The sequence below is a fragment of the Mannheimia sp. USDA-ARS-USMARC-1261 genome (assembly GCF_000521605.1).
Taxonomy (GTDB): domain Bacteria; phylum Pseudomonadota; class Gammaproteobacteria; order Enterobacterales; family Pasteurellaceae; genus Mannheimia; species Mannheimia indoligenes.
Genome location: NZ_CP006942.1, coordinates 922,046 through 1,383,418 on the forward strand (window position 1 = coordinate 922,046; position 461,373 = coordinate 1,383,418).

General features: G+C 39.3%; 432 protein-coding genes, 5 tRNA genes, 1 other RNA gene, 12 pseudogenes and 4 riboswitches (2 of these 454 only partly in view). Of the genes and pseudogenes, 229 read left to right on the top strand and 221 right to left on the bottom strand.

Features of this window, described 5'->3' with window-relative positions; all coding sequences use genetic code 11:
- From glgX to X781_RS04475, 4 genes are all read left to right on the top strand, one after another.
- Nucleotides 1-1,404, top strand: partial view of a glycogen debranching protein GlgX gene (glgX, locus tag X781_RS04460; protein ID WP_025235763.1) — the 3' portion only. The gene continues 612 nt to the left of window position 1, outside the view; 1,404 of the gene's 2,016 nt are visible here — the last part of the coding sequence; its start codon lies off the left edge, out of view; it ends in the stop codon at nucleotides 1,402-1,404.
- Nucleotides 1,397-2,710 (top strand): glucose-1-phosphate adenylyltransferase, encoded by a 1,314-nt coding sequence (glgC, locus tag X781_RS04465; protein WP_025235764.1) that lies wholly within the window; start codon nucleotides 1,397-1,399, stop codon nucleotides 2,708-2,710. Before glgX ends, glgC begins: the two co-directional genes overlap by 8 nt.
- A 98-nt stretch (nucleotides 2,711-2,808) precedes the next feature.
- The gene (gene glgA, locus X781_RS04470; RefSeq protein ID WP_025235765.1) at nucleotides 2,809-4,245 is read left to right on the top strand and encodes a glycogen synthase GlgA; all 1,437 of its coding nucleotides are present in this window, start codon (nucleotides 2,809-2,811) and stop codon (nucleotides 4,243-4,245) included.
- A gap of 95 nt (nucleotides 4,246-4,340) precedes the next feature.
- Nucleotides 4,341-6,842, top strand: coding sequence for a glycogen/starch/alpha-glucan phosphorylase (locus X781_RS04475; RefSeq protein WP_025235766.1), 2,502 nt, complete (start codon nucleotides 4,341-4,343; stop codon nucleotides 6,840-6,842).
- 242 nt (nucleotides 6,843-7,084) lie between these two features.
- On the opposite strand, the gene X781_RS04480 is transcribed toward X781_RS04475, so the two are convergent.
- On the bottom strand, nucleotides 7,085-7,486 hold the full coding sequence (locus X781_RS04480; protein ID WP_025235767.1) for a MerR family transcriptional regulator: 402 nt from the start codon (nucleotides 7,484-7,486) through the stop codon (nucleotides 7,085-7,087).
- Nucleotides 7,487-7,555: 69 nt separating this feature from the next.
- On the opposite strand from X781_RS04480, the gene X781_RS04485 reads away from it, so the two are divergent.
- Nucleotides 7,556-8,170 carry a cation transporter gene (locus tag X781_RS04485; RefSeq protein ID WP_025235768.1) on the top strand — a complete coding sequence of 205 codons (615 nt, stop codon included), beginning with the start codon at nucleotides 7,556-7,558 and terminating at the stop codon, nucleotides 8,168-8,170.
- Between the two features lie 174 nt (nucleotides 8,171-8,344).
- Here the strand turns inward: X781_RS04485 and trmJ are convergent, their stop codons facing one another.
- Nucleotides 8,345-9,061, bottom strand: coding sequence for a tRNA (cytosine(32)/uridine(32)-2'-O)-methyltransferase TrmJ (gene trmJ / locus X781_RS04490; RefSeq protein ID WP_025235769.1), 717 nt, complete (start codon nucleotides 9,059-9,061; stop codon nucleotides 8,345-8,347).
- A gap of 209 nt (nucleotides 9,062-9,270) precedes the next feature.
- Between trmJ and pntA the strand changes: the two genes are divergently transcribed.
- The 3 genes from pntA to X781_RS04505 all read left to right on the top strand — a co-directional run bounded on the left by pntA (nucleotide 9,271) and on the right by X781_RS04505 (nucleotide 13,221).
- Nucleotides 9,271-10,809: a Re/Si-specific NAD(P)(+) transhydrogenase subunit alpha gene (gene pntA, locus X781_RS04495; RefSeq protein ID WP_025235770.1), complete on the top strand. Its 1,539-nt coding sequence runs from the start codon at nucleotides 9,271-9,273 to the stop codon at nucleotides 10,807-10,809.
- Between the two features lie 11 nt (nucleotides 10,810-10,820).
- Nucleotides 10,821-12,272, top strand: a complete 1,452-nt coding sequence (pntB, locus tag X781_RS04500) for a Re/Si-specific NAD(P)(+) transhydrogenase subunit beta (protein WP_025235771.1) — start codon at nucleotides 10,821-10,823, stop codon at nucleotides 12,270-12,272.
- A gap of 448 nt (nucleotides 12,273-12,720) precedes the next feature.
- Nucleotides 12,721-13,221: an OmpA family protein gene (locus X781_RS04505; RefSeq protein ID WP_025235772.1), complete on the top strand. Its 501-nt coding sequence runs from the start codon at nucleotides 12,721-12,723 to the stop codon at nucleotides 13,219-13,221.
- A 133-nt stretch (nucleotides 13,222-13,354) separates the two neighbouring features.
- On the opposite strand, the gene X781_RS11875 is transcribed toward X781_RS04505, so the two are convergent.
- The 3 genes from X781_RS11875 to udk form a co-directional block, all read right to left on the bottom strand.
- Complete coding sequence (locus X781_RS11875; protein WP_025235773.1) at nucleotides 13,355-13,513, bottom strand: DUF1328 domain-containing protein; 159 nt, start codon at nucleotides 13,511-13,513, stop codon at nucleotides 13,355-13,357.
- Between the two features lie 97 nt (nucleotides 13,514-13,610).
- Nucleotides 13,611-14,192: a dCTP deaminase gene (gene dcd / locus X781_RS04515; RefSeq protein ID WP_025235774.1), complete on the bottom strand. Its 582-nt coding sequence runs from the start codon at nucleotides 14,190-14,192 to the stop codon at nucleotides 13,611-13,613.
- 9 nt (nucleotides 14,193-14,201) lie between these two features.
- The gene (gene udk, locus X781_RS04520) at nucleotides 14,202-14,849 is read right to left on the bottom strand and encodes a uridine kinase (protein WP_025235775.1); all 648 of its coding nucleotides are present in this window, start codon (nucleotides 14,847-14,849) and stop codon (nucleotides 14,202-14,204) included.
- 100 nt (nucleotides 14,850-14,949) lie between these two features.
- Between udk and X781_RS04525 the strand changes: the two genes are divergently transcribed.
- The 7 genes from X781_RS04525 (at nucleotide 14,950) to X781_RS04555 (ending at nucleotide 21,516) form a co-directional block, all read left to right on the top strand.
- Nucleotides 14,950-15,579: a LysE/ArgO family amino acid transporter gene (locus X781_RS04525; RefSeq protein WP_025235776.1), complete on the top strand. Its 630-nt coding sequence runs from the start codon at nucleotides 14,950-14,952 to the stop codon at nucleotides 15,577-15,579.
- A 111-nt stretch (nucleotides 15,580-15,690) separates the two neighbouring features.
- Nucleotides 15,691-16,743, top strand: a complete 1,053-nt coding sequence (locus X781_RS04530; RefSeq protein WP_025235777.1) for a rod shape-determining protein — start codon at nucleotides 15,691-15,693, stop codon at nucleotides 16,741-16,743.
- A gap of 102 nt (nucleotides 16,744-16,845) precedes the next feature.
- Nucleotides 16,846-17,901: a rod shape-determining protein MreC gene (gene mreC, locus X781_RS04535; RefSeq protein WP_025235778.1), complete on the top strand. Its 1,056-nt coding sequence runs from the start codon at nucleotides 16,846-16,848 to the stop codon at nucleotides 17,899-17,901.
- Nucleotides 17,901-18,389 (top strand): rod shape-determining protein MreD, encoded by a 489-nt coding sequence (gene mreD / locus X781_RS04540; protein ID WP_025235779.1) that lies wholly within the window; start codon nucleotides 17,901-17,903, stop codon nucleotides 18,387-18,389. The genes mreC and mreD overlap by 1 nt, the downstream gene beginning before the upstream one ends.
- A gap of 9 nt (nucleotides 18,390-18,398) precedes the next feature.
- On the top strand, nucleotides 18,399-19,736 hold the full coding sequence (locus X781_RS04545) for a replication-associated recombination protein A (RefSeq protein ID WP_025235780.1): 1,338 nt from the start codon (nucleotides 18,399-18,401) through the stop codon (nucleotides 19,734-19,736).
- A gap of 58 nt (nucleotides 19,737-19,794) precedes the next feature.
- A complete protein-coding gene (znuB, locus tag X781_RS04550; protein ID WP_025235781.1) occupies nucleotides 19,795-20,580 on the top strand; it encodes a zinc ABC transporter permease subunit ZnuB in 786 nt (261 codons plus the stop codon).
- 135 nt (nucleotides 20,581-20,715) lie between these two features.
- Nucleotides 20,716-21,516 carry a class II glutamine amidotransferase gene (locus tag X781_RS04555; RefSeq protein ID WP_025235782.1) on the top strand — a complete coding sequence of 267 codons (801 nt, stop codon included), beginning with the start codon at nucleotides 20,716-20,718 and terminating at the stop codon, nucleotides 21,514-21,516.
- Nucleotides 21,517-21,551: 35 nt separating this feature from the next.
- Here X781_RS04555 and ispA read toward each other — a convergent pair whose 3' ends face one another.
- Together ispA and xseB are read right to left on the bottom strand one after the other, a co-directional pair.
- Nucleotides 21,552-22,445, bottom strand: coding sequence for a (2E,6E)-farnesyl diphosphate synthase (gene ispA / locus X781_RS04560; RefSeq protein WP_025235783.1), 894 nt, complete (start codon nucleotides 22,443-22,445; stop codon nucleotides 21,552-21,554).
- 16 nt (nucleotides 22,446-22,461) lie between these two features.
- A complete protein-coding gene (gene xseB, locus X781_RS04565; RefSeq protein ID WP_025235784.1) occupies nucleotides 22,462-22,692 on the bottom strand; it encodes an exodeoxyribonuclease VII small subunit in 231 nt (76 codons plus the stop codon).
- Between the two features lie 125 nt (nucleotides 22,693-22,817).
- Between xseB and X781_RS04570 the strand changes: the two genes are divergently transcribed.
- Nucleotides 22,818-23,606, top strand: a complete 789-nt coding sequence (locus X781_RS04570) for an MOSC domain-containing protein (RefSeq protein ID WP_025235785.1) — start codon at nucleotides 22,818-22,820, stop codon at nucleotides 23,604-23,606.
- 29 nt (nucleotides 23,607-23,635) lie between these two features.
- The gene (locus X781_RS04575) at nucleotides 23,636-25,585 is read left to right on the top strand and encodes an LTA synthase family protein (protein ID WP_025235786.1); all 1,950 of its coding nucleotides are present in this window, start codon (nucleotides 23,636-23,638) and stop codon (nucleotides 25,583-25,585) included.
- Between the two features lie 74 nt (nucleotides 25,586-25,659).
- On the opposite strand, the gene nagK is transcribed toward X781_RS04575, so the two are convergent.
- The 3 genes from nagK to yhbY all read right to left on the bottom strand — a co-directional run bounded on the left by nagK (nucleotide 25,660) and on the right by yhbY (nucleotide 27,691).
- Nucleotides 25,660-26,577: an N-acetylglucosamine kinase gene (gene nagK, locus X781_RS04580; protein WP_025235787.1), complete on the bottom strand. Its 918-nt coding sequence runs from the start codon at nucleotides 26,575-26,577 to the stop codon at nucleotides 25,660-25,662.
- Between the two features lie 2 nt (nucleotides 26,578-26,579).
- Nucleotides 26,580-27,311 (bottom strand): phosphatase PAP2 family protein, encoded by a 732-nt coding sequence (locus tag X781_RS04585; protein ID WP_025235788.1) that lies wholly within the window; start codon nucleotides 27,309-27,311, stop codon nucleotides 26,580-26,582.
- A 65-nt stretch (nucleotides 27,312-27,376) separates the two neighbouring features.
- Nucleotides 27,377-27,691: a ribosome assembly RNA-binding protein YhbY gene (gene yhbY, locus X781_RS04590; RefSeq protein WP_081732099.1), complete on the bottom strand. Its 315-nt coding sequence runs from the start codon at nucleotides 27,689-27,691 to the stop codon at nucleotides 27,377-27,379.
- 114 nt (nucleotides 27,692-27,805) lie between these two features.
- Between yhbY and X781_RS04595 the strand changes: the two genes are divergently transcribed.
- Nucleotides 27,806-28,564 carry a glycosyltransferase family 2 protein gene (locus X781_RS04595; protein ID WP_025235790.1) on the top strand — a complete coding sequence of 253 codons (759 nt, stop codon included), beginning with the start codon at nucleotides 27,806-27,808 and terminating at the stop codon, nucleotides 28,562-28,564.
- Nucleotides 28,565-28,622: 58 nt separating this feature from the next.
- On the opposite strand, the gene X781_RS04600 is transcribed toward X781_RS04595, so the two are convergent.
- A complete protein-coding gene (locus X781_RS04600; protein ID WP_025235791.1) occupies nucleotides 28,623-29,651 on the bottom strand; it encodes a glycosyltransferase family 9 protein in 1,029 nt (342 codons plus the stop codon).
- A gap of 199 nt (nucleotides 29,652-29,850) precedes the next feature.
- Between X781_RS04600 and argG the strand changes: the two genes are divergently transcribed.
- The 4 genes from argG (at nucleotide 29,851) to purF (ending at nucleotide 34,003) form a co-directional block, all read left to right on the top strand.
- Nucleotides 29,851-31,182 carry an argininosuccinate synthase gene (argG, locus tag X781_RS04605; RefSeq protein ID WP_025235792.1) on the top strand — a complete coding sequence of 444 codons (1,332 nt, stop codon included), beginning with the start codon at nucleotides 29,851-29,853 and terminating at the stop codon, nucleotides 31,180-31,182.
- Between the two features lie 91 nt (nucleotides 31,183-31,273).
- Nucleotides 31,274-31,735: a ribonuclease HI gene (gene rnhA / locus X781_RS04610; protein ID WP_025235793.1), complete on the top strand. Its 462-nt coding sequence runs from the start codon at nucleotides 31,274-31,276 to the stop codon at nucleotides 31,733-31,735.
- 232 nt (nucleotides 31,736-31,967) lie between these two features.
- Nucleotides 31,968-32,471 (top strand): CvpA family protein, encoded by a 504-nt coding sequence (locus X781_RS04615; protein WP_025235794.1) that lies wholly within the window; start codon nucleotides 31,968-31,970, stop codon nucleotides 32,469-32,471.
- A 14-nt stretch (nucleotides 32,472-32,485) separates the two neighbouring features.
- Nucleotides 32,486-34,003: an amidophosphoribosyltransferase gene (gene purF / locus X781_RS04620; protein ID WP_025235795.1), complete on the top strand. Its 1,518-nt coding sequence runs from the start codon at nucleotides 32,486-32,488 to the stop codon at nucleotides 34,001-34,003.
- A 35-nt stretch (nucleotides 34,004-34,038) separates the two neighbouring features.
- Here the strand turns inward: purF and X781_RS04625 are convergent, their stop codons facing one another.
- Entirely contained in the window at nucleotides 34,039-34,494 is a 456-nt protein-coding gene (locus X781_RS04625; protein ID WP_025235796.1) for a DUF5358 family protein, read from the bottom strand.
- A 14-nt stretch (nucleotides 34,495-34,508) separates the two neighbouring features.
- Nucleotides 34,509-35,618: a murein transglycosylase A gene (mltA, locus tag X781_RS04630; protein ID WP_025235797.1), complete on the bottom strand. Its 1,110-nt coding sequence runs from the start codon at nucleotides 35,616-35,618 to the stop codon at nucleotides 34,509-34,511.
- Nucleotides 35,619-35,822: 204 nt separating this feature from the next.
- On the opposite strand from mltA, the gene X781_RS04635 reads away from it, so the two are divergent.
- The 12 genes and pseudogenes from X781_RS04635 to X781_RS04695 all read left to right on the top strand — a co-directional run.
- Nucleotides 35,823-35,899: transfer RNA gene (locus tag X781_RS04635), tRNA-Met, on the top strand.
- A gap of 141 nt (nucleotides 35,900-36,040) precedes the next feature.
- Nucleotides 36,041-37,501, top strand: coding sequence for an exodeoxyribonuclease VII large subunit (gene xseA / locus X781_RS04640; RefSeq protein WP_025235798.1), 1,461 nt, complete (start codon nucleotides 36,041-36,043; stop codon nucleotides 37,499-37,501).
- Between the two features lie 311 nt (nucleotides 37,502-37,812).
- A tRNA-Leu gene (locus tag X781_RS04645) sits at nucleotides 37,813-37,898 on the top strand.
- 97 nt (nucleotides 37,899-37,995) lie between these two features.
- A complete protein-coding gene (locus tag X781_RS04650; RefSeq protein WP_012340861.1) occupies nucleotides 37,996-38,820 on the top strand; it encodes a ParA family protein in 825 nt (274 codons plus the stop codon).
- A gap of 11 nt (nucleotides 38,821-38,831) precedes the next feature.
- Complete coding sequence (dnaB, locus tag X781_RS04655) at nucleotides 38,832-40,193, top strand: replicative DNA helicase (protein ID WP_012340860.1); 1,362 nt, start codon at nucleotides 38,832-38,834, stop codon at nucleotides 40,191-40,193.
- Nucleotides 40,194-40,201: 8 nt separating this feature from the next.
- Nucleotides 40,202-41,848 carry a ParB family protein gene (locus tag X781_RS04660; protein ID WP_012340859.1) on the top strand — a complete coding sequence of 549 codons (1,647 nt, stop codon included), beginning with the start codon at nucleotides 40,202-40,204 and terminating at the stop codon, nucleotides 41,846-41,848.
- Nucleotides 41,841-42,398, top strand: coding sequence for a DUF2857 domain-containing protein (locus X781_RS04665; RefSeq protein ID WP_012340858.1), 558 nt, complete (start codon nucleotides 41,841-41,843; stop codon nucleotides 42,396-42,398). The genes X781_RS04660 and X781_RS04665 overlap by 8 nt, the downstream gene beginning before the upstream one ends.
- Nucleotides 42,399-42,556: 158 nt before the next feature.
- Nucleotides 42,557-43,747: an STY4528 family pathogenicity island replication protein gene (locus X781_RS04670; RefSeq protein ID WP_012340857.1), complete on the top strand. Its 1,191-nt coding sequence runs from the start codon at nucleotides 42,557-42,559 to the stop codon at nucleotides 43,745-43,747.
- Between the two features lie 178 nt (nucleotides 43,748-43,925).
- Entirely contained in the window at nucleotides 43,926-44,684 is a 759-nt protein-coding gene (locus X781_RS04675; protein ID WP_012340856.1) for a PFL_4669 family integrating conjugative element protein, read from the top strand.
- A gap of 8 nt (nucleotides 44,685-44,692) precedes the next feature.
- A complete protein-coding gene (locus X781_RS04680) occupies nucleotides 44,693-45,178 on the top strand; it encodes a DUF3158 family protein (protein WP_012340855.1) in 486 nt (161 codons plus the stop codon).
- A gap of 333 nt (nucleotides 45,179-45,511) precedes the next feature.
- The gene (ssb, locus tag X781_RS04685; protein WP_012340854.1) at nucleotides 45,512-45,964 is read left to right on the top strand and encodes a single-stranded DNA-binding protein; all 453 of its coding nucleotides are present in this window, start codon (nucleotides 45,512-45,514) and stop codon (nucleotides 45,962-45,964) included.
- Nucleotides 45,965-46,538: 574 nt separating this feature from the next.
- A pseudogene (locus X781_RS04695) lies at nucleotides 46,539-47,165 on the top strand (zinc-dependent alcohol dehydrogenase family protein); the annotation flags it as partial.
- Nucleotides 47,166-47,217: 52 nt separating this feature from the next.
- Here X781_RS04695 and X781_RS12505 read toward each other — a convergent pair.
- Nucleotides 47,218-47,577, bottom strand: a pseudogene (locus X781_RS12505) (arsenic resistance protein); the annotation flags it as partial.
- A gap of 14 nt (nucleotides 47,578-47,591) precedes the next feature.
- Nucleotides 47,592-47,990 carry a Cd(II)/Pb(II)-responsive transcriptional regulator gene (locus tag X781_RS04705; protein WP_012340851.1) on the bottom strand — a complete coding sequence of 133 codons (399 nt, stop codon included), beginning with the start codon at nucleotides 47,988-47,990 and terminating at the stop codon, nucleotides 47,592-47,594.
- Nucleotides 47,991-48,061: 71 nt separating this feature from the next.
- Between X781_RS04705 and X781_RS04710 the strand changes: the two genes are divergently transcribed.
- The 5 genes from X781_RS04710 to X781_RS04730 all read left to right on the top strand — a co-directional run bounded on the left by X781_RS04710 (nucleotide 48,062) and on the right by X781_RS04730 (nucleotide 51,381).
- Nucleotides 48,062-48,676 carry a cation diffusion facilitator family transporter gene (locus X781_RS04710; RefSeq protein WP_012340850.1) on the top strand — a complete coding sequence of 205 codons (615 nt, stop codon included), beginning with the start codon at nucleotides 48,062-48,064 and terminating at the stop codon, nucleotides 48,674-48,676.
- A 171-nt stretch (nucleotides 48,677-48,847) separates the two neighbouring features.
- Nucleotides 48,848-49,948, top strand: a complete 1,101-nt coding sequence (locus tag X781_RS04715) for an MBL fold metallo-hydrolase (RefSeq protein ID WP_012340848.1) — start codon at nucleotides 48,848-48,850, stop codon at nucleotides 49,946-49,948.
- A 287-nt stretch (nucleotides 49,949-50,235) separates the two neighbouring features.
- Nucleotides 50,236-50,538 carry a DUF1304 domain-containing protein gene (locus X781_RS04720; protein ID WP_235068793.1) on the top strand — a complete coding sequence of 101 codons (303 nt, stop codon included), beginning with the start codon at nucleotides 50,236-50,238 and terminating at the stop codon, nucleotides 50,536-50,538.
- A gap of 22 nt (nucleotides 50,539-50,560) precedes the next feature.
- The gene (locus tag X781_RS04725) at nucleotides 50,561-51,010 is read left to right on the top strand and encodes a MarR family winged helix-turn-helix transcriptional regulator (RefSeq protein ID WP_006248865.1); all 450 of its coding nucleotides are present in this window, start codon (nucleotides 50,561-50,563) and stop codon (nucleotides 51,008-51,010) included.
- Between the two features lie 38 nt (nucleotides 51,011-51,048).
- A complete protein-coding gene (locus tag X781_RS04730) occupies nucleotides 51,049-51,381 on the top strand; it encodes a DMT family transporter (protein ID WP_006248866.1) in 333 nt (110 codons plus the stop codon).
- 100 nt (nucleotides 51,382-51,481) lie between these two features.
- Here the strand turns inward: X781_RS04730 and tet(H) are convergent, their stop codons facing one another.
- Entirely contained in the window at nucleotides 51,482-52,684 is a 1,203-nt protein-coding gene (gene tet(H), locus X781_RS04735; RefSeq protein WP_006248867.1) for a tetracycline efflux MFS transporter Tet(H), read from the bottom strand.
- A 91-nt stretch (nucleotides 52,685-52,775) separates the two neighbouring features.
- On the opposite strand from tet(H), the gene tetR(H) reads away from it, so the two are divergent.
- Nucleotides 52,776-53,399: a tetracycline resistance transcriptional repressor TetR(H) gene (gene tetR(H), locus X781_RS04740; protein WP_006248868.1), complete on the top strand. Its 624-nt coding sequence runs from the start codon at nucleotides 52,776-52,778 to the stop codon at nucleotides 53,397-53,399.
- A 2-nt stretch (nucleotides 53,400-53,401) separates the two neighbouring features.
- Here the strand turns inward: tetR(H) and X781_RS04745 are convergent, their stop codons facing one another.
- Nucleotides 53,402-53,920 carry a hypothetical protein gene (locus X781_RS04745; RefSeq protein ID WP_006248869.1) on the bottom strand — a complete coding sequence of 173 codons (519 nt, stop codon included), beginning with the start codon at nucleotides 53,918-53,920 and terminating at the stop codon, nucleotides 53,402-53,404.
- Nucleotides 53,921-53,968: 48 nt separating this feature from the next.
- Entirely contained in the window at nucleotides 53,969-54,148 is a 180-nt protein-coding gene (locus tag X781_RS04750) for a hypothetical protein (protein WP_025235799.1), read from the bottom strand.
- A gap of 59 nt (nucleotides 54,149-54,207) precedes the next feature.
- Here X781_RS04750 and copM point away from each other — a divergent pair, with 59 nt between their 5' ends.
- The 5 genes from copM to X781_RS04775 all read left to right on the top strand — a co-directional run bounded on the left by copM (nucleotide 54,208) and on the right by X781_RS04775 (nucleotide 59,996).
- Nucleotides 54,208-54,954, top strand: coding sequence for a CopM family metallochaperone (gene copM, locus X781_RS04755; protein WP_012340846.1), 747 nt, complete (start codon nucleotides 54,208-54,210; stop codon nucleotides 54,952-54,954).
- Between the two features lie 474 nt (nucleotides 54,955-55,428).
- Nucleotides 55,429-57,453 (top strand): copper-translocating P-type ATPase, encoded by a 2,025-nt coding sequence (locus tag X781_RS04760; protein ID WP_025235800.1) that lies wholly within the window; start codon nucleotides 55,429-55,431, stop codon nucleotides 57,451-57,453.
- 132 nt (nucleotides 57,454-57,585) lie between these two features.
- Entirely contained in the window at nucleotides 57,586-57,822 is a 237-nt protein-coding gene (locus X781_RS04765; RefSeq protein WP_025235801.1) for a DUF2933 domain-containing protein, read from the top strand.
- Nucleotides 57,822-59,426: a multicopper oxidase family protein gene (locus tag X781_RS04770; RefSeq protein ID WP_025235802.1), complete on the top strand. Its 1,605-nt coding sequence runs from the start codon at nucleotides 57,822-57,824 to the stop codon at nucleotides 59,424-59,426. Before X781_RS04765 ends, X781_RS04770 begins: the two co-directional genes overlap by 1 nt.
- An 87-nt stretch (nucleotides 59,427-59,513) precedes the next feature.
- Nucleotides 59,514-59,996, top strand: coding sequence for a DUF411 domain-containing protein (locus X781_RS04775; protein ID WP_025235803.1), 483 nt, complete (start codon nucleotides 59,514-59,516; stop codon nucleotides 59,994-59,996).
- Nucleotides 59,997-60,210: 214 nt separating this feature from the next.
- On the opposite strand, the gene cueR is transcribed toward X781_RS04775, so the two are convergent.
- Nucleotides 60,211-60,615, bottom strand: a complete 405-nt coding sequence (cueR, locus tag X781_RS04780) for a Cu(I)-responsive transcriptional regulator (RefSeq protein ID WP_012340842.1) — start codon at nucleotides 60,613-60,615, stop codon at nucleotides 60,211-60,213.
- Nucleotides 60,616-60,769: 154 nt separating this feature from the next.
- The gene (locus X781_RS04785) at nucleotides 60,770-60,949 is read right to left on the bottom strand and encodes a hypothetical protein (RefSeq protein WP_006248870.1); all 180 of its coding nucleotides are present in this window, start codon (nucleotides 60,947-60,949) and stop codon (nucleotides 60,770-60,772) included.
- 88 nt (nucleotides 60,950-61,037) lie between these two features.
- Here X781_RS04785 and X781_RS04790 point away from each other — a divergent pair, with 88 nt between their 5' ends.
- Entirely contained in the window at nucleotides 61,038-61,193 is a 156-nt protein-coding gene (locus X781_RS04790; RefSeq protein WP_012340841.1) for an alcohol dehydrogenase catalytic domain-containing protein, read from the top strand.
- Between the two features lie 89 nt (nucleotides 61,194-61,282).
- Here X781_RS04790 and X781_RS04795 read toward each other — a convergent pair whose 3' ends face one another.
- The 4 genes and pseudogenes from X781_RS04795 to X781_RS12625 all read right to left on the bottom strand — a co-directional run.
- Nucleotides 61,283-62,830 carry a multicopper oxidase family protein gene (locus X781_RS04795; RefSeq protein ID WP_012340840.1) on the bottom strand — a complete coding sequence of 516 codons (1,548 nt, stop codon included), beginning with the start codon at nucleotides 62,828-62,830 and terminating at the stop codon, nucleotides 61,283-61,285.
- 12 nt (nucleotides 62,831-62,842) lie between these two features.
- A complete protein-coding gene (locus tag X781_RS04800; protein WP_005612095.1) occupies nucleotides 62,843-63,298 on the bottom strand; it encodes a DUF411 domain-containing protein in 456 nt (151 codons plus the stop codon).
- A gap of 181 nt (nucleotides 63,299-63,479) precedes the next feature.
- A complete protein-coding gene (locus tag X781_RS04805; RefSeq protein WP_231475476.1) occupies nucleotides 63,480-63,689 on the bottom strand; it encodes a hypothetical protein in 210 nt (69 codons plus the stop codon).
- An 18-nt stretch (nucleotides 63,690-63,707) separates the two neighbouring features.
- A pseudogene (locus X781_RS12625) lies at nucleotides 63,708-63,884 on the bottom strand (DUF6803 family protein); the annotation flags it as partial.
- Here X781_RS12625 and X781_RS04810 point away from each other — a divergent pair.
- Nucleotides 63,799-64,566: an aldo/keto reductase gene (locus X781_RS04810; protein ID WP_012340839.1), complete on the top strand. Its 768-nt coding sequence runs from the start codon at nucleotides 63,799-63,801 to the stop codon at nucleotides 64,564-64,566. The pseudogene X781_RS12625 and the gene X781_RS04810 overlap by 86 nt on opposite strands.
- A gap of 538 nt (nucleotides 64,567-65,104) precedes the next feature.
- Here X781_RS04810 and X781_RS04815 read toward each other — a convergent pair.
- The gene (locus tag X781_RS04815) at nucleotides 65,105-65,815 is read right to left on the bottom strand and encodes a hypothetical protein (RefSeq protein ID WP_006248874.1); all 711 of its coding nucleotides are present in this window, start codon (nucleotides 65,813-65,815) and stop codon (nucleotides 65,105-65,107) included.
- A gap of 476 nt (nucleotides 65,816-66,291) precedes the next feature.
- Between X781_RS04815 and X781_RS04825 the strand changes: the two genes are divergently transcribed.
- Together X781_RS04825 and X781_RS04830 are read left to right on the top strand one after the other, a co-directional pair.
- Entirely contained in the window at nucleotides 66,292-66,810 is a 519-nt protein-coding gene (locus X781_RS04825; RefSeq protein ID WP_006248876.1) for a hypothetical protein, read from the top strand.
- Nucleotides 66,811-66,969: 159 nt separating this feature from the next.
- Nucleotides 66,970-69,021 carry a DNA topoisomerase III gene (locus tag X781_RS04830; RefSeq protein ID WP_012340838.1) on the top strand — a complete coding sequence of 684 codons (2,052 nt, stop codon included), beginning with the start codon at nucleotides 66,970-66,972 and terminating at the stop codon, nucleotides 69,019-69,021.
- A gap of 60 nt (nucleotides 69,022-69,081) precedes the next feature.
- Here the strand turns inward: X781_RS04830 and X781_RS12305 are convergent, their stop codons facing one another.
- Nucleotides 69,082-69,219, bottom strand: coding sequence for a hypothetical protein (locus X781_RS12305; RefSeq protein ID WP_155242642.1), 138 nt, complete (start codon nucleotides 69,217-69,219; stop codon nucleotides 69,082-69,084).
- Between the two features lie 619 nt (nucleotides 69,220-69,838).
- Between X781_RS12305 and X781_RS04835 the strand changes: the two genes are divergently transcribed.
- The 12 genes from X781_RS04835 to X781_RS04890 all read left to right on the top strand — a co-directional run bounded on the left by X781_RS04835 (nucleotide 69,839) and on the right by X781_RS04890 (nucleotide 78,362).
- The gene (locus X781_RS04835; protein ID WP_006248878.1) at nucleotides 69,839-70,270 is read left to right on the top strand and encodes an STY4534 family ICE replication protein; all 432 of its coding nucleotides are present in this window, start codon (nucleotides 69,839-69,841) and stop codon (nucleotides 70,268-70,270) included.
- Nucleotides 70,271-70,375: 105 nt separating this feature from the next.
- Entirely contained in the window at nucleotides 70,376-71,056 is a 681-nt protein-coding gene (locus X781_RS04840) for a hypothetical protein (RefSeq protein WP_012340836.1), read from the top strand.
- 25 nt (nucleotides 71,057-71,081) lie between these two features.
- The gene (locus tag X781_RS04845; protein WP_006248880.1) at nucleotides 71,082-71,489 is read left to right on the top strand and encodes a hypothetical protein; all 408 of its coding nucleotides are present in this window, start codon (nucleotides 71,082-71,084) and stop codon (nucleotides 71,487-71,489) included.
- A gap of 79 nt (nucleotides 71,490-71,568) precedes the next feature.
- Nucleotides 71,569-71,931 carry a hypothetical protein gene (locus tag X781_RS04850; RefSeq protein WP_006248881.1) on the top strand — a complete coding sequence of 121 codons (363 nt, stop codon included), beginning with the start codon at nucleotides 71,569-71,571 and terminating at the stop codon, nucleotides 71,929-71,931.
- A gap of 112 nt (nucleotides 71,932-72,043) precedes the next feature.
- Nucleotides 72,044-72,304 carry a hypothetical protein gene (locus X781_RS04855; protein WP_006248882.1) on the top strand — a complete coding sequence of 87 codons (261 nt, stop codon included), beginning with the start codon at nucleotides 72,044-72,046 and terminating at the stop codon, nucleotides 72,302-72,304.
- A gap of 158 nt (nucleotides 72,305-72,462) precedes the next feature.
- On the top strand, nucleotides 72,463-73,092 hold the full coding sequence (pilL2, locus tag X781_RS04860) for a PFGI-1 class ICE element type IV pilus protein PilL2 (RefSeq protein ID WP_006248884.1): 630 nt from the start codon (nucleotides 72,463-72,465) through the stop codon (nucleotides 73,090-73,092).
- Complete coding sequence (locus tag X781_RS04865; protein WP_006248885.1) at nucleotides 73,092-73,865, top strand: TIGR03759 family integrating conjugative element protein; 774 nt, start codon at nucleotides 73,092-73,094, stop codon at nucleotides 73,863-73,865. The genes pilL2 and X781_RS04865 overlap by 1 nt, the downstream gene beginning before the upstream one ends.
- Entirely contained in the window at nucleotides 73,844-74,614 is a 771-nt protein-coding gene (locus tag X781_RS04870) for a hypothetical protein (RefSeq protein WP_012340835.1), read from the top strand. Before X781_RS04865 ends, X781_RS04870 begins: the two co-directional genes overlap by 22 nt.
- A 2-nt stretch (nucleotides 74,615-74,616) precedes the next feature.
- A complete protein-coding gene (locus X781_RS04875; RefSeq protein ID WP_012340834.1) occupies nucleotides 74,617-75,123 on the top strand; it encodes an integrating conjugative element protein in 507 nt (168 codons plus the stop codon).
- A complete protein-coding gene (traD, locus tag X781_RS04880) occupies nucleotides 75,123-77,324 on the top strand; it encodes a type IV conjugative transfer system coupling protein TraD (protein WP_012340833.1) in 2,202 nt (733 codons plus the stop codon). The genes X781_RS04875 and traD overlap by 1 nt, the downstream gene beginning before the upstream one ends.
- Nucleotides 77,317-77,670, top strand: coding sequence for a hypothetical protein (locus X781_RS04885; protein WP_006248889.1), 354 nt, complete (start codon nucleotides 77,317-77,319; stop codon nucleotides 77,668-77,670). The genes traD and X781_RS04885 overlap by 8 nt, the downstream gene beginning before the upstream one ends.
- A complete protein-coding gene (locus tag X781_RS04890) occupies nucleotides 77,667-78,362 on the top strand; it encodes a TIGR03747 family integrating conjugative element membrane protein (protein ID WP_012340831.1) in 696 nt (231 codons plus the stop codon). Before X781_RS04885 ends, X781_RS04890 begins: the two co-directional genes overlap by 4 nt.
- A gap of 31 nt (nucleotides 78,363-78,393) precedes the next feature.
- On the opposite strand, the gene X781_RS04895 is transcribed toward X781_RS04890, so the two are convergent.
- Entirely contained in the window at nucleotides 78,394-78,765 is a 372-nt protein-coding gene (locus tag X781_RS04895) for a hypothetical protein (RefSeq protein WP_021265447.1), read from the bottom strand.
- Nucleotides 78,766-78,963: 198 nt separating this feature from the next.
- Here X781_RS04895 and X781_RS04900 point away from each other — a divergent pair, with 198 nt between their 5' ends.
- From X781_RS04900 to X781_RS04955, 12 genes are read left to right on the top strand one after another with little or no spacing between them, the layout of a single operon-like run.
- Nucleotides 78,964-79,290 (top strand): integrative conjugative element protein, RAQPRD family, encoded by a 327-nt coding sequence (locus tag X781_RS04900; RefSeq protein WP_006248892.1) that lies wholly within the window; start codon nucleotides 78,964-78,966, stop codon nucleotides 79,288-79,290.
- The gene (locus tag X781_RS04905; protein ID WP_014325829.1) at nucleotides 79,290-79,523 is read left to right on the top strand and encodes a DUF3262 family protein; all 234 of its coding nucleotides are present in this window, start codon (nucleotides 79,290-79,292) and stop codon (nucleotides 79,521-79,523) included. The genes X781_RS04900 and X781_RS04905 overlap by 1 nt, the downstream gene beginning before the upstream one ends.
- A gap of 14 nt (nucleotides 79,524-79,537) precedes the next feature.
- Nucleotides 79,538-79,927: a DUF2976 domain-containing protein gene (locus X781_RS04910; protein ID WP_006248894.1), complete on the top strand. Its 390-nt coding sequence runs from the start codon at nucleotides 79,538-79,540 to the stop codon at nucleotides 79,925-79,927.
- A 22-nt stretch (nucleotides 79,928-79,949) separates the two neighbouring features.
- A complete protein-coding gene (locus X781_RS04915; RefSeq protein ID WP_012340829.1) occupies nucleotides 79,950-80,315 on the top strand; it encodes a TIGR03750 family conjugal transfer protein in 366 nt (121 codons plus the stop codon).
- 3 nt (nucleotides 80,316-80,318) lie between these two features.
- Nucleotides 80,319-80,963 (top strand): PFL_4703 family integrating conjugative element protein, encoded by a 645-nt coding sequence (locus X781_RS04920; protein WP_012340828.1) that lies wholly within the window; start codon nucleotides 80,319-80,321, stop codon nucleotides 80,961-80,963.
- Nucleotides 80,963-81,847, top strand: a complete 885-nt coding sequence (locus X781_RS04925; protein ID WP_012340827.1) for a TIGR03749 family integrating conjugative element protein — start codon at nucleotides 80,963-80,965, stop codon at nucleotides 81,845-81,847. Before X781_RS04920 ends, X781_RS04925 begins: the two co-directional genes overlap by 1 nt.
- A gap of 11 nt (nucleotides 81,848-81,858) precedes the next feature.
- Nucleotides 81,859-83,313, top strand: coding sequence for a TIGR03752 family integrating conjugative element protein (locus tag X781_RS04930; RefSeq protein ID WP_012340826.1), 1,455 nt, complete (start codon nucleotides 81,859-81,861; stop codon nucleotides 83,311-83,313).
- Between the two features lie 12 nt (nucleotides 83,314-83,325).
- On the top strand, nucleotides 83,326-83,724 hold the full coding sequence (locus tag X781_RS04935; RefSeq protein WP_012340824.1) for a TIGR03751 family conjugal transfer lipoprotein: 399 nt from the start codon (nucleotides 83,326-83,328) through the stop codon (nucleotides 83,722-83,724).
- 2 nt (nucleotides 83,725-83,726) lie between these two features.
- Nucleotides 83,727-86,564 (top strand): conjugative transfer ATPase, encoded by a 2,838-nt coding sequence (locus tag X781_RS04940; protein WP_012340823.1) that lies wholly within the window; start codon nucleotides 83,727-83,729, stop codon nucleotides 86,562-86,564.
- A complete protein-coding gene (locus X781_RS04945) occupies nucleotides 86,564-86,992 on the top strand; it encodes a hypothetical protein (protein ID WP_012340822.1) in 429 nt (142 codons plus the stop codon). The genes X781_RS04940 and X781_RS04945 overlap by 1 nt, the downstream gene beginning before the upstream one ends.
- Nucleotides 86,993-87,008: 16 nt before the next feature.
- Nucleotides 87,009-87,299, top strand: coding sequence for a hemophilus-specific protein (locus tag X781_RS04950; protein ID WP_142783019.1), 291 nt, complete (start codon nucleotides 87,009-87,011; stop codon nucleotides 87,297-87,299).
- Nucleotides 87,300-87,309: 10 nt separating this feature from the next.
- On the top strand, nucleotides 87,310-88,782 hold the full coding sequence (locus tag X781_RS04955; protein ID WP_012340820.1) for a conjugal transfer protein TraG N-terminal domain-containing protein: 1,473 nt from the start codon (nucleotides 87,310-87,312) through the stop codon (nucleotides 88,780-88,782).
- A 45-nt stretch (nucleotides 88,783-88,827) separates the two neighbouring features.
- On the opposite strand, the gene X781_RS04960 is transcribed toward X781_RS04955, so the two are convergent.
- The 6 genes from X781_RS04960 to X781_RS04985 all read right to left on the bottom strand — a co-directional run bounded on the left by X781_RS04960 (nucleotide 88,828) and on the right by X781_RS04985 (nucleotide 93,736).
- Entirely contained in the window at nucleotides 88,828-89,169 is a 342-nt protein-coding gene (locus tag X781_RS04960) for a hypothetical protein (RefSeq protein WP_012340819.1), read from the bottom strand.
- A gap of 20 nt (nucleotides 89,170-89,189) precedes the next feature.
- Nucleotides 89,190-89,660 (bottom strand): type III toxin-antitoxin system TenpIN family toxin, encoded by a 471-nt coding sequence (gene tenpIN / locus X781_RS04965; protein ID WP_012340818.1) that lies wholly within the window; start codon nucleotides 89,658-89,660, stop codon nucleotides 89,190-89,192.
- Between the two features lie 215 nt (nucleotides 89,661-89,875).
- A complete protein-coding gene (locus X781_RS04970; RefSeq protein ID WP_012340817.1) occupies nucleotides 89,876-90,304 on the bottom strand; it encodes a hypothetical protein in 429 nt (142 codons plus the stop codon).
- A gap of 20 nt (nucleotides 90,305-90,324) precedes the next feature.
- Nucleotides 90,325-92,337, bottom strand: coding sequence for an integrating conjugative element protein (locus X781_RS04975; protein WP_012340816.1), 2,013 nt, complete (start codon nucleotides 92,335-92,337; stop codon nucleotides 90,325-90,327).
- Between the two features lie 17 nt (nucleotides 92,338-92,354).
- A complete protein-coding gene (locus tag X781_RS04980; RefSeq protein WP_012340815.1) occupies nucleotides 92,355-93,296 on the bottom strand; it encodes a TIGR03756 family integrating conjugative element protein in 942 nt (313 codons plus the stop codon).
- Nucleotides 93,293-93,736, bottom strand: a complete 444-nt coding sequence (locus X781_RS04985) for a TIGR03757 family integrating conjugative element protein (RefSeq protein WP_012340813.1) — start codon at nucleotides 93,734-93,736, stop codon at nucleotides 93,293-93,295. Before X781_RS04985 ends, X781_RS04980 begins: the two co-directional genes overlap by 4 nt.
- 373 nt (nucleotides 93,737-94,109) lie before the next feature.
- On the opposite strand from X781_RS04985, the gene X781_RS04990 reads away from it, so the two are divergent.
- From X781_RS04990 to X781_RS05035, 10 genes are all read left to right on the top strand, one after another.
- Nucleotides 94,110-94,463 carry a hypothetical protein gene (locus tag X781_RS04990; protein ID WP_012340812.1) on the top strand — a complete coding sequence of 118 codons (354 nt, stop codon included), beginning with the start codon at nucleotides 94,110-94,112 and terminating at the stop codon, nucleotides 94,461-94,463.
- Nucleotides 94,464-94,534: 71 nt separating this feature from the next.
- Nucleotides 94,535-94,780, top strand: a complete 246-nt coding sequence (locus tag X781_RS04995) for a hypothetical protein (protein ID WP_012340811.1) — start codon at nucleotides 94,535-94,537, stop codon at nucleotides 94,778-94,780.
- 98 nt (nucleotides 94,781-94,878) lie between these two features.
- Nucleotides 94,879-95,274, top strand: coding sequence for a hypothetical protein (locus tag X781_RS05000; protein ID WP_012340810.1), 396 nt, complete (start codon nucleotides 94,879-94,881; stop codon nucleotides 95,272-95,274).
- Nucleotides 95,275-95,351: 77 nt separating this feature from the next.
- Nucleotides 95,352-96,194 (top strand): hypothetical protein, encoded by an 843-nt coding sequence (locus X781_RS05005; protein ID WP_025235804.1) that lies wholly within the window; start codon nucleotides 95,352-95,354, stop codon nucleotides 96,192-96,194.
- A 115-nt stretch (nucleotides 96,195-96,309) separates the two neighbouring features.
- On the top strand, nucleotides 96,310-96,717 hold the full coding sequence (locus X781_RS05010; RefSeq protein ID WP_012340808.1) for a hypothetical protein: 408 nt from the start codon (nucleotides 96,310-96,312) through the stop codon (nucleotides 96,715-96,717).
- Nucleotides 96,718-96,961: 244 nt separating this feature from the next.
- Nucleotides 96,962-97,936 (top strand): ArdC family protein, encoded by a 975-nt coding sequence (locus X781_RS05015; RefSeq protein ID WP_012340807.1) that lies wholly within the window; start codon nucleotides 96,962-96,964, stop codon nucleotides 97,934-97,936.
- 139 nt (nucleotides 97,937-98,075) lie between these two features.
- Entirely contained in the window at nucleotides 98,076-98,822 is a 747-nt protein-coding gene (locus X781_RS05020) for a hypothetical protein (RefSeq protein ID WP_012340806.1), read from the top strand.
- Between the two features lie 72 nt (nucleotides 98,823-98,894).
- Nucleotides 98,895-99,692 carry an N-6 DNA methylase gene (locus tag X781_RS05025; RefSeq protein ID WP_012340805.1) on the top strand — a complete coding sequence of 266 codons (798 nt, stop codon included), beginning with the start codon at nucleotides 98,895-98,897 and terminating at the stop codon, nucleotides 99,690-99,692.
- A gap of 427 nt (nucleotides 99,693-100,119) precedes the next feature.
- Nucleotides 100,120-102,099, top strand: a complete 1,980-nt coding sequence (gene mobH, locus X781_RS05030) for a MobH family relaxase (protein ID WP_025235805.1) — start codon at nucleotides 100,120-100,122, stop codon at nucleotides 102,097-102,099.
- A gap of 107 nt (nucleotides 102,100-102,206) precedes the next feature.
- Nucleotides 102,207-103,019, top strand: a complete 813-nt coding sequence (locus tag X781_RS05035) for a tyrosine-type recombinase/integrase (RefSeq protein ID WP_373419113.1) — start codon at nucleotides 102,207-102,209, stop codon at nucleotides 103,017-103,019.
- Nucleotides 103,020-103,372: 353 nt separating this feature from the next.
- Here the strand turns inward: X781_RS05035 and X781_RS05045 are convergent, their stop codons facing one another.
- Nucleotides 103,373-104,272 carry a tyrosine-type recombinase/integrase gene (locus tag X781_RS05045; RefSeq protein WP_012340803.1) on the bottom strand — a complete coding sequence of 300 codons (900 nt, stop codon included), beginning with the start codon at nucleotides 104,270-104,272 and terminating at the stop codon, nucleotides 103,373-103,375.
- A gap of 149 nt (nucleotides 104,273-104,421) precedes the next feature.
- On the opposite strand from X781_RS05045, the gene X781_RS05050 reads away from it, so the two are divergent.
- Nucleotides 104,422-104,859, top strand: coding sequence for a DNA-binding protein (locus tag X781_RS05050; RefSeq protein ID WP_012340802.1), 438 nt, complete (start codon nucleotides 104,422-104,424; stop codon nucleotides 104,857-104,859).
- A gap of 731 nt (nucleotides 104,860-105,590) precedes the next feature.
- On the opposite strand, the gene X781_RS05055 is transcribed toward X781_RS05050, so the two are convergent.
- A complete protein-coding gene (locus X781_RS05055) occupies nucleotides 105,591-106,169 on the bottom strand; it encodes a PBECR4 domain-containing protein (protein WP_038643926.1) in 579 nt (192 codons plus the stop codon).
- Between the two features lie 614 nt (nucleotides 106,170-106,783).
- Between X781_RS05055 and X781_RS05060 the strand changes: the two are divergent.
- A pseudogene (locus X781_RS05060) lies at nucleotides 106,784-107,542 on the top strand (POTRA domain-containing protein); the annotation flags it as partial.
- Between the two features lie 811 nt (nucleotides 107,543-108,353).
- Here the strand turns inward: X781_RS05060 and X781_RS05070 are convergent.
- From X781_RS05070 to pepE, 3 genes are read right to left on the bottom strand one after another with little or no spacing between them, the layout of a single operon-like run.
- Nucleotides 108,354-109,622 carry a M20 family metallo-hydrolase gene (locus X781_RS05070; RefSeq protein ID WP_025235810.1) on the bottom strand — a complete coding sequence of 423 codons (1,269 nt, stop codon included), beginning with the start codon at nucleotides 109,620-109,622 and terminating at the stop codon, nucleotides 108,354-108,356.
- A 50-nt stretch (nucleotides 109,623-109,672) separates the two neighbouring features.
- Nucleotides 109,673-110,965, bottom strand: a complete 1,293-nt coding sequence (gene dcuC, locus X781_RS05075; RefSeq protein WP_025235811.1) for a C4-dicarboxylate transporter DcuC — start codon at nucleotides 110,963-110,965, stop codon at nucleotides 109,673-109,675.
- 10 nt (nucleotides 110,966-110,975) lie between these two features.
- Nucleotides 110,976-111,680, bottom strand: a complete 705-nt coding sequence (gene pepE / locus X781_RS05080) for a dipeptidase PepE (RefSeq protein ID WP_025235812.1) — start codon at nucleotides 111,678-111,680, stop codon at nucleotides 110,976-110,978.
- 115 nt (nucleotides 111,681-111,795) lie between these two features.
- On the opposite strand from pepE, the gene X781_RS05085 reads away from it, so the two are divergent.
- The 9 genes from X781_RS05085 to X781_RS05125 all read left to right on the top strand — a co-directional run bounded on the left by X781_RS05085 (nucleotide 111,796) and on the right by X781_RS05125 (nucleotide 121,965).
- Nucleotides 111,796-113,031 carry a Zn-dependent hydrolase gene (locus tag X781_RS05085; RefSeq protein WP_025235813.1) on the top strand — a complete coding sequence of 412 codons (1,236 nt, stop codon included), beginning with the start codon at nucleotides 111,796-111,798 and terminating at the stop codon, nucleotides 113,029-113,031.
- Between the two features lie 160 nt (nucleotides 113,032-113,191).
- Entirely contained in the window at nucleotides 113,192-114,985 is a 1,794-nt protein-coding gene (lepA, locus tag X781_RS05090) for a translation elongation factor 4 (protein ID WP_025235814.1), read from the top strand.
- A gap of 119 nt (nucleotides 114,986-115,104) precedes the next feature.
- Nucleotides 115,105-116,064 carry a signal peptidase I gene (gene lepB / locus X781_RS05095; RefSeq protein ID WP_025235815.1) on the top strand — a complete coding sequence of 320 codons (960 nt, stop codon included), beginning with the start codon at nucleotides 115,105-115,107 and terminating at the stop codon, nucleotides 116,062-116,064.
- Nucleotides 116,065-116,120: 56 nt separating this feature from the next.
- Complete coding sequence (gene rnc / locus X781_RS05100; RefSeq protein WP_025235816.1) at nucleotides 116,121-116,795, top strand: ribonuclease III; 675 nt, start codon at nucleotides 116,121-116,123, stop codon at nucleotides 116,793-116,795.
- 49 nt (nucleotides 116,796-116,844) lie between these two features.
- A complete protein-coding gene (gene era, locus X781_RS05105; RefSeq protein WP_025235817.1) occupies nucleotides 116,845-117,762 on the top strand; it encodes a GTPase Era in 918 nt (305 codons plus the stop codon).
- Nucleotides 117,763-117,987: 225 nt separating this feature from the next.
- Nucleotides 117,988-118,710 carry a DNA repair protein RecO gene (gene recO, locus X781_RS05110; RefSeq protein WP_025235818.1) on the top strand — a complete coding sequence of 241 codons (723 nt, stop codon included), beginning with the start codon at nucleotides 117,988-117,990 and terminating at the stop codon, nucleotides 118,708-118,710.
- A 75-nt stretch (nucleotides 118,711-118,785) separates the two neighbouring features.
- Nucleotides 118,786-120,027: an ATP-dependent RNA helicase RhlB gene (rhlB, locus tag X781_RS05115; RefSeq protein ID WP_025235819.1), complete on the top strand. Its 1,242-nt coding sequence runs from the start codon at nucleotides 118,786-118,788 to the stop codon at nucleotides 120,025-120,027.
- A 4-nt stretch (nucleotides 120,028-120,031) separates the two neighbouring features.
- A complete protein-coding gene (locus X781_RS12510; protein ID WP_235068794.1) occupies nucleotides 120,032-120,451 on the top strand; it encodes a hypothetical protein in 420 nt (139 codons plus the stop codon).
- 23 nt (nucleotides 120,452-120,474) lie between these two features.
- Complete coding sequence (locus tag X781_RS05125; RefSeq protein WP_025235821.1) at nucleotides 120,475-121,965, top strand: helicase HerA-like C-terminal domain-containing protein; 1,491 nt, start codon at nucleotides 120,475-120,477, stop codon at nucleotides 121,963-121,965.
- 57 nt (nucleotides 121,966-122,022) lie between these two features.
- Here X781_RS05125 and X781_RS05130 read toward each other — a convergent pair whose 3' ends face one another.
- The 5 genes from X781_RS05130 to X781_RS12315 form a co-directional block, all read right to left on the bottom strand.
- A complete protein-coding gene (locus tag X781_RS05130) occupies nucleotides 122,023-122,655 on the bottom strand; it encodes a DsbA family oxidoreductase (protein ID WP_025235822.1) in 633 nt (210 codons plus the stop codon).
- 13 nt (nucleotides 122,656-122,668) lie between these two features.
- Nucleotides 122,669-123,679, bottom strand: a complete 1,011-nt coding sequence (locus tag X781_RS05135) for an ABC transporter ATP-binding protein (protein ID WP_025235823.1) — start codon at nucleotides 123,677-123,679, stop codon at nucleotides 122,669-122,671.
- Nucleotides 123,680-123,688: 9 nt separating this feature from the next.
- Complete coding sequence (locus tag X781_RS05140; protein WP_025235824.1) at nucleotides 123,689-125,335, bottom strand: ABC transporter permease; 1,647 nt, start codon at nucleotides 125,333-125,335, stop codon at nucleotides 123,689-123,691.
- 121 nt (nucleotides 125,336-125,456) lie between these two features.
- Entirely contained in the window at nucleotides 125,457-126,485 is a 1,029-nt protein-coding gene (locus X781_RS05145) for a Fe(3+) ABC transporter substrate-binding protein (RefSeq protein ID WP_025235825.1), read from the bottom strand.
- Entirely contained in the window at nucleotides 126,482-126,643 is a 162-nt protein-coding gene (locus X781_RS12315) for a hypothetical protein (RefSeq protein ID WP_158497211.1), read from the bottom strand. The genes X781_RS05145 and X781_RS12315 overlap by 4 nt, the downstream gene beginning before the upstream one ends.
- Nucleotides 126,644-126,845: 202 nt before the next feature.
- On the opposite strand from X781_RS12315, the gene rpsB reads away from it, so the two are divergent.
- A complete protein-coding gene (gene rpsB, locus X781_RS05150) occupies nucleotides 126,846-127,559 on the top strand; it encodes a 30S ribosomal protein S2 (RefSeq protein WP_025235826.1) in 714 nt (237 codons plus the stop codon).
- Nucleotides 127,560-127,655: 96 nt separating this feature from the next.
- Nucleotides 127,656-128,507, top strand: a complete 852-nt coding sequence (tsf, locus tag X781_RS05155; RefSeq protein ID WP_025235827.1) for a translation elongation factor Ts — start codon at nucleotides 127,656-127,658, stop codon at nucleotides 128,505-128,507.
- Between the two features lie 119 nt (nucleotides 128,508-128,626).
- On the opposite strand, the gene X781_RS05160 is transcribed toward tsf, so the two are convergent.
- Nucleotides 128,627-130,168 (bottom strand): phosphoethanolamine transferase, encoded by a 1,542-nt coding sequence (locus X781_RS05160; protein ID WP_038643929.1) that lies wholly within the window; start codon nucleotides 130,166-130,168, stop codon nucleotides 128,627-128,629.
- A 92-nt stretch (nucleotides 130,169-130,260) separates the two neighbouring features.
- Between X781_RS05160 and pyrH the strand changes: the two genes are divergently transcribed.
- Together pyrH and frr are read left to right on the top strand one after the other, a co-directional pair.
- Complete coding sequence (gene pyrH / locus X781_RS05165) at nucleotides 130,261-130,974, top strand: UMP kinase (protein ID WP_025235829.1); 714 nt, start codon at nucleotides 130,261-130,263, stop codon at nucleotides 130,972-130,974.
- A 49-nt stretch (nucleotides 130,975-131,023) separates the two neighbouring features.
- Nucleotides 131,024-131,581 (top strand): ribosome recycling factor, encoded by a 558-nt coding sequence (gene frr / locus X781_RS05170; protein ID WP_025235830.1) that lies wholly within the window; start codon nucleotides 131,024-131,026, stop codon nucleotides 131,579-131,581.
- A 72-nt stretch (nucleotides 131,582-131,653) separates the two neighbouring features.
- Here frr and X781_RS05175 read toward each other — a convergent pair whose 3' ends face one another.
- Nucleotides 131,654-132,337, bottom strand: a complete 684-nt coding sequence (locus X781_RS05175; RefSeq protein WP_025235831.1) for a 2,3-diphosphoglycerate-dependent phosphoglycerate mutase — start codon at nucleotides 132,335-132,337, stop codon at nucleotides 131,654-131,656.
- Between the two features lie 163 nt (nucleotides 132,338-132,500).
- On the opposite strand from X781_RS05175, the gene X781_RS05180 reads away from it, so the two are divergent.
- The 13 genes from X781_RS05180 (at nucleotide 132,501) to gyrB (ending at nucleotide 151,276) form a co-directional block, all read left to right on the top strand.
- Nucleotides 132,501-133,649, top strand: coding sequence for a peptidoglycan DD-metalloendopeptidase family protein (locus X781_RS05180; RefSeq protein ID WP_025235832.1), 1,149 nt, complete (start codon nucleotides 132,501-132,503; stop codon nucleotides 133,647-133,649).
- On the top strand, nucleotides 133,650-134,510 hold the full coding sequence (locus X781_RS05185) for a divergent polysaccharide deacetylase family protein (RefSeq protein ID WP_025235833.1): 861 nt from the start codon (nucleotides 133,650-133,652) through the stop codon (nucleotides 134,508-134,510). It begins immediately after the preceding gene.
- Nucleotides 134,511-134,522: 12 nt separating this feature from the next.
- On the top strand, nucleotides 134,523-136,373 hold the full coding sequence (tamA, locus tag X781_RS05190) for an autotransporter assembly complex protein TamA (RefSeq protein WP_025235834.1): 1,851 nt from the start codon (nucleotides 134,523-134,525) through the stop codon (nucleotides 136,371-136,373).
- Between the two features lie 68 nt (nucleotides 136,374-136,441).
- A complete protein-coding gene (tamB, locus tag X781_RS05195) occupies nucleotides 136,442-140,539 on the top strand; it encodes an autotransporter assembly complex protein TamB (RefSeq protein WP_025235835.1) in 4,098 nt (1,365 codons plus the stop codon).
- Between the two features lie 101 nt (nucleotides 140,540-140,640).
- Nucleotides 140,641-142,407 (top strand): heme ABC transporter permease/ATP-binding protein CydD, encoded by a 1,767-nt coding sequence (gene cydD, locus X781_RS05200; protein ID WP_025235836.1) that lies wholly within the window; start codon nucleotides 140,641-140,643, stop codon nucleotides 142,405-142,407.
- Complete coding sequence (gene cydC / locus X781_RS05205; protein ID WP_025235837.1) at nucleotides 142,407-144,074, top strand: heme ABC transporter ATP-binding protein/permease CydC; 1,668 nt, start codon at nucleotides 142,407-142,409, stop codon at nucleotides 144,072-144,074. Before cydD ends, cydC begins: the two co-directional genes overlap by 1 nt.
- Before the next feature lie 137 nt (nucleotides 144,075-144,211).
- On the top strand, nucleotides 144,212-144,394 hold the full coding sequence (locus X781_RS05210) for a type II toxin-antitoxin system HicA family toxin (protein ID WP_025235838.1): 183 nt from the start codon (nucleotides 144,212-144,214) through the stop codon (nucleotides 144,392-144,394).
- A gap of 24 nt (nucleotides 144,395-144,418) precedes the next feature.
- The gene (locus X781_RS05215; RefSeq protein WP_025235839.1) at nucleotides 144,419-144,829 is read left to right on the top strand and encodes a type II toxin-antitoxin system HicB family antitoxin; all 411 of its coding nucleotides are present in this window, start codon (nucleotides 144,419-144,421) and stop codon (nucleotides 144,827-144,829) included.
- Nucleotides 144,830-144,945: 116 nt separating this feature from the next.
- Entirely contained in the window at nucleotides 144,946-145,575 is a 630-nt protein-coding gene (hflD, locus tag X781_RS05220; protein ID WP_025235840.1) for a high frequency lysogenization protein HflD, read from the top strand.
- Between the two features lie 33 nt (nucleotides 145,576-145,608).
- Nucleotides 145,609-146,976, top strand: a complete 1,368-nt coding sequence (gene purB / locus X781_RS05225) for an adenylosuccinate lyase (protein WP_025235841.1) — start codon at nucleotides 145,609-145,611, stop codon at nucleotides 146,974-146,976.
- Between the two features lie 66 nt (nucleotides 146,977-147,042).
- On the top strand, nucleotides 147,043-147,804 hold the full coding sequence (locus X781_RS05230) for a DeoR/GlpR family transcriptional regulator (protein ID WP_025235842.1): 762 nt from the start codon (nucleotides 147,043-147,045) through the stop codon (nucleotides 147,802-147,804).
- Nucleotides 147,797-148,672: a 4-hydroxybenzoate octaprenyltransferase gene (gene ubiA / locus X781_RS05235; RefSeq protein WP_025235843.1), complete on the top strand. Its 876-nt coding sequence runs from the start codon at nucleotides 147,797-147,799 to the stop codon at nucleotides 148,670-148,672. The genes X781_RS05230 and ubiA overlap by 8 nt, the downstream gene beginning before the upstream one ends.
- A 171-nt stretch (nucleotides 148,673-148,843) precedes the next feature.
- Nucleotides 148,844-151,276: a DNA topoisomerase (ATP-hydrolyzing) subunit B gene (gene gyrB / locus X781_RS05240; protein WP_025235844.1), complete on the top strand. Its 2,433-nt coding sequence runs from the start codon at nucleotides 148,844-148,846 to the stop codon at nucleotides 151,274-151,276.
- A 39-nt stretch (nucleotides 151,277-151,315) separates the two neighbouring features.
- On the opposite strand, the gene X781_RS05245 is transcribed toward gyrB, so the two are convergent.
- The 3 genes from X781_RS05245 to ycaO form a co-directional block, all read right to left on the bottom strand.
- Nucleotides 151,316-151,567: a DinI-like family protein gene (locus X781_RS05245; RefSeq protein WP_025235845.1), complete on the bottom strand. Its 252-nt coding sequence runs from the start codon at nucleotides 151,565-151,567 to the stop codon at nucleotides 151,316-151,318.
- 113 nt (nucleotides 151,568-151,680) lie between these two features.
- On the bottom strand, nucleotides 151,681-152,643 hold the full coding sequence (cmoB, locus tag X781_RS05250; RefSeq protein ID WP_025235846.1) for a tRNA 5-methoxyuridine(34)/uridine 5-oxyacetic acid(34) synthase CmoB: 963 nt from the start codon (nucleotides 152,641-152,643) through the stop codon (nucleotides 151,681-151,683).
- A gap of 63 nt (nucleotides 152,644-152,706) precedes the next feature.
- The gene (gene ycaO, locus X781_RS05255) at nucleotides 152,707-154,470 is read right to left on the bottom strand and encodes a 30S ribosomal protein S12 methylthiotransferase accessory factor YcaO (RefSeq protein ID WP_025235847.1); all 1,764 of its coding nucleotides are present in this window, start codon (nucleotides 154,468-154,470) and stop codon (nucleotides 152,707-152,709) included.
- A 192-nt stretch (nucleotides 154,471-154,662) separates the two neighbouring features.
- On the opposite strand from ycaO, the gene rng reads away from it, so the two are divergent.
- The 4 genes from rng (at nucleotide 154,663) to X781_RS05270 (ending at nucleotide 158,803) form a co-directional block, all read left to right on the top strand.
- Complete coding sequence (gene rng, locus X781_RS05260) at nucleotides 154,663-156,138, top strand: ribonuclease G (protein ID WP_025235848.1); 1,476 nt, start codon at nucleotides 154,663-154,665, stop codon at nucleotides 156,136-156,138.
- A gap of 151 nt (nucleotides 156,139-156,289) precedes the next feature.
- On the top strand, nucleotides 156,290-157,792 hold the full coding sequence (gene lysS, locus X781_RS05265) for a lysine--tRNA ligase (RefSeq protein WP_025235849.1): 1,503 nt from the start codon (nucleotides 156,290-156,292) through the stop codon (nucleotides 157,790-157,792).
- Between the two features lie 281 nt (nucleotides 157,793-158,073).
- The gene (locus tag X781_RS12650; RefSeq protein ID WP_442914785.1) at nucleotides 158,074-158,409 is read left to right on the top strand and encodes a hypothetical protein; all 336 of its coding nucleotides are present in this window, start codon (nucleotides 158,074-158,076) and stop codon (nucleotides 158,407-158,409) included.
- Nucleotides 158,306-158,803, top strand: a complete 498-nt coding sequence (locus tag X781_RS05270) for an IS256 family transposase, variant Zn-binding type (RefSeq protein WP_442914789.1) — start codon at nucleotides 158,306-158,308, stop codon at nucleotides 158,801-158,803. The genes X781_RS12650 and X781_RS05270 overlap by 104 nt, the downstream gene beginning before the upstream one ends.
- Nucleotides 158,804-158,906: 103 nt before the next feature.
- Here X781_RS05270 and sucD read toward each other — a convergent pair whose 3' ends face one another.
- The 5 genes from sucD to znuC all read right to left on the bottom strand — a co-directional run bounded on the left by sucD (nucleotide 158,907) and on the right by znuC (nucleotide 166,191).
- A complete protein-coding gene (sucD, locus tag X781_RS05275; protein ID WP_025235850.1) occupies nucleotides 158,907-159,776 on the bottom strand; it encodes a succinate--CoA ligase subunit alpha in 870 nt (289 codons plus the stop codon).
- Nucleotides 159,777-159,784: 8 nt separating this feature from the next.
- Nucleotides 159,785-160,945, bottom strand: coding sequence for an ADP-forming succinate--CoA ligase subunit beta (gene sucC / locus X781_RS05280; protein ID WP_025235851.1), 1,161 nt, complete (start codon nucleotides 160,943-160,945; stop codon nucleotides 159,785-159,787).
- A gap of 121 nt (nucleotides 160,946-161,066) precedes the next feature.
- On the bottom strand, nucleotides 161,067-162,296 hold the full coding sequence (gene odhB / locus X781_RS05285) for a 2-oxoglutarate dehydrogenase complex dihydrolipoyllysine-residue succinyltransferase (protein WP_025235852.1): 1,230 nt from the start codon (nucleotides 162,294-162,296) through the stop codon (nucleotides 161,067-161,069).
- Nucleotides 162,297-162,407: 111 nt separating this feature from the next.
- Complete coding sequence (sucA, locus tag X781_RS05290; RefSeq protein WP_025235853.1) at nucleotides 162,408-165,218, bottom strand: 2-oxoglutarate dehydrogenase E1 component; 2,811 nt, start codon at nucleotides 165,216-165,218, stop codon at nucleotides 162,408-162,410.
- A 157-nt stretch (nucleotides 165,219-165,375) separates the two neighbouring features.
- Nucleotides 165,376-166,191: a zinc ABC transporter ATP-binding protein ZnuC gene (gene znuC / locus X781_RS05295; RefSeq protein WP_025235854.1), complete on the bottom strand. Its 816-nt coding sequence runs from the start codon at nucleotides 166,189-166,191 to the stop codon at nucleotides 165,376-165,378.
- Between the two features lie 151 nt (nucleotides 166,192-166,342).
- Here znuC and mepM point away from each other — a divergent pair, with 151 nt between their 5' ends.
- Together mepM and dsbC are read left to right on the top strand one after the other, a co-directional pair.
- Nucleotides 166,343-167,875: a murein DD-endopeptidase MepM gene (gene mepM / locus X781_RS05300; protein WP_081732101.1), complete on the top strand. Its 1,533-nt coding sequence runs from the start codon at nucleotides 166,343-166,345 to the stop codon at nucleotides 167,873-167,875.
- A gap of 8 nt (nucleotides 167,876-167,883) precedes the next feature.
- The gene (gene dsbC / locus X781_RS05305) at nucleotides 167,884-168,567 is read left to right on the top strand and encodes a bifunctional protein-disulfide isomerase/oxidoreductase DsbC (protein WP_025235856.1); all 684 of its coding nucleotides are present in this window, start codon (nucleotides 167,884-167,886) and stop codon (nucleotides 168,565-168,567) included.
- 69 nt (nucleotides 168,568-168,636) lie between these two features.
- On the opposite strand, the gene X781_RS12320 is transcribed toward dsbC, so the two are convergent.
- On the bottom strand, nucleotides 168,637-169,974 hold the full coding sequence (locus tag X781_RS12320; protein ID WP_025235857.1) for a hypothetical protein: 1,338 nt from the start codon (nucleotides 169,972-169,974) through the stop codon (nucleotides 168,637-168,639).
- 238 nt (nucleotides 169,975-170,212) lie between these two features.
- Here X781_RS12320 and recJ point away from each other — a divergent pair, with 238 nt between their 5' ends.
- The 8 genes from recJ to X781_RS05350 all read left to right on the top strand — a co-directional run bounded on the left by recJ (nucleotide 170,213) and on the right by X781_RS05350 (nucleotide 177,573).
- Nucleotides 170,213-171,934: a single-stranded-DNA-specific exonuclease RecJ gene (gene recJ, locus X781_RS05315; RefSeq protein ID WP_025235858.1), complete on the top strand. Its 1,722-nt coding sequence runs from the start codon at nucleotides 170,213-170,215 to the stop codon at nucleotides 171,932-171,934.
- Nucleotides 171,935-172,051: 117 nt separating this feature from the next.
- Nucleotides 172,052-172,912, top strand: coding sequence for an OmpA family protein (locus X781_RS05320; RefSeq protein ID WP_428981773.1), 861 nt, complete (start codon nucleotides 172,052-172,054; stop codon nucleotides 172,910-172,912).
- A 93-nt stretch (nucleotides 172,913-173,005) separates the two neighbouring features.
- The gene (locus tag X781_RS05325; protein ID WP_025235860.1) at nucleotides 173,006-173,824 is read left to right on the top strand and encodes a pyridoxal phosphatase; all 819 of its coding nucleotides are present in this window, start codon (nucleotides 173,006-173,008) and stop codon (nucleotides 173,822-173,824) included.
- Between the two features lie 3 nt (nucleotides 173,825-173,827).
- Nucleotides 173,828-175,519: a nitrate/nitrite two-component system sensor histidine kinase NarQ gene (gene narQ, locus X781_RS05330; RefSeq protein ID WP_025235861.1), complete on the top strand. Its 1,692-nt coding sequence runs from the start codon at nucleotides 173,828-173,830 to the stop codon at nucleotides 175,517-175,519.
- 41 nt (nucleotides 175,520-175,560) lie between these two features.
- The gene (locus tag X781_RS05335; protein WP_025235862.1) at nucleotides 175,561-176,079 is read left to right on the top strand and encodes a GNAT family N-acetyltransferase; all 519 of its coding nucleotides are present in this window, start codon (nucleotides 175,561-175,563) and stop codon (nucleotides 176,077-176,079) included.
- A 119-nt stretch (nucleotides 176,080-176,198) separates the two neighbouring features.
- Nucleotides 176,199-176,795: an RdgB/HAM1 family non-canonical purine NTP pyrophosphatase gene (gene rdgB, locus X781_RS05340; RefSeq protein WP_025235863.1), complete on the top strand. Its 597-nt coding sequence runs from the start codon at nucleotides 176,199-176,201 to the stop codon at nucleotides 176,793-176,795.
- The gene (locus X781_RS05345) at nucleotides 176,795-177,115 is read left to right on the top strand and encodes a YbjQ family protein (RefSeq protein ID WP_025235864.1); all 321 of its coding nucleotides are present in this window, start codon (nucleotides 176,795-176,797) and stop codon (nucleotides 177,113-177,115) included. Before rdgB ends, X781_RS05345 begins: the two co-directional genes overlap by 1 nt.
- 2 nt (nucleotides 177,116-177,117) lie before the next feature.
- Nucleotides 177,118-177,573: a YcgN family cysteine cluster protein gene (locus X781_RS05350; RefSeq protein WP_025235865.1), complete on the top strand. Its 456-nt coding sequence runs from the start codon at nucleotides 177,118-177,120 to the stop codon at nucleotides 177,571-177,573.
- 36 nt (nucleotides 177,574-177,609) lie between these two features.
- Here the strand turns inward: X781_RS05350 and lpcA are convergent, their stop codons facing one another.
- Nucleotides 177,610-178,194, bottom strand: coding sequence for a D-sedoheptulose 7-phosphate isomerase (gene lpcA / locus X781_RS05355; RefSeq protein ID WP_025235866.1), 585 nt, complete (start codon nucleotides 178,192-178,194; stop codon nucleotides 177,610-177,612).
- 199 nt (nucleotides 178,195-178,393) lie between these two features.
- Here lpcA and X781_RS05360 point away from each other — a divergent pair, with 199 nt between their 5' ends.
- The 5 genes from X781_RS05360 to X781_RS05380 are packed head-to-tail and all read left to right on the top strand — an operon-like array spanning nucleotide 178,394 to nucleotide 183,993.
- A complete protein-coding gene (locus tag X781_RS05360) occupies nucleotides 178,394-179,350 on the top strand; it encodes a sigma 54-interacting transcriptional regulator (RefSeq protein WP_025235867.1) in 957 nt (318 codons plus the stop codon).
- On the top strand, nucleotides 179,343-181,049 hold the full coding sequence (locus X781_RS05365; protein ID WP_081732102.1) for an ABC transporter substrate-binding protein: 1,707 nt from the start codon (nucleotides 179,343-179,345) through the stop codon (nucleotides 181,047-181,049). The genes X781_RS05360 and X781_RS05365 overlap by 8 nt, the downstream gene beginning before the upstream one ends.
- Nucleotide 181,050: 1 nt before the next feature.
- Nucleotides 181,051-182,016, top strand: coding sequence for an ABC transporter permease (locus tag X781_RS05370; RefSeq protein WP_025235869.1), 966 nt, complete (start codon nucleotides 181,051-181,053; stop codon nucleotides 182,014-182,016).
- On the top strand, nucleotides 182,003-182,896 hold the full coding sequence (locus X781_RS05375) for an ABC transporter permease subunit (protein ID WP_025235870.1): 894 nt from the start codon (nucleotides 182,003-182,005) through the stop codon (nucleotides 182,894-182,896). The genes X781_RS05370 and X781_RS05375 overlap by 14 nt, the downstream gene beginning before the upstream one ends.
- A 50-nt stretch (nucleotides 182,897-182,946) precedes the next feature.
- On the top strand, nucleotides 182,947-183,993 hold the full coding sequence (locus X781_RS05380; protein WP_025235871.1) for a peptide ABC transporter ATP-binding protein: 1,047 nt from the start codon (nucleotides 182,947-182,949) through the stop codon (nucleotides 183,991-183,993).
- A gap of 42 nt (nucleotides 183,994-184,035) precedes the next feature.
- Here X781_RS05380 and X781_RS05385 read toward each other — a convergent pair whose 3' ends face one another.
- Nucleotides 184,036-184,266 (bottom strand): YceK/YidQ family lipoprotein, encoded by a 231-nt coding sequence (locus X781_RS05385; protein WP_025235872.1) that lies wholly within the window; start codon nucleotides 184,264-184,266, stop codon nucleotides 184,036-184,038.
- A gap of 119 nt (nucleotides 184,267-184,385) precedes the next feature.
- On the opposite strand from X781_RS05385, the gene leuB reads away from it, so the two are divergent.
- The 3 genes from leuB to X781_RS05400 all read left to right on the top strand — a co-directional run bounded on the left by leuB (nucleotide 184,386) and on the right by X781_RS05400 (nucleotide 187,926).
- A complete protein-coding gene (leuB, locus tag X781_RS05390; RefSeq protein ID WP_025235873.1) occupies nucleotides 184,386-185,468 on the top strand; it encodes a 3-isopropylmalate dehydrogenase in 1,083 nt (360 codons plus the stop codon).
- 83 nt (nucleotides 185,469-185,551) lie between these two features.
- On the top strand, nucleotides 185,552-186,544 hold the full coding sequence (locus X781_RS05395) for a YeeE/YedE family protein (protein WP_051411625.1): 993 nt from the start codon (nucleotides 185,552-185,554) through the stop codon (nucleotides 186,542-186,544).
- 8 nt (nucleotides 186,545-186,552) lie between these two features.
- Entirely contained in the window at nucleotides 186,553-187,926 is a 1,374-nt protein-coding gene (locus X781_RS05400) for a rhodanese-like domain-containing protein (RefSeq protein WP_025235875.1), read from the top strand.
- 66 nt (nucleotides 187,927-187,992) lie between these two features.
- On the opposite strand, the gene cls is transcribed toward X781_RS05400, so the two are convergent.
- The 3 genes from cls to msrB form a co-directional block, all read right to left on the bottom strand.
- Nucleotides 187,993-189,474, bottom strand: a complete 1,482-nt coding sequence (gene cls / locus X781_RS05405) for a cardiolipin synthase (protein ID WP_025235876.1) — start codon at nucleotides 189,472-189,474, stop codon at nucleotides 187,993-187,995.
- 28 nt (nucleotides 189,475-189,502) lie between these two features.
- Entirely contained in the window at nucleotides 189,503-190,357 is an 855-nt protein-coding gene (locus X781_RS05410; RefSeq protein ID WP_025235877.1) for an endonuclease/exonuclease/phosphatase family protein, read from the bottom strand.
- 85 nt (nucleotides 190,358-190,442) lie between these two features.
- Nucleotides 190,443-190,838, bottom strand: coding sequence for a peptide-methionine (R)-S-oxide reductase MsrB (gene msrB / locus X781_RS05415; protein WP_025235878.1), 396 nt, complete (start codon nucleotides 190,836-190,838; stop codon nucleotides 190,443-190,445).
- A 219-nt stretch (nucleotides 190,839-191,057) separates the two neighbouring features.
- Here msrB and gap point away from each other — a divergent pair, with 219 nt between their 5' ends.
- Together gap and X781_RS05425 are read left to right on the top strand one after the other, a co-directional pair.
- On the top strand, nucleotides 191,058-192,062 hold the full coding sequence (gap, locus tag X781_RS05420) for a type I glyceraldehyde-3-phosphate dehydrogenase (protein ID WP_025235879.1): 1,005 nt from the start codon (nucleotides 191,058-191,060) through the stop codon (nucleotides 192,060-192,062).
- A 221-nt stretch (nucleotides 192,063-192,283) separates the two neighbouring features.
- Entirely contained in the window at nucleotides 192,284-192,640 is a 357-nt protein-coding gene (locus tag X781_RS05425) for a hypothetical protein (RefSeq protein ID WP_025235880.1), read from the top strand.
- Between the two features lie 108 nt (nucleotides 192,641-192,748).
- Here the strand turns inward: X781_RS05425 and X781_RS05430 are convergent.
- The 8 genes from X781_RS05430 to seqA all read right to left on the bottom strand — a co-directional run bounded on the left by X781_RS05430 (nucleotide 192,749) and on the right by seqA (nucleotide 202,669).
- Nucleotides 192,749-192,834 (bottom strand) — tRNA-Leu (locus X781_RS05430).
- Between the two features lie 18 nt (nucleotides 192,835-192,852).
- Entirely contained in the window at nucleotides 192,853-193,179 is a 327-nt protein-coding gene (gene secG / locus X781_RS05435; protein WP_025235881.1) for a preprotein translocase subunit SecG, read from the bottom strand.
- Nucleotides 193,180-193,286: 107 nt separating this feature from the next.
- Entirely contained in the window at nucleotides 193,287-195,206 is a 1,920-nt protein-coding gene (locus X781_RS05440) for a DNA topoisomerase III (protein ID WP_025235882.1), read from the bottom strand.
- Between the two features lie 73 nt (nucleotides 195,207-195,279).
- Nucleotides 195,280-196,107 carry a penicillin-insensitive murein endopeptidase gene (gene mepA / locus X781_RS05445; protein ID WP_025235883.1) on the bottom strand — a complete coding sequence of 276 codons (828 nt, stop codon included), beginning with the start codon at nucleotides 196,105-196,107 and terminating at the stop codon, nucleotides 195,280-195,282.
- Between the two features lie 91 nt (nucleotides 196,108-196,198).
- Nucleotides 196,199-197,281 (bottom strand): chorismate synthase, encoded by a 1,083-nt coding sequence (aroC, locus tag X781_RS05450; protein ID WP_025235884.1) that lies wholly within the window; start codon nucleotides 197,279-197,281, stop codon nucleotides 196,199-196,201.
- 2 nt (nucleotides 197,282-197,283) lie between these two features.
- On the bottom strand, nucleotides 197,284-200,667 hold the full coding sequence (gene mscK / locus X781_RS05455; RefSeq protein WP_025235885.1) for a mechanosensitive channel MscK: 3,384 nt from the start codon (nucleotides 200,665-200,667) through the stop codon (nucleotides 197,284-197,286).
- Nucleotides 200,660-202,093: an o-succinylbenzoate--CoA ligase gene (gene menE, locus X781_RS05460; protein ID WP_038643935.1), complete on the bottom strand. Its 1,434-nt coding sequence runs from the start codon at nucleotides 202,091-202,093 to the stop codon at nucleotides 200,660-200,662. The genes mscK and menE overlap by 8 nt, the downstream gene beginning before the upstream one ends.
- A gap of 6 nt (nucleotides 202,094-202,099) precedes the next feature.
- Nucleotides 202,100-202,669 (bottom strand): replication initiation negative regulator SeqA, encoded by a 570-nt coding sequence (seqA, locus tag X781_RS05465; protein WP_025235887.1) that lies wholly within the window; start codon nucleotides 202,667-202,669, stop codon nucleotides 202,100-202,102.
- A gap of 118 nt (nucleotides 202,670-202,787) precedes the next feature.
- On the opposite strand from seqA, the gene X781_RS05470 reads away from it, so the two are divergent.
- The 4 genes from X781_RS05470 (at nucleotide 202,788) to X781_RS05485 (ending at nucleotide 206,085) form a co-directional block, all read left to right on the top strand.
- The gene (locus X781_RS05470; RefSeq protein WP_025235888.1) at nucleotides 202,788-203,570 is read left to right on the top strand and encodes an alpha/beta fold hydrolase; all 783 of its coding nucleotides are present in this window, start codon (nucleotides 202,788-202,790) and stop codon (nucleotides 203,568-203,570) included.
- Nucleotides 203,571-203,573: 3 nt separating this feature from the next.
- A complete protein-coding gene (cmoA, locus tag X781_RS05475; RefSeq protein ID WP_025235889.1) occupies nucleotides 203,574-204,302 on the top strand; it encodes a carboxy-S-adenosyl-L-methionine synthase CmoA in 729 nt (242 codons plus the stop codon).
- Nucleotides 204,303-204,467: 165 nt separating this feature from the next.
- The gene (gene purR / locus X781_RS05480; RefSeq protein WP_025235890.1) at nucleotides 204,468-205,484 is read left to right on the top strand and encodes an HTH-type transcriptional repressor PurR; all 1,017 of its coding nucleotides are present in this window, start codon (nucleotides 204,468-204,470) and stop codon (nucleotides 205,482-205,484) included.
- A 1-nt stretch (nucleotide 205,485) separates the two neighbouring features.
- On the top strand, nucleotides 205,486-206,085 hold the full coding sequence (locus X781_RS05485) for a DedA family protein (RefSeq protein WP_025235891.1): 600 nt from the start codon (nucleotides 205,486-205,488) through the stop codon (nucleotides 206,083-206,085).
- A gap of 416 nt (nucleotides 206,086-206,501) precedes the next feature.
- Here the strand turns inward: X781_RS05485 and X781_RS05490 are convergent, their stop codons facing one another.
- The 27 genes and pseudogenes from X781_RS05490 to X781_RS05615 form a co-directional block, all read right to left on the bottom strand.
- Nucleotides 206,502-208,298, bottom strand: a complete 1,797-nt coding sequence (locus X781_RS05490; protein ID WP_025235892.1) for a DNA primase family protein — start codon at nucleotides 208,296-208,298, stop codon at nucleotides 206,502-206,504.
- Nucleotides 208,285-208,704, bottom strand: coding sequence for a hypothetical protein (locus X781_RS05495; protein WP_025235893.1), 420 nt, complete (start codon nucleotides 208,702-208,704; stop codon nucleotides 208,285-208,287). Before X781_RS05495 ends, X781_RS05490 begins: the two co-directional genes overlap by 14 nt.
- Nucleotides 208,697-208,894 (bottom strand): hypothetical protein, encoded by a 198-nt coding sequence (locus X781_RS05500; protein ID WP_025235894.1) that lies wholly within the window; start codon nucleotides 208,892-208,894, stop codon nucleotides 208,697-208,699. Before X781_RS05500 ends, X781_RS05495 begins: the two co-directional genes overlap by 8 nt.
- Nucleotides 208,895-208,968: 74 nt before the next feature.
- Nucleotides 208,969-209,163, bottom strand: a complete 195-nt coding sequence (locus X781_RS05505; RefSeq protein WP_025235895.1) for a hypothetical protein — start codon at nucleotides 209,161-209,163, stop codon at nucleotides 208,969-208,971.
- On the bottom strand, nucleotides 209,156-209,605 hold the full coding sequence (locus X781_RS11805) for a hypothetical protein (protein WP_025235896.1): 450 nt from the start codon (nucleotides 209,603-209,605) through the stop codon (nucleotides 209,156-209,158). The genes X781_RS05505 and X781_RS11805 overlap by 8 nt, the downstream gene beginning before the upstream one ends.
- A complete protein-coding gene (locus X781_RS05515; protein WP_158497212.1) occupies nucleotides 209,598-210,068 on the bottom strand; it encodes an ash family protein in 471 nt (156 codons plus the stop codon). The genes X781_RS11805 and X781_RS05515 overlap by 8 nt, the downstream gene beginning before the upstream one ends.
- Before the next feature lie 219 nt (nucleotides 210,069-210,287).
- Nucleotides 210,288-210,632, bottom strand: coding sequence for a hypothetical protein (locus X781_RS05520; RefSeq protein WP_025235897.1), 345 nt, complete (start codon nucleotides 210,630-210,632; stop codon nucleotides 210,288-210,290).
- 2 nt (nucleotides 210,633-210,634) lie between these two features.
- Nucleotides 210,635-210,862 carry a helix-turn-helix transcriptional regulator gene (locus tag X781_RS05525; RefSeq protein WP_025235898.1) on the bottom strand — a complete coding sequence of 76 codons (228 nt, stop codon included), beginning with the start codon at nucleotides 210,860-210,862 and terminating at the stop codon, nucleotides 210,635-210,637.
- 131 nt (nucleotides 210,863-210,993) lie between these two features.
- The gene (locus X781_RS05530) at nucleotides 210,994-211,560 is read right to left on the bottom strand and encodes a hypothetical protein (RefSeq protein WP_144084201.1); all 567 of its coding nucleotides are present in this window, start codon (nucleotides 211,558-211,560) and stop codon (nucleotides 210,994-210,996) included.
- A gap of 278 nt (nucleotides 211,561-211,838) precedes the next feature.
- Nucleotides 211,839-211,982 carry a hypothetical protein gene (locus X781_RS12385; RefSeq protein ID WP_200865323.1) on the bottom strand — a complete coding sequence of 48 codons (144 nt, stop codon included), beginning with the start codon at nucleotides 211,980-211,982 and terminating at the stop codon, nucleotides 211,839-211,841.
- 64 nt (nucleotides 211,983-212,046) lie between these two features.
- The gene (locus tag X781_RS05535) at nucleotides 212,047-212,520 is read right to left on the bottom strand and encodes an HK97-gp10 family putative phage morphogenesis protein (protein WP_025235900.1); all 474 of its coding nucleotides are present in this window, start codon (nucleotides 212,518-212,520) and stop codon (nucleotides 212,047-212,049) included.
- Nucleotides 212,521-212,523: 3 nt separating this feature from the next.
- Complete coding sequence (locus tag X781_RS05540) at nucleotides 212,524-212,787, bottom strand: hypothetical protein (protein ID WP_025235901.1); 264 nt, start codon at nucleotides 212,785-212,787, stop codon at nucleotides 212,524-212,526.
- Between the two features lie 32 nt (nucleotides 212,788-212,819).
- On the bottom strand, nucleotides 212,820-214,499 hold the full coding sequence (locus tag X781_RS05545; protein ID WP_025235902.1) for a terminase large subunit: 1,680 nt from the start codon (nucleotides 214,497-214,499) through the stop codon (nucleotides 212,820-212,822).
- The gene (locus tag X781_RS05550) at nucleotides 214,496-214,855 is read right to left on the bottom strand and encodes a phage terminase small subunit P27 family (protein ID WP_025235903.1); all 360 of its coding nucleotides are present in this window, start codon (nucleotides 214,853-214,855) and stop codon (nucleotides 214,496-214,498) included. The genes X781_RS05545 and X781_RS05550 overlap by 4 nt, the downstream gene beginning before the upstream one ends.
- Nucleotides 214,856-215,099: 244 nt before the next feature.
- The gene (locus X781_RS05555; RefSeq protein WP_025235904.1) at nucleotides 215,100-215,456 is read right to left on the bottom strand and encodes an HNH endonuclease signature motif containing protein; all 357 of its coding nucleotides are present in this window, start codon (nucleotides 215,454-215,456) and stop codon (nucleotides 215,100-215,102) included.
- A gap of 11 nt (nucleotides 215,457-215,467) precedes the next feature.
- On the bottom strand, nucleotides 215,468-215,773 hold the full coding sequence (locus tag X781_RS05560; RefSeq protein WP_025235905.1) for a head-tail connector protein: 306 nt from the start codon (nucleotides 215,771-215,773) through the stop codon (nucleotides 215,468-215,470).
- The gene (locus X781_RS05565) at nucleotides 215,766-216,137 is read right to left on the bottom strand and encodes a phage head closure protein (protein WP_025235906.1); all 372 of its coding nucleotides are present in this window, start codon (nucleotides 216,135-216,137) and stop codon (nucleotides 215,766-215,768) included. The genes X781_RS05560 and X781_RS05565 overlap by 8 nt, the downstream gene beginning before the upstream one ends.
- Nucleotides 216,138-216,161: 24 nt before the next feature.
- Nucleotides 216,162-217,358 (bottom strand): annotated as a pseudogene (locus X781_RS05570) (phage portal protein); the annotation flags it as partial.
- Entirely contained in the window at nucleotides 217,334-217,903 is a 570-nt protein-coding gene (locus X781_RS05575) for an HK97 family phage prohead protease (protein WP_025235907.1), read from the bottom strand. The pseudogene X781_RS05570 and the gene X781_RS05575, both read right to left, overlap by 25 nt.
- Before the next feature lie 52 nt (nucleotides 217,904-217,955).
- Complete coding sequence (locus X781_RS05580; protein WP_025235908.1) at nucleotides 217,956-219,143, bottom strand: phage major capsid protein; 1,188 nt, start codon at nucleotides 219,141-219,143, stop codon at nucleotides 217,956-217,958.
- Complete coding sequence (gpU, locus tag X781_RS05585; protein WP_025235909.1) at nucleotides 219,136-219,570, bottom strand: phage tail terminator protein; 435 nt, start codon at nucleotides 219,568-219,570, stop codon at nucleotides 219,136-219,138. Before gpU ends, X781_RS05580 begins: the two co-directional genes overlap by 8 nt.
- A gap of 326 nt (nucleotides 219,571-219,896) precedes the next feature.
- Complete coding sequence (locus X781_RS05590) at nucleotides 219,897-221,135, bottom strand: integrase arm-type DNA-binding domain-containing protein (protein WP_025235910.1); 1,239 nt, start codon at nucleotides 221,133-221,135, stop codon at nucleotides 219,897-219,899.
- A gap of 254 nt (nucleotides 221,136-221,389) precedes the next feature.
- Nucleotides 221,390-221,466, bottom strand: a tRNA-Val gene (locus X781_RS05595).
- A 63-nt stretch (nucleotides 221,467-221,529) separates the two neighbouring features.
- Nucleotides 221,530-222,342: a bis(5'-nucleosyl)-tetraphosphatase (symmetrical) ApaH gene (gene apaH / locus X781_RS05600; protein WP_025235911.1), complete on the bottom strand. Its 813-nt coding sequence runs from the start codon at nucleotides 222,340-222,342 to the stop codon at nucleotides 221,530-221,532.
- A 53-nt stretch (nucleotides 222,343-222,395) separates the two neighbouring features.
- Nucleotides 222,396-224,372: an exoribonuclease II gene (locus X781_RS05605; RefSeq protein ID WP_025235912.1), complete on the bottom strand. Its 1,977-nt coding sequence runs from the start codon at nucleotides 224,370-224,372 to the stop codon at nucleotides 222,396-222,398.
- A 91-nt stretch (nucleotides 224,373-224,463) separates the two neighbouring features.
- A complete protein-coding gene (locus X781_RS05610; RefSeq protein ID WP_025235913.1) occupies nucleotides 224,464-225,255 on the bottom strand; it encodes an enoyl-ACP reductase FabI in 792 nt (263 codons plus the stop codon).
- A gap of 143 nt (nucleotides 225,256-225,398) precedes the next feature.
- A complete protein-coding gene (locus X781_RS05615) occupies nucleotides 225,399-226,172 on the bottom strand; it encodes an FNR family transcription factor (protein ID WP_025235914.1) in 774 nt (257 codons plus the stop codon).
- Between the two features lie 237 nt (nucleotides 226,173-226,409).
- On the opposite strand from X781_RS05615, the gene X781_RS05620 reads away from it, so the two are divergent.
- The 5 genes from X781_RS05620 to galU all read left to right on the top strand — a co-directional run bounded on the left by X781_RS05620 (nucleotide 226,410) and on the right by galU (nucleotide 232,293).
- Nucleotides 226,410-226,835 carry a universal stress protein gene (locus X781_RS05620; RefSeq protein ID WP_038643938.1) on the top strand — a complete coding sequence of 142 codons (426 nt, stop codon included), beginning with the start codon at nucleotides 226,410-226,412 and terminating at the stop codon, nucleotides 226,833-226,835.
- 193 nt (nucleotides 226,836-227,028) lie between these two features.
- The gene (gene alaS, locus X781_RS05625) at nucleotides 227,029-229,653 is read left to right on the top strand and encodes an alanine--tRNA ligase (protein WP_025235916.1); all 2,625 of its coding nucleotides are present in this window, start codon (nucleotides 227,029-227,031) and stop codon (nucleotides 229,651-229,653) included.
- An 82-nt stretch (nucleotides 229,654-229,735) separates the two neighbouring features.
- Nucleotides 229,736-229,918 carry a carbon storage regulator CsrA gene (csrA, locus tag X781_RS05630; protein ID WP_025235917.1) on the top strand — a complete coding sequence of 61 codons (183 nt, stop codon included), beginning with the start codon at nucleotides 229,736-229,738 and terminating at the stop codon, nucleotides 229,916-229,918.
- Between the two features lie 29 nt (nucleotides 229,919-229,947).
- Nucleotides 229,948-231,306: a phosphomannomutase/phosphoglucomutase gene (locus X781_RS05635; protein ID WP_025235918.1), complete on the top strand. Its 1,359-nt coding sequence runs from the start codon at nucleotides 229,948-229,950 to the stop codon at nucleotides 231,304-231,306.
- Nucleotides 231,307-231,405: 99 nt separating this feature from the next.
- On the top strand, nucleotides 231,406-232,293 hold the full coding sequence (galU, locus tag X781_RS05640) for a UTP--glucose-1-phosphate uridylyltransferase GalU (RefSeq protein ID WP_025235919.1): 888 nt from the start codon (nucleotides 231,406-231,408) through the stop codon (nucleotides 232,291-232,293).
- Nucleotides 232,294-232,340: 47 nt separating this feature from the next.
- Here galU and priC read toward each other — a convergent pair whose 3' ends face one another.
- Entirely contained in the window at nucleotides 232,341-232,859 is a 519-nt protein-coding gene (gene priC / locus X781_RS05645; protein WP_025235920.1) for a primosomal replication protein PriC, read from the bottom strand.
- A gap of 498 nt (nucleotides 232,860-233,357) precedes the next feature.
- On the opposite strand from priC, the gene X781_RS05655 reads away from it, so the two are divergent.
- Nucleotides 233,358-234,434 carry a porin gene (locus tag X781_RS05655; RefSeq protein ID WP_025235922.1) on the top strand — a complete coding sequence of 359 codons (1,077 nt, stop codon included), beginning with the start codon at nucleotides 233,358-233,360 and terminating at the stop codon, nucleotides 234,432-234,434.
- Between the two features lie 174 nt (nucleotides 234,435-234,608).
- A complete protein-coding gene (serC, locus tag X781_RS05660) occupies nucleotides 234,609-235,691 on the top strand; it encodes a 3-phosphoserine/phosphohydroxythreonine transaminase (RefSeq protein WP_025235923.1) in 1,083 nt (360 codons plus the stop codon).
- A 43-nt stretch (nucleotides 235,692-235,734) separates the two neighbouring features.
- Here the strand turns inward: serC and X781_RS05665 are convergent, their stop codons facing one another.
- A complete protein-coding gene (locus tag X781_RS05665) occupies nucleotides 235,735-236,712 on the bottom strand; it encodes a calcium/sodium antiporter (RefSeq protein WP_025235924.1) in 978 nt (325 codons plus the stop codon).
- 112 nt (nucleotides 236,713-236,824) lie between these two features.
- On the opposite strand from X781_RS05665, the gene glnD reads away from it, so the two are divergent.
- The gene (gene glnD / locus X781_RS05670) at nucleotides 236,825-239,389 is read left to right on the top strand and encodes a bifunctional uridylyltransferase/uridylyl-removing protein GlnD (protein ID WP_025235925.1); all 2,565 of its coding nucleotides are present in this window, start codon (nucleotides 236,825-236,827) and stop codon (nucleotides 239,387-239,389) included.
- Nucleotides 239,390-239,439: 50 nt separating this feature from the next.
- Here the strand turns inward: glnD and X781_RS05675 are convergent, their stop codons facing one another.
- On the bottom strand, nucleotides 239,440-239,835 hold the full coding sequence (locus X781_RS05675; protein ID WP_025235926.1) for a YhcB family protein: 396 nt from the start codon (nucleotides 239,833-239,835) through the stop codon (nucleotides 239,440-239,442).
- 294 nt (nucleotides 239,836-240,129) lie between these two features.
- Here X781_RS05675 and rplM point away from each other — a divergent pair, with 294 nt between their 5' ends.
- Together rplM and rpsI are read left to right on the top strand one after the other, a co-directional pair.
- Nucleotides 240,130-240,558, top strand: a complete 429-nt coding sequence (gene rplM / locus X781_RS05680) for a 50S ribosomal protein L13 (protein ID WP_025217228.1) — start codon at nucleotides 240,130-240,132, stop codon at nucleotides 240,556-240,558.
- A gap of 15 nt (nucleotides 240,559-240,573) precedes the next feature.
- Nucleotides 240,574-240,969: a 30S ribosomal protein S9 gene (rpsI, locus tag X781_RS05685; protein WP_025217229.1), complete on the top strand. Its 396-nt coding sequence runs from the start codon at nucleotides 240,574-240,576 to the stop codon at nucleotides 240,967-240,969.
- A 60-nt stretch (nucleotides 240,970-241,029) separates the two neighbouring features.
- Here rpsI and X781_RS05690 read toward each other — a convergent pair whose 3' ends face one another.
- Complete coding sequence (locus X781_RS05690) at nucleotides 241,030-241,392, bottom strand: VanZ family protein (RefSeq protein WP_025235927.1); 363 nt, start codon at nucleotides 241,390-241,392, stop codon at nucleotides 241,030-241,032.
- Nucleotides 241,393-241,466: 74 nt separating this feature from the next.
- Entirely contained in the window at nucleotides 241,467-242,819 is a 1,353-nt protein-coding gene (gene lysC / locus X781_RS05695; RefSeq protein ID WP_025235928.1) for a lysine-sensitive aspartokinase 3, read from the bottom strand.
- 95 nt (nucleotides 242,820-242,914) lie between these two features.
- Nucleotides 242,915-243,099, bottom strand: a riboswitch (Lysine riboswitch).
- Between the two features lie 289 nt (nucleotides 243,100-243,388).
- On the opposite strand from lysC, the gene nagE reads away from it, so the two are divergent.
- Nucleotides 243,389-244,837 (top strand): N-acetylglucosamine-specific PTS transporter subunit IIBC, encoded by a 1,449-nt coding sequence (nagE, locus tag X781_RS05700; protein ID WP_025235929.1) that lies wholly within the window; start codon nucleotides 243,389-243,391, stop codon nucleotides 244,835-244,837.
- Between the two features lie 65 nt (nucleotides 244,838-244,902).
- Here the strand turns inward: nagE and X781_RS05705 are convergent, their stop codons facing one another.
- On the bottom strand, nucleotides 244,903-245,232 hold the full coding sequence (locus X781_RS05705) for a DUF496 family protein (protein WP_025235930.1): 330 nt from the start codon (nucleotides 245,230-245,232) through the stop codon (nucleotides 244,903-244,905).
- 192 nt (nucleotides 245,233-245,424) lie between these two features.
- Here X781_RS05705 and ppx point away from each other — a divergent pair, with 192 nt between their 5' ends.
- The 3 genes from ppx (at nucleotide 245,425) to X781_RS05720 (ending at nucleotide 248,489) form a co-directional block, all read left to right on the top strand.
- Nucleotides 245,425-246,927, top strand: a complete 1,503-nt coding sequence (ppx, locus tag X781_RS05710) for an exopolyphosphatase (RefSeq protein ID WP_025235931.1) — start codon at nucleotides 245,425-245,427, stop codon at nucleotides 246,925-246,927.
- Nucleotides 246,928-247,145: 218 nt separating this feature from the next.
- Nucleotides 247,146-247,610, top strand: a complete 465-nt coding sequence (gene nanQ / locus X781_RS05715) for an N-acetylneuraminate anomerase (protein ID WP_025235932.1) — start codon at nucleotides 247,146-247,148, stop codon at nucleotides 247,608-247,610.
- A 9-nt stretch (nucleotides 247,611-247,619) separates the two neighbouring features.
- Nucleotides 247,620-248,489, top strand: a complete 870-nt coding sequence (locus X781_RS05720; RefSeq protein WP_025235933.1) for a MurR/RpiR family transcriptional regulator — start codon at nucleotides 247,620-247,622, stop codon at nucleotides 248,487-248,489.
- Nucleotides 248,490-248,552: 63 nt separating this feature from the next.
- Here X781_RS05720 and X781_RS05725 read toward each other — a convergent pair whose 3' ends face one another.
- From X781_RS05725 to X781_RS05735, 3 genes are all read right to left on the bottom strand, one after another.
- A complete protein-coding gene (locus tag X781_RS05725; RefSeq protein ID WP_025235934.1) occupies nucleotides 248,553-249,464 on the bottom strand; it encodes a DMT family transporter in 912 nt (303 codons plus the stop codon).
- A gap of 88 nt (nucleotides 249,465-249,552) precedes the next feature.
- On the bottom strand, nucleotides 249,553-249,771 hold the full coding sequence (gene cspD, locus X781_RS05730; protein ID WP_025235935.1) for a cold shock domain-containing protein CspD: 219 nt from the start codon (nucleotides 249,769-249,771) through the stop codon (nucleotides 249,553-249,555).
- A gap of 104 nt (nucleotides 249,772-249,875) precedes the next feature.
- The gene (locus tag X781_RS05735) at nucleotides 249,876-250,448 is read right to left on the bottom strand and encodes a DUF1439 domain-containing protein (RefSeq protein WP_025235936.1); all 573 of its coding nucleotides are present in this window, start codon (nucleotides 250,446-250,448) and stop codon (nucleotides 249,876-249,878) included.
- A gap of 92 nt (nucleotides 250,449-250,540) precedes the next feature.
- On the opposite strand from X781_RS05735, the gene X781_RS12390 reads away from it, so the two are divergent.
- The 4 genes from X781_RS12390 to X781_RS05750 are packed head-to-tail and all read left to right on the top strand — an operon-like array spanning nucleotide 250,541 to nucleotide 252,685.
- Nucleotides 250,541-250,681 carry a hypothetical protein gene (locus X781_RS12390; protein ID WP_200865324.1) on the top strand — a complete coding sequence of 47 codons (141 nt, stop codon included), beginning with the start codon at nucleotides 250,541-250,543 and terminating at the stop codon, nucleotides 250,679-250,681.
- 59 nt (nucleotides 250,682-250,740) lie between these two features.
- On the top strand, nucleotides 250,741-251,895 hold the full coding sequence (gene tgt, locus X781_RS05740) for a tRNA guanosine(34) transglycosylase Tgt (protein ID WP_025235937.1): 1,155 nt from the start codon (nucleotides 250,741-250,743) through the stop codon (nucleotides 251,893-251,895).
- Nucleotides 251,896-251,907: 12 nt separating this feature from the next.
- Nucleotides 251,908-252,420: a hemerythrin domain-containing protein gene (locus tag X781_RS05745; RefSeq protein WP_025235938.1), complete on the top strand. Its 513-nt coding sequence runs from the start codon at nucleotides 251,908-251,910 to the stop codon at nucleotides 252,418-252,420.
- 49 nt (nucleotides 252,421-252,469) lie between these two features.
- Complete coding sequence (locus X781_RS05750) at nucleotides 252,470-252,685, top strand: sulfurtransferase TusA family protein (RefSeq protein ID WP_025235939.1); 216 nt, start codon at nucleotides 252,470-252,472, stop codon at nucleotides 252,683-252,685.
- Between the two features lies 1 nt (nucleotide 252,686).
- On the opposite strand, the gene X781_RS05755 is transcribed toward X781_RS05750, so the two are convergent.
- The 5 genes from X781_RS05755 to yjgA are packed head-to-tail and all read right to left on the bottom strand — an operon-like array spanning nucleotide 252,687 to nucleotide 255,313.
- Nucleotides 252,687-253,118 (bottom strand): hypothetical protein, encoded by a 432-nt coding sequence (locus tag X781_RS05755; RefSeq protein ID WP_025235940.1) that lies wholly within the window; start codon nucleotides 253,116-253,118, stop codon nucleotides 252,687-252,689.
- The gene (locus X781_RS05760) at nucleotides 253,119-253,682 is read right to left on the bottom strand and encodes a UbiX family flavin prenyltransferase (RefSeq protein WP_025235941.1); all 564 of its coding nucleotides are present in this window, start codon (nucleotides 253,680-253,682) and stop codon (nucleotides 253,119-253,121) included. It lies immediately after the preceding gene.
- Nucleotides 253,683-253,684: 2 nt separating this feature from the next.
- The gene (locus X781_RS05765; protein WP_081732104.1) at nucleotides 253,685-254,398 is read right to left on the bottom strand and encodes a DUF554 domain-containing protein; all 714 of its coding nucleotides are present in this window, start codon (nucleotides 254,396-254,398) and stop codon (nucleotides 253,685-253,687) included.
- Between the two features lie 7 nt (nucleotides 254,399-254,405).
- Entirely contained in the window at nucleotides 254,406-254,777 is a 372-nt protein-coding gene (locus X781_RS05770; RefSeq protein ID WP_025235943.1) for a SirB2 family protein, read from the bottom strand.
- 5 nt (nucleotides 254,778-254,782) lie between these two features.
- Complete coding sequence (gene yjgA / locus X781_RS05775) at nucleotides 254,783-255,313, bottom strand: ribosome biogenesis factor YjgA (protein ID WP_025235944.1); 531 nt, start codon at nucleotides 255,311-255,313, stop codon at nucleotides 254,783-254,785.
- 100 nt (nucleotides 255,314-255,413) lie between these two features.
- Here yjgA and pmbA point away from each other — a divergent pair, with 100 nt between their 5' ends.
- Nucleotides 255,414-256,763 (top strand): metalloprotease PmbA, encoded by a 1,350-nt coding sequence (gene pmbA / locus X781_RS05780; protein WP_025235945.1) that lies wholly within the window; start codon nucleotides 255,414-255,416, stop codon nucleotides 256,761-256,763.
- A 57-nt stretch (nucleotides 256,764-256,820) separates the two neighbouring features.
- Nucleotides 256,821-257,360 (top strand): hypoxanthine phosphoribosyltransferase, encoded by a 540-nt coding sequence (gene hpt / locus X781_RS05785; RefSeq protein WP_025235946.1) that lies wholly within the window; start codon nucleotides 256,821-256,823, stop codon nucleotides 257,358-257,360.
- Nucleotides 257,361-257,373: 13 nt separating this feature from the next.
- On the opposite strand, the gene X781_RS05790 is transcribed toward hpt, so the two are convergent.
- The 3 genes from X781_RS05790 to X781_RS05800 all read right to left on the bottom strand — a co-directional run bounded on the left by X781_RS05790 (nucleotide 257,374) and on the right by X781_RS05800 (nucleotide 258,694).
- Nucleotides 257,374-257,449 (bottom strand) — tRNA-Ile (locus X781_RS05790).
- 86 nt (nucleotides 257,450-257,535) lie between these two features.
- A complete protein-coding gene (gene pgeF, locus X781_RS05795; RefSeq protein WP_025235947.1) occupies nucleotides 257,536-258,273 on the bottom strand; it encodes a peptidoglycan editing factor PgeF in 738 nt (245 codons plus the stop codon).
- 31 nt (nucleotides 258,274-258,304) lie between these two features.
- Complete coding sequence (locus X781_RS05800; protein WP_025235948.1) at nucleotides 258,305-258,694, bottom strand: RidA family protein; 390 nt, start codon at nucleotides 258,692-258,694, stop codon at nucleotides 258,305-258,307.
- A gap of 80 nt (nucleotides 258,695-258,774) precedes the next feature.
- Between X781_RS05800 and yejK the strand changes: the two genes are divergently transcribed.
- From yejK to gdhA, 3 genes are all read left to right on the top strand, one after another.
- On the top strand, nucleotides 258,775-259,776 hold the full coding sequence (yejK, locus tag X781_RS05805) for a nucleoid-associated protein YejK (RefSeq protein ID WP_025235949.1): 1,002 nt from the start codon (nucleotides 258,775-258,777) through the stop codon (nucleotides 259,774-259,776).
- A gap of 68 nt (nucleotides 259,777-259,844) precedes the next feature.
- A complete protein-coding gene (bamE, locus tag X781_RS05810; RefSeq protein ID WP_025235950.1) occupies nucleotides 259,845-260,186 on the top strand; it encodes an outer membrane protein assembly factor BamE in 342 nt (113 codons plus the stop codon).
- A 202-nt stretch (nucleotides 260,187-260,388) separates the two neighbouring features.
- The gene (gene gdhA, locus X781_RS05815) at nucleotides 260,389-261,729 is read left to right on the top strand and encodes an NADP-specific glutamate dehydrogenase (RefSeq protein WP_025235951.1); all 1,341 of its coding nucleotides are present in this window, start codon (nucleotides 260,389-260,391) and stop codon (nucleotides 261,727-261,729) included.
- Nucleotides 261,730-262,061: 332 nt separating this feature from the next.
- On the opposite strand, the gene X781_RS05820 is transcribed toward gdhA, so the two are convergent.
- The 4 genes from X781_RS05820 to X781_RS05835 form a co-directional block, all read right to left on the bottom strand.
- Complete coding sequence (locus tag X781_RS05820) at nucleotides 262,062-262,820, bottom strand: iron ABC transporter ATP-binding protein (protein WP_025235952.1); 759 nt, start codon at nucleotides 262,818-262,820, stop codon at nucleotides 262,062-262,064.
- 17 nt (nucleotides 262,821-262,837) lie between these two features.
- Nucleotides 262,838-263,737 (bottom strand): iron chelate uptake ABC transporter family permease subunit, encoded by a 900-nt coding sequence (locus tag X781_RS05825; RefSeq protein WP_051411640.1) that lies wholly within the window; start codon nucleotides 263,735-263,737, stop codon nucleotides 262,838-262,840.
- Nucleotides 263,738-263,768: 31 nt separating this feature from the next.
- Nucleotides 263,769-264,737, bottom strand: coding sequence for an ABC transporter permease (locus X781_RS05830; protein ID WP_025235954.1), 969 nt, complete (start codon nucleotides 264,735-264,737; stop codon nucleotides 263,769-263,771).
- A gap of 90 nt (nucleotides 264,738-264,827) precedes the next feature.
- Complete coding sequence (locus tag X781_RS05835) at nucleotides 264,828-265,727, bottom strand: siderophore ABC transporter substrate-binding protein (protein WP_025235955.1); 900 nt, start codon at nucleotides 265,725-265,727, stop codon at nucleotides 264,828-264,830.
- Nucleotides 265,728-265,959: 232 nt separating this feature from the next.
- Between X781_RS05835 and uvrB the strand changes: the two genes are divergently transcribed.
- The 8 genes and pseudogenes from uvrB (at nucleotide 265,960) to nrdB (ending at nucleotide 274,767) form a co-directional block, all read left to right on the top strand.
- Entirely contained in the window at nucleotides 265,960-267,978 is a 2,019-nt protein-coding gene (gene uvrB / locus X781_RS05840; protein WP_025235956.1) for an excinuclease ABC subunit UvrB, read from the top strand.
- A gap of 2 nt (nucleotides 267,979-267,980) precedes the next feature.
- The gene (locus tag X781_RS05845; protein WP_025235957.1) at nucleotides 267,981-268,382 is read left to right on the top strand and encodes a hypothetical protein; all 402 of its coding nucleotides are present in this window, start codon (nucleotides 267,981-267,983) and stop codon (nucleotides 268,380-268,382) included.
- A gap of 44 nt (nucleotides 268,383-268,426) precedes the next feature.
- A pseudogene (locus X781_RS05850) lies at nucleotides 268,427-269,181 on the top strand (TatD family hydrolase).
- 14 nt (nucleotides 269,182-269,195) lie between these two features.
- The gene (locus X781_RS05855) at nucleotides 269,196-270,086 is read left to right on the top strand and encodes a DMT family transporter (protein ID WP_025235959.1); all 891 of its coding nucleotides are present in this window, start codon (nucleotides 269,196-269,198) and stop codon (nucleotides 270,084-270,086) included.
- 401 nt (nucleotides 270,087-270,487) lie between these two features.
- Nucleotides 270,488-270,614: pseudogene (locus tag X781_RS12655) on the top strand (surface lipoprotein assembly modifier); the annotation flags it as partial.
- Between the two features lie 90 nt (nucleotides 270,615-270,704).
- Nucleotides 270,705-271,105 (top strand): annotated as a pseudogene (locus X781_RS12000) (TonB-dependent receptor); the annotation flags it as partial.
- 234 nt (nucleotides 271,106-271,339) lie between these two features.
- Nucleotides 271,340-273,610, top strand: a complete 2,271-nt coding sequence (gene nrdA / locus X781_RS05860; protein ID WP_025235960.1) for a class 1a ribonucleoside-diphosphate reductase subunit alpha — start codon at nucleotides 271,340-271,342, stop codon at nucleotides 273,608-273,610.
- A gap of 26 nt (nucleotides 273,611-273,636) precedes the next feature.
- Nucleotides 273,637-274,767 carry a class Ia ribonucleoside-diphosphate reductase subunit beta gene (nrdB, locus tag X781_RS05865; RefSeq protein ID WP_025235961.1) on the top strand — a complete coding sequence of 377 codons (1,131 nt, stop codon included), beginning with the start codon at nucleotides 273,637-273,639 and terminating at the stop codon, nucleotides 274,765-274,767.
- Nucleotides 274,768-274,865: 98 nt separating this feature from the next.
- Here the strand turns inward: nrdB and X781_RS05870 are convergent, their stop codons facing one another.
- The 5 genes and pseudogenes from X781_RS05870 to mazG form a co-directional block, all read right to left on the bottom strand.
- On the bottom strand, nucleotides 274,866-275,636 hold the full coding sequence (locus tag X781_RS05870) for a Nif3-like dinuclear metal center hexameric protein (protein WP_025235962.1): 771 nt from the start codon (nucleotides 275,634-275,636) through the stop codon (nucleotides 274,866-274,868).
- A 72-nt stretch (nucleotides 275,637-275,708) separates the two neighbouring features.
- Nucleotides 275,709-277,631 carry a MacB family efflux pump subunit gene (locus X781_RS05875; RefSeq protein WP_025235963.1) on the bottom strand — a complete coding sequence of 641 codons (1,923 nt, stop codon included), beginning with the start codon at nucleotides 277,629-277,631 and terminating at the stop codon, nucleotides 275,709-275,711.
- Nucleotides 277,632-277,665: 34 nt separating this feature from the next.
- The gene (gene cpxA / locus X781_RS05880; protein ID WP_025235964.1) at nucleotides 277,666-279,060 is read right to left on the bottom strand and encodes an envelope stress sensor histidine kinase CpxA; all 1,395 of its coding nucleotides are present in this window, start codon (nucleotides 279,058-279,060) and stop codon (nucleotides 277,666-277,668) included.
- Nucleotides 279,061-279,119: 59 nt separating this feature from the next.
- Nucleotides 279,120-279,841, bottom strand: a pseudogene (locus tag X781_RS05885) (response regulator).
- Between the two features lie 67 nt (nucleotides 279,842-279,908).
- Nucleotides 279,909-280,691, bottom strand: coding sequence for a nucleoside triphosphate pyrophosphohydrolase (gene mazG, locus X781_RS05890; RefSeq protein WP_025235965.1), 783 nt, complete (start codon nucleotides 280,689-280,691; stop codon nucleotides 279,909-279,911).
- 310 nt (nucleotides 280,692-281,001) lie between these two features.
- On the opposite strand from mazG, the gene accD reads away from it, so the two are divergent.
- Nucleotides 281,002-281,898, top strand: a complete 897-nt coding sequence (gene accD / locus X781_RS05895; RefSeq protein WP_025235966.1) for an acetyl-CoA carboxylase, carboxyltransferase subunit beta — start codon at nucleotides 281,002-281,004, stop codon at nucleotides 281,896-281,898.
- Nucleotides 281,899-281,918: 20 nt separating this feature from the next.
- On the top strand, nucleotides 281,919-283,220 hold the full coding sequence (gene folC, locus X781_RS05900) for a bifunctional tetrahydrofolate synthase/dihydrofolate synthase (RefSeq protein WP_025235967.1): 1,302 nt from the start codon (nucleotides 281,919-281,921) through the stop codon (nucleotides 283,218-283,220).
- 58 nt (nucleotides 283,221-283,278) lie between these two features.
- On the opposite strand, the gene X781_RS05905 is transcribed toward folC, so the two are convergent.
- From X781_RS05905 to moaA, 7 genes are all read right to left on the bottom strand, one after another.
- Complete coding sequence (locus X781_RS05905) at nucleotides 283,279-284,475, bottom strand: amino acid aminotransferase (protein ID WP_025235968.1); 1,197 nt, start codon at nucleotides 284,473-284,475, stop codon at nucleotides 283,279-283,281.
- 106 nt (nucleotides 284,476-284,581) lie between these two features.
- Complete coding sequence (locus X781_RS05910) at nucleotides 284,582-286,450, bottom strand: GNAT family N-acetyltransferase (RefSeq protein WP_038643941.1); 1,869 nt, start codon at nucleotides 286,448-286,450, stop codon at nucleotides 284,582-284,584.
- A gap of 8 nt (nucleotides 286,451-286,458) precedes the next feature.
- Nucleotides 286,459-286,941, bottom strand: a complete 483-nt coding sequence (gene ybeY, locus X781_RS05915) for an rRNA maturation RNase YbeY (protein WP_025235969.1) — start codon at nucleotides 286,939-286,941, stop codon at nucleotides 286,459-286,461.
- Nucleotides 286,942-286,957: 16 nt separating this feature from the next.
- On the bottom strand, nucleotides 286,958-287,413 hold the full coding sequence (gene moaE, locus X781_RS05920) for a molybdopterin synthase catalytic subunit MoaE (protein WP_025235970.1): 456 nt from the start codon (nucleotides 287,411-287,413) through the stop codon (nucleotides 286,958-286,960).
- Nucleotides 287,414-287,659 (bottom strand): molybdopterin synthase sulfur carrier subunit, encoded by a 246-nt coding sequence (moaD, locus tag X781_RS05925; RefSeq protein WP_025235971.1) that lies wholly within the window; start codon nucleotides 287,657-287,659, stop codon nucleotides 287,414-287,416. It abuts the gene before it with no gap.
- Nucleotides 287,652-288,128: a cyclic pyranopterin monophosphate synthase MoaC gene (gene moaC, locus X781_RS05930; RefSeq protein ID WP_025235972.1), complete on the bottom strand. Its 477-nt coding sequence runs from the start codon at nucleotides 288,126-288,128 to the stop codon at nucleotides 287,652-287,654. The genes moaD and moaC overlap by 8 nt, the downstream gene beginning before the upstream one ends.
- A gap of 539 nt (nucleotides 288,129-288,667) precedes the next feature.
- Nucleotides 288,668-289,690, bottom strand: coding sequence for a GTP 3',8-cyclase MoaA (gene moaA, locus X781_RS05940; protein WP_025235974.1), 1,023 nt, complete (start codon nucleotides 289,688-289,690; stop codon nucleotides 288,668-288,670).
- Nucleotides 289,679-289,841, bottom strand: a riboswitch (molybdenum cofactor riboswitch). It overlaps the preceding gene by 12 nt.
- A gap of 161 nt (nucleotides 289,842-290,002) precedes the next feature.
- Here moaA and X781_RS05945 point away from each other — a divergent pair.
- The 5 genes from X781_RS05945 to X781_RS12515 all read left to right on the top strand — a co-directional run bounded on the left by X781_RS05945 (nucleotide 290,003) and on the right by X781_RS12515 (nucleotide 300,086).
- Nucleotides 290,003-291,742: a LuxR C-terminal-related transcriptional regulator gene (locus tag X781_RS05945; RefSeq protein ID WP_025235975.1), complete on the top strand. Its 1,740-nt coding sequence runs from the start codon at nucleotides 290,003-290,005 to the stop codon at nucleotides 291,740-291,742.
- A 167-nt stretch (nucleotides 291,743-291,909) separates the two neighbouring features.
- Nucleotides 291,910-293,025, top strand: coding sequence for a NapC/NirT family cytochrome c (locus X781_RS05950; protein WP_025235976.1), 1,116 nt, complete (start codon nucleotides 291,910-291,912; stop codon nucleotides 293,023-293,025).
- 4 nt (nucleotides 293,026-293,029) lie between these two features.
- Nucleotides 293,030-293,216, top strand: a riboswitch (molybdenum cofactor riboswitch).
- A gap of 18 nt (nucleotides 293,217-293,234) precedes the next feature.
- Nucleotides 293,235-295,721, top strand: a complete 2,487-nt coding sequence (gene torA / locus X781_RS05955; protein ID WP_025235977.1) for a trimethylamine-N-oxide reductase TorA — start codon at nucleotides 293,235-293,237, stop codon at nucleotides 295,719-295,721.
- A 142-nt stretch (nucleotides 295,722-295,863) separates the two neighbouring features.
- Nucleotides 295,864-297,435, top strand: coding sequence for a site-specific DNA-methyltransferase (locus tag X781_RS05960; RefSeq protein WP_025235978.1), 1,572 nt, complete (start codon nucleotides 295,864-295,866; stop codon nucleotides 297,433-297,435).
- A 14-nt stretch (nucleotides 297,436-297,449) separates the two neighbouring features.
- Nucleotides 297,450-300,086, top strand: coding sequence for a DEAD/DEAH box helicase (locus tag X781_RS12515; protein ID WP_025235979.1), 2,637 nt, complete (start codon nucleotides 297,450-297,452; stop codon nucleotides 300,084-300,086).
- A gap of 70 nt (nucleotides 300,087-300,156) precedes the next feature.
- Here the strand turns inward: X781_RS12515 and X781_RS05970 are convergent, their stop codons facing one another.
- Complete coding sequence (locus X781_RS05970; protein ID WP_025235980.1) at nucleotides 300,157-301,437, bottom strand: citrate synthase; 1,281 nt, start codon at nucleotides 301,435-301,437, stop codon at nucleotides 300,157-300,159.
- Nucleotides 301,438-301,648: 211 nt separating this feature from the next.
- Between X781_RS05970 and icd the strand changes: the two genes are divergently transcribed.
- Together icd and acnB are read left to right on the top strand one after the other, a co-directional pair.
- The gene (icd, locus tag X781_RS05975; protein WP_025235981.1) at nucleotides 301,649-302,896 is read left to right on the top strand and encodes an NADP-dependent isocitrate dehydrogenase; all 1,248 of its coding nucleotides are present in this window, start codon (nucleotides 301,649-301,651) and stop codon (nucleotides 302,894-302,896) included.
- 21 nt (nucleotides 302,897-302,917) lie between these two features.
- Nucleotides 302,918-305,524: a bifunctional aconitate hydratase 2/2-methylisocitrate dehydratase gene (gene acnB / locus X781_RS05980; RefSeq protein WP_025235982.1), complete on the top strand. Its 2,607-nt coding sequence runs from the start codon at nucleotides 302,918-302,920 to the stop codon at nucleotides 305,522-305,524.
- A gap of 63 nt (nucleotides 305,525-305,587) precedes the next feature.
- Here the strand turns inward: acnB and X781_RS05985 are convergent, their stop codons facing one another.
- The gene (locus tag X781_RS05985) at nucleotides 305,588-306,796 is read right to left on the bottom strand and encodes an ATP-binding protein (RefSeq protein ID WP_025235983.1); all 1,209 of its coding nucleotides are present in this window, start codon (nucleotides 306,794-306,796) and stop codon (nucleotides 305,588-305,590) included.
- A gap of 229 nt (nucleotides 306,797-307,025) precedes the next feature.
- Here X781_RS05985 and X781_RS05990 point away from each other — a divergent pair, with 229 nt between their 5' ends.
- The 6 genes from X781_RS05990 (at nucleotide 307,026) to X781_RS06015 (ending at nucleotide 314,804) form a co-directional block, all read left to right on the top strand.
- A complete protein-coding gene (locus X781_RS05990; RefSeq protein WP_025235984.1) occupies nucleotides 307,026-309,380 on the top strand; it encodes a molybdopterin guanine dinucleotide-containing S/N-oxide reductase in 2,355 nt (784 codons plus the stop codon).
- A 107-nt stretch (nucleotides 309,381-309,487) separates the two neighbouring features.
- Entirely contained in the window at nucleotides 309,488-309,886 is a 399-nt protein-coding gene (locus tag X781_RS05995) for a DUF423 domain-containing protein (protein WP_025235985.1), read from the top strand.
- Nucleotides 309,879-310,973: a 23S rRNA (cytidine(2498)-2'-O)-methyltransferase RlmM gene (rlmM, locus tag X781_RS06000; protein ID WP_025235986.1), complete on the top strand. Its 1,095-nt coding sequence runs from the start codon at nucleotides 309,879-309,881 to the stop codon at nucleotides 310,971-310,973. The genes X781_RS05995 and rlmM overlap by 8 nt, the downstream gene beginning before the upstream one ends.
- Nucleotides 310,974-311,065: 92 nt before the next feature.
- The gene (gene dapB, locus X781_RS06005) at nucleotides 311,066-311,878 is read left to right on the top strand and encodes a 4-hydroxy-tetrahydrodipicolinate reductase (RefSeq protein ID WP_025235987.1); all 813 of its coding nucleotides are present in this window, start codon (nucleotides 311,066-311,068) and stop codon (nucleotides 311,876-311,878) included.
- A gap of 23 nt (nucleotides 311,879-311,901) precedes the next feature.
- Nucleotides 311,902-313,035: a methionine biosynthesis PLP-dependent protein gene (locus tag X781_RS06010; protein ID WP_025235988.1), complete on the top strand. Its 1,134-nt coding sequence runs from the start codon at nucleotides 311,902-311,904 to the stop codon at nucleotides 313,033-313,035.
- 290 nt (nucleotides 313,036-313,325) lie between these two features.
- Nucleotides 313,326-314,804 (top strand): nicotinate phosphoribosyltransferase, encoded by a 1,479-nt coding sequence (locus X781_RS06015; RefSeq protein ID WP_025235989.1) that lies wholly within the window; start codon nucleotides 313,326-313,328, stop codon nucleotides 314,802-314,804.
- Nucleotides 314,805-314,877: 73 nt separating this feature from the next.
- On the opposite strand, the gene cpdB is transcribed toward X781_RS06015, so the two are convergent.
- On the bottom strand, nucleotides 314,878-316,854 hold the full coding sequence (gene cpdB / locus X781_RS06020) for a 2',3'-cyclic-nucleotide 2'-phosphodiesterase (protein ID WP_025235990.1): 1,977 nt from the start codon (nucleotides 316,852-316,854) through the stop codon (nucleotides 314,878-314,880).
- Between the two features lie 239 nt (nucleotides 316,855-317,093).
- Between cpdB and X781_RS06025 the strand changes: the two genes are divergently transcribed.
- The 5 genes from X781_RS06025 (at nucleotide 317,094) to ilvN (ending at nucleotide 323,796) form a co-directional block, all read left to right on the top strand.
- Entirely contained in the window at nucleotides 317,094-318,302 is a 1,209-nt protein-coding gene (locus X781_RS06025) for an acetate kinase (RefSeq protein WP_025235991.1), read from the top strand.
- Between the two features lie 50 nt (nucleotides 318,303-318,352).
- Nucleotides 318,353-320,488: a phosphate acetyltransferase gene (pta, locus tag X781_RS06030; protein WP_025235992.1), complete on the top strand. Its 2,136-nt coding sequence runs from the start codon at nucleotides 318,353-318,355 to the stop codon at nucleotides 320,486-320,488.
- 126 nt (nucleotides 320,489-320,614) lie between these two features.
- The gene (gene can / locus X781_RS06035; protein ID WP_025235993.1) at nucleotides 320,615-321,295 is read left to right on the top strand and encodes a carbonate dehydratase; all 681 of its coding nucleotides are present in this window, start codon (nucleotides 320,615-320,617) and stop codon (nucleotides 321,293-321,295) included.
- A gap of 295 nt (nucleotides 321,296-321,590) precedes the next feature.
- Nucleotides 321,591-323,312 (top strand): acetolactate synthase 3 large subunit, encoded by a 1,722-nt coding sequence (locus X781_RS06040; protein ID WP_025235994.1) that lies wholly within the window; start codon nucleotides 321,591-321,593, stop codon nucleotides 323,310-323,312.
- A complete protein-coding gene (ilvN, locus tag X781_RS06045; protein WP_025235995.1) occupies nucleotides 323,305-323,796 on the top strand; it encodes an acetolactate synthase small subunit in 492 nt (163 codons plus the stop codon). The genes X781_RS06040 and ilvN overlap by 8 nt, the downstream gene beginning before the upstream one ends.
- Before the next feature lie 64 nt (nucleotides 323,797-323,860).
- Here ilvN and argA read toward each other — a convergent pair whose 3' ends face one another.
- The 3 genes from argA to pepP all read right to left on the bottom strand — a co-directional run bounded on the left by argA (nucleotide 323,861) and on the right by pepP (nucleotide 326,926).
- The gene (gene argA / locus X781_RS06050; protein WP_025235996.1) at nucleotides 323,861-325,174 is read right to left on the bottom strand and encodes an amino-acid N-acetyltransferase; all 1,314 of its coding nucleotides are present in this window, start codon (nucleotides 325,172-325,174) and stop codon (nucleotides 323,861-323,863) included.
- Nucleotides 325,175-325,305: 131 nt separating this feature from the next.
- Nucleotides 325,306-325,491: a YegP family protein gene (locus tag X781_RS06055; RefSeq protein ID WP_025235997.1), complete on the bottom strand. Its 186-nt coding sequence runs from the start codon at nucleotides 325,489-325,491 to the stop codon at nucleotides 325,306-325,308.
- 112 nt (nucleotides 325,492-325,603) lie between these two features.
- Nucleotides 325,604-326,926, bottom strand: coding sequence for a Xaa-Pro aminopeptidase (pepP, locus tag X781_RS06060; protein ID WP_025235998.1), 1,323 nt, complete (start codon nucleotides 326,924-326,926; stop codon nucleotides 325,604-325,606).
- 223 nt (nucleotides 326,927-327,149) lie between these two features.
- Between pepP and X781_RS06065 the strand changes: the two genes are divergently transcribed.
- A complete protein-coding gene (locus tag X781_RS06065; RefSeq protein WP_025235999.1) occupies nucleotides 327,150-327,473 on the top strand; it encodes a helix-turn-helix domain-containing protein in 324 nt (107 codons plus the stop codon).
- 63 nt (nucleotides 327,474-327,536) lie between these two features.
- Here the strand turns inward: X781_RS06065 and glpX are convergent.
- Nucleotides 327,537-328,555: pseudogene (gene glpX / locus X781_RS06070) on the bottom strand (class II fructose-bisphosphatase).
- Nucleotides 328,556-328,749: 194 nt separating this feature from the next.
- Here glpX and zapB point away from each other — a divergent pair.
- Together zapB and X781_RS06080 are read left to right on the top strand one after the other, a co-directional pair.
- Nucleotides 328,750-328,968 carry a cell division protein ZapB gene (gene zapB / locus X781_RS06075; protein ID WP_025236000.1) on the top strand — a complete coding sequence of 73 codons (219 nt, stop codon included), beginning with the start codon at nucleotides 328,750-328,752 and terminating at the stop codon, nucleotides 328,966-328,968.
- Between the two features lie 53 nt (nucleotides 328,969-329,021).
- On the top strand, nucleotides 329,022-329,603 hold the full coding sequence (locus tag X781_RS06080) for a thymidine kinase (RefSeq protein WP_025236001.1): 582 nt from the start codon (nucleotides 329,022-329,024) through the stop codon (nucleotides 329,601-329,603).
- A 73-nt stretch (nucleotides 329,604-329,676) separates the two neighbouring features.
- Here the strand turns inward: X781_RS06080 and tsaB are convergent, their stop codons facing one another.
- The 6 genes from tsaB to rnd all read right to left on the bottom strand — a co-directional run bounded on the left by tsaB (nucleotide 329,677) and on the right by rnd (nucleotide 336,963).
- A complete protein-coding gene (gene tsaB, locus X781_RS06085) occupies nucleotides 329,677-330,369 on the bottom strand; it encodes a tRNA (adenosine(37)-N6)-threonylcarbamoyltransferase complex dimerization subunit type 1 TsaB (protein ID WP_025236002.1) in 693 nt (230 codons plus the stop codon).
- A gap of 71 nt (nucleotides 330,370-330,440) precedes the next feature.
- A complete protein-coding gene (aroG, locus tag X781_RS06090) occupies nucleotides 330,441-331,529 on the bottom strand; it encodes a 3-deoxy-7-phosphoheptulonate synthase AroG (protein ID WP_025236003.1) in 1,089 nt (362 codons plus the stop codon).
- Nucleotides 331,530-331,610: 81 nt separating this feature from the next.
- Entirely contained in the window at nucleotides 331,611-332,450 is an 840-nt protein-coding gene (ypfJ, locus tag X781_RS06095) for a KPN_02809 family neutral zinc metallopeptidase (protein WP_025236004.1), read from the bottom strand.
- Between the two features lie 166 nt (nucleotides 332,451-332,616).
- Nucleotides 332,617-335,295 carry a DNA translocase FtsK gene (locus X781_RS06100; protein ID WP_025236005.1) on the bottom strand — a complete coding sequence of 893 codons (2,679 nt, stop codon included), beginning with the start codon at nucleotides 335,293-335,295 and terminating at the stop codon, nucleotides 332,617-332,619.
- A 10-nt stretch (nucleotides 335,296-335,305) separates the two neighbouring features.
- Complete coding sequence (gene lrp, locus X781_RS06105) at nucleotides 335,306-335,788, bottom strand: leucine-responsive transcriptional regulator Lrp (RefSeq protein ID WP_025236006.1); 483 nt, start codon at nucleotides 335,786-335,788, stop codon at nucleotides 335,306-335,308.
- Between the two features lie 50 nt (nucleotides 335,789-335,838).
- On the bottom strand, nucleotides 335,839-336,963 hold the full coding sequence (gene rnd / locus X781_RS06110) for a ribonuclease D (protein WP_025236007.1): 1,125 nt from the start codon (nucleotides 336,961-336,963) through the stop codon (nucleotides 335,839-335,841).
- 134 nt (nucleotides 336,964-337,097) lie between these two features.
- Between rnd and X781_RS06115 the strand changes: the two genes are divergently transcribed.
- Together X781_RS06115 and bioD are read left to right on the top strand one after the other, a co-directional pair.
- Nucleotides 337,098-338,282: an ROK family protein gene (locus X781_RS06115; RefSeq protein WP_025236008.1), complete on the top strand. Its 1,185-nt coding sequence runs from the start codon at nucleotides 337,098-337,100 to the stop codon at nucleotides 338,280-338,282.
- 52 nt (nucleotides 338,283-338,334) lie between these two features.
- The gene (gene bioD / locus X781_RS06120) at nucleotides 338,335-339,054 is read left to right on the top strand and encodes a dethiobiotin synthase (RefSeq protein ID WP_025236009.1); all 720 of its coding nucleotides are present in this window, start codon (nucleotides 338,335-338,337) and stop codon (nucleotides 339,052-339,054) included.
- Nucleotides 339,055-339,138: 84 nt separating this feature from the next.
- On the opposite strand, the gene X781_RS06125 is transcribed toward bioD, so the two are convergent.
- Nucleotides 339,139-341,511 carry a TonB-dependent receptor gene (locus X781_RS06125; protein ID WP_025236010.1) on the bottom strand — a complete coding sequence of 791 codons (2,373 nt, stop codon included), beginning with the start codon at nucleotides 341,509-341,511 and terminating at the stop codon, nucleotides 339,139-339,141.
- Nucleotides 341,512-341,671: 160 nt separating this feature from the next.
- Between X781_RS06125 and X781_RS06130 the strand changes: the two genes are divergently transcribed.
- A complete protein-coding gene (locus X781_RS06130) occupies nucleotides 341,672-343,021 on the top strand; it encodes a hypothetical protein (RefSeq protein ID WP_025236011.1) in 1,350 nt (449 codons plus the stop codon).
- 63 nt (nucleotides 343,022-343,084) lie between these two features.
- Here X781_RS06130 and X781_RS06135 read toward each other — a convergent pair whose 3' ends face one another.
- Nucleotides 343,085-343,333 (bottom strand): alternative ribosome-rescue factor A, encoded by a 249-nt coding sequence (locus tag X781_RS06135; protein ID WP_025236012.1) that lies wholly within the window; start codon nucleotides 343,331-343,333, stop codon nucleotides 343,085-343,087.
- Between the two features lie 140 nt (nucleotides 343,334-343,473).
- Between X781_RS06135 and X781_RS06140 the strand changes: the two genes are divergently transcribed.
- Genes X781_RS06140 through X781_RS06150 form a run of 3 tightly spaced genes read left to right on the top strand, consistent with a single transcriptional unit; the run spans nucleotide 343,474 to nucleotide 346,287 of the window.
- Nucleotides 343,474-344,229 (top strand): class I SAM-dependent methyltransferase, encoded by a 756-nt coding sequence (locus tag X781_RS06140; protein ID WP_025236013.1) that lies wholly within the window; start codon nucleotides 343,474-343,476, stop codon nucleotides 344,227-344,229.
- 31 nt (nucleotides 344,230-344,260) lie between these two features.
- Nucleotides 344,261-345,337, top strand: a complete 1,077-nt coding sequence (locus X781_RS06145) for an AI-2E family transporter (protein ID WP_025236014.1) — start codon at nucleotides 344,261-344,263, stop codon at nucleotides 345,335-345,337.
- Nucleotides 345,338-345,354: 17 nt separating this feature from the next.
- Nucleotides 345,355-346,287 carry a gluconeogenesis factor YvcK family protein gene (locus X781_RS06150; protein WP_025236015.1) on the top strand — a complete coding sequence of 311 codons (933 nt, stop codon included), beginning with the start codon at nucleotides 345,355-345,357 and terminating at the stop codon, nucleotides 346,285-346,287.
- 90 nt (nucleotides 346,288-346,377) lie between these two features.
- On the opposite strand, the gene topA is transcribed toward X781_RS06150, so the two are convergent.
- Nucleotides 346,378-348,984, bottom strand: a complete 2,607-nt coding sequence (gene topA / locus X781_RS06155) for a type I DNA topoisomerase (RefSeq protein WP_025236016.1) — start codon at nucleotides 348,982-348,984, stop codon at nucleotides 346,378-346,380.
- A gap of 129 nt (nucleotides 348,985-349,113) precedes the next feature.
- On the opposite strand from topA, the gene X781_RS06160 reads away from it, so the two are divergent.
- Complete coding sequence (locus X781_RS06160; protein ID WP_025236017.1) at nucleotides 349,114-350,004, top strand: LysR family transcriptional regulator; 891 nt, start codon at nucleotides 349,114-349,116, stop codon at nucleotides 350,002-350,004.
- An 83-nt stretch (nucleotides 350,005-350,087) separates the two neighbouring features.
- On the opposite strand, the gene X781_RS06165 is transcribed toward X781_RS06160, so the two are convergent.
- The 5 genes from X781_RS06165 to X781_RS06185 all read right to left on the bottom strand — a co-directional run bounded on the left by X781_RS06165 (nucleotide 350,088) and on the right by X781_RS06185 (nucleotide 353,797).
- Nucleotides 350,088-351,212 carry a M20/M25/M40 family metallo-hydrolase gene (locus tag X781_RS06165; protein WP_025236018.1) on the bottom strand — a complete coding sequence of 375 codons (1,125 nt, stop codon included), beginning with the start codon at nucleotides 351,210-351,212 and terminating at the stop codon, nucleotides 350,088-350,090.
- 12 nt (nucleotides 351,213-351,224) lie between these two features.
- Nucleotides 351,225-351,683, bottom strand: a complete 459-nt coding sequence (locus tag X781_RS06170) for a YjiG family protein (protein ID WP_025236019.1) — start codon at nucleotides 351,681-351,683, stop codon at nucleotides 351,225-351,227.
- Nucleotides 351,680-352,318 (bottom strand): nucleoside recognition domain-containing protein, encoded by a 639-nt coding sequence (locus X781_RS06175; protein ID WP_025236020.1) that lies wholly within the window; start codon nucleotides 352,316-352,318, stop codon nucleotides 351,680-351,682. Before X781_RS06175 ends, X781_RS06170 begins: the two co-directional genes overlap by 4 nt.
- 195 nt (nucleotides 352,319-352,513) lie before the next feature.
- Nucleotides 352,514-352,774 carry a GlsB/YeaQ/YmgE family stress response membrane protein gene (locus X781_RS06180; RefSeq protein WP_025236021.1) on the bottom strand — a complete coding sequence of 87 codons (261 nt, stop codon included), beginning with the start codon at nucleotides 352,772-352,774 and terminating at the stop codon, nucleotides 352,514-352,516.
- Between the two features lie 63 nt (nucleotides 352,775-352,837).
- Nucleotides 352,838-353,797, bottom strand: coding sequence for an ABC transporter substrate-binding protein (locus X781_RS06185; RefSeq protein WP_025236022.1), 960 nt, complete (start codon nucleotides 353,795-353,797; stop codon nucleotides 352,838-352,840).
- 229 nt (nucleotides 353,798-354,026) lie between these two features.
- Between X781_RS06185 and glnS the strand changes: the two genes are divergently transcribed.
- A complete protein-coding gene (gene glnS / locus X781_RS06190) occupies nucleotides 354,027-355,697 on the top strand; it encodes a glutamine--tRNA ligase (protein WP_025236023.1) in 1,671 nt (556 codons plus the stop codon).
- 56 nt (nucleotides 355,698-355,753) lie between these two features.
- Here the strand turns inward: glnS and X781_RS06195 are convergent, their stop codons facing one another.
- From X781_RS06195 to X781_RS06225, 7 genes are all read right to left on the bottom strand, one after another.
- A complete protein-coding gene (locus X781_RS06195) occupies nucleotides 355,754-356,572 on the bottom strand; it encodes a PHP domain-containing protein (RefSeq protein WP_025236024.1) in 819 nt (272 codons plus the stop codon).
- 2 nt (nucleotides 356,573-356,574) lie between these two features.
- Nucleotides 356,575-357,174: a DNA glycosylase gene (locus tag X781_RS06200; protein ID WP_025236025.1), complete on the bottom strand. Its 600-nt coding sequence runs from the start codon at nucleotides 357,172-357,174 to the stop codon at nucleotides 356,575-356,577.
- Between the two features lies 1 nt (nucleotide 357,175).
- Nucleotides 357,176-358,720 carry an exodeoxyribonuclease I gene (gene sbcB, locus X781_RS06205; protein WP_025236026.1) on the bottom strand — a complete coding sequence of 515 codons (1,545 nt, stop codon included), beginning with the start codon at nucleotides 358,718-358,720 and terminating at the stop codon, nucleotides 357,176-357,178.
- A gap of 277 nt (nucleotides 358,721-358,997) precedes the next feature.
- Complete coding sequence (asnS, locus tag X781_RS06210) at nucleotides 358,998-360,401, bottom strand: asparagine--tRNA ligase (RefSeq protein ID WP_025236027.1); 1,404 nt, start codon at nucleotides 360,399-360,401, stop codon at nucleotides 358,998-359,000.
- Between the two features lie 333 nt (nucleotides 360,402-360,734).
- A complete protein-coding gene (locus tag X781_RS06215) occupies nucleotides 360,735-361,229 on the bottom strand; it encodes a hypothetical protein (protein WP_025236028.1) in 495 nt (164 codons plus the stop codon).
- Nucleotide 361,230: 1 nt separating this feature from the next.
- Nucleotides 361,231-362,223, bottom strand: a complete 993-nt coding sequence (gene epmB, locus X781_RS06220) for an EF-P beta-lysylation protein EpmB (RefSeq protein ID WP_025236029.1) — start codon at nucleotides 362,221-362,223, stop codon at nucleotides 361,231-361,233.
- 45 nt (nucleotides 362,224-362,268) lie between these two features.
- The gene (locus tag X781_RS06225; protein WP_025236030.1) at nucleotides 362,269-362,808 is read right to left on the bottom strand and encodes a hypothetical protein; all 540 of its coding nucleotides are present in this window, start codon (nucleotides 362,806-362,808) and stop codon (nucleotides 362,269-362,271) included.
- 167 nt (nucleotides 362,809-362,975) lie between these two features.
- Between X781_RS06225 and efp the strand changes: the two genes are divergently transcribed.
- Nucleotides 362,976-363,542 carry an elongation factor P gene (efp, locus tag X781_RS06230; RefSeq protein ID WP_025236031.1) on the top strand — a complete coding sequence of 189 codons (567 nt, stop codon included), beginning with the start codon at nucleotides 362,976-362,978 and terminating at the stop codon, nucleotides 363,540-363,542.
- Between the two features lie 65 nt (nucleotides 363,543-363,607).
- On the opposite strand, the gene X781_RS06235 is transcribed toward efp, so the two are convergent.
- Nucleotides 363,608-364,498, bottom strand: coding sequence for a LysR family transcriptional regulator (locus X781_RS06235; RefSeq protein ID WP_025236032.1), 891 nt, complete (start codon nucleotides 364,496-364,498; stop codon nucleotides 363,608-363,610).
- Between the two features lie 111 nt (nucleotides 364,499-364,609).
- Between X781_RS06235 and X781_RS06240 the strand changes: the two genes are divergently transcribed.
- Together X781_RS06240 and X781_RS06245 are read left to right on the top strand one after the other, a co-directional pair.
- The gene (locus tag X781_RS06240; RefSeq protein WP_025236033.1) at nucleotides 364,610-365,185 is read left to right on the top strand and encodes an NAD(P)H-binding protein; all 576 of its coding nucleotides are present in this window, start codon (nucleotides 364,610-364,612) and stop codon (nucleotides 365,183-365,185) included.
- Between the two features lie 51 nt (nucleotides 365,186-365,236).
- A complete protein-coding gene (locus X781_RS06245) occupies nucleotides 365,237-365,677 on the top strand; it encodes a nuclear transport factor 2 family protein (protein ID WP_025236034.1) in 441 nt (146 codons plus the stop codon).
- Between the two features lie 90 nt (nucleotides 365,678-365,767).
- Here the strand turns inward: X781_RS06245 and X781_RS06250 are convergent, their stop codons facing one another.
- Together X781_RS06250 and X781_RS06255 are read right to left on the bottom strand one after the other, a co-directional pair.
- The gene (locus tag X781_RS06250) at nucleotides 365,768-366,172 is read right to left on the bottom strand and encodes a ClpXP protease specificity-enhancing factor (RefSeq protein WP_025236035.1); all 405 of its coding nucleotides are present in this window, start codon (nucleotides 366,170-366,172) and stop codon (nucleotides 365,768-365,770) included.
- Entirely contained in the window at nucleotides 366,172-366,816 is a 645-nt protein-coding gene (locus X781_RS06255) for a glutathione S-transferase N-terminal domain-containing protein (RefSeq protein WP_025236036.1), read from the bottom strand. Before X781_RS06255 ends, X781_RS06250 begins: the two co-directional genes overlap by 1 nt.
- Before the next feature lie 174 nt (nucleotides 366,817-366,990).
- On the opposite strand from X781_RS06255, the gene purE reads away from it, so the two are divergent.
- Genes purE through purK form a run of 3 tightly spaced genes read left to right on the top strand, consistent with a single transcriptional unit; the run spans nucleotide 366,991 to nucleotide 369,571 of the window.
- Nucleotides 366,991-367,488: a 5-(carboxyamino)imidazole ribonucleotide mutase gene (gene purE / locus X781_RS06260; RefSeq protein ID WP_025236037.1), complete on the top strand. Its 498-nt coding sequence runs from the start codon at nucleotides 366,991-366,993 to the stop codon at nucleotides 367,486-367,488.
- A gap of 13 nt (nucleotides 367,489-367,501) precedes the next feature.
- Nucleotides 367,502-368,467, top strand: a complete 966-nt coding sequence (locus X781_RS06265) for an asparaginase (RefSeq protein WP_025236038.1) — start codon at nucleotides 367,502-367,504, stop codon at nucleotides 368,465-368,467.
- Nucleotides 368,468-368,482: 15 nt separating this feature from the next.
- The gene (purK, locus tag X781_RS06270; protein WP_025236039.1) at nucleotides 368,483-369,571 is read left to right on the top strand and encodes a 5-(carboxyamino)imidazole ribonucleotide synthase; all 1,089 of its coding nucleotides are present in this window, start codon (nucleotides 368,483-368,485) and stop codon (nucleotides 369,569-369,571) included.
- An 85-nt stretch (nucleotides 369,572-369,656) separates the two neighbouring features.
- Here purK and X781_RS06275 read toward each other — a convergent pair whose 3' ends face one another.
- Both X781_RS06275 and X781_RS06280 read right to left on the bottom strand, forming a co-directional pair.
- Nucleotides 369,657-370,244: a hypothetical protein gene (locus X781_RS06275; protein WP_025236040.1), complete on the bottom strand. Its 588-nt coding sequence runs from the start codon at nucleotides 370,242-370,244 to the stop codon at nucleotides 369,657-369,659.
- A gap of 167 nt (nucleotides 370,245-370,411) precedes the next feature.
- Nucleotides 370,412-370,687 (bottom strand): contact-dependent growth inhibition system immunity protein, encoded by a 276-nt coding sequence (locus X781_RS06280; protein WP_144084202.1) that lies wholly within the window; start codon nucleotides 370,685-370,687, stop codon nucleotides 370,412-370,414.
- Between the two features lie 187 nt (nucleotides 370,688-370,874).
- On the opposite strand from X781_RS06280, the gene queA reads away from it, so the two are divergent.
- Nucleotides 370,875-371,960 (top strand): tRNA preQ1(34) S-adenosylmethionine ribosyltransferase-isomerase QueA, encoded by a 1,086-nt coding sequence (gene queA / locus X781_RS06285; protein WP_025236042.1) that lies wholly within the window; start codon nucleotides 370,875-370,877, stop codon nucleotides 371,958-371,960.
- A 589-nt stretch (nucleotides 371,961-372,549) separates the two neighbouring features.
- On the opposite strand, the gene X781_RS06295 is transcribed toward queA, so the two are convergent.
- Nucleotides 372,550-374,850 (bottom strand): DNA internalization-related competence protein ComEC/Rec2, encoded by a 2,301-nt coding sequence (locus tag X781_RS06295; RefSeq protein WP_038643952.1) that lies wholly within the window; start codon nucleotides 374,848-374,850, stop codon nucleotides 372,550-372,552.
- 140 nt (nucleotides 374,851-374,990) lie between these two features.
- Nucleotides 374,991-376,205: a serine/threonine transporter SstT gene (sstT, locus tag X781_RS06300; RefSeq protein ID WP_025236044.1), complete on the bottom strand. Its 1,215-nt coding sequence runs from the start codon at nucleotides 376,203-376,205 to the stop codon at nucleotides 374,991-374,993.
- 253 nt (nucleotides 376,206-376,458) lie between these two features.
- Between sstT and X781_RS06305 the strand changes: the two genes are divergently transcribed.
- On the top strand, nucleotides 376,459-376,821 hold the full coding sequence (locus tag X781_RS06305) for a diacylglycerol kinase (RefSeq protein ID WP_025217249.1): 363 nt from the start codon (nucleotides 376,459-376,461) through the stop codon (nucleotides 376,819-376,821).
- 38 nt (nucleotides 376,822-376,859) lie between these two features.
- The gene (gene ushA / locus X781_RS06310) at nucleotides 376,860-378,503 is read left to right on the top strand and encodes a bifunctional UDP-sugar hydrolase/5'-nucleotidase UshA (RefSeq protein ID WP_025236045.1); all 1,644 of its coding nucleotides are present in this window, start codon (nucleotides 376,860-376,862) and stop codon (nucleotides 378,501-378,503) included.
- A gap of 39 nt (nucleotides 378,504-378,542) precedes the next feature.
- Here the strand turns inward: ushA and yciH are convergent, their stop codons facing one another.
- From yciH to pheS, 12 genes are all read right to left on the bottom strand, one after another.
- On the bottom strand, nucleotides 378,543-378,854 hold the full coding sequence (gene yciH, locus X781_RS06315) for a stress response translation initiation inhibitor YciH (RefSeq protein WP_025236046.1): 312 nt from the start codon (nucleotides 378,852-378,854) through the stop codon (nucleotides 378,543-378,545).
- A gap of 66 nt (nucleotides 378,855-378,920) precedes the next feature.
- The gene (gene pyrF, locus X781_RS06320; protein ID WP_025236047.1) at nucleotides 378,921-379,616 is read right to left on the bottom strand and encodes an orotidine-5'-phosphate decarboxylase; all 696 of its coding nucleotides are present in this window, start codon (nucleotides 379,614-379,616) and stop codon (nucleotides 378,921-378,923) included.
- Nucleotides 379,617-379,636: 20 nt separating this feature from the next.
- The gene (lapB, locus tag X781_RS06325) at nucleotides 379,637-380,830 is read right to left on the bottom strand and encodes a lipopolysaccharide assembly protein LapB (protein WP_025236048.1); all 1,194 of its coding nucleotides are present in this window, start codon (nucleotides 380,828-380,830) and stop codon (nucleotides 379,637-379,639) included.
- Between the two features lie 3 nt (nucleotides 380,831-380,833).
- On the bottom strand, nucleotides 380,834-381,121 hold the full coding sequence (locus tag X781_RS06330) for a LapA family protein (RefSeq protein ID WP_025236049.1): 288 nt from the start codon (nucleotides 381,119-381,121) through the stop codon (nucleotides 380,834-380,836).
- Nucleotides 381,122-381,160: 39 nt separating this feature from the next.
- Nucleotides 381,161-381,442, bottom strand: coding sequence for an integration host factor subunit beta (locus X781_RS06335; protein WP_025236050.1), 282 nt, complete (start codon nucleotides 381,440-381,442; stop codon nucleotides 381,161-381,163).
- A 129-nt stretch (nucleotides 381,443-381,571) separates the two neighbouring features.
- Nucleotides 381,572-383,215 (bottom strand): 30S ribosomal protein S1, encoded by a 1,644-nt coding sequence (gene rpsA / locus X781_RS06340; protein ID WP_025236051.1) that lies wholly within the window; start codon nucleotides 383,213-383,215, stop codon nucleotides 381,572-381,574.
- A gap of 92 nt (nucleotides 383,216-383,307) precedes the next feature.
- A complete protein-coding gene (gene cmk, locus X781_RS06345) occupies nucleotides 383,308-383,982 on the bottom strand; it encodes a (d)CMP kinase (protein WP_025236052.1) in 675 nt (224 codons plus the stop codon).
- 9 nt (nucleotides 383,983-383,991) lie between these two features.
- A complete protein-coding gene (gene degS, locus X781_RS06350) occupies nucleotides 383,992-385,035 on the bottom strand; it encodes an outer membrane-stress sensor serine endopeptidase DegS (protein ID WP_025236053.1) in 1,044 nt (347 codons plus the stop codon).
- A gap of 29 nt (nucleotides 385,036-385,064) precedes the next feature.
- A complete protein-coding gene (locus tag X781_RS06355; RefSeq protein ID WP_025236054.1) occupies nucleotides 385,065-385,589 on the bottom strand; it encodes an NlpC/P60 family protein in 525 nt (174 codons plus the stop codon).
- A 53-nt stretch (nucleotides 385,590-385,642) separates the two neighbouring features.
- Nucleotides 385,643-385,942, bottom strand: a complete 300-nt coding sequence (locus X781_RS06360) for an integration host factor subunit alpha (protein WP_025236055.1) — start codon at nucleotides 385,940-385,942, stop codon at nucleotides 385,643-385,645.
- Nucleotides 385,943-386,000: 58 nt separating this feature from the next.
- Entirely contained in the window at nucleotides 386,001-388,388 is a 2,388-nt protein-coding gene (gene pheT, locus X781_RS06365) for a phenylalanine--tRNA ligase subunit beta (RefSeq protein ID WP_025236056.1), read from the bottom strand.
- Between the two features lie 59 nt (nucleotides 388,389-388,447).
- On the bottom strand, nucleotides 388,448-389,431 hold the full coding sequence (gene pheS, locus X781_RS06370; protein ID WP_025236057.1) for a phenylalanine--tRNA ligase subunit alpha: 984 nt from the start codon (nucleotides 389,429-389,431) through the stop codon (nucleotides 388,448-388,450).
- A gap of 229 nt (nucleotides 389,432-389,660) precedes the next feature.
- Between pheS and X781_RS06375 the strand changes: the two genes are divergently transcribed.
- On the top strand, nucleotides 389,661-390,323 hold the full coding sequence (locus X781_RS06375; RefSeq protein ID WP_025236058.1) for an NAD(P)H-dependent oxidoreductase: 663 nt from the start codon (nucleotides 389,661-389,663) through the stop codon (nucleotides 390,321-390,323).
- Between the two features lie 53 nt (nucleotides 390,324-390,376).
- Here the strand turns inward: X781_RS06375 and X781_RS06380 are convergent, their stop codons facing one another.
- From X781_RS06380 to X781_RS06415, 8 genes are all read right to left on the bottom strand, one after another.
- Nucleotides 390,377-391,702, bottom strand: coding sequence for an L-cystine transporter (locus X781_RS06380; protein ID WP_025236059.1), 1,326 nt, complete (start codon nucleotides 391,700-391,702; stop codon nucleotides 390,377-390,379).
- 99 nt (nucleotides 391,703-391,801) lie between these two features.
- Nucleotides 391,802-392,557 carry a Zn-ribbon-containing protein gene (locus X781_RS06385; RefSeq protein ID WP_025236060.1) on the bottom strand — a complete coding sequence of 252 codons (756 nt, stop codon included), beginning with the start codon at nucleotides 392,555-392,557 and terminating at the stop codon, nucleotides 391,802-391,804.
- Nucleotides 392,557-393,462: a cation diffusion facilitator family transporter gene (locus tag X781_RS06390; protein WP_025236061.1), complete on the bottom strand. Its 906-nt coding sequence runs from the start codon at nucleotides 393,460-393,462 to the stop codon at nucleotides 392,557-392,559. Before X781_RS06390 ends, X781_RS06385 begins: the two co-directional genes overlap by 1 nt.
- Nucleotides 393,459-394,037, bottom strand: a complete 579-nt coding sequence (locus X781_RS06395) for a hypothetical protein (protein WP_025236062.1) — start codon at nucleotides 394,035-394,037, stop codon at nucleotides 393,459-393,461. The genes X781_RS06390 and X781_RS06395 overlap by 4 nt, the downstream gene beginning before the upstream one ends.
- On the bottom strand, nucleotides 394,030-394,809 hold the full coding sequence (gene yaaA, locus X781_RS06400; protein ID WP_025236063.1) for a peroxide stress protein YaaA: 780 nt from the start codon (nucleotides 394,807-394,809) through the stop codon (nucleotides 394,030-394,032). Before yaaA ends, X781_RS06395 begins: the two co-directional genes overlap by 8 nt.
- Nucleotides 394,810-394,817: 8 nt before the next feature.
- Nucleotides 394,818-395,267 carry a transcriptional regulator NrdR gene (nrdR, locus tag X781_RS06405; protein ID WP_025236064.1) on the bottom strand — a complete coding sequence of 150 codons (450 nt, stop codon included), beginning with the start codon at nucleotides 395,265-395,267 and terminating at the stop codon, nucleotides 394,818-394,820.
- Nucleotides 395,267-395,581 (bottom strand): YcgL domain-containing protein, encoded by a 315-nt coding sequence (locus X781_RS06410; RefSeq protein WP_038643956.1) that lies wholly within the window; start codon nucleotides 395,579-395,581, stop codon nucleotides 395,267-395,269. Before X781_RS06410 ends, nrdR begins: the two co-directional genes overlap by 1 nt.
- Entirely contained in the window at nucleotides 395,565-397,028 is a 1,464-nt protein-coding gene (locus X781_RS06415; protein WP_025236066.1) for a replicative DNA helicase, read from the bottom strand. The genes X781_RS06410 and X781_RS06415 overlap by 17 nt, the downstream gene beginning before the upstream one ends.
- Nucleotides 397,029-397,284: 256 nt before the next feature.
- On the opposite strand from X781_RS06415, the gene X781_RS06420 reads away from it, so the two are divergent.
- The 4 genes from X781_RS06420 to X781_RS12010 all read left to right on the top strand — a co-directional run bounded on the left by X781_RS06420 (nucleotide 397,285) and on the right by X781_RS12010 (nucleotide 401,323).
- Complete coding sequence (locus X781_RS06420) at nucleotides 397,285-397,965, top strand: TIGR00153 family protein (protein ID WP_025236067.1); 681 nt, start codon at nucleotides 397,285-397,287, stop codon at nucleotides 397,963-397,965.
- An 8-nt stretch (nucleotides 397,966-397,973) separates the two neighbouring features.
- Nucleotides 397,974-399,239, top strand: a complete 1,266-nt coding sequence (locus X781_RS06425) for an inorganic phosphate transporter (protein WP_025236068.1) — start codon at nucleotides 397,974-397,976, stop codon at nucleotides 399,237-399,239.
- A gap of 65 nt (nucleotides 399,240-399,304) precedes the next feature.
- Nucleotides 399,305-399,913, top strand: coding sequence for a TIGR04211 family SH3 domain-containing protein (locus X781_RS06430; protein WP_038643958.1), 609 nt, complete (start codon nucleotides 399,305-399,307; stop codon nucleotides 399,911-399,913).
- Nucleotides 399,914-399,995: 82 nt separating this feature from the next.
- Nucleotides 399,996-401,323 (top strand): IS3 family transposase gene (locus X781_RS12010; protein ID WP_144084204.1). Its coding sequence is split into 2 segments (ribosomal slippage): nucleotides 399,996-400,443 and nucleotides 400,443-401,323, totalling 1,329 coding nucleotides; the frame shifts between segments, so codons are not numbered across the junction.
- 59 nt (nucleotides 401,324-401,382) lie between these two features.
- Here X781_RS12010 and X781_RS06445 read toward each other — a convergent pair.
- Entirely contained in the window at nucleotides 401,383-402,777 is a 1,395-nt protein-coding gene (locus X781_RS06445; protein ID WP_025236072.1) for a YdgA family protein, read from the bottom strand.
- A gap of 254 nt (nucleotides 402,778-403,031) precedes the next feature.
- Here X781_RS06445 and X781_RS06450 point away from each other — a divergent pair, with 254 nt between their 5' ends.
- Nucleotides 403,032-404,057: a transferrin-binding protein-like solute binding protein gene (locus tag X781_RS06450; RefSeq protein WP_025236073.1), complete on the top strand. Its 1,026-nt coding sequence runs from the start codon at nucleotides 403,032-403,034 to the stop codon at nucleotides 404,055-404,057.
- An 84-nt stretch (nucleotides 404,058-404,141) separates the two neighbouring features.
- On the opposite strand, the gene X781_RS06455 is transcribed toward X781_RS06450, so the two are convergent.
- The 6 genes from X781_RS06455 to X781_RS06480 all read right to left on the bottom strand — a co-directional run bounded on the left by X781_RS06455 (nucleotide 404,142) and on the right by X781_RS06480 (nucleotide 410,415).
- Entirely contained in the window at nucleotides 404,142-405,389 is a 1,248-nt protein-coding gene (locus X781_RS06455) for a sialidase family protein (protein ID WP_025236074.1), read from the bottom strand.
- A complete protein-coding gene (locus X781_RS06460; RefSeq protein WP_144084205.1) occupies nucleotides 405,386-405,709 on the bottom strand; it encodes a sialidase family protein in 324 nt (107 codons plus the stop codon). Before X781_RS06460 ends, X781_RS06455 begins: the two co-directional genes overlap by 4 nt.
- Before the next feature lie 135 nt (nucleotides 405,710-405,844).
- A complete protein-coding gene (gene trpA, locus X781_RS06465; protein WP_025236076.1) occupies nucleotides 405,845-406,651 on the bottom strand; it encodes a tryptophan synthase subunit alpha in 807 nt (268 codons plus the stop codon).
- Nucleotides 406,651-407,841 carry a tryptophan synthase subunit beta gene (trpB, locus tag X781_RS06470; protein ID WP_025236077.1) on the bottom strand — a complete coding sequence of 397 codons (1,191 nt, stop codon included), beginning with the start codon at nucleotides 407,839-407,841 and terminating at the stop codon, nucleotides 406,651-406,653. Before trpB ends, trpA begins: the two co-directional genes overlap by 1 nt.
- A 48-nt stretch (nucleotides 407,842-407,889) precedes the next feature.
- Nucleotides 407,890-408,642: an SDR family oxidoreductase gene (locus X781_RS06475; protein WP_025236078.1), complete on the bottom strand. Its 753-nt coding sequence runs from the start codon at nucleotides 408,640-408,642 to the stop codon at nucleotides 407,890-407,892.
- A gap of 234 nt (nucleotides 408,643-408,876) precedes the next feature.
- Entirely contained in the window at nucleotides 408,877-410,415 is a 1,539-nt protein-coding gene (locus X781_RS06480; protein WP_025236079.1) for a Na+/H+ antiporter NhaC family protein, read from the bottom strand.
- A 119-nt stretch (nucleotides 410,416-410,534) separates the two neighbouring features.
- Nucleotides 410,535-410,704, bottom strand: a riboswitch (Lysine riboswitch).
- 140 nt (nucleotides 410,705-410,844) lie between these two features.
- Between X781_RS06480 and X781_RS06485 the strand changes: the two genes are divergently transcribed.
- Together X781_RS06485 and purU are read left to right on the top strand one after the other, a co-directional pair.
- Complete coding sequence (locus X781_RS06485) at nucleotides 410,845-411,264, top strand: H-NS family histone-like protein (RefSeq protein ID WP_025236080.1); 420 nt, start codon at nucleotides 410,845-410,847, stop codon at nucleotides 411,262-411,264.
- A gap of 73 nt (nucleotides 411,265-411,337) precedes the next feature.
- Complete coding sequence (purU, locus tag X781_RS06490) at nucleotides 411,338-412,174, top strand: formyltetrahydrofolate deformylase (RefSeq protein ID WP_025236081.1); 837 nt, start codon at nucleotides 411,338-411,340, stop codon at nucleotides 412,172-412,174.
- Between the two features lie 30 nt (nucleotides 412,175-412,204).
- On the opposite strand, the gene X781_RS06495 is transcribed toward purU, so the two are convergent.
- Nucleotides 412,205-412,819, bottom strand: coding sequence for a SanA/YdcF family protein (locus X781_RS06495; RefSeq protein ID WP_428981752.1), 615 nt, complete (start codon nucleotides 412,817-412,819; stop codon nucleotides 412,205-412,207).
- Between the two features lie 342 nt (nucleotides 412,820-413,161).
- Between X781_RS06495 and metX the strand changes: the two genes are divergently transcribed.
- Nucleotides 413,162-414,235, top strand: a complete 1,074-nt coding sequence (gene metX / locus X781_RS06500; RefSeq protein ID WP_025236083.1) for a homoserine O-acetyltransferase MetX — start codon at nucleotides 413,162-413,164, stop codon at nucleotides 414,233-414,235.
- Nucleotides 414,236-414,404: 169 nt separating this feature from the next.
- Here metX and X781_RS06505 read toward each other — a convergent pair.
- The 18 genes and pseudogenes from X781_RS06505 to X781_RS06575 all read right to left on the bottom strand — a co-directional run.
- Nucleotides 414,405-414,842, bottom strand: a pseudogene (locus X781_RS06505) (IS256 family transposase, variant Zn-binding type); the annotation flags it as partial.
- A gap of 20 nt (nucleotides 414,843-414,862) precedes the next feature.
- Nucleotides 414,863-415,087 carry a hypothetical protein gene (locus tag X781_RS12660; protein ID WP_442914779.1) on the bottom strand — a complete coding sequence of 75 codons (225 nt, stop codon included), beginning with the start codon at nucleotides 415,085-415,087 and terminating at the stop codon, nucleotides 414,863-414,865.
- Nucleotides 415,088-415,222: 135 nt separating this feature from the next.
- A pseudogene (locus X781_RS12665) lies at nucleotides 415,223-415,282 on the bottom strand (hypothetical protein); the annotation flags it as partial.
- 100 nt (nucleotides 415,283-415,382) lie between these two features.
- Nucleotides 415,383-416,828, bottom strand: a complete 1,446-nt coding sequence (locus X781_RS06510) for an alanine/glycine:cation symporter family protein (RefSeq protein WP_025236084.1) — start codon at nucleotides 416,826-416,828, stop codon at nucleotides 415,383-415,385.
- Nucleotides 416,829-416,931: 103 nt separating this feature from the next.
- Nucleotides 416,932-417,945: a nickel/cobalt transporter gene (locus X781_RS06515; protein ID WP_025236085.1), complete on the bottom strand. Its 1,014-nt coding sequence runs from the start codon at nucleotides 417,943-417,945 to the stop codon at nucleotides 416,932-416,934.
- Complete coding sequence (locus X781_RS06520) at nucleotides 417,936-418,577, bottom strand: DUF1007 family protein (protein ID WP_025236086.1); 642 nt, start codon at nucleotides 418,575-418,577, stop codon at nucleotides 417,936-417,938. The genes X781_RS06515 and X781_RS06520 overlap by 10 nt, the downstream gene beginning before the upstream one ends.
- Before the next feature lie 57 nt (nucleotides 418,578-418,634).
- Nucleotides 418,635-419,014, bottom strand: an RNA gene (rnpB, locus tag X781_RS11845) — RNase P RNA component class A.
- A gap of 122 nt (nucleotides 419,015-419,136) precedes the next feature.
- Nucleotides 419,137-419,424: a 50S ribosomal protein L25 gene (gene rplY, locus X781_RS06525; protein ID WP_025236087.1), complete on the bottom strand. Its 288-nt coding sequence runs from the start codon at nucleotides 419,422-419,424 to the stop codon at nucleotides 419,137-419,139.
- A 141-nt stretch (nucleotides 419,425-419,565) separates the two neighbouring features.
- The gene (locus tag X781_RS06530; RefSeq protein WP_025236088.1) at nucleotides 419,566-420,480 is read right to left on the bottom strand and encodes an ATP-grasp domain-containing protein; all 915 of its coding nucleotides are present in this window, start codon (nucleotides 420,478-420,480) and stop codon (nucleotides 419,566-419,568) included.
- Nucleotides 420,477-421,196: an oxygen-insensitive NADPH nitroreductase gene (gene nfsA / locus X781_RS06535; protein ID WP_025236089.1), complete on the bottom strand. Its 720-nt coding sequence runs from the start codon at nucleotides 421,194-421,196 to the stop codon at nucleotides 420,477-420,479. The genes X781_RS06530 and nfsA overlap by 4 nt, the downstream gene beginning before the upstream one ends.
- Before the next feature lie 21 nt (nucleotides 421,197-421,217).
- Nucleotides 421,218-421,991 carry a monofunctional biosynthetic peptidoglycan transglycosylase gene (gene mtgA / locus X781_RS06540; RefSeq protein ID WP_025236090.1) on the bottom strand — a complete coding sequence of 258 codons (774 nt, stop codon included), beginning with the start codon at nucleotides 421,989-421,991 and terminating at the stop codon, nucleotides 421,218-421,220.
- The gene (trpR, locus tag X781_RS06545) at nucleotides 421,992-422,300 is read right to left on the bottom strand and encodes a trp operon repressor (protein WP_025236091.1); all 309 of its coding nucleotides are present in this window, start codon (nucleotides 422,298-422,300) and stop codon (nucleotides 421,992-421,994) included.
- Between the two features lie 107 nt (nucleotides 422,301-422,407).
- The gene (gene lolA, locus X781_RS06550; protein WP_025236092.1) at nucleotides 422,408-423,049 is read right to left on the bottom strand and encodes an outer membrane lipoprotein chaperone LolA; all 642 of its coding nucleotides are present in this window, start codon (nucleotides 423,047-423,049) and stop codon (nucleotides 422,408-422,410) included.
- A gap of 120 nt (nucleotides 423,050-423,169) precedes the next feature.
- Nucleotides 423,170-426,025, bottom strand: coding sequence for a DNA polymerase I (gene polA / locus X781_RS06555; RefSeq protein ID WP_025236093.1), 2,856 nt, complete (start codon nucleotides 426,023-426,025; stop codon nucleotides 423,170-423,172).
- A gap of 116 nt (nucleotides 426,026-426,141) precedes the next feature.
- Complete coding sequence (locus X781_RS06560) at nucleotides 426,142-427,215, bottom strand: sulfate/molybdate ABC transporter ATP-binding protein (RefSeq protein WP_025236094.1); 1,074 nt, start codon at nucleotides 427,213-427,215, stop codon at nucleotides 426,142-426,144.
- Between the two features lie 21 nt (nucleotides 427,216-427,236).
- Nucleotides 427,237-428,064 carry a sulfate ABC transporter permease subunit CysW gene (gene cysW, locus X781_RS06565; RefSeq protein ID WP_025236095.1) on the bottom strand — a complete coding sequence of 276 codons (828 nt, stop codon included), beginning with the start codon at nucleotides 428,062-428,064 and terminating at the stop codon, nucleotides 427,237-427,239.
- Between the two features lie 8 nt (nucleotides 428,065-428,072).
- Nucleotides 428,073-428,888 carry a sulfate ABC transporter permease subunit CysT gene (gene cysT / locus X781_RS06570; RefSeq protein WP_025236096.1) on the bottom strand — a complete coding sequence of 272 codons (816 nt, stop codon included), beginning with the start codon at nucleotides 428,886-428,888 and terminating at the stop codon, nucleotides 428,073-428,075.
- Nucleotides 428,889-428,911: 23 nt separating this feature from the next.
- The gene (locus tag X781_RS06575; protein ID WP_025236097.1) at nucleotides 428,912-429,886 is read right to left on the bottom strand and encodes a sulfate ABC transporter substrate-binding protein; all 975 of its coding nucleotides are present in this window, start codon (nucleotides 429,884-429,886) and stop codon (nucleotides 428,912-428,914) included.
- A gap of 314 nt (nucleotides 429,887-430,200) precedes the next feature.
- On the opposite strand from X781_RS06575, the gene cysG reads away from it, so the two are divergent.
- From cysG to X781_RS12015, 7 genes are all read left to right on the top strand, one after another.
- Nucleotides 430,201-431,637: a siroheme synthase CysG gene (gene cysG / locus X781_RS06580; protein ID WP_025236098.1), complete on the top strand. Its 1,437-nt coding sequence runs from the start codon at nucleotides 430,201-430,203 to the stop codon at nucleotides 431,635-431,637.
- Nucleotides 431,638-431,922: 285 nt separating this feature from the next.
- Nucleotides 431,923-432,660 (top strand): phosphoadenylyl-sulfate reductase, encoded by a 738-nt coding sequence (locus tag X781_RS06585; protein WP_025236099.1) that lies wholly within the window; start codon nucleotides 431,923-431,925, stop codon nucleotides 432,658-432,660.
- A 28-nt stretch (nucleotides 432,661-432,688) separates the two neighbouring features.
- Nucleotides 432,689-433,615, top strand: a complete 927-nt coding sequence (gene cysD / locus X781_RS06590; protein ID WP_025236100.1) for a sulfate adenylyltransferase subunit CysD — start codon at nucleotides 432,689-432,691, stop codon at nucleotides 433,613-433,615.
- 24 nt (nucleotides 433,616-433,639) lie between these two features.
- Nucleotides 433,640-434,929, top strand: coding sequence for a sulfate adenylyltransferase subunit 1 (locus tag X781_RS06595; RefSeq protein WP_025236101.1), 1,290 nt, complete (start codon nucleotides 433,640-433,642; stop codon nucleotides 434,927-434,929).
- A gap of 44 nt (nucleotides 434,930-434,973) precedes the next feature.
- Nucleotides 434,974-436,758 (top strand): assimilatory sulfite reductase (NADPH) flavoprotein subunit, encoded by a 1,785-nt coding sequence (locus X781_RS06600; RefSeq protein ID WP_025236102.1) that lies wholly within the window; start codon nucleotides 434,974-434,976, stop codon nucleotides 436,756-436,758.
- A gap of 20 nt (nucleotides 436,759-436,778) precedes the next feature.
- Complete coding sequence (cysI, locus tag X781_RS06605) at nucleotides 436,779-438,554, top strand: assimilatory sulfite reductase (NADPH) hemoprotein subunit (protein ID WP_025236103.1); 1,776 nt, start codon at nucleotides 436,779-436,781, stop codon at nucleotides 438,552-438,554.
- A gap of 76 nt (nucleotides 438,555-438,630) precedes the next feature.
- Nucleotides 438,631-439,958, top strand: a protein-coding gene (locus X781_RS12015) for an IS3 family transposase (RefSeq protein ID WP_144084204.1) whose coding sequence is annotated in 2 segments (ribosomal slippage) — nucleotides 438,631-439,078 and nucleotides 439,078-439,958 — 1,329 coding nt in all. Because the reading frame shifts where the segments join, the coding sequence is not laid out codon by codon here.
- Between the two features lie 50 nt (nucleotides 439,959-440,008).
- Here the strand turns inward: X781_RS12015 and aroA are convergent.
- The 5 genes from aroA to X781_RS06640 form a co-directional block, all read right to left on the bottom strand.
- Entirely contained in the window at nucleotides 440,009-441,307 is a 1,299-nt protein-coding gene (gene aroA / locus X781_RS06620; RefSeq protein WP_025236104.1) for a 3-phosphoshikimate 1-carboxyvinyltransferase, read from the bottom strand.
- Nucleotides 441,308-441,351: 44 nt separating this feature from the next.
- Complete coding sequence (hisC, locus tag X781_RS06625; RefSeq protein ID WP_025236105.1) at nucleotides 441,352-442,446, bottom strand: histidinol-phosphate transaminase; 1,095 nt, start codon at nucleotides 442,444-442,446, stop codon at nucleotides 441,352-441,354.
- Between the two features lie 201 nt (nucleotides 442,447-442,647).
- Nucleotides 442,648-444,591, bottom strand: coding sequence for an ATP-dependent zinc metalloprotease FtsH (gene ftsH, locus X781_RS06630; RefSeq protein WP_038644139.1), 1,944 nt, complete (start codon nucleotides 444,589-444,591; stop codon nucleotides 442,648-442,650).
- Between the two features lie 118 nt (nucleotides 444,592-444,709).
- The gene (gene rlmE, locus X781_RS06635; RefSeq protein ID WP_025236107.1) at nucleotides 444,710-445,336 is read right to left on the bottom strand and encodes a 23S rRNA (uridine(2552)-2'-O)-methyltransferase RlmE; all 627 of its coding nucleotides are present in this window, start codon (nucleotides 445,334-445,336) and stop codon (nucleotides 444,710-444,712) included.
- Between the two features lie 113 nt (nucleotides 445,337-445,449).
- Entirely contained in the window at nucleotides 445,450-446,538 is a 1,089-nt protein-coding gene (locus tag X781_RS06640) for a calcium:proton antiporter (protein WP_025236108.1), read from the bottom strand.
- A 277-nt stretch (nucleotides 446,539-446,815) separates the two neighbouring features.
- On the opposite strand from X781_RS06640, the gene glmU reads away from it, so the two are divergent.
- Nucleotides 446,816-448,180, top strand: coding sequence for a bifunctional UDP-N-acetylglucosamine diphosphorylase/glucosamine-1-phosphate N-acetyltransferase GlmU (gene glmU / locus X781_RS06645; RefSeq protein WP_025236109.1), 1,365 nt, complete (start codon nucleotides 446,816-446,818; stop codon nucleotides 448,178-448,180).
- Nucleotides 448,181-448,297: 117 nt separating this feature from the next.
- On the opposite strand, the gene guaA is transcribed toward glmU, so the two are convergent.
- From guaA to X781_RS06680, 7 genes are all read right to left on the bottom strand, one after another.
- The gene (gene guaA, locus X781_RS06650) at nucleotides 448,298-449,869 is read right to left on the bottom strand and encodes a glutamine-hydrolyzing GMP synthase (RefSeq protein WP_025236110.1); all 1,572 of its coding nucleotides are present in this window, start codon (nucleotides 449,867-449,869) and stop codon (nucleotides 448,298-448,300) included.
- Between the two features lie 24 nt (nucleotides 449,870-449,893).
- Nucleotides 449,894-450,292, bottom strand: a complete 399-nt coding sequence (locus tag X781_RS06655) for a hypothetical protein (protein ID WP_025236111.1) — start codon at nucleotides 450,290-450,292, stop codon at nucleotides 449,894-449,896.
- Nucleotides 450,293-450,350: 58 nt separating this feature from the next.
- Nucleotides 450,351-451,031 carry an HAD family hydrolase gene (locus X781_RS06660; protein WP_025236112.1) on the bottom strand — a complete coding sequence of 227 codons (681 nt, stop codon included), beginning with the start codon at nucleotides 451,029-451,031 and terminating at the stop codon, nucleotides 450,351-450,353.
- Between the two features lie 126 nt (nucleotides 451,032-451,157).
- A complete protein-coding gene (gene guaB, locus X781_RS06665; protein WP_025236113.1) occupies nucleotides 451,158-452,621 on the bottom strand; it encodes an IMP dehydrogenase in 1,464 nt (487 codons plus the stop codon).
- 230 nt (nucleotides 452,622-452,851) lie between these two features.
- Complete coding sequence (locus X781_RS06670; protein WP_025236114.1) at nucleotides 452,852-456,019, bottom strand: efflux RND transporter permease subunit; 3,168 nt, start codon at nucleotides 456,017-456,019, stop codon at nucleotides 452,852-452,854.
- An 11-nt stretch (nucleotides 456,020-456,030) separates the two neighbouring features.
- Nucleotides 456,031-457,236, bottom strand: a complete 1,206-nt coding sequence (locus X781_RS06675; protein WP_025236115.1) for an efflux RND transporter periplasmic adaptor subunit — start codon at nucleotides 457,234-457,236, stop codon at nucleotides 456,031-456,033.
- A 30-nt stretch (nucleotides 457,237-457,266) separates the two neighbouring features.
- Nucleotides 457,267-457,839: a TetR/AcrR family transcriptional regulator gene (locus tag X781_RS06680; RefSeq protein WP_025236116.1), complete on the bottom strand. Its 573-nt coding sequence runs from the start codon at nucleotides 457,837-457,839 to the stop codon at nucleotides 457,267-457,269.
- A 238-nt stretch (nucleotides 457,840-458,077) separates the two neighbouring features.
- On the opposite strand from X781_RS06680, the gene X781_RS06685 reads away from it, so the two are divergent.
- Complete coding sequence (locus X781_RS06685; RefSeq protein WP_025236117.1) at nucleotides 458,078-458,299, top strand: YejL family protein; 222 nt, start codon at nucleotides 458,078-458,080, stop codon at nucleotides 458,297-458,299.
- Between the two features lie 5 nt (nucleotides 458,300-458,304).
- On the top strand, nucleotides 458,305-460,041 hold the full coding sequence (locus tag X781_RS06690; RefSeq protein ID WP_025236118.1) for a DUF3413 domain-containing protein: 1,737 nt from the start codon (nucleotides 458,305-458,307) through the stop codon (nucleotides 460,039-460,041).
- A gap of 91 nt (nucleotides 460,042-460,132) precedes the next feature.
- On the opposite strand, the gene X781_RS11815 is transcribed toward X781_RS06690, so the two are convergent.
- Nucleotides 460,133-461,373, bottom strand: the 3' portion of a protein-coding gene (locus X781_RS11815) for a YadA-like family protein (protein ID WP_025236119.1). Its footprint extends 3,424 nt past the window's final position; only the last 1,241 of its 4,665 coding nucleotides appear in the window; the start codon falls outside the window, past its right edge; it ends in the stop codon at nucleotides 460,133-460,135.

Genomic DNA, 461,373 nt, shown 5'->3' on the forward strand with positions numbered 1-461,373 from the left:
ACTTACCATATTGATGAACCTCATTTACAAAAGCAAGGCTTAGTAAATTATTGGGGATACAATGTTTTAGGTAATTTTGCGGTTGATCCGAAATTGGCTTCAGATAATAAAAATCCGCTTAAAGAGTTTAAGCAATTAGTGAAAACACTACACAAAGCCAACATTGAAGTGATTATGGACGTAGTATTTAACCACACTGCTGAAGGTGGTAAAGACGGTGCAATGCTCAGTTTTAGAGGGCTTGATAACCACGCATATTGGCTAAACGAGCAAGGCGAATATGAAAATTGGACAGGTTGTGGCAATACACTTAATTTAACCAATCTTAATATTCTCCGTTGGGCAATCGATTGCTTATGTTATTGGGTGGACGAGTGCCACGTGGACGGATTCCGTTTTGACTTAGCATCGGTGTTAGGCAGAACCCCAAGTTTTTCCGAAAAAGCGGACTTTTTTAAGGCAATCCAAAGTTGCTCGAAACTCGCTCATATCAAATTAATTGCCGAGCCTTGGGATATTGGTGGTGAGGGCTATCAACTTGGTAAATTCCCCGAGCCGTTTTACCAATGGAATGATCGTTATCGTGATGATATGCGTTCTTTCTGGCTACATAATCAGGGCGATCTAGGCTTATTTGCCTGCCGTTTTGCCGGCAGTGATGATATTTTTTCCAAACATTCCGCCTCGAAAAGTATTAATTTTATTACTGCTCATGATGGTTTTAATCTGCAAGATTTAGTCAGCTATAACCAAAAACATAACTTGGCGAATGGCGAACAAAATCGTGATGGGCATAACGAAAACTTCAGCCATAATCACGGTGTGGAAGGTGAAACAGATGATGAATCGGTAAAAAAACAGCGAGAAATGACCGCTTGTGGCTTATTGGCAACCTTACTTCTTTCGGGGGGCGTGCCAATGTTATTTGCCGGCGATGAAATGGGACATACTCAACAAGGCAATAATAATGGCTACTGCCAAGACAATGAAACCACTTGGTTAGATTGGGAAAATGCTAACCAAGCTCGGATAGGTTATGTTGCCGAACTCATTGCATTACGAAAAAAAATCCCACTGCTCTCAGCCCAAAATCAATGGTGGGACAGTCAATCGGTTCGTTGGATCAATGCATTAGCAGAACCGCTGCAAATTGAAGATTGGCATAATAATAGCTTAAAAGAAATAGCAATTTTATTACAGGATAACTGGTTGATTTTGGTCAATGCCAAACGCCAGAAACAGCAATTTTTATTGCCTAAAGGCTGCTGGAAAGTGGTTATCGGGCAAAAAAACGGTACTTTGATGACAGAAACGCAATCAGTTACGCTCAATAATATGGGAGTATGCGTACTTCAAAAAAGTGATGGAATTCACACAAAAATATTGGAGACACAACATGCTTAACCAAGAATCAACCGCTCTTGTTGCAAGACAAGATTTGACGAATGAAACGTTGGTTTTAATTTTAGCCGGTGGACGAGGTTCTCGTCTTTATGAATTAACAGATAAACGTGCAAAACCTGCTGTTTATTTTGGGGGAAGCCGCCGTATTATTGACTTTGCGTTATCTAACTGCATTAACTCAAATTTATTAAAAATTGGTGTTATTACGCAATATGCCGCTCACTCACTATTGCGTCATTTACAGCGTGGTTGGTCGTTCTTGCCTTATGAGCGTAACCAATATATTGATATGTTACCTGCTCGTCAGCAATTAGATGAAAACACTTGGTATCGTGGTACAGCTGATGCGGTTTATCAAAATATGGCGATGATGAAATCACACTATCGTCCAAAATATGTCATTATTTTGGCAGGCGACCATATCTATAAAATGGATTACACTCAAATGCTAAAAGATCACGTTGATCAAGGTGCTAAATGTACGGTGGGCTGTATTGAAGTGCCACGTTCTCAAGCCTCAGAATTTGGGGTAATGGCGGTAAATGAAAAACTAAAAGTGAAAGAGTTCGTGGAAAAACCGGCTGATCCACCGTCAATGCCGGGCAAACCTGATTCGTCTTTAGCCTCAATGGGAATTTATGTATTCAATGCAGATTATCTCTATGAAATGCTAGAAAAAGAGGCTTCAACACCGGGAACATCGCACGATTTCGGTAAAGACATTATTCCAAAAGCAGTAGAGCAAGGCGTGTTATACGCTCATCCATTCGAGCGTTCTTGCAAAGGACGTAATGCAAGTGGTGCAATTTACTGGCGTGATGTAGGAACAATTGATAGCTATTGGTCTGCTCATATGGATTTAGTTTCTGAAGATCCTGAATTGGATTTATATGATGAGTCTTGGCCGATTCACGGTCGCCCTCAGCAAACTGCACCGGCACGTTTCTTCTATAATCATACGCGTGCAAGAACCTTAGATAACTCATTAATTGCAGGTGGCTGTGTGATTACCGATGCTGAAATCAGTAACTCGGTGTTATTTAACCGTGTTCACGTTGAATCAGAATCTGTTATTGAGCATACTGTTATTCTTCCACAAGTTACTATCGGCAAAAATTGTGTGATTAAACGAGCGGTGATTGACCGACATTGCGTAATCCCGGACGGTTTGCAAATTGGGGTTAATTCGGAAGAAGATGCTAAAAATTTCCGAGTCAGTAAAAATGGAATTGTATTGGTTACACGTTCAATGCTAGATAAGCTGGCAGGTAAAGAAGTTAATACGGATATTAAATATACAATTTAAATATTGATGCTATAATACTTCGGGTTTAAATACCCGAAGTATTATTTTCAAGCGGTCTAAATTTAATAAAAATTTGCAACACAATTAAATGGTAAAAAATGAAAATTTTACATATATGCTCGGAAATGTATCCGCTGATTAAAACAGGTGGACTGGCTGATGTTATGGGGGCTCTGCCTTTTGCTCAACAACAAGCAGGTAATGATGCCAGAGTATTAATTCCTTATTATCCTAAAGTTGCCCAAACCTTAGGTGAAACCGTAGAAGTGGCAACAATGGGTACTTTTGCCGGTTTAGTTACGGTTCGATTTGCCTATTTCAACGGATTAGGCGTTTATGTAATTGATGCACCACATCTGTTTATGCGTGATGGTAATCCTTATCACGATGCGAATTATCAAGATTATATCGATAACTACAAACGTTTTGCGTTATTAGGCTATATAGGTGCTCAACTTGCTCAAGGCTTGGATCACTGGTGGGGTTCAGCCCAAGTGTTACACGCTCACGACTGGCAGGCAGGTCTTGCTTGTGCTTATCTGAAAAGCTGGGGTAGCAGCGTCAAAACCGTATTTACTATTCATAATATTGCCTATATAGGGCGTTTTAATGCGTTCCATCTGGCTGAGCTTGGTTTACCTTGGGAGTTTTTTCAGGCTGAAGGCTTAGAGTTTTATGGTGAAATTTCTTACCTTAAAGCAGGTTTATATTTTGCTGATCGTATTACGACAGTAAGCCCAACTTACGCACGTGAAATTACTGAAGAGATTGCAGGGGCAGGTTTACACGGCTTACTTGCCACTCGCCAATATCAAGGCAGATTGAGAGGGATTTTAAACGGTGTTGATAATGATGTTTGGAATCCTGAAACCGACACCTATATTGTTGCCAATTACCGTCCTAACTATATGCACGGTAAAGCGAAAAATAAAGCGGAATTGCAACGTATTTTTGGTTTGCCGGAACAAAAAGAAGCCCTATTAATGGTAATGGTTACTCGTTTAACCGAGCAGAAAGGGGCAGATTTCTTATTAGCGAATATTGATACGCTAATGCAGCACAATGTACAGCTTATCGTGCTAGGCAGTGGTTCGCCGGATTTGGAAAATGCATTACGTTATTTCCAACATAAATACCCGAACCAAATCGGTATTAAGATTGGTTATGATGAAGCACTTTCTCATCAAATTATAGCCGGTGGCGATGTGATTCTTGTACCAAGCCGTTTCGAGCCTTGTGGATTAACTCAACTTTACGGCTTGAAATATGGCACATTGCCACTTGTTCGCCGCACAGGCGGATTAGCCGATACGGTATTTGATAGCCACAAAGAGAGTATTGAAAACCGCACCGCAACAGGTTTTGTGTTTGATTATCCTGATGCACCGGCGTTTTTAGAGGCGGCAATAAGAGCGATTAATTTGTGGCAAAAACAGAAGCTTTGGTCAAGTGTTCGCCAAAATGCGCTGGCTCAAGATTTTGGTTGGGCGAAAGTGGCTGAACAATATCAAAATTTATATCACGAAATTATTTAATATATTCAAAATATTATTACAAGCGGTTAAATTTGCAAAAAAATTTGTAAATTCAACCGCTTGTAATATCCATAAAAATTAGGAGATTTTACTCAATGAGCAGGCAGTCGTTAAGCCCCGAAATGATTAAAAGCGTAAAAGACGCAATTTTACATAAAATGGTATTTGCATTAGGTGTTGAGCCTCGAGATGCGAGTAAGCGTAACTGGTTAAATGCTGCACTTCGTGTAGTGCGTGATTTATCTACCGAAGAGTGGCTACAAACTCGTCGCAGCCAAGTTGCAAATGGAAGCCGCCGTGTTTATTACCTATCAATGGAATTTTTGATGGGACGTACTTTCAGTAATGCGATGATCTCGGAAGGCGTTTATGAGCTTATTGGTGCTGCGTTAAAAGAGTTAGGGAAAGATCTTGAAGATATCATTAATGAAGAAGGCGATCCGGGCTTAGGTAACGGTGGTTTAGGTCGATTAGCTGCTTGCTATTTAGATAGCCTTGCGACAATGAAAATCCCTGCTATCGGTTACGGCATTCAATATGAATATGGTATGTTCCGCCAAGAAATCCGTAATGGTGAGCAAGTAGAGCAGCCTGATGAATGGTTGGAAAACGAATTTGTATGGCCATATCTACGTTCAAGTAAACGTTTCCCTGTCCGTTTTGGTGGAAAAACCTGGCGTGAAGGTAAAAAAGTAGTGTGGCAGCCGGAAGAAGAGATCACCGCTCAAGCACACGATCAGCTGATCCCAGGCTTTGAAACTACCTCAACCAACAGCTTACGTTTATGGTCTGCTCACGCTTCAGGTAAAGGCTTTGCGTTATCAGAGTTTAATCGTGGTGATTATTTTGCTGCAATGGTTAAACAGAATAGCTCAGAAAACGTTTCTCGTGTGCTTTATCCGGACGATTCTACTTATAACGGTCGAGAGTTACGTTTACGTCAAGAATATTTCCTCTGTTCGGCATCTGTGCAAGATATTATCCGCCGCCACGAAGCAGAATTTGGTTCTTGTGTAAACTTAGCAGATAAAGTGGCAATTCACTTAAATGATACCCACCCAACCCTTGCTGTACCTGAGTTAATGCGTATTTTAATTGACGAAAAAGGTTATTCTTGGGAACAAGCGTGGGCAACTACCAGCAAAACATTCTTCTATACTAACCATACCTTAATGAGTGAAGCGTTAGAAACCTGGCCAGTAGAAATGTTAGCCCGAGTGTTACCACGTCATTTAGAAATTATTTTTGATATTAATGAACATTTCTTAGAAGAAGTGCGTAGTCAATTCCCGAACGATAACGAACTGATTTCTCGAGTTTCATTAATTGATGAGCAAGGTGATCGCCGTGTGCGTATGGCGTGGCTTGCAGTTGTCGCTTCTACAAAAGTAAATGGTGTGGCGAAAATTCACTCTGACTTAATGGTAGAATCCATTTTTGCGGACTTTGCTCGTATTTACCCGAACCGCTTTACTAACGTAACAAATGGGGTAACGCCTCGCCGTTGGATCAAAATTGCCAACCCGGGGCTTGCGAATATTTTAGATAAATATATTGGCGATAACTGGCTAACTGATTTAAGCGAATTAGAAAAATTCAATGAGTTTGCGGATAACGCGGATGTACAGGCTCAAGTGGCTGCGGTGAAATTTGAAAATAAACGCCGTTTAGCAAACTATATTAAGGAAACGCAAGGTATTGCACTTAATCCGGAAGCGATTTTTGACGTACAAATCAAACGTATCCACAAATACAAACGTCAGCAAATGAATGTACTTCACATCATTACGCTTTATAACCGTATTTTGAAAAATCCAACTGCGGATTGGATGCCTCGTGTGTTCATCTTTGCAGGTAAAGCGGCAAGTGCTTATTATGCGGCGAAAAAAGTTATTCGTTTAATTAATGATGTGGCAAGTGTGGTGAATAACGACCCTCGCATTAATGATTTAATCAAAGTGGTGTTTATTCCGAACTACAGCGTGTCGTTAGCTCAAATGATCATTCCAGCGGCAGACGTTTCAGAGCAAATTTCATTAGCAGGTACAGAGGCCTCTGGTACATCGAATATGAAATTTGCCCTTAATGGTGCTTTAACCATTGGTACGCTAGATGGTGCGAACGTGGAAATTTTAGACCGTGTAGGTAAAGAGAATATCTTTATTTTCGGTAATGAAGTAGAACAAGTGGAAGAACTTCGCCGCAATGGTTATTCTCCGTATCACTACTACGAAAAAGATAGTGAGCTGAATGAAGCGATTTCACAAATTCTAAATGGCAAATTCTCGCCAGAAGATCCATATCGCTACCAAGATTTGATCTTAAACTCAGGCGACTACTACCAAGCCTGTGCGGATTACCGCAGCTATGTGGAAGCCCAAGAAAAAGTAGCTCAAGCCTACCGTAATAAGAAAGCGTGGATTCGTTCGGCAATCATCAATATTGCCAATATGGGCTACTTCTCATCAGACCGCTCGGTAATGGATTATGCGCAAAATATCTGGAATATTGAGCCGATGAGCGAAGAGCAACTAAAAGGCGATGCAACCTTTGACAGCATTATTGAAAGTTCAAATAAGTTATTGAATTTAAAATAATCGTGTAGATAAAAACGGCAAGAGAAATCTTGCCGTTTTTATCAGCCCTGCTCTCCGACAGTGCCCGTTTTTGGCGAGTACTGGAATATTAAAAAGATACTTTAGGGTAACACTAGCATACACAGGTGCTTTAGTGACGTTACTGCAAGCGGTCGATTTTTCTCAAACTTTTGCAAGTTTTAGAAGTAAATTAACCACTTGTTTTGGCAGGAGTGAGACATTCGCACTATTGGGGTTAAAATTTACTCTTTTTGTTTAATTCCTTGAATAATTTTGCATTGTGTAACCATGTTGTTTTTACAATCAGCAAACTGCTCTAAAAATAATTTAACCTCTTGTAGTTGCATAATTTTTTCATCAAGTTGAACTAAATGTTTATTGGCTAACTTATTCGCTATATCACAAGTACTATTGGGAGTATTTTGTAATTCTAATAATACCTTAATGTCTTTTAATGAAAATCCAATATTGCGACAATTTTTAATAAAACGTAGTTTCTGTAATTGGCTGTCATCAAACAAGCGATAACCATTTTGTTTTTGGATTATAGGCTGAATTAATCCTTGCTTTTCATAATAGCGAATCGTTTCTAAATTTATCCCACTTTCTTGGCTTGCTTGTTTTATTTTAAAAAGTTTTGACATTCTGGCTTGACCCTGTAGTAACTACTGAATTTAGAGTATAGTAAATTCAGTCAAGTTTAGGAGCACTTTATGGCATGTCAAAATTGTTGTAGTAACCAAGTTAGTCATCATTCCCCAAAATATCGAAAAGCATTATGGATTGTCTTATTTTTAAATTTAGCTATGTTCTTTGTAGAAGTGATTATGGGGATAAAGTCGGGGTCAACTTCATTGTTATCAGATAGTTTAGATTTTCTAGGAGATAGTGCCAATTATATGATTAGTTTAATCGTTTTACCTATGGCATTAAGTTATCGTGCTAAAGCCTCTTTAGTTAAAGGATTAACAATGGCAGGATTCGGTTTATTTATTTTAATTACAACAGCTTATCGTGCTTTTTATGGCGATATTCCTAGTTATAGTGAGATGAGTATAATTGGTATATTAGCACTATTGGTTAATTTATCAGCGTTATTCGTTTTACTTAATTTTCGTGATGGCGATAGTAATATGAGAAGTGTATGGGTGTGTTCTCGTAATGATGCAATTGGGAATATTGCAGTAATTATTGCTGGTCTAGCCGTATATTTTTTACAATCAAAATATCCAGATTTGATAGTGGCGTTTATCTTAGCATTTTTAGCATTACAGGCAGCAATAGAAATTATTTCAAGAGCTATAAATGAGTTAAATAATCCTCTATAGCATTAGACTAAGCTCTTATCTAGCGTTTGTATATGACGAATGCTAAAAATATTGAAAGGTATTTAAAAGGTGCTCGTCAAAGATGAGCACCATAATTAAAAAAAGTAAATATGAAAAGCAAGCGGTTAGTTTTGTTCAATATTTTGCAAATTTTTACCTAAAATAAACCGCTTGTTAGTTTCGTTTTTCCACCGCTGTTAGCATGCCTCTTAGTAAATTCAGTTCATTACTTTCCAATTCCGCCCGTTGATAAAGTCGGCGGAGCTTTAACATTACAGCCTCATTACGAATAAAACCTAACTCTTTATATAATCTCTCGGTATGAGCAAAAAAATATTCCAATGCTTCTGCGGTTGGGTACTCTTTTTCTTCTACAAGCGGTCGTTTTTGGTCGGAATTTTGCAAATACGCCATTCGGATTTCATAACTTGCTAACTGCACCGCCATTGCCAAATTGAGCGAGCCGTAATTGGGATTAGTTGGGAAATTGAGATGATAGTGGCATTTTAGTAGCTCTTCATTGGTTAGCCCAACACGTTCACGACCAAACACAATTGCGACTTTGCCAAGATTTGCACGGTTTATGACTAACTCCCCACAATCTCTGGGTTCAATTAAACTGTTTTGCAAATGGCGAAGTCTGGCACTGGTGCCAATAACCAGTTGGCAATCAGCTATGGCTTCATCAAAAGTAGCGTAAATTTGAGTGTTATCTAGTACATCTTTTGCCCCTGCGGCAAGGGCTTCAGCTTGTTCATCAATCGGTTGTTTAGGAGCTACTAAACGCAAATGGGTTAATCCCATTGTTTTCATTGCCCGTGCGGTTGAGCCGATATTAGCAGGGAGGGAGGTTTCAACCAAAATAATTTGGATTTGATCTAAAATATTCATTGAATTGTTTCTTTTTTGTGAAATTTTTTACGCCAATAGTGTAGCAAATTTTTTGATAGCTTAAAATTTGAAAAAATACGAAATAATCCCGAAAAATAGTCAGATTTTTTTACAAATTTAGTTTATTTAATGGTACATTTAGACAGTTTTTTAACTTGAGTGAGGCTAATTATTTAGCCTTGAATAATAACAACCATACAGGAGTCTTTATGCTTATTGGTGTACCAAGAGAGCTGTTAGACGGTGAAACTCGTGTGGCGGCAACGCCTAAAACCGTTGAGCAGATTAAAAAGCTTGGCTTTGATGTCCTTATTGAAAGTGGGGCAGGTTTTAAAGCCAGTTTTGAAGACAACGCATTTTTAAATGCAGGTGCAAATATTGGCACGCAACAAGAAGTTTGGAATGCAGACATTATTTTTAAAGTGAATGCCCCAACAGAAACTGAAATTGATTTAATCAAAGAAGGTGCGACTTTGGTCAGCTTTATTTGGCCTGCACAAAATCCGGAATTGATGGAAAAATTGCAGTCTAAAAAAATTAATGTGTTGGCAATGGATGCCGTTCCTCGTATTTCCCGTGCTCAAGCCTTAGATGCATTAAGCTCAATGGCGAATATTTCGGGCTACCGTGCTGTAATCGAAGCGGCTAATTCATTCGGCAGTTTCTTTACCGGTCAAATTACCGCAGCAGGTAAAGTCCCACCGGCGAAAGTGTTAGTGATTGGTGCAGGTGTTGCAGGCTTGGCAGCAATCGGTGCAGCAAACAGTCTTGGTGCAATCGTGCGTGCATTTGACTCTCGTCCTGAAGTAAAAGAGCAAGTTAAATCAATGGGTGCAGACTTCTTAGAAATTGATTTTGAAGAAGAAGGCGGCTCAGGTGACGGCTATGCGAAAGTGATGTCAGAGGAGTTTAATCGCCGAGCGATGGAGCTTTACGCTGCTCAAGCTAAAGAAGTGGATATCATCATTACGACAGCTGCAATTCCGGGCAAACCGGCTCCTCGCTTAATCACTAAAGAGATGGTCAATTCAATGAAACCGGGTTCGGTGATTGTCGATTTAGCAGCAGCGACCGGTGGTAACTGTGAATACACCAAAGCAGGCGAAGTGTTTGTAACCGACAACCAAGTGAAAGTGATTGGCTATACCGACTTCCCGGCACGTTTACCAACGCAATCTTCTCAACTTTACGGTACAAACTTAGTAAATTTATTAAAACTGTTAGCACCGAATAAAGATGGTCAAATCGACATTAATTTTGAAGATGTTGTGTTACGTGGTGTAACTGTCGTACGTGATGGTGAATTAACTTGGCCGGCTCCGCCAATTCAGGTTTCAGCTCAACCACAAAAACAAGCGGCTGCGCCGCAAGCGGTCAAAAAAGAAGAAAAACCTGCAAATCCAAAAGTGAAGTATGGCGTAATGGCTGGTGTAGGGGCATTATTCTTATGGATTGCTTCAGTTGCTCCGGCAGCATTTTTATCGCACTTTACCGTGTTCGTGCTGGCTTGTGTGGTTGGTTACTATGTGGTTTGGAATGTCAGCCACGCATTACACACCCCGTTAATGGCGGTAACTAATGCGATTTCAGGTATTATCATCGTAGGAGCAGTACTGCAAATTGCACAACCTGTTGGTAATTTCTTTATTGATATTTTAGCCTTTATTGCGATTTTAGTTGCCAGCATTAATATTTTTGGTGGCTTTAAAGTAACGCAACGAATGCTGGCAATGTTTAGAAAAGGTTAAGGAGAACGAAGATGTCTTTTGGATTTGTTACCGCTGCCTATATTATTGCAGCACTTCTCTTCATTATGAGCTTAGCTGGTCTTTCTAAACACGAAACCGCAAAAGCCGGTTGTTGGTATGGTATTGTGGGTATGGGAATTGCCTTAGTCGCAACCATTTTTGGTCCACAATCTCACGGCACGATTTGGATTTTAATTGCTATGGCAATCGGTGGATTTATCGGCGTTAAAAAAGCGATTAAAGTTGAAATGACAGAAATGCCGGAACTTGTGGCAATTCTACATAGTTTTGTAGGTTTAGCAGCGGTATTAGTTGGTTTTAATAGCTATGGTTTACATATTGAAGCTCCAATGCCGGCTTATTTAGTTAGTGAAGCGGAAAAAGCGGCATTCTTAGCAGAACAAGCAACACTTGCTAACATTCACAATGTTGAAGTGTTCTTAGGGATCTTCATCGGGGCAGTTACTTTCTCTGGCTCATTAGTCGCATTCGGGAAATTAAGTGGCAAATTATTTGGTCGTAAAGTCTCTTCTGCGGCATTAAATATTCCTCACAAACACAAATGGAATTTGGCAGCGATTGTTGTCTCAATCTTCCTAATGACTGTTTTCTTAAATCATCCGGAAAATATTTTCCCTGTGTTGATTATGACTGCAATCGCTTTAGTGTTCGGTTGGCACTTAGTTGCCTCTATCGGTGGTGCAGATATGCCGGTGGTAGTATCAATGCTTAACTCTTATTCAGGTTGGGCAGCGGCAGCGGCAGGCTTTATGCTAAGCAACGATTTATTAATCGTAACCGGTGCGTTGGTAGGGTCTTCAGGTGCAATCCTTTCATACATTATGTGTAAAGCGATGAACCGCTCATTTATCAGCGTAATTGCAGGCGGCTTTGGTAACGAAGTGCAGTCTAGCAAAGGCGATGAAGAATATGGCGAACACCGTGAAACTAATGCAGAAGAAGTGGCAGAAATGTTGAAAAATGCAAGCTCTGTTATCATCACTCCGGGCTACGGTATGGCGGTAGCACAAGCTCAATATCCGGTAGCGGAAATCACGGCTAAATTACGCGAAAAAGGCGTAAATGTGCGTTTTGGTATCCACCCTGTGGCTGGTCGTTTACCGGGTCATATGAACGTATTATTAGCTGAAGCCAAAGTACCTTACGATGTGGTATTAGAGATGGATGAAATCAACGATGATTTTGAAGAAACTGATGTGGTGCTGGTTATTGGTGCAAACGACACCGTAAACCCAGCCGCATTAGATGACCCATCAAGCCCAATTGCAGGTATGCCTGTGCTTGAGGTATGGAAAGCACAAAATGTGATCGTATTCAAACGTTCAATGGCAGTAGGCTACGCAGGTGTTCAAAATCCACTTTTCTTTAAAGAAAATACCCAAATGTTATTTGGTGATGCGAAAGAAAGGGTAGATGATATTCTAAGAGCATTGAATGCCTAAATAGTTATAAGCGATCTAAATGCTCAAAAAGTTAGACTAATTTAATTTAAGGACTGAGTGCTGTATTTCACAGTGCTTAGTCCTTTTAACTTCATTTGAATACTCTAATATATATAAAATCCCTCACTATAAAATAATACTGTTCTTAATATACTTTGTACTATTCTGTCTATTTCAGAATAGTTTGATAATACCAGCAACCTTAGTCGAATATAAAATCAACACCTTAATCGATTGGCTGTTTAGCCTAATTTTGTGGATAGAGTAATATTTGCTTTTTGCTATTTAATATTAATTCTTAATTACTTCTATTTTATATATTGTAAAGAGATAGTAGTTATTATTGTAATATTTTGTAAATTCAGTAGAATTAGACGCTAACCTATTGTTTTTAGACTATTAGGCTCTAACATTAATGCGAATTTTATTTATTATTTAAGGGTTTAATATGAAGAATGTATTTAAATTAGCTGCGGTATCAGCAGCTGCATTAATGTTGGCTGGTTGTTTTAACGCATCAAGTATTAATCGTGCAATGGATGCTCCAACTCCGGTTGCACGGCCAGCTTCTGAGCCTGTTGCTCCTGCTCCGGCAAAAGAATATGTGTTAAGTGGTGATTTCTTATTTGATTTTGATAAATCAACTTTGACTGCAAAAGGTAAATCAACTTTAAATAATATTGCTCGTGAAATTAAGGCAAATGGTGTAAAACGCTTAACAGTTACTGGTTATACAGACCGTTTAGGTGATGCAGCCTATAACCAAAAATTATCTGAACAGCGTGCAAATACCGCAAAATCATATTTACAAGCACAAGGTGTTAAAGCAAACATTAAAGCTATTGGTAAAGGTAAAGCAAACCAAGTTAAAGCATGTAAAGGTGAAACCGGTCAAGCACTAAAAGACTGCTTAAAACCAAATCGTCGTGTTGTTATTCGTGCAAACTAATAATCTACTAACACTATAAATAATAGAAGCCCTTCGTATACGAAGGGCTTCTAGTTATTATAGCCAAAAAAGTTTAGCTATAATAAAAAACACAGCGAAATGCTGTGTTCTATAAATTCAATAACTTACTTTTCTATTTTTTTCGTTTGAATAGGAAAGAAATAACGGTAAGAACCAAAAATACGAAAAATAAAATTTTTGCAATTTCAGTTGCACTTCCGGCTATACCTCCAAACCCCAAAAATGCTGCCACGATGGCGATAATAAAAAATACTACAGCATAATGTAACATAGTGATCTCCTTATATATGTTTTTGATTAATGCATTTTGAATGTAACATAACTAAATAGCTTTTCGCAAGCAGCAGTATTTAATTAAAAAATTTAAATTAATCCTGATTAATTCGGCTTGAAATCGCACTTTGTTGATTTTTATATTTTGCATCTTCTCGTGCATTATAAGGTTTAGCGGCATCACCACTTAGAATTTCAAAACTTAATGCACCTATTGCCATATTTGGGCGGAGGGCAAGGGGTAATTTACCGGCATTGAAAAATTCCAAAACAATTTTGCCTTCCCAACCCGGATCGATACGGTGGGCGGTAACGTGAACCATCAATCCAAGTCTGGCAAGTGAGGAGCGTCCATCTAACCAACCAACAATATTGGCAGGTAAACTGACCGATTCAAGAGTTGTCGCAAGGGCAAGATCACCTGGGTGTAGGAAAAAGGCTTCGTCATCGCCAATAATAATTTCATCGCTCATTACTTTGTTTAATTGAGCGGTAACCTCTTCACGAGGACCACTTAAATCAATATAAGGCGTGTTATGCTCACGAAAAACACGGAATGAATTACCTAAACGTACATCTGCTGTTGCACCGGAAATTTTATCATCAGAAGGACGAGGCTTAATACTGATAATGCCTTCATCTAAGTAACGTTTAATATCGGTGTCGCATAAACGCATATTTTGCTCCTATTTGAGTAACTGTTTGATTTGGGCTTTGAGAATATCGATCGCAATACGGTTTTTGCCGCCTTTTGGCACAATGATATCGGCATATTGTTTTGATGGTTCAATAAATTGTAAGAACATTGGGCGAACCGTTTTGCGATATTGGGTAATTACCGATTCCATTGAACGACCACGTTCCACCATATCACGTTGTAAGCGGCGGATAAAGCAAATATCTAATGGAGCATCAACGAAAATAGAAACATTCAGTTCATTACGGATATGTTCATCGGTCAGAAGCAAAATACCTTCTAAAATAATAATTTTTTTCGGCTCGAAGTGTTTGGTGGTCGTTTTACGATTATGCTCGGTGTAATCGTACTCGGGAATTTCAATCGCTTTGCCTTGTTTTAGTTGGCGTAGATGATCAACCAGTAAATGATGATCCATTGAGTTAGGGTGGTCGTAGTTGGTTTTAATGCGTTCGTCCATTGTTAAATGAGATTGATCTCGGTAATAAGCATCTTCAGAAATAATGCCAATATTATCTGTTCCCAATTCATTTTTCAGCTCTTTATAAATGGTCGAGGCAATCAGGCTTTTCCCCGATGCAGAAGCTCCGGCAATGGCAATAACAACACAAGATGGTTGTTGAGCAGTATCAGTCATAAAAATTTCCTATTCATTTAAAAAGTATCCTGTAAATTATACCCAATTTTTGCAAAATTTTCTGTATAATCGACCGCTTGTAATTGATTTTGAGGAAAAAATGAATACTTTTATTCAAGGATTTGTTGTTTGTTTTGGTTTAATTGTGTCAATTGGGGCACAAAATGCCTTTTTGTTAAAGCAGGGCATTTTAAAACAACACGTTTTTTGGGTTGCATTAATCTGTTTTTTAGGTGATGTATTTTTAATGACGATTGGCGTGCTAGGACTTGGGACAGTCATTTCAGAATTACCTGTTCTCAGTTTAATTATTTCGCTCTTAGGTGCAATTTTTCTATTTACTTACGGTAGTCGTTCATTTATTAGCGTATTTAAAAGCGGAGATTCTCTTGTTGCAAGTGGAGAGAATGCCTCAAGTCTTAAAAAAGCTTTAATGATTACTTTTGCCATTACCTTTTTAAATCCTCATGTTTATATTGATACTGTTGTAATTGTTGGCAGTATTGGCGGGAAATTAGACTTTGAAGGTAAGATGTATTTCTTAGTAGGTGCGTTACTTTGTTCGTTTTTATGGTTTTTTGGGCTAGGGTATGGAGCAAGATTACTTTCACCTTATTTTGCTAAGCGTAGAACTTGGCAAATTTTAGATGCAATTACAGGCTTGATTATGTATTTCATCGCTTTTAGCTTACTGATTTATGCATATCAACTTATGCAGCAAATTTTATAATGGGTTAAATTTTTCATTGCTGAATACCGCTATTTTTTGCTATATTAGTAGCAATGTTTGCACGATATAGTGCCTGATTTATTTAATAATTTTATTTGACGGATTCTTTATATGTTTAAAAAATTTTTAGGATTATTTTCAAACGATCTTTCTATCGATCTTGGAACAGCCAATACATTAGTTTATGTGAAAGGGCAAGGTATCGTTTTAGATGAGCCATCGGTAGTTGCGGTTAGACAAGATCGTATGGGATCGCTAAAAAGCATTGCCGCAGTAGGCTCACACGCAAAATTGATGTTGGGTCGTACCCCAAAAAGCATTATGGCAATCCGTCCAATGAAAGATGGTGTTATTGCAGATTTTTTTGTAACGGAAAAAATGTTACAACACTTTATCAAACAAGTGCATAGTAATAATTTTATGCGTCCAAGTCCTCGTGTATTGGTTTGTGTGCCGGCAGGAGCAACCCAAGTAGAACGTCGTGCTATTAAAGAATCAGCAATTGGTGCGGGTGCACGTGAAGTGTATTTAATTGAAGAACCAATGGCTGCTGCTATCGGTGCAGGTTTGCCTGTACACGAAGCAATGGGGTCGATGGTGATTGATATCGGTGGAGGTACAACTGAAGTTGCTGTACTTTCTTTAAACGGCATTGTTTATTCAACCTCTGTTCGCATTGGTGGTGATAAATTAGATGAAGCTATTATTGCCTATGTTCGCCGTCATTTTGGTTCAGCTATTGGTGAAGCAACTGCTGAACGTATCAAGCAAGAAATTGCAACAGCTAAAATTGAATCTGATGATGATATTAAAACAATGGAAGTACACGGTCATAACTTGGCAGAAGGTGCACCTCGTACTTTTGAATTGAATTCAAAACACGTTTTAGAAGCCATTGAACAACCATTAAACGGTATTGTTGAAGCGGTTAAATCAGTATTAGAGCAATGTCCGCCAGAATTAGCAGCTGATATTTTTGAGCGTGGAATGGTTCTAACAGGCGGTGGAGCATTACTACATAATCTAGATCGCCTGCTTTCGGATTCAACTGGTGTTCAAGTTGTTGTGGCGGAAGACCCACTTACTTGTGTAGCACGTGGTGGCGGTAAAGCACTAGAAATGATCGATATGCATGGTGGAGATGTATTTAGCTCTGATGAATAATCATTTTTTCTAGTTAGATAATAAATTGAAAGTTGGCAATGGATATGATCTATTGTCAATTTTCGTTATATATTCCCAATAAATTTCACATTATATTTTCTAATGAAACCAATTTTTGCTAAAGCTCCTTCTCTAGGAATGCGTCTAATTATTGCAGTAATCTTATCTATTATACTGATTATTTCTGATGGTCGAAGTTCGTTGATGATTCAAGCTCGTAATATCTTAGAAACAACGGTTAGTGGATTATATTACTTTGCAAATACGCCTCGCTCAATCTTAGACGGTGTGAGTGGCAATTTTATTGATAACAATAAATTACAGTTGGAAAATAATTTACTAAAAGAGCAATTAAGAGAAAAAAGTGCAGACTTACTACTCCTTGATCAATTAAAGGTAGAAAATCAACGCTTAAGATTGTTATTAAGTTCGCCACTCCGTCAAGATGAATATAAAAAGATTGGAGAGGTTTTGGCAGCTGAGATGGACGCTTACCGCCAGCAAGTTATTATTAATCAAGGTCGTTTAGATGGGGCTTTTGTCGGGCAGCCTATAATTGATGAAAGAGGTGTTGTAGGGCAAATTATTTCCGTAGGCGAAAAATCCAGTCGTGTGTTACTTTTAACTGACATTACCCACGCCACTCCGGTGCAAGTATTACGCAATGATGTGCGTGGTATTGTGAATGGCACAGGGTTAAATAATGAATTAGTTGTTGATAATTTACCTCGCTCTATTGATGTAGTAAAAGGTGATGTATTAGTTACCTCCGGCTTAGGCGGACGCTTTCCAGAAGGGTATCCCGTTGCAGTTGTCGAAACAGTCGAAAATGATACAAAAAGCCAATTTGCCAGAATTGTTGCCAGACCATTAGCTTCATTTGATCGTTTACGTTATCTATTATTACTTTGGCCCACAGCAGAAGAGAAGAATTACAGCCGAAGTTTATCGCCTGAGCAAGTACGTGAAGCTGTGGAAGAAAGACGAAACAGTGTCAATCCGTTTGAACGATTAAAGAAGATGTCAAATAAGAAAACAGAGGTTCAGTTGGATTCCAAAGAAGAGCAAATTGAAACAGAAGAAATAAACGAAAATCCGGCATCACAGTCTGAGCCGGAAGGTGATGAAGGCCATCATATAGAACAAGGAGCTGAATAATGAGAACAAACCCGATTTTTCAGATCCTGGTTATTCTCGCAATTTTTGTGATTGCTTTTGTGTTGGAAATTATGCCTTGGCCGGTTGGTTTTCAAGGATTACGCCCCACGTGGGTAGTATTGGTGCTAATCTACTGGGCATTAGCTCTGTCTGATAAAATTAGCGTTGGCACAGCTTTTTTAGCCGGTATTGTGTGGGATCTAATTTTAGGTTCAATTTTAGGTATTCACGCACTAATATTGTCTATTGCTATTTATTTTGTTGCGAAATACCACCTTATTTTGCGTAACTTATCACTTTGGCTACAAAGTTTACTGGTTATGGCATATATTGTTCTGATCCGCTTCGCTATTTTTGTCGTTGAATTCATTTTACATAGTGCTGAATTTAATTCACAAGAGATATTCGGAGCAATAATCAGCGGTGTACTTTGGCCTTGGATTTTCCTACTGATGCGTCATATTCGCCGCCAACTTCGCTTACGCTAAGGGAGAGAGATGAGTAGCTTGTCTTTTGATTTTGCAGAAGATTTTCGACCGCTTGCAGCAAGAATGCGTCCTCAAAATTTAGCTGAATATATGGGTCAATCTCATCTGATCGGCGAAGGCAAACCACTGCGTAGAGCGATTGAAGCAGGACATAGTCATTCTATGATTTTCTGGGGTCCTCCGGGAACAGGGAAAACGACATTAGCCGAAATTATTGCTCATCATTTTGATGCTGAAGTGGAACGTATTTCAGCGGTAACCAGCGGTGTAAAAGAGATTCGAGAAGCAATTGAGCGAGCAAAATTAAATCGACAAGCAGGCAGACGAACATTACTCTTTGTTGATGAAGTTCATCGTTTCAACAAAAGTCAGCAAGATGCATTTTTACCCCATATTGAAGATGGCACGATCATCTTTATTGGTGCGACAACGGAGAACCCTTCATTTGAGCTTAATAATGCGTTACTTTCACGAGCGAGAATTTACATCTTAAAGCCACTACAAGCGGTCGAAATTTTAAAAATTTTGCAAATAGCAGTGGCAGATGTAGAACGTGGGTTAGGTAATGAAAAATTACTGCTTGAAGATGATGTACTGACATTACTTGCCAATTATGTAAATGGCGATGCTCGTTTTGCCTTAAATTGCCTAGAGTTAATGGCAGATATGGCAGAAAGCACCTCTCAAGGTAAAGTGTTAAACAAAGCATTACTTACCGAAGTATTGGGCGAGCGACAAGCTCGTTTTGATAAAGGGGGAGATCGTTATTATGATCTAATTTCTGCTCTCCATAAATCCATTCGTGGTTCATCACCGGATGGGGCATTATATTGGTATGCTCGCATTTTAACTGTGGGTGGCGATCCGCTTTATGTAGCAAGACGATTACTGGCAATTGCTTCAGAAGATATTGGTAATGCAGACCCCAGAGCAATGCAAATTGCCATAGCGGCGTGGGATTGTTTTACCAGAGTTGGGGCTTATGAAGGGGAAAGAGCTATCGCCCAAGCGATTATTTATCTTGCAGTTGCCCCTAAAAGTAATGCGGTTTATCAAGCTTTCAATGAAGCTAAACGCTTAGCAAAAGAAGCAAAAGATTATGATGTACCGGAACATTTACGTAATGCTCCGACAAATTTAATGAAATCATTAGGCTACGGTGAAGAGTACCGTTATGCTCATAATGAACCGAATGCTTATGCTGCGGGGGAAAATTATTTTCCGCCTGAACTTCAAAACACGCAATTCTATTTTCCTTCAGAACGAGGAATGGAAAAGCAGATTAAAGAAAAAATGGCTTGGCTGAAAACACAAGATGAATTAAGCGAGATCAAGCGGTATAAATAATCCATAAATTTACAAAATGTGATGAAAAAGCGACCGCTTGTTGTTATTTGGAAGAGATATGTTTGATATTTTATTACCTGCGTGGCTTGCAGGTGTTTGTTTAGCCTTTATTACAGCACCGCTCGGTGCTTTTGTTGTTTGGCGGAAGATGGCGTATTTTGGCGATACACTTTCCCATTCGGCATTATTAGGCGTAGCTCTTGGTATTTTTCTGCAAATTGATCCTTACATTGCTGTCATTGTAATGACAATTATCTTAGCAATTTTATTAGTTTGGCTTGAACAGAAAACTAATTATTCAGTTGATACTGTTTTAGGGATTATCGCCCATACCAGTCTTTCTCTCGGTGTGATTACCATTAGTTTGCTGGATAACGTGAGAGTAGATTTAATGTCTTACTTATTTGGCGATTTGTTGGCAATTAATTTTTCTGATGTGATTTTTATTGGGGCAGGTGCAATTCTGATCTTATCGGTACTGATGATATTCTGGAAACGTTTATTATCCATCACAATTAGCCCGGAACTTGCTCAAATTGAAGGTTTAAATGTTGCTCGCTTGCGTTTGTTATTGATGATTTTAACCGCATTAACCATTGCATTAAGTATGAAATTTGTGGGGGCATTAATCATTACCTCGTTGCTAATTATTCCGTCTGCAACAGCAAGGCGTTTTGCTAAAATGCCTGAAAAAATGGTCTTTATTGCTATTTTATTTAGCATTATTGCAGTAACAGGGGGATTGTTGCTATCGGGTTGGAAGGATACTCCGGCAGGTCCATCGGTAGTAATTTGTGCCGGAATGCTCTTTTTAATTTCACTATTTAAAAAAGAATACAATTAAATGGCATAAAAAAGGCATATATTATAATAATAAGACATAATATTTTTGCGGAAATGGCGTTGAAATTTTCTATCAATCTGCTTAAATATTATCATTAGTTTTGTAGTAACTCCTTGAGAATTAAAGAATTAAATTATGTGTCAATTACTTGGAATGAATTGTAATACGCCGACGGATATTACCTTTTCTTTTGATGGCTTTCGTCGGCGTGGGGGATTAACCGACCATCACACTGATGGATTCGGCATCGCATTTTTTGAAGGAAAAGGTGTACGAGTTTTTCGTGATAATCGACCGGGAGCTTCATCGCCAATGGCGGAATCTATTAGTCAATATCAAATCAAATCGCTGAATGTGATTGCTCATATCCGAAAAGCTACACGAGGTGATGTGAATTTAGAAAATACTCACCCTTTTATTCGTGAATTATGGGGAGAAAATTGGGTTTTTGCTCATAATGGTACAGTTGAGGGAGTGGGTGTTTGTGAAGAGTGCCACTATCAACCGATTGGTACAACAGACTCCGAAGCCGCATTTTGCCGAATTGTATCGGAATTAAAAGAGATGTATCCGGCAAAACCAAGCGAAAAAGAGATTTTTGATGCAGTGGTGAAGGTAACAGAAAGAATTGCGGAACACGGTGTATTTAATTTTATTTTATCGAATGGGCATTGGATGATTGCTCGTTGTACAACTAAGCTTCATTATGTATGTCGTAAAGCCCCATTTGGTAAAGCATTACGTGATGATGATGTTTCAATTGATTTCAGCCAATATACCAAAATTACCGATAAAGTAACAATTATCACAACTCAGCCACTGACAAAAAATGAAAATTGGATAAAAATGAAAAATGGTGGTTACGTATTTTTTAAAGATGGTGATGTGCTTTATGAAATTGAAGGTACGCTACCGGAAGCTAAACCTCACGTTTAATCTCTAAAAAAACCTAGCATCTGCTAGGTTTTTTCTTAGTTTTCACGCTTAACAATAAAATCAGCCAACTCTTTTAATGCAGTAGTATCAAAAGGCAGTTGTTCAAGAGAGGAGAGAGCGGTTTGGTAAAGTGTTTCGGCTTTTTGCTTTGCTCCATCTAATCCTAGTAATTTAGGGTAAGTGCTTTTATTTAAATTTTCATCAGAGCCCACCGTTTTACCAATTTTATCAGTTTCGCCAATTACATCTAAAATATCGTCTTGCACTTGAAAAGCTAAGCCAATCGCTTTTGCATAATTTACAAGCGGTTGTTTTATCGCTAAATTTTGCGAATGTTCGGAAAGATTAAAACCCATCATTACAGAGGAAAGAATTAATGCCCCTGTTTTATTACGGTGAATTAATTCTAACTCTTCTAAATTGACCGATTTATTTTCCGCAATCAAATCTAAACTTTGCCCTAAGCACATTCCTTTTGCACCTGAGGCGGTTGATAATTCTCTGATTTGAGCGACTTTCTCTTTGTCAGAAAGTTTAGGGTCGGTTGCGATCAATTCAAAAGCAAAACTTTGTAATGCATCGCCTGCTAAAATAGCAGTTGCTTCATCAAAGGCAATATGACAAGTTGGCTTGCCTCGACGTAATTTATCATCATCCATTGCAGGTAAATCATCGTGAACCAATGAATAAGCGTGGATAGATTCCATTGCCGCTGCACTATGATCTAATTTTTCAAGCGGCACGCCAAGCATTCTACCTGTAGCATAAATTAAAAACGGGCGAACACGCTTTCCGCCTAATAAAACCGCATATTCCATTGCGTTAATTAATGGGGAATGAAAGGCTTCGTAATGATTTAATTTTTCTGCTAGAAAATCGTTAATCCGTTTTTGTTGAGTGGTAAGGTCGGTTGCTAAGGAATAGCTCATTTTATTACTCTTTGTATTATTCTTTTGTATAGTTGCTAAGTTCTGCGGTATCATTTTTATTTAATAGAATTTGAATTCGTTGCTCCGCTTTTTGTAAGCGTTCTTGCCCTTGCTGTACCAGTTTAATTGCAGCTTCAAATTCATTAAGGGCATCTTCAAGCGGTAAATCGCCTGCTTCTAAATGGGTAACAATTGCTTCTAATTCTTTGAGAGTAGTTTCAAAATCTTGAGTTGGTTTTTTTGCCATTTTATTTGACCTATAGAGCGTTGAAGTCTTGCAAGTTTACCGTTCTCATAAGGGATTTGCAAATTCCTTTTACTTTTCGACCGCTTGTAGTATGGTATCTTAGCTTTCTAAACTGAGGATTTTCTATGCAAGTAACAGAACTGAATATTTACCCGATAAAATCCACGCAATCAACCCAAGTTTCTCAAGCTTTTGTAGAACCTAAGGGGTTAAATTTTGATCGTGAATTTATGATAACGGAATCTGACGGTAAATTTATTACTGCCCGTAAAGATGTAGAACTATACCGCCTAACGGCTTTTCCGATTGCAACAGGGCTTGTGATTAGCCATACAAGCGGTCAAAAATGTGTTGCACTTTACCAAGATTTCATTGAGGAGCAATCAAGTGAAGTATGGGGAACGCATTTTTATTCTAAAGTGGCAGACAAGCGTGTTAATCAATGGCTAAGCGAAATTTTAGGAAGAGAAGTGCAACTTCGTTGGTTGGGTAGTCAAAGCCAACGTAAGGTTGAAAACTTTGCAGATAATCCATTGAGTTTTGCAGATAGTCATCCGGTTACTTTGATGTCGCTCAAATCCCTTGAGCAAGTGCAAGAATGGTCGCCAATTCCAATCGAAATGGCTCGTTTTCGCCCAAATATTGTGATTGATGGCAATATTGCTTTTGAAGAAGAGAGTTGGGAACAAATTCAAATTGGTGAGGTCTTATTTCGCAAGTCAGCCCTTTGTACTCGATGTGTGCTGATTACCCGCAATTTATCTACGTTAGAATTAGACCCTCAAGCAGAGCCTTTCCGAACGTTGAAACAAAAGCATACAAATGATAAGGGAAAGCCTGTTTTCGGCATTCACCTTGTGCCACAAAATAGTGGTATTATTAGAGTAGGCGACACTATCACTATTCAATTATAACAATTTTAAATTTTTAAAAGGAGATTCAAATGTATCAACGCAGTCAATCCAGAACTGTGCTATTCCCGATCCTGCTATTTGTTGGGATTAATCTATTTATTTTAACATTATCCCGCTTGGCTTTAGGTATTTGGCAAGCTGATCGAATATCAGCAGTTGATGGCTGGATACCATTAATGTTACAAGGCATTCGTATTGATGTATCCGCATTATGTTGGCTTTTTGGTTTACCTGCATTATTGAGCGTATTTTTCTTTCATAAAAATGCACTCGGCTCAATTTGGCGGATTATTTTAAGAATTTGGCTAACTGCAGGTAGTGTGTTTATTCTTTTTATGGAAGTTGCTACACCAAATTTTATTGAGACCTTTGATCTCCGCCCTAATCGCCTTTTCATTGAGTATTTAGTTCACCCAAAAGAAGTATTCACAATGTTGATTAATGGTCATTTATGGGCTGTTATTTGTGGTGTTGCTGTATTTATTATCTCATTAATGATTTATTGGAAATTATCAGGTTGGGCAACAAAAAATTTACGTTTGCCGAGTTGGAAAATACGCCCATTACTGGCTTTATTGGTTGCTGTTGCGGTGTTTGTTGGTGGACGTTCCAGTTTTGCTCATCGAGGTATAAACCCGGCAATGGTCGCATTCTCGAGTGATCCTCTTGTAAATTCACTGGTGTTAAACTCAGGCTATTCTGTACTTTATGCAGTACAACAGTTGAAAGATGAAGATAAATCTTCGGAGCAATATGGCAAAATGTCTGTTGAAGAAATGCTAAGTATTGTTAAACAGGTTCGAAATCGTCCAAATTCTGATTATATACTAGATGAAATTCCAACCTTGACTGAAAATAAAGCCACTTATCAAGGTAAACCTAAAAATATTGTAATTGTTTTAGAGGAAAGCTTAGGGGCTCAGTTTGTTGGCTCATTAGGCGGTAAAAATCTCACGCCAAATTTAGACAAGCTTTCAGAACAAGGGTGGTATTTTACGAATTTGTATGCCACAGGCACTCGCTCAGTAAGAGGAATTGAAGCGGTAACAACCGGTTTTACACCAACGCCAGCAAGGGCGGTAGTAAAACTCACAAAAAGCCAAAACAACTTTTTTAGCATTGCGGAATTATTAAAGCGTCAAGGCTACCATACTTCTTTTATTTATGGTGGGGAAAAGCATTTTGATAATATGGCTAGTTTCTTCTATGGCAATGGTTTCCAACAAATTATTGACGAAAAAGATTACCAGAACCCTAAATTTACAGCAACCTGGGGGGTAAGTGATGAAGATCTTTTTGATAAGGCGAATGAAACCTTTACGCAGCTCTATAAAGAGGAAAAACCATTCTTTAGCTTGGTATTTAGCTCAAGTAATCACGATCCTTTTGAGTTTCCGGACGGTAAAATTGAATTATACGAGCAACCAAAACAAACTCGTAACAATGCGGCAAAATACGCCGACTATGCGATCGGGCATTTTTTTGAGTTAGCGAAAAAATCAGATTATTGGAAAGATACGGTATTTTTAGTGATTGCAGATCACGATTCACGAGCTGTTGGTGAGCATTTAGTACCAATTCAACATTTTCACATACCTGCGTTATTACTGGGTGAAAATATAGAACCAAGATTGGATAATCGTTTAGTTAGCCAGTTAGATATGCCAACAACATTACTTTCGGTCGCAGGTGTGAGCGGGCAATATCCAATGCTAGGTTATGATTTAACACAAGATATTGATCCAAATCGGGCTTTTATGCAATATGATGCAACACAAGCGATGATGAAAGGTAATGATGTGGTTGTAATGCGACCAAACTTACCGATTGAAGGCTTTATGTATGATAAAGCAACTTTTAATCTAACGCCTAAAGAGCAACCGGAGGCTTTTAAGAAAGAAGCATTGGCTCACGCATTACTTGGCAGCTATTTATATAAAAATCAGTTATATAAATTACCACCCGAAAGTAAAGAGTAAAGAAAACTAACAGAGAGAGGGCTGCAATATTTTTATCAAAAATGACCGCTTGTCCTCTCTCTAAATTTGTTAGGTTATTTTAAAAATAATGCTGCTGCACCACGTGTGCCGCCTGAATCGCCGTGAATGGCTTTTTTAATAACAGGTACTTTAGCTGAACGCATTAAATGTTTCGGCAGAGCTTTTGGCAAAGCTTCGTAAATATAGTCGAAGTTAGATAAACCGCCACCAAATACAATCATATCCGGATCTAAAACGGTAATAAGATTACCAATACTAACTGCCATTAACTCAATATACTTCTCAACAAATTCTACAACTTTCGGCTCGTTATTGTAGAAACGCTCTATAATCTCTTTAGCCGATATTTTCTCGCCAACTAAATCGTTAAAGAGTAATTCAAAACCACGACCGGAAATATAAGTATCTAAGCAAGCCTGATTACCACAACCACATTCATAAATTGGCGTTTTATCCCAACCCAATAATTTTAACGCGTGATAATTTAACTGCATATGCCCAACTTCGCCAGCCATACCAATTCTGCCTGAATGGACTTTGCCGTCAAAAACAATTCCGCCACCAAAACCTGTGCCGATAATTAAGCCAAGCACGGTTGAAAAAGATTGATTACTTTCGTCCCAAGCTTCGGAAAGAGCGAAACAGTTTGCATCGTTTTCTGCACGTACTTCACGCCCTAAACGCTCGCTCAAATCTTTAATAATAGCTTTACCGTCTGCAACACGGATATTCGTAATTTCCGCAATCCCTGTTTCACGGTTTACAAAACCGGGTAAGCCTAATCCTACAGAGCCTTTTTCACCAAATTTTACATCGGCATTATTGACTAAGTTCTCAATGGTATTGAGCCAATCCTCGTAATGAGTTTGTGGGGTTGGCACACGTTCACTGTGCAGTTTTTCTAATTTTTCATTGAAAGCGGCAAGCTCAATTTTTGTGCCGCCGACATCTAAGCCGTAATAAATTGCCATAATTATGCTCTCTTATGAAATAAGTTAAATGGATTTGTCTTTTGCAACCAAGGCACAAACCACACAAAAAGTGCTAAGTTTGTTAAAAATGCGAGTAAGCTACTAATAAATAAATCAATCGGGTAGTGCATACCTAATCTTAAACGACTAATTAACATTAATGCAGCCCAAATAATTGCAAAAATATGAGCAAAAACGACCGCTTGTCCACGCATATTGAGGCAGAATCCGACTACTAAGAGCAGCCAAGAAACCGCAAAGATCGTATGACCAGACGGGAAAGAGTAGCCAACTTCTTTCGCTTGATGAGCTGTTACAAAATTTTGTTGCGGACCGATTTTTTCAGTAACCGCTAAGCCTCGTTGCTCGCGTGTTAATTTGTAGAAATCAACAGATTTGTCTTCAAACAGTGCAGAAACAAAGGGTCTAGGTTCTTGGAAGGTTGATTTCATCGCAGTCTTGAGACCTTGGGTTGCTACCATTGAGGCAACACAAACCGCAATCACAAAAAACAACGAATAACGCTTTCTCACAACCCAAGCTAATAATAAGGTGAAAATCACGCAAGTAGCGATGGCATAAGGTACAGAACCTGTTTCAGTGATTAAAAATAAAAAGTAGTCAAAACCATATTCAGGGTATTGAATAGCCAAAGACCATTGCCAGTTTGCCAGCCAAGTAACAACAGGGATCAACAGCATCGCCAGCGTATAAAGAGAGAATTTTTTAAACATAGATATTCTGTTAAAAAACCGCTTGAAAAATACAAGCGGTTATATTTGTGAAAAATTTTGCAAATTTAGATAGCTTTAGTGGCTTTCGGTAAAGTGATTTTTTTCTCTTCACTTTGGCGGTAAAGAACCAAAATATGCCCGATGGTTTGTACTTCAGATGCCTTAGTTTCACGCAAAATCGCATCAATTATCAGTTGCTTCGTTTCACGATCTGCACCTGCCACTTTCACTTTAATCAGCTCGTGGTGGTTTAATGCGTTGTCGATTTCAGCTAAAACACCTTCAGTTAAGCCGTTACCGCCTAGCATTACAACAGGGCTTAAATGATGTGCTAAACCTTTTAAATATTGCTTTTGTTTGGTTGTTAATTTAATTGACATTCTTGTATCCGTTCATTTGTTTGTAAAATAAAATTCGGCGTAGAAAATAGCACAAAAACACTCATTTTTAAAGTAAAATGAATGAATTGCAGAAAGTAAGAAAAAGGACAGACTATGCCGACATTAAGTGTTGCAATGATTGTAAAAAACGAAGCCCAAGATTTAGCAGCCTGTTTAGAAACAGTGAAAGGCTGGGTTGATGAAATTATAATTTTAGATAGCGGCAGTACAGATGAAACCGCTGAAATTGCGGCTCACTACAATGCGAAATTTTATACTAATACTGATTGGCCGGGCTTCGGTAAGCAGCGGCAGCTTGCTCAACAATATGTAACAAGCGATTATGTACTTTGGCTTGATGCAGATGAGCGAGTAACCGAAGAGCTGAAACACTCAATTTTACAAGCGGTCAAAAAAGACGAAAAAAATGCCGTTTATAAAATCAGCCGCCTAAGCGAAGTATTTGGCAAGCAAATTCGCCATTCAGGCTGGTATCCGGATTATGTGGTGAGGTTATATAGAACAGATTTTGCAAAGTATGGTAATGAATTAGTTCACGAAAAAGTCCATTATCCAAAAGAAGCAATCGTCAAAAAGCTACAAGGCGATTTATTGCATTTTACCTACAAAGATATTCATCACTATTTAGTAAAATCTGCAAGTTATGCTAAAGCGTGGGCAATTCAGCGAGCGAACGCAGGAAAAACCGCTTCATTGTTTGATGGCGTAACACACGCTATTGGCTGTTTTGTAAAAATGTATTTCTTAAAAGCAGGTTTTTTAGATGGAAAACAGGGCTTTTTATTAGCCGTACTTTCCGCACATTCTACCTTTGTAAAATATGCGGATTTATGGAATCGCACAAGAAAATAAGTTGATTTGTTTAATAAATTCTCCTCTTTAGCGAAGAATAAAGAGGAGAATTTATAAATTATGCCCAAATTTTCCTGATAAACGGAATAATAGTTTCTAATGAATTAGGAATTGATATTAAGGTTAAATTCATCTGTGATGCTTTGTCAGATGGCGGGCAGAATGCAATATGTTTATCGACATCATTAATCGGTTTCCAACGGCGAGGAATCGCAGAAAGCCGGCTTGGATAAAATCCAATCGTTGGAATATTCAATGCTCCGCTAATATGTAATGGACCGGTTGAGCCGGCGATAAACAAATCAGCACAGGCAAGCGAGCGTGAAAAATCTTGCAGCCCTTCGTTTTTGTCATACACTACTACATTTTTATGATTTACTTTTTCAGCTAAGGCGTTTGCTTTTTCACTTTCGTCTTTTCCTGCCGTCAAAATCACATAACAGTCAAATTCTGCCACAATGCCTTGAATCAAATCCGCATATTGCTCAAGAGATAAATTATTCGCAGAACCACCTGTTGAACTATGCACAAACAGCCACTTTTTATCGGGAGTAATATTCAGCTGCTCACATAACTTCGCTTTTTGTATTTGGACAGTTTTCTCATCAAACGCTAAATAAGGTGTGCTAGGCTCTACAATTTTAACGTGATGTTTGACTAAAAACGCACGGGCTAAATCCAAATTATATTCCGATTCTGCTTTTGCCGATTGAGAGCGACGTTGGGTTAAACGATGGTTATAGAGAAATTGAAATAACTTTGTTGCCGGAGCTAGGCGATGTTTAATACCACTTTGCCAAGTCAGCTTTGCATTATACCAATCGGATACAAAACAGATTACCGCATCAAATTGTTCATTTTTAACCGCTTGTAAAATACGGTTAAACTCATTTTTATCTTTCTTGTTTGGCGTATCAATAATGACCTTATCAATAGAAGGGCAAAGTTCTGCAAGTGGAGCGGTATAGCTTGGCACAAGTGCGGTAATTTCCACTTCAGGTAATGATTGCTTCAACATCGCAAAAGCGGGAAAGCAGACCATAAAATCGCCGATTTTATCATTTCGGATCACAAGTAGTTTTTTCATTGTATATCTCTATTTTAAATTTACATCTAGCTCATTTAAAGTATTTGGGTAAGCGGTCAAATTCTACCAAAACTTTGCAATTCGGGTCAGTAAATTTTAGATGAATTTTTAACGCTTTTCAGCTAGAATATTTTCCTTGAATGCATACGCAAGCGTTTGCGTTTAATTGTTTTTACTTTCAAAATTTATAGGAATTCGTATGTCAGCAACAATTTTAGAAGCTTTACCTCTAGGTCAGAAAGTCGGTATCGCATTTTCAGGTGGTTTAGATACCTCAGCAGCACTTTTATGGATGCGTAAAAAAGGGGCAGTGCCTTATGCCTATACCGCAAATTTAGGTCAGCCGGATGAAGATGATTACAACGCAATTCCGAAAAAAGCAATGGAATATGGTGCGGAGAATGCTCGTTTAATCGACTGCCGTCAGCAATTAGCCCACGAGGGGATTGCGGCAATCCAATGCGGTGCGTTCCATATTTCAACAGGCGGTATTCCTTATTTCAATACTACACCTCTAGGTCGTGCGGTAACCGGTACAATGCTTGTAGCCGCAATGAAAGAAGATGATGTAAACATCTGGGGCGATGGTTCAACTTTTAAAGGTAATGATATTGAGCGTTTCTACCGCTATGGCTTATTAACTAACCCAAAATTAAAAATTTATAAACCGTGGTTAGATCAACTTTTCATTGATGAACTTGGCGGTCGTTTAGAGATGTCAAAATTCTTAATCGAAAACGGCTTTGATTACAAAATGTCAGTGGAAAAAGCCTACTCAACCGACTCAAATATGCTAGGTGCAACCCACGAAGCAAAAGACTTAGAAGAATTAAGCACCGGAATGAAGATCGTAAAACCGATTATGGGCGTGGCGTTTTGGGACGAATCGGTTGAAATCAAACCGGAAACGGTTTCTGTAACTTTTGAAGAAGGTGTGCCTGTTGCATTAAACGGTAAACGTATTGATGATGCGGTGGAATTAATTATGGAAGCGAACCGCATTGGTGGTCGCCACGGTTTAGGTATGTCAGACCAAATCGAAAACCGTATCATCGAAGCGAAATCTCGTGGTATTTACGAAGCTCCGGGAATGGCGTTATTACACATTGCCTACGAGCGTTTAGTTACGGGTATTCACAACGAAGATACGATTGAACAATACCGCATTAACGGTTTACGCTTAGGTCGTTTATTGTATCAAGGTCGTTGGTTTGATCCGCAAGCACTAATGTTGCGTGAAACGGCTCAACGTTGGGTAGCGAAAGCGATTACCGGTACAGTAACGCTTGAACTACGTCGTGGTAACGACTTCACGATTCTAAACACAGAATCACCAAACTTAACCTACGAAGCAGAACGTTTAAGTATGGAAAAAGTGGAAGATGCACCGTTCACACCGGCGGATCGTATCGGTCAATTAACAATGCGTAACTTAGACATTGTAGACACTCGCGGTAAATTAGCAGTTTATACGGATGCAGGCTTATTATCAGCGAACAACAGTGTGATTCCGCAACTTGGCAAGAAATAATAAGTTGATCCAAATTCTGATAACTTTTAGAATCTAACAAAAGCTGCCCCAAAGTTAATGCTTTGGGGCTTTTGTTTGTAAAGTGAATGTGATGAAATTAGTTGAAATTTTTACAGATGGTTCGTGTTTGGGGAACCCCGGCAAAGGTGGAATTGGCATTCTGCTTCGCTATAATGGGCACGAGAAAACTGTCAGCAAAGGTTATTTTCAAACCACCAATAACCGAATGGAATTGCGTGCGGTAATTGAAGCATTGTCAATGCTAAAAGAGCCTTGCAAAGTGCAGCTGAATAGCGATAGCCAATATATGAAAAACGGCATTCAGAAATGGATTTTTAATTGGAAGAAAAACGACTGGAAAACCAGTGATAAGAAACCCGTTAAAAATAAAGATTTATGGATTTCGTTAGATAAAGAAATTCAACGCCATCAAATTGAATGGGCGTGGGTGAAAGGGCATTCAGGTCATCGTGAAAATGAAATTTGTGATGAGCTGGCAAAAAATGGGGCAAACAATCCGACTTTAGATGATGTCGGCTATGTTGTAGAATAAGTATTTTTACAAGCGGTTATATTTACTCGCTACGCTCGCTCCTTCGGAGCCGTTGGCAAAGCCAACGTTCAAACGCAAAGCGTTTGTTACGAAAAATTTGCAATCTGCAAAATTTTCAAAAAATCTTACCGCTTGTTAATTTGTGTAGATGAGTAATTTTTAGCAAAATAGGGCTACGCAAACGTTTTCTTTTTTTGTAAAATAGGAGAGCTTTAAGCTTTTAAGGGTTTTTATGGTTGATTTAATTATTATCGGGATCATTGCGTTTTCTGTACTGGTAAGTTTATGGCGAGGGTTTACGAATGAGGCGTTATCGCTCCTTGGTTGGGTAATTGCTTTTTTTGTAGCAAGTTCGTTTTACCCTTATCTAAGTGGTTATTTTACTCAGATAAATTCAGTTTATCTGCAAAATTCAGAATTTTTACGCAATGGTTTAGCAGCAGCCATTTTATTCATTTTAACGTTAATTGTATGTGGCGTAATTAACGGTTTATTAGGCAAGGTGATTGATTTAAGCGGTTTGTCTATTACCGACCGTATTTTAGGCGGTGCTTTTGGAGCGTTACGCGGCATTCTAATTGTTTCGGCAATTTTATTTTTCTTAGATACTTTCACGCAAGCAAGCCAAACGGAATTATGGAAATCATCATTATTAATTCCACATTTTGACTTTATTGTGAAATGGTTCTTTGAACAGTTACAAACAAATTCTACTTTTCTAAACTCGACTAAATAAAGAGGTTTTTCTATATGTGTGGCATTGTCGGTATTATTGGGAACTCACCTGTCAATCAGGCGATTTATGATGGCTTAACATTATTACAACACCGAGGACAAGATGCTGCAGGTATCGTTACCATAGACGACGAAAATCGTTTCCGCTTACGCAAAGCGAACGGTTTAGTGAGTGATGTGTTCCAGCAAGAACATATGCTACGCTTACAAGGCAATGTGGGGATTGGACACGTTCGTTATCCAACGGCTGGGAGTTCAAGTGTATCAGAGGCTCAACCTTTCTATGTAAATTCGCCATTTGGGATTACGCTTGTACATAATGGTAACTTAACGAATAACGCGGAGTTAAAAGAGCGTTTGTTTAACGAAGCTCGTCGCCACGTTAATACCAATTCAGATTCAGAATCTCTTCTTAATATTTTTGCTTATTTTCTCGATCTGTATTCTACCCGGCATTTAAGCCCGGAGAATATTTTTGAAACAGTACGCAAAACCAATGATAGCATCCGTGGAGCTTATGCTTGTATTGCAATGATTATCGGGCACGGTATGGTGGCATTTCGTGATCCGTTCGGTATCCGCCCGCTAGTTTTAGGCAAGCGTGAAGTTGAAGGCAAAACAGAATATATGTTTGCTTCAGAAAGTGTTGCATTAGATGTGGTGGGTTTTGAGTTTGTACGAGATGTATTGCCAGGAGAAGCTATCTATATTACCTTTGAGGGCGAATTACATTCCCAAATTTGTGCGGATAATCCGAAACTTAACCCTTGTATTTTTGAATACGTTTACTTCGCTCGCCCCGACTCTGTGATCGATGGTGTTTCTGTTTATGCCGCTCGTGTGCATATGGGCGAATTACTCGGCGAGAAGATCAAACGTGAATGGGGGCGTATTGTTGATGATATTGATGTCGTTATTCCGATTCCGGAAACCTCAAACGATATTGCCGTGCGTATTGCTAACGTACTGTACAAACCTTATCGTCAAGGTTTTGTGAAAAACCGCTATGTGGCTCGTACCTTTATTATGCCTGGGCAAGCACAGCGTAAAAGCTCGGTTCGCCGCAAGCTGAATGCGATTGCCTCAGAATTTAAAGGCAAAAGTGTACTATTAGTTGATGATTCTATTGTGCGAGGCACAACTTCTGAGCAGATTGTGGAAATGGCAAGAGCTGCTGGTGCAAAACGTGTTTATTTTGCCTCAGCTGCACCGGAAATTCGTTATCCAAATGTTTATGGTATTGATATGCCGACCTGTGAAGAACTAGTGGCTTATGATCGTTCAGTGGAAGAAGTCGCGGATATGATTGGTGTAGATAAATTGATTTTCCAAGATTTAGATGCTCTTTATAAATCAATTCAAATAGAAAACCCAACCATTCATAACTTTGATGATTCTGTATTTACAGGTGAATATATCACAGGCGATATTGATAAATGTTATTTAGATGCCATTGCGAAATCCCGTAATGATAAAGCTAAGGCAAAAGCGGCAAAGCAAGCCACAAACTTAGAAATTCATAACGAAAGCTAAAAAGAAAACTCGCAGCTAAAACTGCGAGTTTTTTGCTATTGCTTTTTCTTCTGTTCTGCTAAAGCATTTTGCATACGCTGATGCATTTCTTGATAAGTAGGTTTAAAAGCATCACATTTTTCTTGATCTACATTTGCCTTTTGGTGATTGAACCTATTATGTTGCTGATGAAAATATTCCATTGATGCTTTGTCATTTTGCATAGTAAGAAAATTTTCTCTCCCCAATAAGTCATTTAACACCCTTTGCTCAAAATATTGCATCGTTAAATGTTCAGCTACATTCCAATTATCATAAATTTTCTGATAATCAGATTTAGCTAGATCAGGATAAATACATTGCTCAATATTATTTAGCTGACGAATTAAAATTTTTACGTCCAGTTCGGAAATTTTGTATTTCGGCTCATTGTAAGCGGTCGAATTTTCCAAATTATTTGCAAATGCAAAAGATGAACTAAATAAGAGAACTATTAATGCTTTTTTTAACATACTACCAACTTAAATTAGTTTAGTACCCAAACACGACCGTAGTGCTTCATTAAGCCTGCAACGTGTCCTGCTTTATCGCCAATACCTTGATATAAATCGAAGTGATGACCTTTCACCGCACCACCTACATCAAGAGCAACCATTAAACGCATTTCGTGTTTGCCTGTCCAGTTTCCATTATTATCAATCAGTGGCATTTCAACCAATAACACACTACCGGAAGGCACAATGCTGCGATCTGATGCTACAGATGCTAATGGCACTAACGGCACACCTGCTGAGCCTTTTACTTTGCCGTAAGGATCATTTTGGAAGAATACATAAGATGGATTACGCTCTAGCAAGCCTTGAACGCGGCTAGGATTACGAGCTCCCCATTCACGAATGGCTTGAACTGACATTTTCTCTTTCGGAATTTCGCCATCTTCTACTAATAAACGCCCAATGCTTGCATATTTGAACCCATTTTGTCCTGCATAAGCGAAATAATTTAAACGACCATCGCCAAAATCAACATAGCCACTACCTTGAACCCCTAACAGGAAGTTATCAAGCATTGAATTACTATAAGCTAATTCTAAGCCTTGACCTTGCAATGCTCCTGCATAAATTTCAGCTCGAGAAAAACGCTTATTCGATGGCATTGCATAAATTGGGTGCTGATATTGCCCTTGTGGAGTGCGACGAGCTTTAATTACAGGCGAGTAATAACCTGTCATTAATACATTTTGATAACCATCTTCGCCACGCATTAAACGTGTACTAATACCATATTTCGCCAGATCATTAATATTTGCCCCCGATGAAATCCAACGGCTCACTTTACCATAAGCTAACGAATGGATATTGGCTAGGCTGCTATAAGTGCGAACATTAGAAAGCTGTTGTAAAAAATCGTTCTGATTAACAGGGGTAGCATTTAAACTTAAACGACCGCTTTGAAAATGCGTACCATAAGGCATAAACTGACGACCGTTATATTTCGCCCCAAATTTTGCTTTATCAGCATCATAAGAGGTTGAACCACTTTTTTTGCTTGGTGTAGAAGAACAACCCACTAAAATACCGGCAACTAAAGCTACAGTTGTCGCAGCAATTGACTTTTTATATGCTTTCCAATTCATCGAAAATCCTTTCATCGTTAATAAAATGTGAAAAATGAAGCATAGCAAAAATGCTATTAAAATAAAACAAGAATATGGCTTGTTTATATTTAAATCAATAAACGTATTTTTATACTATTTCTGTTTTAAATTAAATCACTTAGAGTGATTTTTTATAATTTCGCTTGTCATTATGACAAATTGATATATTATGTATCCATCAGACGCGGGGTGGAGCAGCTTGGTAGCTCGTCGGGCTCATAACCCGAAGGTCGTTGGTTCAAATCCAGCCCCCGCAACCAAATTTTCAGCCCTTGATTTTATCAAGGGCTTTTCTTTTACAAAAAATAAGTGAAAATCCACCGCTTGTTTCCATTAAATACTTCCTCTCTTTCTTATTTCTCGCTACACTGAAGTCATCTTCCCTAAAATTTTTTTGGATTATGAGCAATATTTTAACTGTTACCCAACTTAACTATTCTGTCCGTCATTTGCTTGAAATGGAACTCAACCAAGTTTGGCTGACCGGCGAAATTTCTAATTTCAGCCAACCGGTTTCAGGGCATTGGTATCTCACCTTAAAAGATGATAAAGCCCAAGTACGTGCAGCAATGTTTAAGATGAAAAATGCGAGAGTAAATTTTCGTCCGCAAAATGGTATGCAAGTGCTGGTAAGAGCAAGTGTAACTCTGTATGAACCAAGAGGCGATTACCAGATCATTCTTGAAAGTATGCAATTAGCAGGGGAAGGACTATTACAGCAACAGTTTGAGCAGCTTAAAACAAAATTAGCGGCTCAAGGTTTATTTGCTCAAGAACATAAGAAACCTATTCCACAATTTGTAAAAAAGGTTGGAGTTATTACTTCATCAAGTGGAGCAGCGTTGCAAGATATTCTCCATATTTTACAACGCCGAGATCCAAGCCTAGAAGTGGTGATTTACCCAACGTTAGTTCAAGGTAAGGAAGCCACACAAGATATTGTCAATACAATAGAACTTGCCAATTGCCGTAATGAATGTGATGTGCTGATTGTTGGACGGGGCGGTGGTTCGTTAGAGGATTTATGGTGTTTTAACGAAGAAGTCGTTGCTTATGCCATTTATCATTCCAACATTCCGATCATCAGTGCAGTAGGGCACGAGACAGATGTAACTATTGCTGATTTTGTTGCTGACTTACGAGCTCCAACCCCTTCAGCAGCAGCGGAATTGGTAAGCCGTGATCAAAACGAGCTAAAACGCCAATTACAACACCAATTTGATAAAGTCAATTTAGCCTTTGACCGACTTTGGACAGCAAAAATGACTCGCTTCCAACAACTTCATTTACGCCTAAATGCTCAACACCCAATGAAGCATATTCAAGCACGCCAACAAAAATTTGACTATATTGAATATAGGCTTGAACAGGCGGTTTATAAATTGCTCTCAGAGAAAACACAGCAAACGAAAGAACTCAATTTACGTTTAATCAATCAGCACCCACAAAAGCAGATAGAACGTCAAAGCCAGCGATTAGCTCAAATCGAACAAAGACTACACTGGCAAATAATGCAAAAACTAAACAAAAAACAGCAACAGTGGAAAAATGTGGTTCAGCGTTTTGAGCGAAATCCGCTACCTTACCAAGTTAATCAACAACAAACGGTACTGGCAAAATTTTCTCAACGCTTGAATTATGCAATGGAAAAAACGATGCTCAAAGAGCAACAACATTTCCAAGAACTTTGTACTAAATTGGAAGGGCTAAGCCCATTGAAAATTCTCACTCGTGGTTACTCAATTACGCAAACAGAGGCGGGAAAAATGCTCACTTCAAGCAGTGATATCAAGCCTGGAGAGATGATCATTACACAGCTAAAAACAGGAAAAATAAGAAGTCAAGTAGTGGATTTTTTGTAGGGGAATTTTTGAACGCCATCTATTTTGAAAATTAATTATATGAAAATCAGTAGGTTAAATATTTATAAACAGGGTTGTACACTTACTTATCCACAGATGATGTGCATAACTATTTTTGTAAAGATGACTTGAGTGCTGAATTTTAAATCAACCGATTTTAAAGGCGTTTTTTACGCTTGCACAAGCGGTCATATTTTTCTATAATCTCGCAAAATTTAAGCCAGTGTGGCGAAATCGGTAGACGCAGCGGATTCAAAATCTTATGCGTAAACTGATAGGACATACAGGCGATTGAATAAAAAGCACTCTTAGCCTGAGTGATGAAATTGGTAGACATGACGGATTCAAAATCCGTTGGTGAATAACCGTGTCGGTTCGAGTCCGACCTCAGGCACCATTTGAATCACACTTGTAGTTTCTCTCTTTCAAATAATCAATTCAAATACACCGTATTAATGGCCAATACTCCTTAACCCTTGTTAAGAGAGTAAATTATGAAACCATTACAAAACGGTACAAACAAACCTTTTACCATTACTATTGCTTCAACTAAAGGTGGCTCTGCCAAGAGTACGAATGCTGCTAACATTGGTGCATTCTGTGCAGAACACGGTCTAAGAACCCTTCTTATTGATACCGATACCCAACCCACATTAAGCTCTTATTATGAGTTGGAATATCAAGCTCCCGGTGGAACTTACGAATTTCTGCATTTTAAAGATGTAGATCCTACCCACATTATTTCTAGAACGACTATCCCAAATCTTGACTTGATCCAGTCTAATGACCCGTCAAATAAAATCAGCCCAATGCTGAGAGATTCACCTGACGGTGCATTACGTTTTAGTTTACTGCTCCAGAAAATTGAAGGTTATGATGTCATCATTATTGACACTCGTGGTACCAGAGATATTACTGTCGATATGTCTGTATTGGCAGCAGATGTTTTATTCTGTCCTATTCTTCCCCACATTTTATCTGCTAAGGAGTTTATTCGTGGCACGATTGGAATGTATCAAGACCTCGAAACCTTTACGGCATTTGGCTTTACCCTACCACCGCTGAAAGCGATGATTAACTGTGTTGATCACACTAAAGATGTCAAATTGGTTTCCGACTACCTTCATACTCTCTTCCAAAATGAGTTTGATGAAAACAAAACATTGCTGGAATTTTCGGTACCTGACCGCGTGGCATATCGTGAAGCGGCAACTTTTTCAAAACCGGTCTATCGTCAGAGCCAAGCTGAATATGAAACGATCAGTCAGCTTTGTGCGTTACTGATGCCACAGTTTGCAAACTCTCACTTCTCAGCATAGAGGGAGAATGTATGTCTAGCTTAAATAAATCACTTGTACAGCCGCATTCTATAGAGGCTGAATTTTCAGTAATCGGTGGATTACTCTTGGATAATGAACTCTTTGATGAAGTGAGTAGCAAAATCAATGAGGGGGATTTTTATAATTTTACTCACCGTCTACTGTTTAAGCATATTTCCGAATTGATTGAAGCCGGTAAACCAGCAGATATATTGACATTGGATCAATACCTTACCCAGAAAAAAGTGATCGAGGATTTGGGCGGATTTGCTTATCTTGCAGAAATAGTCAAAAACACTCCATCTACAGCTAATATCCACGCTTATACGGATATCGTTCTCTTATATAGTAAACAGCGACAGCTTTTAAAACTGGGGCAGTTTATTGTTGATCAGACACAGAGTGCGAAAACGCCAGATAAGTTTGAAGCTGTTGTTGATGACATTGAGAAAAAAATTACTGAGTTTAGCCTATCAGATAATACAAAATCTGCAGCAGATTTAAGTGATATTTTTGCCAATATGCTCTCTCGTATGGAACTCTCGGCTAAAAATGGAGATCCTGTGACAGGTACTCCAACTGGTATTCAAGGTATTGACGAAGCGACAACAGGTGGACAGCCAGGCGATTTAATCGTGATTGGTGCCCGCCCTTCTATGGGAAAAACCGCATTTTCTCAAACTATCGCTTACCATACACTTAAAAAATTCGAGTCGGCTCCTGTGTTCTATCACAGCATGGAAATGCCGGCAGATCAGATTTTACAACGTTTTCTAGCTATGCGTGCCAGAGTGGGATTGCAAAATATTAGACAGGCAGACAGTTTGGATGATGAGGAATGGTCAAAACTAACCTCAGCAATGGGCTATATCCTAGAACATTGGAAAAATCGTTTAGTTATTGATGATGAAGGTAGTCTCACGCCTCAAAAATTACGCACTAAAGTTCGACAAAATGCTCGTAAATATGGCAAACCGGCAGCTATTTTCATTGATTACATTCAGTTAATGCAAACCTCGCAACGTTATGAAAATCGCAATTTAGAAATTGCCAACATCTCTCGTTCACTCAAATTACTGGCAAAAGAGATGGATTGTCCGGTTTATGCCCTCTCTCAGCTGAACCGGTCTGTGGAACAACGTGCCAATAAACGCCCGATCAACTCTGATTTACGGGAATCCGGCTCACTTGAGCAAGATGCCGATGTCATTTTATTCATCTACCGAGATGAAGTTTATGATGCGGATTCTCCGTTTAAAGGCACTGCTGAAATCATTATCGGCAAGCAAAGAAACGGACCACTTACTTCCGTAATGACGAATTTCAGAAGTGAATTTGCCCTATTTGAAAACAGAACAAACACAACGCATTAGGATAGATTATGACAAAAGATGAAAAAAGACTGGCAGCGATAGCAAAAGGATTAAATGTTTCACCTATTTCAAATACGGCTCCATCCTACCAAACAGCCACACCAACGCATTACAGTAGCGATGTTGAATATATTACAGTAACACTGGATAAGTTGCGTCCGTATGAGCATAACCCTCGGAAAACCCGTAACCCTAACTTTGAGATGATCAAAGAGTCTATTCGTCGTCGAGGGTTAGATCATAAGCCGAATATCACCCGTCGTCCGGGAGAAGATTTCTATATTATCGCTGACGGTGGTAATACTCGTATTCAGGCACTCAAGGAGCTCTTTACCGAGACCAAAGATCCAAAATTTTGGTCCATCAGTTGTCAATATAAACCTTGGCAAGGTGATACTGCCGACAGTGTCGAAGCTGAACTCAATTTACTTATCGGGCATTTGATTGAAAATGATACCCGTGCGGATTTGTCATTTATTGAAAAAGCATTGGGGATTTTGCAGGCGAAGGAGTATTACGAGAAAAAATTAGGTAAGTCTCTTTCTTCGAGAGAGTTATCTTCTGAGTTAGAAAATGATGGATATATTATCTCTCATGCTCTCATTCTTAAAATGGAACGTTGTGTTAATTACTTATATCCACATATACCAGAAGTTCTTTTTAGTGGTCTTGGTCATACACAGATCGATAAACTATTAGCTATTCGTAATAATGCTGAAGAGGTATGGGCAGCCCATCAATTTGATACTGATGTTACTTTTGAATCGCTCTGGTCAGAAAATTTATCCAAATTTAATGAGGCTACACCATTTCAAGCAAAAGAATTCCAAAGTGAATTGATTACGGCAATGGTTGAAGCTTTAGAGGGTAAAGTGAGTTTTGAAACACTTTATCTGGATATTGACTTAGATGAACAAAAATTCAAAAAAATAGCGGCTAAACAACAAGAAATTGATAATTTAGTTGAAAAAACAGTCGATCAAATCAATACCAGACAGGAACAACAAACTGCAAAATCTGAACCTCTCATCAAAAATGAAAATAAAGCCGTTACTCCCCAAAAAGCTCAACATATTATTGATGAGGTAATTGATGATAACGAAAGTGATGATGAGCAGAATAACGCTATTACTGATTTATCTCAGCTTGGCTCTTCATTGCTCGATAACCAAGATAATCAAGAAGATTATCTATCCCAAATTGCCCATAACTTTGGACTCACTCCGGGAATGAGTATTCAAGAACAGCGAGAGCAACGAGCTGAAGCGAATGGACTGACTTTTGCTTGTGAAGGTCGCCAACCGGTTGAAGATATTTGGTTGATTCACCCCGCACGTCAATATCGCTCAGAGGCCTACTCACTGGCCTTAGATATTGCCGAAAGTATGGGCATTGACCATCTGGTTGAACATATTGTGAAACAACCAGTGGATTACACTTATGCAATGAAACCGGCAGATACTGAACTTTCACCGTCTGCTTTAACACTCTACTCATTCCTCTCAATGTTACAGACTGCTGAACATAAAGATGAAAATAGCTGTGTCTTAGATTCCAAATTCCTGTTTGAGCTTGATGATCTTACCTTAGTCAAAATTTTCCGTCTCATTCGGGTCAGTCGCCATATTCGCCAACAAGGAGGAGAAAATGATTAAGCCGATTACCGTAAATGAAGCATTGATTGGTAACGCCCTGCTCAATATTAAAGAGGGAAATATCCATCCTTGTCTAAAAATGGGATTTTCTGAGGAGCAACTAAAAGCGATCAATAATCTCAGTATTGATGAAATTATGGATATTAGCAACTCCGTTGTCTCTTTTGCTAAGGTGGAGATTAATCACGAAACCTTTTGGAAATTACTGGCTATTGCACAAGCCAATACTCAACAGCGACAAATTATTGACCGAGCATTATTGCTCGGAGCCTCTATTGAAATGTTGCACCAGTATTTTGGTTTATCAACCTCTGAAGTCTCGGCTCGCCGTCAATTACTCGGTATCGAAGAAAAAATGGGACGAAAAGCGGCAGCAAGTGATGAAGAATCTACCCATATTTGGGAAATTTGGCAAAGATACAAACAACGAATGGAAATCCTAGATTCACAAGAAGGATTAGAGCTTCTGTGTCTGATTGCTGAGGAAGGCAATATGAATCTAACGGTTGTTTGGAAACTGGTTTCCGAATGGTATTCAAAACATAAGTAAAAAATAAATGCCCCGAAGTTGGAGCTTTGGGGCATTCGATATTGAGTCTTGTATCTCTATCTTATGAATTACAAGGACTTTGCAGAAGTCCCGTGCATTATAGCCATAGGAGAGAGAATAGCAAGAGAAAAACTCTTTTATCCTGGTGGAGAGAAACAATGTTTAGCAGCACGAATAAGCCAACAGAGCATGGATTGCTATTTTTTGGCAACCAACACGAAACAGTCCCTACTCGATTATTACAAGATCCCTGCCTTACACCAAGAGCAAAGTTTGCTTGGCAGCTCATTAAGTGCAATGTTCAAGCCTTTCAAGGAGGATTATTTCCCTCTTATGAGACGCTCAGCAAAATGTTATCCGATAGACCTTATGCGGAGGCTAAATTATCGGAAAAAGTCGTGACTCAAACACTCTATTTACTCCGTCTTACTCGCTGGCTTACTTTATGTGAAACAGTGCGTGATGAGCGAGGTTATGTACAAGGTAATGTTTATATCCTACATGATGAACCTGTGCCAATTTTAGATGCAATTCAATTAAATAGCGACTATCTCTCTTTTTTAGATAAATGCACCAAACATAAAGATAGCCTTATTAATGGTGTGGCAAATCATATTGTTGAAAGTCTAATAACAGACAAAACCAAATGGCACTATGTCTCTCATTTAGACTGTTTACAAAGTCGTTATCAGATATACCAGCAACAGCAGCTGGTGAAAGATAAACAGCCATCGCAAACAGAACAAGAATTAAGCAAAATTCAACAAAACATCCTAACTTCCACTATGGAAGTTAGGGATTTTGATGAGGAAGTCAGGAAAAAATCCTCTAAAAACCAGACTTCCAATAAGGGAGTTAGGGCTAAAAATGAAGATAAGTCATTGATTTTAGACTTACTTCCATTAGGGAAGTCAGATGTACAGTACCGTACTTTATATATTAATAAGTACTGTACTGGGGAACCGAGCGAAATTACTTGGCCACAAGAAATCCCATTAACTTCACTTGAACAAAAACTTACTGCACAGGCAATGAAGGGATTAGACCTCGGTTTATGCCAAGCTATTTTGTTGGAAGCACAACAACGCATTATTCAAAAGCAGGATGTGAAAAAACCGAAAGGTTATCTCTATACGCTTATCCAGCGGGCGAAGCAGGGTGAATTTAAACCCTACTATTTTGAATTAGGAAAAAATCTTCCCTCACAGAATCAGGCTAACAATAATTCTGCTCATTCTATACAAAAACTGACTGAGCAGCCTACTGAGAAACCGGTCTTAACTTCAGCAGACAGAGAGCAAATGGCTAGTCGTATGCAGAAGTTTAGAGCTGAATTACTTTTACAATAAGATTAAAAAACAATCACTGTTAAGGGGCTTAATAGTGAGTGAAAAATAATCAGTGTGTACCAGGTACACAATGGATAAAAAATAAACAGCGTAGGCAGTGTCTGCAAAGATTAAAAAACAGACAATGGAAAGCCCCTTTCCAAAGACTAAAAAATAATCAAATAAACAAGGAGCATATATGACCACTCAATTAGATCCTCAACTTGGTCCACTTCGTAGTGAGATCACTTTTACGTTACATACCCAATATGCCCATAAATTATGGGTGGGGCGACCAATGATTCGTAATGAGGAAGGCAAAGTAACTCAATCCTCCATTATCAGCGTACCAAATTGCTTTGCAATGCTAACCCAAATTCAACGGGCTGCATCAGAAGATGATCCTTATGCTGACGATTATCTGATTCAATTTGAAGAAAGTGTGATCAATTATCGGAAGGAAATCCAAAAGCTCACCAACGACATTGTCACGCTCTACGCCAAAATGTTGCCGGAGGGAATTTCTATTGAACGCTGTGCCAATATTTCCCCGATTTCTTACCCGATTTATGTTAATTCACAGCTAGGGTATCAATTACTCTACTTACTTGGTGATTTTGATAGCCTTTGCCGTTCAGTAATGACGGCAGCTCATATTGCGATTATCAATCGTGCAGAAGCTCAAGATTGGATTGAAGCTGGTGCAAGGTTAATCCGGAAATGTTTTGGGATCGTTGAGCGTTATAAGAGTTCAGGAATCACTCGTCGGGACTATCAAGAAAAGAATGCTCGCTATCAAGCTGCGATAAAACGAATGGGCTATACACTCTCAGATGCTGTACTTACCGGTGAGCATCGTGCTGAGTTTGCTCCCTTCATCAAGCAAAACACTACTGTTGAAGAAGAGCAATCCGTAGAAACCCATATCACGGCACAGACAAATGAATCTCAAAAATAAGGAGTGATATGAACCTCATCTCTGATGAAATTTATCGGCAATTAGTCAAAGATTCTGGGCTGAATACTTCTCTGAAACAGCTATTTAGCCATTTTGACACTGGCTCAGACTATGAACTTTTGCAAGAACAGTTCACTCAAGCTCGGGCTTATTTTATGGCTGCACAGGATAGTATGGTGCAGTCTGTGCGGCAGGATCTTTCACCTTTGGCTGTTTATATGATTAAGGATAAGGCCTCATCCTCAGGCGGTACATTTTTACGCTGGCGTAGTATGCAAAATGCCAGAACCGGTGGCACAGTTTGGCAGCCGATTGTAGATGATAAGTCTGTCCCAGTGGAGGTGAGGAAAAAAGTTGTCGCAGTAGAAAAAGACAGGATTTTGATTAATATGCAGATTTCGGTGTTTAATCATATTTTGCGACAGTTGGCAGATTGTGCTGAAAAGTTGAAAGAGGTAGATAATGCCGTTGCGAAATCAGACTTAAATTCGTAGTAAATTTATATATAATAACTCCTATATTGGTTGTGTGTAAACGCCAACCACGGTGGGCTGACGTGGTAAAACAAACAGTCCGTTAATTAGGACATATTCAAGTTTGTAATACCTGAAAAAGTGCAGTTTGTAAATCCTGCATTAAAAGGCCTTTTAAAGGTAAGGGTACAAGCCCCTTACCTTCACGAAGAAAAAGCCTTTACAACGGAGGAATAAGTGATTGCACACGTAAAAATGAAAAATTCACTCTAACCAAATTTTAATTAAATACTTTTTTCTTAGGCTGAATCAAGTTTAATAGAACTAACTTAATTTATTGAAGGAGTAAATACGATGGCAGGAATCAATAAAGTGATTATTGTCGGTAATCTTGGCAACGATCCTGAAATGCGGACTATGCCTAATGGTGAAGCAGTTGCTAATATTAGTGTGGCAACTTCTGAAAGTTGGACGGATAAAAATACCGGAGAACGTCGAGAAGTCACTGAATGGCATCGTATCGTTTTTTATCGCCGTTATGCTGAAATTTGTGGTCAGTACCTACGTAAAGGCTCTAAAATTTATATCGAAGGAAAATTACGGACACGTAAGTGGCAAGACCAAAACGGGCAAGAGCGTTATACAACCGAAATCCAAGGTGAACTATTACAAATGTTAGATAGCCGTAATGCTACAAATAGCGTAGATGGACAACAATCTAACTATCAAGCTATGAGCCAATCTCCAAAAGCAACACATCCACAAGATTTACCAATGGATAACTTTGATGATGATATTCCGTTCTGAGTTACATATAATTTAAAACTGTAAAATAAAACCCATATAAATATAGAGAACCCTTTATTTTAAAAGGGTTCTCTTTTTTTACATTAATTTCGACACAACATCTTTAATTTGATAGTATTTATATATGATATTTTTGTAAATTAAATGAATATGTATAGATTAGAAACAGTCCTTTTTTTCAAATGGAGAACGTTTTCCTATATTGGTTAATGTTAAAACTGGTATTCCTGATTTTTATTCAACCTTATGGGTAACTGTGGAACTACGTAATCAATCCGCAGTAAACACAATTAGAAATAAGCTGGGAACTATACAGTGGATAATGAATTGGGAAAAACAGAATAATCTTGTTATTAGTGATCTAATTCATAACAAAGTACTCTTAACAGAAAACCAATTAGAATCTCTTATTCGGCATATGAGAATAAATGTAAAAAAGCAAAAGAATGTAATCAATACAAAAAAAGTGTGTTAATGAAAGGTAGGACTCAATTTATTGATATTTATTCTGCCGTATCTCTTAGTCATCAATATAATAGACTAACAACGCTTTCAGAATACATATTATTTCTATCAAGCTGCGGCAAGTTGGATGATGTTTGTAACCGCATACGGCGGTTTGATTGAATTTGGCAAGGTGCAAAAAGGCGATTTTGTTGTATTGGGCGGAGCGACCAGCTCGGTAGGCATTGCCGCCATTCAAATCGCCAAAATGCAAGGGGCAAACGTGATTGCTCTGTCTCGCACGCACGCCAAAGGCGATGTGCTTTTACAGAAAGGGGCGGATTTTGTGATTGCCACCAAAGAAGATGACGTTACGGCTAAATTACTAGAAATTACAAACGGCAAAGGCGTGAATTTAGTGTTCGACCCTGTGGGTGGCAAAGAAGCAGCAAAAATTATCAACGCAATGACACAAGACGGCAAATACATCATCTACGGTGCATTAAGCCACGATGATATCGCCGTGCCTGTGTTCCCAATTTTAGGCAAACACTTAACCGTGCGAGGCTATGAATTGTTTGAAATCACTACCGTACCAGAAAAACTCGCTCAAGCGAAAAAATTCGTGTTTGACGGCTTAGCAAGCGGTCAATTAAAACCAGAAATTGACAAAGTTTTTGCTTTTGATGAAATGGCGGAAGCTCACCGTTATATGGAAAGCAATGCACAGATTGGGAAGATTTTGGTAAAGGTTTGATTGTTTTAAGGTAAATATGCCGTCTGAAAAATAAGTTTCAGACGGCACATCGTTATTTTACCTGCCGATTAAGCCACCACACTAGCGAGAGCATCACAGGCACTTCCACCAGCACACCGACCTCCGTTGCCAATGCCACCCCCGAGTGCAAACCGAACAAAGAAATCGCCACCGCCAATTCAAAAAAATTACTCGTGCCAATCAAGCACTCAGGGGCGGAAATTTCGTGTGGTAATTTGAGCTATTTTGCCAAAACGTGAGCCAAGACAAAAATGCCGTAAGTCTGTGCCAGCAAGGGAATGGCAATCAGCAAAATAATCAAGGGATTGGCAATAATGGTTTGGGCTTGAAAGGCAAACAGCAACACCACCGTCAAAATCAAACCCATAATGGAAAAAGGTTTCAGGCTGCCTGAAAAATATTCCGCTATTCTTTTTCTTTAATACCTTGAATAATCTGACACTTATCAACCGTTTTATTTTCACAACCCACAAATTGCATTAAAAAAGTTTTAACTTGTTGTAGTTCTGTGATTTGTTCGTCCAAATATGCCAAATGTTGCTCGGCAAGTGCATTGATTTCATTGCATTGTTTGTTGGGCGTTTGTTGTAATTGCAACAGCGTTTTGATGTTACTTAAAGAAAAACCGATATTACGGCAAGTTTTAATAAAGCGTAATTGTTCTAACTGATTTTCATCAAACACACGATAGCCATTTTGTTGATGTGTGGGGGCGATTAAGCCTTGTTTTTCATAATAACGAATGGTTTCCAAATGTACGCCTGTTTGTTCACTGGCTTGTTTTATTTTAAAAAATTTTGACATTTTGGCTTGACCCTGTAATGACTACGGAGTTTATAGTATAGCAAATTTCATCTTAAAACAGGAGCAAAAAAATGGCGTGCCAAAATTGTTGTGGTTCAAATCAGCCCATTCATCAATCGCCCAAGTACAAAAAAGCCTTGTGGATTGTCTTGATATTAAATTTATCAATGTTTTTTGTGGAAATTGTGATGGGGGTTAAATCGGGTTCAACTTCGCTGTTGTCGGACAGTTTGGATTTCTTGGGCGACAGTGCCAATTATTTGATAAGTTTGATTGTTTTGCCAATGGCGTTAAGTTACCGAGCCAAAGCATCTATGGTTAAGGGGCTAACGATGGGCGGTTTTGGTTTATTTATTTTAATGACGACCATTTATCGTGTGTTTTATGGGGAAATGCCCAGTTATTCTGAAATGAGCATTGTCGGATTTTTGGCGTTATTGGTCAATGTGTCGGCAGTGTTGATATTATTAAAATTTCGTGATGGCGACAGCAATGTCCGCAGTGTGTGGGTGTGTTCCCGAAACGATGCGATTGGTAATGTGGCGGTAATTTTGGCGGGTATGGCAGTTTATTTTTTTCAATCAAAATATCCTGATTTAATTGTGGCGTTTGTTTTGGCATTTTTGGCATTACAAGCCAGTCAAGAAATCATCAAAAGGGCTTGGGCGGAATTAAAAGTCAGTTAATTTAAAACACCGTTTGGATTGATGTTCAAGCGGTGTTTTTATTTTTAAATTTTGCAAAATATTTTCAGGCTGCCTGAAAAATTATCCAATTAGACAAATTTTTAATCCAATTAGGCAAGAAACACACCGCCCAAAATGCTAGAATAGCCAGTCAATTTTTGAGAAAATTTAATGAAAAAAATGTTTATCGGTTTTTTAATCATCATCACCGTTTTGGTGCTTGTTGTCGTGGCGTATTTGCAATTACCCTTATTTGGGGCAAACCCAACAGGCGAACGCCTTGCCAAAATTCAAACTTCACCACATTATAAAAACGGTCAATTTCATAATTTATCCGACACGCCCACTTGGACAGGCGAGAGTTCTATTATCAAAGGTTTATACCGTTTTTTATTTGAAAAAGATAAAAATGTCGCCCCAAAATCGCCCATACCGTCCATTAAAACCGATTTAAATACTTTACCCAAAAATAAAGATTATTTTGTTTGGCTTGGACATTCGTCTTATTTGCTACATTTAAATCAAAAAACTTATTTGATTGACCCTGTTTTGGTATCGGCAACGCCCCTGCCTTTTGGGGGAAAACCATTTAAAGGGGCGGATATTTATACGCCCGATGATATGCCAAAAGTGGATTATCTGATTATTACCCACGACCATTATGACCATTTGGATTATGACACGATTAAACCAATGAAAGATAGGATTGGGCAAGTAATTACAGGGCTTGGCAACGGCGAACATTTTGAACGCTGGGGATTTTCGCCCAATCAGCTTGTTGAATTGGATTGGTATCAGGCGATTAAATTGGGCGAATTAAACATTACCGCCTTGCCCACTCGCCATTCATCAGGGCGTGCTTTAAAACAAAATCAAACGCTGTGGGCATCATTTATGTTACAAGCGGGCAATAAAACCATTTATATCGGTGGCGATAGCGGTTATGATGTGTTTTTTAAAGACATTGCCAAGCAATTTCCTAATATTGATGTGGCGATTATGGAAAATGGGCAATATGATAAAGACTGGGCGAATATTCATTTTTTGCCTAACGATTTCATTCAAGCGGTCAAAGATTTAAATCCCAAAAAATTATTGGCGGTGCATAATAGTAAATTTATCCTTGCCAAACACGCTTGGAATGAACCGATGGTATTATTAAGCCAATCCGCCCAACAAGAAAATTTACCGCTTTTTACTCCTAAAATAGGCGAAGTATTCTACCTTGATGACAATCCCAAGTTTGAAAAATGGTGGGAAGGGGTGGAATAGTGGATAATAAAAACACCGCTTGCAGAAATAAAAGCGGTGTTTTTTGTTTTAAGCCCCAAAAAACTGTCAAAAACCTTGCTATTAGTCCTAAAATCGACTATAATATGTGAAATTAGTAATTTTTAGGACTAATTTTAATTTTCCCAATTTAATTCATTTGCACTGATATTGATGATTGGCTCGTAAATATTTTTGCAATGTCTATGATAAGGTCAATTATGAAATTTCTTGCAACATTTTTGGTTTTGGTGGTCATATTGGAACATTTTTTTATTATGATTTTAGAAATGTTTATGATACCAAGCCGACTTGCCAAAAAAAGTTTTGGTTTATCTTATGATTTTATGGCACAAAAACAGGTACAAACTTTATTTAGCAATCAAGGGCTTTATAATGGTTTTTTGGCAACTGGATTATTGTGGGCGTATTTTATTGCTCCGCAAATAGTACAATTTCAAGCGAGTATTTTATTTTTAAGTTTTGTGCTTATTGCAGGGCTTTGGGGTGCTTATACTTCCAATAAAGCCATTTTAATAAAACAAGGCTTGCCTGCATTATTGGCAATCCTTATTTTATGTTTAAGTCAATAATGATTTTTGTAGGTAGATAATAATGAACCAAACCCAACTCGCCCGCCTTGCCGAACTCACCGCAAGCCTTGATAGCACCTTTGAAAGCTATGCCAAAACCCAAACCGTGCTATTAAGCGAAATGTTTATTTTATACAGTTTTTATCACAAAAAATCCTTAACCCAAAAAGACATTTGTGATGAATGGGCATTGCCCAAACAAACGGTACATACCATTTGCAAAAATCTTATCAATCAATCTTTTGTAGAAATGCAGGATAATCCCAGCGACAAACGAGCCAAATTATTAAGCCTAACCGACACAGGCGAAAATTATGCCAAAAGTATCATCGCTCCATTATTGGGAATAGAAAATAACACCGCCCAAAGTTTTGGTATTGAGCAACTAGAAAAGTTAATTGATGAATTTGCCATTTTGGAGCGGTTATTTAATGAGCAAATGAACACTTTCATCAATCGTATAAATCAGTAACTACGCCAAATGGCGTTGATAAAAATTGGGAGCTTATGATGCATTGGTCTGTATTATTGGGCATTGCCATTGTTAGCGAAGTGTTTGGCTCAACGATGTTAAAACTATCGCAAGGCTTTACCAAGCCTTTGCCATCTATTGGTTTTGTGCTGGGTTTTGGCTTGGCGTTCTATTTGCTGTCATTGGCGTTAAAAAGCATTCCTTTGGGAATGGCGTATGCGATTTGGTCTGGCGTGGGCTTGGTTTTGACGGCGATTGTGGGCGTGGTGGTGTTTGGCGAAAAGGTCGATTTTTGGGGAATTGCGAGCATTGGCTTGATTTTGGCAGGTGTGATAATGATGAATACGCTGTCCAAAATGGGTGGGCATTAAAAAAAACACCGCTTGGGGGAAAATTCAAGCGATAAAAATAAAGTCCTATCAACGTTATTAAGAGCGGACAGGACTTTTATGATCTTTATAATTTCTAGTATTAAGGGGTTGAAATAACAGCTTTAGGTGTGGTTTTTCTTTGGTGAAAATAAGCGGTAATAAGCAACATAGCATAAAGTATTGCCCCCATCAGCCATAACAGACCATCCCAATAAGCGACGCTATAACTATAAATAAAGGCAAATAAAAGGGGACCAATGATCCCGGTAATATTGGTTAGGCTCACCAGAGTACCTTGTAATTTCCCTTGCGCATTATCATCGACAGATTTTGATAAATAACCTTGTAATGCGGGTTGCCCCATACCTCCTGCCGCTAAGCAAATTAATGCTGGTAAGATGACCCAAACGTGGCCTATCCACGCTAATAATAAACAGCCCATCATATCAATAGACATACTGATCATAATGGTGGTTTTTTCGCCCCATTTTTGTGCCAATTTCCCAGCGACAATCGCCTGAAAGAAAATATGTAATACACCCAGAACCGCCAAAGACATACCGATAGAAGTTGTGTTCCAATCAAAACGATATTGTGTAAACAGCACCCAGATGGTGGCAGGAATTTGCCCGATAAGCTGGATAATAAAATAGGTTGCTAACCAAAAGTAGAGGCTTTTCTTAAAAAAAACAGTGACTGTATTTGAGGCAGTTTGGTTTTCAGGTGTCCTATTGGCAACAAGCGCTTCTCTTTTTTGTGTTTCTCGGAAAAAGAGCAAAGAGAGTATTAATAATATCGAGTGTGAAATAGCGGCAAAAATAAATGGCATATGAGCACTGATATCACCTAATAATCCCCCTAGCATTGGGCCGATAATAAGGCCAACACCAAAAGCACCACCTAAGAAACCAAAATAGCGAGTTCGATTTTTAGCGGGAGTCACATCACTCATCGCTGATGCACATACGGCACCTGTTGCGCCTGTGATCCCCGCAATGATGCGCCCAATATAGAGCATCCAAAGTGTGGTTGAGAATGCCATTAAAAGATAGTCGAGTGCCGCGCCTAAAAGGGAAAACAGCAAGATGGGTTTTCTGCCGTATTTATCAGACAGTCGTCCTAGAATAGGAGCAAAAATAACCTGCATGGTAGCATAGAGCGCTAATAGCACACCGTAATGGGTTGCCAGTGAATTTTCACTGACAAATTCATTTAATAGAGTAGGGAGTACTGGCATGATAAGCCCGATACCAATGGCATCTAATACGGTGATCAGCAGTATAATAATAATTGATTTATTCATTGAGATCCTAAAAATCTATCAGTGATTGAGTGGGTGTAATATATCTCTATCAGTGATAGATTGTCAAGGCTATTTTATTTTGAGGTAGGTAATGGCAAAGCTAGATAAAGAACAAGTTATTGATAATGCGTTGATTTTACTTAATGAAGTTGGTATTGAAGGATTAACAACGCGTAAGCTGGCGCAAAAAATAGGTGTGGAACAACCCACATTGTATTGGCATGTAAAAAATAAACGCGCTTTGTTAGATGCATTAGCAGAAACTATTTTGCAAAAGCACCATCATCATGTTTTGCCATTGCCGAATGAAACATGGCAGGACTTTTTGCGAAATAACGCGAAAAGCTTCCGCCAAGCCTTATTAATGTATCGTGATGGTGGCAAAATTCATGCGGGAACACGCCCCTCTGAAAGTCAATTTGAGACATCAGAACAGCAACTACAGTTTTTGTGTGATGCTGGGTTTAGTCTATCTCAAGCCGTGTATGCATTAAGCTCTATTGCGCATTTTACATTAGGCTCCGTACTGGAAACTCAAGAGCATCAAGAAAGCCAAAAAGAGCGTGAAAAAGTAGAGACGGATACTGTTGCCTATCCGCCATTATTAACCCAAGCCGTTGCAATTATGGATAGTGATAATGGTGATGCTGCATTTTTGTTTGTCCTTGATGTGATGATCTCTGGACTTGAAACAGTATTAAAGAGCGCTAAATAAATCTAAATTCGCTGACGCCCTTTTTGGCTAATTAGTTGCCCTTGTATGTCAGCGATACCAATGTGAGCAATACAACCTGCATTAAATTGTAAATAGTCATCTTCGATGCCATCAGAGAAAATTACGCCATTCTCTGGCATCAAAGATCCTAATTGCAGTGGTGAGTCAGGCTCAATAGTGCCAAAAGTCAGTGCAACACCTGTTGTTCTACTTGGAAATGGCTCTCTTACACTAAATTGTAGCTTTCGATCACTCCAGCTAAAGCCTTGTAATAGAGGGTGCGAAGCTTCTCCTGTAATTGCCATCGCACCAGCAAGAATAGATTGAAACCACCCCGTTGATCCCAATCCTGTTGATACAATAATGCCTGATGAAGATTGCACTTCTTCAGCGCCATTCCATTGCAAAATATACTGTGCGGAAGTGTGGCTTTTAGGGCCAATAAATAAGTCATTAACCGCTAATAAGGATTGACCATCATTGGTTGTTGCTTGTGCAAAAGTGACCGTTTTAAATGGCATTTTTTTATTAATGGGTTTAAAAACGGTTTTTGTTTTGATAATCAACCTTTAATCTGGAGAATTGTTATGAACGACATCATCAAAAACCCAAACGCCCACTGCGGTTGCCAATCTTGCACAGGGCAAAATTGCAATCCAAAATGCAACTGCCAAAATGGCGAGCCGTGCATTTGTCAAAACTGCACTTGTGGCGATTGTGATTGCAAGTAATTGATTAGCTAAAAACATTGGGCGGACTTATGTTTGCCCAATGTTTGCCAAATCCCATTTTGATAAGGAAAACTGTAATGAAAATGTTTAAAAACCGTGCCGTACAATTATCTGCCCTTGCCCTTATTTTGGCGACTTTAACCGCTTGTGCCGACGGCAAAAACGAAGTGCCGACGCACTCGATGGTAGGCGACAATAACCACACCCAAACCACCCACGACAGCCCAAATAACCAAAACGGGCACGCAGAGATGAACCACGCCCATATGAACCACTCTGCTATGGCGATGGACACTCAAAATGCTCCGCCCCATACCCAAGCCTATCTTGCAATGATGAACAAGATGGGCGATGAGATGAGCAAAGCGGGCAATCTTGCTGATGCTGATACCGCTTTTGCCAAAGGTATGATTCCGCACCATATCGGAGCAGTTGAGATGGCAAAAGTACAGCTTGAATTTGGCAAAGACGAAACAATGAGAAAACTTGCCCAAGCGATTATTGATGGACAACAAAGTGAAATCGACCTGATGAACGCTTGGCTGGCGGGTAAAGATACCGCAACCCAAAACCCGCAAGCCCCGCACGCCAAGGCCTATGCCGCAGGCAAGGCGCACCACGAGGCGATGATGGCGGCAATCAATGAGCCAAACCCTGATGTTGCCTTTGCCAAAGCAATGATTCCGCATCATCAAGGGGCGGTCGAGATGGCAAAAGTGCAATTACAGTTCGGCAAAGACGAAAAAATGAAAAAGCTCGCTCAAGACATCATCAAAGCCCAAGAACCTGAAATCAAGCTGATGCAAGACTGGTTAAAACAGTAGGGGCAATAAGGCAAAAACACCGCTTTTGATAAAGCGGTGCTTTTGAGGTCGTCTGAAAACAGGTTTAAGGCTTTTTCAGACGGCATTTGGGGTTTTCAGGCAACCTTTAAAACAAGCCCCAAGGAAATGATGATGCCGACTTGTCGGACACATCGGCAAGCGATGTTCTGAACCTTCTGCTTTTTCAGACGGCATCGGTATTTGCAGGCAGCCTGAAAAAAACCGTCATTCTGACCGGCCCAATCCGTACCTGCTTTTTCGGTAAACGACCGGTGATGACCCTATGAACCCAACAGGAGAAATTGTGATGAAGCAAGAAACACACAAACCACCCAAACACCACGAGTGCCGACACGGACACGGACAGCACCGCCCTGTGCAGACACCGTCCGATGCAGCGGCTGCTCGGGCTACACCTGCCCGATGCATCCGGAAATCCGGCAAGACCGCCCCGGCAACTGCCCTCTTTGCGGTATGGCATTGGAGCCGCTGATGCCTGAATTGGACGACGACAATCCGGAGCTGCGTGATTTTTCCCGACGCTTTTGGTACACGCTGCCCCTGACGGCGGCAGTGCTGGTGCTGGCGATGTTCGGCGAGCGTCTGAACCTGATGGATATGGCCGCACAAAGCTGGGTAGAGCTGGTGCTGTCGCTGCCGATCGTGCTGTGGGCGGGGCTGCCGTTTTTCTCACGGGGTTGGCAGTCGCTGGCAAACCGTAGTCCCAATATGTGGACGCTGATTGCACTGGGAACGGGTGCAGCCTTCGTTTACAGCGTTGTTGCCACCGCTGCACCCGGCATCTTTCCGGCATCGTTTGTATCGATGGGGCGGGTCGGCGTGTATTTTGAGGCGGCGGCCGTCATCATCTCGCTGACCTTGCTCGGCCAGATGCTCGAACTCAAAGCCCGGTCGCAGACTTCGGCGGCAATCAAGACCCTGCTCGGACTGGCGCCCAAAACCGCACGGCGTATCGACCCGGGCGGTGCTGAAGAAGATGTGCCGCTCAGCCACATCCACATCGGCGACCTTCTGCGTGTGCGCCCCGGCGAAAAAGTGCCTGTCGATGGCGTGGTGGTTGAGGGCGCAAGCTCGGTAGATGAATCGATGCTGACCGGCGAGCCGCTGCCGGTGCGCAAAGCCACCGGCGACAAAGTCATCGGCGCCACGCTCAACACCGGCGGTGCGCTCGTCATCCGCTCCGAGCGCATCGGTTCGGAAACCGTGCTTTCGCAGATTGTCCAGATGGTGGCCCAGGCGCAGCGCTCCAAAGCACCGATGCAGCGTATGGCCGACGGGGTGGCAGGCTATTTCGTACTGGCGGTTGTCGCCGTCGCCGTTGCCACTTTCTTTGTCTGGGGCGTGTTCGGCCCGCAACCGTCTTGGGTGTTCGGGTTGATCAACGCCGTTGCGGTCTTGATTATCGCCTGCCCCTGTGCACTGGGACTGGCCACGCCGATGTCGGTGATGGTCGCCACAGGACGCGGGGCAGGCAGGGGCATATTGTTCCGTGATGCCGCCGCTATCGAAAACTTGCGGCGAGTAGACACTTTGGTGATTGATAAAACCGGCACACTCACCGAAGGCCGACCCGCCTTTGACCGTGCCGTTGCGGCAGCAGGCTTTTCCGCCGAGGAAGTGCTGCGTTTGGCCGCCAGCTTGGATCAGGGCAGCGAACACCCGCTGGCCGACGCCATTGTGCAGGCCGCACGGGCACAACAGCTGAAGCTGAGCAAACCCGAACAGTTTGATTCAGGCAGCGGCATCGGCGTGAGCGGCGTGGTTGAAGGGCGTGCGCTGGCACTGGGCAACACGGCGTTTATGCAGCAGAACGGGCTTAGCGTCGAACCACTGTTCGAGCAGGCCGAATCCCTGCGCAGTGAAGGTGCCAGCGTGATATATCTGGCTGCGGACGGACATCTTGCGGGACTGCTTGCCGTCTCCGATCCTGTAAAAGACAGCACCCCCGAAGCATTGGCCTCGCTCAAAGCAGCCGGCCTGCGCATCATTATGGCAACCGGCGACGGATTGACCACGGCAAACGCCGTGGGCGCAAAACTGGGCATCAACGAAGTGCACGGTGAAGTCAAGCCCGCCGACAAACTGGCACTGATCGAGCGGCTTCAGAACGAAGGGCGGGTGGTCGCAATGGCAGGCGACGGCATCAACGATGCCCCCGCACTGGCCAAAGCCGATGTCGGCATCGCAATGGGTACCGGCACCGATGTGGCAATGAGCAGTGCGCAAATCACGCTGGTCAAAGGCGATTTGCGGGGTATTGCCACCGCACGCAAATTGTCTGAGGCCACCGTGCGCAATATGAAGGAAAACCTGTTATTTGCCTTCTTATACAACGGCCTGGGGGTTCCCGTTGCCGCCGGCGTGCTGTACCCCTTTACCGGCTGGCTGCTCTCGCCGATGATTGCCGCACTGGCGATGAGCCTAAGCTCGGCATCCGTGGTCGGCAACGCTCTGCGGCTGAACAACAGCAGGCTATGAGCGTAAAGAAACGGCAAGAAAACTTTACCCGGCGCCCACAAAAAAGCCCTTGACCCTAACGTAGGGTAAGGGCTTACACTGAGCCCAAGTTTTCAAAAAACCGTTTCACCCAAACCTTTAAGGAGACCGACGATGAACACCCTAAGCAAACTGGCAAAAAACAAAAAAGCCCTGTTGGTATTGGCGGCTGCCGCCTTCGCCGTCATCGCCTTTGCCAAGCCCGCACTTTTGCCCTTCGCCCTGTTGATGCTCTGCCCCCTGATGCACCTGTTTATGCACGGCGGACACGGCAGCCACGGCACGCACAATGCCAAAACCGAAGCGGTGAAGATAACACACCGCCCCAATCTTGACACAGGAGACAAATAATGGATCGCAGAAAATTTTTACTCTACGGCATCGGCATCGGTGCGGCAGGCGCGTCTTGGTATGCCTTGTCGCGCTTCGGAATGAACGGGCAGCCTATGGATATGGGCGGCCAAGGGCACCAAATGGCGTCCGGCACGATGGGCGGTATGGGCAATATGCAGGGAACGGGAAAACTGATGCCGTCTGAAATGATGCCTTCGGGCCAGCCGCTTAAAGATTTGCCTAGGCTTGCCAACGCTTCATCGCAGGCGGGCGTGTTTCAGGCAGCCATTACGGCCGCGCCGGTGAAAATCACAATGGCGGGCGGCAAAGAAACCGAGTTTTGGGCGTATAACGGGCAGCTGCCCGGGCCGCAGATTGAAGTGTACGAGGGCGATACGGTGGAAATCACCGTAACCAACCGCCTGCCGCAGCCCACCACCGTGCACTGGCACGGGCTGGATGTGCCCAACGACGCCGACGGTAACCCACAAGACCCGATAGAGCCGGGGCAGAGCAAAACCTACCGCTTCATCCTGCCCGAGGGCAGCGCCGGCACTTACTGGTATCACCCGCACCCGCACAATTATGTTTCCGAGCAGGTCTACAAAGGGCTGGCCGGTACGCTCATCGTCAAAGCCAAAAACGATGTGCTCGCCCACAGCGAACAGTACTGGCTGATTTCCAACTTGCGCCTGAATGAAGACGGCAGCATTCCGCCCAACACAATGCTCGACTGGATGAACGGGCGTGAAGGCGAATTCGTGCTGATTAACGGGCAATACCGCCCGAAAATCAAGCTCTCCGGCAACGAGCGCCTGCGTATCTGGAACGCCACCAGCGCCCGCTACCTGCGCCTGAAAATCAAAGGTGTGCAGTGGATTGTGGTCGGCACCGACGGCGGCCTCTTGGAAAAACCGCTTGCCCCCGCCGACGAGCTGTTTTTAGCCCCCGCCGAGCGGGTGGAAGTGTTCGCCGTCGGTCAGGCGCAGACCACGGCCGAACTCACCAGCCTGTACTACGACCGCTGCAAAATGATGGTGCAGGAAAAAGCCGCCGACCTGAACCTGGGCGAAGTGCAATTCACCCCCGCCGATGCCGCCCTGCCTGCCGCCTTGCGCACACTGCCTGCGCTGCCTGCGCCTGTGGTCAAGCGTGAAGTGGTGTTCAGCGAACAAATGAAGCCGATGCAAAACACGCAAAGCCAAGGCGGTATGCAGGGAATGGATCACGGCGCAATGGCGGGTGAAATGGCGGGCGCGATGCAAAACACCATTCCCCAAGATATGGTAGGCGTGTTTTTGGTCAACGGCAAAACCTTCGATATGAAGCGCGTGGACTTTGTCGGCAACGAAGGCGATGTCGAAGAATGGACGCTGGCCAACCAAAGCCATATGGATCACCCCTTCCACCTGCACGGCACGCAGTTTGAAGTGCTGCAAACCAGCCTGAACGGCAACACCGCCCCCGCGCCTTACCGCGCCCGCAAAGACACGGTCAACCTGCGCCCGGGCGAAACCGCCGTCATCCGCTTTATCCAAGGAAACAAGGGTCTCAAAATGTTCCACTGCCATATCTTGGAACACGAAAATCTGGGAATGATGGCAATGTTGCAAGTGAAATAAACCCCGAACCGCTTTTTCAGACGGCCTTGCTTGATTAAGCCTGCCTGAAAAATCCCCAAACCACTTAACCCACGACGAGGCAAAACAATGAACAAATCCTTTTTTGGCAAAACCTTGGCCCTATCAGCCGTCTTGGCAAGCGTGGCAGGCGTAGGCTGGATGCTCGCCAACCCCGCCCCCGCAGAGGCCAAACCCGTACTGGAAGTGTACAAAAGCCCAAGTTGCGGCTGCTGCGGCGAATGGGTCAAGCATATGCAGGACAACGGTTTTAGCGTGAAAATCCACGACACCGGCAACAGCCAAATCCGCACACAAATGGGCATATCGCCCAAATACGGCTCCTGCCACACCGCCGTGATTGACGGCTACGCCGTCGAAGGGCACACGCCCGCATCAGAAGTCAAACGCCTGCTTGCCGAACGCCCCGACGCCGTCGGCATCGCCGTGCCCGCAATGCCCATTGGCTCGCCGGGAATGGACGGTGAAGCGTACGGCGGCCGAAAAGACCCCTACGATGTGCTGCTGCTGGGCAAAAACGGCACGCACAGCGTGTACCAAAGTTATCCTTGAACGCTCGGCAAAAAAACCAGCCTGAAAACGCTCATCAGTTTTCAGGCTGAATTTTTCTCATCAAAGCGTCAAAAACCGCTGTTTTTTACCACCGATAAGTGCTTCTTGCGGTAAAAAACAGCGGTAAAACGGCAAATTGTGTTTTTTAAGACGGCCTTCTTAAATTAAACCTGCCTGAATTAACCCTGCCTGAAAAAACCGCCAAAAAACTTTGTCAGCCCTTATCCTCACCGCTCTCCGCCAAGCCTTTTAAAATCGGGCAGTCGGGGGCGTTGTCGCCGGTGCAGGCGTCGCTCCACGCCTGCAAGGTGGCTTTCATCTGTGTCAGTTCTTCGATTTTCTGGGTCAAAAATTCAATGTGCATATTTGCCAACGCTTTGACTTCACAGCTTTTGCGGTGTGGATTGTCTTGCAGTGCCAAAAGCTCGCCAATTTGGGCAAGCGAAAAGCCCACGCCCCTTGCTTTGGCGATGAATTTTAGGCGGTCAAGCGTATCATTGCCATAAATACGATAGCCTGATGCACTGCGTGAAGTGTTTGATAACAAACCGACTTTTTCATAATCACGGATTTGCTTGATGGACAGCCCTGTGGCTTTGGACGCTTGACCGATGTTCATTGTTGCTCCTTGTTTTGGCGTTTGTAAAAAATTGTCAATCCGCAAAAATAATCCTTGACCCTAACGCAAGGTTAGGTTTTATGATACGCTCATCAAAACAAAAAAGCAATGTTTTTAGTGGCTTAAAAACGGTTTTTGTTTTGATAATCAACCTTTAATTTGGAGAATTGTTATGAACGACATCATCAAAAACCCAAACGCCCACTGCGGTTGCCAATCTTGCACAGGGCAAAATTGCAATCCAAAATGCAACTGCCAAAATGGCGAGCTGTGCATTTGTCAAAACTGCACTTGTGGCGATTGTGATTGCAAGTAATTGATTAACTAAAAACATTGGGCGGGCTTAGGTTTGCCCAATGTTTGCCAAATCCCATTTTGATAAGGAAAACTATAATGAAAATGTTTAAAAACCGTGCCGTGCATTGGGACTAAACCGTGCCGAGATGATGTATCGGGAAGGGGCGTATGTGATTGACCCTGTGTTCCCTGCGACTTTGGGTTATGCAGGGGCAGGCGTGGTCGTGGCAGTGGGCGATGACGCTGGCGAATTTCAAATCGGCGACAAAGTGAGCGTCTGATCTGCACCCCAAAAGTTGGACTAAAAACCAACTGATTAAGGTGCAGATTTTTTATGACGAAATCCCTCTATTTTTATAGTTAGATACCACTATTCCACTTTAAACATCCCCATCATACCGAGATTTTCATGTTCTAAAATATGGCAATGGTACATTTTCAACCCAGTATGTCCTTGCTTAAAGCGAATAATCACTTTTTCATAAGGGCGTAAATTAACCACATCTTTTAACGCTCTGCCTTCTGGCTTAAAGGTTTTACCGTTTAACGTATGTTGAATTACTTCAAATTGAGTGCCGTGTAAATGGAATGGATGATCCATATGGCTTTCATTGAAGATTTCCCACTGTTCCACTTCATTCAATTTGGTAACAAAATCAATACGGTTCATATCAAAGGTTTGACCGTTGATTAAGAACATACCATTCATCATTGGTGGAATAGGGTTGTCCGTTAGTGTTGTAGTAGCGTGATGTGTACCGTGATTCATCATTGGCATATTCGTATGGTTCATCATTTTTTCACTAAAGCGAATTTGGCGAACCTGCTTTGGCTCATCCCAGTTAGGCAAGGACCTTAAGCTTTCAGGTAACTGAACAGGTTCTGATTTCACCTGAATTGTGGCTAAAGTGAGATCTTTAGGCTGTTCTTGAACCATCATCTTACGGCGATCATAATAACCGCTTTGTAAATTGGCTGTTCCTTGCGTTTCACCCACCATAATCACTTCAACGCGTTCGGCTGGTGTAAGTAGCAGTTCATCAACAGGCGAGCGAGGTTTTTCAAGTAAACCACCTTCGGTACCCACCACAATCCATTTCACCCCTGGAATGTTTAAACGAAAATAACGAGCGCTAGTGGCATTCCAAAGACGGATTCGTTCATTCGTTTTCACTTGAATCTGGGGCTGATATTGACCGTTGATTAACACAAATTCACCCTCACGACCGTTCATCCAATCTAACATCGTGTTTGCTGGAATGGTGCCATCGGCATTTAAACGCAGATCGGAAATCACCCAATGTTGTTCAGGAAGGTGTGCAAGCGGATCATTTTTCGCTTTAACAACGAAAGTGCCTGCTAAGCCTTTATAGACTTGTTCGGAAACATGGTCATGTGGATGAGGGTGGTACCAATATGTCCCAGCACTGCCTTGAGGTAGCGTAAAGCGATAGACTTTTTTCCCTTGCGGTTCAACCATATCCATCGGGTTACCATCCGCCTCATTTGGTACATCTAAGCCGTGCCAATGTACTGTTGAGGGTTGTGGTAGGTGATTGATAAATTCAATTTCTACGGTATCTCCTTCAAATACTTCAATTTGTGGCCCTGGTAGTTGTCCGTTATAAGCCCAAAATTCCGTTTCTTTATTGTCTGCGAGGCGAATTTTAATTGGCTCTGCTTTTAAAGTGGCTTTGAACAGTCCAGCTTGAGTCGATTGATTAGCAAGTTTTGGTAATATCCCATTAAGCGATAAACCTGAAGGCATTGCCTCAGTTGGCATTAGGCCAGTAGGTACTGAATGCATCATCGCCATATTGCCATGTTGTGCGTGGTTCATCATATTCGCGAGGCTATAAAGCGAGCTACTGGCTAAGCTAATTCCAATTCCATAACGTAAAAAATCTCGACGTTTCATTCTTTCCCCCCCCTATTGGTTATAGGATTTAAACACTTCACTTTCACCGTTTTTCTTAATCAAAACAACATCATAAGGATCTTTGCGTCCGCCGTATGCTTCACCGTCCATACCTGGTGAACCAATTGGCATTCCCGGTGCAGACAAGCCTATTGCATCGGGTTTTTCTGCGAGTAAACGTTTGATATCCTCAGCAGGTACATGTCCTTCAATCACATAGCCATCAATCACGGCTGTGTGGCAAGAAGCATGTTCATATTTAATGTTAAAGCGCTTATGAGCATCATAATTGCCTGTTTCGTTGACTTTAACCTCAAAACCGTTTTTCTGCATATAGCTGATCCATTCATTACAACAGCCACAAGTCGGGCTTTTCCACACTTCCATAGAAAGTGTTTGTGCTTGAGCAAAAGCGGTTATGCCTAAACTTAAAAGCAACAATGAGCGGGTGAATTTATGTAATTTCATAAGATGTCCTTATTTTTTATTGAGATTGAATGGACATCATTTTAAAGCTTAACCTAGGGTTAAGGTCAAGTAATCTGAAAAAATTCTATCATTTGAAAATTTTTCTCAAAATCCTACTGCTTGTAGTAGAGATATGCCAACGTACCATCCACTATTATTTTTTAAAATGTGATCAGAATTATTATTTATGATGTTCTGAATGACCACCTTGAGTATTCGGCATATTCATATTAGGGTTCATTTCTTGATGCATCTTCATCATTTCTTCAGGCGTTATTTCGCCCGTCATCATTTGGTTGTGCATTTCTGTTATTTGTTTAGCATCCATTTGCATTGAATGAGTCATTGCTGGTGTAGTGGGTTGATAGCCTGCTGAAATAGGATCTGCCATGCCAAAGATCATAGCAAAGTGACTCACAAATAAGAAAATCACAAGATAAACCGCATGTAATTTAATTTTTGCACTATCCACGAGATTTTTATGAATAACTTTTAATTCCATGAGTAAAATAATAAAAATAGGAAAGGTAGCTAATAATAGTGATGCAATTGATGCGATATCTACCCAACCACGCCATTCAGTAATAGTCGGTACGATAAAACGCTTACAAACCGACCGTATTGACTTACTCTATCAACACCGTGTTGATCCCAATGTGCCGATTGAAGAGGTGGCTGGCGCTATTAAAGATTTAATGAAACAAGGCAAAGTTTTGAATTGGGGCTTGTCGGAAGCAGGCGAGAAAACCATTCGCAAGGCACACGCTATTCAGCCTTTAACCGCCGTACAAAGCGAATACTCGTTGTTTTTCCGTGGTCGTGAAAAAGATGTCATTCTCGTTTGTGAAGAATTAGGGATTGGGTTTGTGCCTTGGTCGCCGCTGGCAATGGGAGCATTGGCTGGTTATGTGGACGAGAACAGCCGTTTTGAGGCTGATCCAAGCAAAGATTTGCGTGGTATTATCCCACGCTTTACACCCGAAGCGATGCAACAAAATGTGAAGTTAATCCAGCTTGTGCAAAAATGGGCAAAACGCAAACTTTGTACGCCTGCACAGCTTTCTTTGGCCTGGCTAATGGCACAGAAAGCGTTTATCGCGCCAATTCCTGGGACGAGCAAAGCCCGTCATTTGTTGGATAATTTAGGCGCAGACGATGTGAAATTTACCGAAGAAGAATTGGCGCAATTCCGCCAAGAATTAGAAGCCATTGAAATTGTCGGCTTGCGTTTGCCTGAAGCAATTTTGAATTTTTCAGAAGCGAAATAGTTTTCAGATACCTGAAAAAGTCGTAAATAAAAATTCTTTCTTACAGCGGTCGTTTTCATAAAATCCTTTGAAAAACGATCGCACTTTTTCTTGAATATGTAGCAAGATTAGTGGAAGATTTATCGAAATTGAAAGATATTGGGAAAAGGGTAAAACTGGAATCAGACAGATGATTAGGCAAAACGCTATAGTCAATAAGTGTAAAAATGGCATAATCAACTCAATGAATTTATGGACAAATATTATCTGTTTGGTATTTTATAGTAAGTACATTGTGTAAAAATAAAATCTGAAATTTAGTCTTTTTATACTTTATTTTTACGTACTCATACTTCAATCTGGGAAACTTAATATTTAATTAATTGATTTAAAAGAATTTTATAATTTACATTCCTAAGTGATATAGAAACAACCGTTTTGAATTACATATAACTTGAATTTGTCAAAATAAGCAAGCAAATAATAGGAAAGAGTCTTTTAAAACCAGTCTTACGTCGGGCCTACGTAACAAAATAAGTGGCCACCACAATTATGTTAACTATTTCCCTCTTACAAAAGCATTTGTCTTTAATTTCACCATTTTTCCATCAGAATTCTTAAACCAATTATTTATGCCCATAATCTGTTTTTCAGTTAATGTTAGCTTTCTTCTGAGCTGATTTAATGTGTCTTGTATAAAATTTAAGTCATTCTCTGGATTATGCTGAATAAATGATTGAAGCCAATATTCAGCAGCATAAACAGCTTGTAAGTTTTGGTATGTATACAAAGGATATGCCTCACCATACATAATCACTCTTATGTAACTTTCATCTTTTTGAGATATTTGCCCTGTAAGTTCATAGTTATGATAGATTTCATTTAACTTTTGAGATTTTATAATCGAGGTTAAATGCGATAGTTTTTCAAATCTTAAGGTCAGGTATGCATTAACAGCATTATTGTCCAAATAATTATGTACTTCGTCATCGTGTATGGATGTGAAATTATCTTGCTCAACATCTACTTGCTTATCCGTTTTATCATTTGTTGTTGGCTCATGAAGTAAACATCCCTTTGTGATATCAACTATTTTCTCTTTAGGATTGACTACATTCTGACCGTTCTTATTTTGAGCACAAGACGGTCCTGAAAAAGAGATATTGCCAAGTTCATTTTGAACAACAATAGCTTTGCCTGATGTAATCATTCTACTGCAAAATTGACATTTCACTGTATCAGTAAAATCAATCCTAATTTTTTTCCACATAACATATCTCTCCATATAGTGAGTAATAAAAATACTTCTTAACTCTCTTCATTGATGAAATAATTGCAAAAATAACTTTGATAGAGGATAAATATATGAATTTCCCTCCAACTCGATGGAAAATATTACACCAGTATCAAACTGAGCTAGAGCTCTGGGTTGAACAAGCCACAGAAGAGCATATCAAGCAATACTTGACTGAAATTCACGGATGTGTATACCCAGATGACTGGGAAAATGTGCGTATATCCCATATGTCATCTCAAACTCATATTTTCCATAGCTGTGAACATTGCCTAGAACTTATCTCTGCGATATTAACAATCTCACAACTAAGCAGACCCGATCTAAATGGTCTACTGTGTGACAGAAAGCTATAATATTTTTTCTCTTTGTAAGTAAAAGAGTTTTAAGTAGATTTTAACCGCACTTTTGCAAAAAATGAACGCAGATAACCCGCTTGTAAGGAGAATTCTATGCGTTACATCAAATATAGTTTATTTCTTGTTTCTACAATGCTAATTTCAGGCTGTGCTGAACTCTCAGCAATTAACGATAAGGTTGGGGATTGGGCCGGGCAAATGAATCAGACGCTCTATGGCTCTAAAGACGGCTCTGTTGAACAGCATAATGGGCGACAAGTTTATACTAAAACCCGAAATGGTAAGTACGTTTATCAAGATTCCGGCACATTGCAGTTGAAGCGGAATATTGATGATGTATTCCTGAAAGTTCGTCGGGAATTTGGCTTCCGCCCAACGAATGCTGATAGTGACTCCCGTAAAGTTTATCATACGGTACAAGGTACTTTTTACCATGTTTCCGGCTATTTTGAATCTGATGTAGATACTGATGGGGTACACTTAGGTGAAAACTACTTGGAAGTTATCATTGAAAAAGGCAGTAAAAATCAGGTGAATGTTGAATGGAAAGCAACTGGTAGTGCTAGATGGCTCGATAGTGCAAAACAGCGTTTACTTAATACATTAAAATAATAACTCATATTGCTCCTAGAACCTCTTCCCAGTGGAAACACTGGGATTTTTTATGTCCTTATTTCTCAAATTATTACATCCTACGAGACAATAAGTCGTTGAATGCTATTTAATCAGCACATTACTATTTGCCTATCTGTATTCATTTTAGGAAATAATATGAAATTATTTATTTGTGAAAAGCCATCTCAAGCTCGAGATCTTGCCGGCGTATTGGGTGCTACTTCAAAAGGTGAAGGCTTGCTGGCGACTGCGGATAAATCTATTATTGTCACTTGGGGGTTCGGGCATCTCGTTGAGCAATATCAGCCGGAAGATTATGATGAAGCGTGGAAACGCTGGGCATTTGAAACATTACCCATTATTCCTGCTCAGTGGAAAATGACACCGAAAAAAGAGTCTAAGAAGCAATATTCTGTTGTAATAGGGCTTATCAAAAAAGCAACCTCCGTGGTCATTGCGACCGATGCTGATCGAGAAGGTGAGATGATTGCTCGTGAGCTGTTAGATTTAGCTGGATACCGAGGTCAAATCCAACGTTGCTGGCTATCAGCTCTGGATGATGCCAGTATTCGAAAGGCTCTTCAAACACTCAAATCAGGTAAAGAAACCGAGGCTCTTTACTACGCCGGTATGGGACGTAGCCGCTCGGACTGGTTGATTGGAATGAACTTCTCCCGTTTATTTACCTTAATGGCTCAAGCAAAAGGCTATTCCGGTAAGCCATTGAGCGTTGGTCGAGTACAAAGTCCAACATTAACTCTTGTGGTTAATCGAGATAGAGAAATTGCTAATTTCGTGCCTAAATCTCATTATGCGTTAGCGGTTCAGCTGACAACAACCTCTGGTGAAACTTTCGTTGCCGGGCTTGCAGTACCTGAACAGTATTTGGATGAGTCCGGACTTTGCCTTGATAGTCGTGTCATACAACAAGCCGAAGCTCAAATTAAACAAACAGGCTTAGCCAAAGTGGTGACGGTTGAAACTAAACGAGAGAAAAAATCTCCACCGTTACTCTACGCATTAAGTGATTTACAAGGCGAATGTAACCGCTTGTTTGGCTTTGGGGCTCAGCAGGTGTTGGATATCGCACAATCCCTTTACGAAGAGCATAAAATCACGACTTATCCCCGTACAGACTGTGGTTATCTGCCAGAATCACAATTTTCTGATGTTCCTAACGTAATCCGCTCATTAGTTGCCTCTGATTCAGGGCTACAAACTCTCTTGCCTAAATTAAATTTGCGACAAAAAAGTCGGGCGTGGGACGATAAAAAAATTACCGCTCACCACGGTATTATCCCAACCATTAAAAAAGCTGATTTAAGTAAATTGAGTGAGGAGGAAATGAAGGTCTATGATCTCATTCGCCGCCGATATCTTGCTCAATTCTTACCGCACTTGGAAATGGATAAAACCGTTGCCACTCTGCAATCTAGTGGGCACACTCTGGTTGCTCGGGGAAATGTCATCGTTGCTCAAGGCTGGCGTATCTTGTTTGGCAAAAATGTGGATGAGGAAACTGGTAATGATGATGAGAAACAAGGATTACCTGTATTGACTAAAAATCAGCAATGCAATGTCACTCATTCTGAAGTCCGAACATTGCAAACTAAACCTCCCGCACACTATACAGAGGGGACATTACTCGATGCAATGAAAAATGCCGCTCGCTTTGTGACTGACCCAAGACTCAAACAACGCTTACGTGAAACGGAAGGTTTAGGCACAGAAGCAACCCGTGCCGGATTAATTCAAGGCCTAATTGACAAAGGATTTCTCCTTAAGAAGAAAAAATCACTGGTTGCCTCAGCAGAAGCCGTTGCCTTAATTGATAGTTTGCCGGACTTACTGAAAAATCCCGGTTTAACGGCATTATGGGAACAAGCCCTCAATCAGATTGCCGAAGGTAGTATGACACTTGATGCATTTATGCAAAAGCAAGAAGCATTTGTAAAACAACTTATCGGCAGTTGTATGCAACAGGGAATGTCACTTGGGAATATTGAAATCCGAAAATGTTCAGAATGTGGTAAGCCAATGAGAAAAATCAATCACGCTAAGGGAACATTCTGGGGATGTACTGGTTATCCAGATTGCCAACATAAAGAGGCTGATAAAAAGGTAAAATCAGCTTCAAATAAATCTGCTAAGAAAAGTAGTAATTTAAATGTACTCGATCAACTGAATAAATTAAGAAGCCAGTTATAAATTCAAGTAGATTATGGTATTATCAAGGAACAAAGAACCCGTTTTGTAGATTGTCGGTTATCAATCTACACCAGCCAAAATGTCTCCCAGCATTCTGAGAGGGAACTCCACTTTGTGGGAATGCCAACTAAACATTAAATGGATAATGCCAGCCACATTAGTCTGTTGTAATTGTCTAAATCGTGATTGCAACGTCATAATATTACCCGATTGGGGGGATTATGACGTTGCAATTACTGCTAACTATTCTGAGCCTGAGCCCACAGGTGAATAAAGGGTGCCGTTTGTGTCCTCGATGATGCCACAGATATGCCGATTAAAGACCACAAGGTAATCGGGTAAATTACGAACGAAAATATCAACATTGTCACGAAGGTGCTGCTATTTTCAATATAGTAACTTATATTGGTCTAACTTAAATTTCATTTATTCTTCAAAAGTACAACACCGTTGGTAAGTGATTTATCAACGGTGTTGTCATTTCCAATTCTCTAAAATCAAAATTCAATTCTCAATTAACTTTATGATTCAATATGGCTAAATTATCCTCAATTTAAGACGCTGTATATAACAGCACTTAATAAGTCGCATAACTCCTGAGAAGCGACGGCTATCCTTAGAGGTAGTTGAGTTATTGCCAAAATGTCTCCCAGCATTCTGAAAGGGAACTCTGTAAATTTGCAGGAATGCCAACTCAATCCCTATCATTTCAGTGAATATTCATTGAGATTCCATTTTACTTCCACCTTGCGGGGAACATTTTTCCCGTGTTGGGTAAGGATGTTTCTCCGCTTTTTTACATTTGGAGAAACAAACTATGACAACTCAAACTTCTACTCAAAAAAATTACTTCAATCTACATACTACCGGCATTGGCTATTTAAACGATATTCGTTTAGTAGAGCATAAAAAAGGAAATCCTTTTTATGCTTGTCGTGTTGCAGCTCTTGTTGGCGAATCTGACTCACCAGAGTACAGATATTTTGATATGAATGTAGTCGGTAAAGAAACCGAAACACTCATCAAAAAATGCCAAAAAGCGGTCTCTGAAGAGAAAAAAGTGCTTGTATCATTTGTAATGGCTGATTTGTGGTTCGATACTTTCACTTATTCAAGTGACAGTAAATATCACAAAAAAGGCGATACTGGAGTGTCTCTTAAAGGTCGCTTAATCCGCATCAAAATGATTAAAATTGATGGGGAAATCGTCTATCAAGAAAAACCAAAAGCAGATGAGCAATCTGAGTAATTTTACCCAAGCCCGACAATTTATGTTGGGCTTTACTTTATGTCCCGTAGGGAAACACTCCCTGCGGTGTGTTTTCCTTTATTTTACAATTTTAGGAGAAACACGATGAACTCACTTCAACAATTTGTCAAAACATTATCACCAACAGTCCTTAATGGTCGCCATTTTGATGGTATTGTTGGCGATGTTGTCTTTGTTCAGAACGGCTATGGTAAATGGCTTGATCAAGGCTTTACTATTATTGGTTTTGACAAAAGCATAGAGGAAAAGGATTGGATTTACCTAGATTGGGATTGCTATTGGTTCGGAAAAAATCCGGCACAGGTAATCCCTGAAAAATCTTGGGCTCAATGTTCTTGGCTTGCTAGAGCGTATTCAATCTCTCTTGAACGTTTTAATTCGTTAGGCTTAGAGCGTGAATATAACATTGTGTCTGATTGGGATAACCCCATTTATGGTACAGATATTCAGTTAATTGAACATTCCAAGGAGTTTTTCCGTTGGACTGAAGCCGATGATAGAGGGATTTTCTTAGTTCACAACGAGATGGCTTTTCATTTCTTCAAAAAAGAAATTAAAGCCTCATCGGAACCGGAATACTATCAACCTATTGAGACATTCTGGAAAGATGCTACGGTGGTATTGAACATAGAAGATCTAGATATGTTAGAGCGAGTAGGATTAGAGCAAACTAATACACCTGCTTTAGCAAAATTAACTACGTTTGTACAGGCTGCTCGCAACGAAATTTCCAATGGTAATATCGTATTCTATCGAGCATTTTAACATCTAATACAAAGAGGATTATTATATGAATCGACAAGGTATTTATATCAACGGTAAACAAGTCTTTGACTCTAAAGGCAAAGAGATCAACAGCGTTCAAATCATTAATAGTACAGTGCAAACAGTTGTTGGGATAAATAAAGGTTATATCTCAATGGCTGCCGGCAATAATGTATTAATTGTTGATGGACAAACAATTGCATTAGAACCCTCTCCGACTATCAACATTGAAGTATTTGGCAATGTAACCAACCTCAATGCAGGTTCAGAAAATGTTCGTGTAACAGGCGATGCCAAATCTGTTTCAACTGTCAGTGGTGATGTCACAGTGGATGGTAATGTAACCTCGAATGTGAAAACTGTGAGTGGTGACATTCATTGTAAATCTATTTTAGGTAAAATTAACACAGTGAGCGGTGATATTTATCGCTAATATTGACTATACACCCTATCGGGAAACATTCTCGGTAGGTATGTTTCCCCACTTTTTATTTAAAACTTGGAGAAACATAATGGAAGATTCCTTTTTTGACTTTGATGATATCTCTTGCTATTTAGGACAATGGGAAGCCATCTTAGAAGAATATAGCGATATTGTCAGTATTGAAGACTTTTGGCTTGTTGCCAAAGAATTTGAAACTGTACCACATTTCGGTAATCTGTATCAGGAGCTTGTCATCTCTCGCTTAATTCAACGATTCTGTACTGAATTAGATATTGAGCAAGATTCAGATTTAGTTGAATTTGACTACTATATCAATGCAATAGACACGCATTTTTACATTAATCGCCAAAGAATCTGTGATATAGATGATTGGAATGAAATGTTAGACAAGATTCGTAAAGAAATGACGCCGGCTAAATTAGCTGCCTAATTTTTTGCAAATTTTTACTAAAAACGACTCTTGCCGCAGTCTTAGTCCACCCACTTGGGGAAATACTCCCCTAATGGGTGACATTTCCCCGTATTTTATTTAGGAGAAATGTATGACGTTTGAACTTGGTCGAGTATGTACAACTCGTGCTGTTGCTGAATGTTTCAATCAAAATGCCTTGGTTGAATTGCTTAATCGTTACTGTTATGGTGATTGGGGCAATTTGTGTGAGGAAGATAAATTAGCGAATCAGGAAGCAATGAAATACGGAGGGAGAATTGTAGCTCGCTACGATGTAGATGATGAAAGTCTTTATATCATCACAGAAGCTGATCGTAGCTGTACAACAATCTTATTTTCTTATGAATACTAAGGAGAAATCCGATTAACACAGCACATTATTGTGTTTTCAAACGCCGTCTAATGATGGCGTTTTTTTATTCTCTCAATCAACAACAGAATAAATCATTCAAAATCAGCAATGACTTCGCCATAGTTGGTCTAGATTCCTTTCATACTTGGAGAGATTAAATGAAAACAAAAATATCCTTAATGACTGTTTTTATGCTTGGCTTAAGTGGTTGTGTTCATCAACAGGATACAGCTCAAAATAGTGATGAAATCACACCTATGCCTGATTCATTGCTAACACCTCAAATGCAACAATTACCTCCACAAGACCGTATCGTGTCCAAAGATATTTACCAAGAACAGACTACCTCGAATACCGAAGTGGTACGTGACGGACGCTACACCTTAATCAGTATTGCTCCGGAGGAAGGTCAAAAATATCTGCTTGAACAAGTCGTATCAGTCAAAGTCTCCAATCCTAAAAATCGTTTTACTGCGAATGTCCAGCAAGGTTTGCGTTCTACATTAACTAATACGGGTTTAGATTTGTGTTATCCACCTATCGGAGAACAAGGTAATGCGGTTCAAACACTTTTTACCCGACCTCTTCCAAAAGTTCATTACCAATTCGGTCCGATGAAATTATATGAAGCTCTACAAATGATTGCAGGTCCCGCTTATGAACTAACTCTTAATGATATATCCCGTACGATTTGCTTTAAAGCTCGGGAAAGTTCATTCCAAAACCCTCATAAACCTGCTGTTGCCGTTACAACGACAACAATTAAAACCGAGGTCATTGAGGAATAATGAGGGAAATATCAATGAAGTTTAATTTATGCCGTAAAGCTATACCGTTGGCAGTACTACCTCTTTTATTGTCCTTTGCATTACCTACTCTGGCTCAAAATATGCAAACAGAGACCGTAAGTAGCTCACAATCGACTTTGCAGAAACAAAGCCAACATCAACAATCACAATTAAGTGATAGCCTAAAACAGGCTAAAGAATGGGGATTGACCGTTGAAGAATGGAGTCGTTATACCGAATTAATGAAAGGTGAGCGAGGTATGTGGTCGCCAAATCTAGATCCGTTAACTGCTTTAGGTATCGAAGCACGAACTGCTGAGGAAAGGGAAAAATATGCTCGTATGTTGGCGAAAAAATATTATGAACGAGTGTCAAAAGAACTTGATTTTGACAAAGTTTATCGTCAGGAGTTTGAGAAACTTTATCCGAATGAGCTACCTTTTGAGGTTGAACCACATATTTCTCAATCGGTAGGTCGTGTGGTTTATTTTACCCGTTTTGATAACTGCGATTCTTGTAAAAGTGATCTTGGGAAAATCCTCTCTTACGCAAATAATCAAACACCTCTCGATATTTATATTGTTGGGCAAAACATCTCCGATAATGATATTCGTAAATGGGCTGCCGACAATAATATTGACCCAATAAAAGTCAGTAAAAGATTGATTACCCTTAACCACGATAAAGGCTATTGGCTGAGATATTCGTTAGGAAAAATGCCCGCTGCTTACCAAATCAAACAGGATGGTGAATGGACATCACTCGTGTATTAGTCATTGTTGCAGTCTTTCTTTCCAACATTAGCATTTCTCAGGCAAAGCCCTTCAATGGATTTGGTTCTGAAATTGACAGCTATATTCGTATGGCTGCTCAACGTTATCAGGTGAGTGAAGCAATGCTACGAGGTTTTGTCAAAATGGAAGATGGCTGGTATGGCAACATTTCACCAACAGGAGCAACCGGTGTTGGGCAGTTTACTATGGGAACCTGGAACTGGCTATCTGAAACAGAGAGGGGAAAGCAACTTGGTATGAAGTTGATTACAGCCAAAAATCGGGGTTCTTACGCCGATCCCCGTCGAGATAAATATACGAATACCTTAGCAACGGCATTATTGGCACGTTGGCATATTGAGCAATTTCAACTCCGTAATATCCCTATTACTGATGAGAATTTATATATGGCTCATAATATCGGCTTAGATGGGCTGCATCGAGCAATGATGGGGAAAGCTACTAAAGAAGACATTTTAAATATGCGTCGTAATGGAATGAAAAGTTGGATGACGGTAAGAGACTTTCTCAATTACCAAAAAGGACGTTTTTTAGCACATAAGCAAGAAGCCAATTTTATGACTGTCTCCAAGCAAGGGCATATTCATACCGGAGTTGCAGCTTTCGTTTATCCCACAAGCCAAATGGGAAAATCGGTCAAATGGGTTGAGCCGGATAATAAAATGATTTGGGTTGAACCTAAAAATGCAATGGTTTGGGTAGAACCCCAAAATACTCTTCAGAGGTAAAAATGCAAAACAAGGTAAAAGTATTATTGTTTAGTTTATATGTGTCCCATTTCTCTTGGGCTGATTTAACCGTGATTGCTGATTTCGGTGGTGAAAGTGCGGTACGTTTTTATGAATCTTTGCAACCGGAACACGATGAAAATGCACCAAACTATCCGAATTCCATTTCAGCCTCAGTGAGTGAGGCTGATATTTTACCCATTGTTTCCCATAAACTATCTCCCGGGACTATTAAAGAAAAACCATTTGATTTAACCGGAATGCAAGCCATTTTCTTAATTGGAGCAGATAATACCTCAGCTCAGTGGTTACAACAAAATCGAGAGAAGTTGATCACGTTGAATGCAACAGGGCTTGTAGTGAATGTACAAACACTCTCCGAACTTAATCAATTACGAGACATTGTACCGGAACTGAGAATATTACCAACTCCCGGAGATGACCTTGCAGAGCGAATTGGTATTGCACATTACCCTGTCTTAATCACTGAAAGCGGAGTTTCACAATAATGTCTGCTAAACATACCTTAGAGGCGTGGTTACGACCTCCTGTTGAATTTTTTCCGGCAGCGGTTCACGCTTCTTGTGCCTTTGTCAGTGCTGCAGCTCCTTGGTCTTTGGCACTCCATCCAAGTATCGGTTACAGTATTGCAGCTGGTTTTGGAGCATTGAGCTTTTATCGGGCAAAACAAGGTTGGCAAATTGTGCGTTACCATCGCAACCTGAAACGTTTGCCTAATTATTCAATGACAAGCAAGCAAATTCCGGTCAGTAATAAGTATCTGTTTGTCGGTAAGGGATTTGAATGGAAACCTATTCACACTCAACGGTTACACGATTGTTTTTCGGATAACGGTTCAAAATATCTGGAGCCTTCTAAGCTATTTAAAATGGCTCGTGAGTATGAAAAACGACACGAAAATTGGCTAACACATCTTACCTCAAAGGATAGCCGGTGGAATCTGGTTAGACCTCTGCCACCTGTTGAGGGTATTCCTGCTATCCATGGAATTGAGCCGGATGAGGTTGATGTCGTTCAATCCGTTAGCTCTCGGGTTGGGCATACGGTAGTATTCGGTACAACACGTGTCGGTAAAACTCGTTTAGCTGAGGTCTTTGTTACCCAGGATATCCACCGAGGTAAAACTGCTGATGAGCGTGAAGTGGTAGTCTTCTTTGATCCGAAAGGCGATGCCGATATGCTCAAACGAATGTATGCGGAGGCAAAACGAGCGGGGCGAGAAGATGAGTTTTATGTTTTCCATCTAGGTTATCCCGAAATTTCTGCCCGTTATAACCCAGTAGGACGCTTTAATCGTATTTCGGAAGTCGCTGGGCGTATTTCAGGACAGCTAAGTGGAGCGGGTAACTCGGCGGCATTTAAAGAGTTCGCTTGGCGATTTGTCAATATCGTCGCACGTGCATTAGTTGAATTGGGAAATCGCCCAAACTATGTTCAAATTTCCCAGTTTGTACAAAATATTGATTCATTATTCCTTGATTATGCGGAAAAATTCATTCGTAAAACCGATCCAAAAATTTGGGAAAATTTAGCAACCATCGCCGCTGGACTGGATGAAAAAGCACTTCCTTTCGGAATGAAAGACCGTCCGCTGATTTTTGTGATCAACAAGTACATTGCTGAAAGTGCAGTCTTTGACCCAATTCTACAAGGACTTGCCAGTGCTGTACGCTATGACCGTACCTATTTCGATAAAATTGTTGCCTCATTGTTGCCGTTATTGGAAAAATTAACGACAGGGAAAATTTCTGAGCTGTTATCCCCGGATTATGCTGATATTTTGGATGAACGTCCGATTTTTGACTGGGAATCCATTATTCGTAAACGAGGAATCGTTTATATTGGTTTAGATGCTCTCTCTGATGCGACAGTTGCGGCCGCTGTAGGAAACAGTATGTTTGCTGACTTAGTCTCAATGGCAGGTCATTTATATAAATTTGGGACAAATGACGGATTACCGGGAGCATTCAAAGAAAAATCCAAACCAGTGAAAATTAATCTTCATTGTGATGAATTTAATGAATTGATGGGTGATGAATTTATCCCTCTCATCAACAAAGGCGGTGGTGCTGGAATACAAGTAACTGCTTATACACAAACACTCTCCGACATTGAAGCTCGTATCGGCAGTAAACCGAAAGCGGGACAAACCTTAGGTAACTTCAATACACTCTATATGCTGAGGGTAAAAGAACCGGCTACGGCAGAATTACTCACAAAACAGTTACACGAAGTGACGATTAAACGTAGCACGGTCACGTCCAGTACAACTGACTCCAGTAATCCTGACGATGATAAGGCGTTTAGCTCCAATACCGGACAGCGTATCAGCGAAAGTACCGTTCCTATGTTGGTTCCGGCCAACATTACCAATTTACCAAAAGGACAAGCATTCGCTTTAATGGACGGTAGTAAATTATGGAAAATTCGAATGCCGTTACCTGCTGTCGATAAAGATGATATGATGCCTCAATCTTTACGAGAGCTGACAGATTATATGCGTAAAAACTATCACGTTGTTGAAAATTGGTGGCAACCGGCATTTACAGAATATACGCCGTCCCGAGACATTGCAGAAGCATTTGAAGCGATGTCGGAGCCTCAATATAAAACACAGATAGACCATCAAGTAGATAATTTCGGCATAGATGAACCTTACGATATTGATGAAGAGGAAAATGATGAGTAGTGCCAAAATGAGAGAGGAAAAAAGAACCAATCTATTAGATTTACCAAATAAATACCGTAATTTTAATGGGGAGTTTTCAGCTTCCTGTGGCTTAGATAATGCAGAAGAACTCCTGATTCATAGTCAATCCTATTTTATTGAATGGTTTGAACAAGGTTATTCCTTCCATCAGTTTGCCGAAAAATTCGCAGATCAAGGGCTTTCGTTATGGTCTGCCGATGAAGTATCTATGCGTCACTCGGATAAATCCAAAGATATTTTCGCTTTTTATCTTGCTTTTGATAATAATCCTTCCGGCTATATCCTTGTCCAGTGCCAGCTCGATAGAGAGGATAGTTTGCAATGAGTGAAGAAACTAAAGCTCGCCGAAAATCAGGTTTAATCAACCTGATTTTTGGAAAAATAAATATGTCGCTTGCTGCAATTGCAGTATCTCTCATATTCAGCATTATTTTAGAGTGGATAGGCATTGCTTTCTGGTGGCCGCAAGAAGGGCATTTGCATAGCCAAACGATGATGCTCAATGAGATGCAATGGCTATCGGATGACTTTTCTCAAAGCCTGTTTGCCAAGTCTTCTACTGCTTTTGCAACATCAATTATTGAAAACGTGTATAACTGGTTATTCGTTTATACGGGTGTTAAGGAGTGGTTAACTTCACCGGGTAATGGTAGTATGGAACAGTGGGTACATCACTACGGCAGAGCCTATATTGAATCTGTTATTTATGTGGTGATCACCTTTATTATTCGCCTCATTATTATTGTTTTTACCAGCCCACTCTTTTTATTGACTGCACTTTCCGGTTTAACCGAAGGACTGTCATTACGAGATATACGAAAATTTGGTGCCGGGCGGGAATCAGCCTACCTATACCATCACGCTAGACGTTATATTATGCCAATGATGGTCACAGCTTGGGTGCTTTATTTATCTATCCCGTTTTCAATTCATCCGAACATCATTTTAGTCCCAGCAGCCTGTTTGTTTGGTTTATCCATCTGTATAACTGCGGCGAGTTTCAAGAAATTCTTGTAAATTTCATAAGCCCTTAGCAATATGCGGGGGCTTATTCTTCTGTTGTTGCCTCTGTATCTTCATTTTCTGACTCAGTATCCCAATCAGAATCCTCCCAGTCTTCGACTTCCCAATATTGTGGATATTCATCATCTTCAATGATTTGTTCAGAAATTTGTTCAGAGGTATTCCAAATAGGAAATTCCCCGTACTCATCCAATTGTAACTCTATCTTTTTTCGCTCATCATCGCCTAGAAATTGCCAATAATTACAGATTAACTTTCCTCTTAAACTTAATTCCCAAAGACCTCCGTAATTATATTGAGCATTTTCTGCATGGCAAATATTCCCCACTTTCTGTGCTGAAGGAAGAGAATGGGCAACATATGGGAAAACTACAAGGAACAGTGCTAGATATCTCATCTGGTATCTCATCGTAAAGCGTGAAGATTTCGGTGTTGATACTACTTAATTGACTAGCTTAAACATAGAATAATATCTTTCTCACCATTTACTATTTTGTGCAATTTCTCTTCTGAACGGTAACAGAGTTTTCCATTAAATTTTAGGATCGCTTTTGGCACTCTTAACCTGAAGTAAAACTAAAAATAGAGGTGCACTATGTCTATTTCAACATCTTTAAGGAAAGGTATTGTTGTCCTTGTTACCTTATCTTGCTTGCCAGCACTTGCTTCAACAGAACAAGAGCAATTAGCCCAGGCAATTAAGCAACTGGAAGCGGCAAAATTATCACTTCAACGAGCAGAAAAAGTAGCTAAAGCCTCGCCTAAAACACGAGAATACTTTAACTATTCTGCTATTCACAGTGATATTGAAACCGTCAAAAAAGGAATTCAACAATATATCAATCCAAGCCGAGCATTACCTCGTGATCCGAATGTACTACGTACATTAAGTGATGATTATAGCAAATTACGGGGGCAGTGATGTCTTACTCCCCTGCGAATGCGTTTTCTGTTGCCAGCGGTATCGACCCTTTTAGATTGAAAATCATGATCGCCATTATTTTTCTTTCATTACTGCTCTTAGCCGTCGCTTGGGCATTGAATAGTGGTTATAAGGGATTTTCATTTAGAGATAAAAGTCCTTTTTCACTTTTAGTTTTATTTCTCAAAGGAGTGGCACTGTTAGCTTGTGTTACTTATTTCTTTATCTATTAGATTCGAGGTCTATTATGAACCGCATTAAATCTCTTACGAAACATCTGCATAGTCGTTATTTGGCTGTAATGCTCTTCTTCTGGGGTTCCCTCCAAAATGCATTTGCAGCCGGTCCTGATGCTTCCAAAATCCCAGACTTCCAAATTCCAGGCGTGGATAGTAATACCAAAGATCCAATGGAAATTATTTGGATTGTTCTGAAAGGTCTTGTCACTCTCGGAGCTGTTATTTTAGCAGCCGTAGCCATTTTGACAGTTGTTAAAGCATTGATTGGCATCTATAACGAAGCTACATCTGAAAATGGTAAAAAAGGTTGGGGACACTTTATTCTCGCCTTAATTATCGGCTTTATTGTGATTTTCTTCTGCTTGTGGTTAGTCAAACTTGCAGTCGGACTCTTCTAATTAAAATGTCTAGGAGACCAATATGTCAGAACAAGATACAACCATTCCTTTTCTTCCCACCCGCCTTAATCGTGAAGCTACCGTTTACGGTGGGATGACAGTTAGTGAGTTCGGCATATCTGCCGGATTAGGATTTATGTTAGGTCTGATTGTTGGTCTCTTCTTGTGGATATTAACTGATTTTTGGCTTCTTATTCCGGCAATGGCAATGTTGCTCTGCATCGCAACTGTCTTAATCGGAAAAGGTATTGTCGCTGCGGTTAAACGAGGAAAACCAGAGGCTTATTTAAATAGATTAGTTGAAAAGAAAATGGATGACCTCTTTAACGGTCATAAGTTTATAAAACGAGAAGGGTTTTGGTCTATTCGCCGATATAGAAGGAAATAACAAATGAGCCAGTTAAAAAGCCAATTACACGAAAAAGATAAACATATCAAAACGACTCGAATTTTTGCCTTCCTGTTTTTCATTATTATTTTGGTACTGGCAGGCGTAATCTATACTTTCCCAAGTCGCCTTACGATATACAACCCACCAGATCTGCGTGCTGGGAGCCAACGAGCTTGGTGGGAAATTCCTAAACCAACAATTTATGCATTCTCCTATCAAATTTTCCAGCAAATGAATCGGTGGATGACAAATGGCGAAGAGGATTATGAGAAAAATATCACCACCCTCAAACCATTTTTAACACCACACTGTGAAGCATTTTTACGACAAGATTATAAAGATCGTCTGCGTAACAATGAACTACGCAGCCGAACCCGTATGGTGTATGAAATTACCGGTAGAGGATATAGTGAAGATAAAGTTACCATATTCAGTGAAGATAGTTGGGCTGTCAATCTTGATTTAAGTGTGGATGAACATTTCCAAGGACAGCCGGTAAAACGAGTTTATATTCGTTTTCCTATCAGTATTGTGAGAATGGATGTCGATTCTGCTCAAAACCCTTGGGGATTAGGGTTTAATTGCTATCACTCCATTCCAAAACTCTTAGAAGGTGTTGAGCCAAAAACAGAGGAGAAAAAATAATGAAACGTCTACCAATTTTGCTCGTCTCTTTGCTTATAGGCTTCTCTGGGAGTAGCTTGGCTGATGTATTGATGAAATGGGAAAGAAAACCACTTCCTGTTGCGTTACAAGTGGAAAAAGAACGAATTATTTTTGTCGATAAAAATGTCAAGGTTGGTTATCCGGCAGAACTGGACGGTAAGCTACGAATTCAATCTACCGGTGGAGCCGTCTATTTAAAAGCATTAGAAACATTTCCCTCCACTCGCATAGAATTCCGTGATGTTACAACCGGTGAAATTTTTCTATTTGATTTAACAGCAGCTTCGAAAGTCGCTAATCCTGAAGAGGCAATTCGAGTGGTTTTTGACGGTACGGTAGAAAAACAATCTTTTTCAAGCAATAGAGATGATGAAAGCTCTGATCTGCCTATTGCGAATAGCCGTCCTCAGCTTCCAGTACCTGCCGCATTGACCCGTTATGCAGCACAATCACTTTATGCTCCACTACGTACAGTTGAACCTTTAGATGGTGTGCGTCGTGTGGCACATCGTCTACCTAAAAAAATTACCAAGCTGCTACCGGCTTATTCAATAGAAGCAACACCTTTAATTAGCTGGCAGTTAGACGAATATGTAGTTACCGCTATTCGTTTGCAAAATAAGGGTAACACTCAAATTACGCTTGACCCTCGAGAGCTTCAAGGACAATTTTATGCAGCGACTTTCCAGCATAATTGGCTTGGGGGGTACGGAGAAAATGAAGATACCACAACCCTGTATTTAGTGACCGAAGGCTATGCTAATAACGCATTAATTCCGGAAACCCGTCCAGTCAAACTAGTCAGTAAAAAAGTGAAAAGAACAACAAAAGTTGAAACTAAACCGGCTCAATCGGCGAAGTAGGAGGAAAGGCAATGAAAGCGAATAAAGCCTTATTTGTCATACTGGGCATTGTATTTATCTTAGTCGGTGGAATTGTCTATGCCTTATTTGGACGTAGTGAGTCAGTTCCACAACCGACACAACAGGAAATTTTAGATATTTCCATTAAAGATTTAACACCTGAACAAGTCAGAACAATGGGTATTCAAGGTGATACGCCGATTGATACGCTGCGTACCCTTGTGACAACCGTTAAATCCAATGAGCGTCGTATGGATGAGTTAATTGATGAAAATCGCCAACTCAAACAGAAAGAAGATTTAGTGAATGGTCGTATCAATGATGCGGTAAATAATGAAACCCGAAAACTGCAAGAGCAGATTGCAGATTTGAAAATGCAATTATTTGATATGGCGACTCTCGTTAATAACAAACCAACAACACAAGAGTCTACCCCTCAGGTAGAGGCTCAGCCTAATACGGTACCGAATAAAGGATTTGGAACAGCAGGAGATAAATTACCTATCGGTGGTGCAACTATGTCCAACGTGGATACCAGTGGAATGTATTGGGTAGAACCAAGCGATCAGATTAGTTTGGATGCAAGTGGAAAACCTGTGTCAGGCAATACAGTAGCAACTAAATTTGGCTTTCCGAAAGATTTTAATGGAGGACAATCTGCAGGAAATAACGAAAAGAAAGGTCTGCCGTTTTTCCCGGAAACAGATACTGTGACAAGCTCACAAGGAACGGCTGGAAACGCACGTGGTAAAAACCAGATGACATCAGTATATACCATACCAAGTAATTCAACATTCCTTGATTCAGTTGCAATGACGGGACTCATCGGACGTATCCCGATTGATAATCGAGTATCGGATGCTTATCCGTTCAAAGTACTTATTGGTCGAGAAAATCTCATTGCTAATGGTATTGAATTACCTGATGTAGACGGAGCAATTGTATCAGGTACTGCTACTGGCGACTGGACACTATCCTGTGTTAGAGGCAGTGTAAAAAGTATGACTTTTGTGTTCAATGATGGACGTATTGTGAGTACCTCTAATAAAGGGAATGGCGAAGAGATTGGCTGGTTATCAGATAGTTCGGGTATCCCTTGTGTTCCAGGAGAGCGGAAAACCAATGCCCCAGAATATTTGGGAACGAATTTCTTTTTGGCTGCTGCAAGTGCTGCTGCCCAAGGATTCTCACAGTCACAAACAACCACTGTTGTTGATGGAAGTAGTGTTGTTGGAGCTGTTACCGGCGATCAGGGTAAGTTCATCTTAGGACAAGCTATCGGAGGCGGCTTAAAAGAATCTGCTGACTGGTTTAGAAAACGTTTTGCTGAAAACTTTGATGCTGTATATGTGCCACCGGGTCATCGTGTCTCTATTCATATCGAGAAAGAGATTGAAATCGATTACAACGCCCAAGGTCGTAAAGTGAAATATGGCTCAAAATCAACGAATTCACAACTGGATTAGAAGGAACAAACGATGAAACATTTATTTTGCATAATGATAAGTGCCTTATTGATAACAGGTTGCACAACATCAACAGAAGAATTATTACCTACTAACGGCAGTACGATGCGGGATATTTGGGATAAAGGAGCGAGTAATAACGATCTACACTTATACCGTTCACAACAAGGGCGAACACTTGACCCTGTCGATTATATTCCTAATAGTGAGCAACGAGCCTATACCCGTACGGCAGAAAATGAAATTAATAACTTGTTCCCTCGTTTACCTAATCCGGATCTGATTATGTATGTGTACCCACATCAAACTCGTTCCGGAGAGCCTCTCAGTATTCCAGGATATTCTACAGTACTACCTTTCTATGGACGAGTTCAATATGCTCAGCCGGGTGATAGAACAAGAGGGCTTTAATCATGTCTTTTTTAAGTGAGGTATTTTCCTCTTTCAAACCGACTAAAGCAGGGGTTATATCAAGTGAACCAAATGAAAATACCGGTGAGTCTGACATCATTCAAAATAAAATGAGTGAGGTAAATAACGAGGTTCAACAATTAAAACGCAGTGGAAAACTCACCCAGTCACAGCATCACCGTCGGTTATACTCACAAGAGCCCTCCTTTATCGATCATCTACCTTGGGGAGAATATTTGAATGAGCACGGTGTGATACTCCTTGATGATGCCCGTAGTGTTGGGGCAGTATTTGATATTAAGCCGATTGGTACTGCTGGCCGTAGTATTGAATTTTTAAGTCGGATACGTAATCTTGTCAAAGATGCCTTGCAAGACAGCTTTGATGAATTGGATGTAAATCCGTACGTTGTTCAATTTTATTGCCAAGACAGCGATGATTTACAGCCTTATATTGAACAGCTACGAAATTATATCTCGCCTATCGCTAAAAATAGTGCATTTAGCGAAGAATGGTTACGGGTACAAGCCAAGCATTTCAAGGATATCGGTAAACCAGAGGGGCTTTTTATTGATGAGCGAGTGACAAATACAGCTTGGTCTGGTCGTATACGTAGTACCAAAATGGTGATCTATCGGTATGTTGATAAATCCAATGACACTAATGAAAATCTGATTGTCGAGCAGCTGAACAATGCTTGTTCTCGCATAAATGGAGCTCTAACAACTGCTGGATTACAATTGCAGCGACTGGATGGCGAACAATTTCGTCAATGGCTGTTACGTTGGTTTAATCCCAATCCTTCTATTAATTTTGAGGGGTTAAGCAACAATGATTGCTACCATCTCTTTGGTAAACAAACCTCAAATGACGGGCTTCCAGAATTAGCGTTTAACGATTTCAGTGAAGATTTATTTTATTCTCAACCGAAAAATGAAGGCAACTATTGGTATTTTGATGACCAACCGCACGAAGTTGTTGTAGTCAATAATTTGAGGAAACAACCGGAAGTGGGGTTGATGACTGGCGAGATTACTCGTGGGCGTAATATCAATGCATTATTTGACTTGTTGCCGGAATCAACCATTATGGCAATTACCATCGTCATCCATCCACAGGATAAGTTGGAGGCACATTTAGAAAAAATTAGTAGTCGAGCGGTAGGTGAAAATTTTGAGTCGAAATACCTAAAAGAAGACTGTCAAACTGTACAGTCTTATCTTAAAGAGGGGCATAAACTCTATCAAGCAGCTATTGCATTTTACGTTCGAGGTAAGGATGAAAAGGAGCTACGTACCCGTTCTCGCCAGTTGAGAACGATTCTGCTCAGTAACAACCTAGAACCCGTGAAGGAAAATGCAGAAATTGCCCCACTTAACAGCTATTTGCGTTGGCTACCAATGAATTTTAATCCGCAGATGGATGCCAAATCACATTACTACACGAAGTACTATTTTGTACAACATTTGGCAAACTTATTACCTATCTTTGGCCGAGATACCGGGACTGGGAATCCGGGGATCACTTACTTTAATCGAGGAGGAGCACCATTTAATTTCGACCCATTTAACCGTAAAGACAGAACCAAAAATGCTCACAAGCTATTATTAGGTCCAACCGGTTCGGGAAAATCAGCTACGTTATGTGGGCAATTATGTCAGGCTATGGCCGTTTATCGCCCACGGACTTTTGTTGTTGAGGCAGGAAATTCATTTGGTTTATTAGCGGACTATGCAGAACGTTTCGGACTGACTGTAAATCGCATTACGTTAGCTCCAAACAGCGGCATTGTCTTACCACTCTTTTCAGAAGCACATCGTCTATTGGATATGGAATTAAACCCGGAAGATGTGCCGGAAGACATTGAGGATAACGATGACACTGATGATGAAGGTGATATGCAACGAGATTTATTGGCCGAAATGGAGCTGACGGCACGTTTGATGATCACCGGAGGTGAAAAGAAAGAAGATGAAAAAATGAGCCGTGCTGATCGTGCTGCTATTCGTCGTGCCATTTTAAATGCAGCTCGCCAAACCAAATCTGAAGGCAGACAAACGCTGACTGAAGATATTAAAAATGCTTTGGAAGCATTAAGTCATGATGAGCATACTCGTGAAGAACGGCGTACCCGTTTAGCAGAAATGGCAGAATCATTAGAAATGTTTTGTACCGGTGTAAATGGGCAATTTTTTAATCGAGAGGGGGCAATTTGGCCGGAGGCTGATCTAACCTTAGTTGATTTAGCTATGTTTGCCCGGGAAGGCTATGAAGCAGAGTTGGCCATTTCCTATATTTCACTCATTAACCATATCAACAGTCTTGGTGAAAAATACCAACACAGTGATCGGATGATTCTGAATGTAACAGATGAATCACACATTATCACGGCCAACCCATTATTAGCTAAATTCCTAGTTAAAGGCTCAAAAATGTGGCGTAAACTAGGGATTTGGCTATGGCTTGCTACTCAAAATATGGATGACTTCCCGAATGAAGCGGCGAAATTACTCTCAATGGTCGAATGGTGGGAATTGTTGAATGTGTCTGCCAGTGAAATTGATGAAATCAATCGTTTCCGGAAACTGTCAGAGGCCCAGAAAACGATGTTGTTATCTGCCAAAAAATCAGATCGTAAATATACCGAGGGCGTGGTATTAGCAACGAATATGGAAGCTCTATTCCGAGTTGTACCGCCTAGCTTATTTTTAGCTTTAGGAATGACTGAAAAACATGAAAAAGCAGAACGTAAGCAACTGATGATGCAGCACGGCTATACCGAACTCGATGCAGCTTTAGAGGTTGCAGCTCGGATTGATAAAGCAAGAGGAATACACTAATGAATAAACAACATTACCGTTTATTTAATGCAGGCCCACAAAAATCCTCATTAGGAGTTGTATCTCCAGCGGTAGAAACTCAATTGCTTGGATTTTGTGAACAAATTCGCCAACTCATCGGCGTTGGGAAACAGATTACCTTATTCCCTCATCGTGTCGTGCAAAATCACTGGGCTATCGAACTTTCTGGTGAGCAGGGTTCTGTTCACTTATTACTTAATGTGACGGGGCGTTCTTTGCTACCAACTTCCAATAACAGTGAATGGTCAGCTCGTTTAATTATTGAAATAGCTGATCATGTGGATGCTTATTGGTTTTCGGCATTCCTTACTCAGTATCTCGGTTTGAAAAGTAATCTTTTACCCTTATCCACATCAATTGCGGATAACTCTGTGTATAACGAGGTAATAGATAATAATGAAGTCTGATACAACAAAGCCTAAAATGACAAGGGTTATTACTGTATTAAAAATAACCTTGATGATCATCGGTATTATTTTATTACTACTCGTTGTTGGCTGGTTGGCAATGACCTATTTTCCTTCCACAAATTTTCAAGCGTGGTTCTATGAAACCCGCTATGCCTGGTTGGGATGGCGATTTGTTTTATATGTAGCTATTTGGCTATTGATGGTACAACTTAATCGAAAAGGGCAAATGCCATTAAAAGCCAGGTTAATGATTTTATCTGTCATCCCAATTATTGAGGGACTTAATTTACTGTATCTACTTTAAGGAGGATGAGATGACCTTTACCGTAGATAGTTACTTAGAATACTTTCTTACCTTACTGGCTTGGATCATCAACAACAATATTTTCGCTGTATTGGTTCAAACAGGGTTGTTTGTTCTGCCTCTCATTTTTGTCTTAATCAGTACGTGGATGGAAGTCAAAAAACAAGGTGAGGACGAAGGTAATAAAGGGGATTTACTTATTACTTGGCTCAGCCTCAAATTTTACCCGGCGATGTTTGTCGTTGTATTGGTCTTAGCTCCAATGATACCGATCAACCTGAATAATATTGAGTTGAATGTAGAACGTTCTAAAGCCTGTGGTTATCGTGTTCCAACTGCACCAGAGGATAGTGGTTATAACCAAATGAACTCTGAATTGGGTGATCAACAAGCGAGAGTCCCTATCTGGTGGGGATTATTTCATCAAATCAACAAAGGGGTAACACACGCCTTAACAGCTTCAATTCCCTGCAAACCGGATTTACGTCAAGTTCGTTTTGAAGTTCAACACGAGAAAATCAATAATCCAGCATTATTGACAGAGGTTCGCTTATTTGTACAACAATGCTATGTACCGGCACGTCAGAAAATTCAAAATAGCCAACTTTCATTGAGCCCAGCACAGGTTCGTGAGACTAGCTGGTTAGGTGGCCGTATTTTGATTGCAAATAGCGAGCTTTATCCCCGTTATCGAGCCCAACAACCTCATAGTCTATTTCCCTATAATGCTTCTCGGGATAATGGATTGCCGAATAATGGAGAGGGTGGTTTTCCAAATTGTGCAGAGTGGTGGGATACGGCGAATAATGGTTTAAAAGATCGTTTATTAGATGATGTAAAACAGAACTTCTCTGCAAAAGTGATTGATTTTTTCAGCAGTAAAGAAAATTCCGATGAATCCATACTTCGTACCGTATTACGAGCTGAGAATATGGATATTTCGAGAGGGAAAGTTTATCCCGGGTATGGGGGAAATTTAGACAGATCATTTACAAATGAAGTGACTAAAACAGCTTCAATGTTTGGTCTGTCATTAGGCAGTATCGGAGCATTCCCTGCTTTTGATTCGATGCGGCAAGCATTACCGATGGTGCATTCATTTGCATTAATGGCATTGATTATTCTCACGCCTTTAATTATGGTTATGAGTGGTTATTCGTTAAAAACATTGGTTACGCTAACTTTTGTGAATTTCGCATTAGTTACACTCACATTTTGGTGGGAACTAGCTAGATGGCTTGACTCTTGGTTGCTGTCGGTCCTCTATGATTCAGGCACACATAGCAGAATAAACCCTTATTTCCTTGAAAATACACAAGACGATATTATTGTGAATTTTGTGATGGGTTCTATGTTCTTGGTCTTACCAGCGATTTGGCTAGGCAGTATGTCTTGGGTAGGAGTAAAAATGGGAGAGTTTGCAAGTCATTTAACTACTGGTTCTAGAGACTCTAAAACAGCGGGTTCCAAGATAGGGAAATAATCTAACAACTGAATAATAGAGTGGTATATACCACTCTATTTACTTTTACTCATCAACACGGTAATTACCTAGATATATACCTGGTCCATCATACCCATATTGATATTCATCATCTTCTTGTTCTTCATCATCAGAAAAAAGTGATTTTAAATCTGTATCTTTAGACGATATTTCTGAATTAGCCATATCTTTATATTCACTATACAAAGAAATATGCTTATAAGCCCATATTCTGAGAATAAAGAAACCCAAGATAAATAGAGGCAATCCTGCAAAAATTACCGCAAAAACGACCACTTGTTGAATAGGCTTAGGTAAAAATGCAGTATTCTGTTTGATAAATTTAACTGGGTTAGCGAGCTGCTTTCCGAAATCGATAAATTTCATAGCTCCTCCAATTATTCTAATTAGCTGATTTTCAGCTCAGTATGATAATTAATTAAAGTTGTATATTCAAATTTATGATCTAATTTATAACCGTTTTTATGTGCAGTGATATATTCACTCACATATTTCTTAAATTCACGAACAATTCTACGCTCATTACCTTGGATATTCAACAATTCTGATTTGTTTTTGAGCTGAACGGTATCTGTTTTTAAATAGCTTTTATCTGTCAGTAGAATGGCTTTTGAGAAATCAATTCCTTTAAATTTGCCGTATTCCTGAGGATTAGGTATCGTTTTAATTCCAACTCCTTCTCTTTCAGGTAAATTAGAACGCAATGGTAGGGCAAAATCTAAATTTTTAACTCTAACTAATAGAACACAGTATGGGCGAGTCTCTTTAAGCAAAATTTCTTTCAGATGTGGAGCGACATCAAGGTAAAACTGCTCAGATAAGTATCTAAGTTCAATATTTTGTGTTGTAATATCCATTTTATATCCTAAGCAAAACCCCTTAAATCTTACGACTTAAGGGGCCTCATCTACCGAGCTTTGTATTTTTTAACGTGGGCCGGCTCTGGCACCACAATAGTTCATCTACCGAGCTTTGTATTTTTTAACGTGGGCTGGCTCTAGCACCACATCTATATAATAGAGTATGGGGGATGAAAAATCAAGCCATTCCCCCATATTATTGAATTATCGCATTACAAGGTATTCATTAAATGAACATCAAACTTATAATAGATTTTTTTGTAAGGATCACAATCTACAGAGCCAATGCTTGGTTGATCATTATCACGGCTAATCGTTGCTCCAGGCTCAATAAACTCTTTTGAGTTACCATTTGGTTGAACAAACCCAACTACATACTTCAAACCATCATTTTTCAGTTCTAATGCATACGTGGTAAAACCTGATCCTCTAGCGATAATTGAGCCATCGTTGGTCACCGCTTTTTTGATTGGGTTTTTGAAGATAGTTTTATCATACGAATACTCGTAATCATTTCCTACCCGTTTAACTGTGAGAGGTTTACCTTCTGTGCTGGTACAAGAAAATACCACATTTTTATCCGTTGCAAATGCTGAAGTTGTACAAAGTGTAAGTACAGTAATACCTAATAATTTACGCATAAATGTAACTCCTTATGAGGTTAATTTTTACCGAGAATATAGTCAGCTTCCTGATTCCGGCGACGTGCATTGATGCCATTATTATCAACTTGGCGATTTCTGATTGCAGTAGCTAAAGCATTCATATCACCACTTTGAGCTGATCTTCTGGCTGCATCAAGTACGCTTTTTGTTTTAGCAAGTGAACCATAATTATATGCATAAGACACTAAAACAGCTTGAGCGTTCGGCGGTAACGCATTCCAATTTGAATCTCCAAGCTCTTTTCTCACATTATTTGCGAAGATAGCTGTTCGGCGGGCCAAATCACGCTCTGCATCTTCTTTGGTAATGACCGTATCTTTGGTTACTTTTACGATCGTACCATCAGCTCGGGTAATTGTATCGGAACCATATCCTACTCGATGAGCATTTACATCCCATTGAGCCTTAGAGATAAAGCCTTCAAAATTACGTAGTAATCCTGTTGCTTGATCCATCGTTGAACCGCTGATTTGTGCGAGTGATGGGAAATTTCCACCTACACCTGAACCACCTCGATTTGGCAGATTAGGTATGAGAGCAGCTACATTCGGAATATTCGGGATACTCAATGCAATATTTCTACGAGAGAGGTTAATATTAGAGCCTGCCTCTAAATCAGTTAATGCAACATTACCGTTTTCAAGTCCTTGAACACGTTTATCCAGACTGTCTTGAGATAAACTATGAGCACCAGCAAGAGCTTCTCGTTCGGATTTGCTTTGCAAAATCACCGAAGCCGTATTGCCGGTGATCATTTTTTGCATATCCATTTCTAGTTTTACTTGGGAAATTTCACGGTCAATAATATTGAGTACTCTTTCCAGTTCTACTTGTGCATCCGCATTTTGAGCGACATTTGGCTCACGCATACCAGCTAAGACTGCTCGCCGAGCCAGGAGCATTTTTTCCATTATCTTACTAGTCGCAATTTCTGCAGATAAGCGTTGGCTTAATACCTCAACATCAGGATCATCTCGAAGACTCTCAATAAGCCCTCTTGTTACTGGTACAGTAGTTGAACTCAAATCAGCTAACAATTCAGCCTTAGGCACATCCATATTCAGTACATTCTCTAATTTGACAATAGTACGAACATGTTCTTCCTCAATTTCCGGACTCAAGCCTACACCGGCTTTTGAGCTGGTTTTAGTGCCACAATCCTCTTTACAAGTCGAAATAGATTGTTCACCAATAATCTTAGTTAAAAAATCGGCTGCTGTTTGTGGATTATCCCAAGTTTGGCAAAGATTCCCATCACAGCTTGAACCTGAAATTGTACTGGTATCTAAGGCATTACGTTTGTTCAGTAAATTAAACCCAGCTTTGACAACATCGCCAACAACATTGATAGCTTCTTGGTTTTCCCCACCTTTTTTCTGACCTCCTATCCAAACTCGCCCATCTTTCCCTTTTTTATCTTCCAGGTCTTTTTGAGCTTGTTTTGCATCAGGTTGAGAGGAGGTAATTTGCTTATAGCTTTCTAAATCAGCTGCTTGCCCCCATTTTCCTCCCAGTGTATGATCTGCTAAAACTTTGGACATTTCTTCACAACTGGTTTTAAGACGGTTGAAATCCAGCTTACCTTGGTACATACCATTTGTGAGTAAATCGTAGAGTTGAGGGTTGGCCCGTTGCAATACCATTGCAGGCATACTTGCAACCGCACCTTTCGCTGAATCAATGACATTCCCCATTAAATCTTTAAAGCCGTCTTTGAGACCGTTTAAATCATTTTTAATGGTCGTTTTAATATCAAAATTACCACAGGTTAAATTCGCTTTCCAACCAATTCCTAAATCAACAACTTTGGTATTACCACGACTAGGTGGAGCCATATAACCCATTCCACCGCCGATTTGGTAAAAAACACGGTCTGAAATAATCGAATCCGACTTACTAAATTCCAGTTTATCCGTAATCGAATCGGCATAAGATAGTCCTGATACACTTGATAATAATGCTGTCGTGATCCGTAAGTGGGATTTTTTGAAGTTAAAGTGAGATTTCATTATTGCTCCCAATGTTATTAGTGTGACCAATCAATACTGTAAAGGAATGTTTGCCCACGGCGTTTGCAACAACTATAAGGTCGCCATAATGCCCAAGCATAATCACCTTGATTTGAAATTTGAGAAGAATAGGTATCTGTTTGCCCTCCATTAGGAAAAACAGAGCAGGTATTTGACATTTGAGGGTAAAGTATTTGCCATTTATGTGTTCTTGCTTGTCCCTCTTCGACCGGTCCTGGAGGCCATTCTCCTGCACCACCTGTTTTGGCTGCTGGGAAATAAATGTGTGGCTGAGCTGTTCGGCTCACAATGTCTGCCACTCTCTGCACAATGGTCGCAGAGGCTTTATAATCGTGTGCTTGGGTTACCCAACCGGAACGTGGGTAAATATTTCCCCAGCTATCGCCTACACGGCCAACTTCCCGCATTCCCGGAGTCAGAGCTTCCGGGTAAAACATTTCCGGCATATTTTCACGCCAGGCAAAAAAATCCAGCCCACTCAAAAAGTAAGGCATAAATGGCGTAGTTTGAGTTTTACAATAGTACCCCGTATTTCCTAATAATTGACCGATAGCTCCTTGTGGGTGTCCAAACGCATCCGCATTTTTGAAAGTGAGTTGAGAGTATTGGCGTTGTGGAGAACGGTATTCTCCACCTTTTACACCAGGATTGAGAGCTTGTAATTCTGTCCATGGCGTTTGCCCATCGTGGTTATAAGATGAAACAACCATTTCAGGTAAATAATGCTTAATTTTGGTTGATGTGCGAACCTTACATCCAAAGTAGGTACAAAATAACCAAAAACAGGTTCCAACAACTTTATATTCCAAACAGCTTGTTGAGGCACTTGATGCAGCAATGGAAGCGGTATTCAATGAGGCTCTGGCTGGTTGAGGATATAAGGTTGTTGGGACAGCTAAACTGGCAGAGATCAGTATCGTAAGAAACGTTTTTTTCATTTTGATTCACCTTGTTGTTTAACCCATTTATGCCATTCATCTAATGCTTTCTGTACGTCAGTCGTACCATAAATCACACTCGGAGAAGATTGTGGATTATCAAAAAACACCGCAGGTACTTTCTTAATGCCATTTTGCCATCCACTGATCACGCCTTGATAAGCGTCTTTTAATTGTTGCTCTTGGGCTTTCCAATCTGCTGAATTAAAGAATGCACGCATTTCTTGTTCGGCAATCTCTGGTGATTTACTGAGGTTTCGACTGATTGACTCTTCAAAATTCTCTACTTGGTCAAGATAATAAATCTGGGAAGCAAGTTGTGAATTTTGAATAGGGTACATCTTTGTGGTATAGACGATGATATTGGGTTGTGCTTGTGCAAGGGGCGAAAACACACCTGTTACTATACTGCAATATCCCAGAAATCTACTTACTTTCATCACGCTCTCCTCCCGAACAAATAAGCAGAAAATTAGCGAGATTTTTATGTTGAGGATAGGAAAAACTCTTTTCAAAAAAGAGATATTTTTTGAACAAAAAAACGGTTGATTTTATTGGAGGAATTCGTATGATATTAAGCATTAAGACGCTGTAGATACAGCCCTTAAAAGTCGCATAACTCTTGAAAAGCGGCGGCTATCCTTAGAGGTAGTTGAGTTATTTACCCAAAATGTCTCCCAGCATTCTGAAAGGGAACTCTGCAAATTTGCAGGAATGCTACCTACACACCTACCTTCCGAGGGATATTTCAATTCCCTTGGAATTGCGATCTCCTGAGGAATTTTATTCACTTAACTTTTAGGAGAACTCGCTATGAGTCAACAAACCGCAGGATGGGATGTTATCCCGTTTGAATCATCCAAAACCGTAAAACCTTCTCTTTTTTGGAAACTTGGCAACAAGCTAGGTAATATTTTTGTTTCAGCGAAACATAAAGCCAAAAGCAAGTATGTTGAAGTCACCAAAGGCATCAATCAACGGATTGCTGAAGAAGATGAAATGCGAGCCTTAGAACTGCAAATGTGCTTAGACGAACAAGCAGCCGAATATGAACAGGAAATTTCCCGCATTAAGCGTAAGATGTTTTTCTGGACTTTGTTGGCTGCCATTATTGCCTTTGTATGTGGTATGGCTGCCGTTTTTGGTACTCAGCTCTCTTTAATCTAATTTAACTCACCCATCGGGGAAATGTTGTTTCCCTTAAGGGGAATGCATTTCCCCTTATTCTGGAGAAATGTATGTTAGTTCATATTAGACTTTCCTGTATTGGAGATGTTTTACCAACTAAACTTAATGAATGGACATCAGAGCATCAAGCCTTACAGCAAGAAATTAGTCATAGAGCTTTAGAAGCGTGGCAAAATCGAGATAAGGACATCAAAAGCGTGCGATTTATGCAACAAATGCCGTCTCGGCAAGGACTTAATTTTCGCTTTCTGAGTGTGTCCGAGCAGAACGGCAAGCTAATTGTTAGTCGAGCATAGGCAACTTCATATTCACATCCTATTCTTATACCTCACAAGGGGAGGCATTATCCCCAGAGGGAAGTAATGTTTCCCTTTTATTTTTTAGGAGAAACATTATGGCTCGTAAAAAAATTCAATATACCGAAACAGATTTGCACTTATACAGTGTACTTTGGAATTTACGCCATGCACATGATCTATTCAGTGTGAAATTAGAGCGTGAGACCAAGTTTGGCAAAGCATTTTCTGTTTTTTCTCGCTTTGATGTCTGCCCGTCTTATGGCGAGGTTGATATTACTTACCTTGTTGTTAAAGCAGGAATTCGCAAAACCCTGAGAGGGTTTGCTTATGTTGGTGGAAACGGGTTTAGTCATAGTCGTCATTTGATGAGTACATTTATGTATCTTGTCAGAGAAATCTTGGTTGAACACAATTGGATTTCGGAAACAGAACTCTATGATCAACCTATATCCGTTTATAAATTCAGAGCGATTAACTTCGATAAGTGGTAATCAATCTTTCACCCTTTCGGGAAACACAATTTCCGGAAAAGGGTAATGTGTTTCCCTCTAATTTTAGGAGAAGCGCAATGTCTGGCTCAGTCTTAAACACTTATTTTAAACACGCTCTTGTTAAAGCTGGTTTTCCTAATTGCTTAAACATTGAGTATTCACTTTCTTATTGTCAAGGCGATGGCGTAGCATTCTACGGTAGGCTTAATACGGAGACGTTAATTAATCTTTTCAACAAGCTAAATCCTCAGAAACGCACACAAAAAATGTTTTCTAATCTGCTGAATCACATTGAATCTTGGGAGCCTCACTATGGCGTGGATTTTGAAATCATACGAAATAGTTTTGGGTACCGCTATTCGCATTGTAATACGATGGAGCTTTCTGTTAGAACAGCAGATGATTTGGCATTTTTCTATGATCGTGATGCCCGAAAAGAGTGGTATTTCCCTACATCAAAAGTGGAAAAATACAAAGCCCTGTGGGATGGATTTATTCAAGATTTAGGTCAGTATATTAAAGATACTTCCTGTGCCTTAGAATCGAATGGCTATCAGATTATTGAGGCCTCACCGTATCAGACGGAAACTATTTTCAAATTTAACACGGAAAACTATCTGATAGAACTTAAACGTAAATCCTCTGAATTTTATTCAGAGTCTGTTGATTGGCTATGTGGTGATGTCTGCGATTTTGAGGCAATGATAGAGGAAATCCTACAAGGGAAACTTTGCTATGCTGATTTTGTAGCAACCGTTACTGATAAGGAAAGTGGCATTCAACTAGGTAGCGATGAAATTACAGGCGTAAGCTATTCGCCGACAGACCATTCATTGAGTGGTTATCGACAAGAGCTTATTAGTAATGCTATAGCTTCTGCTCGTAGTAATGCCGCACGTTTTGCCTACTTGCATGCCTGATTTGTAGGTTTTTTATTTCAATTTGACCGCTTATCGAGATTGTTTTTTACCCTGTGGGGAAATATTTTCCCTATAGGTAAGATGTTTCTCCACTTTTTTCTTTTGGAGAAACATTATGAAACACGATTTAGATTTACTCAAATACATCTGGGATAACCGCAATTTAAATAATAAAGCCTACCAATACCTATTTCACATTTGTATAGAGCCAATGAGAAAAGGAGATTGGAATCGTTATACAATTTGGCTGAATAACAACGGTAATTTAGTTAATATTTCTGCTGTTGTATATGAAATTGTGAGCTCTCAACAGTTAAAAGATGATATTAAACTTTGGCAGGATATGCAGTTTCATTGTCGCCCAGTAAAAGTTGAAACAACAGGTTTTATTTCATTTCTATTACATCAGTTTTTCAATGGAATCACCCATGTTTTGCTGGAGCAGGGAATGATTACGGAAACAGAAGCTGCGGAAAAAAGTTATCACTTTATTGCTGCTAATAGCTTTCAACGTTTACTTTAATGGATCTGAAATAATGTAACTTTGTATTACCAAAGTAATTTTCGATATGAGGATTATGTTTAACTTGAATCAATACTGATTAACAAATTATCTGTAGTTACTGCATTATAGGCAGTTCTACTGGTTTTGATGAACCTAGAAAAACTATCTCTGTTGAGATTTTAAACCACCCATCGGGGAAACTAGTGCCCGATAAGGGTAATAGTGTTTCCCCATTTTCTACCTGAACTTTGGAGAAACACTAATGAACACTCAAACTAAATTTGATTTATACCAACATATCACAGACCGAATTGTTGCAGCACTGGAACAGGGGACTGCACCATGGTTAAAACCGTGGAGTCATCCAGAATGTAATATGGCATTACCTCGTAATGCGGTCTCTAACCGATTGTATTCTGGTATCAACACACTATTACTCTGGATTGCTACCGCAGAATACGGTTACAAACAGAGTAAGTGGATTACAGCAAAAAAAGCTAACGAGCTCGGCGGATATATCCGTAAAGGTGAAAAAGCTACTGTTGTAATGAACTACCGTCCTGATAAGAGAGAAAAACTTGATGAGGAGGGAAATATTGTGTATGACGAGGAAGGTAATCCAGAAATTGAACAACACTTTTTCATTAAGAAGCACAATCTGTTCAATCTAGACCAGTGTGAAAATTTACCCGAGGAACTGTACGATCCTATATCAGAACCTAAACAGCCTACATCGGATCCAAACCAATACGAGATTTTTGCTGATATTCGGCAGATTATCAAAGGAATGGATTTACACGTGGAAATGAAACCGAGTAATCGGGCATATTATCAACCCAGTGCAGATTTAGTTGTAATGCCGGAAATAAAACAGTTTGAAAATGCTCAAGCGTTTCATAGTGTGTTATTGCACGAAATGACTCATGCAACTGGTGCTGCTAAAAGGCTCGATCGTGAGGGTATTACCTCCGGAAAAGCAAAATTTGGAAACAAAGTCTATGCTTTTGAGGAGTTGGTTGCCGAAATGGGGGGAGCATTTTTGTGTGCCTACCTTGGATTTGATACGGTACCTCAAAATGCGGCATATATTGAAAGTTGGATAAGAGTTATAAAAGAAGATAAACGGGCTATTGTCCGGGCTTCTGGTAAAGCTCGTGAAGCTTGTCAATATATGTTAGATGCATTAAATATCTCACAGCTGGCTGATAAAAACGAGGTCTTTGAAGAAGCAGCTTAACTCTTTGCTGAAAGGTACTTTCAACACAATCTTTCATAGTAATACATAATCCTTTAGGAATTATGTATCGATTATCTTTTAACCCTTGGGGTACATTGCCTCAAGGCAAGTGTACCCCTACTTTATTTAGGAGTACATTATGCCAAACTGGTGTGAAAATAAACTACAAATTTTTTGCGATTGTATCCAAGCTAAACAAATTATTCCTAAGCTTTTCAGAAAAACTGAAAGTGATAAATGGTGTTTAGACTTTGAATTACTCGTTCCAATGCCAGAATCAATCTGCATTGAATCAAGTAGTCTTGGTGATAGAGCAATGGAATTTCTAAAAATTTCACCAAATAGACGTTTAACACGCCCTCTACTCAAAAAGTATATCTATGGGTCCGAAATTGATCGGATATATGCTAAGGCAAAGCATCATCGCTGGGATGTAGGTCATTTTATCAACTGGTTGATAAAACGTCCTGAACAACAAAGTATATTATGGCTAAACCTCGCATTAGGCCAGCAATATCTGTCTAACCTAGCTCAACATGGTTACAAAGATTGGTATGACTGGTCAAATGAACAGTGGGGCTGTAAATGGAATGTATGTTCAGATAGCTGTCAAGTTAGCTTTAATGATAATGGATCTATTAATTGCCTATTTGATACGCCATGGGGACCACCTGATGGTTGGTTCCAAGCACTTTGTACTGCCTTTCCTGACATTGAGTTTATACTTTCATTTTTTGAGCCGGGAATGTGGTTTGCGGGCAAATATATCGCAAATCTTGATGGCTCATACTGCAATATTTACATAGATGATAGGGGTATTCGCAGTTTTGCTGAGGAAGTCTTTAATGAAGAATTTGAAGATGAGTTCGAAGAGAAACTTGAATAGCCTTAATTAATTTTTCCACCCTAGGGGTAATTCCCTAGGGGGATTACTCCGTAAACTTTAAGGAGTAGTCTAATGGAAAACTTTGAAAAGCAATTTATCAGCTTATTTCAACGTATCGCACCACATTATCGACGTTCAGAAGTGTTTTATGATTTTATTACACTCTCTGCACTTGATATGTACCTAGTAACGTATCGAGATCAAGCAGAACCTAATTTGCGAGAACGCTTTGCTCATGCTAAGGCACGATATTCAGATTCTGAGTTTACTCAATTAGCAGAATTGTTAGCTGTTACGGTGAATGCTTTAACACAAAAACGCTATGATTTCTTAGGCTCAGTATTTATGAATCTCAATCTTGGTGATGGTTATAGAGGGCAATACTTTACACCATCTCACATCGCAGATCTAATGGCGAAAGTTACACTACAGGACTGTGATAGAATCATCTCACAACAGGGATTTGTTACTTTATCAGAACCAACTTGTGGTTCGGGTGTAATGGTGATTGGTTGTGTTAATGCGATGTTTGATGCGAAATACAATCCCCAACAACAACTTTGGGTTCATTGTCAAGATGTTGATTTTACAGCTGCCATGATGTGTTATATCCAGCTATCGTTATTACATATTCCTGCTTGTATTGTAGTTGGTGATACGCTATTGAATGAAACAAAAATTCAAATGTATACGCTGGCTCATTTGATGGGAAATTGGTCTCATAAACTGGAGCAACAAATTGCACCACTTGTAAATAGCACTACTGAGAAAGGCTGTGGTAACAATATAGAAAAATCAGTGATAGTGGAAGATTTATCTCAAATCTCAATTTTAGATGAAATTGATGATAATGAGCTAATATTTTACTAACAAATAATAGCCGCCTTAGAAATAAGGTGGCTAAATTATTTTATATCAGCAACTGAATTTTCAATAAATATTTGACTATTGATACCAACCGATATTGCCGACAGCATTTACTACCTTAATTTAACTCTGTGAATTGTGTCAATAGCATTTAAAGTCTATATTCTCCTAGCATTAGTGTAAATTGATACAAAAACTATTTAAAAATATTTGAGAGTTTTTAGATAACTTAACAGAAATATATTTATACACTACAAAATATATTCCAAGCTCACCCTAAATGGCAAAAGGATAAAGGAGTCCTTAAGGGCAAAGGATAACCCCTAAAGGGTGAAAGGTAACCTTTCCAAGGGGAAAGGTCTTGCCCAAAAGGGCAAAGGGCTAAACGGCTTTCATTTAACACAAAATTGATACTTTTCGGTCTCTTTCAATGCAATCAATTTTCAAGAAAATTTTTGGTAAACACACATCTCAAAGTGCGGTCAAATCTGACACTGTTTTCTCTATTGAGCAAGATGACGATGGTTGGCTATATCCCCAAAATGCTACTCAATTACTGAATACGGAATTACGTCAAAAGTATCTTGGACTACTTTGGCAACAGGTATCAATGAACCGTCAAATGTTCGAGACATTTTATCAGCAACCAATAGAACGTTACGCTGAAATGGTTCAACTATTGCCAGCTTCAGAATCACATCATCATTCTCATATTGGTGGAATGCTCGATCACGGTTTGGAAGTTATTGCTTTTTCAGCTAAAGCTCGCCAGAGTTATATTTTGCCACCGAATGTGGCTCCCGAAGAACAGTCAAAGCAGCGAGACGCTTGGACTGCCGCAGCAATTTATCTTGCATTAGTTCACGATATTGGCAAAGTTGTAGTAGATATTGAAATCACACTCAAAGATGGCTCACGTTGGTTTGCTTGGAATGGAGAACCTCCTGAACCGTATAAATTCAAATACATCAAAGGTCGAGACTACCATCTTCATCCTGTGATAGGCAGCTTCTTTGCAAATCAGATTATTCCCAAATCTGCATTTGATTGGCTGGCACAGTATCCAGAAGTCATTTCTTCTCTGATGTATGCAATGTCCGGACATAATGATAAAGCTGGGCTTTTATCTGAAATCGTGCAAAAAGCTGATCAGTATAGTGTTACCCTCGCACTCGGTGGCGATGTAAATAAACTGGTTCAACGTCCTGTCAATTCTCTGTCAAAGCAGCTTGTCTTGGCACTACGTTATTTACTGGAACAGAAAATCAAGTTAAATACTCCGAAAGGCCCTGCAGACGGTTGGTTTACCGAGGAAGGATTGTGGCTTGTTAGCAAAACTGCCGCTGATAATATACGAACTTACTTACTAGGGCAGGGGATTTCCGTGCCTAAGGATAATCCAAAGTTATTTGATGAAATGCAATCTCTCGGTATCGTAGAAGAATCTCCTTCTGGTGGGGCGATTTGGAGTTGCCGTATTCAAGCTGATTCAGGTTGGACACCGGCAAACGTCTTTACATTATTGAGAATTAAACCTGAAGTGGCTTGGGAGAATATTAATGATCGCCCAAATTATTTTTCCGGGAAAGTTAAAATAGTCGAGCAGATAATGGAAGATAGCAATATGGAAAATCATCCTCCATTAGTTGATGAAAGCACTAAACTTGTTACATTAGAGAATGTTCAACCAGAGACTATTATTACCTCTAAGGAAGTTGAAATATCTCAGGTAGAGGCAAGCTCAGATAATGCACCGTTCTCAGAAATCATCATAAATGATGAAAATGATTTAACCTCTTTTGTGCTGGATATGTTTGCACCTACGGAAAGCTCTGAGCCAAGCCTTGCTGATATTTCAATTGGTAAGGGACAGGAAATTGCAACGATGCCATCCAAACAAGAAGTACAGGATAAACCTACCACTAAAAAGCTCAACGTAACACAAAGTGCAGTAGAAACGCCCGAAACATTAACACTATCAGAGCTACAGTCACAGAATAAGGAGAACTCAATTACAGGAGATAACTTTGTAAATTGGCTCAAATCAGGTATTGCGACCAACAAATTTGCAATTAACAAGCCTACTGCCAAGCTCCATATTGTTGAAGACCACCTGTTTTTAGTTACCCCCGTTATTTTTGAAATGTATTTGCAGGAGAGTGGTCTGCCTTATGATAAGGAAATGATAAATAGTCTTCAGTATGATTTCCAAGGGCTAGGAATCCATTTACCTAAGAATACGACAATAAACGGTAAGCCAGATACCATCAATTTTTGGAAATGTGATGTAATTGGTCCGAGAAAGACTTCCTCTTTAACTGGATATTTGATAAAAAATACACATCTCTTCTTTGGGGATAAGACACTATTAAATAATCACTGTTTAACTTTACAGAAAGAGGAAACTTAAAATGACGACATCTATCTCTTTTGATTCGCTACTAGACCGATTTTTTTTTCTATCGTTACTATCTTCGCCCTGATACTAAGCGGAGCTATAATAATGTAATCCGAATTATCAAAAGACGTTACCCAAAGTTAAATGCAAATGAGATTACCACTGATATGCTAATTGAATGGCGTAATCAAATTGTTGGCGATAAAATCAAAGCTGTAACATGGAATAATTATGTCAGACATTTAAAATCGTTATATAACTTTGGTCTATCGCAAGGGGTACTCAATATAAATCAAAATCCATTTAATCAGTTATTTATTCGTGAATCAAAAAGAAGAAAGAAAACTTATTCAACCGAACAATTACATAAAATAGACCACATACTCAATAATAACATTCTATTACCTGATTTTCTAAAACCAAGTTGGTTTATTCTTGCGATTATTATGACATTGAGATGTACAGGCATTCGGCGAGGACAATTAGTGAAACTGAAAATTGGTGATGTAAATCTTTCCAACAGGACGATTTATATTTCGCCAGAAATCAATAAAAATCATGATTACCATATCGTACCGATTTCAGATTCACTTTATCTTCATATAGAAAGGCTTATTACAGAGTTAAAAATCAGAAAACAAACAGATAATTGCCAATTGTTCAATCTCAATTTATTTTCTCGATGCTCTCGAAGAAGAGGACAGCCAATGAGCCAAAATCAGCTTACGCATATATTTCGGCATATTTCTGACTTGGTCGGTTTTACTTCATCACCACATAGATTTCGACATACGGTTGCAACTCAATTAATGAAGAAGCCCGAAAATGTTTATGTGGTTCAGAAACTTCTAGGGCATAAGGATATCAGCGTAACACTAGGTTATATTGAGCACGATGTGGAAATGTTGAGAGAGACAGTGAATTTACTCTGATAAAAGAAAAATGGGAGAATATAATTTCTCCCACTTTTTTTCTATAAATAAATAATTTCTGTTTTATCTTCTAAATGAACTGATTTTATACCAATAATTTTGTCACCCTTAGGAAAATTATTCATGGTCCTAAGATTCAGTAAAGATTGTGGAATAAATAAGTGATCGTCATTTATCAATGTGAGAGCAAAGACTCTGGTTTTAGTTCTAAGAGCTTTATCAAAAGAAAGGTTTAAATAAATTGCACCCGATGACAAAGTTATCTCTGGATTAATTAAAAAATCGGGGCTGACGTAGACTAGCATACTTACTAATCTACGTCAGTCCCTTATTTTATCTATGTAGCATCATTTCTACAACGAATTGACATGTTTTCTTAGCATTTCAGGATCATTGTGAATATATGTTAGAGTTACAGTGAGATCTTTATGTCCAAGTAATTGCTTCACTGCATAGATATCCCCTGATTGCTTTAGGACTTCTGTTGCAGTTGTATGTCGGAATCGATGTGAAGTTACTGTAAATCCTATAAATTCAGAAATATGGCGAAAAAAATGAACTAGTTGTCCTTCTGTCATTTTCTTATTTCTTGATGTAGTAACTAATGAAAAGCGATTAATGTTAAATAACTGCTCATCTGAACTAGTGCTTCTAGCTCTTGATTCTAATATCAATCTTTTTAGGTATGGATATAATTTATCTGAAATTGGAATTTCATGGTGTTCATGATTCTTATTGGTTTCAGCTCTTATATTTATAATTTTGCTTGTCATATCGATATCAGAAATTTTTAGCTGTAATAGCTGGGATTGTCTGATAGCTGTATATTTTAAAGTGTAGATTAAAGCTTTAGTAAAATAAGCAGGTTGTAAATAATGAGGTAATTTCTCCTCATTTTCCAAAGAGATTTCTAAAAAATGGATTTGCCTTTCTGTTAGTAGTTTTTTCTTTGGCTTATCAGGTCTTACCATAAGGCCTTTAAATAAATTTTTAGGGTACTCAAATAGCTCATTATCTATAGCATAATTAAAAATAGCTTTAAGATGTCTGATATAACTATTCCAAGTAATTGGGCTCATTTTATTGAGGCAATACTTTCTCCATTCTAATAAGTCAAGCTTAGATATTTGTTCAGGTTCTTTATCTGGATAAAATTTAACAATCTGCGCTATTACATTTTGATAAGAACGTATAGTGGCAGGTCTATGATTCCGTTCTAAGAAAAATAAATGCAATAATTGTTCAAAACTCATACAAAACCTCATTTAGATAAGCGATCTTCAAATAGCACTCAATTTAATGTAGACTAGATCTCCTTGAATTAGCCTTGATCTTTTAAGTTAAAGTTAATTCAATTTAAGTTAAATTTAACTTAAATTTAAAATAAAGTCAATGAGGTAATATGAAAGAATGGTATACTCTTAAAGAGCTTTTAGATGTAGGAGGGCTCCCTTCAACACCACAAGGTATAATCTTATATGCTAAAAAAGATAAATGGCGTAGACGGCGTGTCTCTGGAGTGAAAGGTAATGTTTTTGAATACTACGTGTATGATATGCCAGAATCTGTACAAACTAGTTTAGGAGTAACTAAGGAAACTTTGGCATTGAAACAGGAATTGATAGATGATATTCAAAAAGAAAATGAAAAATTTCTAAATCAAATACTTTCTGATATAAAAAATGTTTTGCTCAATAGTGGGGTATTGAGAATTAGAGAAAGATTAAGCATTACTAAAGAAGAAGAAATTTTATTAAGCTATTATAGAAATAGCTCAGAACAAGATAAAACGACAATTCTTCATATGGTAGAAAGACTATCTAGAGCATCTAAAAATTAGATGTAAATCCCTTAATACTATTAATGATAAAGCTCTGTATATCGCTAGAATAAATTTAGAATATTTTCCCCTATGTATTCATAAGATAGTAAGATATGCTTCAAAATAAGCTAAAAGATATTTTTTAATATATTTCTAAGCAAGTAAGCCTTTCTTAGGTACTATATAGATTTTGATATACCGCTGTTACTCAATTAATGAAGAAACCGGAAAATATCTATGTCATTCAGAAATTGTCAATGCATAATGATATTAGTATTAAGCTCTGATATATTGAGTATGACATAGAAATGTTGAGAGAGTTTATTATTAGAGAGGATATCGCCCTTCTATACTTCATACTTATGGGATTATATCCTCTGTATTTCGTAAATATAAACCGTGAATACGTCCATTATGATGATCAAAGTTATTCTTTATAAGATCGTAAAATGAGCTATCATTATGTTCATAATGCCTAAATATGGCATAGGAAACCAAATCAGCTAATAAATTAATCTTGATGACTTTGAGTCAAGAAACAGCGGAGCTTCTGAGAAGTTCCTGAGCTTCCCATAAGTATGATCACTATCCTTAAATGTTCTTGCAAGTGCCTTAATTGACTTCTCCGTTGATGATTTATCAAAGATTGAGCTCCTTTGAGTATTGCCTTGATAATGCAAATGCCCAAGATTGTGAATTTACTCTGATAAAATAAAAATGGGAGAATATAATTTCTCTTATTCTTTTTTCTATAAGTAGATGATTTCTGTTTTATCTTCTAAATGAACTGATTTTATACCAATAATTTTGTTACCCTTAGGGAAATCATTCATGGTCCTAAGATTCAGTAAAGATTGTGGAATAAATAAGTGATTGTCATTTATCAATGTGAGAGCAAAGACTCTGGTTTTAGTTCTAAGAGCTTTATCAAAAGAAAGGTTTAAATAAATTGCACCTGATGACAAAGTTATCTCTGGATTAATTAAAAAATCTATAGAAATTAAAACAGACAACTTTTGGAATGTTGTGCCATCATTTTTTATATAAACCTTATTTAGGTCTATTTGTTTTAATAAGGCAAGATTAAAAAATTCACTCGCACCGGGTTCATAATATATTCCGCACAAGTGCATAAAATTGCTTCTTTGAAAGATAACGGATGTACTTTCTTTTTCAGTACTATATATCATTTCTTTACTAAGAAAATGATCTTTGAAAAAGATTGCGGCATTTCTTATATGCTCTAAATTATACTCAAATTTTTTCAAGTCATTAATGCTTAGTTTTTTGTATCCAGTAAATTTATTAGTCATATTTGCTTCTTTCATAAAGTATTAAGCCCACAATTAAGTGGGCCTAAATGTTGGTTTATTCTGGTGTCTGCCACCGCTAGGCCTTTACATCCTAGATTAGTATCAGAGTTTTCTGGTGCCTGCCACCGCTAGGCCTTTACATCCTAGATTAATATCAGATTGACGATGAGCCAACAACTCATTGCGTTATTAAGGTAACGCCACCTTGACAATCAGATTATAATGATTATCTCCTAAAGTCAAGCTAGTATATATTATATTTGTAATCTAACCTGTAAAAAATATACTATAAAATCATTATCAGGCTTTACAAACTTGAAAGAATGTGTAAGATCAGGATCGTCTGGAATTCGGACAGAAAATCCTAGTGGATGTATTGGCTGGATACATCGTAGTAAGTGTGTATTTGCGAATATTATTTGAACAGTTCTACGCACTTGATTCAAAATCCGCCGCCCATAAAGCGTGTCGGTTCGAGTCCGACCACTGGCACCATTTCCAAATATCCTATTACCTAAATAGTTTTCTAACTATACTATTGCTCAAATCTACCCCGATAATTCTCATTTGCAAATATAAAGTAAATTTTATAAACTTTCGAAATTGAATTCACAATTTGTTATGACTTTATGAAAAGTTATCAAAACCTTGTATTTAGTTTGGGTGTAGTGGGATTTTCTGTTGTGTCTTATGCAGAGAAACCGGATTCTACTCAACAAAAAATTGATGTTGCAGAGCAACAACGCCAACAACAATATCAACAACATCAAGCTGAAAAATTAAATACAAAACCGGATGTGCGTCTTGACACTCGCATTGCTGAAAAACTCACTCTTTCTAACCAAGAATATCCTTGCTATCCCATCCATCAAATCACTTTAACCGATTATTTCTCCAGTTCTCCAGTGAGCCAATTCCAATGGGCATTTGATAAAGCAGCTAAAAGTCTCAAATTGAGCTTACCGCATTGTTTCGGTGGCGAAGGTTTAGGCATTTTAATGAAACAAGTTCAAAATGAAATTATCGGCAAAGGTTATGTAACTACTCGAGTTGTGGTTGAAGAGCAAGATTTACGCTCAGGTAAATTAATGCTAACCGTGATTAAAGGTAAAGTACGTAATACGATAGTGGTTGATAATGGCAATATTCCACGTTTTACCCCATTACACGCTTTCACCGGATTAACCTTTGCTTTAGGCGATATATTGAATATTCGAGATATTGAACAATCTCTGGAAAATTTAAAACGTGTGCCTACTGTTGAGGCAAATATTGAAATTCTCCCGAGCGAAAGTGGAAAAGCTGAAGTTTATGGCATGTCTGAGCCATTTAAGCCTAGCTATATTCCTTCTGTTACTGGAAATGCATTGGATAATTCATCCTCTAAAATGCTAGAAGGGTATTTGTTACCAGCAGAAGGAAATAAAAATGAGAAAGAATAGAGCTGTTACTTTTATTTATGTTTACCTATCTTTCTTTTGTGGTCTCAGTATTGGCTTACTAAGTCTGTCTGTAATTGGCATGGTTCTACATTTTATTTTATATGATAGCTGGAAGTTTAAATTGCCTGAATTAAGATACTTTATAAGTCAATTGATTCTTTCATTTTTTTAAGTGTATATTACATATGGAGCAGAAGGATTCATTGATGATATAAGCTGTAGGTCGGGTTGAGTTTACATCCCCCCGATAGGGCTATTTAATATAATTTACAAGCGGTTAATTATGTTGAGGATTTTGCAAATTTTAGCGGTAAATCAACCGCTTGTTTTGGCACGAGTGAGGACGCTCGAGCCATTGAAAGATGCAGAACTACTACCGCTTAGACCAAACATCAGAAGTGGGGAATGTCATTTCTGCGAAAGGGGGTATTAGAGCAGTGAGTGGCAACCATATTAACGGTTCGTCAATCGGATATTAGCAGGGCAGACATCGCACGCAATACACGCGGATCCGCATCTGTCGGACCGGGGCACATTAATAAACGCGGTGAAGGGTTAATTTCTCTGAATTGCATAATAGTTCCTATTTTGTTATATGAATTAAAAAAACTTATGGATTCTACAATAAAAATTTGTGATTACTCAATGTTTTTTTGATATGGAAAAATTTTGAGGATAGTACAATCAAGCGGTCATATTTTCGAAAAAGTTTGCAAATGAGATGAAAAGCCCTGAATAGTAATCAGGGCTTTGGAAGTTAGGCAAGGAGTTTTTGAATCAGAGAGGTATAGATATTCACGCCGGTTAAGAGTTGTTCTTCATCAAAATCAAATTCGGCTTGATGATGCTCGGCGGTTCTATCTGCTCCTATGATAAAGTAAATAGCTTTACCACCGTTTTCTTGCACTCGGCGACCGAGAATAGTGGCATCTTCGCTGGCGTTGAATGAATATTCCTTATCGCTACTGTGGATTTGTGGCTGAGCAATGGCAATTTCTTTAATGAGCGAAACCAGTTCGGCATCATTATTCATATCTACCGCCTCGCCCATAATTTCAGTTTCGTATTCCACGCCAAAACTCACCGCAATACCTTGGGCGATTTGCATCACTTGATCCACCATATATTGATTGATCTCTTTATTTTCACCTCGTACCTCAAGCTTGATTTCCGCATCGGCAGGGATCACATTGCGTCCAGAACCGGCTTTAAACACGCCGACATTAATTCGTGTCATACCACTACCGTGGCGGGAAATACCGTGCAGTTGGGTTACGGCGTGGGCGGCAGCCAGTAAGGAATTATGCCCTAAATGCGGAGCTGCCCCTGCGTGTGCTGGTTTGCCTTTGTAGCGAATATCAATTTTGGTGGTGGAAAGAAAGTTTTTCGGATCAGCTAACACTGTACCGGAATCAGCACAAAAACTGATATGTGAACCGGCAAAGTAATTGGCATCGTCAATCACACCGCTTGCGGCAATCGCAGCCGCACCACGCACGCCCTCTTCGGCGGGTTGGAACACGATTTTCACTTTGCCTTTGAGCTTATCTTTGTTTTCCATTAACCAATGAGCCACGCCTAAGCCGATGGTAATATGTCCATCGTGCCCACAAGCGTGCATTTCACCTTCGTTTACAGAGGCAAAACCAAGTTGATTGGCTCGGTGTTCGGGCGATTTTGTTTCGCTCACATCTACACAGTCAATATCAAAACGCAGAGCTACGGTCTTGCCCGGTTTGCCTGAATCAAACACTGCGACACAGCCTGTGTAGCCGTCCATTTTGTCTAACCATTTAGGGTTTCCCCCATAGTTAATGGCTCGTTGAATGCCTTTTTCCACAATCGCTTTATTGCGACCACGCACAAAATCCGGGTGGATGATCTCTTTACCTAATAAAATTTGAAAGCCGATTGCCTCTAAATAATCGGCAATTTTGCTGGTTGTCCAAAATTCACTCCAGCCGGTTTCCGGGAATTTGTGAAATTCACGGCGTAGTTCAATCAGTTTGTCTAATGAAAGGCTCATACTGTTCTCCTTATAAAAAAGCCCTTTACGCAGGGTAAAGGGCAATTCGGTTATAACATAAATAAGGCGAGGAATAGGGTCGCAAGGATCATTCCCGGTGCGGTTCGTTTAATCATTTCAACCGGGTTCACACCTGCGATACCGGCACACACAATAACCACACCTGCAATTGGCGAGGCGGTTCGACCAATTGCACCGGCAATCGCTGCTGCCATACCTAAATTAACGTGGGTATAGCCTAATTCGGTTGCGTGTGGGGTCACGGCGGTGTTAAAGGCAATCGCAGCGGCATCGCCTGAGCCTGTTACTACGCCCATTAGGAATGGGCCGATGGTTGAACCCCAACGTACAAATTCGTTTGAGTGTTTTAAGAATTCAATCGCAGAGTCAATCGCCCCTGTTGCTTTTAAACCTGCTACGAAAACGCCGGCGGCAATAATAATCCCTAATACATTCGCATAGGCATTACCCATACCGTTAAAGAATTCATTAGTGATTTTAGCCGGTGATGTGCGAGTAACAATTAAGCCGTAAATTGCACCGATTAACATCGCTTGAGGAACGCCCATTTTCGTCCAGTTCAACCAAGAGATTTGTTGTAAAGAAGTACCGCCAATCACCAAAATAACCAGTGGAATTAATGGAGCAATCGCAAATAAAAGGTTGGTTTTGGTTTCTGTGGTATGAGTGTGGGTTGCTTCAGCTAAATAAGCATCACGGTGCTCTTTGCCATAATCTTTTAAAATTAATGCAATGATAGTGAGCGTAACTGCACCAATCGCCCCTGCAATCATAGTGTAAGGTGCGTGAGAAAGGTTTACCTCAGTAATTGTTAAGCCTGACATTTCACTAATCATTGCTGAGTGAGAAGAACCAGGGCTCATCATTGAACCAAAAGTACCGGCAAGAATGGCTGCACCGGCAGTGGCTGGGCGAACACCGGCAGATTTTAACACCGGAATTAAGGTTGCCCCCACGGCAGCTGCACAACCAGCCGCTGATGGAATAGCAATGTTAATAAAGAAAGTGATGATGGTCGCAAACGGAATTAAGAAGAATTTTAATCCGGCTAACGGTTTGGTTAATAACTGAACCAAGTGAGAATCGCATTCTGTGTATTTCATCACATAAGCAAACCCCATACTTGAACAGATTGCCATAATCAAGCCGCCTGAAGTCATACTTTTTGCAAAGGCATCTAGGGCAGCCATCGGTTGGAGGGTTAAAAGTGCCATACCTAAACCTATTGCAATTAACACCGTTCGTGTTTCGTACTTTTTGATGAGCAAATAGACGGTGGCAATAATTCCGACTATTGCAATAATAAGGTTGAACGTTTGCATAAATATCTCCTTAGTAAGTAAAAATTGAATTTGGCTCAAAGGTTTTGAGTTGCATATCTCGGCTAAATTGTAATGCAGAATTTTCGCCTAAAACGACCGCTTGAGAGCCTTCGAACTGCAAGGCTGTGCCTTCTGGTAATCCATAAACTAATGCGGTTGGGTTCACAATCAGAAATTCGGCTAATCGTTCTTCACGACTTTCGCCATTATGCCCCGGTATTTTGCCGGAAATAAAATGCGGATTAATTTGATGAGGGAATAAATTTAATGCTTGGAAGGACGGCGGATAAGTAATCGGCATATCGTTAGTCGTCATAATTGAGCTACCTGCCACGTTTGCTCCGGCACTCCAACCAAAATACGGCGTGCCATTTTCTACTTTTCGACGAATGCACTCTAGGACATTGTTTTCATACATTTGCTTAAGTAAACAAAAAGTATTGCCTCCACCCACTGCAATCACATCTGCCTGTTCAATAATATCGGTATGCTTGTTGCCACGATGTACAGAGATAATTTCAAGATCCAAATCTGCTAAAGCAGCTTTTACGGTACTTTCATATTCATCATAGCTACGTCTTACACCTGCATAAGGCAGAAAGGCGACTTTTTTGCCCCGATAATCCGCTAAAAAAGTTTTCAGCCAAGGAATGCAATGCACTAAATATTCGGTGTTTTTATATTTAGAACCACTCATTAATAACATTTTTTTCATCGCCATCTCCTTTTATCTCGTTTGAAATATGTGAATAAATTTTGATACAGATAAATATTTTTATACCTCAGTGTGGTTATAATTATAACGAGATTACATTAAAAAGGGGTGATTTATGTCAATTAATATGCAAAGAATCCAACAAATTTTTGCTGGTTTAGCCAGTTTCACATCGGTAGAAAATGAAATTACCCGTTTGGCATTTACCCAAGAAGATATTGCTGCCCGAGATTATGTGATTGAGCTTTGCAAAAAGTATGATTTAACGGTAAAAATTGACCCAATCGGTAATGTGTTTATTCGCCGAAAAGGTGTTGAAGATAATCTACCGGCTGTAGCTTTCGGATCGCATATTGATACGGTAGTGAATGCCGGTAAATTTGACGGTACTTTAGGCACGATCGCGGGGCTGGAAACCCTTTTTCAACTTTGCGAACAGAATATCCAAACCCGTTATCCGCTCGAATTGATTATTTTTACCTGTGAAGAATCCAGCCGTTTTAATTATGCTACGCTTGACAGTAAAGTGATGTGTGGAATAGCGGATCAAGCTACTCTCAGCAAATTAAAAGACAGACAGGGTTTAGGCGTAGAACAAGCCTTAAGCGATATCGGCTTAGACTTTAACAAAGTAAATGATGCTAAACGTAGTGGCTCAGAGTTTAAATGCTTTTTAGAACTGCATATTGAGCAAGGTCCAAGATTGGAAAATGAACAGAAAACTATTGGCATTGTAAGCGGCATTGCCGCTCCAATTCGGGCGATTGTCAAAATCAAAGGGCAAGCGGATCATTCTGGGGCAACGGCAATGCACTACCGCCACGATGCTTTACTTGGGGCAGCTGAACTCGCTCTCGAATTAGAACAAGCAGCGATTCAAGCAGGTCATTCAACGGTGGCGACAGCAGGTAATTTAACTGCAAAACCGGGGGTAATGAATGTAGTGCCGGGCTATGCAGAATTATTGGTGGATATTCGTGGCATTCATACACAAGCCAGAGAATCGGTATTTATCGCTCTTCAAAATAAAATTAAAGAGGTGGAGCAAAAACGCGGTTTAGAGATTGAATTACAGCTTATTTCAAAAGATCAGCCTATCGTGCTACCGACAGAAATGGTGGAGCATTTAACTCAAGTTACCGAAAATTTAGGTTACAGCTATGAAATTATGCCAAGTGGGGCAGGGCATGATGCCATGCATATGACAACGTTTTGTCCAACAGGAATGTTGTTTGTGCCGTCACATTTAGGCATCAGTCACAACCCGCTTGAGTTTACCGAATGGAAAGATATTGAAGCCGGCATTCGAGTATTACAACAAGCAGTACTTTCCCAAGCCGAAATTATCTAACCCTCATTTTACAAGCGGTTGTTTTTTGCAAAAATTTTACTAAAAACAACCGCTTGTTCTCTCTTGTTTTGCTTTGCAAAACCTTGTATTTCAAGTACAATTCTCCGATTAATTTTTCGATAAACAAACAACAAAACAGGACATTAACTGCCCGATGAAAATGCAAAATATTCGTAACTTTTCGATTATCGCCCATATTGACCACGGTAAATCGACTTTATCAGACCGCTTAATTCAAACTTGTGGCGGCTTATCAGACCGTGAGATGGAAGCTCAGGTGTTAGATTCAATGGATCTTGAGCGTGAACGTGGAATTACCATTAAAGCACAAAGCGTAACTTTAAATTATAAAGCGAAAGACGGTGAAACTTATCAGCTGAACTTTATCGACACCCCAGGGCACGTGGATTTCTCGTATGAAGTTTCTCGCTCGCTTGCCGCTTGTGAAGGGGCATTATTGGTCGTCGATGCTGGGCAGGGCGTTGAGGCTCAAACTTTAGCTAACTGCTATACCGCAATCGAAATGGATTTAGAGGTTGTGCCGATTTTAAACAAGATCGACTTACCGGCGGCTGAACCTGAGCGTGTGGCAGAAGAGATCGAAGATATTGTAGGGATCGATGCGATTGATGCGGTTCGTTGTTCGGCAAAAACCGGCTTAGGGATTGAAGATGTTTTAGAAGAAATCGTGAAGAAAATTCCTGCACCGGAAGGCGAGCCTGAAGCACCACTACAAGCCTTGATTATTGACTCTTGGTTCGACAACTATTTAGGCGTTGTCTCTTTGGTGCGTGTGAAAAATGGCGTGCTGAAAAAAGGCGATAAAATCAAAGTGATGAGTACAGGGCAATCTTATAACGTAGATCGTCTCGGTATTTTCACCCCAAAACAAGTGGATACAACTGAACTAAAAACCGGTGAAGTAGGTTGGGTAGTTTGTGCGATTAAAGATATTTTAGGCGCGCCGGTGGGCGATACTTTAACCCATCACCATAATTCCGCTACCGAAGTATTACCGGGCTTTAAGAAAGTAAAACCGCAGGTTTATGCAGGTTTGTTCCCGATTTCATCAGACGATTACGAGGCCTTCCGTGATGCTTTGGGTAAATTAAGCCTAAATGATGCCTCATTATTCTACGAGCCGGAAACCTCAAGTGCGTTAGGTTTTGGTTTCCGTTGTGGTTTCTTGGGCTTGTTGCATATGGAGATTATCCAAGAGCGTTTAGAGCGTGAATACGACTTGGATTTAATCACCACCGCCCCAACGGTAGTCTATGAAGTGGTGCAAACAGACGGCGAAACCATTTATGTGGATAGCCCGTCTAAACTCCCTGCAATCAACAATATTGCAGAAATTCGTGAGCCGATTGCAGAGTGTAATATGCTTGTGCCACAAGAGTTCTTAGGCAACGTAATTACTCTTTGTGTGGAAAAACGTGGCGTGCAAACCAATATGGTGTATCACGGCAATCAAATTGCATTAACTTATGAGATCCCGATGGGCGAAGTGGTGTTAGATTTCTTCGACCGCTTAAAATCGACTTCTCGTGGTTATGCGTCATTAGATTACGGATTCAAACGTTTCCAAACTGCCGATATGGTGCGTGTGGATATTATGATCAACGGCGAGCGTGTGGATGCGTTGGCGATTATCGTCCACCGTGCCAATGCGGCTTATCGTGGACGTGAGTTAGTGGAAAAAATGCGTGAATTGATTCCACGCCAACAATTTGATATTGCGATTCAAGCCGCAATCGGCAACCACGTCATTGCCCGTTCAACGGTTAAACAGTTGCGTAAAAACGTATTGGCGAAATGTTACGGTGGTGATGTAAGCCGTAAGAAGAAACTTCTACAAAAACAAAAAGAGGGTAAAAAACGAATGAAATCTCTCGGTAACGTAGAAGTACCACAAGAAGCGTTCTTAGCGATTTTACACGTTGGCAAAGAGTAATTTGCAAAATTAATGCGGAATTAAACCGCTTGTAAGCGGTCATATTTTCAGGATTTTTTGCAAAAACAAAACGTAGGGGCGAATCATTATTCGCCCCCACAAAACAGAGAGGAAATCAAATGGCACAATTTATGCCGATTATTTTTCTAGGCATTATTTACGGTATTTGGAAATGGTTGGATTCAATGCAACTGCCGAATACTATTTCGATCATTTTAGTGGCGTTGGTATTGATTTGCGGCGGCTTTTGGGCATTTTACAAATTCAGTGCCGATCCAAGACGTAAACAGGCAATTGCTCAACAGCAAAAACGCTTAGGCAGAGCATTAACCGCTGAAGAAATGGCAGAAATTCAGCCAAAATCGGCAGTGGGCGAATTTTTTGCCTCGCTTTTCGGCATTTTATTCTTTGTTACCATACTTCGCTCGTTCTTATTTGAACCGTTCCAAATCCCAAGTGGCTCAATGGAACCTACACTACGAGTAGGCGATTTCTTAGTGGTGAATAAATTCAGTTATGGTATTAAAGATCCGATTTGGCAAAATACTTTAATTGAAACCGGTAAGCCGGAGCGTGGTGATGTAATTGTATTTAAAGCACCGGCACAACCGCATATTGATTATATTAAACGAGTGGTTGCAGTAGGGGGCGATAAACTAAAATATGATTTTGCCACCCAGCAATTAACAATTACCAAAGCAAATGGTGAAACTAAGGTATTTGAATACAGCGAAGGCAAGCCAAACCCTGAGTTCTTCTATCACGGTGAAATGCAAGTGGAACGTATGGAAAAAGGTGATGTTACGCATCAAATTTTAAATCACCCGATGGCGTTTAACTATGCTCCTTATTTCTACAAGCAAGAAGGTCAAGCAGAAGGCGAGTGGATTGTGCCAGAAGGACATTACTTTGTAATGGGCGATAACCGTGATAACAGTGAAGATAGCCGTTTTTGGGGCTTTGTACCTGAGAAAAACATTGTAGGTAAAGCAACTTTTATCTGGCTCAGCTTAGATAAAAAAGCAAACGAGTTCCCTACAGGGCTTCGTTTTTCTAGAATGTTTACTACTATTCAATAATGTCGTGTAGGGGCGAATTGTAATTCGCCCCTAAGTCTTTAATAAATAAAGAATTTATGCAACTCGAACGATTACAGAAAAAATTAGGTTATCAATTTCATAACCTTGATTACCTCACTCAAGCCTTAACGCACCGTAGTGCGGCGGCGAAAAATAATGAACGCCTTGAATTTTTGGGCGATTCGATTTTAAATTTTACTATCGGCAAAGCGTTATACGATAAATTCCCTAAAGCGAACGAGGGAGAATTAAGCCGTATGCGGGCAACGCTTGTGCGTGAACAAACCTTAGCCATTATTGCCCGTAAATTTGATTTAGGCGAATATCTAAAATTAGGTCCGGGTGAGCTAAAAAATGGCGGACATCGCAGAGAATCTATTTTATCGGACTGTGTAGAAGCCATAATTGCAGCTATCTATTTAGATCAAGATATGGATCAGGCAATGGCAAAAGTGATGGATTGGTATGCGGATTTATTAAAAGAAATCAGCCCAGACGATTCACAAAAAGACCCAAAAACCCGCCTGCAAGAGTTTTTACAAGGCAGAAAATTGCCCTTGCCTGAATATGATGTATTAGATATTAAAGGCGAAGCCCACAACCAAACTTTCCGTGTTACTTGCAAAGTGATCAATCTCGATGAAATTTTTATCGGCACCGGCACGAGTCGCCGTAAAGCCGAACAAAACGCAGCAGAAAAAGTATTAGCGGTAATTAAAACAAAGAAATAACGAATTCCCTTCTTTCTAAAGAAGGGGATCTATATGAAAGGAAAACCAAATGACAGAACAAAACCAAATTCCAACCAAAACCTACTGTGGCTTTATTGCCATTGTTGGTCGCCCGAATGTTGGGAAATCGACTTTATTGAACAAAATTTTAGGGCAAAAAATTTCAATCACCTCACGCAAAGCACAAACCACTCGCCACCGTATTGTCGGTATTCACACTGAAGATCAATACCAAGCGATTTATGTGGACACTCCGGGACTTCATATTGAAGAAAAACGTGCCATTAACCGTTTAATGAACCGTGCAGCAAGCTCGGCGATTGGCGATGTGGATTTAATCATTTTTGTCGTTGAAGGCACAAAATGGACGGATGACGATGAAATGGTGTTGAACAAGCTCCGCTCGGCAAAAGCCCCGGTGTTGTTGGCGATCAACAAAATCGACAATATCAAAGAAAAAGAAGAGTTGTTGCCACATATTACCGAGCTTTCACAAAAATTTGATTTCGCAGAAATCCTCCCGATTTCGGCTCAACGTGGTAAAAACGTCCATATTCTGCAAAAATTTGTACGTGAATCGTTACGCCCGGGCGAGCATCATTTCCCTGAAGAGTACGTAACAGACCGTTCCCAACGCTTTATGGCATCGGAAATTATCCGTGAAAAATTAATGCGTTTCACCGGTGAAGAATTGCCTTATTCGGTAACGGTAGAAATTGAACAATTTAAAATGAACGAGCGTGGTGTGTATGAGATCAATGGCTTAATTTTGGTTGAGCGTGATGGTCAGAAAAAAATGGTTATCGGTGCCGGCGGTCAAAAAATCAAAACCATTGGTATTGAAGCCCGTAAAGATATGGAACGCCTGTTTGATAACCAAGTCCACCTTGAGCTTTGGGTGAAAGTTAAAGCTGGCTGGGCTGATGACGAAAGAGCGTTGAGAAGTTTGGGGTATATGGAAGAGTAGGCTTCTTTAACTTTCATTCGTAAAATTAAGATTGTATCAAATCTCCCCTAACCCCTCTTTTCTAAAGAGGGGGATTAGATCCCCATAAATTTTAAATTCATCTTTCTACCTGAGTTGTTAAATAGGGAAATGACTTACAAATAGACTTTGTACGATCTCCCCTCTTTAGCAAAGAGGGGGGGAGATTTGGCAGAAGTATTACAGCCTCATAATTTATAAGACATTATGACCACAGACCAATGGCAACGAGCCTTTGTGCTTCATCGCCGAGAATACAGCGAAAGTAGTTTGCTTGTGGATTTCTTTACGGAACATCACGGACGGATCACACTACTTGCTAAAGGAGCAAGGCGGGCTCGTTCGCCGTTGAAAGCGGTGTTGCAGCCGTTTACGCCATTGTTGTTGCGTTGGACGGGAAAAGGGGATCTGAAAACCCTCACTAAAGCAGAGCCGGCAGCACTTACTTTACCGATGGAAACAATCGCTCTTTATAGTGGTTTCTATATCAATGAAGTGCTTGCAAGAGTATTGGAAAATCAGACCGCTTACCCAGAACTCTTTCTGCATTATTTACATTGTATGACGGCACTAGCCACTCAAGATCGGGTTGAGCCGATTTTACGTACCTTTGAATTTCATACCCTCAAAGCATTGGGCTATGGGGTGGATTTTACCCACTGTGCGGCAACAGGTTTACCGGTTGATCCGAATATGAGCTATCAATTCAGAGAAAATGAAGGCTTTATTGCCTCGCTACTTCAAAATAACCACAGTTTTTTAGGGCGTGATTTACTGGCATTTTCTCAGCTTGATTTTTCAGAAAAAGCAACCCAACAAGCGGCAAAACGGTTTACCCGTATTGCATTAAAACCCTATTTAGGTTCTCAGCCACTCAAAAGCCGAGAACTTTTTCAAGCAATCTTGCCTAATAAAGTGAAAAGCGGTTAGTTTTGTTAAATTTTTTGCAAATTTTCAGTAAAATATAACCGCTTGTAACAATAACAATTATCTCAAGGAAATATTATGTCAAACCATCTTACCGAGCACCGTTTTATCGATTTCCCTATTCACGCTAATGTCCTGAATGCGTTGGATAGTAAAGGTTTCGAGTTCTGTACGCCAATTCAAGCGAAAACCTTTCCGATTACCTTAAAAGGTAATGACATTGCAGGACAAGCCCAAACGGGTACAGGGAAAACGCTTGCCTTTTTAATTGCGACCTTTAACCACTTATTAAATAATGAAATTGAAACGGCAAAAAATCAACCTAGAGCTTTAATTCTTGCTCCCACTCGTGAATTGGCGGTACAAATTGGGGCGGATGCACAGTTATTTTTACAACATTGTGATCTTAAACTTGCCCTTGCCTATGGTGGAGATGGCTACGATAAGCAGGTGCAAGAAATTGAAAAAGGTGTAGATATTCTTGTTGGTACAACAGGTCGAGTGATTGATTATGTAAAACAAGGCATTATCAACTTAAATAACATTCAAGTGATAGTACTAGATGAAGCAGATCGAATGTTCGATCTTGGCTTTATTAAAGATATCCGCTATTTAATGCGAAAAGCCCCTAAGCCTTCTGAGCGTTTAACGTTGCTTTTTTCTGCCACTTTATCGGCAAAAGTGCGAGAGCTTGCTTATGAAGATATGGATAATGCCGAATACATCGAAATTGAACCACTGCAACGTACAGGTCATCGCATTAAAGAAGAGCTTTTTTATCCGTCAAATGAAGATAAAATGGCATTATTATTAACCTTATTGGAAGAAGAGTGGCCGGAACGCTGTATGATTTTTGCCAACACCAAGCACAAGTGTGAGGAAATTTGGCAATATTTAGCAGCAGATGGTCATCGGGTTGGTATGCTAACGGGTGATATTCCGCAGAAAAAACGTCTGTCGTTGCTGGATAATTTCACTAAAGGCAATTTGGATATTTTAGTTGTAACTGATGTGGCTGCTCGTGGATTACATATTCCGGATGTAACGCACGTTTTTAATTACGATTTGCCTGATGATAAAGAAGATTACGTTCACCGTATTGGCAGAACGGGTCGAGCAGGGGAAAGTGGGCATTCAATCAGCTTTGCTTGTGAGCGTTACGCGGTAAATTTACCAGCTATTGAAGAGTATATCGGACATCAAATTCCGGTCAGCCAATATGATAAGGAGTCTTTATTTGATTTGCCGAAAGTGAATCGTCCAAGAAGTAAAAGTCCTTTTGTTGCAAAGAAAAATAATCGTAATGGTTGGAATAAATAGAGCTATGAATACCATTAAGTTTGCTAAATATCTATGTTGCTTAGTATTGCTGACTGGCTGTAAGAACCTAGAGCAGTTTGAGGAAGATTGGTTATCTTCGGCAGAATCGGTTAATCGTCATTCATCAGCTAAGATTACAACGAAAAAAGAGCGTAATATAGGATTAAATCCGACGGTTAAAGCTAGTCAAAATAAATTACCTATAGTTAATCAAACTGTTGTAAATAAACGGATAAATACGACCGCTTGTAAAGACAGTGATGATTGGTATTTAGATGGCTATCGTGTAGGGAAATCATTCCGTGCACAGAAAAACCAAATGTTAGAACAACGAAGTAGATACTGTGGCTATAATGTAAAAGAGTTACCTTCTCATTATTATCATAATTGGGATAGAGGTTTCCGCATTGGCATTAAAAGTTAATTTTAGACGAAAGAGAATCAAAAATGGGTTTATATAATATTGCTCAAACAGAATCGGGCAAAGTCATCTCACTTAACGCAAAAATGGCGAACCGACACGGTTTAGTGGCTGGGGCGACAGGTACAGGTAAAACAGTTACGTTACGAAAATTAGCGGAAGCCTTTAGTGATGATGGTGTGCCGGTATTTTTAGTGGATGTAAAAGGCGACCTTTCAGGTTTAGTACAAGCGGGCAGTTTTTCCGGAAAAATTGCAGAACGCATTGAGATGTTCAACTTAGGTGGAGAGGATTACTTAAACGGTTATCCTGTCTCATTTTGGGACGTGTTTGGTGAATCGGGCATTCCGCTTCGTACCACGATTTCCGAAATGGGACCGATGCTACTTTCCCGTTTACTTAACTTAAACGATACCCAAGAAGGTTTATTAAATCTTGTTTTCCGTGTAGCAGATGATCGTGGATTGCTATTGATTGATTTAAAAGATTTGCGTGCTTTACTTAAATTTGTGGCAGATAATGCGAAAGAATTCCAAGTGGAATACGGCAATGTATCAGCAGCAAGTGTCGGTGCGATTCAACGAGCATTATTAAGACTTGAAAACGAAGGGGCGGATAATTTATTTGGCGAACCTGCACTAGATTTACACGATTGGATGCAAACCCGCAATGGGCGTGGTGTAATCAATATTTTAAATTCGGAAAAATTAATTAATTCTCCAAGAATGTACGGTGCTTTCTTACTGTGGTTTATGGCAGAATTATTTGAAAATTTACCTGAAGTTGGCGATCCTGAAAAACCAAAATTTGTGCTTTTCTTTGACGAAGCTCACTTATTATTTGATGATGCCCCTAAAGCATTAGTAGATAAAATTGAACAGGTGGTTCGCTTAATTCGTTCTAAAGGTGTTGGGGTTTATTTTGTTACGCAAAACCCACTCGACTTACCCGATTCTGTGCTAGGGCAGCTCGGTAATCGTATTCAACACGCCTTGCGAGCTTTCACGCCTCGTGATCAAAAAGCAGTGAAATCAGCGGCGGAGACCTTCCGTGCCAATAAAGAGGTAAATGTAGTAGAAGCTATTACTCAACTTGGTGTAGGGCAAGCGTTGGTTTCGGTGTTAGATGAAAAAGGAATGCCAACACCTGTTGAAATTGCCTATATCTATCCGCCAAAAAGCCAGCTATCTCCATTAGCTACAGGAGAACGTGATGCTTTAGTGAAACAGGATGATCTGTATCATCATTACAGCCAGTATGTAGATAATGAATCAGCGTTTGAATTGCTTAATGCTAAAGCTGAACAAGTGAAAGCCGAGCAAGCTGCTGTGGAAGACGAAAATAACGATTTCTTAGGTGGCATTATCTCTTCGATTTTTGGCTCGAAGAAGAAAAAAGATCAATCTATTACCGAACAAGTGGTTAGCCAAGTGGCACATTCAGTTGGTAGAAATTTACGCAACCAAGTAACCAAGCAAATTATGCGTGGCATTTTAGGAGCGATCACCAAAAAATAAATTGCAAATTTTAAGAAGAATTAGACCGCTTGTTTATTCATTACAAGCGGTCTTTTTTCAACTTATTTTTTGCAATGCCTGTTTGATGGCATTTAGCAACACTTCTGGCGGTTGAGCCCCTGACACGCCGAGTTTTTCATCAATCACAAAAAATGGGACGCTGTGAATACCATATTTGTGGGCAACTCGCTCGTCTTCACGGACTTCGTGCCCGAAATCATCGCCAGTGAGCAGTTGAGCGACTTCATCACGTTCTAAGCCGATTTCTAAAGCTAAACCGATAAGTTCTGTGCGTTTAGCTAAAATAGTGTTATCGGTAAAATAGGCTTTGAATAAACGTTCAACCATTGCTTCACCTAAGCCTTTACTTTCCGCAAATTTTGCCAAGCGATGAGCCTCAAAGGTGCGAGTGTATTGTGTGGTGCGGTAGCGTAAATCTAGCCCGGCTTGTTTTCCAGCTTCCTCTACATAGTTAATCATTTCATCAGCCTGTCCAGCCGTTTTTTGATATTTCTGCATTAAGCGTTGCTGAATATCACCTTCCGGTTCACCATTTGCGTGTGGGTCAAGCTCAAAGGCTCGGAAAATCACTTCAACCTCACCCTCAAATTGAGCTAAGGCTTGCTCTAAATGGCGTTTGCCGATGTAACAAAACGGGCAGGCAAAGTCTGACCAAACTTCAATTTTCATATTCTCTCTCTGTTTAAAATAGGATAAATTCTCTCACTTGGAAGCCAACTTCCACCTGTTCGCCAATTTTCAGCTCTTGGGATTGGTAAGTTACAATCTCAATGCCTTTAATTTCAACTTGATAGCGGTAGTATAAGCCTAAAAACAGTTTGCCTACCACTTTACCTAAGCCTAGCTCATTGGGTTTTAAGATAATCTGCTCCGGGCGAAGAAGCCAGCGGTAACGCCCTTTCTGAACGTCCATTTCAGGGAAGAGTCGGAACTCACCAATCGGGCTACATAGCACTTTGTCTTCCGTTACATTACAGTTAAGATAGTTTGTGCCACCTAAAAAATCCGCTACAAATGGATTAACCGGAGAATGATATAGCTCGTTTGGCTTACCAAATTGAACAATTTTTCCTTGATCCATCACGGCAATTTTATCGGCAAACGCAAAGGCTTCTTCTTTGCTATGGGTTACAAAAATAGCCGGCACATTTTGGCTTTTTAAGATTTGCTTGATCTCTTGAATCATCGCATAACGAGTTTGGCTGTCAATATTGGAAAACGGCTCATCTAACAGTAGCAGTTCTGGCTGGCAGGCTAATGCTCTGGCAATAGCGACACGTTGTTGTTGTCCGCCCGACAGCTCGTGTGGAAAACGGCTTTCAAAGCCTTGCAAATGCACAACTGAAAGCATTTTTTCGGTAATCGCTTTTTGTTGAGCTTTTGGCAATTTAGATAAACCAAATTGGATATTGTCAGCCACCGTTAAATGTGGAAAAAGAGCATAATCTTGGAAAATCAGCCCGATTTTACGCTCTTCTACCGCTTTGCTTTTTAAGCATTGTCCGGCTAAATGAATATCACCTTGTTCAATTGGCAATAGCCCGGCAATCGCTTTCAGTAAGGTAGTTTTACCGCAGCCACTTGCACCAAGCAGGCAAATAATTTCATTCTGATTTACCGCGAGATGGAGATTTTGTAAAACCGTTGTGCTGCCAAAATTAAGATTCAGATTATTGATAGTTAAAACAGACATAAAATTCCTTTATCTTTCCTTTTCAGACTGCGAAATAAGTGATCGAGTAAGCCAAATCACCGGCAATAAACCGACTAACACCAATACGATGGCAGGCAGAGCAGCACGCTCAAGTTGCTCGTCTGATGTAAAGGTAAACACGTAGGTTGCGAGTGTATCAAAGTTAAACGGGCGGAGTAGCAGAGAAGCGTTTAGCTCTTTCATACTCTCAATAAAAACCATCAATCCGGCAGTTAGAATGCCTTTATAAATCAATGGGATATGGATTTTTGCTAACATTGTGATGCCGTTTTTACCAAGCGTTTGGCTTGCCATATCCAATGAAGGTGAAATTTTATTGAGCGAAGTTTCAAGACTTCCGATTGCCATTGCTAAAAATCGGATGGTATATGCTAATACCAATGCAAAGAGTGAGCCTGAAAAAATCAATCCAACAGGTGATAATTCAAGGCTTTTTAGCCAAGCGTGGAGTTGATGATCGGCAAATGTTAAAGGTGAAAGTAAACCGATCGCTAATACTGTTCCCGGAACAGCATAGCCAAGAGAGGCTAATTGTAACGACAAGCGGTCATTTTTAACTAAAATTTTGCGGGTATTCAAACGTTTAGAAAAATGCAGAAGTAGGGCAATTAGAACCGTTATGACTGAGGCGATAATCGACACTTTTAAGCTATTAAGCGAAAATTGGACAAAGTCTAAATTCCACGCTTGCTCGAAATAGTCGTATGCCCAATAGAGCAATCTGCCAAACGGAATGAAAAAAGCTAACGCCAATAAGCCCCAGCACCAAGCAAGGGCTAATGCTAATTTCCAACCGGTTAAAGATTTAAAGGCTGATTTCTTTTCATAGCCACGTTGATAGCTTTTTTGTTTGCGGCGGCTGTATTGTTCCAAAGTCAAAAATAGGAAAATCATCAGCAGCATAAAGACCGCAATTTGGCTGGCTGTGCCGAGATCGTGATAGCCTAGCCACGAGTCATAAATTGCCGTAGTAAGCGTTGGTACGGCAAAATAGGCAACGGTGCCAAAATCGCCTAAGGTTTCCATTGCGACTAATGCCATACCAACTGCAATAGAAGGGCGAATTAATGGTAATGTAATACGGCGAAAAAGTTTAGCAGGAGATGCTCCGAGCATTTTTGCACTATGCGTTAGGTTTTCAGACTGTTCTAATAATGCCACTCGCACTAATAAAAAAATGTATGGATACAGCACTAATGCAAGTACAAAGCAAGCACCGTACAATGTTCGAATTTGGGGAAACCAATAATCTTGAGGGCTGGTCCAGCCAAAAATACTACGTAACCAGCCTTGAAAAGCCCCCGAGTAATCTAGTAAATCAGTATATAAATAGGCGATTAAATAAGCAGGCATTGCAAGAGGCAAACAGAGTAGCCATTGCAAGGTTCTTTGTCCCCAAAAGCGATAGTTAGCCACAATCCAAGCGGTAGGCAGAGCAAAGATCAAAGCGAGAAATACCGTTCCTAACACTAATAATGTTGAATTTTTCAGATAGATTGGCAACATTGTTTGCCAAAGATGGGAAAGGTTTTCACTGTCTCCTTGCAATGCGTGATAACCAATGGCAAGGAGTGGAAGTAAAACAATAAAAGTGGTTAGAGTTGCAATGCTTTTCCAGCAAAATTGTGATCGCATTTTTCTTTAAGCCTGTTATTCCATAAAAAATAAAAGGACGCAAAATGCGTCCTTTTGCAAGCGGTCGTATTTTAGCAAAATTTTGCAAATTTTTGTGGAAAAATGACCGCTTGTTGGTTGATTATTTTTTCTCAGAGAAATCGTCAAATTTCACTTCATCAACCAATTTTAATGCTGCTTCATAGTGTTTTGCGATATTTTCCAGCTTGATTTTATCCGCTGTGAATGTACCCCAACCTTTTACGATTGCAGATGGCTCAATGCCTTCTTTTACCGGATATTCGTGGTTAAGCTCAGCATATAAACCTTGTGCTTTTTCACCACTGAGGTATTCGATTAATTTCACCGCATTTGCTTTGTTCGGCGAGTGTTTCGCAATTACTACGCCGCTGATGTTTTTGTGTGTGCCGTACTCGCCGCTAGGGAAGTTAATTACCGCCGCTTCAGCCCACGATTTTTGTTTTTCATCATCTAACATTTTACCGTAGTAATAGCTGTTACCGATAGAGTAATCACAGATCCCTTCTTTGATTGCTTTTACTTGATCACGGTCGCCACCTTGTGGTTTTTGTGCAAGATTTGCTTTTAAGCCTTCTAAGAATGCTTTTGTTTTCTCAATGCCGTAATGTTCAATCATCGCCGCAAAGAGTGATACATTGTAAGAGTTTTTACCTGAACGAACGCAAACTTTGCCTTTATACTCAGGTTTTGCTAAATCTAAGTAATCAAAACCGGCAGGTAATTTACCTACACGATCTTTTGAGGTGTAAATTACGCGAGCACGTGTAGTTAAACCGAACCATTGGTCGTTAGAATCACGGAATTGTTCAGGAATGTTTTTCTCTAATACTTCAGAGTCAATTTTTTGAGCAAGACCCGCATTCACAATTTCCATTACACGAGCGATATCCACTGTTAAAAGTACATCAGCCGGGCTTAATTCGCCTTCTTGTTTCACACGATCAACTAAACCTTTATCAGCAAAAATAACATTTACTTTGATTCCGGTGTCTTTTTCAAAGTTTTTCAGCATCGGCTCAATTAAGTAAGGCTGGCGGTAAGAATAAACATTCACTTCATTAGCAGCAAGTGCTGAGGTTGAAGCAAAGGTTGCAGCAGCAACAGCAAGTGCAGAAAGCGTTTTTTTCATTGATAGTCTCCTTTGTTTGATTGACTTTGTATAGCAATTTCGGCAATTCTAAATGCACTTATTTCTTTAGTCAATAATGAGAACGGTTTTTGTTTATTTAGAGCAATTAATTTTGAAACATGAATAAAGTGATTGGCAAATTGTTTGTTTTTTGGCATAATACTCGCCGTTTTTTGTCTTTACTGATTGAGTAAGAGAAAAAACATAACCATTTATTTTTTAACACTAAAACACACACATATCACAAGCTAGAAATTGGGGTGTCTATTTAATTAGATTGATTTTCTAGGATATGTGGAGGCTAAACCCCGTTTTGCCGTTCATAAGTGGCAAAACAAACAACTTTGAAGGAAAATTCTTATGGCACAAGTTTCTATGCGCGATATGCTTAACGCAGGCGTTCACTACGGTCACCAAACTCGTTACTGGAACCCAAAAATGAAACCATTCATTTTCGGTGCTCGTAATGGTGTTCACGTTATCAACTTAGAAAAAACATTACCTTTATTCAACGAGGCATTAGCAGAATTAACTCGCATTGCTTCTAACAACGGTAAAGTGTTATTCGTTGGTACAAAACGTGCAGCGTCAGAAGCAGTTAAAGCAGCAGCAGTAGATAGCCAACAATTTTACGTAAATCACCGTTGGTTAGGTGGTATGTTGACTAACTGGAAAACAGTTCGTCAATCAATCAAACGTTTAAAAGATTTAGAAACTCAAACTCAAGACGGTACTTTTGACAAAATCACTAAAAAAGAAGCGTTAATGCGTACTCGTGAGTTAGAGAAATTAGAGTTAAGCTTAGGCGGTATCAAAGATATGAACGGTTTACCGGATGCAATTTTTGTAATTGGTGCTGATCACGAACATATCGCAATCAAAGAAGCAAACAACTTAGGTATTCCTGTATTTGCTATCGTTGATACTAACTCAACTCCAGATGGCGTTAATTACATCATCCCTGGTAACGATGACGCAACACGTGCAATCCAACTTTACTTAGATTCAGCAGTAGCTGCAATCAAAGAAGGTCGTGGCGTTGAAGTTGTTGCAGCTGAAGAAGCAGCAGAATAATTCAGTTTGTAGGGGCAGGTTTTACCTGCCCTAAACGATAAAATCTCTAGGCAGGTAAATCCTGTCTTTCCCGTATCAAATCAAGAGGAATTAAAAATGGCTGAAATTACAGCATCATTAGTTAAAGAGCTTCGTGAACGTACCGGTGCAGGTATGATGGAATGTAAAAAAGCATTACAAGAAGCAAACGGCGATATCGAATTAGCGATTGACAATATGCGTAAATCTGGTCAAGCGAAAGCGGCTAAAAAAGCAGGTAATATCGCAGCTGAAGGTGTAATCTTAGCTCGCGTAGCTAACGGTTTCGGCGTATTAGTTGAAATGAACTGCCAAACTGACTTCGTAGCAAAAGACGCAGGTTTCTTAGGTTTAGCAAACGAAGTTGCAGATTTCGCAGCGGCAAACAAAGATATCTCTATCGAAGCATTAGCAGCACAATTTGAAGAAAAACGTGTTGCATTAGTGGCTAAGATTGGTGAAAATATGAACATTCGTCGTGTTAAATTCTTAGAAGGTAACGTAATTGCACAATACTTACACGGTGCAAAAATCGGTGTATTAGTTGCAGGTGAAGGTTCTGAAGAAGAACTACGCAAAGTAGCAATGCACGTTGCTGCAAGCAAACCTGAATTCGTAAACCCGGAAGATGTGTCTGCTGATGTAGTCGCTAAAGAGCGTGAAATCCAAATCGAAATCGCGATGAACTCAGGTAAACCAAAAGAAATCGCTGAGAAAATGGTTGAAGGCCGTATGGCTAAATTCACCGGTGAAGTATCATTAACCGGTCAGCCGTTCGTAATGGATCCATCACAAACTGTGGGTCAATACTTAAAATCAGTAGGTACTTCAGTTGCTAACTTCATCCGTTTAGAAGTGGGCGAAGGTATCGAGAAAGTTGAAGAAGATTTCGCAGCAGAAGTTGCTAAAATCACTGGCGGTAACGCTTAATTCAGTCTTTGAGTTGATGAAAAAAGCAGGCTTTTGCCTGCTTTTTTGTTGTCTAATGATTGTGTGGACTTGCCCTTGTTAATAATAGGGCAAATTGCAATTTGCCCCTACAAGTAGAATTAATGTGATGGAATAACAACAGCCGGATCTTCTACAGTGGATTGGGTTTCAATGATTTTTTTCAGCCCGTAATCGCTTTTATCAGTTTTATTATTAAAGAGATCAAGCTCTTTATCTAACAACGCATTTTCAATGCCAATCCAATTTGCAATCCCATTGGTAAAATTCAGCCCTGATTTAAATGTCTTATAAATATTACGTTGAGTATCATCACTTGAAATTTTGAACAATGGAATGTCGTAGTGTAATTTACTTCTATCTTTACCATTTTGAATGACAATATTATCTTTAGACATTTCGTGAGATAAGCCGTGATCAGATAAATAGATCATCGAAAATGAACGCTGAGTTTCGGTTTGGTTTTTCACTAACATCTCATATACCCGTTTTAGCAATTCATCGGTTTTCTTAATGGAAGATACATAGCAATTCACGTTAAAGTAGCGTTTCGGTAATTTATTATCGTCAAACATTTTCGGATAATCGGTTAAGCGGTCGCAAGTAATCGGGTGTGAGCCGTATAAATGCAAGAAAATAAAGCGTTTACCGCTTGCAGGTTCAGTAATCACTTTGCTGAAGTGTGGCAGTAATTCAAAATCGCTCACATTGGTATTGAGTGAATCGCCTGCTTTGGTAAAGATTTTAACATCACTTTTATTGCCGATAGAGGAAATAGGTGTATCGTAATTCCCCAAATAGCCCTGATTGGAAATCCAATAGGTTTTTACCCCTGCAGACTTAATTAAATCAATCAAGGTTAAGGCATAGTTAGCCTCCCATTTTTCAGTATCAGGCTTGGTCAGCATTAAACGCAGTGAGGCAATCGTATTTGTACCACCAGAGGTTAAACCATCAACAAGCGTACCATTTGCCGAGCTCATAAAAGGCGTGTTAGGAATAGGGTAGCCGTAGGCGTGGTGATAATCCTTCCTTGCACTTTCGCCCATAATCAGCACGTAATCATCATATTTTGCGTTGTCGCCAAGCTTCGATTCTCCCCATTGGGATTCTAAGGTTAAATTATTTAATTTCTCCAATTCTTTCGCGACTTTTGTTCCTGAACTATAAAATTCTTGGAAAAACTTGAATGGAGCAAGTTGAGCTAACATTAAAAGAGAAGCGGCTATGACAAAAGTTTTATTTCTCAAAAAGTGGATTTGATAAGCATTGGTAATTTTTTTGAAAAAAATGACCGCTAGTACAATCACTATACCGGCTAAAATATGCAAAATAGGGAGCTGAGCCAGAAACTCTTTGCTCTCCATCATATCAGTTGCGAATACGGAAGCGATATATTCATAGGTTGGCTTACCAAAATTAAGCCCAATGGGCGTATAAAAGGCATAAGCAATACTAATTGGCAACAGTAACGCATAGTAAGTCCATTTAGAACTGGCTAAGATAATAATCAGAAATACCCCAAATAGTATTTCAAAGATAGTGGGAGTCGGAAAAAAGCCTGAGCCAATCAGCATCAAATAACTTGCAAGAACAGCCAGTGAAAGTGCAATAAATAATGCTAAAAATTTGTTTTTTCTCATTGTTGTTAAAATTTTTCGGTTTATCGTTGAAGTGGATTGTTCTATAATAACGTAATTTTGTGTTTAGTCCATACAGTTAAGAGGCAAATAAAATGAGCAAACCTATTTACAAGCGAATCCTTCTCAAATTAAGTGGTGAAGCCTTACAAGGCAACGAGGGCTTTGGTATCGATCCGTCTATTTTAGATCGTATGGCACTAGAAATTAAAGAGTTGCTTGAAGAAGGCGTTGAAGTTGGCGTTGTACTTGGTGGCGGTAACCTATTCCGTGGAGCAAAATTAGCTAAAGCTGGAATGAACCGTGTGGTGGGCGACCATATGGGGATGCTTGCAACCGTGATGAACGGCTTAGCGATGCGTGATGCTCTACACCGTGCCGAAGTGAATGCAAAATTAATGTCTGCATTCCAATTAAACGGGATTTGTGATACTTACAATTGGTCTGAGGCCATCAAAATGTTACGTGAAAAACGTGTAGTAATCTTCTCAGCCGGTACAGGCAGCCCGTTCTTCACCACCGATTCTGCCGCTTGCTTACGTGGTATTGAAATTGAAGCTGATGTTGTATTAAAAGCAACAAAAGTAGATGGTGTTTACGATAAAGACCCGGCAAAATTCGCAGATGCTAAACTTTTCAATCAATTAACCTATGCTGAAGTAATCGATCAAGAATTACAAGTAATGGATTTAGCTGCATTTACCCTTGCACGCGATCACGGAATGCCGATTCGTGTATTTAATATGGGTAAACCAGGTGCATTACGCAAAGTGGTATTTGGCACAGAAGAAGGCACAACTATTTCTTAATAACTTTCTCTATTTTTAACTCTGTTTTAAGTAAAAGGATAAACAATCAATGATTAATGAAATCAAAAAAGATACACAAGATCGTATGGAAAAAAGCCTTGAGGCTTTAAAAGGTCATATTGCAAAAATTCGTACCGGTCGTGCTCAACCTTCTTTATTAGACGGTATTCAAGTTGAATACTACGGTTCTGCAACACCTCTACGCCAAGTAGCTAACGTAGTAGCAGAAGATGCTCGCACATTAGCGGTAAACGTATTTGATAAATCATTAATTTCTGCGGTAGAAAAAGCGATTTTAACCTCAGATTTAGGCTTAAACCCATCATCAGCCGGCACAACAATTCGCGTTCCTCTTCCACCATTAACAGAAGAACGTCGCCGTGATTTAATTAAAATCGTGAAATCTGAAGGCGAGCAAGGCAAAGTTGCTATTCGCAACGTACGCCGTGATGCAAACGACCAAATCAAAGCGTTGTTAAAAGATAAAGAAATCAGCGAAAACGAACAACACAAAGCTGAAGAAGATATTCAAAAAATCACTGATACTTTCATCAAAAAAGTAGATGAAGTGTTAGCTGCAAAAGAAAAAGAATTATTAGATTTCTAATTTGCAAAACATCCTCAAAAAATAACCGCTTGTATCACTACAAGCGGTTATTTTTCATCAAAACTTTACAAATTATAAGTAACGTTTGCTGATCACTTTTAAGTTGTCGTCTAATTCGTACACTAACGGCTGACCGGTTGGGATTTCTAAATCCATAATGTCTGCATCAGAAATGCCTTCGATATGTTTCGCTAACGCACGAAGAGAGTTTCCGTGTGCAGTAACTAATACGGTTTTACCTGAAATTAACGCCGGAGCAATTTGGTCTTCCCAGAATGGTAATACACGCTCAAGGGTAATTTTTAGGTTTTCTGCGTTTGGAATTAAATCTTTCGGTAAGTTTGCATAACGGCGGTCGTTATGAGCAGAATTTGGATCTTGTGGGTCTAAATCCGGAGGAGAAATATCATAAGAACGACGCCAGATATGAACTTGCTCATCACCGTATTTTTCCGCAGTTTCTTTTTTATCTAAACCTTGTAACGCACCATAATGACGTTCGTTTAAACGCCAGTTTTTGATTTGTGGAACCCATAATTGGTTAGATTCTTCTAACACGATATTACAGGTTTTGATTGCACGAGTTAATACAGAGGTAAAGGCAATATCAAACTCAAAGCCTGCATCTTTTAATTTTTGACCTGCAGATTTTGCTTCTTCAATGCCGCGTTCTGTTAAATTTACATCACGCCAGCCTGTAAATAAATTTTTTGCATTCCATTCACTAAAGCCGTGACGGATAAAGACTAATTTCATAATGACTCCTTGTTTTGAGTTAAATAATGGATTTGAAACTGCGGTATTTATAACAAAATTCTTGCCGTTTTTAAATAGATAGTTAAATTCTTTCACTAAAAAGCTGATCTTGAGCAAATAACCGATTAGAATATAGGCTTAATGATGTTTTTGTAGAAAAGGTATGCTTGTGAAACAACGAAATTTTTATTATTGGGCTTTAATTTTAGGTGGGGTGTTAAGCTTTTCCGTGCCTTCGTCGTGGGCGAATAACTTAAATCAGATTCAGCAGAAAATTCAGCAGCAAACCTCTAAAATCAACGAGCAGAAACAAAAACGCACAGCATTGCAATCCACTTTGAAATCTCAAGAAATTGAAATGGGAAAAGTGTTGGATAAATTGCAAAAAACTGAAATGTCGTTAGGTGAAATTCGACAAACGATTAAAGCCACCGAGCTTGAGATTAACCGTCTTGAAAAACAAGAAAAACAGCAAAAAGAGAAATTAAAAGAGCAGCTGGATTCTGCCTACCGTTCGGGCGTGAATCCGTCTGTGCTAGAGCGTTTATTATCGGAAGATGCAAAAAATGCGGAAAGAATGGCGACTTATTATGAGCATATGAATAATATCCGTATTGATTCGATTGTCGAAATTCGTAAGACCCAAGCAGATTTGAAAACCAGACGGGATGAGCTGAAAGCTCAGCTTAAAGAGCATCAATCGCAATTAAACGAACATAAAAAACAAGAAAAAGATTTAAAGAAAGTTCAAAGTCAGCGTGAGAGTACTTTGCGTTCTATTGATAAAACGCTTGAGCAAGACCAAAGTCGCTTGGAGAATTTACGCAGTAATGAACAGGCGTTAAAACAACAATTGGATAAAGCTCAAAAAGAGTCTGAACAAGCTCAAAAGCGTGAGCAACAACAGGCAAAATCATCTAAAACTTCAGATAACGTGAGTAGTGCACCAATTAAAGCAGGCAAATATACGATGCCTGTTTCGGGCAATATCATCACCAAATTCGGCAATAATTGGCACGGTGTGGTCATTGGAGCAGCAGCAGGTACGTCGGTAAAAGCGATGGCAAGCGGCAGAGTAATTATGGCACAATGGCTTGCCGGCTATGGCAATATGGTTGCAATCGATCACGGCAATGGTGATATTTCACTGTACGGCTACAATCAGTCTGTTTCTGTGAGCAAAGGTAATCGAGTGCAAGGCGGGCAAGTAATTGCTAAAGTGGGGAATACCGGTGGACAGACTCGTCCTGCTCTCTATTTTGGTGTAACTCGAAAAGGCACACCTGTCAATCCGTTAAATTTGGTGAAATAGATGCTAAAGCAGATTTACAAGCGGTTAAATTTTACAATTTTTTTGCAAATTGTACTGATTTTGCAAATTTTTATGCTTTTTTCACCGCTTACACAAGCAGCCCAAATCGCCATTGTGATTGATGATGTGGGATATCGGGTAAAAGAAGATCGGGAAATTTTGTCGTTGCCTAAAGAAGTGAGTGTGGCAATTATTCCTGATGCTCCTTATGCGGCAGAAAGGGCGAAAGAGGCTTATGCTCAAAAGCGTGATATTTTAATTCATTTGCCAATGCAGCCGAAATCTAAACAATTGATTGAAGCAAATAGCGTTAAAATTGGTGATAGCGAAGAAAAAATTCGGAAACTTATTGAGCATTCCCGTAGTCAAGTACCTTATGCGATTGGTTTAAATAACCATATGGGTAGTGGGGCAACCTCAGATCCAGCCACAATGCAACATTTAATGAAGGTGTTGAAAGAGCATTCACTCTTCTTTTTAGATAGTAAAACCATTGGTAGCAGTGTTGCGGCTAACACTGCTCGCCAATTTGGGGTAAATGCATTAGAGCGAGATATTTTTTTAGACGATAGCGATCTGCTTTCTGATGTGCAGAAACAATTCTCGCAAGCCGTTCAGTACGCTCGCAAAAACGGCGTAGCCATTGTCATTGGACATCCTCGCAAGAATACGATTAGTGTACTTAAACAACATTTAGCTCAATTACCGAAAGATATTGAATTAATCGGGGTTGGGGCATTGTGGCGAAATGAAAAAGTAGTGCCGGAAAAACCGTTCATTATACTATTTGAGCAAGAACCAGCATTAACGTCTGTACCACCTTATGAAAGTGTGCCGCTATTACGCGGCATTCCAAAATAATAAAGGTTATCAATGAATACAAAACTGCATTTTTTAACATTCTGCTGTTTAATTGCTTTTGCTTCAATGGCTAAAGCAAATCAGGAACAGAACAATCAACAAGATAGAATTACCGATGTTGATCAAGAAAGAATCGGTGAATTGGAAGATACACTCACAGATGATCCAAATGATGAAGAAAAAGTGGAAGCTTTAATGGATTTAGACATCAAAGGCATTCACGATAAAGAAGCAAAGAAAAATGTCGATTTGTATTTAAACCAAATTGCCGATGAATATGCGGACGGTTCAGAACGCCATCAATATTTAGTGCAAACAACGGTGGATAAAGCTCTGCGTGCGTTAGGCTATTACAATAGCAAATATCAATTTGTGCAACTGCCTAACAGCGGTAAGAAGCCTTTATTGGTGCTGAATGTTGAGCTGGATAAAGAAACCGTCAAAATTGATGAGACCGATATTGTGCTACAAGGCGAAGCGAAAAATGATGAAGATTTTGTAGCTATCACTAAAAAAGCCCCGAAGCAAGGCTCTCGTTTAAATCATAAAACCTATGAAAACTTTAAGAGTGATATTGAAAGCAATGCATTCAGCAAAGGTTATTTTGACGGGCATTGGCTCTATCACCGTTTAGAAGTTTACCCAACCGATTATAAAGCTGATTGGCGTTTAGGTTATGATAGCGGCATTCGCTATCGCTATGGACAAATTAATTTTGTAGATAGCCAAATTAAAGAGGAATATTTACGCAATATTCTGAAAATTAATTCGGGCGATCATTACTTTGCCAATGATCTTTCAAACTTAACTCAAGATTATTTATCCAGTAACTGGTTTTCATCGGTAATGGTTGAGCCACATCTCAATGAACAAGATAAGACGGTAGATTTGAACGTGCTGCTCCAACCGAAAAAGAAAAATGAGGTGGAAATTGGTATCGGTTATGAAACCGAAGTAGGACCTCGCCTACAATTTAACTGGAAAAAACCGTGGCGAAATAAAAGAGGGCATAGTATCGATACTCGAACTTATATTTCCGCCCCTGAGCAGAGATTTGAATTTGGTTACAATATTCCGCTAAAAGAGGATCCGCTTCATTACTACTATCAGATATCGGGTACGGTTGAAAATGAAGATCAGAAGGATACGAAATCAACTGCAGCAAGTTTCGCTCTACAACGTTTTTGGACTCGAACAACAGGTTGGTCATTCTCTGCCGGTGTAAGAACCCGTTATGATTCCTTTACGCAAGCGAATGATAGATTTAAAACTTTATTAGTTTACCCGACAGCTTCATTAAATCGTACCCGCACTGATGGCAAGCCTTACCCATTATGGGGAGATAGCCAAAAACTTACCGTAAATTGGGGAAACAAAATATTTGGCTCAGATGTGAATTTTTATAGCTATAAAGCTTCTACGTCGTTTGTGAGAACTTATGCAGATAATCATCGCCTCTACTTAAGGGCGGAGTTAGGCTATTTGAAAGCAAACCAATTTGAACGTATTCCGCCTGCCTTACGCTTTTTTGCGGGGGGCGATATGAGTGTGCGTGGTTTTGGTTATAAAGATATTTCACCGAGAGATCCGGCAAATGGGAAACGTGTAGGCGGTTCACATTTAGCTACAGGTACGTTTGAATACCAATACCAAGTTTACCCAAACTGGTGGGGAGCGGTGTTTTATGATGTGGGCTTAGCAGCGAATAAATTTGAGACAAAACAGTTGCATCAGGGGACAGGTTTAGGTGTTCGCTGGGCTTCACCTATAGGAGCAATTAAATTTGATGTGGGTATGCCTGTAAAATCGCCTGATAATAAACGCGGTTTCCAAATTTATGTTGGCTTAGGCTCGGATATTTAATACAAGCGGTGCGATTTTACTAAAATTTTACCAATGATGATTTTATTACTCAGTAAGTATTCAAAATGATGAATGAACAACAAATAATAGATAGCCAAGAAATGCAAGCACAACAAGAAATGCCTAAAAAGAAACCTAGCTCAAAATGGCGTTTCTTGAAATGGAGTATTTATATTTTTTTAATTCTGCTCTTGGCTCTTATTTTATTTTTATGCACAGGCTTTGGGCAGCGTAAAACTGTTCAGTGGGTTGATCAATTCGTTGAACCGTTGCAGATCGGAAAAGTTGAAGGTAGCATTCAAGACGGTTTGCAACTTTCTGATACTCAATTTATTACTGATGGCGTTAATGTACAAATAGGTCAAGTAGACTTACACATTGATTTTAATTGCTTAATTAAATATGAAGTTTGTCTAAACAATTTTAACGTGCAGGATACCAAAGTTGTTATTGATACCACTCAACTTCCGCCTTCTCAAGAAAAAGAAGACAACACGCCTTTCACTGAGCTAAATTTACCGCTCGGTATTTCAGCGAAAAATATCACCCTAGAGAATATTGATGTCAGCGTTGATGATATGGATATTCATCTTAATCACTTCAATACCTCAATTTCCGGCAAAGGGCGTGAGGTTATTATCAAGCCTACCACCTTAGATGGCTTAAAGTTGCTATTAGCTTTAAAAGTGGAGGAAGCACTAGATACACAAGCGGTCGATTCTGACGCAGAAAATGCAAAAGTTACAGTAACCAGAAACCCGGCTAATGCACAAGAAGCGATGGATCAAGTTGTTCAAGAAGCGGTGGAAAAAACCGGCGAAAAAGTAGTTGAAGAATTCCATCAATTACAAGGTAAAACCACTGCAGAAGCTGAACAACAGTCGCATAATAAAGTGGATTGGGCGGCGATTAAAGCTCAGCTAGAACAACCGATCTTAAATAAAAATATCCGTCTCTCGTTACCGTTAGATTTAACTATTGAACAGATTGATATTGCTAATGTTTCGGTCGCTCAAAAAGCACAAGATGGAAAAGGCAACTTGGTTGAGCCGATTTCACTCATCAATGTCAATTCTTTACAGCTTCAAGCACAAGCGAAAGATCAGCTGGTAACCTTGCAACGCTTGGATTTTAAGAGCGATCAAGGCGATCTCAGTGCAACAGGTACACTTTCACTTAAAGAGAATTATCCATTAAATTGGCAGCTAGAAGGCATTGAGGCAAAAGAGGCTAAAGTGAAATTGCCATTTAGTCATATCAAGGCAATGCTTTCAGGCGAGTTGTATGATAAAACCGTGCTGAATTTACAAACAGATGGAGCTATTAAGGCAGCTTTAGAGGGGCATATTGAGCTTGCAACGCCTAAAACACCTTTTGATCTGATGCTTAAAAGTGAATCAGTGAAGTATCCTTTTGCACCGCAAAAAGGTGATGATACGCTGGTTTTAGAGAATATTGACATTCATCTGAATGGTAATTCGCTTGCTTACAATTTGGCAGTAAAAGTGAGTGCCAAAGGTATGGGAATTCCGCCAAGTTCCGCTGATTTAAAAGGCAATGGCGAATTAACGCATGTTAATATCCACGATTTATTGCTCAATACGTTAGAAGGTAATGCTCAACTTACGGGCTTAATTGATTGGACAGAAGGGATCGAGTGGAATTCTAATCTTAAGCTAAACAATATTAATACTAAAGCTTTAGTACCGGATTGGGCAGCGGTATTATCAGGTTCTCTTTCTACTCAAGGTTATGCAGGGCGTGGCAATACAGGTTCAGATTGGAAAGCAGATGTTTCAAATATTGATATTAAAGGCTCACTACACCAGAAGAACCTACAATTAACAGGGAATTTGAATGCCAATAATCAGCAACTTTTAGATGTGCCCGGTTTATCGCTGGTTTATGGCGAAAACAAAATTGATCTGAAGGGGCTTTTAGGCGAAAAATCAGATTTTTATGCAGATATCAAAGCCCCGAATTTACAAGGTTTAGTGCCAAATTTAAAAGCAAGTGTGAATGGCAATGTGAAATTATCAGGCAAAATTGCCGAGCCAAATGTGGATTTAGATTTAGCTGCTTCTAATGTGAGCTATGAACAATTTAAACTTCAACATTTAACCGCAAAGGGCAAAATTACGACTGAGCAGACCATTCAAGGCGATGTAGAATTAGGGCTACGCCAATTTGCCTATAATGACATTAAAGTAGAAAGTGCTACCTTATTGGCAAAAGGGAATGAAGCAAACCATAGCTTGAAATTAACTTCAAAAGGTAATCCGGTTGGAGGCGATTTGCAAATTTCTGGAAAATTTGACCGCTTGCAACAGATTTGGGAAGGGCAGTTGAGCCAAGTTGCTATTCAATCTACCGAGTTTGGCAGATTCCAAACGGATAAAGCAGTGAATGTGAAATATGACAATAAAGCGATTAATGCTAATGTGTCTGCTCACTGCTGGCAAAACCCGAAAATTCACCTCTGTTTCCCAACGGCATTTAATGCAGGGCAAGAGGGCAAAGTACCTTTCGATATTCGCAATTTTAACTTAGCGGTGTTGCAAGATTATCTGGATAATACCAGCCAAATTTCAGGTATTGTAAACGCCAAAGGTGATGCTGCGTGGTTTAAAAATAAACCGCCACAGGTTAATTTAGATCTCACTTCCAATTCCATTAAATTTGTGCAGAAAATGGAAGGCGGAAAAACCTTTCCGCTTACGGTTTCGCCATTAAAAATTAATCTGAAAATGTCAGATAACAATTTAGCCCTTAAATCGAATTTAAGAGTTGAAAATAACGGCACTTTGACAACTGACATTGTGATGCAAGATTTAAATAATGCGAGAAGCTTATCAGGTAATATCAATATTGACCAATTAACCTTAAAGCTCATTCATCCACTGCTTGAACGAGGTGATTTTGTTGATGGCAGAATTAATGCTCGCTTAACGGTAAGTGGTAAAGCAACCTCACCGTTGCTACACGGAAACTTGAATTTAACAGGCTTAAAAGCACGTTCTGTTACGATGCCGTTTGATGTAACAGATGGTAATTTAGCGATGAACTTTCACGGAGCAACCTCTACATTAAACGGGAGGCTACAAACAAAAGAGAGTGAGCTACGCTTGGAAGGCGACGCAGATTGGCGAAATATTAATGCCTGGAGAACCAGAGTTCACGCTCAAGCAAATCGCTTCAGAGTGGATATTCCGAGCTTAGCAAGAGTGGAAATCAGCCCTGATATTCAAGTTGTGGCAACCCCGACACTTTTAACATTAAGTGGTAATATTGATGTACCGTGGGCAAGAATTGAAGTAGAACAATTGCCGGAACAAGCCGTTAGCGTAAGTGGCGATGAAGTGATTATGGACGGCTCTGCAAGAAACAAAGTGCCATTTAATCAACGCACTATTCCAACTCAAACTGCAGGTGGAATGGCAATTAATGCGGATATTAAAATTAACATTGGTAATGATGTTAAGCTCAAGGCATACGGTTTGAATAGTCATTTAAACGGATTACTCTCGGTGCGTCGCGGTAAGCAAGGCTTAGGGCTTTACGGACAAGTTCGCTTAGACGAAGGACGTTTTGCAGCTTATGGACAAGATTTATTGATCCGCAAAGGAAATATCAGTTTTGCTGGCTCGCCTTCACAGCCATACTTAGATATTGAAGCAGTGAGAAACCCGGATGCAATGGAAGATCCAACCATTACCGCCGGGGTACGGGTAACAGGCTTGGCGGATGCACCAAATGTGAAAGTATTCTCCGATCCGGCAATGTCGCAAAACGAAGTCCTTTCCTATATTTTAACAGGGCGATCACTTGAAAGTAGCGGCGATGCAGGCTCAAGCAATGGGGTAGCGGCTGCCTTGCTCAGTATGAGTTTATCCAAAAGTAGCAAATTAGTCGGTGATGTCGGCAGTGCCTTTGGCTTAAAAGATCTCAGCGTAAGCACCGCCGGCATTGGGGATAATACCAAAGTAGAAGTGAGTGCCAGTCTCTCGCCTCGTTTCCGTGTGAAATATGGTGTCGGCGTATTTGCTCCTTTAACTGAACTGACATTGCGATATAACTTAACCCCACGACTCTATTTACAATGGGTTTCGAACGTAAATCAAGCGGTCGATTTAATGTACCGCTTCCAGTTTGATAAACTGTTCTAATTCAAAAGGTTGTTAATCAGAGCATTAACAACCTTTTGGCTTTATAGTAAAATGGCAACTTTATCTACAAGCGGTCGAAAAAATAAAAAAATTTACAAATTATGGAAAAACAACGCCAACGTGAATTGCAGAAATGGCTTAAAAGTCAGCAAAAAGTCATTAAAAAATATATGCACTTAAACGTACTGTTAGGGATATTCAGTAGTTTATTTATGATTGGGCAGATGTGGCTATTGGCAACAATGCTACAAAAAATGATTGTAGAAAAACAGTCTCCCAACATTTTTATAAGCGAAATTGTTTTATTATTCGGCTGTTTTGCTGGCAGAGCATTATTGATTTTTCTGCGTGAGCGTGTGGGTTTTAAAGCCGGGCAGACATTACGTTTGCATCTTCGCAAGCAAATTTTAGCGAAGATGGAAGCGGTTGGACCAATGAGCCTACAACAAAAACCGGCAGGTAGTTGGGCTACCTTAATGTTGGAACAAGTAGAAAATTTGCACAATTTCTATGCTCGTTATTTACCACAGCAATTTTTATCGTTAATTATACCGCTTGTGATCCTCTGTTTTGTCTTCCCAATCAACTTGGCGGCTGGTGTAATTCTGTTTGCCACTATGCCGTTATTACCGCTATTTATGATTTTGGCAGGTATGAAAGCCGTTGAGGCAAATCAACGCAACATCGGTATTCTTTCTCGTATAAGTGGTCAATTTTTAGATAAATTGAAAGGCTTGGAAACCATTCGTTTATTTGGGCAAGCGGAAAAACAAACTGAGCAAATTTACCAAAGTACTGAAGATTTTCGCACCAGCACGATGGACGTGTTAAAAATGGCATTTTTATCCTCTGCGGTGTTGGAGTTTTTTACCTCTGTATCCATTGCGGTAATGGCGGTTTATTTCGGCTTTATCTTTTTAGGTGAGCTGGATTTCGGCTATTACGGCACAGGCGTTAGCTTATTCATTGGCTTTTTCTGCTTAATGTTAGCCCCTGAATTTTATCAACCTATGCGTGAATTGGGTGTGTTCTATCACGATAAAGCAGCAGCAATCGGTGCGGCAGATAGCATTGAAGCCTTCCTAAAAGAGGAGGTAAAAACGCAATCGAATAATGTGCAAAAATCAATAGAAAATCGACCGCTTGTGATTGAAGCTCAAGAATGTGTAATTCTCTCGCCTCAAGGCAAAGCCTTAACACAGCCACTGAATTTCAAAATAAATCCACATCAACATATTGCGTTAGTCGGACAAAGTGGGGCAGGTAAGAGTTCGTTGATGAATATGTTGCTTGGTTTCTTGCCTTATGAAGGATCGGTTAAAATTAATGGTGCGGAATTGCGTGAACTGAATTTAACCGAATGGAGGTCGAAATTAGCGTGGGTAGGGCAGAATCCACAATTAATACGAGGCAGCTTAAAAGAGAACATTTTACTGGGCAACACAATCGCAACTGAAGCTGAAATTACGCAAGCCTTACGTTTATCGAAAGTGGACGAATTTGTCTCTCGTTTAGGTTTAGGACATCAGGTGCAAGATAGTAATATCGGTATTTCAGGTGGACAAGCCCAACGTATTGCGATTGCCAGAGCCTTGTTACGCCCATATGAATTATTGCTACTTGATGAACCAACAGCGAGCTTAGATATGGACTCCGAGCAGCAAGTGCTGGAAGCATTACACCATTTAAGCCGAGAGCAAACGACCTTGATGATTACCCACCGAGTGGAAGATTTAACCCAATGCGATGAAATTTGGGTAATGAAACAAGGGCAGATTATCCAGAAAGGTAGCTTTAGTGAATTAGAACATACAGGCTTTTTTGCCGAATTATTGCGTAATGAATTAGTTCATCAGGGAGAAATCTAATGAAATCATTATTCCCATTCTTTTCTCTCTATCAAACTCATTTTGGGCGTTTGTTATTAGGTATTGTACTGGCAATTTTAGGTTTAGCGGCAAGTATTGGTTTATTAAGCCTATCAGGTTGGTTTTTAGCGGCTTCTTTTTTAGCGGCTAATGCGATTATTTTTAATTTCTTTTACCCTGCCGGAGGGGTAAGAGGCTTAGCGATTTTCCGTACCGCTTCACGCTACTTTGAAAAACTGGTTACACACGATGCAACCTTCCGTGTGTTGGCAAACTTACGTGTGAGTGTATTTAAAAAGCTGATTCCACTTAGCCCAAGCGGTTTAAACCGTTTCAGAAATAGCGAATTGTTGAACCGATTGGTTGCAGATGTAGATACGCTTGATACGCTTTATCTCAACCTTGTCTCACCCTTTGTGAGTGCGGTAATGATTATCCTGTTTATGGCAATTGGCTTGTCATTTGTTTCCGTACCATTAATGCTGATTATTTGTGGCACGCTACTGGCTTTGCTCATTGTTATCCCAACAGTGTTTTATCACTTAGGGTTGAAATTAGGGCGAGATGCTATCCAAAATCGAGCTAACTACCGTAGCCAATTTATTGAATGGGTGCAGTTGAATGCAGAATTTTTATTATTCGGCAATTTAAACCAAGCTGGTGAAAAATTGCAACAAACCGAACGCCAATGGCTCAATGCACAAAGCAAGGAGAGCCGACTTTCGGGGTTATCGAATAGCTTGTTAATGCTTTCAAACGGTATTTTGACTTGTGTTGTGATCTACTTGGCTTCTACTGCAATTAATGTGCCAACAGCGAAATACCCTGAAGCCTTAATTGCATTGGTGGTTTTCTGTGTAATGGCATCAGCTGAAATTCTTACCCCAATCGGCATCGCATTTTTACATCTAGGGCAAGTGATTACTGCCGCAGAACGCATTAATGAAATTACTGAGCAGCAGCCAAGTGTACAATTTAATGGCACGGCACAATGGCAAAATTTAGTGAAAAATCAACCGCTTGTACGCTTTGAAAATGTTAATTTTGCGTATTTGAATGGCGAGCAGCAAGTATTAAATAATCTCTCTTTTGAAGTGCTAAAAGGGCAAAAAGTTGCGATTTTAGGTAAAACAGGAAGCGGAAAATCCACTATTTTTCAATTATTAAACCGCAATTATGACCCAACAAGCGGTCAAATTTGGCTTAATAATTGCAAAATTGAAGATTTCTCGGAAAATATTTTGCGTTCAAAATTAGTTACCTTAAGCCAGCGTGTGCATATTTTCAGCCAAACGTTGCGTGATAATTTATTAATGGGAAACGCAACAGCCACCGATGAGCAAATGATTGACGTCGTGCAAAAAGTCGGCTTAGGCTACTTACTTGAAACTGAAGGGTTAAAACTTTGGCTCGGCGAAGGAGGCAGACCGCTTTCAGGGGGAGAACAACGCCGCTTAGGGCTTGCTCGTTTATTACTAAGTTCAGCTGAGTTAGTGCTACTAGATGAACCAACCGAAGGGCTAGATCGTGAAACCGAACAGCAGATCTTAAATCTCATTCTAACTCACTGTGCAGAAAGAACATTACTGATGATTACCCACAGACAAAGTGGATTGGATAAATTTGATCTGGTTTATCGAATGGACAATGGGCGATTGGTTGGATAATTATTTTTGTGATGTGGATCGAAAAGTGAGGTTTCTACAGTTGTTTATAACATATTAAAACGAGAGACTATTAATAAATTGTTGTAATTGTCACTAATAGAGTTATAGTAACTCTATTAAACCTAGACGAGGCATTTATGGATAGTCGAAGTTTAGTAAAATTAATCGTTGCAGACGGTTGGTTTTTAGTTGGAATTAAAGGTAGTCATCATCAATATAAACACTCAACTAAAAAAGGTCGTGTAACGTTTCCTCATCCGAAAAAAGATTTACCTACTGCGACAGTTAAGTCAATATTAAAACAAGCTGGTCTGGAATAGTTTAAGCTATTAAGGAGTAAAATGATGTTATATCCTATTGCAATTGAAATAGGGAATGAAAAACCATCCTATGGAGTCATTGTTCCTGATGTGAAAGGCTGTTTTTCAGCAGGAGATACATTAGAAGAGGCTTTTAATAATGCTAAAGAGGCTATTTTATTCCATATTGAAACATTAATTGAAGATGGTGAAGTTATCCCACAACCGACAGCACTTGAAAATCATAAAAATAATCCTGAATACAAAGATTTTATTTTCGCTTTAGTAGATGTAGATTTAACTCATTTAATGGGAAAAACTGAAAAAATCAATGTGACTTTACCGTCATTACTCATTCGCCGTATTGATGAGTTTGTTGCTAAAAATCCAGTGTATAAAACCCGAAGCGGTTTTTTAGCTCAAGTGGCAAGTGAACGTATTTTAACAAATTACTAGCGTTTTGAAATTAAGGCATTTATCTTTTTCTCTCGGTAAATGCTTTTTACCATTCAAAAGAAAGCTAAAAAATGCTATATTCTCCCTCAATTTTGAAATAAGACTGATTTTATAAAATGGCAGATTATCACGATATTACTATTGCGTATGCAGGCGTATGCCAAGCGGCGAATTTAGTGCAGCAATTTGCACATAAAGGCACGGCAGATAGAGATGCGTTTAGGCAATCTATGCGTAGCTTATTAGTTACTCAGCCCGAAACTACGCTAAGTGTATTTGGCGATGACCTTTCTCATCTCAAAATGGGGTTGGAAACGGCATTATCTCAAACAGGTGGCGGCAATGGTAAGCTAGATACTGAAGTCGGGCGTTATTGGATAAGCCTGATTGCTCTTAGTCAAAAATTAGATAAAAAACCTGAAGCCAAACAACAACTAGCCCAGCGTTTACAACAAATTGAACGCCAATTGCCATTATATGAAGATGATGTTTTAGCCGATCAAATGATTGCTAATTTAGCCGCAATTTACAGTGATATTATCAGCCCGTTAGGCACGAAAATTCACGTGATGGGAATGCAAGATTACTTGGTTCGTCCTGATATTCAACACAAAATTCGAGCCTCCTTACTTGCCGGTATTCGTGCTGCGATTTTATGGCAACAGGTGGGTGGTAGTCGCTGGCAATTTTTATTTTCACGCAAGAAAATTTTTAACCAAGCTCAACAGCTTTATCGTCAAATTTAACCGAACATTTATTATTTTGGAGAACACTAAATAATGGAACTTACTGCTTTAACCGCGTTATCCCCAATTGATGGGCGTTATCAAGACAAAGTGTCTAGCCTTCGCCCAATTTTCAGTGAATTTGGTTTATTAAAATTCCGTGTAGAGGTTGAGGTTCGCTGGTTACAAAAATTGGCATCTCACGCACAAATTAAGGAAGTTCCCGCTTTTTCAGAAAAAGCAAACGATTACCTAGACCAAATTGTGGCAAATTTTTCGTTAGATGATGCAAATCGAATCAAAACTATCGAACGCACAACTAACCACGATGTAAAAGCGGTGGAGTATTTCCTAAAAGAAAAATGTGAAGCCTTACCTGAGTTACAAGTGGTGAATGAATTTATTCATTTTGCCTGTACTTCGGAAGATATCAATAATACTTCACACGCTTTAATGCTTAAAACGGCTCGTGAAGAGGTGTTATTGCCGGAATGGAAAAAATTAATTGATGCCATCGTTGATTTAGCCAAGCGTTATCAACATATTCCGTTGCTTTCCCGCACGCACGGTCAGCCGGCAAGCCCAACAACTATTGGTAAAGAGATGGCAAATGTGGCTTATCGTTTACAACGTCAATATAAACAATTAGAAAATTTAGAAATCTTAGGCAAAATCAACGGTGCAGTAGGTAACTACAATGCTCATTTATCGGCTTATCCTGAAATTGATTGGCACACTTTCAGCCAAGAATTTGTGGAATCTTTAGGTGTTACTTGGAACCCGTACACTACGCAAATTGAACCGCACGACTATATCGCTGAATTCTTTGATTGTGTGGCACGTTTTAACACTATCATTATTGATTTCGACCGTGATATGTGGGGGTACATTGCGTTAAATCACTTCAAACAACGTACAGTTGCAGGTGAAATTGGCTCAAGCACAATGCCGCACAAAGTGAATCCGATTGACTTTGAGAACTCAGAAGGTAATTTAGGTTTAGCGAATGCGGTAATGGCACATTTAGGACAAAAACTCCCAATCTCTCGCTGGCAGCGTGATTTAACCGATTCAACGGTACTGCGTAATTTAGGTGTAGGTTTAGGTTATGCGTTAATTGCTTACGCTTCAACTTTAAAAGGCATCAGCAAATTAGAAGTAAACGAGCAGCACTTGCGTGATGAACTCAACCAAAACTGGGAAGTGCTAGCTGAGCCAATTCAAACGGTAATGCGTCGTTATGGCATTGAAAAACCGTACGAGAAGCTGAAAGAATTAACGCGTGGTAAACGTGTTGATGAAACGGCAATGCGTGAGTTCATTGAGAAGTTGGACATTCCTGAAAATGAGAAAGCCCGCTTAAAAGAGATGACACCGGCAACCTATATCGGCTATGCTGTCGAGCTCGTTGATAAATTGTAAAATTTAACGCAAAAAAGACCGCTTGCAAGCGGTCTTTTTCTGATCCTTTTTTGCAAAGGAAATAATATGAAACAGGCAAATAGACATAAAAGAATTATTGAGCTCGTTAATCAGCTGGGGTATGTCAGCACGGAAGAGCTAGTGGCTCAAATGAATGTGAGTCCACAAACAATTCGTCGTGATTTAAATGAGATGGCAGAAAATAATCTCATTCGCCGCCATCACGGTGGAGCTGCTGCCCCCTCTAACACCGAAAACAGTGATTATACGCACCGTAAGCAATTTTTCTCTCAAGAGAAGAATGCGATTGCTCAACAAGTAGCAAAGCTTATTCCGAACGGGGCATCTGTATTTTTAGATATTGGTACAACATCAGAAGCTGTTGCATTGGCACTACTTTCACATAAAAATTTAAAAGTAGTAACGAATAATCTGAATGCAGCACATATTTTAATGAAAAATCCGGATTGCCAAATTACCGTTGCAGGGGGGAATTTACGAAGCGATGGTGGATTAATTGGCGAAGAAACGGTGCGTTTTATCAATCAATTCCGTTTAGATTTCGGTATTTTAGGTATTAGTGCGGTAGATTTAGACGGCTCAATGCTGGATTATGATTATCACGAAGTACAGGTAAAAAGAGCATTAATGGAATGCTCCAGACAGGTTCTATTGGTTACTGACCACTCAAAATTCAGCCGTAATGCGATGGTTCGTTTGGGGAATGTGAAAGAAGTAAATTATTTGTTTACAGATACTGATTTGCCGTTAGAATTACAAAATCATTTAAGTCAATCAGACGTTATCGTTAAAATTTGTAATGAATAAAGGCAGTTTTTTCTCTAAACAAAAATGGATTGCATATGCTCAATTAATGCGGTTCGATAAGCCCATCGGCACACTGTTATTGCTTCACCCAACGTTATGGGCGTTATTTGTGGCATCTGACGGAATGCCGCCACTTTCTATTTTGCTGATTTTTACACTTGGTGTAATAGTAATGCGTGCGGCAGGTTGTGTGATTAATGATTATGCAGATAGAGAGATTGACGGACACGTCAAACGTACTTCGCAACGCCCGCTCGCTACAGGGCGAGTTTCGACGACTGAGGCGAAAATCATTTTTGCGATTTTGTTACTAATGGCATTTGGGCTGGATTTGTTGCTCAACCGTTACGCCTTTTTGCTTTCGTTTGTTGCAGTGTTTTTGGCGGTGGTTTATCCCTTTATGAAACGCTTTACTCATTTGCCGCAAGTGGTTTTGGGAATGGCGTTTGGTTGGGCTATCCCGATGGCATTTGGGGCGGTAAGTGAAGCTCTTCCATTAGAATGTTGGTTGTTGTTTTTCGCCAATCTCGCTTGGACAGTCGCTTATGATACCCAATATGCAATGGTGGATCGTGATGATGACTTGCGAATTGGGGTGAAATCCACCGCCATTTTATTTGCCCAATACGATAATAAAATTATTGCACTCTTACAGTTTATTACTTTGATATTATTGACTTTAGTCGGCATTGTACAAGAGTATAATATTGGTTATTTCATCGTATTAGCATTAAGTGCAACACTGTTTATCTATCAATGCTGGCTCACTAAAAAACGAGAACGCAGCGAATGTTTTAAAGCATTCTTGAATAACCATTATTTCGGTTTAGGCGTGTTTGCTGCGATTTTGGTGGGGATTTATTTTTAATCTCTCTAATCGGACGAATAATCATCGCCTCACATCATCACAAGCGGTTAAATTTCTTTAGGAATTTGCAAATTCCAGATGAAATTTAACCGCTTGTTTTACGATACTTTCTCGCATTTTTCTGCTATAATCAGCACAATTTTTTTCGATTTTAAATTAGTAGGAATAACAATGTCTGAACAAACTCAACCAACCAGTTATGATTCTTCCAGTATTAAGGTGTTACGAGGCTTAGATGCCGTGCGTAAACGCCCGGGAATGTATATCGGCGACACCGATGACGGTACGGGCTTACACCATATGGTGTTTGAGGTTGTGGATAATGCCATTGATGAAGCGTTAGCCGGGCATTGTAAAGACATTATTGTTACCATTCACTCCGATAATTCGGTTTCTGTACAAGATGATGGTCGTGGTATTCCTGTTGGTATTCACCCTGAAGAGGGCGTGTCTGCGGCAGAAGTGATTATGACCGTTCTTCACGCCGGCGGTAAATTTGACGATAACTCTTATAAAGTATCGGGCGGTTTGCACGGTGTGGGGGTGTCAGTGGTAAACGCTCTTTCTTCTAAATTACAACTGACGATTCGCCGTGAAGGACACGTTCACGAGCAATTTTATAGCTTAGGTGAGCCGGATGCACCATTAGCTGTCATCGGTAATACGGAAAAAACCGGTACTTCTGTCCGTTTCTGGCCAAGCTTAGAGATCTTCAAAAACAAAACCGAATTTGAATATAAAATTTTATCTAAACGCTTGCGTGAATTATCGTTTTTAAACTCAGGTGTTTCCATCAAACTGATTGATGAGCGTGATGGCAAGGAAGAGCATTTCAAATATGAAGGTGGTATTAAAGCCTATGTGGAATATTTAAACGAAGGCAAAACCCATATTCATAACACGCCATTCTATCTCTCAACCGAAAAAGACGGCATTGGGGTGGAAATTTCATTGCAATGGAACGACAGCTACAACGAAAACGTGTACTGCTTCACCAACAACATTCCACAGCGTGATGGCGGTACGCACTTAGCCGGTTTCCGTGGGGCATTAACTCGTGCCTTGAAAAACTATATGGATAACAGCGGTGTGCTGAAAAAAGCCGATGCGAATATTGATGCTTCAGGCGATGATGCTCGTGAGGGCTTGGTGGCGGTGATTTCGGTGAAAGTGCCGGATCCAAAATTCTCATCACAAACTAAAGATAAACTGGTTTCTTCTGAAGTGCGTGGAGCGGTGGAAAGTTCAATGAACGAAGCCTTAGCGGATTACTTGGCGGAAAATCCGGACGATGCAAAAAATATCGTGACCAAAATTATTGATGCCGCTCGTGCCAGAGAAGCCGCTCGCAAAGCCCGTGAAATGACACGCCGCAAAGGGGCGTTAGATTTAGGAGGCTTGCCGGGCAAATTGGCGGATTGTCAGGAAAAAGATCCAGCATTATCTGAGCTTTACTTAGTGGAGGGGGACTCTGCGGGTGGTTCGGCGAAGCAAGGGCGTGACCGTAAAAACCAAGCGATTTTGCCGTTAAAAGGGAAAATCTTGAATGTGGAGAAAGCTCGCTTTGATAAAATGCTCTCTTCGCAAGAAGTGGCAACGCTCATCACCGCACTTGGCACGGGCATTGGGCGTGATGATTACAATATCGAAAAATTGCGTTATCACAAAATCATTATTATGACCGATGCGGACGTGGACGGTGCTCACATTCGTACGCTTTTATTGACATTCTTCTATCGCCAAATGCCTGAATTGATCGAAAATGGTTATATCTATATTGCTCAGCCACCACTTTACAAAGTGAAAAAAGGCAAACAAGAGCGTTATATTCAAGATAACGAAGAGATGTCACAATATGAAATCGACATTGCGTTAGAAGGGGCAGGATTATACGTTAGCGAAGATGCTCCGGCATTAAGTGGCGTAGCGTTAGAGAATCTGATTTCGCAATACAACAACGTGCAAAAATTGATTGAACGTTTAAGCCGCCGTTACCCAACATTATTACTTAACGAATTAATTTACTCAAAACCGCTTTCAGCAGAATTTGCAAAAAATCAAGCAAATATGACCTCTTGGAGCGAGCAGTTTGTAGCGAAATTAATGGAAAAAGAGGTCGGTGGCAGTTTCTATCGTGCCAGCATAGTCTTTAATGAAGAACGCCAAATTTATGAAGCTGAAATTGTGGTTACTACTCACGGTATGGATACAACCTACAGCTTAGATTTCAACTTTATCAGCAGTAATGAATATGCTCGTATTGTCGCCTTAGGTAATGAATTGAATGATTTACTCTCAGATTCCGCCTATGTGGTGCGTGGCGAACGCCGTCAAGAAATCAGCAGTTTTGCGGAAGCCTTAGATTGGTTAGTGAAAGAATCCCGCAAAGGTTTAACCATTCAACGTTATAAGGGATTAGGTGAAATGAACCCTGAGCAATTGTGGGAAACCACAATGGATCCGGTGGCTCGTAAAATGTTACAAGTAAACATTACCGATGCGATTGCTGCAGACAAACTATTCAGCACGCTAATGGGCGATGAAGTTGAACCTCGCCGAGATTTCATTGAAAGCAATGCGTTGTATGCTCAGATTGATGTCTAATAAAAAGTCCGCTATATGCGGACTTTTTTGTATCAAGATTTAATCATCAAGGAGAAATGGATCGTCCCATATTTCTTCTAAAAAGGCTAAAAATTCCTCTCTCTCGTCGCCTTTAAAGCCTGATACATCAAAGCCGGACGAACTAGAAAATCGCACTCTTATATTCACATCTGAAAACTTTTCGGCAATCCGATCCGGAAGTCGTTGAGTAAGCTTCTCTATTGTTTTTTCTTGCTCGGCAAGTCTTTTTTTATCGTGCTCTTTAACAAAGCGTATATCAAGTGTTTTCATAATATTCTCACCATATTAACTGGTTTTAAATACAGTATAATGAGTGAGAATTTTGATGTCAATAAAATGGTGTAATAATTTACAGTGTTTTTTAATAAAATAGCTTTTATTCTTTAAGCATTAGCCAAAATAACCGCTCGCTTCGGTGCCAGGTAGCCTTCAATGGTTTTACTATGATCGTTAGGATCTAAGAAATCCACTAAACTCTCATTTTCCAACCAATCGGTTTTTCGTTGCTCTTCAAGGGTAGTAATGGCTTCATCAACACAACGTACATTCTTAAAGCCTACTTTTTCCAACCAATTAATCAGAGCTGGTACAGAAGGAATGAAATAGACGTTTTTCATTTTTGCATAACGGTCAGCTGGCACTAAAACATCATTCACATCACCGTCAATCACTAAGGTTTCCAATACTAATTCTCCGCCTTTTACAAGCTGAGCTTTGAGCTGAGAAAGGTGGTCGAGTGGTGATTTACGATGATAAAGTACGCCCATAGAAAAGACGGTATCAAAAGCGGCAAGTGGTTGCATTTGTTCGATACCGAGCGGAATGAGATTTGCTCGTCTATCATTGCCGAGTAGTTTTCTTACCGCTTCAAATTGACAGAGGAAAAGTTCGGTTGGGTCAATGCCTACCACCATTTTTGCCCCTTCGCCCACCATTCGCCACATATGATAACCGCTGCCACAACCAACGTCTAAAATCGTTCTTCCTTCAAGTGGAGCAAGGTGAGGTAATACACGATCCCATTTGAAATCGGAACGCCATTCAGTGTCAATATGGATACCGTGCAAGTGGTACGGACCTTTACGCCAAGGCATCAGCTGTTTTAAGTGATGGGTAATTTGCTTGATTTCGCCCTCAGATAACGGCTGGGTTGGAATGGATTCCACCTTATCTTTTAGGTTGATACAAGCGGTTGAATTTGGTAAAAAATCTGCAACTTTTGCCCATTTTGCATAATCAGCGTGGGTGGTTTTTTCCCATTGTTTTAATTGCAAGGGTAAGGTTTCAAGCCAAGCAGATAGGGAAGTCGTTGCAATTTGTTGATAAAAAGGACGGAAGTTGATCATTGGAATTAAACTTGTTGTTAGAAAAATCCCTCTTTCCTTTTAATGGGAAAGAGGGGGGATAAATTATCTTGCAATCGGATTTACTTTCGCTTTTTGCACTTTGCGGTAAGCATTGAGTAATTTCTGATGAGCGATCATATTTTCTAGCGTTTCATCAGAAGCGGTTAAACCGTTAAACGGATTACCACCTTGCACGGCATTCCAGGCAAATTCTACCGCCTCAACACCATACATTTTCTCGAATACGGAACGGTATTGAGCCGGCTCACGATTTTCATCAAGGAATAACTCAATGGTGCTGATTAAGCAGCGGTAGTAATTGTTGCGTTCTGCGGTGAACACGCTGGCGTTCATATTTGCTGTCCAGTTTGCCCAATCCAACGCTTGCTCTAAGTTGCCGAGAGCCAAGTGAAGCATTGATTTCAGCTCGCCGATACGCAAGGTTTGCATTGCTGAACCTTTTTCTGCAACCACACCGATAAACTCACGCACACGGGTTAAATCATCAATGCTTTGTTCGTCTAACTCATCCAGTAATTCTTGATAAGTTTCGGCATCGTGATGGAAATGTGGCAAATCTAACAAGATTTCACGCCAATCCATACCCATATTGTTGTTAGCGTAAATTAAGTCATCGCTTGGGTAAATATTCGACATTCCCGGAGCTAAGATACGACAAGCGTATACGCCTAAATGCTCGTAATCCATAATATAAACAGGCTGATTATGCTTATTGAAAATCGAGATCATATTATTGAATTCTTGCTCGGTAGTGCCTGAGAAATCCCAATGCACAAACGGATAATCTGCATCACGTTTGAAAAGATCCCACGAAATTAGACCGCTTGAATCAATAAAATGGGTTTCCATATTAGCGTGATCTGCCACATCATCATTATTGAAAGATGGTGGAGCAAACACATCTAAATCTTTTAAGCTACGACCTTGTAGAAGCTCGGTTACGGTACGCTCAAAGGCAACTTGGAAATTCGGATGAGCTCCGAAAGAAGCAAAACAAGTGCCGTTTTGTGGATTGAGTAAAATCACACAAATCACTGGGAATTCACCGCCTAATGAAGCATCATAACAAAGGATCGGGAAGCCTTCTTGCTCTAGTTTTTCGATAGAAGCTTTGATTGTCGAGTAACCATCAATTACCGATTGTGGAATTTCAGGCAAGCTGATTGCTTCGGTAATGATACGATGTTTTACGAAACGCTCGAATACTTCTGATAAACCTTGTACACGGGCTTCGTTTTTTGTGTTACCTGCCGACATACCGTTTGACACAAATAAGTTGCCGATAATGCTTTGCGGAATATAAACCGTTTGATTATCCGATTGGCGAACATAAGGCAATGTTACGATACCACGATCGTAATTTCCTGATTGCAAATCAACCAATAATTCCGGCGTAAGTTCGCCATTCGGGTCGAAATATTCCCAAAGGAAATCGTCCATCATTTCCGGTGGCGGCACATCTTCATCTTCAATTGGGAACCATTTTTCAGTTGGATAGTGTACAAAATCACTATTCGCAATTTCTTGACCTAAATAGAAATCCGCCCAGAAATAGTTAGTGGATAAACGCTCAAAATATTCGCCTAACGCAGAAGCCAACGCCGCTTTTTTACTTGCCCCTTTACCATTTGAGAAACATTGCGGACAGTCCGCATCACGAATATGCACCGACCACACATTCGGAACAGGGTTTAACCAAGACGCTTCTTCAATGTTAAAACCAAGCGTTTTTAATTTATGTTGAAAGGTAGAAATACTGTCTTCAAGTGCAGCATCTTTACCGGTAATAAAAGTTTGTTCAGTCATCATTTTTCTCTTGTTAAAAATTTGTGGTAGAAAATAGCAAAATTTAGGAAAAATTGCAAAAAAACTCATAAAAATAACCGCTTGTAGAGTATTTACTTTTTCGAGTAAGTAAGAAATTGAGTGATTTAATTTTTTTCTTAAAAGCAAAGTGATACACTTATTACAATTTAATTTTATAGCTAGAGATAAACGATGAGTGGAACAGAATTATTAGTCAATGTAACCCCGAGTGAGACAAGGGTAGCATTGGTTGAAAACGGCTTACTAAAAGAACTCCACATTGAACGTGAGGCAAAACGTGGCATTGTGGGAAATATTTACAAAGGGCGTGTAACTCGAGTATTGCCTGGAATGCAATCTGCTTTTGTGGATATTGGTTTAGAAAAAGCGGCTTTTTTGCACGCTTCAGATATTGTTTCTCACACGGAATGTGTTGATGAAAATGAGAAAAAGCAATTTTTGGTAAAAGATATTGCTGAGTTGGTTCGTGAAGGACAAGATATTGTTGTTCAAGTCGTTAAAGATCCGATTGGTACCAAAGGAGCGAGACTGACTACGGATATTACTTTGCCTTCTCGCTATTTAGTTTTTATGCCTGAAAATAGCCACGTTGGGGTTTCACAACGTATTGAAAGTGAGGCAGAACGTGAGCGTTTAAAAGCATTGGTTGAGCCTTATTGCGATGAATTAGGCGGATTTATTGTTCGTACAGCAGCGGAAGAAGCAAGCGAAGAAAGTTTAAAGCAAGATGTGGCATTTCTAAAACGCTTATGGCGTAAAGTGTTGGAACGTAAGACGAAGTATCCTGCTAAATCAATGCTTTATGGTGAGTTGGCGTTGGCTCAACGTGTATTGAGAGATTTTATCGGTACGCATATTAACGCAGTTTGGATCGATTCCAAAATTACCTGCGAGCAAGTTAAAGAGTTTTTAACCGAGTTTATGCCGGAACTGACGAATTCTGTGAGTTTATACACCGGAGCAAAAACCTTATTTGATGCTTATGGTGTAGAAGAGTCTATTCAGAAAGCACTTAATAAACGGGTAAACCTAAAATCAGGCGGTTATCTGATTATTGAACAAACAGAGGCGATGACAACGATTGACATCAATACAGGAGCGTTTGTCGGACATAGAAATCTCGCTCACACCATTTTCAATACGAATATTGAAGCCACGCAGGCAATTGCACATCAGCTCCAGTTACGCAATTTAGGTGGTATTATCATTATTGATTTTATTGATATGCAAGAGGAAGAACATCGCAATTTGGTGTTGCAGTCGTTACAAGATGCATTAAAAGGTGATAGAGTAAAAACCAATGTTAATGGTTTTACCCAGCTTGGTTTGGTTGAAATGACGCGTAAACGTACGCGTGAAAGTTTAGAACGCATTCTTTGCTGTGATTGCCCAGAGTGTCAAGGACGAGGTACGGTGAAAACAGTTGAAACAGTTTGTTATGAAATTATGCGTGAAATTGTGCGAGTTCATCATTTATTCAAAGCAGAAAAAATGCACGTTTATGCCTCTAAAGAGGTGGCGGATTACTTAATTAATGAAGAAAGCCACGCACTATTAGCGGAATTGCAAGCCTTTATCGGATCAAAAATTGAGATAAAAGTTGAGCCGTATTATCATCAAGAACAGTTTGATGTTGTCGTGATGTGATTGATTAGAGGATTTAAGCTATTTAGCCTTAATCCTCTTTTTTTGCAAAATTTATCGAAAATATGACCGCTTGTTTCCTACCAAAATTGCCTAAAATAACGTATAATCGCTCAGTTTTATTTATCCAAATTTTGAAATCTAAGGTAATTCAATGTCTGAAGTAGAAAATCAAGAATTAGATCTTAATGGGGAAATGTTAGCCCGCCGTGAAAAATTGACTAAAATTCGTGAGCAGGGTAATGCTTTCCCAAATACTTTCCGCCGTGATGCGTTAGCAAAAGATTTACATAGTCAATATGATGAAGTAGAAGGCGAAGCATTAAAAGAACAAAATATTCAAGTGAAAGTTGCCGGTCGTATTATGCTAAAACGTGTAATGGGAAAGGCGTCTTTCTTTACTATTCAAGATGTGAGTGGAGCAATTCAGCTTTATGTTGCTCGTGATAACTTGGCTGAAAGCATTTACGAAGAAAAAGTCAGCCTTTGGGACTTAGGCGATATTATTGGTGTTGAAGGAACGCTATTTAAAACTAAAACAGGTGAATTAACCGTTCGTTGTTCAGAAGTACAACTTTTAACCAAAGCATTACGTCCGTTACCGGATAAACATCACGGTTTAACGGATTTAGAAACTCGCTATCGTCAGCGTTATTTGGATTTAATTTCTAACGAAGAATCACGCCGTACCTTTATGATTCGTTCACAGGTAGTTTCGGGCATTCGTAAATTCTTTTTAGATAGAGATTTTATTGAAGTTGAAACGCCAATGTTACAAGTGATCCCGGGCGGTGCAGCAGCAAAACCGTTTGTAACGCACCACAATGCGTTAGATGTGGATATGTATTTGCGTATCGCCCCTGAGCTGTATTTAAAACGCTTAGTAGTGGGTGGTTTTGAGCGAGTATTTGAATTAAACCGTAACTTCCGTAACGAGGGGGTTTCTGTTCGCCACAATCCTGAATTTACAATGATTGAATATTACCAAGCCTATGCGGACTACCACGATTTAATGGACAACACTGAAGAATTATTACGCAAATTGGCGTTAGATATTTTAGGTACAACCGATGTACCTTACGGTGAATATGTGTTCGATTTCGGCAAACCGTTTGAGCGTATCACAATGCACGATGCGATTGTGAAATATGGCAATGGCATTAAGCGTGAAGATTTAGATAGCTTTGAAAAATCAGTTGAAATTGCAAAAGGTTTAGGTATTGAAATTCAAAAATCCTGGGGCTTAGGTTCTGTTGTGAATGCAATTTTTGAAGAAGTAGCAGAGCACCAGTTAATTCAGCCGACTTTCTTAATGGCTCACCCAGCGGAAATTTCGCCACTTGCTCGTCGTAATGATGAAAACCCTGAAGTAACGGATCGTTTTGAATTATTTATTGGTGGTCGTGAAATCGGTAACGGTTTCTCAGAATTAAATGATGCGGAAGACCAAGCTGAGCGTTTTGATGCTCAAGTAGCTGCAAAAGATGCAGGCGATGATGAAGCAATGTTTAAAGATGAAGACTTTATCGTGGCGTTAGAACACGGCTTGCCACCAACAGCGGGCGAAGGCTTAGGTATTGACCGTTTAGCAATGATTTTTGCTAACGCTCCATCAATCCGCGATGTGATCTTATTCCCTGCAATGCGTCAGAAATAATAAAAGGCATAGTAGACAAAATAGTTGCTAAAAAGTGGCTTAAAGCCTTATAGTACAAGGCTTTAAGCCCTATTTTTGAAAAATGAATAAAAAACTGCCCATTTTGCCAAAGTACGAATATCAAGAAGCACGGTAAGCAAAATAATATTCAACGCCATTATTGCAATCAATGTAATAAAACCTTTACCTTTCAAAAGAAATTAAACGCTATTCAAATTTGGTCTGATTACACGACAGGAAAACAGACTTATCCGCAACTTGCTGAAAAATATCATTGTTCGGTGAGAACTATTCAACGATATATTGAAAAAGCCCCTAAAAGCCAGGCAAATATAATAGAAGGAAAATATCTGAATATTATTATGGATACCACTTTCTTTGGTCGAGAATTTGGTGTATTGGTTTTAATCAATAGTCTGAAAAAGAAGGTAATCTATCATCGTTTTGTAAAAACAGAAAAAGATGTTTATTACCAGTTAGCTCTCAATCAGTTGAGGGAAAAAAGACTATATCATTCAATCAGTTACCTGCGATGGACGAAGAGGATTATTAAAAGATTTACTCAATACCCCGACACAAATGTGCCAGTTTCATATGATTGCGATAGTGATGCGTAAATTAGGCAGAAAACACCAATCTCAAGCCGGAAAGGAATTAAAAATTCTTGTTAAGACTTTAACAAAGAGTACGAAAAATATATTTTATAGGGAACTACACAATTGGTATTTAAAACATCAGGACTTTTTAAATGAACGTTCAGATATAGCGAATGAGAGAGGTTATTTCCCTTATAAACATCGAAATATAAGGGGAGCTTATGCCAGTTTAAAGCGATATCACGATTATTTATTTACTTTCGAGAAATACCCTGAGCTAAATATTGAAAGAACCACAAATAGAGCGGAAAGTCTTTTTAAAGACTTAAAGCAGAAGTTAAATAATCACAATGGATTAACAAAAAAGCATAAGTTGATGTTTATAAAGGATTTTTTGAATAAAAAAAGCTACTAACCTAATTAAAAAAATAAGGTTAGCAACTATTTTGTCTACTATGCCAAAAAACAAGCGGTCTAATTTGCAAAAAAACTTACAAATTAGACCGCTTACATTAGGATTAGCCTAAAATTTTGCGTAAGGCAGAGCCAATTTCAGCAAGGCTTCTTACCGTTGTTACACCTGCATCTTCGAGGGCTTTGAATTTCTCATCAGCAGTGCCTTTACCACCACTGATAATTGCACCTGCGTGTCCCATTCGTTTGCCTTTTGGTGCGGTTACACCTGCAATGTAGCTAACCACCGGTTTCGTTACATTTTCTTTGATAAAGGCAGCAGCTTCTTCTTCTGCTGAACCGCCGATTTCGCCAATCATCACAATAGCTTCGGTTTCAGGATCGTCTTGGAAGAGTTTTAGAATATCGATGAAGTTTGAACCCGGAATTGGGTCGCCACCGATCCCTACACAAGTAGATTGTCCAAAGCCTTCATCTGTTGTTTGTTTAACGGCTTCATAAGTTAATGTACCTGAACGTGAAACAATACCAATATTGCCTTTTTTGTGAATATTGCCCGGCATAATGCCGATTTTACATTCCTCTGGGGTAATCACACCCGGACAGTTAGGACCGATCATTCGCACGCCTGTTTGGTTTAAACGTTGTTTCACTTGAAGCATATCAAGTGTTGGAATGCCTTCAGTAATACAAACGATCAGCTGAATACCTGCATCAATGGCTTCTAAAATGGCATCTTTACAGCCCGGAGCGGGAACGTAAATGACGGTTGCGGTTGCACCAGTTGCTTCTACCGCTTCACGCACGGTATTAAAAACCGGTAAGTCTAAATGGGTTGTACCACCTTTATTAGGTGAAACACCTCCAACTAATTGTGTTCCATAAGCTAGAGCTTGTTCGCTATGGAATGTGCCTTGTCCGCCGGTAAAACCTTGGCAAATTACTTTTGTGTTTTTATCAATTAAAATCGACATTTTTCCTCCTAATTTGCAGATTTTACCGCTAATTCAGCCGCTTCTTTCAGTGATGATGCCGCTAAAATACTCAGTCCACTATTTGCTAGAATTTCACGACCTTGTGCCGCATTTGTGCCTTCTAAACGGACGATAACAGGCACGTTCACGCCCACTTCGTTTACTGCCGCAATTACACCGTCAGCAATTAAATCACAACGTACGATACCGCCGAAAATATTAACCAGAACCGCTTTTACATTTGGGTCTGATAAAATCAGCTTGAATGCCGCTGCAACACGCTCTTTGGTTGCACCACCGCCTACGTCTAGGAAGTTAGCCGGTTTGCCACCGTAGAGTTTGACGATATCCATCGTTCCCATTGCAAGACCTGCACCGTTTACCATACAACCGATGTTACCGTCTAAAGCAACATAGTTTAAGCTCCATTTTTCTGCTTCGGCTTCACGTTCGTCATCTTGCGAGAGATCTTGTAGTTCTTTAAGATCCGGCTGGCGGTAGAGAGCATTGCTATCGATAGACATTTTGGCATCTAGGCAGAGCAGTTTTCCTTCTTTGGTAACAACAAGCGGATTGACTTCCAATAAGGCTAAATCTTTCTCTACGAATAACTTCGCTAGTTTTACAAAAATATCCGCAAATTGTTTGACTTCATCACCTTTTAATCCCAATTTAAAAGCTAACTCACGCCCTTGATAGCCCTGACCACCCGTGAGAGGATCAATTGTTGCCTTATGGATTAATTCAGGTGTTTTTTCAGCCACTTCTTCAATGTTCATACCACCTGCACTTGATGCCATAAATACCACTTTTTGTGCAGAGCGATCCACCACTGCACCTAAGTATAATTCACGGTCGATATTGCAGGTTTCTTCCACATAAATAGTATTAACCGGTTGCCCGCTAGCATCTGTTTGGAAGGTAACTAAGCGTTTACCTAGCCATTGTTCAGCAAAGGCTTTGGCATCATCAGTATTACTCACTAGTTTTACACCACCGGCTTTGCCCCGACCACCTGCGTGAACTTGGCATTTTACAGCCCATTTTTCACCTTTTAGTTGTGAGATTGCCTCTGCGGTTTCATTTACAGAAAAGCAAGCAATCCCTTCGCTGACAGGCAGCCCATATTGTTTGAATATTTGTTTGGCTTGGTATTCGTGTAGATTCATAGAGTTTCCTCGTTGGTTTTTATGCTACTTTTCTTTACTTGTGTGAATTTAAATAACTAAAATTTGTAAAAAATAAGTAAAAATAGACCGCTTGTAGTCTTGCAAGCGGTCAAATTTCAGATTAAATTTCCAAAAGCAGACGAGTTGGGTCTTCTAATAACTCTTTTACAGCCACTAAGAAACCAACAGACTCTTTGCCGTCAATTAAACGGTGGTCGTAGCTTAAGGCTAAGTACATCATCGGGCGGATTACCACTTGTCCGTCAATCGCCACAGGGCGATCTTTGATTGCGTGCATACCTAAAATGGCACTTTGTGGTGGATTGATAATTGGGGTAGACATTAATGAACCGAACACACCACCGTTAGTGATAGTGAAGTTACCGCCGGTTAAGTCTTCAACCGTTAATTTGCCATCACGCCCTTTTTCCGCAAGCTCTTTTATTTTCTTCTCAATCTCCGCCATACTCATTTTGTCGCAATCACGTAACACTGGCGTTACTAAGCCGCGAGGGGTAGAGACCGCAATACTCACATCGAAATAGTTGTGGTAAACCACATCGTCGCCATCAATAGACGCATTGATTTCAGGATAACGTTTAAGTGCTTCAACCACTGCTTTAATGTAGAATGACATAAAACCTAAGCGTACGCCGTGTTGTTTTTCAAACTTCTCGCCGTAAGTTTTACGTAGATTCATAATCGGCTGCATATCCAGTTCGTTGAATGTGGTGAGCATTGCCGTTGTATTTTTTGCTTCAAGTAAACGTTCTGCAATACGTTTGCGTAAACGAGTCATTGGGACACGTTTTTCGCTCCGGCTACTAAATGCAACGGAGCTTACGGTGTTTTGATTTGTTGCGGATTCTTTTACTTGATTTTGTTGAACTCGTTTTGCGATCTCTTTTTCGATATCTTCACGGGTAATTCTGCCTCCTACACCGCTGCCTTGAATATCAGCCGCTTGTAAATCGTGTTCGGCTAATAAACGGCGAATGGCAGGACCTTGATCGTCTGCGTTAGCGTGGCTGTTTTCAATCGCAGCGTGTTTGCGATCTGACGGAGTGGATTCTGTTTTTTGCTCAATAGTGGCAGAGCTGATATCGCCAGCTTGTGCCGTATCTAATTTACCTAAAACTTGTTTTGACACAACCGTTGCACCTTCCTCTTGTGTAATTTCAACAAGCACACCATCACTTGTAGCAGGCACTTCTAAAACAACTTTGTCGGTTTCAATTTCGACGAGAATTTCATCACGCTTTACACGATCACCCACTTTTTTGTGCCAAGTTGCAACGCTTGCATCAGCTACTGATTCAGGAAGGTCTGGAGTTAAAATTTCAATTGCCATTTCATTATCCTTTTCTTTTAATAAAGGTGTATTTTTACACCTTATACTTAAATTGGTAAATTTTTGTTGAAAATGAACCGCTTGCAGGGCGTATTAGCTACGCCCATCTTTTTAAGCAATCGTTAAAGCATCTTCAACAAGTTGTTTTTGTTGTTTTGCGTGTAGTGATGGGTAGCCAACTGCCGGCGAAGCGGAGGCGGCTCTACCTGCATAAGTTAATTTTGCCCCTTCCGGAATAGAAGCTTCAAAGTTGTGCTTACTGCAATACCAGGCTCCTTGATTTAATGGCTCTTCTTGACACCATACAAAGTCAGTAACGTGGGCGTAAGGTTCAAGAATTTGTTTCATTTCCTCAAGTGGGAATGGGTAGAGTTGTTCAATACGAATAATCGCAACATCTGTTTGGTTATTCTCACGGCGTTTTTCAATCAAGTCGTAGTAAACTTTACCTGAACACATTACCACACGTTTCACTTGTTTCGGATCGATATTATCAATTTCGCCAATCACATTTTTGAATGAACCATTAATGATTTCATCAAGTGTTGAAACCGCAAGAGGGTGGCGTAGTAATGATTTTGGCGTAATCGCAACTAATGGACGACGCATTTTGCGAATTGCTTGGCGACGTAACATATGGTAAACCTGAGCCGGTGTTGATGGCACACAAACTTGGATATTTTGTTGTGCACAAAGTTGTAAATAACGCTCAACACGAGCAGATGAGTGTTCCGGACCTTGACCTTCATAACCGTGAGGAAGAAGCATTACTAAACCACACATTCTGCCCCATTTTTGTTCGCCAGAGCTGATGAATTGGTCAATTACAATTTGTGCCCCGTTGGCGAAATCACCAAATTGAGCTTCCCAAATGGTTAAGGTTTTCGGATCGGTTGTCGCAAAGCCATATTCAAAGGCGAGAACCGCTTCTTCTGAAAGTACGGAATCCCATACTTGGAAACGACCTTGATTTGCGTGTAACTGTGTTAATGGAACATAGCCTGTACCATCATTTTGGTTATGAATAACGGCGTGGCGATGGAAGAATGTACCACGACCGGCATCTTCACCTGATAAACGAACGTGTGTGCCTTCATCAAGCAAGGTTGCATACGCCATTGTTTCTGCCATTCCCCAGTCGAATAATTTCTTGCCTTCGTACATCTCTTTACGATCAGCGTAGATTTTCTCAACACGAGAGTGAGCTTTCAATGATTCCGGATATTCACAAACACGCTTAGCAATAGTTAAGAAGCGATCTTCCGGGAATTTGCTCTCATAAGGTGCAGTCCAGTCATAATTGAGATATTGCAACCAATCAACAGCTGCCATATCTAATTTACGCCATTCAGGTACAACACGCTCACCATTATCTAACGCATCACGATAAAGATTTAGCATTTCAATTTCTTGGTCGCTGGTTAATACCCCTTCTTCAATTAAGCGGTCAGCATAAACTTTACGTGGTGTAGGGTGTTTTTTGATGATGCTATACATCATTGGCTGGGTTGCTAATGGTTCATCGGCTTCGTTATGACCGTGGCGACGATAAGAGATTAAATCAATGAAAATATCACGTTTAAATTTAGTGCGATATTCCACTGCCATTCTTGCTGCAAAAGCAACCGCTTCCGGGTCATCACCGTTTACGTGAATAATCGGTGCTTGGATCATTTTCGCAATATCGGTACAGAACTCGGTTGAGCGAGTGTCGTTCGGGTTAGAGGTGGTAAAACCGATCTGGTTATTAATCACAATACGGATTGTTCCTCCCACTTTATAACCACGGGCATTTGCCATATTTAAGGTTTCTTGCACCACACCTTGACCGGCAACGGCAGAGTCGCCGTGAACAGTTACCGCTAATACTTTTTCGTGTTCGGTATCACGCATACGTTCTTGTCTTGCACGAACAGATCCAATCACCACAGGGCTTACGATCTCCAAATGCGATGGGTTGAATGCTAAAGTGAGGTGAACGTTTTTATCATCTACCGCAAAGTTAGATGAGAAACCTTGATGGTATTTCACATCACCTGTACGGCTTTCATCAGCGTGTTTACCTGCAAATTCATCAAATAATTCCGCAGGGCGTTTACCGAATACGTTCACTAACATATTTAAACGACCACGGTGTGCCATACCTAATACGACATCTGTCATTCCTTGACGGGAAGCGTGGCGAATAATTTCTTTCATCATCGGAATGAACGCATCACTTCCTTCTAAAGAGAAGCGTTTTGCACCCGGGAATTTTGCTCCCAAATAACGTTCTAAACCATCAGCAGCCGTTAATTCAGTGAGTAAATTGAGTTTTTCTTCTTTGGTGAAAAGAGGTTTATTTAACACACTTTCCATTTTAGCTTGTAACCAGTTACGCTGTTCAATATCTTGAACGTGCATAAATTCTAAGCCGATAGGACCTAAATAAGTTTCTTTTAATGCCTCGTTGAGTTCGCTGAGCTTCATTGTTTCTTTATTATAAACATAACGACCAACGGCAAATGTTTCGTTTAGATCTTCATCGGTAAAACCGTGATATTTATAATCTAGCTCAGGCACGCTGGAGGTTTTCCAGCGGTAATAGTTAATAGGGTCAAGTTTTGCTTCTAAATAGCCTCTGAAACGATGTGCGTTAATCCATTGAAGTAAACGAACTTGCTTTGCTCCTGCTTCTGGATCAACAACAGTTACGGATTGTGGTTGTTGTTCGCGGGCTAACTTACGGAAATACTCACGTACTTTTGAATGGGGTTGTTCAATATGAGAGGTTTTAGGGAATGAATCAAAAATGCTTCTCCAGCTTTCATCAACGCTTGCCGGATTTTCTAAATACTGTTCATAAATTTCTTCGACATAAGATTGGTTTGAACCGCCGAAAGGGGATGACGCAATCCAATCATCAAAATGTTTATATTGCATAAAGACCTGACCTATTTATGGTGTTGAAACATAATCTTATTATACTTCAAATAAAGTAAAGAAAATGTGATATAAGTCTGATTTTTACATAATTGTTTACTTACAAGCGGTTATTTTTAGCAAAATTTTTACAAATTCTAAACAATGCAAGGAAATTTTAGTGGTTGCACTCACATTTTTCTAAACAAACATCACCGTGTAGATTGTGATGGTGATTATGGCGGTGTGAATAGAACGCTACATTACGAGCAAATTGGTCTCCAAAGAAGTGAATAAAACTAGGATCATTCGTAATCACTTCTGGCGTACCGGCACAGCAGATATGTTTGTTTACACAAAGCACCTCATCAGTATTTGCCATTACAATGTTTAAGTCGTGCGAAACCATTAAAATAGCACAGTTCAACCAAGAGCGAGTTTGATTTAATAGTTGATACAGTTCGGTTTGCCCTGTAATATCTACCCCCTGCATTGGCTCATCTAATACTAATAGCTGTGGTTTATCTAAGATAGCTCGAGCGAGTAAAACACGTTGAAGTTCTCCACCGGACAGCTTTTGCATACTATTGTGTGCCAGATGGCGAATAGCAAAGAGAGATAATGCTTCCTCAATCATTGCTTTATTAGTATGGGGTTTGAGCCCGAGAAAATGCGTAACTGTTATTGGCATAGAAGGGTCTAAATGTAGCTTTTGCGGGACATAGCCAATTTTTAGCCCTTTTTGGTGAATAATTTGTCCTTTAGTTGGCGTAATTAATTTTAGCAACACTTTCAATAATGTGGATTTACCCCCACCATTTGGACCTACTATGGTTGTAATAGAGTTAGGATAAATTGATAGATTAATGTTTTGTAACGCTTTTTGACCATTAAAGATTACTTCAATATCTTTTAGCGAGACTAAAGGTTGAGTTTTTTTTATCAACGTAAATTGCGTTGTCGTTGGATTAGGGGCTAGTTGGTTAATTTTCATTACTACAAAAAATTTGAGAGTATTGAAATAAAATTAGCGGATTTTTTATCTTCTGACAATAGAATAAATGAATTTTTTCTTGGTAAAATAGTCTATCAAGAGATTATGTAAATTTTAGTAAATAAATTAAAGAAAAATAGCAGGATATAATTTGCAGCACGTAATTTTAGCAAGAGATCGTAAACGGCATAAGAAACACTTGAAAATAGTGATTTTTTTATTGGCTGTTTTTAGTTTACTTGTCGGTATTGTTCTCGCATTAAAAGAACAATCTTCAATAAGTATGATGGCTACACGAGAAAATGTAGTTGTTTTAGATAAGCAAGATGAAGAATATCAAAATACTTCAAGTGGTAAAGTTGAGTTACAAGCAGATAACATTGAGAAAAATACGGGTTTTATTGAGTATATTACAGATTTAATTACTCAATCCTCTCTTTCTATAGAAAACGAAGAAATTGTTTTTGAAGATCAAACCGCGACATCTTATGAAGATGATTTAACTAATGAAGACGATGAAGTTGAAGAACCTATTGATACGGCAGATAATGTCAATACAGAAGAGCAACTTCCGGCAGAAGCAGAGAAAGTGTTGGAGGATATTCTTGATGTAGCAGATCAAGCATTACGAATTCAAGATCAATTTAGTTATACGGTTGCAAGAGGAGATAAACTAAGAGACGTATTGGAGCAATCAGGTTTAAGTGCTTCAGTTGCCTCTAATTTAGTTAAACAACATTCATCATTAGCACAATTAGAAGCCGGACAGCAATTTTATTGGGTGCTAGATAATGAAGGTGAGTTAGAATATTTAAACTGGTTAGTTTCTGAGAAAGAAGAACGTGTTTATGAACGCCAAGCCAATGGTAAATTTACCTACCAAAAATTTGAGAAAAAAGGAGAATGGAAGTTAGACGTTGTGCGAGGTACGATTCAGAACAGCTTTGCTACGAGTTTAAAAGCGGTTGGACTATCTGATCGCCAAATCAACCAATTAGCGGTAGGATTACAATCGCAAATTGCGACGAATAAGCTGAAAAAAGGTGATAAATTTGCCATTTTAATTAAGCGTGAATATATAAATGGCAAAGTAACAGATTTAGGAAATGTGGAAGGTATTCACGTTATTAGCAGTAAAAAAAGCTATTACGCTATTCAAGCAGATAATGGGCGATATTATAGCAGACACGGTGAAACATTAAGTGGTGGCTTTGCTCGACATCCATTATTGTATGCTGTAAGGGTAACATCTTCTTTTAACCCTAAACGTAAACACCCAATTACAGGTCGGATTAGCCCACATAAAGGTGTGGATTACGGATTGCCAATTGGCACGCCAATCATTGCACCGAGTGATGGTGTGGTTGAACACGTTGCTTATCAAGCTCGTGGAGCAGGGCGTTACATCAAAATCAAACACGGGCATATTACCACCGTATATATGCACTTAAGCAAGACGTTAGTCAAACCCGGACAAAGTGTGAAAAAGGGAGAGCGTATTGCACTATCAGGCAATACAGGTGGTTCAACCGGTCCACATTTACACTATGAATTTCATATTAACGGACGACCGGTTAATCCAATTACGGTCAAATTACCGGGTTCAAGTTCGGGTATGAATAATAAAGAACGCCAAACATTCTTAAATAAAGCGAAGAGTGTGGAAGCAAAATTAAAAATGTAAGGAATCCAATGAAAACAAATATTATTGCGTTAAGTTTGATCGGTTTGTCAACCTTTACCTTTGCATCTGATGCAAAACTGAAGAATCAGCTTGAAAAAATTGGGGCAACAGAGGTTAAAATTTCTGAATCGCCATTATCAGGTTTTAAAATGGCAGCCTCAAATGAAGGTATTGTCTATATCAGTGAAGATGGACGATATATCATTCAAGGCAAAATTTTTGAGCTAAAAAACGGCAAAGCAGTCGATATAACCAATCAAGGTTTAATGGCAGAGTTAAATTCTTATGCGAATGAAATGATTATTTATCCTGCCAAAAATGAAAAGCACGTTGTAACGGTTTTTATGGATATTACTTGCCATTATTGCCATCTGTTACATCAAAAGATTAAAGAATATAATGATTTAGGTATTACCATTCGTTATTTGGCGTTTCCCCGTGGTGGTATGAATACACAAACCGCAAAACAAATGGAAGCGATTTGGACTGCTCAAGATAAAATGAAAGCCTTAAATGATGCGGAAAATGGCAAGTTACCAACCCAGTTAAAAATGCCTGAGATTGTGAAAAAACACTACCAACTAGGCGTTAAGTTTGGCGTAACAGGCACGCCTAATATTGTTACCTCAGAAGGCGAATTAATCGGTGGTTATGTTGAGCCGAGAGAGCTTGCCAAAATGCTCACAGAATAATGGTATAAAAACATAAGCGGTCTGATTTTGTAAAAACTTTACTAAATTAGACCGCTTGTCGCTTAAATGTTATTGAGCTTCTACTTTTGCTTCCAATACACCTTTCCAGCTATTTTTTTCCGTTGTATGATCCTCATACTCTAGTGTTCCAGCCAAAACTTCACCATTTTTACCGTAAATACCACCGTCAAAGGTTGCGTTTGGAGTTTTGTTATCATAAATTCGCCCAAAGATTTCGCCGTTTTCCGCTACTTTTACTCCGTTTTGGCGATAGTTCTCTTTTAACTCCCAAAATTCGTTATTTTGCCCAATTAGATTCAAAAACAGGCGTTTTTCTTTATCACTGTAATTCCCGCTCACCCTACCTGTTAATGCAGTAACTGCTCGGTTATCATAGACATAGTAGAACGAACCTTCGTAACGAAGGTCATTATTCGGACGTATCATTTGTGTTTTATCCATTTCTAATATTGGAAGGCTATAGTGTGTTACACTTTCCTCGCCTGGATTATTGATGTTTGGCTCAATATGACTGAATGATGTATAGCCGAAATAGCCCAACAATCGCCCTGAATTATCTAATAGTGCTTTCACTTCTTGATCTTCGCTAAATGCCATTTTTTCGTATAAAGGCATCACTTGAATATTCTTGTTTTCATCATCAAATTTCAGTGAAATCCATTTTTTTGATGATGTGAATTTGCCACCATCGCGGTTGAATGAATCAAAAATCGCCGTATTTGTTAGGGGATTATCTATTTTATTGTTAAGTTCTTCTGACGTTTTAGCTTTTGGCTGTTCAGCTTCTGGTTGTTCTGCTTTTGGCTGTTCAGCTTTTGGTTGTTCAGCTTCTGGTTGTTCAGCTTTTGGTTGTTCAGTTTTTGGTTGTTCAGCTTTTGGTTGTTCAGCTTTTGGTTGTTCAGCTTTTGGTTGTTTAGCTTTTGGTTGTTCAGCTTTTGGTTGTTCAGCTTTTGGTTGTTCAGCTTTTGGTTGTTCAGCTTTTGGTTGTTCAGCTTTTGGTTGTTCAGCTTTTGGTTGTTCAGCTTTTGGTTGTTCAGCTTTTGGTTGTTCAGCTTTTGGTTGTTCAGCTTTTGGTTGTTCAGCTTTTGGTTGTTCAGCTTTTGGTTGTTCGGCTTTTGGTTGTTCAGATTTCTGATCTGATTTTAGATTAGGCATTGGCTTAGCTTCATCTGCCTGAACTTTGTTATGAGATGTCATTAAAGCAGATTTTTCACCTTCAGGTTGACGACGTATGTCTGTTTTTGGGGAGGTCGCAACATCGTGAGTTTTCGATGTATTGTTACTTTGTAAGAGATTCTCTTGTTGAGTGCTACTAGAACCACCACTGCTACCGCAAGCGGTTAAAATCATTGTAGATAAAAGTGTTAGGGTAAATTTATTTAACATCTTATAGTTAGTACCTATTTAAATGGGTTGTATAAAAAACAATCGAAGTAAATCATATTGTTATATGATATAAAAAAATAAAATTAATCATTTTGGAATAAGATATATCTAAAAGTTATAAAAATCAATAAATAGTTTGCTTTTTATCAGGTTGAATAGACTTTTATCTTGAAAAGTTTGAGTTATCGCAAAATTTATGCAAAATTAGACCGCTTGTTATTATAAAAAGAAAATTATCGTGGAAAAACTAATTAAAAAACGTCCTTTATTAACGACGGCAACCTTATCTGAAAATCCTTTATTGAATCGAATTTATCAAAGTCGGGGCATAAAAACGACGAAAGAGCTAGAGCATAATCTCCAACATTTACATAGACCACAACAACTGGCTAATATTGAACAAGCAGTTGATTTATTAACCAACGCGTTTGATACACAAAGTCGTATTGTAATTGTGGGCGATTTTGATGCTGATGGAGCAACCAGCACGGCACTTGCCATAATTGCGTTAAAACAGTTGGGCTTCGAGCAAATTGATTATTTGATTCCGGATCGTTTCTCACAGGGTTATGGTTTAAGTGTTGCGGTGGCAGAAATGGTATTAGCAAAAGGAGCTGATTTAGTTTTAACCGTAGATAATGGTATCTCTTCGCTTGAAGGTGTTGAGTTGCTTAAGCAACACGGTATTCAAGTTTTGATTACCGATCATCATTTACCACCTGAAACATTACCCAATGCGGATGCAATGGTAAACCCAAATTTGCCGTTTTGTACTTTTCCGTCCAAATCATTGGCGGGAGTTGGGGTCATTTTTTATGTGATGATGGCTCTTCGAACACAAATGCGTGAGCGACAATACTTCCAGAATAAAGTAGAGCCAAACTTTGCTGAGCTTTTGGATTTAGTAGCATTAGGTACAGTGGCTGATGTTGTGCCACTTGATCAAAACAATCGCATTTTAGTCCATCAAGGATTACAACGAATGCGTTCAGGGCATTGCCGTTTGGGGATAAAAGCTTTAGCAGAAGTAAGCAAAAGGGAGCTTTCAACATTGCAAGCTGCTGATTTAGGTTTTGCTGTTGCACCAAGATTGAACGCCGCAGGCAGGCTGGAAAATATGTCGTTAGGGGTTGAGTTACTGATTTGTGAAAATATGGAACTTGCTCGTCAACTAGCTCTTGAACTAGATTCTTTGAACCAAACTCGAAAAGAATTTGAGCAGGAGATGAAAACAGAAGCTCTGGCGATTTGTGCAAAATTACCGTTACTTGCTCAGTCAGAACAAGCTCACGGTATCGTGCTATATCAAGCAGATTGGCATCAAGGTGTAATTGGTATTTTAGCTTCTCGAATTAAAGATCAATTCAATCGCCCTGTGATAGCTTTTGCACAGGAAAGTGAAGAAAGTGAATATTTAAAAGGATCGGCTCGATCTATTTCGAGCGTGCATATGCGAGATTTACTCGAATATATTGATATGCAATATCCCGAATTAATCGAAAGATTTGGTGGACACGCTATGGCAGCCGGCTTGACTATTCACCATTCAAAACTAGAGCTATTCAAACAATTGTTTGATCAGGCAATTAATGAAAGAGTTGAGCCGGAACAATTACAAGGTATAGTTTATACTGATGGCGAGCTTTCAGCAGATGAATTTACCATTACCAGTGCAGAAATCCTTCATAGTGCAGGACCTTGGGGACAGAACTTTCCTGAACCCAGTTTTGAGGGAGAATTTAGTGTACTTCAACAAAAATTGCTGGCAGGTAAGCATCTGAAATTAATGTTACAAACGGATAGAGGGCAATTATTAGACGCCATTTGGTTTAATGTTGATGTTAGAATGTTTCCAGACTTATCGATTAAAAAAGCTAAAATTGTATACAAATTAGATATCAATGAATTCAGAAATAACAAAACTTTACAATTGAAGGTAGAATATATGTATTATCTTTAATATTACTTTACATAAATTTAATAGAATTAATTATATTTGTATTGTAGAATTATTCTGATTGCAACCAAATAGGTTGTAAAACAATTAATTACATAGTTACTTATAAGGAAACTTAACATGAAAATGGAAAAAAAAGCGCTTTTCCGTACATTTTTATTATCAAGTGCAGCATTAGCAGTTGCTGCGTGTGGTAACTTAAGCAAAGTGAGTGATGAAGGCACAACTGAAAACCCGGTATTCCCAAAAATTTCAGAGTCTGAATTCAACCACGATGGTTCACAATTTGGTTCTTGGCCAAACTGGGAAAATGTCCGTCAAATCGAAAAAGGTATGAATAAAGATCAATTATATAACCTAATTGGTCGCCCACATTTTGAAGAAGGATTATATAGTGTTCGTGAATGGGATTACGCATTCAACTACCGTGAAAACGGCGTACACAAAATTTGTCAATACAAAATTTTATTTGACAAAAATATGAATGCTCAAAGCTTCTTCTGGTATCCAAATGGCTGTAACGGCAACTCATCATTTACTTTAACAGGTGATTTCTTATTCGACTTCGATAAAGATACATTAACGGCTAAAGGTAAAGAAGTAGTTGATAATGTTGCAGAGCAATTAAAATCATCTAAAGCACAACAAGTTAAAGTAGCGGGTTACACAGACCGTTTAGGCTCTGTTGAATACAACTTAGATTTATCACAACGTCGTTCTAACACTGTTAAAGCACGTTTAATCCAACAAGGTGTAAATGCTCAAATTGAAGCAGTAGGTTACGGTAAAGCGAACCAAGTTAAACCTTGTGAAGGTTATGCACACGCAAGTCAAGCTGAAAAAGATTGTTTACGTCCTAACCGTCGTGTAGAAATTTCTGCAAACGGTGGTGTGCTTAAACAAAACGAAGGTGGTAATGTAGCAGGTCCTAACGGTCCGGCTCCACTTTACCAAACTCCTGCATACAACAATGGTAAATAATTTCTGGTTTTAATTAACTTAGAGTAGAATAGCAAGGCAATCTTATTGATAAGATTGCCTTTTCTTTTAGCTTTTATTTTTCAGGAGAATACTATGACTTACCAAGCAGTTGCTTTTGATTTAGATGGCACATTACTTTCATCAAATGCTACGATTTTAGAATCCAGTAAACAGGCAATTCAGAAAATAAGAGAAAAAGGTATAAAGGTTTATTTTGTTACTGGCAGACATCACACAGCGGTTCGTCCTTATTATAAGGAGATAGATTTAGATACGCCAGTTGTATGCTGTAATGGTACTTATGTATATGATTTTAAAAATGAAAAAGCAATTATTGGTAATCCGTTGCCACCTGAAGTCGCATCTAAATTAATCAATGAGGCACAAGCTCAAGGTATTCATACTGCTGTTTATTTTGAAGATGCAATGACTTATGAAACGCTAAATGTTCACTTTGAAAAATTTCAAAAATGGGTCGCATCTTGCCCTGAAACTGTTCGCCCAAATGTTTACCAAGTTGAGAAATTTCAGCAAGAAATCGATAAAGGTTTAACCGTTTGGAAAGTGTTAATCAGCGATCCTGATTTAGTCAAAATGCAAAATTTTGTGGAAAAACTACCGCTTGATCAAGTAAGCCCTGAATGGTCTTGGGTCGATCGTGTTGATATTACCAGTGTTGGCAATAGTAAAGGAGCAAGGCTGGCGGAGTTATTAAAAACAGAAGGTATTGAATTAGAACAAGTTATCGCATTTGGTGATAATTTTAACGATATCTCTATGTTGGAAGCAGTTGGACTTGGTATTGCAATGGGCGGTTCGGAAGAGGAAGTGCAGCAAAAAGCGAAGAAAACAATTGGTTCAAATAACGAAGACAGCATCGCCAATGAATTAAAAGCACAATTTAATCTTTAACCTATGATTAAACCTAAATATTCCATCGCAAGGCGTATCGGACTCTATTTTTTAATTATGATCGTCTTTGCTTCTATCATTAGTGGCATTTCACTTGGGATTATGTGGAGTAATAAATCTGATGCCAGTTTGATTAATGTATCGGGTTCATTGCGTATGCAAAGCTATCGCCTTTTGTCGGAAATGGATTCAAGGCAAGAAATTTTAGCCGAGCGTTTGTTGGAATATCATCGTACTTTACACTCAACCGAGCTGAGTTCTCTTAAGCAAAGTTGGTTGTTACCTGATAATGTAATACATAGCTACCAACAATTACTGAAAGATTGGTATGCGATGCAGTCTTATGTCAATCAAGGTGATAAAGCTAGTTACGCAACACACATTGAAGATTATGTGCGGAAAGTGGATAACTTTGTCTTTCGCTTGCAAGAGTTTGCGGAGTTAAAACTAAAAATTGCCACAGGTGTAATTGCGGTTTCAATGTTATTGATTATTTTACTTGCGTACATTGGCGTGTGGTATACACGGAAAAAAATTATCAGCCCATTAAAGCAATTAGTTAAAGCCAGTTGGCAAATTCAAAATAAAGATTTCGATCATATAAAATTAGCGGTTGATGAACCGAATGAATTAGGTTTGCTTTCCTCTACTTTTACTGAAATGTCGAATGAATTATTAAAACTTTATACCTCATTGGAAGATAAAGTACAGGAAAAAACCCGCCGTTTATTAGCAGTTAATCGCTCTTTACTTGTGTTGTATCAATGCTCCCAATTATTAACCGCTAAACCGATTAATAAAGAAGTGCTTAATCAAGTATTGAAAACAGTATTTGATAACGAACATTTGCTTGGTATTAAATTACATATTTATGGTGCAGAACATTGGAACGTCTCTATAGATAATGCTTTTGAAGCGGAGTGGATCTCAACTGAAATTGCGATAGAAAATGAAAAGCTAGGTATATTAAGTTGGAAGCCATCTTTACTTTGTCCTGATGAGCGGTTACTGCAAAATGTATCAGAAATGATTGGACGAAGTATTTATGTCGTTCAAGTGCAAAAGCAGCAGCAGCAATTAGTGCTAATGGAAGAGAGGGCGATTATTGCTCGTGAGTTGCACGATTCTTTAGCTCAATCGCTAACCTTTTTCAAAATTCAAGTAAGTCTGCTCAAATTGGCAAAAAGTGATGAGAAACGCAACGAAATTTTATCGGTATTTGAAAAAGCATTAAATGATGCCTATAGCCAATTAAGAGAGCTACTAACAACGTTTAGATTAACTATTCAAGAGGCAAATCTACAACAGGCATTAGAGAAAATTTTAGAAAGTTTACGCCCGAAAACGTCAGCACAGCTTTGCTTAAGTTGTAAATTACCCTCACATATGTTCAATGCACAGCAACAGGTGCATATGTTGCAAATTGTACGGGAAGCAGTGATTAATGCTATCAAACATTCGCAAGCAACTGAAATTAAGGTTATTGCTGAAACGAATGATGATGGCGAGCATTGCTTAATCGTTCAAGATAACGGCATTGGCTTAGCCAGCCATACCGAACCGGAAGGGCATTATGGCTTAACCATTATGCAAGAGCGAGCAGCAGAACTAAAAGCAGATTTCTCCATTGAGAATGTGGAAAGCGGTGGTGTAAGGGTTAAAGTAGTTTTACCGAGTATGCTCAGCAAGCGGTAGTTTTTTGTTAATTATTTGCAAATGATTTATAAGGGATAAAAATGCAGATCCGAAAAGCAGTCGAAGCGGATTTTGAAACCATACTAGCGATATACAATCAAGCTATTCCAACTCATCAAATTACGGCTGATTTGGAATTAGCAACCATAGAAAACCGCCGAAAGTGGTTTGATTTTCATCTTCAAAGCATCCAGTATCCGATCTGGGTGGTAGAAGACGAAACGGGCATTGTCGGTTGGTTTAGTTTCTCGCCATTTTATGAAAGACCAGCTTTTGTGCATACTTCTGAAATTAGTATCTATTTAGATGGTAATGCGAAAGGCAGAGGCTACGGCTCGAAAATTATTGAGTTTATGCAAGCGGAAATGTTAAATCATAATATTCACACTTTAATGGCGTATGTCTTTGAACTTAATACTGTTAGTCAAAATCTCATGAAAAAACACGGCTTCGAACAATGGGGGCGTTTTCCGCATATTGCCAATATGGGAAAAGATGAGAAGGGAAATGATAAATGGCGAACGTTACTGATGATGTCTTACCAAAAAGGCATTGAGTAATAAGCGGTTACAAAAAGCATTGCTTTTTGAACGTTGGCTTTGCCAACGGCAGCAAAGCTGTAAACAATCCTTCAAGGGATTGTGAATAATTTTTGAGTGATTTTTTACAAAAGGAAAATATGGAAAAAACAAAAATCGTACTTGCAACGAGCAATGCAGGTAAAGTGAAAGAAATGGCAGATGTATTAGCTGAATTTGGGTTTGAGGTTATCGCCCAAAGTGAATTTGGTATTGAATCTCCGGAAGAAACAGGCTTAACCTTTGTTGAAAATGCGTTAATTAAAGCTCGATTTGCGTCTAAAATAACAGGGCTTCCGGCTATTGCAGATGATTCAGGCTTAGCCGTTGAAGCATTGGGTGGTGAGCCGGGTTTATATTCTTCTCGTTATGCCGGAGAGCAAGCAACAGATGCAGATAACCGCAAAAAATTGTTAGCTGCGATGAAAGATCAAGAAAATCGTTTAGCGAAGTTTGTTAGTTGTATTGTATTGTTAAAACACGAAACAGACCCCACACCGTATATTGCATTAGGGGAATGTTTTGGCGAAATTTTAACAGAAGAAAGAGGCGAAAATGGCTTTGGTTATGACTCCCTCTTTTTCTATCCGCCTAAAAATCTGAGCTTTGCAGAGCTAGAAACCAAAGAGAAAAAAGCGATTTCACACCGAGCTATCGCATTAGCACACTTAAAAGAGCAATTAAGAGGAAACAAATAATGATTATTACCACAACACCAATCATTGAAGGCAAACAAATCATTGAATATAAAGGCTTAGTATTTGGAGAAGTCGTGTCCGGTGCGAATTTTGTACGTGATTTTTTAGCAGGTATTACCGATGTAATCGGTGGGCGTTCAGGTGCGTACGAAAGCAAATTAAATTCCGCAAGGAAAGAAGCCTTATCAGAGTTAGAAAAAGAAGCGAAAAAAGTAGGAGCAAATGCTGTAGTGGGTGTTTCAATGGAATATCAATCTATGGGGGGCGACAAAGGAATGTTTATTGTGGTTGCAACAGGTACGGCGGTGGTGCTTCGCTAACTATGTTTTCGCATCAACAAGAATTACCCCCTTATTTCTGGCAAGAAAAATCACTGCTGGAAATGAATGAAGCAGAGTGGGAAGCACTTTGTGATGGTTGCGGTAAATGCTGTTATCGAAAATATATTCAAGGAAGAGGTAAGCGAGAGCGGCTTTACTACACTTCAGTTGCTTGCAATTTGTTAGATGTAAACACTGGGCGTTGTACTAATTACCCTGAACGCTTCAAAATTGAGAAAGATTGTACCAAGCTAACCAAAAAGAATTTACCTGATTTTGGCTGGTTACCGAAAACGTGTGCTTATCGCTTGCTATATGAAGGAAAGCCTTTATACGACTGGCACCCTTTGATCTCAAAAGATCCTAATTCGGTAAAAAATGCAGGCATCTTAATTTCGAACGGCATTCACGAAAAAGATGTGATTGATTGGTTTGAATTTGTGATTGATGAAGTGTAGTCTAAAAAGGCGTTTATCAAAACGCCTTTTTTATCATTATTCAGATTTTGCCATTTCAAACTCAATGAGCATCATCAAAATATGAATCACTTTAATGTGGATTTCTTGAATGCGATCTGCATAGCGGAAATGCGGCACACGAATTTCTACATCGGCAAGTCCTGCCATTTCGCCGCCGTCTTTCCCCGTCATTGCAATGACTTTCATTCCTTTTTCTTTTGCAACTTTAATTGCATTTAATACATTTTTAGAGTTGCCTGAGGTCGATAATCCAAATAATACATCGCCTTTTTGCCCAACTGCCTCTAAATAGCGGGAGAAAACAAACTCATAACCAAAATCATTACTTACACAGCTTAAATGACTTACGTCAGAAATCGCAATTGCAGGGTAGCCTGGGCGATTTTCACGATAGCGACCTGTCAATTCTTCAGCAAAGTGCATTGCATCACAATGAGAACCACCATTGCCGCAAGAAATCACTTTCCCGCCTTGTTTAAAGCTATTCGCAATAAGTAATGCTGCTTCTTGAATGAGTTTAATATTATTTTCATCAGACATAAATTTGTCTAATACATCGGCAGCTTCTTGAAGTTCAGCTTTAATTTGTTGTAAATACATTGTTTGCTCCTTTTTGCAAAAAAATCTGTTATTAAGACCGCTTGCTCAGCCAAAAGTGCGATAAGTTTAGAAGAATCAGCTGATATTGTAAATCGGCTTAGATCAAATAACTCTCTTTTTATTGTAAACAAAAGTTTCCAAAAAGTAAAAATAGCGGTATGATCAGCGAAATTTTGCCATTGCGACGAAAGGAAAATATATGACTGCACAGCCAGAATGCTTCGAGAAGATTATTGGAAAATCTGCGAAAATCCAAGAAGTCATTATTCAAGCAAAAAAATTTGCCAATCTTAATGCACCTTTGCTGATTCAAGGCGAAACAGGCACTGGCAAAGATTTATTTGCAAAAGCTTGCCATAATTTTAGTACGCGTAAAATGCAAAAATTCATTGCGGTAAATTGTGCCGGATTACCGCAAGAAGAAGCCGAAACAGAAATGTTTGGGCATCGTGGTAATGGTAGTGAAGCGGTTGGTTTTTTTGAATATGCGAATGGCGGCACGGTTTTATTGGATTCCATCTCCGAGTTATCACTTGAAATGCAGGCAAAATTACTCCGTTTTTTAAATGATGGCTCTTTTCGCCGAGTGGGAGAAGATAAAGAAATTCAAGTTGATGTTAGAGTGATTTGCACCTCGCAAAAACCCTTATCTCAGCTCGTTGCGGAAGGCAAAGTACGGGAAGACCTTTACCACAGATTGAACGTGCTAACCCTTGATTTACCCCCATTGCGTGAGCGAAAAGAGGATATCCCATTACTGGCAGATTACTTTATTGCTCAAGTGAGCGAACAGCTCGGCGTCAGTAAATTAGAATACGACGAAGCTTTCTTACAAGCCTTGCAAAATTATCGCTGGTCGGGAAATTTGCGTGAGCTTTACAATGTGATTTATAGGGCTTGTTCCCTTTCTCCTAGCTATCGTTTGGCAGTAAAAGATTTGAATTTACCTGATGAGGTAGAAGATACTAATGTTGAGCCGGAAAATGCAACTTTAGAAGAGATGATGAACCAATACGAAGCTCAGCTACTGCGAAAATTTTATGCACAATATCCAAGTACACGGAAATTAGCCCAAAGGCTGGGGCTTTCCCATACAGCGGTTGCAAATAAATTGCGTCAATATGGCTTAACCAAAAATGGAAATAAAGATGAATAAACTAGCGGTCATTTTCTCAGCGGTTTTTGCAAATTTTTGGCTAAATTCGACCGCTTGTGCAGCACCGAGTATTCCTAAACCGTTATTGGAAAATAGCTTGGTTTATTGTACTACCTCATCGGGCTTCTCGTTTAATCCGCAAAAGGCGGATGTGAGTTCCAATATGAATGTGGTAACAGAGCAAATTTACGATAAGTTATTTGAATTTAACCCAAAGAAAAATCGCCTTGAGCCAGCCTTAGCCGAAAGTTATTCCATTAGTGATGATGGGTTAGTGATTACGTTACGTTTAAGAAAAAATGTAGCTTTTCACACCACAAGCTGGTTTACGCCGACCCGTAAATTAAATGCGGAAGATGTGGTTTTCTCGCTTAAGCGAATGATTGGTAAAGAAAGTGATTTACCCGAAGTTGAGACGGCAGCTGAACGTGCTTTGCACCATCAACGCCAGAACTATATTTATCAAAAAGCAACAAGCCAGATTTATTTCCCTTATTTTGAGAGTGTGGGGTTAGCCGGCAAAATTGCCAATGTTAGCTCGCCTTCAAATCATATTGTGAAAATTGAATTAGCCAAGCCAGATTCTTCGTTATTGGCTCATTTAGCCAGCCAATATGCGGTCATTCTTTCCAAAGAATACGCTCTGCAACTTAATGCTGATGAAAACTTGGTGCAGCTCGATCTTCTCCCTATTGGCACAGGCGTTTATCAGCTTGAAAGCTATGAAAACAATAACTATGTGAGATTAAAACCGAACAGTGATCACTGGGGGAAAAAGGCTCATATTCAAAATATGATTGTTGATTTTTCAACTGAGGCAACAGGCAGAATGGCGAAATTTTTGAATAATGAATGCAATGTAGTTGCCTTTCCTGAGCCGAGCCAACTCTCGGTTTTAACTGATGAACAATTAATTGAAAGCAAAGGGGCAAATTTAGTTTATTTAGCCTTTAATATGCAAAAAGAGATTGGACAAAATTTACCCTTACGCCAACAAATTGCGAGTAGTATTAATCGAAAACGTATAGCCGAAAAGTTATTTTATGGCACAGGTGAAGTGGCGGATAATGTGTTACCTACTGCATTATGGGCAGAAAAAAACAGCGAGAGTTACCCTTACACCTTTCCAAAACCAAGAGAACAAGCGGTCGAAAATGGTAAAAAATTTGCAAAAGATAACCGCTTGATCCTATGGGTGATTGATGAAAAACGGGTTTATAATCCACACCCAATTAAAATGGCAGAGATGATCCGTTCAGACCTTGCGGCTCAAGCGTTAGAGGTGGAAATTCGTCAAGTAAGCCGAGCTTATTTAGTGCAACAACTTGAAAGCAAAACCGCAGATTATGACTTGATTTTAGGCGGTTGGCTAGCGTCAGATCTTGATCCAAACAGTTTTCTGTCTGCCTTATTAAGTTGTAAAACCGCAGATACCGTAACTAATTTATCAAATTGGTGTAATGAAGATTTTGATTTTTGGTTAGAAACAGCTCGTTTAAGTGATGATTCGGCATCGACTAACTTATTGTATGCCTTTTCACAAAAATTGCTGGAAGAGCAGTTACCGATTTTACCTTTGATTAATGCAAATCGGGTATTGGTGGTCAAAAAAGGCATTCAACAGGCAGAAATTTCGCCTTTCGGACAGGTGAAATTATCGGAACTACGTTTGAGTTCGGATAGCAAAGAAAGGAATTAGTATGCTAACAGCTTTTATCCGAAAAGTATTTCTTACTTTGATTACGCTGATTTGTCTATCTATTATCAGCTTTCATATTTTGTTACGGGATCCGCTAAATCATTTTACTGATGTAAACTGGTTCTGGGCGTATTTTAACTATCTGAAATCCTTATTAAAAGGCGATTTCGGCATTAGTTTTAGCAACGGGCAGCCACTAACCGAGCAGATTTTACAAGTATTCCCAGCGACTATTACACTTTGCATATCGGCGTTAATACTCTCGCTTATTGTAGGTGTGCCACTCGGCTTTTTTGCGGCTACTCAGCAGAAAAATATGATTGGGAAAATGCTAAATATTTTAGGCTCACTCAGTTTAGCCGTGCCGGTATTTTGGCTGGCATTAGTGTTAATGTATTATGCTTCACTCAATCAATGGGCGATTTCTGCGATTGGGGAAATTCACCCACTTTATCCTAAACAGAGTGTAACAGGTTTTTTGTTATTGGATATTTGGTTGTCAGACAGTCCGTATAAATTAAAAATGTTACAAAGTGCGTTGCACCATTTAGCTTTACCAACCTTAGTGTTAGCGATTCCTGCAACGCTTGAAATTATGCACGTTACTCAAGCGAGAGCCGCTTATGTAATGAAGCAAAATTACATTAAAATTGCGAAAACAAGAGGCTGGACACAGTTTAGAATTTGGACAACGCATATTATTCGTAACACCTTGCCTTCACTTGTACCGATGATTGCCCGAACCTTTATTCTGATTTTTGCTTTCGGTATGTTGATTGAAAATATTTTCAGCTGGAGTGGCATTGGGCGTTGGTTAATTAATGCACTTGCTATTCAAGATTACAATGCGATTTCAGCAGGCGTTGTAGCTATTGGCGTTTTTGTATTGTTTGTGGATATGTTTACAGGCTTTATTCGGGTAGTGTTAGACCCTTCAGAGAAAAAGGATTGGTATGGCTCTTATTAAAGAACCCGAACAGTTTAGAGAAACTGAATCAATTAAAAAATTTTGGCGATATTTCCGCCAAGATAAAATCGCTCTCGGGAGTTTTTATCTGTTTTTAGTGCTACTTACGCTCGTTTTTCTCGGCAGTTTACTCGCTCCGTATAACTATAACGAACAGTTTATAGGCTTAGAACTAATGCCTCCGTCTTGGGACGATAATGGGCAAATTCGCTACTTTCTCGGCACAGATGATTTAGGACGGGATATCCTCAGCCGAATTATGTACGGATTTTATTATACCGTTGGTTCCGCCTTGATTATTACTGTGTTGATTGCACTCATCGGCGGTGTTATCGGCATTTTTGCAGGCTTGAAAAAAGGAAAATCGGTTTGGTTTATTAGCCATTTGTTTGATACTTTCTTATTTATGCCGATTTTGCTGATTGCGATTATTATCGCAACACTAATGGACGCCAGTTTGATGAATGCGATGTTAGCTATTTTCTTGGCAATGTTGCCGCATTTTATCCATAAAATTTATCAAGCTACCGAAAAACAATTGAAAAAAGAGTACATTGTTACTCTTAGGTTAGATGGGGCAAGTCGTTGGTATTTAATCAAAGAAGTGATTATCCCTAATTTAACAGGAGTAGCAATTAAAGAACTTTCACATATTTTTGTGATTGCCGTGCTGGATATTAGTGCCTTGAGCTTTATTATGTTAGGAGCTCAAAATCCAACGCCGGAATGGGGAGCAATGATCCGAGAATCAATCGAACTTATTTACATCGCCCCTTGGACGGTTATTCTGCCCGGCTTAGCCATTATGTTCAGCATTTTTACCATCACAATGCTTGGTACTCGATTAACCGATGTTTTTGAAAAGTACCGCAATGCGTAACTGATACAAGCGGGCATTTTTAAGAAAACTTTTACACATTAAGGAACACTATGGCATTACTGGATATTCGCCATTTAAGCATTGAAATCGACACACCAAAAGGGCGAGTGAAAATGGTGGATAACATCAATCTAACCGTTGATGAAGGCGAAATTTGCGGATTGGTCGGAGAGTCTGGCTCAGGTAAAAGTCTGATTGCGAAAGTGATCTGTGGCATTGTAAAAGATGAATGGATTGTTAGTGCAGACCGTTTTCGCTTTGATGATATTGAGTTGCTTAAACTAACCCCTAATGAACGCCGAAAATTAGTGGGCGATCATATCTCAATGGTATTCCAAGATCCACTAGCCAGCCTAGACCCAAGCCAACGCATCGGTAAACAACTAATGCAGGCGATTAATTTTAAAGGCAAATGGTGGCAATGGTTCGGCTGGAAAAAGAAAAAAGCAATTGAACTACTGCACCGTGTGGGTGTTCGGGATCATCAAGATATTATGAACAGTTACCCCGTCGATATTACTGAAGGCGAAGCACAGAAAGTAATGATAGCGATGGCGGTGGCTAATCAACCACGTTTATTAGTGGCTGATGAACCAACTAATATTATGGAATCCACCACTCAACTGCAAATTTATCGCCTGCTTTCCAGTATGAATCAAAATCTGGGAACATCGATTTTGCTGGTTAGCAATGATATGAAAAGTATCCAAAACTGGGTGGATTCTTATAATGTGCTTTACTGTGGGCAAACGGTAGAAATTGCGGATAAAGAGAGCATTTTAGAATCTTCTTACCACCCCTACACCAGAGTGTTGCTCAACAGCTCGCCCGATTTTTCTCAACCGCTGGCGTTTAAAAGTAGTTTAAATACGCTACGGGGCTCTGTTCCAATGTTAAACGAAATGCCGATTGGCTGCCGTTTAGGACCACGTTGTCCTTTTGCTCAGAAAAAGTGTATAAACAAGCCGCCGTTAGTAAAAGTAAAACAACACGAATTTGCCTGCCATTTTCCGATTAATTTCAGAGAACAGAATTTGTTGAAAAATAAAGTCGAAAATACGCCATTTGTGGTGGCAGAATTGAGTGAGAAGGAATAAAAACAAGCAATTTGCAAAAATAACCTAAAATATGACCGCTTGTTATTGGCTGAGAGTTACGGGCAACATCAGCGTATCTAATACAAAGCTCAACGGTAAATCAATCACTGCCAGCACAGCTAAAATACCACCTTGTTGCATTGCTTGGAAATCTCTGGTTACACCTGCATACACGCTATAGTCTTGTTCGACCAAGCTAATCATCGTGCCACAAGCACTTAAATTAACGACCAAAGAGAGTAGGACGAGTATTTTACAAGCGGTTAATTTCATCAAAAAATCTCCAAATAAGCGGTTATTTTACGCTATTTCGCCAAAATTGCATTTGAAAAAATATTGTTTTCAGGCAGAATGTAACAGAATTTTATACTGATAATTTTAAGAGGAACTATATGCAAACTTACAATATTGCGGTGTTAGCCGGCGATGGGATCGGACCTGAGGTAATGGCTCAAGCCATCAAAGTACTTGAAGCAACGCAGCAAAAATTCGGGTTTAAATTAAATTTCAATGAATACAACATTGGCGGAGCAGCAATTGATGCACAAGGTAAAGCTCTTCCGGAAAATACATTAAAAGGTTGTGAAGAAGCAGATGCGATTTTATTTGGATCGGTAGGTGGACCAAAATGGACGCATCTACCGCCCGATGAGCAGCCTGAGCGTGGTTCATTATTACCACTGCGTAAACATTTTTCGCTTTTCTGTAACTTACGCCCAGCGGCACTTTATCAAGGCTTAGAAAAATTCTGCCCATTGCGTGCAGATATTGCTGCAAAAGGGTTTGATATGGTGGTAGTGCGTGAATTGACAGGCGGAATTTACTTCGGTCAGCCAAAAGGCAGAGATGGCGAAGGTTCACAAACCCGTGCGTTTGATACCGAAGTGTATTATAAATATGAAATTGAACGTATCGCCCGAGTTGCGTTTGAATCTGCAATGAAACGTAAAAAACACGTTACTTCTGTAGATAAAGCGAACGTATTACAAAGCTCTATTTTATGGCGTGAAACAGTAACGGAAATTGCCAAAGAGTATCCGGAAGTTACGCTTGAGCATATGTATATTGACAATGCAACAATGCAGCTTATCAAAGCCCCTGAATCGTTCGATATTTTATTATGCTCAAACATCTTCGGCGATATTATTTCAGATGAAGCAGCAATGATTACTGGCTCAATGGGAATGTTACCTTCAGCAAGTTTAAATGAACAAGGCTTTGGTTTGTATGAACCGGCAGGCGGCTCAGCCCCTGACATCGCAGGAAAAAATATTGCCAACCCGATTGCTCAAATTTTATCAGCGGCAATGATGTTACGCTACAGCTTCAACTTAGGTGAAGCAGCAGATGCAATTGAAGCTGCAATTCAAAAAGCATTAGCAGATGGCTATCGTACCGCCGATTTAGCCGATGATAGCAAACCGCTTTCAACCTCAGAAATGGGCGATATTATTGCAAAAAATATTTTGGTATAATTCCACCATCTACAGGGGCTAATTAAATTAAAATTAGCCCCGTTCAAATAAACATTATTCAATTTAGTATTAAGGTTTAATCTATGTTGATTTCAGGTCTTTTTGTTGGGCTATTGCTTGGCATCATTTTGCAACGAGGGCAATTTTGCTTGTCTGGTCAGTTGCGTAATATTGTGTTTAAGCGTGATCTCGCTTCATTTTCTCCACTTCTCCTTGTTATTTCGGTGCAATCTGTTGGCTTTTTTCTACTTGAGCAGCAGGGGTTGATCCGATTTCCAACCTCGCCAATGCCGATTTGGGCGACCTTGTTTGGTGCATTTTTATTTGGTATTGGGATGGGGGTGGCAAACCGTTGTGTATCGGGGCAACTTTATCGTGCCGGGGAGGGAATGATTGCGGCAATCATCACGTTGATTGTGTTTGCCATTACAACGGTTGCTACTCAAACAGGTGTACTTAAGTTCTGGGTTGCTTCACAGTTAGAAACGGAAAGTTCACTTGTTACAATTCCGCAGACACTCGGTATTTCTCCTCTATTTTTGATAGTACCTCTGTGTTTGCTAACCTTTTTTGCTTTGCAAAAAAATCTTAGAAATCAACCGCTTGTTCCTCGCCAGCCATTTCAGCAAATCTGGTCTCCATACTTTACCGCACTCTCATTGGGTGTTGTCAGCATTTTAGGCTGGGTATTGAGTGCGGAAACAGGGAGAGAATTTGGTTTGAGCTTCAGTATCCCTGTTGGCAATGCCTTGCAATATCTCACACTTGGGCAACAACGCTATCTGAATTGGGGAACTTATCTTGTTATCGGCGTCGTTCTCGGTTCGTTTATCTCCGCTAAATTCTCAGGTAATTTCCGCTGGAAACCGCTTTCTACCGCTGATTTCGGTAAAAGCGTATTCGGCGGTGTGTTAATGGGTATTGGGGCGGCTCTTACCGGTGGGTGTACGATGGCAAATGCGGTTGTCGGCACAGCCTATTTCTCTTGGCAAGGGTGGATTGCAACATTCGTTATGATGTTTGGCGTGTGGTGCGTGTTCATTCTTCGCAAAAATCCTTTAGAATCAACTTGTTAGGAGTAACAATGAAACCTTTAAAACTTTCCGTATTGGCGATTGCCATTGGCGTTCTAGCTGCGTGCAATGAGCAAAAAATCAGTGAAATTTCACAAACTGATTTGCTTAAACAAAAAGATAATCCGGATATTGTGATTATTGATACACGGGGCGATACTTTTTACAACGGCTTTAAAAGCCCTAAAACTGCACGAGGCGGGCATATTCCTAATGCTATTCAATTTACCGCAGAATGGATTGAAGCAATCCACCCCGACTATTTCGAGAGCTTTGCCGCTGATAAGGGGATTACCAAAGATAAAACGCTCGTATTTTATGATGACAATCTTGACAACTTAGAGAAAGTTTCTGCTGAGTTTGCAGCAAAAGGTTACAAGATCAAGTTATTTAAAGAATTTGCAAAATATACTCAAGATCCAAATATGCCTTTAGAAGCTTTCCCAAATTATCATTGGTTGGTTTCAGCACAATGGTTAAAAGAAGCTTTAGATGGCAAACAGCCGGAAACGCATTTGGGTAATGATACAACGGTCTTTCACGTTTCTTGGGGACCGGTCGATCAAGCAACAGGCTACAAGCAGCACGTTACAGGAGCTTATCATTTTGATACCGATTGGATTGAAAATGCTCCCGTATGGAATTTATCCTCAGCTGAAATTATCGAACAAAATCTATTAAAAAACGGCATTACTAAAGACAAAACCGTTGTACTTTATTCTGAAAACCAGCTTGCCGCATTCCGAGTGCTTTGGGCGTTAAAATGGGCTGGGGTGGAGGATGTGAGAATTCTCAACGGTGGTGTAAATGCGTGGATTAACAATGAATTTCCGATTGATACCACCGTTAATACGCCAACGCCTGCAACGGATTTCGGAACGAAAATTCCGGCTAATCCACATTTGTCTATTGAGACCGCTCAAGAGGCTTATGCGAAGCAAAAAGAGGGGGTGAAATTAGTCAGTATTCGGGCTTGGGAAGAGCATTTAGGTGCAATTAGTGGTTATGATTACATTCCGGGCAAAGGCGAACCGGAAGGTGCAATTTGGGGCTATGCCGGTACAGATTCATCTAATGTGGCGGATTATTACGATCCGGATGGTTCATTACGAAACCCCAAAGAGATTTTTGCCTTATGGGAAAAACAAGGAATTAAGCCAAATGATAGCTTGGCATTCTATTGCGGTACAGGCTGGCGAGCAGGTATTCCGTGGTTTATGACACAAATGGCAGGCTGGAAAAATGCCGTTGTGTATGATGGAGGCTGGAATGCGTGGCAAATGGATAGCTCGTTACCAACAAAAGCACAATCAACCGAAACAAAACCAAATGCGAAAAATTTCTTTGGTGTAACGCCAAGAACAGGACTATCTTGTAAGAGTTAATGAATAACAAGCGGTCAAAATCGGTTAAAAATTTGCAAAAAACGTTCTGATTTTGACCGCTTGTATTTAGAGTAGTGGGCTCATCAATCTGACAATGTTTTCCACTAACCCCCACAATTTGATGCGATAACGCCAGCCTTTTGGCGTAATCAATTCACTTTGTGCTAAGTATTTTTGCTGAAGTTGAGCAATCTCTTCAGTCATTTCTTTATCATAAATCGCAAGGCTGATTTCTAAATTCAAGAAGAAACTTCGCATATCCATATTTACTGTACCAAATAGGCTGAACTCATCATCAATCACTAGTGTTTTAGTATGAAGCATACCTTCATCAAAACGAGCGATTTTGACATTGTTTTTAAGTAACATCGGGAAGTAAGCTCTTGAAGCATAATGCACCATTTTTGAGTCATTTTTTCTCGGTAAAATTAGAGTAACATCAACGCCTCTACGTGCGGCAGTAGTGAGTGCCAATAATAGCGGTTCATTTGGCACAAAATAAGGGGTCGTAATTACTATGCGTTTGGTTGCAAGGTGAATTGCACATAAAATGGTTTCATAAATAATGCTTTCTTCTTGTTCAGGAGCGGATGGAATGACCTGTGCAATAACATTGCCGGTAGTAGGTGGTGTTAAGCCATTGTGTTTCTTTGCCTGTTGATTTAAGAAATCTTTTACTTTTTGCAGGTTTTCATCATCTTCTACGGCAATATCAGCGTAGAGAACAGCTGCCATTTCAAGCACAACAGGACCGGTGCAACGCATCATCACATCAAACCATCTGCCAATACCAATCTCTTTTCTAAATAATACTGGGTCGATTAAGTTAAAACTTCCTGTATAACCAATTTGGTAGTCAATGACTAAAATTTTACGGTGGTTACGCAAATCATTACGCCCATAAATAGTTTGCATAATCCCAACAGGTAGAGACGTTTGAATAAATACACCCACTTGCTCTAGCTTTGCTCGCCATTCGCTTTTGAGGAACGGACCACTTCCTACATCATCAGCTAAAATCACACAATGCACACCACGTTCTGCCGCCGCTTTGATTGCTTCTAGTAGCTTATTAATTTTGCCCTCAGGCTCTACAATATAAAAGGCGAGTAGGCAGCTGTATTGTGCTTGCTCGATATCCTCAATCATAGAATGCAAAATATCATCGGTGGTACTGAGCAACTTCATACTATTATTCGCACTTGCACCCAAGCGAGTGGTTTTCTCTGCCATTCGTTCAATGCCACGAAAGGCGGAAGGAATTTGATCATCAGGGTTGAAATGTTCACTAGGTAAATATTCTTCTGCAAATTCATCATAGAACTTGATCATTTTTTGGGTTCGAGCAAGGCGGCGTTTGCTGACACGAGGTTCGCCGATCAACAGGTAAAGAACAATTCCTCCTATGGGTAAAACGAAGAGAATGATGATCCACGCAATCGCTGCACCGATATTACGCTGGGTATATAACACTCTGGTGGCAAACACTAGCACAATCAGAAAGTTAATCAGGAGTAAAACGCCACTCCAAGTAAAAGAAAACGGCATAAGATAGTCCTTATCAAAATGGTTTATGCTATTTTAGTGAAAAATCAAGCTCAAGCGGATTGTGGTCGGAACTCTTCACGGCATAGCTTGATGCTGAATGTACAATAATATCTCGAGTAAAAATATAGTCTATCGGATAACCAAACGCAGTGGTTCGAGTATCGGGTGTGATTCGCACTTCGGTTAGTTGTAGTTTATTCGTTAATTCAAATAGCTTCTTTTTACGTTTTTCATTCCAAGTATTGAAATCGCCTGCTAAAACAATTGCACCTTGATGTTGTTGGATAAGCTCTTTCAATCCATCTAATTGTTTCTGATAGCTATGGTTCGTCCAGTCAAAATTAATTAAATGTACATTAATCATAAGCAAAGATTTGCCATTTTCAAACGGAAAACGCATTGCAGACATCAGTTTAGGCAATCTAAGCAAAGGTTCTTGAGATCCATTTAGGCAATAGCGATCCGCATCTAAACGGCTTAAATTGAGAATACCTGATTTTTGCTCTTGATACTGGAACGCAAAAATATGTAAAGAGCTTTCAAATTGTGGAAGTAAGTTTGAAATCTGTTGCCCCGAAGTTGCCTCTTGTAATAGTACAAAATCTTTTTTCTCAGTAAATTTTTTTAGATCTTCTTGCCAATTAGGATCTTTGCCTTTATGAATATTCCAATTAAGCAACTGAAAACGTTTATTTGAGGCAGGTGTAATACCGGTATTTTGATAACATTGCCAATAAGAAGAAAATGCCATTTCTTTGAAGATACTTTTCTTAGAATCTTGAAAAACAACTTCGGGTGGAGTGTAAATGCTCAAGCTTCTGTAGTTCAAAAATAAAGTACTCCCTAATAAAACAAAAAATAATAGTAGTAAGCGTTTTTTCATATTTTATCGCCAGTTAAACAAGCGGTTAAATTTAGATAGTTTTTTGCAAATTGCTACCCAAATTTAACCGCTTGTATCTCTAAAATTAGCCGTCCATTTCCTCGCCTGTTTCAGCCCATTTAAAATTTAATGCGACAGAATTTAGGCAAAAACGTAATCCTGTAGGTGCAGGACCATCGTTAAAAACGTGTCCCATATGGGAATCACAATTTCCGCAACGGATTTCGGTCCGTTGCATTCCGAAACTGTAATCAGCCAGATAGCGTAATGATGTTTCTGAAATTGTTTGATAAAAACTTGGCCAACCACAACCCGCATCAAATTTAGTATCAGAATGAAAGAGCTCTTGATGACATCTTGCACAACGGTAAATGCCAATACGGTTTTCATTTAAAAACTTGCCTGTAAAAGGGCGTTCTGTACCGTGATTTATTAAAATATCAATTTGCTGTTCGGTTAAGTCTTTAATATCTTTAATCATTATTTTTCTCCTGAAATCATCAAAAACATTGTAACTTTTTTTTCATTGTAAATCGTTATAAATTTCAAAATTTGACATAGATCACAAAAAATTTATCTGTTATATTGAGTGAGTTCTTTTAGCTTGTCAGTAAAGTGAAAAGATGTGCTATAATCTCTACATCTTTAGTAGTACATAAAGAACAAATTTTGTTTAACTTTAATATAGGTAGAAAAATCTATGGCAATTAAAATTGGTATTAACGGCTTTGGTCGTATCGGTCGTATCGTTTTCCGTGCAGCACAACATCGTGATGACATTGAAGTAGTAGGTATTAACGACTTAATCGATGTTGATTATATGGCTTATATGCTGAAATACGATTCAACTCACGGTCGTTTTGACGGTACTGTAGAAGTTAAAGATGGTCAATTAGTAGTAAACGGTAAAGCAATCCGTGTAACTGCTGAGCGTGATCCTGCTAACTTAAAATGGGACGAGATCGGTGTTGATATCGCAGTTGAAGCAACAGGTTTATTCTTAGATGATGAAACTGCTCGTAAACACATCACTGCAGGTGCGAAAAAAGTTGTTTTAACTGGTCCATCTAAAGATGCAACTCCTATGTTCGTAAACGGTGTAAACTTTGATGCGTATGCAGGTCAAGATATCGTTTCTAATGCTTCTTGTACAACAAACTGCTTAGCACCATTAGCGAAAGTAATTCACAATAAATTCGGTATTAAAGAAGGCTTAATGACTACAGTTCACGCAACAACTGCGACACAAAAAACTGTAGATGGTCCATCAGCGAAAGACTGGCGTGGTGGTCGTGGTGCCTCACAAAACATCATTCCTTCATCAACAGGTGCAGCGAAAGCAGTAGGCAAAGTATTACCAGCATTAAACGGTAAATTAACCGGTATGGCTTTCCGTGTTCCTACAACTAACGTTTCTGTAGTTGATTTAACAGTAAACCTAGAAAAACCGGCAACTTATGCTGAAATCTGTGCTGAAATCAAACGTGCTTCAGAAAACGAAATGAAAGGTGTATTAGGCTATACAGAAGATGCTGTAGTTTCAACAGACTTCAACGGTGCGACTGAAACTTCTGTATTCGATGCAGCAGCAGGTATCGCATTAACAGATACATTCGTTAAATTAGTATCTTGGTACGATAACGAAGTTGGTTACTCAAACAAAGTATTAGACTTAGTTGCTCACGTATATAACTACAAAGGTTAATTGATAAGTTATAGCTAAATTTAAGGACCAAATTCTGAAAAGAGTTTGGTCCTTTTGCTTTGTGTAATATTTTATTAATGTCGTTCTAGGTTTATAAACCCGAGCGGTAAAACTGAAAAAGAAATTGAAGAAATTCTTTGATTTATAGTGGTAGTTTATTGAAATTTGAAATCGAAATTGCTATATATGAGCCATAAGTTGGCTGCTATGGAGAAAATAAAATGGGTAATTTTTGTTATTTTATTATGCTATTAATCATTACCTTTTTTACGATTTTAATCTTTAATAAGATAGGCTGGGTAAATGCTGGAATTTTATTAGTCGTATTTTTTACTTTCTTTGCTGCTTGGATAGTGCGTAAAAACCAAGAAACAACGCGAGACTTAGAAGAAAAAGAGCTGAATGAGTGGCTTGAAAAAGAACTAAAACGTCCAATCGTTCAAGATAAACTACGGCATCTACCACCAAATGATATTGATGATGAAATTAGCACTATTGCAACCGGTAAAGTAAGTTGGACAAAAGAGGGAAAAACGACAGACCTTTTTGATATTGAAATAAATATCAGATCCAAATAGCTTAATATAGGTTGATTATTCCGAAAATAAGAAAAAGCCTGCAAACATTGATTTCACAGGCTTTCTAAGGTTTTTTAGTTTAGCTTCGTTGAGCTAAATTTAGTTGAATGGTGCTCTGGGCGAGACTTGAACTCGCACGGGCTATGCCCACCACCCCCTCAAGATGGCGTGTCTACCAATTCCACCACCAGAGCTTTTATTCTTTTACGCGATTATTGAGGGATATCGCTATTTTCCGTTTTTACAGGTTCAACCTGTTTTTGTTCAACTTGGCTTAAGTCTTCAAATTGACTTGTTGGTGCTTTTGTATTTGAACTTAAGTTACCGATTACTAAGCTGATTGCGAAAAAGATTGTTGCTAATAACGCAGTTGTTCTTGATAAGAAGTTTGCAGAACCTGCTGAACCAAAAACAGTTGCTGAAGCACCCGCACCGAAAGATGCACCGGCATCAGCTCCTTTACCTTGTTGCATTAATACGAATGCGATAAGCAATACGGCTACAACAAGATAAGCAATTGTTAAAACATTGATTAACATTAATTTGTTCTCTATATAATTCTTTATGCGAAATTTGCAATGGCGTGAATAATATAGAATTTATCCCCTTTTGACAAGAGGCAAACGCTGATTTTTAAACGCTTGATTTAATTTTCAGCAGTTTGTGTTGTCTTTTTCGAATAACGAGCCTTCGGCTTGCTTGCAAGCGGTGTAATTTTCGCTAAATTTTGCAAAATTTGACGATTTGGGCTTTGTAACAAATGAGGTAGTTGTTGATTTAGCTCAAACATAAATTGCTGATAACTCGTCTCTTTTTTACTGATTTGGTTAAGCTGCATTTCCCAATGGGCGGTCATATCCGGTTGTGTAGCGGAATCGGGTAATGCGTGAATCAGCGTTCTGCCTGCCTCGGTGCTGTGAATATTTTTACCTTTGCGGATTAAAAATCCACGCTTAAACAGTAATTCGATAATACCGGCACGAGTGGCTTCTGTGCCTAAGCCGTCTGTTTCTCTTAGCACTTTTTTCAATTCTTTATCTTGTACAAAACGGGCAATGCCAGTCATCGCAGAAAGTAAACTACGATCAGTAAAATGGCGAGGTGGCTGTGTTTTTTTACTCATAATTTCGCCATTTTCACAGTGTAAAAGCTGTCCTTTTTTTACAATAGGCAATAATGATTCTGCATCATCGAAATTATCTTCTTTACCAAGCAAGGCTTTCCAGCCTGCAACTGCTAAATTGCGAGCTTGAGCGGTAAATTTCCCTCCCGCAATTTCAAGATCAATTTTGCTTTTGCGATATTCTGCATCAGGACAAAATTGCATTAAATACTGGCGAGTAATAAGTTGATAAATCCGCTTTTCATTTTCCGTTAAATGTACAGTACCTTGCCTAGCGGTTGGGATTATCGCGTGGTGTGCTTCGACCTCTTTATCATTCCAGCAACGATTACGGCGATTAGGATCAACAACCTCCAGTTTTTCTTGATATTCAGGCAGGTGATGGGCTATAGCTGCCATTACTTTAAACCGATCATTAAAATGCTCTGTCGGTAAATAGCGATTATCTGAACGAGGGTAAGTAATCAGCTTGTGTGTTTCATAGAGTTTCTGACAAATATCAAGTACAGCTTGAGCAGAAAGCCCATATTTCCCTGCCGCCTCCATTTGTAATACAGAAAGCGAGTAGGGAAGTGGGGCTGTTTCCTTTTCGATTTTGTCTTGATAGTCAATAACTTTGGAAGGTTGGTTGATAATCCGTTTTACTACATTTTCCGCAAGCGGACGAGATAACACTCGCCCATCTTCGTCTTGATAATCTTCACACGCTTTGCTTGGTTGCCATTGGGCTTTGAATTTTTCTTGTGTTTCCGGCACGACAATATGAGCGAAAACTTCAAAATAATCTTTTGGAATAAAGTTTTCGATCTCCAGATCACGGCGGACGATTAAACCCAACACAGGGGTTTGCACTCGACCAACAGATAATACGCCCTTGTAGCCCGCCCAACGCCCTTGTAGTGTATAAGCTCTTGTCATATTAATACCGTAAAGCCAATCCGCTCTGGCACGAGCAAGAGCAGAGGTTGAAAGCGGTATAAAATCACTATTTTTTTGCAATTTTTCAATCGCACGGCTTACCGCAGTTGGATTGAGGTCGCTGACTAAACAACGTTGAATTTGGCTTTTACGCTCAGGTGGTAAATTGAGATAACCAAAAACTTCATCTACCAAAAGTTGCCCTTCACGATCCGGGTCGCCTGCATTCACTAAAATATCGGCTTTCTTGATGAGCCTTTCGACTACTTTAAATTGCTTTAGCGTTTCTTTTTTGGGAATGAGTTTCCATTGCTCAGGCACAATCGGCAAGTGTTCCATTCGCCACATTTTAAAGCGTTCGTCATAGGCGTCAGGTTCGGCTTGTTCTAATAGATGACCAATACACCACGTTACGGTATCGTGTTCTCCGCATTGAATAAAGCCGTCGCCTCTTGTATGTGGTTTTGGCAATACATCGGCAATGGCTCTGGCAAGACTGGGTTTTTCGGCTACAAATAAACGCATAATAGTAAAACTTTCAAGAAATTTAACCGCTTGTTGTGCTTACAAGCGGTTAAAAAAAGGTGTTGTTTTGCAATTAATTTAAACCTTGTTCAGATAAAATCATCTGACACTGAACAGGTGGTGTGGGTAATACTTTTGTAGTTGGTGTGCCTGTATCTGGCTTAGGCTCAAACCAAGAGTAAAGCTCTTCACCACAGCCATCACCTGCTGGAACAGGAGCTTGATTTTCACAACTTGCGGCATCAGCAGGACAGGTTAAGCGAATGTGGAAATGCGAGTCGTGTCCATACCAAGGACGGATTTTACGCAACCAGCCACGATCACTTCCTGCTGTTTGGCAAAGTTTTACTTTAATCGCAGGGTTTACGAAAATACGATCTACTCGGCTGTCTGAAGCTGCCAATTTAATTAAATGGGTATGGTGCTGATTCCATAAATTGTCATCAACTCGCTGTGTATTGCGATTAACCATAATAGTGGCTAACCCGGCTGGGTTTTTGGCGGTTTCATCATCCATAGGTCCAAACCTTAACCAAATATCGGCATCCAACCCTGTTTGGTGAGATGCGTGTCCTGATGAAAAACGTCCGCCCGCAGGCATTCCCATATCGCCAATTAAAATAGTCGGGATTCCTGTTGCTTTCGTTTTTTTCCCTAAGTTGGTGAGATAATCGAGCAACTGTGGATGTCCGTAATAGCGGTTTCTTGCAGAACGGATTACTTGGTAGCCCTCGCCTTTTAAAGCTAATGGCTCTGCTCCAATAATGCAACCATTGCTGTATCCACCAATAGATTGAGCTTTACCTTGCACCGGGGTTTTGATTTTTTCCCATTGAGTTGCATTGGCTGTGATAGCAGCGATCGCTAGGCTTGATATAAAGACTGTTTTAAGTAAATTCATCGTTTTTCCGAGTTTATATAAGTAATTCAAGCGGTTAAATTTGAGGATTTTTTTGCAAAAAAGAACAAGAAATCAACCGCTTGAGCTTAGTTTAGCGGCATTGAGCCTTAAATCTAAGTAAATGATCCAACAAGACGATTGCCATCATAGCCTCTGCAATCGGCACAGCACGAATTCCCACACAAGGATCGTGTCTGCCTTTAGTAACGACTTCAACAGGCTCATTATTTTTATTCACGCTTTTACCCGGAATAGTAATGCTTGATGTGGGCTTGAGTGCAATGTTTGCAATAATCGGCTGACCAGAGCTGATCCCGCCTAAAATACCACCTGCGTGGTTAGATAAAAAACCTTCAGGGGTCATTTCATCACGATGCTCACTACCACGTTGTTCCACCACTGCAAAACCATCGCCAATTTCGACCGCTTTCACCGCGTTAATAGACATTAAGGCGTGGGTGAGATCGGCATCTAAGCGGTCAAACACCGGCTCACCTAAGCCAACAGGTACATTTTCTGCAATTACAGTTAGTTTTGCACCAATGGAATCGCCCTCTTTTTTCAACTCACGAATTAAGGTGTCAAAGCCTTCAATCGCCACAGGATCAGGGCAGAAGAAAGGATTACTATTGACAGCTTGCCAATCAATCTGTTCAATATTCTCAACCGTTTTCGGGTTAATTTTTACATTACCAATTTGTGATAAATAGCCACGTACTTCAATGCCGAATTGCTCACGCAAATATTTTTTTGCAATAGCACCTGCGGCAACACGCATTGCGGTTTCTCGAGCAGAGGAACGACCACCACCACGATAATCACGAATGCCGTATTTTTGTTGATAGGTATAATCTGCGTGTCCCGGTCTGAATTTTTCGGCAATATCGCCGTAATCTTGCGAGCGTTGATCGCCATTTTTAATGATTAAACCAATGCTCGTGCCGGTTGTTTTTCCTTCAAACACACCCGATAAAATTTGTACTTCGTCATCTTCTCGGCGAGGGGTGGTGTAGCGTGAAGTACCGGGTTTACGGCGGTCTAAATCAGGCTGTAAATCAGCTTCACTTAATTCCATATTTGGTGGCACACCATCTACGATACAGCCTAATGCAATACCGTGTGATTCGCCAAAAGTGGTTACTTTAAATAATTGTCCGATGCTGTTGCCTGCCATTTTTAGTCCTTTTCTTTTGTTGTTATGTTATTAGGTAGTTCAAAATCAAAGCGTTTTGAACCTACTTTAATTTCATCTTGTGTATCGTTATTTTTGATATAAACATCTAATTGGTTAAATGCAATATCAATATTATGCTCATTAAAGACCTGATGAATACGCGTATTGAGTGCATCAATAGTTGGGTTACGATCAGATAAATCATTCACATAAGCCCTTAATTCGTGATCCAATGTGCTTGCCCCAAATGTGAGGAAATAAGCTCTTGGTTGTGGATCTTTCAGCACTTTCGGATTTTCTTCTGCTACTTGTAGTAACAAGCGTTTAACTAACTCTACATCAGATCCGTAAGCAACACCAACTTGAACAATAATACGGGTTGCGGTGCTGCTTAATGCCCAGTTTACCAAACGTTCGGTTACGAAAGCTTTGTTTGGTACGATAACTTCTTTACCATCAAAATCAACTAATGTGGTGGCTCGAATACGAATTTTTGAGACTGTACCACTATATGTGCCGATTGTAATAGTATCGCCAATACGCATTGGGCGTTCAAATAAGATGATAATACCTGAAACGAAGTTTGCAAAGATTTCTTGCATACCAAAACCCAGACCGACGGAAAGTGCGGTGAGTAACCATTGGAGCTTACTCCAAGATACTCCTAATGTACCGAAGGCAAATATTGCTCCTAACGCAATAATTAAATAGGTTAAGAGCGTGGTAATTGTATAGGGTGTACCTTGCGATAACTTGAAGTGAGAGAAAATAAGTGCTTCGAGTAAACCGCCTAAGTTTCTGATCAACACTACCATCACCACAATAATGAGAATAGCAGTGAGCAAATTCAGCAGCGTGATAGATTCCATCACAATGCCGGCTTCTGTAGTTACACTTTGCTGCCACAAGGTTACGCCGTCTAAGTAGAGAGCAACGGTAATTAAATCCGACCATACCCAGTAGAGTAGCACGAATAAGCCAATCCAAAGTACGAAATCGGTTAACTTCAACATCTGATTTTTCACTTCGCTTACAGCAATAGAATCCTCTTTTAACTCAAACGGAATTTCCACACCATCCGGGTTTTCATTATTTTGTTCCGCCTTGGCACGAGCTTTAGCTTCAGCCGCTTCTCTTTTTTCTTGTAGACGTCTGTAAGCAAGACGACGTGCGGAAATAGAAAATGCACGGTAGAGAACATTGCGGACGATAATCCAAGTAATAATTGCAAAATAGGAGGCAATTAAATGCTCAATAATCACTAATGCTGTGTAGTAATAACCCAGTACAATAAGAATAATCAGAACAACCGGAGCAATGAGCAAGACTAATTTCACAATCGTTAGAAGAATACTTTTCGATTCTTTGGTTTCTTGATGCGTTACATTTTCATAAGTAGAAATAGCTTGCCTGAAGGCTGGAGCAATCATCCAGATCATTAAAATTAAGACGAGGATTGTCATTGTTTGCCCAAGCACATCGTAAGAAATACCCGTTTCTAATTTTGTGAAAATAGAGGTATTAAGCAATAACGCAATTAACCAAACTGAGCGTCTTAAAATATTTCGGAAAATTTCATTACTTTTTTGTGGCATATTAAAATGGATATGCCCAATGCCGTGAGGGCGTAACATCGCCACTAAGAAAGCAAAGTAAAGCCAATAAGTCGCCATTTTTAATCCCCAAGCCCAGACTTCTTGTGGATTTTCTAATGAAATATAAGTAACGGCGATAAACCCTGCTAAGAAAATAAATGTACTTGGTAAGCAAAGCACTACAGTCCAAAAAATAGCAAGTGGTGTATTCCATTGGCTATCAGTTGCAACAATCTTTAATCGGTTATTAATATGGTGCAGCTTTTGCTTAATGTTATCTTTTTGGCGGTTAATAAAGGCTGCAAGTAATAATAAAATAGTAACTAAAACACCTGCTGGCACAATATTATCACGCCAATTTGAGAAGTTGAGTTTTTTACCGATATCAAGAATTTGATAGTGAACGACATCAATAAATTTACTAAACCACTCTAAGTCCATCGGGCTATTACTTTTTACCCAGAAACTTTGTTGTTGCAGTTTTTGTTGTAACGTATCACTAATGGTTTGAACCTGTTGTTGGTTCAATTCAATATTAATCAATAAATTAAGCTGATTGTTTAACGACTTAATCATTTCAGACAAAGTTGTTGAACGCTCTTGCAAAATCGTGGTTAGTTGTTGTTTCTCTTGAGCTGTAAATGTGGTTTTACCATCTTGTTCCAATTTACTAATATAGGCATTGATATTAGAGAAAGAATCTTTAAACTCGGTAATATCAAAAACACGCACCCGCAAATCGGTAATTTGTTTAGAAATGCCCGAAATCATTTCATCTTGCGGTAATGATTGTTTTTGTTTATTGATAATACGAGAAAGCACCAATGTGCCTTGTAATGAACTAATTTGCTCTTCAATATTACGTTGGGTTTGTTGAAGGTTATCAAGCACACTTTTAATACGCAAATTATCTTGTGATAATTGCGTCATATCTTTCGTTTGTTTTAGTAATTCTTGTGTAACTTTTGTGTTTATATCTAATTCACGCAAAATAATAGGGTTAGCTGTTGCATTATTTTGCTGATTTTGAACCGCTTGTGCTTGCTCTAATTTATTTTTAGACTCTTCTACAATCTGATTGTTGATTGCTGTTTGTAAATTAGCAATTTCAGCTTGTAGATTTTGCTGTTCTTGCTTTTTTTCCTCTAGTTGAGAAGAGTAAACCGCAGCTAAGCTATCACTTCCATTTAGCAATGCTTGGTTATAGGTGTTTTTTAATTCAATGAGTTCCAGCTCAGCTTCTAACTTAGCTTGAAGTTCGCTTTGAATATTGGCAGTCGAAAGCTGGGTATTAATTTCCTGCCTACGTTTTACCATCTCGGTTAATGCAGTTTGAGCTTTGTCAGGAGCAGTATTTTGAGCGACTAAATTATTATTGATTAGGCTTAAATCGTGCTGTACCGTTTCAAGTTTAGCCTGTGATGCAGTGAGTTCTTTTTGTAAATCAGTGGTTGATTTTTGCGTTAAAGTTTCTACGCTCGGTACGACAACCGCTTTCAATTTTTCAAGATTGTTTTGACTGGCAGTTAAGGCTTTTTGAGATTCTTGAATAGATTTACTCAATGCTTCATTGTCCGCTTTTTGTTTCTCAATTTGGGAGAGAAGCGACAAGGTATCCTCAAGTGTTTGAACTAAGGCTTTATTATTTGCATCAGCTTGATCTAATTTTTTAGCATTATCAAGTTGGCTTTGAACTGCTTTTTGGAGCGGAATTTCAGCTAAGGCAGAGCTATTTGTAGCGAATATCAGCCCCAAACTGAGAAAAACGGTTTTTAACATCGGTTTAAGCATAGATTTCCTTTATTCTTTTATTCTGTATATCTTGTTGTAATTGTTTACGTGAAATTTTGATTGCCCCTTGCATTTGGTATTGTTCAATATCCAGCAAGTAATAAGCAACAGGCTGTTTAAATTTCTCTAACTTATCAGACAACCAAATTTTTAATTTATTAACCTCTTGTTCTAAATTAGGCTGTTTGAATTGTACAATTGCAATCGGACGTTGCCCGAATTCATTGTCATCAATCGGCAGAACAAACACTTGCTCCACAAGGTTAGAACGAAAAATGATCTGTTCGATCTCTTCAGGTTGAATATTCTCGCCACCCGAAATGAACATATTATCTAATCGCCCTTTTATTACAAGTTGTTTTTTGCTGTTCCATTCGCCCCTGTCTTTGGTGGCAAACCAGCCCTGTTCATTTACAAGCGGTCGAATTTTACTATTTTTTTTACAATGGCTTTTTTGCCAATAACCTAAAGCCAGTGGCTTACCTCTTACCCAAACTTCGCCGTTTTCCAGTTTGACTTCTCGGTATTTTAAAGGGAACCCCACATTATCCAGCTCATTTTCTACGGCACAAATGGTAGATGCCATTTCTGTCATACCATAACCGGAAAAGGTAGTAATGCCTTTCTGTTGGGCTTGAGCCACAAGTTCTGATGGAATAGCTGTGCCACCTAATAAACATTTTTGACTTACCGGATAGTCTAATTGAGCTAGATAGCGTTGTAATTGTGTTGGCACAAGCGATGCGTGGCTGACTTGTTTAAGCAAACTAAAAAAGGCATCTTTGCTTTCATTCACATAAAGCGTTGCTCCTTTGAGTAGCCAACGCCATACAATGCCTTGCCCTGAAACGTGGAACAATGGCAAGCTCAATAGCCAAGAATGTGTTTTTTCAAATTCCATCAATTCACTCACGCCTTCGGCACTATATAAATGAGCAGAAATTGAATGCACCACTGCTTTAGGCATACCGGTTGAGCCGGAGGTTAAGGTGAGCGTGGCAGGTTGTTCAAAATCAAGCTTAGGTAAAGGGTTACAAGCGGTTGTTTCTGCCGAAAAATTTGCAAAAGTGTCATCGGTAATAAAAACATCAACGCTTGTTTCTTCTAATATAGTTTGTTGTTGTGCTTGAGTTTGTGCCGGGTTGAGCATTAAGATTTTTGCTCCTAGCGAGAGCGTGGCACAATAAGCAAGTAATCCGCAAAAACGATTAACACCACAATAAGCTACTAAACATTCATCTGTAACGTTTTGAGCTTTTAAGATAGAGCAAACTTGTTGCAGTAAATATTGAAATTCTGCCCAATTAAGTTGAGCAGGAAGATGAGGGAAATAATCGTTTTTTTCTTTTTCCCGAATAATGGCAATATTTTGGGCTGTGTTTTCAGCCCAAAATTGAGTAGGAAATAGGGGAGAATGAAGCACCATTACTTGTTATTTGAAAAGTGCTTGAATACGCTCAATCAGTTTAACAGGCACTTGCATCGATTCCATCACGCCTTTTAGAATAAGCCCTTTACGAGCTGTATTATTATTTGTAATCACCCAAAATGGGGAATCAGGAATCTGTTTTGCTTTCACGCCACTGCCTGTTGCTAGAATTTCTTCTTCACTTTGAGAGAAATAGATGCGTTCATTACCACGCACATTTTCGGTTGCTTTGGCAAAAGCGGTAGGATTAGAGCGATATAATGCGGCTAATAACATAATAAAACGCACAACATTTTTATTTTCGTTCATAAAATGTTCTGATTTTAAAATATCTTCCAATTTAGCGACAGTTTTCTCTGCATTTGAATCATCTTTTTTGCTTGTTGCACGAGAAGGTGTTTTAACCAGTTCTTTTAACTCGTTGATCATATGCTCTTGAACTAACACAAAAGGCTGAGGCGATTGCGGTAATCTTAGTAAACGACGCAAGATATCTGATGCCGTTTCACCAATAGATTGTGTACGACTGGCAATATATTGATATAATTCATCATCAATTTCGATTCTTTTCATCGGGATCCTCATTCTTTTTAAACATAAAATAGCAGTAATTATATATGCTATTATACGCATTTCTTTGCGTTTTTATAGAGGATCTTGCTTGAAAATTTATGCTAAAAAAGACAGTTATATGACACAAAAATCAGGTTTAAATTTTCTTTATCAACCGTCTGCAAATAAACCAAACGCTCAAACGATGGTGTTTTTACACGGGTTATTTGGCGATATGAATAACTTAGGTGTTATTGCCAAGTCGTTTGCAGAAGATTACGCTGTGCTGAGAGTGGATCTCAGAAATCACGGAGGATCTTTTCATTCCTCTGAAATGGATTATTCTTTGATTGCTCAAGATTTAAAAGCGTTATTAATTGAACAAAATATCCAAAATGCAATTATTGTAGGGCATTCAATGGGGGGCAAGAGTGCGATGGCATTAGCTAATCTTGCTCCGGAATTGGTTGATAAATTAATTGTGATTGATATTGCCCCTGTAACCTACACGCAAAACCGCCATAAACAGATTATTGAAGGCTTATTTGCGGTAAAAGCGGCAAAGCCTCAAACTCGGCAACAAGCAAAATTGGTAATGGCAGAGCATATTTCAGATGAAGGTGTTCAGCAATTTATGCTGAAATCCTTTGATGCTCAAAGCGAACAATCCTTCCGATTTAATTTAACGGCACTACATCAGAATTACCAAAATTTAATGGATTGGAATGGCGTGTTTGTGGATAAACCAACGCTTTTTATTAAAGGAGCGTTGTCGGATTATATTCAGGCAGAACATACGGAAACCATATTGAAACAATTTCCGCAAGCGAAATCCTTTATTGTGGCAAATGCCGATCACTGGGTTCACGCTGAAAAACCGGAAGCCGTTGTACGAGCAATTAATAAATTTTTAGGGAAATAAAAAATGCAAAGAGATACTTTATTTTCAGCACCTATTGAAAAATTGGGTGATTTTACCTTTGATGAATCGGTTGCGGAAGTTTTCCCCGATATGATCCAACGTTCTGTGCCGGGTTATTCCAATATTATTACTGCAATTGGTATGTTAGCGGAACGCTTTGTAACAGATAATTCAACAGTTTATGATTTAGGCTGTTCAAGAGGGGCTGGGATTTTATCTATTCGCCGAAATCTAAAAGCACAAAATGTAAAAATTATCGGGGTGGATAACTCACAACCGATGGTTGAACGTTGCAAAACGCATTTAAATGCTTACCAGTCTGATATTCCTGTTGAGATTTTACTTGATGATATTCGCCAAGTTGAAATCAAGAATGCCTCAATGGTAGTGTTAAACTTCACGCTACAATTTCTGCCGAGAGAAGATCGTCTCACGTTATTACAAAAAATCTATCAAGGATTAAATTCCAAGGGGATTTTGGTGTTATCCGAAAAATTTACTTTTGAAAGTGAAGTGATGAATGAGTTATTGATCGATCTTCACCATACTTTCAAACGAGCAAACGGCTACAGTGAATTAGAAGTAAGCCAAAAGCGTAATGCGTTGGAAAATGTGATGCGAACAGACAGTATTGACACTCATAAAAAGCGTTTAAAAGAAGCAGGCTTTGAACAAATAGAACTGTGGTTTCAATGTTTTAATTTCGGCTCAATGATTGCAATTAAATCTTAACAAGCGGTAACAAAAAGCATCACTTTTAAGGATTGTGAATAATTTTTAATTATTTTTTGCAAATTTTTGATAAATAACAACCGCTTGTACTTCATTTTTTTCTTTATAACAAAAGTTAGGTAGAATCGGTTATAATGTACCCTTACTTAATTTGAGGAAAAGAGAATGGCAACAATAAAAGATGTCGCTAAGCAGGCTGGGGTCTCAACCACAACGGTTTCACACGTTATTAATAAAACCCGTTTTGTGGCAGAAGATACCACTAAAGCTGTTTGGGAGGCAATTAAAACATTAAATTATTCTCCTAGTGCGGTGGCTCGTAGCTTAAAAATTAATACTACTAAATCTATTGGTATGATCATCACAACCAGTGAATCGCCATTTTTTGCAGAAATTGTGTTGGCAGTAGAGGAATTTTGCTACAGCAAAGGCTATTCGCTATTTTTATGTAATACCCAAAATAAACCGGAAAAAATCGAAAACCACTTAGATATGCTAATTAAAAAACGAGTGGACGGAATTTTAGTAATGTGTTCTGAATATACTGATAATTCCTTCGATATTTTTGAAACGACTAATATACCAAAGGTTATTATGGATTGGGGAATGACTGATTCTCGAGCTGATATGATTTTAGATCACGGTTTTGATGGCGGTTATTTAGCTACCCAACATTTAATTGAAAGTGGGCATAAAGAGATTGCGGTGATTACAGGTAATCTGGATAAAGAAATTGCAAGGACTCGCTTCGAGGGGGTAAAAAAAGCATTATCCGATGCGGGGTTACCTCTGCGAGATGAATGGATTCAAGAAGGCGACTTCGAGCCGGAAGGCGGCTATGAGTGTATGAATAATCTCCTTAAAAATAAGGAATTACCGACAGCGGTATTTTGCTTTAACGATGTGATGGCATTGGGGGCAATTTCAGCTATTACCGAAAAAGGGTTAAATGTACCGCAAGATATTTCTGTGATCGGGTATGATAATGTGCATAGCTCACGCTTTTATGCACCACCGCTCACCACAGTACATCAATCAAAATCACGTTTAGGAGCAGCTGCTTTAGAGCTATTACTAGAGCGTATAGAGAATAATGAAAAAGCAAAAGAACCTAAAGTTTTAGAGTTCTTCCCTGAATTAGTAAAACGCAAATCAGTAAGAAATTTAACAATTAAGGAGTAATATGGAAACGTTAATTGAGTTTTTTAGTAGCTACGGATACTGGGCGGTATTTCTGGTTTTACTTGCGTGTGGTTTTGGTTTACCGATCCCGGAAGATATAACTTTAGTTTCAGGAGGGGTAATTTCAGGGTTAGGTTATACTAATGTGCATTGGATGCTTGTTGTCAGTATGTTAGGCGTACTTATTGGCGATAGTACGATGTATTGGTTAGGCAGAATCTATGGCGAAAAAATTCTACAATTTCCGTTTATTCGAAAGATTGCTACGCCCGAGCGGTTTGCTATGGTGCAAGAACGTTTTGAAACACAGGGTCTGAAATTACTGTTTATGGCTCGCTTTTTACCAGGTTTACGAGCAGTCGTTTATCTAGTATCAGGAATTACGAGAAAAGTCAGCTTTGGAAAGTTCTTACTCGTTGATTTCTTTGCCGCAATTATTTCTGTGCCAATTTGGGTCTATTTAGGTGATTATGGTGCATCTAACTTAGATTGGTTAAAAGAGCAAGTTAGCAATGGGCAACACGCTATTTTTGCCATTCTTGGTATTGTTATTTTGTTCTTCGGCTGGAAATGGTATAAAAAGACAAAATCAGAAAAATAAACACAGACTAAAACGACAAAAGGCTATCAAATTTGATAGCCTTTTGTTACTAGCTGGACTAGAATTTTTATCATAACCAGTTGATTTCAAAAGATATTTTTTATTTATTTCTTTACCCGTGTTCCTAACTGTGTTCCTAAAATAAAAAATCAATTCGGTGCGGGATATATTTAGGAAAGTATCATAACCCCTCTACCAACATTTCACAAATTTTCCGCAAAAAAACTCTCAAAAAAAACTTTTTTAAAACTATCTCACTTTTCTCTATTCACACTTTTTTGTATGTAACCCTTTGATTTTTATTTATTTTTTGTAAGTGCTTAAACACTTGTGAAGTGATAGGTTTCCCACTTTTTGATGCTGTTTGTATGATTTTTGCGCATAAGAAAGCCTAGCGGGTGGGCCAGGCTGTTGGTTTAGTCGTTCCATTCGTTTAAAGAATGGACGATATTGATGTAATAAATGTTGGTTACGTTGATGCCGTCCTTTATTCTCGTTCGTAAGGGCTGTTTGCTCCCTCGTTCTTTTAGTGCGTATTCAAATGCCTGTCTAAATCGGTTGCGTTGTAGTGGGTTGGGAATGCCCATTCGCTCGCAGTAATATAAGTAGGCAGAATGTAATGCCGTGCGGTGTGCATCCGGTCGTCGGCTACTTCCAAGGGTTAAGCCGTTGATGATTTCCCGTGCTTCGAAGTGTTTGGCAAATTGGAGAATGTGATCGTTCTCTTCTTTGACTTCGAGAGCTTCTTCACTGTGCTTTTGTGCTTCAAGCAGTTGCTTCGCCACGATTGGATCGGGAAATGCGTCTAGCAGTAAGCGCACAATTCCACCGGCTTCTTGTTCCAGTTTTTGCGGTAACTCAAAGTCTTTTTCTTCTTCACGCACCACTTTGTTAAATTGGAAGATAACACGCCGCCGTGAGGTGCCGCCTTTTTGCTCTTTGAAGATGATCGGGCTGTTGCCGGTAATCAAGAACACGGCTTTCACGGTGTCTTGGAATGCACCACGGTAGAGCGGGCGAAAGCTGATACTATCCCCGCCGGTGATTGATCGTAGAATGCCGCCGTCGCTGATATAGCTCTCTTGGTCGGGCGAATAGCACAGGGTTTTATCAATCAGGCCGCAGCGCATTGTCGGGTTCTCTAAATCCTTTAAGCTGATCGAAGCCGTGTTATCATCACCACCCGCCAAAATTCGGGCTAGGTGGTTGAATACGCTTTTACCCGTACCGCCTGCGCCGGTAATTTCAAGAAAAAGCTGCCATTCGTGGCGGTTGGTCAATATCATATATAACGCCGCCAGAATGCGCTGTTTTTTCTCGTCGTTGCTGTCGCTTACCCAATTCAGCCATTTGTCAAAGTTGGGCGTGGCGGTTTGGGTAGAGTAGTAATCGATATTGATGAACGACGTTAAAAAATGCCGTTCATCGTGCGGCATAAAGTCGCCCGTCTGTTTATGAAGTACGCCGTTAGCAAAGGCGAGTAAATGCGGATCGGCTTTGCTCATTGGTTCGCTTTCATATTTCAGCAGTTCAAGCAGATTTTTAATGTTGTTCGCACTGTAACGTGAAACGCCTTTTGCCTTGAAGAAGGTCAAAAAGTTTCGCCCCATTTGGCTGTCTTCGACAATCTCCCATTTTTTGCCGGTGTAGTGGTAAATCGCTTTGCTTAGGTCGTTAATTCGCAGCGGTTTTTCATACCATTTCAAAAATTCGGCCAGTTTCTCATTGTCGCCCATTTCTTTAAATAGCGCAGTGAATTCAGCTCTGCGTTGCTCGTCGGTTTTACTGCTTTCTACAACCTGTTCCGCCAGAGTGCTATCTTGGCGCAGTCGGGCGATGTAGTCGCTGGCATTTTCCAGCACTTGCCCGATATTGTCGTGAAATACCACCGTGCGCGCGTCGGTCAGTTTGGCAAGGTTTAAGCAGATCGCCGTCTTGTGGTGTTCGCTTAGGTTGCCGAATTGGTAAATATCGACCACCTGCCGATTTTGTGGCGCAATCCGCAGCTGTGAGATTTCTGCCAGTTGCTTGTCACCCAGCACGATCGGCGGTTGGTGGCGGTCTGTTTTAATGGTTTCGCATAGAAAAATCCATTCTTGCCCATTACCACCGCCAAAGGCTTCCCACGCTTGCGAACCGGCTAAAATCGTCAGGGCGTGAAGTGGTTCGTCCTTTTGCTGTTTCAGGTGTGGCGCGTTCTTAATGTTTGCCATTACTGCCCCCTTGTGCTTGGTTTTCCAGTAGTTCCAGTGAAAACGCCATTTGTTGGCGCAGCTGTTTAAATTGCTCTACCAAAAAGCACATCACTGTACTGTACAGCAGAAATTCTTGAACCTGTTTTGCTGTCGGCTCGTCTTCGTCTCGTGGTGCTTTGGGCATTTGTGCCAGTAGTACGCGCTCAAATACTGCCAATTCATCTATACACTTTTTTGCTGAATTTGGGCGAACAAGGGCGATATGGGCTAAATTCTCACCCAGCTCATCTAATACGGCAGCAGTAAACGGGAAAGGCGGTAATCTTGTGCCTTGTTCAAAGTTGCTAGACGTAATCGCGATAGATTGCTGTTCAGCTTCGTTAAAGTCGCTCCAATCAAGTAGGGCTTCTTGTTGATTACACATTTTTACCCCCTTTAACTTTCACCGATTGTGTAAGTTGTGCCTGTAAGTAGGTTTCGCGGTTGAAATGGTAAAGTTTATCCGCTGATTTCTTCGCGTGGTCTAGCAAGGTTTGCGCCGTCCATAGCAGATTTCCGACAATTTCAGGATTTGCGGTAAACTCGTTTTCATTGTTGCAGTAGTCCACGCTCATAAAATCAATCAGCGCGCTTACTTGCGTTAAGTGCTGATTAAGTTCGTTCAGTTAATTGTGAAAGGGTCTCTAAATTACGCATTTTTGCCCCCTTCTGCAAAGTCTTGGATTTGGTTCACGGTCTCGGTTAAAGATTTCGCAATCAGCTCTAAACTGTCTTGGAACTCTCCGGCTTTGGCTACGCTGGGATTGACCTTGCTTAGTAGGTTGAGCAGTGAAACGGTATTCCATAGTGCGCCGATTTGGTCTTGTAGGATTGGTTTACGCATAGAAAGCTCCCTTTTCAGCAGAAAGAACGAAAAGGAATGCGGTTAATTTGGCAATAATGCCTTTTGGGGTTTGGGTTGATTTGTTCATAGCTTCAAGTGTTCTAGTTAGTGATAGGGATTTATCGCTGAAAGGGTGCGATAAGGGTTCAACTGCTACACTTGAATAGCCCCCCTTATTCGTGCGGATACAATCCGCCTTATTTCGGGGTGTCGCCCTTACCGCAAAATCTGAATAGATCACGGGTGTAGTAAGCCCGTGAGTTTGGTGAATTTCAGGTAAAAAAATACCGCTTGTGTAACGGTTGCGGTTGCCGTCAAGTGTAGTAGTGTTTTCATCATACCCGCAACTGCTCGCTTTTGGCAAGCTGTGATTTTGTACATTCATTGGATTTTTTGGTTTATTTTGTACAATCTTTTTGGCTTGTAGGATTGAATTACTCATACATCACCCCCTTACAAGCGGTCAGTTTTGCCTGTTTTTGCGCAAGAAACGCATTGGAATAGCGGGCGATACAGATTGCGCTTTCTGAAAGTTGTAAACGTTGGCGGGCTTCCTGTTCGGAATTGGCGCGGATAGTAATTTTTAGGCGTGAGCCGGTAAGGAATTTGAATAGCATTGCTAATAGCTCCATTTGTGATTTTTGAAGAGCTATCGCTAAACTTTCCAGGGTTTGGGCGATAGCGTGCAACGGGCTGGAAAACTGCGACAAATGGAACACAGCAAAGGGCGAACCTTTCCCATTACACGCTACCATAGAGAGAAATCCGGCAAATCCATTTTTGGATTGGCTGTTTTCTTTGGGTGTGCGTGTGCTACAAACAAAAATAGCACGGTTTGACGGCGTGCTTTTGTTCGCCATTTGTAATTTGTTCGAGTTTCCAGGCTCGGCTGTGGATTTTGCCACAGCAATTGTAATATAAATCGCTTTGGTTAAAGGTGTCAAATGGTTTTTAGGTGAAATAAATTTATCTTCTTGTTATTTTTGATGAATTTTGTTCATAATGGTGTTATAATGTTCTCGCATTTTAAGAAGTCCTATTCGGTAAATGTCATTTCATCAAGTGTAGTTTCTAGAAATCCTGTGGAAACGGGGAAAATGCGGCGAAGGAAATCGCCGCTTTTTTTATACCTGCTTTCCAAGCTGTGTAATAGCGTGTTGAATTTGGCTTTCACTAAACGGCGTGAAATTTGCGTAACTTTTGCGATTTCTCCCAGCTTGTAGTTTGCTGTTATAAAGCTGTGCTAATTTGTGGATTTGTTCCGCATTAGCTGCTTTATAGCTGGTGTAGGGTCGCCCAGCCGGTGAGGTGTGGCGCACGTGTATCAGTTCTTCATCGATAAGCTTTTCAATATCGTAAGCGTAGTTGCGGGCGTTCAGGTGGTAGCCGTCTTCGATAAAGTCTTTTTCAGTAAAACCGTGCTGCGGGTGAGTGATCAGACGTTGAATTGCTTTCATTATCACAGACATAATTACCCCCTTTTCGCTTCTTGCGCCGCAATCCATTCGCGGATTTCGGATAAATTCCAGCGAATATGATTTTGTGATAGGCGGATAGGTTTCGGGAAGGTCGGATCGTCTTTCATCAAGCTGTTTAGCTTGGTGCGTTTAATGCCGATCATCGTCATTGTGTCTTGGGTTGTTCCCCATACTGCTTCCGCAGTAGGGGCTTTATGGGGTGGGATATGAGAAAGTGTCATTGTAAATCCTCTCTTAACTTAACTTTTGATTGATTAAGCAACGTTGCGAGAGGGATTTTTACTGATTTAGTTTAGATGATGAATGATCGTCTAAGCCTTAGAAGCGTGTTTGTAGGTTTACAAGGTTGTTTCTAAGCCTTATGTGTTTTTTTATCAACGATTTTGCCATTTCTGCGGCATTTATCCGCCGGTAATGGATCAATTTGATTAAGAACTTTTTTAATCGCCCCGTCTTTTTCTGTGATCGTGTATTTTTTTCGGATAAGGGCGATCATTTCATCATAGGTGGTTTCTAATCTTTTCTCCCATTCTTCTTCCGCCACTTCTTTTACTCTTGCCACATAATCACGAGTCGTATTTTTTAATCGAATATTCAATTTTCCGTTAATTATTTGATTTAGTTCCAGTTGTTTATAAATACTGGTGGCGTGGATATTTATTCCTGTTAATAATAAATTAAAACCAGGGGAAAAGGGTGTGAGTAATGCGTCTATGCCTTGTTTTAGGCCAGCTTTTATTTCTTCACTTAACTCATCAGAGGAAGAAATAATAGAGAGTAGTTCATTTTTACTGTTTTCTTGTTCTTTTAGTAATTGAGCTATATTATCTAATGCCATTCTAATATCCGTAATGTCATTTCTTCCTTTATTATTATCAATGTTTTGTATTACACTTTCTATAAAGTCATCATCATTCATATTGTCCAATGCGTGTAATGTAGCGTGAAACCCCTTGTCAATTAAGTAATAAATCATCTGATGTTAATTCTTCTTTTTCGACTAATGCGAGATATTCTTCTACTGATGGTTCTTTTTTTAATTTAGACATTTTAAATTTATCCTGTTGTGTTATAATTCTCTTCGCTAACTTTGAGTAGCAATAGGGGAAGGGTAAAACCTTCATTTAAAATTTTATTGGACAAAGTAAGCAGTAAATAAATTGGTTATCGTAATTTAAAAAGCCGATAGTTGTGAAACTAACGGCTTTTTTTTCTGATAACTTCTTGTGTTCTTGCCCGTGATTGCTCGGCGGTAAAAACTCGCCCAGCCTTAACATCTTCTTGCCCACGGCGGATTTTTTCCGCTAGAAATTCATCGTAGCCTTGTTCTTTAAGTAGCATTTTTCGCCCCTTGTGTTATCGCTTGTTAAGTAACAATAGCACAGAAACGACAAAAAAAGAACAGTTACCGCCATTTCGCCATTGATTGCTGCATTGTCGCAATATAGACGTTTTTCGCTTCGTTGATTGCCCGTGCTTCGCCGGCATTTTTGGCTTTTTCCATAAAGTGCGCACCTTTCATTTTCTTAGTACCTCGGTCAAGCATAAACCAGTAAAACGGGTCTGTTTTGTCTTTGGTGTTGGCTGATACTGCTGCCATTTTCTTTCCACCTGCGCGGCGTATTCTGATCACGCCTTTTCCGCTTAATTGCCCGTCTTTGCTTTTGATTTTTATCCGGTGGCGCAAGTTGTTTTTCACTGTGCCTTTTTGGCGGTATTCCGTACTTTTCCCTAAAACCGGAATAAGCGGCTTAGCGATATTCTTATATAATTTCACGCCTGCTTTTAAACCTTCGCGCATTGCTTTTTTCTGCGCGCTGGCTAGGTCGTTTTGAAATTGGGTTAATTTTTTTGAAATTAAATCGGCAAAACCAGCCATATATTACCCCTTGATTTTATTTAATCGTTCTAGTTTTTTGTTTAGACGTTGAATAAGTAAATCATTCCCTAGTGTAAATTCTTGCTTCTGTTTGTTTACGGCAATCATTATTCGCTTTTTTAAGCAGATTTTTAATTCATTCAGCGGATAGGGTTCTTTATCATTCCACAAGCTCATAAAAGTATAAGGTGGTGTGCCACGATGTAAGTAATAATCTATGGCGAGATCCATTAAAACAAAATTATTTTTAGCAATTTTTGCTTTCATTTTGGTGTCCTTATTTTAGGGTTAAATTAAAGTTATAAATCTATTCCGTTGAATTGACTTAATTCATTTTTTTGCTGCTCGCTCATATCAAAGGCTAAATCACCGTGTTCAAGCTGATAAGTGCCGAGAGCCATTAGAAAGGCGATCGCAGGGTCGATTTTATTTGCGGATTTCTTTTTATTCGGTTTGATGTTGGCGTTTGCGTCGGTTTCCATAACCACGTTTGACAATGCCCACGCAAGCACGGGGTCGCCGTTATGCTCAATCATCTGCCGATTTATCAACACTTCCGCCGATTTTGCCACGGGGCTGTAACGCTGGTAGGTTTGCGGAAACGGCTCAACGTCCAGCCCGTAGCCTTGTAGCTGGGTACGTAGGTGGGTGGCGTTCCACACGTCGAAGCCGATCATCTTGATTTCCCATTTCTCGCTGTCTTTGAATATCTCGTCGCGGATTTGGTCGTAGTCGATACAGTCGCCCTTGGTAATGCGTAGCCAGCCCATTCTTGCCCACTGGCGATAGATAGCGCGGTTTTTGTTGGCCACGTTTTCAAGCTGATATTCGGGAATGTAGTGCCGTGTGATAATCCGTGCTTTGTTGTCGTCAGTCGGGAAAATGTAGCAGACGCTCGTCAAGTCGTTGGTGCTGGATAGGTCTAGCCCCATATAGCACACTTTGCCGTGTAATTCTTCTTCGTTATAGCTCCGCTCGCACGCTTTCCAGTTGCCTTCGCCTAGCCACGGCGTAGTACCATTGCACCACACATTAAAGCGTTTGGTGAGCATTTCCACCCATTCCGACGGAATACCACGGGCTTTTGCGATGGTGTTTTCAAAATCGGCATAGGGTATCGATTTACCGATATTCGGATTGGCTTTGATCCACATTTCGGGGCTATCAACTTCGCTTTCGTCGTCCAATTCGAAAATCAGAATAAAAATGCTCTCGTTTTTTTCCGTGCCGTCTAAAATTTGGCAGCAGTAATCATAGTGCTGCTTACAGGCGGAAATCGTATTACTGCCGGCGGTGGTAATGGCGAATAGTAGCCCTTCCGGTCGCGCACCTTGCCCCAGTTCCAGCGCAGAATAGACGCTGTTATCGGGGTGTAGGTGGTATTCGTCCACGATCGCAAGACTGGGGTTTGTGCCTTCTATGGTGCTGGATTTCGCCGCAAGCGGTCGCATTAGGCTGTTTTTTTGCGAATAGAGCATTTTATGCTGTTGAATGGTGAGCCGTTTTTTCAGCGGGGCGGATAACTGCGCCATTTTCTTGGCATCATCAAACACAATCCGCGCCTGATCACGGCTTACGGCGGCGGTGTAAATATCTTGCTGACCGTTTTCCATTACTAGAAACCAGTTCGCCAGCACGGCCGCCACGGTCGATTTCGCATTTTTCCGCGCCACTTGGACGTAAGCCGAACGATATTTGCGCAAGCCACTTTCGGCGTGTTTAAAGCCGAGTAGGTTCGCAAAAAGAAAGATCTGCCAGTCTGAAAGCTCTATCGGCTGTTTGTACAAATGCCCCTTGACGTGCGGACAAAGGCGGGAAAATTTGATGAATTTTTCCACCGTTTCTACATCGAAAACGTAAGCAGGGTTGGCTAAGTCGGCAAAGTAGCGCGCGACGGCTTGCTTTATACGGCGGCAAGCGTTGATTTCGCCACTTTCTACCGCCACGGCGTAGGCGTGCCACGGTTTTTCGTTCGTCATAGGGTGTCTAATTCGTCTTGTTCTTGGGTATCGATTGGCGTTTTGCGACGACTCACAGGGTCAAAACCGAGTAGGGAAGACATCTTAATGATGATTTTCTCCGCTTCGCTTTTGGCCGTCAGTGCCGGATTGCGTGCTTCTGTGCCTTGGCTGTTGGTAATGCTAAAACCACGCTCCGCCAAGTCTTGAACCGCGCGGCGGTAAAGCGAATAGTTCACGCAATAAAGCTCTAAGTTAGTGTAGTCTTCATCGGTAATATCGCCACGCTCAGCAAGTACTGCGATTTTGCGTTGCCATTGCTCGCGCGCGATTTCATCTAAATAGCTCGGGGCTTCGGGGATGTTCTTTTTTGTCATTCTGTTTTCTGTCTATATTTTCTAAAAAATTGTCGTGCGTAAAAATTTGATTGGGGGGCGGTTCTTAGCGGTTGAGCTTTTCTTTCCAAAACTCCCCCCACTGGCTGAAATTGTTTAATTTTTGCGCGAAGCTCAAATTTGAGCTTTGTTTATTTATTAAACGAAGTCCAAAGTTGGATTTCGTTCATTTATTCAGCCAATCCAAATTTCGATTGGCTAAGGTATCAGGGTTTTCTTTATCCCTTCACTTCTTCGCACCATATCCGCGTTTGTCTATCTCTCGTGTCTTGTAGCTGTGGCAATCACGGCAAAGGGCTTGATGATTAGACTGCACCCAGAATAGAGGGTCGGCTTGCCCATTCTCTACGGGCTTGATATGGTCTATCACGGTTGCCGGTGTGTAATCGCCTTTGGCTAAACACATCACACACAGGGGATGTTGAGCTAAGTAGCCTTTGCGGTACTTTGTCCACTGGTGATCGTAGCCACGCTTTGCCGCACTTTCGCGGGTGTCCTTCGGTTTGTGTTCATCACATCGCCCAGACTTGACGCGGTTACGGCAACCGGGGAAGGTGCAACGGCGCAAGGGTTGAAACGGCATTCTGTCAGCTCCTAATAGATTGCCGGTTCGCGGTATGGCTTCCATAACGCACTAATCGCAAATGGCACTTCATACAGTTGAACGTCGGCCACGGCTTCACGGTTTGCGTATAAATGCCCGATCAACATCAGGCAACCGACCTTAATCCCCTTTGTGAAGATTACGGTTTTATCGGTGGTCGTATCGCCCCACGTTTTGCCGATATAGTTCTGCGCCACTTCTTCCGCACTCTCCGCCAAGAGTTCAAGCAGTTCATCGTCTAAGCTATGCTCTACGCGCAAGTGTGCTTTAATTTCGTCTAAGTCAATATTAGCCATTGTGCGCTTCTCCTTCTTTACACATAAGCTGTAATTCTTCGTGGCGTTCGTGAAAGTCGATAACATCAAAAATCGAAAATATCCGCTCGCCGTACTTAATCCGCATTTTTCGAACAATCACTAAATCAGGGCGATAGCGCACCCGAATACGGGTGATGTTCTCGCCGATTTGAAAAGCACCACTAAAATACTCACGCCCTGAAATCGGTTCGATACTGGCTCTTAATGTGATGACATCTTGCCAATTCTGCTTCATCGTAGATCCGCTGCGAATAATCTTGCCTTGGTTATCCGGTTTCGCTGGCGCAATTCGTTGAAGCGTGATCACCTTATCGAATTTTCCGGCTCTAACCATTCGCGCCATTTTCGCCCCCTTGCTTGACTTCTACGGTCTGTTTCCACGCTTGCGAATACTCATCACCGCCAACATAAGGCAATAGCCCTTCACGCTTACGCGCTTCATTCGGGGAAAGAATGCCCGCCTTAATAGCGGTTTCGTAGCTTTGATATCGCTCTTGCTGATTGGTGCGCAGTAAGTCGCTGGTGTCGAACTCAATCACGTACCGCTTCCTGCTTTGGCTATTGAGATCAATCATCAAGGCATCTTTTAATTGCTGTTCAAAATTGACTAAATGCGGGCGCAAGGTTTGCCCCAAGAACGCACGGCTGGCTTCGCTGAAATTGGCGTAGCTGGAATGCGAATAATCTTGTAGGAAAATGGGCGAAATGTTGAAAATGCGCGCCACATCTTCAATCGTGAATTTTCGGCTGGCCAACCATTCCGCATCTTGGTTACTCATTCCCAACTGTTTGTATTCCATACCGCCTTCTAAAATCGGCGTTTTACCGGCATTCTTCGCCCCTTGATAGCGTTTCAAGGCTTCGATTGCCTTTTGACCTTTGGCTTGATCGAACCATTCCGCCTGGTCACAATACCGCCCGCCATTAAGCCGTTTTTCATAATGCTTGCGCCGTGCTTCTGTTGGGCAAGGCCTAATCCCACTGCTTCACGGCAGACGGTAATCGGCGAACGCCCCATAAAGCCGTCGTGGCTGGCGTGGCGTAGGTGTAGCACTTCATCTTGAAGATAGGTGCTTACTTTGCCGTTGAAGTCTGTGATTTGATACAGATATGCGCCCGTGGTGGTGCGTTGGACGTTTACCGCGTGCGGCGGGTAGGGGGGCAGGCTTTCCGGTTGCCCTTTATCATTCCAGCCGATCACGGCGTATGCGTTGCCGGTTAAAAGAACGTGGCGCATCATCACTTCTTTAAACTGGTAGGGCGTTTGGTTGCGGTTCGGCATTTCATTCAGCAGATATTCCACCGAATGATTTTCTACCCGTTCGCGCCCGTCGGCGTTCACTTCGAACAGATAGCAAGGCATACTTGCCACCGCTTGCGCAATCACATTGACTGCATTCAATACCGCGGGCAGGGCTTCGGCGGTTTGTGGGCTAACATATTCGCCCGCGCCGGTATTGGCTGCGCCGATAATCCCCAGCACATCATCCACCGTAAAAGAACGGGTTTCAGGCTTCTTCTTAAAAAATCCAAACATCGTTAGCCCTCCGCCACAGCCAACCATTTACGGCGGTTTTCGTCTTGCCAGTTTGCGGATTTTTCGCTTTTTGCGACCGCTTGCGAACGTTTCAAAATGGCTAGACTGCTGTCCGGATATGCCGGAATGCTGGTTACGGTAATTTCGAATAGTTCTGCTTCGGTCACGGTGCGCAAATTCGGCTCTACGGAAAAATCCCACTCGTTCTTTTTGGCAATGAAACCAAAGGACATTCCGCGAATGTCGCCACGTTCCACGCTTACCAGCAGATCGCGCCCTAGTTGGTTATCCGGTGGGGTGAGTTCAAAACGTAAACCAATCGCGTCTTCTTGTAGTGAAAGTGTACCGCTTGATGTGCGTCCAAGCAGTTTTGTATGGTCGTGTTCAAACAGCGCGCGCACATCTTGCCCACCCGTCAAAGAATGGCTAAACGCATTCGGGGCGAAACGTTCGATATATTCGCCCCACAGCAATTCACTGTCTTTATTCCACTGCACCACATAGCCGGTGAGCTTCTTGTTTTCGCTGTCTGCGGTCAGCGTACTGATGCGGATCTCTAATTCTGTTGTCATCGTATTTCCTTAGACAAAAAAGGGGCGAAAATCGCCCCTGTGGTGGTTATGCTTAGGCTTTACCTTCAAGCACCTTGATAGCGTTGCTATCGACCACGCCACCGCCTAAATACTTATCCGTGTGGACTTTATAGAAGCCCGGTTCGGTAATGTTGTCAGGGCGAGTGCGCACGCCGGTTTCGTGATCCACGATTGTATAACCACGTTTGAAATCACCTACCGCTAAGAATGGCTGTTCGACCGCCACATCCGGCATTGTTTCAAGGTAATAGACCGGCAAGCCTAACAGTGTGGACGGTGCGCCCGCTTGTAAGCCGTCGCGCCAAATGTAATCGCCGTTGCCGTTCTTCAATTTCTGAATAGTACCGGCGGTTTGTGAGTTCATAACCCACACTGCATTTTTGCGATAACCGGCTTTGAGTGAGTAGAGTAGATCGATTAGCACATCCGCATTCAGTTTGTCGGTTTTCACTTCCATTTTTTGAAGTGTGCCGAATGCGCGGGTTTTGTCGTTGTCGGTAGTGCGTGGGTAGTGTAAAAAGCCTTTAGCCATTTTCTCGCCCGTACCGTTCACAAGATCGCTTTCTTCGGTTTCGGCGAAAGTATCTGTAATTTCATCTGTCAGCCAGCCGAGAATATCTACGCCGCCAAAATCTAAAATCTCTTGCGTGGTTTTTGGATACGCAAAGACATTGTGAACAGCGATCGTGACTTCGTTCATTTTCGGCGTGTTTGTACCGGTGCGCGCTTCGCCTTCTGTACCACGGCCAACGGTTGCACCACCCGCAGAAACGAGTTTTTTATACTCTTTCGCTCCCACCGGCAAACGTACGGTATGCGCAAGTGAGCGCATTACGCTTTCATCGGCAAGGCGTTTCATCACTTCGCCGTCTAACTGTGGGATAACTGAATAGCCCCCATCTGCACCGCCATTCGTATTTGTCGCTAGTGTGCGCAGTTCGCCCGTTTTAATCCAGTGGCGTAATTCATCATTACTTGGGGCTTTTGTGGCTTTCTCGGCTTTCTGATAAGCCGGATTACTGCGCTCTTCTTCGGTGACGCTTTCCAAGCGTTCGATCTCGGTTTTGAGTTCGTCCACTTTTGCTTTTAAGGCATCAAATTTACCGCCTTCTTCTTCATTCAAAGAGCGATTTTCTTTGTCGGCATTCGCCAGCATTTCGCGCATTTGCTCAACCGCTTGCGCTTTTTGTTGGCGTAGTTCTTGGAGTTTTTTAAACATTAGCATTTTCCTTATGATTAAGTGTTTGGAATTGATAGCGAACGCGATACGTTAATGCCGAACTCACCCACGCATTATTTTCTGTGTCGTATTCGTAATCGTAAGATTGATTGAAATCGGCGGTTAGCGAGAAGTTGTCGAAGTCGTGGAATAAGATTGCTTGATTGATTTTCTCATTCAGCTCATCTAAAACGGCTTCGCCTTGGTGGAAAGGTAAGTAAGTCAAAATGACTAGATCAGCTTCCCACTCGATATTTCCAATCGTAACGGGCTGCCCTTCTGCGCCATTGAGATAAACCGCAATCATCGGCAATTCATCATCGAGATTGAGAATTTTCGGTAATCCATTGTGGAAATAGGTAACTTCTTCAATTTCACCGCTTAAAAAGTTGATAACTTCTTGTCTAATTTTGTTATGGATTAGCATCAAAACCCCGCTCAAAAATCCGTTAAATCCTTATTCTAAGGATTTAAAAATTGAACTTGAATAGGCTGTTTTCTGTGCGAAAAAATACGATAAAAAATGAAAGCTAAATTTACATTTCTTTTCAGATAGGATGTTTTCTTGTTTGGTAGTAGGTTTGAGATAAATCACTTTATCACTTATAACTCACTTCTATATTTTCCTTTATATATCAATCATTTATTTCTTTTTTAATTGAAAAAGTGAGAAAGTGAGTTATATATAAGAAATAATATATAAAAAGAGATAAGTAAAAATAAAGCCTAGCGGGTTTGCTAGGCTTGGAAGGTTTAGGGGAGTTTTGCCAGTATCGAGAAAGTGGAGCATTGTTCTACATAATCGCCCCACGCCTGCATTACAGGCTTACGCTGCTCTAAATAGGTTGAACGGTTATAAACTTGGCTTACTTCGCTGCCGACTGCGTGAGCTAAACAGGCTTCAGCCACCTCATAGCCTACGCCATTTTCAGCAAGCCACGTTCGCGCCACTGCGCGCAATCCGTGCGCAGTCTGTCTGCCGGCATATCCCATCGAATTTATCGCTTTGTTTGCTGTTTCTTTATTCATCGGCTGGTTTGGCTTGCTGTAATGCGGAAACACAAAACGAGAATTACCGGAAATCGCTTTCATCTTCTCTAAAATAGCAATGGCTTGAGTAGAAAGCGGTACAGTATGCGAATTTGCGCCTTTCTTCGTCTTCTTCATCTTGTCGGCTGGTATCGTCCATAGCTTTTCTAACCAGTCAATTTCGCACCATTCGACGCTTACCGCTTCTGCGGGGCGAACCATTGTCAAAAGCTCCCATTGGATCAAAATCTTTGTAACTAAATCGCGGTTAGAGTTATGAAGAGTGTTCAGAAATTCCGGTAACTCTTCGGGGCGAATAGCCGGATTGTTCTGCTTAGGCTTCTTACTGAATGCTTCGCCGACCTTCTCACAGTAGTTAAACTGTAATAAGCCGGTATTCACGGCATAATTTAGAATTTGATTGGTCAAACGGATCAGGCGGTGCAGTGTGTCGCTTTCCCCGGCTGCATTTAACGGTTTGAGCGTTTCCACAAGTAAATATGGCGTGATTGCATTAATAGGATGATGACCTAGCTTTTGAAAGAGGTATTTTTCCAGCCGTTGCCAATTCTTTTCCATTGTGAGCGGTTCGACATCATTTTGCCGTTTAACCCGCCAATTCTCGGCAACTTTATAAAAAGTGCTTGAACGAGTTTGTAGGTCTGCGATTTTTTGTTCTTTTTGATGTATCTGCGGATCGATATTTTGAGCCAATAAAGCCCGATATTCATCGCGCTTTGCTCTTGCCTGCGCAAGAGAAATTTCAGGATAAGCACCAATCCCTAAATTTGTGCGTTTGGGTGGCTCTGTCAAAGGTCGATAGTAATTGAAAAGCCAAGATTTTGAGCCATTAGACTTTACACGCAAAAAAAGCCCTTGCCCATCCATTAGACTGTAATCTTTCTCTTTGGGCTTAGCTTTATCTACTTCGGTATTTGTAAGGGGTTTTGTTACTCTTGCCATAATTTAGGAACACGGGAATTTTAGGAACACGAAAAATAAAAACTTTGTAAGCCTTGCTATTCAAGGCTTGTGAGATTTTTAGGAACACAGAATTTTACGTATTATAACCTGTGTTCCTAACTGTGTTCCTAAAATCTGCGGTTAAACGCGAAAAAATACAGTAGGAAATGATCAGTAAAAAGGGCTTAAAAACACGAAATCCCTTGATAATCAAGGGATTTGCGAAAGGTTGCGTTAAGTTACGCTAGGAATAATGGTGCGACTAGCTGGACTCGAACCAGTGACCCCCACCATGTCAAGGTGGTGCTCTAACCAACTGAGCTATAGTCGCATTGATGGGATGCATTCTATTGGAAAAAATAGTGCTATGCAATATGCTTTTTCTTGAGTGCTTTTATTTTAAACGCTTTTGTGTGAAAATTTGTTTATCTTCCCAGCGGAGCATTGTTAAATGGCTTCCCCACGCACAGCCGGTATCTAAAGCGTGAATGTTTGGATAAAAGCATTTCCCCATTAAACTTGCCCAATGCCCAAAAATAATTTCTTGCTTTTTATAGAGTGGATTATCTAATTCAAACCAAGCTACAAGTTCTTTAGGAGCTTCTTCAACTGGTAATTTACATTCAAAATCTAACCGCTTGTCAGTGTAGCAAAAACGCATACGAGTAAATACATTGATGATATAACGCCAGCGTTCAATGCCTTGTAATTCATCAGACCAACGTTGAGGATTATTTTCATACATTTGAGTGATATAATTAGCATATTGTGAACTTTGCAGCAAAGTTTCGGCTTCTTTAGCACAATTTAATGTGGTTGCTAAATCCCATTCCGGGCTAATACCAGCGTGAACGAGCAGAAATTTATGGGTTGGATGATAGATTGCAAGCGGTTGATTTCTCAGCCAATTTTGCAATTCAAGGCGATCTTCTGCTTGAAAAATAGGCTCGACTTTATCGTTCGGCTTTACTCGTTTTATACCGAGTAACGTAGCAAGTAAATGTAAATCGTGATTGCCTAAAACAGTTTTAGCATTGTTGGCAGGATCTTTTACAAAACGAAGGCAAGCGAGAGAATCTTCGCCACGGGCAACTAAATCGCCCGTTAAAAAAAGTTTGTCTTGCTTAGGGTCATAATTCACTTTTTCTAATAAAAGTTGGAATTCGTTAAAGCAGCCGTGTAAGTCGCCAACGATATAGGTTGCCATTAGTGATTTCCCCAAAATAGGGTAAGGGCTAATTGCAATTAGCCCTTACAAGTTTAGATGATATTCCCCACAATCGAACGTGTTTCTAAGCGAACTTCGGTGAGTTTCACTTTAACCTCTTGCCCGATTTGGTAGACTTTTTCGCCTTTGATGTAAATTGCCAGTTCTTCTTGGCGGTATTCCATTTCATCTTTATTGTCGTGTAACGTTGAGAATGGAACAAAAATTTGAGCCCCATTTTGAATGACTTTGGCACGTAAGCCACCGCGAGAAACATCTGCAATTTCGCACTCAAATTCGACCGCTTGTTCTACCATCGGGAACAGGTAGCGGGCGTAGAGCCAATCGGCAATATCACGTTCTACCAAGCGGTTCTGGCGACGGGCTTCTTGCAAACGAGTGAGTACGCTTTCTTCCACAGTTGAAGCTTGTTTGCCTAACAACACTTGCTTGATTAAACGGTGATTTACCATATCGCCATATTTACGGATTGGTGATGTCCAAGTGGCATAGTGGCTGATACCTAAGCCAAAATGTGGAGCAACCTCAGATTTAAATTCTGCAAAAGTGAGATATCGGCGTAAGCGAAGTTCTAAGAATTTCTCCGGGAAATCTTGAATATCACGCTGCATTTCACAATAGCCTTCTAGTGTTGCTAAACGTTCGGCTGAGTAGCGTTCCGCTAGTTCATCACGATTTTCATCTGTCGCTAAGGTTTGAAGCAAAAATGATTTTACCAATTCATAGTTTTTCGGATCAAAACCTGAGTGAGTGTTAAATACGCCTGTTTGTGCGTTCTGGCTTAAGAATTTGGCACAACTGATATTGGCGATAATCATTGATTCTTCAATCATCTGATTTGCAATGCGACGATATTCAATGTGAATATCTTTCACCGAGCCATCTTCATTTAATTCAAAGGTATAATCGCCTTGTTCTTTGAATAAAAGGGCATTTTTTGCACGCCATTGAATGCGGGCTTGCGTAAATTGATGTAATAAGTCGATTTGTTGTTTGGTTTCTTCTGACTCTGGTTGCCACGCATTTGTTGCACCTTCAAGGTAGTCAGATACATTGTCATAAGCCAGCCTGTCTTTTGACTCAATCCAAGCAGAGGTAAAGGTTGCATCTTTAGTGAAGTTGCCTTCCAAATCCGTTTCAATAAAAGAAACTAATGCCGGGCGTTTTTCATTTGGCACAAGCGAGCAGAGATCATCAGATAACTCACGTGGTAACATTGGAATATTAAAGCCCGGTAAATAGTTTGTGAAACAGCGTTGGCGAGCCGCTTTCTCGATGTTAGAATTTTCAGGGATATAAGCGGTTGGATCAGCAATTGCTACGACTAAACGCCAGCCTGTTTGAACATCATTTTCTTTGATTGGCTCAATGTATAATGCATCGTCCATATCTTGTGTGCTTGGGCTATCGATCGTGGTGAAGTAAAGATGAGTTAAATCTTCACGGGCTAATTCATCGTGCAATTCGTAGCTTTTTTCATTGGCAACAGGTTCACGGGGCTGCTCGTGGCGTGCAAGTGTTACCCACCAAGGGGCAAAATTATCGCCCTCTTTACAAATAAATTGAGTTACTTGGGCAAAGAAAAAACGGTCATCACGCAAAGGGTGTGTTTTAAGTTGTGCAACAACCCAATCGCCATTTTCTAATTTTTCGGTTACTTTTTTGTGTGTATTCGCAGGGATATTTTGCTTGATGCTTGGGTGATCGACTGCTAATTGCAATTTTCCTTCTTTATTTAAACGCACTTGAGCAATAAATCTGTCAAGCATAGGTTCAAGCAGGGAGTCAATTTCTACTTGTTCTTTATCGCCATCACGTTTTACCACCGCTTTGACTAAATCGCCGTGCATTATTTTTTTCATTTCCATCGGTGGAATGAAATAGCTTTTTTTATCGCATTCTAAAAAACCAAATGCTTTATCAGAGGCTTTAACTGTGCCTTCTACATATTCTTTGCTTGCTTCAATTTGTTGTTTGAGTTGAGCTAAAAGAGGATTGTCTTGAAACATATTTTGAATTCTTTTATAAATAAACAAGCCCTCTTTCAAGAAAATTCCGGAAAGAGGGACAAGCGGTTACATTTTTTTAATTTTTTGCAAATTATTCTTCTTCGCCTAATTCGCCCATTGCCATTACACTGAAGCCTGCATCAACGTGTAATACTTCGCCTGTTACACCTGATGATAAATCTGAGCATAAGAATGCAGCTGAATTACCCACATCATCGATAGTAACGGTACGGCGTAAAGCGGCGGTTTTCTCAAATGCAGCAAGCATTTTCTTGAAGTTTTTGATACCTGATGCCGCTAATGTGCGGATCGGACCTGCTGAAATTGCATTTACACGAATGCCATCTTTACCTAAATCCGCTGCCATTACACGAGTTGCCGCTTCTAATGATGCTTTTGCCAAACACATTACGTTGTAGTTCGGAATTGCACGCTCTGCACCTAAGTAGGTTAAAGTTAATAATGCAGCGTTTTCATTTAAGAATGGGCGTGCAGCTTGAGCCATTGCCACAAAGCTGTATGCACTGATGTCGTGAGCAATGCGGTAGCCTTCACGGGTTGCTGCGTTTACGTAATCGCCGTCTAATTGGTCGCCCGGGGCGAATGCGATTGCGTGAACGAAACCGTCAAATTTTTCCCAATGTTTGCTTAATTCAGTGAAGCATTCTGTGATGCTTTCATCGGTTGCTACATCTAATGGAAGTACGATGTCTGAACCAAATTCTTTGGCAAACTCTTCAACACGCGGTTTTAATTTATCGTTTAAGTAGGTGAAAGCTAATTCCGCACCTTGTTGCTTCATTGCATTTGCAATACCGTAAGCGATTGAACGGTTACTTGCTAAACCTGTTACTAAAATGCGTTTGCCAGTTAAGATACCCATAAAAATTCCTCTATTTGTATTAATCGGGGTCAAAATTGTGTCGATTATAGCGGATATAGTGAATGTGGGCAAATGGAGTTAATGGCTCATCGGATCAGAAATCCCTTCTTGACTGATTATCTAAGAAGGGATTTTGAGAGAAATTATGCAGTAGTTTGAGCAATAATATTTTGCTGTGGCTTAATTGCTCCGGCTAGTTCGGCTAACTCTTCCATACGATTAATATGAATATATTTGCCTTGTACGGAAATCATACCGCTTTTCTGGAAACGTCCAAGCAAACGGCTAATGGTTTCAATAGTAAGTCCTAAATAGTTGCCGATATCGCCACGCGTCATCGTTAGGCGGAACTCTTTTGCTGAAAAACCACGAGCGGAATAACGTTGGGAAAGGTTATATAAGAAAGCAGCTAATTTTTCTTCTGCATTCATTTTAGAGAGTAACAAAATCATTTCTTGATCGCTTTTAATTTCATTACTCATTAAACGCATAATTTGGTGGCGGATTTTAGGCATTTTGCCTGCAAGATCATCTAAGATATCAAACGGGATTTCACAAATCATCGAGGTTTCTAATGCTTGTGCATAACCTTCGTGTTGCATATTAGTAATAGCATCAAAACCGATTAAATCGCCGGGTAGATGAAAACCTGTAATCTGCTCTTCACCGCTTTCGCTCAATGTATAGGCTTTTAATGTACCGGAACGAATGGCATAAAGTGAACGAAGCTCATCGCCGGATTTAAAAATCACTTGTGATTTTTGAACCGGTTTTTTCCGCTCAATAATATTATCGAGTTGTGTTAGCTCATTTTCATTGAGTGTAAAAGGCAAGCAGAGCTGGCTAATGCTACAATTCTGACAATGAATTGTGCAAGCGTGGCGACCACTAATTTTCGATTCTGATACAATTTTCATTCTATTCAACCCTAGAAGCTTAGAAAAACATTTCTAAATTTGATTTAGAACAAAGTTTACCATTAAATTTTAATGAAGCAAAGTAGAGGCGAAAAAATTAATACTTCAAAAGGAGTAGGAATGAGTAGAAAAAATAGCGACAAATTTCTATTTTTGCGATCTACTTCAAGTTTTTATGTTTCAGAGTGTGTTAGTATGCCCTAAACCATTAAGATAAGTCTAAATAAGGAGATTATTATGTATAAACATATTTTAGTGGCAGTTGATCTTTCAGAAGAAAGTTTGGTGCTAGTGCGTAAAGGTGCAGGATTAGCGGCAAAATGTGGAGCTAAACTTTCACTTATTCACGTTGATGTCAATTTCTCTGACTTATATACAGGATTAATTGATATTAATATGTCTTCGGTGCAAGATAGTGCGGCTGCAGAAACCAATACAGCTTTGGCAGAATTAGCAGCGAAGGTAGATTATCCGGTTTCTGATTGTTTAAATGGTACAGGTGATTTCAGTCAAGTACTGGAAGAAGCAGTGGATAAACATAATGTTGATTTATTGATTACAGGGCATCATCAAGACTTCTGGAGCAAATTTATGTCTTCAACCCGTCAAGTAATGAATAATATTACAATTGATATGCTCGTTGTGCCATTATCAGAAGAGTAGTTGTAAATTTTTAAAGAAAATGAACCGCTTGAGGCGAAAACTGCTCTACAAGCGGTTATTTTTTAGCAAAAATTTGCAAAATATTTTTACTATCTAACAAATAAGCCGAACTAAACTAACAAAATGGCATAAAAAATGTGTAAAATAGAAGGTAGATCAAAGTTTAACTTCTATTTTCAAAAGAGTATTTTTAATGAAAACAACTTCAGAAATCAGACAATCGTTTTTAGAGTTTTTCCAAACAAAAGGGCATACCATTGTTCCAAGCAGTTCACTTGTGCCTGAAAATGACCCGACATTACTATTTACAAATGCGGGTATGAACCAATTCAAAGATGTTTTTCTCGGTTTAGAAAAACGCCCTTACACGCGTGCAACCACCGCTCAACGTTGTGTGCGTGCCGGTGGTAAACATAATGACCTAGAAAATGTAGGTTACACCGCTCGCCACCATACTTTCTTTGAAATGATGGGAAATTTCAGCTTTGGCGATTATTTCAAACAAGATGCGATTAAATTTGGTTGGGAATATTTAACATCGCCACAATGGCTAGGTTTACCAAAAGAAAAATTATACGTTACTGTTTATGAAACCGATGATGAAGCCTATGAGATTTGGAATAAAGAAGTAGGTGTTCCAACAGATCATATTATTCGTATTGGTGATAATAAAGGTGCTCCTTATGCGTCAGACAACTTCTGGGCGATGGGTGATACCGGTCCGTGCGGTCCTTGTACGGAAATTTTCTACGATCACGGACCAGATCATTGGGGCGGCTTACCGGGTTCACCTGAAGAAGACGGCGACCGTTATATCGAGGTTTGGAATATCGTATTTATGCAATTCAACCGCTTAGCAGACGGTACAATGGAAAAACTACCAAAACCGTCTGTGGATACCGGTATGGGCTTAGAACGTATGACGGCTGTGATGCAACACGTCAATTCTAACTACGAAACGGATATTTTCCAAACGCTTATTAAAGAAACTGCAAATCTGTTAGATGTACAAGATTTAGATAATAAATCATTGCGTGTTATTGCTGATCATATCCGTGCTTGTTCATACTTAGTTGCTGATGGTGTTGTGCCATCTAATGAAGGTCGCGGTTATGTGTTGCGTCGCATTATTCGTCGTGCAGTTCGACACGGGAACTTACTCGGTGCGAAATCAGCATTTTTCTATCAATTAGTGCCGACATTGGCAAAAGTGATGGGAGCAGCCGGCGAAGTTGTTGCACAAAAGCAAGCTCATATTCAAAAAACATTAAAAGCAGAAGAAGAGCAGTTTGCTCGTACATTGGAGCGTGGCTTAAATTTATTAGAAGAAGCCTTAGCGAAAGTGGAAAACAACACACTTTCCGGCGATGTGGCATTTAAACTTTACGATACTTATGGTTTCCCGCTTGATTTAACTGCTGATGTTTGTCGTGAGAGAAACATCGTGATTGATGAGAAAGGCTTTGAGGCAGAAATGACCGCACAGCGTGAGCGAGCGAAAGCCAGCAGCAATTTCGGTGTAGATTACAATAATGTGATTAAAGTAGAAGGACAAACCAAGTTTTTAGGTTATGAGCAAACTGCTTATAACGCAAAAGTAGTGGGTTTATTCTGCAATGGTGTTGCGGTTGAAAAAATCGAATCAGGTGATAATGCGGTTGTGATTTTAGACCAAACGCCATTTTATGCTGAATCAGGTGGTCAAGTAGGCGATACAGGTGAAATTAGTTCGCCATTAGGTTTATTCCAAGTGAATGATACCCAAAAATACGGTCAAGTTTGGGGGCATATTGGGCAACTTAACGGCGGAGTATTAGCAGTTGGTGATGTGGTTTCTGCATTGGTAAATGTAGAACGTCGTCAGGCAATCACATCAAACCACAGTGCAACACATTTACTGCACGCAGCACTTCGTCAAGTATTAGGCGACCACGTTGCACAAAAAGGCTCTTTAGTGTCTGAAGATAGCTTGCGTTTTGATTTCTCTCAACCAGAAGCAATTGCAAAAGCTGATTTAGAAGAAATTGAGCGTATTGTTAATGCGAAGATCCGTGAAAATATCCAAGTTCAAATTGAAACAATGGGTATTGAACAAGCAAAAGAAAAAGGGGCAATGGCACTATTTGGCGAGAAATACGGTGATGTAGTTCGCGTGGTTGAAATGGGACCATTCTCAATTGAGTTGTGTGGTGGTATTCACGTCAGACAAACTGGTGATATCGGCTTATTTAAATTTGTATCTGAAGGGGCAGTCGCAGCCGGTATTCGTCGTGTAGAAGCAGTAACAGGTGAAAAAGCGATTGCATTATTACATAGCCAACAACAAGTGCTAAATCAAATTGCGGAACTTCTGAAAGCAGATCAAGCTTCAATTGTGGAGAAAATTCAGCAATTACAAGATAAAGCGAAAAAAGCAGAGAAAGAGCTACAAAGCCTGAAAGAAAAGCAAGCTGCACAAGCGGGTGGAGAGTTAGCAAAATCGGCAAAACAGATTAATGGTGTGAATATCATCATTGAAAAACTGGATAATGTGGATAGTAAAGCACTCCGCACAATGGTGGATGATCTGAAAAATCAACTTGGTTCCGGAATAATTGCCTTTGCTACTGAAACTGAAGGTAAGGTAAGCCTTATTGTAGGTGTAACTAAAGATTTAACAGCAAAAGTAAATGCAGGTGAATTAGTTGGTGTAATGGCAGCCGCAGTTGGTGGAAAAGGTGGCGGTCGTCCGGATATGGCAATGGCTGGTGGTTCTGAACCACAAAATATTCCACAAGCATTGAGTCTTGCTCAAGAATGGATTGTTCAAAGAATTTAATAAAATAATAACAAGGCGGGATAAACTCGCCTTCAAAAATTTACTCTATAAAAAAGAGTTTTTAACCCAGTAGGAGACAATTATGCTTATTCTAACTCGTAAGATTGGGGAGGTTTTACTCGTAGGAGACAATGTTGAGATCACGGTACTCAACATTCGAGGAAACCAAGTGAAATTAGGTGTGAATGCACCAAAAGAAATCTCAGTTCACCGTCAAGAGATCTATGAAAGGATTAAAGCCTCAGCAGAAGAGGATAAATTCTGATTATTTATTAACCTCACAAGGAACATACTATGGGAAAACTCACTTGTTTTAAAGCGTATGATATTCGCGGTCAATTAGGCACTGAATTGAATACGGATATTGCATATCGTATCGGACGTGCTTTTGGGCAATATCTAAAGCCAAAATCAATCGTAGTAGGTGGAGATGTTCGTTTAACCAGCAACGAACTAAAAAGTGCAGTTACAAACGGACTATTGGATTCAGGCGTTGATGTTATCGACTTAGGTTTAACCGGTACAGAAGAGGTTTATTTTGCTACCTCTTTCTTGAAAACCGATGGTGGTATTCAAGTAACGGCAAGTCATAATCCGATGGATTATAACGGTATGAAATTAGTACGTGAAGGTTCTCGCCCGATTAGTGCCGATACAGGCTTAGCCGATATTCAACGTTGGGCAGAGGAGAATAATTTCCCAGCTGTTGAAAAACGTGGTAAATACACACAAAAATCAGTACAAGGTGAGTATGTTGAGCATTTACTTTCTTACATTGATTTAAGCAAGCTGACACCTAAAAAATTAGTCATTAATTCAGGTAATGGAGCTGCAGGGCAAATCATTGATGCGATTGAAGCACAATTTAAAGCTCAACAAGTGCCGGTTGAATTTATTAAAGTTCATAATAATCCGGATGGCAATTTCCCAAATGGTATTCCTAACCCAATTCTGCACGAAAACCGTGAAGATTCTATTAAAGCTGTTTTAGAAAACAACGCCGATATTGGTATTGCCTTTGACGGTGATTTTGACCGGTGTTTCTTCTTTGATGAAAAGGGCGGCTTTATTGAAGGTTATTATGTGGTAGGTTTACTATCGCAAGCCTTCTTAGTTAAAAATAAAGGGGCGAAGATTATCTACGATCCTCGCTTGATTTGGAATACAGAAGAACTGATTCGTGAAGCAGGCGGTGAGCCGGTAATGTCTAAATCGGGGCATTCATTCATTAAAGAGAAAATGCGTGCAGTAGATGCGATTTATGGTGGTGAAATGTCAGCACATCACTACTTCCGTGATTTCTTCTATTGTGATAGTGGTATGATCCCTTGGCTACTAACGCTAGAGTTATTATGTACTACCGGCAAATCACTCAGTGAGTTAGTTGGCGAGCGTTTAGATAAATTCCCATCGCCAGGCGAAATTAACAGTAAATTAACTGATGCACAAGCCTCAATTGCTCGCGTAAAAGAAGCCTACAAAGACGGAAAGCTAGAAACTTTAGACGGCATTAGCGTTGAATTTGACAACTGGCGTTTTAACTTACGTAGTTCTAATACTGAACCAGTGGTTCGCTTAAATTTAGAGACGCGTGGTGATAAAGCCTTAATGCAACAAAAAACCGATGAAATTTTAGCCTTATTACGCCAATAATGCTTAAAATTTTGTAAAAAAATGAAAAAATATGACCGCTTGCGATATACTACAAGCGGTCTATTTTCAATAAAACTTCACATATCATAAGGATTTCAAATGAAAGTGATTATTCCCGTTGCAGGTCTTGGCACTCGTATGTTACCTGCAACAAAAGCTATTCCTAAAGAGATGCTTGTTCTTGCAGATAAGCCTTTAATTCAATACATTGTTAATGAATGTGTAGCAGCAGGTTTCAAAGAAATTGTGCTGGTAACACATTCTTCAAAAAATGCTATCGAAAACCACTTTGATACTTCTTTTGAGCTTGAAGCGATGCTTGAAAAGCGTGTTAAACGCCAATTATTAGATGAAGTTCGTTCTATTATTCCAAAAGATGTGCGTTTGATTCACGTCCGTCAAGGTCAAGCAAAAGGCTTAGGACACGCGGTTTTATGTGGCAGAGCTGTAGTGGGTAATGAGCCATTTGCGGTAGTATTACCTGACGTATTATTAGGTGAATTCACAGCAGACCAAAAAACAGAAAACCTAGCCGCGATGGTTAAACGCTTTAAAGAGACCGGTCATAGTCAAATTATGGTTGCACCTGTGCCAATGGAAAATGTGAGCAGCTACGGTGTGGCTGATTGCAATGGGGTTGATATCCCGTTAGGTGGTTCAGCAGCGATTGCAAAAATGGTAGAAAAGCCGAGCGTAGAAGAAGCTCCTTCTAATCTTGCAGTTGTTGGGCGTTATGTATTCTCAGCAAATATTTGGGAATTACTGGAGAAAACCCCAGTGGGTGTGGGGGATGAAATTCAGCTTACTGATGCGATCGATATGCTTATTCACCAAGAAACAGTTGAAGCTTTTAATATGACAGGTCGCTCGTTTGACTGTGGTGATAAAGTCGGTTATATGAAGGCTTTCGTTGAATACAGCTTAAACCACGATAAATGCGGAAAAGAATTTAAGGCATTTATTAAAGACTTAGCGAAATCACTGTAACTAACTAAACGTTGTAATGAAAATGGGCACATATTTAATGTGCCCGTTTACTTAAATAATAATTCCTGTTCTAAATCTTCAATCGCTTGGATACATTTCTTTTTGCGGTATTCTGTTTCTATAATTTGATTTTGCAGCTCTTGCTTTAATATCTCATTTTCCTGATTATAATTTTTCTCCATTAACCAACTCATCTTTTCATTTAATGCCCTTAATGCCTTACGATATTCTTGCAAACGTTTATTCGGTGAAAGAGCGTGAATATTCGACGGAAATTGAAAGGAAGAATGAAACTGGGCTACTTTTTTTTGCTGATGAGTGTTTTTAATTGCACTATTAAGAGCATCAAATTGCTTAATCAGTTTTTCAGCGTAAAATTCACTATATGAAACATCTTCCTGAGCGAGTAGTTGCTCTGCTGTTTTTTCAATCTCGGCAACAAAGAATTTTACTAAACCAGATTGTTTGGAAAAATAAGTTGAATTAAGTGTAATTTTTTGCTCAGAAAGAGGAAGTAGAGCAGCTAAATTTTGTTTTATCTGGGTAAGAAAAAAGTGTTTATGCATATTTATTAGCTTGTAATAGAAATTTAGGCAATAAATTCATTTTATATAAATTTATGCTAGAAGCAAAATGTTCATCTGCAAGCGATTTATATTTCTCAAATACAGAATGTTTTTGAGTAAAAATCAATCTAAATTCAAATAAAATTTCAAAAATGTGATCTACATCACAAAATAAATGAACTTTTTCAAAATGTTGCAACGCTTGATTTTGACTGGATAAAAATCTTTATTTTTCAAGTGGTTATGTGATGCAGCCAAAATCAATTCAAATGAGCAAATTTCTCCAAATGAAATTGAGTGAATTTAACTTATTGATTTATAAGGAAATGCTCTTTATGAGAATAGCATTCGGACTATTGACATTAACTTTTGTTTTTGCAATTATGCACCTGCAAGCAGTGTGAGGCAATAGCTGATACACTGTGATTGGATTGTTGCTCTTACACCTTAACGAGGGTAACAGCTATTATATAACATAAAAAATCTAAGGTGAAAATTATGAAAAAAACATTAGTTGCATTAGCATTAACAGCGTTCGCAGCGTCAGCATCAGCAACAGTAGTTTATGATGCAGATGGTACAAAAGTAGATTTCTGGGGTTCTTTACGTTTAATCGTAGATAACCAAACTAAAAAAGAGGGTGGTAAAAAAGTTGCTAAGGAAGACAACGGCGATACCAAATTACGCAATGGCGGTACTCGTTTTGGCGTGAAAGTAAACCACGCATTAAATGACAACGGTTTCTACGCATTAGGTGCATTACAAGTTCGTCTAAAAGGCAACCAAGATGCTGGCTTTGGTGATTTATATGCTCACCAAGCGTATGTTGGTTTAGGTCAAAAAGAGTATGGTCAGCTTACTTTTGGTAAACAACCGGTAATTGCTGATGATGTAGGTTTAGCAAATGACTACGCATACGGTTTATTAGATGACTATGTGCCAACTTCTAGCACAAGTGCTATTCGTTATGACTATAACGGTATTGAAGGTTTAACATTAAGTGCTAACTATAACTTTAGCCAAACAGAAGAAAATAACGGTAAAAAACTTGTAACAGTTGATCCAGTTACTGGTGAAAAAGAAGGCTATAATATTAAAAACGGTTACGGTCTTGGTGCAATTTATGAAGTAAACAACTGGATCTTCCAAGGTGCTTACGGTCGTACGAACTATAAAACTGATTCAGCTGATAAAATCCGTGCAAATGCATTTGATGCAGCAGTTGGCTATAACATCAACGATGCTGTGTTAGTAGGTGTTGATGGTGGCTACCGAGTTACTAAAGATGGCTCAGAAAAAGAGAAAGAATTCTACGTTGGTCCAATGGTTAAAGTTCAAGTAACTGATAAATCATCTGTTTATGCTAACTATAAGTATGGATATTCTAAAGACAACGATGGTAAGAAAAATAAATCACACGGCTTCTTAGCTGGTACTGATTATAAATTCCACAAAAACGTAGTTGCTTTCGTTGAAGGTAAATATGTAACAGCAAGAGACCACAATGTAGATGGTTCTCGTTCTGCGAAAAAATCAGAACAAGCAATCGGTGTTGGTTTACGCGTAAACTGGTAATTACTGATTTGTTAATCTAATTTAACCCCTAACAAATTTTTGTTAGGGGTTTTATTTTGCGTATTTTTTAGAAAATACGACCGCTTGCCGGGTAAAATAATTTCCCTATCACTCTACCATTTCCCTATTTTTCGGATAGAATATAATCATTATTTTTAGTACAAGAGGTGAAAAATGACAGAGGTTTATAACTTCAGTGCAGGTCCGGCAATGATGCCGAAAAAAGTGTTAGAAAAAGCACAACACGAATTATTAAATTGGTTAGATCAAGGCATTTCGGTAATGGAAGTAAGCCATCGTGGTAAATTGTTTATGGAGTTAGCGGCTCAATCTGAGGCTGATTTGCGTAAACTTTATAATGTGCCGGAAAATTACCGCATTCTCTTTTTGCAAGGCGGAGCAAGAGGTCAGTTTGCGGCTATTCCAATGAATTTGATTGGCAAAAAAGGCAAAGCTCTTTATTTAAATTCAGGGCATTGGTCTGCAACTGCGGCAAAAGAAGCTCGTAACTTCACCGAAATTGATGAAATTAATATTTTAGAGACCGATCCGCAACTAAAAGTAAACCGCTTAGATTTTAGTGATATTGCTGATCAGTATGATTATGTGCATTACTGCACAAACGAAACTATTAGCGGTGTTGAAATTGTTGATATTCCGAATGTAGGTAACACGCCGCTAGTGGCGGATATGTCATCAAATATTTTGTCTCGTGGTATTGATATTAGTAAGTTTGGGGTAATTTATGCAGGTGCTCAGAAAAATCTAGGACCGGCAGGTATTACGATCGTGATTATTCGTGATGATTTAATCGGCAATGCCCGCAAAGACACGCCTTCTATTTGGAATTATGCGGTTCAGCGTGATGCGGATTCAATGATTAATACGCCACCTACTTTTGCTTGGTATTTGTGTTCATTAGTATTCAAACATTTACTGGCAGAAGGTGGATTAAAAGCTACAGAAGAGCGTAACTTAGCGAAAGCAACGTTGTTATATGATTATTTAGATAGCTCAAAATTCTATTACAACACAGTTGCAAAAGAAAACCGCTCATTGATGAATGTAACCTTTACCACGGGTAATGATGAATTAAATGCAAAATTTGTAAGTGATGCGACCGCTTGTGGCTTACAAGCCTTGAAAGGACATAAAGTGTTAGGTGGAATGCGTGCTTCAATTTATAACGCAATGCCGATTGAAGGGGTTAAAGCGTTAATTGAGTTTATGAAAGAATTTGAACAACGTAATGCTTAAATAGAAAGATTAAGAGCCACATTTGTGGCTCTTTTAGTTTATATTAGATAGCAGTTTTAAACAGATAGAAGTTATAACCTACATAGGCTATGAAAAGAATAAATCCTTCTAAGCGGTTAATTCTTCCACCTTCCGGTCGGCGATAGATATTCAAGCCAAACACAAAAAGTAAGAAGGTTAGAGCAGACATAATCACAATATCACGAGAGAATACTTCTGCAGCTGCTTGCATTGGTTCAATTGCACCAGCAATACCTACCACCGCTAGGGTATTGAATAAGTTAGAACCGATGATGTTGCCTAATGCTAAATCCACCTCACCTTTACGAGCAGCAGCAATAGATGATGCTAATTCAGGTAAAGATGTACCCACTGCTACAATGGTTAAACCAATCACTAAATCGCTTACACCAAAGAATTTTGCAACTTCAACTGCTCCCCAAACCAAAAATTGAGAACTTACAACTAAAAGCACTAAGCCAATAATCAGCCATAAAATAGATTTGCCTAAACTCATTTCTGAGCTACTTTCTAATTCAGCATCAACATCAATTGCTAACGCATCATTTTTACTTTTCATTGCGGTAATGACTGTCCAAACCATATAAACTGCAAATACAGCAAGTAAAATAATCGCATCTAAGCGGGTAACATCGGCATCATAAAGTAAATAGGCTGAAAGTAGCGTAACTGCCATTAAAATAGGTAATTCCTTTTTCAATACTTCGGAATTTACCATTAATGGTTTAATAAGGGCGGTTAAACCTAAAATAAGAGCAATATTGGTAATATTTGAGCCATAAGCATTACCAAGTGCAATGCCGGGAGAGCCACTTAATGCAGATGAAGCTGAAACAATCATCTCTGGGGCTGATGTACCAAAGCCGATGACGACAATTCCAATTAATAATGGTGTCATACCAAAATGTTTAGCCGTAGATGCTGCCCCATCAACGAAACGGTCAGCACTCCAAACTAACACAATTAAGCCACCGATAATGGCAGCAAGAGCAAGAGTCATAAATTATCCTTCTATTACAAAATGAGAGTGCATTATAGCTTGTTGTGTAAAAATAAATATAGGCAAAGCGAAATAAATCGCCTATTATTTTGAAAAATTTGGACGAGTAAATATGAAAAATAGCAACGAATTAAAAACGCTTTTAGCTGAATTTACGGAAAAGCAAAAACAGGCATTTTCAACTACAGGTGTAATGGATCTCATTACTGAGCGTAGCCGTTTTTGCGATGAAATTTTGCTCACGCTTTGGCAACAATACGGGCTGGAAAAGCGTGAAGATCTTGCATTATTAGCGGTTGGAGGTTATGGGCGAGAAGAAATGTTTCCGCTCTCTGATCTTGATATTTTAGTACTGTCTGAAAAGCCATTAGATGAAACCACACAACAATTACTGAATGAATTATTTAATTTGCTGTGGGATAGCAAATTACAGTTAGGAACAAGTGTTCGAACCCTTGATGAATGTATTACAATCGGGAAAGCTGAAATTTCAGTTGCTACCAATATGTTGGAAGGGCGTTTTCTATTCGGCAATCATCAGCTTTGGATTAGATTAAAAGAGGCAATATATCAGCCGGATTTTTGGGAAATTGATGCATTTTTTAAAGCAAAAATGGACGAAAAAAATGCTCGTTATGCCCGCTATCATAATACCAGTTACAACCTTGAGCCTGATTTAAAACACAGCCCAGGAGGGTTGCGAGATCTGAATTTGATCTCTTGGATTATGCTACGTCAATACGGTGTACATTCATTCATTGATTTGCTCAATAAAGGGTTGCTCTATTCCGAAGAATATAAAGAATTAATGGCAGCACAAGCGGTGCTTTTTCGTATGCGTTTTGCACTTCACTTGCAGCTTAAACGTTACGATAACCGTTTGAGGTTTGATAGACAGCTACAACTCAGTGAATTTTTAGGCTATCAAGGCGATGGTAATCAAGCGGTTGAAATGATGATGCGTGATTACTTCCAAGCTACAAAATCCATTTCTCAACTCAGCCAGCTCATACTGAATGGTTTTGAGCAGATCCATTTATGCAATTTGCAAAAAACAGGTGAAAAACAACCGCTTGATCCTTATTTTTATCAGCAAAATCAGATGGTATTTATTGAAGATCGTCGCATTTTCAAAAATCATCCCACTACAATGTTGGATTTATTCTTCCATCTTACGCATTTCCCACAATTAGCTGCGAGTGCAGATACATTAAGGCAACTGCGTTTATCTCTCCAGCAGCAAGAGCAAGCTCTTTGTGAAAATGAGAAAATGAGAGAAAAATTTGTGCAACTCTTCCACCAACCTAAAGTGGTATCCAGAGCGATTTTGCCAATGCACCAATTAGGTTTTTTGACAGCCTATTTACCACAATGGAAAGGCATTGAAGGGCTGATGCAGTTTGATTTGTTCCATATTTATACCGTAGATGAACATACGGTTCGGGTAATGCTGAATTTAGAAAACTTTGCTGAGAATACGCAAGATTCTATTTTTCCTCTCGCTAACAGTTTATTTTCACAGTTATCGGATAAGCACGGCTTGATTTATCTTGCCGCTCTTTTCCACGATATTGCAAAGGGCAGAGATGGCGACCACGCTAAAGTTGGGGCGGAGGATATGCGTGAATTTGCCAAATTACACGCATTTAACCAAGAGCAAACTGATTATATGACTTGGCTTGTGGAAGAACATTTGATGATGTCGATTACGGCTCAACGGCGTGATATTCACGATCCGGAAGTAGTGCGTGCATTTGCAAAAAAAGTGAAAAATTCGACCGCTTTATCTTCATTGCTTTGTTTAACGGTTGCCGATATTTGTGCAACCAGCGAGAGTTTATGGAATGATTGGAAAGCCTCACTTTTTACCCAACTTTACCAATTCACGTTGCAGCAATTAGCGGAAAATTTAGATTACGAAGCGGTAGCAAAAGAGCATCGCTTGCAAGCATTGGAATTGATGAAATTGGTACTTTCTGCAGATGAAAGAAAGCGATTAGCAACCTTTTGGCAACCTTGCCCGCAAAGCTATTTTTTACGCCATAAACCCACTCAATTGGTGTGGCACGCATTAAGTTATATTAAAAATCGCGAACTGCCAATGGTGTTAATCAGCAACGATTATGCAAGGGGCGGAACAGAAATTTTTGTTTGTTGCCAAGATCAGCCTCAACTTTTTGCTCGTATCGCTCATTTATTAAGCCAAAAGAAAATCAGCATTCACGATGCTCAAATTATTACCAGCGAAAACGGCTTGGTATTAGACAGTTTTATTGTAACTGAACGTAATGGAGAAGATTTAACCGACGAAAGAAGTCTGCAAATTCAGCAATCTTTGATAAAAATGTTAGCAATGCCGCACAATCAGACTAGGTTTATTAAAAAGCCTGTTAAGCACGCGTCATTTAAACGTAAAACAAGGTTACGTTTTCTTCCTCAATCATCAAAACAGCAAACTGAATTTGAGTTATTTACCCTTGATCGAGATGGATTATTGGCTCAAGTTGGCTATATTTTTAATCGACTAAACTTGAATTTATTAAATGCGAAAATTACTACTATTGGCGAGAGAGTAGAGGATTTCTTTGTGGTAAATAATGCTGAAGGAAAAGCACTCTCGGAACAAGAGCAGTTGGTACTTCAAGAAACAATAATGAGAGAACTGGATAGTGAATAGTAAAACCGCTTGTAGTGATGAATTACAAGCGGTTGTTTTTGGGAAAAATTTTACGATTTTAATAAGCCGGAAGAACCTTCGGAGTAATCTCTTGGTTGATCTTCTTCTGTTTTTTCAGGTTGAACAGGCAGCTGAGTTTGTTGGAAAAACTCAATACTTTTAGCATTTTCCGGTAATAACTTTTCAGAACTTTGAGCTAAATGGGCATACAGTTTTTTATAATCAGCCGCTAACGTTGAAAGTAATTGAGCGGATTGCTCGAAATGTTGCTCAAGTTGTTGTTTTTGTTCATCAAATTGTGTTTTGGTTTGTTTAAGTTCTCGCTCTAATTCGTGTTGCTTCCTTACATTACTATTAAATACACGCACTAGGGTACAACCTACCACAGCTCCCACAATAAATGCAGCGGCAATTGCTGCCCAAACATCACTTGTCCATTGTTCCATCATAAACTCCTTATGTTTAAGTAGTGAATTTATGGTCCTATTTTTAACATTTTGGCTTTTATTTGAAAAGCTCCAAATGATTAAAATGTGATATAGGTTCAATTTTAAAGAATAAGTCTAAAAAATATTAGATTTTTGGCTAAAAAGTCTGTATAATTCTGCCACCCTGTTTTGCTTGGAGTTTCCCGCCAAGCAGTTTGGTCAGAATTGACTCGAAGGGGTTGGATTCTACCGTCATAGGTAATTCCTTTTTAAGGAATTGGGTTATAAACTTTATATTTTGGTATTTAATTAATGAAAACTTTTGTAGCAAAACCAGAAACAGTACAACGTGACTGGTATGTAGTAGATGCGACAGGTAAAACTTTAGGTCGTTTAGCTACTGAATTAGCACGCCGTTTACGCGGTAAACATAAAGCTGAATATACTCCGCACGTTGATACAGGTGATTACATCATCGTTATCAATGCAGAGAAAGTAGCAGTAACTGGCAAAAAAGAAACTGATAAAATCTACTACTGGCACACTGGCTATGTAGGTGGTATCAAAGATGCAACCTTCAAAGAAATGATTGCACGTCGTCCAGAAGCAGTGATCGAGATCGCAGTTAAAGGTATGTTACCTAAAGGTCCTTTAGGCCGTGAAATGTTCCGTAAATTAAAAGTTTACGCAGGTAACGAACATAACCACGCTGCACAACAACCACAAGTTTTAGACATCTAATCACGGAGCAGAAAAATGACAGCAGCAAATCAAAACTACGGCACAGGTCGCCGCAAAAGCTCTTCAGCTCGTGTATTTATCAAACCGGGCAGTGGTAACATTACCATTAACCAACGTTCTTTAGAGGTTTACTTCGGTCGTGAAACTTCACGTATGATCGTTCGTCAACCATTAGAGTTAGTTGAATTAACAGATAAATTAGACCTATACATCACTGTAACCGGTGGTGGTATTTCTGGTCAAGCGGGTGCAATCCGTCACGGTATCACTCGTGCATTAATGGAATACGATGAAACTCTACGCCCAGCACTTCGTGCAGCAGGCTTCGTTACTCGTGACGCACGTCGCGTTGAACGTAAAAAAGTGGGTTTACACAAAGCACGTCGTCGTCCACAATACTCAAAACGTTAATTTTATTTTCGTTTTCAGCAAAAAAGGCAGGAGTTCCTGCCTTTTTTATTATCTATAACATTATCTTTTATAAAGATATTTCACCATTAACAGTGCAATTCCTGCACCGCATAAATCAGCTAATCCATCTAACCAAGAACCTTGTCTGGTTTCAGTAAAAGTTGCTTGTCCTAATTCCGTTCCAAATGCATAAAATAGTGCAAAAGTCATCAATCCTAAATAAGGTATGGCTCTATTTGATTGGATAGTCGCTCTTGCCATTAGCCAAATCTGTATAAAAAAGATGACAAAATGCCCGATTTTATCAAAATGTGGAAAGGGCGGTAGCTCGTTACTACTTTTACGAAAAATTAAGCTGTAAATACTAATGACAAACCAAAGTAGAGCTAAGAGAGCGTATTTATTCATTTTTAAATATTTCATAGAAAAATATAAAAAAACAAGCGGTCATTTTAGTAAAAAATTTACCCAAAATAACCGCTTGTAAACGCTAGATGTTACTCGAATAAACCTTTGTGGAGTGAGCGAACAACGTCATCCGCTTCTTCATTTTTCACTAAGGTACAAACGTTATTTGTGCTTGCACCATAGCTGATGAGACGGACATTATAGTTTTCAAGGGTTTGGAATAGACGTTTTGCTACACCGGACTGTGTATGCAAATTGTTTCCGATAATCGCGACTAACGCTAAATCATTTTCTACTTGAACGTTGCAGTAAGCGTTTAATTCATCTAATAACTCTTTAGATAACATATCTGCACCTGAAGATGCTGAGCCGGTTTTGTCTAATGTTAAGGCAATGCTAACTTCAGAGGTTGTAATCACATCAACTGAAATTTTATGTTTAGCTAAAATTGCAAATACATTGGCTAAGAAACCTTGAGCGTGTAGCATCGAAAGACTTGAGAGTGTCAATAAGATTTGGTTACGACGTAACGCAAGTGCACGGAACGTTGGGCGAGGTTGAGGATCTCGGGTTACCCAAGTGCCGCCTTGTTCAGGGGCTTTACTTGAACCTACGTATACAGGAATATTACTACGCACTGCCGGTAATAATGTTGCCGGGTGAAGCACTTTTGCACCGAAAGTCGCCATTTCTGCTGCTTCGTTAAATGCCATTGTATCAATACGTTGTGCATTTGGTACAACTCGTGGATCAGTTGTGTAGATGCCGGGAACATCCGTCCAAATTAATACATCATTAGCATTTAATACTTCGGCTAATAAGGCGGCAGAGTAATCTGAACCACCACGACCTAGAGTTGTGGTTTTGCCTTCATCATCACGACCGATAAAACCTTGAGTAACTACGATTTTACCTGCTTCAATAAGTGGTTTGATAACTTTATCGGATTGTTGTTGGGTTTTTTCGTCGTTTGGGGCAGCTTTACCGTAGTGGTTATCCGTCGCTACAATGTCTCGCACATCAACCCATACGGCTGGGTGTCCACGCTCAATTAGTAATTGGGTAAAGATTTTGGTGGACATCATCTCGCCGTGGCTGATTAATTCATCGCTTAATGCCGCAGAAGTCGCAAGGCTTGCAGATTCTGCTAGGGCTTCAATACGATCTAATAATTCGTCAATTTCAGCACGAACGCTGTCTTGGTGTTGCAGTTTTTCAATGATGTTGTATTGAATTTGGCGAACGGCTGTAATGATTTCATCACGTTTTTCTTTTTCACAACCATTTGCGAGCTCAACTAAATAGTTTGTAACACCGGCAGAAGCAGAAAGTACCACGACACGAGTGTTGGCATCTGCAATCACGATGTTTGCCGATGAGGTCATTGCATCAAAATTAGCAACGCTGGTACCACCAAATTTAGCCACAGAAAGATGAGACATAATAAAATTTCCTTAAAACAAAATAAATGAATGTTGTGTTAGGGGATATTCGGAAAGGAAATTTGAGTAGATTATACGGTTTGATTAGAGAACCAATTAATCAGAGCACTCCATTTAATATTTGCTATTAAATGACAGCTGATAGGATTCAACCTGCTCAGCCGATGTTAATTCCAGTCTAGTGAATTCACACCTCGGCAATCACTCCCATCACTTAATTTTCAAACGGTCCTAGTTACCTCAAATTAAGTTGCCTGAGTGTTGCACCTCTCCTGTAATGGCAATGCCATTACTCTTTTTTCAATGGATTGAAAAAACGGTATAGAAATACCTTTTTATCTGAGTTTTGTCAATGAATATTTGAAAAAACTTAGGGGGAGCAGTGAAAACAAGCGGTTATTTTTTCGTAAAATTTTACAAGAATTTGACCGCTTGAATAGTGAGTTTAAAATTTTACTCTAAAATTTTTTTTGAAATGGATCACAAAACTTAATTTAGGTGATTGTCTTTAAAATGCTTTTTTTCTATTCTATTTCTACTCAATATGAGTTAATTAATTGGAGGTTTGTATGAGTGTTTTAGGTTATCTACAAAAAATCGGTAGAGCCTTAATGGTGCCTGTGGCGGCTTTACCGGCAGCGGCACTATTAATGGGGATTGGTTATTGGATCGACCCGGACGGCTGGGGGGCAAACAGCCAGCTGGCAGCGTTACTGATCAAATCAGGGGCGGCAATCATTGATAATATGTCCATTTTATTTGCGGTGGGTGTTGCCTTTGGTATGTCTAAAGAAAAAGACGGTGCAGCTGCGTTGTCTGGTTTAGTAGGCTATTTAGTCATCACCACCTTACTTGCACCAGGAGCGGTAGCACAATTACAAGGCATTGCAGTCGATCAAGTACCGGCAGCATTCGGCAAAATCAACAACCAATTTATCGGGATTTTAGTGGGTGTGATTTCAGCGGAACTTTATAACCGTTTCTACCAAGTGGAATTGCCGAAAGCGTTATCCTTCTTTAGCGGTAAACGTTTAGTGCCGATTGTTGTATCGGTTGTGATGATCGTGGTTGCGTTTATTCTATTGTACGTATGGCCGGTGATTTTTGGTGGATTAGTATCTTTTGGTGAATCAATCAAAGATATGGGTTCAGTCGGTGCAGGTATTTATGCTTTCTTCAACCGTTTATTAATTCCTGTTGGCTTACACCACGCACTTAACTCGGTGTTCTGGTTTGATGTAGCAGGTATTAACGATATACCAAACTTCTTAGGAGGAGCGAAGTCGTTAGCGGAAGGTAAAGCAGTAGTAGGTGTAACCGGTATGTACCAAGCCGGCTTCTTCCCTGTGATGATGTTTGGTTTACCGGCAGCGGCATTAGCGATTTATCATAGTGCAAAACCGGCTAAAAAAGTGCAAGTTGCATCAATTATGTTTGCGGCGGCTTTAGCTTCATTCTTCACCGGTATTACTGAGCCACTTGAGTTTGCCTTTATGTTTGTAGCCCCTGTGCTTTATGTGGTGCACGCATTATTAACCGGGCTTTCGGTGTATATTGCCGCTTCAATGGAGTGGATTGCAGGCTTTGGCTTTAGTGCAGGTTTAGTGGACTTAGTGTTATCTAGCCGCAACCCGCTTGCCGTTCAATGGTATATGTTGTTGGTGCAAGGTTTGGTGTTCGCTGTGATTTACTATGCGTTATTCCGCATTGTAATTCGTGCGTTTAACTTAAAAACGCCGGGACGTGAAGACGATACTGAAACACAAGCGGTCAATACCACATCTCATCAAGAACGAGCAAAACAGTTTATTGATGCTTTAGGCGGTAAAGAAAACTTGCTCAATATTGATGCTTGTATTACCCGTTTACGTTTAACTCTAGCGGATATGTCGAAAGTCAATGATGCACAATTAAAAGTATTGGGTTCGAAAGGCAATATCAAATTAGGGGAAAATGCGTTCCAAGTGATTTTGGGAACAGAAGCGGAATTTGTTGCAGATGCAATGAAGAAACTTTAAAACTGAATCAATAAACAAGCGGTCAATTTTTCGCAAAATTTTGCAAGAAATTGACCGCTTGAATTTTATGCTTTTTTATTTGTTGGTGCTTGTTTATGTGCAGCCATTTTTTGGCGAATTTCACGGCGTTGTTTTGACAGTTCTGCGTTACGAATCATATAATCATCAACACGGTTTTCGTAGTCATCACGCATATTGGCAATAATAACTCGAATTTCTTCAATAGACATTTCATCTGTAATGTATTGGGTTAGATTATCCAATAACAATACACGTTTTTGGTTATCACGAATTTTGCGATCGTTATCAGCAGTTTCTCGGTGTAATTTGTTTTTTAGACGATAAAGATGCACATATTCCAACATATCGTGGAATGATTTATTGACTTCAGACATAAAGACCTCTCTTAGTTGAGTTTTATTGAAAATAATTAAGTAAATCCTAGTCTTTTTCTGCCAATTCGTCAAAAAATTTTGTGTTAATTTTATGATTTAAATCTGTTATCAAAAAGTTCGTTAAATTTTGTAGTGATATTTAGCTTAAAAATGGTAATATCTTATCATTTATAGTTATTAAGGGATTTTGTTATGTCATCAAATATCGCTCCTCGTGAATTTGCTGCAATTGATTTAGGCTCAAACAGCTTTCATATGATTGTAGCCCGTATTGTGAATGGCTCAATTCAAGTCCTTTCTCGTCTTAAACGCCGTGTCCGATTAGCCGATGGGCTTGATGAAAATTTAATACTTAGTCAAGAAGCTATCGACAGAGGTGTCGATTGCTTGGCATTATTTGCTAAACGCTTAAAAGGCTTTTCTCCGGAGAATGTGAAGGTAGTCGGTACTTATACGCTACGAAGAGCTTCAAATAAACAAGATTTTCTTGACCAAGCAAAAGCGGTTTTTCCTTATTCTATCTCTATTATTTCGGGGCAAGAAGAAGCCCGATTGATTTATTCAGGGGTTAGCCACACACAATCTGAAACGGGTAGAAAACTCGTAGTAGATATTGGTGGTGGTTCAACAGAAATTACCATTGGCGACAACTTTAATCCAATTCGGGCGGAAAGTCGTCATATGGGGTGTGTAAGTTTTGCTAAACGTTTTTTCCCAAAAGGTGAGCTAACTATTGAGCTTTTTGATAGTGCTTATCAACTTGCAATGGAAAAAATTGAAGATTTGATGTGGGAATATCAAGAATTAGGCTGGGAACACGCACTGGGTTCTTCAGGCACAATCAAAACCGTTCATCAAGTTCTCATTGCTAATGGCTATCGTGATGGATTAATTACCGAACCTCGTTTGCAAAAAATGATTGATTTATGTTTGGAATTTAAATCGTTACACGACATAAAAATGCGAGGGCTATTGGAAGAACGAGCAGATGTATTAGTGCCTGGTTTAGCTATTTTATTAGCACTTTTCCATACTTTTAAAATTGAGACTTTGCGTTATTCTAACGGTGCTTTGCGAGAGGGGGTGATGTATGGGTTGGAAAAAAGTTTCCAAGTAGGCGATATTCGCCAACGCACAGCCGAAGCTTTAGTTGAGCAGTTTGATTTAGATAAAAAACAAGCCGCAAGAGTAGAAAAAACAGCATTTATACTTTTTGACCAAATTAGATGTTGGAAAAATCGTCGCCAAATTGAAGATTTTCGTTCTATGCTGAAGTGGGCAAGTCTATTGCACGAAATTGGTATTGTAGTTAATCATAATAATGTTCATCGCCACTCCGCTTATTTGATTTCAAATAGAGATTTACCGGGTTTTGATTTTGAACAACAGACATTGTTAGCGGTGTTAATGCGGTATCATCTTAAAGGATTCAAACGTTCTGATATTCGTAGCATTAATCGCTACCAATATCGTGATATCTTAACCCTAGTTCGTTTATTTAGGTTAGCGGTGCTACTTAATCGTTCCCGTCAAGCCACGATTGAGCCAAAGCAGATTTTTCTTACCATTGAAAATAACGATTGGAATTTAGTATTTAATGAGAGCTTTTTAAGCCAGAACCCATTAGTATTAGCTGATCTAGAAGATGAGCAAAAGACATTATCTACGGCAGATCTTTCTTTAACTATTTCTTAATAAAGATAATCTTCATTCACTATTTTCATTAACGCCATTAAGGCGTTAATGATTTCCTTTGCTAATAAAATTTGATCTACTTCGCATTTTTGAAATTTTCTTATTGAGATTATTCTGTTAAGCAATTATTCTTCTTTTATTGGAGTATATCTTCATAAATGAGTGTTTGTGGAGTAATACGTCATAGCATATTTTATGAATAGATTGAGGGAAATCTTATGTTATTAGCCGATTTATCAAGAGATGATTACGCAAAATCATTACCACCTATATTTGCAAAACTTTGCGGCAAATTAAAAAGTTTAGATTTAGCTAATTTAGAACTGGGCTGGCAGGACTTAGAAGACGGTATTCGTATGAATGTGATGTCATTTGAAACCACTCCGGCAGAAGGTAAAAAAGCGGAAATGCACCGCAAATTTGTGGATATTCAATTATTGATTGAAGGTGAAGAGATGATTGAATACGGCTTAAGCCAGCCTGATTTATCAAAATATGATGAATACCGTGATGAAGATGACTACCAGCTCACCGATGCGATTGATGATAAAAATGAAGTTGTACTTAAACCAAATATGTTTGCTATTTTCTTACCTTACGAACCACATAAACCGGGTAATTCAGTAAATAGTAACAACGTATTAAAAAAATTAGTGGTAAAAGTACCTGTGGAATTACTATAGGAGGCGAAAATGTCTGCTAGAGGAAAAATTCTGAATACAATTAGTTCTCTACAAAGCAGTTTGACAAAAACGGAAAAGAAAATAGCAGCGGTAATTTTATCTCAACCCGAATTACTGAGCCAATGTTCTTTATCTGAAGTTTCGAAGCACTTAGATGTCGGTGAGGCAACGTTTATTCGTTTTTGTCGTACGTTAGGATTTAAAGGCTATACCGATTTCAAATTGGAATTGGCAATAGAACTTGCTACTCAAAATCAAGATAAACGTGTTTTGTTAGATACAGATGTATCTGAAGGAGACACATCAAAAGATATTGCTAATAAACTAAAAAACAGTTTGGATAGTGCAATTAGTGAAACCATTAATCTACTTGATTTTGATGTACTGGAAAAAGTTGTACAGGAGTTACGAAAAGCTAAAAGAATATTTTTATTCGGTGTAGGCTCTTCAGGGCTAACGGCAGAAGATGCTAAGCATAAATTAATGCGTATCGGGCTACAAACTGATGCAGTAACCAACAACCATTTTATGTATATGCAAGCTGCTCTTGTTGAAGAAGGTGATTTAGTCATTGGTATAAGCCACTCGGGGTATTCTGAGGAAGTGGTGAAATCACTCCGTTTCTCTCGGGCTAATAAAGCTACTACAGTTGCAATTACGCATAACTTGCGTTCCCCTGTAACGGAAGAAGCAAATTATGTATTAATTAATGGTAATCGACAAGGGCATATGCAAGGGGACTCTATCGGTACAAAAATGTCGCAACTTTTTGTATTGGATTTAATTTACACCTTGTTAGTAAAAGCTGAGCCTGAAAATGCCTTAAAACAAAAACAAAAAACCTTGAACGTGATTTTAGAGCAGAGAGTTAAAGGCTAGACTTAAATAAGAAAACCTTTGGTTAATTTGATTAGACAAAGGTTTTCTCATATTACAAGCGGTCTATTTTTTCTTAAATTTTACTAATTTTAATGCGACGCTTGAGCCAAAAATAACAACACAGGCAAAGCCCATTTGTGCCATAGAAATGCGTTCGCCGAGTACAATGTAAGCAATAATGGCAGTTGAAACGGGCATTAATAGCTCCAAGACTTGATAAGTTACCAGACCTTGAGTTTGGATTATATGAAATGTAAGCACCATTCCAGCAACAATAGCATAAATACCCACAGCTATTAGCGTGAATAAAAGCCAGCTTGGCGTTGCAAAAATTTCATCAATTTTGCCCGCTTGTAGGCTTAGTAACAGGCTTGAAATGGAGGTGGTTAATGAGGTTACACAGCTTAGCGTAAAAACGTTAAGCTCTCGGCTGAATTTTACGACTAAATTTTGAATATTGCGGATAATAATCGAAAGAAATAGGAAAAATGAGCCTAAAACAAACCCTTCTCCTACAGAAATAGTTTTGCCATACCAGACAAAGCCTAATGAACCAAGAATGGTTAAGACTGAGCCAAACCAAAAACGTTTATTTTTAATCCTTTCCCTTTCATCTTTAAAGAATAGAGCTGCAATGATTACGCCGAAGGGCATTGCTAATACGCCAAAAATTGAGGCGGTAACTGCACTGGTAATTTTCACTCCTTTTAACCAAAAATACATATTGGCAGACATCATTAATCCGACAAATAACGCAATTGCAATCAGTTTCGGGCTTCTAACAAACTGAGTGAGTGATGAACGGAATTTCCATAGAATCAACAATAATAAGGCTAAACCGCCTACAAGAAATCTAACACCATTGTTATTAAGTGGATCAAAATGTAGGCTTAAAAATCGCAGCAATACGATATTTAAACCAATACCCAAAACATAGAGCAGATTAGTGAAGATTAACTGATGAGAAAGAGGCATAAATTACATATAGCTCGGTTTAACACCGAGCGTTAAGGCATAAGAAATGTGCGTAGAATAGCAAGAAAAGTGGTTATTTTACAGCAGATTATGATGTTTTTTCATCAAGAGGGGTAATGTTGGTAGCTGATGCACCTCTATCGCCTTGTACTAATTCAAATTGTACTTTTTGCCCCACTTTTAATGAGCGATAGCCTTCTGTTTTGATTTCAGAAAAATGAGCGAAAATATCACCCTCACATACATCCGATGTAATAAAACCAAATCCTTTTACATTGTTAAACCATTTAACAATACCGATATCCATATAAATCTCCCTAAATAAATGAATGACGATAATCGGATTGTAAATAAAATGCTTAAAAGCTCAACTATCAAAGTGTGGAAATTAGACAGAGATCACAAAAATTTTTAGAAAATTGATGTTTCTAATCTGATGCTCCCATCTTCCACGACTATTGCTTTACCAAATTTTTTAACCATCGCTTCTTTCATTTTACTTTCATCTAAGGTGTAAACAGGTGTGCTGTTTAAAAAACCGGCTAATCCTTCTGCAAGCATCGGTAAGAACATTTGAAGCTCAGACTGATATTTGGCTGGCGTTGCAGACCAGCTCAGCAATCGTACATCTTTTAAGAATAATGCACCTCTTTGTGGATCGTAGTAGGGCGTAGTGTCCATATTTAAATGAATCGAAGCATCATATTTTTTGCCTCTGGCTTTTAAAATGCCATCCACTGCCCCTGAAATGGCAACTTTCTTTTCTTTTGTTCTACCAATTTGGCTAGTGAGTGAATGAAGGCGATAATCTAATTCAAATAACTGCGGAATACCGACTTTATCTTGAAGAGGTACTTTTTCACTTAATTTAGTTGCTAAATAATCATTAATTTCCTGTTCACTAATACTCAGCATATTGGCATTAGCCGAAAGTATTGCGGCTGATGCAATAAATAAAGCGGTAAATTTGCGTAAAATTTTCATAATTTATTCTTTAAAATTAGGTTTAATAGTTTAAACAAGGTAAAATGTACTTGGCTATCATAGCCCATATTTTATGTTAGGACATACAAAAAATGAAAAAATTCTTATTATGCGTTAGCATTTTAACTATTGTTGCTTGCTCATCAACTGGCGTGGGGGGTAATGTAGGAGTCGGTGGTGGCTCAAATGGTGTTGGAATCGGCTTAGGCGTTGGCACAGGCTTTAGATTCTAATTTGTAAATTTTTAGCGGATTTTGACCGCTTTCACGAACTGTTTATTTGTGGATAGAAAATGAAGTACGAATTAAAAAAAACAAGTGGTAACGCTCGTCGTGGGCGTCTAACATTCAATCGCCCGAGAGGAGAATTTCACGTTGAAACTCCCGCATTTATGCCTGTTGGAACATACGGCACAGTTAAGGGTATGACCCCTGAAGAAGTTGCGGCAACAGGAGCTCAAATTCTGTTGGGTAATACTTTCCATCTTTGGCTTCGTCCGGGTCAAGAAGTGATGAAAATGCACGGCGATCTGCACGATTTTATGCAATGGCACGGTCCAATTTTAACAGACTCAGGCGGTTTCCAAGTATTTAGTTTAGGCAAATTGCGTAAAATTAAAGAAGAAGGCGTTACGTTCCAAAACCCGATTAGTGGTGAGAAAATTTTCCTTTCGCCTGAAAAATCAATGGAGATCCAATACGATCTTGGTTCAGACATAGTAATGATTTTTGATGAATGCACTCCTTATCCAGCAACCTTTGATTATGCGAAAAAATCAATGGAAATGTCATTACGTTGGGCAAAACGCTCACGTGATCGCTTTGATGAACTAGAAAACCCAAATGCGTTATTTGGTATTATTCAAGGCGGAGTATATGAAGAATTGCGTAAGGTTTCGGTTGAAAAATTGGTTGAAATCGGCTTTGATGGTTATGCAGTAGGTGGATTAGCCGTTGGCGAACCGAAAGAAGATATGCATCGTATTTTAGAATACGTTTGCCCACAAATTCCGGCAGATAAACCTCGCTACTTAATGGGCGTAGGTAAACCGGAAGATTTGGTAGAAGGTGTTCGTCGTGGTATTGATATGTTTGACTGCGTAATGCCAACCCGTAATGCTCGTAATGGTCATTTATTTGTAACTAACGGCATTGTAAAAATCCGTAATGCAAAATATCGTGAAGATACCACACCGTTAGATCCGGAATGTGATTGCTACACTTGTAAAAATTACACTAAAGCCTACTTATATCATTTAGATAAATGTGGTGAAATTTTAGGGGCAAGATTAAACACCATTCACAATTTACGCTATTATCAACGCCTAATGGCAGAAATTCGCCAAGCCATTGAAGATGATCGATTTGATGATTTTGTAGTTGAATTCTATGCCCGAATTGGCAAAGACGTGCCACCTTTACAATCTGAAGTGAATAATCAGGAGTAACAAGGAGTTTATATGCAACAACTTGAACCGCAAACCTTTGCAAGCTGGGCTGAACCCATTGATATGTTGTATGCTTGCCATAGCAAAGTAAAAAGTTTCTGCAAACAATTGCAAATTTTGCCTGATTACCTTGAAAAGAATGGGGTAAACCAGGCAGTAAAAAATGATGTTCAGCAGATCTTAAATTACTTCAACATATCCGCTCCTCTTCATCACGAAGACGAAGAAGATGATTTCTTCCCAGAGTTGATTAAAGTGCAGCCTCAAGCTCAAACTGATGTGGATGAGTTAGAACGCCAGCACGTTCATTTGCATAAAAACTGGGACGATTTATCTGCACAGCTTGAAGCTTTGCTCGCAGGCGAACGAGAAAATATCGATAGAGACTTAATCGAGCGTTTTGTGGCAGGTTATGACGTGCATATTGCGATTGAAGAGCCACTTTTCGAGCTAGGGCGTGAGTATTTAGCAGAAGATAAGCTCTCGGCGATGGGTAAAATTATGGCAGACCGCCGTAAATTATAATTTCAATGAATAAGGCGAACGAATTGTTCGCCTTTTGTATGTCAAAACGATGAAATATTCCTTAGATTTAACAGGCTATAGTTGTCCGCTTCCCTTATTAATGACTAAAAAAGCGATGAACGATCTTAAAAAAGGAGATAGTTTAGAGCTGGTGCTTAATCAGCAGAGTAGTCTTACTGATTTTGAATTGCTTGCTCAAGAGCAGAATTGGCAATTTGAAATTATCGAACAAGCGGTCGAAAATCGGGTTATTTTTACCAAATAATCTATTCTCTTTCCCAAATCGTCTTTTTTGCAAATATTATTTTATTGCTTGTATGTTTGATCGTATTAAAAGAAAGTTCCCACACATCGCTTGGTTTTAAGCGTGCAAGCGGGTGTTTTTCGTAATAAATTTGCAAAGCGATGTTTCTTGTATGCTCATCTTCCAAGCAGTTTGTAATGGCTGAAAACTGCACGCCTTCAATTTCGCTGATATTTTCCACTTGATTGCAAATCGTGCCGACAATATGCGGATTCTCTAACATCAACATTGCGTGTTGGGTCGTTTTGGCGGTTAAAATAATCAAGCGGATATTTTCGGCATCAAAGGCGTAAAAACAGCTTGCCGACCAAAAATCAGTTTGGTTATGAGTAGCAAAATTCACAACGTGATGAGATTGAATAAATTCAACAATATTTTGGGGTAGAGAGGACATTTACTCCCCCCAATGTGGGATATTAGGAATTTCAATATCTAACAGTGAAAGAGCGTGAGCAACGCTATGGGTTACCATCTCATCAAGGTTAGTTGGCTTTTGATAAAAGGCAGGAATAGGAGGGAAAATAATTCCGCCCATTTCAGTGACTTTTCGCATATTATCAATGTGAGCAAGATTAAGTGGAGCTTCTCTTACCATCAAGACCAATTTACGGCGTTCTTTTAGCACTACATCAGCGGCACGGGTAAGTAGATTATCGCTAAAACCATTCGCAATAGAGGCAAGTGTTCGCATAGAGCAAGGAGCAATAATCATACCTGCGGTTTTAAATGAGCCACTTGCAATGCTTGCTCCTACATTGTGCAGAGAATGCACTTCATCAGCTAAATGGTATAAGGTTTCCCGTTCATAATCTGTCTCCAGTGTTCGGGTAAGTTCAGCCCCTTTTGTGATGACCAGATGGGTTTCAATATCGTCAAAAGGCTTGAGTAACTCAAGCACTTTATAGCCGTATTGAAAACCGCTTGCACCGCTAATGCCGACAATAATACGCTTTTTCATTATTAACTCACTAATTGTTCCCAAAGATAAGAGATTGGCATCGCTAAAAGTAATGCAGGCAACATATTTGCCACCGGGAAAGTTTTAATTCCACAAATGCGAAAACCTGTTGCAAAGAGGAGTAATCCCCCTGTTGCCGAAAAATCAGCTAACATATTCGGTGTGGTAAGCGGCATTATGATTGATGCAAGCAAAACCAATATCACTTGAATCATCACAAGTGGTAGGGCAACGGTCGTAACAACATAACCTAATGATGTTGCAAAGATCATTGCCGTAAAGAAATCCAAGATAGATTTAATGTATAGAATACTTGGATCGCCTGTTATCCCTTCGTTTATTGCACCAAAAATGCCTGTTCCACTTACACAGAAAAGCACGAGAATCGCAATAAATTTTTCTAGAAATTCTTCTTGAGAAAGTGAATGTCTTGGCGGAAAAATATTATTGATTATACTTTGTGCTGAGCTCGCGGCTTTTCCGATCTTCTTTTCAAGATAGATTAACTCGCCAATAATTGTGCCAAGAATTAAGGCTAGTGCAACGGCAGACATATATTTTACCGAAGCAGTTAGCATCATTCCTAAGCCGAAACAGCATAAACCAAAGATCAGCGGTAATGTGATGCGAAGCCGTTCAGGTAGACGACTACCTAAATAAGCCCCTAATAAACCGCCTAAAATAACTGCTCCTGCATTAACAAAAGGTCCGAGCATAATAATCCTATTTAAATGTTGCAGTAAGCATAATCATCATAAATGAGAATACTGAAAGTAAATAGAATTTTAATGAGAACGGCTGTCCTTTTTTGAAGGCTTTAGTGGCAAAAACAATGTATAGCACTAAAAATAACACTTTAGGTAATAACCAGCTAAATTGTGCTAAGGTAAAAAATTCATACGAGAGAAAAATAACGACCGCAGCAATACCGGTTACCAATAAAATGGTATCAACAATATGAGGTGCAATCCGTAAAACGGCATATTGTCTCCAATCAACCGCTTTAGCGGCTAAAAAACCACGCACTAGCAATAATACTAAGCTGATGTAAGCTAAGCCAAAATGGGCTTTAAGAATAGTTGATAGGTACTCCATAATAATTACTCCGCAATTTCAGTTTTTAAATATTGATAAATTTCACGATAATTTTTAGCCGGTTTATTCGTCTCACGCTCTTTAATTGCCCCACGAATTAAATTGCGTAAATGCTGGCGATCTAAACTCGGATATTCATTTAACAAATTATCAAGGGAAGCATCACCCATTGCAATGAGTTGATCTCGCACTAATTCTAGTTTATGCAACAACGCCTGTTGCTGATTATGGCGATTTTTCACTTTATCTAACGCTTCTTGAATAGGTTCAGGATCTCGATTTCGCAATAATTTCCCGATAAATTGAATTTGGCGACGGCGAGCTTCCATTTTAAACCCTTGTGCTTGGCGAATTGCCTCTTTTAGCTCATCATCAAGCGGAATTTTTTCTAAATTTTGCGGTGTTAATTCAATTAACTCTGCTCCAATTTTTTTTAAATGCTCGGAATCTCGTTTAATTTCACTTTTACTGACCCAGATGATTTCTTCATCATCATCTGTCCAGTCAATCTCATTTTTGCTACGTTTTCTAGCCATTCTCTATCCTTTTTCGTATAAATTCTAAAAAATGCCATATTCTAGCAGAAATTTGAGTTAGAATATATTCCAACAAATTGAAATCATTAATGGAAAAAGAATGTCGATTACAGATAAACAAACTTTACAACAGCAAGAACAGGAATTACAACAAGCGGTTGAATTTGCCTTAAATTTTGCAAAAAAAGCAGGTGCAGAAGCAGAAGTTGGCATTACAAAAGTGGCTGGGCTTTCGGTTTCAAGCCGTTTGGAACAAGTGGAAAACATTGAATTCAATAATGATGGCTCGCTTGGGATTTCGGTCTATTTAGGCAAACGCAAAGGCAATGCCTCAACATCTGATCTACAACCAGCCTCTATTCAAAAAACGGTAGAAGCGGCATTAGCTATTGCCAAATATACGTCAGAGGATGATTGTACAGGACTTGCTGATAAAGAGATGTTAGCGTTTGACGCTCCTGATTTAGATCTTTATCATCAAGCCGATATTTCTGTTGATCAAGCGGTAGAACTTGCGATTGAAGCTGAACATTATGGTTTGAATACTGATGATCACATTGTAAACAGTGAGGGAGCAACCTTTAATTCTCATAGTGGCGTACGCGTTTATGGCAATACGCACGGAATGCTACAGAGCTATCTTTCCAGCCGCTATTCACTTTCTTGTAGCCTTATTTCAGAATATAAAGACCAACTGGAGCGTGATTATGAGTACACTATTTCTCGTGAGTTTGGCAAATTGCGACCTGCAAAATGGGTGGGCGAACAAGCGGCAATTAAAGCGGTAGAGAGACTTAACCCACAACGAATTAAGACTGCCGAAATGCCGGTGATTTTTTACAATGATGTAGCAACAGGCTTAATCGGGCACTTGGCAGCAGCAATTAGCGGCGGGGCGTTATACCGTAAATCCAGTTTCTTATTAGATAAATTAGGTGAACAAATTTTGCCTGACTGGTTTGCGATTTCAGAACGTCCGCACTTGTTACGCCAGTTAGCCTCTTCTGCTTTTGATAGCGAAGGCGTTATCACGCAAAACCGTGAAATTATTACTGATGGTGTGCTACAAACTTATTTAATGACAAGTTACTCCGGGCGAAAAATGGGCTTGAAAAGCACAGGACACGCAGGCGGCATTCATAACTGGCTAGTTAAGCCTAATCGTCAAGGTGGCTTAAATGCTTTACTCAAAGAGATGGGGTCGGGCTTATTAGTAACAGAAATGCTTGGTTCAGCAATTAATAGCGTTACAGGTGAATATTCACGTGGTGCTGCAGGTTTCTGGGTCGAGAACGGCGAAATTCAATACCCTGTAGCGGAAATCACTATTGCAGGACAGCTACAGGATATGTATAAACATTTAGTGGCTGTGAGCGATGATATTGAATACCGCTCAAACATTCAAACCGGATCAATTTTATTAGAAAAAATGATGGTTTCGGGCGAATAATTTGCAAAATTTTTAGTAAAAAAGCCCGCTTGTAATCAATTTTATTTGGAGAAATCAATGAAAAAACACCATATCGAAACCTTATACTCTAAAGATGAAGTATTAACTCGCATTAATGAGTTAGCAAAAGAAATCAATCAATATTATCAGCAAAAACAGTGCCAAAATCTTGTTGTGGTCGGCTTGTTACGTGGCTCATTTATGTTTATGGCAGATTTAGTGAGAAAGCTTGAGTTACCTGTGGAAGTGGATTTTTTAACTGCATCAAGCTATGGAAGTAGTACGGAATCCAGCCGTGATGTAAAAATTCTGAAAGATTTAGATGGCGATATTCAAGGAAAAGATGTCTTGATTGTAGAAGATATTATTGATACCGGCTTCACTTTAAGCAAAGTAGGGGAAATTCTCAAATTACGCGATCCAAATTCTCTTACAATTTGTACTTTACTTGATAAACCTTCCCGTCGCGAAGTAGATGTTCCTGTAAAATGGGTAGGTTTTGAAATTCCGGATGAATTTGTAGTTGGCTATGGTATCGATTACGCTCAAAAATACCGTAATTTAGATTATATCGGGAAAGTGGTGATTGAAGAGTAATTAATAGTATAGATGGTCCCCCCAGCCGGACTTGAACCAGCGACCAAGCGATTATGAGTCGCCTGCTCTAACCACTGAGCTATGGGGGGATAAAGTGATGTGGATTATAGAGAAAAACCGAGTAGTCGTCTAGTAGCAGAAGATTACTCGGTTAATTATTAAGCGAGGTGGAATATTATTCTTCTTTCCAAATTAAGGTTGCCATTCGTCCTGTTTGCTTATCCCTACGATAAGAGAAAAATAAATCTTCTTGGGTATAGGTGCAGTATTCTCCGCCTGAAATCTCGGTAATGCCAAGTTTATTGAGGCGTTGAGTGGCAATTTGGTAAAGATTTCCCAAAAACTTACCGCTTGTAGAGTTATCTTGAATAAAAGCTTCTTCTGCTCTTGGATCAAACGCACAGAATTGTTCAATTACTTCTTTTCCGACTTGGAAGGCTTTTGCTCCGATTGCAGGACCTAACCAAGCTGAAATTTCGTTGCTTGGACATTGAAATTTTTCAACGGTTGCTTCTAGCACGCCATCGCATAATCCTCGCCAGCCTGCGTGGGCGGCTGCAATTTCTTCTCCATCTTTACTGACAAAAAGTACAGGCAAACAATCTGCGGTCATCACTAAACAGACTTGGTTGGGCTGATTGGTATAAACTGCATCAGCCTCAATGTCTTCGCCTGAGTAGGGGAGTTCAAGCACTCTTGTGCTATGTGTTTGTGTTAGAAATAGCGGAGATTGTGGTAAATGAAATTTCTCCACAAGCAATGCACGGTTTTGAGCAACATCTTCAGGGGAGTCATTGACGTGGTCGCCTAAATTAAAACTATCAAAAGGCGGCTTACTTACTCCGCCGGTTCTAACAGTAGTAAATGCGTGAATATGCTTGGGAATATTCCAATTTGGGATAATGTTATCCATTTGCAAAAAATCTCTAAAAAACAACCGATTGTTATCTACGCACGGCAATAGCTTCGATTTCAATACCTACATCTTTTGGTAAACGAGCTACCTCAACACAAGAGCGAGCAGGGAAGTCTGGGTGTTCGTGTTCTTGGAAGAAAGCTTGGTATTCTGCATTCACAATAGCGAAATCATTTAAATCTTTAACAAACACGGTGGTTTTGACAATATCCGCAACAGTTAAGCCGGCTTGTTCAACTATTGCTTTCACGTTATTGAGAGACTGGCGGGTTTGTTGAACAATATCAGTTGGAATTTCACCCGTTTCAGGATTCACCGGAATTTGCCCGGAGGTTATCACAAGGCTCCCTAAATCAACAGCTTGTACATAAGGTCCGATTGCGGCTGGTGCATTTTCTGTTTGAATTGCAGTTGTCATCTTTATCTCCTTCATAATGAAAAATGAATGGATTAATGATAATATCTTTTTCTATTATTTGGAATAAAGAGAAGTGAATAATGAGCATTAATGTTTCAGAAATCGTATTACATCAGTTAAATAAAACAGAGGGTGAAAATCCGGAACTCAATACTTTTTTGCGTGAGAATTTATTGGCAATTACGCCTGAGGTAGATCAAATGATGTTGCAATTACATCAAGCCTACCAAAGTAAAGCGAAGGCTTATGGTATATTCAAGCCGGAATCGATATTTGCTCAGCAACTTAATCGTTTATTGGAAAAAGAGACTGATTTTCTGCCGTTTAGTCATAGTTGTGCCAAAATGTTGGCGACAGAGTTGGCGAAGTACCCGTTTGCTGATGGCGGTACTTTTATTCTCTGCCGTTATACATTCTTAGCTACGGAATATCTATTTATTGCCTTAATTGACAGCCGTAATTCAATGCTAGTTGATGAGAAGTTAGAAATTAAACGTACGCAATATTTAGAAATTGCACAATATGATATCGCTTGTCGCATTAATTTAACGGAACTGAAACTTGATGCAACATCAAACCGTTATTTAACCTTTGTAAAAGGGAGAGTGGGGCGTAAAATTGCTGATTTCTTTATGGATTTCTTGAGTGCGGAAGAAGGTTTTAATCCTCAAGTGCAAAATCAAACTTTGTTGCAAGCGGTGAGCGACTATTGCGAGCAGGGGGAACTCTCTGCCCCGCAAACCAGAGAAGTTAAAAAACAAGTATTTGACTATTGCAAAGGGCAAATTAATAGTGGTGAAGAAATTGCACTAGATGAGCTTTCAAATGCAATGCCAACATTAAATGAAATAGATTTTGCTCAATTTACTCAAGAACAGGAATATGGTTTGGAAGAAAATATTCCACCAATGCGTAATGCCTTAAAAACGCTTACTAAGTTTTCAGGTTCAGGGAAAGGCGTTACCATTAGTTTTAATGCAGAATTGTTAGGCGAACGTTTGATTTGGGATGAACTAAACGATACTTTAACAATCAAAGGATTACCGGCTAACTTGCGTGATCAGCTGGAACGTAATAAATAATGGAAAATTTTTATCAGTTTAGGTATTATCTAATTATCTGAATTTTGTATTATCAAAAGGTCAAATCTATGAAAATGAAATCTCTTTTAGCAACACTTTTAGTTGTAATGAGTGTAACTGCCTGCTCAACAGTAGAAAAAGTGGTGTATCGAATTGATGTGCCACAAGGCAATTACTTAGAACAAGATAAAATTGCACAGCTTCAAGTGGGTATGACACCCGAGCAAGTAGAATATTTACTTGGCACACCAGTGCTTAAAAATATTTTTGATACACATCGTTGGGATTATGTCTTTATTAAACGTGAAGGTTATAAAGACCCGGAGCAACGTAATTTATTTGTTTATTTTGATGCGAATGGATTAGTTTCAAAAATTGATGACAGCAATGCAAGTGCAGAGCAGAAATAACAAAATCTAATACTAAAATTAAAGAAAGCCCACCTTTTAAATAAGGTGGGCTTTCTGTTTTGGATAAAAAACAAGCAGTTACACCTAATTTTTCTAATTTTTATAATAAATTTTTCTAATTACTCTTTTCAAACATAAATTTGCTTGTTAGACTTCACACATCTTAAAACACAACATCATATAAAAATTTCAGGAGTATCAAATGAGCGATTTAAACGCCCTTTTCCAAAAAATCAAACAACGCGATCCTAACCAAGCACCTTTTCACCAAGCAGTTGAAGAAGTATTTGGTAGTCTTGCTCCATTCTTAGCAAAAAATCCAAAATATACTCAACAAGGTTTATTAGAGCGTATTGTTGAGCCGGAGCGTGTGATTAGTTTCCGTGTAACTTGGGTAGATGACAAAGGTCAAGTGCAGGTAAATCGTGGTTATCGTGTACAAATGAACTCAGCAATCGGTCCATATAAAGGTGGTATTCGTTTCCATCCAACAGTAGATTTAGGTGTATTAAAATTCTTAGCGTTTGAACAAGTATTCAAAAATGCCTTAACAACATTACCAATGGGTGGTGGTAAAGGGGGATCTGATTTTGATCCTAAAGGTAAATCTGATGCGGAAGTAATGCGTTTCTGCCAAGCGTTTATGAGCGAGTTATATCGCCATATTGGTGCAGATACAGACGTACCGGCAGGCGATATTGGCGTGGGTGGTCGTGAAATCGGCTATATGTTCGGTCAATACAAAAAATTACGTAATGAATTTACTTCTGTATTAACAGGTAAATCTCTTACTTGGGGTGGTAGCTTAATTCGCCCGGAAGCAACGGGTTACGGTACGGTTTACTTCGCAGAATCAATGCTTGCAACTAAAGGCGAGAAAATTGAAGGTAAAACAGTCGTAATTTCAGGTTCAGGTAATGTAGCACAATATGCGGCTGAAAAAGTGATCCAAAAAGGTGGTAAAGTATTGACTGTTTCTGACTCAAATGGCTATGTGTTATTCCCTGAATCAGGTATGACAGAAGAGCAATTCAACGCATTATTAGAAATTAAAAATGAACGTCGTGAACGTTTGTCAGTATATGCAAAAGAGCAAGGGTTAAAATACTTTGAAGATCAAAAACCTTGGGGTGTTAAATGTGATATCGCACTACCTTGTGCAACGCAAAACGAGTTAGATACTGAAGATGCGAAAGAATTAGTGAAAAACGGCTGTATCTGCGTGGCAGAAGGTGCAAATATGCCAACAACGCTAGGTGGTGTAGAAGTTTTCATTGACGCAAAAATCCTTTATGCACCGGGTAAAGCTGCAAATGCCGGTGGTGTTGCGACATCTGGTTTAGAAATGAGCCAAAATGCAATTCGCTTATCTTGGAGTCGTGAAGAGGTTGATCAACGTTTATTCAATATTATGAAATCTATTCACGAAAACTGTGTGGAAAACGGTACTGAATCAGGCGGATTTATCAACTATGTAAATGGTGCAAACATTGCAGGCTTCAAAAAAGTGGCAAATGCAATGTTAGAGCAAGGTATCGTTTAATTCCTATCCACTTATTATGTTGCCCTCATTATTGAGGGCTTTTTATATTGGAGTTTTACTGCATTAAATAAGAAAAATATGAAGTAGATCACAATTTTAAACATTAGTTAGCATTTTTCACAAAATTTGTTTGAAAGCATTCAAAAATTCACTTAATCTTAACGCAACAAAAATAAGTGTTGCATCTAGCAACCTAACACATAAATTTGCTTTCCGAGTGCCCCCAGAAGTGGGGCTTTTTTTATGGTTAAAATGGTATATTAGTACAATATAAAGCGTTAAGCCACTTTTTACCCTATATGCTTTTAGTCTTTTGCCTACATCTTATAAGCTTAGATATGATGAATAACTAAGGGTTTTCCTTGATATTCCACAACGTCAGCGTCAAGATTAAATACGGCTTTCAGATTTTCATTTGTAATAATTTGTTGTGGAGAGCCTATCTTTTCAATAGTGCCGTTTTTCATTGCCACAATGGTATCTGCATAAGCGGCAGCGATGTTAATATCGTGAACTACCATTACTACGGTTAGTGCTAGTTCATCAGTTAATTGACGTAGTAGTTTCATTAATTCACGAGCGTGAAACATATCCAAATTATTAAGTGGTTCATCTAATAAAATATAATTAGTCTGTTGGCAAAAAGTCATTGCAATTAGTGCTCTCTGACGTTGCCCGCCGGATAATTCATTTAAGAAACGATGAGAAAAATCAACTAAATCAAAGCGTTCAAGGGCTTCTTCCACAATATTTTGGTCTTGTTGTGTTATTCTGCCTTGATGATGAGGATAACGCCCGAACATTAGTAAATCTTTTACTGTGATTCCGCTATGGATAACATTGTCTTGCGTTAGAATTGCTAACTGCTTAGCCACTTTTTGAGAAGGCGTTTTTGCAATATTAAGATTATTTAAGTGAATTTCGCCTTCTTGAATATCTTTTAAACGTGCAATAAGGGAAAGTAAGGTTGATTTGCCCGCTCCATTTGCTCCGATTAATGCAGTAATACCGCCATTTGGAATAGTTAAATTGATATTATTTAAAATAGTAGTGTTACCAATTTTATGGTAAATATTTTTTACTGTTATCATTTTATTCCTTATTAATATTATTTTTTCCGTTTTAAAATGAGATAGATAAAGACAATTCCCCCTACAAACTCAATCACTACACTGAGTACACCTTGCATTTTCAGTACTTGCTCAAAAATGGCTTGCCCTAAAATAAGCGTAATCGCCGAAACTAAAAACGTCATCGGAATGCGTACACTGTGGTGAATAGTTGGAGTAATTGCATTAACAATTGCACAAACTAGTAATCCTAAGAATAGAATAGGTCCAACTAATGCAGTTGAAATTGAAACTAACAAGGCACAGCAGATGAGTAATTGGCGAGAAAATCGGGAGTATTCTAATCCAAGTCCAACTGCTTTATCTTGACCTAACAAAAGGATATCTAACTTATGGCGTTGCCTCCAAACCCAGATAGAACATAAAAGAGCAATGCCTAAACCAATCCAAAGTAAAGTTGGTGTTGTGATATTAAATGAAGCAAATGATGAGCCTTGAGCAACAGCAAACTCCGTTGGATCAATCATTCGTTGTAATAAATTGTTTAAACTTCTAAACAGAACACCAAAAATGACCCCAATTAAAATCATTCGGGGTAAATCCGATTTATTTTGAGTTAATGAGCTAAACAGTAATAAAGATGCTCCTAACATTAGCAATGTTTCAAAGAAGAATTTATGACTAGGATCAAGTTGGGTAAAGCCTATTCCACCAAAAAAGAAGACTAATGATGTTTGTAATAGCAGATAGAGAGCATCAAAACCTAAAATACTGGGGGTTAAAATAGGGTTATGTGTAAGCGTTTGGAATAATAAGGTTGAAACCCCAATTGTATAGGCAATAGTGCAGAGTAAAATTAATTTTTTACCTCGAAAAGTTAAAATGAAATCCCAATTCCCTTTAGCATTATAAGTAAGGTAAAAGAGTATGGATAACATTAAACTCAGGACTAAAATAATAAAACGAGATTTAACCACGATATTTTCCTTCAATACGTTTTTCTCTTATTAATAAATAGAGGAAAATAACAGTTCCAACAATACCAAAAATAGTGGATATCGGCACTTCATAAGGGGCATTAATTGAACGCCCTAAAATATCACAAAAGAGCACCAAGTTTGCACCCAATACCACCACCGTAGGCAGATTTTGGCGTAATCTATCACCGGCAATACGAGAAACAATATTAGGTACAACCAAACCAATAAAAGGGATTTGCCCAACGGTTACCACGACGATAGAGGTAATCATCGCAACAACGATCAACGCCAACCACGTCATTTGTTTATAATTTATGCCTAAATTTGTACTAATATTCTCGCCTAGCCCGGCAATCGTTAATTTATCTGCCATCACATATACAACCACTGCTAAAATTGCAGTAAGCCAGAGTAATTCATAGCGACCAGCTAAAATGCCCGAGAAGTCGCCTGAGAACCAAACAGATAAAACTTGTAGGCTATCGTTTTCGTAAGCAATATAAGTGGAAATTGCTTCAATCACATTGCCAAATACAATGCCGATTAATGGTAACATTAATTGCTGGTAAGGCGGTAAGTTACGAATAAGTAGTATAAAAATACTGATTCCGATTAATGTGCTGACTATAGCAATAGACATTTTCAGCATCAATGTAGAGGCTGGAAACATTAAGCTCGCAATAAGAATACCAATAGCTGCACTTTGGCTTGCTCCAATCATACTTGGCTCAATAAAGCGGTTTTTTAAGACGATCTGCAATACCATTCCCGCAACGGCGAGCGTTGCTCCCACTAACAATACTGCAAGAGTTCTTGGTAAACGGCTGACAAAAAAGAGCTTACTTTGCTCGGCAGAGCTAAATATCTCACTCCAGCTAAAATCAGCAACACCCACACTGGTACTGATTGGAATGAGTAACAATAAAATAAGAAGATTTAATCTAAAAAAAGAGAACATAAGATATAAATGCAAGCGGTCATTTTTTACTGATTTTTTGCAATACAAAGATGCAAAATTTTTATAAAAAACGACCGCTTGTAAGGTTAATTATTTTTTCTCAAACGCTGATTTAATGGTCTGTAAGTCGGTTTTCATTTGCTCATAGCCACCCGGTGCTAAATATGATGCACCGCTTAAATAAACGACATTACCGTTTTTCCAAGCTTTAGTTTGGCGGATTAATTCATTATCTAATACTTGTTGAGCAGATTGTCCTTCTTGACCGATAGCCGCAATACGATCCAGCACAAATAACCAATCAGGATTTAACTTTTGAATAAATTCAAATGAAATCGGCTGACCGTGTCCTGCATTTTTAATGCTTGCATCCGCCATTGGAATACCTAAGTTCTCGTGAATCCAACTTAAACGATAACCTGAACCGAATGCTGAAATTTTACCACCGTTCACCAGAACAATAAGTCCATTTCCTTTATTTTTTACCGCATTTTTTGTTTGCTCAAGTAATGTATTAATTTCGGTTTTAAGTTTTTCAGCCTCAGCTTCTTTATTAAATAATTTGCCGAAAGAATCAATACGTTGTAACCCACTTTCGATGAGTTTATCGCCATTATCGGTCATATCAATGGTTTTTGAGATTTGACTTACCTCATCAAATTTTTTTGCACTGCGAGTACCTACAATGATTAAATCAGGTTGTAAGCTATGCAAGGCTTCTAAATTTGGCTCAAATAAAGTACCGACATTAGTTGCTTTTTCAGCACTTGTTTTTAAATAAGGAATCACTTTAACCTCTGGCATAGCGTCAATTTTTACGCCTAAGGCTTGTAAAGTATCAAGGCTGCCTGTATCAAATACCGCAATTTTAGCCGGGCTTTCAGTAAAGGTAACATCGCCACGAGCAGTTGGAATGGTAACTTCTGCTCCAAATGCAGAGCCGGTAAATAATGCTATTGTGGTTAAAGTAAATAGTGCTTTTTTGAACATTGAACAACTCCCTGTTTTATTGAAAATAATTCTCAAATATTTTAGCTCAAATTTAAGCAATATAGAAGTTAAAACACTATTCAAGATAGTAAATTATGAATAGCTTTATCAGGTTATTTAACCTCAAGTTGGTTGAATTCTGCCATTACATCACATTTTAATTTGTAAATTTTTAGCGAAAAAAGACCGCTTGCTTATGCTAAAATAAACTAAATTTTTAGATAGGAACGATATGAGCAAACAGCACAAACCTTTTATTCTCCATTCTCCATTCAAACCTTCAGGCGATCAGCCGACGGCGATTGCCAAGCTAACGGAAGGCTTAAATGACGGCTTGGCTCATCAAACCTTGCTCGGTGTAACGGGCTCGGGGAAAACATTCACGATTGCGAATGTCATTGCACAACTTAATCGCCCTGCGATGGTACTTGCTCCAAATAAAACGCTCGCGGCTCAGCTTTATGCCGAGATGAAAGCCTTTTTCCCTGAAAATGCGGTGGAGTATTTCGTCTCCTACTATGACTACTACCAGCCTGAAGCTTATGTGCCGGCAAGTGATACCTTTATTGAGAAAGATGCCTCCATCAACGAGCAGATCGAGCAAATGCGGCTTTCCGCCACCAAATCTTTCTTAGAACGCCGAGATACCATTGTAGTTGCCTCCGTGTCTGCGATTTACGGCTTGGGTGATGTTGATGCCTATATGCAGATGATGTTGCATTTGCAAGTAGGAGCAATGATTGGGCAACGTGAAATTCTCACTCGCCTTGCCGAGTTACAATACACACGCAACGATCAGGCATTCCAGCGTTCAACCTTCCGTGTTCGTGGCGATGTGATTGATATTTACCCTGCCGAGAGTGATGAAGTGGCTTTAAGGGTTGAGTTGTTTGATGACGAAATCGAAAATCTCTCATTGTTTGACCCACTCACAGGGCATAGTTTAGGTAAAGTGCCTCGCTACACGATTTACCCGAAAACGCACTATGTTACGCCACGAGAACGAATTTTAGATGCGATTGAGCAGATTAAAGAAGAGCTTGCCGAACGCCGAACTTACTTTATTCAAGAAAATAAATTGCTGGAAGAGCAACGCATCGCTCAACGTACTCAGTTTGATATTGAGATGATGAACGAGCTAGGCTACTGCTCAGGCATTGAAAATTACTCACGCTATTTGTCTGGAAGAAAAGAGGGCGAAGCACCGCCGACTTTGTTTGATTATATGCCGACAGATGGTATTTTGGTGATTGATGAAAGCCACGTTACTGTGCCACAAATCGGTGGAATGTATCGGGGCGACCGAGCGAGAAAAGAAACTTTGGTACAGTATGGCTTCCGTTTGCCGTCTGCTCTTGACAACCGACCGCTTAAATTTGAAGAGTTTGAACGCCTTTCGCCACAGACGATCTATGTGTCGGCAACACCGGGAGCCTATGAATTAGAGAAAAATCCCGATGTTGTCGATCAGGTCGTTCGCCCAACAGGCTTACTCGACCCAATTATCGAAGTTCGCCCTGTTGTTACGCAAGTGGATGATTTACTTTCCGAAATTCACAAACGAGTGGCGGTGGACGAGCGAGTGCTGGTTACGACGCTCACAAAAAAAATGGCGGAAGATTTAACCGATTATTTAGATGAACACGGCGTACGAGTGCGTTATTTACACAGCGACATCGATACCGTAGAGAGAGTAGAGATCATTCACGATCTTCGTATGGGAATATTTGATGTGCTGGTCGGTATCAACTTACTGCGAGAAGGTTTGGATATGCCGGAAGTGTCGCTCGTGGCGATTTTAGATGCGGATAAAGAGGGCTTTTTACGTTCCGAACGCTCGCTTATCCAAACCATCGGACGAGCCGCTCGAAACCTCAACGGCAAAGCGATTTTATACGGCGACCGTATCACCAACTCAATGCAAAAAGCGATTACGGAAACCGAACGCCGCCGTGAAAAACAGATGAAATACAATGAAGAAAACGGCATTGTGCCACAAGCATTGAACAAAAAAGTCGGCGAGTTGCTTGATATTGGACAATCCGACAAACCAAAACGAGGCAAACAAGCGGTCAAAAAAGCCGAAAATGCTGCAAACGAATACAAACCAAAATCCCGTAAGGAATTAGAAAAAGAATTGAAAGTGTTAGAACAACAAATGCGGGAATTTGCAGCGAATTTAGAGTTTGAAAAAGCGGCTGCGGTAAGGGATAAAATTGGGCAGTTGAAGGCGTATTTATTGGAGGTTTAAATATGATTTCTCGTTCATTATTTTCAAAATTAATTTTATTTGCCAAAATTGTTATTTTCTCTCAACTTGTTTTTATGGCGGTTATCTGGATTGCTCACCACATTATGCAGGAGTACAGTAATCCGTTTGAGCGATTTGGTACTTTGTTCAATAATGTGTTTTGGACTTTTATTATTCCAGTGATGGTAAGTAGTACGGTGATTGTCTATAAAGGTTATACCCAAAAAGATGAAGATAAAGTATTTTGGATTTATATGGGGTTCTTTTTAATTTGGATTTTTGGTTTTATTTATTTTGAGCCGGCAGTTTATGATAAATCACTGAAAATTTCAGGTGCCGGATTTGCATCGATAATCCCTATTATTTGCTCGAAGTTATTGCCTAAGGAAACAAATAAAGAGTAGCCCTAAGATTCTTGTGAAGAAATCTGTTTTCTCGGAGGAAGAAAATGCTTTTTGATAGCCATATCCATCTCGATCAATTTTCCGATCAAGAAATTGCTGAAATTTTCCAACAACCTAATTTAAGTGGTGTGCTTGCGGTGGCAACTAATCTGAAAAGTTGTGAGAGGTTGTTGGCATTAAAAGATCAATATACCAATTTATATATCGCAGCCGGTTTTCATCCGGAACAGGCTTTGCCTGCTAAGTGTGAACTTGAACAACTTTTTGATTTTATTGTAAAAAATCATAAAAATTTGACCGCTTGTGGCGAAGTGGGACTGCCGCATTATCTGAAGCGGGAAAATCCGACATTAGATTATCAGCCTTATATTGTGTTGTTAGAACGCTTTATTGTGGCAAGCAAGCGGTATAATTTACCGTTAAATTTGCATATTGTGTATGAGGATACGGAAATTGCCCTTGAATTGCTGGCAAAACATCAAATTAAAAAAGCCCATTTCCATTGGTTTAAAGCAAGTAATGAAACGTTGGAAAAATTGCTTTTAACCCCTTATTTTGTTAGTCTTACGCCTGATATTTTGACTAACCCGAAAACGCAAAAAGTGGCTCAAGCGTTTCCGTTAGAACGGATTTTCATTGAAACAGATGCCCCTTGGCAGCACGAGGGATTTAAGCCTGTAGAAATTACTCAGCAACTCGTTGCCGTAATCAAAAGCTGGCGGAAATTAAGCGATTGCCAGAAAAAGTGGTGGTAGGGCAGATCAGTCAAAATATACATTCATTTTATCTCACTAAATAGAATTTATTAAATCTATGAAAAACCATCAACCAATTAAAGGGGCAGTTGCAATTATTACCGCAGGTGTGTTGTTTGCCTGCATTAATACGCTTATTCCAAAGCTGACTTCCATCTCGCCGATTGACTCTAGTGTGATTGCATTAGTGCAATATCTGATTGCGTTTGTGTTTCTTGTGCCAAGTATGAATAATGTCGGCTTTTTCTCATCATTAAAGACAGCCCATTTTGGGCAACATTGTTTTCGTATTTTTCTTTCCGCAATCGGTATTCAGTGTTGGACAATGGCATTAGCTAACCAATTACCGATTTGGCAGGGTATTGCGTTACTGATGACATCGCCACTCTTTGTTACCATCGGTTCCGGGTTATTTTTAAAAGAACACGTCGGCAAAAGACGCTGGGTTGCTACCGCACTTGGTTTTGTAGGTGCAATGATTATTTTAGAACCGTGGAGCGATAATTTTAACTTGATTGCATTATTACCACTTGCCGCAGCCTTTTTCTGGGCGGGCTATTCATTGATGGTTAAAAAACTTTCTCGTTATGACAGCCCAACAACAATGGTTGCTTATCTGTTTATCTTAATCACGCCCTTTAACTTGTTGATTGCTTTAACTAATCTTAGCCCAAGCGGATTTAGCCTTCCTTCGTGGAGTGATTTCGGCTTTTTAATTTTACTCGGTTTTTTAACCGCTCTCGCTCAATTAGCCGTAGCAAAAGCTTATAATTTAGCAGATGCCTCTTACATTCAGCCGTTTGATTTTATTAAATTGCCACTTAATGTTTTAGCTGGCTGGCTTGTTTTTAACTGGGTTCCACCGGGTAAATTATGGCTAGGAGCTGCCATTATTATTGCTGCAACAGTTTATATTACTTATGTGGAAGGAAAAGAAGCCGCTGTATAGATACAAGCGGTTAAATTTTTAACATTTTTTGCAATTTGCAAAACGTTCAGAAAATTTGACTGCTTGTTACCTTAAGGTGGACCAGAAACGGCTTTCGATAATCAAGTTGATGCTTTAGGCATAGAGGCTCGGCAGTTGCTACGGCGCTTAGCGTAGGCAAATTGCAGTTTTGTTGTTAGCTCGAGAATGCCAGTTTTACTTCCAAAGGGTAAGGTTTGCACTCTGTACGCGATCGTGGCAGATTTTACCGAGATTGAGTTTACTACCTAGCACGGTAGTGCCTTTGTAGCGTCTGTCGGTGTCACCAAGAATAAAGCGGCTTGATTGATAACCCAAGCGTTTGCCATTCCTATTGCTAGCCGAGGTGTAATTTGGGCTTACCGGGTTATAGCGGTAACTAAAAACTAGCCTCCGTTACTCTACTGTGGTTACACAACCCACAGCAATTTTTCTTTGTAAGCATAGACTTCAACCCAGAATAAACCCCTGTTAAAACAATATAGTTCAGACACCAAAGGCTTACGTTTTTTACCATATTCAAAGGCTGTGGCAAGTTGCCAATGAGGCGAAAGCCATTGAGTGTGTCAAGCTTAAGTCCATTTAGCCAACGTTCCGGGTTGGGGCGTGCAATATCAAGCTCCAAAAGCAGTATGAATACCCCTAATGATCGAGAAGTAAAATTCCCATTGGTAGAAAATACCAATAAGCAGCTGAGTATCTTCGGCATTGTGCAATATATGTGAGACGATTTTGCTCTCGAATTTTCTGGCAGAGTAGAGTGGTAGAAAAGTTACAAAGTAAACCTGTATTATAACCACTTTAAAAACTACATTTATAATGAAAATCTATTCCGTGAAAATCAGCTATTTATGCATCGTTATAATCAGGCAAAAGTGCGTTTTTACGGTGTAGAAGCTGAGGCTAGTTACCGCTTTAACGAGTAATATCAAGCCACAATTTTCGGCGATATGGTACGAGGCTAGCTCACAGGTTTACCGTTACTGAAAGTAAACAGAGATTAATCTGTATTCAAGGATTATCTACCAAAATTTCCTAATTTGTTGTTAAATAAACCAATCAATATTATTCCTTTATAAAAATATGGTTATTTATAAATAAGTTAGCATCTGTCAAGAGAAAAAGTAAAAATTTATTGGTTGATGTTTAGCTTTAAACACATTATCTTGTGTTTGCTTTCGATAAAAACACAATATGTAGTGTTTTGCTAAGGTATTTTTGTAAAGGGTTTAATTATGAATAAAAGTTTAATGGTAACAAAGCGTGATGGCAGACTTGAACAGCTCAATCTGGATAAAATCCACCGTGTGATTACTTGGGCTGCGGAGGGGTTAGATAATGTCTCCGTTTCGCAAGTGGAACTGCGTTCACAGATCCAATTTTATGAGGGCATTCGCACTGCCGATATTCACGAAACAATTATTAAGGCAGCAGCCGATTTAATCAGCAAGGAAACGCCAGACTATCAATATTTGGCAGCACGGTTGGCGATTTTTCATCTACGCAAAAAAGCTTATGGGCAGTTTGAACCACCGCATTTATATGTGCATGTTAAAAAGTTAGTTGCGCTTGGCAAATACGATGCGGATTTGCTGACGGCCTATAGCATGGAAGAGTGGGAGGCGATGAATGGCTTTATTGACCACTGGCGAGATATGACTTTTTCGTATGCAGCGGTAAAACAGTTGGAAGGGAAGTATTTGGTTCAGAACCGAGTTACTGGGGAGATTTATGAGTCGGCTCAGTTCTTGTATCTGTTAGTCGCAGCCTGTTTATTTTCTAAATATCCACCAAAACGCCGTTTAGATTATATTCGTCGTTTTTATGATGCGACTTCCACTTTTAAAATTTCTCTGCCAACGCCGATTATGTCAGGAGTAAGAACGCCTACCCGTCAATTTAGTTCCTGTGTGTTGATTGAGTGTGATGATAGCCTAGATTCTATCAATGCGACTTCTGCAGCAATTATAAAATATGTTTCTCAGCGGGCCGGTATCGGCATTAATGCCGGAGCAATTCGGGCATTAGGTAGTCCAATCCGTGCAGGGGAGGCATTTCATACAGGCTGTATTCCATTCTATAAACATTTTCAAACAGCGGTAAAGTCTTGCTCTCAAGGTGGTGTGCGAGGTGGAGCTGCCACAGTTTATTTTCCGATATGGCATTTAGAAGCGGAAAGCTTGATGGTATTGAAAAATAACCGTGGTGTGGAAGAAAACCGTGCCCGCCATATGGATTATGGGGTGCAGATTAATAAAATGATGTACCAGCGTTTAATTAAAGGTGGCGAGATTACTCTATTCAGCCCGTCAGATGTACCAGGGTTATATCAAGCATTTTTTGCTGATCAAGCCAAGTTCGAACAGCTTTATTTACAATATGAGCAAGACTCCAGCATTCGTAAACGCAAGGTAAAAGCGGTGGAACTATTTTCATTATTAATGCAAGAAAGGGCTTCAACCGGGCGGATTTACATTCAAAATGTCGATCACTGTAATACACATAGCCCGTTTGATCCTCGTGTTGCACCGATACGTCAATCTAATCTTTGTTTGGAAATTGCCTTGCCAACCAAACCGCTGGCACATTTTTATGATGAGCAGGGGGAGATTGCATTATGTACCTTATCCGCTTTTAATTTAGGTGCATTGAACGATTTAGATGAATTGGAAGAATTAGCAGATTTAGTTGTGCGCGCTTTAGATGCGTTGCTGGATTATCAGGATTATCCGGTATTAGCTGCTCGTAACAGCTCATTAAACCGCCGCTCGCTAGGTGTTGGGGTTATTAACTACGCCTACTATTTAGCTAAAAATCAGGTGCGTTATTCCGATGGCAGTGCCAATAATTTAACTCACCGCACTTTTGAAGCGATTCAATATTATTTATTAAAAGCTTCAATGAATTTAGCCAAAGAACGGGGGCGTTGTAGCTATTTTGACCAAACCACCTACGCCAAAGGGCTGTTACCTATTGATACTTATAAGAAAGAACTAGATGAATTAACCCGAGAGCCGCTTCATTATGATTGGGATCAGCTACGTCAGGATATTCTGCAATTTGGTTTGCGCAATTCCACTTTAACTGCCTTAATGCCATCGGAAACTTCCTCGCAAATTTCAAATGCCACCAACGGGATTGAGCCACCTCGAGGCTATATTAGTGTTAAAGCTTCAAAAGACGGAATTTTAAAACAAGTAGTGCCGGAGTATGAACGTTTGAAAACACATTATGAACTGCTTTGGGATATTCCAAATATGGATGGCTATTTACATTTGGTTGGTATTATGCAGAAATTTGTTGACCAAGCGATTTCTGCGAACACTAATTATGACCCAACCCGTTTTGCAGATGGCAAAGTGCCGATGAAGGTATTATTAAAAGATCTATTAACAGCGTATAAATATGGATTAAAAACCCTTTATTACCAAAATACCCGTGATGGAGCAGAAGATGTACAAGACGATCTAGATGAAGGCTGTGCTGGTGGTGCTTGTAAAATTTAATAAGAATAGAAATAAAGGAGAATAGCATGGCATATACTACGTTTTCACAACATAAAAATGATCAACTAAAAGAACCCATGTTTTTTGGACAAAATGTGAATGTGGCACGTTATGATCAACAAAAATATGAAATTTTTGAAAAACTGATTGAGAAACAACTCTCATTTTTCTGGCGACCGGAAGAAGTAGATGTATCGCAAGACCGTATTGATTATGCCCAACTTCCTGAACATGAAAAGCACATTTTTATTAGCAATTTAAAATACCAAACTTTGTTAGATTCTATTCAAGGAAGAAGCCCGAATGTGGCGCTTTTGCCGTTAGTTTCTATTCCTGAGCTGGAAACTTGGATTGAAACTTGGACATTTAGCGAAACGATTCATAGTCGCTCTTACACTCATATTATCCGCAATATAGTAAATGATCCTTCAGTAGTGTTTGATGATATTGTCACAAACGAAGAAATTATTAAGCGTGCCAAAGATATTTCAGCTTATTATGATGATTTGATTCGTGACAGCCAACTCTATAGTTTGTATGGTGAAGGTAGCTATCTGGTTGATGGAAAAACCTGTGAGGTCAGTTTGCGTAATCTAAAAAGGCAGCTTTATCTCTGTATGATGAGTGTAAATGCACTTGAAGCGATTCGTTTTTATGTTTCTTTTGCTTGCTCATTTGCTTTTGCGGAACGGCAGCTTATGGAGGGAAATGCTAAAATCATCAAATTTATTGCACGTGATGAAGCATTACATCTTACCGGTACACAACATATATTAAATATTATGGCTTATGGAAATGATGATACAGAAATGGCAGAAATTGCACGTGAATGTCGGCAGGAGGCCTATGAGCTATTTTTAAGTGCAGCTGAACAAGAAAAAGCTTGGGCAGAATATCTGTTTAAAGACGGCTCAATGATTGGGCTAAATCGGGATATTTTGGTGCAATATATTGAGTATATCACCAATATTCGTATGCAGGCTGTTGGGTTACCATTGCCATTTAAGGCTCGCTCCAACCCCATTCCGTGGATAAATGCGTGGTTAGTTTCAGATAATGTACAAGTAGCAGCACAAGAAGTGGAAGTGAGCTCTTATTTGGTTGGTCAGATTGATGCTAAAGTAGATAGCAGTGATTTTGGCGATTTTGAACTCTAGATTATGAATAAACAAGCGGTTGATTTTAAGTAATTTTTTGCAAATTGCAAAAAATAGGCAAATATGACCGCTTGTTGCTTCTTTAAGAAGTTAGTAAACTACGCTGGATTATCAATATCAATAAATTCTACGTCTAATCCATATTGCTGAGCAAGCCATTCGCCGAGAGCTTTTACGCCGTCTCGTTCGGTTGCGTGGTGTCCACAAGCGAAGTAGTAAATACCTTGCTCACGAGCTGAGTGGGTGGTTTGTTCGGAAATTTCACCGCTTATAAAAGCATCACAACCTTTTTCAAAAGCAAGATCAATGTAGCCTTGCCCGCCACCAGAGCAAATGCCGATTTTTTTAATCAATTTTTGTGGCGATGAAGTAAACTCATCACACAAAATAACGGTGCGTTGTAACGTTTTTTCAAGTTTCTGTTTTAGTTCTTCGGCAGAAATTGGTGTTTCTAATTCGCCACACATTGGAATAGAGTTTTGGTTCTCTTCTAAACCTTGTAAATTGATTACGCCCAGATGCTTCGCTAGCTGAGCGTTATTGCCTAATTCTGGGTGGATATCAAGTGGTAAATGGTAGCCGAATAAGTTAATTTCATTCACTAATAATTGTTTAATGCGTTTACCTTTCATACCTCGAATGCACGGGTTTTCGCTTTTCCAAAAATAACCGTGATGGACTAAAATCGCGTCTGCATTTTTCTCAATTGCTTTTTCAATCAGAGGGAGTGAGGCAGTTACGCCGGTAATGATTTTTTTGATTTCTTTTTTGCCTTCAACTTGTAAGCCGTTTGGGGCGTAGTCATTAATTGCAGAGCTATTTAGTTTTGTGTTGAGAATGTGTTCTAGTTCAATGTTGGTTATTGTCATTGGTTTTTCCTTTTTATTCTGTAAATAAGCGGTAAAATTTTACAAAAATCTTACCGCTTGTGAAATTATTTATTACTCTTGAGCAAGAGCTGTAATCGGATTGAGCCTTGAAGCATTGCGAGCAGGAATATAGCCAAATACAATGCCGATAAGGGTAGAGCAGAGTACTGCAATAATGACGGATTCCGGCGAAAGAATCATTTTAAAGTTTGAGCCTAAACTATTGAATGCCCAAATAATGCCACTTGCCAATAAAATACCAATTACGCCACCAATCAAGCAAATTACTACGGCTTCAATTAAAAATTGTTGCAAAATATTGCGTTGTTTGGCTCCAATTGCCATTCTCACGCCGATTTCTCGGGTACGTTCCGTCACTGAGACTAACATAATATTCATTACACCAATACCGCCTACAATCAATGAAATAAGGGCAATAGAAGAAATAAGTAATGTCATCGTATTCGTGGTATCAGTAATGGTTTGTTTAATGCTATCACTGTTAATAATAAAGAAATCTTTTTTGCCATGTCGGGCTATGAGCAGTTCGGTAATGCTTTTTTCTGCGGTTTGGCTTTCGACATTATCTTTAATTTTAACCGTGAGAGAATCAATCTGCTTCGCCCCTGAAACACGTTGCATAATCGTACTATAAGGCGACCAAAGGGTCAGGCTGGTTTGATTCATTGCATTGGCTTGTTGAGCCACGCCAATAATCTGAAGCGGTTTTTTATCCACTAAAATAATTTCACCTTCCACCGGATTAGGTAAGCCTAAATCTTTTTGTGTGTTAGGGTCGATCACAATCACTTGAGCAACATTTTTCACCTCTTCAGCCGTGAAAAAACGCCCTGAAATCAGTTTCAGCCCTTTTACGTCCATAAATTCTTCGCCAACACCACGCACAGAGCCAGTTACCGCAGTATTACCATAAATTAAGGTTGCATTCACATTACTTGATGGTGTTGTGCTTTCAACATAATTTTGTCGGCTTAATGTTAACGCATCACTAATCGTTAGGTTTTTAGTGAGATTTGCTCGTCGGTCGCCAAAGCCTGTGCCGTTGAGAATATCCATTGTATTTGTACCTAAACTATTGATATTCGCTAAAATTTGCTGCTGTGAGCCTTGCCCTAATGCAACAACGGAAATAACAGAGGCAATGCCGATAATAATGCCAAGCATTGTGAGCAACGCTCGCATTTTATGAGCTAAGATAGCACTGCTTGCCATTTTGAAAGACTCAATTAATTGGTCAAAAAAACGTGGTTGTTTGTGGGGTGTTTTATTAAGTTTAAGCTCCGTTGAATAAGGTTTTGGGCGTTCATCTCGAATAATTTCACCATCTTTAATTTCAACCACACGACTGGCTTGAGCGGCGATGTTAGGATCGTGCGTAACCATAATGATGGTATGACCTTCTTGGTGCAGATCTCGTAAGATTTCCAGCACCGTTTCACCACTTTTGGAATCTAATGCTCCTGTAGGTTCATCGGCTAAAATAATTTCGCCACCGTTCATTAATGCACGAGCAATACTCACACGTTGCTGTTGCCCACCTGATAGTTCATTCGGGCGATTACGTGTTTTATCATCTAATCCCAGTTTAGCTAATAAATTATCGGCACGTTGTTTGCGAGATGTGGTATCCATACCTGCATAAATAGCAGGTAGAGCCACATTTTCATTGGCGGTAAGAGCAGGCAATAGATTATAGCGTTGGAAAATAAAGCCGAATTTACGTTGGCGTAGGTCAGAAAGCTCATCAGCGGTCATTTGCTGAGTTTCTTTGCCTGAAATACGGCAAATACCTGAACTTGCGGTATCTAAACAACCGATGATATTCATCAAAGTGGATTTGCCGGAGCCTGATGCCCCAATGATCGCAACAAAATCACCTTGTTCTATGATAAGGTTAATATTTTTTAAAATATGGGCTTGGTTTTCTCCCAAGCCGAAATATTTATTTAGATTTTCAATCTCGATTAAATTCATACAAGCGGTCGTTTTTCTCATAAATTTTACAAATTTAGGAATGTTGTGCCCAAAGCGGAATAGCTAATTCTACCTTTAGACCACCCATATCGCTTTTTGTTAAATGAATATCACCTTGATGTTGTTGTACCGCATTATGCACAATAGATAAGCCTAAACCTGTGCCGCCTGTTTCTCTCGTTCTGGCTTCATCTACACGGTAAAAAGGCTTTAAAATATTTTCATATTCATTCTCTGGCACACCTTGACCGTCATCTTCAACAATTAAAATCAATTTTTCATCTTGAATATTCATTGTAAGAGAGATGATTTGATTGGCATACTTTTGAGCATTTCGGACTAAATTTTCTAATGCACTAGCAAGGGAATCCTGAGATCCATTAATAGAATAGAGTGCCGGATTTTCAATATTTTGTTTAACAATAAGAACAATATTATTTTGTGAAGTTTCAAATTTAGCATCTTCAATAACATCTTGCCAGATTTCATTAATTTTAAATATTTTCTTATGAATTTGATAATTCAGTTTTTGTCGAGAAATGACGAGTAAATCTTTGATCATTTGGTCAAGTTTACCAATTTCATTTTCAATTCGATTAATTTCAGGAAGCTCTCCTGCTGTGCGACGTAAAATAGCAGTTGCTAATTGCAATCTTGCTAAAGGGGTTTTTAGCTCGTGAGAAACGTCAGAAATCATTCTCTGTTGTTGTTCAGTTAAGTCTTTTAAACTTGTTACCATATGATTAAAGCTTTTTCCAACCTCTCTTATTTCATAAATTCCCTCTTTTTCAAGTTTAGGATTAGGCTCTAAATGTCCAGTGGCAATAGCATTAGCAGAAGCGGTTAGATTTTGAACTGGTTTGGTGATTTTAAAGGATAACAACACCAATAATGGCATACCTAAAAACAAGAGTATTAATGTTATTAATAATGGAGAGTCTAAAATTGTATTTAGCCATTCTTGTTGAGCATCTACAGCTTTAATAAAATATTGATTATAAGTATGAGTACTAGAATGCACAACAAATGGTCCATATATTTCAATATTTTCAAAACGGCGTTGCAAAGGCTCTTTAGTTTGTTGAGATTGATAGATAAAGAATTGTAATGATTTAATATTACTTTGGTTTACGCCACTTAAATTTCCAGTCTCTTTATCTTCTAAAATAACATCGTAACCATTAGCTGTTTCAACAGATAAGTTTCGTTCAAAAACTTCATCTAAATTTAAACTTTGCTCGGTTTCAAGACTTTCATTTTTAAAATAGAACTGGTCTTTTTGCGAAATAGGTGAAAATTTTCTTGAATCAAATTTATCAATATTAAAAGTAATTATAATAAATAAGCTAAGCAATAAACCGTAATAAGTAACAAGTTTATAGGCTAAGCGTTTTCTAAGGTTTAAATATTTTTTAAATAAATTTGGCATATATAATAGTAAAATGTAAAAATCCCTAAAATAATTTTTATTTAGGGATTCGGAAAATATTATTCAGTTACTAATAAGTAACCTTTTCCTCTTAATGTTTTAAACCAAGGTAAACCATCTTTTCGTTCTGGTAATTTTTTACGAAGGTTAGATATATGCATATCAATAGCACGATCGTAAGGCGTTAATTGTTTGCCTAAAACTTCTAAACTTAAAACTCTCTGGATAAAATTTGACCTGGGCTACGCATTAAAAGTTGTAATAATGCAAATTCTGTACCTGTTAAGTCTAAATCATTACCTTGGTAGGATGCTTGTTGGCGACCTGAGTGTAATTGTACCCCTGCAAATTGTAGTAATTTAGAAGCAGTTTCAGTTACACCGGTTTCAATTTGACTGTTATCTACTTGAAGTTGTTGGGGAACAGTGCGTCTTAAAATAGCCCTTATTCTAGCCACTAGCTCACGATCATTAAAGGGTTTAGGTAGATAATCATCAGCACCTAATTCTAAACCTAAAATACGATCAATTTGGTCATCTCTCGCACTTAACATTAAAACAGGTAATACATATTTTTGTCTTATTCGTTTTAATGTTTCTACGCCATTCAATACAGGCATCATCACATCTAATAATATTAAATCATATTGATTAGTCTCTAATTCATTTAAACCTTCTTGACCATTATGAGCTACTTTTACTTGAAATCCTTCTAATGAGAGCAGCTCTGTTAATAATTCAGTCAGTTCAATATCATCATCTATTAATAAGATTTTTGACATAGCCTAATTCCTATAGATTATTTTGTTATAAGTGATAATTGTCCATTATTATAGCAAGCAAAACAAATTATTCTACTGTTTTTATTTGATGCCAAATCGCATCTAATTCAGCTAATTTACACTCATTTACAGTTCTTCCTGTATTTTTAACTACTTGTTCGATTTTTCTAAAGCGTTTTTCAAATTTAAGATTGGCATTTCGTAAATTTTCTTCAGCATTAGTATGATAATGACGACATAAATTTACAATTGCAAATAATAAATCCCCTAATTCTTCAGCCAATTCTTTGGAGCGATTTGGATATTGAGCCATTTCTGCTTTTACTTCATCAAGTTCTTCTTCTACTTTTTCTAACACCTCTTGCGGATTATCCCAATCAAAACCGACTTTTGAACAACGCTTTTGTAATTTATTGGCACGAGTAAGAGCGGGTAAAGCAAAAGGGAGATCATCCAATATAGATTCTTGGTTACGATGTTTTTCATCATTCGCTTTTTGTGCTTCCCAGCTTTTTAACGCCTCTTCACTATTTTCTGCTTTTACATCACCAAAAACGTGAGGATGGCGGTAAATCAGTTTATCGTGAATATCGTTTACAACATCATCAAAGGTAAAAGAGCCTTCTTCTTTTGCTAGTTGGCTTAAGAAAACAACTTGCAGTAATAAATCGCCCAATTCTTCTCTTAGAGCAGAACGATCTTGAGTATGGATAGCTTCAGCAACTTCATAGGTTTCTTCTAATAAATGGGGAAGCATAGTGTCGAAGTTCTGCTTTAAATCCCACGGGCAGCCGTGTTCTGGGTGGCGAAGTTGGTTCACGACTTCAAGAAATTGTTCGATAGTAGCCATATTTTTCCTTATTACAAGCGATCGATTTTTACCCAAATTTTACAAATTCTAGCATAATAACTTTCTTTTCGCTTATAATATGACGATTTTTTAGCAACCAAGGATATAAAATGGCAGTGGAAAAATTAACCAAAAAACGTTTGATTCAAATTGTTATAATGCTTGTTATTCTTCTGATTGCGTTTTTTTATCGTACTTATGCACACAGTTAGTGATCTGATATGTCAATAAAACATATCAAAAAGCCATAAATTGTGCTTTAATAGCAAGAATTTTATTTATCCCACAACTCAATCCAGAAGGACTAAAAATGAGCTGGTTAGACAGAATTTTAGGTAGAGATTCATCTTCATCAAGTACTGCAAAATCAAAGATCCCTGAAGGGGTTTGGACGAAATGTGCAAGTTGTGAACAGGTTCTCTATAGTGAAGAATTACAACGTAATCAATATGTATGTCCGAAATGTGATCATCATATGCGTATTGATGCACGTACCCGTTTATTGAATTTATTAGACAAAGATTCAGCAGTTGAACTTGCCGCCGATTTAGAGCCGCAAGATGTGTTGAAGTTTAAAGATCTGAAAAAATATAAAGATCGTTTAACCGCTGCTCAAAAACAGACAGGCGAGAAAGACTCTTTCATCGTCCTTTCCGGCACGTTACACAATATGCCGGTGGTAACTGCGTCATTCAACTTTGAATTTATGGGTGGCTCAATGGGTTCTGTGGTTGGGGCGAAATTTGTGAAAGCGGCAGAAAAAGCGTTAGCGGAAAAAATTCCGTTTATCTGTTTCTCGGCGTCGGGTGGTGCTCGTATGCAAGAGGCGTTATTCTCGTTAATGCAAATGGCAAAAACCAGTGCGATTTTGGCGAAAATGAAAGAGCAGGGTGTGCCGTTTATTTCGATATTAACCGACCCAACTTTAGGCGGTGTTTCTGCAAGTCTTGCAATGTTGGGCGATATTAATATCGCTGAGCCAAAAGCTTTAATCGGTTTTGCCGGCCCTCGTGTTATTGAGCAAACCGTGCGTGAAAAATTGCCGGAAGGCTTCCAACGTGCTGAGTTTTTATTAGAGCACGGAGCGATTGATATGATCGTTCCTCGTAAAGAGATGCGTGATACCTTAGCTCGCCTTTGTGCGAAATTAACCAATCAACCAACACCGTTTAAAGTAGCGGAATTAGTGGTTGAAGACGTTGCATAACCTTGAATAATGAAGTTTTAATGAACACATTAATAACCCCTAAAGCCACGGATTCTTTGGAAACGTGGCTTTCCTATTTAGAAAATGCCCATTCCAAACCGATTGATATGGGCTTGGAACGCATCACCCAAGTGGCAAAAGAGCTAGACTTGCTCAATCCTGCCCCTTATGTCATCACAGTTGCCGGCACAAACGGCAAAGGTTCAACCTGCCGATTGCTGGAAGTAGCTCTGCTAAAAGCCGGTTTTAAAGTCGGCGTGTTTTCCTCTCCACACTTAATCCGCTACAACGAGCGTGTGCGAGTGAATGGTGAATTATTACCTGATGCAGATCACATTCGTTCATTTGCAAAAATTAACGAAAAAAAGACCGCTTCACTCAGCTATTTTGAGTTCAGCACGCTCTCAGGCTTGGATTTATTCAAGCAAAATAATCTTGATATTGTGATTTTGGAAGTAGGCTTAGGCGGTCGCTTAGATGCCACTAACATTGTTGAGCCAAACCTGGCGATTATTACCTCCATCGACATCGACCACGTCGCATTTCTTGGCGATAACCGTGAAGATATCGGGCGGGAAAAAGCAGGCATTTTCCGTGCGAATACTCCTGTCATTATCGGTGAACCGGATTGCCCAAATTCGATTAAAGAAATCGTCAATTCGTTAAATTGTCACGCTTTTTATCGAGGTAAGGATTGGCATTTTGACATTCAAAATAATCTGTTCCAATGGCGTTCTGAAGCCAAATCTTTCGTAGATTTACCGTTGCCGTTAATTCCGATTCCCAATGCTGGCACGGCATTGGCAGCGTTAATGCAACTGCCGTTTGAAATTGATGATCAAATTATTCGAGAAGCCTTTCTTGAGGCTCAAATGACAGCTCGTTTCCAAACGCTAACAGACAAAGATTTTGCAAATTTTTCAAAAAATAGACCGCTTGCCAAAGTGATTATTGATGTGGGGCATAATCCGCACGCTGCCCGTTATTTGGCTGAACGCTTAAATGAGCTAAAACGCCCAAATCAGCACATTTATGCGGTGTTTAGTGCCTTAGAAGATAAGGATTTATCCGGCATTGTTGAGCCGTTGGAAAGCGTGATTGATGAATGGCATTGTGCCGGTTTGGATTGCTGGCGAGGGCAGAGCGGCGAGGCAGTCCAGACCAAACTTGCAAAAGTATTACCAAATTCTACCGCTTGTAGTTATGAAACCGTGCCTGAAGCCAGCCTTGCGTTGTTTGAAAACGCAACCGAGCAAGATATTGTGCTGGTCTTTGGTTCATTCCATACTGTCGCGGATTTTATGCTTTGGTTAGACAAATAATCAAATTTGAAGCAAAAATAAAGGCGAACCTAATGTTCGCCTTTTGTTTTTTACTCAATTAAAGCACTTTCACAATCGCATCTGCTAATGCTTCAATATTTTTGCTGGTGATGCCTGCCACGTTAATTCGACCTGAACGCACCGCATAAATTGCGAATTCATCTTTTAGTCTGTCCACTTGTTCCGGCGTTAAACCGCTGAAAGAGAACATACCGTTTTGTTCGTTGATGAATGAGAAATCTTTGTTTGCGCCTTTCTCTTTCAATAATTGCACCAACTTCGCACGCATCTCTTTAATGCGGTTACGCATTTCATCTAACTCTTCAATCCATAATGCTTTCAGTTCAGGATCGGCTAACGCCACCGCGACCGCACTTGCACCGTGGGCTGACGGGTTAGAGTAAAGCACACGAATAATTGATTTAATTTGTGTGAATGCACGGTTTGCATCATCAGCGTTATCTGCAATTAAGGTAAATGCCCCAACACGCTCGTTGTATAAACCGAAGTTTTTCGAGAATGAGCTTGCCACCAATAATTCACGGTTGTTTTTCACAAATGCACGTAAGCCGTAAGCATCTTCTTCCAAGCCGTTTGCAAAGCCTTGATAAGCGAAGTCGAACAACGGCAACCAGCCTTTTTCTGCCGATAATGCGGCTAATTGCTCCCATTGTGCAGGAGTTGGGTCGATACCGGTCGGGTTGTGGCAGCAGCCGTGGAGTAATACCACATCGCCTGCTTCCGCTTGGCTTAAGTCTGCGATTAAGTTATCCCAATCTAAACCGTTGGTCTCTTTGTTGTAGTAACGGTAGCCTTTCACATTAATGCCGACCGCTTCAAAAATAGCGTTGTGGTTCGGCCACGTTGGGGTGGAGATCCAAACATTTTTCGCCGAAGTGTGGCGTTTCACAAATTCTGCCGCAATACGCAATGCCCCTGTTCCACCTAAACTTTGAGCAGTTTTCGCACGCCCTGAGGTAATCACTTCCGCATTTTCGCCGAATAATAATGTTTGTGTTGCGGCATTAAAAGCTTGTACGCCGTCAATGGTTAAATAGGTTTTGGTGGTTTCGTTTTCTAATAAGCGTTTTTCTGCTTCTTTTACTGCTTTAACGATTGGGGTTTTGCCCTCATCGGTCATATAAACACCGATTCCAAGATTGATTTTACCTTCACGGGTGTCGGCTTTGAATGCTTCGCCCAAACCTAAAATTGGGTCTGCCGGTGCTGCTTGAATATGACTGAACATTGACATTGGAAATCCTCTTAACAATTAAAAAACAACAGTGAATTTATACGGCTAAATGGAAAATTTAGCAAGAGGGAAAGCATAAAAAAATTAAGTTAATCCATAAATTATTTTAATGATTTACACTTTTTAAGTATGTTTTCACAATTTCCCGATACTTTTCAATTTCTACTTTTGAATATTTTTTCTGATGTTCGTTAAAAACAGCAAGTGAGTTCAGCATTTGCGGAGTAGATAAATATAAACGTTTTAAACTAATATAAACAGCAGGCAAGGCTCGCTTTCCATTTGCAAATGCGGTTAAATTTTGCCAATCACGCTCATCTAAAGAGATTTCTACAAGCGGTTGAAATTGCTCGAAATTTTGCAATTCCTCACAAATTTCCGTGAAAAACGGTTGAAGAGCGAAATCTCTGGCAAAAGCTTGGGTAGCTCGTTGGCTAAATTGTTTGCCTTGCTGCGAAATCGGGTAAATCATCATTGCACTGCGGTAGCCACTACTTGCTTCTTTATTCGGTGTAATTTGCACCAGCCGGAAACCGCAAGCATACCAAAAACGATAGAGTGGAGCAGTCAGCCCAAAGCTGACCGAGAGAAAATCAAGCGGTGGTTTTTTATCTGCATTTTGCAAAATAAAGTCAGAAATTAACCGCTTGCCAATGCCTTGATTTTGCCATTCAGGCTGAACCGCAATACGGGAAATCCGTACCGAACGTAATTGACACGCCTGTGGCAGATTGCCTTGAAAGCAGAGATATTGAGCCACCAAATTTCCTTGAGGACGACGTTCGCCTAACCAAATGGCTTGCGTGAGATTTTCATCTAAATTGCCTTCATTTACCGCCCAAATACCACCGATAAGCTGATTATCTTGATATTTTGGATACAAAATTTGCTGCTCGCCATCAAACAATCGGCGTAGATCCGTTGGGGTGGTTTTGTAGTGGGCGGTGGCGAGCAGGTTGTAAAAGGCAATTTGGTTAGCAATATTTGTTGATTGTAAGGGCGAATTGCAATTCACCCCTACGATATCATCATTTAACAATAGCAATTCACCCACAAATTGCTCAAGCGGGTCATTCTCTCTCCACCGTAACGGTTGAGATAATGTCCAGTGTTTGGATGGCTTATTTAACATCTTCGGCAATTTAAGCTCAAACCCTCGCCCTGTGCCTTCATAGTTTTGCGTAGTCGTGGTTAAAATGACTTTGTCAAAATAATCACAAAGAGTCTTTAGGAGCGGCAAAGGTAAGCTGGCGGCTTCATCAATAAATAGCCATTGATTAGGGGAAATGCTTTTGTTTTTGACTCTCTCAATTAAATTATCAGGAGCGAAAAATGGGATTTGTTGCACGGCAGAACGCCAAAAACTCGGAAGAGCAGATAAAGAGCGAGCGGTAATCAATACATTGTGCTGTTTCGCTAGTTCTGTAGCAAGCAAACCTGCTAAAGTGGATTTCCCACGTCCACGAGGGGCAGTAATTAGATGGATATTAGCATTATCAAGCGGCAGATTTTGCAAAATATTTTGCTGTTCTTCCGTTAATTTGTCAATTTTTGAGGAAATTTGACCGCTTGTTATTGGCAATTCAGCAAGGTTATCGCTAATTTCAAAACCAAATTTTTCCACTAATTGTTTAAAATGCTGATAGAAATTCGGGCAGGCAATAGCGTGATTTTCGTTCCAACGTAACGCATCGAAATCTAATTCGTGTTCTAAATTATTCCACTGAGGGCAAAGCAAAAATAAAGTACCGTTTTCTTGAATTGTGCCGGCAAGAATGGCAAATGCCTCAAGATGAAAATTGATGCCGTTTTCCGCCCGCATATCATAAATGGCGAAAGGGTATTCGTTACCTAATATGGATTTGGCGTTGGAAAAATGAATAGCTTTAAAAGAGTGATTTTCAGGAATGTAAAAATAGCCTTGTTGAGCAAGGCTAAAAGTGTGTGGATTTGTAAGAATAACTAGCGAACGCATTGTTTTATTTAAATTTTCTCTGAAATATACGGATCTTCATAGCCTAATGCTTGCATAATTTCCGTTTCAAGGCTTTCCATTTCAACCGCTTCACCTTCTTCAATATGGTCGTAACCGAGTAAATGAAGTGTGCCGTGAATAGCGAGATGAGCCCAATGAGCTTCTAAAGGTTTTTGTTGTTCTTCAGCTTCTTTTTCCATCACTTGACGGCAGATAATTAAATCGCCTAATAATGGCATTTCAATGCCTTCTGGTACTTCAAATGGGAAAGAAAGCACGTTGGTCGGTTTATCTTTTCCTCGATAGGTTAAATTCAGCTCGTGGCTTTCTGCTTCATCCACAATACGAATGGTGATTTCACTTTCGGGGAAATCGTCTGTTTTGGCTTCAACCGCTAGGGCTTTATGTACCCAAGTATAAAATTGTTGTTCGCTTGGTAAGTTTTCGCTGTTTTCACAGGCGATCTGCAAATCAATATATAAATTTTCCATTTTTATCCTTTGCTAATTATTGCCATTTTTCGACCGCTTGTTGATCGCTCTCACGCCCTTCAATCCAACGTTCTCCCTCTTGAGTTTGCTCACGTTTCCAAAATGGAGCTCGGGTTTTGAGATAGTCCATAATAAATTCATTGGCGTGGTAGGCATCGCCTCGATGAGCCGAGCTTACCCCCACCAACACAATTTCATCGCCGGTGTGGAGTTGCCCGATACGGTGGATAACCGCAACACGTTGAATATCCCAACGGGTACGAGCTTCATCTACAATTTCTTGTAGGGCTTTTTTCGTCATTGCAGGGTAGTGTTCGAGATATAAACCTGAAACATTATCTCCCAAATTCATTTCTCGTACTTTACCGATAAAAAGCGTGGTGGCTCCAACAGAATGATGTTCGCTTAACCAACGGTAAATATGGTTTTGGTCAAATTCGGTTTCTTGCACTTCAATTAAGGTAGAGTTCATTTAGCCCCCTGTTACCGGTGGGAAAAAGGCGACTTCATCACCATCTTTAATCGGGCTGTCTAGTGGGGATATGGTTTGATTGATTGCCACTAATAATTTACCTTTTTCTAACGCAAGTTGCCATTTTTTGCCTTGCTGGCTTAAATGTTCACGCAGTTCTTCTGCCGTAGTGAAATTGGCTTGCACTTCTAACATATCGGTTGCGACAAGTTCACGCACTTGAGCGAAAAATAATACTTTAATCAACGTTGAAATCTCCTGATTTACCGCCGCTTTTATGTAATAGGCGAACATTTTCAATTACCATATCTTTTTGCACGGCTTTGCACATATCATAAATAGTCAGAGCGGCTACGCTGGCAGCGGTTAAGGCTTCCATTTCCACACCTGTTTTCCCGGTGAGTTTGCAAAGCGATTCAATGCGAACTTGGTTGGTTTCAGGTAACGCTTCAAGCTGCACTTCCACTTTAGAAAGCAGTAATGGGTGGCAAAGCGGAATGAGTTCCCACGTTCTTTTTGCTGCTTGAATCCCTGCGATACGGGCGGTGGCAAAAACATCGCCTTTATGATGATTGCCGCTGATGATCATCTGCAAGGTTTCCGGGTTCATTCGTACATAAGCTTCGGCACGTGCAACACGGACGGTTTCTTGTTTCATCGAAACATCAACCATATTAGCTTCGCCGTTTTGGTTGATGTGGGTGAAGTTGTTCATTTATTTTGTCTCTTTAAATTTAGGTAAAAAATTAATATCGTAGGTTTTTCTGTTACTTTCTTTGCTTGTGCAAAGAAAGTAACCAAAGAAAGCACACCCTACTTCACCGCTGTCTTCGCTTTATTTGAATTTGCTTGACGGAAAAATTGAAAACTCGCCAACTTCGTTGGCTCAAACACTCAATTTTTCCTACAAATTCAAAGTCGCTCAGGCGGTTCAGAAGGGAACCCGTTGGAGCGTTACAAGCGGTTAAATTGAACTAAAAATTTGCACAAACGCTTGCGTTTGAACGTCGGCTTTGCCGACGGCACGAAGTGCGAGCGTAGCGAGTAAAAAATCGTGATAAATGCACCGCTTGCCCGTCTGAGCGACTTGCGATTTCTAGGAAAATCTGTACTGTTTGAGCCGCTTGCGGCGAGTTTACAAATTTTCCGTGAAAGAAATCGCAACCAAGCGAAGTTCGGGTCGCCTTTCTTTTGGTTACTTTTCTTTGGCGAAGCAAAGAAAAGAAAAGTAACAGAAACAACGCTTGGTGGTTGTTATCCACCGATACTGGATAAATTATTCCTCACCCCACTATCTCCAATATGCAAATAGTGGTGTTCTCGTTTACCTTGTAAAGCTGATTTCAAGCGAGTTTCAAGCTGTAATTGTTGATCGTCTGACTGCAATAAATCCCGAATATCAATCCCTTCTTCGCCAAATAAGCAGAGGTGTAATTTGCCTAAGGCAGACACTCGCAGGCGATTGCACGAGGCACAGAAATTCTTTTCATAAGGCATAATCAAACCGATTTCGCCTTTGTAATCTGGGTGGGATAACACTTTAGCCGGACCATCGGATATTCCTTTTGGTTGTAGCTGCCAGCCTTCTCTGAACAAACGCTCCATCACAGATTGCCCTGAAAGGTGCTGCTCTTTGAAAAAGCTGTCCATTTCGCTGGTTTCCATCAGCTCAATAAAACGCATTTGAATCGGTTTATCTTTAATCCACGCTAAAAATTTATCTAACTCGTGGGCGGTGTATTGTTTCATTAACACAGCATTGACTTTGATTTTTTTATAGCCAATTTCAAAGGCTTTATCAATGCCGTTTAAAATGGATTGCAGCTTGTTTTCGCCTGTAATCAGTTGAAATTGTCGAGTATCTAAACTATCAACACTCACGTTAATATCGGTAATACCGGCTTGCTGCCAGAGTTCAACATCACGCTCCATTCGGTAGCCGTTAGTGGTTAAGGCGACTTTGCGAATGCCAGCAGTTTGTGAAAGGGTATGAGCAATTTCGGCAAAATCTTTGCGTAAAGTCGGCTCTCCGCCTGTAATACGGATTTTCTCTGTACCTAGATTAGCAAAGGCTTTAGCGATACGTTGGATTTCGTCCACTTTCAGAAATGTCTGCTTATGCGAAGGCGGTTTATAACCATCAGGCAAGCAGTAATTACAACGGAAGTTGCAAACATCGGTAATGGATAATCTCAAATAGGTATATTGACGCTGAAAGCGATCAACAAGCCCGGAAATATCATTACCCACGTTTTTAATTGGGATAATAGATTGCATTTGACACCTTTCTAAACACGAGAGGACAACCCATTTCTAAGTTATCCTTTGAACAGCTGAATCACAAAGCTGTTACTGGCATAAATTCCATATCAAAAATTTGTCTTTAATTTTTAGAGTTAGGAAATAATGCTCGGAGTCTTAAATAAAATTGGTTTTATTGTAGGGGGAGAATGCTGATTAAGCAAGAGGTATATAGTGGTATATTTTAAGCTCAGATCATAACTAAATCAGGTTGGTTTGATTTATATCATTTTTTTGAATAGGTAATTTTGTTATTTTAATTTGACAATTTTTTACTTAGGAAAAAGAATGACTGAAAATAATCAATGGTCTTGCTTAATTAATAAGCAAGGCGAGGTTTTAGAATGGGAAAATAAAGCTGGAGTAGAGTATTTAACGCAGCTAGAACAACTCTGCCTCTATGCTCAAGCGTTTCTCTATTCAGATCAGACTTCATTATCTTTTTTCTATTGTTTGCCTCATCAGCATTGGCTCAAGGTTCTGCTAAAACGCCATCAAGAGTTTACGTTAATACACGCAGAGCAGAGCAAATTACCATTTGAACTGAGTAAGCGAGAAATTGAGCTATTAACGTTAGTCAGCAGTGGATTGAGTAATGAAGAAATTGCAAATGAATTAAATATCAGCAAGCGTACCGTTGGTAAACATATTGAAAATATTTTCTCTAAAACGAAAACAGAAAGTCGAACTTTGCTGGCTGTTTTTGCCATTACAGAGCATTTAATCTGCTTACCAACACCGGGTAAGCTAGAACAATCTATTCTTGCTACCTTTAAAATTGAACAACTCGCGTTGCAAATTGCAAATAAAAAACGACCGCTTGTAATGGATGAACCTGCAACTTTTTCAATTAACAGTTATAGCCATCGCCCTATTATTCTTGGTGTACCCTATGTGGAACAGGGGATTGGACAAATTGATACCAAAGAATTACTTAATGGTACGCAACTTGCGGTAGAAAATATAAATCGGCAAGGCGGTATTAATGGGCGAGAAGTACAAATTGCCACTGCCGGTTTTTGTGTAGAGGATAAATCCAGCATATTAAATGCTTATAATGCGTTGTTGGATCAAGAAGTTGATGCGATTTCTACCGCCTATGCTTGTTATTTGCCCGAAGTTCACGAACTCATTGCAACCGAAGGCATTCCTTATTTACATATTGCTACTCATAGCGGTTCAAATAAACTTGCACAGAATTTGCCAAATAAGCGAATTGAGAATATGTTCCAAGTATGTGCGAGCGATGTTACTTATAGCTTGGGTATTTTAAATTTTCTGCAATATTACCGTTATTATTATGCCGATTTTATGCAAAATAAAACGGTAATGATCGTAAGTGTGAAATGGCAAAAAGTGGATATTGGTATCGATAATTTATCGCACAATTTGCATAAACAAGGCTGGAATGTTGAATATGTAGAGCTAGAACAAGAGCCGACGGCTTATCAACATTTGATGCAGCAAATTCATAATATTTCACCCTCTATGATCGTACTTGCTTCTTATTTTGCGGAAGATATTGTCCATTTTCATCAAGCCTTTATTGAAAATCCGACTAATGCAATTATTTACAGTATTTATGCACCTTCTGCATTTTTACCACACGAACAACCTTGCGAAGGAGTATTGTGGAGTACCAATAGTGGCTTAAGCGATAACTATTTAGGGCGGCAATTTTGCCGATGTTATGAACAGTTATTCGAGCGAAAACCAACCTATTCACAAGCCAGTATTGCTTATGATCAAGCTAATATTTTAGCAAACGCTTGGAAGCAAAGTGTATCGCCTCGCCATTTTAAAGCAGTTTCAAATATTATTCGTCAGCAACCGCATTATGGCGTAAACGGCACTTATTATTTTAATACCGATAGCCAAATCGGTTTAACTTACCCGGAAACAAAAGACTTATCAATTAGCTTGCCACAGCTTATCTATCAAATTCAGCAAGGCAGAAGTGCGGTAATTGCACCTGAACTATTTGCTGATTCACAATTTGTGCTACCTGCTTGGTTTTCTTATAAATGATATTGAGGGAGAGTTTTCTCCCTTTTTTATTTGTTATTTTTGCCTTAGATCAAACTTCATTAACTCTTTTGAGTTAATACGTATTTTTACTTATTGTTTATAACTCTAATGAGTTAATAAAATGCCTTCGTCTTTAATTTTTAGCGTTTTTTAGTGGGGGTAGTTATATGTCTAAGATGAAAAAAATAGCCGCTTTTATTGGCATTATGGGGCTTGGGGCTGCCGTTTTAGGTGGTTCTCAATATGCGATGAAAAACACGAATTCGACTGAATTTTGTGTCAGCTGTCATTCAATGACTCACCCGCAAGCAGAATGGGAAGGAAGTGTGCATTTCTCCAACCGAAAAGGGATTCGAGCGGAGTGTTCAGATTGCCACGTACCGCAAGATGGCTTGCACTATTTCAAAGCAAAAATGGTTGCTTTAAAAGATGTTTGGCATACCTTTGTTACCAACAAATTGCCTGACCAAGAAGCCTATGAGGCTCACCGTTTAGAGATGGCTCAACGTGTGTGGGAGGATATGAAAGAAACAGATTCCGCGACTTGCCGTTCTTGCCATAGTTTTGATGCAATGGTGCTTTCAGAGCAAAAAGAAGCCGCACAGAAAATGCATAAACTTGCTCAAGAAACAAATCAAACTTGTATTGATTGCCATAAAGGTATTGCTCATTTTATGCCTGATATTCAAGTGGACAATGCAGCCGCTGCAGGTGAATTAGCAAAACACGGTGCAGAGTTTACCGAAAATGATAAAACGCTTTATGCTCTTGCAATGACACCCGTTCAGCTAACACAAGGTGGCGAGATTCGCTTATTGCCTTATGCTGAATTGCATCAATGGAAAGAAGATGGCGAACAGCTAAAAGCAACTATTAATGGTTGGCAACAAGAAGGGGCAGAGTCTGTTGTGTATATGGATTTAGGCAAACGCATTATGGTTGCGTTATTACCTGATGAAGCACAAAGTAAAGTTAATATCGTAAAAACGGTTTTCGATAATGTAACTAACTCTAATTGGAAAGAAGTGAATTTTGAAGTTACCGTTCCAAAAACCGCAGTAACTGCAAATATTGCTGCCTTAAATCAATTTGGCAATAACTTAAACCAAACGCATTGTAGTGGTTGCCACGCAGCAATAGGAGCTGATCACTATACCGCTAACCAATGGATCGGCGTAGTGAATTCAATGAAAGATCGTACTTCAATGTCTGCAGATGATGTACGTGCAGTAACCATTTATTTACAACGTAACGCTAAAGATATTGTAGGCAGTTCACATTAATTTTTAACTTAGAGGATACCGAGCTTGTGAACCTAAGTCTCTATTTGGGATATGGTAGCAAGCCGTAAAGAAGCTGAACAAGCGGTCGTTTTTTGCGAAAATTTTGCAAAAATACCAAGCAACTTTACCAATGGATAAGCGAGAAATGGTTTATCCACTCGACTTCAGAAAGGTGTCTATTTTTAACTTAACTTCAAATGAGGTTTATTATGAAAAAGCAAGACAATATTGACGTAAGTCGTCGTGGTTTTCTAAAAAAATCATCACTTAGCTTAGCTGCCGGTGCAGGTTTTTCAACTGGTACCACAGGGGTAGTGGGTGCATTAGCATCAACCAGTGCAAAAGCAGCTGAAATGAATGCGGTTCTAACTGCCGCTCACTGGGGACCATTAGCCGTTGTGGTTGAGAACGGAAAAGTGGTGAAATCTGATTCGGCTATTGATATTTCTGTACCAAATGAATTACAGCACGTTGTGGCTGATCAAGTTCACGGCGAAGCTCGTGTGAAATATCCGATGGTGCGTAAAGGCTACTTAGAAGGTAACAAAGATACAACCTTACGTGGACGTGATGAATGGGTACGCGTTTCTTGGGAGAAAGCCTTTGAATTAGTTCACGGAGGAATAAAATCAGCCCGTGATACACACGGTGCAACCAGTATTTTTGCAGGTTCTTATGGTTGGTATAGCTCAGGCTCATTACACGCAGCACGTACATTATTACATCGCTATATGAACTTAACCGGCGGTTTTGTTGGGGTAAAAGGCGATTATTCGACCGGTGCAGCTCAAGTTATTATGCCACACGTACTTGGTACTATTGAGGTATATGAGCAACAAACCAGCTGGGAAGTTTTACTTGAAAGTAGCGATATTATCGTGCTTTGGTCAGCAAACCCATTAACAACGCTACGTAATGCGTGGACATCAACCGATCAACAAGGTATTGAATATTTCAAAAAATTCAAAGAAACAGGTAAACGAATTATCTGTATTACCCCTGAACGTAATGAATCGGCTCAATATCTAAATGCAGAATGGATCCCGGTGAATACAGGTACTGACGTTGCATTAATGTTAGGTATTGCACATACCTTAGTAAGTGAAGATAAACACGATAAAGCATTTTTGAAAAAATACACTGCCGGCTATGATAAATTCGAAGAGTATTTACTAGGTAAAAGCGATAACCAACCGAAAGATGCCGAATGGGCAGCCAAAATTTGTGGTGTATCTGCAGAGAAAATTAAACAATTAGCCGCTGATTTCTCATCAAAACGCACGATGTTAATGGGTGGTTGGGGTATGCAACGTCAAAGACACGGTGAACAAACTCACTGGATGTTAGTTACTCTTGCTTCAATGTTAGGGCAAATCGGATTACCGGGAGGCGGTTTCGGTTTAAGTTACCACTATGCAAATGGCGGTGTGCCAACAGCAACCGGCGGTATTGTTGGGGCAATTTCAGCCAATGCAGGCGGTGATGTGGGCGAAAAAACGTGGTTAGATGATACTTCAAAAGCCTCTTTCCCATTAGCCCGTATTTCCGATGCGTTACTGAATCCGGGTAAAACCATTCAATATAACGGAACAGAAATTACTTATCCGGATATCAAAGTCATTTACTGGGCAGGTGGTAATCCATTAGTTCATCATCAAGATACGAATACGATGGTAAAAGCGTGGCAAAAACCGGATTTGATTGTCGTAAACGAATGTTATTGGACACCAACCGCTCGTATGGCAGATATTTTATTACCGGCAACAACAAGTTACGAACGTAATGACTTAACAATGTCGGGCGACTATTCAATGATGAATATTTTCCCAATGAAACAGGTGGTTGAACCACAATTTGAAGCGAAAAGTGATTACGATATTTTTGCAGAGCTTTCTAAACGTGCCGGTGTAGAAGATAAATTTACCGAAGGTAAATCGGAAATGGATTGGCTCAAAGGTTTCTATCAATCTGCCTTTGATGCAGCCCGCAAAAACAGAGTTATTATGCCGAATTTCGATAAATTCTGGACAGAAAATAAACCTGTTACCTTTAAAGTAAGTGATAAAGCGAAAAAATGGGTACGTTATGAAGAGTTCCGCAACGATCCATTACTTAATCCACTCGGTACACCGTCAGGTAAAATTGAGATCTTCTCTGATGTTGTTGCAAAAATGAACTATGATGACTGTAAAGGACACCCAACTTGGATGGAACCGGAAGAGTATGCAGGTAATGTAACCGCTGAAGCACCACTGGCTTTAGTTACACCGCACCCATACTACCGTTTACACAGTCAGCTGGCTCATACCTCTCTGCGTAGTAAATATACGGTAAAAGATCGTGAGCCTGTTTTAATTCACAAAGATGATGCAGCAGCTCGAGGCATTGCTGATGGCGATATTGTGCGTGTATTTAATGCTCGTGGTCAGGTTCTTGCCGGGGCAGTCGTAACCGACGGTATTATCAAAGGAACAGTTGCTATTCACGAAGGGGCTTGGTATGACCCGGCAGATGCAGGTCAAAGCGAAAAACCATTATGTAAGTTTGGTTGCCCTAACGTGCTAACTCGTGATGAAGGCACATCAAAACTGGCACAGGGTAACTCTCCAAATACTGCAATAGTGCAAGTTGAGAAATTCACCGGCGAAGCACCGGAAGTAACAGTCTTTAAAGAGCCTAAATACACAGAGGCTTAATAGCGAAAAAAGCACAGAGTTTGAACTCTGTGCTTTTTTGCTTACAAGCGGTTATAATTATTCAATTTTTTGCAAAATTTTCTATTTTTTTAACCGCTTGTTACAGTTACAATAATGCATTTTTATCTTTCAGGTGCATTTTATGACAACCCTTACTTGGTACGGCAAAGAAGAAGCCGTAAAAAAAGCCAAACAAACCCCATATTGTCTATTGCGTGAGTTGCCGGATTTTTCGCATAATATTGCCCGACAGCCGACAGCCGACAGCTCAGCTTCTGCTGAAACCTTATCTAATGTCAAGCAAAATTTAATTATTCAAGGTGATAATTTATCAGCCTTAAAATCTCTTTTGCCCTTTTATTCGGGGCAAGTCAAATGTATTTTCATAGATCCTCCCTATAATACAAAATCTGCCTTTACCCACTACGATGATAATTTAGAGCATTCCGTTTGGCTTTCAATGATGTATCCGCGTCTTGAAATTTTACGGGAATTGCTTGATGAAGATGGCTCAATTTGGATCACGCTTGATGATAACGAAAGCCATTATTTGAAAATTATGCTCGATGAAATTTTCGGGCGGAAGAATTTTGTGGCGAATGTGGTGTGGAGAGCTAGTGATAATAGTAATAATGATGCGAAAACATTTTCTGCTGACCATAATCATTTGATTGTTTATTCAAAAAGTAGTGGTTGGATTTCTAATAAATTAAACGCAGAAGAAAAAAGAAGTCATTTTAAAAATCCAGATAATGATCCTAAAGGGGCTTGGTTTGATGGAAATCCATTAAACTCACCTAAGCCAAGAGAAAATCTAATGTACGACATCGTCGCACCTAATGGAAATATTATTAAGCATCCTAAAAATGGCTGGCGTTGGGAAAAAGAAACATTAGATGAAAAAATTAAATCAGGGGAAATTCGTTTTAATGAATATATGACTTCTATAAAAAGAAGAACTTATTTATCAGAAATGAAAGGGTTACCACCATCTTCTTTATGGATTGATTTATTCAAAACTGGGCATAACAGACAAGCTAAAAGCGAGCAAAAATCGTTAATGGGGGAAAATATTTTCGATACGCCGAAACCAGAACGCTTAATTCAGCAAGTTTTACAAATTGCCACATCAGAAAATGACCTTGTCCTCGATAGCTTTCTTGGCTCAGGTACAACCGCAGCGGTTGCTCATAAAATGAACCGTCGTTATATCGGCATTGAGATTGGTGAACACGCTAAAACCCACGTAGTACCTCGTTTGAAAAAAGTGATTGAGGGAGAACAAGGCGGTATTTCAAAAGCGGTAGGTTGGCAAGGTGGCGGATCGTTTCGCTTTTGTGAATTAGGCGAGGAAGTATTTGACGCATTCGGTTCACTTAATCCGAACATTCGTTTTGAAGATTTAGCTGCTCATATTTGGTACTTGGAAAATCATTTCCCTTTGCAAAAAAATACCGAAAAATCACCGCTTGTCGGTACTTTCAACGGTAAAGCCTACTATTTGTTATATAACGGAATTTTAGGCGATAAACGTCCGCAGGGCGGTAATGTGTTGACACGAAAATTAATGGCAGAGTTGCCATACTTTGCTGAATTTATGCAACAGGGAATGGACATTGTGGTATATGGTGAAGCGTGTCGTTTAGGAGAGGCACAGTTAGCTGAAAAGAAAATTACATTTAAACAAATTCCGTATGATGTAACGGCTCGTTAATAGTGGGAGAAAAAATGAAATTAAAAAATTACCAAAATGAGGCATTAAACCGTGTCAGCCACTATTTTTCGGCTTGCTTGCAATCTGATGCAAAAACTGCTTTTAGCCAAATCCAACCTGAATATAGTTACAAGATCCCAAGTGAACACAGTAATTTGCGTGATGTGCCTTATGTTTGTGTACGAATTCCAACGGGTGGCGGTAAAACATTGTTAGCCTCGCATAGCATTGCCCGTATTGCAAGGCAGTATTTAGATTGCGATTTCCCTGTTACTTTGTGGCTAGTGCCTTCTCGCACCATTAAAACCCAAACCGCAGAAGCGTTGAAAAATCCACAACACCCTTACCGTGCGGCACTTGATAAAACCTTTAATCGAGAAGTAATGGTTATTGAGTCTGAAGATTTTGATTTACTTCGCCCACAAGACTTTGGCAATAAGGCGATTGTAATCGTTTCTACTATTCAAAACTTTCGGGTAGAAAATCAAGATGGGCGAAAAATTTATGCCTTTAATGAAAAATTAACGGCTCATTTTGAGCGTTTACCAATCCATATTCAGACAAATTTAGAAAAAATTTCAATAACAGATCTACAAGAAAACGGTTTAACTGCCAAACAAGCGGGCAAAATTAAGTGTTCTTTTGCAAATTTGTTGCGAGCTTATCAACCTTTGGTCATTGTTGATGAAGCTCATAACGCTCGGACTTCACTCTCTTTTGATGTGTTATCTCAACTTTCCCCGGCGGCTATTTTAGAATTTACTGCTACACCAAACACGGATAGAAAAACAGGGAGTAATGTGTTGTATCACGTTTCGGCAAGTCATCTAAAATCAGAAGAGATGATCAAATTACCGATTGTGCTGACCGAACATCACAACTGGCAGCAAGCAATAGATGGAGCAGTAATTAACAGAGGGGCATTAGCACAAAAAGCACAGTATGAGAGCGATTATGTTCGTCCGCTTGTCTTATTTCAAGCTGAGCCGAAAAACGGCAAAGTAACAGTAGAAGTTTTAAAACAGTATTTAATTGATGAATTAAAAATTGATGAAGAAGAGATTGCTATTGTTACGGGTAATCAGCACGAATTAGATGATATCGATTTATTTAATCCACAATGTAAGATCAATTACATCATCACGGTTGAGGCATTGAAAGAAGGGTGGGATTGCCCGTTTGCCTATATTTTTTGCTCCGTGCAAAATGTTTCCTCAAGTAAGGAAGCGGAGCAGTTGTTAGGGCGAGTATTGCGAATGCCTTATGCTAAACGCCGTCAAATTGAAGATTTAAACCGTGCTTATGCTCATCTTTCCTCTAAATCGTTCGGCGAAACGGCTCGTAATTTACAAGATAAATTGATTGGAATGGGGTTTGAAGCATTAGAAGTAGCTGAAATGCTCCGCATTCCACAACAAGAGAATTGGATTAGTGAGAATGAAGGGGATTTATTCTATACGCCGACAACGGTTTTAGCATTAACGCAATTCCCTGAAATGACGGATTTAAGCGAAGCAGAACGTTCTCAACTCAAAATTACCGAGCAAGAAGGTAGCATTTTAGTGCAAGTAAAAGGTAATTTAAGTGAAAAGTTAGAAAAAGCCTTGATCCAAACTGCAACCGGTAAGAAAAAAGAACAAATTGAGCAACAATTACAAATTCACCAAAATAGAGTTGAAATATTCGCTTCTCCTGCCGAAAAAGGTGAAATATTTAAAGTAATACCTCAACTTTGTATGAATATTCAAGGCGAGTTAGATTTAGCTGATTCACAAGTTCTATTAGATTACCAAAGTTGGAATTTATTGGATTACCCAGCTAAACTTGATGGCTTTAGGTTGCAAGAAAATAGCCAAAGTTTTGAAATTGATGTGGAAGATAAACGGGTTTCTTACCATTTTAATCAACAACAACTTAGCTTTTCTGATGATTGGCTGGAACTAACCGAGCAAGATTTTATCCGTTGGTTGGATAAACAAGTGCGTTTAACTGATATTCCTCAACCTATAATGTTAAGATTTTTGCAATTATTGATTTCAGATTTACTGAAAAATGTAGAAATCACTTTAACTCAATTAGTTCAACATAAATTTGCATTGGCTCGGGCTATTTCAGATTTGATTAATCGTTATCGGGCATTAGCTCAAAAAAATTGCTATCAACAAACACTATTTGGTGATAATGAAGAAGTAGAAATCTGCCTAAATGAGCAGTATCAATTTAGTTTTACACCAGAAAAACTAGCACCACAACCGCCTTTTTATGTAGGACGTTACAAATTCAACAAACACTATTTTGCTCAAATTGAAGAGTTGAAAGCAAGTGGGGAAGAATTTGATTGTGCCGTTGCGATTGATTCATTGCCTCAAGTGAAATATTGGGTAAGAAATCCTGTAAAAAGAGGGTTTTCTTTACCGCTAGCTCATCAGAATTTTTATCCTGATTTTATTGTAGAGCTTATTGATGGTCGGATTTTAATTGTGGAATATAAAGGGGAACAATTAAAAAGTAATGAAGATTCTAAAGAAAAAGCCTTAATTGGCAATCTTTGGGAGAAATTAAGTCAAGGAAAAGGCTTATTTATTATGGCTGTAAAAAGCGATGAAAATGGTCAAGATGTTAGAACACAGCTGCTAAATAAATTAGCCTGATTTGCAAATTTTATGCAAAATATAACCGCTTGTAGAAACAAGCGGTTTAATTTTTTCGATTTTTTGCAAGTTATGCTTTATCCATTGGCTCAAAATCACGTTTAGTTTCGCCAGTGTAGATTTGGCGAGGGCGGACAATCTTGATATTGCCTTGTAGATACATCTCTTTCCAGTGAGCAATCCAACCAACGGTTCTTGCCAAAGCAAACATTACGGTAAACATTGAGGTTGGAATACCGATTGCTTTGAGTACAATACCGGAGTAGAAGTCCACATTCGGATAAAGTTTATGTTCGATAAAGTACGGATCACTTAACGCAATACGCTCTAATTCCAACGCAACTTCAAACAATGGATTATCAATATTGAGTTCTTTCAATACTTCGTGGCAGGTCTCACGCATTACCTTCGCTCGAGGATCGTAGTTTTTATATACACGATGCCCGAAGCCCATTAAACGGAATGGATCGTTTTTATCTTTCGCACGGGCAATAAATTCAGGAATGCGATCAACTGTACCAATTTCTTCTAACATATTGATACAGGCTTCATTCGCCCCACCGTGTGCAGGTCCCCAAAGTGAAGCGATACCGGCTGCAATACAAGCAAACGGGTTTGCACCGGAAGATGCAGCGGTACGCACTGTGGAGGTGGACGCATTTTGTTCGTGGTCAGCGTGTAAAATGAAGATTCGGTCTAATGCACGTTCTAATACAGGGTTTACTTCATACGGTTCACAAGGGGTTGCAAACATCATATATAAGAAGTTGCCTGCATAAGATAAGTGGTTTTGTGGGAACATAAACGGCTGACCGATGGAATATTTATAACACATCGCAGCAAGGGTTGGGATTTTAGCTAACAAACGAATTGCGGTAAGTTCACGGTGGGCTTGATTATTAACATCGATAGAGTCGTGGTAGAAGGCTGCTAATGCACCACTTACCCCACACATTACCGCCATTGGGTGAGAATCTCGACGGAAACCGGAGAAGAATTTAGTGAGTTGCTCGTGTACCAACGTGTGTTTTTTGATAAGTTGAACAAAGTCTTTATATTCTTCTTTAGTTGGACGCTCGCCAAATAAGAGCATATAGCCTACTTCTAAATAGTCAGAATGTTTTGCCAGTTGGTTAATCGGGTAGCCTCGATAAAGTAAAACACCTTCATCGCCATCTACATAGGTAATCTTTGATTCACAAACGGCAGTTGAAACCAAACCGGGATCGTAAGCGAACAATTTATGTTTTAAAAAAGGCTGAATATCTACGTTTTGATACCCTAGCGTACCTTTTTTCATAGTAAGTTCAATTTTTTCACCAGTCTCTAGTGTTAATGTTGCTGCTGACATATATGCTCCTTTTTTATTTTAGGTTTGCCAATAAACTAGATTATTTTTAACAGAATAACAATATTTTTTTATAATTCATTTACAAAATGTGCGTTGGATCACAAATCTTAATTTAGAGAAATTCTCTTTATTTACATTTATACATTTACTGTTTATAGTTGATTTGTTATTAAACTGTAAATTTCATTTTTCGTCATTCGAGGGGGAGAAAATGCCTACACAAGTCCAAATTCCACAAGGCGAAACCATTCAACTGAACCAAGACGGTTCTTTGCAAGTTCCTGATAATCCTATTATTCCTTTTATTGAAGGCGACGGCATCGGCGTGGATGTAACCCCTGCGATGAAAGCAGTGTTAGATGCTGCGGTTGAAAAAGCCTATCAAGGCAAGCGTAAAATTGCTTGGATGGAAATTTACGCAGGTGAAAAAGCAAACAACCTTTATGGTGAAAATACTTGGTTGCCGGATGAAACCTTAGAGCTTATCCGTAAATATCACGTTGCAATTAAAGGTCCGTTAATGACACCGGTGGGCGGTGGTATTCGTTCTTTAAACGTTGCAATGCGTCAAGGTTTAGATTTATACAACTGCCTACGCCCAATCCGCTATTACGATGGCACCCCAAGCCCGGTTAAACACCCTGAATTAATTGATATGGTGATTTTCCGTGAAAACTCAGAAGATATTTACGCTGGGGTTGAGTGGGTAGCCGGCTCGCCTGAAGCAAATAAAGTAATTGAGTTCTTACAAAAAGAAATGGGGGTAAAGAAAATCCGCTTTACGGAAGATTGCGGTATCGGCATTAAACCTGTTTCTAAGCAAGGTACGCAACGTTTGGTACGTGCAGCCTTACAATATGTAATTGATAATAACCGCAAATCACTTACCCTTGTGCATAAAGGCAACATTATGAAATTTACCGAAGGGGCATTTAAAGAGTGGGGCTACCAAGTTGCGGAAGAATTCGGGGCTAAATTAATAGATAAAGGTCCTTGGATGAGTTTAACCAATCCAAAAACAGGCGAAGAAATCATTATTAAAGACAGCATTGCCGATGCGTTCTTACAAGAAATCTTATTACACCCGGCAGAATATGATGTAATTGCAACCCTTAACTTAAACGGCGACTATATTTCGGATGCGTTAGCAGCTCAAGTAGGCGGAATCGGTATTTCTCCGGGGGCTAATATCGGTTATGAAGCGGCTATTTTTGAGGCAACTCACGGTACTGCACCGAAAATTGCAGGGCAAAATAAAGGCAATCCGGGCTCTTTAATCTTAAGTGGTGAGATGATGTTACGCCATTTAGGCTGGACAGAAGCAGCAGATTTGGTGGTGAAAGCGGTATCGAAAACCATTGCAGATAAAACAGTAACTTTTGATTTTGCTGAAATGTTAGAGGGTGCAACATTACGTTCAACATCAGAGTTTGCACAAGATATCATTGCAAATATGTAACTCAAGGATAAGGAGTAAGTTATGGCAAATTTTATAGAAAATTATCAACAACAAGTTGATGAACGTGCAAAATTAGGTGTTGTTCCACGGCCATTGAATGCCGAACAAACTGCACAGCTAGTTGAGTTACTGAAAAATCCACCTGCCGAACAAGCGGTCTTTTTATTAGATCTTTTTACAAATCGTATCCCGGCAGGCGTAGATGAAGCCGCTTACGTAAAAGCCGCCTTTCTAGCCGATATTGTAAAAGGGACAACTTCATCGCCGCTTATTTCACCCAATCACGCGGTGAAATTATTAGGCACAATGCAGGGTGGTTATAATATTGAAACCTTGCTACTGGCATTAGATAAACCGGAGCTTGCCCCTATTGCGGTAGAAGCCTTATCCAAAACATTATTGATGTTTGATAATTTCCACGATGTAAAAGAACGTGCAGAACAAGGCAATCAATTTGCAAAACAAGTGTTAGTGTCTTGGGCTAATGCCGATTGGTTCACTTCTCGTCCGAAACTCGCCGAAAAACTGACTGTTACCGTATTTAAAGTAACAGGTGAAACAAATACTGACGATCTTTCCCCAGCCCAAGATGCTTGGTCTCGCCCTGATATTCCACTTCACGCTCAAGCAATGCTTAAAAATGAACGTGATGGCATTTTCCCTGATGACAACGGACACGTTGGTCCAATTAAACAGTTAGAAGCGTTGAAGGAAAAAGGCTTTCCTTTAGCTTATGTAGGCGATGTAGTGGGAACCGGTTCTTCCCGTAAATCAGCAACCAACTCTGTGCTTTGGTTTATGGGGGAAGATATTCCTTATATCCCGAACAAGCGTGCTGGCGGTATTGTGTTAGGCGGTAAAATTGCTCCGATTTTCTTTAATACACTTGAAGATGCAGGTTCTTTACCGATTGAGGTGGACGTTACCCAACTCAATATGGGCGATGTAATCGACATTTATCCTTACGAAGGAAAAATCCGTAAGCATAATTCTGATGAAGTGTTAGCGGAATTTGAGCTAAAAACGGAGGTATTACTTGATGAAGTTCGAGCGGGTGGTCGCATTCCACTGATTATCGGACGTGGTTTAACGCATAAAGCGAGAGTTGCACTTGGTTTACCAGAAAGTGATGTATTCATCAAACCACAATCTGTTTCACAAAGTAACAAAGGCTACACCCTTGCTCAAAAAATGGTAGGGCGTGCGTGTGGGGTGGAAGGTGTTCGTCCGGGTCAATACTGTGAGCCAAGAATGACTTCTGTTGGTTCACAAGATACCACAGGTCCAATGACGAGAGATGAGCTAAAAGATTTAGCCTGTTTAGGTTTCTCCGCAGATTTAGTGATGCAGTCTTTCTGCCATACCGCAGCTTACCCAAAACCGGTTGATGTAGTAACCCATCACACCTTGCCTGATTTTATTATGAATCGTGGTGGTGTTTCACTTCGCCCGGGTGATGGGGTAATTCACTCTTGGTTAAACCGTATGTTATTGCCGGATACTGTTGGTACAGGTGGCGATTCGCACACTCGTTTCCCTATCGGTATTTCATTTCCTGCCGGTTCAGGCTTAGTGGCTTTTGCTGCAGCAACAGGCGTGATGCCGTTGGATATGCCGGAATCAGTATTGGTGCGTTTTTCTGGCACAATGCAACCGGGCATTACGTTGCGTGATTTAGTTCACGCCATTCCATATTATGCGATTCAGCAAGGCTTGCTAACCGTTGAGAAAAAGGGCAAGAAAAACATCTTCTCAGGGCGTATCCTTGAAATTGAAGGGTTAGAAGATCTGAAAATCGAGCAAGCCTTTGAGCTTTCAGATGCCTCTGCGGAACGTTCTGCGGCAGCTTGTACCATCAAACTCAACAAAGAGCCGATTATTGAGTATCTCAACTCAAATATCACGCTGTTAAAATGGATGATTGCCGAAGGTTATGACGATAAACGCACCCTTGAACGCCGTATCGCTAATATGCAAGCGTGGTTGGATAACCCTGAATTGTTAGAAGCAGATGAAAATGCGGAATATGCGGCAATTATTGAGATCAACTTAGATGAAATCAAAGAGCCGATTGTTTGTGTACCGAACGACCCTGACGATGCTCGCCTGCTTTCTCAAGTACAAGGCGATAAAATTGATGAAGTCTTTATCGGTTCTTGTATGACCAATATCGGACACTTCCGTGCAGCAGGTAAATTACTCAGCCAAGTAAAAGGGGAGTTACCAACCAAACTTTGGATTGCTCCACCGACTAAAATGGATGCAGCATTATTAACCGAAGAAGGCTATTACAGCATTTACGGTAAAAGTGGTGCAAGGGTTGAAATGCCGGGGTGCTCGCTCTGTATGGGTAACCAAGCACGTGTAGCGAATAATGCCAGCGTGGTTTCAACATCGACGAGAAACTTCCCGAACCGCTTAGGGCAAGGGGCGAATGTGTATTTAGCCTCAGCAGAATTAGCGGCAGTTTCAGCCTTGTTAGGTAAGTTACCAACACCGGAAGAATATCTCTCTTATGTAAACAGCTTACAAAATGAGAAAGAGGATATTTACCGCTATATGAACTTCGATCAAATTAACAGCTATGTGAAAAAAGCGGATAATGTGATTATTCAAACTGCGGTGTAATTCCCATCATTAAAGCAATAATCCGACCTTATGGTCGGATTATTTATTTTCCTATTCAAAAAACTATTGCTCTAGCATTCTCAAAAATTCTCTCAAACTTAAGCATTGTACACCGTCATAACTATTGCCATCAAATTCGTCCATTGTAACTACATACTTAGGGTAGTTATCTTGAATTTTGAGTAAATTGCCAAACTCTCGCTCGAGTGTTTTTTCTTCGTTAATCGTCAGAGTTGCTTGCACATAAATTCGCTCGCCTGCTTTTTCAGCTACAAAATCAATTTCTTGATTATTTAATCCACCAATTTTGACATTATAGCCTGCAATTTGCAGATGGTTGAAAATGGTATTTTCCAGCAACTTGCTTCTGTCTTGTACTCGATAACCGATAAGAGCATTTCTCAGTCCAATATCTTCAAAATAGTATTTCTCACCAATTTCAAAAATCCGTTTTCCCTCAATATCATAACGTGGCACTTTATGTATTAGGAACGCATTCGTGAGGTAATCCACATAGTTTTGGACTTGCGTGCTGCTTGTCGAAATCTTTTGTGATTTCAGAAAATCGCTAATTTTCTTAGCTGAAAACAAATTCCCGATATTATCTGCAAGAAATAGCGTTAATTGCTCCAAAAAAGGCACATTTCGCAGAGCATAACGATTGACAATATCTCGCACGGCAATAGTCGAATAAATATTCTTCAAATATTCAAATACAATATTGTCTTGCAAGGGCAAGTCTTTCAAATAAGGCAAACCACCATATTTAAGGAAGTGGGAAAGGGCTTTGTTGCTATCTTCCAATTTCATAAATTCCAAAAATTCAAAATAGGACAATGAGTGGACATTAATTTCAATCGAACGACCACTCAACGCTCCCGCAATATCTCGTGAAAGTAAATGAGCATTACTTCCCGTACAATATAAATCCAACTCATCGTCTAATAATAACGAACGTAGAGCAGCCTCGAAATCGCTGATTTCTTGGATTTCATCAATAAAAATGTAGTTTTTTTGCCCGTTCTTTTTTTGAGCTAATACAAACTCCTCAAGATCTTTTGCTGTCTTTAAGGTGCTAAATGCTAAATCCTCTTTATTGATATAAATGAGGTTTGCTTGTTCATCACTTGCCTGAATCTCTTGCATAATTTGAAATAGCAGGTAACTTTTTCCTACCCGCCGTTGTCCAGTAAAGACTTTAATTAGTGATTTACCGATAAAAGGACGAACTCGCTCTAAGTAGCGTTTGCGATAAATAAGATCTTTTTTCATTATACCCTCTCTATTTTATGATTGTAACTTTACGCTTAAATATAAAAAGTTTCAATCATAGTTGAAACTTTTGTATTTTTTACCAAAAGTTACATTCTTAAATTAAATTTTCCAAATGCCATTTTGCAAAATTTTCCAGAAATTTAACCGCTTTATACCGCTTGCAGTTGCAACTTACCAATTAATCCAGTAAATTCCATTCAATTTTATAAAATAAAGGCACGAATTAATGAACACAACATTAGAACAAGGCAAATTTGTTTTTCTCGACAAACCAGAAAACACAATCACGACCGCAGCTCACTGGGGGGCATTAAATGTAGCCCTTGAAAATGGCAGAGTAGTGAAATCGGAAGGTAGCTTAGCCAAAAATCATCAAAACGAATTACAAGATGTGGTTGCCGATCAGCTTTATAGCCCTGTGCGAGTTAAGTATCCGATGGTTAGAAAAGGCTACTTAGAAGGTAATAAAGACACTACCTTGCGTGGGCGAGATGAATGGGTTCGAGTCTCTTGGGATAAAGCCTTTGAGCTTGTTTCAAATGAAATTCAACGTGTTCGCCAACAATACGGTAGTGAATCGATTTTTGGTGGCTCTTACGGCTGGTATAGTTGTGGCTCATTACACGCTTCTCGCACATTGTTGCAACGTTACTTAAATGTAATGGGTGGTTTTATAAATAGCAAAGGCGATTATTCCACCGGTGCGGTACAAGTGATTATGCCTTATGTGCTAGGGAATATTGAAGTTTATGCTCAACAAACCAGTTGGCATACAATTGTAGAAAATACAGAATTATTGGTGATTTGGTCGTCTAACCCACTCAATACTTTACGCATTGCTTGGACATCTGCCGAACCGGAAGGCATTGATTATCTGGCTAAAATCAAAGCCAGCGGCAAACGTATTATTTGTATCGACCCTGTAAAAAGTGAAACCTGCCAATTTTTAGAGGCAGAGTGGTTGCCAATTAATACAGGTACTGATGTTGCATTGATACTGGGTATCGCTCATACTTTAATTAGTGAGAACAAGCACGATCACGACTTTTTAGCGAAATATACCGTCGGTTTTGAGCAATTTGCCGATTATGTGTTAGGAAAAACTGATAATCAACCGAAAACGGCTGAATGGGCGAGCAAAATTTGTGGCATTGATGCGGAAACAATTAAAGAATTGGCTCACTCCTTTATCGCCAATCGAACAATGCTGATGTCAGGCTGGGGCTTGCAACGTTTGCAACACGGCGAGCAGAGCCATTGGGCGTTAGTTACCCTTGCCGCAATGCTAGGGCAGATTGGCTTGCCGGGTGGTGGTTTTGGTTTAAATTATCGCTATTCCACTAACGGATTAAACGCTAATTCCGGTATTCGTTTAGGGGCAATAAATGCAGGTAAGCCAAATCTGAATATGCCGTTTTTCCCGGTTGCTCGTATTGCTGATGCGTTACTTAACCCAAATCAGACTTACGATTACAATGGGCAAACTTTAGTTTACCCTGATGTAAAATTAGTCTATTGGGCTGGAGGAAACCCATTTGCTCACCACCCTGATACCAACTATTTGGTAAAAGCGTGGCATCAGCCTGAAACCGTGATCGTTAATGAATGTTACTGGACGCCAACCGCCCGAATGGCAGATATTGTACTACCGGCAACCACAAGCTATGAACGCAACGATTTAACCGTAGCCGGGGATTATGTGGTGAAACATATTATCCCAATGAAACAAGTCGTTCCACCACAGTTCGAGGCAAAAAACGACTACGATATTTTTGCCGAGTTGGCGAAACGAGCAGGCAAAGAGCAAGAGTTCACCGAAGGTAAGAGCGAAATGGATTGGTTGAAAGAGTTCTACCAAATTGCTTATGATGCAGCAGAAAAAATCAATACGCCATTCCCAACCTTTGATGAATTTTGGACAGAAAACAAAGTGCTCAGTTTTGAAACAGAAAATCAAAATAACACTTTTGTTCGCTATCAAGATTATCGTAATGACCCGATTAAGCACAAACTGGCAACACCATCAGGCAAAATCGAGATTTTCTCTGAAACCGTAGCGAATATGAATTACGATGATTGCAAAGGGCATCCAACGTGGTTTGAGCATCAAGAATATTCAGGCAAAACAAACGAAATTGAACCTCTTGCGTTAGTAACACCACATATTAAATACCGATTACACAGCCAGTTAGCCTATTCTTCACTTCGTCAATATTACGAAGTAAACGGACGAGAGCCGGTGTTGATTCATACTCAAGATGCCGCTGAACGAGGCATTACAAGCGGTGATATTGTGCGAATTTTTAACAAACGCGGACAAGTATTGGCAGGTGCGGTGGTTACTGATGGCATTATCAAAGGCACAGTTGCTCTTTATGAAGGAGGTTGGTACGACCCACAAGATTTAAGCCAACCAAACACTTTATGCTTAAACGGTAATCCAAATGTGCTAACTAAAAATGATGGTTCATCAAAACTAGGGCAGGGCAATGCACCGAATACTACAACCGTTCAGGTAGAGAAATTTGAGATGGAAGCTCCCGAAGTAGCGGTGTTTAACTCACCTCAATTCAGCGAGTAATCAACCGGCAAGCGGTGCTTTTTTGTAAATTTTTTGCAAAATTTCACCGCTTGTTAGCCCACATAATATGGTATAGTAAGCTATTTTTAGTCATCTCCATAATTCTTATGAAAAACAAATTCCTTACCATCGCCGCCCTTAGCGGACTTTTCACCGTTGCCTTTGGGGCTTTTGCCAGCCACGGGTTATCACAACATTTAGAGCCGAAAGCTTTGGGTTGGATTGATACCGGCATTAAATATCAAATGTTACACACCATTGCTATTCTTGCACTTGGCTTATTCCAAATTGCAAATTTTTCGCAAAATCCACCCGCTTGTAGAGCCAAAGCCTTGAATATTATCGGCGGCAGCTGGGCGTTAGGGATTTTACTTTTTAGCGGTAATCTCTATCTACGAGCGTTAGATGTGCCAACGATTCATTGGCTGACACCGATTGGTGGGCTATGCTTTATGCTTGGCTGGGCTGCGTTAATTTATGTGAGTGTGAGAAGTAAAAATGTTTAATAAATTAGCCCTTTATTGCCGCGCCGGTTTTGAAAAAGAAGTAGCAGGGGAGATCAGCGCCAAAGCCGCCCAACTTGGCGTGTTTGGCTTTGCTAATCTTAAAGAAAACAGCGGTTATGTGATTTTTGAGTGTTATCAGAATGGCGATGCTGACCGCTTAGCTCGAGAGCTGAAATTTGAGCAACTCATTTTTATTCGCCAAATGGTTGTAGTTGGGGATTTGTTACAAAATTTACCTGAAAATGACCGAATTTCACCGATTTTAAGCCAATATGCAGAGTTAAATCCTCGAAACAGTTCTGAAATCTTTGTGGAAACGCCCGACACAAATGAGGCAAAAGAGTTATTAACCTTCTGCCGTAAATTTACTGTGCCGCTACGTTCTGCATTGAAAAAACAAGGTTGGCTAACCAAAACGGAAAATGCGAAGGGGAGTGTTAGCCTGCATATTTTATTTGTCCGTTCGGGTGCGTGCTATGTGGGCTACGCTTATAATCACAATAAATCGCCGTTTTTTATGGGAATTCCACGCTTAAAATTCCCGGCGGAAGCCCCAAGCCGTTCAACCTTAAAATTAGAAGAGGCGATTTTAACTTTTATTCCACAAGCGGAAGAGAAAAAACGATTTAACGATACGATGACAGGCGTGGATTTAGGGGCTTGCCCAGGCGGTTGGACTTATCAATTAGTCAAACGTGGGGTATTTGTGTATGCGGTCGATCACGGCAAAATGGCAGCAAGCCTACACGAAACAGGACGAATTGAACATTGCCCTGAAGATGGTTTTAAATTCCAACCACCAAAACGTAAACAAATTGATTGGCTTGTATGCGATATGGTGGAGCAACCAATGCGTATCGCCAAATTAATGGCAAAATGGTTAATTAACGGTTGGTGCCGAGAAACGATTTTCAACCTAAAATTGCCAATGAAAAAACGTTATCAAGAGGTGCAACTTTGCTTACAATTTTTGGAAGAAGAGTTGGAAAAACAAGGGTTTTGGTTCAAAATTCAAGCCAAACATCTTTATCACGATCGTGAAGAAATCACTGTGCATATTGCAGTGATGGGGAAATCGGAAAAATAAACTCACAAGCGGTAAAATTTTCACAAAATTTTGCAAAATTCTTGTAAAATCAGACCGCTTGTAACCAATAAACACAACAAAAAGGAAAGAATATGACATTAAGAATCGGAATTGTCGGTGCCGGCGGCAGAATGGGGCGTAATCTTATCACCGCAGTGCAAAATGCCGAAGGGGTAGAGCTAGGTGCAGCTTTTGAGCGTAAAGGTTCATCTTTAGTTGGAGTGGATGCCGGAGAATTAGTTGGCATTGGCAGCTTAGGCGTTGTTGTGTCAGATGATGTGGCAAAAAATGCTGATAAATTTGATTTATTAATTGATTTCACTCGCCCTGAAGGCACATTAGAGCATATCGCTATCTGTGTGGAAAATAATAAGAAAATGGTAATTGGCACAACAGGTTTTGATGATGCAGGCAAAGTAGCGATTCAAGCTGCTGCGAAAAAAATCGGCATTGTGTTTGCCTCAAACTACAGCGTAGGCGTGAATTTGGTATTCAAACTGTTAGAAAAAGCAGCAAAAGTGATGGGCGATTATTGCGATATCGAAGTCATTGAAGCTCACCATCGCCACAAAGTTGATGCACCATCAGGCACAGCGTTATCTATGGGCGAACATATCGCAAAAACGTTAAGTCGTGATTTAAAAACGCACGGCGTATTTGAGCGTAACGGTATTACAGGAGAGCGTAAGCGTGATGAAATCGGCTTTGCGACTATTCGTGCTGGTGATGTAATCGGTGAACACTCCGTATGGTTTGCCGATGAAGGCGAACGTGTGGAAATTGCCCACAAAGCCTCAAGCCGAATGACATTTGCTAACGGTGCGGTGCGTGCAGCGAAATGGTTAAACACCAAACAAAACGGTCTGTTTGATATGACAGACGTGTTAGATCTCAATAATCTATAAAATGTAAATGAAGGATAATAACAATGACAAAATTCAACAACATCGAAACCACTTTAGTTCAAATTGGCAACCGAACAGACCCTCGCACCGGTGCGGTGGCAATGCCGATTATTCTTTCTACCGCTTATGGTCGTGATGGCTTGGGCGAATCAACTGGTTGGGATTACACCCGCACCAAAAATCCAACCCGTGCCGTGCTAGAGCAGGGAATTGCTGATTTAGAAGGCGGTGATGCCGGCTTTGCAATGGCTTCAGGTATGGCTGCAATTCAGTTAGTGATGTCGCTATTTAAAGCCCCTGATGAATGGATTATTTCAAGCGATGTTTATGGTGGTTCTTACCGTTTATTCGATTTCAGCCACAAAAATCACGGCACTTTAAAGCCTGTGTATGTGAATACGGCAGATTTAGCAGCGATTGAGGCAGCAATTACCCCTAATACCAAAGCGATTTTTGTGGAAACACCGTCTAATCCGTTAATGGAAGAGTGCGATGTCGCCGCAATTTCTAAAATTGCGAAAAAACACAATTTAATGCTGATTGTGGATAATACCTTCTTAACGCCGGCATTATTCCGCCCGATTGAACACGGTGCCGATATTGTGATTCATAGTGCGACCAAATATTTATCCGGCCATAATGATGTGTTAGCCGGCTTAATTGTAGCAAAAGATTCAGAAGCCACTAAAGTAAACGGACAAAACTTAAGCGAGCGTTTATTCTATTTCCAAAACTGTGCCGGTGCGGTGCTTTCGCCATTCGATTCTTACCTTGCGGTGCGTGGAATGAAAACCTTAGCGTTGCGAATGGAGCGTCATCAATACAATGCTACGGAATTAGCAAAATTCTTGGCAGAGCAGCCAGAAATCGACAGCGTGTTATATTCAGGCAAAAGCGGTATGTTGTCGTTCCGCCTGCAAAAAGAAGAATGGGTACCTAAATTCCTTAAAGCGATTAACTTGATTACCTTTGCGGAAAGTTTAGGTGGAGCAGAAAGTTTTATCACTTACCCGGCAACCCAAACTCATATGGATATTCCAGAGGCAGAACGTATCGCTCGTGGTATCACTAATACCTTGTTACGTTTCTCAGTCGGTTTGGAACACGTGGAAGATATTAAAGCGGATTTACTACAAGCCTTTAAACAGTTGAAGTAGTTGTTCATCCTAAACTTACAAGCGGTCATATTTTTTGTATTTTTTGCAAAAGAGATGACCGTTTGTTTTTGAATGTATGAATAGGTATTTGAAAGGAAAATGTTTATGGATTTATAAAATTCATTATTTCAATACTTTATTTAACATAATATACGTTATGCGAATTTTTTGTGTAGGGAAATTATTTTGATTTATGACTTATTTATGCCATTTTTGTAACAAATACTTTCCATTTTCAACCAAGTTATGTTAGGCTTTAGCAACTTAAAATGAGATAAGGACTTTACTAAATGAACAGCATATTAGATAAAAAAATCAAATCTACTGCAATCCCATCATTATTGTGTGATTTTTATAAAACTTCCCACAGAATACAATATCCGGAAGGCTCTCAATTTTTATACAGTACCTTTACGCCTCGTAGTAATGCAAAAGCACTTTTTCTTCATCGTATTGTTTCATTTGGTTTCCAAGCATTTATTGTAAAATATTTAATCCATTATTTTAATGATAACTTTTTCTCTCGCTCAGAATTTGACGTTGTTACTGAATATACGAGATTTATTGCAGATACCTTACAAATTGAAGATTCCGGCGAACATATTGCACAATTACATCAATTAGGCTATTTACCGATTAGAATTAAAGCCATTCCTGAAGGTAAATCGGTTGCAATCAAAGTGCCGATGATGACTATCGAAAACACACATCCTGATTTCTTTTGGCTCACTAATTATTTGGAAACATTGATTAATGTTTCTCTATGGCAGCCGATAACATCGGCATCTATTGCTTTTGCTTATCGTAAAACATTAATGCAATTTTCTGAGCAAACTTGCGATAATAATAGTCATCTCCCCTTCCAATCTCACGATTTTTCAATGCGTGGAATGAGTTCGTTAGAATCAGCTGAAAGCTCAGGAGCCGGGCATTTAACCTCATTTTTAGGCACAGATACAATCCCCGCCATTTCATTTGTTGAAGCCTACTATGGTTCAAAAAATCTTATCGGAACGTCCATTCCTGCTTCCGAGCATTCTGTAATGAGTTCGCACGGTGTTGATGAATTACCAACATTCCGCTATTTAATGGGTAAATACCCCAATAATATGCTCTCTATTGTGGCAGACACCACCGATTTTTGGCATAACATCACGGTAAATTTGCCATTGCTCAAAGAGGAAATTCTCGCTCGCCCAGAATCGGCAAAAATTGTCATTCGTCCTGATAGCGGCGACTTTTTTGCTATTATTTGTGGCGATGTTACAGCTGAAACCGAACACGAACGTAAAGGATTAATTGAATGTTTATGGGATATTTTCGGTGGAACAATCAACAACAAAGGCTATAAAGTGCTTAATCCGCATATTGGAGCTATTTATGGCGATGGTGTAACCTATGAAAAAATGGTTAAAATTTTAGAAGGATTAGAAACAAAAGGCTTCGCATCCAGTAATATTGTGTTTGGTGTAGGGGCTCAAACCTATCAACGCAATACAAGAGATACGCTTGGTTTTGCGATTAAAGCTACTTCTATCACAATTAATGGCGTTGAGAAAGCCATTTTCAAAGCCCCAAAAACTGATGATGGTTTGAAAAAATCGCAAAAAGGTCGAGTAAAAGTAATTACTTTAGATAGCTATATTGATGGCTTAACTGCTCTTGATGATTTTTCTGATGATCTTTTAGAGCTGGTTTTTGAAAACGGTAAATTGGTTAAAGAAACAAATTTTGATGAAATCCGTCAAAATATTTCTGCTCAGTTTTAGCTAAAGCAAGCGGTTGAATTTTTTAAATTTTTTGCAAAATTTCTATAAAATTCAACCGCTTGTTATTTACTATTTACTTAGTTAAATCAATACGATACACCGCAAAGCCTGTTTCATCATTTTCAACATATTCCATCGGATATTGTGCATTCTCTTTTATAAAAGTTTTTGCTTTTTCCGTTGGCGATGTTTCAAAACGAATATCCAGTTTTACCGTTGCGTTAATTGGTGCGATTCTCCAGTTGTTATCCGCTTTTGGACTTACTTGTCCGTGAGCTTTACTTTCTGAGGTAATATAATTCGCTAACACTTGGCGATTTTCATCAGGTGCAGCAAAAACAATATGTTTATCGCCGGTTCCCGGGAATTTAGCACCATAAGCTCGGTAGTTGTTCGTTGCAATCAAAAACTCTTGGTTTGGTTCAACAGGTTTACCGTCAAAAGTGAGATTTACTACACGGTGTGCGTTTTCATTGATTAACTTACAATCGCCGTCATAGCGAGCCGGTTGGGTTAAGTCAAATTGATAATTTACGCCATCAATTACATCAAAGTTATAGGTGCGAAAGCCTGTCCAATCAAGTAAAGATTGTGGTTTATCACTCGTTGTATCAATTTGTTTGTACATTCCTGCACTGCATTCTAACCACTCTTTCAGCTCTGCTCCGCTTGCTTTAACCACCACTAACGTGTTTGGATAAAGGTATAAATCTGCCGCATTACGGAACGTTAATTCGCCGCTATCTACTTCAGTATAGCCTGTTGGATCGTTTTTACGACCACCTGCTTTAAATGGTGCTCCGGCACTTAAAATAGGAATACCTGCAAGTTCGGGCAAGCCTTTAACTACATTTTCCACATAGGCTTTTTGTGCTTGGTTTACAATTTGAATGGTTGGGTCATCTTGAACTAACGCAAGATAGCTGTACATATTATCTGTTGCTTTACCAATCGGTTGAGCCACAAATTTACGCGTTTCTTCGTGTGTTTCTTTTAATAATGCCGCAATTTCCGGGTGGTTTTCAACTTTTGCTTTTTTCGCTTCGGCATCATAAATTGGACGTAGCTCTGCTCTGCCGTCCACCACGCCCCATTTGCCATTATGTTGAGCTAAACTTAAATCAATCACACTGATATTATTTGCCCAATAACCTGCCATACTTTGAGGAACATTTTTCATTGTGCCTTTTTCAATATCTGCATTTGGCGATTGTGCAAATTCTTTATTTGGGAATAAACGGTGTGAATGTCCGAAAATTACTGCATCAATACCTTTTACATCAGCAAGATAAAAAGCTGAGTTTTCCGCACCTTCTTGATAAGGTTCATCAGATGGACCTGTGTGAGCTAGAGCAATAATCACATCTGCCCCCGCTTCCTTGATAAGTGGAATATATTTTTGTGCGGTTTTAACAATGTCTCGTGCTTCAACTTTACCTTCAAGATTTGCCTTATCCCAAACCATTACTTGTGGTGGTACAAAACCGATATAGCCGATTTTGACGGTTTGTTCTTTGCCGTTTTCATCAATGACTTTTTTCTCTTGAATATCATAAGGTTTGAAGAATGGATCGTCTGTACCCGGTTTTACAATATTAGCATTCACAATGGGGAATTTAGCTTGTTTGATAGCATCATCTAAATAAGCTAAACCATAGTTAAATTCGTGATTACCGAGCGTCCCTGCATCATATTGCATCGCATTTAATGCCATAATTGAAGGCTCTGCCCTGCCCTCTTTTGAACCTTTTGTGGATTGGTAGTCTGCAATCGGATTGCCTTGAATTAAATCGCCATTATCCACCAGTACACTATTTTTCACTTCTTCTCTGGCTTGCTTAATTAAAGTTGCAGCACGAGTGAAACCAAATTTATCGGTTGGGGCATCTTTATAATAGTCAAAATCGGTTAAGAAACTGTGAATATCGGTTGTAGCAATTACACGCAATGCAGCTTTATTTTGAGCATTTTTAGCAAAAGCCGACGGTTGAGTACCTAAAATAAGCATTGCACTTGCACCGAGTTGAATAAATTTTCTTCTATTTAGCATAAAAAATCTCCAGATGAAATAGAACAACAAAATTGCAAAATATTTTAGAAAAATAACCGCTTGTTTGCTACGTTTTTTCGCATTTATACCCTGTTATATCAAATTTTAATCATATTTTTACCTTTCTTTAACTTCAAGGATTTATTTTAATGGCTGAAAGGTGTATCCTTTGTACCTGAATATACAGATAAAATTTGTATGCTATTCAAAGTCATTTCATAAAATAAGGTAATTTGACCATGTCTAAAAACTTAATCTTAATCCTTAACTGCGGTAGTTCATCTCTTAAATTCGCTATTTTAGATCCTAAAACCGGTGATGAAAAATTATCAGGTCTTGCGGAAGCTTTTCATTTAGAAGATGCACGTATCAAATGGAAGTTAAATGGAGAGAAAGGTAATGCCGATTTAGGTGCAGGTGCGGCACATAGCGAAGCACTTACATTTATTGCTGAAAAATTATTGTCTGATGAATTAAAAGCAAATATTGGTGCTATCGGTCATCGTATTGTTCACGGTGGTGAGAAATTTACATCTTCTGTTGTGATTACAGATGAAGTGATTAAAGGTATTGAAGAAGCCGTTCAGTTCGCTCCGTTACATAACCCTGCTCATTTAATCGGAATCAGAGAATCCTTCCGTATTTTTCCAGAATTGAAAGATAAGAATGTAGCTGTGTTTGATACAGCTTTCCACCAAACTATGCCAGAGCAAGCATATTTATATGCTCTTCCATATAATTTATATAAAGAAAATGGTATTCGTCGCTATGGTGCTCATGGTACTAGCCACTTGTTTATCACATCACAAGTTGCAGAATTTGCAGGTAAACCTGTAGATGAAACAAATGTTATTGTTTGCCACTTAGGCAACGGTGGTTCAGTTTCTGTTGTGCGTAATGGTAAATGTATTGATACGTCAATGGGTTTAACACCATTAGAAGGTTTAGTAATGGGAACTCGTTCTGGAGATCTTGATCCTGCTATTATTTTCTACCTATATAAAAATTTAGGTATGTCTATTGACCAAATTGAAGAGACGCTAGTGAAAAAATCAGGTCTTTTAGGCTTAACTGGAGTAACAAGTGATTGCCGTTATTCTGAAGATGGTTATTACGATGAATCTAAACCTGAAGCGAAACGTGCTTTAGATGTTTATAGCTACCGTTTAGCGAAATACATTGGTTCATATATGGCAATTTTAGGTGCAGATCACTTAGATGCTATCGCATTCACAGGTGGTATCGGCGAAAATTCAGGTTTAGTGCGTGAATTAACGTTAAATCACTTAAAATTATTTGGTATTAAGTTAGATAATGAGCGTAACCTAGCTGCTCGCTTTGGTAAAGACGGTGTAATTACAACTGACGACTCAGCGTTTAAAGCTGTAGTAATCCCAACTAACGAAGAGTTAGTAATTGCACAAGATACCGCTAAATTAGCATTATAATAATACAGGGGCAGAGTTTCTGCCCTTTCACTTTCTAATTGGAAATAATTATGTCTAGAACAATTATTCTTATTCCTATTTCAACAGGTGTCGGCTTAACCAGCGTCAGCTTAGGTTTAGTCCACGCATTAGAACAAAAAGGCTCTAAAGTTGGTTTCTTAAAACCTATTGCTCAGCCTATTAGTGGCGAAGATACTTTAGACCGCTCAACTACAATTATTCGTACAGACCAAACTACTGAAGTTGGTGAGCCATTTATGCTAAGCGAAGCAGAAGCATTGATTGGTCAGAACCAAACGGATGTTTTATTGGAAAAAGTGGTAGAACGTCATCAAAAACTGTCTAAAAATAATGAAATTATCATTATTGAAGGTTTAATTCCAACCCGTAAAAATTCTTATGCAAATAGCATTAACTATGAGATTGCACAATCACTCGATGCTGAAATTATCTTAGTTGCAGCTCCGGCTTCAGATACACCGGCTCAATTAAAAGAACGTATTGAAGCTGCTGCTTCACAGTTTGGTGGTCGCCACAATCCGAATTTATTAGGTGTCATTATTAATAAATTCAATGCTCCTGTTGATGATTCCGGTAGAACTCGCCCTGATTTAACTGAAATCTTCGATTCATTCCAACATTCTAATAATAATGTTTCTGAAGTAGAAAATCTTTTTGCGAAAAGCCCGATTGAACTATTAGGTTGTATTAGTTGGAAAGCAGAGCTGATTGCGACTCGTGCTATTGATGTAGCTAAACATTTAGGTGCTTCAATTATTAATGAAGGTGAACTTAAAACTCGCCGTATTCGTGGCGTAACTTTCTGTGCTCGTAGCTTGCCACATATGGTGGATCACTTTAAAGCAGGGAGTTTATTAGTAACTTCTGCTGATCGTCCGGAAGTATTAGTTGCTGCTTCACTTGCCGTAATGAATGGTGTGAAAATTGGTGCAATTTTATTAACCGGTGGTTATAAAATTGATAGTACAATTGCTAAACTTTGCCAACAAGCTTTTGAAACAGGTGTTCCTGTATTCCGTATTGAAGGAAACACGTGGCAAACTGCATTGAGCTTACAAAGTTTCAGCTTAGAAGTACCTGTAGATGATAAAGAGCGTATTGCTGCGATCAAAGAGTATATGGCAAGCCAATTTAATGTGAACTTCATTGATGAAATGTCTAAAGCCGGTACTCGTACTCGTCGTCTATCCCCTGCTGCATTCCGTTATCAATTAACAGAATATGCCCGTCAAGCGAAAAAACGTATTGTATTACCGGAAGGTGATGAGCCTCGTACAGTAAAAGCTGCTGCATTGTGTGCTGAACGTGGTATTGCAGAATGTGTACTACTCGCACCACCTACAGAGGTAGAACGTGTTGCTGAAGCTCAAGGTGTGGTATTAGGCAAAGGTATTACGATTATCGATCCTGCAACTATTCGTGAAAACTATGTTGATCGTTTAGTTGAACTGCGTAAAGCAAAAGGTATGACAGAAGTCGTTGCTCGTGAGCAATTATTAGACAATGTTGTATTAGGTACGATGATGCTTGAAGCCGGTGAAGTTGATGGTTTAGTATCAGGTGCTGTAAATACAACCGCCAATACTATTCGTCCACCAATGCAGATTATTAAAACTGCACCGGGTAGCTCAATTGTTTCTTCAATCTTCTTTATGCTATTACCTGATCAAGTATTGGTATATGGCGACTGTGCGGTAAACCCGGATCCAACCGCTGAACAATTAGCTGAAATTGCAATCCAATCGGCAGAATCAGCAAAAGCATTTGGTATTGATCCTCGTGTTGCAATGATCTCTTACTCAACAGGTACTTCCGGTTCGGGAGCCGATGTTGAGAAAGTGAAAGAAGCTACTCGTATTGCCAAGGAAAAACGCCCGGACTTAATCATTGATGGTCCATTACAATATGATGCGGCTATTATGGAAGATGTTGCTCGTTCTAAAGCACCAAATTCGCCGGTAGCAGGTAAAGCAACGGTATTTGTGTTCCCGGACTTAAATACGGGTAATACCACTTATAAAGCAGTACAACGTTCTGCGGATTTAGTTTCTATCGGTCCAATGCTACAAGGTATGCGTAAGCCTGTAAATGACTTATCTCGTGGGGCTTTAGTTGATGACATTGTTTATACAATCGCATTAACCGCTATTCAAGCAACACAATAATTCACTTATTATTGATTAATAAATGCCCTTTCACGCAAAGGGCATTTTTATTTTTGCCTACCCTACTTTTTAATTTAATCATATAATCTTAGTCGGATAAAACATAGAGAGTAAAGAGGAGAATTTATGGAGAAAATTGAACGCCTGTTTGCGAATAACCACGCTTGGGCAACTCAGATGAAGGACGAACAATCCGATTATTTCAAAAAATTAGCCGAGCACCAAAAGCCAACCTATTTATGGATTGGTTGCTCGGATAGCCGTGTTCCTGCTGAAAAACTAACAGGTTTAGAACCGGGTGAATTATTTGTGCATAGAAATGTAGCGAATATGGTTATTCATACCGATTTAAACTGTTTATCCGTCGTACAATATGCAGTAGATGTGCTAGAAATTGAACATATTATCATCTGCGGTCATACCAATTGCGGTGGTATTAATGCTGCAATGGCACAAAATGATCTTGGTTTAATTAATAACTGGTTACTCCACATTCGAGATATTTGGTTTAAACATAGCCATTTATTAGGTAAATTGCCTTATGAAGAGAGATCAAATGTACTAACTCGATTGAACGTAGCAGAGCAAGTTTATAATTTAGGGCAATCTTCTATTATCAAATCCGCGTGGGAAAGAGGAAAATCGCTCTCATTACACGGCTGGGTTTATGATGTCAAAGATGGCTTTTTGAGTGATCAAGGTGTAATTGCGACCAGCCGAGAAACTTTAGAAATAACTTATCGCAATGCTATCGCTAAGATTACAACCGATGCGAATGAAAAACTAACATTACTTGAAGAAACCTAACCTTACAAGCGGTCATATTTCATTACTTTTTTGCAAATTTTAAATTATTTTAATGAGTATTTTTTGTTCAAACAATTGTTTTTGGTAATAAAGATTTAAATTTTGCTAAAAGCATAAAATATAGTATATAAAATTATAATGCAGCAATTTTCTAACTTTATCTTTATAAAAATCCAATTTTATTAGCTTAAAAAGCAGATAAAACCAGAATTCTTGTTAAAGACATAGCTAGACAGCTATAAAAAAATCCTGCAGAATCGAACCAACTTAATGCGATTTTTGGTTGGAGGATTTAATGAAAAAACTTTCTGGTGCAGAAATGGTGGTACAGTCCCTTAAAGATGAAGGCGTTGAATACGTTTTCGGTTATCCGGGTGGCTCTGTACTTGATATTTATGATGCCATTCATACACTTGGCTTAAACCACGTTTTAGTCCGCCACGAGCAAGCTGCTGTACATATGGCAGACGGCTATGCTCGTTCTACCGGTAAAGTGGGGTGCGTGCTGGTTACTTCAGGACCGGGAGCAACCAATACCATTACAGGTATTTTAACCGCTTATACCGATTCTATCCCAATGGTAATCCTATCAGGGCAAGTGCCATCTAGCTTTATTGGGAGCGATGCTTTCCAAGAATGCGATATGATTGGTATTTCTCGCCCTGTCGTGAAACACAGTTTCTTAGTAAAAAATACCGAAGATATTCCTCATATCATCAAAAAAGCATTCTATATTGCTTCAACTGGTCGTCCCGGTCCTGTGGTGATTGATATTCCAAAAGATATGGTAAACCCATTAAATAAATATCCGTATGAGTATCCGAAATCAGTATCAATGCGTTCATACAATCCAACAGTACAAGGTCATAAAGGGCAAATCAAAAAAGCATTGAAAGCCTTATTGGTTGCGAAAAAGCCTATTCTCTACATTGGTGGTGGTGTAATTAATGCAGAATGCTCTGCAGAAGTTACAGAGTTTGCTCAAAAACTAAATCTTCCGGTTACAACCTCATTAATGGGGTTAGGTGCTTACCCTGCTTCTGATAGACAATTCTTAGGAATGCTCGGTATGCACGGTACTTATGAAGCAAACAATGCAATGCACGAAAGTGATTTAATTTTAGGTATTGGTGTGCGTTTTGATGATCGTACAACAAATAATTTAGCCAAATACTGCCCTAATGCGAAAGTAATTCACGTTGATATTGACCCAGCCTCTATTTCAAAAACCGTACCGGCTTATATTCCGATTGTAGGCAGTGCAAAAAATGTAGTTGATGAATTTTTATCATTATTAGATGATGAAAATCTTGCAAAAAGTCAGACAGATTTAACCGCTTGGTGGCAACAAATTGATGAATGGAAAGCTCGTAACTGCTTATCTTTTGAAGAAAGCTCAGAGGTAATTAAACCACAACAAGTCATTAAAATGATCCACAAACTTACTAATGGTGAAGCCTATGTTGCATCAGATGTTGGTCAGCACCAAATGTTTGCAGCACTTCATTATGGCTTTGATAAACCACGCCGTTGGATTAACTCAGGTGGTGCAGGTACAATGGGCTTTGGCTTACCGGCTGCAATGGGCGTTAAATTTGCTCACCCGGAAGCAACGGTTATTTGTGTAACGGGCGATGGCAGTATTCAGATGAATATTCAAGAGCTTTCAACTGCTAAACAGTACGACACCCCTGTTGTTATTATCAGCTTAAACAACCGTTTCTTAGGTATGGTAAAACAGTGGCAAGATATTATCTATTCAGGTCGTCATTCACAGGTGTATATGAATTCTCTACCAAATTTCGCTAAATTAGCGGAAGCTTACGGACACGTTGGTATTCAAATTGATCACCCGTCTGAATTGGAAGAAAAATTAACTCAAGCCTTTAGCATTAAAGATAAATTGGTCTTTGTAGATATTTTGATTGATGAAACAGAACACGTTTATCCAATGCAAATTCGTGGCGGTGCAATGAATGAAATGATGTTAAGTAAAACGGAGAGAACAAATGCGTAGAACATTAGCAGTATTATTAGAGAATGAATCAGGTGCGTTATCTCGTGTGGTTGCCCTGTTCTCACAACGTGGCTTTAACATTGAAAGTTTAACTGTTGCTCCAACCGATGACTCAAGCCTTTCACGAATGACGATTGTGGCACAAGGCGAAGAAAAAGTACTAGAGCAAATCGAAAAACAATTACACAAATTAGTTGATGTATTTAAAGTAAGTAATTTAAGTGCTTATGAACACGTTGAGCGTGAAGTGTTATTAGTGAAAGTGCGTGCAACAGGTTCATCTCGTGATGAATTAAAACGTATGGTGGATATTTATCGTGGACAAATCGTGGATTTAACCCCGAAACTTTATACCATTCAGCTCTCAGGTTCGAGTGAAAAACTTAATGCATTTATTGAGGCTGTGAAAGAAGAAACCTCAATCGTTGAAATCGTTCGTTCCGGGGTAATTAGCCTCTCTCGTGGCGATAAAAACGCCCTGTAAGCGGTTAAATTTCCGCTGAAAATTGCAAAATCCCTTTATTGAAAGATAAAGGGATTTTCTTATCTTAGAGTGGCAATATCAACACTTTTGATCTGCGTTGATAGTTATAATTTTCTCGCTTATAACGAGGTAAATCTTGAGCATCTGCTAATCTAAAGCCACGTTCTTGAAACCATTGAGTAGTTCGGGTGGTTAGCACAAAGAGTTTTTCCATTCCTAACTGCTCTGCTCTTTTGCGGATATTCTCCAATAAAATATCGCCTCTTGAGGAATCTCGATAATCCGGGTGAACCGCCACGCAAGCCATTTCTGCCATTTTTTCTTCCGAATAGACATTCAATGCCGCACACGCAATCACTACGCCATCCCGCTCAATAATAGTATAGTTAGCAATTTCCATTTCTAGCTGTTCACGAGAGCGTTTAACCAGAATGCCCTGTTGTTCAAGAGGACGAATTAAATCCAGTAATCCCGGAATATCTCTTGCAGTAGCAATGCGAATATTTTCCGAGCTTTCCATTGAGAACTGTGTACCGATACCATCACGAGAGAATAACTCTTGCAGTAGTGAGCCATCTTCTTTATAGCTCAGTAAATGGGAACGTTTTACCCCCTCTCGACAAACACTGATCGCTGCCTGTAAAAAACGGGCTTTTGCCGTATGATACTGCCCTTGCTCGATTAAATTGTTCAGCACCTTTTGTGCATCTTGTGGCAAGATATCCGAAATGACATTGCCTGCTTCATCTAAAATACCCTGCTCTTCACAAAAACCGATTAATTTATCGGCACGAAGTTTAATTGCAACTTGAGTGGCAATATCTTCAAACGGTAAATTAAACATCTCTCCTGTTACAGAAGGGGCTATAGGTCCAAGTAATACGATTGAATTTTGTGCAAGCTGCTGTTTGATGCTCTCCACATTAATGCGGCGAATTTTGCCACTTAAGGCATAATCTACCCCATCAACTACGCCAATTGGCTGAGCCAAGATCATATTACCGCTCACTACATTAATCACTTCGGAATGCGGTAAACGCAACGAAAGGCGGGAAAATAAGTCGTAATGCACTTTCCCTACCGCTTGTTTAACATACTCTAGCGATTGCAGATTTGTGATTCGGATATTGTTGTAATACTCAGGCTCAATATTATTTTGGGCTAAGAGCTGATTAATTTGCGGTCTTGCCCCAAACACAATCACTAATTTGATATTCAAGCTATGCAATAAGCTAATATCATTGATAATATTGATAAAATTTGGGCTTTCGATAACATCGCCATCAAGCATAATCACAAAGGTTTTCCCCCTGTGCATATTAACGTAGGGCGTAGATTGTCTAAACCACTGGGCTAAAGCTAATTCTGTGTTGTGCATAATTTTCCTCGTAATAGTAGCAACTATATTAGCTTTTTTAGAAAAATCCGCAACCATTAAATTGAATAATTAGTCATATTTTTTGCATAAATAACAAAGCCCTGATATTCAAAATATCAGGGCTTTATTTATTATGCTTCAGCTTTAGTTAAATCTTTAACTTCTGTTTCTGCGGTTACTTTTTTAACTGCTTCGATACCTTTTTGGCAACTTTGTTTGGTTTTATACGCTTCGCCTGTTGCAACTACTTCGTGGTTACCTGCTTTTAAACGCCAGCGGTATTCGCCTTTAGCATCTTGATAAATTTCAAAATACATATATTACTCCTTAATGTGCTAACCCCAAACACTGTGTTTGGTTGAGTTAGCTTAAGCGAAATTCAGAAAAATATCAAAGCAAGCGGTCATTTCTTTACAAAAAATTGCAAATTTATTGTGCCGATTGCATCAACTGCTCAATATCAGCAATTTCTTTCGGGCAACCACTGGTTAAATTTTTATTACCATAATCGGTAATCAGCAGGTTATCTTCAATACGGATTCCAATGCCTTTATATTGCTCCGGTACATCTGCTTCTTTCGGAATATAGATACCCGGTTCAACTGTCAGTACAATACCAATTTGTAATGGACGATCCCGCTCTGTGCCATAATCACCAACATCGTGCACATCTAATCCTAACCAATGCCCTAAGCCGTGCATATAAAATTGACGATATGCCTTTTGCTCAATCAATTCGTCCACATTTCCAGTCAAAATACCTAAACGAACCAAACCTTCTGTGAGAATTTGCACTGCTTTATCATTAGCTGCCTTAATAGAACTATCCGGCACAAGTAGTTTTGTTGCTTCTTTTATCATCGTAAGTGTTAATTCATACAGTTCTTTTTGTGGCTCGGAAAATTTGCCGTTAATCGGAAACGTTCGAGTGATATCGCCGGCGTAATAAGCAAATTCCGCACCTGCATCAATCAGTAATAAATCACCATCATTTAACACTTGGTCATTTTCATTATAGTGCAAAATGCAAGCATTCTCTCCGCCTGCTACAATAAAATTATAGGCAGGAAATCTTGCTCCAAAGCGGGTAAATTCGTGCTGAATTTCCCCCTCAATTTCTAACTCATAACGATTTGGACGAGTTTGTTTCATTGCTCGGATATGTGCCATCGAAGAAATATGGCAAGCCTGTTGAATAAGTGCAATTTCGAGTTCTGACTTAATTAATCGCATTTCAGATAACATCGGCTGCCAATCAATCAATGTAGTAGGTGTTTTTTGACGATTTGCGTTCATTTCATCAAATGTAGAAAAAAGAATGTTATCGCCCCATTCCTGCAAGCCCCTTGCATAATAACAAGCGGTCAAATTTGTTAATTTTTTTGCAAGAACGGAGTTTATTTCCTCAACATCAAAGGCTTCGTGAAACTGTAACGTTTTAGGAGCATTTTCAATGCCTAATCGCTTCCCATTCCAGGTTTCCATTAAAGGGTCTTTTTTCCGAACAAAAATAATGCTTTCTGTTTTATCTGCTTGTTTAATCAATAATATGGCTGATTGAGGCTCAGCAAATCCACTGAGATACCAGAAGTAGCTATCGGGTCTGAATAAATAATCGCAATCATTGTTACGACGTTTTTCTGACTCGGTAAAAATCAATAATGCTGAGTTATCCTGCATTTGCTCAAATACACGTTCACGGCGTGCGGTAAATTCCTCTTGCGGCATTTTTGCCAAATAAGCGAGATCCATAAATTCCTCTCTTTATTTCATTTTAGTACAGCTATTTTAACACAAATAATCCCATATTTTTAACCTGGCTTAAATCAATTAAAGCTTATATTTGATATATTGAATGTCTCTCAAAAATGATTTAAGATTAAATATAAACCTTAATACAACAAAAAGACCTTTTTCCATCCATTTTATTTATAATAAAACCAAAAAAGACCCAATATGAGCCATAGAGATAATTATGAAGCTTTCAGTAGAATTACAAAATCAGATTAACCAGTTAAATCAACTCAGAAAACAGGCGTTAAAGCAGGAGCAAGAAGAACAGAAATTATTTGAGAAGAATAAAATTAATGACTTGGAGCATTTTGGGAAGCAATTAAATGCACAAAGGAAATTATTGGGGATCGAACTTACTACGCTTGAGATGCAAACAGGCGTTTCAAGCTCTACTCTTAAACGTTTATTTAAAGACCCGAGCCAAGTGAAATTTCAGACAATTTGTGTGGTTGCAGAAACATTAGGATTTAATTTATGTGCAATCAATACCCATCAGCCTGAATAAGCGTTACAACGTATTGGAAAAACATAAAAAAATCGGGCGTATTGCCCGATTTTATGAGGGAAATTATAAATCCATTAATGAAAGTAGCTCATTATCTTTACGATCAACGTAATGGTCAGATTGGATTCTACGGATAGTTCGTGATTTACCGCGAATTAATAGGGTTTCTGTGCTAGCAATATTGCCTCTACGCTTAATTCCCTTCAATAAATCGCCTGATGTAATACCTGTTGCGACAAAAACAATATTATCATCACGCACTAAATCTTCTAATTTCAGAACCGTATTAATCGGTACATTCATCTCTTTACAACGAGAAAGCTCTTTTTCCGTCGCGGTTAAATGCTCCGGACTATTACCTTTTACTTGGTTACGGGGAATGAGTTTTGCATTCATATCGCCACCTAAGGCTCGGATTGCAGCACCGGCAACAACGCCTTCCGGTGCTCCGCCAATACCATAAAGCAGATCTAATTCACCATCTGGTAAACAACACTGTACTGCTGCTGCCACATCGCCATCTGGAATAGCTATAACCCTTACACCAAGTTTTTGTACATCAGCAATTATTTGTTCGTGGCGAGGTTTCGCTAAAATAGCAATCGTTAATTGAGAAAGTAATTTGCCTTTTTTAGAGGCTACACGGCGAAGATTTTGCTCAAGCGGTAGGTTTAAATCAATCATTCCTTTGCATTCAGGACCGACAACCAGCTTTTCCATATACATATCAGGAGCTTTTAAGAATGTTTCTTTCCCCCTGCAGCAAGTACCGACAGTGCATTTGATTGCCCCATCGCGGTAATACGCGTTCCATCAATCGGATCAACCGCTATACTGATTTCTTCATCTTCCAGACGAGATAAACCGATTTTTTCACCAATATACAACATTGGAGCTTCATCAATTTCGCCCTCGCCAATAACAACTTCTCCGCGTATTTCCATCTGGTTTAGCATAAAACGCATTGCTTTAACAGCCGCTTCATCCGCCGCATTTTTATTACCACGCCCAAGCCAAGAATAAGCTGCAAGTGCAGCAGCCTCTGTTACGCGAGAAAATTCAAAAGAAAGAGTTCGTTTCATTTTTGTTCCTTAGTTTCTTGAAAGAAAAACTTTAAAAGAAGAGAGATTATATTTTAACAGTAACGGGAAGCCTGCGTTACTAAAAAATCATCATTTGCATAAAAATTCATAAATAACCAAACTTTTTTATGAAAATAAGGTCTGATTTAGAGTATAATCTTTACAAGTTTTACATCATTTAGAGGGAATTTATTATGTCATTATCGGTTTTAGACCAATTAGAAGAAAAAATCAAACAAGCTGTTGAAACTATTCAATTACTTCAATTAGAAGTTGAAGAATTAAAAGGTAAAAACGATACAGCAAGACAAGAAAACGAAACATTACGCAATGAGTATGAACAATTAAAAGTGGAGCAACAAAACTTCCAAGATCGTTTACGTTCACTTTTAGGTCAAATCGACAACGTTTAATTTCCAATCATAAACGGCTAAATTGTTAGCCGTTTTTTTATTATCTATCAAATATGGCAAAGCTCTATTTTTACTACTCATCAATGAATGCGGGCAAATCGACTACGCTACTTCAATCTTCTTATAATTATCAAGAACGTGGTATGAATACATTAGTTTATACCGCTGCGATTGATGACCGTTTTGGTGTTGGGAAAGTCAGTTCTCGTATTGGTATTTCTCAAGAGGCGACATTATTTAATGCTGAAACTGATTTATTTGCAGAAATTAAGCAATCTCACAACAATAAAACGTTACACTGTATCTTAATTGATGAATCTCAATTTCTTACTAAAGCTCAAGTTTACCAGCTTACTGATGTGGTTGATAAATTAAAAATTCCTGTACTCTGCTATGGATTACGCACTGATTTCCAAGCAGAATTATTTGAAGGGAGTAAATATTTATTGGCGTGGGCAGATGAATTAGAAGAGCTAAAAACTATCTGTGATTGTGGTAAAAAAGCTCATTTCGTTATTCGTTTAAACGAGAAAGGCGAAGCAATTAAAGAAGGAGAACAAATCCAAATTGGCGGTAATGATAAATATCTTTCAGTCTGTCGTTATCACTACAAGCAAAAATTGGGTAAGTTATAATAGATAACAAGCGGTTAAATTTCTCTAGAAATTTGCAAGTTGCAAAAAAATAACAAAATTTAACCGCTTGTATTTATCGTTTATTCGGTAATTTTTCCCAAGTTACTTCATTTCTTAGATAAACAGGTTCGATTTCAAGTGCAGACTGAACATTACCTTTTGCCATTTCTGCCTGTGCAATAGATAACATATGCCGGCTTGAAGGTAAGGTAATTTCGCTAACTACAAGCGGTAAATTTTGTTCGGAAAATTGCGAATACGCCGCCCAGCCTGTACCGACTACAACCGTATTTTCAATTAATTGAAATTGTTGAATTGCAGCTTCAGGCGAACAGACTTGTTCTGCTACTATCTCATTCCATTCATTACCGTTTCTGGAAAATTGAGCAAAATAAACTTCATTCATTCGGGCATCAATTAATGCAATGACGTTTTCTGCACCGAGTTTTTGGTAGGCTTCTTCTGCCATTGCTTTTAGATTAGAGACAGCCACTACAGGCAAGTTTGCTCCCATTGCTAAGCCTTGAGCAACACTTACGCCCACTCTAACCCCCGTAAAACTGCCCGGACCACGTCCGAATACTAAATAATTAACGTCTTTGATCTGAATATTCGCCTGCGTAAGTAATTCATCAACCATTGGCAAAATACGTTGTGTATGGGAACGAGGGCTAATTTCATCAAGGGTGGAAATTTTCCCATTATGCAGTAACGCAACCGAACAGGCTTCTGTTGCGGTATCTAAGGCAAGAATTGTTGTCATAATCTCTCTAAGAAAATAAAAGGCATACGTTTAAACGTACGCCATTATATAAAAATTAGTTAAAAATTGAAATTTTACGGACGATTTTTACGGCGTTGTTCCACTGCTTGGGCTAAAGCAAATAGTGCTTTTTCGCTATCTTCCCAGCCAATACAAGCATCAGTAATACTTTGTCCGTAAACTAAAGCCTCTAAGCCTTTACCTTCGATTAAATCTTGGCGACCTTCCACTAAATGGCTTTCAATCATCACACCTGAAATAAAGTCTGAACCACTTGCAATTTGTCTGCAAACATCTTCACAAACGTCCATTTGGCGTTTAAATTGTTTTTGGCTGTTTGCGTGGCTAAAATCAACCATAACGTGTGGACGATTACCGGCTTTTTCGATAGCTGCACAAGCTTCAGCAACAGATACTGCATCGTAATTAGTGCATTTATCGCCACCACGTAAAATAATATGACAATCCGTATTACCTGCGGTCGTTACAATCGCAGAATGTCCAAATTTGGTAACAGATAAGAAATGGTGCGGTGATTTTGCTGAAGAAATCGCATCTAATGCAATTTTCACACCACCATTTGTACCATTTTTAAAGCCAACGGCACAAGATAAACCTGAAGCAAGCTCACGATGAACTTGCGATTCTGTCGTTCTCGCTCCAATTGCTCCCCAGCTCATAAAGTCTGCCATATATTGAGGCGTGATCATATCTAAGAACTCACCCGCTGTTGGTACGGTTAAATCATTGATATCTGATAACACTTTACGAGCAATACGCAAACCATCATTTAACGCATAGGTTTCATTTAAATATGGGTCGTTGATTAAACCTTTCCAGCCTACAGTTGTACGCGGCTTTTCAAAATATACACGCATTACTACTTCTAAATTTTGGTTAATTGTAGGATTTGCACGCATTTCTTTGATTTTTTGTGCGTATTCTAACGCTGCTTTCGGATCGTGAATTGAGCAAGGTCCAATTACCACTAACAAACGATCATCAGCTCCGTGTAAAATTTTATGGATTGCTTTACGAGTTTGTTCAACAGTTTCTGCTGCTACATCGCTGGCAGGATAGCGTTCTAATAATGCAACTGGGGGTAATAATTCTTCAATATTTGTGATTCTAACATCATCGTTTTTAGTATCTGTATAAGCCATTTTTCACTCTCTAAATAAAAATAAAGCTGTACTATCATAATAGTACAACAATAAAGACATTTCAAATATTTAATTCACTTTTTAATTAAATGTATTACAAACTGATGGATTACCCGCAGTTAAGCCTTTTTTGAACCACTCTAAACGTTGAGCTGACGAGCCGTGTGTAAAACTATCCGGCACAACATAGCCTCGGCTTTGTTGTTGTAATCTATCATCGCCTACAGCCTGTGCAGCATTAAAGGCATCTTCAATATCACGTTGCTCTAATCTATTTTGCTGAGCAAGTTGATGCCCCCAAACGCCAGCAAAGCAGTCTGCTTGCAATTCTACATTGACTGAAATCTGATTTGCCACCGCTTTAGACTTAGCTCCCATCTGTTCACGCTGAGTTTTACCTGTAATGCCTAATAAATTCTGAACGTGGTGTCCTACTTCGTGTGCAATCACATAAGAGAAAGCAAATTCTCCCGATGCTCTCAGTCTTTTACGCATATCATCATAGAATGATAAATCAATATATACTTTTTGATCTACAGGACAATAGAAAGGACCCATTGCCGATTGACCTGTACCACAAGCAGTTTGAGTTGCACCACGATAAAGCACTAACGTTGGCTCTTTATAAGAGATACCATTTTGTTTGAAATAAGCATTCCAAATATCTTCTGTGCTGGCTAACACTTTAGAAGATAAATCTTCTAAATGTGCTTCTTCGGAACTTTCCAATTTTGATGATGCTTGTTGGTAGCTTTCTTGACCGCCCATTAAACCGCTTAAGTCCACGCCATAATAAGCTCCGACCAGCACAATAATAAAGGTAAGAATGCCCCCTTTACCTCGCCCAACGGACATTCTCCCTGAACCACTTGCACGTCTGTCTTCCACGTTATTACTACGTCTTAACCCACCTAATCGCATAATCTTCTCCAATCCATAAACGAAAATTAAAAATTAGATTGATTTTAGCTCAAAGGCACTTTTTATACTACGATTTATTTAATTTAAATAAAAACAAGCGGTCAGATTTTTTTCAAAAGTTGTAAACTTTTAATGAAATCTGACCGCTTGTATTTCTAATTAAAGCTTATCTTGCAAGCACTTCTCGTTTTCCACCCTTACCCGGTTCAGACACAATCCCCTGTGCTTCCATTTGATCCACAATTCTGCCGGCTCGGTTAAACCCTAGTGAGAATCGGCGTTGAATGTTACTAATGGAAACCGAACCTGTCTCAATAGTATATTCTACGACTTCGTCAAATAGCGGATCTAAATCTCCCCCTGCATTATCATTTTTAGTGTCATTATCATCTGATTTCGATTCTACAATGCTATCAAGATAGTTAGGTTTGCCTCTTGCTCGCCAGTTATCTGCCACACGTTGTACTTCTTCATCTTTCATAAATGCCCCGTGTACGCGGATAATATCCGGACTTCCCGCCCCAGAGTAAAGCATATCGCCTCGCCCCAATAAGGCTTCTGCACCACCAGAGTCTAAAATCGTTCTTGAGTCGATTTGGCTCGCCACCGTAAAGGCTATACGGCTTGGAATGTTCGCTTTAATCACGCCTGTAATTACATCCGTTGATGGGCGTTGGGTAGCAAGAATTAAATGAATACCTACAGCCCTTGCTTTTTGTGCAATTCGCATAATGTATTCTTCCACTTCTTTGCCGGCAGACATCATCAAATCGGCAAACTCATCAACAATTAAGACAATATAGCTTAATTTTTGTAGTGGCGGAGGTAAACTGTCCATTGAATCGCCCGGTCGCCACGTTGGATCTGGAATTGGTAAATTCATTGCCGCCGCTTGGTCAATTTTAGCATTGTAACCCTCGATATTACGCACCTGTAAATGGCTTACTAAAATATAGCGACGTTCCATCTCTTCTACCGCCCAGCGTAACGCATTGGCTGCTTTTTTCATATCGGTTACTACCGGCGTTAATAAATGCGGAATATCGTTATAAATGGAAAGCTCCACCACTTTCGGGTCGATCATAATAAAGCGAACTTGCTCAGGCGTAAGCTTGAACAAGAGGCTTAAAATCATTGTATTCACTCCAACCGATTTACCGCCACCCGTTTGCCCTGCAACTAATAGATGCGGCATTTTCGCCATATCAACCACAACAGGATTACCGCTGATATCCTTACCGAGAGCCATTGGCAAGGTTGCAGTGGTGTGGCGGAATTCATCGCTATCTAATACATCACGCAACCACACGGTTTCACGATGTTTGTTTGGTGTTTCAATCCCCATATAGGGTTTATTTGGAATAACTTCAGTAATACGAATTGCCTTAAACATTAATCCACGAGCAATATCACTGGCTAGACCGGTGATTTTAGATGCTTTAACCCCTGCTGCAGGTTGAATTTCATAGCGAGTAACAACAGGACCGACCAACACATCTTCAACGGTTGCTTTCACACCAAAATTCGCTAATTCTGCTTCTAAACGTACAGAAGTATCACGAATTTCTTGCTCGGTAATTTGCTGTGTTTGAACAGGAGCTTTATCCAGCAAATCCAATGTTGGCAATGGGGTTGTTGGTTTCTCGGTGGTTACTTTGCGTTGTAAAAGTGGGTGAATTAAGGTATCGCCATACCCTTTCGGGTAACTTGGTTGCTCCGTAACCTCTTTCATTGCTTTCGGCGGTGTTACCATAAACTCAGGTGTAATTTCACGCACGTCATCAATTTCATCTTCAACCGTTTCTTCGTACTCTTCCTCAATCACATTTTCAATTTGAACTTGAGGAATGATTGCTTCGTTTTGGATTGTCTCAGTAAATGTTGTTGTAGCTTCCATTTCATTTTCAATTGCGGTATTTAAACGAATTGTCGGCATTTGAACGTCATTTATTTGAATATGCTGCGAGCGATAATCCAATTCTTCAGGTTCAACTTGTTCAATCACCTCATCAGCAGTTTCAAGTTGAGTATTGATATTAATAGTTGGCAGTTCTAAATCCGGTTCAATATCATACATTTCATTATTATTGGTTGTTTCAGTGGCAGATTGTCTTAATCCACTAATATTTGGGCGTTTGAACGCTGAAATATCCGTAAATTGCGGTTGTTTTTCTTCCTCTACATCAACAGTTGTTTCTTGTTCTACTGCAAGCGGTTGATTTTGCTCCGAACTTTGCAAATGGTGCGAGACTTCATCAGATTTGCGTTCTTCTGTTTTTGCCATCAGCCAATCATAGAATTGCAATAAAATAGGTAGCAATGATTGAGCTGAGCAGAAATATAAACCAGCGACTGTACAAATCATCGCAATAAGTAATGCCCCGAACTGCCCTATCGTTTCAGAAAGTACAGATTGCCAAATTCCGCCAATAAATCCACCGGAAAGATAGTACGCGGTGTTTGAGAAAAGTACGCTAAATAAGCCTGCAAGCCCAACCATTAGCAAGAGAAAGCTGATCAAGCGGAAGCAGAAAGTTTTCCATTTCATCTCAGAGCTTAAGCCCATACCTAATACATAAATTGATGAAATAATTAAGGTAAAAGGGATTAATACCGCTACTTTTCCAAACATAGCGTAAAGCATATCAATGCTCCAAGCACCGAAACCACCAGCTTTATTTAAGGTCGTTTGCGTAAGTGTGCTTGCAACTGTCCAGGCATTATCTAACGGACTATAACTTGCCCACGCAACTAGTAAATAAATGCCCAGCAGACAAGCTACTATAAGCATTAACTTAATTAACGTTTCTTTACCTTTAAAATGTGGTTTGAGTTGATCTAACACTCAATTCTCCTTACTTTAACAACAAATAGTTGGTTTGTTTTACTTCTTCCATTACCACATAGGTTCGGGTGTCGTTCACGCCCGGTAAACGCAATAAGGTTGTACCCAGTAATTTACGGTATGCTGCCATATCTGCCACACGGGTTTTTAGTAGATAATCGAAATCTCCCGATACTAAATGACACTCTTGAATTTCGTCTAACTGCTGGATCGCTTTATTAAATTCCTCAAATACATCGGGCTTACCTCGCACAAGGGTAATTTCCACAATAACCAATAAAGGAGCATCTAATAATTCCGGGTTTAATAACGCTTTATAACCTGTAATCACGTTATTTTTTTCAAGGCGTTTAACTCGCTCTAAACAAGGGGTTGGTGAAAGCCCTACACGTTTCGATAACTCAATGTTTGAGATTTTTCCGTTACGTTGTAGCTCGTTTAAGATTTTTAAATCAATAGCATCTAGTGCTTTAGGTAGTTTTTTATGTTCCATATCTACTCCTTTTTAGGCAATTATACTGTGCTAGACACAAATAGTCCTAACTAATTTTGCGATAACACCGATAATAATTGTTTACCAAAAGATTCTCGCCAACCTCTCAACAATTCAGGCATTTTTTCTTGCGGCTTACCATCAATAAACCATTTAAACAGTTGGCTTAATTGGCGTTTACTTGCGATCAGTTCCGGGGCAAGATCAAGCGGTCGAATTTCGGCTAATTTTTGCAACATTGCTTGCATATTGTATTTATAGCCTTTTTCGTCTACTAAACGATAAATAAGCGTAGGATAATTTTCAGGTTTCACTGCTTTTCCTTGCTCGACTAACCAGAGAATTTTTTTGCCGTGAATTCTAACCTCATTAGGGTGCATAAATTCTAATAATTGAGATGTGTGTTTTGGCTGTATTTTAGCAATTTGAAGCAGATTTGCTTCTTTCACCACAAAATTTAACGCCAGATCACGTTTTTCTGCCTCGTCAATCCGCCATTTAGCTAAAACTTGCAAAATAGCCAACTCTTGCTGATTTAATCGCCACGCATTAGCAATATTTTTATAGGCTTTGGTTTTATCTTCAACTCGCTGAATTTTAGCTGATATTGCCTCACACTCTTCTTTAACCGCATTTTGCCAGTTGCCTTTTGCTAACGCCTCAGCCAATTTTTCATAAATTGGTAACAGATACCATACATCTGCTGCTGCATATTGCAACTGCTGTTCAGTTAAAGGGCGAGCAAGCCAATCTGTACGAGAAGCCCCTTTATCCAGTTCAACCTCTAAATAATGAGAAACTAATTTCGCAAATCCCATTGATATACCAACGCCGGCGAAGCCCGCCATAACTTGGGTATCAAGCATTGGTTCAGGTAATTGTTTGAATTGATGCTCGAAAACTTCTAAATCTTCACTACAGGCGTGAAGCACTTTTATTGTGCTTTTATCTGCCAATAATGAGACAAAAGGCGAAAAATCGGAAATCGCAGTAGGGTCGATTAAGCTGACTTGTTTGCCATCATATAACTGAACTAAACCTAATTTGGGGTAGTAAGTACGGGTGCGAATAAATTCAGTATCAAGTGCTATTGCATTTGCTTTTTTAGCCTCTTCGCATACTGCCGCTAGTTGTTCGTTTGTATCAATCCAGTTATAGCAAATTAAAGATTTCATACTCGTTTTCCGTAATTTTTTCAAAGAATAAAATAATTATGTGATCTGTTTCTCATTATAAACAAAAAAAGATTGTTATTTTTTTCAGATCAAAAAATAATTGCCACAATCAAGATGATAAAAGGAATTTTTAAATGTTTTCCGATAACAAAGCCTTACATTTAGGTAAGATTTACCGCTTAATCGAACAATTTGAATTAATTTCAAGAACCGACTTAGCCAAGCTCTCCGGCTTAGCTCCGGCATCTGTAACTAATCTTACTAAAATATTGATAGACAACCATTTTATTTTAGAAAGAACGGTGCAAAATACACTCGCTCGAGGTCGCCCTTCTGTTGGTTTAGCCGTTTCAAATTTCTTTTGGCAATTATTATGCATAACAGTTTCACCACATAAGGTTGAAATTTCCCTTTGTGAATTAAACGGTAAGCAAATGTACAAGCAAGATTATACAATCTCGTCGCAAAATTATACTCAATTAGACGATAACATTTTGAAATTTATCGAAAATTTCCAGCAAGCTCAGACTATCCATAAAGAGCAGTTACTTGCAGTTTCTATAAGTGTTATAGGCAAAATTAATGCAGAAAAAGAGAGCATTACACAATTAGGCAATCACAATATGCTTTGCCATATCACACCTAAACTTGCTCAATTATTTGACTGTCCAATTTTATTAAGCGAGCATTTTCAATTATGGCTATTGGCAGAATCAACTGTGGGTTCTTTAATCAGCCAAAACAATGTAATTTTCATTGAATTAGACGATACAATAAACGTAAGCGTACTGTTAAGCGGCAATTTGCTACATAAACAGTCAAAAATGAATGTTGATAATATGCATATGCCTAAATTCAGCCAATTAAGTGATGAAACATTCCCTGAATTAGACACTATTGATCGCTATAAATTAATTAATCAAGTTACCTTCCCTGCTATCGTGCAATTAATTGATAAATATTTACCAAATGATTTAGCAACACCGGAGCAAAAAATCAGTTTATTTTGTCAAAAAATTGAGGAAAATCAACCGCTTGCATTAACCATTTTAGAGCATATTACCGATAATCTCGCCTATGCTTTAATGAATTTAATCAACATTTTCTCTAGTGAGAAAATTATGTTCAATTCTCCTCTACTTCGGATAAAAGAACCTTTATTTAACCAACTTTCGGCAAAATTACATAAAAATTTGTTACAAGATCTAAAAATTGATTTAGTAACCAGTCAATATGATTGGAATAGCCCATTAATTGCTTGTTCTGCAATAAAACAAGGAATTTATGACGGAAATTTGATCAAGGACAGTATAAATTAATCTTTTCTTGGTTAAACTACAAGGCGTGAATTTTTTGTTAAAGGAATTTGTAATGCCTTCATTATTTATTACCGGAACAGATACAAATGTTGGGAAAACAGTTGTTACCCGAGCGATTATCCAAACCCTTACTGAACACCATTTCCCTGTAGTGGGTTATAAACCGATTGCGTGTGGTGGCGATGACTCTTTACCGACCGAGCCAACTCAATATGATTATGCAACGGAAGATAACTCCGATGTATTAACTATTTTGGAAAGTTGCCCGAAAGAGGTGTGTTATCGAGATATCAACAGTTATACATTTATCCATTCCAGTACACCTGTATTTGCGGCACTAGATGCCGTTCATCATATTCAATTAGAAAAATTGAATAGCGATTTGGCTCGATTGGAAGAAAAATTTCCCAATGTAGTTGTTGAAGGCACTTATGGCTGGCTTACCCCGATTAATAAAGATTATAGCTTTGCTGATTGGGTGATCCAAAATGATATGCCGGTGGTGTTAGTGGTAGGTATTAAAGAAGGTTGCGTTAATCACGCACTGCTTACCGCAAACGAAATTTTGCAACGTGGAGGGAAACTAGTGGGCTGGGTTGCCAATCGGGTGAATCCTGGGTTGCGGCACTATCACGAACTGATTGAATTACTCAGTCAAAAAATTAACGCACCGCTATTAGGGCAAATTCCTTATATGGGGCACCCGGAACAAAAACAATTAGCCGCCTATATCCAAAACCCTGAGCCATTGTTTGAGTATTTTCAGAAATAGTAAGCGGTCCAATTTCACTAATTTTTTGCATATAAAAAGAGAGTTTCCGACTAAAAGAAACTCTCTTTTTCAACAAGATAAAGATTAAAACTTAACTTCAACTCCTAATATAAAATTCCGACCCGGTTGAGAAACGAACGGATGATAAGAAGTGTGAATATAGATCGGCTGATTGAGTAAGTTTGTCCCATTCAAGCTGATTTTATACTCCGCATTCTTAAATTTGTTGCTATAACTTAAACCCAGATTCAACATTGAATGCCCTTTGGTCGGATACTCTAACTGGCTTAAACGGCGTTGGCTAAACATACGATAGAATTCCGCTTCACCTGCCCAATTTTCATTAAATTGTGCATTTACCCGTAAACCTAAACGCAGTGGCGGCGTTCTTGGCGTATTCATATCGGCACGGTAAAGCAGATAAGTTTCGCCCGGTTTCGCATCTTTCGGTAAATGATGTTTATGAATGCCACCTACTTTCACAGGAGGTAAATCAGTCAGCCAACCTCGTACCATATCACCAAAAATCGTCGCTTGATATTGCTCATTAAAGCGATAGCTCATCTCCGCTTCTAAACCATAGAAACGAGCTTTTGCTTGGCTGTAACGACGCATAAACAGCTGGTTTTCACGGTAGAGATTTTCGTTAAAAATATAGTTTTTGAAGTGGTTATAGTACACCGTGGTTTTATAACCGAACTTCTCGCCTTGATAGCTCAGCCCTAATTCAACGTTATTCGACTGCTCTTTTTTCAGATCTTTATTACCGTATTCAAACGAACTGGTCGCCAAATGCGGACCGTGGTAATAAAGTTCCATTGGTGTTGGATGACGTTCATTGTGTGATACGGTAAACGAGAGCTGGTAATCCGGATGGAAGAACCAGTTGAACGTACCCGAATAGGCATAGGCGGTTTTATCGTATGGGGATAAATCCGGCTCAACCTGTCTACCACCTGATTCACTGTAGAATTTTTGTAAACGTCTGATTTCCTCAAGATCGTAGTCGATCTCAATTTTCTGTTTCTCAATGCGTCCGGCAAGCTCAAGGGCAAAGTTATCCCACATATATTGCTCAATCGCAAACAAGCTCAACTGTTTATTGTTATTTTCAACTAATGGGAAACGGACTTCACGGTCGTTCGGAGCATTCATACTGCTTTTCTGTGTCTGATATTGCACGCCCCAAACACCGGTTAAGCCACCAATCGGTGAATGATAAAACTCCAATCGGCTGTTTTTACCCCGATTTTTGTAAATATTGACCGGCTTGCCATAGTTCTGATCTTTCTTCAACTGCTTATTCACAAAAGTGCTGACCGAACCGGCATCTTTTTCATCGTGATAATAATTCACATCGGTATAGCTGGCTCGGATTTTATCTAAACCTCTAAACGGTTTTAACAGTTCGCCTTTCACATCAATTCGTTTGGATTTTAAATCCACCCACGGACCTTTGTGGGTATGGTCGTGGGTATGACCATACGGATTATCGTGGCTGTGCCCTGCATCCATTTCGTGATCGGTTCCGCAATGGAAGTGTGGACCGTGGCTAATCAGATCTTCATCCAGCAAATGCGGATATTTGTAGGTGTAAGCGTATTTATCGCGTACTTCGTTATAGATATGCCCGATACATTCATCAAATTTATGGTTATGTCCCGGCAAGCCGTAGGTGTCGGTGCGTTCATTATACGCTGCTCCAATATAGCCACGCTCGCCCACAAAAGATAAGCCCACCGTGCCGACACGAGAACGGTTGTAGGTATCCGGCACATAATTGAGTCTTTCGCCAAGCTGCAAACTTTTCACCCGATAATTATCACTATGGCGAGCTAATCCCTCCACTCGCAAGGCAACGTGCTGACCTAATCCTAAAGTTGCCCCTAAAACACCTAATCGCTCTTTACTGGCGGTATCAAAACGGCTATTGAGCTCTACTTCATAACCTTTTTCCGGCACAATCGTTGGAATACGTTTATCCACCACATTCACTACTCCAGCCGGCGAACTGCTGGTATAAAGCAGCGTGCTTGAACCACGTAATACTTCTACTTGGCTTGCCAAAAGTGAATCAGCAACTACGGCGTGATCAGGCGAAAGGCTGGACATATCTACTACGTCCGAGCCATTTTGTAAAATTTTAATGCGTGCACCTTCTTGCCCACGAATAATCGGCTTACTTGCTCCTCCGCCAAATGGGTTACTGTGTACGCCTAATTCAGCAGATAAGGCATTTCCTAAGGTTGCCGAGCGTTTTTTAAATTCTTTACCCTCAATAATTTTATCACTGACTTTGAGTAAAGTTACCTCACTGCCTTGGGCTATTACAGGTGTTGCAGTATTGCCAATTACAGAGACTTCATCTAACACGGCAACGTCTTCATTGGTTTGAGCTAAGGCAAGCGTACTTAAATGGGCGGAAATCAGCACCGCCAAAAGGGTTTTGTTTGTCATTTTTCTTTTCCCATAAATAAATTAAGGTTAATAAGTTACGCGAAATTTTATCGACTTTCAACAATAACCATAAAAAATTTATATATATTTTTATATTTTACTCTTGCCAAACAAAAAATATCCATTAATATTTTATGGCTTTTAAAAAGGAGAATTTTTTATGCAATCTAAACTCAAATTAACCTTAGCGGCGGTTGCCGTATCTGTTGCCCTAAGCGGCTGTAAATCTACCGATGGTGCTCGTGTGGTTGAAAAACCAAAAGCTGAACAAGCGGTCGAAATTACCAAAAAACCTGCAAAATCGGAAAATGCAGGCTCAAATAAACCTGATACAAAGGCTGAAACAACAACGCCGACAAAGCCTGATACGCCAGTTAAGCCAAAACCATCTGAGCAACCAAAGCCTGTTGTGCCAGTCAAACCAACAGAGCCGGCTAAACCTGCTGAACCTAAACAACCCATTGAACAGCCAAATCCTGCTGAACCGACTGAGCCGACTAAACCTATTGAAGAAAAACCGGTCGAACCACAAAAACCGACGCCATCAACTTCAGTAAAACCGGTCAATGAAGACAGTTCAGGTAAATTATGGCGTGTGATTACGTTAGCAAACGACGGATTATTAAGCGATGCCGGCAACGTAAGACGTGAAGATCGCGATCATTTTGTTCACCCTAATGCGGATGATTCAAAATCTCCTTTTGTAGCTGATGAAGATGACAAACCTCATAACTACTACTTAGTGCTAAATCTTGGTACAGAGGATAAAGAAAATGTCAGAATCCCAACCTTAATCTCAAACGGAGAAAGTTATTTGGGTAAACATTCAGGTGTGTTAAAAGATCATCAACTAGAAGGGAAACAACTTCTAGTTGGAAATGAGGATATGCCTGATGCCAAACAGATTAATTATCTCTACATCAACCAGCCTTACTCAAGCTACGGTGCGTTATTTACCAATGAAAATGATAGTTCATTGTTTAATATCCGCTTAACGACAGGGCGAGATGGTAAAAAACAAGGTGCAGAAGGCAGTGGCTCAAGCTATGCTGAATATGGCGTATTTGATATTGTCAACGGAAAAGCCCAATGGAAAGATGGTTTAGTAGGAGATGCTATCTATAGAGGTAATGTCATCGCCCGATTTGAGAAAATAGTTGATGGTGAAACTATTGCCTATGCTCCACAGCTTGATGGCGATGTTACCTTAAAACTCCATCTTGATAATGAATGGGAAAAAAATAAGCTCACAGGTGAAATAGACAGCGTAACGTTAGGTAAAATTAAGCTGGATGAAAGTAAATTACCTGATGCAAAATATTTAAGAGAAAGTATCAGTTTTACAGAAAGTGGAATATCTTATATTGAAAAAAACAACCATTTATCAGGTTCCTATTCAACCAAATTTGTTGGCGAGAATCTCAATGATGCAATAGGTAATATTGAGTTAAAAAGCAACAATAGAGAAGGTATTACTAAATATAACGCTGTATTTGGTGGTACAAAATAATCTGACAGACACCATAATTTTAAAGGGGGACTGTTAGATTAAGTTTGATCTTCCACAGATTATTTACATACTGCGATTTTTACAATAATGAAGAAACCCCATATAAAAATACACTGAATGAATATTTTTATATGGGGTTTCTCCTTTAACATATAATGTTTTTTTGTGTTTTTCATTTCGGCGGTAACTCCCCTTGCCTTTACGATTTTTCTCTACTCGCATTTTAAACAACGGATCTGTTACTAACGCTTTTACTGCACTCTCTTGGATATCGCCACGCTGATGGAGATAACCATTATTTTGTTTTGCCATACTATTTCCCTCTTCATAAAAAGTAAGCAATATTCTGTCAAATTCATCTGCCGTTGTATATAAAAATTGGGTATAATTGTTAAAATTTCAATGCAAGCGGTCATATTTTCAGATTATTTTGCAAATTCAGAGGTTTTATTATGAAAAAAGAAGAAGTTGGACATCATTTTTTAGCTCGCTTAGGTAAAACCCGCTTACGTCCGGGTGGCAAAGTTGCAACGGATTGGTTAATCGGGAGCGGTGATTTTTCAAAAGACAAAAAAGTATTAGAAGTTGCTTGTAATATGGGAACAACCGCTATTCAACTGGCAAAACAGTTTGAATGCCAAATTATTGGCATTGACTTAGACGAAGAGGCTCTTGAAAAAGCCCGTGAAAACATCAAAGATCAAGAAGTTGAGCATTTAGTTCAAGTACAAAGAGCAAATGCGACAAAACTGCCATTTGAAGATGAAAGCTTTGATATTGTGATTAACGAAGCAATGCTTACAATGCTCCCACAAGAAGTAAAAGAAAAAGCCATTCGAGAATATTTCCGTGTGTTAAAACCAAACGGTTTTTTGCTTACACACGATATTATGCTAAACACAGATAATGCAGATGAATTATTATCTGAGTTGCGTGATGCGATTAATATCACCGTATCACCACTTACAAAGCCGGATTGGAAAGCGTTATTCCACCATTGCGGCTTTAGAAATGTGGAAACTTTTTCAGGCGAGATGTCGCTACTCTCTCCGAAAGGTCTAATTCACGATGAAGGCGTATTAGGGGCAATGAAAATCGTAGGAAACGCATTAAAACCTGAAAATCGTGAAACGTTCAATAAAATGTACAAAATTTTTAACGATCCTGACCAAAAGTTAGGCTTTGTTGCGGTTTGTAGTCAAAAATAATTTTCCAGTTAGTTAAAAGGCAATACAAAATATGTTTCAAATGTTGCGAGAGTGGTATCAAAGAAAATTTACCGACCCACAAATAGTTGTGTTATTTGGTATTCTATTAATTGGGTTTGGCATTATTTATTTTTTCAGTGATTTATTAATGCCGCTATTAGTCGCTCTCGTATTTGCCTATTTGCTTGAATGGCCAACCCGCTTTTTAACGGTTAAATTAAAGTTGCCAAGAACGTTAAGCGTTATTTTAATCTTAGGTAGTTTTATCGCCTTGCTGTCATTCTTAGGGGTAGTATTGTTACCAACCTTATGGAATCAAGCGGTAACTTTTATTCAAGATTTGCCGTCAATGTTCAACTTGCTCAATGCTTGGGTGCAAGGATTACCTGAACATTACCCGGAATTGGTGGATTACGCCACTGTTGATTCAATTATGAATACCGCGAAAAGCAATATTTTGAGTATGGGAGAGTCGCTTTTAACTCTTTCTATTAACTCTATTATTAGTTTGGTTGGATTAGGTATTTATACATTCCTAGTGCCGTTAATGGTATTTTTCTTATTGAAAGACAAATTAGTGTTAATGCGTTCATTTAGCAAAGTATTACCACAAAACCGTCGCTTAGCTACACGCGTCTGGTTTGAAATGCAACAACAAATTGCTAACTATATTCGTGGTAAATTTCTGGAAATTGTAATTGTCGGAGTTGTAACCTACATCATCTTCCTCTTTTTTGATTTACGCTATCCATTACTGCTTTCTGTTGCAGTAGGGATTTCCGTCTTAATTCCTTACATTGGTGCGGTATTAGTAAGTATTCCTGTAATGTTGGTCGCCTTATTCCAATTTGGTTTATCGCCTGATTTTTATTACTTAATGCTTGCTTTTATTATTAGTCAATTACTAGATGGAAACTTACTTGTGCCGTATCTATTTTCTGAGGCAGTTAATCTACACCCTCTCACCATCATTATTGCCGTGCTGATTTTTGGTGGATTATGGGGCTTCTGGGGCGTATTCTTTGCTATTCCATTGGCAACATTGGTTAAAGCTGTGGTTCAAGCCATTCCATCTAACCATACAGATGCAATTATATTAGAGAAATAAGCGGTTTTTTATAAAGAATGGATACTCAACAACTCTCACAAAAGCCTGCTCGCCACCATCATCTTAACCGACTCAATGCCGTTGTTGCCTTAGGAGGCGGACACGGTTTAGGACGGCTACTCTCTGCTCTGCCATTTTTAAAAGAACGGCTCACAGGTATTGTTGCGACCACCGATAATGGCGGCTCAACAGGACGTATCCGCTCTCAACAAGGTGTAATTGCTTGGGGCGATTTACGCAACTGTTTGAATCAAATTATTGTAAAACCTACGGTTGCCTCTCGCCTTTTTGAATATCGTTTTGGTGGAACGGGCGAACTCAGCGGGCATAATCTCGGTAATCTCATTCTTACCGCCCTTGAAAATATGCAAATCAGACCGCTTGATGGAATTAACCTTGTGCGAGATTTGCTACACGTTAGATCAAAGCTTATTCCGATGTCGGAAACACCTGTTCATTTAATTGCAGAGTTACAATGTGGCACAAAAGTATTGGGCGAAGTTCAAATTGATGCACTGGCTGAAACACCACATCATTTAGAGCTAGATACGCCTGTCTTAGGCACGCCGGAAGCGATTGCTGCTATTCAAGAAGCAGAGTTAATACTACTCGGTCCGGGCAGTTTTTTTACCAGTATTATGCCGAATTTACTGGTTTCAGATATTGCTCAAGCTATTCACCGAAGCCAAGCTAAAGTCATTTTTATTGATAACATCGGGCAAGAACACGGACCTGCCGGGAATTTATCGCTTAATCAGCGAGTTGAATGGATTGAGCACTGTATCGGGCAATCTCGCATAAATGGCGTCATTACAACTGATGATGAACCATCTATACTTCCGCTGCATATTAAAACACTGCGTAAAAATTTATCGGCTGATGATGTTTATTACCGCCACGATCGCAATAAATTAAGCAAAGCGATTGATGAATTAATTCAAAATCTATAACTAAATAAAACAAGCGGTTAAATTTCTCTAATTTTTTGCAATTTGCAAAATGTAAAAGAAATTTAACCGCTTGTACTTTCAATCAATTCATTATTTTGAACGCTCTACCCACTTGCCATCAACGTAATCAACCATCCATTTGGTTGCCTTACCGTTTTTCTCTGAAGTTACATATTGGCGTTTTTCTTTACGACTAAAACGAATAATCGCCTCATTTCCTTCAGGATCTTGCTGCGGAGCATCCGCAAGATATTGTAATTTCTCCGGCAATCTATCACGATACAAGGCTAATTCCGCCACTTTCGGAGCTCGGCTTTCACGCACTTTCGGGAAATTATGAGCCGACATAAATACGCCACTTGCTCCATCTCTTAACACAAAATAAGCATCTGCCTTTTCGCACTTTAGTTCAGGAAAAGCAATAGGTTCTTCTCGTGGAGGGGCAACTTCACCATTTTTCAAAATTTTTCGGGTGTTATCGCAGCTTGTGCAACCCATATATTTGCCAAAACGACCTAATTTTAAGTGCATATCCGCACCACATTTATCACATTCCACAACAGGTCCGTCATAGCCTTTAATTTTAAATGAGCCTTGTTCGACAACATAACCATCACAATTTGGGTTATTACCGCAAACGTGAAGTTTACGCTCGGCATCAATCACATAGCTATCCATCGCTGAATCACATTTCGGACAGCGTTTGCGTGCCATTAAGGCTTTTGCCTCAGAATCTGAATCCAAGACATTCAAGAATTCGGCTTCAGGAATTAAATTCATCGTAGTTTTGCAACGTTCTTTTGGTGGTAACGCATAGCCTGTACAACCTAAGAAAACCCCTGTAGAAGCGGTACGGATAGCCATTTTTCTGCCACAAGTCGGACAATCAATATCTGTCGGCACAATGCTGTTTGGCTTCATCCCTCCTTCAAGCTCATCTAATTCCGCTTGGGTTAGCTCTTCAGAAAAATGCTTAAAGAATGTATTTAATTCATCTTTCCAGTTTTTATTACCTTCTGCAATTTGGTCTAAAACTTCTTCCATATTGGCAGTAAAGTCGTAATTCATTAAATCTTTAAAAGATTCATTTAAACGATCGGTAACTACCTCACCGATTTTTTCCACATAAAAACGTTTGTTTTCAGTGCGAACATAGCCACGCTCTTGAATGGTCGAAATAATTGAAGCATAAGTTGAAGGGCGACCAATTTTACGCTCTTCAAGCTCTGTAACTAATGAAGCCTCATTAAAACGTGCAGGCGGTTTGGTAAAGTGCTGGCTTGGCACAACTTCATCAAGTTTGAGTTTTTGATAAAGTTCTACTGCCGGTAATTCTTGATCTTCAGGATTTTTCCCTTGTACCGGCAATACTCTCGTCCAACCATCAAAACGCATTACACGTCCGCTCGCTTTTAATTCATAATCTCCGGCACGAACAGTTAATGAAGTAGAATCGTAGCGTGCAGGCAACATCTGGCAAGCTAAGAAACGACGCCAAATTAAGTCATATAAACGTTCAGCGTCTTTATCCATACCTTTTAAGTCTGCCATTTTCACATTCACATCAGAAGGACGAATAGCTTCGTGGGCTTCTTGTGCATTATCTTTACTGCGATACACATTGGCTTTCTCTGGCAAATAATTTGCCCCAAAGTTATCTTCAATATAACCACGAGCCATCGCCAGAGCTTCACGGCTTAAGTTTGTAGAGTCGGTACGCATATAGGTAATATAACCCGCTTCATACAAACGTTGAGCCAACATCATTGTTTTCTTTACCCCAAAGCCTAAACGTGTGCTTGCGGTACGTTGTAACGATGAAGTAATGAATGGAGCAGATGCTCGAGAACTGGTCTCTTTTGCTTCAATATTAGAAACAATAAAATCACTTTTTTCTAATGCTTGAACGGCAACATTCGCATCTTCTTCATTTTTCGCTGAGAATTTTTTACCTTTGTAAGCCGTCAATTCAAGCGGTAATTTTTTACGATTAATTTGCGTATTGGCTAAAATGGTCCAAAATTCTTCACTTTGGAAAGCTTTAATTTCACGCTCTCGCTCAACTAACAATTTCACCGCGACAGATTGCACACGCCCGGCAGATAAACCTCGAGCGACTTTTTTCCAAAGTAATGGCGATACCATAAAGCCCACCACTCTGTCTAAAAAGCGGCGGGTTTGTTGGGAATTCACTCGATCAATATTCAGTGGCTGCGGATCTTCAAACGCCTTTTTAATCGCATCTTTGGTAATTTCATTAAACACAACTCGACTAAAACGACTATCATCACCGCCAATAATTTCACGTAAATGCCACGCAATAGCTTCCCCTTCTCTATCCAAGTCGGTTGCCAGATAGATATGGTCTGCTTTCTTCGCCAGCGATTTTAATTCAGATACTACTTTTTCTTTATCAGGCATAATCTGATAGTTCGCTTTCCAGCCGTTGTATGGATCAATTCCCATACGTTTCACTAAAGCTGTACGTTCTTTTTCTGCCTTTACTTTTGCTTTTTCTGTTGCACTTAGCCCTTTAGTTGAAATCGGCTTTGCTTTTTCCGTTTTTTCATCGCTGCCGCTTTTCGGTAAATCACGGATATGCCCCACGCTTGATTTCACAACATAGTCGCTACCAAGATATTGATTAATTTTTTTCGCCTTAGCCGGAGACTCCACAATAACGAGTGATTTTCCCATAGTTTATTACCTAATTTTTAATAATTATTTGGATTTTCTTTAAATTATTTCTTTTTTAATTGATTTTTCAATATACTATTTTTACGATAGCAAGCCTTAGCAAAAATTACAATATAAAGAAGAGAGAAAATGGACAAACTAAACGCAATCAGTTTATTTTGCAAAGTAGTTGAAACCCAAAGTTTTACCCAAGCCGCACAACAAACCCAAATCTCACTGCCAATGGCGAGTAAATTAGTGGCTCAACTGGAAGAGTATTTGAATGTACGTTTATTACAACGCACCACGCGTAAAATTACGCCAACGGAAGCAGGGTTACTTTATTATCATCGCTGTTTGCCTATTTTAAATGAATTGAAAGAGGCGGAAGCAAGTGTCAGTAATATCAGCTCAACGCTACAAGGCAAAATTACAATGTCTGTGCCAATGGATTTTGGTTCTCGCTTTATTGCACCTTATTTAGGAAAATTTATGGAACGCTACCCTAATTTACAGCTCCATATTGAATTTAGCGACCGTCGCGTTGATGTCATTGCCGAAGGCTTTGATTTAGTTTTGCGTATTGGTAGCCTTACGGACAGCTCTATCGTGGCGAAAAAAATTGCTGATTCGCACTTAATGCTAGTTGCCTCTCCTGACTATTTAGCCAAAAATAACGAGCCTCAAAGTCTAGAAGAACTCAGTAAACGTGGTTGCTTGCTTTACGAATATCACCCACAGTGGCAATTCACGCAGCAAGGACAAAAAAGTAGCATTAAGCCTGAGGGAAAAATTTACAGCAATAACGGCTATGCATTAGTCCAAATGGCAAAAGCCGGGCTAGGTATTATCAATATTCCTAAATTTTTGATAAAGGAAGAACTCAAAAATGGAGAGCTAGTGCCGATTATGCCATTTTTAGAACAAGACACGCTGCAAATCAGCTTACTCTACCCTAACCGCCGTTACCTTTCGCCAAAAGTTCGAGTGTTAATCGATTTTTTCTCTCAACTGATGAAAGAACAACAACAATATTTGTAGGTAAAAAGGCTGTAACAGATAGCTTCAATTACAGCCTTTCAATTGCAAGAAAATGTAGAAATCTGACCGCTTGTAAAATGCTTTTAAAGATTAAATAGTCTCTTAATCACATTAACAACCAAATTACGTTTTGGGATAATCGAATCAACGACCAAATATTCTGTCTTCGCGTGCATATTCCCCCCAGTTGGACCTAATCCATCAATAGTTGGACAACCCGCTGAGGCAGCAATATTACCATCGCTTAATCCACCCGCATCAACCCATTTAATCTCGGTTTGTAATGCTTTACCTACCTCATCAAATAATACTTTGATTTTTGGTAGATGTACCTCATCAATCATCGGGGCTTCATCATTTACCAATATTTTAGTAGAAGTTACCCCCTCTATAAGCGGATTGCCTAACACTCGTTGTAATTGCTCTTCAAAATATTTTCTTGATGATGGCAAACGATAACGCATTTCAATAGTCAATTTGGCGTAATCCGCGATCACATTATGTGCAATACCGCCGTGCGTCATTACACAATTAAAAGTATGCCCTATTTGGTAATCGTTCAGCTTGGAGAATTCCACAATAAAATTAGCGGCTTCAACTAATGCCGAACGCCCACGTTCCGGATTATTTCCAGCGTGAGCAGCAACACCGTGAAACTCAACATCATAGGTAATAACACCTTTACGAGTTGCAACCATTGAGCCATCTTCACGAGCGGGTTCCATTACAAAGCAATATTTTGACTTACGAGCATATTCACGAATACTCTCTTTGGCATAAGTTGAGCCGATTTCTTCGTGTGAGTTGAGATAAATCGCAATTTTTAATTTACTTAAATCCAGCTTCTCTAAAATATAGAAGGTTAAAAGAGCCCCTGATTTATCATCAATCGCTCCTAGTGCATTAACAATCCCATCTTTACGAGCAAATGGAACATCTTTGCCTGTACCAACAGGAAAAACCGTATCCATATGAGCTACAAAAAGAATATCGTATTGCGAAGCATTAAGATCGTTACTAATAAGTAAGCTCTCTGCTACCTTATCGCTTGTCATTGGTAAACGCTTATACTCTAATCCTGATTTTTCTGCTTTACGAATGAACCACTGAGCAACTTGATTAACACCTTCAATCGAATTTGCCGGGCTTTCAACGTCAGTAATTTCTTTTAATTCAGCTAAAAATTTTTCTACGGTTTGAGTTTCCATTACTATTATCTCCTAGATTAAAAATTGCATTACAAACATCGCAAGATAAGCATTGATGATACAGATACCAAATAGCACTAAATAATGTTTGCCCGGCACACCTAATACACCTAGAATACGCCCCATATATTGCACCGTCGAGCCTACTAACGCCATACCCGGCAATAAGATAGCAACATGCTGAGCATTTAGTACGCCTTCTTGTACTAAAGCAACTAAGACACCAGCCGCTCCGCCCCAACTAAGGAATGCAGCAAGGAATACGGCAATAGCTTCACCGGGTAAACCAAGAGGTGCCATAATAAAACCAAGCCATTCGCCGATTATTTTCAGTAAGCCAGAAGCATTAAGCATATAAATAATAACAAATGCCATCAGTACGTTAGGAATAGTACTATGTACGGCAATATCCCAACCTTTACGAGCACCATCAATAAAAATATCCGTAATTAATTTCTTTTGCGAACTCATACTTCTGCCTCCGTCTCTTTTACAAATTTTTTCACATATAAACGCATTAAATTAGCACCAAAGATTTTGAATAGGAAAATCACTCCTAAGCATATTGCAATAGAAGTCGGTGCAACTGTACCTGATTTATCTGAAATCAATAACAATGGTGCAAAAGAGGCTAAGAAGTTCGTAAGTAACGCACCTGCACTAAATTGGAAAGCAGCAAAAATTAATAATTCTTTATAAGTGATTTTACCTTCATCGCGTAAGAATTTGGTGGTTGAACTTCCTGCATCTGTACTTTGAGTACTTGCAATCAATGAAATTGAACAGTTTCCAGGAATTCCCATTAACGGTCTTAAGATTGGGCTTAACCATTTTGAAGCAGCCACCAAAGCACCAAAATGTTCAAAAATTGCGACAAAACCAAGTGCTAACATCACGCTAGGCACTAGTGTTAAGGCAAAAATAAATCCGCCTTTTGCACTCGTTCCCCCAGCAGCTTTCAACCATTCAGGGAATTGTCCTGTTAATTTGCCAAAATCAAAAATACCACCGGCAATATCTTTAGCAAAACCACCGAAGAAAATTACCGCACACGCTAATGAAATCGTGCCAACAATCAGCTTTTTCGTTGTTACATTGTCTTCCATAAATACTCCTTAAAATAGAATGAAACTGATTTTATTCTATAACGAGCATCTAAAAAACGCTGTGATCTACTTCGCAAAAACACCAACAAGCGGTCAAATTTTCTTGATAATTTGCAAATTAAATAAGGAAAGAGATCGCTAAAAACAAAACAAGCAGTTATTTTCATAACTGCTTGTTTTAAACATTTCTATTTACTAATCAAAAATTCTTAATTTTCTTAAGATGAAAATTAACAAGGCTGCACCTAATACACCAAAGAAAATACCAATTATATTGAAATCTCCTGCTTTGTATGCAGAACCAATGCCTAATATGTCGCCAAATAACCAACGTCCTAAAGATGAACCGACAATACCTACAATGATATTTTTACAAAGACCACCTTCACTTTTCATTACAATTGATGCTAACCAACCAATAATAGCACCGACAATAATTGCAGCAATCCAGCCCATAACATACTCCTTGTGTTTTATTGAAAAATAATTTAATAACTTCTCGCTATTATTCCATAATTATTAAAAGGTTTCTTTTGCTTCTTTTAATAAATCTTGAGGTAAATTAATACCTAAGTCTTTTGCTGTTTTTGTATTAATAGAAAGCTCTAATTGGCTCACTTCTTGTGTAGGAATTAAACCAGCTTTTTCACCTTTTAACACACGAGCCGCACTTTTACCTGTTGCAACGCCGATATCATACTGATTTACCGCATAAGCAGCAAGTGCACCACGCTCAACGGTATCTCTGTCTGATGCAATAACCGGAATTTTTGCTTCTAACGCTGCTTTATGTAAGGCTTCATAAGCAGACACCACACCATTATCTTCTGAAATATAGATAGCTTGTACTTTACCATTTAAACTGCGAGCAGCTGTGCCAATATCTGCACTACGTTGAACCGCTACAGGGACAACATTAAACCCTTGCTTTTTCGCTTCTTCTTTTAGTTCTTCTAACACAATTGTAGAGTTCACTTCACCTGCACTATAAACATAGCCTACGGATTTTAACTCGGGCACTAACGTTTGAATTAATTTTACTTGTGGAGCGATAGGCTTGTGATCTGAAATCCCCGTTACATTCGTGCCTGATGGCTCCCAAGATTTCACTAATTTTGCTGCAACCGGGTCGGTTACACCGGAGAAAACAATCGGAATAGAACGAGTTGCTGCAACCACCGGTTGTGCGGAAGGCGTAGTAATCGGGATGATGATATCTGCTTTATCACCAACAAATTTACGGGCAATTTGAGCAGCCGTCGCAGTACTGCCTTGTGCGGATTGGTAGTCGATTTTGATATTTTTGCCATCAACAAAGCCTTCACGCTCAAGCTCTTCAATAACACCTTTACGAATGGAATCTAATGCCGGGTGATCGACAATCGCCGTAATTGCTACATTTTGAATTTTATCTTGGCTGAATGCGGTAATAGAAAAAGCACTTAATACAGCAACTAACAATGTTTTACGAAATTTCATACATACTCCTTGATTTAAAATTTGCACTATTGCAATAGTACATTTTTATCCAAAGATAAGTAATTTTAGAAATTTGTGCAAGCAGAATTTTTTATTTTTCTATAAACATATTTTAACTGGTTAAATATTAATCTTTCACATTTTAACCCAATTCTTTGCAAGCTCTTTTAGATTATTGCAATAACGTGTAGAATAAGCAGTTATTTTAATTAGAACATTAGAGAGAATTATGAGCGAAGAAATTTTAACAGCTGAAACAGAAACTCGAGCCAATTTTATTACCCATATTATTGATGAAGATTTAGCAAGCGGTAAACATAGCAACGTTTACACCCGTTTTCCACCTGAGCCAAACGGTTATTTACACATCGGACACGCTAAATCAATCTGCTTGAACTTTGGTATCGCTCAAGAATATAAAGGAAAATGTAACTTACGTTTTGATGATACAAATCCGGTAAAAGAAGACGTGGAATATGTGGATTCTATCAAGCAAGACGTGGAATGGTTAGGCTTTAAATGGGAAGGTGAGCCACGTTATGCCTCAGATTATTTTGACCAACTTTATGGCTATGCGATTGAGCTTATCAACAAAGGCTTGGCGTATGTTTGTGAACTTTCGCCTGAAGAAATGCGTGAATACCGTGGCACATTAACCGAGCCGGGCAAAAATAGCCCTTATCGTGATCGTTCGGTTGAAGAAAACCTTGCCCTATTTGAAAAAATGAAAAACGGCGAGTTTGAGGAAGGTAAAGCTTGTTTGCGTGCCAAAATTGATATGGCATCGCCGTTTATCGTAATGCGTGATCCGGTGCTTTACCGTGTGAAATTTGCCTCACACCACCAAACCGGCGACAAATGGTGCATTTACCCAATGTACGATTTCACCCACTGTATTTCAGATGCGATTGAGCGAATCACCCACTCTATCTGTACGTTAGAATTCCAAGACAACCGCCGTTTATACGATTGGGTGTTGGAAAATATCAGTATTGAACGTCCGTTACCGCATCAGTACGAATTTTCACGTTTAAATTTAGAAGGCACTTTAACCTCTAAACGTAAGCTATTGAAATTAGTTACTGACGGTATTGTGGACGGTTGGAACGACCCTCGTATGCCAACCATTTCAGGCTTACGCCGCCGTGGCTATACCCCTGCGGCATTGCGTGAATTCTGCCGCCGTATCGGTGTAACAAAACAAGATAATGTGGTGGAATACTCCGCACTTGAGGCTTGTATTCGTGAAGATTTAAACGACAACGCACCTCGTGCGATGGCAGTAATCAATCCTGTGCGTGTAGTAATTGAGAATTTTGGTGAGAAAGAGATCTTAAAAGCACCAAACCACCCTAACCGCCCGGAATTAGGCGAGCGTGATTTGCCATTTACCCGTGAGCTTTACATTGACGAAGCCGACTTCCGTGAAGAAGCGAACAAGCAATATAAACGCTTAGTGCTAGGCAAAGAAGTGCGTTTGCGTAATGCCTATGTAATTAAAGCCGAACGAGTGGAGAAAGATGCAAGCGGTCAAATTACCACAATTTTTTGCACCTACGATCCGGAAACATTAGGCAAGAACCCGGCTGACGGACGCAAAGTGAAAGGGGTAATTCATTGGGTTTCAGCGGAAGATAACAAACCGGCAGAATTCCGCATTTACGATCGTTTATTCACTGTGCCAAATCCGGGTGCAGAAGATGATATTAATGCGGTGTTAAACCCTGAATCATTAGTGGTAAAACACGGTTTTGTTGAGCCAAGTTTAGCCAATGCAAAAGCAGAACAAGGTTATCAATTTGAGCGTGAAGGCTACTTCTGCTTAGACAGCAAAGACGGTTCAGCAGATAATTTAGTGTTTAACTTAACTGTAAGTCTAAAAGAAAGCGTAGCGTTCTAAGCTTCTCAAATAAAAATACCGACAGTAATGTCGGTATTTTTTCGGCATAAGACAAATTAAAACAGCTCCCAAATAGGCTTGCACTCTTTTGGCAGTTCTAAACTTCTGCCGAGTTCAATCCAGCCTGTTGGGTAATGGAAATCAGAGCCAACCGAACCATATAAATCAAATTCTCTTGCCCAGCGGGTAAGTAATTGCCGTTGGTCTGGGGTTTGTCCGCAGCCTGAAACTTCAATGCCATCTCCGCCTGCTAGTTTGAAATCAACAATCAAACGGCGAATCCAACGTGCAGTCATTTTATAACGTAGTGGGTGGGCGATATTAATAACTCCGCCTGCATTGTGTGTTATTTGAACTGCTTCTTCTAAACTGCTCCACATAGGCTTAACATAAGCAGGTTTTCCCATTCCTAAATAACGTTTAAAAGCATGTTCAATGTTGCGAACGTGCCCTTGTTCATATAAAAAACGCCCATAATGAGCCCGAGTTACTTCACCTGAAGCAAGAGCTTTTGCACCTTCATAAGCGTTTGGAATGCCTGCTTTTGCTAATTTTTCGCCAATTTCGACCGCTCGTTCTTCACGCAATTTGGCTTGGTTATCCAAAAATTGAATTAATTCCTTATTATTTTCATCAATATTTAAAGCTGCCAAATGAATACTTTTATCTTGCCATAGTACCGAAATTTCGACACCCGAGATAAATTTGATTGGTTGTGTTTGGGCAAATTTTTTTGCTTCACAAATGCCGGAAATAGTATCGTGATCAGTCAAAGCAAGCATTTCAACACCTTGTTCAACCGCTCGTTGAACTAATTCCGTGGGAGAAAGCACCCCATCAGAGGCTGTGCTATGGGAATGTAAATCGTATTTCATTGTTAATCCTTAATAAGCCCTGCTTGAATAAAAAATTGTCGATAGGCTTCTGTTTTTTTCTCCAAACTTAATGGGTAAGCTCTTGAGGTAGAAGGTAATCTGTATAAATAAAGTTCCCTTGATTTAGAATAAGGATATACTACCCATTCATTCGTTTTCGGGGCTTTAATTTTTTCTGAGAGCAAGTCTAATAACACTTCTGTAGCTAAACCGCCTGTAGTAAACAGCCATTTCATTTTTGGCAATTGGGCTAATAATTCGTTCATATCTACAGGTTCAACAATTTTGAGATCTTTATCCGCCGCATTGCCTTTTAAACGAACTGCCGTTTTAGCGGAAGAAGAGAGTGCAATGCCCTTTTTTCGTAAAAAGGCTTCAATTCGAATAGGGTCAAAGCGTTTTTCATCATTTACACGAAAATAATCTACATCATCAAAAAACACCTTTCCCATTATCCTCCACATATCATTTTGGAAATTTGGATAGTGAAACTCCATACAGCGTTTTTCTGATGTTGGAGGAAAAGTTCCCATCATCACAACAGTAGCTTGTTCCGGTAAAATGGGAGCAAAAGGATGATGTTCTAGTTCAAGTATTTCCATTCTATTTGATTAATTCCTTTAATAGCTTTAATTTGTCAGCTTTATCTAATGGTTGCTCTGCTACTTTATTCAAATCGCTCACTAGCGTTTCATCTTCACTATTTTTAGCATAAATCGCCGTCTGTTCTTGTGAGATTTGCTCAGCGTAAGCGGTCAGATTTTCCAATAATTTTACCATTTCCGGATTATCGTGATGTTGCTGGAACAATGCATCAATAGCGTTCGCAAACTGTTCTGCTTTTGCATCAAGTTGCTGATAGCAATATTTCTGCCATCTAATCTGCTCTGCCCTTGTCAGCGTTTGCGGATAATGCCTTGCTCGGTAATGGAATAAAAGTTGCTCTACTCGAGGATCTTCAAATCTTAAGCCGTGATCCGCTAAACTTTCAGGAGGCAAAGAACGTAAAATCGCCATATTGTTTTTATCAGCAGTTGAGAAAAAGCCGTCATACAATGTCGTTTCTACATTAGCTGAAGGTTCAAATGTACGTTCATCATTAAAGATTTCCAATACTTTTTCTCGAACCAAGGATTTCTGAGCTTTTAACGCCTTCAAATTTTCTAAACATAACGCTCTATCAATGCCTAGTCGTTCTGCATTTTCAGGTAACAAGGTTTTTGCCGGAGCTAAAATCGGGCATTTATTGATATGCACTAATTTCAGTGGCACAGGCAGCTCGTGTTCAGCTAACGCCTCACGTTTGGTATATAGGCGTTGGCGTAAACTTTCAGCATTTTCATTGAGTAAACCATTCATATCGCCCGATAAATCGCACACAATCACCGCATTTTGATTAGTCGGATGCCACGCTAACGGCACAACCCAAGCGGTATTACCTCGATAATTTCCCAACATTCCCGAAACGTGAACCAACGGTGTCATTTCACCGGTATCTATCAATTTTTCTACCTCTTTTTTGCTGCGTAGATTAAAGAAAAAATTGAATAATTTCGGCTGTTTTTCTTTAATTAGTTTCGCCATTGCAATGGTAGCATAAACATCTGACATCGCATCGTGAGCATTTTCGTGAGCAATACCGTTTGCTTTAGTTAAATTCTCTAGTTTAAAGCTCGGCATTCCATTTTCATCTTTTGACCACTCAATGCCTTCCGGACGTAACGCATAACAAGCCCTTACTAAATCCAATAAATCCCAACGAGAATTACCGTTTTTCCAACTGTATTCATACGGTTCGTAAAAATTGCGGAAAAAAGTGTAGCGGGTCATTTCATCGTCATAACGGATATTGTTATAGCCGATGGTACAAGTATTTGGCTGGCTAAATTCTGCGTGAATACGAGCAGCAAACTCAGGTTCAGACACTCCCTCTGCGTTACATTGTTGCGGTGTAATACCAGTTACCATAACGGCTTCAGGGCTTGGTAAATAGTCTGGCGTTTGCTTACAGAAAAACATTACTGGCTCACCGATGATATTAAACTCTTCATCAGTACGAATACCCGCAAACTGAGCCGGTCTATCGTGAGCCGGACTTACCCCAAAACTCTCATAGTCGTAAAAGAAAAAAGAAAAATTTTTGCTCATTGCTGTTCGTTTGGTTGGAAAGATTGGGAGAATTGTATCATAGTTGAAAGGAAAGAGAGGAAATACAAGCGGTTGTTTTTAGATAAAATTTTGTAGATAGATATAAATTCAACTCGGAGAGAAAAGTTAAATAACTCTAGATAAACAATGCGGTTTTTAGCAACTATTTTGTTTACTATACATTTTTCTAATAAACCAAAATAAAAAGGCGAAAACGTAAAATTTTCGCCTTTTTTGACCGCTTGCAAGCGGTTGTTTTTATCTAATTTTTTGCAAATTAGAAGTTTGCATTGCGTGGAGCACGAGGGAATGGGATTACATCACGAATGTTTTGTAAACCTGTTACATACACGATTAAACGCTCGAAGCCTAAGCCGAAACCTGAGTGCGGTACAGTGCCGTATTTGCGTAAATCACGGTACCACCAGTAATCTTCAGGGTTTAAGCCCATTTCGTTCATACGTTTATCCAATACTTCTAAACGCTCTTCACGTTGTGAACCACCGATAATTTCGCCGATGCCCGGTGCTAATACGTCCATTGCGGCAACCGTTTTACCATCTTCATTTAAACGCATATAGAAAGCTTTAATATCTTTCGGATAGTTTTTCACTACCACTGGCGATTTAAAGTGTTCTTCTGCTAAATAACGTTCGTGTTCAGATGAAAGGTCAATACCCCATTCTACAGAGAATTCAAACTCTTTACCTGATTTCAATAAAATCTCAATAGCATCGGTATAGTCTACCTGAGCAAATGGTGCGTTAATAAAGTTCTCTAAACGGCTTACCGCATCTTTATCCACGTGTTTAACGAAGAATTCCATATCATCTTTACGCTCTGCAAGTACTGCACGGAAAACGTATTTCAGCATATCTTCAGCTAATTTTGCGTTATCGTTTAAGTCTGCGAATGCGACCTCAGGTTCCATCATCCAGAACTCGGCTAAGTGGCGAGTTGTGTTGGAGTTTTCTGCACGGAAAGTTGGACCGAAAGTATAAACTTTACTTAATGCACAAGCATAAGTTTCGGCATTTAACTGACCTGATACAGTTAAGAATGACTCTTTTCCAAAGAAATCTTGATTGAAATCCACTTTGCCGTTTTCACCACGCGGTAGGTTTTCTAAATCAAGGGTAGAAACACGGAACATTTCACCAGCACCTTCGGTATCTGATGCGGTAATTACAGGTGTAGCTACCCAGTAGAACCCTTGTTCGTGGAAGAAACGATGGATTGCTTGAGCTAAACAGTGGCGAACACGTGCTACCGCACCGATTAAGTTTGTGCGAGGGCGTAAGTGTGCGACTTCACGTAGATATTCAATCGAGTGGCGTTTTGCTGCCATTGGGTAAGTGTCCGGATCTTCAACCCAACCGACAACTTCTACATTTGTTGCGTGTAATTCAACCGCTTGACCTTCAGCAGGTGATTCCACCACTTTACCTGTAACAATAACAGAGCAACCTGCGGTTAAACGCAATACTTCGTCATTATAATTTGGTAAATCGTTGTTAATGATTGCTTGGATTGGGTCAAAGCAAGAGCCGTCATACACGGCTAAGAAAGATAAACCGGCTTTTGAATCACGGCGGGTACGCACCCAACCACGTACTGCAACCTCTTCACCTACCGCAACTTTGCCAGATAGGATTTCCGAAACTGTTGGAAATTTAGACATTTAATACCTCAAATTTTTCTTGTGGGTTCTTTTAAGAGAATAACGCTCAATATTCTACAAGAAAATAGGGGGAAATATAATAATTTTAAGGAATTATTTGAAAATTTGTTGGTCTATATAAACATTGCAAGCAGTTGAATCTGAATTTACTTAGTTTTTAAAAATTTTTTCATTTTTAATGAACTTTCGTTCAGTTAGTTAGTCTGAGTATATGTAACAGATTTATGCAAGTTTTTTTCATTAATTTCCTTAGGTAAGACCTCCGCCCCTTTTCGCTTTTTTGATTAGGGGCTTTTTTTATGGTCAGTTTTGCAACATTGTAACTATTTTGTCCTATATACCGTTTTTTAGAGACTTTTTATATTTATTAAATCGAATAAATCGTTCTTCTAACAAAACTGTTTTTCTACGGTATGTATCTACTCTTCTTATTAGAAATGGAAGCAAAGAACTAGATATGATAGATAGCCAAAATCTTAGTTTAAAAAGCTCTTCTACTGAAAATATCTTTCCTGTTAATTGAGAGAATTCATTATGATCATAAAGTAACAATGTGATGGATATCATTACTACTAAATATGAAGAAACATAAAAAGGAGATAATTTTAAGTACCTAACAATAACGCTACCCGTTAATTGTATCTTATTGTCGATAATGAAAAATGTAAGAATACCTAAATGTAGTAAAATGACTAATGCCCCAAAAACTAATGGCATATTAAAATCATAAGACAATCCATAGACAATGAGTAATATAGGAATAGCACTAATAAAATACAATATAGATAGAATTTTATTGCCAATCAAATTAAATTTTGAACTTGCCATTTTACCCTTTCAATGTTTTATTCGGTTCTTTCGCTATTTCTCTTGCCAATTTGGGGACAAGGTAGCCCGATGTAATCTTTTGCAATTCTCGATAAATTTCAATCGCATTTTCATCTTCAATATAGAAATGGCTTGCTCCTGCAACTTTATCAAACAAGTGCAAGTAATAAGGCAAAATTCCATATTCAAAAAGTTTATCACTTAATGCTTTTAAGGTTTGAGCATTATCATTTACTTCTTTTAGCATTACCGATTGATTCAGCAATACAACGCCCACTTTTTTAAGCTGAGCCATTTTTTCAGCAAAAACATCATCAATTTCATTTGCGTGATTAATATGAGTAACCAACACAACTTTCAAACGAGATTGTGATAACCGTTCACATAATTCTGTCGTAATTCGACTAGGAATAACCACAGGAAGGCGTGAATGAATACGCAATGTTTTGATATGTGGAATTTGTTCTAGCTTATCTAATAACCAATCCAATTCCTGATCTTTTGCCATTAACGGATCGCCACCTGAAAAAATAACCTCTTCCAATTCAGTATGCTGCTCAATATAGTCTAAACTTTCTTGCCATACCGTTTTTCCACTTTTTACTTCATTATACGGAAAGTGTCGGCGGAAGCAGTATCGACAATTAATGGCACAACTGTTTTTTACCATAAATAACAAACGGTTATGATACTTATGCAAAATATTCGGAGCGGGGCTTTGCTGTTCTTCTAACGGGTCTACAACAAATCCTTCCTGCTCAATGAATTCCTGTTGCACAGACATTGCTTGTAGGAAAAGCGGATCTTTGGGATTACCCTTTTCCATTTTTTCAGCAAAGGCTCTTGGCACTCGGAGAGCAAATAATTTGCGAGCAGCAATATCCGCCTCAAAATCGGTTGGATTGAGTTTGAGAAATTGCAGTAAGTCGATAGGATTATTAAAGGCTTGAGCAAGTTCAGTCAGCCAAAGTGGTTTGATTTGAATTGGTTGCATAAAAACAAAAAGCCCTCGCCAAAAATGGGAGGGCGAATAGAAAAATTAAGGGATTAAATTACATTGCAATGGTGTGCCGTTCGGGTTCACCATCACTACAGGCGAGGTTTGCACGCCCTGTGCAGCAATTAAATATTGCACGCCCGAGATACAATAACGGCGATAACCGTCAGTTTTCTCAACCAAGAATGGATCAATTTGACCACCAATGCTCTTAAATTCCGCAATAGCTCCATTTGCAACATTTTGAGCAGAATTAACCGCTTGTTGTGCATTTGTATCAGCAGGTTGGTTTGCGTGAGCATTTGATGACAACATATCGCCTAAAATATAACCTGCTGCTGCCCCCATTGCAACATTTGCCATTGTGCTACCTTGACGCACTTGTGGCTGAGCCGTTGCATTATTTGGTGTATTGGCAAAAGTTGCATCTCTTTGCTGCTGAGTTGGTTGTTTAGCTACCGGTTTAGTTGCAACAGCTTTCGAAGAACTTACTGAACGGAAACTACCTCCGCCTCGTTTGGCCTCCGCAACTGTTGCTACAGAAACCGCTAAAATGGCAGAAAGAGTAATTAATTTTTTCATTCGCATTCCTTGTTGAGTGTTGTTATAAAAATTATAGCAAAAAATTTTAGAGATCTTTCGCTAATTTTGTGAATTTAGGTTATTATATGGCTCTTTTTGACAAACCCAATAGGGTTAAGTTCAAAATGTGTTAATTTATTGTTATTTTTTGAATAATTGAGGAAATAATGGCTAGTTACAGCACTAACGACTTTAAAAAAGGTTTAAAATTTATCCAAGATGGTGAACCTTGTGTAATCGTTGAAAACGAATTCGTAAAACCGGGTAAAGGTCAAGCATTTACACGTACTAAAATCCGTAAATTAATTTCCGGTAAAGTATTAGAGATCAACTTCAAATCAGGTACTTCTGTTGAAGCAGCTGATGTTGTTGATGCTAACTACAACTACTCTTACAGCGATGGCGATTTCTGGTACTTTATGCACCCGGAAACATTTGAGCAAATCTCTGTAGATGAGAAAGCATTAGGCGACAATGTAAAATGGTTGGTTGATAATGCTGAATGTATCGTAACGTTATGGAATGGTGCAGCAATCGCAGTTACCCCACCAAACTTTGTTGAGTTAGAAATTGTTGAAACTGACCCGGGTTTAAAAGGTGATACAGCAGGTACAGGCGGTAAACCGGCAACATTAAGCACAGGTGCAGTTGTGAGCGTACCGTTATTCGTACAAATCGGCGAAGTAATCAAAGTAGATACTCGCTCTGGTGAATATGTTTCTCGTGTGAAATAATTTATCTCTATACAAGCGGTCATTTTTGGTAAATTTTTTGCAAAAAACGACCGCTTACTTTTTAACTATCCTCTCAACACCTCAATCAACGCTTTGAACAAGGGGGAATTTTGACGGCGGTCGGGGTAATAGAGATGGTAGCCTTCATAATGCATTGTCCAATCGGTTAAAATCGGCACTAATTTACCGCTTTCCAACTCTGCTTGAATGCTGTTTTGCGGACACCAAAGAATGCCTAAGTCTTGTAAAGCATAGTATTGCAGCAAAAAACCATTATTTGAGGTAAGTTTTCCCTGTGGTTGCACTTTAACGATTTTTTGGGTAAGCGGGTCTCGAAATTCCCACGCCAAAATGCCACCCAGTGTGGCAAGCCGATGCTTTAGACAAGCGTGTTCCGTTAAATCAAATGGCGTTTTCGGTGTGCCATTCTGTGCTAAATAGTTGGGGCTGGCGGCGGTTACCATCGTTAAATCAGGAGAAATGCGTAACGCAATCATATCTTTTGCTACATCTGCTCCCAATCTAATCCCGGCATCAAAACGCTCTGCGACAATATCCACAAAACGATCTTCCGCCACCAGTTCCAACGCTACTTCAGGATAACGTTTGGCAAACTCGGCAAATTTATCCGCCAGTACATCTCGGAAAACGTGTTCGTTGCCGTTAATCCTCAGTACGCCTTTTAACGCATTGCGAAACTCGCTCAACCCATTAATTTCTTGGTCTATCTCATCAAACAACGGTAACAAACGTTGATATAACTGCTCCCCAGCCTCAGTATTTGAAATACTGCGTGTAGTACGGTGAAATAGCTTAATTTGCAACCGATCTTCAATCCCTCTAATACTGTGCGATAACGCTGATTGCGATACCCCCATCTGTGCAGCCGCTTTGGTAAAACTGCCCGTTTGTGCCACTAGCAAAAAGGCTCTTAAATCGTTAAGGTTTTCTTTCATTAAACCACCTTATTAATGAATTTTTCTCATTACTTTAAGCAATTTTACCCTACTAATCAAATGCAATCTACCTTGTTATACTGACATCAACAACTGAGCGGAGAACAAATTATGAAACAGATCTTAATTTTAGGAGCAAGCGGTAGCCTTGCTACAACAGTTATTCCTGAACTACTTCAAGATGGTAACGTACAATTAACTCTTTTTACCCGTCGTCCACAGTCGGTAGCGAAATTTGAAAGTGAACGAGTCAAAATCGTGCAAGGCGATGTGTTGGATTTGGCAAGCCTACAACAAGCAATGCAAGGCGTTAATGCGGTTTACGCCGGACTTGCAGGCAACTTAAAAGCGATGGCGGAAAATATTGTAAAAGCAATGAATAATGCTCAGGTGAAACGCTTAGTCTGGATTAGCTCAATGGGGATTTACGGCGAAACCGGTGAAGATCACGGAGCAATTTTAGAACCTTACCGCCAATCGGCAGCAGTCATTGAAACCAGCAAGTTAGATTATACCATTGTCCGCCCTGGCTGGTTTACCAACGATTCAAAAGTGCAATATCAACTGACTCACAAAGGGGAACCCTTTAAAGGACATAGCGTTTCCCGCAAATCTATTGCTGATTTTGTCGCTAAAATTTTGCGTGAATACAGTGAGATCCGTGAAAGTGTTGGCATTGCGGCTTAACAATCGGTTAAAAACAAAATAAAATTTGCAAAAATCAGAAGGAAAAACACAATGAATCAACAACAAATTCAAGATCGTTTAGCACTGAAAGACTTAGTGGACACGTTCTCTAATCTTGCCGATGAGAAAAAAGTTGCCGAGCAAATGCTTCTTTTCACTAAAGATGCCATTGTCAATACTTATATAGGCGGCAAATTAGTGTTTGAAATGGCAGGAGTTGCTCAAATCGAAGAGGTCTTTACTACCTTTTTAACGCCATTTCACAGTGTTTATCATCTAAACGGTCAGTACACTGTTACCCTTGTTGATGAAAATAACGCCACTGCGATTAACTATTGTGCGGTGAAACTAGTTGAAACCAAAGACGGCAAAGAAATCTTACACGACCATAGCGTGCGTTACGCCGACACTTATGTAAAACAAGATGGAAAATGGTTGATTGCTAAACGGATTGCGAATTTTATGATTAGCGAGACTCGAGAAATTGGCTAAACAGCGATAACAAGCGGTTAAAAAAGGCGAAAAATTTGCAAATTAAAAGGGTTGTTTCCTAATTAATTGGAAACAACCCTTCAATTATTTTTATTTCACTAATTTTAGTGTAGATGCCTTTTTTAATTTAGGTTTTGAGGGTTGCTCCGGTTTAGTGCGGGTGTGATAAGCCTCAACATTATAATACTCTTCCTCTTGGAACATAATGCCATCGCCTGTTTCTTGAGCATAAATAGCTTCCATTGCACCAAAAGGAATATGAATATCTCTTAACATTCCCTGAAAACGAGCACTAAAACCAATATATTCATCAGTCGCCACATATTGCCCGATTGAACGTGAGGAAATATTTAAAATAATTTTCCCTTCTTTGACGAATTCAACAGGCACATCAACATCTGGATATTCTGCATTTACCAATAAATAAGGCGTGTTATCGTTATCAATAATCCAGTTGTAATAGGCGTTATAAAGATAAGGTCTTAACGGTTTCATTAATCTTTATCGTCCATTAAATGCTTTGGAGCTTCGCCGCCAACAGATTGAATAAAACTATCACGCTGGAACACCCTAGTCATATAAGTATTGATTGGTTTTGCAGTTGCACCCGTAAATTTCACGCCTAATAATTGCATACGCCATAATAATGGAGCGATATAGCAATCAACAAGACTGAAATCATCACTCATAAAATAAGGTTTAGCGGCAAAAACAGGAGCTAATGCTAAAATATCTTCTTTTAGCTGTGCTAATGCTTTTTTACCTTCTGCTGATTCAGGATTTTTGTTTACTAAGTCAATTTGTGCATACCAATCTTGTTCGATACTATAGATATTCAAACGGCACTGACCACGAGAAACAGGGTAAACAGGCATTAATGGTGGGTGTGGAAAACGCTCATCTAAATATTCCATAATGATGCGGGGGTTAAATAATACCAACTCACGATCAACTAAGGTTGGAATATTACCATAGGAGTTCAATTCCAATAAATCTTCAGAAATACTACCTAGCATAACGTTCTCAATTTCATAAGGAACGCCTTTTTCCGCTAATACGATACGCACTTGATGGCTGTAAATATCATTTTTATCCGAAAAAAGCGTCATTACTGAACGTTTATTTATACTACTCGTCATTTATATCTCCGATGATTAAAGTTACAAAAAATAAAATTGGTCGTTGATTATATCATATTTTGAACAGCAGATAATAGCCCTAAAATTTGTCTTTATTATATTAAATAGCTAAGCAAACGTTTGCTTTATATGGTATCATCACGGCGTTTTACATTATCAGAATAAGGATTTAAAATGTCGAAGAAAGCCGAAATTGCCATTGTTATGGGTTCAAAAAGTGATTGGGTTACGATGTCTGAAGCCACTCAAATGCTAGACCAATTTGGTTTAAGCTATCACGTTGAAGTAGTCTCTGCTCATCGCACACCGGATAAACTTTTTTCCTTTGCAGAAAATGCACAAGCAAACGGCTACAAAGTCATTATTGCTGGTGCAGGCGGAGCAGCCCATCTACCCGGTATGATTGCAGCTAAAACCATTGTGCCAGTGCTAGGTGTACCGGTTAAAAGCTCAATGTTAAGCGGTGTCGATAGCCTCTATTCTATCGTGCAAATGCCGAAAGGTATTCCTGTTGGCACACTTGCCATTGGTCCTGCCGGTGCGGCAAATGCCGGCTTATTAGCGGCACAAATTTTAGCTGCTTTCAATCCTGAGCTTGCGGAAAAATTACATCACTTCCGCCAAACACAAACTCAAATGGTGTTAGATAACCCAGATCCGCGTATTGAATAATCACGTTTTACAGATGTCTAAAAAATTATTAATTATCCAGACAGGTGGGACTATTTCAATGAAAGAAGGAGAAGACGGCAAAGTCTCTCCTTCTGTTGAAAATCCACTGCTAAATGCGTTAGAACGCTTAAATCACCCTGCAAAATTGGTGCAAGAATCCTTATTTAATATTCCCTCTCCACATATCAATATTGAACATTGGGAGCAGCTAAAAACTCGTATAGAGAAAGCCGTAACCGAAGAAAATATTGATGGTGTTGTCATTACACACGGCACAGATACCTTAGAAGAAACCTCTTATTTCCTCGATTTAGCCTTAAATGTAAATGTCCCAATTGCTATCACAGGGGCAATGCGTTCGAGTAACGAATTAGGAGCTGATGGCTTAATCAACCTACAAAGTGCGATTTTAGTTGCCCTAAATGAAGAAAGCCGAGATAAGGGTGTTCTGGTGGTAATGAATGATGAAATCCATAATGCCAAATTTGTAACCAAAACCCATACGACCAATGTTGCCACTTTCCAAACGCCAACATTTGGACCTTGTGGCTTGGTCACGAAAGAATCGGTAATTTTTTTCCAAAAATTGACCGCTTACGAACGTTTTCCTCTTAATCAACTCACTAAAACGAATGTTCAATTGCTCAAAGCCTATGCAGGAATGGATAGTTTCTTACTTGAGAAACTCGCCGAGAGTCGTTGTGATGGCGTAGTGATTGAGGCACTCGGTGCAGGCAATTTGCCCCCAAGCTGTCTTGATGGTGTAGCCGCTTTAGTAAAAGCAAATATTCCTGTTGTTATTGTTTCCCGTGCTTTCAACGGCATTACTCAAGATGTGTATGATTATGTAGGCGGTGGAAAGCAGCTCAAGCAGCAAGGCATTATTTTTACCAAAGGTTTAAGCGGACAAAAAGCCCGCATTAAATTGATGGTATTACTCAACCAACAACTAGACAAACCTCTATCAGATTATTTCTAAATTCGAGAACATTATATGCAAAAAAGTGCTATCTACCCTCCTGTTTACGTATTAGGCAATGGTCAATTAGGCAGAATGTTGCGTTATGCAGGTGCACCGCTTGATATCGAAGTGAAACCACTTGCTTTTGACGCTCCTGTGTTTGATATTGAGCCAAATAGTATTATTACCGCTGAAATTGAACGTTGGGCGGATACGCCTTTAACCCAGCTTTTAGGCAATCATAAAAACTTCGTGAATTTGAATGTATTTGGGCGTTTAGCGGATCGATTCACTCAAAAATCGTTGCTTGACCAACTGAATCTTGCGACTTCACCGTGGCAGTTAGTGGAAAGTGCCGAGCAATGGCAACAGGTTTTCCAAAATATCGGCGAGAAAGTGGTGGTAAAACGCCGTACTGGTGGCTATGACGGCAGAGGTCAGTGGATAGTAACCGCTGATTCTATTAACCAAATCACACCTGATTTATTCGGCGAAGTGATTGCAGAAAAATTTATTCCGTTTGATGGTGAAATTTCCGTAGTCGGGGCAAGATTCCGTGATGGCTCAACTCGTTTCTACCCGATTTCACATAACCTTCAACAAAACGGCATTCTCCGTTATTCGGTCTCTAACGTGAATTTACCTAACCAAGCCATTTATCAACAACAAGCTGAACAAATGCTCGGTGCGGTAATGCAAGAGCTGGATTATGTCGGCGTGATGGCGATGGAATGTTTTATTGTCGGCGATAAACTGTTAATTAACGAACTTGCCCCTCGTGTTCACAACAGCGGACACTGGACACAACTCGGCTGCTCAATCAGCCAATTTGAGCTACATTTGCGAGCGTTGCTTGATTTACCGACCCCCGAACTCAAACAAATTGCCCCAAGCGTGATGGTTAATTTAATCGGTATTGAACACTCAAACCAATGGCTAAATCTCCCATTTAGCCAGCTCCACTGGTACGGAAAGGACGTTCGAGCAGGCAGAAAAGTTGGGCATATCAACCTTACTCATCCAGATAAAAACACACTGATTGATTTACTCGAACAGCTAAGACCAAACTTAACAGAAGATTTTAATTCAGGACTAGATTGGACGATTGAAAAGCTCAAGTAAGCGGTTGAATTTTGATGATTTTTTGCAAATATTAAATAGCTCTTGTAAGTTGGGTTTTCGCAAGCTCAGCCCAACCTACAGACTATTAATTTTCAATGTGGACTGTAAAATTTTTATTTTGAGAACAAAATGTGAGAAACTCAATACCTAAGCTCTTATCATCAGATAAAGAAATAATCCCAAATCCAATATCTTCATGTGGATATATTGCAATATTCAGCTTAGGAGAAATAAAAAAGCAAACATTCCCAAGTATTGCATTACAACCCATAACCAATTTTGTTAAACATAGAAAAAGCCTTTTATCTAGAGAAATAGTTAAACAGTCTGCAGGTAAAGTAATATCTCCATATAAATAATTATCAAATATATCCGTTGTCTCTTGTATAAGATTATATTTTTTAGCTCTTTGGAATAATCTATAGTAGTATTCTCCTTCATTTTTAAAGTTATATTCTTTGGAATATTTTAATGCGCTTATCATAATAAAATCATCTAAATTATCCTTGAAGAACTCATATACAAGATTTATAGCATCCTTCACAAGAACTAAATTATGAACTTTTTCAGCTTCAAAATACCCAATCCAAAGATTACTCGAGCTAAAACCTGAAAAATTAAATCTATTTAGTGAAATCCCTTTGTTTATCGCCTTTTTTAATGATTTTCCCATCTGAATATCCCATAGTAATTTTCTTAGAAACAGTTGGATCTTTTCCTCCAATAGTGCATATACTCTCTCTTACCAAAACAAGCGATTGATTTATCACTAAAATTTGTAAAATACCAACATAGATAATCGTTTGTAACTTATATTAAAGATATTTAGCTTAGATGTTACTAGGATAAATATTCCCTTATTCTTTTCAACCAAAATATCGTATTTCCATCAACATCTCTATTAGGTATCATAAAGCAGCCTAGAGAATATATATAGTTTTCGTCTACATATTTTTCCTTTATTAATAGTTCTATCTCTAGAATAACTTCTTGGCAAACTTCCTTTGTCTCATTTTCTTTGAAATTATCTAGCACATCTTCTAATGTTTTTCCTTCCAGTAAAAACCAATCTTGATGAAAATAAGTACTAAAAAAATACCTTAATTTTGGATACACATTTTCTCCCATTTATCTGAAAATTCAATTCCTAGTTTAGCAAAGCATAACTTACGAACGTTATACCTAATGTTGGGTTTTCGCAAGCTCAATCCAACCTCATCAATCTTATTTTAGCTTTTCTGACTTCTCATCCTTTTTATGCTATCATTTCCGCCATTTTTATACTATAGAGAACAGAATAACCGTGTTAGTTTCAGATTTCCATTTTGATTTACCCGATGAGCTGATTGCTCGCTACCCTACCGCTGAACGTTCGGCAAGCCGTTTGTTGCATTTAAACGGTGAAACAGGCGAATTTGCCGATCAGCAATTTACTGATTTATACGATCATATCCACGCAGGGGATTTATTAATTTTCAACAATACCCGTGTAATTCCGGCTCGTTTGTATGGTCGTAAGCCAAGTGGGGGCAAAGTGGAAGCCTTGGTGGAGCGTGTGTTAGACGAACATCGTTGTTTGGCTCACGTTAAAGCCTCAAAAGCCCCAAAAGAAGGTGCCGAGCTGATTTTTGGTGAAGATAAATTAGGCGAAGGAAACAGTTTTACCGCAACAATGGTGGCACGCCACGATACGCTCTTTGAATTGGAATTTAATGCCCAAACACCGTTGTTTGATTTATTGCAGCAAGCCGGTCATATGCCACTGCCGCCTTATATCGACCGCCCTGATGAAGATGCCGACCAAGAGCGTTATCAAACCGTTTACAGTAAAGTATTAGGGGCTGTTGCAGCTCCAACTGCCGGTTTACATTTTGATAATGTGATGTTGGAAAAACTCAAAGCAAAAGGCGTAGAGACTGCGTTTGTTACACTTCACGTTGGAGCCGGCACATTCCAACCTGTGCGGGTAGATACTATTGAAGAGCATAAAATGCACGCAGAATATGCCGAAGTAAGCCAAGAAGTAGTGGATAAAATTTTAGCCACCAAAGCAAAAGGAAAACGGGTGATTGCAGTCGGCACAACCTCGGTTCGTTCCGTGGAAAGTGCGGCTAAAGCAGCCGATAACGAGGGAAAACTGATTGCACCGTTCTTCTCTGATACTTCTATTTTCCTTTATCCGGGAAAAACATTCAAAGTAGTTGATGCGTTAGTAACGAACTTCCATTTGCCTGAATCTACGCTGATTATGTTGGTATCCGCCTTTGCAGGCTATAAAAATACAATGAACGCCTACGCCCACGCCGTTGAAGCGAAATATCGTTTTTTCAGCTATGGCGATGCGATGTTTATTAATAAAAACCCGAATGCGTTGAATGATGTGCCGTGAAATGTATAGGGCAAATAGCAATTTTCCCTACAAAATATAAAAACGGTCTTCTTCTCATTTTGATGGGTTATTTTGTATATATTCGGTAATTTGGAAATAGGCTATTTCATTACGAATAATATGTTCGTAATAGTTTCGTTGCCAAATGTCTGTAGGGGCGAATTGCAATTCGCCCTTTTCAAACAACAATTTTATCTGTTTGATAACAGAAATTTTAAATCCTCGAACCATAGCACCTATCGTATTTGATGTTCCATTTAACTTACGCAGTGTATTATCGGGCAATTGCTATTTACCCCTACATTATTGTTATCCAAACTTTCTGTAATTTCTAAAATCGCGTGAAAACGGTTAGGCATTACAACAAATTCGTGTAATTGTATATTTTTTCGTATCTTTTCTGTATTTAACCATTCTTTATGTACAATTTCTCCTACTCTATTCAACTTCATTTCTCCCCCTAAAACTTTGCCGAAACAACATTGCTTATCTTTACAACATATTGTAATAAAGTAATATCCTTGTGATCGGTAATCATAATATTTCAATCTGATAGACTTCCTTGCTTGCCTTTTAGGGGAATACGCCTTCATTTTTTACTCCCTTTATCTGCATAAAATTGCTTATACCACGCCGAATAGCGTTCTCTGCCTTGTTCTATTTCGGTTTTGTTTTGATAAAACTTCACCCTTACCATTCCAACTTCGGCAGTATTAAGCACCTTAATGCCTTTTCTTCTTAATCGCTCAACTACTTGCTTATTTGGCAATTTCCACACATTCCAACGTCCTGCAGAAATAAGAGCATATTTTGGTTCAGTTAGGGCTAATAGTGTTTCGCTGGTACTACTTTTACTGCCGTGATGTCCAACTTGTAAAAAGTCAATTTTCCCGACATTTGGGGCAAATTGGCGTTCTTGTTCTATGCCGGAATCCCCTGTGAGCAAAATCTGCAAGCGGTCATTTTTTGCTAAAATCACGCAAGAATCGTGATTTTTAGCTCGCTCTACCAAGTGAATAGGATAAATTGCCGATGAATACCATTTACCGAACTGCCACGATTTTCCTTGAATACAAGGTTCTGGCTCAACATTGTGGTAGCGAACTTTGCTTGAGCTAATCAGCCGAGCGTTTGGATAAGCAGATAATAAATCCATCACGCCACCTGAATGATCGTTATCATCGTGGCTGAGAAAAATCGCTTCTACAGAAATGCCATTGCGTTTTAAATAAGGCAGTATTTCAAGTTTTGCCATTGAGTTTCTCTCGCCATCATTTGATTGCCAACTTGACCCCGTATCGTAAATTACCGCTTTATTTTGTTCATCAATCAACGCCATTGCCAACCCTTGCCCGACATCAAACATAATCCATTCCGCTTTGGTTTGATAAGCCCATTTATGCAAATAAAAACTTAGATTGAACAATATAGATAATGCAATTGCACTTAACCATTTTTTATAAGCCAGTCCATATAATTTGCAATAAAGACATAATAAAACCAACAGGTTAAGTGAAAGCAACTGCCATTGTTGCCAATAGCTGAGTGTAATCCAAGCATTAGAAAGTGGAGCTAATAACCATAAACTAGATTGAGCGAGATAATCCGCTAATTGCCAAGTGGCGAACAGGTTATCAGTTAATAAACTGAATAAAATAAGCGGCACAAGCAAAAAACTGTAAAGAGGTACAATAATCAGATTGGCAAGTAACGCAAAAGCGGATACTCCCTCAAAAAAATAGAGCTGAACAGGCGAGAAAATCAGCCAAATTCCAATTTGTAAATGCAAAAGCGATAACCACAAGCGGTTAAATTTCGTCATTTTTTTGCGAGTTTCATCAGAAATAAAGCGACTTAATGGGAAAACTTGGTACCACAGAATCAAGCTCGCTACTGCCAATACAGAGAGCCAAAAACTGTCAGACAGTAAACTCAGCGGTTCAATAACAACCAATAAAGCCACAATTCTCCACCAAAATTGCCAAGCGGTGTAATGGCGTCTTAAACATTGGCAAAGTAACACAAATGCAATGGCGAATAAGGCTCTTACTGTCGGCACAGCAAAGCCGGCTAAATAGCTGTAAACAAAGGCAGTTAAAAAGCCGATTGCTCTTGCAAAATAAAGTGAAAATCCAACCGCTTGTAACCATTCTAGTCTACTATTTAAACAAAGCCATTGCACACTTTTCGCTAGATAAAACCCAAACAACATTGCAAGCCCAATATGCAATCCTGAAATAGCAATTAAATGAGCGGTGGCAGTTTGTTGAAATTGCTCCCACTGTTCGGTCTCTAACCAAGCTCGTTCTCCAAAAGCTAGAGCTAATAACAAGCCTTGCGTAGGTAAACTTTCTGTTTCTGCTTTGACTTTATTTAGCCGGTCTGTCCGAAAACTTTTCTCTGTTTGTACGAATTGTTCGACTTTACGTACAGTTGCCGTCATATTGATATGATTGGCGAAATACCAACGTTGGCGGTCAAAATTACCTATATTGCTGCGAGTTGAAATTGGACGGAGATTCAGTTCGGCTTGGTAATATTGATCAAGTAATAACGGCTGCTCTGCTTGCCAATTTAGGTAGATATTTTCGCCTGATTGAAGTGTGGCTATCGCCGTTTGATAATCTGTCTGCTTAAGAATTTTGCTGATTTTAAACTGCGTTAGCTGTTTACTAGCGGTTATATTTTCTGCATTTTTTGCAACTTGGACAATGTGAAAATAACTCATACAAATGATCACACCAAGCACAAAAGTAAGTTTAGTACGAGCCAAAATGCCATAGAACAAAATCATTCCGCCAAAAGCGATGCCACCTAATAGTCCGTCTTTAGGCAAAAACAAAATAGGCAGGTGGAATAGAAAAATGGCAATACAAAAACGATCCAACATAGCGAACAGAGTGAATTTTTAATCTGAGTATGCCGTTTAAATCAAAAGTTTTCAGAATAAATATGTAAATTTTCGACGTAGATCGCAAAAATAACGCAAAAAGAAAGGCAGACTAAAAAGTCTGCCTTTAGTGAAGTATATTATGCTGATTTTTGATCTTCAGAGTAGCTTACCGCAGCGGTAAATAATACGTCTGTTGATGAATTTAGAGCAGTTTCAACCGAGTCTTGAATAACGCCAATCACAAAGCCAACACCAATGACTTGAGCAGCAATATCATTTGGAATACTAAATAAGCTGCAAGCTAATGGAATTAACAATAATGACCCCCCTGCAACACCTGAGGCTCCACAAGCACAGATTGAGGCTACAACACTTAATAATAATGCAGTTGAGAAATCAGGCTGAATACCTTGTGTATATGCAGCTGCAAGCGTTAATACGGTAACGGTAATTGCAGCACCCGCCATATTAATGCTCGCACCAAGAGGGATGGCAACAGAAGCTATTTCATCACGTACACCTAAACGTTTCGCCAAGTTCATATTTACAGGAATATTCGCAGCAGAGCTACGGGTAAAAAATGCCGTTACACCACTTTCACGTAAACAAGTGAATGTTAATGGGTATGGATTGCGGCGAATTTTCCAAAATACTAATAATGGATTTAATACTAATGCTACAAATAACATTGCACCTACTAATACTAATAATAAACGAGCATAGCCTTCAAACGCATCTAAACCGTTTACTGCAACGGTTTCTGCCACTAAACCAAATACGCCGATAGGTGCAAACGCAATCACCACTTTCACCACAAAAGAAACTGCATTTGATAAATCATTTAAAAATGCTTTTGAACTTGCTGAGCCGTGGCGGAATGCGATACCCAAGCCGATAGACCAAGCTAAAATACCGATAAAGTTACCGTTACTTAATGCGGTTAATGGATTATCTACCAAGTTAAAAATCACAGTTTTTAAGATTTGACCGATGCCTTCCGGTGGTGCTAAACCGTCCGGACTTGCAGTTAATTCTAGCGTAGTTGGGAACATAAAACTTAATACAACTGCTGTTAATGCAGCCAAGAAAGTCCCTAATACATAAAGCACTAAAATCGGTTTTAATTTGCTGTCTGATCCCACTTCTTTATTTGCAATCGCAGATAACACTAATACAAACACTAAAATAGGAGCGATAGCACGAAGCGATTTCACAAAGAATTGACCTAATACGCCAACATTTACTGCCCAATCTTTATTAATAAATGCCAGTAATACCCCTAGCACTAAACCAATGGCGATACGTAATACAAGATTACCGCCAAGAATTTTTGAAGATAATGAATTACTCATAAAATTTCACTTATGTAAGACAAAAAAATAAAAAAGGATAAATAATATTTATCCACCTAATAAAATAGGTTTGTAGATTAGCTGAAAATCAGACAATATGGAATAAACAAGCGGTTATTTTTTTAAATTTTTTTGCAAAAAGTTGGATTTTTCTATTTTCAGATTGATTTATTTTATTCATACTAAGTTTCTTTAAAGATAACTTTTCTTTCAGTACAATAACGTTTAACTTATTCACTTAATCTAACAACTTATGAAACCTAAAAATAAAGCTGACTTTCAGCGTGTTATTAATGCAACAAATTATTCAATGAAAGGCTTAAAAGCTGCCTATATTAATGAAGCTGCCTTTCGCCAAGAACTATGGTGTGCAATTATTCTATTTCCGTTAGCCTTTATTCTTGGTGAAACGAATATTGAAAAAGTACTGCTAGTCGGGACAATATTGCTGGTCTTAATTGTTGAATTACTTAATAGTGCGGTTGAAGCCGTCGTTGATCGCATTGGTTCTGACTTTCACGAGCTGTCCGGTAGAGCAAAAGATTTTGGTTCAGCTGCTGTGTTTTTATCAATGATTTTACTGGCAATTACTTGGATATTGGTTTTATTCTTCTAATGTCTTGTTATAACACTAATACTTATTGAGGTATTTCTATGAACTTTAAGAAAACATTACTTTCTCTCGCTATTCTAGGCTCAGTCTCTGCAATGGCGTATGAAACAGATAAAACTTACAGTTTCACTGTACTACATACCAATGACCTACACGGTCATTTTTGGCAAAACGATAAAGGCGAATATGGCTTAGCGGCACAAAAAACATTAATTGATGGTATTCGCAAAGATGTAGAAGAAAAAGGCGGTTCAGTCGTAGTATTAAATGCTGGTGATGTTAATACCGGTGTACCCGAATCGGATATGCAAAACGCTCGCCCTGATATTGAGGGTATGAATGCGGTTGGTTATGATGCAATGGTGTTAGGTAATCACGAGTTTGACTTCCCTCTCCAAGTGCTTTCTATGCAAGAACAATGGGCAAAATTCCCTTTTATTTCTGCGAATGTTATTAATAAAAAAACAGATAAGCCTATCGTAAAACCTTACGTTATTCTTGAGCGAGGCGGTCTAAAAATTGCCGTTGTTGGATTAACTACAGAAGATACTGCAAAATTAGGCAATCCTGATGTAACTGAAAATGCGGTATTTAAAAACCCAATTGAAACTGCAAAAACAACACTTGCAGAAATTAACAAAACTGAAAAACCGGATGTGCGTATTGCTCTAACTCATATGGGCTATTACTTTGACGGTAAACACGGCACTAATGCACCAGGCGATGTAACAATGGCTCGCACCTTAGATAAAGGAGCTTTCGATTTAATCATTGGTGGACATACTCACGATACAGTATGTATTGATGATAAAGGTCAATTCAAAGCGAAATACACACCAGGCGAAGAGTGTAAACCGGATTTTCAAAACGGTACTTGGATTGTGCAAGCCGGTGAATGGGGTAAATTTGTTGGACGTGCTGATTTTGAGTTTAAAAATGGCAAAACAACTTTAGTAAAATATGAGTTAATCCCTGTAAACTTGAAAAAAACCATCAAAAAAGAAGATGGTACAAAAGAATACCAGCTCTACCAACCTGAAATTAAAGCGGATGAAGCCACTTATCAATTACTCAAAAAATATCAAGATGAAGGCGACCAAAAACTGAACATTGAGGTCGGAAGTGTTAAAGGCTTATTAGATGGTAAACGCGAGCATATTCGTTTCCATCAAACCAATCTCGGTCGCTTAATTGCTCAATCTCAAATGGAGCGTGTAAAAGCAGACATCGGTATTATGAATTCCGGCGGTATCCGCACTTCAATTGAGGAAGGAAAAGTAACCTATAAAAACCTACTGACTGTGCAACCATTCGGTAATATGATTGCAACGGTTGATTTAAAAGGCAAAGAGTTGTTAGATACCATTACGGCTATCGCATTGAAAGATGTTGATACAGGTGCATATCCACAATTTGCAGGTATTTCAATGGTAGTTGATCGTAATGCAAAAACTATTTCTGATGTAAAAATTGGTGGTAAAGCATTTGATGAAAACAAAACCTATAAAGTTTCTTTACCTGACTACGTTGCAGCTGGTGGTGATGGTTATCCATTACTGAAAAAACACCCTACTTATGTAAATACCGGCTTCATTGATGCGGAAATGCTGAAAAAATTCTTTGAAGAAAATAAAGTGATTGAAGCAGATAAATACGATCCGAAAAATGACATTATTTTCAAATAATTAAACGTTAATGGGGAAATCAAACGATTTCCCCATTTTTTAGCCACCGGACAATTTTACTTTAAAGCCTTTACTTTCTAAAATTTGCTTAATAAGTTCACGATTATCGCCCTGAATCTCAATAATGCCATCTTTAAATGAACCTCCACAGCCTAATTTACGCTTCAGCTCTGAAGCAAGCGAGTTAATTGCTTTATCATCTAAATCAAGCCCGGTAATGACACAAACACCTTTCCCTTTTCGCCCACTGGTTTGGCGTTGAATGCGTACAATCCCATCGCCTTTAGGGCGTTCTTCTTGAATAATTTCCGGCTTTATTCTACCGGTTTCTGTTGAATAAACTAATGTCATTGGTAAATTTTTCCTTAAACACGACCGCTTGTATCATTAAAAAGGCGGAAAATTCCGCCTTATTTATTAACCATTAATAGATTGATTTATTGATTTGAGTACTGCTAATGGATCTGCTGCTTGAGTAATTGGGCGACCGATTACTAAGAAATCCGAACCTGTTTCTATTGCCTGTTTTGGCGTCATTACACGTCGTTGGTCGGCAAAATCACTGCCCTCCGGACGGATACCCGGTGTGATTAATTTGAAATCTGCTCCACAATGTGTGCGTAATACTTCAACCTCTTGTGGAGAACATACCACACCGTCTAAACCGGCACGTTGAGCTAAATGGGCTAAACGAATCACCTGCTCCATTGGTGAGGCATTAATGCCTATTTGTAATAAATCTAAATCTTCCATACTGGTTAAAACCGTTACTGCAATTAACAATGGAGCATCTTTGCCGTAAGGCTCTAAGATTTTTTTCGCATCTTCCATCATTTTTAAACCGCCTGAAGCGTGTAAGTCTACCATCCATACGCCTAAATCAGCGGCTGAACGCACTGCACGGGCAACTGTGTTTGGAATATCGTGATATTTTAAATCAAGGAATACATCAAATTTACGGTCGTGTAATTGTTTTAAAAAATTTGTACCTAATGTTGTAAACATCTCTTTGCCTACTTTTAAACGACAAAGTGATGGTTCAACTAAGTCAACAAATTCCAATGCTTCACGTTCCGTTTCATAATCTAAAGCAACAATGACTTTATTGTTCATACTGAACTCCTCAATTTTTATTAGATAAGACCATCGATACTCTGTATCGGTTTAATTTTTTCCCATTGATTACAAGATGGGCATTGCCACATTAAGCGATAACTTTGATAACCGCAACTTAAGCAGCGATATTGAAAACCTCTTTTGATTTGGTTACCCACCATATTATGCAGTAGTACCAAGCTCTCTTTACCATTTCCTTCTTCAGCAAAATCTGCTTGATAGCGAATAAAACGATGGAACGTAATCAAACTCGGGTAAGCACTTAATTGCTGATATAATTTAGAATGTGCTGCATTAATACCGTCTTTTTCTTCAATAAATTCGGTTAATGCAATATCTACGCTACTATTATGTTTTACTTGGTTTGCTTTTATCAAGAATAGTTCATAGCCATTTGAATCATTTAGTGCCGTATAACATTGCCTTACTCGCCCAAGCACTTCACTAATATAATCGGGGTCTTGCTGTAAAATTTGCTCAAAATAACCTAATGCTTTGGTAAATTCTGCTTGCTCTAAATAGAAATCACCCAGCATTATTGAAGCTCTTGTGGATTGAGGATAATAGTCTAGGGCTTTATTTAAAGCTTCTAAAAATGCAATTTTATCTTCAAATTTAACCGCTTGTGCATATTCACAGTAAAAATGAGATAAGGGAATTGTATCGGATTCCGGCGAAATTTTTAATAACTTTTCAGCAACATTAATCGCTTTCTTCCACTCTCGTGTTTTTTGATAAACCACAGTAAGTTGAGACAATGAATGCTTAGCAAATTCAGGTTCATCAACCAATGAAATATAGTAATTTTCTGCTCGATCATAAAAACCCGCTGCCATAAAATCTTTAGCCAATTGTTGTTTGGCTAATAATTTCTGTTCAAATGAATAATCCGGATTATTTTCTAAGGCTTGATGAATACGCAAGGCTCTATCTACCTCACCTCTTGAGCGAAACAAATTACCTAAGGTTAATTCCGCCTCAAATTGGGATTCAGTAGAAATTTGATTTTCAGATTCTTGCTTTTGTAACATAGAAAGGAAAAGATCAACCGCCTTTTCCTGTTGATTAGATAAAAGAAAGTTCAATCCCGTAACATATTCACGGGAAAACTTATTATTAGCGGTTTCTTGATCCTTTTTAGCACTACGTTGCCCCATATACCAACCGTATAATGCGGCAATAGGCAATAAAAGGAACAATAATTCAAGCATTGATTACTCAACCTTTGGCGTGGTTAATTCAGTTATCTGCTGTGCTTGACGTTTTACACGGCGATTTAACGCAATATTTTGCACTTTAACTTTTAAGTAAAAAATACCAGTTACTAACCAACCCAAAATTAATCCCAAACCAAACAAAATTGCCACTAGTGTTGATAGGCGTAATTCACTCTGAGCAATAATATAATTGAAAGTAATAAGTTGATCATTATTTGCCCCAATTGTAACTGCAACGATGATAACTGCAATTACAACTAAAATCCCTAAAATATACTTAAGCATATAATCTCCTTCACTACAGAAATTTATAATTTGATAGAATTAAATTAAGTCCACACGCTCTTTTAAATCTTTACCTGCTTTAAAATGAGGGACATATTTTCCGGATAATGCGACACTGTCTCCTGTTTTAGGATTTCGTCCTACACGAGGCTGGCGATAATGTAATGAAAAACTCCCAAAGCCTCTCACCTCAATTCTCTCGCCTTTTTCTAATGTTAGTGTTAAATGCTCTAAAATCTCTTTTACACAATTCTCTACTGTTTTAATCTGTAAATTTGGATTTTTAGCCACTAAACTCTCAATTAATTCAGACTTGGTCATTGTTTCCTCAGTAAAATTAATATAGCAATTTTAAATAATCACTCATAACTAAATGAATATTTAAAATGGCGATTTAAGTTTAAATGGGTATGCTTTAAACATACCCATTTCATTATCAGTTAAATCTAATTATTCGCCTTTAGCAGCTTTGAATGCTTCAGCAAATGCATTTGGTACTGCAACTTCTTCTTTGTTCACTTGTGCAAGTGCCGCTGACTCTTCAGCTTGGTCTTTTGCACGAATAGATAAATGAACAATGCGTGATTTGCGATCTACGCCGGTGTATTTTGCTTCAACTGTATCGTTTACTGCAACTTCACCGTTTAAATCTGCTGCACGGATGTAGCCTTCAACACCACCGGCTAATTCAACTTTAGCACCTTTAGCATCAACTTCTACTACTGTCGCAGAAACGATTTCGCCTTTTTTCGCACCATCAACAAAGTTTGTGAACGGATCTGATTCTAATTGTTTGATACCTAAAGAGATACGCTCTTTCACCGCATCAACTTGTAGAACTACAGCTTCAACTTCATCACCTTTTTTGTAGTTACGAACTGCTTCTTCACCTGAAACATTCCAAGAAATATCAGATAAGTGAACTAAACCGTCAATACCACCTTCTAAACCGATGAAGATACCGAAATCAGTAATTGATTTGATTTTACCTGATACTTTATCGTTTTTGTTGTGAGTAGAAGCGAATTGTTCCCAAGGGTTTGCTTTACATTGTTTTAAACCTAATGAGATACGACGACGCTCTTCATCAACTTCAAGTACCATTACTTCAACTACATCACCTACATTAACCACTTTAGATGGGTGAATGTTTTTATTTGTCCAATCCATTTCTGAAACGTGAACTAAACCTTCAACACCGTCTAAAATTTCAACGAAGCAACCGTAGTCAGTTAAGTTAGTTACTTTACCTGTTAATTTGCTGTTTACCGGGTGGTTTTCAGCGATTACAGCCCAAGGATCTTGACCTAATTGTTTTAAGCCTAATGATACACGGGTTTTATCTTTGTCGAATTTTAATACTTTAACAGTAACTTCGTCACCAACATTAACCACTTCACTTGGGTGTTTAACACGTTTCCACGCCATATCTGTGATATGTAATAAACCGTCCACACCACCTAAATCTACGAATGCACCGTAGTCAGTTAAGTTTTTAACTGTACCTTTAACTTCTGAACCTTCAACTAAGTTCGCTAATACAGCATCACGATCTTGGTTGCTTTCTGTTTCGATTACAGCACGACGAGATACAACTACGTTGTTACGTTTTTGATCTAACTTGATTACTTTGAATTCGTACTCTTTACCTTCTAAGTTTAAAGAATCACGAACTGGACGAGTATCAACTAATGAACCTGGTAAGAATGCACGTACGCCGTTTAATTCAACAGTGAAACCGCCTTTAACTTTACCATTAACGAAACCGATAACTGTAGCTTGTTCTTCAAATGCTTTCTCTAAAGCAATCCAAGCTTCGTTACGTTTTGCATCACCACGAGAAACAACTGTTGCACCAAAGCCATCTTCTACAGCTTTAAGCACTACATCTACTTCATCACCAACTTGAACTTCTAATTCACCTTGTGCATTAGTAAATTCTGATGCATCGATAGCTGACTCAGATTTGAAACCTGTATCAACAATCACTAAACCTTTTTGGATAGCAACAACAGTACCTTTAACAACATCACCTAAACGTGGTGTAGCTGCAAATGATTCTTCAAGTAGTTGAGCAAACGATAATTCTGACATAATAAATCTTCTATAAAATAAACATCCATCTAACGTCCTGTTAAACGGGGTTGGTAATAAAAGCTAAACAAATCCTATGTAAAGCCAACAAACTAAAATCGAATATATTGAGCGATATGATCTAACGCTTGTTTAACCACATCTTCAATGGATAAATACGTTGAGTCTAACAATAACGCATCTTTAGCGGGGACAAGGGGAGCAACTGCACGATTTCTATCGCGAAAATCACGTTCTTTTATCTCGGCTAAAATCTCTTCAAAGTTAGCATTAAATCCTTTTTCTTGCAACTGTTTTACGCGTCTTTTTGCACGTTCTTCTGCACTTGCATCTAAAAAGAGCTTAATTTGAGCATTTGGGAATACGACTGTCCCCATATCTCTACCATCTGCAATCAATCCTTTTTCAGTACTAAAGGCTCTTTGACGTTCTAATAATGCCTCTCTTACCTTAGGAAAAGCAGCGACTTTAGAAGCATTCTGACCTGCTTCAGCAGTACGAATTTGATTGCCTACATTTTCTCCATCTAAAATCACACTAATTTCGCCATTTGCAGGCACAAATTGGATATTTAGATTACGCCCTAGTTTCGCTAATTTTTCTTCGTCATCCAGTGCAATACCCTTTTTTACTGCACTTAGGGCAGTAATTCGATATAGTGCCCCAGAATCCAAAAAATCAAAGCCCAGTTTTTCTGCTAAAACGTGGCATAGTGTACCTTTCCCAGCACCGCTAGGTCCATCAACTGTAATAACTATTTTTTCCATTTCTTTACCCTATTGTGCTTGTAACTCAGTAATAGTTACATCAAAATTTAATAATTGACTACCGCGTTGAACAATCACGCGAACTGTAGAATATGGTTGCATTTCAGCTAGTGCTTCCATCATTTGTGAAGGCGATAATGCTTCAACGTTACCGATTTTAAGAACCAAATCTCCAGCTTGAATACCTGCTTTAGCTGCCGGACCATTTTTACTTACATCACCAATAATTACGCCTTTTTCATAGCCTTGCATTTTAGCTGTATCAAATAAATCTGTACTTACGCCAAAATAACCTCTAATTACACGACCATCTCGAATAATTTTTTGCATAATCTGGTTAGCCAGATTAATGGGAATAGCAAAATTCAATCCCTCAGATAATTCATTAGTATTTTTACCTAAACGCAAGGTATTAATACCAATAAGTTCTCCTGCACTATTAATTAATGCACCACCTGAGTTTCCTTGATTGATAGACACATCCGTCTGGATAAAATTTTGTCGCCCACTTTCTGTTAGAGTATTTCGCCCAATGGCACTGACTATACCTTGAGTAATACTCTGACCTAGATTTAACGGATTACCGATGGCTAAAACCACATCTCCAACCTCAATTTTTCGCTCGGTATTTTGTGGTATTGTCGGCAGATTTTCAGCCTCTATTTTGAGTACGGCTAAATCAGTAAGAGAATCCGCACCAACTAATTTTACATCTGTTGAAATTAAACCATTTTGCAAAGCAATAACTATTTGATCTGCATCATCAATAACGTGTTTATTTGTTAAGATATAACCATCATTACTCATAATCACGCCAGAACCTAAATTTTTAACTTCAAATGCTGAATTTTCAGCACTAAAATTTCGGTTATACACATTTACTACTGCTGGCGATGCAATTCTTACAGCTTGGTTGTAACTGGCAATTTCTCTCTGATTTAATGCTAAAAAGGAAAATCCATTACTTTTATGTTGAAATAAGGGAGCAACGAACAAAATTAAAATTGCACAAAAAAGTCCAAAAATGACCGCTTGCCCGATTTTTTTCAGCATTGTGAATCCCTTGAAACTTAATTACTTAATTATAAACGGCGTGCTTGCCAAAATGCTTTTGACCAATAAGGAGAATCTATATCAGAGTAGATCACACCACCTTTTGTTGAGGCGTGAAGAAATTGCCCATTTTTAACATAAACACCAACGTGTTTACCGTTTGGACCTCTCCCTGTATTAAAGAAAACTAAATCCCCGGTTCTCAATTCTCGTTTAGAGATTCGTTCCCCTTCTTTGGCTTGATCTTTAGTTGTTCTTGGTAAGCTAATTCCGAATAAATCTCTAAAGGTAACCTGCATAAAACCGGAACAGTCAATCCCTGATTTGCTATTACCACCTAAACGATAGCGTGTTCCTTTCCATTCATACTGGTGTTCACTTAAACGGCTAATTGCCATAATGGGATCAGAAAGATCTGCGTGATAGGTTGAATGGTAAATTTTACTTCTTGCTTGTGCTTTGGAGGCTGTTCTATCTGAGCTAGAACAGGCAGACAATACTATTGCACTTGCTAGAACAACGCCTAATGATAGCCATTTTTTTACTAATTTCATTTAATACCCCTATTCTGAGCATTTACTGCATTGGTCTATAAAAGATAAGCTTGTTATTCTACTTGAATATTTGCCTGCTCAATACGTTCACGCAATTTTTGACTTGCTTTAAAACTTACTACTCTACGAGCAGATACTGCTACATTCTCGCCTGTTTTAGGATTACGACCGGGTCTTGCTTTTTTCTCTCGAAGTGAAAAATTACCAAAACCTGATAATTTTACTTCCTCACCATTCTCAAGAGATGCTCGAATTTCTTCAAAAAATAATTCAACAAATTGCTTAGCAACTCGCTTTTCTAAATCTAATTTTTCAATTAGGTTTTCTGCAATTTCAATCTTGGTAAGTGCCATAATTGATCCTTATTTATTTTTATGGCTGGTATGACACCAGCCATATTTTATTTGATGATTAATCACGAAGTACCGCATTGAAACTTGTTGCCAATTCAACTAATACCTTTTGAATGACAGCATTAATTTCACTTTCTTCTAATGTTTTTTCTTTATCTTGAACAGTCAAACTAATCGCTAAACTTTTCTTACCTTCAGCTAAATTTGCACCACGATAAACATCGAATAAATTTAAGCCAACTAATTGACTAGCAGCTGCCTTACGGCAAGCATTCAAGATTTCTCCTGCCGGTACAGATTCATCCACCACAACTGCGATGTCTCGGTTATTTGCAGGGAATCGTGAAATTTCACCCGCTTGTGCAACAGGACGCTCTGCAATCGCAGACGCTAAAATTTCACACACAATCGGTTTGCCTTTAATGCCGAGTTTCTGCACGATTAATGGGTGAACCGTACCGATAAAGCCAATTTCTTCGCCGTCTAACATAATCGCAGCAGATTGCCCTGGGTGTAATGCTGCAAACTGTTTTGCCACAAATTGTAAATCGTAGCGAACAGAGGTTAATGAAAGAACACGCTCAATATCACCTTTCAAATCAAAGAAATCCGCTGCTTCGTTTTTTGCTTCCCAATGCACAGGGCGTTTATCGCCCACAATCGCTGCACCAAATACATATTCTTGGCGAACACCTGACTCTGCTTTGCTGTCAGGAATAAAGCGTAAACCGCCTTCAAAAATACGCACACGGTTTTGCTGGCGACTTTGGTTATAAACGATAGTATCTAACAAGCCGGTTAATAGTGAAACACGCATCGCCGACATTTCACTTGAAATTGGGTTAGGTAAAATTAACGCCTCTTGATTTGGATGTAATAATTCTTGTTTTTTCGGATCTACAAAGCTATAAGTAATGACTTCTTGGTAATCGCTATCCACCAGTGCCATACGGATACGGTTTGCTTCCAATAATTTTTCCGGTGTGCCTTTCATTGTTAAATGTGCAAGCGGAGAATTATTTGGAATACTGTTGTATCCATAGATACGAGCGACTTCTTCAATTAAATCTTCTTCAATTTCGATATCAAAACGCCAGCTTGGAGTAATTGCCGTCCAAGTGTCATTTGAGAAAGTTACATTTAAACCTAAGCGAGTTAGAATATCGGTTACGGTTACATCTTCAATATGATGACCGATAACCGAATCTAATTTACTGCGGCGTAACTTGACAGTATTACGTTTTGGTAGATTTTCTTCGCTCACAGCTTCTACAATTTCACCAGCTTCACCACCACAAATCTCTAATAATAATGCGGTTGCTCGCTCCATCGCTCTACGGGTTAATTCCGGATCAACACCACGTTCAAAACGATGGGAAGCATCAGTATGTAATCCATATTGACGAGCACGACCGGTAATCGCTAATGGAGCAAAAAATGCCGCTTCTAATACCACATCTTTGGTATTTTCACTCACACCACTTGCCTCGCCACCAAAGATACCCGCCATCGCTAACGCACCTTTGCTGTCTGCAATCACAAGTGTATTACTTTGTAATTTAGCCGTTGTGCCGTCTAATAACACTAATTCTTCGCCATCTTTCGCCATACGCACTTGGATATTGCCATCAATTTTTGCCGCATCAAAGGCGTGCATCGGCTGACCAAGTTCTAATAAACTTAAGTTAGTAATATCCACGATTGGGTCGATAGAGCGAATACCACAACGGCGTAATTTTTCTTGCAACCATAATGGTGAAGCTGCCTTTACATTCACATTTTTCACCACACGAGATAAATAACGAGGGCAAGCTTCAGGGGCTTGTAATTCCACCGCTACTTTATCGGCAATAGTCGCTGCCACAGGAGTAATTACCGGTGCTTTCACATCAATTTGGTTAATCACACCCACTTCACGAGCGATACCTGAAATGCTTAAGCAATCGGCACGGTTTGGCGTTAAGCTGATTTCAATCGCTACATCGTTTAAATTCAAATATTCACGGAAATCTTGACCGATAGGAGCATCAGCCGGTAATTCAATAATACCGCTATGATCTTCTTTAATACCTAGCTCTGAGTAAGAACATAACATTCCTTCTGACGGCTGACCACGCAATTTGGTTTTCTTGATTTTGAAATCGCCCGGTAAAACCGCACCATCCACTGCACACGCCACTTTTAAACCCTGACGGCAATTTGGAGCACCGCACACGATATCTAATAAACGCTCGCCGCCTACATTTACTTTAGTTACACGTAATTTATCGGCATCCGGGTGTTGGGCACACTCTACCACTTCGCCTACAACCACGCCTGAAAATGCACCTGCAACCGGCTCTACATCATCAACTTCTAAACCTAACATTGTAATTTGGTCGCATAATTGCTCTGTCGTAATGGCTGGATTAACCCATTCACGCAACCAAGATTCATTGAATTTCATTATTTCTATCCTTTAATTTGCAAAATTTTTGTTCTTTTTAACCGCTTGTTGTGAGCGAATTACTTAAATTGTTTTAAGAAACGTAAGTCATTTTCAAAGAATGAGCGTAAATCCGTTACATTGTAGCGAAGCATAGTTAAACGCTCAACGCCCATACCCACTGCAAAACCGCTGTATTCTTCAGGATCGATACCCACATTACGCAACACATTCGGGTGAACCATACCGCAACCTAACACTTCCAACCATTTTCCGTTTTGACGCATTACATCCACCTCTGCTGAAGGCTCGGTGAAAGGGAAGAACGATGGGCGGAAACGCACTTGTAAATCTTCTTCAAAGAATGCTTTTAAGAAATCGTGAATTAAGCCTTTTAATTCAGTAAAGTTTGCTTTTTTATCCACATAAAGTAATTCGATTTGGTGGAACATTGGTGTATGAGTTTGGTCGTAATCGTTACGATATACACGCCCCGGAGCTACAATGCGGATTGGTGGTTTTACAGTTTCCATCGTACGAATTTGCACGCCGGAAGTTTGAGTTCTGAGTAAACGTTTTGCATCAAACCAGAACGTATCGTGATCGGCACGAGCCGGGTGATGAGCAGGAATATTTAACGCATCAAAGTTATAGTAATCGGTTTCGATTTCTGGACCGTTTGCCACCGTAAAACCTAATTCAGAGAAGAATTTCACTACACGTTCAATCGTGATAGATACAGGGTGTAAGCCACCTAATTCGGTTTTACGCCCCGGCAATGACACATCAATACTTTCATTGGCTAATTTAGCATTTAATTCGGCAGTTTCTAAGCTCTCTTTCTTCGCATTTAACGCATCTTGAGCAATTTGTTTTGCATCATTGATTTTTTGACCGACTGCTGGTCGCTCTTCTGCCGGCACATCACGCAAACCTTGCATTAAGGCAGTGAAATGCCCTTTTTTACCAAAATATTCCACTTTCAATGCGTCTAATGTCGCAATATCATTTGCTGCATTCACAGCATCAACTGCTTGTGCAACTAAACCTTCTAAGTTGTGCATTCTATCCTCTAATAATTTTGATGATTTAAAATTAGGGGAATGATAATACGTTAGTAAAAAAAAGTAAATGTAGCGTTTTGCTAAATTGTTGATTTTTAAGGTAAAGGATTTTGATACAAGCGGTCATATTTCTGCATTTTTTTGCAAGCCTTGAGTGATTAAATTGGCTTTAAGTTTGAAAAGGGTTATTATAAATAACATTTTTAAGCTACTAACAAAGGAAAAAACGATGTTCAATATTAGTAAACAACAAGTTTTAGAGGCTTTTAATTTCCGTTCTGCTTGCCGTCATTATGACCCTGCCCGTAAAATAAGCAAAGCGGATATGGATTACATTTTAGAGCTCGGTCGTCTTTCGCCAAGTTCGGTAGGTTCTGAACCTTGGAAATTTTTAGTGCTACAAAATCCTGAAATTCGCAACAAAATTGCACCGTTCTCTTGGGGAATTAAGCACCCGATGGAAGAAATGAGCCATCTAGTGATCATTCTTGCTAAGAAAAACGTTCGCTATGACTCACAATATTTAAGAGATTCTCTGATTAAACGTGGTTTAACCGAACAACAAATTGAAGGCTCTATCGCTCGCTATAAAAGTTTCCAAGAAGAAGATATGAAAATTTTAGAAAGTGAGAGAGCTTTATTTGATTGGAGTACCAAACAAACCTATATTGCATTAGGTAATATGATGAGCGGTGCGGCTTTAATCGGTATTGACTCTTGCCCGATTGAAGGTTTCCATTATGATAAAGTAAATCAGATTTTAGCTGATGAAGGCTTATTTGATCTCAATGAATATGGTATTTCGTGTATGGTAACCTTTGGTTATCGTAACAAAGATATTAAGAAAAAATCACGCAAATCAACCGAAGAAGTGATTGAGTGGATTGAATAATTTATACTGAAATCCATAAAAAAGGGCGATAGAATCGCCCTTTTTTATCTATTTTATTCAGGTTTTACCCATTTATTGGTAATTGTGCCTGCCACCATTGCACCGTTTACATTTAATGCGGTACGCCCCATATCAATAAGAGGTTCAACAGAAATTAATAATCCCACTAATTCAATTGGTAAGTTTAAGGTTGATAATACTACAATCGCGGCAAATGTTGCCCCACCACCAACGCCTGCAATCCCAAATGATGAAATAGCCACAACTAAAATCAGAGTTAAAATGTAATTTAAACTAAAGGGATCAACCCCTACAGTTGGAGCAATCATTACCGCTAACATTGCCGGATAAATCCCCGCACAGCCATTTTGACCGATAGTTGCCCCAAAGGTTGCAGCAAAGTTTGCAATCACGCTATGGTTGCCTAATTTGTTCGTTTGCGTTTCAATATTCAGCGGAATCGTTGCTGCACTTGAGCGTGAAGTGAAAGCAAAACTTAATGTCGGTAAAACTTTTTTATAATAATCAAACGGGTTCACTTTGGCGATGAATAGCAAGATACCGTGTACGATAAACATCAACGCCATTGCGATATAAGAAGCAACAATAAAGCTGCCTAAGTTTACAATATCACTCCATTGCGAAGTTGCCGCCATTTTGATCATTAAAGCGAACACTCCGTAAGGCGTTAAACGAATGACAAAACGCACTAAACGCATCACTAATTTATTCAAGGTTTCTACGCCTTGAGCGATACTCTCACCTAAATTTCTGTCCTCTTTACCTAAACTTAGTGCAGCAAAACCTAATAAAGCGGAAAAAATTACTGTACTAATAATGGAAGTCGGATTTGCACCGGTCAATTCTAAGAACGGATTTTTAGGAATAAAAGAAAGTAACATTGCCGGCACCGATAAGTTACTCACTTGCTCTGCACGCCCCACGACTTTTTCTTGTGCAGCAATTTCACGTGTGCCAGCTACTAACCCTTCTGCTGAAAGATCGAATAGATAAACCAACGCAATGCCGATAACTGCCGAAATTGCGGTAGTAACTAATAATACTGACAGCACACCAAAACTGATTTTGCCTAATGCTCCCGCTTCTTTTAAACGAGTAATTGCAGATAGAATTGAAACAAAAACCAGCGGCATTACGATCATTTGTAATAAACGTACATAACCGTTACCCACTAAATTGATCCAATCAAGTGTTGCATCAATAAGTGGTTTTTCGTAAAAAGTTTGTAAAATTACACCGCTTGCAAGACCTAACACTAAGCCGATAAATACGGTTTGCCCCAGTTTTTGCGTCGATTTATAAATTCTCGCCAGTAAAAATAAAATAGCAACAAAAACCACTAAATTTAGAATAAGCACAAAGCCTCCTAATATAAATAGTCATATAAAAAATGTCGCAATGTTATTATGTTTACGGCATTTCTAAAAGACGAATTGTTACTTTATCATAACTAAAAGTTATAACAACTCCCAGCTTAGATTAGAAATTAAACGGCAATGATCGCATTTAAAATGGAAAATCTCGTGTAATGGCGATGCCAATTTCCACTCGCCATTACAAGAAGGGCATTTCCTATTGTGTTCTTCCAGCTCATCTGTACCTAAGCGATAGAGATAATAAAAAGTCGGAATCTGCGTTTTTTCTTCGACTTGTTTGCATAAATCTAAACCGGATATCGCCAATTCACTTCGATTATCCGAGATCTGCATTAACGCACTTTCCTCTAAAACAGATCCTTTCATTTGCAAGAGATCGCACGCTTGCCAATTTTGCTGCCACTCTAGTAATGCTTCGCTTAATGCTTGATCTTTTAAACGATATAGTGGAATGGGGGCAAATTGCTCACCGTCATAAAGTGGCGAACAGGTATCTAAATGCGTTGTATATAAAATTTGGAATTTAGGCTGTTTATTATGGCTTGTTTCTTCACCTTGATAATCACGCCCAACAATTTCGAAACCGGTAAAATTTACGCCATTTTCGACCGCTTGTAACAGTGCCTCATTCACTTCTTCACTATTATTATCCGGTAATAAACTCTCTTGCTCAGGCGTACAAACGCTAGCTTGAAATCCATTTTGATGAAAAGTAATCGGCATTTCTCTACCAATTACTTGCCCATTATATAACCATTGATTTAAAATCTGCCCAATTAACGTTACAGGGTCTTGTTCAAAATTTTGATAACTGAAATGAACGATAACTTGATACATTAAATATTCTCTGCCATATCTTGAAATTCTTGCTTAACCACCGTTGTGGGTTCTTGATGAATAATCACTTTTGACATTGGAAAAGCCTCTAGTAATTTCTGCTCAAGACTATCGGTAATTTCGTGTGCAACTAAAAGTGTTAAGTGATCATCTAATTCCAAGTGTAGTTGAATAAAACGCACAGCCCCGGCACGACGAGTTTGAATATCGTGGATACCTAAAATATTTGGGTGATGCGAAGCAATTTCTTTAATTTGCTCAATTTCTTCATCCGGCAATGATTTATCGAGCAAGGTTTGTACCGCTTCCCAAAACATTTTTACCGCATTGAAGGCAATATAAAGTGCAATACCGATAGCAAAAATCGCATCTGCATAGATAAAGCCCGCTCCATTAAGTAACATCGCCACCAAAATCGCCGCATTCATAAATAAATCTGTTTGATAATGTAGCGAATCTGCTTCAATTGCCGGGCTCTGCGTAATTTTCACCACATAACGTTGGTATAACACTAAAATAGCTGTCGCTATAATAGAAACAATACTGACAATTACCCCAATATGTGATTGAGTAATCAATTCCGGATTGGTTAATTTATGGAAGCCTTGCAATAGCAAGAACACTGCCGAACCGGAAATAAAAGCACTTTGTGCAAGTGCCGCCAAAGATTCAGCCTTGCCGTGTCCAAAAGCGTGATTATCATCAGCAGGTTGTAGTGCAAAACGTAGCACTAAAATATTAGTAAGAGAGGCAAACAGATCCACAACCGAATCGGTCATTGCCGCTAAAATGGAAATCGAGCCAGTTTGCCACCAGGCAAAGGCTTTAATAATGATAAGTGAAACCGCAATAATAATGGCAAAATTCGCAGCTCGTTTCACTAATTTGTTATAATTTTCTGTCATTTTCTACATTCAACTAACCAAGCAAGTTGATTAAATTCAAAAGCAAGTTTTGTCATTGCTTGGCTGTAAGCGGTCAAATTTTTCGATTTTTTTGCAAATTCGGTGTTATTCAACGATCTTTTATCTGAAAATTGGATCTGTCCATAACCACAATCCAAATTACGCCCACGTGTTACTTCTAGCATTACATTATTAAAACGTTCTGTTGGCGGATAAATTACATTACTCTGGAGTTCGTTTTGCTCAATCTTAAATTTCGCAATCACATCTTGTTGTTTGGCAAAACTGGATTGACGAAAAGCGGATCGTTGTTCCAACGTCTGATTTTTACTGTTTTTATCTAAGAAAAACAAAATCCCTTTTTCCCAATTTTCAGCATTTTTCTCACCAATTTCAGGTAAGTAAAGTAAATGCTGCATTTCATCAAGCTGATTTGTCGTAACTTTAATGTAAGTCTGCCCTTGAAAATCCACTTTTTCCGGCACAGCAAATTGATTACTTTGGCTAACGCAGCCTGCCATTATCAAAATAGTAGGAGCAAATAGCATTTGCCTGCTAAATAAACGCTTAATCATTTTGTTCTTCTCGCTTGAACACCAATTCTGTTGCAGTTGAACTTTCCTCATCAAACCAATAACCACCGTAGTTAAACTGTTTGAGCTGTTCAACTTTAGTTGGTTGAGTTTCCAACATAAAGCGAACCATCATTCCCCTCGCTTTTTTCGCATAGAAGCTGATCACTTTATATTTACCGTTTTTCTCGTCTAAAAAAACCGGCTTGATGATTGTTGCATTTATATTTTGAGGCTTAACTGCTCCATAATATTCGTCAGAGGCGAGATTAACTAAAATATCATCACCTTGTTCATCAATCGCTTTTTGTAGGTTTTCAGTGATGATATTCCCCCAAAATGCGTAAAGATCTTTGCCCTTTGAATTCGATAACTTCGTTCCCATTTCCAAACGATATGGCTGCATTAAATCTAGCGGTTTTAATAAACCATATAAGCCTGAGAGCATACGTAAATGATTTTGAGCATATTCCACTTGGGCTTTGGTTAAACTCTCGGCATCTAAGCCTGTATAAACATCGCCTTTAAAGGCAAAAATTGCCGCTTTCGCATTTTGTTCGTTATGTTCAAGCGTCCATTCAGTAAAACGAGCAACATTAAGTGCAGCTAATTTGTCGCTAATTGACATCAAACTCCCCACTTCAGCAGGCGAAAGTTGTTTACAAATATCAATTAATTCTTGGCTGTAAGCGGTCAAATTTGGCTGAGAAAATGCAAATCCGTCAATTTTAGTCTCGAAATCAAGGGTTTTAGCAGGGGAAATAATGGCTAACATACGATCTTTTACTCTTTTAATTTTTCAATTTCTTTTGTGAATTCCTCAATATCGCTAAAACTCAAATAAATGGAGGCAAAACGGATATAAGCCACTTTATCTAGTTGTTTTAACGCATTCATTGCAAGTGTGCCGATATGACGGCTTGGCACTTCTCGCTCGCCCATTGCTTGTAGCTGAATGATGATTTGGCTGATGGCTTTTTCTACATCATCAGCACTCACAGGGCGTTTGTTTAAAGCTCGTCTTAAACCCATTCTGAGCTTTTCAGCATCAAACGGCTCTCGACTGCCGTTATTTTTAATCACATAAGGCACAACCAATTCTGCCGATTCAAAGGTGGTAAAGCGTTCTTTGCACCCCACACATTCACGGCGACGGCGAATTTGGTAGCCGTTTGCCGCCAAACGTGAATCAATCACTTTGGTTTCTTCGGTTGAACAAAACGGGCAACGCATTATTTTTCCCCTTTTTGTTGTGCTGCTTGCTGTGCGATAAAAGCTTTATGCAAATTTTCCGGCGGCGGAGGCATTTGCAAATAGTAACCCTGCTCTGCTAATTTTTGCAAAACTTCTTCGTTTTTAGCTCGAACCAGCTGTTTATCGCCTGCTAAATTGAACATCATCACAAATTCAGGTTTGCCAAACATTTGGCGTAACGTTTCCGGCACTTGTTCAAATTGATCTCGCTTTGCTACATATAAATACATTTCATCTTTTGCTTTGCTTTTATAAATCGCACAAAGTGCCATTGGTTTAGTATTCATCGTCATAATGTCCACCACTATAGTTATCAAATCGGGAATATTGTCCTTGAAAGGTTAATCTCACTCGTCCAATTGGACCGTTACGTTGTTTACCGATGATGATCTCGGCAATGCCTTTCAGATCAGAATTGTCATTGTAAACTTCATCACGGTAAATAAACATAATTAAGTCCGCATCTTGCTCAATAGAGCCGGATTCACGCAAATCCGAGTTTACCGGACGTTTATCTGCACGTTGCTCTAAGCTACGATTAAGCTGTGAAAGAGCCACCACAGGGACTTCTAATTCTTTTGCCAATGCTTTTAGGGAACGGGAAATTTCCGCAATTTCAAGCGTTCGGTTATCAGCAAAACCCGGAGCACGCATTAATTGTAAATAATCGACCATAATCAAGCTCAAACCACCGTTTTCACGGTAAACACGTCTCGCTCGGGAACGAAGCTCTGTTGGCGTTAAGCCTGAACTATCATCAATATAAATATTATTACGTTCTTGCAAAATTGCCATTGTAGTGGAAATTTTAGCCGTATCTTCATCGTCTGAGATTTGCCCTGTTCGAATCTTGGTTTGATCCACTCGAGAAAGAGAAGCCAACATACGCATCATAATTTGATCGGCTGGCATCTCAAGACTGAAAATCAGTACAGGTTTTGCCGGCTTTTTCTTCGGATTGCCGTTTTCATCTAAATCGTCTTTATCTTCAATATCAATGAGCGAGGCATTCTCGCATAAATTCATCGCAAAAGTCGTTTTTCCCATTGAAGGACGAGCAGCAACAATAATTAAATCCGAAGGCTGTAATCCAGCCGTTTTTTTATTGAGATCGGTAAAACCGGTGGAAACGCCCGTTACCCCACCGTTATGACGATTTTTAGACAAAGTATCCATTCTCGCCAACGTTTTTAACAAAATATCATCAATGCGTTGCGGACCTTCATTAGCATTATTTCGCTTTTCGGCAATTTCAAATACGATACGTTCAGCTTCGTCTAAAACCTCTTTAGAATTTCGCCCTTTGGTTTTATAACCCATTTCCGCAATTTGATTGCCTGCACTGATAACACTTCTTAAATCGGAACGATCCCGAACAATATCCGCATAGGCAAGGATATTTGCTGCACTTGGGGTATTCTTAGAGAGTTCTGCAAGGTAGGCAAAACCGCCGACATCTTGTAACACGCCTTTATCTTTTAACGCTTGGTCAAGGGTAATAATATCAACAGGCTTGTTAGCACGTACCAGATCTGCCATTTGTTCAAAAATAATGCGGTGCGCATAATTATAAAAATCGTGCGGTTGCACACGCTCAGCCACATTATCCCAATGATCGTTACTTAGCATAATGCCGCCAAGCACTGCCTGCTCTGCCTCAATAGAATGCGGAGAAATGCTAATCTGCTCAACTTGCTTATCTTTTACTTTTTCACGAGGTGTGCCGTTATATTCTGCCATTTTCATCTCTTATTAAATAAAGTTTGATTGGTATAGTTTATCGGAATTTACATTAAATTGAAATTTGCATTTTTTATACCTTATTCGAACAATAGCAAGCGGTCAAATTTCTTTAAATTTTTGCAAAATGCTTACAAAATCCGACCGCTTGTTTAAAAAACACTCATTACACCGTGATCTTTACTGATACATCAAGTAAAATACGCAGGATTTCAAATAGGAAATCATTTTAAATTTATCACTATGGAGATATTCTATGGCATTGAATAACATTTTAGGTTTATTCGCCCAGTCCCCACTTAAGCCGTTACAAAAACACTCGAATAAAGTGGTAGAATGTAGCGAATTACTAGAATCTTTTTTTGAGGCTACTTTTGAACATAATTGGGAAAAAGCCTCTTTAGTTCGTGGTCAAATTGTTGATTTAGAACGCCGTGCAGACTCACTAAAACGTGAAATCCGCCTAAAACTTCCTCGTGGCTTATTTATGCCGTTAGAAAGAACGGATTTGTTAGAGCTAGTAACACAATTAGACAAACTTGCAAATTATTCAAGAGATATTTCTGGTCGCATTATCGGACGTCAGCTAGTTATTCCTGCGGAAATGCAACCACTATTCAAAAAATTCCTTTCTCGTAGTATTGATGCCAGCCGTCAAGTACGCAAAGTATTAGATGAAATGGATCAATTATTAGAAACAGGCTTTAGAGGTAGAGAGCTGGACTTCGTTAATAAGATGATTCTTGAACTTGACCAGATCGAAGACGACACTGATCAATACCAAATTACATTACGCCATACTCTGTTATCATTGGAAAAAACACTTAATCCGATTGATGTGATGTTCTTATACAAATGTATCGAACGTATCAGTATTTTAGCCGATCAAGCACAGCGAATCGGTTCTCGCATTGAATTGATGTTAGCTAAATCATAGGAAGTACAATGGAACTGATTAACAACTACGGTTTTATTATTGTTGTCATTACAGCCGTTTTTGGTTTTATTATGGCATTTGGTATTGGTGCAAATGACGTTGCAAATGCAATGGGAACTGCTGTTGGCTCTCGCACCATTACCGCAAAACAAGCAATCTATATTGCGTTAGTTTTCGAGTTTTTTGGAGCTTACCTTGCCGGTGGTGAAGTAGCTGAAACAATTAAAAGCGGTATTATTTCAACTGATGCTTTCATTGGTCGCCCGGATATTCTCATTCTAGGTATGATGTCAGCCCTTTTTGCTGCAGGTATCTGGTTAGTTGTAGCCTCACAAAAAGGTTGGCCTGTTTCTACTACCCACTCAATTATCGGTGCTATTGTGGGTTTTGCTATCGTATCTGTAGGTATGGAAGCAGTACAATGGGGACAATTTGGCGGTATTGTGGGTAGCTGGTTTATTACGCCATTTATTGCTGGTGTTGTTGCCTACCTTATCTTTGTGTCTACACAAAGAATGATTTTTGATACTGAAAACCCAATGGCAAATGCTGAGAAATATGCTCCTTATTATACAGCTCTAACAGTATTTATTATTTGTATCGTTACGCTAGAAAAAGGCTTAAAACACGTTGGTTTAGATCTTAGTGGTTTACAGACGGCTCTTCTTTCCGCTGCAATTTCTGTAGTTTGTGCCATTATTTGTGTGTTTTATCTTCGTAGTAATGCTTTCAAAGCAAGCTTAAAGGAAAACTCTACATTTAGCGGTGTAGAAAAAGTATTCAGCATTTTAATGCTGATTACTGCTTGTGCAATGGCTTTCGCACACGGTTCAAATGACGTTGCTAATGCTATCGGTCCTTTAGCTGCAGTGGTTTCTATTGTTGATCACGGCGGTGTAATTGAAGGTAAAACAATTATGGCTCCTTGGGTTTTACCATTAGGTGCAGTAGGTATTGCAGTTGGTCTTGCGGTAATGGGTCATAAAGTAATGGGTACTATCGGCACAGGTATTACTGATTTAACACCAAGTCGTGGTTTTGCAGCTCAGTTTGCTTGTTCAGCTACAGTAGTAATTGCATCCGGTACAGGGCTTCCAATTTCTACAACGCAAACACTTGTAGGTGCAGTTATTGGTGTAGCTTTTGCACGAGGTATTGCGGCATTAAACCTGAGCGTAATTCGTAATATCATCGCGTCTTGGGTAATTACTTTACCGGCAGGGGCATTGCTATCCATTGTGATTTACTATATCTTAAGTGCAATTTTTCATTAATCCACTTACTCTTTTAAGGGGTAACTCTGCTTACCCCTTTTCTATTTTAAATTGCAAGGAGCATTATGAAAAAAACCGTTTATTTACTTGCAGGACTACTGTTCTGTGCGGCACTCCCTACACTTGCTCAAACGCAATATATTAGCGAAAATCTTAATACCTATATGCGTAAAGGTGCAGGGGATAATTTTAGAATTTCCGGTGCAATCCAAGCAGGAGAAAAGGTAACGGTATTAGACAAAAAAGATCGTTATAGCTTAATTAGAGACACCCGAAACCGTGAAGGCTGGGTATTAAATTCTGATTTAAGTGATACCGCAAGCCCAAAAGAGCTTATTCCACAGTTAAATCAACAGGTTCAAGACTTAACCAATCGCTTGAACAAAATTGATACTGAATGGCAACAACGTACGGCGGAAATGCAGCGTAGAACGCAGGATGCCGTTCAAAAAAGTAGTGATTTAGTAGAAGAAAACGCTCAGTTAAAACGTGAATTGGAAATCTTAAAAAACAAAAACCGTGATTTAGAAACAATGCACGATTCTGAAAAGCGTGAAATTGTAATTCAATGGTTTATCTACGGTGGTGCTGTTTTAGGGGCTGGTTTACTACTCGGCTTACTTGTTCCATTCTTAATTCCTCGCCGAAAACGTAATAGTGGTGGCTGGGCTTAATAAAAAGATAAAAAGGATTTAGCTTTGATCTGCACCCCAAAAGTTGGACTAAATAACCAACTGATTAAGGTGCAGATTTTTTATGACTAAATACAACCAATCTTTCAAACAACAAGTGATCGAATTTTATCTTCAAAATGGGAAAAATCGATCACTCACTCGTCAGCATTTTCAGCTTGCCAAAACAACTCTAGAACGTTGGATTAGCCAATATAATCATAATGGTTTCAATGGGTTAGCTGTTTTAGGCAAAAGGCGGATTTACTCATCCGAATTTAAATTATACGTTGTACAAACGGTCAAAAACAGACAATTTTCCGCAGAATATGCTACTCTTTATTTTAATTTTTCCAATTCAGGTATCATCAGTCAATGGTTGCAAGCCTTTGATAAACAGGGTATAAACGGCTTATTCCCCAAACCCAAAGGTCGCCCGACAATGAAACCCAAATACCCGAAAATGCCACCGCCACCCAAAACCGAAGAAGAACGTTTGCGTTACCGTATTTTAGAGCTGGAAGCGGAGAATGCTATCCTAAAAAAGTTGCAGGAACTCAACCAAGCCAAAATGCGGAAAAAGCAAATGTCGTAAAATTGTTGCGAAATCACTTTCCGCTTGAAATACTATTGCAACTTATCGGTTTAAAACGCAGTACTTATTTTTATCATCTTGCCGCTAAAGTGGATAAAAATGCCGTGATTGAGCAGAAAATAGCTGAGATTTATCACGAAAACAAAGGTAACTACGGTTATCATCGTATTACGTTAGTGTTGCGTAGAATATGGACCGTCAACCACAAAAAAGTCCAAGCGATAATGCAAAAATTGGGCTTACAAGGGAAATTCAAACGCCGGAAATATCGCTCATATCAAGGCGAAGTAGGCAAAATAGCAGAGAATGTATTGGAAAGAAATTTTTCGGCTACTGCCCCAAACGAGAAATGGGCGACAGACGTGACCGAGTTCAAATGTGTGGAGGGTAAGCTCTATTTATCGCCAATCAAGGATTTATTCAATGGTGAAATTATTGCCTACGATTTAGCCGAAAGCCCAAACTTTGAGCAAATTAACCGAATGATGAGCCAAGCTGTCGCAAGGCTTAACGGTGCAAAACCGATACTGCATTCCGACCAAGGTTGGCAGTATCAGATGTCATGTTTTCAGACAATTTGTCAACAAAACGGCATTAGGCAAAGTATGTCGAGAAAAGGAAACTGCTTGGATAATGGGGCAATGGAGAGTTTTTTCGGGCGGCTCAAAACGGAATGTTATTTTGGCAAGAAGTTTGAAACTTTTGCCGAACTGAAGAAAGCTATTCACGATTACATTCATTACTACAACAATGAGCGTATTCAAGTGAAACTAAAAGGACTAAGCCCTGTGGAATACAGAACTCAGTCCTTGAATTAAATGAGTCTAACTTTTTGGGGGCAGATCATTTACAGTCCCTTATTTTGATATTTCGTTATTTATTGACCGAATGAGCCGGCTCCCATCATAATCACAAATAACGCCATTTGGATTTCATCTTCAGTTAATTCACGACCATTTAAGATTAATTTCTCATTTTCAACCGATAATTCAATCTTCACATTGTTTTCATCTACTTTTCTTAATCCGTACTGTTCAACTCCTGCATTAAGAAAAGCGGCATCAACTTGTTGTTTGGCAAACGCTTTGGCTTCTTCTTCGCTCAATTTCTCTGTAACCATCGAGATTTGGCGAATAATATCTTCTGCATATTCACGGTTAATATTTGAAGTAAATTTACTACTTGAAAGAGCTTTTAATACCTCTTGCATATTGCTCATATTTTGTGGATCAAATTGAGCCATATTCAATAATAAAGCTAAATTAAATTTACCTTTGCTATTTTCAAGTGAGAAGTTATTAATATGGAACTTCACCGATTTTGCCAACAACTGCATTAAAAGTTCATCTTCAAATCCTTCAGGATTAGATAATAAAGGCGTAATATCATTGGTTAATTTAGCATCTAAATCGTATGCCATATCCATTTTTAATTTACCCAGTTCAACACCTTCAATGTTGAAAGAAGCCGCCTCTAAATCTCCTGTCGAAATCACACGCTCGCCTTTTAACAGGTTATCGCCTTTAACCACAATATCTTTAATTTGAGATAATTTGCCATCTTTAGACTGAAACTCAATAGCGTTGATTTTTCCACTTCCTTTGCCGAAAGTTAAATTAGGATAACTTTCATTACTTTCAGTTTGAACATCATAAGCTATACCTTGAATTTGCAAATCAAGTTCTTCTGCTTTTATTTTAAAACTCTCTAGCTCAACAGTGCTATCAATGCCTTTTAATTTTTGGTCGTAACTATATTGCACTTTGACAGGGGTTGTTTCAATAGTGCCTGTTTCATCGCTATATTTAATTGGCGAGAAATCAAAATATCCTTTTGTATCGCCGGAATAGCTGATATTAGCCACCCCCGAACCAATTTGTTCACCGACAAATTTTTTAAATACCTCTGGTCCTTGAAGGCTATTTTCCATACTCATCATTACAGGAACAAAATTAAACTTCGCTAAACGATTAAGCGGTAGCGGGCCGTGATGAAGTTTATCATTACCGATAAAATCTAATTTTTTACCATCGCCAAAATCCACTTCTAAACGATATTTCGCATCAGAACTAAAGAAATGGCGATCAATTTGCACATCTTTGAGCTCAATATTTGCTCCAAACTCGCCACTTAGTTGCTTAAGTTGGTTATTGGCTTGAACGACTAATGCTTGATATTTTTCTTCAACTTGTTTGCCCGTATACCAGCTACCGCCAACTACAGATACACCAATTACCGCTACAACTGAAAGAGCAATTTTGCTTAATTTCATAATTTTCCTTTATCTGTAAAAAATATTAAAAAAATGACCGCTTGTTATTTACCGACATATCATTTTACAAGTTTAGATATATCGTAATTGAGTTTACCATAAATAAGAAATGACTTATATCGCTGAACTTAACAAAATAGTGTAAATTAATAAAACTCGCTTGATTATTAAGATAAAAAGCATACAATTTAGGTGGTTATTTCTAACTTAACGAGGTTCGATATGAAAAAACAAATGTTGCATTAACCATTTTAATGGCTCTTGGCTTAGTGGCTTGTGGTAGCAGTGGTAGTGGTAGCAACACTACTGATAATAAACAGGTATCACCGGTACAACCTGCTCAACCAGCACAACCTGCTCAACCAGCACAGCCTGCTCAACCAGCACAGCCTGCTCAACCAGCACAGCCTGCTCAACCAGCACAGCCTGCTCAACCAGCACAGCCTGCTCAACCAGCACAACCTGCTCAACCAGCACAACCTGCTCAACCAGCACAACCTGCTCAACCAGCACAACCTGCTCAACCAGCACAGCCTGCTCAACCAGCACAGCCTGCTCAACCAGCACAGCCTGCTCAACCAGCACAGCCTCCAAAACCAGATGATTTATTGCCACAGGAAGAAACTGCCTACACTCAAAACTCTCCTACCGTTGGTGGTATATTTACCATTCCTAAAAATAGTGGGGGCATTGAAACAGGTCATTTAACCTCGCCAGATACTGAACTGACAACACTTCTAAACGTTGAAGGTAAACAAATCCCACTTTCAAGACCCGGTTTAAATGGTAATAAGATAAACATTGAAGATGCAAACAGCACATTAATAGTTCAAAAGGGCACTAATACCTTAATTGCTTTTGTTCAGCAAAATGACTTAGAAAATCGTTATTTGTTTAATGCCAATATAAATCAGACAAAAAATATGCCTAAAGAAGGTGCTCTGACTTATAAAGGACACAGTTTCAGCCTGTATGCTAAAAATGATAAAGCAGGTAAACTTGACACTATTGATGATAATGGCTTAGCCGAGTTTACAGCTGATTTTAACCAAAAACCCCTAACAGGTACAATTAAATCATCTATGGAAAATAGTGGTTTTGAGCCTGTTGAAATTTCAGCAAGCATTACCCAGAACACATTCTCTGGAAGTAAAAACTATGTGAGTGTGCAGGGTGGTTTCTTTGGCGAGAATGCTGGAGAATTAGCCGGCGACTATATTCGTAAAGGTAATGACCAACAAAATGCTATTGGTGTATTCCGAGCAGAGAAATCTAAATAAAGATTAAATTTCTTTCAAAGACCGCTACAAGCGGTCTTTTTATATTTACAAGAATTAAATAAATAATCGTCTTTTAACAAAAATTTAGAAAAACGACCGCTTGTAGTTATTTAGCCTATCATCTTTTAATATCTGTTCAACCTCTAAGCGAACATATCTGATCTCCCCACCCACTTTTTCATAAAGTAAACCGACTTTTCCGTCCGGCAACTCTGCAATGCTACTGTAGCCAAAAGTTTCATTATCATCAGTTATCTGAATATAATCTTGCCAATCAATGGTATTATCTGACTTGATTTCACCAATCCAAACTCTTCCATTAATGCGTTTCCACATTTGCTTAGAATGAGCGTTAGAAAGCAGTACATACTCTTTGTCGTTAATTTCTTTTGAATATTTTATTGCTGATAATTGCGTGTAGGAATTGAGTAACTCCGCATCAAATTCACTACTTTGCCACGTCATACCTTCAGTATTACTGCTAGATACCAATACATTGCCTTTATTAGTGCGGGTAAAAAGCGTTATCGTACCATCATTGAGTTCCACAATGTGCGATTCACTCGCCTTATAAGGTGCTTTATTACCATTAAATTTAATAGGCGTTTCGCCCATTAGCCAAGTTTCACCACCGTCTTCACTTTTGATGACGGCAGTCAGTTCATTGTCATATTGGTCAATAAAATAAACCGGCACCAGTAACGTTCCACTTTCCAATTGAACCCCTGTACCAGGACCCGTACCAAGAAATTTCATCGAATCAGTTTTCAACTGTGGGTTTAAATCAATCGGATTTGACCACGTTTTGCCGTTATCATCGCTATAAATCAACCATAAATAACTGGTTTTCTGCACTGTAAATGGGGCGGAACGATTAAACTCTTTTTGCGAGGAGAGAAAAATATTACCTTGATAATTGGCATCGTTCATTTCACCCAAATAAACATCGCCTAAATCTCGATAGGCTTTATCGGGGTTGCCCTTAGTTACTACTTGGTAATCTGTTGGATTGTTTTGGGTATCATACACTCGACCTAAAGTGTGGCTTTGCTTTCGCAAAGTATAGGTCTGATCTTTACCAATCAGTTTCAAAAAGGCTTGACCATCAATTTTAGTATAACCACTACCTAACGCATTGGCTGGGTTAGCAGGCTCTCTTTTGCCGTGATAAGTAATATGACTATGAATGCCACTCGATTCGGGGTACATATCCACCAATAAGAAAATGCGTTCGGAATTTTTGTCTTGTACCATCACAGGGTCAATAACAAATGCCGATTGGGTATTTTCAAAATTAGGAGCATTGTAGGGCTGCTCAATTAAATCGATCACGACTTGGTCGTTCTGCCAATTTTGCTGTTATCCAAACTTCGACGGATAACTAAATCAATATTACCCCAATCCTTATTATCAAATTGATGTTTATCAATTGCCGCTAACACAATGCCGTTTTCTGTGGTTAATAGCGAGGGAATACGGTAATTTTTTGCCGATTTATTCGCCACAAAAAGTGGCTTTTCTTGTCCAATAACAATATTGCTCGCAATTTCCAGCTCTTGTTCACTATAGCCATTCACTGCACCAACAGTTTGCTTGGCGGAACTATAAGATAAAAAAATGTAGAATAGGCAAAAAAAGATAACAGATTTCATAGTGTCTAGGTTTAACATTTAGGCGGCGTATTCTAGCGTAATGTATTAATTTTGAACAGTAAAACAAAACGCTTTTAACTTATTTTTAAGTTAAAAGCGTTTGTAAATTTTTTCGGTAAAATAACCGCTTGTCAGTTACTTAGTCGCAGCTTTCATCGCTTGTACAAATTCAGCAAGTTCTTCCAGCAAATTCGCTTGGTTATCTAAATTACGTTCAATAATCTTCACAATTGCCGAGCCTGAAATTGCCCCATCAGCACCAAGTCTTAAGGCTTCTTTCACTTGTTCCGGTTTAGCAATACCAAAACCTTGTAAGATTGGTGCAGCATTCGCTTGTTTTAAGCTCCCCACTAAATTATCAAGATTACTTGCGTGAGCTTGGTTTTCCGCACTGGTTACACCTGCACGAGAAACTAAATAAGTATAGCCTTCAGTTAATTTTGCAATGCGTTGAATGGTATTTTCATCTGCATTTGGCGGGCAGATAAACACAGGCTGAATACCATATTTTTTAGCCGTTGGTACAAATTCTTCTGCCGCTAAAACAGGTAAATCTGCAATTAACACCGCATCAACACCTGTTTGTTGGCAGCGTTGGAAGAACCTCTCCGTACTCGGTACAAAAATTAAGTTCGCACAAAGCAATAAACCAATTGGAATATCGGGATATTTCGCTCTAATTTTTTCGATCAATGTAAAGCAAGCATCTGTACTGTAACCTGCATCTAATGCACGTTTGTTCGCTGCTTGAATAACAGGTCCATCTAGTAATGGATCTGAAAATGGAAAGCCTAATTCTAACGCATCAGCTCCATTGGCAATCATCGTTTCAATAATTTCAAAACTACGGTCAAAATCAGGATCGCATAAAGTAACAAACGGCACGAAAGCCCCTTCGTTTTTCGCTTTTAAGCGTTCAAATACGTTATCAAAACGGCTCATTAGTTACCTCCATTTAAAATTTTATCGACCGTGAAAATATCTTTGTCGCCACGTCCAGATAAATTTACCACTAATAGTTGCTCTTTCTCAGGATTTTGCTTAATCAACTTTAGTGCATAAGCTAAGGCGTGTGAAGACTCTAACGCAGAAATAATCCCTTCATTTTTAGCGAGTGCTTGGAAAGCATCTAATGCTTCTTGGTCGGTAATCGATACATAATCAGCTCTGCCTGTTGCATTTAAATAGGCGTGTTGCGGACCAACTGATGGGAAATCTAAACCTGCCGAGATAGAGTAAGATTCTTCAATTTGTCCATCTTTATCTTGCATAATCGGTGATTTCATACCGAAGTAAATTCCTGTTGTGCCGTGTTTAAGCGGTGCACCGTGTTCACCTGTTTCAATGCCTTTGCCTGCCGGTTCAACGCCGATTAATTGTACCGACGTTTCTTCGATGAAATCAGCAAACATTCCGATTGCATTCGAGCCACCGCCAACGGCAGCAATCACCGCATCCGGCAAGCGGTCTTCTTTTGCTAAAATTTGACGTTTGGTTTCTTCGCCAATCATTTTTTGGAACTCACGCACCATTGTCGGGAATGGATGTGGACCTGCTGCCGTACCAATTAAATAGTGAGTGGTATCGTAGTTTGCCGCCCAATCACGCATCGCCTCACAGCACGCATCTTTCAGTGAGCAAGAACCTTTTTCGACAGGAATTACATCCGCCCCCATTAAACGCATACGGAACACATTAGGCGATTGGCGTTCCACATCTTTTGCCCCCATATAAACCACACAAGACATACCTAGCATTGCACAAGCTAATGCGGTTGCGACACCGTGCTGCCCTGCTCCAGTTTCGGCAATAATACGGGTTTTGCCCATTCGTTTGGCGAGTAAAATTTGCCCTAGTACTTGGTTGGTTTTATGAGCTCCACCGTGTAATAAATCTTCACGTTTTAGATAGAGTTTACTGTTTGTACCTTTGGTTAAATTACGGCAAAGCGTAAGTGCCGTTGGACGACCTGCATAGTTTTTGAGTAAATCGGCAAATTCTGCTTGGAATGTTGGATCTTGTTGAGCTTCTACAAAGGCTTGCTCTAATTCTTTGAGTACCGGTACTAAAATTTCAGGAACATACATTCCGCCAAATTCACCGAAGTAAGGGTTAAGAAGTGTGTCTGACATAATATTTCCTTTTCTATTTCCTCTCTCGTCTTGAAAGAGAGTATAAAATTATAAATTTCTAGCTACATTTAAGGCTGATGAGGTTTGAGCTACCGGCATTACTTCAACACGGTTAATATTGACGTGTTCCGGTTGTTGATTTAACCAAAGCACGATATTAGCCACATCTTCAGGGCGAACAAATTCAACATTTTCATAAATTTTTGCTGCTTTTTCGTCATCGCCTTTAAAGCGAACATTAGAAAATTCTGTCCCACCACATAAGCCCGGCTCAACGTTAGACACCCGTACTTTTGTGCCTGCTAGATCTGCACGCAAATTTAAGCTAAACTGCTTCACAAAGGCTTTTGTACCGCCATAAACATTCCCACCCGGGTAAGGGTAAGTTCCTGCAATCGAACCGATATTAATAATATGTCCTGAATTATGCTCAACCATTTCAGGAAGAACTAGGCGTGTCATTGTTACTAAGCCTTTAATATTAGTATCAATCATTTGATACCAATCAGTTAAATCCGCTTTATGAGCAGGCTCTAAGCCTAGTGCTAAACCTGCATTATTCACTAATAAGTCAATCTTTCGCCAACTTTGAGGGCGGCTATTTAATGCTTTTTCAACTTCTGAGGAATCTTGAATATCAAATACAAGCGGTAGAAAATTGTCGCCAAATTGCAAATGTAGTTCGCTTAAACGCTCTGCACGTCTGCCTGTGCCAATCACTCTATAGCCTGATTGAAGAAGTAATTTACAAATTGCTAAACCAAAACCGGCGGTTGCCCCTGTTACTAATGCAGTTTTCATAGTTTTACTCTCAAAATTAAAATGTACTATTAAAGTAGTACAAAATTTAAAAAATTGCAAGAAATATATCGTTCAGAAAAGAAAAAAGCGTACCAAAAGGTACGCTAAATACATAGGAGGATCTTATTTTAAGATTTATATAACACAACATTCGATATCCATATCTTGAATGGCATTCTATATCATAAATCCATTTAATTCTGTGATTGCCTTCACATTTTTAGAAATTAACCTTTATTTTCCTACTTTTTTTGCTTTAAAAATTAAAATTAAGGCAGCCATCACTGCGGCTGTTGCTACAAATCCTAATAAAGCAGATTGCGTGAAACCTACTACTAAGTAGCCAACAATAGAAGCAGCAGCAACCAATAACGCATAAGGTAATTGTGAAATAACGTGATCCATATGGTTACATTGTGCACCTGTTGAAGATAAGATAGTGGTATCTGACACCGGTGAACAGTGGTCTCCACATACCGCCCCCGCCATTACTGCCGACAAGCAAGGAATGATTAATGCAGGCTCAGAATGAACTGCCATTGCCGCACCGATTGGTAACATAATACCAAATGTTCCCCAGCTTGTGCCTGTTGAGAATGCCATAAATGCGGCTAATACGAATAAAATTGCCGGTAAGAATCCTGCTGCAATATGCTCACCAACTAAGCCTGATAAGTATTTACCTGTTTGCATATCGCTTACTACGCCATTAATTGTCCAAGCAAAGAATAAAATGGTAATTGCACCGGACATCATTTTTACGCCTAAACCATAGGCACGAACGTAATTTTTTAGTGAAATATGACCGCTTGCCATAATACAAATGCTGGCAACTACCAATGCAGCTAGACCGCCTACCACTAACGAAATACCCACAGTGGTATTTTCAAAAGCACCTAAAATCGAAAATGGAGTGTTTGATTCCGCTAAGGCATCGGCACCGGTTTTAATCATCATTGCAACCGTAACCACAATTAAAGCAACAATAGGGAACACTAAATTACGCATACGCCCTTTAACTTCAATACTTTCTTCCTCTACTTCTGCTAAATGTTCTGCTTGGCGTTCAAAACGAGCCATTGAGCCGATATCGAATGAGAAATAAGCTACGAAGAACACCATAATCATTGAGAAAATCGCATAGAAATTCATTGCACTCATCGTCATAAATGCACCAAGCGGAGAATAGCCCGTGATTGAATGAGTTGCTAATAAACCGGCAATTAAGGTAATAATGTAAGCTCCCCAACTTGAAATTGGCATTAATACACACATTGGTGCAGCAGTTGAGTCAAGGATATAAGCTAATTTTGCACGAGAAACATTAAATTTATCCGTTACCGGGCGAGCAATTGCCCCTACCGCTAAACTATGGAAATAGTCATCAATAAAAGTGAAAAATACTAAACCTGCGGCTATTAATTTTGCACCACGTTTGTCTTTGATTCTTTTCTGAGCCCAATTCGCAAAGGCTTGATTACTTCCTGAAATGCTTAATAAAGAAGTTAATACACCTAATAAAATTAAGAATAAAATGATATTGATGTTGTTAGAATTTAAACCTTCTTCAGCTCCTTTATAAACTAAAGAAACAACACTATTTTTAATATAAGTAAGTGCATCAAGAAAATTACTATTGGTTAGCATAAATGCACCAAATATAATCCCAATGCTTAATGAAATAATCACTTTGCGTGTAACAATCGCTAAAATTAATGCAATCAGAGCCGGTAACACAGACCAAAACGATGTGGAATAATCAACTAGATTCATAAAACCTCTAAAATGACTTTGTATAATTTGTATATAAAAATAATAGCCAAACAAGAGATGTACTGAGATATTTATAGGAATAAATATAAAGGAAGGAAATATGAAAAACTAAAACCCACCCTAACAGTAGCACTCCGTAGCGTTTACTACGACAGTGTCGTTTCTTTCGAGAACGACCCCAACCAATTAAGATGACGCCTAATTGATTTCGGCAAATCCACCTTTCCTTTTTCTTCATCGTTTTCCACTCAGAAAAAATACTTATTGAATTTGCACCTCTACATTTTGTAGGATGACGTAAAGATACCACGAATATCCGAAGATATAAAGTACCTCTTTTTTATTTATATTTATTTACCTCAAATATCTTTTAATATATGATAAAGAAGAATAAAATTCACTTCGTTACTAAAATATTAGGAGAATACAATGTCAGATTTAAAAAGCCTTTTAAACCTTCGTAGGTTAAGAGTATTTGCTAAAGATTTAGCACTTGAACAATTAAAATCATTTGCTGAAAAATTAGATACTATTATTGCTGAAAAAGAAGAAGAAATTAGAAAAGAAGAGCAAGAAAAAGCAAAACAATTAGAAAGCTTAAATAAATACGCCGAAATGTTAAAACAAGATGGACTTTCTATTGATGAATTAGCTCAATTATTAGCAGATAAAGTGATTAAAGGTCGTAAAGTCCCTAAAGCACGCAAACCGGTTGCTCCTCGCCCTGCCAAATATAAATTTGTTGACGCTGAAGGTAATGAAAAAACGTGGACGGGTCAAGGCAGAACACCAAAGGCATTACAAGAAGCACTTGATAAAGGCAAGAAATTAGAAGATTTTGCTATTTAATTTATTATTTAATAAAGATTAGATATGAGAGAACTCTAATTGAGTTCTCTTATTTTTATAAATAGGATATCAAATGCTTGAGCATAAAATTTTATTAACAGAATGCCCTGATGATACAGGATTAGTCGCTAAAATCACCAATATTTGTTACAAACACCAATTAAATATTATTAAAAACTCGGAATTTGTGGACAACGAAACGAAACGCTTTTTTATGCGTACTGAGTTAAACGGTATTTTTAACGATAAAACATTACTAACCGATCTAGAATTTACTTTACCCGAAGGTTCTATTTATAAATTATTACCAAAACAGAGAAAGCGTATTGTTATTTTAGTAACCAAAGAAGCTCACTGTTTAGGTGATTTATTAATGAAAAACTATTACGGTGGTTTAGATGTAGAAATTGCTGCTGTAATTGGTAATCACGATACATTAAGAGAGTTAGTTGAACGCTTTGATGTACCATTCCACTTAGTTAGCCACGAAAATCTAACACGTGTTGAACACGATAAATTATTAGCCGATAAAATTGACGAATACGCCCCGGATTATATTGTACTAGCTAAATATATGCGCGTGCTTAATCCCGAATTTGTAGCACGTTACCCAAATCGTGTTGTGAATATCCACCACTCTTTCTTACCTGCATTTATTGGTGCGAAACCATATCAACGAGCTTACGAACGTGGTGTAAAAATTATTGGTGCAACGGCTCATTTTGTAAATGATGAATTAGATGAAGGTCCAATTATTATGCAAAATGTGATCAACGTGGATCACACCTATACTGCAGAGGCTATGATGCGTGCCGGGCGGGATGTAGAGAAAACCGTTCTCAGTCAAGCATTAGAATTAGTACTTGCTGATAAGATCTTTGTTTATAAAAACAAAACCATTATTTTATAAAAAAATAGCCAGTGATTGAAACTGGCTATTTTATTTAGATGGAATATCTTCCAACGTTTCAGGCATTTTACCTATTAACAAATTAAATAGCATTGCCGTTCTTGCCAAAATCTCTCTTAACCTTACTTGATAAGCCCCTTCAGGATATTTCGCTGCATAACAAATAGCATCAATATTTTTAAATTTCGCAATAAATAATGCTCTTTCACAATGAAACTTCTGTGAGACAATCGTAAACGGCGGTAATTTATAAACCTCTGTCGCTCTTATAATTGAATCAAAAGTAGTATAGCCCGCATAATCTTGCTTAATTTGTAGCTGAGGTATGCCCATTTTCAGCAAATCATTAGTCATTGTTTTAGGCTCATTATAATAAGGGGTTTTATTATCACCACTAACTAAAAGTTTATTTACTTTTTCACTTTTCACTAATTGCTTTGCTGCTTCTAAACGATATTTGTAATATTCATTGATCACATTTTTTGAGTAAAATTTCGCTGTACCGAGCACTACGGCATAATCTCTATGAGGCAGATCGTTAATCTCACTATAGACTTTATCCCGCACAGCATAACTCGTTATTGAATCCACAATTAATAGGGTTGCAATTCCTATTAAGTGTAAGATCACAATCACTTTCAGTATTTTTATGCCCAATTGCTTAATTTGATGAAAAAACGGCAATGACCTAGCCCCTTAAATTTCGACTTCCAAAAATCACTTATTTATTCTTATTACTCAAATAATGAGTATATTAAAGACAAACAAAGTTGTCTGATTGTTCAATCAATTTATTCTATTTTAGTGTGTTTGTTAAGTCCTAAGCTCTATTTATCACACCTAAAACCTAAAAATTTTAGCCGTTTAAAAATCTAGACGTTTAGACGGCTAAAATTTCTTGACAATTGACAACAACACCGTTAATTTAACCATATTATTACAATTACAAGCGGTTAAAAAAGCATATTTTTTGCAAATAAGGATTCTATGGCTCAGCACATTACACTTTTTGAGGAAACGCCATTGCCCCTTTCACTAGGTGGCGAACTTTCCCCTATCACAGTGGCTTACCAAACTTACGGCGAATTAAATGCAGATAAAAGCAATGCTGTGTTGATCTGCCACGCCTTAACCGGCGATGCCGAGCCTTATTACGACTCTGCAACCGAGAAAGGCTGGTGGCAGGATTTTATCGGCAAAGGCTTAGCCTTTGATACCGAAAAATATTTCTTTATTTGTAGTAATGTTTTAGGTGGTTGTAAAGGCACAACAGGTCCTTCTTCAATTGATCCGAAAACCAATAAACCTTACGGTAGCCAATTCCCGATTATTACGGTTCAAGATATTGTTAATGTACAAAAAGCCTTAATTGATTACTTAGAAATTCCGATTCTCCACGCTGTCATTGGTGGCTCTTTTGGTGGAATGCAAGCCACGCAATGGGGCATTAGCTACCCGGATCAGGTACGTAATATTATCAACCTTTGTTCTTCACTTACTTTAAGTGCGGAAGCGATTGGCTTTAACCACGTTATGCGTCAGGCGATTATTAACGATCCGCATTTCAACGGTGGAGATTATTATGATGGCATCGCACCCGATAATGGCTTAAAAATTGCTCGAATGTTAGGAATGCTGACTTACCGCACGGATATTCAGCTGGCTAAAGCTTTCGGGCGGGAAACCAAACAGCAAGGGCAAATTTGGGGTGATCATTTTCAAGTAGAATCTTACTTAAGCTATCAAGGCACAAAATTTTTAGGTCGATTTGATGCCAATACTTACCTTCGCTTATTAAGAGCCTTAGATTTGTATGACCCCGCACTTGGCTATGAAAATGAAGAAGCTGCGTTAAAACGCATTAAAGCCAATTATGTTTTTGTAGCAGTAACCAGCGATCAGCTATTCAAACAAGTTGATGTGTATAAAAGCAAACAGAAATTAGAACAAGCCGGAGTGAATTTGGATTTTCACGAGTTCCACTCTGATTTCGGACATGATGCCTTTCTGGTTGATTATGATTTCTTCGAGCCGATGATTAGAAAAGGGCTGGAAAAGTAATTTGCATTTTTTATTATAAATATAACCGCTTGTAATCGCAAAAAAGCACACCAAAGTGTGCTTTTTGTCGTTTTATATTTTATTAGGCATAGTAGACAAAATAGTTGCTGATTTTACAAAAACTATGCCAAGTGGACAAAATAGTTGCTAACCTTATTTTTTGATTAGGTTAGTAACTTTTTTTATTCAAAAAATCCTTTATAAACATCAACTTATGTTTCTTTGTTAATCCGTTGTGATTATTTAACTTCTGCTTTAAGTCTTTAAAAAGACTTTCCGCTCTATTTGTGGTTCTTTCAATATTTAGCTCAGGGTATTTCTCGAAAGTAAATAAATAATCGTGATATCGCTTTAAACTGGCATAAGCTCCCCTTATATTTCGATGTTTATAAGGGAAATAACCTCTCTCATTCGCTATATCTGAACGTTCATTTAAAAAGTCCTGATGTTTTAAATACCAATTGTGTAGTTCCCTATAAAATATATTTTTCGTACTCTTTGTGAAAGTCTTAACAAGAATTTTTAATTCCTTTCCGGCTTGAGATTGGTGTTTTCTGCCTAATTTACGCATCACTATCGCAATCATATGAAACTGGCACATTTGTGTCGGGGTATTGAGTAAATCTTTTAATAATCCCCTCCGACCATCGCAGGTAACTGATAATAAACATCTTTTTCTGTTTTTACAAAACGATGATAGATTACCTTCTTTTTCAGACTATTGATTAAAACCAATACACCAAATTCTCGACCAAAGAAAGTGGTATCCATAATAATATTCAGATATTTTCCTTCTATTATATTTGCCTGGCTTTTAGGGGCTTTTTCAATATATCGTTGAATAGTTCTCACCGAACAATGATATTTTTCAGCAAGTTGCGGATAAGTCTGTTTTCCTGTCGTGTAATCAGACCAAATTTGAATAGCGTTTAATTTCTTTTGAAAGGTAAAGGTTTTATTACATTGATTGCAATAATGGCGTTGAATATTATTTTGCTTACCGTGCTTCTTGATATTCGTACTTTGGCAAAATGGGCAGTTTTTTATTCATTTTTCAAAAATAGGGCTTAAAGCCTTGTACTATAAGGCTTTAAGCCACTTTTTAGCAACTATTTTGTCTACTATGTCTGTTTTTTTATGTTTCAAGTTACTCTTTTGATTTCCAAATTAATGGATCAACACCTTTGTGAATTAAATCTTGGTGTTCTTCAATTCTAAATACCGGCTCTTTGCCTTGTTTTAGTTGACGAATATAGTCTTTCATAATAACCCACACAATCGGAGCAAGAATTAAAATTGCGACTAGGTTGATAACCGCCATTGATGCCATTACAGTATCAGCAAATGCCCATACAATACCACCATCTCGAACTGCACCAAAGTAAACGAAGAATAATACCACTGCACGGAAGCTCCAGACAAACCACGCTTTGTTTTTGATGTAACGAATGTTGGTTTCTGCATAAGCGTAATTACCAATAATAGAGGTAAAACAAAACAGTAGAATAACAAAAGCTAAGAAGTGTAAACCAAACTCGCCTAAGTGGAATTGCAATGCTGTTTGAGTGAGAGAAATACCTCTTAAACTTTCTCCGCCATAATTGTCCGACATTAAGATAATAATTGCGGTACAGGTACAAACAACAAGTGTATCGACAAATACACCTAACATTTGGATTAAACCTTGACTTGCCGGGTGTTTAGCATCTGATGTTGCTGCAGAGTTTGGAGCAGACCCCATACCTGCTTCGTTTGAGAATAAGCCACGCTTAATCCCCATTAACATCGTTTTTGAAACCAATGCCCCGAACATACCACCCGCTGCGGCTGAGAAGTCAAAAGCACTTTCAATAATTAAACCGATAATATGTGGTACTCGTTCAATATTCATACCTAAAATAATAACGGCAATAATGAGGTAGAATAATGCCATCATTGGTACTACTTGTGCGGACACTTTACCGATACGTTTTACCCCACCGGAAATAATAATTCCGGTAATCACTACTAAGGTAACACCGACATAAACCGGATTCCAATCCCACGCATTTTTAGTTGCTTCTACAATAGAATTTGATTGCACCGCATTGAAGGCAAAACCAAAAGTAAAGATTAGGGTTACCGCAAACGCAATGGCTAATGAAGGAAGTTTTAAACCACGAGTAATGTAGTAAGCCGGTCCACCACGAAACATACCGTTCGGATCTTTGGTTTTATATAACTGAGCAAGAGAGGACTCAGCAAACGCAGAGCTCATACCCATTAATGCAGTTACCCACATCCAGAAAACTGCTCCTGGTCCACCTAATGCAATAGCGGTTGCAACCCCACCGATGTTACCAACCCCAACACGACTTGCTAAACCCGTCGTAAAAGCTTGGAATGGCGTGAGAGATTGACCTGAAGCAGAACGACCACCCCACATTTCACGCAAACTTTGAGGGAAAAGACGAAGCTGAACAAAACCTGTGGTAATAGTAAAAAACAGACCTGCACCTAGTAATAGAATAATAGTAATATCCCAAAGTGGAGCATCAATCGTATTGACGACCCAAGTGAGAATACCTTCAAAGAATAAAATAATAGAATCCATAAAGACCTCTTAAATTAAAATAAAAACGAGTTAGTTTAACCGATTTCACTTTTTTAAACAGTTTTTTTGATACTTTATATAACAATTTTTAATCGGTATTCAATTAACGTCTAAATAAAATACCGGTACCGGTATCAATAAAGCTACTATGAACCAGCGTAGTTCCCAATAAAATCAATGCTATCCCCAAACCAAATTTGAATAATCGAACCGCATTTTTATTCATCTGAGCAGAAAAATACCAACCACTCACTTTAACCGCTTTATTCCTTGCCACAATCACTAAATAAGCAAATAGGCTTAAGGTAAAACCTGTTCCGATTGCCATTACTAAGGCTGAAATTACGCCCCAAAAATAAAGATCTAAGGTATAAGAGAGGAATAAGACTAAAATTGCCCCAGAGCAAGGTCTCGCACCAATACTCAAAATCAGCATTAGCTGTGTTTTCCAATCTCTAGCTTTCTGCATTTCATTTGAGGTGGGTAAATGTTTATGTCCACAGCCACAGTGTTCATCGTGAACGTGGTGATTATGCTGAACAAGCGGTCGTTTTTGTGGAATTTTTTGCACAATGGGTTGTTGTGCCACTTGTTGAGAGAACCGAATTGATTTAATTTTAGGTTTACTCACTTTCTTTGTCTCTTTGAAAACCTGATAGCACCAATAAACCCCAAGCAAAATCATAATGGCGAAGCTAGCACGCTCTACCCATTTCAAAGTTAAATTAAAATATTGGCGGGAAAGTGTAAAAATAACCACAATCACAGTAACGAGCAAAACCGCCACTAATCCTTGCACTAAAGCTGAGGCGAAAGTAATTTTCATTGCCTGATTGAGCTTCGTTTTTTCAAGAGAAAGGTAGCTCGTTAGAATAAACTTACCGTGCCCGGGACCTACGGCGTGAAATACGCCATATAAAAAGCTGATAAAAACTAAAGTAAGCCCCGCTTTGGTCTGATTATCGCTCAATGCGTTTAACGAGCCGGAAAGAGCCGAATTAAATACCTTTTGCCACTCCATCACTTTAAATAGCAAAATCGGATAAAGTTGATAAAGTGCAAAAAATGTGAGAAATCCGACCGCTAGTATTCCCCATTGTTTTGACTTCAATCGCATACAATCTCCACTTTCTGTGCAAATTGTGCCCCTAATGAATAATCTTCATTATTTAGCATATCTGGCGACTGAGTTTTATCCAAGCTCGAAGCATATAAACGTAATTTGCTATCCACCTGTGGCTGTACTAATGCAACTTTACAGCCGGTATTACTGATACTAATCTCATTAGCACGGTTATATTCCATTGCAATATAGTAACTTGGTTCATAAGTCGAAAATCTTGCCTTATTTTGTTTCAAGTCATAAAGCTGACTTAAATGAAAGGTAATATAAAACACTACTCGATTATTTTTGATTTCAAAACGCGTATCTGTCGGTTGAGTGGTAAATTTTATCGGCTGATTTTTACTATCGTATAACACGCTGAAATAATGGTTTTGCAGGGCGGACTGTACCATTTCTGCGGTAATATCTTTACGAGTTTTCTCTTTATCCGCACTATTATTCATCTCATAAATCAATTCAGAAGAGGCAATTTCATCAAGCATCCATTCCATTTGGAATGATTTCAACATTGTGCCGTCTACAATCACTTTATTTTTTAGATCGACAAACGAATGCGGGTGAGAAAACGCATAACTAGAACATAACGTAGATAATGCAATAATAAACGATTTTAATAATTTCATATCCATTCACTGTAAAAAATAAAAAGCGAACAAGTTGCCCTGTTCGCTTTCAGAAATTTGGTGAGTCGGTCGATAAGCCGAGTTCTGTCGTGGACAATCATTCCTCTAGGCGTATATTTACACATACGCTCAAGCAACCTACCCGAACTCTCGGCGGGCAACCGATTGAGTTCCTATTTGGTCTTGCTACGAGTGGAGTTTACCCTGCTGCCGAATGTTACCACCGGCACGGTGTGCTCTTACCACACCCTTTCACCCTTACCTGCCGAAACAGGCGGTCTGCTCTCTGTTGCACTGGTCGTAGGCTCACGCCTCCCGGACGTTATCCGGCACTCTGCCCTGTGTAGCTCGGACTTTCCTCTCGTTTACTTGTCCCCCAGTTCTCGTTTTCACGAATTTAGAGGCTTCAATAAACCAGCGATTGTCTAACCAACTCAGGACTTAGTATAGCAGATTTGCAAAATTTTGCAAAAATTTAACCGCTTGAACTCTATTAGAAATGCAAAAAAGGATTAAGTTTCAAAAACTTAATCCTTTTATTTAATTCACTAACGAGCGATTACGCACGTTTGAAGTCTAAGTGAACTAGTTTTGGTTTAGTTGGGTGGCGTTGAATCGCTTGTACTTTAACTTGCTCTTCTTTGCCCGCAACAACGATAGTTAAAACTTCGTTGTAGAACGCATCGTGTACTTGTGCGTTGTTTACATCATCGTGGTTTAAGATGATTGATACAGGTTCTGCACTACCACCGTAGATGATTGCAGGAACTTGACCATTATGACGCAGGCGGCGGCTCGCACCCTTACCTTGCGTTGAACGAACTTCAGCTTCAAATTTGAATGACATTGTTTTATTCTCTTAAATATTGGGATTATCCCGTTAATAGAAAAACAGCAGGCGACCCAGCTGTTTGTTAAAAAACTTCGGCATACCAAGAGATATGCCGAGTGCGTATTTTACTGAAATTGGCGAGAAATGCAACGTAAATTAAGATAATTTGCGGATTTTCTCTATAAAATAGTTCACCATTTCTGCTGCAATATTGACTTCATTCACTTGCTCAATGCCTTCAAAGCCCGGACTTGCATTGACTTCTAAAATAACTATCCCATTATCTGTCCGCAAAAAATCCACACCTGCAACATCAAGCCCTATCGCTTTGGTTGCTTTAATTGCTAATGCGATTTCCTCTTTGGTTAATTCAATACATTGAGCAATTCCACCTTGATGAAGATTGGATCGAAAATCTTCTGCCGAATTATTTCTACTCATTGCAGAAACTACTTTATCCCCAATCACAAAAGCACGAATGTCTTGTCCTTTTGCTTCACTCAAAAAGTGTTGGCATAGATAAGGTTCTTCGACTTGTCTAAAGGTAGATAGCACAGCTTCCGCATTCCGTTCATTTTCAAACAACATCACCCCATTGCCTTGCGAACCATTCAGCACTTTTGCAATAAGCGGAAAAGTGAAATGATTTAATTGCGATTTAACCGAAACTAAATTCCCTGCAAAATTGGTATGTGGTATAGGTAAAGTATGTTCGGCTAATTTTTGCAACGATCGCCATTTGTTTCGGGCTAAAGCAAATGCTTCAGAGTGATTCAAAACAGGAATGCCTTTCGCTTCAAAATGGCGTAGCACAGCACAGCCCATTTCCGTACTACTTGTACCAAAACGAGGCAAAATACCATCGTAATCCTTCAATAAAACAGGTTCAGAGCGATGTTTATCGTAATTTTCTCCTTCTTGGTAAAAAATCTCAAAGGTCCCATTTTTTAGAGAAAGTAGCATTCTGTTAGGATCTAAAATATCCAGTTCGATCCCTCTTTCTACACAGGTTTCTTTAATTCGTTTGCAGCTATATAAGCGAGGCTCACGGCATAGCATTAGCCATCTCATTTTTTCAATAATCCTTTCTGATTAAAAAACGGCAGAATATGTGGACGAACGGGTTTATCTAAGGTTTTATGAATTGCGACTTGCCATTGCTGAGGTTCGCCAATTCTCGCTTGGTAGTAAGCGGTCAAATTTTCGTTATATTTTGCAAATTCTACCTCATCAAAAGGCTGATACTGATTAGTATGACAAATCAAAGTGTTTGGTAAACGAGGTTTTAAATCAGGATCTTGTGCAGGATAACCCAAACACATTCCGACTAATGGTACACAGTATTCAGGCAAATTTAATGCTTCGGATACACGTTTAATATCATTACGCAATGCACCAATATAAACGCCACCTAACCCTAAAGACTCTGCTGCTAACAGTACATTTTGAGCAAAAATTCCCGTATCAACCGCTCCAATAATAGACACTTCCGCCCATTCCAATTGCGATTCCGGCACAAGCTGTTTGTGTTTATTAAAATCAATGCAGAACACCAAAAACTCTGCACAATCTACCACATATTGCATACCAGAAACGGCTTTTAAGGTTTCACGAATTTGTTTATCCGTTACACGGATAACGCTTACGCATTGTAAATGGTTAGAGCTTGAAGCCGCTTTTCCCGCATTAATTAAGGTCTGAAATACCTCTTCTGAAATTGGTTGTTCGGTAAATTTACGAATCGAACGATGAGATAAAATCGTTTCAAGTGTTGTTTTGCTTTGTATTGTCATCTTTATTCTTTCCATCTAAAGTTTGTCTAAATAGCTTTTTCCATCAAGTTGGTTTACTTGTCGCATAATCCACGCTTGGCGTTTTCGCATAGTTGGTCCGGGCTTATCTACTTTAAATATATTTGGATTAGGTAAGGAGGCGGCTAATAATGCAGCCTCTTGCAAATTCAAATTTTTTGCCGATTTCTTGAAAAAATGTTGAGCCGCGGCTTCAACGCCAAAAATACCGTGCCCAAATTCCGCAATATTCAAATAAACTTCTAAAATGCGAGGCTTTGTCCAAACATATTCCACTAACACAGTCAGCGGAGCTTCAATCCCCTTTCTTACCCAGCTTTGTCCGTGCCATAAAAACAGGTTTTTAACTGTTTGTTGTGAAATAGTTGAACCTCCACGCACTTTGCCGGATTTTGCATTCAACTTTAAGGCAGTTTCAATCGCAGTAAGATCTAAACCAAAATGGCTTTCAAATTTCTGATCTTCAGACGCAATCACCGCCATCTGCATCTGCCAAGAAATTTCATCAAGGCTTACCCAATCTTTTTTGATGTTATAGTTTTTTCCTTGTAACATATTTTCCACTTTTTTCTGAATCATATAAGCCGAATACGGCACGGGTAACACAGAAAAAAGCAACGTTCCTATTAAGAAGAAACTCCCGAAAAAAGAAAATAAGCGGCTAAAACCAAACCAAAGCCAACCCGCTTTTGATCTTATTTTTCGAGGAATAAAAAAAAGCCCTATTTTCTTCAAAAGAGAGCTTAGAAAACGGTTCTTATACTTTGCCATTTACTTCATACCGTTAAGTTTACTATTTACCCATTGCAAGAAATCCGGGTCTAGTGTTTTGAGCATATTTGAGCCACGCGTAATAGTTGCTGCACTGGTATTCAAATTTTGCTGAATTTCACGTTGTGAATCTTCAGCTTTTAATAAAGCTTGCACAATTTGAACTCGCAACCCCAAAGATTCTCTCTCATCGGCGGTCAAAAACATCGAGAAAAAGAGCTCCAATCTATCTTCAGCAACGGCTTGTTTAAGCAAAACTAAAAATTGCTCCCACTCTTTTGGATCTCGTTGATTATAAAGCGTTTTCATTGATATTCCTTAATATACAAGAATATACAAGCGGTCGTATTTTACTCGTTACGCTCAAACGCAAGCATTTGTGTAAAAATTTACTAAAAAAGACCGCATGTATTACCTTATTTTTTCGATTTCTTGCCACCACGTTGATCATCTAACTCAGCCCCTTTCGGTACACTGAATTTGAATAAGTCATTTGAAACACCGCCTGTGGTAATGTTACGCAACACATAGAGATTGCTCTGTCCATCACGCTCAATAGTGCTGAAACCTTTTAATAAACCGCTTTGGTCGATACGCACATCAAACTGCTTTAAATTACTTTTTTTCGATTTTGGTTTTAATACGAACGTATCGGCATTTTGAGTTACGTCATATTGATCCCAATGGTTTTTATCACTGCTGGTTAAAAGCACAAACGGCGTATTGTTCACTGCATCTTGCACTGTATTTACCGTTACTTGTGAAACAAATGGGTCGTAAAACCATAGATCTTTACCGTCAGAAACAATTAAATTTTCTTGTGGCGATTTTGTATCCATTCTAAATAAATTCGGGCGTTTTACTTGGAATTTACCCTGCCCTTTTTGGATCTCTTTCCCTTTGCTTGAACGGACCGTTTGGTCAAAATCCGCACTATATTGGCTCACTTGCTCTAAACGGCGTTGTAATTCCGCTACCGATTGTGCATCAGCAAATGCTGTGCCGGCTAAACCTAATAAAGCTAAACTGAATACTGATTTTTTGAATAATGTTTTCATCTATATTTCCTTATTTATCAAAGAAGATTCGTTCTTCTTTGACAATGAAATTTTGAAAAGTTTCATATTAACGAACTGTTACAACAATACATTAAAAAGGGATAATTGTATAGCGTTAGATTAATGAGCCTCGTCCCAATTATCGCCAATGCCAACTTCAGCAATTAATGGCACTTTAAGCGAAATAGCTTTTTCCATTTCTGCTTTGATTAGCTGGCTATAATGCTCGATTTTATCGGCTTTCACTTCAAACACCAATTCATCGTGTACTTGCATAATCATTTTGATTTCATCATCGCCTTGAATAGCTTTATCAATGCCAATCATCGCAACTTTGATAATATCCGCCGCCGTGCCTTGCATTGGTGCATTAATTGCCACTCGTTCTGCCGCTTTACGCAAAATAGCATTGCTTGATTTAATATCAGGTAAATATAAACGACGACCGAATAAAGTTTCTACATAGCCTTTTTCTGCGGCAACTTCACGAATATCCGTCATAAACTGCTGTACTGCCGGGTAACGTTGGAAGTAGAGATCCATATATTTTTGGGCTTCAGCTCGCCCAATCCCCAATTGGTTTGAAAGCCCGAATGACGACATTCCATAAATCAGCCCGAAGTTGATAGCCTTCGCACTGCGACGTTGCTCGCTCGTTACCTCATCTAATGCCACACCAAAAATTTCTGCTGCCGTTGCTCGGTGAATATCTTTACCTTCAGCAAAGGCTTTAATCATTCCTTCGTCATTCGCCAAGTGAGCCATAATGCGTAGCTCAATTTGGGAATAGTCGGCTGCTACAATTTTATAGCCTTCTCTTGCCACAAAGGCTTGGCGAATACGTCTGCCTTCTTCGTTTCGGATCGGAATGTTTTGTAAATTCGGATCACTTGACGAAAGCCGCCCTGTCGCCGTTACTGCTTGATTGTAAGAGGTGTGCACTCGCCCTGTTTTTGCATTAATCAACTGAGGTAATTTGTCTGTGTAAGTAGATTTCAACTTACTTAAGCCACGATGCTCCATTAATAATTTCGGCACAAGATGGCCTTGTTGAGCCAATTCATCTAGCACCTCCTCGTTAGTCGAAGGAGCTCCTTTCGGGGTTTTCTTCAGCACCGGTAAGCCTAATTTATCAAACAGAATTTCTTGTAACTGCTTGGTTGAAGCAAGGTTAAACACCTGCCCTGCTTCGGTGTGAACTAACTGCTCAACTTCACTTAAGCGTTTTTCAATTTCTGCCGATTGCGTTAATAATTTCTTAGGGTCAATCAATACGCCATTGCGTTCAATGCGAGAAAGCACGCTAACCAATGGCATTTCGATTTCGTTAAAGAGTTTTACCAATTTAGGCTCTTGTGATAATTTCTGCCATAGCACTTGGTGCAGTTTCATCGTTACATCGGCATCTTCGGCAGCATATTCCGCTGCTTTGGCGATCTCAATTTTATCAAAAGTAAGCTGATTTTTGCCTTTACCTGCTAACTCTTCAAACGGAATGGTTTTATGCCCCAAATAGCGGTAAGCTAAGTCGTCCATATTATGACGACCTGTGCTGTTTAGCGTGTAGGATTCGATCATCGTATCAAACTCAACGCCTTGTAACTCAATGCCGTAGTTAGCAAAAATAGTTAAATCATATTTAATGTTCTGCCCGATTTTTTTAATGGCACGATTCTCTAAAATCGGTTTGAGTTGGGTTAAACAAGCGGTCAAATTTAGCTGATTTTTTACCAATTCGTCTGCGATTTCGGTTTCTGCCTCGTCATCGCCAAACATATCCGCTTGTTTTGGCAGGGCTTTTTGCTTATGCCCAAGCGGAATATAGCAAGCCTCGCCATTTTCAAGAGCAAAGGAAATTCCCACCAAATTGGCTGACATAGAATCTAAACTATCCGTTTCGGTATCCACCGCAATGATATTGGCTGATGTGAGCTTTTCAATCCAAGCCACTAATTTGGCTTCCGTATCCACCGTTTCATATTTGCTACGGTCAATAATGATAGGATCTGCAAAATTTTCCTCATTTTTAACCGCTTGCGTTGCTTGGTAATTATTCGGCACTTTTTCAGCTGAGGTTTGTGTAACAGGGTTCGCATTGTTATTTACTTCATTTAACCAACGCTTAAATTCATAATGCTCAAATAATGTAGCAAGCTCTGCACGATTTTGTGCTTGGGTTAAAAGTTGATCGTGGGTAACGTCTAATTCCACATCAGTTTTGATGGTGGCGAGCAGGTAGGATAAATCCGCATTGGCTTTTTCTGCCTCTAATTTCGGGGCAAAGTTTTTTGCCCCACGAAACGAAAGTGTCGCAATCTGATCTAAATTTTCATAAATCTGTTTAAGCGAACCAATCCCTTGTAATAAGGCTAACGCCGTTTTTTCACCCACGCCTTTTACACCCGGAATATTATCGGCGGAATCGCCCATTAGGGCTAAGAAATCGATAATCAACTCGGGCGGAATGCCGTATTTTTCGATGACGCCTTCACGGTCAAGCAAAGTGTTGTTCATCGTATTTATCAACATAATGTGATCGTTCACCAGTTGTGCCATATCTTTATCGCCTGTACTGATTAACACGTCTTTGCCATCTTTGGCAGCTTGCACGGCAAGGGTGCCGATCACATCGTCCGCTTCTACCCCTTCAATGGAGATCAGCGGAATACCTAAGGCTTTGATGATAGCGTGTAGTGGTTGAATTTGAGCTCGTAACTCATCCGGCATTGGTGGGCGGTGAGATTTATATTGCTCGAATAGCTCATCACGGAAGGTTTTGCCCTTCGCATCAAACACTACCGCAATGTGGCTTGGGTTTACTTGTGAAATCAAGCTTTTTAACATATTCAAAACACCATACATCGCCCCTGTCGGCTCGCCATTGCGATTCGTTAGCGGAGGAAATGCGTGAAATGCTCGATATAAGTAAGAAGAACCGTCCACTAGCACCAGTGGATTTTTTGCGATAGTTGCCATAAAAAATCTCTTGAAAATCAAATAAATATTGGCGTTATTATACAAGAATAGTGAAAGAAAGGGATAAAAAAAGCGTATTTCAGCCATAGCCAAAATACGCTTAAAAGTAAGTTTAGTTAAATCATATATTCAATTAACTCGTTTTGAATAAAGAAATTGAGCAATTTAGGTTCTAAATAAACTTCATTACCGATTGCAAAGCCTTCTTGAAGAAATTGATTGTAACTGATGGAAACATCAATAGGTAAATCACTCACATTTGATAATACTTCTATCTCCACTGTAGGACCTGCGGTATGAATACGTTGAATTCGTCCAACAATCGTATTATCTGATTTATCTTTGCTTATTGCGATTTCGTGTGGGCGAACATAAACCACCACATCTTCTGCTGAATAGTAGCTATCAACTTTGCGTCGGAATCTATCAATGAACAATGTGCCTTGTAAAATATAACCGTGCAATAAATTCACATCACCGAGAAAATCCGCCACAAAAGCCGTTTTTGGTTGTTTATAAACTTGTTCCGGCGAACCAATCTGCTCCACCCTGCCTTTATTCATCAGTACAATTTTATCCGCAACCTCTAAGGCTTCGTCTTGGTCATGGGTAACGAATAAGCTCGTTACATTCATTTCGTGATGGAAATCTCGCAACCAACGGCGGAGATCTTTACGCACCTTTGCATCTAATGCTCCAAAAGGTTCATCTAACAGTAATACTTTTGGATCAGTTGCGATCGCTCTCGCCAATGCAACTCGTTGCCGTTGCCCGCCCGAAAGTTGATCCGGGTAACGCTTACCAATATGCTCTAATTGAATGAGCTCTAGCAAATACTTCACTTTAGCTTGAATTTCCGCTTCGCTCAATCGTTCAGATTTTGGCTTCATCCTTAATCCAAAAGCGATGTTATCATTAATAGTCATATGGCGAAAGAGTGCATAGTGTTGGAACACAAAACCAATATCACGCTCTTTGGCTGAGAGTTGGGTAACCTCATTTTGATCAAACAAGATCTTGCCACTACTTGCCGTTTCAAGCCCTGCGATGATGCGTAGTAACGTGGTTTTGCCACAGCCTGATGGTCCAAGTAAAGCAGTGAGCTCCCCTTTATGAACAGTTAAATTAATATCGTGCAGTACCTGTGTTTGCCCGAATTGTTTATTCAAATTCTGTATGCTGATTGTCATTATCCCCCCTAAATTTATTTATTACTGAGCCAGCTCTCGGGCTAATTTATGCTCTGTCCATTGGCGTAAAAAGAGCAAGATTAACGATAAGATCAGAAGTAAAATTGCCACGCTGAATGCCGCTGCTGCGTTATATTCGTTATATAAAATTTCAATCTGTAACGGTAAGGTATTAGTCATTCCTCGAATATGCCCTGACACCACCGATACTGCCCCAAACTCACCTAATGCTCTTGCGGTACAAAGCACGACACCGTGTAACAATGCCCATTTAATGTTAGGGAGCGTTACATAATAGAAAATCTGCCAGCCATTTGCTCCTAGTACAGTAGCAGCTTCTTCCTCTACTACTCCTTGAGCTTCCATCACAGGAATAATTTCTCGGGCAACAAAAGGCACTGAAATAAATAATGTGGCTAAAATAATGCCTGGAATTGCATAAATTATTTGAAAATCGACCGCTTGCAGGTGTGGATAAAGCCAACTTTGTGCCCCAAAAAGCAACACATAAATTAAACCAGCCACAATCGGTGAAATGGAGAAAGGCAGATCAATCAGCGTTAAAAGCAACTGCCTGCCTTTAAATTGATATTTTGTTACTACCCAAGCAGCGGCAATGCCAAACACTACATTTAACGGCACGGCAATGCTCACTGCGAGTAAGGTCAATTTTAGGGCTGAGAGAGTATCTTCCTCACTAATCGCCTCCCAAAAGAAGCTAAATCCTTTAGCAAAACCTTGTGCAATAACAGTTAAAAGGGGTAACACTAAAATCAAAGCGAATAATATTATTGCTGAAATAATAAGCAAATATTCTGCAAGCGGTCGTTTTTTTATGATTTTTTGCATATTTCCTCCTATTTCCCTGTTCGTTTTGCAAAATAACGTTGAATGTAATTAATCACAAAAATTAAGATAAATGAGATGGTGAGCATCATCGCCCCAATGGCTGCGGCACCCACATAATCATATTGATCAAGTTTTGAAACGATCACGAGCGGTAAAATCTCCGTTCTAAAAGGTAAGTTGCCCGAAATAAACACTACCGAACCATATTCCCCTAATCCTCTGGCAAAGGCTAAGGTGAAACCTGTGATCCACGCAGGTAAAAGAGCAGGGAAAATCACATAGCGAAAACGTTGCCAGTTTGAAGCCCCTAGTATTTCAGCGGCTTCTTCCACATCTTTTGGTAAATCTTCCAGCACAGGCTGTAGCGTTCTTACCACAAAAGGCAAAGTAACAAACAGCAAGGCAAGCATAATGCCTAATGCACTATAAGCAATTTTGAAATCGAAGAACTGCCCTATAACGCCGTTGCGGGCGTAAATCGCCGTTAATGCAATCCCTGCAACGGCGGTTGGCAGTGCAAATGGCATATCAATAAAGGTATCGACCCAACGTTTTCCCCAAAACTGATAACGCACCAATACCCACGCTAACAACAAGCCAATAAAAGCGTTAATAAGGGCAGCAAAAAATGCGGTGCTAAGCGATAGTTTCAACGCAGTTAAAAGTTGGCGACTGGTGATGAGTTTCCACAACTGCTCTGCTGAAATTTGAGCGGAATAGACAAATAAACTGGCTAATGGAATAAGCACAACCAAACTTAAAAAAGTAACCGTGTAGCCTAAACTTAAATTAAATCCGGGAATAAGGCGTGTTGTTGCAGACATTTTATGCTCTCTTGTTATTCATCTTATTGGTAAATTTTTTCTAATATTTGGTCGAAAATACCGCCATCATCAAAAAAGCGAGCTTGAATCTGTGAGGTGCTCTCGCCAAAAATTTCATCAAGTTTGCGTAAATTTAAGGCAGGAAATTGCTCTTGGTATTGCTCTAAAATGGTTTGATTTGCTGGGCGATAATGATTTTTCGCAATAATATGTTGAGCTTCATCGCTATAGAGATGGCTTAGATAGGCTTCTGCTATTTGGCGAGTACCTTTTTTATCCACCACACTATCTACCACCGCAACAGGAGGCTCAGCTAAAATAGAGGTTGGCGGCACAACAATTTCAACATTTTCTCCCCCTTCTTCTTTTAGGGCTAAGTGAGCTTCATTTTCCCAAGTAAGCAACACATCGCCCAAGCCACGTTGAATAAAGCTCATTGTTGCCCCTCTCGCTCCTGTGTCTAGCACTGGAACTTGGCGATAAACGTTGGTGGTAAATTCGAGGGCTTTTTCATCACTACCAAAAACCGTTTTGCCATAAGCCCATACTGCAAAAAAGTTCCATCTTGCCCCACCAGAGGTTTTAGGGTTTGGCGTGATAACTTCAACGCCTTGTTTTAGTAAATCTTGCCAGTCCAAAATTTGACGTGGATTGCCTTTTCTAACCAAAAAAACAATGGTGGACGTATAAGGCGAACTGTTATTTGTTAGTCGCTTCTGCCAATTTGGATCAATAAGCTGCTGGTTGCGGTTTAACGCATCAATATCGCTTGATAGGGCAAGAGTAACCACATCAGCTTGCAAGCCATCAATCACAGCTCGAGCTTGTTTACCCGAGCCACCGTGCGAAGTTTTAACGGCTAGAGAAGTATCTCCCGTTAAAGATTGCCAATGCTTTTCAAATAACTGGTTGTATTCTTTATAAAGCTCACGGGTTGGATCGTAAGAAACATTTAATAAGGTTTGAGCCATTGTATTGCTGACAATAAAACCGCCCATTATTGCAATGAATACCACCTTACAAGCGGTCTTTTTTATAAAATTTTTTGCAAATAACCTCATTTAACATTTCTCCAACTTATTATTTATGAATTCTATAAAATCTAGCGGTTAAATATAAATTGGTAAAAGAACCAAAAATTTTTTTATATTCTTTAGAAGAATAAAAAACGGAAAACCATATAAAACAATCTCTATTTTTATTAATTTATTCCGAAATGGAATAATCTATAAAATGTGGTTATTTCTACCGCTTAATAAATTCATTTATAACTAATCGTAATAAAACCACATTTATTTTTAAAGGATATGCAATGAGTTATTTACCTATTTTTGTCGATCTCAAAAACCGCCCTGTATTAGTCGTGGGAGGCGGGCACGTTGCCACACGCAAAATTACTGCCTTACTAAAAGTGGGGGCAAACGTAAAAATTGTGGCTCGTGAATTAGATAGCCCTCTGCATAACCTACTTGAGGAAGGAAAAGTGGAATGGTTCGCAACAGAATTTGAGCCAGAGCAGGTTAATCAAGCCTATCTCATTATTGCTGCCACCGATGATAATAAGCTGAACAATCTTGTATTTAAAAGTGCAGAAGCTGCACAGCGTTTGGTTAATGTGGTGGACGACCAACCGCATTGCAGCTATATATTCCCTTCTGTGATAGACCGTTCGCCGATCCAAATTGCAATCTCAAGCGGTGGTGCGGCACCTGTATTGATTCGCTTATTGCGTGAAAAATTAGAAGCCTTAATTCCACAAAATGTAGGCGAAATGGCAGCGATTTCAGGCAGATGGCGAAATGCCGTAAAATCTAAATTCCCACATATAACCCAACGCAGACGCTTTTGGGAAAAGTTGTTTACCAATTTGCATTTTCAACGTTTAACCGAAACTCACCAAACCAGTCAAGCAGAGGCATTATTAGAACAAGAATTAGAGGCAGACAACCCAATTATCGGTGAAGTTTCATTGGTAGGAGCAGGACCGGGCGATGCAGGATTACTGACCCTCAAAGGCTTACAAGCTATTCAGCAAGCTGATGTTGTATTATACGATGCATTAGTTTCTGAAGGCGTATTAGAACTTGTTCGCCGTGATGCCGACCGAGTATTTGTTGGCAAACGTGCGGGTAAAGACTGCGTAAAACAAGAAGAAACCAATGCTCTTTTAGTAAAATATGCTAAAAAAGGGAAACGAGTCGTCCGCTTAAAAGGTGGAGATTCTTTCGTCTTTGGGCGTGGTGGCGAAGAACTGGAGGTTTTAAAAGCAGAGAATATTCCTTTTAGTGTTGTTCCGGGCATTACTGCTGCATTAGGTGCGACCGCATACGCCGGTATTCCGCTTACCCATCGTGAGTATTCACAGAATGCCACCTTTATTACAGGGCATCTAAAACCAGGTGGCACAAACCTAAAATGGGAGGCTCTTGCTCAAAGTAACCAAACGTTAGTTGTTTATATGGGAACAATTAAAGCCGGAGAATTAGCAAGCCAATTACAGAAATATGGCAAACCGGCTGATACGCCAGTAGCTATTGTAAGTAATGGTACATTACCAAACCAAAGTATACAAATCGGTACATTAGATGAATTACCAACGCTTGCCGCAAATGCTCCAACACCGGCATTAATTATTATTGGAGAGGTGGTAAAACTACAGACGCAACTTACGTGGTTCGGTTCACAAGCCCAGCAATTTATTTCAACGCAAGAAACGTTATGGAATAATCAGCTTGAACAGTGTGCCTAAAAAAGATGCCTTAATAAATTAAATATATATTTAATAACCAAATAGTATAAAGAGCCTGTTTAAAAAGCAGGCTTTTTTATTTAACTGTCTTTCAAAATAAATAATTAAACATTATTTAACATTTCATAAAATTATAAAAACAAACATTTATCATCCAAAAACCAAATTATTTCATTTATATATTCCAAAATAATATTAAATATGCGTTGTTATTATTTTTAAGTTTTATGCTTTCCCTTTATAAATATAAACATTGATTTTTATGAGCTTGCTCAGTGGGGAAATATGTCATTTTTTATTAAACCGTCTTTGTGGGAAATTCCACAGCCAAGTGAAGGTGATTTTGCAAATCTTTCAGCAAAAGAGACCGCTTTAATCGAACGCATTCAGCAGATTGAGCAACAACATCACAATGCTAAATTTGCAAGTAGTTTGGCGGTAGAAGATATGGTGATTACTGATGTAATAGCCAAACTACAAGCCAATATTTCTGTGTTTACGCTTGAAACACAGCGGCTAAACCCAGAAACGCTTGCATTAGTTGATGAAGTTAAAACGCACTATCCTCATTTAGATTTTCAGCTCTACTACCCTGATCCTAAAAAGGTTGAACAATATGAACAAGAGAATGGGCGTAATGGTTTTTACGAAAGTATAGAACGCCGCCGTGAATGTTGTTTTATCCGTAAAATCGAACCACTTAATCACGCATTAAATGATGCAGATGCGTGGCTCACCGGGCAACGTAGAGAGCAATCGGTAACAAGAACCTATTTGCCTTTTGAAGAACAAGATAAAGAACGCAGTATTGCCAAATATAACCCTATTTTTGACTGGTCCGAAATCGATGTTTGGGCATATATCTTAAAACATCGCATTCCTTACAACAGTTTATATGAACAAGGGTATCCAAGTATTGGCTGTGAACCTTGTACTCGCCCTGTAAAACAAGAGGAAGATATTCGAGCCGGTCGCTGGTGGTGGGAAAACAAAGACAGCAAAGAGTGCGGATTACATAAATAACTCAACATTTAAATTAAGGAAGAAATCTATGTCAGTACACAATAAGATTGAAAACGGTCATTTAGATTGGCTCGAAGCAGAATCAATTCATATTATTCGTGAAGTTGTAGCCGAATGCAGTAAGCCAGCCCTCCTCTTTTCCGGTGGTAAAGACTCTGTAGTCTTACTTGCTCTTGCCCGTAAAGCGTTCCAATTAGAAGGTCGTGAGTTGGTGTTACCCTTTCCATTAGTGCATATCGACACAGGTCATAACTATCCGGAAGTCATCCAATTTCGTGATGAACAAGTCACAAAATTAAAGGCGAAATTAATTGTTGGACAGGTTGAAGATTCCATTGCAAAAGGCACGGTAGTTTTGCGTAAAGAAACTGACTCTCGCAATGCCGCCCAAGCGGTTACTTTATTAGAAACAATTGAAGCTCAAGGCTTTGATGCCTTAATGGGTGGAGCACGGCGAGATGAGGAAAAAGCCCGTGCTAAAGAGCGGATTTTCTCATTCCGTGATGAATTTGGACAATGGGATCCAAAAGCTCAACGCCCTGAATTGTGGTCGCTCTATAACGCTAAACTGCACAAAGGCGAAAATATGCGTGTATTCCCAATCTCTAACTGGACAGAATTAGATATCTGGCAATATATCGAACGTGAGAATCTTGAATTACCCAGCATTTATTACGCTCACGAACGTGAAGTTGTTGAACGTAATGGTTTATTAGTGCCTGTTACGCCACTTACCCCAAAACAAGCAAATGAAGAAAGTAAACTCGTTTCGGTACGTTTCCGTACGGTAGGCGATATTAGCTGTACTTGCCCTGTTGTGAGTACAGCAACTAATCCAACTGAAATTATCAAAGAAACCGCTATTGCTGAAATTTCCGAACGAAGTGCAACTCGAATGGACGATAGAACTTCCGAATCAGCAATGGAACAACGTAAAAAACAAGGTTATTTCTAATTTTAAGATAAAAAGGAACAAGATATGAGCAATATTAACCAATCTGCCCCACTCCGTTTTATTACTGCGGGGAGTGTTGATGATGGGAAAAGTACACTCATCGGGCGTTTACTCTATGACAGCAAAGCCCTTTTAAGCGATCAACTATTAAGCCTGAATAAATCAAAAAATAATAATGAGACCATCGATTTTTCAATTTTAACCGATGGTTTAGAAGCTGAACGTGAACAAGGCATTACTATTGATGTTGCCTACCGCTATTTTTCAACGGCAAAACGTAAGTTCATCATTGCAGATACGCCCGGACACGAACAGTACACACGCAATATGGTAACAGGTGCTTCAACTGCCAATGCCGCAATTGTGTTAATTGATGCAACACGCCTTGATTTTAGCCAGTCTGAGCTAGAGCTGTTACCTCAAACTAAACGCCATTCTGCCATCTTAAAGCACTTGAACACTCAACATATTATTGTGGCAGTGAACAAAATGGATCTGTTTGATTTCGATGTTGCAAAATTTCAGGCAATTACGACCGCTTACAACAAACTAGCAGCACAACTTGGTCTAAATGATGTAATTTTTGTACCAGTTTCTGCTCTGCAAGGCGATAACATCGTACATAAAAGTGAACGTACTTCGTGGTATGAAGGCGAACCATTATTGACTATTTTAGAAAACCTGCCGAGTATCGAGAAAATTACAGAAAATGCGGACGATTTCCACTTTCCTGTTCAGTTAGTCAGCCGTTTAGACCAAGACAAAGCCGACGATTTTCGTGGCTATCAAGGTCAAATTGAAGCAGGTTCGGTACGAGTGGGCGATACTGTTCGCATTGAACCAAATGGCTACACTTCCCAAGTTGCTCAAATTTATAGCCCAAATGGTTTAGTTGAGCAAGCGGTAGTTGGCGAGCAAGTAACTATTAGTTTAACTGATGACATTGATATTTCTCGTGGCGATACCATTGTTGCAAAAAATAATCCTATTACTGCTACCAAACAACTTAGTGCAACAGTTTGTTGGTTCGAGAAGAAACCACTTAGTTTCGCACGAAAATATTTGCTAAAACATACAACTCAAACCGTGTTTGCGAAGGTAAGTAACGTAGATTATGTATTAGACGTTAAAACGCTCAGCCATTCTTCTGAAGCCGATACGCTGAACTTAAATGATATTGGCAAAATACAAATTTCATTACAAAAACCAATTACTGCAACCAGTTACGATCAAAATATTGCAACAGGCTCATTTATTTTAATTGATGAGGCAACTTATCACACTGTGGCTGCGGGGATGATTTTAAATGATTAATTTTCATTGGATAAAGTAACTGTTTTTACTGTGGGGAAGATTAAATGACAAACACAACCAACATTCCATTATCACCCGATTTAGAACATTTAATTCAAGGGTTAGATAATATTCAATTAGCCTGGCTATCAGGCTATGCTTGGGCAAAAGCGAAAGGCAGAAACAGTGATTTTACTGTACCGGCTCAACATCAAGTAAGTAAGATTGCCAAAGCATTGCAGGTTACTGTGCTTTCAGCATCACAAACGGGCAATGCTAAATCGGTTGCGAATAAATTAACCGAAACATTAAATACGGCTGGAGTTACTGCCGTACATCATTCACTGAGTAACTATAAAGCTAAAAATATTAGCGATGAAGATATTGTCATCTTAGTTACCTCTACACAAGGCGACGGCGAGCCACCGGAAGAAGGCGTGGTGCTATATAAATTCCTTAATGGTAAAAAAGCACCAAAATTAGACCGCTTGCAATTTGCCGTGCTTGGTTTAGGTGATAGTTCCTATCCTAATTTCTGCCAAGCAGGTAAGGACTTTGATAGCCAATTAGCTAAATTGGGTGCAAGCCGATTATTAGATCGTACCGATGCCGATTTGGAATTTCAAACCACCGCTGATTCTTGGATTGAACATATCACAGCGGTGTTAAAAGAGAAATCGACTCAGAAAAGCGTTGCTATCACATCAAGTACACAAAAAACAGCCGTTGTTAGCTCTAAATTTACGAAAGAAAATCCATTTCCTGCAGCATTATTAACCAATCAGAGAATTACGGATTCAACTACACAGAAAGATGTTCGCCATCTTGAACTTGATTTATCCGGTTCAGGCTTAACTTACCAAGTCGGCGATGCGTTAGGTATATGGTTTGACAACAATCCTGAATTAGTCCAAGCCTTTTTAGATGCTCTGGGCTTAAATGGAGAGGAAGAAGTTACTGTTGGCAATCAAAAAGTAAATTTACGTTCAGCTTTATTTTCACATTTGGAGCTAACCAAAGCATCTCAGCCTTTTGTAAAAAGTTATGCTGAATTGGCAAATAATGCCGAGCTATCGGAAATTGCAGAAGATACCGATAAAGTTGCCCGCTTAATCGCAACTACATTAATTATTGATATTATTGAGCAATACCCAGCTACTCTTACAGCAGAACAATTGGTGAGCCTACTACGTCCACTTACACCCCGTTTATATTCAATTTCATCATCTCAATCAGAAGTAGGAGACGAAGTTCATTTGAGCGTGGGGGTAGTGCGATCTGAGCATAATGGCAAAGCTCGTTCAGGTGCTGCATCAAGTTATCTAGCTGACCGTGTGGAAGAAGAGGATACAGTTCGTGTTTTCGTAGAACATAACGATAATTTCCGCCTACCGCAAGATAATAATAAACCAATCATTATGATCGGCTCCGGCACAGGCATTGCACCATACCGAGCGTTTGTACAACAGCGTGCAGCTGAAGAAGCAAGCGGTCAAAATTGGCTGATTTTTGGCAATCAACATTTCACGAAGGATTTCCTTTACCAAACAGAATGGCAACAATTCAAAAAAGACGGCTACTTACACAAATATAGTTTTGCGTGGTCTCGTGATCAGGAAGAAAAAATTTACGTACAAGACAAAATTCGTGAAAATGCCGAAGCTATTTGGGCTTGGTTACAAGATGGTGCTTATGTTTATGTGTGTGGCGATGCCACTCGTATGGCAAAAGATGTGGAACAAGCTCTACTTGATGTCATTGAACAGCAAGGTAAATTCAGCCGTGATGATGCAGAAGAATATCTGAATGAATTAGCTGAAGAAAAACGCTACCAACGTGATATTTATTAAATTTTTTATCGGAGTAACCTATGACGAAGAAAGAACAAAAAGGCTTAGAGTGGAAAGCCAAACCGTTGTCTGACAACGAACGTTTAAAAACCGAAAGTAATTACCTACGCGGTACGATTTTACAAGATTTAGAAGATCAACTTAGCGGTGGTTTTACCGGCGATAATTTCCAACTTATCCGCTTTCACGGTATGTACGAGCAAGACGACCGCGATATTCGTGCCGAACGTTTGGATCAGAAATTAGAACCCTTAAAATTTATGATGTTACGTTGCCGTTTACCGGGCGGTATCATCAAACCTGAGCAATGGATTGAGATTGATAAGTTTGCCCGTGAACACAATCACTATCAATCTATTCGCTTAACTAACCGTCAGACTTTCCAATATCACGGCGTGCCAAAAACGAAGTTGCAGAATGTTCATCGCCTACTACATAAATTAGGCTTAGATTCTATTGCCACTGCTGCTGATATGAACCGTAATGTACTCTGTTCTTCTAACCCTGTGGAATCAGAGCTACACCAAGAGGCTTATGAATGGGCGAAACGTATTTCCGAGCATTTACTGCCCCGTACTCGTGGCTATTTAGATGTTTGGATTGATGGTAAAAAAATTGAAAGTTCTGAAGATTTATTAAAACTGCAAGAAGATGAGCCTATTTTAGGTAAAACTTACTTACCAAGAAAATATAAAACCGCTGTCGCTCTACCTCCGCTCAATGATGTGGATTTATATAGCAACGATATGAATTTTGTCGGCATTAAAAATGAAAAAACAGGTAAGTTAGCCGGCTTTAATGTGTTAGTTGGTGGTGGACTTTCATTTGAACACGGCAACACCAAAACTTATCCTAATATTGCTTTAGAGCTAGGTTTTGTTCCTGTAGAGCATACCCTTAAAGCAGCAGAGTGTGTTGTTATTACTCAACGTGATTTTGGTAATCGAGCAGATCGTAAAAATGCCCGTGTTCGTTACACTGTTCAGAATATGACCTTAGAGGGATTTAGAGCAGAAGTAGAAGAAAGAATGGGGTTCAAATTTGAACCAAGCCGCCCGTTTGAATTTACTGAACGAGGCGACCGTATAGGCTGGGTAAAAGGCATTGATAACAAATGGCACTTGACTTGCTTTGTTGAAAGCGGACGTTTAATTGATACACCTGAATTTCCATTAATGACAGGTATGTTGGAAATTGCCAAAGTGCATAAAGGCGACTTCCGTATTACTGCTAACCAAAACATTATTATTGCTAATGTCGCAGAAGAGGATAAAGCACAAATTGAAAATCTCGCTCGCCAATACGGCTTAATGCGAGATATTACTAAACTGCGTGAGAATGCAATGTCGTGCGTCGCATTCCCAACTTGCCCCCTAGCAATGGCAGAAGCGGAGCGGATTTTACCCGCCTTTATTGATGAACTGGATAAAATTCTAGCCGATCATAATGTTTCAAATGAAACCATCGTTACCCGTATTACAGGTTGCCCGAACGGCTGTGGGCGTGCGATGTTGGCAGAAATCGGCTTAGTAGGAAAAGCGGTAGGGCGTTACAACCTTCATCTTGGCGGTAATATTGTGGGTACGCGTATTCCTCGTTTGTATCGTGAAAATATCACGCTTACGGAAATACTCAATGAACTTGATCCAGTGATTGGTCAATGGTCAAAAGAACGGGAAGTAAACGAAGCCTTTGGTGATTTCGTTATTCGAAAAGGTATTATCACCCCTGTTATCAACCCTGTGGTGGATTTCTGGGATGCGTCGAAGGCAATTATTCCAACTAAAGCGATTTAAAAAATAAGGGACTGTATTTTGATCTGCACCCCAAAAGTTGGACTAAATAACCAACTGATTAAGGTGCAGATTTTTTATGACTAAATACAACCAATCTTTCAAACAACAAGTGATCGAATTTTATCTTCAAAATGGGAAAAATCGATCACTCACTCGTCAGCATTTTCAGCTTGCCAAAACAACTCTAGAACGTTGGATTAGCCAATATAATCATAATGGTTTCAATGGGTTAGCTGTTTTAGGCAAAAGGCGGATTTACTCATCCGAATTTAAATTATACGTTGTACAAACGGTCAAAAACAGACAATTTTCCGCAGAATATGCTACTCTTTATTTTAATTTTTCCAATTCAGGTATCATCAGTCAATGGTTGCAAGCCTTTGATAAACAGGGTATAAACGGCTTATTCCCCAAACCCAAAGGTCGCCCGACAATGAAACCCAAATACCCGAAAATGCCACCGCCACCCAAAACCGAAGAAGAACGTTTGCGTTACCGTATTTTAGAGCTGGAAGCGGAGAATGCTATCCTAAAAAAGTTGCAGGAACTCAACCAAGCCAAAATGCGGAAAAAGCAAATGTCGTAAAATTGTTGCGAAATCACTTTCCGCTTGAAATACTATTGCAACTTATCGGTTTAAAACGCAGTACTTATTTTTATCATCTTGCCGCTAAAGTGGATAAAAATGCCGTGATTGAGCAGAAAATAGCTGAGATTTATCACGAAAACAAAGGTAACTACGGTTATCATCGTATTACGTTAGTGTTGCGTAGAATATGGACCGTCAACCACAAAAAAGTCCAAGCGATAATGCAAAAATTGGGCTTACAAGGGAAATTCAAACGCCGGAAATATCGCTCATATCAAGGCGAAGTAGGCAAAATAGCAGAGAATGTATTGGAAAGAAATTTTTCGGCTACTGCCCCAAACGAGAAATGGGCGACAGACGTGACCGAGTTCAAATGTGTGGAGGGTAAGCTCTATTTATCGCCAATCAAGGATTTATTCAATGGTGAAATTATTGCCTACGATTTAGCCGAAAGCCCAAACTTTGAGCAAATTAACCGAATGATGAGCCAAGCTGTCGCAAGGCTTAACGGTGCAAAACCGATACTGCATTCCGACCAAGGTTGGCAGTATCAGATGTCATGTTTTCAGACAATTTGTCAACAAAACGGCATCAGGCAAAGTATGTCGAGAAAAGGAAACTGCTTGGATAATGGGGCAATGGAGAGTTTTTTCGGGCGGCTCAAAACGGAATGTTATTTTGGCAAGAAGTTTGAAACTTTTGCCGAACTGAAGAAAGCTATTCACGATTACATTCATTACTACAACAATGAGCGTATTCAAGTGAAACTAAAAGGACTAAGCCCTGTGGAATACAGAACTCAGTCCTTGAATTAAATGAGTCTAACTTTTTGGGGGCAGATCAAAACTAAATCCTTTTTTCATTTCTATCTTACCGATAATTTCTCTAACTCAGTAAAATAGGTCGGGAAGGTTTTTGCCGTACAGTTTGGATCTAAAATCGTTACTGGTGTATTAGACAACGCAATTAATGAAAAACACATCGCCATTCGGTGATCGTTATAAGTTTCAATTTCTGCGTGTTGGAATTTATCCAATTCAAGAGGTTGAATACGGATAAAATCTTCACCTTCTTCAACAATTGCCCCGATTTTGCGTAATTCCGTAGCCATTGCAGTTAAACGGTCAGTCTCTTTTACCCGCCAATTGTAGATATTACGAATAACCGTTTCTCCTTCCGCAAATAAGGCAGTGGTAGCAATCGTCATTGCCGCATCAGGAATATGGTTCATATCCATATCCACACCTCTTAACGGGGCTTTCTCTGCTTGGATAAAATCCTCACCCCAAGTGATTTTTGCCCCCATTGCCTCTAATACATCAGCAAACAAGCTGTCGCCTTGTATTGATTTTTTACCAATGCCCGTAACCTTAACATTACCTTTAATCGCCCCGGCGGCTAAGAAATAAGAAGCAGAGGAGGCATCGCCTTCCACCAGATAATTGCCTTGTGGTGCGATATAGGTTTGATTGCCTTTTACTGAAAATATGTGATAATCACGGTTTTCAACGGTTATCCCAAAATCCTTCATCATTGATAGCGTAATATCAATATAAGGTTTTGATACCAGATCACCAATAATTTCAATTTCCATATCATTTTCAGCTAAAGGTGCAGACATCAATAATGCGGTTAAGAACTGGCTGGAAATTGAGCCATCAATTTGTACTTTTCCACCATTTAAACCACTATTTGTGATGGCTAATGGCGGATAGCCTTCATTTTCTAAATATTCTACTTCTGCCCCAACTTGGCGTAACGCATCAACTAAATGCTTGATTGGGCGTTCTTTCATTCGAGGCTCACCTGTCAAAATAATTTGAGCCCTATTCTCCCCTTTTAAGCACAACGCGGCAGCTAATGGTCGCATTGCCGTACCGGCATTCCCTAAAAAGAGCGATAAGCCATTTTGAGCTTGAAAAGCTCCACCAATACCTTGTACTTCACAAACAGTCTTATCTTCTGAAAGCTCATAATTTACACCTAAGGCTTTTAACGCATTAAGCATATGGCGAATATCATCGCTATCTAATAAGTTCGTAACTCGAGTTGTACCTTTAGCTAATGCTGCCAGTAATAATGCACGGTTAGACAGGCTTTTTGAACCGGGTAAGTTGATTTCACCTTCTACTCGGGAAATTGGATTTAATGTTAATTTTTCCATTTGTTTTTATAATTTGTAAAATTTTGATAAAAAGAAACCGCTTGTTAAGCCAACACTTTCAACAAAGCAGTAAAAAATCTGTCATTTTCTGCCGGCAGCCCGATACTCACACGCAAATGATTTGGCATTCCATAGCCTGCAATTGGGCGAACAATCACGCCTTCACGCAATAAGGCTTCATAAATTGAAGCGGCAGGGCGTTTAAAATCAATGGTAATGAAATTGCCCTTAGATGGAATATATTCTAATCCGTTTGCTTGGCAAAATGCCTCATATCGAGCCATCTCCAGGCGGTTATTTTTTGCGACTTTCTGCACAAAATCATCGTCATTCATTACGGCAATCGCAGAAGCTAGTGCAAGGCTGTTGCAGTTAAACGGTTGGCGAACACGATTTAATAAGTCCGCAATTTCAGGATTGGACACCGCATAACCAATACGAAGCCCAGCTAAACCATAGGCTTTAGAAAGTGAGCGAGAAACAATTAAATTCGGATATTTTGCTGATAAGCCGAAAGAATCAATTCTTTCTTCTACAGCCGTAAATTCAGTATAAGCCTCATCTAACACCACAAGAACATTGCTTGGCACTTTTGCTAAGAAAGTCTCAATTTCAGCTTGCGTTAAGAAGTTACCTGTTGGATTATTTGGATTGGCAATAAAAATTAGCTTGGTTTTTTCGTTGATCGCCGCTAAAAAGCCCTCTAAATCGTGCCCCCAATTTTTAGCAGGAATTTCACGAGCAACGGCATTAATAGCTTTGGTAACCAGTGGGTAAACAATAAACGCGTATTGTGAATAGATAATTTCATCTTTATCGCTGGCAAAGGTATGAGCAAATAGTTCTAATAAATCATTTGAACCATTACCTAAAGTAATTTGATTTGGCTGTAGGTTGAATTTTTTTGCGATAGTCGATTTAAGCTCAAACCCGTTTGAATCAGGGTAACGCGTTAAATCATCAAGTTGGTTGATAATCGCCTGTTTAGCACTTTCAGGGAAACCAAACGGATTTTCATTTGAAGCCAGTTTGATGATATTTTGAATACCCAATTCACGTTCTAATTCCTCAATAGGCTTTCCTGCTTGATAAGGCGAAAGCGATTTCACCCCTTCATTGGCGATGTTGAAAAATTGCATAATAACCTCTGTTTTTCTTATTAAAATATCACGTGATTTTAGTAGAGAAAGGATTATTTTACCAGTAAAAGTTTTGTTACAACTGGAAAGAAATAAGTACAGATTAATGCTTTGCCTTATTGGTAAAAAATTAATGAAAAACGACCGCTTGTAAACAAAAAAACCGAGAACAAGTTGCTCTCGGTTTTTTTAACTTATCTATTAGTGTTCCGCTTTAGTATCAGCAAGGGAATCACCAATATTGTTATCCTTAGTTGGCTTATCATCTATGATAGAAGTAGTATCTGCAGCTTGCTCACCACTTGGTGGCGTTGCATTGTCATCTTTGGTTGGTGTATCACTCCAACCTGATGGTTCTCCAACCGGGCGACGAGCCATTAAGTCATCAATTTGTTTACTATCTAAGGTTTCGTATTTCAATAAGGCATCTTTCATTGCGTGTAAGATATCCATATTTTCTTCTAACGTTTGCTTCGCACGTTGATAGTTTCTATCAATGATCTTACGCATTTCGGTATCAATGAGCTTTTGCGACTCTTCAGATACACCTTTAATCGCCCCCATTCCGTCTTCATTTTGGTAGAAGATCGGACCGAGTTCTTTCGAGAAACCCCATTGCGTTACCATTGCTCGTGCAATTTGGGTTGCACGATGGATATCAGAAGATGCCCCAGTGGTGATTTTATCTTCCCCGAAAATCAAACCTTCAGCGATACGACCTGCAAATAAAGTTGAAAGCTGACTTTCTAATTTGGTGAAGGTCTCACTTACACGGTCGCCTTCCGGTAAGAACTGTGCAAAACCGAGTGCTTGGCCGCGAGGTACAATCGTTACTTTATTTAATGGATCGTGTTCCGGCATTAAATAACCGACAATAACGTGTCCTGCTTCGTGGTAAGCCGTGTTGATAATCTCTTTTTCCGTCATCGTATTTGAACGACGTTCCGGACCCATATTAATTTTATCACGAGCTTCTTCAAAATCTTCCATCGTTACTACACGCTTATTTTTACGTGCTGCGAACAATGCTGCTTCATTCACTAAGTTTGCTAATTGAGCACCTGAATAACCCGGTGTACCACGAGCAATTTGCATTGGATCAACACCTTCTGCAAGCGGTACTTTTTTCAAGTGAACTTTCAAGATCTGCTCACGACCTTTTACATTCGGCAAATCAACTGTTACTTGGCGGTCAAAACGTCCCGGACGGGTTAAAGCGTCATCAAGCACATCAGCACGGTTAGTTGCGGCGATAATAATCACACCTTCCGAACCTTCAAAACCGTCCATTTCTACTAGCATTTGGTTAAGCGTTTGCTCTCGCTCATCGTGTCCGCCACTAAAGCCTGCTCCGCCACGTTTACGACCTACTGCGTCAATCTCATCAATGAAAATGATACAAGGGGCATTTTTCTTCGCTTGGTCAAATAAATCACGCACACGCGAAGCACCCACACCAACGAACATTTCAACGAAATCCGAACCAGCCATCGTAAAGAACGGCACGCGAGCTTCACCGGCAATTGCTTTTGCCAATAAGGTTTTACCTGTTCCCGGAGGTCCAACCATTAAGATCCCTTTTGGGATACGTCCGCCTAGTTTTTGGAATTTGCTTGGATCACGCAAGAATTCAACGACTTCACCTACTTCTTCTTTCGCTTCATCGCAACCGGCAACATCAGAGAAACGGGTTTTGACTTCATCTGCTGTCAGCATTTTCGCTTTGCTTTTACCAAAGCCCATTGCACCTCGACCACCCCCGCCTTGCATTTGTCGCATATAGAAGATGTAGAAGCCGATCAATAGCAACATTGGGAACCACGAAATCAAGATTTGCGATAACAAACCACGACGCTCTGCCGGTTGCCCTGTAATCACCGCATTGGTTTTAGCCAAGTCCGCCATCAGATATTCATCATACATTGGCATTACGGTTTGGTAAGTTGCACCATCGTTCTTGGTAACCACAATAGTGTCGTCATTCTGTTTGAAATCGACCCCTTTTAAGCGATTTTCTTTAATATCACTCAAAAAAGTCGAATATGGCACAGTGTTTGAAGCTCCACCAAAATTAGAATTGAAGCCTTCGTAGGCAGTCATCATTACAATGGCAACCACCACCCAAAGCAAAATATTTTTAACCATATCGTTCAAGGTTAATCTCCTATCTTCTTAATAAAAACTGTTTAAGGTTACTATAAAAGCGGTTAAATTTCTTAACTTTTTTGCAAAATTTTAGCAAAAACAAACGCTTGTGTGGTTTCTAGCCTTTATAGCCTGTTGCAACTATATAAACTTCTCGAGAACGATCTCGTGAAGCTTCCGGTTTTCTGACTTTTACTACACTAAATAGCGAACGAATTTCTCTGAGATATTCATCAAATCCTTCGCCTTGAAACACTTTTACCACAAAACTACCTTTGGGTGCTAATACTTGACGGCACATATCTAATGCTAATTCCACCAGATACATTGCACGAGGAATATCAACAGAAGGCATACCGCTAAAATTAGGTGCCATATCAGACATTACCACATCAACTTTTTCTTCCCCAACACGTTCTAATAACGCGTTCAGAACAGATTCTTCACGGAAATCGCCTTGTAAAAAATCAACCCCGACAATCGGGTTCATATCTAAAATATCGCAAGCAATAACTCTGCCTTTACTGCCAATTTGTGTAACCACATATTGCGACCAACCGCCTGGTGCCGCTCCTAAATCCACAACTGTCATACCCGGTTTAAATAAACGGTCAGTTTGTTGAATTTCATCTAATTTGAAATATGCACGTGAACGTAATTTTTGTTTATGTGCTTTTTGTACAAATTGATCTTTAAAATGTTCCGCAAGCCAGCGAGAGGAACTTGCACTACGTTTTCTACCCATTTTTCTTTTTGTTTAGTTAATCCAAGAATTAATAATAAGGTTTAAATTAGCGAATTCAAGAGATAATGAAAAATTAATCTTCGTCAGCTCTTGAATATTAATATTTATTGTTCTTAAGGAACAATTACGGTAAATACATAAGTCGCTAAAATTATGAGTAATACAATACCATAAAGTATATTGGTTTGACCGTGATTAAGCGAAAGCATTGCCACAAAAGATGAAAGCGAAAGTAAGACCATTGATTTCCAGTCTAACCCTAACACCATATTGATGTCATATAATACGCAAACAATAGCTACTGCCGGAATAGTCAAGCCAATACTTGCAACCGCAGAGCCTAGTGCAAGGTTTATGCTAGTTTGTAAACGGTTGCGGCGTGCTGCTGTTAATGCGGCTAATCCTTCCGGTAATAATACCACTGCTGCAATAATTACCCCAACTAAAGCCACCGGAGCCCCTGCACCTAACACCATTTGTTCAATAGATGGCGAGAGTGCTTTCGCTAGAAATACAACAATACCTAAGCAAATAATTAAAAATAATAAACTTGTTAGTGCTACTTTCATTGAAGGTGGTTCTGCGTGATGCGATGGGTTATCATCATCTTCAACTAAGAAATAATCACGGTGGCGAACCGTCTGAATTAAAATAAATGATGCATAAAGCACAATAGAGGCAATTGCGACAAAAATTAATTGAGATGGGCTATAAGTTGCACCTTCTGTACTTGTGGTAAAGTTTGGTAATACTAAAGTGATCACTAAAATAACAACTAAAGTTACTAATGCAGTGCTGGCTGATTTTTGACTGAAAAATTGCTCACGATGCTTTAATCCACCAATTAATAAACAACCACCTAAAATACCGTTTAGAATGAGCATTATTGCCGCAAAAACGGTATCACGGGCTAAATACGCGGTATTATCTCCGCCGGCAACCATCAATGATACAATAAGCGATACCTCAAGCACGGTAATGGCTAATGCAAGAATAATAGTACCAAAAGGCTCGCCTACTTTATGTGCTACAACCTCTGCGTGATGAACCGCTGATAAAACACTCCCAATCAGAAAAGCACCTGCGACTAATTGCAAAACCAGGCTTTCTTTTATGCCGACAAAATAGATAATCCAAGCTGCAATAGGTAATAAAAGCGACCAAATAGGCAAAGGCTGATGACCTTTTTGTACTGTTGGCATAAATTCTCCTTAATATTAATTAGTTACGTACTCCATTTTGTCATTCTATCAAAAAGATTTTTAGTTGTAGAGAAATATAAGAAATAAGTAATACCTATTTATTCCATAATCCGCTAAATCTTCTCTTAAAAAATCATAAAACGCAGTCCAAACGGAATTTTTTGCTCCAATAAATGAAATTATTGAATAAAAAGAGTAAAATATCGCAAAAATCACGCTTTGGCATATCATTTAAATATCTTGCTAAAGTAACACATTAATTAAATAAGGATCTTTTATGACTCAACTGAGCGTTGTAATTTTAGCAGCGGGTAAAGGCACTCGTATGTATTCAGATTTACCAAAAGTGTTGCACCCGGTTGCCGGTAAACCGATGGTAAAACACGTTATTGATACTGCAAAACAGTTGGATGCCAAACAAATTCATTTAATTTACGGACACGGTGCGGATTTATTAAAAACACGCTTAAGTGAAGAGCCTGTAAACTGGGTATTCCAAGCCGAGCAATTAGGCACAGGGCACGCAATGCAACAAGCTGCCCCATTTTTTGCTGATGATGAAAATATTGTGATGCTCTATGGCGATGCTCCATTGATTACCAAAGCTACCTTAGAACGTTTAATTGCGGCTAAACCTGAAAACGGTATTGCACTATTAACTGTTGAATTGGAAAACCCGACCGGATACGGACGTATTATTCGTGAAAACGGCTCAGTAGTTGCTATTGTTGAACAAAAAGATGCAAACGAAGAACAACTTAAAGTGAAAGAAGTAAACACCGGTGTAATGGTAGCAAGTGGTGCAAGTTTCAAAAAATGGTTGAAAAACCTCAATAATAACAACGCACAAGGCGAATATTACATTACTGATGTGATCGCAATGGCAAATCAAGACGGTTTCAAAGTACAAGCAGTTCAAGCCACTGAATTTATGGAAGTGGAAGGGGCAAATAATCGCCTGCAACTTGCTGCATTAGAACGTTTCTATCAAAAACGTGAAGCGGAAAAATTATTGCTTGCCGGCGTGACAATTATCGACCCAACTCGCTTTGATATTCGTGGTACTGTCACCCACGGTAAAGATGTCTCTATTGATGTGAATGTCATTTTAGAAGGCGAAATCAAGCTAGGCAACAACGTGAAAATCGGTGCCGGCTGCGTGCTGAAAAATTGTGAAATTGGCGATAATGTGGAAATCAAACCTTATTCTGTGCTTGAAGATTCAGTAGTAGGTGCGAAATCTGCTATCGGCCCATTCTCTCGCTTACGCCCGGGTGCGGAATTAGCGGAAGAAACCCATATCGGCAACTTCGTTGAAATCAAAAAAGCGACTATCGGAAAAGGTTCTAAAGTGAATCACTTAACCTATGTGGGCGATGCAGAAGTAGGTAAAGATTGTAATATCGGTGCAGGTGTGATCACTTGTAACTACGATGGTGCAAACAAATTCAAAACTATTATCGGCGATAATGTATTTGTTGGTTCAGATAGTCAATTAGTCGCCCCTGTTACTATCGCCAGCGGCTCAACCATCGGTGCCGGTGCTACGGTAACCAAAGATGTGGGCGAAAATGAGCTTGTTATCAGCCGTGTACCACAACGCCACATTCAAGGCTGGCAACGCCCAACCAAAAAGAAATAATACAAGCGGTTAAATTCTGCTGATTTTTTGCAAAAGCCTCTGTGTTTTCACAGAGGCTTTATTTTTGTGTACATAGAAAAGTAAGGGAGAACAAATTGTTCTCCCTTAATGACTATATTACTCCCACTCAATCGTTGCTGGAGGTTTTCCGCTAACATCATACACTACGCGGGAAATGCCGTTCACTTCGTTGATGATACGGTTGGAGATTTTACCTAATAAATCATAAGGCAAGTGAGCCCAATGTGCGGTCATAAAGTCGATGGTTTCAACAGCTCGTAAGCTCACAACCCAGTCGTATTTACGTCCATCCCCCATTACTCCGACCGATTTCACTGGCAGGAATACAGTAAAGGCTTGGCTAACTTTGTAATACCAGCCTGAGTTGTATAACTCTTCAATGAAAATTGCATCGGCTTTACGCAGTAAATCACAGTACTCTTTCTTGATTTCACCAAGTACACGTACACCTAAGCCAGGACCAGGGAATGGGTGGCGGTTCAGCATTTCAGCCGGTAAGCCGAGTGCCAAGCCGATTTTACGTACTTCATCTTTAAATAATTCACGCAATGGTTCAACTAAGCCGAGCTTCATATAATCCGGCAAACCGCCCACATTGTGGTGTGATTTAATCACGTGTGCTTTACCTGTTTTACTTGCGGCGGATTCGATTACATCAGGGTAGATTGTGCCTTGTGCTAACCATTTTACTGAGGTTAATTTTTTCGATTCATCATCGAACACGTCCACGAAAACTTTACCGATCGTTTTACGTTTCGCTTCCGGCTCATCAATGCCTTTTAACGCATCCAAGAAACGATCTTCCGCATTGACACGGATAATGTTTAAGCCGAATTTATCTCCAAACATTTCCATTACTTGATCGCCTTCGTTTAAACGGAGCAAGCCGTTATCCACGAATACGCAGTGTAAGTTTTTGCCGATAGCACGGTGTAATAATAATGCCGTTACAGACGAATCTACTCCACCTGATAAACCTAAAATTACCTCATCATCGCCCACTTGCTCTTTAATACGAGCAACGGCATCTTCGATAATGTTTTCCGGTGTCCAGTTACGCTCACAGCCACAAATGCCTACCACAAAGTTGGTTAGAAGTTCTAAACCACTTTTTGTGTGTGTTACTTCAGGGTGGAACTGCACGCCATAGAAACGGCGGCTTTCGTCCGACATTGCCGCAATCGGGCAAGTTGGTGTAACGCCAGTTACTTGAAAACCTGCAGGTAAACGCGTTACTTTATCACCGTGGCTCATCCAAACATCTAATTTTGGCTCACTAGCGGTTAAATCATCGTTTAATTTTGCAAATAGGTTATCGGTTGCTTGTAATGCCACAGATGCATAACCAAACTCACGGTGATCGGAAGTTTCGGTTAAGCCACCTAATTGCATCGCCATCGTCTGCATTCCGTAGCATATACCAAGCACAGGCACACCTGCATTGAATACATATTCAGGGGCACGAGGGCTGTTTTCTTCAGTGGTACTCTCAGGTCCTCCTGAAAGAATAATCCCCGTTGGATTAAATTCACGGATCTGTTCTTCCGTTACGTCCCAAGCCCAAAGCTCGCAGTACACGCCAATTTCACGCACACGGCGGGCGATAAGTTGGGTATATTGTGAACCGAAGTCTAGGATAAGGATTTTGTGGTTGTGGATGTTAGTCATTTTCTTTCTCTGTTAATTTATAGATTATTCTTTACCGCGCTCTCTGAGTATATCTGCAATTTCTCTTAGTACCTGTTGATGTTTTTGCTCAAATTGATTAGGAGTTGAATAGTTTTGAAATGAAACAATACTAAAAATTGCACCAGGAATTGCATACAGCCATGTCAAAATATCAGATAAATTTCCTACTTTATAGCAACCATAAATAAACCCTAAAATCAAAACAGCAATAGATATGATTACAAATGGTTTTTTTTCTGTTTTCCTTCTATCCCTTTCAATTAGCAACCTTTGATTTCTGAATATTCTCTCATCAACTAGTTCTTCATTGGAACATTGAACTAATGGTTTCCCTACATTTATATTATTCTCTTGAATAATTATATCACCAGTCCCTAAGTGCTTAGCATCTCTGAATTTCATTCAAACTCCTATTTTTTATCTATGTTATTGTACACAAATAGTTAATATGTTTTACCATTCACACAAGCGATCGATTTTCCCAGATCTTTTGCAAAATACCCAAAATCTCATTCATATCCTTCCCCATATAATCCGCTAAACTTTGGTCTATCAACATTCGTTTTTCTTCATAGCCAATCACGGTTAAGCCAGCAGTTTTAGCGGATTTCATTCCGTAGTAGGAATCTTCAATCGCTACCGCATTTTCAGGGTTCACACCTAATTTTTCGCAGGTGTAGCGGTAAATAGTTGGGTCAGGTTTGCTGTGTTCAAACTGCTCGCCGCTGACGATAAAATCAAATTCATCTTTAATACCGCAGACGGTCAATATATTATCAATGTGCGATTTTGCCGATGAAGACGCCACTGCTAATTTAATATTATTTTGCTTGGCGAAATCAATGATCTTTTGAATATCGGCTCGGAAAATGGTACGGAAATCGACTGTGCTAAATAAATTTTGGAAAAAGGCATAGTAGCGGCTGCGGATTTCTTCAATCGGCAAGCTGGATTCACTTAATTTTTGCACAATCACCGGAATCTCTTTTAAACATTTCCCCACTACTTCGGATTGCTGTTCCAAGGTAATCGGGCGGTTATGTTCTTTGAGATCTTCAATAAACTGCTTTTGCAGTGAAAACTCAAGATATTCGGTATCGACAATCACGCCGTCCATATCAAAAATGATAGCTTGGAGCATAGAGACTCTCTTTACAAGCGGTTAATTTTTCGCAAAATATTACAATTGTTTGCAGGGGCGAAATATTTTTCGCCCTTTTACATTGGGTAAATTTTATAGGGCGAATAATGATTCGCCCCTACAACATTAGCCCATACGGTAGTTTGGTGCTTCTTTGGTAATAGTCACATCGTGAACGTGTGATTCTTTAATGCCCGCACCGCTAATACGTACAAATTGGGCTTTAGTGCGTAATTCTTCAATCGTCGCACAGCCGGTTAAGCCCATGCAAGAACGTAATCCCCCCATTTGTTGGTGGATAATTTCTTTTAATAAGCCTTTGTATGGAATACGCCCTTCAATGCCTTCCGGCACTAATTTGTCGGCGGCGTTATCTGATTGGAAATAGCGGTCGCTTGAGCCTTTGCTCATTGCTCCTAAAGATCCCATTCCACGGTAAGATTTAAATGCTCTGCCTTGGTAAAGTTCGATTTCACCCGGTGCTTCTTCCGTACCGGCGAACATTGAGCCAACCATCACACAGCTTGCACCGGCTGCAATCGCTTTAGAAATATCGCCTGAGTAACGAATACCACCGTCTGCAATTACAGGAATTCCACGCTCTTTTAATGCAGCTGCTGCATCGGCAATTGCGGTAATTTGTGGCACACCCACACCTGTTACGATACGAGTAGTACAAATTGAACCCGGACCAATCCCCACCTTCACCGCACTTGCACCGGCATCCGCTAACGCAATTGCTCCTTCAGCCGTTGCTACGTTACCTGCCACAATCGGGAGATCTGGATATTTTGCACGGGTTTCTCGCACACGTTGTAAAACACCTTCTGAATGACCGTGTGATGAGTCAATTAACAACACATCTACACCTGCTTTCACTAAGGCATCAATACGCTCTTCATTGCCCGGACCAGCACCGACTGCTGCCCCAACACGCAAACGTCCTAATTCATCTTTACACGCATTCGGCTTGCTTTCAGCTTTTTGGTAATCTTTTAAAGTGATCATCCCTTTTAATTTGAAGTCATCACTCACCACTAATACTTTTTCAACACGGTGTTCGTGCATTAAATGAAAAATTTCATCACGGCTTGCACCTTCTTTTACCGTAACTAAACGCTCTTTTGGCGTCATAAATTCACGCACGGTTTTGCTTAAATCGCTCACAAAGCGAGTATCACGCCCGGTGATAATTCCCACTAAATTTTGGTTTTCATCCACCACAGGATAGCCTGCAAAACCGTTTTGTTTCACGATATTCGCTAATTCAGCAAGAGTAATATCAGGAGAAACGGTTACCGGCTCAGAGACAATACCGCTTTCAAATTTTTTCACTTTACGCACACGATCAGCTTGGCGTTCAATCGACATATTTTTATGGATAAAACCAATGCCGCCTTCTTGGGCTAACGAGATCGCTAATTTGGTTTCGGTTACGGTATCCATTGCCGCAGATAACATTGGAATGTTTAAGCGAATGCTTTTAGTTAATTGAGTTGAAAGATCGGCTGTGTTTGGAAGCACTGTGGAGTGTGCTGGGACGAGAAGAACATCATCAAAAGTGAGTGCTTCTTGTTTGATACGTAACATTGCAATAATTCCTTAAAAAGTGATTAAAATGAAAAAACTGTATTGGAAAATTGCGAGCGGATTATACAGATAAAAATGTAAGTTGTAAACTTTCTAGGCAAACGTTTTCGCTATTTGTAAATAAAATAAACAAGCGGTTAGATTTCTCTTATTTTTTGCAAAAAAATGAGGAAATCTAACCGCTTGTAACCAAAAGGACATATTGCTACGTCCTTCCTTTGTATTAAGTTTTACGCTTCTTTTGTGGTTGGAAAATATTTTTCCTCATCAAATTCACGTAAAGGTTTGTGCTCCTGACCTAAGAAGGTGTAAATCACAGGCAGTACAAACAGGGTAAATAGTGTTCCAATCGCAAGACCTGCCACAATGACCATTCCCATACTGAAACGAGCAATCGCACCGGCACCTACCGCAAATAAAAGCGGAATTAAGCCCGCAATCATCGCTGCTGTTGTCATCATAATCGGACGTAAACGAATGGTTGCCGCATAAACAATAGCATCATAGCGAGATTTGCCGTGATTTAATTGCTCTTCTTTTGCCACTTCACACATCAAGATACCGTGTTTGGTGATTAAGCCAACAAGCGTAATCAAGCCCACTTGCGAGTAGATGTTGAGCGTGTAGCCTGCCGTCCAAATACTATTGGCAAATGCCATCATATCTTTAGAGCCTGTGCCGGCGGCAATTCCCATAAACAGTCCTTTCATTGCTGATGGAATGTTCATAACCAGTAATGCTCCACTTACTGCCAATGGAACAGAAACTAAGATTACTAGTGGATCACGCCAAGACTCAAACTGAATTGCCAGTACGATATAGATAATCACAACCGCAAGTGCAAATGTCATTGCCATTGCATTACCTTCTTGAATAAATTGACGAGACTCACCTCTAAAATCGTACTGATAACCAGTAGGTAAAGTGCGATCTAATTCTGCTTTCGCCCAATTTACGGCATCACCGATAGAACCGGATACTACACCGCCAATTGTCGCAGAGTTTAACTGGCTCATACGAGGTAATGAGGATGGTGAGGTAGTTAATTCCATTGTAACAAATGAACCTAGCGGAATAGATTCGCCAGTTGCAGTCGTAACATAGTAGTTCATTAAATCTTCAGGATTTAAACGGTCGTTACGTACTGCTTGCGATACAATTGGATAAGCACGAGAGTCAATATCGACACGGGTAATAATTGCACCCGATAAGAATGCCCCTAATGTACCACTTACTTGCTGCATCGTTACGCCATAAGCCCCCATTTTTTCACGGTCGAATTTCATATTCATCGTTGCCGTGTCAAATTTTAGGTCTAGGTTCGCAAAGAAGAACTGCCCAGATGCCTGTGCTTTTTTCAAGAACTCGGAAGCCACCACTGCTAATTTTTCATAGCTGTCTGCGGTTGTAATCACAAGTGAGAACGGTAAGCCGTTTTCGCCTGTTGAGATCTCAGGGAAAGCAATCGCATTTACGTCCATTGCAACTACTTTTTTCCCCAGAGCTGCAATTTCGTTTGAAATTTCTGCACGCTCACGAGTACGATCATTCCAATCTTTTAATGCGATAATCGATAATGCACTATTACCACCATTGAACCCTGAGATAGTCATAACCGATGAAACTTCAGAGACTTTAGATACTTCCTCAGTAAACGGAGCTAAGGCCGCTTCTGTATAATCTAAATTTGTGTTAGATGGACCATTCGAAATCCCTACAACGAAACCGCGATCTTCTGTTGGAGCAACTTCACTTGAAAGCGAGGTAAATAAGAACGGTAGGCTTGCAAAAATCAATACCGCAAAGAACAGCATAAAACCACGAACTGCCATTACCGCACTTAGCATATTGGTGTAGCAGCTTGTCATTTTATCTAGCGAGCGATGAACAAAGCGTGCAAAACGAGATTCTTCACCTTCTTTATGCTCTTTTAACACTCGGCTAGACATCATCGGTGAAAGCGTAAGAGCTGCAATTCCTGAAATAAATACCGCACCGGCAAGAGTTAAAGCAAACTCTTTGAAAAGTGTACCTGTTACCCCTGTCATTAATGCCATTGGGGAATATACTGCTGCTAATGTGATTGTCATTGAAATTACCGGTAAGGCAATTTCACGCGTACCAATAATTGCTGCATCAAATGGCGTTTTACCTTCTTTAACGTGGCGTTCTACGTTTTCAAGTACTACGATCGCATCATCTACTACTAAACCAATCGCTAATACTAACGCAAGTAAGGTTAGAAGATTGATTGAGAAGCCAAACATTTGAAGCAGGAACAATGCCCCGATAAGTGAAATCGGAATGGTAATGACGGGTACAATCATTGCACGGAGCGAACCTAAGAATAGGATAATCACAACTAATACAATAACGGTTGCTTCTAAAATAGTACGGATAACTTCATTGATTGAGCTATCAATTGCAATGGTTTTATCATAAACGATATCCCCTTGAATGCTATCCGGTAAGTTTCTCACGACCTGATCAAACATTGGGTAAATATCTTTTGCTACAGTCAATGAGTTAGCTGTAGCTGCAACTGAAACCGCTAAAACCACCGCTTCTTTGCCACTTACTGTTGCACGAGCAGCATCACTAGCTTTATCTAATTCTACGGTGGCAATATCTTTGAGTTTAATTGTTCTACCATCTGGTGTCGTTGAAACGGTAACTTGTTCTAGCTCTTGAACAGAAGGCGTTGTTGATAAAACTTTGTTTTTATATACCGTATAATAACCGTTAGCATTACCGGCTGCAGTTTGTAAGTTATTAGCACTTAATGCCGATAAAACCGCTGAGCCCGATAGCTTATTGCTCGCCATTTTATCCGGATCTAACCAAATGCGTAAGCCAAAAGTTGAACCATACACATCTACGCTTGAAACACCATTTACGGTAAAGAATTGCGGTTTAACCACACGGTTCAGGTAATCGGTTACTTGTGCCGTATTTAATTCATCAGACACAAATCGAATATACATTAACGCATCATTAGAACCGGTCGAAACTCTGATAGACGGGTCATCAATACCTCTCGGTAAATTAGAACGTACCGCATTCACTTTTGCCGAAATGTCTGAAAGTGCTGCATTCGGATCGGTATTTAACTTCATTTTCGCAGTAACTGTTGTCGTACTTGGCGAGCTTGATGAAGTCATATAGTCGATATTATCCGCTTGAGCGACCGCCTCTTCTAACTGTGAGGTAACAAGAGCTTGCATTAAACCGGCATCAGCACCTGAATAGTTCACGCTTACCGTTACAATAGAAACAGTCATCTCCGGATATTCACGCACCTGCAATTTTTCAATCGATTGTAAGCCTAAAATCGTAATGAGTAAGCTAATACAAACGGCTAAAACAGGGCGTTTAATAAAGATGTCAGTAAATTTCACTTACTACTCCATTAAAGTTTGCTGTTTTTTGCTGGTGTGCTAATACCAACGGCTTCAATATCAGACACTTTTACTAACGAGTTATTACTCAAACGTTGTAATCCACCCGTTACAATTAAATCACCTGCTTTCACGCCTTTCACTAATTGTGAATAATTACCTCTGCGGTCAGCGGTTTTCACTTCCGCTTGTTTTGCACGGTACATTTTATTTACATCTAAACTTGGATTTTGTGCTGCCATTTTATTAACCTTCTCTTTATCTTCCTCAGATAAAGGCTGCAACACATAAACCGTTTCACCATACATTGTATAAGCTACCGCAATTTGTGGCACAACAACCTGCTCTGTTTGAGTTGGTAACGCTACATTTAAACGTGCAAACATACCTGAAAGCAATTTTTCTTGCCCTTCCTCAATCACCGCTTCAACATTCATTAAACCTGTTAAACGATCAACGGCAGGATCAATTGCCACAATACGAGCAGGGAAAGTTTGTGCAGGTAACGCATCAATCTCTGCTGTTACTTTTTGACCAACCGAAACTTGCTCAACATTAGTTTGTGGAAGGGTAAAACGTACTTTCATAGAAGATTGATCTTCAACACGCACAATTTCAGTTCCCATTGTGATGTATTGTCCTACATTTACATTCACGATACCCGCCACACCACTAAATGGGGCATAGATTTGACGACGTTTGATAATTGAACGTAATGACTCAATATTCGCCAATAGTTGGTTATAAGTTGATTGAGCATTATCAAATTCTGCTTTTGAAGCACTGTTCGATGCAATCAAATTGCGATAACGTTCAAAATTGGCTTTAGCTGTTGAAAGCTGGGCTTCTGAAGCTCTTAAATTAGCAAGTTCGACGCTGCTGTCAAATTCAACTAAAAGATCACCTTTTTTCACACGCTGACCTGATGTAACCAGCACACGGCTTACCACACCTGAAGTTTCAGCACTTAACATCGCCCCTTGATTTGGGCGAATATAACCAACTGCTGAAATTGTGGGTGTCCATTCTTGTGTAGTAACCTGCATTGCCGTTACTTCACTAACAGATTCAGGCATATTTGCCGCAGCTTCTGTTTTTTTCATCGCCCCGATTTTTTGTAATCCTACGATTGCAGCAAATACAATCAATACAATTAACAATGTGAGTACAATTAAAAACTTTCTGCCTTTGCCCGGCTTCTGCGTTTCCGTTGTCATACATTCTCCGTAAATAAATAAAAAATAAACCTAAAAAGTAATTGCTTTCCAAGTGCGTAAAATAATCTCATCAAGATATGCTTCAAAATTACTGTCTTGATTGAGCTTTTGTAGATACTTAATATCTACCAATGTACCAATACTTAACGCATAGAGTAATTCATTTGGTAAATCTACAATTATTTTTTGCTTCTTACCTTCAAAAATTAACTTATTCCAAAATGAATTTTCATCTGCAATGGTTTCCCGAATTAGCTCATCAATTCCAACAACTGCCTGAAATTGTTTTACCAACTCCAATCGTTCTGTTAAAAACTGCCATTTCTTTTGCATCAATGCTTGATATTGCTGAAATAACTCCATTTCAGAGATAAACTCAAAAGACAAGTAATTGTTATAACATTCAAGCAATTGAGTTGCTAACCCGTGCAATAAATCATCTTTTGTTTTAAAGTAAAGATACAATGTACCCGAAGCAATACCTGCTTCTTTGGCAATATTACGCATTGAAAGGTTTTGTAAACCCTCATCTACGATTAGCTTTTCAGTGGCTGATAAGATACGATTTACCATCTCTTCTTTTGGCTCGATCCGCCTAGACATTTGATCTCCTAGCCTATAATGAACGGTCGTTCATTTTAGCCATTTTTAGGAAAAAAGAAAGCAGAAAAATCATAAAAATGATGAATAAATTCATTGAAAAAATTAAATTTTTTTGAACAAGCGGTCGGATTTCGTCAAAACTTTGCAAAAATCAGCCAAACAATAAGTCTGAATACTACTTTCTGCCTATTTTTATGCTACTATTGAAATATATCTTTAATATATCTTTTATCTATTTATGGCAACAAAATCTAAATATCATACAAAGCAATTTGATGCATTATTAGCCGATCTTATTGTAACTATTGAAAAGCACAAAGCTCCCGTTGATTTATCTTTAATGGCATTAGGTAATATGGTAACGAATATTTTAAGCGAAAATATTCAAAACCCCTCGCAGCGTGAAGCTCTTGCAGAAGCTTTTGCAGACGCACTAAAACAATCATTAAAAGCTAAATAACAATTATGTTTAAACGCCTACACGCTTTATTGCCGGCAAACTCCCGCCAATATCGGGACGCCACCTCACAGAAAATAACGTGGGGACACTGGTTTGCACTATTTAATATTGTGTTAGCGTTACTCATTTCGTCTCGTTATGCATTCAATGCAGACTGGCCAAATACTCTTGTCGGCAAACTTTACTTTTTTGTCAGCTTATTTGGGCATTTCAGTTTTGTTGTTTTTGCGGCTTTTCTACTAATTTTGTTTCCACTCAGTTTCATCATTAAAAATGACCGTACCTATCGAGGACTTTCGGTTATTCTTGCCACAATCGGGCAAACTGTTTTATTAGTTGATACTGAAGTCTTTAAGCAATTTTCTTTGCATTTATCACCGCTTGTATGGGATTTATTAGTCAATCCCGAAGAAGGTGAACTTACCCGAAAATGGCAACTATTATTTGTGCCAATGCCACTGATTTTATTAGCAGAAATGATTTACTCTCGTTGGTGTTGGCAGAAGCTGCGTAGCTTCAGTCGCCAAAAATGGGGAAAATATGTTGCGTTATTTTTCTTAGTAAGCTTTACTGCCACCCATTTAATCTATGCGTGGGCTGATATGAATGCTTATCGCCCGATTACCGCCCAAAAAGCGAATTATCCGTTGTCTCACCCGATGACCGCTCGTAACTTTTTAGAAAAACACGGATTTATTGATAGAGCGGAATTAGATCAAGAAATTGAAGAAAGCGGGCGTTTAGATACCTTTTTCTTAAATTATCCTAAGGCTTCTTTAGTCCCAACTCAGCAATCAAATACAAATATTTTATTAATTAATCTCTCAGGTTTGGCTAAAGAGATGATTAATGCTGAAAATATGCCTTATCTCTCCGAAGTCAGTCAGCACTCTTATCGCTTTATGAACCACTATAGCAGTGGCGATAACCATTCAGCAGGTGCGTTAGGGTTATTTTATAGTTTAAGTGGGAAATATTTAGATTCTGTATTGGCGGATAAAACCGTTTCACCATTAATTCAAGTTTTCAAAAAATCGAATTATCAGCTAGGGCTTTTCTCCCATAACGGATTTGCTGATCCGATTTATCATCAAGCTATTTTCTCTGGTATTTTATTACCTACAGCACATAGCAATGTTGGGGCAATTTCACAATGGAAAAGTTGGATTAGCAGTCGTTCGCTGGATAATCCGTTTTTTAGTTATTTGGATTTAAGTGTGCCATCAGCTGCATCTAGTCAAGATCAACAAAAACTATTCGATCTGCAATTCGCTGAAATTTGGCAACACTTAACGCAAAATGCATTATTAGGTAATACGTTGGTTATGATTACTTCTGATACTACCAACAATGACTCAACCGATGAAAATCCGTTTGCGAAGAAACACATTCAAGTTCCAATGCTATTTTATTGGCAAGGCGAAAGTAAAGAGTACAATTTCCTCTCAAGCCATTTAGATATTATGCCAACGTTATTAAGTGGCTTCTTTAAAGTGCAAAATCCGCTTAGCGATTATGCACAAGGTATTGATTTAAGTACCCAGAGCCAACGCCTGTGGGTCTCTAGCTCTAACCATAAATGGAATGTGGCAGTAATGCCGAATGGCGAGCAATACCATATTGATCGCAAAGGGAATTTCAAACATTTCAATGCAAATGGAGAAATAGAGAAAGACACTCGCCCACCGCTTGCTTTGTTCTTGCAAATGATTCAGCAAAGCAATCAGTTTATTGAGAAATAAAAATAAACAAGCGGTCATATTTTCTTTAATTTTTGCAAATTTTTCAGAAAATATGACCGCTTGTATTCTTAAAGTCTAGGGATCAATTAGATTACCACTGATACATATAGCCAGCCCCAGCCATACCAAAACCACTGGAATCAACCGATACGCTTCCTTTAATAATGTGTTTACCATTATCCGATAATCTCGAATAACCGACAGATACCGCACTTTCGCCACGATAATTAGCAACCCCGACACCTACACCACTTGCACCACTTCTAGTAACTTGTGGAATATTTGCCATAGCACCAGCTTGAGCAATACCCGCTCGCAATTTATGATCCACGCGATTCACTTTTGCATCTAAATGACGAACGTTATTGTCCACTTGTTTTAATTGACGAACATTAACTGCATCTGTATCTTCTCGACCATCAGCAATGTGAGTAACTCTATGACCACCATTATTCAGCCCATTTGAAGTTAATCTCACCGATTTTCCTGTTGCTTTATTATGAACAGTTACTCCATCATTATTTACCAAAGTATTACCTGCTTTCACACTCTTAACAGAAATATCCTCATTCAATTTCACATTAACCGTATCACTTGAAGCTAATGTTGTAATGTTACGATCACCCTTAACTTTTACTGTGCTTCCTAATTTTTTCGCTTCAGTTGAACCACTATCACCTGCAAAAGTTAAGCCTTTATTTGTAACTGTTGTATGAGCATCTACGCCTTTTTGAACGTCTGCTTTTGTTTTTTCAGCTAAATCTACAGAATAATTAGTAACATTATTTGCATCTTTAACACCTTTCGCTACAGTTATTGCATCAGAACCTGCACTTACAGAAGCACCATCTGCATTTACTGTGTAAACGGATTGTCCATTGCCACCTGCTGTTGAAGTAACAGAGGTAACATTCGTGCCAGCTTTCACTTCTGTTTTTGAAGCCGCCACATTTGTATTAAAATCATTAATCACTTTATGTAATTGACTACCATTTACAGCATCCTTACTCTGGGCGGAAATATCACCATCTGCCACGCCTGTTACTTTCTGATTACCTGCATTAATACCAGCTTGATTAATAGTAACATTTCCTACATTTAGTGCTTTGTTTACCTTAATAGTATTCAAATCCACATCTTTTGCAACAGCTACTGTATAAACTCTCTTACCATTAACTTCATTGCCACCACTTACTACAATATTATCTCCTTGAGCAACTTCAGTAATAGTATTACTATCTATTGCTTCTTTTTTAACAACCAATGTACCATTTTCTACCTTAATCGTCTCATTATCAGTATTGATAGACAACGCATAAGCACGTGTCATAT

Bases quoted from the DNA above. Each gene is read 5' to 3' on its own strand.
- argA (WP_025235996.1), bottom strand. From the start codon at position 325,174: ATGCACAACACAGAATTAGCTTTAGCCCAGTGGTTTAGACAATCTACG.
- recO (WP_025235818.1), top strand. From the start codon at position 117,988: ATGACCACAGACCAATGGCAACGAGCCTTTGTGCTTCATCGCCGAGAA.
- lysC (WP_025235928.1), bottom strand. From the start codon at position 242,819: ATGTCTCATCTTTCTGTGGCTAAATTTGGTGGTACCAGCGTTGCTAAT.
- cmk (WP_025236052.1), bottom strand. From the start codon at position 383,982: ATGGAAAAAATAGTTATTACAGTTGATGGACCTAGCGGTGCTGGGAAA.
- gap (WP_025235879.1), top strand. From the start codon at position 191,058: ATGGCAATTAAAATTGGTATTAACGGCTTTGGTCGTATCGGTCGTATC.
- frr (WP_025235830.1), top strand. From the start codon at position 131,024: ATGATTAATGAAATCAAAAAAGATACACAAGATCGTATGGAAAAAAGC.
- topA (WP_025236016.1), bottom strand. From the start codon at position 348,984: ATGGGAAAATCACTCGTTATTGTGGAGTCTCCGGCTAAGGCGAAAAAA.
- mazG (WP_025235965.1), bottom strand. From the start codon at position 280,691: ATGGCTACTATCGAACAATTTCTTGAAGTCGTGAACCAACTTCGCCAC.
- sucA (WP_025235853.1), bottom strand. From the start codon at position 165,218: ATGCAATATAAACATTTTGATGATTGGATTGCGTCATCCCCTTTCGGC.
- X781_RS04895 (WP_021265447.1), bottom strand. From the start codon at position 78,765: ATGAGATATCTAGCACTGTTCCTTGTAGTTTTCCCATATGTTGCCCAT.
- sstT (WP_025236044.1), bottom strand. From the start codon at position 376,205: ATGAGTAATTCATTATCTTCAAAAATTCTTGGCGGTAATCTTGTATTA.
- X781_RS04985 (WP_012340813.1), bottom strand. From the start codon at position 93,736: ATGAAAGTAAGTAGATTTCTGGGATATTGCAGTATAGTAACAGGTGTG.
- rlmE (WP_025236107.1), bottom strand. From the start codon at position 445,336: ATGGGTAGAAAACGTAGTGCAAGTTCCTCTCGCTGGCTTGCGGAACAT.
- nrdR (WP_025236064.1), bottom strand. From the start codon at position 395,267: ATGCGTTGCCCGTTTTGTTCAACCGAAGAAACCAAAGTGATTGATTCA.
- X781_RS05490 (WP_025235892.1), bottom strand. From the start codon at position 208,298: ATGGCAAACATTAAGAACGCGCCACACCTGAAACAGCAAAAGGACGAA.
- X781_RS06015 (WP_025235989.1), top strand. From the start codon at position 313,326: ATGAACAGCATATTAGATAAAAAAATCAAATCTACTGCAATCCCATCA.
- X781_RS04545 (WP_025235780.1), top strand. From the start codon at position 18,399: ATGAGTAGCTTGTCTTTTGATTTTGCAGAAGATTTTCGACCGCTTGCA.
- moaA (WP_025235974.1), bottom strand. From the start codon at position 289,690: ATGCAATCTATTATCCCAATTAAAAACGTGGGTAATGATATTTCCGGG.
- X781_RS05615 (WP_025235914.1), bottom strand. From the start codon at position 226,172: ATGAAAATTGTATCAGAATCGAAAATTAGTGGTCGCCACGCTTGCACA.
- X781_RS05690 (WP_025235927.1), bottom strand. From the start codon at position 241,392: ATGAAATATTTAAAAATGAATAAATACGCTCTCTTAGCTCTACTTTGG.
- znuC (WP_025235854.1), bottom strand. From the start codon at position 166,191: ATGAAAATTAACCAACTAGCCCCTAATCCAACGACAACGCAATTTACG.
- X781_RS04875 (WP_012340834.1), top strand. From the start codon at position 74,617: ATGCAAAACAAGGTAAAAGTATTATTGTTTAGTTTATATGTGTCCCAT.
- X781_RS06530 (WP_025236088.1), bottom strand. From the start codon at position 420,480: ATGAGATGGCTAATGCTATGCCGTGAGCCTCGCTTATATAGCTGCAAA.
- pta (WP_025235992.1), top strand. From the start codon at position 318,353: ATGTCTAGAACAATTATTCTTATTCCTATTTCAACAGGTGTCGGCTTA.
- X781_RS04975 (WP_012340816.1), bottom strand. From the start codon at position 92,337: ATGAAATCTCACTTTAACTTCAAAAAATCCCACTTACGGATCACGACA.
- X781_RS06660 (WP_025236112.1), bottom strand. From the start codon at position 451,031: ATGCTCCAAGCTATCATTTTTGATATGGACGGCGTGATTGTCGATACC.
- hflD (WP_025235840.1), top strand. From the start codon at position 144,946: ATGGCAGATTATCACGATATTACTATTGCGTATGCAGGCGTATGCCAA.
- trpA (WP_025236076.1), bottom strand. From the start codon at position 406,651: ATGAGCCGTTTTGATAACGTATTTGAACGCTTAAAAGCGAAAAACGAA.
- X781_RS04625 (WP_025235796.1), bottom strand. From the start codon at position 34,494: ATGTTAAAAAAAGCATTAATAGTTCTCTTATTTAGTTCATCTTTTGCA.
- trpB (WP_025236077.1), bottom strand. From the start codon at position 407,841: ATGTCAGACACACTTCTTAACCCTTACTTCGGTGAATTTGGCGGAATG.
- X781_RS04990 (WP_012340812.1), top strand. From the start codon at position 94,110: ATGAGTCAACAAACCGCAGGATGGGATGTTATCCCGTTTGAATCATCC.
- asnS (WP_025236027.1), bottom strand. From the start codon at position 360,401: ATGTCTAAATTTCCAACAGTTTCGGAAATCCTATCTGGCAAAGTTGCG.
- lepB (WP_025235815.1), top strand. From the start codon at position 115,105: ATGGCACAATTTATGCCGATTATTTTTCTAGGCATTATTTACGGTATT.
- yejK (WP_025235949.1), top strand. From the start codon at position 258,775: ATGAGCATTAATGTTTCAGAAATCGTATTACATCAGTTAAATAAAACA.
- X781_RS05025 (WP_012340805.1), top strand. From the start codon at position 98,895: ATGGAAAACTTTGAAAAGCAATTTATCAGCTTATTTCAACGTATCGCA.
- menE (WP_038643935.1), bottom strand. From the start codon at position 202,093: ATGGTGCTTCATTCTCCCCTATTTCCTACTCAATTTTGGGCTGAAAAC.
- X781_RS05750 (WP_025235939.1), top strand. From the start codon at position 252,470: ATGAAATATTCCTTAGATTTAACAGGCTATAGTTGTCCGCTTCCCTTA.
- pilL2 (WP_006248884.1), top strand. From the start codon at position 72,463: ATGAAAACAAAAATATCCTTAATGACTGTTTTTATGCTTGGCTTAAGT.
- guaA (WP_025236110.1), bottom strand. From the start codon at position 449,869: ATGACTAACATCCACAACCACAAAATCCTTATCCTAGACTTCGGTTCA.
- glmU (WP_025236109.1), top strand. From the start codon at position 446,816: ATGACTCAACTGAGCGTTGTAATTTTAGCAGCGGGTAAAGGCACTCGT.
- ssb (WP_012340854.1), top strand. From the start codon at position 45,512: ATGGCAGGAATCAATAAAGTGATTATTGTCGGTAATCTTGGCAACGAT.
- X781_RS05545 (WP_025235902.1), bottom strand. From the start codon at position 214,499: ATGACGAACGAAAAACCGTGGCACGCCTACGCCGTGGCGGTAGAAAGT.
- X781_RS05380 (WP_025235871.1), top strand. From the start codon at position 182,947: ATGGCATTACTGGATATTCGCCATTTAAGCATTGAAATCGACACACCA.
- gpU (WP_025235909.1), bottom strand. From the start codon at position 219,570: ATGCTAATCCATAACAAAATTAGACAAGAAGTTATCAACTTTTTAAGC.
- X781_RS04715 (WP_012340848.1), top strand. From the start codon at position 48,848: ATGAAAAAAATGTTTATCGGTTTTTTAATCATCATCACCGTTTTGGTG.
- X781_RS05835 (WP_025235955.1), bottom strand. From the start codon at position 265,727: ATGTTCAAAAAAGCACTATTTACTTTAACCACAATAGCATTATTTACC.
- X781_RS05735 (WP_025235936.1), bottom strand. From the start codon at position 250,448: ATGAAAATTTTACGCAAATTTACCGCTTTATTTATTGCATCAGCCGCA.
- argG (WP_025235792.1), top strand. From the start codon at position 29,851: ATGTCAGCAACAATTTTAGAAGCTTTACCTCTAGGTCAGAAAGTCGGT.
- cls (WP_025235876.1), bottom strand. From the start codon at position 189,474: ATGCCGTTTTCTTTTACTTGGAGTGGCGTTTTACTCCTGATTAACTTT.
- X781_RS06640 (WP_025236108.1), bottom strand. From the start codon at position 446,538: ATGCCAACAGTACAAAAAGGTCATCAGCCTTTGCCTATTTGGTCGCTT.
- pyrF (WP_025236047.1), bottom strand. From the start codon at position 379,616: ATGAACAATAAAGTCATTGTTGCTTTAGATTATGAAACGGAACGTGAA.
- X781_RS04855 (WP_006248882.1), top strand. From the start codon at position 72,044: ATGACGTTTGAACTTGGTCGAGTATGTACAACTCGTGCTGTTGCTGAA.
- X781_RS05140 (WP_025235824.1), bottom strand. From the start codon at position 125,335: ATGCGATCACAATTTTGCTGGAAAAGCATTGCAACTCTAACCACTTTT.
- X781_RS06475 (WP_025236078.1), bottom strand. From the start codon at position 408,642: ATGAAAACTGCATTAGTAACAGGGGCAACCGCCGGTTTTGGTTTAGCA.
- degS (WP_025236053.1), bottom strand. From the start codon at position 385,035: ATGCTGAAAAAAATCGGGCAAGCGGTCATTTTTGGACTTTTTTGTGCA.
- X781_RS06360 (WP_025236055.1), bottom strand. From the start codon at position 385,942: ATGGCACTTACCAAGATTGAAATTGCAGAAAACCTAATTGAAAAATTA.
- X781_RS06375 (WP_025236058.1), top strand. From the start codon at position 389,661: ATGTTCAATATTAGTAAACAACAAGTTTTAGAGGCTTTTAATTTCCGT.
- X781_RS06445 (WP_025236072.1), bottom strand. From the start codon at position 402,777: ATGAAATTAAGCAAAATTGCTCTTTCAGTTGTAGCGGTAATTGGTGTA.
- X781_RS06575 (WP_025236097.1), bottom strand. From the start codon at position 429,886: ATGGGCGGTTTTATTGTCAGCAATACAATGGCTCAAACCTTATTAAAT.
- X781_RS06510 (WP_025236084.1), bottom strand. From the start codon at position 416,828: ATGGATTCTATTATTTTATTCTTTGAAGGTATTCTCACTTGGGTCGTC.
- X781_RS05960 (WP_025235978.1), top strand. From the start codon at position 295,864: ATGACAACCCTTACTTGGTACGGCAAAGAAGAAGCCGTAAAAAAAGCC.
- X781_RS04910 (WP_006248894.1), top strand. From the start codon at position 79,538: ATGAACCGCATTAAATCTCTTACGAAACATCTGCATAGTCGTTATTTG.
- cmoA (WP_025235889.1), top strand. From the start codon at position 203,574: ATGCAAAGAGATACTTTATTTTCAGCACCTATTGAAAAATTGGGTGAT.
- X781_RS04885 (WP_006248889.1), top strand. From the start codon at position 77,317: ATGAGTAGTGCCAAAATGAGAGAGGAAAAAAGAACCAATCTATTAGAT.
- udk (WP_025235775.1), bottom strand. From the start codon at position 14,849: ATGACTGATACTGCTCAACAACCATCTTGTGTTGTTATTGCCATTGCC.
- rplY (WP_025236087.1), bottom strand. From the start codon at position 419,424: ATGTCATTCAAATTTGAAGCTGAAGTTCGTTCAACGCAAGGTAAGGGT.
- pepE (WP_025235812.1), bottom strand. From the start codon at position 111,680: ATGAAAAAAATGTTATTAATGAGTGGTTCTAAATATAAAAACACCGAA.
- X781_RS04750 (WP_025235799.1), bottom strand. From the start codon at position 54,148: ATGTTTTTAGCTAATCAATTACTTGCAATCACAATCGCCACAAGTGCA.
- pgeF (WP_025235947.1), bottom strand. From the start codon at position 258,273: ATGGATAACATTATCCCAAATTGGAATATTCCCAAGCATATTCACGCA.
- X781_RS04660 (WP_012340859.1), top strand. From the start codon at position 40,202: ATGACAAAAGATGAAAAAAGACTGGCAGCGATAGCAAAAGGATTAAAT.
- X781_RS04800 (WP_005612095.1), bottom strand. From the start codon at position 63,298: ATGAAATTACATAAATTCACCCGCTCATTGTTGCTTTTAAGTTTAGGC.
- aroC (WP_025235884.1), bottom strand. From the start codon at position 197,281: ATGGCAGGCAACAGCATCGGACAATTATTTAAAGTAACCACTTTTGGC.
- X781_RS05520 (WP_025235897.1), bottom strand. From the start codon at position 210,632: ATGTCTGTGATAATGAAAGCAATTCAACGTCTGATCACTCACCCGCAG.
- rhlB (WP_025235819.1), top strand. From the start codon at position 118,786: ATGTCAAACCATCTTACCGAGCACCGTTTTATCGATTTCCCTATTCAC.
- folC (WP_025235967.1), top strand. From the start codon at position 281,919: ATGAACACATTAATAACCCCTAAAGCCACGGATTCTTTGGAAACGTGG.
- X781_RS05230 (WP_025235842.1), top strand. From the start codon at position 147,043: ATGAAACAGGCAAATAGACATAAAAGAATTATTGAGCTCGTTAATCAG.
- yaaA (WP_025236063.1), bottom strand. From the start codon at position 394,809: ATGTTAGCCATTATTTCCCCTGCTAAAACCCTTGATTTCGAGACTAAA.
- efp (WP_025236031.1), top strand. From the start codon at position 362,976: ATGGCTAGTTACAGCACTAACGACTTTAAAAAAGGTTTAAAATTTATC.
- msrB (WP_025235878.1), bottom strand. From the start codon at position 190,838: ATGATTAAAGATATTAAAGACTTAACCGAACAGCAAATTGATATTTTA.
- cpdB (WP_025235990.1), bottom strand. From the start codon at position 316,854: ATGCTAAATAGAAGAAAATTTATTCAACTCGGTGCAAGTGCAATGCTT.
- X781_RS05620 (WP_038643938.1), top strand. From the start codon at position 226,410: ATGTATAAACATATTTTAGTGGCAGTTGATCTTTCAGAAGAAAGTTTG.
- purF (WP_025235795.1), top strand. From the start codon at position 32,486: ATGTGTGGCATTGTCGGTATTATTGGGAACTCACCTGTCAATCAGGCG.
- lapB (WP_025236048.1), bottom strand. From the start codon at position 380,830: ATGCTTGAATTATTGTTCCTTTTATTGCCTATTGCCGCATTATACGGT.
- X781_RS05675 (WP_025235926.1), bottom strand. From the start codon at position 239,835: ATGGAACAATGGACAAGTGATGTTTGGGCAGCAATTGCCGCTGCATTT.
- mreD (WP_025235779.1), top strand. From the start codon at position 17,901: ATGAGAACAAACCCGATTTTTCAGATCCTGGTTATTCTCGCAATTTTT.
- X781_RS05000 (WP_012340810.1), top strand. From the start codon at position 94,879: ATGGCTCGTAAAAAAATTCAATATACCGAAACAGATTTGCACTTATAC.
- tenpIN (WP_012340818.1), bottom strand. From the start codon at position 89,660: ATGGATATTACAACACAAAATATTGAACTTAGATACTTATCTGAGCAG.
- ispA (WP_025235783.1), bottom strand. From the start codon at position 22,445: ATGAGCTATTCCTTAGCAACCGACCTTACCACTCAACAAAAACGGATT.
- X781_RS05985 (WP_025235983.1), bottom strand. From the start codon at position 306,796: ATGAAAAAAGATCTTATTTATCGCAAACGCTACTTAGAGCGAGTTCGT.
- mreC (WP_025235778.1), top strand. From the start codon at position 16,846: ATGAAACCAATTTTTGCTAAAGCTCCTTCTCTAGGAATGCGTCTAATT.
- X781_RS05830 (WP_025235954.1), bottom strand. From the start codon at position 264,737: ATGTTCTCTTTTTTTAGATTAAATCTTCTTATTTTATTGTTACTCATT.
- X781_RS04675 (WP_012340856.1), top strand. From the start codon at position 43,926: ATGACCACTCAATTAGATCCTCAACTTGGTCCACTTCGTAGTGAGATC.
- mtgA (WP_025236090.1), bottom strand. From the start codon at position 421,991: ATGGCAAAGTATAAGAACCGTTTTCTAAGCTCTCTTTTGAAGAAAATA.
- X781_RS04570 (WP_025235785.1), top strand. From the start codon at position 22,818: ATGCAAGTAACAGAACTGAATATTTACCCGATAAAATCCACGCAATCA.
- X781_RS05745 (WP_025235938.1), top strand. From the start codon at position 251,908: ATGCAACAACTTGAACCGCAAACCTTTGCAAGCTGGGCTGAACCCATT.
- X781_RS04575 (WP_025235786.1), top strand. From the start codon at position 23,636: ATGTATCAACGCAGTCAATCCAGAACTGTGCTATTCCCGATCCTGCTA.
- X781_RS06485 (WP_025236080.1), top strand. From the start codon at position 410,845: ATGTCAGATTTAAAAAGCCTTTTAAACCTTCGTAGGTTAAGAGTATTT.
- X781_RS05070 (WP_025235810.1), bottom strand. From the start codon at position 109,622: ATGAGCCTTTCATTAGACAAACTGATTGAACTACGCCGTGAATTTCAC.
- ilvN (WP_025235995.1), top strand. From the start codon at position 323,305: ATGCGTAGAACATTAGCAGTATTATTAGAGAATGAATCAGGTGCGTTA.
- X781_RS05555 (WP_025235904.1), bottom strand. From the start codon at position 215,456: ATGCCGTTTCAACCCTTGCGCCGTTGCACCTTCCCCGGTTGCCGTAAC.
- X781_RS05540 (WP_025235901.1), bottom strand. From the start codon at position 212,787: ATGAAAGCAAAAATTGCTAAAAATAATTTTGTTTTAATGGATCTCGCC.
- X781_RS04670 (WP_012340857.1), top strand. From the start codon at position 42,557: ATGTTTAGCAGCACGAATAAGCCAACAGAGCATGGATTGCTATTTTTT.
- gyrB (WP_025235844.1), top strand. From the start codon at position 148,844: ATGTCTGAACAAACTCAACCAACCAGTTATGATTCTTCCAGTATTAAG.
- guaB (WP_025236113.1), bottom strand. From the start codon at position 452,621: ATGTTACGTATCAAACAAGAAGCACTCACTTTTGATGATGTTCTTCTC.
- X781_RS05210 (WP_025235838.1), top strand. From the start codon at position 144,212: ATGGATAGTCGAAGTTTAGTAAAATTAATCGTTGCAGACGGTTGGTTT.
- nagK (WP_025235787.1), bottom strand. From the start codon at position 26,577: ATGGCAATTTATTACGGCTTAGATGTCGGCGGCACAAAAATTGAGCTT.
- rnc (WP_025235816.1), top strand. From the start codon at position 116,121: ATGCAACTCGAACGATTACAGAAAAAATTAGGTTATCAATTTCATAAC.
- X781_RS06385 (WP_025236060.1), bottom strand. From the start codon at position 392,557: ATGTATCAAGTTATCGTTCATTTCAGTTATCAAAATTTTGAACAAGAC.
- X781_RS05485 (WP_025235891.1), top strand. From the start codon at position 205,486: ATGGAAACGTTAATTGAGTTTTTTAGTAGCTACGGATACTGGGCGGTA.
- X781_RS06305 (WP_025217249.1), top strand. From the start codon at position 376,459: ATGAAACCTAAAAATAAAGCTGACTTTCAGCGTGTTATTAATGCAACA.
- X781_RS05495 (WP_025235893.1), bottom strand. From the start codon at position 208,704: ATGTGTAATCAACAAGAAGCCCTACTTGATTGGAGCGACTTTAACGAA.
- X781_RS04925 (WP_012340827.1), top strand. From the start codon at position 80,963: ATGAAACGTCTACCAATTTTGCTCGTCTCTTTGCTTATAGGCTTCTCT.
- X781_RS04555 (WP_025235782.1), top strand. From the start codon at position 20,716: ATGTGTCAATTACTTGGAATGAATTGTAATACGCCGACGGATATTACC.
- X781_RS05470 (WP_025235888.1), top strand. From the start codon at position 202,788: ATGACACAAAAATCAGGTTTAAATTTTCTTTATCAACCGTCTGCAAAT.
- X781_RS05950 (WP_025235976.1), top strand. From the start codon at position 291,910: ATGTCTAAGATGAAAAAAATAGCCGCTTTTATTGGCATTATGGGGCTT.
- odhB (WP_025235852.1), bottom strand. From the start codon at position 162,296: ATGGCAATTGAAATTTTAACTCCAGACCTTCCTGAATCAGTAGCTGAT.
- X781_RS04970 (WP_012340817.1), bottom strand. From the start codon at position 90,304: ATGCGTAAATTATTAGGTATTACTGTACTTACACTTTGTACAACTTCA.
- X781_RS12315 (WP_158497211.1), bottom strand. From the start codon at position 126,643: ATGCCAAAAAACAAACAATTTGCCAATCACTTTATTCATGTTTCAAAA.
- tamA (WP_025235834.1), top strand. From the start codon at position 134,523: ATGAATACAAAACTGCATTTTTTAACATTCTGCTGTTTAATTGCTTTT.
- X781_RS05335 (WP_025235862.1), top strand. From the start codon at position 175,561: ATGCAGATCCGAAAAGCAGTCGAAGCGGATTTTGAAACCATACTAGCG.
- cueR (WP_012340842.1), bottom strand. From the start codon at position 60,615: ATGAACATCGGTCAAGCGTCCAAAGCCACAGGGCTGTCCATCAAGCAA.
- X781_RS04980 (WP_012340815.1), bottom strand. From the start codon at position 93,296: ATGAAAAAAACGTTTCTTACGATACTGATCTCTGCCAGTTTAGCTGTC.
- X781_RS06130 (WP_025236011.1), top strand. From the start codon at position 341,672: ATGCAATCTAAACTCAAATTAACCTTAGCGGCGGTTGCCGTATCTGTT.
- X781_RS05765 (WP_081732104.1), bottom strand. From the start codon at position 254,398: ATGCTCGGACCTTTTGTTAATGCAGGAGCAGTTATTTTAGGCGGTTTA.
- cysD (WP_025236100.1), top strand. From the start codon at position 432,689: ATGTCAGTACACAATAAGATTGAAAACGGTCATTTAGATTGGCTCGAA.
- cysT (WP_025236096.1), bottom strand. From the start codon at position 428,888: ATGTCTGCAACAACACGCCTTATTCCCGGATTTAATTTAAGTTTAGGC.
- xseB (WP_025235784.1), bottom strand. From the start codon at position 22,692: ATGGCAAAAAAACCAACTCAAGATTTTGAAACTACTCTCAAAGAATTA.
- X781_RS05995 (WP_025235985.1), top strand. From the start codon at position 309,488: ATGAAAAACAAATTCCTTACCATCGCCGCCCTTAGCGGACTTTTCACC.
- mepA (WP_025235883.1), bottom strand. From the start codon at position 196,107: ATGAATTTACTTAAAACAGTCTTTATATCAAGCCTAGCGATCGCTGCT.
- aroG (WP_025236003.1), bottom strand. From the start codon at position 331,529: ATGGCTTATACAGATACTAAAAACGATGATGTTAGAATCACAAATATT.
- X781_RS06295 (WP_038643952.1), bottom strand. From the start codon at position 374,850: ATGTTGGATCGTTTTTGTATTGCCATTTTTCTATTCCACCTGCCTATT.
- X781_RS06515 (WP_025236085.1), bottom strand. From the start codon at position 417,945: ATGCGATTGAAGTCAAAACAATGGGGAATACTAGCGGTCGGATTTCTC.
- X781_RS04950 (WP_142783019.1), top strand. From the start codon at position 87,009: ATGACAAGGGTTATTACTGTATTAAAAATAACCTTGATGATCATCGGT.
- X781_RS05825 (WP_051411640.1), bottom strand. From the start codon at position 263,737: ATGTTATCCATACTCTTTTACCTTACTTATAATGCTAAAGGGAATTGG.
- X781_RS05820 (WP_025235952.1), bottom strand. From the start codon at position 262,820: ATGATAACAGTAAAAAATATTTACCATAAAATTGGTAACACTACTATT.
- X781_RS06265 (WP_025236038.1), top strand. From the start codon at position 367,502: ATGTCTAAAAAATTATTAATTATCCAGACAGGTGGGACTATTTCAATG.
- cspD (WP_025235935.1), bottom strand. From the start codon at position 249,771: ATGGATATCGGTATTGTTAAATGGTTTAACAATGTAAAAGGATTTGGT.
- X781_RS06145 (WP_025236014.1), top strand. From the start codon at position 344,261: ATGTTTCAAATGTTGCGAGAGTGGTATCAAAGAAAATTTACCGACCCA.
- X781_RS04835 (WP_006248878.1), top strand. From the start codon at position 69,839: ATGACAACTCAAACTTCTACTCAAAAAAATTACTTCAATCTACATACT.
- X781_RS05760 (WP_025235941.1), bottom strand. From the start codon at position 253,682: ATGAAAAAGCGTATTATTGTCGGCATTAGCGGTGCAAGCGGTTTTCAA.
- sucC (WP_025235851.1), bottom strand. From the start codon at position 160,945: ATGAATCTACACGAATACCAAGCCAAACAAATATTCAAACAATATGGG.
- galU (WP_025235919.1), top strand. From the start codon at position 231,406: ATGAAAGTGATTATTCCCGTTGCAGGTCTTGGCACTCGTATGTTACCT.
- X781_RS05145 (WP_025235825.1), bottom strand. From the start codon at position 126,485: ATGAAAAAAACGCTTTCTGCACTTGCTGTTGCTGCTGCAACCTTTGCT.
- csrA (WP_025235917.1), top strand. From the start codon at position 229,736: ATGCTTATTCTAACTCGTAAGATTGGGGAGGTTTTACTCGTAGGAGAC.
- X781_RS04525 (WP_025235776.1), top strand. From the start codon at position 14,950: ATGAATACTTTTATTCAAGGATTTGTTGTTTGTTTTGGTTTAATTGTG.
- cysI (WP_025236103.1), top strand. From the start codon at position 436,779: ATGACGAAGAAAGAACAAAAAGGCTTAGAGTGGAAAGCCAAACCGTTG.
- X781_RS12390 (WP_200865324.1), top strand. From the start codon at position 250,541: ATGAAAAAATTCTTATTATGCGTTAGCATTTTAACTATTGTTGCTTGC.
- X781_RS05055 (WP_038643926.1), bottom strand. From the start codon at position 106,169: ATGAAAGAAGCAAATATGACTAATAAATTTACTGGATACAAAAAACTA.
- X781_RS06390 (WP_025236061.1), bottom strand. From the start codon at position 393,462: ATGACAGAAAATTATAACAAATTAGTGAAACGAGCTGCGAATTTTGCC.
- X781_RS05130 (WP_025235822.1), bottom strand. From the start codon at position 122,655: ATGAAAATTGAAGTTTGGTCAGACTTTGCCTGCCCGTTTTGTTACATC.
- X781_RS06480 (WP_025236079.1), bottom strand. From the start codon at position 410,415: ATGAATCTAGTTGATTATTCCACATCGTTTTGGTCTGTGTTACCGGCT.
- X781_RS04935 (WP_012340824.1), top strand. From the start codon at position 83,326: ATGAAACATTTATTTTGCATAATGATAAGTGCCTTATTGATAACAGGT.
- X781_RS06125 (WP_025236010.1), bottom strand. From the start codon at position 341,511: ATGACAAACAAAACCCTTTTGGCGGTGCTGATTTCCGCCCATTTAAGT.
- zapB (WP_025236000.1), top strand. From the start codon at position 328,750: ATGTCATTATCGGTTTTAGACCAATTAGAAGAAAAAATCAAACAAGCT.
- traD (WP_012340833.1), top strand. From the start codon at position 75,123: ATGTCTGCTAAACATACCTTAGAGGCGTGGTTACGACCTCCTGTTGAA.
- X781_RS06685 (WP_025236117.1), top strand. From the start codon at position 458,078: ATGGCAACAAAATCTAAATATCATACAAAGCAATTTGATGCATTATTA.
- secG (WP_025235881.1), bottom strand. From the start codon at position 193,179: ATGTTAATCAATGTTTTAACAATTGCTTATCTTGTTGTAGCCGTATTG.
- X781_RS06415 (WP_025236066.1), bottom strand. From the start codon at position 397,028: ATGGCAGAATATAACGGCACACCTCGTGAAAAAGTAAAAGATAAGCAA.
- X781_RS05410 (WP_025235877.1), bottom strand. From the start codon at position 190,357: ATGAAAAAACGCTTACTACTATTATTTTTTGTTTTATTAGGGAGTACT.
- X781_RS06335 (WP_025236050.1), bottom strand. From the start codon at position 381,442: ATGACCAAGTCTGAATTAATTGAGAGTTTAGTGGCTAAAAATCCAAAT.
- rplM (WP_025217228.1), top strand. From the start codon at position 240,130: ATGAAAACTTTTGTAGCAAAACCAGAAACAGTACAACGTGACTGGTAT.
- purK (WP_025236039.1), top strand. From the start codon at position 368,483: ATGCAAAAAAGTGCTATCTACCCTCCTGTTTACGTATTAGGCAATGGT.
- X781_RS05870 (WP_025235962.1), bottom strand. From the start codon at position 275,636: ATGACAATAACCAACATTGAACTAGAACACATTCTCAACACAAAACTA.
- X781_RS05010 (WP_012340808.1), top strand. From the start codon at position 96,310: ATGAAACACGATTTAGATTTACTCAAATACATCTGGGATAACCGCAAT.
- gdhA (WP_025235951.1), top strand. From the start codon at position 260,389: ATGAGCGATTTAAACGCCCTTTTCCAAAAAATCAAACAACGCGATCCT.
- X781_RS05505 (WP_025235895.1), bottom strand. From the start codon at position 209,163: ATGCGTAAACCAATCCTACAAGACCAAATCGGCGCACTATGGAATACC.
- X781_RS05325 (WP_025235860.1), top strand. From the start codon at position 173,006: ATGACTTACCAAGCAGTTGCTTTTGATTTAGATGGCACATTACTTTCA.
- X781_RS05500 (WP_025235894.1), bottom strand. From the start codon at position 208,894: ATGAGCGTGGACTACTGCAACAATGAAAACGAGTTTACCGCAAATCCT.
- X781_RS06675 (WP_025236115.1), bottom strand. From the start codon at position 457,236: ATGACAACGGAAACGCAGAAGCCGGGCAAAGGCAGAAAGTTTTTAATT.
- X781_RS05910 (WP_038643941.1), bottom strand. From the start codon at position 286,450: ATGCGTTCGCTAGTTATTCTTACAAATCCACACACTTTTAGCCTTGCT.
- X781_RS04680 (WP_012340855.1), top strand. From the start codon at position 44,693: ATGAACCTCATCTCTGATGAAATTTATCGGCAATTAGTCAAAGATTCT.
- glnS (WP_025236023.1), top strand. From the start codon at position 354,027: ATGAGCGAAGAAATTTTAACAGCTGAAACAGAAACTCGAGCCAATTTT.
- cysG (WP_025236098.1), top strand. From the start codon at position 430,201: ATGAGTTATTTACCTATTTTTGTCGATCTCAAAAACCGCCCTGTATTA.
- X781_RS06420 (WP_025236067.1), top strand. From the start codon at position 397,285: ATGGCATTGAATAACATTTTAGGTTTATTCGCCCAGTCCCCACTTAAG.
- purB (WP_025235841.1), top strand. From the start codon at position 145,609: ATGGAACTTACTGCTTTAACCGCGTTATCCCCAATTGATGGGCGTTAT.
- X781_RS06175 (WP_025236020.1), bottom strand. From the start codon at position 352,318: ATGGAAGACAATGTAACAACGAAAAAGCTGATTGTTGGCACGATTTCA.
- X781_RS04805 (WP_231475476.1), bottom strand. From the start codon at position 63,689: ATGGCAGATCCTATTTCAGCAGGCTATCAACCCACTACACCAGCAATG.
- X781_RS04830 (WP_012340838.1), top strand. From the start codon at position 66,970: ATGAAATTATTTATTTGTGAAAAGCCATCTCAAGCTCGAGATCTTGCC.
- X781_RS06115 (WP_025236008.1), top strand. From the start codon at position 337,098: ATGTTTTCCGATAACAAAGCCTTACATTTAGGTAAGATTTACCGCTTA.
- X781_RS05575 (WP_025235907.1), bottom strand. From the start codon at position 217,903: ATGACAACAGAATTAGAGATCCGCATCAGTACGCTGACCGCAGACAGC.
- X781_RS05845 (WP_025235957.1), top strand. From the start codon at position 267,981: ATGATTTCTCGTTCATTATTTTCAAAATTAATTTTATTTGCCAAAATT.
- X781_RS05005 (WP_025235804.1), top strand. From the start codon at position 95,352: ATGTCTGGCTCAGTCTTAAACACTTATTTTAAACACGCTCTTGTTAAA.
- moaE (WP_025235970.1), bottom strand. From the start codon at position 287,413: ATGAACTCTACCTTAATTGAAGTGCAAGAAACCGAATTTGACCAAAAC.
- glnD (WP_025235925.1), top strand. From the start codon at position 236,825: ATGAAAAATAGCAACGAATTAAAAACGCTTTTAGCTGAATTTACGGAA.
- X781_RS06225 (WP_025236030.1), bottom strand. From the start codon at position 362,808: ATGAAAAAATTAATTACTCTTTCTGCCATTTTAGCGGTTTCTGTAGCA.
- X781_RS04940 (WP_012340823.1), top strand. From the start codon at position 83,727: ATGTCTTTTTTAAGTGAGGTATTTTCCTCTTTCAAACCGACTAAAGCA.
- X781_RS05050 (WP_012340802.1), top strand. From the start codon at position 104,422: ATGAAAGAATGGTATACTCTTAAAGAGCTTTTAGATGTAGGAGGGCTC.
- ftsH (WP_038644139.1), bottom strand. From the start codon at position 444,591: ATGGTTAAAAATATTTTGCTTTGGGTGGTGGTTGCCATTGTAATGATG.
- cydC (WP_025235837.1), top strand. From the start codon at position 142,407: ATGAAATCATTATTCCCATTCTTTTCTCTCTATCAAACTCATTTTGGG.
- X781_RS04865 (WP_006248885.1), top strand. From the start codon at position 73,092: ATGAGGGAAATATCAATGAAGTTTAATTTATGCCGTAAAGCTATACCG.
- serC (WP_025235923.1), top strand. From the start codon at position 234,609: ATGACAGAGGTTTATAACTTCAGTGCAGGTCCGGCAATGATGCCGAAA.
- acnB (WP_025235982.1), top strand. From the start codon at position 302,918: ATGGCAAATTTTATAGAAAATTATCAACAACAAGTTGATGAACGTGCA.
- X781_RS06080 (WP_025236001.1), top strand. From the start codon at position 329,022: ATGGCAAAGCTCTATTTTTACTACTCATCAATGAATGCGGGCAAATCG.
- X781_RS06560 (WP_025236094.1), bottom strand. From the start codon at position 427,215: ATGACAATCAGCATACAGAATTTGAATAAACAATTCGGGCAAACACAG.
- X781_RS04850 (WP_006248881.1), top strand. From the start codon at position 71,569: ATGGAAGATTCCTTTTTTGACTTTGATGATATCTCTTGCTATTTAGGA.
- X781_RS04930 (WP_012340826.1), top strand. From the start codon at position 81,859: ATGAAAGCGAATAAAGCCTTATTTGTCATACTGGGCATTGTATTTATC.
- X781_RS04945 (WP_012340822.1), top strand. From the start codon at position 86,564: ATGAATAAACAACATTACCGTTTATTTAATGCAGGCCCACAAAAATCC.
- X781_RS12305 (WP_155242642.1), bottom strand. From the start codon at position 69,219: ATGACGTTGCAATCACGATTTAGACAATTACAACAGACTAATGTGGCT.
- X781_RS04760 (WP_025235800.1), top strand. From the start codon at position 55,429: ATGGCATTGGAGCCGCTGATGCCTGAATTGGACGACGACAATCCGGAG.
- X781_RS05770 (WP_025235943.1), bottom strand. From the start codon at position 254,777: ATGGAGTACCTATCAACTATTCTTAAAGCCCATTTTGGCTTAGCTTAC.
- narQ (WP_025235861.1), top strand. From the start codon at position 173,828: ATGATTAAACCTAAATATTCCATCGCAAGGCGTATCGGACTCTATTTT.
- X781_RS05605 (WP_025235912.1), bottom strand. From the start codon at position 224,372: ATGTTTCAAGACAATCCTCTTTTAGCTCAACTCAAACAACAAATTGAA.
- apaH (WP_025235911.1), bottom strand. From the start codon at position 222,342: ATGGCAACCTATATCGTTGGCGACTTACACGGCTGCTTTAACGAATTC.
- nrdB (WP_025235961.1), top strand. From the start codon at position 273,637: ATGGCATATACTACGTTTTCACAACATAAAAATGATCAACTAAAAGAA.
- can (WP_025235993.1), top strand. From the start codon at position 320,615: ATGGAGAAAATTGAACGCCTGTTTGCGAATAACCACGCTTGGGCAACT.
- X781_RS06430 (WP_038643958.1), top strand. From the start codon at position 399,305: ATGAAAAAAACCGTTTATTTACTTGCAGGACTACTGTTCTGTGCGGCA.
- X781_RS06690 (WP_025236118.1), top strand. From the start codon at position 458,305: ATGTTTAAACGCCTACACGCTTTATTGCCGGCAAACTCCCGCCAATAT.
- pyrH (WP_025235829.1), top strand. From the start codon at position 130,261: ATGAGCAAACCTATTTACAAGCGAATCCTTCTCAAATTAAGTGGTGAA.
- cpxA (WP_025235964.1), bottom strand. From the start codon at position 279,060: ATGCCAAATTTATTTAAAAAATATTTAAACCTTAGAAAACGCTTAGCC.
- X781_RS06180 (WP_025236021.1), bottom strand. From the start codon at position 352,774: ATGGGCTGGATTGCTGCAATTATTGTCGGTGCTATTATTGGTTGGTTA.
- X781_RS05160 (WP_038643929.1), bottom strand. From the start codon at position 130,168: ATGAGAAAAAACAAATTTTTAGCATTATTTATTGCACTTTCACTGGCT.
- X781_RS04815 (WP_006248874.1), bottom strand. From the start codon at position 65,815: ATGTGGAAAAAAATTAGGATTGATTTTACTGATACAGTGAAATGTCAA.
- X781_RS05855 (WP_025235959.1), top strand. From the start codon at position 269,196: ATGAAAAACCATCAACCAATTAAAGGGGCAGTTGCAATTATTACCGCA.
- X781_RS06165 (WP_025236018.1), bottom strand. From the start codon at position 351,212: ATGGAAACTCAAACCGTAGAAAAATTTTTAGCTGAATTAAAAGAAATT.
- dnaB (WP_012340860.1), top strand. From the start codon at position 38,832: ATGTCTAGCTTAAATAAATCACTTGTACAGCCGCATTCTATAGAGGCT.
- mltA (WP_025235797.1), bottom strand. From the start codon at position 35,618: ATGAATTGGAAAGCATATAAAAAGTCAATTGCTGCGACAACTGTAGCT.
- X781_RS05590 (WP_025235910.1), bottom strand. From the start codon at position 221,135: ATGGCAAGAGTAACAAAACCCCTTACAAATACCGAAGTAGATAAAGCT.
- X781_RS06150 (WP_025236015.1), top strand. From the start codon at position 345,355: ATGGATACTCAACAACTCTCACAAAAGCCTGCTCGCCACCATCATCTT.
- X781_RS06200 (WP_025236025.1), bottom strand. From the start codon at position 357,174: ATGGAAATACTTGAACTAGAACATCATCCTTTTGCTCCCATTTTACCG.
- rpsI (WP_025217229.1), top strand. From the start codon at position 240,574: ATGACAGCAGCAAATCAAAACTACGGCACAGGTCGCCGCAAAAGCTCT.
- X781_RS04705 (WP_012340851.1), bottom strand. From the start codon at position 47,990: ATGTCAAAATTTTTTAAAATAAAACAAGCCAGTGAACAAACAGGCGTA.
- X781_RS06410 (WP_038643956.1), bottom strand. From the start codon at position 395,581: ATGACGATGAATACTAAACCAATGGCACTTTGTGCGATTTATAAAAGC.
- glgC (WP_025235764.1), top strand. From the start codon at position 1,397: ATGCTTAACCAAGAATCAACCGCTCTTGTTGCAAGACAAGATTTGACG.
- X781_RS12510 (WP_235068794.1), top strand. From the start codon at position 120,032: ATGAATACCATTAAGTTTGCTAAATATCTATGTTGCTTAGTATTGCTG.
- torA (WP_025235977.1), top strand. From the start codon at position 293,235: ATGAAAAAGCAAGACAATATTGACGTAAGTCGTCGTGGTTTTCTAAAA.
- tsf (WP_025235827.1), top strand. From the start codon at position 127,656: ATGGCTGAAATTACAGCATCATTAGTTAAAGAGCTTCGTGAACGTACC.
- X781_RS06025 (WP_025235991.1), top strand. From the start codon at position 317,094: ATGTCTAAAAACTTAATCTTAATCCTTAACTGCGGTAGTTCATCTCTT.
- pmbA (WP_025235945.1), top strand. From the start codon at position 255,414: ATGTCGATTACAGATAAACAAACTTTACAACAGCAAGAACAGGAATTA.
- X781_RS04920 (WP_012340828.1), top strand. From the start codon at position 80,319: ATGAGCCAGTTAAAAAGCCAATTACACGAAAAAGATAAACATATCAAA.
- X781_RS04770 (WP_025235802.1), top strand. From the start codon at position 57,822: ATGGATCGCAGAAAATTTTTACTCTACGGCATCGGCATCGGTGCGGCA.
- alaS (WP_025235916.1), top strand. From the start codon at position 227,029: ATGAAAACAACTTCAGAAATCAGACAATCGTTTTTAGAGTTTTTCCAA.
- X781_RS04900 (WP_006248892.1), top strand. From the start codon at position 78,964: ATGTCTATTTCAACATCTTTAAGGAAAGGTATTGTTGTCCTTGTTACC.
- X781_RS05370 (WP_025235869.1), top strand. From the start codon at position 181,051: ATGCTAACAGCTTTTATCCGAAAAGTATTTCTTACTTTGATTACGCTG.
- X781_RS05905 (WP_025235968.1), bottom strand. From the start codon at position 284,475: ATGTCAATGTTCAGTCATATTCAAGCAGCACCGGCAGACCCAATTTTA.
- X781_RS06275 (WP_025236040.1), bottom strand. From the start codon at position 370,244: ATGGGAAAATCATTAAAAAAGGCGATAAACAAAGGGATTTCACTAAAT.
- lpcA (WP_025235866.1), bottom strand. From the start codon at position 178,194: ATGTATTTACAACAAATTAAAGCTGAACTTCAAGAAGCTGCCGATGTA.
- ypfJ (WP_025236004.1), bottom strand. From the start codon at position 332,450: ATGCGATTAGGTGGGTTAAGACGTAGTAATAACGTGGAAGACAGACGT.
- ubiA (WP_025235843.1), top strand. From the start codon at position 147,797: ATGAATAAAGGCAGTTTTTTCTCTAAACAAAAATGGATTGCATATGCT.
- rlmM (WP_025235986.1), top strand. From the start codon at position 309,879: ATGTTTAATAAATTAGCCCTTTATTGCCGCGCCGGTTTTGAAAAAGAA.
- X781_RS06355 (WP_025236054.1), bottom strand. From the start codon at position 385,589: ATGAAATTAGTAAAAAAATGGCTATCATTAGGCGTTGTTCTAGCAAGT.
- X781_RS06215 (WP_025236028.1), bottom strand. From the start codon at position 361,229: ATGGCAAGTTCAAAATTTAATTTGATTGGCAATAAAATTCTATCTATA.
- X781_RS04650 (WP_012340861.1), top strand. From the start codon at position 37,996: ATGAAACCATTACAAAACGGTACAAACAAACCTTTTACCATTACTATT.
- sbcB (WP_025236026.1), bottom strand. From the start codon at position 358,720: ATGAGCAAAAATTTTTCTTTTTTCTTTTACGACTATGAGAGTTTTGGG.
- X781_RS06235 (WP_025236032.1), bottom strand. From the start codon at position 364,498: ATGAAAGAAAACCTTAACGATTTAAGAGCCTTTTTGCTAGTGGCACAA.
- X781_RS06425 (WP_025236068.1), top strand. From the start codon at position 397,974: ATGGAACTGATTAACAACTACGGTTTTATTATTGTTGTCATTACAGCC.
- znuB (WP_025235781.1), top strand. From the start codon at position 19,795: ATGTTTGATATTTTATTACCTGCGTGGCTTGCAGGTGTTTGTTTAGCC.
- X781_RS06040 (WP_025235994.1), top strand. From the start codon at position 321,591: ATGAAAAAACTTTCTGGTGCAGAAATGGTGGTACAGTCCCTTAAAGAT.
- ycaO (WP_025235847.1), bottom strand. From the start codon at position 154,470: ATGACTGAACAAACTTTTATTACCGGTAAAGATGCTGCACTTGAAGAC.
- tamB (WP_025235835.1), top strand. From the start codon at position 136,442: ATGAATGAACAACAAATAATAGATAGCCAAGAAATGCAAGCACAACAA.
- X781_RS05550 (WP_025235903.1), bottom strand. From the start codon at position 214,855: ATGACAAAAAAGAACATCCCCGAAGCCCCGAGCTATTTAGATGAAATC.
- X781_RS04505 (WP_025235772.1), top strand. From the start codon at position 12,721: ATGAAGAATGTATTTAAATTAGCTGCGGTATCAGCAGCTGCATTAATG.
- X781_RS06010 (WP_025235988.1), top strand. From the start codon at position 311,902: ATGACAAAATTCAACAACATCGAAACCACTTTAGTTCAAATTGGCAAC.
- X781_RS06135 (WP_025236012.1), bottom strand. From the start codon at position 343,333: ATGGCAAAACAAAATAATGGTTATCTCCATCAGCGTGGCGATATCCAA.
- X781_RS05990 (WP_025235984.1), top strand. From the start codon at position 307,026: ATGAACACAACATTAGAACAAGGCAAATTTGTTTTTCTCGACAAACCA.
- X781_RS04915 (WP_012340829.1), top strand. From the start codon at position 79,950: ATGTCAGAACAAGATACAACCATTCCTTTTCTTCCCACCCGCCTTAAT.
- X781_RS05665 (WP_025235924.1), bottom strand. From the start codon at position 236,712: ATGACTCTTGCTCTTGCTGCCATTATCGGTGGCTTAATTGTGTTAGTT.
- pntA (WP_025235770.1), top strand. From the start codon at position 9,271: ATGCTTATTGGTGTACCAAGAGAGCTGTTAGACGGTGAAACTCGTGTG.
- X781_RS04615 (WP_025235794.1), top strand. From the start codon at position 31,968: ATGGTTGATTTAATTATTATCGGGATCATTGCGTTTTCTGTACTGGTA.
- sucD (WP_025235850.1), bottom strand. From the start codon at position 159,776: ATGTCGATTTTAATTGATAAAAACACAAAAGTAATTTGCCAAGGTTTT.
- X781_RS05610 (WP_025235913.1), bottom strand. From the start codon at position 225,255: ATGGGTATCTTAACTGGCAAACGCATTTTAGTAACAGGTTTAGCAAGT.
- yciH (WP_025236046.1), bottom strand. From the start codon at position 378,854: ATGACATTAGTTTATTCAACAGAAACCGGTAGAATAAAGCCGGAAATT.
- X781_RS05125 (WP_025235821.1), top strand. From the start codon at position 120,475: ATGGGTTTATATAATATTGCTCAAACAGAATCGGGCAAAGTCATCTCA.
- X781_RS05365 (WP_081732102.1), top strand. From the start codon at position 179,343: ATGAATAAACTAGCGGTCATTTTCTCAGCGGTTTTTGCAAATTTTTGG.
- X781_RS04485 (WP_025235768.1), top strand. From the start codon at position 7,556: ATGGCATGTCAAAATTGTTGTAGTAACCAAGTTAGTCATCATTCCCCA.
- priC (WP_025235920.1), bottom strand. From the start codon at position 232,859: ATGCATAAACACTTTTTTCTTACCCAGATAAAACAAAATTTAGCTGCT.
- X781_RS04960 (WP_012340819.1), bottom strand. From the start codon at position 89,169: ATGAAATTTATCGATTTCGGAAAGCAGCTCGCTAACCCAGTTAAATTT.
- trpR (WP_025236091.1), bottom strand. From the start codon at position 422,300: ATGAAAACGCTTTATAATCAACGAGATCCAAAAGAGTGGGAGCAATTT.
- nagE (WP_025235929.1), top strand. From the start codon at position 243,389: ATGAGTGTTTTAGGTTATCTACAAAAAATCGGTAGAGCCTTAATGGTG.
- X781_RS04785 (WP_006248870.1), bottom strand. From the start codon at position 60,949: ATGTTTTTAGTTAATCAATTACTTGCAATCACAATCGCCACAAGTGCA.
- X781_RS05175 (WP_025235831.1), bottom strand. From the start codon at position 132,337: ATGAAATTAGTCTTTATCCGTCACGGCTTTAGTGAATGGAATGCAAAA.
- X781_RS05535 (WP_025235900.1), bottom strand. From the start codon at position 212,520: ATGGCTGGTTTTGCCGATTTAATTTCAAAAAAATTAACCCAATTTCAA.
- X781_RS05020 (WP_012340806.1), top strand. From the start codon at position 98,076: ATGCCAAACTGGTGTGAAAATAAACTACAAATTTTTTGCGATTGTATC.
- X781_RS04745 (WP_006248869.1), bottom strand. From the start codon at position 53,920: ATGCCATTTAAAACGGTCACTTTTGCACAAGCAACAACCAATGATGGT.
- X781_RS12515 (WP_025235979.1), top strand. From the start codon at position 297,450: ATGAAATTAAAAAATTACCAAAATGAGGCATTAAACCGTGTCAGCCAC.
- lepA (WP_025235814.1), top strand. From the start codon at position 113,192: ATGCAAAATATTCGTAACTTTTCGATTATCGCCCATATTGACCACGGT.
- X781_RS05180 (WP_025235832.1), top strand. From the start codon at position 132,501: ATGCTTGTGAAACAACGAAATTTTTATTATTGGGCTTTAATTTTAGGT.
- dsbC (WP_025235856.1), top strand. From the start codon at position 167,884: ATGAAAACAAATATTATTGCGTTAAGTTTGATCGGTTTGTCAACCTTT.
- moaC (WP_025235972.1), bottom strand. From the start codon at position 288,128: ATGAACAACTTCACCCACATCAACCAAAACGGCGAAGCTAATATGGTT.
- seqA (WP_025235887.1), bottom strand. From the start codon at position 202,669: ATGAAAAGAATCGAAATTGATGATGAATTATATCAATATATTGCCAGT.
- X781_RS04890 (WP_012340831.1), top strand. From the start codon at position 77,667: ATGAGTGAAGAAACTAAAGCTCGCCGAAAATCAGGTTTAATCAACCTG.
- purR (WP_025235890.1), top strand. From the start codon at position 204,468: ATGGCAACAATAAAAGATGTCGCTAAGCAGGCTGGGGTCTCAACCACA.
- X781_RS05015 (WP_012340807.1), top strand. From the start codon at position 96,962: ATGAACACTCAAACTAAATTTGATTTATACCAACATATCACAGACCGA.
- X781_RS05385 (WP_025235872.1), bottom strand. From the start codon at position 184,266: ATGAAATTAACCGCTTGTAAAATACTCGTCCTACTCTCTTTGGTCGTT.
- X781_RS05085 (WP_025235813.1), top strand. From the start codon at position 111,796: ATGTCAATTAATATGCAAAGAATCCAACAAATTTTTGCTGGTTTAGCC.
- ppx (WP_025235931.1), top strand. From the start codon at position 245,425: ATGTCATCAAATATCGCTCCTCGTGAATTTGCTGCAATTGATTTAGGC.
- mscK (WP_025235885.1), bottom strand. From the start codon at position 200,667: ATGCTTAAACCGATGTTAAAAACCGTTTTTCTCAGTTTGGGGCTGATA.
- X781_RS05395 (WP_051411625.1), top strand. From the start codon at position 185,552: ATGTTGATTTCAGGTCTTTTTGTTGGGCTATTGCTTGGCATCATTTTG.
- X781_RS04720 (WP_235068793.1), top strand. From the start codon at position 50,236: ATGTTTATGATACCAAGCCGACTTGCCAAAAAAAGTTTTGGTTTATCT.
- X781_RS04995 (WP_012340811.1), top strand. From the start codon at position 94,535: ATGTTAGTTCATATTAGACTTTCCTGTATTGGAGATGTTTTACCAACT.
- X781_RS05360 (WP_025235867.1), top strand. From the start codon at position 178,394: ATGACTGCACAGCCAGAATGCTTCGAGAAGATTATTGGAAAATCTGCG.
- X781_RS05185 (WP_025235833.1), top strand. From the start codon at position 133,650: ATGCTAAAGCAGATTTACAAGCGGTTAAATTTTACAATTTTTTTGCAA.
- leuB (WP_025235873.1), top strand. From the start codon at position 184,386: ATGCAAACTTACAATATTGCGGTGTTAGCCGGCGATGGGATCGGACCT.
- X781_RS04775 (WP_025235803.1), top strand. From the start codon at position 59,514: ATGAACAAATCCTTTTTTGGCAAAACCTTGGCCCTATCAGCCGTCTTG.
- X781_RS06185 (WP_025236022.1), bottom strand. From the start codon at position 353,797: ATGAAATTTCGTAAAACATTGTTAGTTGCTGTATTAAGTGCTTTTTCT.
- X781_RS04795 (WP_012340840.1), bottom strand. From the start codon at position 62,830: ATGAAACGTCGAGATTTTTTACGTTATGGAATTGGAATTAGCTTAGCC.
- X781_RS12320 (WP_025235857.1), bottom strand. From the start codon at position 169,974: ATGTTAAATAAATTTACCCTAACACTTTTATCTACAATGATTTTAACC.
- copM (WP_012340846.1), top strand. From the start codon at position 54,208: ATGAAAATGTTTAAAAACCGTGCCGTACAATTATCTGCCCTTGCCCTT.
- yjgA (WP_025235944.1), bottom strand. From the start codon at position 255,313: ATGGCTAGAAAACGTAGCAAAAATGAGATTGACTGGACAGATGATGAT.
- ushA (WP_025236045.1), top strand. From the start codon at position 376,860: ATGAACTTTAAGAAAACATTACTTTCTCTCGCTATTCTAGGCTCAGTC.
- X781_RS04840 (WP_012340836.1), top strand. From the start codon at position 70,376: ATGAACTCACTTCAACAATTTGTCAAAACATTATCACCAACAGTCCTT.
- X781_RS06065 (WP_025235999.1), top strand. From the start codon at position 327,150: ATGAAGCTTTCAGTAGAATTACAAAATCAGATTAACCAGTTAAATCAA.
- lysS (WP_025235849.1), top strand. From the start codon at position 156,290: ATGTCTGAAGTAGAAAATCAAGAATTAGATCTTAATGGGGAAATGTTA.
- X781_RS06330 (WP_025236049.1), bottom strand. From the start codon at position 381,121: ATGCTTAAGTATATTTTAGGGATTTTAGTTGTAATTGCAGTTATCATC.
- X781_RS05440 (WP_025235882.1), bottom strand. From the start codon at position 195,206: ATGCGTTTATTTGTAGCCGAAAAACCCAGTCTTGCCAGAGCCATTGCC.
- X781_RS05400 (WP_025235875.1), top strand. From the start codon at position 186,553: ATGAAACCTTTAAAACTTTCCGTATTGGCGATTGCCATTGGCGTTCTA.
- X781_RS05565 (WP_025235906.1), bottom strand. From the start codon at position 216,137: ATGGCGCGAATGGTTAGAGCCGGAAAATTCGATAAGGTGATCACGCTT.
- cydD (WP_025235836.1), top strand. From the start codon at position 140,641: ATGGAAAAACAACGCCAACGTGAATTGCAGAAATGGCTTAAAAGTCAG.
- polA (WP_025236093.1), bottom strand. From the start codon at position 426,025: ATGGCAACTATCGCAAAAAATCCACTGGTGCTAGTGGACGGTTCTTCT.
- bioD (WP_025236009.1), top strand. From the start codon at position 338,335: ATGCCTTCATTATTTATTACCGGAACAGATACAAATGTTGGGAAAACA.
- accD (WP_025235966.1), top strand. From the start codon at position 281,002: ATGAGCTGGTTAGACAGAATTTTAGGTAGAGATTCATCTTCATCAAGT.
- X781_RS04765 (WP_025235801.1), top strand. From the start codon at position 57,586: ATGAACACCCTAAGCAAACTGGCAAAAAACAAAAAAGCCCTGTTGGTA.
- X781_RS05320 (WP_428981773.1), top strand. From the start codon at position 172,052: ATGAAAATGGAAAAAAAAGCGCTTTTCCGTACATTTTTATTATCAAGT.
- X781_RS06680 (WP_025236116.1), bottom strand. From the start codon at position 457,839: ATGTCTAGGCGGATCGAGCCAAAAGAAGAGATGGTAAATCGTATCTTA.
- mobH (WP_025235805.1), top strand. From the start codon at position 100,120: ATGCAATCAATTTTCAAGAAAATTTTTGGTAAACACACATCTCAAAGT.
- X781_RS04480 (WP_025235767.1), bottom strand. From the start codon at position 7,486: ATGTCAAAACTTTTTAAAATAAAACAAGCAAGCCAAGAAAGTGGGATA.
- X781_RS06195 (WP_025236024.1), bottom strand. From the start codon at position 356,572: ATGAAATACGATTTACATTCCCATAGCACAGCCTCTGATGGGGTGCTT.
- X781_RS04475 (WP_025235766.1), top strand. From the start codon at position 4,341: ATGAGCAGGCAGTCGTTAAGCCCCGAAATGATTAAAAGCGTAAAAGAC.
- X781_RS06520 (WP_025236086.1), bottom strand. From the start codon at position 418,577: ATGAAATTATTAAAATCGTTTATTATTGCATTATCTACGTTATGTTCT.
- X781_RS05350 (WP_025235865.1), top strand. From the start codon at position 177,118: ATGTTTTCGCATCAACAAGAATTACCCCCTTATTTCTGGCAAGAAAAA.
- X781_RS05720 (WP_025235933.1), top strand. From the start codon at position 247,620: ATGTCTGCTAGAGGAAAAATTCTGAATACAATTAGTTCTCTACAAAGC.
- X781_RS04845 (WP_006248880.1), top strand. From the start codon at position 71,082: ATGAATCGACAAGGTATTTATATCAACGGTAAACAAGTCTTTGACTCT.
- dapB (WP_025235987.1), top strand. From the start codon at position 311,066: ATGACATTAAGAATCGGAATTGTCGGTGCCGGCGGCAGAATGGGGCGT.
- xseA (WP_025235798.1), top strand. From the start codon at position 36,041: ATGAGCAATATTTTAACTGTTACCCAACTTAACTATTCTGTCCGTCAT.
- X781_RS05705 (WP_025235930.1), bottom strand. From the start codon at position 245,232: ATGTCTGAAGTCAATAAATCATTCCACGATATGTTGGAATATGTGCAT.
- X781_RS05215 (WP_025235839.1), top strand. From the start codon at position 144,419: ATGTTATATCCTATTGCAATTGAAATAGGGAATGAAAAACCATCCTAT.
- X781_RS05135 (WP_025235823.1), bottom strand. From the start codon at position 123,679: ATGTCTGTTTTAACTATCAATAATCTGAATCTTAATTTTGGCAGCACA.
- X781_RS11875 (WP_025235773.1), bottom strand. From the start codon at position 13,513: ATGTTACATTATGCTGTAGTATTTTTTATTATCGCCATCGTGGCAGCA.
- rpsB (WP_025235826.1), top strand. From the start codon at position 126,846: ATGGCACAAGTTTCTATGCGCGATATGCTTAACGCAGGCGTTCACTAC.
- X781_RS06595 (WP_025236101.1), top strand. From the start codon at position 433,640: ATGAGCAATATTAACCAATCTGCCCCACTCCGTTTTATTACTGCGGGG.
- X781_RS12385 (WP_200865323.1), bottom strand. From the start codon at position 211,982: ATGCTACTTAAAGAACAAGGCTACGATGAATTTCTAGCGGAAAAAATC.
- purE (WP_025236037.1), top strand. From the start codon at position 366,991: ATGTCGAAGAAAGCCGAAATTGCCATTGTTATGGGTTCAAAAAGTGAT.
- X781_RS04595 (WP_025235790.1), top strand. From the start codon at position 27,806: ATGCCGACATTAAGTGTTGCAATGATTGTAAAAAACGAAGCCCAAGAT.
- uvrB (WP_025235956.1), top strand. From the start codon at position 265,960: ATGAGCAAACAGCACAAACCTTTTATTCTCCATTCTCCATTCAAACCT.
- bamE (WP_025235950.1), top strand. From the start codon at position 259,845: ATGAAAATGAAATCTCTTTTAGCAACACTTTTAGTTGTAATGAGTGTA.
- X781_RS04870 (WP_012340835.1), top strand. From the start codon at position 73,844: ATGGACATCACTCGTGTATTAGTCATTGTTGCAGTCTTTCTTTCCAAC.
- pepP (WP_025235998.1), bottom strand. From the start codon at position 326,926: ATGGATCTCGCTTATTTGGCAAAAATGCCGCAAGAGGAATTTACCGCA.
- dcuC (WP_025235811.1), bottom strand. From the start codon at position 110,965: ATGCAAACGTTCAACCTTATTATTGCAATAGTCGGAATTATTGCCACC.
- X781_RS05530 (WP_144084201.1), bottom strand. From the start codon at position 211,560: ATGAATGATGATGACTTTATAGAAAGTGTAATACAAAACATTGATAAT.
- lolA (WP_025236092.1), bottom strand. From the start codon at position 423,049: ATGAAAACATTATTCAAAAAATCAGTATTCAGTTTAGCTTTATTAGGT.
- icd (WP_025235981.1), top strand. From the start codon at position 301,649: ATGCCTACACAAGTCCAAATTCCACAAGGCGAAACCATTCAACTGAAC.
- ybeY (WP_025235969.1), bottom strand. From the start codon at position 286,941: ATGGAAAATTTATATATTGATTTGCAGATCGCCTGTGAAAACAGCGAA.
- tgt (WP_025235937.1), top strand. From the start codon at position 250,741: ATGAAGTACGAATTAAAAAAAACAAGTGGTAACGCTCGTCGTGGGCGT.
- hpt (WP_025235946.1), top strand. From the start codon at position 256,821: ATGAAAAAACACCATATCGAAACCTTATACTCTAAAGATGAAGTATTA.
- X781_RS11805 (WP_025235896.1), bottom strand. From the start codon at position 209,605: ATGAGTAATTCAATCCTACAAGCCAAAAAGATTGTACAAAATAAACCA.
- X781_RS05800 (WP_025235948.1), bottom strand. From the start codon at position 258,694: ATGACAACTGCAATTCAAACAGAAAATGCACCAGCCGCAATCGGACCT.
- X781_RS04825 (WP_006248876.1), top strand. From the start codon at position 66,292: ATGCGTTACATCAAATATAGTTTATTTCTTGTTTCTACAATGCTAATT.
- X781_RS05635 (WP_025235918.1), top strand. From the start codon at position 229,948: ATGGGAAAACTCACTTGTTTTAAAGCGTATGATATTCGCGGTCAATTA.
- X781_RS05755 (WP_025235940.1), bottom strand. From the start codon at position 253,118: ATGTCCTCTCTACCCCAAAATATTGTTGAATTTATTCAATCTCATCAC.
- lrp (WP_025236006.1), bottom strand. From the start codon at position 335,788: ATGGAACATAAAAAACTACCTAAAGCACTAGATGCTATTGATTTAAAA.
- X781_RS06450 (WP_025236073.1), top strand. From the start codon at position 403,032: ATGGCTCTTGGCTTAGTGGCTTGTGGTAGCAGTGGTAGTGGTAGCAAC.
- X781_RS04585 (WP_025235788.1), bottom strand. From the start codon at position 27,311: ATGTTTAAAAAATTCTCTCTTTATACGCTGGCGATGCTGTTGATCCCT.
- X781_RS05875 (WP_025235963.1), bottom strand. From the start codon at position 277,631: ATGAATTTAATCGAGATTGAAAATCTAAATAAATATTTCGGCTTGGGA.
- X781_RS06245 (WP_025236034.1), top strand. From the start codon at position 365,237: ATGAATCAACAACAAATTCAAGATCGTTTAGCACTGAAAGACTTAGTG.
- X781_RS04955 (WP_012340820.1), top strand. From the start codon at position 87,310: ATGACCTTTACCGTAGATAGTTACTTAGAATACTTTCTTACCTTACTG.
- X781_RS04600 (WP_025235791.1), bottom strand. From the start codon at position 29,651: ATGAAAAAACTACTTGTGATCCGAAATGATAAAATCGGCGATTTTATG.
- X781_RS06250 (WP_025236035.1), bottom strand. From the start codon at position 366,172: ATGAAACCGTTAAGACCTTATCTTTATAACGCCTATTACAACTGGATT.
- yhbY (WP_081732099.1), bottom strand. From the start codon at position 27,691: ATGTCAATTAAATTAACAACCAAACAAAAGCAATATTTAAAAGGTTTA.
- metX (WP_025236083.1), top strand. From the start codon at position 413,162: ATGGCTCAGCACATTACACTTTTTGAGGAAACGCCATTGCCCCTTTCA.
- X781_RS05045 (WP_012340803.1), bottom strand. From the start codon at position 104,272: ATGAGTTTTGAACAATTATTGCATTTATTTTTCTTAGAACGGAATCAT.
- X781_RS06170 (WP_025236019.1), bottom strand. From the start codon at position 351,683: ATGAGTTCGCAAAAGAAATTAATTACGGATATTTTTATTGATGGTGCT.
- X781_RS06140 (WP_025236013.1), top strand. From the start codon at position 343,474: ATGAAAAAAGAAGAAGTTGGACATCATTTTTTAGCTCGCTTAGGTAAA.
- X781_RS05580 (WP_025235908.1), bottom strand. From the start codon at position 219,143: ATGTTTAAAAAACTCCAAGAACTACGCCAACAAAAAGCGCAAGCGGTT.
- X781_RS05560 (WP_025235905.1), bottom strand. From the start codon at position 215,773: ATGGCTAATATTGACTTAGACGAAATTAAAGCACACTTGCGCGTAGAG.
- nrdA (WP_025235960.1), top strand. From the start codon at position 271,340: ATGAATAAAAGTTTAATGGTAACAAAGCGTGATGGCAGACTTGAACAG.
- X781_RS04905 (WP_014325829.1), top strand. From the start codon at position 79,290: ATGTCTTACTCCCCTGCGAATGCGTTTTCTGTTGCCAGCGGTATCGAC.
- X781_RS04665 (WP_012340858.1), top strand. From the start codon at position 41,841: ATGATTAAGCCGATTACCGTAAATGAAGCATTGATTGGTAACGCCCTG.
- X781_RS04730 (WP_006248866.1), top strand. From the start codon at position 51,049: ATGCATTGGTCTGTATTATTGGGCATTGCCATTGTTAGCGAAGTGTTT.
- glgA (WP_025235765.1), top strand. From the start codon at position 2,809: ATGAAAATTTTACATATATGCTCGGAAATGTATCCGCTGATTAAAACA.
- dcd (WP_025235774.1), bottom strand. From the start codon at position 14,192: ATGCGTTTATGCGACACCGATATTAAACGTTACTTAGATGAAGGCATT.
- purU (WP_025236081.1), top strand. From the start codon at position 411,338: ATGCTTGAGCATAAAATTTTATTAACAGAATGCCCTGATGATACAGGA.
- X781_RS06160 (WP_025236017.1), top strand. From the start codon at position 349,114: ATGGACAAACTAAACGCAATCAGTTTATTTTGCAAAGTAGTTGAAACC.
- pheT (WP_025236056.1), bottom strand. From the start codon at position 388,388: ATGAAATTCAATGAATCTTGGTTGCGTGAATGGGTTAATCCAGCCATT.
- X781_RS06655 (WP_025236111.1), bottom strand. From the start codon at position 450,292: ATGAAATTCAGAGATGCTAAGCACTTAGGGACTGGTGATATAATTATT.
- X781_RS05725 (WP_025235934.1), bottom strand. From the start codon at position 249,464: ATGCCTCTTTCTCATCAGTTAATCTTCACTAATCTGCTCTATGTTTTG.
- rnhA (WP_025235793.1), top strand. From the start codon at position 31,274: ATGAAATTAGTTGAAATTTTTACAGATGGTTCGTGTTTGGGGAACCCC.
- cysW (WP_025236095.1), bottom strand. From the start codon at position 428,064: ATGCAAAAAATCATAAAAAAACGACCGCTTGCAGAATATTTGCTTATT.
- X781_RS06055 (WP_025235997.1), bottom strand. From the start codon at position 325,491: ATGTATTTTGAAATTTATCAAGATGCTAAAGGCGAATACCGCTGGCGT.
- X781_RS06395 (WP_025236062.1), bottom strand. From the start codon at position 394,037: ATGATTAAGCGTTTATTTAGCAGGCAAATGCTATTTGCTCCTACTATT.
- X781_RS06240 (WP_025236033.1), top strand. From the start codon at position 364,610: ATGAAACAGATCTTAATTTTAGGAGCAAGCGGTAGCCTTGCTACAACA.
- X781_RS04810 (WP_012340839.1), top strand. From the start codon at position 63,799: ATGAGTAAAATAATAAAAATAGGAAAGGTAGCTAATAATAGTGATGCA.
- X781_RS04725 (WP_006248865.1), top strand. From the start codon at position 50,561: ATGAACCAAACCCAACTCGCCCGCCTTGCCGAACTCACCGCAAGCCTT.
- rnd (WP_025236007.1), bottom strand. From the start codon at position 336,963: ATGAAATCTTTAATTTGCTATAACTGGATTGATACAAACGAACAACTA.
- aroA (WP_025236104.1), bottom strand. From the start codon at position 441,307: ATGGAAAAATTAACATTAAATCCAATTTCCCGAGTAGAAGGTGAAATC.
- X781_RS05345 (WP_025235864.1), top strand. From the start codon at position 176,795: ATGATTATTACCACAACACCAATCATTGAAGGCAAACAAATCATTGAA.
- X781_RS06600 (WP_025236102.1), top strand. From the start codon at position 434,974: ATGACAAACACAACCAACATTCCATTATCACCCGATTTAGAACATTTA.
- rng (WP_025235848.1), top strand. From the start codon at position 154,663: ATGAGTGGAACAGAATTATTAGTCAATGTAACCCCGAGTGAGACAAGG.
- rpsA (WP_025236051.1), bottom strand. From the start codon at position 383,215: ATGTCAGAATTATCGTTTGCTCAACTACTTGAAGAATCATTTGCAGCT.
- X781_RS04710 (WP_012340850.1), top strand. From the start codon at position 48,062: ATGGCGTGCCAAAATTGTTGTGGTTCAAATCAGCCCATTCATCAATCG.
- cmoB (WP_025235846.1), bottom strand. From the start codon at position 152,643: ATGATCAACTTCCGTCCTTTTTATCAACAAATTGCAACGACTTCCCTA.
- hisC (WP_025236105.1), bottom strand. From the start codon at position 442,446: ATGCAATTTTTCAACATCGCCAATGAAGGGGTGAAATCGCTTTCGCCT.
- X781_RS06460 (WP_144084205.1), bottom strand. From the start codon at position 405,709: ATGAAATCTGTTATCTTTTTTTGCCTATTCTACATTTTTTTATCTTAT.
- epmB (WP_025236029.1), bottom strand. From the start codon at position 362,223: ATGCAACCAATTCAAATCAAACCACTTTGGCTGACTGAACTTGCTCAA.
- X781_RS05945 (WP_025235975.1), top strand. From the start codon at position 290,003: ATGACTGAAAATAATCAATGGTCTTGCTTAATTAATAAGCAAGGCGAG.
- X781_RS04530 (WP_025235777.1), top strand. From the start codon at position 15,691: ATGTTTAAAAAATTTTTAGGATTATTTTCAAACGATCTTTCTATCGAT.
- X781_RS05245 (WP_025235845.1), bottom strand. From the start codon at position 151,567: ATGAAAACACTTGATATACGCTTTGTTAAAGAGCACGATAAAAAAAGA.
- rdgB (WP_025235863.1), top strand. From the start codon at position 176,199: ATGGAAAAAACAAAAATCGTACTTGCAACGAGCAATGCAGGTAAAGTG.
- pntB (WP_025235771.1), top strand. From the start codon at position 10,821: ATGTCTTTTGGATTTGTTACCGCTGCCTATATTATTGCAGCACTTCTC.
- trmJ (WP_025235769.1), bottom strand. From the start codon at position 9,061: ATGAATATTTTAGATCAAATCCAAATTATTTTGGTTGAAACCTCCCTC.
- X781_RS05970 (WP_025235980.1), bottom strand. From the start codon at position 301,437: ATGTCAGCAGCAACATTAACACTAGAGACTGGTGAAAAAATTGAACTT.
- X781_RS05525 (WP_025235898.1), bottom strand. From the start codon at position 210,862: ATGACACTTTCTCATATCCCACCCCATAAAGCCCCTACTGCGGAAGCA.
- X781_RS05655 (WP_025235922.1), top strand. From the start codon at position 233,358: ATGAAAAAAACATTAGTTGCATTAGCATTAACAGCGTTCGCAGCGTCA.
- nanQ (WP_025235932.1), top strand. From the start codon at position 247,146: ATGTTATTAGCCGATTTATCAAGAGATGATTACGCAAAATCATTACCA.
- X781_RS05375 (WP_025235870.1), top strand. From the start codon at position 182,003: ATGGCTCTTATTAAAGAACCCGAACAGTTTAGAGAAACTGAATCAATT.
- X781_RS06585 (WP_025236099.1), top strand. From the start codon at position 431,923: ATGTCATTTTTTATTAAACCGTCTTTGTGGGAAATTCCACAGCCAAGT.
- X781_RS06255 (WP_025236036.1), bottom strand. From the start codon at position 366,816: ATGACGAGTAGTATAAATAAACGTTCAGTAATGACGCTTTTTTCGGAT.
- era (WP_025235817.1), top strand. From the start codon at position 116,845: ATGACAGAACAAAACCAAATTCCAACCAAAACCTACTGTGGCTTTATT.
- X781_RS05425 (WP_025235880.1), top strand. From the start codon at position 192,284: ATGGGTAATTTTTGTTATTTTATTATGCTATTAATCATTACCTTTTTT.
- pheS (WP_025236057.1), bottom strand. From the start codon at position 389,431: ATGCACAACTTAGAAGGTTTAGTTGCACAAGCAGTTGATGCTGTGAAT.